Genomic DNA, 456,321 nt, shown 5'->3' with positions numbered 1-456,321 from the left:
GTTTTCCGGAGCGGCCTGCCCGGTGGGGAGTTTGGCGATGTTGGGACCACGGATGATGTCCACCGGGCTACCTTCGGCGGCGGGGGCAAGCACCATCCGGTCATCGACCAGAAAACGCTCCGGCACCGGCACGTGAATGGGCGCGAGCCCCAGATCGCGGGGATCGGTGATCACCCCGGTCAGGGCGCAAGCGGCGCAGGTTTCCGGACTCGCCAGATACACCGCCGCATTTTTGGTGCCTGAACGTCCGTAGAAATTGCGGTTGAAGGAACGCACCGAGACGCCTTCCGTGGGCGGCGCGAAGCCCATGCCGATGCAAGGTCCGCAGGCCGATTCCAGAATGCGCGAACCGGCCCCGATGAAGTCCAGCAGGCCGCCATCCCTGGTCACCATTTCCATCACCTGCCGGGACCCCGGCGACACCCCCAGGCTGACGCCGTCAGCGACGACCTTGCCCTTAAGCATGCTCGCCACGGTCATCAAATCCGTATAGGACGAGTTGGTGCACGATCCGATGGCCACCTGCGCCACGGGCATGCCCGCCACCTCGCGCACTTTCCGGACGTTGTCGGGGCTGTGCGGACAAGCGATGAGGGGCTCCAACTGGTCGAGATCGATTTCCAGCACCTCGTCATAGTCGGCATCGGCATCCGCCACCCACTCCGACCAAGAGGCATCGCGCCCCTGCGCCGCCAGGTAACGGCGGGTCACGGCATCACTGGGGAACACACTGGTGGTGGCGCCCAATTCGGCGCCCATGTTGGTGATGGTCGCCCGCTCCGGCACACTGAGCTGGGCGACGCCCGACCCGAAATACTCAAAGACCTTGCCGACACCGCCCTTCACCGTCTTGTGGCGCAGCACTTCGAGAATAATGTCCTTGGCACTGACAAAAGGCTGCAAGCGGCCGGTCAGCTTGACCCCGACCACCTGCGGCATATTGAGGTTGAAAGGCAAGCCGCCCATGGCCAGGGCGATGTCGAGACCGCCCGCGCCAATGGCCAGCATGCCTGCTCCGCCGGAAGTCGGCGTGTGCGAATCGGAGCCCAGCAGGGTGCCACCCGGCCTGGAAAATCGCTCCAGGTGCACCTGATGGCAGATGCCGTTGCCGGGACGGGAGAAATGCACGCCATATTTCGCGGCAAAGCTTTGCAGAAAACGATGATCGTCGGCGTTCTCGAAGCCCGACTGGAGCATGTTGTGGTCCACATAGGACACCGAGAGTTCCGTGCGCACACGCGGCAGGCCGAGGGCCTCGAATTGCAGATAGGCCATGGTCCCCGTGGCGTCCTGGGTCAGGGTCTGGTCGATACGGATAGCGATAGGGCTCCCCGCTTCCAGCGCGCCACTGACCAAATGGGCGGCAATAATCTTCTGGGTGACATTCATGGCCATGAACTACTCTCCTGATCTGCGGAAAATCGTCGGGAACAACGGATACCTCCATCATCGCAAAAGCACCGCCCCGCGCCAAGTATCAGCAGACCCTAAACGGCGAAAGGGGACTAGATCCAGGCGACCGCCCGCCGCAAACGCGCCAACGTCTCCTCCCTGCCCAGCAAGGCCAGAGTCGCATCGATAGGCGGAGATACCGCCTTGCCCGCCACCGCCACCCGCAGGGGTTGGGCGATTTTGCCCATCTTGCCGTCGACATGGGTCACCGCCAGTTCCTGGATCACGCTGTGGATCGCCGCCGCCTCCCAGTTCAGCAATGCGTCCAGCGCCTGCGCCAGGGTTGCCAACAATGCGCCCTGCCCGTGCAGATGCTTCTCCACATCTTTGGGTTCACCGGCCCCCGGCGCCACATAAAACATCGCCGCCGCCGCCGCCATCTCCACCAAGGTCTTGGACCGCTCCTGCAACAACGCCACCACCGCCGGGAGGGTCGGCCCGGCCGCCACCAAGGACTCGGTGATGCCGACGGCGTTGAGGTAAGGCAGCAGATGCTGCGCCAGCCCCTCCGGCGTCAGCCGCTGCATATGCTGGGCGTTGATCCATAGCAGCTTCTCCGGGTTAAAGGCCGATGCCGCCTTGTTCACCGCGTCAATGCAGAAAAATTCCACCATTTCCTCGCGGGTAAAAATTTCCTGATCGCCATGGGACCAGCCCAGCCGCACCAGAAAATTGAGCAGCGCGTCGGGCAAAAATCCTTGCTCGCGGTATTCCAGCACGCTCACCGCCCCGTGACGCTTGGACAACTTCTGCTTGTCCGGCCCGAGAATCATCGGCACATGGGCGTAGACCGGCACCCGCGCGCCCAGCGCCTGCAGAATCTGCATCTGCCGCGGCGTATTATTGAGATGATCGTCGCCGCGGATCACGTGGGTGATCTCCATATCCCAGTCATCCACCACCACGCAAAAGTTGTAGGTCGGCGTCCCATCGGAGCGCGCGATGATCAGATCATCCATTTCACTGTTCTGAAAGCGCACCGTACCGTGAATCAGGTCTTCCACCACCGTTTCGCCGCTATCCGGGCTGCGGAAGCGGATCACCGGCGCAACCCCCTCACGCGTTGCCGTGCGCTGCCGGCAACGTCCGTCGTAGCGCGGTTTCTCGCCGCGCCCGCGCTGATCTTCGCGCATGGCTTCCACTTCTTCACGACTGCAATAGCAATGATAAGCCGTCCCTGCCGCCAGCATCTGCGCCAGCACTTCCCGGTAGCGGTCCATGCGCCGCATCTGATAGAACGGGCCTTCGTCCCAGTCCAGCCCCAGCCAGGCCATCCCTTCCAGAATGGCGGCCGTCGCTTCCGGCGTCGAGCGCTCCACATCCGTATCCTCGATACGTAGAACGAAGCGCCCCCCCTGTTGACGCGCGTGCAGCCAGGAGTAAAGCGCGGTGCGCACACCGCCAATATGCAGATAACCGGTGGGACTGGGGGCGAAACGGGTACGAACGGACATGGTGTGCAACCTGAGACTGGCGAAAACAGGATAATAACAGCCTCTTTGACCCGCCGGTATCCTGCGCAGCACCGGCTTTCGCCGCGAGTCATGCCCTGCACAAACCGGAAAACATCGTTTGACTCAAGGCATTCCTTTTGCTTATCATCCAGTAACGGGTGACCAGCCTGATGCCAACTCACTGTTTATTATAATATCATTTTACGAAGGATTATATCTGCGGGACGCCCATTGTGGACCGAGCCTGCCCAGGTAAGGAGTAGCATGAAGAAACGAATCATCGCTGTCGCCACGCTGATGGCGCTGGGGGGCATTCCTATGGTCTGGGCGGAGAGTCAGACCATAGGCCTGCAACAAAGTGATCTTCAGAGTGGTGTGGCAGAAGCCTTGAACAGCACCGGGCAAACTGCGGATTTGCAAGGCGATGGTAACGGGCAAAGCGGCAATGCTTCCAGCCTGTCAGCCACCCTGCAGCAGTTCGAAGCATCAGGCGCCTTTGGTCACCAGACGGAGATCGGCAATGTCTGGACACATATTGATGACGGTCTGCGGATCAGCGACGTGTCACGGGTAGAAGTGGACAAATGGCGTACCTGGTTCCTGCAACACCAGGGTAAGCTGGAACAAATCTTCGATAACTCCCGTCCTTTTCTTTATTATGTGGTGTCAGCAATTGCGCAGCGCGGCCTCCCCATGGAATTGGCGCTGTTGCCGGCTATCGAGAGCGGTTACAACCCCAAGGCCTATTCTCCGGCGGCGGCAGCGGGTCTCTGGCAATTCATACCCGGTACCGCACGCAATTTCGGCCTGCAAAATACCCGCTACGGCGATCCCCGCCTGAGCCTCACCGCCTCCACCAACGCGGCCCTCGACTATCTGTCTTATCTCTATAACTATTTCGGTGGCAACTGGCTCCTCGCCATCGCATCCTATAATGCCGGACAGGGCACCGTCTCCGCCGCCATCCAGCAAAATGTCGCGGCTGGCAAGCCCACGGACTTCTGGGACCTCAATCTCCCAGAGCAAACAGAAAACTACGTTGCCGAGTTGCTCGCCCTGGCGCAGGTCATCAAAAACGCCAGCGCTTACCATGTTTCCCTGCCCGTCATTCCCAATGCGGCGCATATTGCGGTAGTCACCACTCCAAAATCCGTGGCACTCAACGTAGCAGCGAATCTGATGAACATGCCGGTCAGCGAATTGCGGCGCCTCAATGCCGGACTGAGCTATGGCGTCGCACCGGCCGATTACCAGCTCGTGGTTCCCAAAGGCAAGGCTGGGGCACTGAAAACAGCGCTATTGACCATGCCCCAGGAAGTAGCCACACGCCCCATAGCCGCACCTGCGGCAGCACCACGACTCAGTCACATCACCCTCCGCCGCGGTGAGACGCTCTGGCATCTGGCGCAACGGGCCGGGGTCAGCATTACCGACCTCAAACGCTGGAATCACATCCGTTCCGCGCGCGACCTGCAAGTCGGACAGCGGCTGGTTGTCTATGGCACCGGTGGGCTGCGTCATGCGGTCTATGCGCAAAACAGCCAACCGCTCAGGGTGCGTCCGGGCAACACGCTCTCGCAACTCGCGCAGCGGGCCGGCGTCAGCGTCCACGACCTCATGCGCTGGAACCATATCCGTTCCGCGCGCGGCCTGCAGGTCGGCGAGATCCTCCATATCCGGGGTGGTGGCAGTGCCCCAGCACCGGTCTATACGGCCGCGCGCGGTTACCAACGCCTTACCGTCCGGCCCGGCGAGAGTCTCTGGCAAATCGCCCAGCGCGCCGGGGTCGGCGTCTCCGTACTGGCCCACGCCAACCACCTCACCGAGCGGACCGTCCTCCATCCCGGACAGGTGCTGAATATCCCGGCACACACAGTAGTTGCCGCCATCAATCACCGGCAGGAACGCGCCGCCACTCGGGGACGAACGACGACTTATGTAGTGCGTCAGGGTGACACGCTCTGGCAGATTGCCCAACAATTCCATGTCCAGCCCCACTCACTGATGCAGTGGAATCGCCTGGCCTCGGCCAGCGATATTCAACCGGGCTCACGTCTCACCATTTATACACGCTGATTCTGGCGTAAGGGGTTTTTGCAATGGGTTTTATGGGAGGGAAAAAAGCACTGGTTGTCGGCGTGGCCAATGACCGCTCCATCTGCTGGGGCATCGCTCAGGCCATGCATCGCCAGGGCGCGGAAGTGCTCCTCACCTATCAGGGCGAGCGCACCAAAAGCCGGGTGGAAGAGCTGGCGAACCAGATCGGTGCGCCGGAACCCCTGGAACTGGACCTGATGAACGAAGAGCAACTGACGAGCGCCATGCAAAAGATCCAGTCACTCTGGGGCAACGTCGATATCGGCATTCACGGCGCGGCTTTTGCGCCCAAAGACGAACTCAACGGCAGCTATCTGGACGCCACCACCCGCGAGGGCTTCCGCATTGCCCACGAGGTATCCTCTTACAGCTTCACCGCCATGGCCAAGGCCATGCACCCGCTCATGCAGGGTCGGCAGGGCGCCTTGCTGGCTCTCAGCTACCTCGGCGCCGAGCGCGCCATGGCCAACTACAATGTGATGGGACTCGCCAAGGCCAGTCTTGAAGCCAGCGTCCGTTATCTCGCCTACGCGCTGGGGCCGGACGGCATCCGCGTCAATGCCATTTCCGCCGGGCCTATCCGCACCCTCGCGGCCAGCGGCATCGGCGAGTTCCGCAAGATTCTGGATCACTATGCGGAACATGCGCCCCTGCACCGCAACGTGACGCAAGAGGAGGTCGGCAACACCGCCGCCTTCCTCTGCTCCGACCTCGCTTCTGGCATCACCGGCGAAATCACCTACGTGGACGCAGGTTTCAACACCGTCGGCTTCTGAGACGCACGCCGGACCAGCGGGGCGCGCCGCTCACCGCATCGCGCGCCCCACCTCCGCGAGCATCTCCTCAAAACTTTTGGCGAAAGCGGCCAGACCCTCGACCTGCAACTGCTCCGCCACAGCCCCGTCCATATCGATACCCAGACTGGCCAATCGCGCCATGGTCCGCCGTGCCCCCGTCATGTCATCTTCGATCCGTGCCGCCAGGCTGCCATGATCGCGGAGCTTGAGCAGGGTGTCGTCGGGCAAGGTATTGATCGTCTGCGGCCCCATCAATGGTTCGACATAGAGCAAATCGGGATAAGCAGCGTTTTTGGTACTGGTGCTCGCCCAGAGTAGATACTGGGGTCTGCCACCCGCGGTGCGCAGCGCCGCAAAGTCCTTACCGTGAAAAACATCCTGGTAAATGGTGTATGCCGATTTCGCCATCGCCACGGCCGCCTTGCCACGCAACGCCAAAGCCTCCGACGTGCCAATGGCCTCCAGCTTTTGATCGACCAGCGTATCCACTCGCGACAGGAAGAGGCTGGCGACCGCTTTCACCTTGCGCGGATCACCGCCACTGGCCACCCACCGCGTCATTCCTTTCTGATAGGCCGCGAATACGTCACGGACATGTTTCAGCCCAAACATCAGAGTCACGTTGACCGACACACCGCGGCCGATGAGCGTTGCGAAGGCACGAATACCTGCGGGCGTCGCCGGCACTTTGATCAGCAGGTTGTCCCGCCGCACCAATCCACGCAGCCGTTGCGCCTCAGTCACCGTGGCGGCCTCATCCTGCCCCAGCCGCGGCGACTCCTCCCAACTCACCCAGCCGTCATCACCATCCGTTTCCACATACACCGGATGCAACAAATCGCAGGCCTTACGCAGATCATCCACCACCAGGCGCTCATACAACCGTTCTGCGGAATCCGCAGGCTGACGCAGATCTTCCTGATAGTAGGGGCTGGAGTGAATCGCCTTCTGAAAAATACTGGGGTTGGAGGTCACCCCGCTGATCCCGTCCTCGTCGATATAACGCCGCATAATGTCGTCATGGATAAGGGTGCGCGACAGATTATCCAACCAGATACTTTGCCCAACCTGCTTCCTGAGTGCTCGCAAATCCGTTGCCATGCTGATCCTCCCGACTTGATACCGCCAATATACACGACGTCCACCCAACCTTCAGTTTAGACCAGAGTCTGGCATCGGACGGTCTTCGGTCAGCTCAAGGTAATAAGTAAAGGCTTGCAGGTCAAAATGGGCTGGTAATATATGTAATTTAAAAGAATAATACATTGTATCTATATATGCATCAGTCAAGATGATGAGGATCAATGAACTTACAGCAGCTACGATACGTTTGTGCGGTGGTGCGCCAGAAATTCAACGTCTCAGCTGCCGCGGAAGCGTTGTATACCTCGCAACCGGGAGTCAGCAAGCAGATTCAGCTTCTGGAGGATGAACTCGGCGTCGAACTCTTTGTGCGCAAAGGCAAGCGGATGATCGGAATGACGCCTGCGGGCGAGCGAATCGTGGACTACGCCCAGCGCATGGTGCGCGATATGGAAAACATCCGGAAGGTGGGCCAGGAGTTCTCACGCGGGGATTATGGCAGGCTGGTGGTTGCCACGACCCATACCCAGGCGCGTTACGCCATGCCCAAGGCGGTCAAGATTTTTGCCGAACGCTATCCAGGGGTTCATTTGCGGCTGCGCCAAGGCAGCCCCACGCAGATCGCGGAAATGTTGGCGACGGGGAACGTCGATATCGCCATCGCTACCGAAGCCCTTAACTCGCACATCGGCTTGGTCGCCCTTCCCTGCTATCAATGGAATCGCGCTGTCGTTGCGCCCCGCGGCCACCCTATTTTGGAAAAACGGCCCCTAACCTTAAAATCGATCGCTGCGTATCCCATTGTCACCTACGATGCCGCCTTCGCCGGACGTTCCGCGATCGACAAAGCCTTCGCTGCGCAAGGCCTCAAACCCAACGTGGTGCTATCCGCCATCGACTCGGACGTGATCAAGGCGTATGTGGAACTCGGACTTGGTATCGGTATCGTGGCGCAGATGGCCTACGACCCGACGCGCGATTCGACTCTGGGCGTTGTCGATGCCAGTCACCTTTTCGAACCGAGCACCACCTACCTTGCCCTGCGCCAGGGAAGTTATTTACGCCTGTACGTATATGCCTTTATCGAGATTTTCGCGCCACATCTCGATCGACTTACTGTCGATATGGCTCTGGCTGAGGCTGGTACGGGCGACTTCACCCCACCTCTGCCAGGCAGGGTCTGATGATCGCAAGTTCCCTATCCTCCAGATAAAGCTTATACTTCCATTAAATTTTCTGTTGACCAGGCATGGGGCGTCCTTTCAACCCTTCGGAGATAATAACGACGCCACCACTCTCAAGAATGAATTCACGGCAGGGGATCATGATCTTCCGACAATTTTTTGACCCAAGAACCAAAAGGCTGAGTTACCTCTTCGCTGACCCGGCAACACGCATAGCGGCTGTGGTCGATCCCATGCTCGCCACCGTTGATAGCATGCTGGAAACGATAGCAGGCCTAGATCTATCGCTTCAGTACATTTTGGTAACCTGCATCCATCTGGACCATGATCACGCCGCGTTGACCTTAAAAGCCGTTACCGATGGGCGCGTGGTTCTGCATGAGCGGGCACCCGGTGTCCATTCCGACTTGCGGGCCAGGCAGGGTGACATCCTGTATTTGGGTGAAGAAACCGTAAAAGTTATCCATACGCCTGGGCAAAGCCCCTGTGCGGTGACCTATCAGTGGCGGGATCGCCTCTTCACGGGTGAAACACTGCTCGCCGGTGGTGTAGGCGTCTGCGCGCCACGGGATACTCACGTCACCCAGCTATACCAGAGCATCACTTCACGCTTACTCGTTCTCCCCGAAGAATACTTGATCTATCCGGGCCGGGAATTCAAAGGCCGACGCATGAGCAATGTGGAAGAGATACGACGCTGCTGCCACTGGTTTTATACCGGTCGCCGCGTTGGCGCCTTTGCGCGCGCTTGCCAGCGCATGCTGCCCAACTGGTCCCTAGATTCGAACGAAGAAACGGCTATAAGCGGGACTGAAAACGATGTACTTGCCTAATTCAACGAAGAATAGCCACATGGCCTCCCGCGCTTGCCCGATACCAAAGCATGCCACGTCTATATGGGTACGGGATGGATTGGTCTCACCCACTTCAGATACTTACAGAAGGTCCAGAAAGCGTGAGAACGCTTATTGCCTGACAAAATATTCTGTATTTTATGATGCGTTAAAATAACTGATATGCGATATCTTAAATTAGAGAAAGCCCCCCTATAACAGGCAGAAAATCGACTCTTTCGTGTCAATATATCTACTAATTATACGGTTGCACTGAAGTAATCAACTCGCAAGACCGGAGGGATGCCATGAATTTCTATGAAAGGCCGCTGACCAAGGCGGAAATAGAAAGAAAAAAGAACATGATCATATTGGCACTTCTAATCTATTCTATTTTTGCAGCCGCCATATCGGCGGCAAGCATCTACTTGATATGGGGATCGTTCCATCCGCACGTTTTGTCCATAGCGGTATCCCTTATCATATGGATGACGCTGGAAGCCCCTTGGGTGGTCTTCTCCAAGGACAGTCATGATCAATACAAGCCCATTCCACCAAATAAACTCGGAGAAATGGCTGCATTTCTGGAACGGCATCCAGAGCTTTCCGATTATCGGACGAAAGTGCTGGCTGAACCACGTCCATTCATCGGGCTGGAACTGAAAATGATCTCATCCTATGAAAATCACCTGCAACACCAGGAGCATGGAGAAAGACTGTATGGGAAAGACTGGCCAGAAGAATAACGGGATGAGTGTCTCGCCATGAAGGCCAGCGGCGACCCACGCTCCGCAATCCCCCAAAAGCGTCCTCGCACATCACAATATAACTACACCTGTTGATATTGTTATTGCCGGATTTTTTTGAAAAATTAGGCTTTTTCTGTCAGAAAACAGCCTCGCCAGAAGTATTATTTCTTCATTAATTTTCTATTATTAACTAATATATTGGCGGAACAAACCCCAGGATTAGACGAAAGTGGCGGCATCATGCCGCTACGCTACCGTGCCAACCTTCTCCACCTTTGAAGAACACAATTTGCGCTCTATTTCTAGCAATCGCGACAATAACGAACATTGGGGGTTGACCATAATCAATTTCTATAGTCTTATTAAGATGAACACGATGAGAAGTGAATGGGTATAAGATGATAAGTACATGCTAACGCGGGGGTGGAGACAGATGGTCCGACTTAGCTACATCAAAGGACTTGGCGCAATAAGGGCAGTCGTACCTATCGTGCTTTTCAGTACGGGCACGATATTTTTTGCCATGACCGAGTGTGCGGCGGCAACAGTGCATGACAATAAGCTAGCAGCAGCTACCGCTTCTTCTACAACAGCCGTTACAGCCGCGGCACATTCTGCAGCAAGTGCACAAACAACGGCGGATACCCAAACTGGAAATATTCCGCAATCAGTGAGCAGCACTTGTATGGCATGTCATGGAATGACTGGAATATCTCCACAAGGAGCGATGTTTCCAGACTTGGCGGGGCAATGGGCTCCTTATCTAGTCAAACAGCTGGATAACTTTCGGAGTCACACGCGCGCGGACCCTATGGCAAAGGCAATCATGTGGGGCATGGCTGCTTCATTAACTCCGGCGCAGGTGCAGCACGTGGCCGACTACTATTCCAAGCAGGTTCCGGCAAAAGGCAAGATGATCAACCCAAAATTGGCGGCAGCGGGTAAGAAAATATTTGAGGGCGGTATTTCCACTACGCATGTGCCAGCGTGCATGGCATGCCATGGCCCAACCGGCCTGGGTGATCCACCGCTCTTTCCTCGCTTGGCGGGGCAAAGACAAGCCTATGTAGTGTTACAACTGAACTATTTCAAAAAAGGTCTCAGGACCAATGACCCGCACGCTATAATGCGTTATGTCGCATCACGGTTGTCCGAAGCACAGATTACCGAGTTAGCTAGTTATGTGCGCAGCTTGCCAGGGGACAGCAATGAATAATTACGTGCCCGCCGATAACTTACTAAACGGTCGAGTGATTGTTGTCACAGGTGCCGGTGAAGGAATTGGGCGCTGTGCCGCGATGGAATTTGCCCGCTTGGGTGCCGAGGTCGTTTTATTAGGCCGAACGCAACGAAAACTGGAAGCGGTATATGACGAGATTATCGATTCAGGATATAAGCAGGCAGTTATACACCCTATGAATTTGCTCACTGCGAAAGCGAGTGATTACATAGATTTTGCGCAACGCCTAAAAGAGAATTTAGGCAGACTAGATGGCATTCTGCATAATGCAGCGGAGCTCGATATACTAACTCCAATCCAATATTATGATGAGGAGTTATGGGAGAGCACTATGAGAGTAAATACAACCGCCCCATTCTTGTTGACGCAAGCTTGCTTGCCGATGCTGCTGGAGTCAGGTGATGGCTCAATAGTGTTTATAACGGACGACTGTGCTCGCGAAGCCAAAGGCTATTGGGGTGCTTACGCCGTTAGTAAAGCGGCAACGGAACATCTCGCCCTTACGCTCGCCATCGAATTGCAGAAGACCAATGTTCGAGTGAATGTGATAAATCCTGGGCCCTGCCGCACAGGGATGCGAGTGAGGACACACCCCGGAGCATCAATAATGTCAGTCCCACCACCAAAGGCCATAATGCCAGTCTATAATTATTTGATGGGACCTGATAGCAAGGGAGTACGCGGTCAAATAATGGATGCTAGAGAATGGTTAGACGCGGAGCACGATGATAGTAGGAAGGTTGCCCTGGTACAATAAGGCGATCTATATGGATGCGGACAATGCCAGCCGCAACAGAATAGGCATACTCTAGTAATTACGATGTGGATCTTGGGGCATGAGCGAGGTTATAGAAAATGACAACGGTTACAGATGCGGAACATGATCATAAGAATATTACCCGTCGGAGATTTTTGACGGCGGCGACATCTGCTGTCGGAGTGGTGGTAGGTGGGATGGCTGTTGTGCCGCTAATTGAATCAATGGAACCAACAGCGGCAGCATTGGCGGCGTCGTCAACCACGGTAGATCTAAGCCCCATTGAACCTGGTATGCAGGTTACGGTTCCGTGGCAGAAAAAACCGGTGATAATAATAAATCGGACCCCGGAGATGTTGGCTTCATTAAAAGAGACGATGGATAAAGGGATTTTAAAAGATCCGCTATGCAAAGTACCGCAGCAACCCCCCTACTGTACAAATATGTATCGCTCCAGGATTCCTGAATGGTATGTCGGGATACGCATTTGCAATCATTTATGCTGCATCCCCCATTATAGGCCAAAGAAAGGTAGCGTTGCGCCGTGGTGGCTCGGAGGGTTTCACTGCCCATGCCACGGTTCCATGTACGATCTGTCTTGCCGGGTAATACAAGGTTCCCCTGCCCCGCATAATATGGCTGTGCCGGAGTATGAAATCTCCACTGAAAAGATGAGCACCACGATTACCCATATGTATCCAAAAGCTCACTTGTGTTGACTGGCTGATAATTGAGGGGTAGTTCCTATGAGTAGATTTTCAGTATGGGTTAATCAAAGACTTCCTTTGGACGAGACTGTAAAAGAACATCTAACGGAATATTTCGCACCAAAGAACTTTAACATTCTTTATTATGCAGGATCCCTACTCCTGCTGATGATCGTAATGCAGCTAATCAGCGGCTTCTTTTTGATGGCCCATTACGATCCCACATCCCAGGGCGCCTTCGCTTCTGTGCAAGGTATTATGTATGACACCAACTGGGGTTGGCTGATACGCTATATGCATGTCGATGGTGTATCCCTTATATTTATATTGCTTTATGCCCACATGTTTCGTGGACTTTTGTACGGATCGCATCGCACCCCACGAGAATTGGTGTGGATTATCGGATATGTTATTTATTTGTTAATGATGGCCGAGGCGTTTGTCGGGTATGTGCTGCCATTCGGAAATCTGTCTTACTGGGCCGGAGAGGTGATCACCTCGATCATACATGCGGTGCCGATAGTCGGCCCCTCCCTCACCACGCTGGCACGCGGTGGTCCAGGCGTTGGCACTGCAACATTGCAGCGTTTTCTGGCGCTGCATGTTGTTTTATTCTTTCTTATCATTCTCGCAGCCATCGTGATGCATATTGTAGCCTTGCATAAAGTTGGCTCAAACAATCCTGACGGTATTGAAATAAAGAAACACAAAGGGACAGATGGGAAACCATTAGATGGCATACCATTTCATCCATATTATACGGTTAAAGATTTATTTGGGGTGGGCGTTTTCCTGACCATATTTGTCACGATTATATTCTATGCGCCGACAATGCATGGCATCTTTATGGAGCGGACAACATTCCTTGCCGCGAATCCGATGGTTAGCTTGCCAGACGTGACCCCGCCGTGGTACCTGTCGCCTTATTATGCAATGCTCCGGGCGGTACCCAACAAGTATTATGGAATTACGATAATGGTTACCTCGGTATTGCTGCCTTTCCTGCTGCCTTGGCTTGATCGCAATCCCGTACGGTCTAGTAGATATCGTCCGGTATACAAGACCATGCTTATTGTTGCCGGAATCTCCTTCATTACTTTGGCGTGGGTAGGTGAACAGCCGCCGCTACCTAAATTCTTCTTGATAGAACGGGTGGCAACAGCTTTATACCTCGGATTTTATATATTGCTGCCTATCATTAGCACGATAGAACCGACGCGGCCCGTACCGGAGAGGGTAACAGGATGAGCAAGTACAGATATTTATGTTTCTTGTTTGTGTCAATGTTGGTGCCCACTCTGGCTTTTGGTGCGGGTGAAACTGTGCATTGGATGACACCTCATTACACATTCAATAGAACCACCGTCATAGCCGGGGCCAGGTACTTTGCGGCCCATTGTATGGCTTGCCACTCTGTCAGTTCCTTGCGCTATGAATACCTCACTGCAGATCTGGGCATGTCGAAAAGTGAGGTGATGAAGGACATAATGCTGCCGAGTGGCGCTGCATTTAAGGGGACAATAGATTCTCCGATGCCCTCTGACATGGCAGCCAAATGGTTGGGGAAACCACCCCCAGACCTGAGTCACATGGACAGATATTTGGGATCGAAGTTTATTTATACGTATCTACTGTCATTTTATTGGGATCCTGCCCGTCCGTCGGGTTGGAATAACTATGTTTTCCCAATGGTTGCCATGCCTAATATATTGGCCCCATGGGGGGGTACCGTAGGACCCAAAGGCCAGGTCATTTATCCTGGGAAGTTGTCTCCTGCGGAATACCATAAAAATGTTGCTGATGTCGTCGCATTTCTTCGGTATGCCTCGGATCCGTCATATTTCAAGAGAATGGCTCTTGGTCCGTACGTTATTGGCATTTTATTGCTATTCACAATCCTCGCCTACCTTCTTAAGACGGCATATTGGCTGGACTTAAAGAAAAAGGGTAGACATGTCGGTACCAGAGTGAAACGAAGTTAAAGCTACGATACCCCCAGGCAGTTTGAAAAGAACGTTCATACTGCCCGGGGGACACAACAACCCACAACCATTATTTCCCCTAGCCACACGCTTCGGCAAACAGCGCGGAAGCATTGTGTTCATCAGCAAAGATTTTTGAGTTGGATCAAACAAGCTCGTCATCCCCTGTCGACCAAAAAAACTCGCTGCCGACATTCCGCCACCATTTTAATGTATCGACATTGGAAGACGCGTTGGTAGTAGAGCAGGCATATTTCGCTTTTATTAAACAGGAATACGCGATTAGTACGGACAACCGGATCAATCCCTTCATCTACAAAGAGGTGTGATGTGATGAAAACCAACCAAAATCATAATATTCAGGCTACGCCATCAGCCTGGGCCGTGCAGATAATGGGTATCGCCCTTACCCTTGGGAATCTTATACTTTATGCCATGCCCATTTTGATACTGTCTATCGCCGTAGGCCATTGGTTTCCAACAAACTACCTGCTGGAATTTATTGCGATTTTTGCCGGGCAGATCATTGGTATTCTCCTGGTTATCCGCCTGGAACGATACCGTATCCGCACAGCCGCACAGCCGGCTTACTGACAAGCCATTTTTCGGACAAAACGCGTATGCTCGAGTTTGGCCGCTTTCCCTCCCGGTCAGGGTATCAGAACGAAATCCCAGAGGGGGAGAAGCCTCCGCAAGGGTGGGGATCTACGGACAGCGGACCTATCAACGATGGACGCAGGCCAGAAACAACGACTGGCTGGCTGTGAATCAGTTCACCGTCATTGAAGGACAAAACAACCGCCGTCCCGACATCGCGGTTTTCATCGACGGCCTGCCGCTGGCGGTGATCGAACTGAGGAATGCGGCAGACGAGGGCGCCACCATCTGGTCGGCCTTCAATCAACCGCAGACCTACAAGCAGCGGGGCAGTTCGTTCACGGCCAGCCAGGAGCGGTTCAAGATCTGGCGCACCATCGAGAAAAGGCATGGCTTCCCACCGGATTTACAGGAAGAGGCGCCCAAAACCGTACTGGCCCAGGCGGAACTCCTGTCGGCGATCTGGGCAGCATGAGGTTTCTCTGGACCAGCACCAAGGGTGGACTGGGCAAGGGGGACGTTCGCCTTAACGTCAGCAGCAGCGAGTTATGGGGCCATGCCGTAGCCAACATCACGCCGTCGGCCATGCCGGCCGTCACGATTTCTCTGGTGGCCATACACGGCGGCCCGTTTACCTGGCTGGCCTATGCCCTCATCGGCGTGCTGATGACCCTGGTGGCCGTGCAAGTGGGTGTTCTGGCCCGGCACTTCCCTTCCCCCGGCTCGCTGTTTTTTTATCTGAGCAAGGCCCTGCACCCGATTTCCGGCATGGTCGCGGGCTTCACCATGATGGCCGGATATTTTGGCGCTTTGGCGGCGGCCCCTCTGCTCGGCGGGCTTTTTGTCGAACAGGCTTTGCGGTTTTTTGCACCGGTTTCCGGGATGGGCTGGATTGCGGGGATTGCGGTGCTCTATCTGCTGGTGGCGTGGCGACTGGCGCTGCGCGGCATCGAAATTTCCGCGCGCTGGGGGCTCTGGGTAGAGATTTTCTCCATCCTCTGCATTGTGTTGATTGCGGCGGTGACGCTCTGGCATTTCGGCTGGCATGATCCGGCCCAATGGAATTTCCGGCGCTTACACACGGCACCACTCGCGCAAGCGTTGATTCTCTCGTTGCTGGCTTACGGCGGCTTTGAAACTGCGGGTAATCTGGCCGGTGAAACCAGCGCGACGCGCACCGCCATCCCGCGCGTCATGCTGCTTTCCGTACTGATGGTCGGTGGATTTTTCGTCGCCATGGCCTATGTGGAGGTGCTGGCCTTTGCCCACATTTCCACCCCTCTGGGCGACAGTGCGGCCCCGCTCAACGCCGTCGCCGAAGCCATCGGGTATCCGTGGCTCGGCATTTTCTCCGATCTCGCCATGGCGACGGCGGCATTTTCCGCCACCATCGCCACCCTCAACAGTATATCGCGGATCCTCTACAGCATGGCTGGACACGGGGTCATCCCGCGTTTCTTCCATCACCGGGACGCAGGTTATGGCACTCCGGCGCGGGCGTTGCGGGTGCTCGCCATCATTGTGCTCCTGAGCGTGGCGGTGGTCGCTTTGTGGAGAATTCCCATATTATCGGTGGTCGGCACCTTTGGCACCTTTACCGGGCTGGCCTTTCTGCTGATATATGGACTGGCCAACATCGCCACGCCCTGGTTTTTATTCCGCCAGCGTCATGCCTGGCGCTGGATCAGCCTGATCATCGCCGGCATCAGCCTGCCGCTCCTGATCAAAGTAATGGCGGTCAGCCTCTGGCCCTTGCCCGCCGGAGGAGAAGGCGTGGCCACCCTGCTTTTTGTCGCGCTGGTGATCGTCATTTTTTTCTGGGGACTTTATTGGGCGGCGTTTCGGCCGGAGCGTTTGCGGCATATTCTTGTTGCCGTGGATGAACCATAAGCCTGACCACGCCGGTTACCCATCCCGAAATCTGGGGGGGTCTCCCGGCGTCCGCTAGGCAACATACCGACCACATGGTATCTTATTCAGGTAATCGTCCAGCCAGTCCGCACCGGCAAACTGACAACGCATAAGGAGCACGCAAATGTCCAGAACCAGCAAAGATCTTTTTGCCCCTCTCAAAATGGGTAGCCATACCCTAAAAAACCGCATCGGGCTGGCGCCGATGACCCGCATGTCCTCGGAAAAAGACGGTATTCCCCGTCAGGATGTATTGGATTTCCTGGTCCGGCGCGCCGAAAACGATGTCGCGCTCATCACCACAGAAGCCATCGTCAGCGATTATGAAAGCGCCCAGGGCTATCCCGGCCAGGCGCGCTTAACCACGCAGCGGCAAATTGATGCCTGGGCGCAAGTCAACGCCAAAATCCGTGCTGCGGGCAGCGTATCGGTGCTGCAAATTTTTCATTGCGGCAGAATAGCCTGGAATGCGGTAAATCCCGCTGAGCGCACCATCGCGCCCAGCGCATTGATCCCCAAACAGAACAACCCGCTGACCAGTGCGCCCTACCCCGTGCCCGACGTGATGTCATCCTTTGACATTGCGCATGTCATTCAGGGTTTCGTCGAAACGGTTAAAGGGGGCATCGCGGCTGGATTCGATGGTATAGAAATTCACGGCGCACACGGTTACCTGATCAATGAGTTTCTGTCCTCCTACAGCAATCAACGTGCAGATAACTACGGTGGCAACGTCGAAAACCGCTTCCGCTTTGCCCGTGAAATCGTAGAGGCCGTGCGTCCCCATGTGCCTGCCGACAAATTGCTCTTTTTCCGGATATCCAACTGGGGTGTTGCGGATATGGAAGTTTCCCTGTTCGCCGATGCCGACGAATGGACAGAGGTGATTCGATTCCTGGATCGACTCCCCATCGACGCCATTTCGGTCTCCACCTATCGCTTTGACGACGAGGCCTTCGGGACCGGCAAAAATATGGCGCAGTTGACCCGCAGCGCCACCCGGAAGCCGTTGCTGATCTGCGGCGGCATTCATGATCTCGACACCGCCGAGGCAGCACTGGCGGATGCCGACATGATCCTCTCGGGCAAGTCCCTGTTGCTCAACCCCTACTGGGTGAATGATCTGCGCGCCAACAAACCGATGGATGCTTACTCTTCCGAGCAGGCCAATATCGCCTATACCAAAGAACCTTTGCCCTGAGTCGCTGTTAGGCCTTCGGCAGGGTTACGCCACTCTGGCCCTGATACTTGCCGCCGCGGTCAGCATAAGATACTTCGCAGACCTCGTCCGACTCCAAAAAGAGCACCTGCGCCACACCCTCGTTCGCATAGATTTTCGCGGGTAAGGGCGTCGTATTGGAGAATTCCAGGGTCACATAGCCTTCCCACTCCGGCTCAAAAGGCGTGACATTGACGATGATGCCGCAACGGGCATAGGTGGATTTGCCCAGACAAATGGTCAGCACATTACGCGGGATACGGAAGTATTCCAGCGTGCGCGCCAGGGCAAAAGAATTCGGTGGGATAATGCAGGTATCCCCGGTAAAATCGACAAAAGAATCTTCGCTGAAATTCTTCGGATCGACAATCGCGCTACGGACATTGGTGAAAACCTTGAACTCCCCGGCGCAACGGATATCGTAACCATAGGAAGATAACCCGTAGGAGATAATGGGGTTCCCCTCGATATGTCGTACTTGGCGCGGTGAAAAGGGCTCGATCATCCCGTGTTCTTCCGCCATGCGACGGATCCAGCGATCGGATTTGATGCTCATGGCGGAGACTTCCTGTAAGTGGTTGCGAATCAGCGATTCTGGACGACGATGTTGGGGAACTTGTGGCTGTGATCGACCGCCTGAATCGCCAGTCGCCCGGCCACATGCCGCGCCAGTTCCAGATAGATCTTGGCGAGACGGGAATCCGGTTGCGCCACCACCGTCGGCGCGCCGTTATCGGCTTCGTTGCGAATGCTGCGGTCGAGCGGTATCGCCCCCAGAAATTCCACCCCATCCTGCTCGGCCATGGCCGCACCGCCGCCATGTCCAAAAATATCATCTTCATTGCCGCACTTCGGGCAGATATAAAAACTCATATTCTCGATGATACCAAGAATAGGCACACCCACTTTCTCAAACATTTTCAGCCCCTTACGGGCGTCCAGCAAGGCAATGTCCTGCGGCGTCGTGACGATCACCGCGCCGGAGACCGGCACCTTCTGCGCCAGGGTGAGCTGGGTATCGCCGGTACCCGGCGGCAGGTCCACCACCAGATAATCCAGTTCGCCCCAGCGGGTATCCGAGAGCAACTGCTCCAGCGCCTGCATGACCATGGGGCCGCGCCAAACCATGGGCGTTTCGTCGTCGATGAGAAATCCGATGGACATCGCCTTGATGCCGTGTCCCTCCATGGGCTCCATCTTTTTGCCATCTTTACTGGTCGGTTTTCCGGAAATGCCCAGCATGCGCGGCTGACTGGGTCCGTAGATGTCGGCGTCCAGCATGCCCACTTTGGCGCCTTCCTTGGCCAGCGCCAGCGCCAGATTGACGGCGGTGGTGGATTTACCAACCCCACCCTTGCCGGAGGCAACGGCAATGATGTTTTTGATGCCTTCCATCAGCTTGACACCGCGCTGCACCTGATGCGCAAGAATACGGTGCCCGACGGTGACCTGCACGCTGATGCCATGATCATTCTGAATTTGCCGGGCCACCTCCTCGCTCAAACCGATGGCCACCCCCAGACTGGGGTAAGGCAATTCCAGTTTGACGGCAGTGCCATCAACGCTCTTGAGGACACCCGCGGCCGCCAGATTTTTCCCCAGATAAGGGTCCTGCACCGCGCGCAACGACTGTTCGACCTGTTCCCGCATCAATCCCGTCATGACTTTCTCCGTCCTCAGCGCGACCCTTCAGAACTGATGATCACTTCGTGGCGCTCAATACCACCGCCCTCGCCAAAAGCCTCCTTGGGCAACGGATTGGTGTGCGCAGTCTTGAAGTCGGTACTTTTCATCCACGCCTCGAAGGCCGCCTGATCAACCCAATGGGTCAGCACCACATACAGGCCGTCATCGTTTACCGGGCGCAGGATCTCCATACGCACGAAACCCGGCTGTTTATCCACCTCGCCCGCCCGGCGTCGGAAACGCTCCTCAAACTCTGCACGATATTCCGCCTTGACGGGAACCCGGTTAGCTACGACATATTGCATGATGATGCCCCTCGTATATCAGATGGTATTCATTGTAGGACCGCAAAATCCTTCAGACCAAGAACATCCTGCATATCATACAGGCCCGGCGCTCTGCCCCGCAGCCAACTGGCGGCGCGCAAGGCCCCTTCGGCAAAATTCAGCCGGCTGGCCGCGCGATGGGTCAGTTCCAGACGCTCTCCGGCCCCCGCCATCCACACCGTATGTTCACCAACCACGTCTGCGCCACGCAGCGTCGCGAAGCCGATACTGCCGGCCACCCGAGGGCCGGGGACGCCATTGCGATCCAGACACTGGATATCATCCAGGTGCTGGCCACGCCCCACCGCCACCGCCCGTCCCAGAGCCAGCGCGGTACCGGAAGGTGCGTCCATCTTGTGACGATGGTGGGCCTCCACAATCTCCACATCGTAGCCCTCGCCGAGGGCTGCGATGATGGCGGGCAAAAAGGCCAGCAACACGTTGACGCCGACACTCATATTCGGTGCCAGCACCAATGGAATATATTGGCTGGCGTTTTCCAACTCCGCGCGCTGGGTCACGGAAAATCCCGTGGTGCCCACCACGACCGGTTTCGCTGCCTCCACACAGGCCGCGACATGCGCCAGAGCGGCCTCTACCGGACCAAACTCAATCAGCGCGTCCAGATCCACCAGGGCGCCTGCAAGATCCGCGCTAACCGGCAGACCCAAGGCCTGGATGCCCGCCAAACGACCGGCGTCCTCCCCCAGATAGGCAGCCCCGCTGCGCCCTATGGCTGCCGCCAATTGCAACTCAGGATGATGAGCGACAATGGCCTGCACCAAAGCCCGTCCCATACGGCCCGCCACCGCCGTAACGCCAACGCGCCACGCTTCCGCCATTAAAGACCCATCCGGTCAAAGAAGTCTTTGGCCTTATTCCACCAGCTTTCCTGCTGGGGATGCTGGGCGCTATCGCCGCCTTCCTGGGCGAACTCCTCCAGCAATTCTTTTTGCCGGGGGGAGAGGTGCACTGGCACCTCCACCTGGATCTGGCAATGCAGATCGCCATTGAGCTTGCTGCGCACTCCCTTGATGCCTTTACCACGCAGGCGGAACACCGCACCCGACTGCGTACCCGGAGCAATTTGCACTTTGGCGCGACCGGTCAGCGTCGGCACCTCCAGTTCACCACCCATGGCCATCGTCGTAAATTTGACGGGTACCGCACAGTGCAGATCGTCGCCATCCCGTACAAAAAGCGCATGCGGCAGGACCCGCACCTGAATGTACAGGTCTCCCGGCGCTGCCCCCCGTTCACCCGCCTCGCCTTCGCCACTTAGACGAATACGATCTCCCGTATCCACCCCGGCAGGCACCTTCACCTGCAAATCCCGATTTTTGCGCACCCGGCCATGACCATGACAACTCGTGCATGGATCTTTGATGATCTTGCCGCTGCCGTTACACTGCGGACAGGGACGCGTGACGGAGAAGAAACCCTGCACCATCCGTACCTGCCCACGCCCCCCACAGGTCTTACAATCTTCAACGCCACTGCCAGGTTTGGCACCGCTACCATGACACACTTCGCAAATCGCCGAACTGGGAATCTGAATGTTAACCTCTTTACCAAGTGCGGCTTCTTCCAGCGTCAATTCGAGTTCATAACGTAGATCAGCACCCCGTCCCGAATCCTGGCCGCGCGCGCCGCCGCCAAAGGCCTGCTCGAAGATATCGCTGAAGACATCGCCGAAACCAGCGCCAGCGCTGAAACCGCCAAAGCCCGCGCCCGATCGACCGCCGCCGCCATTGACTCCGGCATGACCAAAACGGTCGTAAGCCTGCCGTTTTTCCGGATCGGAGAGCACCTCATAGGCCGCGCTGATTTCCTTGAAGCGATCCTCAGCGCTTGCATCATCCGGATTGCGGTCCGGGTGATAGCGCATCGCCAGACGTCGGTAAGATTTCTTGATCTCGCCGTCATCTGCGGTGCGGTTAACTTCCAATATTTCGTAGTAATCCCGTGTGGCCATCTTCTTTCCTGAAACCCTGAAACGGGCAAAGGGACAGGATAACAGATCCTGCCCCCTCGCGACCGATGGTGATTTTATTTCTTGTCGACTTCTTCGAACTCGGCATCCACCACATCATCCGGCTTGCCGTGGCCCTGCGCATCGGCACCGGGTTCCGCCTGCGCCTGACTGGCAGCGGCACTCTGCAACAAAGCCGACATGGCAGCCATCAGGGTGGCTACCGCGCCCTTAATGACGTCCACATCCTCCCCCTTGATCGCTTCTTCCACCGCCGCGGTGGCCTCCGTCACCTTGATTTTGTCGTGCTCGGGGGCCGCGGCATGTTCCTCCAGCGCCTTACGCGCACCGTGCATACTGGCGTCGGCCTCATTGCGTGCTTCAATCAACGCACGCGCCTTCTTGTCATCCGCCGCATGGGCCTCGGCCTCTTGAATCATCCGCTTGATTTCTTCCTCGGACAAACCGGAGCCTGCGGTGATTTTAATGGACTGCTCTTTGCCGGTCTGGTTGTCCTTGGCCGACACATGGAGAATACCATTGGCATCAATGTCGAAGGTCACCTCGATCTGGGGCATGCCGCGTGGTGCATTGGGAATATCGGCCAGATCAAAACGCGCCAGCGACTTGTTATCCCGCGCCAATTCACGTTCGCCCTGCAACACATGCACCGTCACCGCCGACTGGTTGTCTTCCGCCGTCGAGAAAATCTGCGACTTGCGGGTCGGGATGGTCGTGTTCTTCTCGATCAGTTTGGTCATCACGCCGCCCAAGGTCTCAATACCAAGAGACAATGGTGTTACGTCCATCAGCAACACGTCTTTCTTATCGCCGGACAACACCGCGCCCTGAATGGCTGCACCGATAGCCACCGCCTCATCCGGATTCACATCCTTACGCGGATCCTGGCCGAAAAAGGCTTTGACCTTCTCCTGCACTTTGGGCATCCGGCTCTGACCACCCACCAGAATCACATCGGTGATCTGATTCGTTGCCAGATTGGCGTCCTTCATAGCCACCCGGCACGGCGCCATGCTACGGTCGATAATGTCTTCTACCAACGACTCCAGCTTGGCGCGGGTCAGTTTCATGTTCAGATGCTTCGGCCCGCTCTGATCTGCGGTGATAAAAGGCAGGTTGACGTCGGTCTGCTGTGCGGAAGACAGTTCGATTTTCGCCTTCTCCGCCGCTTCCTTCAGACGCTGCATGGCCAGACGATCACCGCGCAGATCGATACCTGATTCCGCCTTGAAGGAGTCAGCCAGGTAATTAATGACCCGGTTATCAAAGTCGCCACCGCCGAGGAAGGTGTCACCGTTGGTGGAGAGCACTTCAAACTGATGCTCACCCTCCATTTCGGCAATCTCGATAATGGAGATATCGAAGGTGCCACCACCCAGGTCATACACCGAAATTTTGCTGTCACCGGGCTTTTTGTCCTCGCCAAAAGCCAGCGCCGCAGCGGTCGGCTCATTAATAATGCGTTTCACCTCCAGACCGGCGATACGGCCCGCATCCTTGGTCGCCTGCCGCTGCGCATCGTTGAAGTAAGCGGGCACGGTGATGACCGCTTCACTGACCGTTTCGCCAAGATAATCTTCGGCCGTCTTCTTCATCTTCTGCAGGATGAAGGCAGAAATCTGCTGCGCGGAATACTTTTTGTCGCGCACTTCCACCCAGGCATCGCCGTTGTCGGCCTTGATGACTTTGTAGGGCACATGCTTGAGGTCCTTCTGCACCTCGGCATCGTCAAATTTCCGGCCGATCAGACGCTTGACCTCGTAAATGGTATTTTCCGGATTGGTGACGGCCTGACGCTTAGCCGCGTCGCCGACCAGCACCTCGCCTTCTTCCGTGATAGCGACGATGGACGGCGTGGTGCGTTTACCTTCGCTGTTCTCGATCACCTTGACCTTATCGCCTTCCATCACGGCGACACAGGAGTTGGTGGTTCCCAAATCGATTCCTATTACTTTTGCCATTTTATCATCTCCTGAATATGCAAAATCTGTCTGGTGTGCGTTGTGTCATTCTGCCGCTTTAGGTGCTTTGGAAACGGAAACCATGGATGGTCGCAACAGGCGGTCGTGCATTAAATAACCTTTCTGATGGACCGCCAGAACCCGGTTCGCGTCTCCCTCCGTTTCCACCATGGCAATCGCCTGATGCAGGTGGGGGTCAAAACGCCCTTCGCCCATTTCTATGGGGGCGATGCCCGCTTTTCCCAAGGCCTGCGCAAATAGCGTCAACGTATTTTCTAAACCCTGCCGCAACTGCGCGATGCCCTCGGCACCCTCCACCGGGCTGGCCAGTGCCAGCTCCAGACTGTCAATCACCGGCAGTAATTCGCGGGCAAAACGATCCACGGCATAATTGCGAGCGTCCTCCACCTGCTTTTCATGGCGCTTACGCAAATTTTCGGTATCCGCCAGGGCGCGTAAATAATCGTTGCGATAGCCTTCCGCCTTCTCTTCCCAGTTCACCACATCTGCACTGGTAGATTCTGCTTCAGTAGACGGCAACTCCTGCTTCTCTTCTTCATTCATGCGCAATCAATCCCTGAAAGTTTGAGTCCAAGACGATATGGGGAAGGGGCTGGCGTATTTCAAGACCCGGCAGTATCAGGATTGCGACAGGGCGCGACCGAGCAACTGCGCCGTGCCGTCGACCAGCGGAATGATTTGCTGGTAGGGCATCCGCATCGGTCCGATCACCCCCAGCACCCCAACCACCTCCCCATCGACACTGTAGGGCGCCGATACCACGCTGCAATCACTGAGCGGCGCATAGCCCGACTCTTCGCCGATAAAAAGACGCACCTCACTACCGCGCATACTCTCATCCAGCAAATGCACCAGATCACGCTTCTGTCGCACCGCAGCCAAGAGTTCGCGCAAGCGTTCACTTCCCGCCAGCTCCGGCATATCCAGCCACTGGAACTCGCCCTCGATGAGCATACGCTGTTGATCCTCCTCCAGCATTTCCATACCCAGCGCCATGGCACTGCGCAGGATGCGGTCCATTTCGTGACGGGATTGCTGCAGGTCCCGCTGCAAATTATGGATGACATCCTGCAGTGGCCGACCGCCGTAGGTGGCGTTGAAGAAATTGGCTGCCTGCGCCAGTTCTGCCGCCCCAAAGGGGTGCTCCGTGCGGATCAGACGATTCTCCACATCTCCTTTGTCGGTGACGAAGATGGCCAGCACCTCGCGCTCATGCAGCGCGATAAAGTCCACATGCCGCAAAATCCGGGTTGCCCGCCGCGGCACCCGCACAAAACCCGCCATGCGCGTCAATTCAGAGAGAATGCCTGTGGCGGCGTGCAGGACCTGCTCCGTATCCGGAGCGCGAAAACCGATACGATGCACCAGCAAGCGGTGGGACTCTGCCGACAGCGGCACCACCCGCAGCAGTGCATCGACAAAAAAACGATAGCCGACATGGGTGGGGATGCGCCCGGCGGAAGTGTGGGGGGAGATCAGGTAGCCCTCATCCTCCAGGTCCGCCATGACATTACGCACGGTAGCGGGACTGATATTGAGGCCGGCATCACGGACCAACTGGCGACTGCCGACCGGCACGCCTTTGGCGATATGCTGCTCGATGAGGGATTTGAGCAGGTGACGGGCGCGTTCATCCATGACCGTTACAACCTCCGCCAAGATACGCAGAACGGCTCACCCCGTGCAACGGGCGAAGGCAACTGCCGCATGGCGCAGATAAGGGATAAAACATGGCGGAAGAAATCATCCTTGGCACTCAACCATCATGAGTGCTAGTAATTTAGCAAAAAATGATGGCGGAGCAAAGGAATGGTCTGGCCCCTCCCGAAGATTCAGGGCAAACCACCGGGAGGCAAACCGAAAAAGGGTGTTACTTGATCTTGTCTTCCCGATACATCACATGCTTCCGGAGCTTGGGATCGAACTTCTTCATCTCCAGCTTATCGGGCTTGGTCTTCTTGTTCTTGGTGGTGGTGTAGAAATGACCGGTACCGGCCGTGGAAACGAGCTTAATCTTGTCACGCATGGTTCAATCCTCAGATCTTTTCGCCGGCGGCGCGCAGTTCAGCCAGAACGACGTCAATCCCTTTCTTGTCAATGGTACGGATGCCCTTGGTGCTCACCCGCATACGCACCCAACGTTTCTCGCTCTCCACCCAGAAACGGTGGTACTGCAAATTGGGCAGAAAACGGCGGCGGGTCTTGTTGTGGGCGTGGGAAACATTATTCCCCGCCATGGGCTTCTTGCCCATCACCTTGCATACTCTGGACATCGGTTAATCTCCCTGAAAAAAGGCGCTCTTTATACCATAGATGAAAGCGGCCTGCCAGTGGTCCACACGCCATTGCCTGATACGCCTATCCCCTGTAATTTATCCGCACTATGAAAAAACGACGCATATTGATCACCAGCGCCCTCCCCTATGCCAATGGACCCATTCACCTCGGGCACTTGGTGGAATACACCCAAACGGACATCTGGGCCCGCTATCAGCGCCTGCGGGGCCACGACTGCGTCTATGTCTGCGCCGACGATGCCCATGGCACGCCGATCATGCTCCGTGCCCAGAGCGAGGGCATCACACCAGAAGAACTCATCACCCGCATGCACGCTGATCATCTGCGCGACTTCACCGGCTTCGGCATTCAGTTCGATCTGTATCACAGCACCCACTCGCCGGAAAACTTTGAGATTTCTCAGAGCATCTATCGTGCTCTGCGGGCCGCGGATTACATCAACGTCCGCGAAATCGAACAAGCCTACGATGCGGTCGCCGGCATTTTCCTGCCCGACCGCTTCATTCGCGGCACTTGTCCGCGTTGCGGCGCTGCCGATCAGTATGGAGATAGCTGCGAGGTCTGCGGCGCCACCTACAGCCCCACCGACCTTATCAATCCTGTTTCCGCGGTCTCCGGCGCCGTACCCGAGCGCCGCAATTCGGAGCATTATTTTTTTCAGCTCGGGGATTTCAGCGACTTCCTCCGACGGTGGATTCACAATGGCACCCTGCAGGAAGAAGTCGCCCACAAGCTCGATGAATGGTTCAGTATCGGCCTGGCCGACTGGGACATCAGCCGCGACGCCCCCTACTTCGGCATTCCCATCCCCGATGCCCCCGGCAAGTTCTTTTATGTCTGGCTGGACGCCCTGCCCGGCTACATGGCCGCCACCCAGCACTGGTGCGCGACCCACGGCCGCAGTTTGGCCGATTACTGGGGTCCGGATTCCACTGCCGAGGTCTATCATTTTATCGGCAAGGACATCATTTATTTTCACGGCCTGTTCTGGCCGGCCATGCTCAAGGGCTCCGGACACCGGCTGCCGACGGGCATATTCGCCCACGGGCACCTGACCGTAAACGGCGCCAAAATGAGCAAGTCGCGCGGCACCTCCATTACCGCTGTGCAGTATCTCCAGCATCTGAATCCTGAATTCCTGCGCTACTACATCGCCACCAAGCTCAACAGCCATGTGGAAGATATCGACCTCAATCTCGAAGACTTCCTGCTCAAGGGCAATGGCGACCTGATCGGCAAGGTGGTCAATCTGGCCTCCCGCGCGGCGGGTTTCATCCACCGCAGCTTTGCGGGCCGACTGGCCGCCTCCCTGGGCAATGATCAGGCTTTTTATGATGGACTGCTACAGACCCAGGAGGCCATCGGTGAGGCCTACGCCGGGCGGGAATATGGCAAGGCCATGCGTGACATCATGGCGCTGGCGGATCAGATCAATGCTTATGTGGACCAGAATGCACCCTGGACTTTGGCCAAAGACCCGGCCCAAGGCGAGGCGCTGCACCGTGTCGCCAGCGTCACCCTGAACGGCTTCCGGGTGCTGATCACCCTGCTCAGCCCCGTGCTGCCGGAGCTATCGCGCAAATCGCTGGAGTTCCTGCAATGCGAATTGGACTGGGCGGGCCTGACCAAGCCGCTTCTCAATCACCAGATCCAGCCCTACACCCATCTTTTACAACGTATGGAAAAAACCCAGGTGGACGCCTTGATCCAGAATCCCGCAGAAAGCCCCGCAACAGCCCCCGGCATGGCGGCGGCCCCAGCAGTGCCCACGCCCGTACCTGCTGAGGCCAAGGAAGAAAACCCCTTTATCCGCATGGACGACTTCAGCAAGGTGGATTTGCGCATTGCGCGGATTATTGCCGCGGACAGCGTGGAAGGCGCGGACAAGCTACTGCACCTCACCCTGGATATTGGCGAGGGCACCCGCTCGGTCTTTGCCGGCATCAAGAGCGCTTACGATCCTGCCAGCCTGGTCGGCAGGCTGACCGTGATGGTCGCCAATCTGGCGCCCAGAAAGATGCGTTTCGGCCTGTCCGAGGGCATGGTGCTTGCCGCCAGCGGGCCGGAGGGCGGACCCTTCCTGCTCTCTCCCGATAGCGGGGCGCAACCGGGCATGCGGGTTAAATAGGGGCCTGCGCGGTCGCCAGCAACTTGCGTTCTTCATAGGTTTCCCGGGCCAGACGCACGTCTTCCAGGAACCACGGGAGCTCTTTCAGCAGCAGGGCCTGCGGGCCATCCACCAGCGCCGTCGCCGGGTCGGGGTGGAAGTCCACCAGAATCATGTTGGCACCGGCCACCACGCCCTGCGCGGTCACATGGAAGACATCCATGATGCCATCCGGCCCCGCGTCGCGGCTGCCCACGGAGTGGGATGGATCGATGCAGACGGGCATCCGCGTCAGCCGCTTCACGACCGGCACCTGGGCGAAATCCACGAAGTTGCGGTGCGGGTCACCCAGATTCGTCTTCATGCCGCGCAGCCCGAAGACCACCTTGGTATTTCCCTCCGAAGCCAGGTACTCGGCGGCATTGAGGGATTCTTCCAGGGTAATGCCGAAACCGCGCTTGAGCAGCACGGGAAGTTCCTGCTGCCGCCCCACCGCCTTCAGCAACTCGAAATTCTGAGTATTGCGGGTACCGATTTGGAGCATGACACCGGTCGGATGACCGGTCTTTTCGAGTGCCTCGCGGATCTCGTCCATATGCGCCTCGTGGAGAATTTCCATGGCGATGACACGGATGCCGTATTTGCCCGCCAGGTCAAACACCCAGGGCAGACAGCTTTTGCCATGTCCCTGAAAGGCGTAAGGGCTGGTACGCGGCTTGTAGGCCCCCATGCGGGTACAAACCTGGCCATTTTCCTGCAAGGCGCGCAGCATTTGCTCCACATGCTCATGCGTATCCACTGCGCAGAGCCCGGCGAAGACATGCAGAGTATCCTGGGAAAAACGCACCCCATTGTACTCAAAACCATTGCCGCGCTGGTCATCATTATGGCGGCCCAGCATCCGGTACTCACGGGACACGCGAATGGCACGTCCCACCCCGGGGAGCGCTTCCATATCTTCTATCCGGAGCTGTTTGGTGTCGCCGATCAGGTAGATTTCGCTGAGTACCTGCTCCGCACCCTGTTCTTGATGGACCCGGAAGTGAATGCCGGAAAGGCCGCGCAGATGGGTAAGAAGTTGTTGAAAGATCGGCGATTGTTCGTCGACGTTGGCTTCTAAAATCAAAATCATGAATTGCCCCTTTCGCATATGCCAAAAGCTGCGGAGGAGCATAACATGGCGCCGCCCCCGCCTCTACGGAGTCGTGCGCATTTTACCGCGCGCTATAACCCCAACATGCGTTCCGGGCGCATGTATCTATCGAATTCCTCCGCCGAGAGATGGCCGAGATGGAGCACCGCTGCACGCAAGGTACAGCCTTCACGATGGGCATGCTGGGCGGCGGCGGCGGCGCGCTCGTAGCCGATGACCGGCGCCAGGGCCGTGACCAGCATCAGCGACTCTTCCATATTTTGGCGAAGCTGGTCTTCTGCCGGCTGCAAATCGCGCAGGCAATGATCGCTGAAGGAGCGGACAGCATCACCCAACAACGCAATGGATTGCAGAATATTATAGGCAATCAGTGGCTTGTACACATTCAGCTCAAAATTACCCTGCGAAGCGGCAAAAGCGATGGCCGCATCATTGCCGTAAATCTGCACGCAGACCATGGTCAGAGCCTCGGCTTGAGTGGGGTTCACCTTGCCGGGCATGATGGAGGAGCCGGGCTCGTTTTCCGGGAGATGCAGTTCGCCCAGACCGGCCCGCGGGCCAGAAGCCATCCAGCGGATATCATTGGCGATCTTTATCAGGGACATGGCCATGCCACGCAGTGCCGCGCTCAACTGCAGCAATGCTTCATGTCCCGCCAGGGCGGCAAACGCATTGGCCGCCGGGCGGAAAGGCAGACCCAACTCCGCATGTAACCGCGCGCACACCGCACTGGCAAAATCCGGGTGGCAGTTGAGGCCGGTGCCGACGGCTGTCCCGCCCAGCGCCAGGGCATAAAGACCGGGCAAGGTCTGCTCCAGCGCGTGTATGCCTTGCCGCAGTTGCGCCACATAGCCGGAAAACTCCTGCCCCAAAGTGAGCGGCACCGCATCCATCAGATGGGTGCGTCCGACCTTGATGAGCTGGGCAAAGTCCCCCGTCTTACGCTCCAACTCTCCCTCCAGATGCGCCAATGCCGGTAAGAGTCCATGATGTATCGCCAAAGCCGCCGCAATATGCATGGCCGACGGAAAAGCGTCGTTGGAGGATTGACCCAGATTGACGTGATCATTGGGGTGTACCGGCGTCTTACCGCCCCGGGGCTGCCCCGCCATTTCATTAGCCCGGTTGGCAATGACCTCATTGACGTTCATGTTGCTTTGGGTGCCGCTGCCCGTCTGCCAGACCCGCAGGGGAAACTGCGTATCCCAGCGCCCGGCGACGACTTCCGCCGCCGCGTCACTGATCTTTTCGGCCAGCGCCTCATCCAGCAGACCCAGCCCGGCGTTCACCAAGGCCGCCGCCCGCTTGATTCGTGCCAGAGCGTGGATAACCGGGAGGGGCATCTGCTCAGTGCCGATGGCGAAATAACGCAGGGAGCGTTGTGTCTGGGCACCCCAGAGGGCATCGTCGTTCACCTCGATAACGCCCATGCTGTCCTTTTCCTGACGCATATTCAGCGTACCTCCGCCAGTTTTTCGGCCTCATCCACCATCCCGGCCATATAATCCAGCGCCCGCGACCAGATTTCCGGGTCTTCCAGATCAATGCCGGCCGCCGCCACCACCTCGGCTGGGGCCTTGCTCCCCCCAAGTTTCAGCATGGCGATGTAACCGGGTACGAAGTCGGCCGGAGCTGCCCGATAGCGCTGGATCAGCGCCAGCGTCAGCAATTCGCCAAAGGCATAGGCATACACATAGCCCGGCGAGCCGATGAAGTGAGAAATATAACTCCACCACCAGCGATAACCAGGACTGAACTGAATACTGTCGGCAAACTGCTCCGTCTGGGTTTGCATCCACAACTCCGCCAGACGCTCCTTACTCAGTTCGCCCTCGGCACGGCGCGCGCCGTGCATGACTTCCTCAAAACGGTGCATGGCCATCTGCCGGAACACCGTGGCAAAGGTATCCTCGATTTTGCCGCAGAGCAGGCCCAGCCGCCGCCGGGGATCCTGCTCCTCGCGCATCAGTTGTCCGAAGGTCAGCATCTCGCCGAAAACCGAAGCCGTCTCCGCCGTGGTCAGGGGAGTATCCGCGTTCATATGGCCTTGTTCGCGGGCGAGATACTGGTGGATGCCGTGCCCCAGTTCGTGGGCCACCGTCATCACATCCCGCACCGTGCCAGTGTAGTTGACCATGAGATAGGGATGCACATCGGGGGTCACCGGATGGGCGAAGGCCCCACCCCGCTTGCCCGATGCCAGCGCGGCGTCAATCCAGCCCTCGTCGAAAAAACGCCGACCGATGGCCCCCAGTTCCGGAGAAAAATCCGTCACCGCGGCCAGCACGATGCGCTGACACTCCGCCCAGTCGTAGCGCCGCTCGCCACCCGGCAAAGGCGCATAACGGTCATAATCCATCAACGGCGATACGTTCAATAATTTAGCCTTGAGCCGGTAATAGCGGGCCACCAGCCCATAGCGTCCGACCACGGCTTGCTCCAGCGCCTCGACCATTTTGTCGGAGATTTCGTTGCTCAGGTTGCGGTCACTCAGCCAGTGGGGATAGCGGCGCAGACGATCATCCAGGGCCTTGTCGGCGAGGATGGCGTTGAAACAGGTGGTGAGGGTATGCAAGCGCCCTTCCAGCCCCTTGCTGAGGGATTCGGCCGCATCCCGGCGCAACTCCCGGTCGGGATCGGACAACAGGGTCAACACCTCCTGCTCGGTCATCTGCTTGCCGCGCAAGGGAAAGCGCATCTCCGTCAATGTCTCGTCAAAAAGCCGCTCCCAGAGCGCCCGCCCAGTCACCCGCTTTTCCGACAGAATTTGCTCCTCACTCTCGCTGCGCAGGTGATCACGATACCTCCGCCAGTTACGCAGCAGGTGCGCCCAATGCGCTAGCGCGGGATCTGCCAGCAGGCTTTCTGCCCGGCTATCCGCAACGGCATTCCAGGCGATATCGAAGAAGACCAGACGATTCTGAATGGCCGTGGCCGCCTCTTCGTAAGCCTGCAGAGCGGCGCCATACGCCGGCTGATCGGCATGGGTCACGTAACTGAGGTAACGAAAGGCACCCACCCGACCGATGCGCTGGCGGACGGCTTCCAACTGCGCCATGGCCGCCGCCAGTTGCGCCGCGTCCAGATCACCCAGACCGGGACGATAGACCTCTGCGAAGCGCGTCGCGGCGCTGTCCGCCCAGCGCATATCCTCGGTCAGCCGCGGGTCATCCACCCCGGCGTACAGATCCCCGAGACGCCAATGTATCTGCTCCGCACCCGTCGCCGCCTGATTCACACCCTTCATCATGCTGCCATTCTCCATCCGAGCAATGTTTGATTCGCGGGCGCCGCTGTTCAGCCCGCCATCTCCGGCAAACCCAGACCACGGCGTACACAAGGCAACAACGCCGTCAGTTCGGGCGCGCGTCCTGCACGTTGGGCCTGCCACATCATCTCGCCCAGACAATCCACGAAAAGATGTTCGGCGCCGGTTTCACCCAGCTTGCGGCGCGCACTGTCGAAGAGGTCCACGATACCCGCAGGCTGTCCCAATGCCAACATCTCCTCCAGCCCTATATGCAGAGACAGGTGCATATAGGGGTTACTCCGTCCCTGCTCGGGCGGGAAATCCTGTTCCAGCCCGCGCGACGCATCGCTCAGCAAGGCATGATATTCCGGATGGCGGAGAATGACGGCGACAATCCGCGTCTGCACCCCTTCCAGTGGACGCCCCTCCTGATAAGCCCGCCAACTGTCCAGAAATACCTGTCGATATGTTTCTCGTTTACTGCCATAAAGCATAATGATTAGCCTGTCAGAACATACCGGAAGATCATAGGCCAGACCGGCACGGGTAGGAAAGAGAGGCCCTTTGTGATACACAAGGCAGGTCCTGGAAGCCTAACCCAGCTTAATCAAAAACACTTATCGCGACATTATTTTCAGCGGGAGATCAGCGCATCATGGCCAACGCGAATGCAGTATCGTCAGCAGCAGTAACCACCCTCAATGAACGCCAGTGGGAAGGGCTCGGTAAAGTCGGTGACGCCGCCCTGCAGGTGCAGAACTTGCTGCAGACGCTGCGCGATATCCTCAACGAATTGCCGCGGGCCATCGATACCGACAAGCTCATGGAGACCATGAAGCCGTATCTGGAACAATTGCAGCGCGTCTCGGAGTCGCTGCAAGCCTTCATTAAAGGCAACTCCGGTGAGGAGCCGCTGGATCGCCTGCGCAACGTGCTGAACGACGTTCAGAATGCGGAACTCGACAAGACCCTGAAGGAAATCCTGCAACTACTCGGCAACCTGCAGCGCGCCGGCTTCTTCCGCTCCATCTCCACCCTCAGCGCTGAATTCAAATGCCCCATCATCGGCGAAAATCCGGAAGACATGGTGCAGAAAATTCATGGCGCCACCGCAAGCATCCAGTACTGGATGGATAGCGCGCGGCAGGGCGTCGGCGTCGTCGGCAACATGCTCGGTCAGCTCGACCTGCCCGATCGCCTCGACGAAATCCAGGAAATGGCCGACCAGTGGATTCAAATGGCCAAACGGGCCCAACGCCTCATTCAGGGTGACGCCCCCAACCTGCAGGCGCGCCTGAGCGGCATGCTCGACATGGCGGAAATTCTCGGTGGACAGATGAACATCGCCATCGGCACCCTGCGCGATACCATACCGGAAGTGCTGGAAGGCGCGGACATGGGCGGCACGCTCGCCACTATTGGTGCCGGTGGCAGCCGTTGGATGCACATTGCGCTGCGGGTCAAGGCTCTGGCGCAGGGCGACTCCGAAGATCTCGCTCAGCGGGTGGAAGGCTTGCTGGACCAGGTGGAGCGCCTCGCCGGCTATGCCGCGAGCGCGGGCTTCTTCATCCAGGCGGGTAAAGATGGCGTAGGTGCGGTTCGCAATATTCTCAGCGACATGGATCTGCCGAAAAAGCTGGACGACCTTGCGGAAGAAGCCGAAAAGTGGCTGGAAATCGCGCAAATCGGCGCCAAGGCCGTACGGGGCGACGCGGCAAGCATCAACGCACGGATCAAGGAAATTGTTCAGGGCCTGCATGATGCCCACCTGATGGACATGCTGCCTGACGTCTTCGCGCTGGTGGGTAACCTGCAGAAGGCCGGCCTGGCCGGCAAGCTGAACATGATCATGACGCAAGTCGTCCCCATGATCCCCTCCGACGAAGTCTTTGCCAGCGGTGTGCACAAGGCGATGAAGGCGCTGGAGCAGACCAGGACCGAGATGAAGGACGAGAACAACAAGGGTGGCGGTATCTTCGGTCTGATGAAAATCTTCTTCGCCAAAGACACCCAGTTCGTGCTGAAGTTCGCCGTGCGCTTCGCTTCCATCTTCCTGAAGGCGCTGAAACAGGGCTGATTTTCTAGCTCTCGCAAAAAAGCCCCGCACCTTGCTGGTGCGGGGCTTTTTTGCGTTGCGGGGAAGGGAGGCAGGTACTAAGCCCCATGCTGTCCCCACCACACCTTTGCCTTCTCCGCTGCCGCCCTGGCCGCTGCCGGATCGTTCAGCCAGGCCTTCGCCAGATCGATAATCTCCGCATTGTCCTGCGCCCATACCGCAGCGCCAGCGGCCAACAAGCCCTGACGTACCGCGTTATCCGGCATTTTCGGACCGAGGATGAGGGGACAACCATCAGCAATGGCTTTGCCGAGATCCACTGCACCTCCTACCAACGTGCCGCCAGGCACACAAAAATCCACACAAGCGTAGAAAGCATCGCGCTGCTCCGCCGTTTCCACAAAGTAGACGCGCGTCTTGATGGGCACGAAGCTGGTGAACAAACGACTATGGCGGATGGTCTGCAGATGGTATTTCAGCGCGTCACGATAAACGGGTTCGTAGCGTTCTTCCCGATCTGGCGCCAACACCATAATGCCCATTTTCACCCGCATCAGCGAAAGAAAAATGGCGTAAGCTTCAGCATCTTCGCCTTCATGCAGATTGGGGAAATATATCACGCAGCGCTGCCGGTCCCGAAATTCCTTAAAACGCTCGCACCATTCCATGCATGTCACTCCTGAACCGCAGTGTGGGATTTTCCAGGCGCCGATGATAGGCGACACTGGCGTATCATTCAAAATTTGCTCAGCGCAGGCGCTTGTGAAGCGCGCACCGCTTTTGTGTTATATTAACAACAATATTCAAACAAAGAAGAACACACGCCTATGCTACGATCACTTTTTGTATTTTCGGAGATGATGCCCTACTCCAAAACGGGTGGCCTCGCGGACGTCGGCGGGGCGTTGCCCCTGGCGTTAAGGCAACTGGGCGCCGAGGTTCGCGTTTTGGTGCCTTACTACGGGTGCCCGGCCACGAGTGATATGCGCTGGTGTTGCGCCGTCAACGTGCCCTATACGGGTGAAACAGCCGAACTGTGGTCGCCGGTGGGGGAAGCACAGATCCTTTTCCTCCGCTATCCCGCTTACTATGAACGCGACGGCGGTCCTTACCAGGATACTCAAGGCGAAGACTGGCCGGACAACGATCGACGCTTTGCCCTGCTCAACCGGGTAGCCGTCGAAATCGCCCAGGGACGTGTGTCGGGGCTCAATTGGCGTCCGGATATCGTCCATGCCAATGACTGGCAAACCGGACTGATACCCTACTTGCTCGATCTGGAGGCACGGATCGGCGCAGCGCGACCCGCCGTCCTTTTCACTATTCATAATTTGGCCTATCAGGGTCGCTTCGCGCCCGGCGCCATGGCGCCTCTGCACTTGCCGGCGGCGGATTTTCACTGGCTCGGGACCGAACTCTACGGGGCCTTTTCCTTCATGAAAGCGGGTCTGGCTTATAGCGACCAAATCACCACCGTCAGCCCTACCTATGCCGAGGAGATTCAGAGCAGTGCCTTCGGTATGGGACTGGATGGGCTGCTGCAAACCCGATCCGAGCATCTGTCGGGCATTCTCAATGGCATTGATGCCATCCACTGGAACCCCGGCGCGGACCCCTATCTGCCCGCGCATTATTCGCTACAAGATCGGCTCGGTAAGGCGCAGTGCAAGGCGCAACTGCAGAGCAGTCTCGGCCTTCGTCCTGATCCTCATGTATTCCTCCTCGGCATGATCAGCCGTCTGGTGGAGCAGAAGGGGACGGATATGGTACTGGATATTCTCCCTGATCTGTTACGCCACGGCATGCAAGTGGTGGTATTGGGCAGTGGCGATAAATCTTTCGAGCGACAATTGCTGGAGATGGCCGCGGCGCATCCGACCCAGATGGTGGCGCGCATCACCTTTGACGAAGGGCTATCCCATCGCATCGAAGCGGGCGCAGATGCTTTTCTCATGCCCTCCCGCTTCGAGCCCTGCGGCCTGAATCAAATGTACAGCCTGCGCTACGGCACCCTGCCCATAGTTCACCGTACGGGCGGGCTGGCCGATACGGTCACCGATGCCGACGACTTCCACCATCCACTACAACGCAACGGATTTGTTTTTGACCGCCCGCACAGCGATGCCCTGCATGATGCCGTGCTGCGCGCGGAAGCGTTGTTCCGTCAACCAGCGCTGTGGTCACATCTGCAAGATCAGGCCATGGCTGGCGATTATAGCTGGCAGCACTCGGCACGCGCCTATCTCCAGCTTTATCACGAGGTGCTGGCGCGGCGCGCAGGCGGTCACTAAGCGCCTCCCGCTCGCCGCTGATTCGCTATACTGGGGACTAAAGGAGAAGCATATGGAAATGCAATTTTATGGCGCCGCAGGGGGGGTCACCGGATCCTGTCATTTTCTGCGCGTTGGCGATAAAAAGCTGCTCATCGACTGCGGCATGTTTCAGGGGGGGCATGACCTGGAAGAAGAAAATCGCGCCGAGTTCGGCTTTGCTGCCAAAGACATCGATTATCTGTTGCTGACCCACGCCCATCTCGATCACTGTGGGCGCATCCCCTTGCTGGTGAAACGTGGTTTTCGCGGCGAGATCATCACCACGGCAGCCACCCGTGAGCTGGCGCGACTGGTGCTCATGGATGCGGCAGGCCTTGCGGCAGAAGAGGCACGGCGCTCCAACCGGCGTCATCGGCGTCAGGGTGGAACAGAAGCCGAGGCCATTTATGACCTCACCGACGTCCTTGATACTATGGATCGTTTCGGACGCACCGCGGATTATGCGCAGAAAATGGAGGTCTGCCCCGGCGTCAGTATAACCTTCGGAGATGCCGGTCATATTCTCGGTTCCGCCTGGATATTGATAGAAGCCAGTGAAGCGGACAGACAGCAGCGCATCGTTTACTCCGGCGATCTGGGCAATCGCGGCAAGCCCATTATCAACCCGTCCACCCCCGCGCCCCAGGCGGATGTCATCGTCATGGAAACCACCTACGGCGACCGCCTGCACAAGGCCATCGGGCCCTCGGTGGACGAGCTGCGCGATGCCATCCTCGACACCCTGAAACGCGGCGGCAATGCCATCATTCCCACCTTCGCCCTGGAGCGCGCCCAGGATTTACTGTATTACCTGCGCGAGATGATGAACGACAACCAACTCCCCGCCAACCTACCGGTCTTTCTCGATTCGCCCATGGCCATTTCCGCCACGGAGATTTTTCGCCGTCATCCGGAATGCTTCAATCCCGACACCCGTGAAGGTCTGCGACATGGCACCGACCCCTTCGCCCTGCGCAACCTCCACTTCACCCGCGAAACCAGCGAATCCATAGGCATCAATCTAATCAAGGGCGGCGCCCTGATTATGGCCGGGTCGGGCATGGCGACCGGGGGCCGGGTCACCCACCATCTCAAACACAACATCTGGCGCGAAGACTGCAGCGTCATCTTTGTCGGCTATGCCGCACAGGGGACGCTGGCGCGGCGCATCATCGACGGGGCGAAAACCGTACGGATATTTGGTGAAGAGATTCGCGTCGCCGCCAAAATTTACACCATCGGTGGTTTCTCGGCCCACGCCGACCACGACGAACTCCTCGCCTGGTACGGTGATCAAAAACCGACGCGCACGATTCTCGTCCATGGCGAGGAAAATGGCCGGGAAGGCATCGCCAAGGTACTGCGGGCGCGCGGCTTACCGGTGGATTGCCCGGTCATTGGTGATCGTTATTCCCTCTAAAAAAGCTTTTGCGTTGCGCCGGGACCATAAACGGCTACAATGCCCCGAAGGCTTTTACACCCGCATGCAGGAGGAGTCGTACGATGTCAGGTCACTTTCCTTTTTCCGGCAAGGCCAACCGCGTTTCGGTCTACGCCTTTTTTGAGGCCCACGACTGGAGCCTTGAAGCGCAAGAGAAGTATTTTGAAAAATGGTACCGGTGGGCGAAAGACTACGTCATGAATGATGCCGACCTGAAAGCCGCCAAAGGCGTACTCTTCAGCAGCGACCATTTTGGAACCCATGCTGACCATGATTTCCATCTGCACGGCTACGCGATTGCCACGCGCATGCTGGACCTCGGCGAAACCATCAAGGGAAGCATCCTGCCCAAGCTGGACCACGACATGCTCCACGCCCTGGAACACGACCATGAAGAATGGATCGCCGCCGCCAATGCCGTCGCGGCAAGCCATCCCCGACCGGAAGCGCCGGAGATTGGTCGTTATCGTCACGTCTGAAGGTGCGGCCACGGTGTCGGGTCAGGTCACAGACCCGACACCCAGCGTCGCGGCCAGTCTATCTCCCAGCACCTGCACCTGTTCCCGTGGGTAAATGTTGCGCCATGGATCCACAAAACATCCATCGCTGTTTTGCGGCCCTGCGCGCCGCCATTCCTGAACCCAAAACCGAGCTGATCTATCAGTCCCCCTTTCAGCTTCTGGTCGCCGTGGTGCTCTCCGCGCAAAGTACGGACAAAGCCGTCAACGCCTGTACCCAGACACTTTTTGCCGCGGCGCCTACCCCCGACACGATGGCGGCGCTCGGTGAGGACGGCATCAAGACCCATATCCGTCGCCTGGGGCTATTCAACGCCAAGGCCCGTCATGTGCATGCCCTGGCGCAACAACTGCTGGCTCTGCACGACGGCGAAGTGCCCGCAGACCGGAAGGCGCTGGAAGCGCTCCCCGGTGTCGGGCGCAAAACCGCCAACGTCGTCCTCAATACCCAATTCGGGCACCCCACCATTGCGGTGGATACCCATATCTTCCGGGTAGGCAACCGGATAGGTATTGCTCCCGGCAAAACCCCTCTGGCCGTCGAACAGGCCCTGCTCGCGGCGGTACCCGCCGAATACCTGCAGGACGCCCACCACCTCCTGATCCTCCATGGCCGCTATACGTGCACGGCCAGACGTCCGCACTGTGGTCACTGTCCGCTTTTCCAATGCTGCGAATGGCCGGACAAACATCAGTGGGCAGCAAAATCATCCTAGCCAGTACCGGCTTCGCCATGGATGCCCGACATCCTGAGCGACTGCTGGCGCAGGCGATCGAAGAGGCCCACCATAAGCTACACGGGCAGACCATTACCGCCGCCCTTTTCCTGTTCAGCCCTCCGCTGTCCCCTGTGCTGCACATCCGGGCTACCGATATCAATCGCAGCGGGCACTGGCGGGTACGCCGCACAGAGGAGCAACCATGACGCATGTAGTGACGGAATCCTGCATTCTCTGCAAGTACACCGACTGTGTGACGGTGTGTCCAGTAGACTGTTTCCATGAGGGTCCCAATTTTTTGGTCATAGATCCTCTGGAATGTATTGATTGCACCTTATGTGTGGCCGAGTGCCCGGTCGATGCAATTTACCTGGACGCGGACCTGCCGAATGGCATGGAAGAGTATCCGGAACTCAATACACAGCTCGCTAAAACATGGCCTGTGCTCATCCAGAAAAAACCGGCACTGGCAGATGCCGAAACGTGGGGCAAGGTGCGGGATAAGCGCATTTATCTGGTTACCGGCGAGCATTCTACTGAGACGGCTTTGCCAGAGCCAAGCGCACCCTTGGAAGAATACAAACGTACACCCGAATTCGATAGGGAGCATATACCCGCCGGTTTATTGCACGATCATCACACCAAGGCTGGGGTTTGGGGACGCATCGTGATCCTGGAGGGCCGACTGCGTTACTGCCTGGATGACGGCAGCGGACGCAACTGGTCATTGAGCCCAGAACGTCCAGCCTGGATACCGCCTGATGTACCCCACCATGTGGAGGCGGCAGATATGGTAAGGTTTTATGTAAGCTTTTGGCGCTAGGAATCTCCATGGAACAAAAAACGTTCCGCAGCGGACGATCACGTCACCTGGAATTCCGAAGCATAGGCACCGCACTATGCAGACAAAAATCGTTCGAATCGCAAACTGGAATCCGGCAACCCCTGGCTCAGGGCCAATTCCGTCACCCCCTGGACCAGCCGCGTTGATCCGCAAACATACAGGTCCGGTGAAGCCGCAAGGCTTCCCAAGTCATCGCGCAAGGCTTCCATTACGCTGCCTCGATAACCCGCCCATTCATTTCCAGGACGTGAAAGGCATATCTTAACCTGCAGTTGGGGAAGTTTATCCTGGATCTGGCGGATTTCCTCCTGACAGAAGAGTTCGTCTTCATATCTCGCGCCGAAATACAGACGTGCCGGAAGCGTTTCCCCCCAATCTGCCATGCGACGTAGCATCGACAGTAACGGTACGAGGCCGGTCCCACCACCAACAAACCAACGTGGCTGCAGGCCATTCTCTCTCAGGGTAAACGTTCCAAGTGGACCACGTATATTCAGGCGGTCGCCCACCAGGGCGGATTCCAGATAGGTAGAAAAAGCACCGTCAGGGCGCAGCATGATAAAAAACTCCAGGTCACCATTCCAGTTGGTGTTATTGGCCAGCGAATAGGCGCGACGCGCCTCGCCGCCAGGTACTTGGATCTCCATAAATTGCCCTGCTTCGAATTCCGCAGCTCCCCCTTGCGTATCGGGTTGCAGGCGTAACAACAGTCGTCGCGTACCCGTAGCCACCATCGTGACATCTATCACTTCGGCCACGCGTTCCGGAATGCGCTCAAAACGGATGTAATTGTAGTCATAGGGCGCCTCCAGAATCAGATCCGCACGCGGATAGGTACGGCACAGAAGGACATCTCCCCGCACCTGCGCACTTTCTGGCAGGGCTTCCGTACTCACTTCCCCCAGGTGATAAGCACCTGCCGTGACCGTAGCCACGCAGGCACCGCAGGTCCCTTTCCGGCATTGGGAAGGAAGCAGGATACTTTCCCGCTCCGCGGCAAAGAGCAAATCTTCCGCCTCAGAACAGACAAATGACACCCGTTGCCTATCACGGGTATGGATAGTGATATCGTAGTTGGTCATGCTGTGTGCATCCTTATGCTGCTTCGTCCGTTGCCGAACGAAGCAGCGATCCGTTGTGCTATGCCGTAGCCGTATGCGTCAGGGCCGCCTGCAAATCCGCTTGCGCCTCGCCAATAAGATCGAGATCAAGATCGAAACGTGATTGGAGCTTCTGCACCAGAGTTGGTGTGAGATAGGCTGGCAGGGTTGGTCCTAGTTTGATCCCCTTGATACCCAAAGCCAGCAGGGAAAGGTGAATAGCGGTAGCTTTTTGTTCAAACCAGGAGAGCATGATCGACAACGGCAGGTCATTGACCCCGCAATTGAACGCTTCGGCCAAGGCACCCGCTACCCGGATGGCGGAGTGGGCATCATTGCATTGGCCTATATCCAGCAGGCGGGGGATGCCACCAATATCTCCGAACTCATGTCTATTGAATCGATACTTGCCGCAACCCAAGGTCATTACTACCGAGTCCGCGGGAGCGTGGTCCGCCACCTCCGTGAAGTAGTTGCGTGCCGGAGAAGCACCGTCGCACCCGCCAACGAGGAAGAAGTGGCGAATGTCTCCGGATTTTACCGCATCTACGATTTTGTCAGCCGCGCCCAAGAGGGTGTGATGTCCAAAACCGATGGTGATCCGTTGATCTTCCGCATCGGCAGCGAATCCCGGCAAGGCTTTAGCGGCCTGGATAACCGGAGTGAAATCCCCATCGTCGATATGGCGGACACCGGGCCAACCCACTGGGCCAAGGGTAAAAATGCGATTCTTATAACTTTTGCCTGGTTCGATGATGCAGTTGGAAGTCATGACGATGGGGCCAGGGAAGTCTGCAAATTCGCGCTGCTGATCCTGCCATGCGCCCCCTAGATTCCCGGCCAGATGAGGGTAGGCCTTGAGGGTGGGATAGGCATTGGCTGGCAACATCTCTCCATGGGTGTAAACATTTATCCCTTGATCCTTGGTCTGCTCCAGGATTTGCTTCAGATCATGGAGATCATGGCCGCTGACCAGGATTGCCTTCCCTTTGATCGGGGAGATGCGTACAGAGGTAATTTCCTGCGCCCCAAAGGTCTCGGTGTTGGCGGCGTCAAGTAACTCCATCACCTTTAAGTTCAAACGGCCGACTTCCAACGATTCTTCCAACATTGCATCGATATCCGTTGGATTGCTCGCCAAATAATCCAGGATCACCTCTGCCTGGGCATCGACTTCGTCACTCTGGTAACCCAGGACGCGGGCGTGTTGAGCATAAGCGGCCACACCTTTCATGCCGTAGAGGATGAGGGCACGGGCACCGATCACATCTGATCCGAGATGATCTACCACGGAGTTTATGGCGACGCCAGAGGCCTGGCGTAACAGTTGTTCCAGACCATCGGCGGGTTGAAAATTGGCTGGACCGGACAAAATTTCGGGAGTCTTGCCCTGCTCTCGCGCCGCCTCCTCGTACAATAATTTGATTCGCTCGCGCCTTTTGGTGGCCTCCTGAATCAGATGGACAAAACGCGTAGCAGTGAAGTTCACATTGGTTAGTGTGGTGAAAAGACCATAAAAAATGAAGTCGTCTGTATACCTGTCGGCAACACCCATCGCCCGCGCCCGGCGCGCATACTGGGCAACGCCCTTAATAAGGTGCGTGAGAATATCCTGCAGATCGGCAGTGGCCTCGTCCTTGCCGCACGTTCCCGGCGCACTGGCACAACCTATTCCGGCGGGGGTACGTGTGGTTTGTTCGCATTGATAGCAAAACATGATGGGCGTCTCCTGAAATTGTGGTGTACGTCCGTGAATGGTGCCTGTCGCGGTCAGGGTAATCCTTGATCTCGATCAAGGATCCGGGATCTACAGCGTTTGCGCACTGAGCTACCAGACAGCGGGGTGGGCAAGACTGACGTGACTTGGAATGGTTTGCGTCTTGCCGGAAACCTCTTGGAGGCGGGTCAAGAACTAAGAGTGTTCCTGATGATGATTCCGTCGACATGGCTCATGGTGCCTACAAAGCGCCGGAAAGATACGACCAGGATTTGTCCAAGATGCTCAAGGAGCTCATTGTACAAGGCGCTTTGGTCAAGGTGTGTGGAACGTGTATGCCCCGTTGTTGCACAAAAGCGCCGAGAATTGACGCTCAGTAGAGCGTTTAAGCAGGATGACGACAAAGAAAACCCAGGTACGATACTCAGACCTTTAACTTAATTTGGTGCGCAGTACTGGAGTCGAACCAGTGACCTTCGGCTTCGGAGGCCGACGCTCTATCCATCTGAGCTAACTGCGCGTGGCCGGATTATAGGGAACTCGCACCGCCGTTGTCCAACCTTTCCTGCGCAACCCTCTGAAAGTCCAGCGCCAACCAATACTGCTCGGTGGAGCGCGCGCGCGAGGCTTCCGGCTTGCGTACCACGATTTTCTTGAAGTCCCGGCGCAGCGCCCGGCGCAAATCCTCCGCGCCGGACCCCATAAACACCTTGATCAGCAGCGAGCCACCCGGCACCAGCCAGCGCTGGGCCATATCCAGCGCCAGCTCCGCAAGATCAATAGCACGCGCCTGATCGACGCTGGCAATACCGGACATATTGGGGGCCATGTCGCTCATAATCAAATCAGCGCCACCCGGTAGTGCGTCCCGGCAGGCTGCCAACACCGCGTCCTCATAAACGTCACCGCAAATCACTATGGCGTCTGCCACCGGGTCCATCGCCAAACGATCCACCGCCACCAGTCGCCCCTTCTTGCCGACGAGTGGCGCCGCCACCTGCGTCCAGCCACCCGGCGCCGCGCCCACATCCAATACGCGCATACCCGGACGGATCAGGTGATCCTTCTGCTGAATCTCCAGCAATTTGTAACTCGCGCGCGAGCGATACCCCTCCTTCATCGCGCGCTGCACGAATGGATCTTTAAAATGTTCCTTCAGCCATTTCTGGCTGGATTTACTTCTGGCCACGACATACCTCCGGACTTTGACCCCCGCCCTCCACAAACGTACACTCTGCCGCTACACCATAGCGGCCCAATCAGACTGACGAGGATACCATGCTGGACGCAAAACAAAGACAAAACCTGCGTGGACAGGCGCACGCCCTCAAGCCTGTCGTCATGATCGGCGCCCACGGTGTCAACGACGGCGTCCTCGCCGAACTGGAAGTCGCCATCCATGCCCACGAACTCATAAAAATACGTTTGCCCCAGGTATCCCACGACGAGCGGGATGACATGATACAGACCCTGTCCCGCGCCAGTCATGCCGACGTTGTCGGCCGCATCGGACGCATACTCATCCTCTACCGCCCCCGCCCGGTCGCGGCGCTCAAACGCTGACCGGGTAGCCGGTATAGCTTGGCAGCCTGCCCCCGGACCGTTAGACTGTTTCTGAATCGTAACGTCGACCAACGGCCCGGAGCACACCCATGGAAGATCACCCCCCCACAGAAATCCAGATCAGCGTCGAGACGCGCTATCTGCCGGAACAGTCCAGCCCGGAGCAGGAACATTTCGCCTTCGCTTATCAAGTCACCATGCAGAATAACGGCCCACAGACGGCACAACTCCTCAATCGCCACTGGATCATTACGGACGCCGAAGGTCATATCCAGGAAGTCAAGGGACCGGGTGTCGTCGGTGAACAGCCGACGCTGCAGCCCGGTCAACGCTTCCGCTACACCAGCGGATCCGTCCTGTCCACGCCCGTAGGCAGCATGCACGGCAGCTTCGAGTGGGTCAGCGATACGGGAGAAAGTTTCCTCGTCCCCATCCCGGCCTTTCGTCTGGCGGTGGCCACCGTCTTTCATTGAGCCGCCAGAGCCTGCAGCGCGCCTATGCGCTCTGGGCGCCCATTTATAATTCGGCGGTGCGCGGCTTCTCCGCACCCTTGCGGCAACGCAGCCTCAGCGGTATTCCGTCGGCCCCCTGCCGCGTCCTGATCGATGGCATCGGCACTGGACTGGATATTCCTTATCTACCTGACACCTGCGCGGCCGTCGGCATCGACCTCACGCACGCCATGCTCCGTCACGCACAAAGCCTGTCTCCCCGTTTCCCGCTGATTCAGGCCGACGCCGAGGCATTACCCTTCCCGGACAATTGTTTCGACATGGTCGTCATGCATCTCATACTCGCCGTCGTACCCCATGCCGGGCTGGCCTTCGCGGAAGCCAGCCGCGTCCTCAAACCTGGCGGCCGGATACTGCTCCTCGACAAGTTTCTTCGCCCCGGTGAACGCGCCTTCTGGCGGCGCCTGCTGGCCCCCCTGTCCGGCCCCATTGCCACCCATACCGACCTGGTGTTTGAGGATCTTCTGGCACAACGACCCGAACTGCAGATCGTCAGCGATATCCCCACCGCTGTCGGTGGCTGGTTCCGCCTGATCGCCCTGGAAAAAGCGCGCGCAACGCCCACACAGTAGGCATCGCTTACGACACGAGACAAAAAATGGCCCGGAGCCTTACCTACGCTCCGGGCCATCTCCCGTCATCCATACAAAGCGAAGCTTAACTGCCGCCGCGCGATGCCTTTTTACGTTCATTCTCCGTCAGATGACGCTTCCGGATACGGATGGACTGGGGCGTCGCCTCCACCAACTCGTCATCGGCAATAAACTCGACTGCCGCCTCCAGCGTCAGTTTAATCGGCGGCGTCAGCATGATGTTTTCATCAGAGCCGGAGGCGCGCATGTTGGTCAGCTTCTTTTCCTTGAGCGGGTTGACCACCAAGTCGTTGTCGCGGGTATGAATGCCGATCACCATACCCTCGTAGACCTTGTCGCCGGGGCTGACAAACATCCGGCCACGCTCCTGCAGATTGAAGAGCGCGAAACCCACCGCCTCGCCCTCTTCCGCCGAGATCAGCACGCCGTTGTTGCGCGCTGGAATAGTCCCCTTGACCGGGCCGTAGTTGTCGAAAATATGGCTGATCACCCCGGTGCCGGAAGTCGCCGTCAGAAACTCGGTATGGAAACCGATCAGACCACGGGCAGGAATCCGGTATTCCAGGCGCACCCGGCCCCGACCATCGGGGATCATGTCCTGCAACTCGCCGCGACGGATGCCCAGGCGCTCCATGATGGTGCCCTGATGCTGTTCTTCCACGTCCACCGTCAGCGCCTCATAGGGCTCTTCCCAGACGCCGTCCACCTGGCGCTGAATCACCCTGGGGCGTGACACTGCCAACTCATAGCCCTCGCGGCGCATATTCTCGATGAGGATGGTCAGGTGCAACTCGCCGCGCCCGGAAACCATGAACACATCGGCGTTATCGGTATCCTCCACCCGCAGCGCGACGTTGATCAGCAACTCGCGATACAGACGTTCGCGCAACTGGCGACTGGTGACAAACTTCCCTTCCCGGCCCGCGAAAGGGCTGGTATTGACCTGAAACGTCATATTCAGGGTGGGTTCATCGATGGGTTTCCACGGCAGCGCCTCAGGCGCTTCGGGCGCCGCGATGGTGGCACCGATGGAGGGTTCCTCAATGCCGGTTACGGCGACAATGTCACCCACCGTAGCACTTTCCCACGGCACCCGCTTGAGGCCATCAAAGCCGAGGAGTTGCAAGATACGCGCCTTGGTCTGGGTCTTGTCGACGCCGTGAATCAGCACGATATCCTGCCCCGGACGCATGCTGCCACGGCGAATGCGACCGACAGCAATACGTCCCACATAGCTGGAGTAATCGAGGTCGGCGATCTGCATCTGCAGGGGGCCTTCGGAATCGCCGTCGGGCGCCGCCACATGACTGAGGATCATCTCAAAGAGGGGCTTCATGTCACCGGAGCGGACTTCGGGGTCTTCCCCCGCATAGCCCTGCAAACCGGAAGCGTAGATGACCGGAAAATCCAGTTGTTCTTCCGTCGCGCCCAGTTTGTCGAAGAGATCAAAGGTGGCGCTGATGACGTAATCGGCGCGGGCGCCGGGGCGATCCACCTTGTTGATGACGACGATGGGCTTGAGACCCAGCTCCAGCGCCTTGCGGGTGACGAAACGGGTCTGCGGCATCGGACCTTCAACGGCGTCCACCAACAGCAGCACGCCATCCACCATGCCCAGCACCCGCTCCACCTCGGCGCCAAAGTCGGCATGGCCGGGGGTGTCGACGATGTTGATGTGGGTGTCGCCCCACTGCACCGCCGTGTTCTTGGCCATAATGGTGATGCCGCGCTCTTTTTCCAGATCGTTGCTGTCCATCACCCGCTCTTCCAGTTGCTGGTGCGCGGCAAAGGTGCCCGACTGACGCAGGAGCTGGTCCACCAGCGTGGTCTTACCGTGATCAACGTGGGCGATGATGGCAATATTACGGATTTGACGAGACACTATATTCCCCAAAAGCGGTCATAAGAAAAAACGCGGAGACGCAAGCCCCGCAGCGGGTTTTCTTATAAAGGTATCCACCCAAAAAAGCAAATAAAAACCGCCCCCGAAGGGGCGGCAATGGAACCGCCGAGGCGGTCCGAAGACTTGTTTGAACTTAGAAGCCTGCCTGGAACTGCAGCATCATGGTGTTGTAAGCCACACCGTTGATGGGGGCAATGCCGTTAGGATAACCATAGGCGTTATTGATAGAACCGCCACGGGTAGCCAGGATGTAGTTCAACTGGATTTCAGCCGCGTGGGGATTATTGGGGTTCACGAAGTAGTTCACGCCAACGGTCGCGTTACCAAGGGTGCCCGCGCCCGTCACATGATACTGGTCGTAACGCACGGCAGGCTCGACGTCCAACCAGTCCGGGGTCAGGGTCATTTCATGCAGGTTGGCGGCCAACTCCGCATGCCAATCGCTGGCATTGACGGTACCAACACTGTTGGGCGTAGCATTCATGTAGCCAATCGTGCTAGTACCATTGGTCCGGGTATAGCCGGCGCCGTATTTGATGCCCATCATACCGCCACTGAGACCCACATTCCAACTGGTGAGCTTGTTAGTGCCGTGATAGGCCCTTGCCGTTCCCATGCTGCCGCTTACTTCCGCGGTCAACAGCGGACCCATGCTGTAGCTCAACATGCCGGAGGTGATGTACTTGCCGTTGCCGTTGAGCAAGTGGCTCTGGCCGCCACCAAAGGTGTTGCCGTTGCTGAAGGCGGTATAATTGTCCAGCGAGGTGTTATCAAAAATACCCACGGCATAGCCAATGCCCGTACCCATCACGTTGCCCGCATGGATCATGGCGCCGGCGGAACGTCCAGGCAACAGGGACTGGCCCATGTTGCGGAAGATGAAGGTCAGCTCATTACCGGCCACGCTGGTGTATTCCAGGCCTTCCGGGGTCTTGAACTTGCCGACCTGCAACTGGGCGAAGGGCACCGGTGCGAAGTTGATATAAGCATCCATCAACTGAGCCTGGCCACCCTTTGTAGCGATATTGCTTCCAAGTCCATTGTTCAGACCGTCGCCAATGATTCCGGCGTTATCCCAGGCACCCTGGACGAAGTAAGTCACACCGGGAACCGCCTCGCCCTTGAAACCCAGGCGGATACGGTTGGCGCCGAAGATCAGGCCGCTGGACTGTGAGGCTGGGATACCGAACTGCTGGGCGCCGGTGATCTGGGCATAACCGAAAACGACCGGACCAGTGTCCCGGTTGGAACTGGTCGAAGCGAAAGCAACGCCAGGTACCACAAAAGCCGCCGCAACGGCCAAAGCTACGAGATTCTTTTTCATGACTAAGCTCCTCCTCGAGAGCAATGTTTCAAGTACCACGGAAAAGACTATAGCACCGGAGCAGACACCTTGCAACATTTTCACAACACCTTTTTTACAACGCGCCACAGAATCCAACCATAAAGTCCTTTCTGTTTGACACGAACGGGCCGCCACGGCTATCATTCGCCCCTCTCTTGGGGGATCGTCTAGCGGTAGGACAGCGGACTCTGACTCCGCTAACCGTGGTTCGAATCCACGTCCCCCAGCCAAATAATAATGCTGACGCGCGTTGTCCTCCCCGGACAGACATTGCTAAACTCGGCACATGAGCCAAGCCCTTACTGATTCTGCGTCCCCCGCCCTGCGCTTCACCAAGATGCAGGGCCTGGGTAACGATTTCGTCATTTTTGATGGCGTTCGTCAACGGATCGAACTGCGCCCCGAGGCGGTCCGTGCCATAGCCGACCGCCACTTCGGTGTCGGTTGCGATCAAATTCTGCTCGTAGAGGCCGCGACGTCCCCCAATGCGGATTTCCGGTATCGCATCTTTAACGCGGACGGCACTGAGGTGGCGCAGTGCGGCAACGGCGCCCGCTGCTTCGCCGTCTTCGTGCGCCGCGCCGGGCTCACGAACAAAGAGGTCATCACTGTCGAAACACAGTCCGGGCACCTGATGCTGCATCACCAGGGTAATGGTGAGATCACCGTCAATATGGGTATCCCGCAACTCGCCCCGGCTGACGTCCCCTTCCGCAACAATGAAGAAGCGCCCGAATACCTTCTGTCCGTAGGGGACGACACTCTGCGCATCGCCGCCGTCGGCATGGGCAACCCCCACGCGGTGTTGCGGGTATCCAGTGTGGCGGATGCACCGGTAACCACCCTCGGCCCCCGCATTGAAACACACCCGGACTTTCCCCGGCACTGCAATGTGGGTTTTATGGAGGTCTGCGACCGTAGCCATGTTCAACTCCGGGTCTGGGAGCGGGGCGTCGGGGAAACCCTGGCCTGCGGCAGCAATGCCTGCGCGGCGATAGTCGCCGGTATCCGTTGGGATGAATTGGATCACGCGGTAGCCGTGACCCTGCCGGGCGGCTCCCTGTACATTGAGTGGGCGGGTCCTGGGCAACCCGTTATGATGACAGGCCCCGCGCAAGTGGTTTTTGATGGGGTTTGGCCCATATCTGCAGTTCTCGGGAACAGTGAGGGGGGATCATGACATGCAGGATACGACCTTAAAGGCCATTGCCACGGGCTTGAACAGCGATGCAACCCAGTTAGATTTTCTGCACAGACTCAATGACCAGGAGGGTGAAACGCTGGCACGTCTGATCGCCGCGCTGGAAGTGCATAGCGCCGCTGAACGCTACCATGAAACCCATTGGGAGGATGACTGAGTGACCATCGCTCCCGAAACGGATGACCAGGCGGATCAGGTCCGGGCCTATCTCCGCCAACACCCACGATTTTTGTGGGATCAGGAAGACCTGCTTCACACCCTGACCCTGCCCCATGTCGGACGCGGTTCGGCCTCCTCCCTGCTGGAGCGGCAGGCACAGGTACTGCGCGAGGAAAACATCCGTCTGCGCCAACGCATCACCGCGCTGCTGGGTGCCGCCCAACAGAATGCCGCACTCGGTCTGCACCTCTCCGATCTGGCCACCGAACTGCTGCAGACGCCCGATTGTACCACGACCCTGAATACCGTTATCAGCCGCTTGCGGGAGGGCTTTCAGGTCGAGGAAATGGCCTTGATCACCCGCGCGCCCATGGCCGATCTACCACAATTTCTGCCACTGGAGCAGGCGGATTTTCAGGAGGTTCTGAATGGACTCCCGCTGTTGCGCGCCGCGACCGGACTGACCCTCAGCCCGGCCCTGCGCAGCACCCTCTTCGGCGCGGCGGGGGCGGGACTGGAATCCTTCGCCCTGATCCCGCTTGCCGGTCAGCATCTGCAAGGGGGTATTTTGCTTGGCAGTCAACACCCCGGCCGCTATGCCGAGGACGCCGGGGCCGACCTGCTCGACCAGATTGCCCGCCTGGTCACCGCGGCACTGGATCGCTGCCTGACCCCATGCTGATCGAAACCGCCATTGTCCAATTTATCGAAACGCTCCGGCAGAGCGGCAGGGCCAGTCCGGCCACGATCAGCGCCTATGGCCATGACCTATTCGCCTGGTCGCGATTTTCACAGCAACGCGGGCAGACGGAGATCGCGCAAATAGATCGCAACAGTCTGCGCGTCTACCTCATGGCGGAGCGCAGCCGGGGCGTGGCCATTCGCAGCCTGCGCAGGCATTTCGCGGCGTTACGCGCTCTTTATCGCCATTTGCAACATGACGCGCCCCAACTGCGCAATCCGGTGCAGGGCTTCGCCATGCTCAGGGCGGAGCAGCGTCTGCCCGATTGGCTGACCGTAGACCAGGCGCGCGTGCTGATGCAGCCCATCCCCCCCCCCGGCGCAACCGAGGATCAGAAAGACTTTATCCGCCTGCGTGATCAACTGATCCTGGAACTGCTGTACTCCAGCGCCCTGCGCGTCAGCGAACTGGCAGGACTGAATTTAGGCGATCTGGATTACCATGGGGGTACAGTGCGGGTGTTGGGCAAGGGCCACAAGGAACGCATCGTACCCGTGGGTCAGCCCGCCTGGGCGGCACTCCGCGCCTACCTTGCGCTGCGCCCGGCGATGTCTGCAGGCGAAGAAACAGCGCTTTTCATCAATCAACGCGGCCAGCGACTCAGCGTGCGCAGCATCCAGATACGGGTCAAGAAACTGGGTGAGACGCGATTGGGACAAGCGCTGCATCCCCATACCCTGCGCCATAGTGCTGCCAGCCACCTGTTACAATCGTCCGGCGACTTGCGCGCGGTACAGGAATACCTGGGCCATGCCGGTATTGGCACCACCGCCATCTATACCCATATGGATTATCAGCAATTGGCGCAGGTCTACGATCAGGCGCACCCGCGATCACGACGCGATGCCCAGGATACGAAACATTTTGAGGAAAAAGCATGACAGATTCGCAGCAAATGCATGGGACAACGATTCTTTGTGTCCGCCGGGGGAGCAACGTGGTCATGGCGGGAGATGGCCAGGTGACCCTCGGCAATACGGTGATGAAAGGCAACGCCCGTAAGGTACGCCGTATAGATCCGGGCGTCCTGACCGGTTTCGCCGGAGCTACGGCGGACGCTTTTACCCTGCTGGAGCGTTTTGAGGCCAAACATAAGGCTCACCCCGGCCAGTTGGCCAAAGCCGCCGTGGAACTGGCCAAGGAGTGGCGCACCGATCGGGTGCTGCGCCGCCTGGAGGCCATGCTCGCCATCGCCGATGACAAACAAAGTCTAATTATTACCGGGCAAGGAGACGTACTGGAACCAGAATACGGCATCATCGCCATCGGTTCCGGCGGGCCGTACGCCTTGTCAGCGGCGCGCGCCCTGCTGGAAAATAGCGACCTGCCCGCCCGCGGCATCGCCGAACGCGCCCTAAGCATTGCTGGCGACATCTGCATTTACACCAACCACAACCACACGATTGAAGAACTATGAGCATGTCTGAAATGACCCCCCGCGAGATCGTCCAGGAACTGGACAAGTACATCATCGGCCAATCCGAGGCCAAGCGTGCCGTGGCGATTGCCCTGCGCAACCGCTGGCGGCGCGGGCAGGTGCCGCCGCCACTGCATCAGGAAATCACTCCCAAAAACATCCTGATGATCGGACCCACCGGGGTCGGCAAAACGGAAATCGCCCGACGTCTGGCGCAACTCGCCAACGCCCCCTTCATCAAGGTTGAAGCTACCAAGTTCACCGAGGTGGGCTACGTGGGTAAGGATGTGGAATCCATCATCCGCGATTTGACCGAAACCGCTGTAGATATGATCCGCAACGAACGTCAGGTCGCGCTGCGCCAGCGTGCTGAGGAACTGGCCGAGGAGCGGATCATCGACATCCTCATCCCCGGCCCCCGCGACAGCACTGTGCCGCGCAGCGATGAGGGTACGCGCCAGAAGTTTCGCAAAATGCTGCGCGAAGGCAAACTGGACTCGCAGGAAATTGAGATCGAAGTGAGTGCGCCCAAGGGTGGTGTAGAGATCATGGCCCCGGCGGGCATGGAAGAAATGACCAATCAGCTCCGCGATATGTTCTCCAACATGGCGCCAAACAAAACCAGCACGCGACGCGTCACCGTTAGCGAAGCGCAGCGCCTATTGACGGATGAGGAAGCCGCCAAGCTGGTCAACGAAGAGGAAGTCCGCGCCCTGGCGCTGGAGCGGGTGCAGTCCGGCGGCATTGTCTTTATTGATGAGATCGACAAGGTAGCGGTGCGCGCTGGCACGCAGCAGGGCTCGGACGTCTCCCGGGAAGGCGTGCAGCGGGATCTGCTGCCACTGGTAGAAGGTTCCAATGTGAGCACCCGTTACGGCGTGGTAAAGACCGACCATATCCTCTTCATTGCCTCTGGTGCCTTCCACCTCAGCAAGCCCTCAGATTTGATTCCAGAGCTGCAAGGCCGCCTGCCTATCCGCGTGGAACTGGAAGCCCTCAGTGCGGCAGATTTGGTACGAATACTGCAGGAACCGGAGAATGCGCTGGTCCGGCAGTACAGTGCCTTGCTGGCCAGCGACGGGGTAACTTTGCACTTTACTCAGGGGGGTGTGCAGCGCATTGCCGAGATTGCTCAGCAGGTCAACGAGCGTGTGGAGAATATCGGAGCCCGGCGATTACACACCGTCATGGAGCGGTTGCTGGAAGATGTGGCTTTTGTCGCGCCGGACGGCGGCGCTACTGCTCTGGAAGTCGACGCTGCCTATGTGGACAGCCGCCTGAAAGATCTGGCGCAGGACGAGGATTTGTCCCGCTATATTTTGTGATGGGATGACTATACCGCGAGCTCAGGGCTTAATGTAGAGGGCACCGGCCTCCTGGGCGTCGACGATGGCAACGATCCCGGCGGCAACCAGTTGGCTGCCTAGCGGGCGGTCATCGGGATCCAAACCCAGATTAAGCAGGCTATTTTCACAAAAATCGACCCGCACTCCGGCACTGATGCGCTCTTCTATCTCGCGCCGCCAATGGCCCTTCGCCCAGAGGGACATGGGTGCCTGACCATTCGCGATGACCCGCAAACTCCGCTCGGGAGCCGCTGTCTGAGCGTTACGAACATTGGCCAGCAGATTAGGCCAGCGACCAGCGTCGTCGACGTGGAAAAGCAGCACTGCGTTCAAGTAGTCGCCAGCATCTGTTGACGCAACTTGTCCATACTGCTTTTTTCCAGTTGCCGTACCCGCTCTGCCGAAACACCCAGCTCATCGCCCAACACCTGCAAGGTTTTAGGCTCCTCGCTCAGCCAGCGGTTCTCAATGATGTAGCGATCTCTCTGGGGCAGAATGGACAACGCCGTGTGCAAGGCCTTGTGCTGATGCTGATCCCAGTCTCGCTCCGCCAGTTGCTCTACGGGAGACCCGCTGGGATCCGCCAACTCCAGGACACGCCCACCCTCGCCGTCCTCATTGGGTTCGAGGTTGAGCGAATAGTCATAGCCGGACATCCGCCCTTCCATCTCCAACACCTGCGCCTGGGTAACGCCCAGATCGTCCGCGATGGCGGCGCTTTCCTGGCCACCCATCCAGCCGGTGTGGGTACGACTGGAACGAAGGTTGAAAAACAGTTTGCGCTGCGCCTTGGTAGTGGCCACTTTGACAATACGCCAGTTGCGCAGGATGAATTCGTGGATCTCCGCCTTGACCCAATGCACCGCAAAGGAAACCAGGCGTACGCCATGATCCGGGTCGTAACGCTTCACCGCCTTCATCAGCCCGATATTACCTTCTTGAATCAAATCGGCTTCTTGCAAGCCATACCCTCGATAACCCCGCGCTACCCGCACCACAAAGCGCAGGTGGCTGAGCACCAGATCCTTGGCGGCGTCGACATCGTCGTGATCACGCAGGCGCAGGGCGAGATCGCGCTCTTCTTCCGGTTGCAGAAGCGGTTGAGCGTTCACAAAACGCAGGTAGGCCGCCAGCCCGTCGGGGCTGACCAAATCTCTACTGGCTATTGCAAGTTCTTTCATAGCAATCCTCATGCACCGTCATGCGTAATTGGACTCCGAATACGACCGCATGTTCCGCTTTGCGGAGTCTCACCTCTAGGAAAAAGTATGGTCGAGGTGCCGCCCCACTGCAAGGCGCGACCCCAACCAACCGAGAAGCGCACTGGCGGCGACGAGAATAAGACCCTGCCCGGAATTTAGACCCAGCAAATGGAAGCGGGCCCCATAGAGTTCCGCTAATTGTTCCACCGGTCCCTGTAAAACGGTTACCGTAATAGCGACAATAAGCCAGGCGATCATCCCGGCAACCGCCCCCTGAAACAGGCCCTGATACAAAAAGGGACGGCGAATGAAGGCGCGGGTAGCACCTACCAGACTCGCCACATCGATTTCGTCACGCCGCTGGGCGATGTGCAGGCGGATCGTGTTACCCATGACGAGAATGGCTCCCACGGCGAGTAATCCTGCAAGAATCCACACCGCGCGCTTGCCTAAAGCAAGGATCGCCTGCAAACGCGCCACCCAATGCAGGTCTGATTGCGCACTGGCCACCCCCGGTTGCCGGCCCCAATAGGCTACCAGTGTTTGCAGCTCAGATGGACTCTGTGCCAGCGGGTTCAGTTCGACCACAAAAGAGGCCGGCAAGGGGTTTTCACCTAAGGTCTGTATGGCCGCCGTCATCCCGGCGTGGTGCTCAAACTCCGTCAGCGCCGCCCCTTTGCCCACATAACGCACACTCGCCACCCCGATGCCGCGTTCGAGCAGGACCTGGAGATTCTGAACCTCCGCGGCAGAGGCGTCCCGGTGCAGAAAGAGGGAGATCTGCGCTTGATCCCGCCATTGCCCCAAGAGTTGCTGGAGATTGTTGAGGGCAGCGAAGAGACCCACCGGAAGCGCCAGAACGATAGCCAGCGCCAGCACGGTCATGAGCGTGGCTACGGGCTGCTTGATCAGCGTATTCAGCGCATTTTTTGCCGCTTCCAGACGGATATGGAGATTCACGCCTTGTCCTCCTCAGGAGTGTGCAGACGGCCCTGTTCCAGGTGAAAAACCGGTAGGCCGAGACGGTTGACTTGCGATTGATCATGGGTAGCCACCAGCACGGTCGTTCCGTGGTGATGGAAGTCGCGGAAAAGATCAAGAATCTCCGTACTCAGGGAGTTATCCAGATTGCCCGTCGGCTCGTCCGCAAGCAGAATTTCCGGAGTGTGGACGATGGCACGGGCAATGCCCACGCGCTGCTGCTCACCGCCAGACAGGACCGCGGGCAAATCTTGCGCCCGATCCCCCAGCCCCACCTTCTCCAGCGCCGCCCGTACCCGGCTTTGTATCTGCCGGCCAGTAAGGCCTCCCACCTGCAAGGTCAGCGCCACATTGTTGAACACATCGCGATCCATCAGCAGCTTATGGTCCTGAAAGACGACACCGATCCGCCGCCGGTAGGCGGGAATATGACGGCGCCCGAGGGTGGAGACATCGACGCCATTGACCATCAGCGTGCCGCGACTGACATCCTCCAAACGCAGAAGCAGCTTGAGCAGCGTGCTTTTACCGGCACCGGAAGGCCCGGTCAGCAGGGCCATCTCACCTTTACGCAAGTGCAGATTCACCTCGCGGAGGACGTGATGCCGTCCTGGGTAATGCTTGGTGACGTTGATAAACTCGATCATGACTTCGACTCCGCAAAAAGGGCATCGACAAAAGATTCGGGGTCAAAAGGACGTAGATCTTCGACCTGCTCACCAACACCGATATAGCGAATGGGGATGGGCACGGCCCTGGCAATGGCCGCCACCACGCCACCTTTGGCGGTGCCATCCAGCTTGGTGATGCAAATACCCGTCAACCCTATCGCATCGTGAAACTGACGCACCTGATTAAGGGCATTCTGGCCGGTGCCCGCGTCCAGCACCAACCAGATCTGTTGTGGCGCCTCCGGGTCCTGTTTGCCAAGGACCCGCTTGATCTTCTTCAATTCTTCCATGAGATGACCCTGGGTATGAAGGCGTCCGGCGGTATCGGCGATGAGCAACTCGCTGCCGCGCGCGCGGGTCGTAGTCAGCGCATCAAAGATCACGGAAGCACTGTCGGCGCCCGTCCCCTGCGTCACCACGGGCACCTGCACCCGTTTACCCCAGCCCTGTAACTGCTCCACGGCGGCGGCGCGGAAGGTGTCTCCGGCGGCGAGGACAATACCGAAACCCTCCGCCTTCCAATGCGCAGCCAGCTTACCGATGGTGGTCGTTTTACCCGCGCCGTTGATACCCACCATGAGCAACACCTGGGAACGCCCCTTCTCGGGCGACCAAGGTTGCGCGCGGGGACGCAGGATGTCGAGAAGTGACTCGCGCAACGCCGTCTGGAGCGCGTTGGGGTCCGTGAGTTCCTTGCGATGTACCCGCTCCGCCACGCTGTCCATGATTTCCCGGGTTGCAGCTGTGCCCAGATCAGCTTGCAGCAATAAGGCTTCCAGGTCCTCCAGCAATTCCGCATCAATAACCTTTTTACCGCGTACCAGACGCCCCACGCCCTCGACCAATTGTTCCCGGCTTCGGGTCAGGCCTTGTCGAAGACGGGAGAAAAGCCCTTTTCCGGGTGTATCGGAAAGGGCTTCTGTCGGCATGGACTCTTCTGCTATGGCTGGCGCCACAACAATCGGAGAAATCACCCCTTCGGGTGACGTTTCCCCCGCGGGAAGGCTTTTGTTACGCTTGAACCAGTCGAACACCATTGGGCGAAGCAAACCTCAGACACTATGAATTTCTTCATTATCCACCGAAGGGCGACATCGAACAATGCGTGCAATGTCATACCGCCCCATGAGCGGCGTTTCTTGCCGCGGAATCGGCCCGTATGAGCGTCTCTATTATTGCGGGTCGCCATCGCGGGCGACGGTTGCTCACCCCAGTCGGTCGTTCCCTGCGCCCTACACCGGGTGCGGTACGCGAGACGCTATTCAACTGGCTGGGAGGACAGGTGGCCGGAGCACGGGTGCTGGATCTTTTTGCAGGTAGCGGTGCGCTGGGCCTGGAGGCCTGGTCACGCGGCGCGCGCGAAGTGGTCTTCGTCGAGAAAAACCCACAACACCGCCAACTCCTGTCCCGGAATCTGGCCGCCTGCGGCGTAGCGGCACAGCAATTAGCTGACACAGATGCATGGGGATACCTGCAACATTGCCCCCGACCCTTTGATATCATCTTTGCCGATCCGCCCTTCGACCAAGGCTGGCCTACGCGGATGGCCCCCATATTGTGGAATGGTCAGCAGCTCGCTGCGGAAGGTTGGCTGTATCTGGAGACCTCCGCTGCAGAACGATGGGATGACACCGCCATCCCCAACCATTGGCGCACTTATCGGCGCGGCCGCTGCGGTGATTCGCATCATACTCTCTATACCATTTTGCCGGAGCATCTCCATGACTAAGCCCCACACAGAACGCCGAATTATTTATCCCGGCACCTTCGATCCCATCACGAATGGTCATGAGGATCTGGTGCGGCGCGCAGCTGCACTGTTCGACGAGGTCGTGGTGGCGGTAGCCGCCCAAACGGCGAAAACGACCATTTTCCCTCTCGCAGAACGGGTCGCGCTCGCCAAGGCAACTTTAGGCGGGATTCCAGGGGTGCGGGTACGCCCCTTTCCTGGCCTGCTGATTCACCTGCTTCAGGAGGAAAAGACCCATCTTATCCTGCGTGGACTGCGCGCCATATCGGATTTTGAGCATGAGTTTCAGCTGGCTTCCATCAACCGACGCATGAATGCCCAGATTGAGACCCTCTTCCTGATGACCTCCGATCAGTACACTTTTCTCTCTTCCAGCCTCGTGCGTGAAATCAGTCGCCTGGGGGGAGATGTGGACGCCTTCGTCCAGCCTTCCGTGGCCGCCGCCTTAAAGCAGCACTTTTGTGTCGGCATGGACCCCAAGCCTACGGAAAAGTAGAATATGACGTTGCCTTGCGGAGGATATTGATGTCCCTATTCATTAACGATCAGTGCATCAATTGCGATGTCTGCGAACCGGAATGCCCCAACAACGCCATCAGCATGGGTCCACAGATCTACGTCATTGACCCCGATCTTTGTACGGAGTGTGTCGGTCACTATGACACCCCGCAATGCATGGAGGTCTGCCCCGTCGACTGCATCCTCAGCAACCCAGACCATGCAGAATCGCCGGAAACCCTGAAACAAAAATTTCTGCGGCTTACGGGGCAGTGCTGAGCGCTTCCCGCAACAGATGGAGCAATGGCGCCGAGTAATGGTCGAGACGGGCCATCTGCTCCTGCACAATCTGCAGACTCTGCCGTAGTTGCTGAATGCGGGTATCAATATTGCCCACGGTCTGAGCAATACTTTGCAATGCATTGAGCTCCTCTTCGGCATTGTCGTGAAAAACCTGCAGTTGCTGGTTCATGACCGCCATGATCTCATCTACCCAGGTCTCTGCCTCCCGCCTGGTTTCAACGACAAAATCGCGGGTTCGACTGGCTACGGTCAGAAAGGCCTTACGCACCACGGCACTTTGGGTGTTCACGGCGATCTCCAGCTTCATCCCGAAGCGCTCATAATTTTCTGCCATATCCATGAGCTCCGTCCGTCGCGGCATAATGGCATAGGGCACCGTCCGCAAGGCGGGTAAACGATAACGGCTCTGCAACACCTGATACTCCCCGGCCACCAGTGCCGATACCTGCTGCGCACCCTGCTGCGCCTTGTCAAAATGGGCTATGACCTCCGCGAAGAAAAGTCTGAAGCGTTCGACGATACCTGCTGTCGTCCATACGGAAAGCATCTCCGCTTTGGCGTTGCTGATCACAAGATCAAAGGAAGCGGGTGCCAGAGGGACGAGCAGATACTCTTCAACTGCCTGACGGAAGGCCGCTTTTTTCCCCTCGAAGGCATGCCGGTCTTGCTCAAAGCTTTGGAGTAACCGCTGATGTTGTGCCACCAGTTCGGGCACTTTCTCAGCGGTCCGCTCCCTGAGGCTGCGCACACTCTCTATCTGCACCGTGATTCTATTCATTTGTTCTTGCAGCAGATTTTTCTGGTCCACGACGGCACGTTCTACCAAGACCCGGCATCTTGCCTGAATGGCCGCTCGCCGTGCGGGCAACAATACCTCAGCAATGGAACGCTCCAAGGCCGCCATTCCGCTACGTTCAAGCAGTTTCTGATCTTGGCGGATTCGGGCGATGAGCCCCTTCTGACCGGAGACTGGAATAACCTGCTCACGAGGAATACGCAGCCGCTCCGCCGTTTTGTCCACCTGCTGCTCAATTTCTGCCGCCACCCCAGACCGGTCACGCAATTCGTCCCAGAGGGTATCAATCTTGTTGAGGAGCACAATTTGCTTCTGGTGCGCATTGCGCATCAGATACTGTTCCCAGATGGTCAGGTCGCTTTGGGTAACGCCGGTGTCCGCACCCAGCACAAAAATAATGGCGTCCGCGTCGGCGAGCATACCGAAAGTCAGTTCGGGTTCCGCACCGATGGCGTTGAGGCCAGGGGTGTCCAGCACAGTGAGACCGGCATCCAACATAGGATGTGTCAGATAAAGCAGGGCGTGGCGCCAGCGCGGGATAAGCACTTTGCCGAGGCCACAGGAGGGACAAATGGTGCGCTCGCGATCTTTGGGCGTACGATTGAGCGGTGGGCAAAGTCCGATGCGACGGGCATCCTCAATCGTCACACAAAGCGTTTCCGTAAGATGAGCCAACGCCTGGCACCGTTCGTTTTTTTCTTCCAGCACCAGCGGCAGTCGCGTCCACGCGCTCCCCGCCCTTTTGAGTTTTTCGATGCTGACATCGAGGCTACGGCTAGCAATGGGCAACAGATGCAAACCCGGCCGCCCCTGCGGCGCGCCGCGAATCTCCACCGGACACATAGTTGTCTGACCGGAACTGGAGGGCAGCAGACGCGCCCCCATATCCGCGAAAAAGAGGGCGTTAATCAACTCGGTCTTGCCCCGCGAAAACTCGCCGACGAGGGCGATACGCAAGCTGTCCTGCTCCGTTTCATAAGCCAAGGTTTCCAGTTGCAGCATGGTCCCACTGGGCAGCAGGCCCAGATCGGCTGTCAGCGCCGCCATTTCATGAAGACCGTCAATCACTTTTTGCCGCCAACTATTTAACGCGCGCAGCCCCTGCAGAATGGGGGATGTCTTCAACAAATGCTCTTCACTCATGCTTACTCCCGACTGGTCAGCGCTGACAATGGGAACAATAGGTCGTCGCTCGGCCACTGATACGGATATCGTGTAACGGCGCCCCACACTGCGTACAGGGTTCCCCTTCTCGCCCATACACCGCAAGAGATAGTCGAAAATAGCCATTTCTGCCATCGGGCCGGGTAAAATCGCGCAGGGTCGTTCCGCCCTGGGCAATAGCTGCCTCCAGAATATCGCGCACCGCCTGCACCAGCTTCCCATAGCGCGGCAGAGCAATGCGCCCCACGTGGCGGCGCGGATCGATACCCGCCGCAAACAAAGATTCATTGGCGTAAATATTGCCGACGCCGACGACGATATGGGCATCCATGAGGAAGGATTTAACCGGTACCTGCCGGTTTCGGCTCCGCTGATACAGATATTCCGCGGTAAAATCATCGCCCAGCGGTTCTGGCCCCAGATGCCGGAGGAACGGATGCTGGTCGGGGTCGGCGAGCCAGCACACGGCGCCAAAACGGCGCGGGTCATGGAAGCGCAAGCACAGATCGTCGGCAAAGAGCAGATCGACATGGTCATGCTTCTGCACCGGGGTGCTTTGCGGGAGGACGCGCAGGTGTCCGCTCATTCCCAGATGGATCAGGATCGCTCCTTGTTCCAGGTCGAGCAGAAGATATTTGCCCCGTCGCCGGAGATTCAGCAGGCGCTGCCCGGCCACCCGCCCGGCAAGATCGGCGTTCACCGGCAGACGCAGGCGACTATCCCGCACCACGGCACCCTCCAGACGCTGTCCCAGCAGATGGGGGGCAATACCCAGACGGGTGACCTCGACTTCAGGCAATTCGGGCATGGTTAATTCCTTGTTCCGCGGCTCACGCGTTCGCGTCCGGCCAGATCGCAGCAGGTTTGCACCGCACTGAAACCAGCGTTGTTGAGCAGGTCGCGCACCGCCTTCCCCTGATCGGGACCATGCTCCAGCAATAGCACGCCCCGCAACGAAAGTCGCTCATACGCACCGGCGATGATGCGTTCCAGGCACTCCAAACCGCTGGGACCGGCCACCAGGGCTTCCCAAGGCTCATGACGCAAATCAGGAAGGTGTGAATCGTTATCGGCCAGATAAGGGGGATTGGCCACAATCCGATTAAACCGCAAGGCGCTATCCAGTGGTGCGTACCAGTCACCCTCCAGCCAGTGCACCTGCGGCGCCAGAAGCGCACCATTGGCGCGCGCGACCTGTAACGCCGCCGGGCTGCGCTCCACGGCCCAGACCTCCGCCAGCGGTCGCGCCTGGGCAATGGCCAATGCAATGGCCCCGGAGCCTGTACCAAGATCAAGCACCCGCGCCGCGTCATTCTCTGCCAACCCCTCAAGGGCCAGAGTCACCAAGGTCTCGGTATCCGGGCGAGGGATCAGCACCGCGGGAGCCACGCACAGATCCAGTCCGTAGAATGACCACTCGCCTAAGCAGTAGGCCAAGGGCACGCCTGCGAGGCGCTGCGTGAGTAGTACGGTAATCCGGGCCTCCTCCTCTGCGGAAATTGGCATCAACGTATCACGCAGTAGCGCCGCCCCATCCAGTCCCAGAGCGGCGGCCAACAACCAGCGTGTTTCCTGCTCTGGCTGATCACTCAATGCGCGCAGCTGGTCGCGCAGAGCATACTGCCAGTCACGCAGACTGCGTGATGGATTGTGCGTTACGCCCGAATCAGAGGTCATCACCCAGATGCTGCAGGAGATCGGCCTGATATTCCTTGATCAGCGGTTCGACAACGGCGTCAAGATCTCCCGCCAGCACCGCCTCCAGCCGATACAGCGTAAGATTGATACGATGATCGGTGATTCGCCCCTGCGGAAAGTTGTAGGTACGGATACGCTCGGAGCGATCGCCGGAACCCACCAGCAGGCGCCGGGTCTGCGCCGCCGCACTTTGCTGCTTCTCCTGCTCTTGTTCCAGCAGACGCGCCTGCAACAGTGCCATGGCTCGCGCCCGGTTTTTGTGCTGGGAACGGTCTTCCTGACAGGTCACCACCAAACCGGAGGGAATATGAGTGATGCGAATAGCGGAGTCGGTCTTATTGATGTGCTGCCCGCCCGCGCCACTGGCCCGGTAGGTATCAACGCGCAAGTCGGCGGGATTGATAGTGATCTCGCTCACCGTATCCACCTCGGGCAGCACTGCTACCGTACAGGCGGAGGTATGGATACGGCCCTGCGCCTCGGTCTCCGGCACCCGCTGCACCCGATGCCCGCCCGACTCGAATTTCAGACGGGAATAAGCGCCGCGGCCGCTGATTTCCAGAACGATTTCTTTGTAACCACCACGTTCCGAATCAGAGGCGGAAAGGATAACCACGGCAAAACCTTTATTCTCCGCATAGCGGGTATACATCCGGGCCAGCACTCCCGCAAAAAGTGCTGCCTCCTCACCACCAGTCCCCGCCCGTATCTCCACAAAGACATTACGATCATCGTTGGGGTCCTTGGGCAGCAAGCGCACCCGCAAGGACTCTTCGAGCTGATCAAGTTCAGCCTGTGCCGCCGCCACTTCTTCACTGGCCATGGCACGCAGTTCCGCATCCCGCTCGTCCATCATCATGCGCTCGGCGTCATCTCGATCCCGCCGCCGCTGCTCATGACGACGCAGCAGGTCCAGCACCGGGGCAATTTCTCCCAACTCTTTGGAAAGACTTTGAAAACGCTGCGCATCGCTCGCCACATTCGGGTGCGCCAGCAACTGACTTAATTCATCAAAGCGAAAGGCCAACTGCTCCAGTTGGCCTTGCAAACGCGGGCTGAGACTCATCCTTCGGCGTCGCTGAGATGAAAAAGGATATCGAGTGCCGCGACAAGACTTTCGTTGGTCGCATCCTGACAAGGCTGGCGAAGGGTTGCAATGGGATCGTGAAGGACTTTATTCATCAACGCCTTGGAAAAGGCATCCAAGACTGCGAAGGGGTCCTGCCCCTGATTCAGGTAATGCGTAAAGCGCTGCAACTCTTCCTGGCGCCGCTCCTCCACATGATCACGCAGGCGACGAATGGCAGGCACCACATCCAGGCTTTCCCGCCACTGCTGGAACTCAGCGACCTCATCGGCAATGATCAGTTCTGCTACCGCCGCCGCCTCGCGGCGTGCGCGCATGCCTGCCTGCGCGATATCATTCAAATCGTCCAGTGTGTAGAGAAAACATTGCTCAACGCCTTCCACTTCCGAGGCGATATCCCGGGGTACGGCGAGATCCACCAGCATCAGATCTCTCTGCGCCCGCCGTGGCATAGCCGCGGAGACTGTCTCCAGCGTGAGTATGGGCAACAGACTCGCCGTGCAACTCACCACCACATCGGCGTCATGCAGGAGCTCCGGGATGGCCTCCAGTGCATGGGCATTGCCAGTAAATTTCTCGGCCAACTGCTGGCCGCGTTCCGCGCTGCGATTGGCTACGGCAAAACTCCCCACCCCATGCTCGCGCAGATGAGTCGCCACCAGTTCGATGGTATCCCCGGCGCCGATCAGCAACACCGACTTGCCTTCCAGGCTACCCAGCAACTGCTTGGCCAAGCTCACGGCAGCATAGGCCACACTGACCGGGGCTGAACCGATGGCCGTCTCCGACCGCACCCGCTTCGCCACGCGGAAGGCCCAATGCAACAAGCGGTTCAGCACCGGCCCGGCGGCACCACTATCCGCAGCAGCCTGATAGGCATCCTTGACCTGACCAAGGATCTGCGGTTCACCGATGATCATGGAATCCAACCCGCAGGCCACGCGAAACAGATGGCGCACGGTCTCCGCATCACTGGAGTAATAAATATGTCCATCCAGCAATCGCGGGTCCACGCCGTGAAAGTGACAGAGCCAATCTTGCAAGGCTTGGCGATGGTAGCCCTGCCCGCCGTGGACATAAATTTCCGTGCGGTTACAGGTCGATACGATCAGGGTTTCCCTGGCCAACCCTTGCTCGAGCAAGTAGCGATAGGCCGCAACAAGGTTCTCCGGAGAAAAAGCGACTTTTTCCCGAACCGCGATAGGGGCAGTATGATGACTTAGACCAAGGCAGAAAATAGCAGCGACCGTCCCTGCAGAGCGACGATGAAGGGGCTGAATTGTCGCCGACACCGGACAGGATTGCAAGCCAGGTCCCTAGCGGTTATTGTGCTTGCTGGCAAAAAATGCGGAGAATGGGTAGATGGGGAGCAGGCTTGGAGGCATCGTGGCAGGTATTGTACTTAGCCTCGCCACCGGAGGTGCAGCCGCCGACCCCGCCTCGGATGGCATGACCGGGGAACAGCTCTATTATCTGTTAGTAGCCGAATTCGCCACCGTGCAACGGGAGCCACAACTGGCCGTTCCAGCTTGGCGGGAAGCCGCCAAACTGGCGCCAGAAACCAATGTCCTCGGGCGCGCCACACAGATCACCGCGCAATTCGGCGATTTTCCAGGTGCTCTGCAACTTGCCAAACGCTGGCGCGAGACCGCTCCGGGGAACGCCCAAGCAGATCAGTTTGAAGCCGCGCTGCTCCTCACCACAGGTCAGGATGAGCAAGCCATTCAGTTACTACAGGCCACGCTTGCCCGCTTTCCCAACAACCCGAAGGTCACCTTGCAACTCGCTGAATTACTGGTGGCCCACGGACGCAGCGGTGAGGCGCGACGATTGTTGAGTGCGCTAGCCGACAAAGACCCGCAATCCGCAGCCGCCTATTATGCGCTCGGACGTATCGATCTCGATGAAAAACAACCAGAACACGCCATCCCCTGGCTGGTGAAAGCGCTCAGTCTCCGTCCGGACTGGCAGGAAGCCGCCATCAGTTTCGCCGAAGCACAGCAAGCCACCCAAGGCATTATCGCCGCTTTGCACAGCATTCAAAGTTTCACGGCCAGCCACCCGGAGGCCACGCTCGCCCGTCTATATCTGGCTGCGCTCTACCTCAAAATGGGTGGCCTGACACAGGCCTATCGCCTCTACCAGAACATGGCACGACAAAACCCCGATGACCCCAATATCATCCTTTCTCTCGGCCTTATGGACGTCGATCGTGGCAACTGGAAAAATGCGGAAGCCGCTTTGCAGCGCGCCCGCGAGCTGGCGCCCCAGTCCCCCGCCCCACTCTACTATCTGGGGCGCCTCTACGAGGCACAGAATCGTTGGGCCGAAGCATTGCAATGGTACCAGCGCATTCATCCCGGTCCTCTGTATTCTGAGGCAGAGCTGCGCAGCGCGCGCGTGGAATATCTGTTGGGGCACCACGACAAAACCATCAAAAAACTGCGGGCCCTGGCGGTCGCGCGCCCGCATGAGGCACAGATTCCGCTGCTGGAAGCAAACCTGCTGCAAGACAGCGGCCATCTTCACCAAGCCCTACAGGTAGTCAGGCAGGCCTTGCAGCGCATGCCCAACCAACCTGGGCTCTGGTACGCGCAAGGCACCATCTATGAGCAATTGAAAGATTATCCGGCCATGGAAAAAGCCATGCGTACAGTTATCCGCCTCGCACCGGATCATGCACAAGCCTACAACTTCATTGGCTACAGCTTGGTCGAACGGCACAGCAACCTGGTCGAAGCACAAAAGCTACTGAGCAAGGCATTGAGCCTGAGTCCTGACAACCCCGAGATTCTGGATAGTATCGGCTGGCTGCGGCACGTGCGGGGCGACAACCTCCAGGCTCTGGAGTATCTGCAGAAGGCTCATACGGCCTTACCTGACAATGCCGCGGTGAGCGCACACCTCGGGCAAGTTCTCTGGTCACTAGGGCGCCACACAGATGCCCGGCAGGTCTGGCAAAGTGCGCTGCAAAAACACCCGGACGATGCCACCCTCAAAAGCAATCTGGCCCGCCAGCCATGATGATCCCTTATCCCAGAGCATCCGTCCGGCGCCCTGCACGAAGGCCGCTCCACACACTGGCCGCACTCCTGCTCACCGGCGTATTATCCGCCTGCGCCACCACGCCCCCCATCCAACCGTCCGCTCACATCATCCTGTCAACGGCCGAGAGAAATCAGGTCGTCGCCAGTCTAAAATATTGGCAAGCCAGCGGACAGGCCGCTCTCAGCACACCGAAAACGAGCAAAGATTTCGGATTCCGCTGGAAGCAATCCCCCCAACACCAGGAACTTTCCATCTATGACCCTCTCGGCCGTACGGTCGCGCGCATCGAAGTCGACCCGCAAGGCGCGCATCTGCAACTGGCCAATGGCGCGACACGACAAGCAAACAACCTGGATACCCTCCTCGCACTGGTCCTCCACGTCGAACTACCCGCGAGTGAATTGCCAGACTGGATGCTTGGCCTGCACAGCGCGGCGGTAACTGAACGGCAGAACTCAACCGGCCTGCCCACCGTACTCCACAGCGGCCCCTGGCAAATCCACTATCTCCAATATGCGCCAGTAGGCGGCCTGAGCATGCCCAAACTGCTCCAAGCCAGGGGTCCGGCGGGCATCACCCTACGCCTTGCCATCACCCAGTGGCGTATGGGAGGCCACAACGCCCCATGAGCGAAAATTATCCCGCACCCGCGAAGCTGAATCTGATGCTTCGCGTTATCGACCAGCGCAGCGACGGCTATCACGAGTTGCAAACCGTATTTCAGTTTATCGATCTGGCTGACCAACTCCAGTTTGACTCGCGCCCCGCCGGGCGATTTTCCCGCAGCGGCGGACCAGAAGGCGTGCCGGAAGCGAACGATCTGAGCATCCGCGCCGCGAAATGTCTGGCCGATGTCGGCGGTGTCCATGAAGGCGTCCATATTCACATCGACAAATTTCTGCCCATGGGCGGGGGTATCGGCGGAGGTTCCTCGGATGCCGCCACCACCCTCATCGTGCTCAATCGGCTGTGGCGTACCGGTCTACGCCGCGAAGAACTCATGGAAATTGGCGCCAGCCTCGGTGCTGACGTTCCTGTATTTATTTTCGGACGCGGTGCCTGGGCGGAGGGTCTGGGCGAGCGTTTGCAAGCGCTCGACGCCCTCCCGGAAAGTCACTATGTGCTGCTGCACCCGCAGGTGTCCGTAAGTACACGGGAGATTTTCACCGCCCCTGAATTGACACGGCATCACGTGCCCAGCACAATAGGCGCGTTTCTCGGCGGGGCGACGGAAAACACCTTGGAACCTACGGTGTGCGCCCGCTACCCAGAAGTCGAACATGGTACGCGCTGGCTAAAAAATCAGGGCGTGCACGATGTTCGTTTGACGGGTAGCGGCGCCTGTGTTTTCGGGCTGGTAGCAGACAATATTTCCGCACAACAAATTGCTGCGCGGGTGCCTGCCCCCTGGCGCGCATGGTCCGTGCGTGGATGCAACAGGCATCCACTGTACGACCTTGCCGAGCAATGATTATTGGGGCGTAGCCAAGCGGTAAGGCACCGGATTTTGATTCCGGCATTCCCAGGTTCGATCCCTGGCGCCCCAGCCAAATTGTCCTCGGACTGTTTTGCCACCTGCGAAAGAGAGTAAAGACATCACATGGCTCACGGCAATCTCATGGTCTTCAGCGGGAACGCCAATCCCATTCTGGCTGCTCAGGTGGCGCGCTTCCTGCAGATTCCCATTGGCCGCGCCGAGGTGAGTTCTTTCAGCGACGGCGAAGTCTTCGTCGAAATATTGGAAAATGTGCGCGGCCGGGACGTTTTCGTGCTCCAGCCCACCTGTGCGCCCACCAATGACCACCTCATGGAACTACTCACCATGATTGATGCGCTCAAACGCGCATCGGCCAATCGCATTACCGCCGCCATGCCTTATTTCGGCTATGCCCGACAAGACCGCAAATCACGCTCACGCACAGCCATCACCGCCAAACTGGTTGCCGACCTGATTACCACCGCGGGCGCCAATCGGGTCCTGACGATGGATCTGCACGCCGATCAAATTCAGGGCTTCTTTGACGTACCGGTTGATAATATTTACGCCTCACCCATTCTCCTGGGCGACATTTGGCGCCAGAGCTACCCAGAACTGATTGTGGTTTCTCCCGATGTGGGCGGCGTTATTCGCGCCCGCGCCATCGCTAAACGACTCGAAGTGGACCTCGCCATTATCGACAAACGGCGGCCGCGCCCCAATGAATCCGTCGTCATGAATATTATCGGCGATGTGGCGGGCCGCACCTGCGTCATCGTGGACGACATGGTCGATACGGCCAACACGCTCTGTGAAGCGGCCCATGCCCTCAAGGCACAAGGCGCAGTCAAGGTCTGCGCCTACTGCACCCATCCGGTTCTGTCTGGCCCAGCCATGGAACGCATCGAGCGGTCCGACCTGGATGAACTGGTCGTCACCGACACCATACCGCTCAGGCCGGATGCCCGAGCCAGCGGTAAGATTCGCGTACTGTCCGTTGCCGAGCTCTTGGCCGAAACCATCCGCCGGATCGCAGAAGAGGATTCCGTCAGCTCGCTGTTCATGGATTGAACCGCTTACTGACCTTGCAGCCGGGCGTTGGCCATTGTATGATCTCCGCTCTGTCAATGGTGGCTGTAGCTCAGTCGGTAGAGTCCCGGATTGTGATTCCGGTTGTCGCGGGTTCGAGCCCCGTCAGCCACCCCATATTTTTCAATACGTTATCTGCGTTTTCCGAGAGTCCCGGATTTCCGCTGTGACGTTTTTGTGACCATCCCTCGATGTTCCGCGCGGCCTCCGACAAATGATCTGGGGCCAAGTGGGCGTAGCGCAGCACCATCTCCAGACTCGCCCATCCGCCCAGCTCCTTGAGCACCTGCACCGGCGTTCCGCTCATGACATGCCAGCTCGCCCAGGTGTGGCGCAGATCGTGCCAATGCAGATCGGGCAATCCGGCGCGAGCGCAGGCCTTGCACCACGCCGCCGTTCCGGTGCGCGTCACCGGCTCGCCCTTGTAGACGAACACCCACTCCGGGTCGTCGCCACGGCACTCCTCCAGAACGCCGAGGGCGTCCCCGTTGAGCGGCACGCCTATGGCCTTCCCACTCTTGGCGTGCTCGGGCGGAATGTAGGCGGTCGCGCGCGGGAGATCCACCAAACGCCATCGGAGATGCGTGACGTTGTGCCGTCGCAGGCCCGTCGCCAGCGTGAACGAGGCCATGCGGCGCAGATGCTCCGGCAACTCGGCAAGCAACCGGCCAGCCTCGTCGCGGGTGATCCAACGGATCCGGCCCTTGTCCTCCGGCGCGTGGGGGATGGCTGGGACGCGGTCGGTCCATCCCTGCTTGTGGGCGTAGCGCAGGATGGCGGACAGGAGGGCCATGTAGCGGTTCGCCGTGGCGTCTGTGACGCCGCGCTCCAGCACGGACGCGCGGATCTCACGAAGATGCTCGGCGCCGATGGTCTGAACGGTTTTGTCGACGATCAGCGGGGCCAACACGCGCAATTTGAGCACGTCGTCGGATCCGCTGCGCTTGTGCCGACCCACCGCCTGCCACCAGTACGCCGCGGCGGCCTTCAGCGTCATGTCCGGCGCTTGGCCCAGCTTGGCCCGTTCCCAGAGCTGCGCTTTGAATCGGTCGTGGAATTCCTGGGCTTTTTCCCGGTCCGTCGTCCCACTAGAGCGTCGAATTCTGCGTCCAGAGTGCTGGATGTCAACCCACCAAACGTCGCCACGCTTCCTGAGCATCGTTTTTCTTCCCCCTTTTTACCCACGTACTGGCCTCGCAGCCAGTCCAACAAATCGTCCTCCAAGAACACCCAGCGTTTGCCCGGCTTGGCCGCAGGGATATCTCCGGCCTTCGCCCGCTGCTGCACGGTGTCCGGATGAAGGTGCAGCAACTTCGCGGCTTGATCAAGGTCCAGAGTTCTCATGCTCTGGCTCCCTTCCGCATGCGTTGGACCGCTGCGGTGATATCTGGATGCGCCTTTGCCAGGGCGCACGACAGAAAGGCAGAGGAGTCGGGGGGCGGGGGCACGTCTGCGGGTACCAGGGTTTTGCTGGCCAAGCGACGTCGATCCAGATCGGCGTCCCCCGCCTTGGCCCTCCGGCCCACCTCCCGTTCCTCCACTATTTTCCGCCCCCAGGAGGTCCTCTCGATCTCTCCTGCCTTCGCTTTGTTAATCAATGAGATAAGTAGACGAGACGGAAACTTCGCCACCCCGCCCCGGATTTGGCCAGCAACCTCGTCGACAACTGTTTGCGCCAATTCAGATGATAAATCAGCATGTTGTACGGTTTTCTGAGCTCCTGGGAGGGCCTTTATTTCGGGAGGGAAATCCAAATCCAAACGACCACCACCCTGTTTCGAGGTGGTGGTTTCTTCTTTTTCTTTTTTTGTTTTTTTATTTGGTGTTTGTGAGTCTGTACTTAGTTTATCACCTGATCCGCCGTCGACGGTCGCACCGGCGGCGGATTTTAAGGGCATGGATGATACGACTGATTCCCATTCCCATCTTCCACTCGCGTCGCGTCGTCTTTCCCTGATAAGGTATCCATTGTTTTCAAGCATATTCAGCAAGTTGCGCAGCTTGTCTCGACCTACCCCCGCCTCCCTTATCAGGGCTGGGACCCGAATTTGCCAGTTGGTGGGTCGGCTGACCAGGCGCGCCAAGAGGCCGAGCGCCTCCAGGGTCAGGCGGGGATCCCGCAAAGTTGAGTTCGGGATGGGAGTCCACCCCTCCCCCTGGTGCACCACCCTAACAACTGAGCTCATTGGGGGGGCTCCAGGCCGAATTCAGCCTGCCCCCCAGGGGCCAAAATTTGCTCGATTTGCTCCCGGCGTCGCCGCACGATCTGCTGGGCGCGCCGGCGGGAGACCCGCAGCGCCTCGGCGAGGCGGGCAGTGTCTCGTTCACCCTGCATAACCTCATCATTTTCCTGTTTTTTTTGTCGATCGATCTCGTCCTCAAGCTCGACCAGCAGCTCGAGGGGATCCTTTCCCTGCGATTGGATTGCAGCGTAAGCATTTAATTTTTCAGTGGAAAACTCTGGGTTAAGCTCCCTGCGCAGTGAGCTCCTGAGCTGTCCCTCTGTTTTCCCTAGATGCTGGTAAATCCATGATTCGCCTACTATTTCTTGTGGCAAAACGCCGTGAAAGCGTCGCGCGTGGCGGCAAACCCGAGCAAAATCTATGTGATTGAACAACTGCATGAAATTCGACATTTTGTGCCCCCTGAAGTGACGGGGACGGCATGTTTTTTTGAGGGGAGGGGCCGGGCGCCGGCGCGGGCCGGCGGCGCCGCCGCCCAAAATCCTTAGGCCGGCGCCGGCGTCGTCACCCCCCAGAGGACGGGGGTGCGGAGGAATTTCCTGGTGAGGAGGGCACGCAAGTCTATAATCTTTTGTATTTTCTCAGAAAACTTCGACCTCTTGGCCAGGAAGCCAGTAAGACGGCGCCGGATGGAGATGGTGGAACCGCCGGCGGCATCCACGCCGCCGATGAGGAGCGGGACGGCGCGCCGAAGAGTGCGCGCCAGGGCCACGGCCCGGATCCCTGCCACCCAGGGCCACCCCCAGGAGTCGCCCTCCGCGACAACCAGCCCCGCAGCGAAGGCTCCCAGCTCAAAAAATGGGAGCGCACTAACGCCGTAAGCCAGCGTCAGACACGCGAACGCGGACAAAATCACCAGCGCGCCAAGGGACTGGCGTCGGGAGTCAAGCAAAAGCAAGATCCATGATCTGGTGGCCATGCAAGTTATTATCCCTTTTGGGTATTTGCTGTCAACCCCTTTATCTCCGCCCAAAGAATAACTATAATCAACAAATAATCGTTGATTATGCGGCGCGTCGGGGGGGTTATGCTGCACAGCTACACTTTTTCCAACTTCCAATCCTTTCTAGAGGAGACCAGGGTAGACCTCACGGTGACCCGGAAGGTGGCGGATTCTGACTGGATCAGCTCCAGACCGACCGGCGAGAGGGTGTCCAAAGTCATGGCCGTCCTGGGCGCCAACGGGGCCGGCAAGACCGCTCTCTTGAAACCAGCGGCATTCCTCGGCTGGTTCATCTCCCAATCCTTTCAAAACCCCATAGGAAGCGGAATTCCAGTCGCGCCGCACTTTGCCGCCAGCAATGAGCCCAGCGCTTTTTCCTGCGTGGTGGACTCTGCTGACGGACACCTGTGGCGCTATGAGCTGTTGTGCACACGGCAACGGGTGTTGCGCGAGGCGCTTTACCGGAAGGAAAAACGGTTTGACCACCTTTTCATTCGGGAGTGGGATGAGAAGCGGAAGAATTACCGAATCCGTCAAAGAGACTTCGGCCTGTCTGATAATATGATAGAGAACGTGAGGCCAGACGTGTCTTTGATATCCTGGGCGGCCCAATACGGCGTTCCACTGGCGTTGAGGATCGCCCGTCCAGAGCTTCCATGGGTAACCACAAACGTCACGGGCGTCGGACGTATCAAATCTTCAGACGATTGGCTTTATGTCGCTGCTCGCCACTACTTTGAGCATCCCCAGCACAAGGACAGCATGAACCGGCTGCTATCTTCCTGGGATTTGGGTCTCGAAGGCGTGGAGATCCGCCAAATGAACTTCCCCAATCCGCAGAATCCTGAGCAACAGCAAACAGTCTTGCTGCCCGTAGGCAAACACCGCTCGCACGGCAAGCTCTACGATCTGCCCTTCGCCTTGGAGTCCAGCGGAACCCAGGGCGCGTTCATCCATCTGATGCGGGTTTTGATCACTCTGGAGCATGGCGGCATCGCGGTCATCGACGAGTTCGAGAGCGATCTTCATCCGCATATGTTGGAACCCCTGCTGGGACTGTTCGCCAATCCCGACATCAACCCCCACAACGCTCAACTGCTTTTCACCTGCCATGCCGCGGAGGTGCTGAATATCCTGCACAAATCCCAAGTCATGCTGGTGGAAAAGGATGAGGATTGCGAAAGCCGAGCCATCCGCATGGACAAGGTCGAAGGCATCCGTAACGACGACAACTTCTACGCGAAATACATGGCGGGGGCCTATGGCGCGGTCCCGCGGATCTAGCCCGTCCAATCCACCGTGGAAGGCGAGGAAAACTCTTCGGATTGTGGTCGAAGGTGACGACGAGGAGGCGTTCGTTAATCATGTGCGGAAACTCTTTGTCCATCGTGGATCCGGTCTCTCGATCAGCGTCAAGAATGCTCACGGCAAGGGCGCCCGTAATGTGATCAAAGCGGCCATTCGGGAAAGGAGGCAAGGCGGATACGATAGAGTGGCCGCATTGTTCGACACGGACACGAATTGGGGTCAGACTGAAAAAATAATGGCTAAAAGAGGGAAAGTCGACACCCTTCCCTCCGCCCCGTGCCTTGAAGCCAGCCTTTTGCTCATGCTGGGAGATGATCCGAGTGGCGAGACGGCCGCCATCCTCAAAAATCGGCTTGAGAGCCACCTAGGCGGGTACCCTCCGAGGCATCCACAAGCCGGACTCTCCATCTTCACGATGGAGCGCATCATTTCCAACCGCGCCAATATTCCGATGATCGACCAGCTTTTGACGCTTTTGGGTTTGCCCGTCTAAGCCTAGCACAACCAAAGGATCGATCCTGCCCAGATATAGCAGTATGCCGGGAGGATGTCCCCCCTCAACGCCGAAAGGCGCTCGGTCATCGGCAGCGAAATTTTTGATCACAATCCTCCCTCCCGATCCACCTCACCAAATCGACCGGCGACAAGATCACGATCCCCTGCGGCACGTTGTCCAAGGCCTCTCTTGTCACCCTCCCGGTGTGGATAAAGAACCCCCGCGTCAAGCCCTCCCTCCTCAAGTCCCTGGCGAAGCGCGTGATCATCGACAACGGCACGTCGCCCTTGTACCTCTTGCACTGGACGCCGGACCAAACGCTATCCGCGTAGATCCGCCCATCGAGGCCTCCGTCTCCGGTGTAGCGGTGATTCCTCACGACCGTCCATCCCAGGCGCTGAAAAGCGTCCAGAACCAGCTCCTCGAACACCCAGGGATCGATCTTGCGCAGATAGGCAATGCGCCTTGCGACCGTCTTCCGATCATCCGCGCCTTTAATCGATAAGATCCGCGCAGCCGTCCACCTGGCCCGCATCCTGCGGTGTCCGTGCCGCCTCTTCGCCCAGGACAGAAACCGGCTGTGAATGCTCAACCAGAGCGCCGTAGCGTCGCTCATAAAAGCCTTCGCGCTCATCGCCCGCCCCTCCCGCCGGCTTCCGCCGCCGACAAGTCGACCATGCCCTGGCCGTGGGCGGAAATGCACAGGGCGATCTGAGCGGGGATGATCACTAAGGCGCATCCGTCGAGGCCGAAACATGCGATCAACACCCATGACAACACGACGAATCGCCACGCTCTGCGATCCTCCTCCCGCCGCAGCCGCGTCGCTCCAGGCCATGTCGGGCGGTTGTCTGCGCTTGTACCGCCGCCGTCGCGGCGTTGCTCGCCGTGGTGCTCGCCTGGGCTGCCGTGCTCTGGGCACTCTGGATATTGGAAACGTCCATCTGCTGCTGGGTCTGGAAATAGGAAACTTTACGTTCGCCCGCAGTATGAGAATACCCGGCAGATGCTCCACCATTACGCGCTTCCATCCACTCCAGAGGAGATCGGCGAAATTGATGAAGGTGTGGACATTTCCATTCTGCTAAGGCTGCCTGAGGACGGGTTGCTGCAAGGCAAAATCCATCACGGAATTTACTTACCCATTTATCTATGGTCATTTCCTTATTCCACCTTCTACTTGCCAGGCCCAATTCGCAAGCCGGTCGATAGCTTCCCATATTTCAAAGTTGAAACGAGATGGATTGCTTGCAAGTAGGCGTTTCGCTGAATTAGCCGCGTACTTAATCGCATTTGCATGCCTATCAAAGGCTTTCTGTCTTGAGTAAAGGTTCTGTTCGATCCGATCCGAACAAACCAAAGCTATTTGCAAGTTACTCATTAGGCTATTATGCCTTGTGAACTCTTTATGATAGCCAAGTCTACCGTACCGTTTTTCTCTGATTAAAAAACAAGGTTTAATGAAATGATCAATCACCTCATTACTCCAGATATCGGACCGTTGATTTGCCCATGCTTCCAGCCGTCCCAAAGCACCGCTGATTTCTTTCAAAAATCGAGAGCGATATTCCATAGAGAACCCATCTATTGCTAGGCTCCCTATGATTTCGCTGACGTCGGTAATCCATATACTATGTTCACACGACATTTCTTCGGCCTCGATCGCATCACAACAGTCCTGTACAACGTACAGATACTCTTCTAACTCGTTCGCTTTCATTTTTCCCTCCAATTAAAAATCACCAATTCCACGCCACGCCGGTGCCGCCCTGGACCTCTCCCCCTTCCGGGTTGCCCGAGAACGTGCCGACGGCGTTGATCTGGCGGGTGAGGCGGACTCGGTAGGAGATCGCCAGCCCCTCGCCGCCGTTGGGCATGTACCCCACGCCCATCGCCACGCTCTGCGATCCTCCGCCCGCCGCAGCAGCCGCAGCCGCGTTGATGGAGGCCTGGGAGATGGCTCCGAGCTGGTCCGCGTGTTGATTCGCTTGACCGATGGCCCCCTCCACCTGGCCGACGGTGGCGGCGTCGTTCCAGGCCGTGCCGGGCGCGACGTTGGTGATCTGCCGATTCAAGCCGGTGGCCGCGTCTCCGACGCTCACGCTGTCCGTGCGATTGGCGACGGATCCGGCACCCAGGGCGACGCTGTTTTGCCCGTTGGCCTGGGCGTCATATCCGAAGGCCGCCGAGTTGGCTCCCGCCGCGTCCGCCCCGTCGCCCACCGCCGTGCCGGGATCCGCGTTGGCCTGCGCGCCCGCGCCGATGGCGACCGCGCCGGTGGTGTTCGGATCTTGTCCCGTGGATTGGGTGATCGCCGCCCCCTGTCCGATGGCGACCGCCCCCGCATAGCCGCCAGTGCTTCCTCCCCCAGTCGCCAGCGAACCATTCCCTTGGGCCGTGTTCTGGAGCAATTTGCCGTTGATGTTCCCGACGGCACTTTGCAGTTGCTGGATGTAACCGCCCTGGGTTTGGACCTGCTGGCCGATGGTGGAGATGGCCACCACGTCCGCCTGCTGCTGTCCCTGGATGGTCGTCACGTTTTGTTGGGTGGATTGCAGAAGCGTTTCATCCTTTTGCTGCTGCCCCTGGACCGTGGTGATGGCCTTGGTGTTGGCCTTAGCTGCGGTTTCCGCCGTGTTGGCCGTGGTCTGCGCGGCTTGGGCGATCGCCTGCGCCTGTCCCGCCGTCGTCGCGGCGTTGCTCGCCGTGGTGGCAGCCTGGGCCGCCGCGCTCTGGGCACTCTGTATATTGGAAACGTCCGTCTGCTGCTGGTTCTGGAGCGTGGAGATATTGCTCACGTCCGTTTGCTGCTGGCTTTTCAGGCTGGAGATGGCGGACTGGTCCGTCGTTTGATTGCCTTGCAGGGTGGACACGGTGCCCGCCGTCGCGGACTGAACGCCGTTCAGTGCAGAAACGGCTCCGCCCACGTTGTCGTAGGTGGATGACCCGACGGTGTATGTCGGAGCGGTGTAGCCATTGGATGTTGAATAGCCCGCCCCTCCGCCCATGCTCGTGATGGCGTCCGAGGCCTCCGTCTGGGCGTTGGTGGCCGCCGTCTGCGCACTCGACGCGGCGCCGCTGGCGTTGCTGGCGGCGCTGGCCGCATTGTTGGCCGTCTGTTGCACACCGTAGAGCTGGGAGCCGTTCACTGCGTCCGTGCTGTTGGCCGTGACGGATCCCGGAGCCACGTTGATGATGGTTCGCGTCGATGGATCCGTGGAAGAACTGGTTGCGGCGCCGCTGCCGACCGAGAACACGTCGGCCTGGCCGCCATCCGACGCGCCGTTGCCCACGGCCACGCTGCCGTTCCCGGAAGAAGTCGCTCCGCCGCCGATGGCGACAGAATCCGTGCCGGTCGCCCCGGACGCCTGTCCGACCGCCACGTTGCGGCTTTCCGTGGCGGTGGTGCCACTGGAGGGGACCGCGTTCGCGTCGCTGCCCACGGCCACGCTCCCCGCGTCGCTTTGCGCGGAATAGCCCAGGGATGTGCCGCCGCTCCCGCTGTTCGCGTTGTACCCCAGGGACGTGCCGCCGCCATCCGCCGTCCCGTCGTGACCGATGCCGGACGTGGCCCCAGTGGCGTCTGCCTGGGCGTTGGTTCCCAGCGCCGTGGAATGGCCCCCCGCCGCCGTGGCTCCGCCGCCGCCGGCGATATTCCCGCTCGAATCCTGCTGGGTGACGTCGCTGCCGGTAACAGATGTTCCCGTCGCCGTACCCCCGGTCGCCGCGTATCCCGTCAATGGGGCCGCCAGCATTCCGCAGGAAACCAGGGCCGTCACAATACCTTTCCACTTCGCGTTCATTCCGATCTCCCATGAGAAATAGAGATGGGCGACTTGCCCACGACCTATTCCCCCCGGGGGCGAAATTTATCGACGCGTTTCCTTTTCCAGCCCCGCCATCCGGCGCGATCTTTCCCATCCATATAAAAATTGCTATAAACGGATCAACCTATCGCCAAAAAGAAGGAAGAAGCCAATGGAACGAAGAAAAACCCGCTTATTTGTCGGCGCGCTTACGATCGCTGCCCTGACCGGCTGCGCCACGACGCCCAACATGCACTACTCCGGCGCCATGCCGCAGGCGAACGTCACCCATAAAAACGTCGCGCTGGTGACCAAGGTGACGAGCGGGTCTTTCGTCAAAAACGATTGCCTCCTGGAGGCCACTCACAAGTGCCGGGAGCACACCTTCTCGGTCAAGGCGCTCACCACCAACTATGACCGTCTGCTGGCCAGCGCCCTGAAACAGGCGGGCGCCATGCCCCAAACGGAAACGGCGCCGCCGGCGGCGGGATGGGTCATCGAGACGGACATAGCCCCTCTGCCGCCGCACAAGCACGAGGCCATCGTACATTACGATCTGGGCAAGAGCATGGGCATGGCACTGATTCCGGTCGTCGGACTCTTCACGCCGCGCTACTACCAAATGGACCTGAACGTGGTGGACGCCATCACCATCTATCACGATGGGAAAGCCGTATGGCACGACCGCGTGCCCGTGCATCTCACCAAAAACATCAGCAAGTCCAAATTCGCCTTCAACGGAGGCGTGAACAGTTCGGCGGCCTACAAGGTCTATCGCGTGGCGCAGACCAGCGCTGTTTCCCAGACCATGGAGGGCTTCGGCCAAGTCGCCTCGTCCGTGAATTGACCAGGCCCGAGCCCTTGGCGACCACGGCGAATCCTGCCACCATTGGGCCATGGCCTTACTGGAGGAGCGATTCCATGGTGAACGACAAACGGTTTCCCGGCGCGATGACCACCGCCATGATCGACCCCGGCGTCCGAAACGCGAAAATGAGGCGCGTGCTCATGTCGGCCATCAAGGAACATATTGCCCATGCCGGCTTGAGCCAATCGGGCGCCGCCAGGATCTTCGGCGTCGCCCAGCCGCGCGTATCGGATCTGGCGAGGGGGAGGATCGAGCGGTTCAGCTTGGACGCTCTGGTGAGCATGGCGGACAAGGCGGGCTTGCGTGTCGAGTTACGAGTGGGGTGCCCGTCTGGGCGCATGGGAAAGGCGTCATGAGGAAGAGCGAAGCGAAGGAATCAATGGACGGGGAGACCAGGAAGCAAATCCTCCTGATCAACGTCCTTTTCACCCTGGGGGCGGTCCTGTTCCTTTCCCTGATGCTCCTCACCTTCGTCTTCTTGGTGAAAGGGCACTGGATTCTCAGCCTGTCGTCGATGGCGGGCGCTTTTTTGTTCGGAGTTTCGTCCGCCGGCTTCATGGCTTGGGCCGCCGTCAAGTCGGCGGAGAACGAGAGGATCGCGAAGGAGAAACGCCGCCCCGCCGGTCAGCGATAGGGACCGATCAACAGGACCAGCCAGACCGAGGCGACGAACACGAAGGCCGCCCCGTAACGGCGGACCGCATCCAGCGTCCCGGTGGACCAGCGAACGCCCCAGGCCGGCAACCACGTCTCGATGATGGTCCAGCCGTCCAAGGGCGGAATGGGCAGGAGGTTGACCCACGCCAAGGCGATGTTGGCCTTTCCCATGGTGAGGATCGCCCGCGTCCAGCCGGGATCGAACCAGCCGGAACGCCCCAGCGCCAGAAAGCCTAAAGCGGTGACGGCGGAGGCCACGGGCCCCGCCGCCGCCACCAGGCGCCTGTCGATGGGCCCCAGGCGCTCCGGGTCGAACTCCACATGCCCCCAGGTCGGCAAAAGGCCGATCTCGAAGACGCCCCGCCGGAAGACGATGACGGATCCGGCGGAGATTTTGCGGACAGCCATTCTACCCGCCAGCCAGGCCACCGCCGCCGCGTGGCCCAGCTCATGGGCGAGGATGCTGCCCACGAACAGGGCGAGGGTGATCAGAAGCGCGGCAATGAGCAATAACATTCCGTCTCCTTCAAGGGGCCTGGTTGAGCGTCGCGCTGCCGCTCGTCGAGACCTCGCCATTGCTAAACGTGGAGGAGGACCGGCTGTGGGACCGCTCGGCGCTGGATTCGCTCGTCAGAGCGACCTTGAGGGACCGCCCCCAGAACGCGCCGTCCCCCAGGATGGTCAAACCGCCCGTCTGGGCGCTGCGCTGGCCCGCGTTGACCTGCACGCCGGCGCAGCTCCAAGTGTTCTCCGAGGGATTATAGGCCGCGTCTCCCTTGACCGGCACCACGCACCCGTTGCCCGGCGAAAAGGCCGGATCCAGCAGGCGCATCGAGGCCGCCAGGGCGTCTTTGGAACCCCCCTCCACCAAGGCCCGCTCCGCCGCCCCCTGGGTGATCTCGTAGACCTTCCGCCCGCCATGGACCACGGGGGGAGCGGAGTCCGCCAGTATCCGCTCCGCGTCGGCGACCACCTTGGCCTCCGTGGAGTAGCAGAGGGTGGCGAACAGGGGTGGCGCGATCCGCGCCCCGTACATGGGGATCGCTTCCCGAAACCAGCGGGTCTTCAGTTCCCCCGGCCATTGGGGAGCCAGCATGGAGTCGGGGATCATCCCCGCCTTCTCGATGCCCTGAGCCGTGCCGACCTGTCCGTAGAACATCCGATTCCCGCTGCACAGACCCGTTTGCCCTCCGGCGACGCCCGTCCCGAACAGAATTTGCTGGGCCATGCCGCTGTTCGGGAGGTAGGGAATGACGTGCGCTCCCGTCCCATGACAATACGCCCAGGCGCTGCCGACCAGCGGCGTCGCCGAGAACACCTTGCAGGACTGGACCAGTCGCGTCACGGCGGGGGAGGACAAGGCCATGCCGCCGTTCTCGACCCGCCGCATGAGCGGGATCAGGATGGCCGCCGCGTTCATCTCGCCGCTCAAGGAGGCGGAACGCCTCAAGGACCGCCGCGCCTCCGCCCCTTGCCTGCTTTCCCAGCCATGGGCGGACTTCCGCGAATGTTCGATCTTCCCGACGACCCCGGTGGCTCGAGCCGCCGGAATCACGCTGAGAATGACCAGAGGGACCAACCATGCGCGCTTCATGATCACTTCTCCTTGACGCTCTCGGGAATGGCCGCTAGCCAGTAATCCTCCGGCATGGCGGCCCCCGAGGAGAACCCGAACAGGGTGTTTTGGACCTTGCCGAAGGGCACGGCCACCACCCGGACCTTCTCCATCCCGGAGACCGACCGGGAAAGGGCGTCGATGGGATTGTCGTTGTCGCGAGTCATGAGGTTTTGGCGCAGGTTCTCCTTGACGAAGACGGCGTGAACGTCATGGAAGAGGTAGGGATGGAACTCGCTCTGGAACGGCTCCCAGACCTTTTCCCCCCAGGCCCGCCACCGCTTGAGCGGGACATGCCCGACCCCCGTGGACGACGCCCCCGACTCGCAGAGGAAGACGTAGCGCGGCGCGGATTCGCCCCAGGTGTCGTCGATGTTGGCCATCAACGTCTTGTAACCGGATTCGACGGCCTCCACATGGGCCTTGCCCATACCGAGTCCCAGGCTCCATTCGCCGGTCATCGGCTTGGTCATCACCTGGCCCGCCTCCGTCGCCATCGCCTCATTGAGCTTCCTCATCGCGTTCACGCCGACCGCGTGGCAGGCGTAACTGACATGCTCAATGGTCTGGTATCCATAGCACCCGATCCCGCCCCCCCATTTCTCGTCGGGGACGTAGGACGCGGCGTTTTGTTGGATGTCACTCCACATGGGGAGCCGCCCAGGCATCGGCGCCACGCGCACCGCCATCCCGAAGGAATGCGGGATGCCCAGTTTGGCCATGTCGGGGTTGGGGAACAGGGTGCCCTGTTCCGTCCACCCGTCCATGACCTGACCGTCCTGGTGGATGGGGATGATCAGGCCCCACAATCCCCGCCGAGGTCCGGTGTCGATGGACAGCATATCCGATCCCATGAGCCAGCCATTGATCAGGCCGACGTCGCAGGAGTCTGGATTGATGCCGTTTTGGAACATCCGCCGGAGCTCGCCACTGTTCTCGGGGTGCAGCCCCCATTTGCCGAGGATGTCTCCCAGCTCGCTCCCCCGCAGGATCGGCGCTCCGCCGATCTGTATCCCCTGGCCCTGCGCCACGCCCGAAAGGGCCGATCCCAAGCCGTCGGCCAGGGCCGATCCCGCCAGGCCGAAGCTCAACATCAACGCCACCACGATACGTTTCTTCATTGCTCACCTCCTTGATGATTCACGCGATAAGGGGGCGATTGATCCCCCTTCGCCTCCCCGTGAGGGTGCGCCTCCGGCAAACAGGCGCGCCCGCAGGACAGGGTGGTCACCACATGGAAATACGCGCACCCGTTCAAACCGAGGGTGGCCGCCGTCAACGCCAGCACGATCCACTTTCTCATGGTGGGCGCCCTCACTGGCTCGACGCGGTCGGAGTCCCGAAGCTGCGCTCCAAGTTATGGTGCAACACGCTGAAATACGCGCATCCGTTCAAGCCCAAGGTGGCCAAGGCCACCGCAACAACTATCCACTTTTTCATTTTCGCTACCTCATCTGCTCGTATGGTAAAATCGATCCCAATTTCTGCCCTTCTTCGTACCCGCGCATGGAAAACGGAGCGCATCCGTTCAGGTACAACGTGGCCAGGGCCAACGTCACGGCAACCCACTTCCTCATTTCGCCAAGTCCTCCCATTGATTCAGCCATCGGTGAATGGCGTCCAAACTGTGAAACTGCCGCAAGTGGACGCCGATCCTCGCGGGCGCGCGCGAACACGCGCATTCTTGCCAACCCCTCAACCAGAAACCCTCGCCAGGGCTCGGGAGAACCCATAGGGAGGCGGCTTCGATCGGGTGGGGGAACAGCCGCGCCAGGGTTTCATTGACCGCTCGGACCTCTTCGTCGAACTTCATGACCACTCCTTTCCCGCTCTCCACACCCTATTCCCCCGGCTGGCGAAATTTCCGCGCGTTACCGGGACACCCGGAACATCCTTGGTTCGCCCCGGTAGTCCTTGAGTCCCTGAAGCACCTGACCCAGAAGCTCCCCCCACAGGAACGTCTCCGTGTCCATGCGACGGAAGAAAGAAGAACGCGCGGCCCCGTATTTCCTCATGCGATCCTGGAAGTCCCGATCCAGCCCTTTGTTCTTCAGGAGGCGCTTCAACACGCCCGTGGAAACCACGCCGTCGTTCTCGTCGGCCACCATGCGGATCAGGTCCTCCAAAATGTCATGCAACGTGCCCATCAACTCCGTGTCCTCGCCGCACAGATAGAGATCCGGGAGGGCTCTGGGATTGAAGGGCAACAGCAAAACCGCCAGACGTCTGGGGGTGTATTCATCCATCGCTTCGTCTCCTTTCCGGTAAAACATCGGGTATCCACTCCTATTCCCCCGCGAGGCGAAATTTTTGGACGGCGCCGACTCGGCCCCAAAAAAAAGGCGGGCCGAAGCCCGCCTCTTGGCGGCCCAAACAGACCGCCTCCTTTTCCGCCCCCTCCTTGCGAAGCGGGGCGAAACCCATCCGTCAGCCGTCTCCGGCTTTCATTCCCTTTCCGCCCCCATACACCCGCCGGAACCGTCGCATCCGCGCGCGTTTTGGCGCCGCCGCGCATGGCCACGGTGGTTCAACGGGATGGAACAGCCATCCACAGAGCCATCCCCGGTTTTTGTGGAGAACTCAGCGTCCGGCCCCGAACTCCAGTTCGTCCTCCTTCTCCTTGCCGGCCTTGCTCTTGCCGGATCCCGTGGATTCCTTCCCCGCCTGTTTCCGCTCGGGTGCCTCGCGCTCGGCGCCCCGACGCTCCTCCTTGCGCTCCTGGCGGGTCTCCTCGCGCTCCGGTCTGGCGGTCTCCTTGTCCATCTTGAAACCAGCCTGCCTCTTGGCCTTCTCGACATCCTGGGTGTAGACCTTGACCTCCATCCGGGCGCGGGTGACGTTGACGTAAGTCTCCCGGTCGCCGTGTCGGCCCGACTCGGTGTTGTGGTGGATCATCGCCCGGTCCACCGTCTGGCCTTGGGCCTTCATGCTGGTCATGGCGTAACCGTGATCGATGTTCCGGTATTTCTCCAGGTCCACCGTGCGCCGCTCTCCATTCATCTCCACGACGAGGCTTTTCTCCCGAATCTCCAGCACCTTGCCCTGGTGGCCGTTTTTGAACCCGGTCTCCCGGTCGTTTTTGGAGAATGCGATCTTGTCGCCCTCCGCGAACTCCCGCTTGACCTCCCTGCTGGCCTCCACGCCTTTAAGGTCCCCGCGCATCTGCACCACGCGCCCGCCGTCCAGCTCGACGCTCACCCGGTTGGTGCGGTCGTCCTTGCCGACGACGCGCCCCTCCGCGCCCTTCTCCACGTTCAGCGCCCGATACCCGGAAGTGAACTTGACCACGTCGCCCCGCTCGTAGGCCGCCGCCCGCCGTTCCGCGCCAGTCATGTCCTTCTTCTCCAGAATGGCGAACTCCTTGCCCCGCCCCAGTTCACCCTTGGCCTTCAACTGCTCCCGAACGGCGTCATTGACGGCCCGCCGGTCGACGTTGGTGGAGGTAAGTATGGCGGTCTTGCCTCGCTCTCTTTGGGGCAGCGCCGCGTAGTCCTTGGCGATCCTCTCCACGACGCGCTGATTGTCGGCTCGCGCGGCGCCGCGCATCTCCGCCCGCATCGTTTGCCGATCCTTTTCCGAAAGCTCCCTGCCCTCCCATTTTTCGCGCACCTTGTCCTGCTCGCCGCGGACCTCGATCGCCGGGCGCGCCATGGCCTCCCCGTGGCGTCCCTCCAGCACGTCCTTGACGATTCCCCTGGCCTCTTCCGTCTCCTGGCGGTGGATGTCGGTCAGTTCGTTCATGGGCAGATACTTTTGCGCCTGTTCAAAAGGTTTGCCCGCATCAACCGCCTGATGCTGGTTGCGATCGCCAAGAAACACGGTACGGGCGCCTTCCCGTTCCGTTTTCGACATGACGTCCGTGAACTCCTTCAAGCCCGACTGGCTCGCCTCGTCATGGATGTGGAGCACCTTGCGCGCCCCATCCGCCTTGTCCATGAGCCCGGCCTGGCCCTTGAGGTCCTTGACCAGTTCCGCCCGCTCCCGCGTCTGCTGAATCCAGGCCGTGGCCCGCACGGCGACGGACTCGATGGCGCCGGCCTTGCGCCAGTTCTCGTGCTTGCGCAGGGCGGACCGGGGCAGGTCCGACCGCAGCGCCCGCTGGAAGCCGTGACCGATGGCCCGCAACTGCGCCCCGACCCCCGCCCTTCCGCCGGATTTGGCGACGTCGGCGCGTATCCGATCCAGGCCCTTGTGGTAATCGCGCCGGATCCCCGCCTGGATGCGGTCGTTTATCTTGCCCGCCAACTCCGACTTGAGGGTGCCGCCTTGCTTGAACACGCCTTTCTCGCCAATGACGTAGCGGGTTTTGGTGAGGCCGGCGTGATTGAGGTTGCGGCTTTCAATGGATCGCTTGCCGGAATGCAGGGCGGGCTGGTAGACGCGCCCGTCCTTGACCCTAAGATACACCCGCCCCTTGGAGTCCCACTCCTTTTTCGTGGCCGGATCCGCCGCGATCTTCTCCAGCTTGCGGGCTGAGACCTTGCGCCCCTCGTAGGTCGCCAACGCCCCTCGCGCCAATTCCGCGTCCTTTCGCGCCGCCTGCGCGCCGCTCCGCCGCTCGTTCAGGAAGGACCGGGTGGTCTGGCTCCCGATGCCGCTCTCCTCTTGCAGCTTTTGCGCCTGGGCCGCTCCGTTGGAAAATCCTTTGACCTCCCAGCCCTTCGTCTCCGCCGCCTCCCGAACGAACTCCAGCATGGTGGTCTTGCCGGTGCCGGCGAGGCCCTGCACCCCCTGGAAGCGATCGTTGCCGGTCAGGATCATTCCCGCCGCGCCGCGCTGCTCCTCCGAGAGTTTGAAGCTCTGGCCCTTCTCCTTGCTTTTCCGCGCCTCGAAGTCCTTGAGGGCCCGCTCAAACTCCGCCTTGTCCATGACCCGCTGGTGGGCGCCCTTGCCCTCCTCGATGCGCTTGCCGACGCCATCCTCCAGGGTGGTCATCTCCCTGGTGGTGAACTTGCCGTCCCCGCGATCCATCAGCCCGCCGGACGCCTTCGCGTCCCGGACGGCGCGGTCGAGCTCCTCCAGGCTCGCCCCGCCCTGGGAGAAGCGGGCGGCCTCCTTGTACAGTTCGGATTCTTTGAACGCGGCCTCGCGTTCGGTGATATGAGACATGGCTTTGCCCACGGCCTCGCGGGCGGCCTCCTTGCCGTTCGCCTTTTCCCCTCCCTCCTGGGCGCGTTCCGCCGGCTTGATGCCGATCTCATCAGCCTCCTTCAACCACCGCTCCTGGTGCGCCTCCCGGCTTTCGGGGTGGTTCTTGGCCTGCCGGGAATCCAGGGCCGCGATCTGTCGCTCCTGCGCCGAGGCCTCCGCCTTGGTGACGCCCCGCTCGGCCAGCTCCTCCTTGATCTCCTCGCTACGCTTGCTGAAGGCCTCGATCTGCTCCCGAGCGTACCCCTTGATCTCGAAGTCGCCCGTGTTGTTCCATTCGACCTGGTAGCCCTTCTCCTGGAGGCTCCGGGCCAACTCGTTCTTGTAAACGTTGTCCGCCGCGTGCCGGGCCTCGTACATGCCCTTGCTTTCCAAGGAGTAGGCCTTGCCGTTCTCGCCGTAGGTCAGATTGGTCACGACGACGTGGGTGTGGGCCTGGGGATCGCCGGCGCGGGTGGTGGCGTGCTCAAATTGGGCGTAGGTCAGGTTGCCGGTGTTTTCGGTCTTGCCGTCGATCCGCGCCTGGGCGTGCCGCTCCAGGTAGCCCATGGCCTTGTCAACCGCCTCCCGGTGGGCGTCCAGCACGTCGCTCCGCCCGAACACCTCCGCTTCGATACTGACGCTCTTGGGGGCGCTGAACGTGAAATCCCAACCCGCCCGGTGCTCCAGTTTCTTCTCGCCGGTCTCCTGGTCCGCGCGGATCCGGCCAAGCTGCCGCTCCTCGATGAAACCGCTTTCCCCGATTTCCCGGACTTTGCCCGAGAGCATGGCCTCCATGCCCTCCCGCGTGACCTGCTCGCCCTCGATGCCGGAGATTTTGGCGCCCGCGCCTTTCCACTCCGAGGGTGATTTTTCCCCCTGGTAGTATTCCAGCCGATCCTGCTCTTCCGTGTAGTAACTCGCGGCCCCGCCCGCGTTCGATATCTGTCCCACGCTGATCATAGCCACACCCCTCCGCTTTCGTTTCCTTCTCCATGGCCGGCGTCGTCCTCGTGCGGCGATTCCTCCTCCGGCCACGGCTCGTCCACCGTTTCATCCACCCCGAACTGATCCAGGTCGGGGCCCTCTTCCGCGTCGCCGCCGGCCAGGAAGTCCAGCCCCTCCCGCTCGACGTACTCCAGGGCTATGACGGGCCGGGCCTTGTACTCGATGCGGACCCTGCAGACCGGCAGGTCCCCGGCGATCTTCAAGAATCCCTCCAGGTCAGGGAGGATCTGTATCTCCGACGGCAGGACGCAGTACCGCTCCTTGCGGTTGCGCACCAGGGCGCTGGTGTGCTGCTCGTCCTCGCCGCCTAGGTTGATGTTTTCCTGCACCTCCTCGACGTCCTCCTTGCCGAGGATGTCCGCCAGGCGGCGGGCGCTTGTTTCCTCCTCCGTCCGCAGGACCAGCTTGGTCTGAAGATTGGCGATGAGCACCTTGCTAACGTCCTCGCCGTAGATCTCGTCCACCTGCGCGGCGTTCTGGATGCCGACGACGGTGAACAGGCCGTACTTGCGCCCGAAGGTCAAAGCCGTCTCCAGGGCCCGCATCTTTTGCAGCGACGCCAACTCGTCGAGGACCAGCATCATCCGCAGATCCGGCGTCGGCCTCTGCTCCATGATCGCCATCATCGCGATCTCCAGCCAGGCCGAGACAAAAGGCTTGATCGTCGCGTGCTGGTCGGTGCGGGAGGAGATGAACAGCCATCCCTTATCGTCCTGGTTCCTCACCCAGTCGCGGATGCTGAACGTCCCCGCCTGGTCGAACAGCGAGAAGAAACGGATTGCGGGCTGAGCCAACAAGGTCATCCTTACCGACTCCGCACTCTTGGGATTCTTGTCGTTGATCAGCCCCGCGCTCACGGCGTTCTTCTTGCCGAGCAACTCGAACAAATCGGCCAGAGGCATAGACAGAATTTTCAGAATGTCGGCCATGGACCGCTGGCCTTGCGGCCTCCCGCCGACGATGCGGATGATGTCCTCCAGAAGCATTCGCGCGGCGTTCTCCCACATGGGATCGCTCGACGCCTGCTTGTTGCTCTGCTGAGGGACGAAGAACTCCGCCAGGGCCGCCGGGTCCATGCGCTTGCGGATGTCGTTGAATATGGTCCACGGGGCGCAGCGGGCGTCGAGGGGATTGAGCAACACGTCCCCTTCCCGGAAGTACCGCTCGACGAACTCGCCGGACAAGTCGTAGATCACCGCCTTCTTTCCGCTCGCCCGCGCCGCGTCCATCAGGTGGAGAATCTCCTGGGATTTGCCGGAGCCCATGGAGCCGACGCAGAGCACGTTGCGCGCGAGCTTGGACGATGGGATGGGCACGCCGCCGATGGTGAAGGGACTGCGATCGTCGGTCGGAATCAACGCGGTCACGTCCTCCGGGGCGACCACGCGCTGACCGCGCACGAACCGGTCCGCGAGATCCACGACGCCCCGGCGCACGAGAAGCCGCGTGGCGATCACGCCGAGTCCCAAGCACAACGCGAGGGACACGATCCCCCAGAACAGAAAACCGAACCAGGGGAAATGCGCCGCCGTGTAGTCGCGCACCTGCCAGGCGGGCGCGGTCACGTCCCGCCCGTGGACCTCGATGGTCATGGGCGCCCCGGCGTCGAGAAGGAACGAGAAGAACGATCCCGCCGCCACGCCCCAGAGATAATCCGCCGCGCGGGGATCGAACACGGCGAGCGACAAGTCCCACACAGAGCCCCACGCGCCGACGAAGACCATGGCGAATCGACCGAGATGCGAAATGAACAGATGGACGCGATGGAATAGCGTCCCCATGCCCGACGCCCAGACGGAGACCTTGGCTCGGGGCATCATTGGACGTTCTCCTCGCGCTCGTTGCGGATGGTCTCGATCACCACCCCGGCCATCTCCTTGCCCTTCTCCAGTTTCTCCTTGTCTATCCCAGCCTGGACCGAGAGAGACATCGCGCGGGCGAGGATCTCTCTGAGAATCGCCTCGTTCCGCTCCTCGAACCGCTCCACCATCTCCATCGTCATGAGCTGGTCCATGCCGACGCTAACCAGCACCTTGACCATCGTCCTAACTGGAAGATTTCGCTCTCCCGCCATGGCCGAGATTCGCGCCATCTCTTCCTCTGTGAACCTAACCGATAACGGATTTCTCATTTGGAGCATCCTCTGTGTTGTGGCATCTCCCCCTATTCCCCCGCGAGACGAAATTTTCAAAAAATGGCAAAAAAAACGAAATTTGCGGGCACGTAGCATAAAACCGCGCCCGTTCTTGGACCCTTGCATAGTGGGAACAAGGGTTGAGGCGTAGCACAAAGACGTAGCACGCGCACCCCGCTTTACGCGCCGCCGTAGCTCATTTTTTTCGCCTCGCGTAGCACACACCCAACCACATGAAAATGCAGGGATAAAGAGCCGATTCCAGCGGTGCAGCGGAGCTGCGTAATGTGTGCCCCTAGTCCATGAAATGGACGGCTCGCCGAACCGCTTTTCCGCTTGCGGAAAAATGCAAAATCTTTCCTCGAAGATTCACCGCCCGTCCACAAACTCCACGGCCCGAAGCCCGCGCGACGAAGGCCCCGACAAGGGCCGGCGGTGGCGCGGGTTGTGGGCGGCAAGCCCGGACGTGTCCGGGCTGGTGACCGTAGGTCAGCCGTCCACGAGGCGGTGGAGTTTGTGGGCGGGCGGCGATCTAAAATGCGCGATTCGCGGGGGGCGAATCATAGGCATGGAGTGCAAAGCGCGGGGCGGAATCCCCAGCGACGCGCGACCGCAGCGAAGGCGGCGGCCATGCCGATCAATGGAAGAGCCATCCGCCGAGACGGTAGGCCTCCAAAAGCGCCAACAACACGGCGGACAACTTCACAATGGCGGGCGCCATCGTTTCGGCGTCCACTCCAATCAATGACAACAGGAACTCCACCGGGGACGGTCTCTCGTTCATCGTGTTCTCCTTTCTCTCTTGCGTTGAACTGGCGGCGCCATGGCCACCCTGGTTCGCTTTACAATCGATGCCAGCCGATGCCCGGCCCATGATTGATCCCATGGCGGGTCCTGAACGTGCCATCGTCCATCATCACTTGGGCATGGGTACCCCATCGGTCGGTGATCACTCCCGTCACCATGCCGCGCATGGATGGCTCGTGACGGTAATCGCCGAATCCGTCCACGGTATGGACACGCTCCCCGATGGCGGGAATGTCCGGCGCCTGAATGGCTGACGCTTTTTTTGCCTTCATGTTGGTGCTCCTTTTTGTCGATGGGGCGGCGCGGTGACCGCCCAGATTATTGGTTAAGCGGCGCCGCGATTTCCTTCGATGACCTGCCTCAAACTGATAGGCTCCCAATGCAAGTCCAGTTCCGCGCCCGCGCGGGTGATCTCTTTGATGGAGACGTACCCCCTCTCGCGCTCCCAGCCGTCCACCATGCCGTATGCCTGGATCTGACCCTGGCCGTCCGGGTCGCCGTCTTTCTCGGTGATGTACCAATCCCACTCGGCGGTGAAGTAGTGCAGGTGCGCGATGGCGTCGTCGCCCTGTCCGTCCGTCTCGTAACTTTTGGGCATGGCTTTCACGATGCGGGCGAGTTCGTCCAACTTCTCATAGAAGAATTGCCGCTCTTCGCCCCGGCAACCATCCGCGATGGCCTGGGCCTGGCGGTCCCCGAGGAAGCCGCGAATGGTCCGCATGTCCTGGCTGGCCTTGCGCATTCCAAAGATGGGTTTGTTCGTCGTCGTGTTCATGTTGGATCTCCTGAGTTTGGGGTAGAGTTCGGCCAAAAGCCTGCTCTTGGGGAGCCCCCTCTAGCCCGCGCGGCGATGAGCGCATCAAAGAAACTGGAAACGCGGATTGGGCCTCCCCCGTTTCCGGGTTTGGCGCCGTCCTGCTCCCGCTTTCGCCTCCCTCACCCAAAGGGGGAGGCGCAAAGCGGGAGCAGGACGATCAGCGCCACGGAACGGGGGTGTCGCGGTGGAAGGGAGAAAAATCCCGGCTCGGAGGCCCAAGAAGCGAGGCGTGACTGACGCAGGAAGGCGCGACTTGCTGGGCCGGAGAGCCGACCGCATGGATTGCCGCCCTGCCCCATGGATGCCGCCCGTCGCAACGATGGTGGTGCCCCTCGCGTCTGTTACGCTTCTCCCACAAACCATCCCCACGTGATGGTAAAACATGGAACCGAAACGAAAACTCGGGTCACCAAGGTCGCCCTTGAGCAGGCGGCCGAGCATCTCGGCGTATTCCACGAAAAGGCGGTCTCGATCACCATCAACCGCCTTTACGAAAACCTGACCGCCAGACGTCCACGAGGAGGCCAGAGGTGGCCCACAGGGTGTCCCGTGGTCACCCTGAAGGCGTCCACAGGGCGACCAGAGGGCATCCTATGGGCGTATTCAAGTAGCCCTGTGGGTGACCATGGGGCATCTCCAACCCGCCCGCCCACAAACTCCACCGCCTCGTGGACGGCTGGCCGACGGCCACCAGCCGGGCCACGCCCCGGCTTGCCGCCCACAACCCGCGCCACCGCCGGCCCTTGTCGGGGCCTTCGTCGCGCGGGCTTCGGACCGTGGATTTTGTGGACGGGCTACGAAGCTTGGCTATTCACAATATCTTGTAGATGAGGTCTGGATGACCAGCCACCAGTACGATGCTTTTGACGTGTATCGTTTGATGTTCGTATCCCCACACGCTACATTTGATCCATGATCATCAGCTTCCGGTATAAGGCACGAAGCCCTCTACCGCGCTGGTTCGCCACGCGGCGTTCAAGCGGCGCGCGACGCCGCCGCGTCGCCAGTCGAGTTGAACCATCCCGGCTACAGGCTCCATCCATTGAAGGGCGACCTCGCTGGGACTGATCCATCTGGGTGAACGGCAACTGGCGCGTCACCTTCCGGTTTGTCGGGGCCGATGTCGAACTGGTCGATTACCAGGATTATCACTGAGGGAACGCACCATGATGCACAACCATCCTCACCCTGGCGAGTTACTGCGCGAAGACGTGCTGGTGCCGCTGGACATCGAAGTCACCGAGGCGGCCCGCCGGTTGGGCATGTCGCGGACCTCGTTGTCGCGCGTCATCCATGGGCACGCCGGTATCAGCCCGGATTTGGCCATCCGGCTGGAACGCGCGGGCGTCAGCACCGCGCGTTTCTGGATGACGCTTCAGACCAACTATGAGTTGAGCCGCGCCGAGCAGCGCGAACAGCCAAACGTGATGCCGTTTCAAACCATCACACAAAGCACCTGACGCGCGGCGCTGGCAGGAGAGGCCGGAATCTTTTTCCACGGTATTGACCATAATATGGAGTGAATGCATGGATCCAATGACGCTATTCGCGGTGCTTCTGGTATCCGTGGCCGCCATTCTGGCGGGTGGCATCCGCTTCTCCCATTGGTGGTACGAACGGGAGAATAAAAGCCAATTCGACGGGCACACCGTCCGCCTCTGGCTGAACGAGGACAGTGACTGGATGGTGGCCATCGAGGATATGCCAACCGTGTCCGCCTTTGGGAAGACCCCAGCCGCCGCGCTGCGCGAACTGGCCACCGCATGGGCAGGCGTCAGGGAAAGCTTCCGACAACGCGGGGAGCCAGTGCCGGCCTCTCCCCATGCGGATACGTCCCCCACGAGGGACGCCATCAAAACGCAAAACGCAGAGATTATTGACTCTCAGACGCAAATGAACGAACGTTTGAGCGATCACGCGGCGCACATCCTCGATCTGTCCCGCCGCCTCGAAGCGGATAGGCAAGCGACGGCGGAGGCCGAGGCGAGAATGGAATCCAGGATGGACCACATTGAAACCAAACTGGATCGGCGGAACGACAAGGCCGCTGATCCAGCATCGGCGGCAAAAGGCTGTCAATGAGTTTCGACTGGACCATTATCATTTTTGGATTCATTGTGGCGTCCATCGGCCTGTTCCTGATAACCAGGAAGTGATCGCGGCGAGCCCTGCGCCAGGCGCAGCTCATGCCAGAATGTTTCGGCCTGGAGCACGGCGTCGAGCTGGTGGCCCTGATAGGCCTTGCGGGCCGGATCCTGCGACTGCGGTCTGGGCCGGAAGGGATCGTCCTCGATGATCCGCAGATACTTGCCGAAGACCTCGTTCAGGCAATGCTGGCAAAAATCTCCCTCCACCAGATTACCGTCCCCAAAGACGCTGCCATAGCCTGCGCGGAAACGGATGGCGATCCTTTCGGGATATTCGCAGCTGGAATCCTCGGGCAGCATCTCCCGCCCGCAGCGGTCGCAGCGGACACACTCCTCCTGGATGATCTTCTCTCGATGGAAACGCATGGATGCTCCTTTTTCAAACAACAGGCGGTCTCCCCGCCCGGAAAGGGCGGTGCAGCCAGGAAAAGGAGTCTCATGAAGAGGTGGAACCACCTTAGCGCCTCGGATCGCCGCTGACAAGCGGGGCAGACAGCGGGGCGGGCAGCGCCAACTTCAGAAATGTCCTATCCTGTTCTACAAGTACAGCGGGTATTGCGGGCTGCTGAACATATCTGATCAGGAGGTGAAGTATGCAAATTGAAGTTTCTGGAGAAAATCATGTTTGGGTTGACTGAAGATGAAGCCCGCCGGGTCAAGGCGAAGCTTGACGAAATCCAGACCATGCATCCTCACCATACCGAGCCGGAATTGGTGATCATGGCCGTGAACCGTCTCTGGATTGATCTAATCGAGGCTGGGAGAGAAGAGCCTTCCATGGAAGACTGGCGACGTACCCGTGCGGCGATGGGCTATCAATCGGGCACCCGAGAGGACATCCAACGGGCCGCCAAGCGGTTTTCTGCGCTTGCGGAGCAGCGCGGGGCCTGTCCTGGAACCGGTTGATCTCGGACGGACATCAGCACGTTTGGTCAGCACTGTTTATAGACTGACGCCGATTGCCAACCCGCACCACGAGGATGCATAGTGCCGCGTCCTCAATGGTGCAGATGATTCGGTAATAGCCTACGCGATATTTCCAAAATTCGCCCAGGCGAGGGCCTTTCAGGGCATCGCCGATGGTACGGGAATCGTCCAGTACGGCTACTGTACAAGTAAAACAATGTTCTATACCTGGTAATAAAGTCGTATACTGGAAAATTAAAGATATATACTCGATATTAAAGTTGTAGACTGGCTGACCAGCAAGTAATCAGCAGAGCGTTTATTGCAAGAAGCAATCTTTAAGAGAGCCATGCACGGCTCTTCACGGATAAAAAAATACTAGCTCGACAATAAAGTTTCACTCTGACGGAGCAAACGCAGCGGACGTATGGGTTGATTATTGTTGACCGGTGTGGCATTCGGTGCTCCGGGTGCGGTCAACGCTTCCTGAGCGGATGTGATCATCGAACGTGGTCCCAAGGGTGTCAGGCAGAAATACCCGCCCACCACCGGCTCCTTCACGAGCCCTTGCTCACGTGCTGAGAACTGCAGTACCTTTCCAAGTGGCCTGGGTGATCCGTAGCCCGATCGTCCGGACCAGACTGATTGCGGTCATTGGGTTGTAAGATGTCTGTTCAACAGGCATTCAGGTGCCGATCGCGTAACGGGTAGCTTGGCCGAGTGAATTGCATTATGATTTTCTCATCACAGCATGTCGGCGGAAGATAAGGCCATGGTGGCAGTATGGCACTTCCCTCAATATAGGCGAGATTGACACCATGAAACTCTATGCTAAATACGATACGAAAGAGGACGACCGCTGGATAGCAGCGATACCAGAAATGTCTGGCGTCATGTGGTATTGAGCATCACGCAACGATGCGGCGGCCAAGGTTGAAGCTCTTGCACTCAGGACCATAGCTGATCGTCTGGACGAAGGGGAAATGCCTGCCTCCCCAATTACCATAGAGATAATGGAAAGTGCTCAGGCATGAGCTAATGACCTTCTTTGAAGGCGAGGCTTGTATTGGCCGCACTCATTTGCATCGGACGGATGGCGTGTTCGCGTTTCATGACGGGGAAGAAATTGGCCCCAGAATGCTAGTGGGGCTTGCCAAGCAGACAGGGCTATCCCCGGAGAATTTTCGATGACCTTTACCATTTGGTTTATAAATAGTAACCAAGCAGCAGGCTGCGGACCAAGAAAAATCAGCCTGTCTGCCCAGCCGGGATCAGTAACCACTAGACGAAATGATGCATAAGGCCTAATAGGCTATTAATTAGTGGGCAATACGAATGCAAACCTATTTATCGGGGTTATGTCAAGAATGATTACAAAAGATACCACCACAGTCACGCCAACCATTCAGGGCGAGCTTATTGAGATAAGCGTTCTGGCGACCTTGGAGTTAAGCCGTTTGAATGTAGCGTGCTTAATTGATGTTAGGCAAAAGTTCGAGCTTGAAATAGAAGGAGAGATAAATGGAGCATACTCTCTCCCATTGTTTAAGTTTAAACATCTTCTTGGGCACAAGCTCACACAAGAGGAACAGGAAATTCTGGATGAAGACTCTCCTGGAATGGAAGATATCCAAAATTTTATAACCATGATAAACGATCTACATAATGCCAAAGATTGTATTGTTGTGTGTGTTTGTAACAGCGGCAAGCGCAGCATTAATGCTGCACGCTTGCTGAGAATGCTTGGATATAATCGTGCTTTTTCTTTGGTTGGGGGATACCGCGCCATAAGGGAAGCAATGGTTACTGATCTACCACTGGCTAAATCCGGTGAGCTAACGCAGTAATGCATGAGTTAGTGGCAATCTTGCAATAGGTTACCCCTTGCTGCTGTAGGAGGGATAATGAGTGAGACCGTCAGTGTGCGAGTGGCTGTCTGCACCCATATTGAAACCGCCGGCAGTCGCCCGCCGGTACATGAGCCGGACGGGCGTATACCGACGTAGTGGCTTCTTTAGGATTTGGAAATCAAAACTAGCCGGTAAGGCCATTATTTTTCTCCGTGTCCAAAGATTGGGCCGGTATTGCCAAGGCGCGGGTCACGGCCTGAACACCCAAGCTGAAAGCAGGCATGCCAGCCACGATCGCCGCAGTCTCCAAGACGCCATGCAGTTCGGCGACCGTGGCGCCCGCGACAAGGGCTGCGCGGGCATGAAGCTCCGCTGCTGCCGCTTCGCTACGTACGAGGAGCATGCCAAAATGGACCAGCTGTTGCACTTTTCGGTCGAGCGGATTCCCGTGAATAAGCGTTTCTCTCAGGTTTTCTATGGCATCTAGGGCAGTTTCCCGTCCTGCTTGGCGGGCAATATCCTGTCGTAAGGGCCAGCTGTCAGGCACCACTCCAAAAAGTTCGACATACCGTGAACGGATAGATTTCTCATCCATGGAGTCGCGCCTCTACGTTGCCATCCGACTCCGCCAGTGCCTGCCAGTGCCCCAAAAACCAGTCGAAGGCGCTACGCCGCTTGCTGATGTCTTCGCTCCAGCCTCGCAATTCATCGTGCCCATCGGCAGTAATACGATAAATCCGTCGTGCAGAACCGCTGCCTTCGGTATCCCAGGCAGACTGGACACTCCCTCGGACCTCTAAGTCACGAAGCGCACGATAGAGATTCCCTATATCCACTTGTAGTCCGTCAGGGAGGACGCCATTGATCCGCCGGTGGAGATGAAGACCATGGTCTGGCATTTCCCAAAGCAACAGCAGGGAGAACGCGGCGAGATGTCGACCTGGCCGAACACGGTCATTACTCATGACGTCATCTGGAATTGGTGTTGGCGCCCCACCACCTCCTCGTAGGCAGCCTTTGGCAAAGGTTTCGCGCCACCCAGAGCCCGAGCATGGAGCACCAGTTCCGCTGCTTCTTCCAAGGCCGTGAGTCGAGCCAATGCTTCACCGAGATCGGCTCCTGCCACCAGGACCCCATGGTTGGACAGCAATACTGCGCTGATCGCTGGGTTCACGAACGCTCGGAGGATACCTTCAACGGACTCTTGCGAACCGCGTGGTGCCCAGGCCACTACCGGCACTTCCTCATGGATTCCGAGACGCAATAATGGCTCATACACCGCCGGCAAGGGCTGTTGTGCAATGGCGAAGGCCGTAAGGTGGGCCGGATGGCAGTGAACAATGCCGCCAAAATCCCTGCGCTGGCTATAGACTTTGGCATGCATCTCAATAACTTCCCGAAATGTGGGCTGGAAGGCTTCCTGACCTGAGCCGTCCAGACCTACCCAATCCAGATCATCCGCCCGTAACTGTGCCACATCACCACCGCGGGTCATGAGCATACGCTCTCCGGATCGGACAGAAAGGTTGGCATGATTACCATGAAAAAGCAGTTCTCGATCTCTCAATCTGTTAGCGGTATCCAGAAGGTTCTGGCCAATGCTCTGAGTATTCATAGTAGTACCTCCTATTAACTATATATGTATATTACATATATATGATCAGACACGCCACTCTGTTCTTTGGAGCAGTCCGCAGCCTGCTTTAACGTGCTGCCTCGTGCATGTGGAATGGAGCTTATGTGAAGAAATTCTGGCGGTGATGACGGGGCCGCCTGCAGAAACAATCAGTAATGATCACAATATTACGATTGGGAGCCTCGAAAAACCTTCCCATTTCGGTTGTATATGATAAAATATAACCAGTTGAATATTATGGGGTCTGCCGGATGACACCACGAAAGAACGCAATCAAAACCGACCTGTTTGCAGCGGATTTCCACCAGCAGAAACTGGATCACGGCTCGCGCAGTGGCCGGGTGGCGCGGCAATTCGCCCGCCACTGGGCCGGGTCTAAAGCCATAGCCGCGCTACAATAGTTTGGTTTCACGCTGCCAACAGGAATGGTGGCGACCCAGGTTGTACAGTTGGTCTGCTCCCAGGTCCAGCCCGCCCGGCCAACTCAGGCCATCGCCCCAGTCATCGCTTTGGGCCTGCGCAAAAATCGCCGGATCGTGGAGAGCGGCAAAGGGGTCTCCCTCCCGCTTGGGACCAGTGGTGCTGCTCAGGTCTGTCACAAAGGTCTCTCCAGTCGACCATTCGATGGTGACCTGGAATGGCCCGGTGATCTCGGCTTTGCGAATTTGTGGTGCATGGTTCATGGGTTCGGCCTCCGGTATTCCGCCAGCAACGTCTCCCGACGTGCCTCTATCCAGGCGCGCACGGGTCCACCGGGGGATACGTCGTCATAGACTTAGGATAGGGCATCTATTGCACTATCTCAAGGAATGGTCCTGTCTACACCTCCATTTGTTCCGCGATCTCCAGGGCGTCGTCGACCTCGATTCCCAGGTAGCGGACGGTACTCTCCAGCTTGGTGTGTCCCAGCAAAAGCTGAACCGCCCGGAGATTCTTGGTGCGCTTGTAGATCAACGTCGCCTTGGTGCGGCGCAGGGTGTGGGTGCCGTACTCGGCAGGATCCAGATCGATGGATCGCACCCACCGATCGACGATCCGCGCATACTGTCGGGTCGACAGGTGCGGAGAGTCGTGCTTCCTGCTGGGGAAGAGGTAATCGTTTTGTCGCAGACCTGCCTTTGCGATCCAGGCCGCGACCGCCGCTCGGGTGGGTTCGGTGATTTCGAACTGAACGGGGCGCTGCGTCTTGCGCTGCAGGACTATCGCTCGGTATAAAAGGCTTTGTCCGTGAGCAACGTCGCTGACACGCAGAGCCACCAGATCGCAGCCACGCAGCTTGCTGTCGATGGCGAGGTCAAAAAGCGCGAGGTCGCGGATCCTGGACGCCAACTGCAGACGAATCCGGATGGCCCAGACCTCTTGCAGCTTGAATGGGCGTTTTTGGCCGACGATCTTGCCCTTGTTCCAGGGCGCGGAGGACGGAGAGGTTGAACGGTCTTTGGCTTGCATGACACAATCTCCCTTGTGAGGCTGGTAGGAGGCCATTCTCTCACCGCTGCCGAATATGGCGGTATCAGACTGGAAGCGGTCGTTGAGTTGAGGTAGTCTCCGGCGGGTATAGTCGATGGTTGTCGAGATCAGCCTACCGAGCAGTTCAAAACTGATTACAGACTTTCAGCAGCCGAAAGCAAATGACACCATTTCGAACAAAGGCAACCTTGACCATCTCTAAAGCGAATCGTGGTTATGAGTGAAAGCGGCGAGAAAACACAACCACGGAGTTTCTTTTATAGATTCCGGTCCGTTGATGCACTTTTAGGCGAGCGCAAGGAGCTGGAAAACCAAGAAATTTATTTCTGTCCGCCAGACCAATTGAACGATCCGATGGAGGGATTTAAAGACCTTTTTTGGCTGGGCGATGAAATCGTCTGGCGGAACCTTTTGAAGCATTATCTTGCGTGCCTGACGCAATCGCTCCTTACGGCTTTCATAATGGGTAAAGATTACGATGCCCGTCTTGCGCGGAATTTCGTATTAACGATGCCATCCACTCTGCCGACAGAACAAGTCAAGGGAATTCACCGGCGCGTTTGTGATACATTCTTCTGCATATACAAGCTTGCCGATCTTCCCGCTATGCTTGCCAGTCACACCAGTGCCTTGCGGCGCGAAGAAGTGGGGTTCTGTTTGCGCGCGGTGCATGGGATCGCTCTCAAATGCGTTATGAAGATATTGCGTGAGGTCGGATGTTTGCCAGATGTAAATGAGCCGCCGACTGTACCGCAGATTACGGAAGAGGGTGTGCTCAAAAATCTGTTCAAAGTCCTTAACGGATTGAAAGAGCACCAAGTCGAATCCAAGCCAGAAATGCTGGCCGCACTATTCGGGGCAAGTGCGCATATCCATCGCCAAATGGATCTGATCCGTTATCTTGGTGTCACCGACGATCTTTCAAGAGCATGGCACGCTATTTTCTATGCCTTTCCAGAGCATTACGTGGATAGCCTCCGCGATCTCGTCTATTTCAATTGGTACGCCGCATGCTTTGTCACCGACCCGACCCATGCCGCGATGTGGGGACATTATGGTGACGGGCACCAAGGCGTCTGTCTGAAATTCCGCGCCGAGGAAAGAGAAGGACAGCCACCAGTGCTTACGTTACACGGCATTACTGGCTGGCACGGCGGCCCAAACGGAGGGAGCCAGAGTTACGGCGATATTCTGCTTCCATTCGAGCGGATAACTTACACGGACAAACTACCAGAAGTCGATTTTTTCCGCTCCATCGGTCGCTTTCCGGTGCCTGTCTTGGAATCGCAATGGTATCGCGACGAACAGGGCAACAGGAGTTCATGCGCTGACGATGTGCTCGGGAACATGAGCGAGTGGCACCAGCGCTATTTGGCGTCGTTCAAGAGGTTAATCTTTGCCAAGCTGCGGGACTGGGAATATGAAGATGAATACCGCCTAACGCTGATGTCCTCGCTCGATTCCTTCAACGAAGCCAAAGACCGCAAGCTGAGATACCGCTTCGCTGACCTCGAAGGGATCATCTTTGGCGTCAGGACGCCGCTCGCTGAAAAGGCCCGCATTATCGATATCGTGGGCGCTAAGTGCAAGGCCGAAGGAAAAAAATCTTTCGCATTCAGCCAAGCGATCTATGCCGCGCACAACGGCAAAATCGAAATCTATCCGCTTGATCTGATCAAGTTCAACTAATCGCGTTCCTAGAGGTTTATCCATCCATTGCGCCGTAGGGTAACTGCCAAGGCGACCGCAAGACTTCCCCCCAGCTGGTCGTAACAAATCCGCGCTTGCACCTTGGGTATGTAATTGGGCAAGGGGACGATGAGCGATAAAGATGCTTGCCGATGGGTGACGGAAGGCTATAGATTGCGGAGAAGTGGTGGGCGGTAAAAGACTGTAAGCGGTCGTATGAATAGGCTAGAGTTGCCTCGTGCTTGGCGGGGTCTGAGAGGGAGAATTTAATTGTTTTGTCTCATGTGGGCCTGCCATTATAAAGGTTATAAATACAGGCGATTAGGCTTGGAATTGAAGGTGCCGCATGGGACAGAATGATACCTATTGTCTTATTACCAGCATCAGAATTGACAGAATGTTAAGCTATGGATTATGGATTAGATAAATATGGCGCGAAGCAGAAAGAAAAATAATGAATTATTTATTAGTGTTATAGTCCTAATAGGATTGTTACTATTTGGCAAAATATTATCTCATAAGAACTTGGTTTATGGTATTTCCCACGTCTTCATTATTGCTATTGCAATCATGCTAGTCTTTTCAGTATTGATTTTACTTTATCGGCAACATCAAAAAGCAAGGATGCGAGACATGTTACTTGCTGCTGGCGCTGATAATCCTATGCAATTGACGCCTGAGAAATACGAGAAATCTTGTTCCGCGTTACTTGAAAATAATGGATGGAGAACAACAACCACAATAAGAACAGGAGATTATGGAGCAGACATTGTAGCGACAAAAATGGATCAAAAGATAGTTGTTCAATGTAAGCAATGGTCAAAATCTGTTGGAATAAAAGCTGTTCAAGAAGCTCACGCCGCTCTTAGCTATTACAAGGCCAATAAAGCTCTTGTTGTTAGCACGTCTGGGTATACTGCGGCAGCAAAAAATCTTTCGCGAAGCACTGGAGTAATGCTTCTTAGTCACGAAGATTTAACTAGGGATTTTGAAAAATGGCAAAAGTTGGAAGGAAAAAACCCCTGTAACAATATTTAATCCGCGTGGAGAGTCTCCAAGTGCTAGAAAGAAAAGGATTGCTAGTGAGCGGAGGAGGTATGGAAAAAAAGGTCCATGTTTCATAGCGTCAGCGGTTTATGGTGATCCATTTGCGCCAGAGGTAAATGCGCTTCGAAGATTCCGAGATGATCGGCTTAGACCTTATAGACCTGGAAGGTTGACGATCATGATATATTACCGAATGTCTCCGCCAATCGCTAGTTGGCTGAGAAAACATAAAGGAATTTCTTTTATTATTTCGTCATATCCTTAACATTATCGCACGGAGGTACTAAATGACTACATCTAAAAATGACGCAAGCAAGGCATCTAAATTACTGAAAAACAAGAAAACTCCAAAAACGGTTAAATCAGTAACCGCATCTGACCTTGCTCAGGCAAAACGTAAGAAAAAATAAGGTTTTCCGAACTCCTCATTGTGAGCACTCTTTGGGCCTGATTCGGTCCTAAAAGTGAATGTCGTTTGATAAAGTGGGAATAATATTGCTGACAGTTCAGCAATTTCTGATATAACAAGGCGCGCTATCACCCCACTTGATGGGCTATTATATAGGATATAATATACACCAATATTAGGCTTTATTAAAGTAATATATAAATCAACTTATTAATCTATCAAGGATAAAAATGAATAAACAAAAAACAAACTATCTAGCTCATATTGCTTATGTTTTTTTACTTATGCTTTTTATATCAAACACTGCATCAGGTGATTTACCCGCAAACAAATCAACAAATAAAAATAGTATAGTGTTCAATGGCCAATATTTAACAATTAAGCAAAATGGGCTGTTGGAAGGTGGCGTCTATATTAACGGCGATAAGATATTAAAAACCGGTGACAGAGAATATATAAGAAATTATTTTTCTTGGGACAATACCCTTCTTGTTTTTATGCACTCATATACACCTGCTGGCTACATAAACAACACAGTAGTTGTCATAAAAAACAACGGCAATGTGATATTTAAGCAGGATTTTGTGATGAACTATTGGCACCCGAAAATATATCACTATGCGCTTGGACGCGTCGAATTTATTCTTACCAGCGTTTCCGGGTTAAAAGAAAAATATTTTATCTACTCTCTTAATGATAATAATCTGGTAAACTACAAGACAGAATTATTGCACCCCCTTGCAAGGACGGTAAAAATTAGCTATAACGGTCAGTCTTTTTATGTGACCGGAGAAATAAAAGAAGCTTATTCTAATGGATTCAAGGATTACACTTTAATTATGCCGCACAAGAAAGTTTTTACGGGTCATCTTATTCAATTTGTGAAGGGCCACGTTATTACACAAAAAACTAAACATATATCCATCGCCTAAAAACATTGGAACGTTAATTAAAAATGTGAATAGTAAATTTTTAGTGACATTTGGATGTCCAATGTCAGGGATAGAGATAAATTCAATAAGATATATAAAATAATAATATTTAATCTATGAGTTTTCACTGTTTTCTGACATAAAACAATCCATATTGTAAAAATATCAGGAGCAGTTCATAATTTCACCTAGCAGCATTTAATCGCTGCTGGACCTTTCGATAGAGTTCGCGGCAAGCAACGCTGAATATTTCTCATGAAATTCATAATACTGTATACAAAACGAAGATTTTCTGAACACTTCGTTTCTGGGCCATTTCTGGCCCTGAATCTGTCCATCATCCCGTCCAGCTTTCAGCGTCCGGTAAAATCCCCGCATGTCATCGGATCACGATGACATGAAGCCTTACCAGACCCAGTCTGCGGTCAACACTGGAAGTGGTGGCCAGGCATTCCTGGCCGATCCCGGTTTCGATGGCAGGCCGTCACATCTTCACTGGCGGCCACTGCCGAGCCGCGTGCAGGACGCGCAGCACGCGAACCAGGTCTTTTGCCAAGTCATAGACCAGGATGTAATTCCTATGTGCTACCAGTTCGCGGGTACCGACAATGCGCCCAGGCCGTCCCTGACCGGGGTGATCTACCAAGCGATCCGCCTTCTTTGAAAACAGATTATCGAGAGCCAACGCGGCAGCCGGGTTGTCGGCCTCGATATGGTCATAGATGTTGTCGCGGTCTTGGATCGCCTCCGGCGTCCAGAACAGCTTCATCACTCAGAGGCTTCAAGTCGGCGACGCGTGGCCATCCGCCTGGCCGCAAACCTGGCTTCCACCTCGGCCGCTGGAACGAGGTTGCCGGCATTGGCGGAGTCCAGACCCATTTGCACCTGGCGACGGAACCATGTGTCATGCGCGGCCGCTTCCTGTTGCTGCTGCACGAACTCGCGCATGAAGTCACGCAGGAGTTGCGCGCCGCTGCGGTCGCGCGCCTTGGCGGCCGTTGAGAACTCGGTTTTCAAGGCTTCATCGACCCGAAAAGTAAAGGTAGCTTCGCTCATGTCATTACTCCTTTTGTGTTACAAGCAATGTGCAATATAACACATAGCGGGCGCGCTGAAACTTTCTTGTTTGGCCATGCTTCATATCCCTCTCGCAACGGGCCGTATTCGAGAGGCTAATCATTGTCGCCAAGTAAATCAATTGGTTGCAATTCTCGAAAACCATTCTCATAAAGACATCTACGGTTTAAGCCATGGTGACGAGTTTCGAGAACATGACGGTCAGCCTCCTGCTGGACGACTGCTAACGCTGCTGACCGCCCATTCCGCGTTGGATCATGCGGCCTCGTGTTGCAAGGATTCGTAGCCGATGCAGGCCAGCCAAACCGTCTTCGGTATGGGTCTAGCCCCACTTTTATAGTAGGCAATCATGCGGCGGGTCATACCGATAGCCTGGGCGGCCTGATTCAGTCTGTAGCCGTCGATCGGGCTACGGATTGTCCGGACTTCCGGAAAGGTACCGCAGTTTTCAGCACGTGAGCAATGGCTCGTTGAAGGCGCCGGTGGTGTGCCGATCCCCATACGTTGCCAGGCATGAGTAGATGTCTCGGCTTCGAGCGACGGGCCTGGATGGCATAGGTATGGTCCATCCGCAGGAAATGCACTATGATCAAACCAGATTGGATGGATTTGGAAAACCTTGTAGTGCATGCATTAGGTATCGTGCCTGCGTGATGTTAGTGGACCATACCATTGCAAACCTGCTTATCGGGGCATATCAAAAATGATTCCGAAAGATACCGCCACAGCCACACCAATTATTCAGGCTGAGCCTATTGAGATAAGTGTGTTGGCGGCTTTAGAACTAAAGCGTCTGAATCTGGCATGCTTAATTGATGTCAGACAGAGGTTCGAGCTCGAAATAGAGGGAGAGATAGACGGAGCATACTCTCTCCCATTGTTTAAGTTCAAACATCTTCTTGGGCATGAGCTCACGCAGGAAGAGCAGGAGATTCTGGATGAGGATTCTCCTGGGATGGAAGACATCCAAAATTTTCTAACCATGATAAACGATCTGCATAATTCTAAAGATTGTATTGTCGTATGTGTTTGTAACAGCGGAAAGCGCAGTATCAACGCCGCACGCTTGCTGCGATTGCTTGGATATCATCGTGCTTTTTCTTTGATTGGCGGATACCGCGCCATGAGGGAAGCAATGGTTACTGAGTTGCCACGGCCTAAAGCTGGTGCATCAACACGGTAACGCAATGTTTGAGTGACAATATTGCAATAGGTTATCCCCCTGCTGCCTTAACAAGTGTCATTACGTCGCCCTGTGACATAGAGGCACAACGCTGCTCAGTTACCGCTTACTTAAGACGGAGTCATCTTTCATGACTAAAAATACAACCGATAAGAATTTTGCGCGCCATCTCATTGTAGTGGGCGGTTATGGCGTGGTGGGAAACGGCGTTGTCGATGCAATTTCTCCGTTATCAAACTGGAGGGTGACGACCGTGGCACGCCGCGAAGCCCCCCACAAATTGTTGAATGGCAAAATTGCACCACCGCATGTTCAGGTTGACTTGCTGGACCTGGCATCTACGAAGAAAGCATTCTCTAGCTTGACCACAGTCACGGATATTGTGTTTTGCGCCTATACGGAGCGTGAAACCATGGCCGCAACTATTGCCCCCAATGTCACCATGTTAAGCAATACCATCACCACTTTAAAAGAAGTAGGAGCCAATCTGAATCATGTTGTGCTGATTGGTGGTGGCAAGTCCTATGGTGAGCACCTCGGTCCCTACAAAACACCTGCGAAGGAACGTGATGCGCGCTTCCTGGGGCCTATCTTCTACAATGACCAAGAAGACCTTTTGTGGGAGCAGGCCGAACGAGATAGGTTTAGCTGGACCGTCCTGCGACCGGACGGTGTGATCGGACCAAGTATCGGTTCGCCAATGAATATGCTGACGGGGTTAGCGAGTTTTGCTTCGATCAGTCGAGAACTTTGTGTTCCCCTCCGCTTTCCCGGCAGTCTCGGTACGTGGTCGGCGTTGCATCAAATGACTGACGCAGGGGTACTAGCCGAAGCCGTTCTCTGGTCATTAACGACGAAGACTGCGCGCAATGAGATTTTCAATGTCACTAATGGTGATAATTTTCGGTGGCAGCATCTTTGGTCAGAAATAGCCGAATTTTTCGATATGCCAACCGCGACACCTCAGCCGATGCTGCTCTCTGAGCAGATGTCCGACAAAGCTTCAATATGGGAGAGAATTGTCAAAAAGAATAAACTTCAGGCGACGCCTTGGGCAGAAATTGCCGCATGGCCGTTCCTTGATGGTTGGCTGAATACCGACTTTGACATGGTTCAAAGCACAATCAAAATTAGGTGTGCGGGCTTTACAGGCTGCATCGATACACATGAGAGCATAGTGCAGCACCTAGGCCACTTGCGCGAATACCGCCTCATTCCATGATTTAGATGCGATCATAGTGGGGTTTGAGTTGGCATGACTGAAATTTTGACGATTTTATCTTGCAATTCATTTAATTGACACTTTGTTTTCAAAAATTTTTATGGCCTAATCCGATCCTGAATGCATCGATAAATCCGTACATATTTTTATGTTCAGTAAACGTCACCAAAGCGCGATGCGTGTTGCTTATCACACGCTCAACGTCCGGTTGCGCTGCGTACCAGTCTAAGATATCACTCCTCCAAGTCCACAGTGGGTGAGAGGGATGCCTTGCCCAATTACGATTGACAACCACAACAGAACTGTTATAGTTTGGCCATGAACTCGCATGAATTCAAGCGTTGGCTCGCCAGGCAAGGGGCGACGTTTCAAACTGGAAAGGGGTCGCACCTGAAGGTTTTCCTGAATGGACGTCAGTCGGTGCTCCCGATGCATGCCGGGGAGCTCAAAACAGGTCTTGTCGAGGCAATCAAAAAACAACTTGGGTTGAAGGGGTGACCAAAATGAGCGATTTCCAATTTCCAGTAATGCTGGAACCACAGCCTGAAGGCGGTTTCGTGGTGACCTTTCCTGATATCCCTGAAGCCATAACGCAGGGGGAGGATGAGGAAGAGGCGCTCTTGGTCGCGGTAGACGCGCTTGAGACCGCCCTCTCTATCTATGTAGAAGGGCGGAAACCGCTCCCCATTCCAAGTGCGCCAAAGCGGGGCCAGAAAACCATTAGCCCATCCGCCTTGGAATGTGCCAAGCTAGGCTTATACCGTGCCATGTTGGAACAGGGGGTTCGAAAAGCTGAACTTGCCCGTAGGTTAGGTTGGCATTTGCCCCAGGTAGACAGATTATTTGATCTAAATCATGCTTCTCGCCTTGATCAGATCGAAGCAGCTGCGCGTGCGCTTGGGCGACATGTTGAGGTCCGTGTGGCCTGAGGGATAAAGAGCGGGTGCTCGATGAAACGAAAATTCGGCTCCAGACTGTAAGCGGTCTATTTTGTCAGAAAGAAGCATATGGAATCACACGATCTGAGGTAGCCAATTACGTTTTCCCAAAGAGAACAGCCTGATAAGAAGTGCACTTATCCACACGGCAAATAGGTCTGTGAAATGTTTTGGTCTGCTTGGGATAGGTGCCGACGGGTTTCATGTTCTGTAGCCAATAGAAGTGAATATTCATTGTGATTTGCATGGTTGTCCGCCAAGGTAATAGAGGCGCGTCTAATTATATGAGTTTATTTCAGACAAATCTGGAGGACGGTTTTGAGCTCCCCAACTAACGTTGAGGTTGACCAATTCTACCGCGCATATGGGGCCGCGATATTCGCTTGGCAGGAAGTTGAAACGGCACTATTCAAGCTCTACCATTCGATAAACGTGCTGAATGGTGAGCGTAATATTATGGTTTCAGCAATGAACTACTATAAGAAAAAGTCGTTCGGACCGAAGCTGCAGCTAGTTAGCAAACTGGTAACAGGTGCCTGCGCAAGAAAATATATCGACTGGGACGCTTTAGAAGCCGATCTAAAATACGAATCTGAGTTTCGAAACTTTCTTGCCCATAGTCCCGTTCAATTAATGATCAATCCTGATGGATCAGTTGGTATAGAGCTCGTAGATCCAATATTTCTGCCATTATCGATGAGAAGCGGTGCTTCTATTTTCCGAAAATATGACAGTAACGAATGCGTGATCATTTGTGAGCGCTTTAAAGATATTGCCCGACGCATTGATACGGAACGCGCGAAAGTTCCGCATAAATTTAAAAATAACCAATTGATTCTTCCGGAAGACTACGAACCAGAGTAGGGATCTTCCAATGACCGCTCCCGCTGCGATCCTGTCATTGGAAGTAACCCGCACACCGGGGATAGAAAACCTGCGCAGACCAGGGTGATATTTTTTGTCCGTAAACAATGGCTGGTATACATCTTTTTTTAGAAGAAAATTCAATGATGAGGAGTTACAGTATACAACCCCATCACCGTCCAGGCTTGCCATAAATGCACTAACCGTTTGATTAGCATGGCTGCCCAGCATACAACTATGTTTCAGTCATACAGCTACACACTCGCGCAAAAACGCCGTGATGCGCTTGGCGAGCGGCTTATCCAGCTTCGCAAGATGCTTGCTGGAAGCCTCGCTGAACCTAATCCGCCAGGCCAAGACTGCGCTCCACCTCTTCCAAAGAGTATGTCTGGCTGCGGCCAGCGCGAATTTCGATTAACTCCTGCTCGGCCAGGTACAAATCCTCGATGTCTTCCAGATGCTCCAGTATGGCCTCAGTGGCATAGAAAGTTTTGCTGCGGCCAGTTTTAACGGCCAGCTCGTTGAGCCTGCGTTCAATCTCTTCCGGCAATCTGATGGATATGGGCATGGCGTTTCTCCGTATGCGATACGTTTATCGCATTTTTGGCGCGTTCCGCAAAAAGCGCAACAATGGCGTGGCCGCCGCAGCCGGATCAGACCACCCGGATGCTTTTATTGGGCGCGCAAGTACGGGAACGCCGATACAGATAAAATGAGTAGCGCATAAAGCTGTCGAGACTTGGAGAGTCCTTGAGGACAAGAGCTATCTGCTTTCGTTGCTCATTGATTAGTCCCCAGGACCACCTGTGCCTGAATGAGTTGTCGCGCCGCGATCCGCACTCCCATCGCGGACGGGATGCACTCCAGCAGGCGCTCCGCAGCGAATACGCGGCCACGGGGATCCTCCAGGCGTTCCAGGGATCGACCGGCGCCGGGCGTTCCGTACCTGATCGCTAAGCAGGCAAGCGGAATCAGCAGCAGGGGGTTGGAATCCGATAATTGCCGCGTTGTACCAGGTCGGGTTGTGAATGGGCAGCACCCGGCCCAGACTGTAGCCCCGCCAGCGGCCTTCTTTGGCCACAACTGGATGAACCATGGGCGTCAAAAAAGAGCCGGCGGATTCCGCCGGCCATGGCCATCGTGAAAGCCCAGTCATCAGGAGTCTTTGGGCCAAACCCCATCTTTTAGAAGGTACCGCATGGCCATCCTGCGCCGGTATCCAGTCACGTAGCGGGCCTCGTCTGGAGCCTTGCCCATCGCCTTGTCGGCCATCTCGCGCGTGATGAGCCAAACGGCGACTCGATCCGGCTCAGAGAGCGGTCTCGGTCGCATCGCCGCCCCCCTTCGCGTCGCGGGATTCCCACCGGTCCTTGACCAGCCCATGGCGCTTGGCGATGTCCTGGATCTCGACCTCCAGGACGTCGTCGTCGAGGGAGAACACCCCGGCCCCCTCCATGGCGCGGCAGATCCGCGCCCGCCGCTTCTCCATGGCCTTGGCCGCCGCGATCTTGGCCTCCAGGTCGGCCTTCATCTTTTCCAGCTTTTTGACGTCATTCCCCGCCATTTTCAGCCTCCTTGCCCGGCCACGTTGGCCTCTTCATGCATCCTGCCGTTGCGATTACCGCCGCCGCAAAAGCGTCGCCATTGTTCGCCTTATCGTCGATTTCACGACGAAAAAAAACGTCCGTCAGATACTTCTGTGCTGATACTTTCCAGAACTTGTCCATTTCACTTCTCCTTTAAAGTGAGGCACGGATGACGCTGGCCCCATAATTTTTGACAGTTTGCTTGATTGTTGAGAGCGAGGCCGACCGCCGGAAGCCGTCGGCAGACACGCAAACAACGGCCCCCTCCATGGCGCGGCAGATCCGCGCCCGCCGCTTCTCTATGGCCTTGGCCTCCAGGTCGTCCTTCATCTTTTCCAGCTTTTTGACGTCATTCCCCGCCATTTTCAGCCTCCTTGCCCGGCCACGTTGGCCTCTTCATGCGTCTTGCCGCTGACACCTTCGCGCTCGCTCCGCCCCAGACTCCGGCTCTCGCCCAGGGAACGGCTGACGTTCCGCGAGAAGGACAGACTGACCTCCCTCCCCGAGATCCTGCCGTCGCCCAGCCACTTCACGCCGTCCTGAGTGACGCTCAGACCGGACTGGCCGCCGACGTAGGTCGCGCCGCCGATCCTGAAACCCATCGCGCCACCGTCGGGAATCGATCCAGATCCATTGATGGTCACGCCCTGGTCGGCGACCACCGCCTTCGCCCGATTCCACATTCGGGCCAGATCGTAGGATGGGATTCCATAAAAGGCCTTCACGATCTGGATCCGCGCCTCTCGCTGTCCCGCCAAGGCGGTTTTGGGCAGGGAGTAATACAGCCTGGTCAGGAGGAGATTGGAGAACTGCGCCGTCTCGGCGAGTCCTTGCGCGAAATTGTCGTCCTTGCGTTCATTGAAGCCATCCCTCCACCCCATGATCGGCATGGCCGACCCGAAGATCGTGGCCACGCCGGCGGCATAGTGGACACACAGGGATTGGGGATTGCGCCGGTACGCCGCCAACTCGACCTTCGCTATCCCCGCGTCCGCCCCGCCTCCGGCGGCCCCCTTCTCCAACTTCGCGACGGCTAATTTTTCGTTGAGGCACGGGGTGGCGGAAAAGGCGTAGGGATACCCGACCAGCACGGTGCTTTTCTTCAACGGGGCGAGCCCCATTTTCACGGCGGCAGTGCCGTCCACGATGGTCCAGCCCAGATCGGGGTTCAGCACGGCGCCGCGCGGTTTCCCGGCATCAACGCTCCGCCGCAGGGCGGAGACCAGAATCGGCACCGCCGGCTCCTTGATCTCCAGATCCGCCTGCCGATGGGTATTCACGTCCATCTTCTTCTCGACGCCGGACGACTGCTCGGTTCCGTTCGTCTTCTCCGAGCCGCTGCCAACCGTGCTCTTGCTGCACCCCGACAATGCCGCCGCAAGGGCGGCGGCCACCAGGAATAATGACCGTTTTTTCATGTCTCCTCCCGCTCTCATCTGACGTAGCTGGCCATTACCCGGCATTTCAGACCGTGAAACCGCTTCGACATCCGGCAGTATCTGGTCTGAACCATATCGGACACGCCCCCAGCGCCGGCGAGCAAGTCCATGCTTGACCACGGCGCGGACAGCGGGATTCGGATTTCCCCCTGCCCACTAGCGCTGCTAAGCGCCAGGCCAGCCAAATGCGTCGCCCGAGCGGTCCACTTGCCCGTCGGGTAGAAGCGGTAGGGCGTCATCTGCCCGACGAGAGTCGGCGTCACCATGTTCCTGGTGTAACTCCCGTCATGTTCGGCCAGTGCCCGTATTTTCCTGGGCGCGTCGCGGAGCGGGAGAGCAAATCCCCCCGTCTCCGAACAGGCGATGGTCCCCACCGCGTCGGAATCAACATGGCAATCCGTCTCCAACGCGACGAAATTCCCCATCCTACGCAGATCTCTTTCTCCGACCTTGAACGTGAGCCGGGGATATTTGATGACGACGTCGCCGGTCCCGGCGCAATATTGGCGATTTCCGCTCATCGCCGAGCACTTTCCCTTCCATCGCCCGATGGGAACTTCCGCGTAGTATGGAGTTCCGGCGGCGGGCTTCGCCGGAAAATTTTCCGCCATGCCTCCGAGGGCCCCCGTGTTCCGATCGAATCCGCTCGTCGAGGCGACGGAGGAGCAAGAGAAGAGAGTCGCCGAAATAGCTGCCAACAACATAACGTGTTTCATGATGTCTCCTTGAAATAAAGTGATTTAATGCAAAATGGATGACGCCACCTTGGCCTGGGCGGCCCCGGTGCTTTGCTGAACCGACTGCAGGTTACGGCGCTGTTTCTGGGCCTCGCCGCAGACGCGGGCGATCCGCACCGCGTCCATGGCCTTTTGCTGGGCGCTTTCATTCCCCAGGCTGCGGTCGTAGGTCGCGTCGAACCGCGCCCCGGAGCACCGCTGCGCGGCCTCCATGGCGGTTTGCTGCGCCTGGTTCTCCTTGTTGATCTGGATGAAGAGCCAAACGGCCAGCAGGCCCGTGACCAGCAACAAAAAAATGGACGGGGGGGTGATCTTCACAGCCATCCCCCGACCTTGGAACCAGCCCAAACGCCCGCGACCGCCACCCAAGTCCAGGGCGACGCCAGCACGGAGAGCAGGATGTGCCCCGCCGGGCTCCGCCGGAATTCAAACCACAACCACTCGACCGTTCCCATTTCATCTTTCATCGCCGACTCCTTGTCGATGTCGAGAAAGCCGAATTGCCTCCTCACCCCTATTCCCCCAGGAGGCGAAATTTTTTGTGATTGGGCGCGGAAGCATCCGCCGCTTCGGCGAAAATATTTCGCCTTCTGGGGGAATAGGTGCATACAACGGTTTTGGCGCCGCTCGCCGTTCCCTCAAGGAGCAAGGGCTTCAAAGCCCTTTGGGCGGCCAGGGAAAGCCGTAAACAGTCGGCTACGTTTGCAACAGGTCGTCGAGACGCACCGGCGGATGCTTCCTCAGTCCGCCGCCCTGCAAGGCGGAGATCATGCTGGCGAAAGGCAAAGCGCCGAAGGTTTCAGTCGCACCCTGAAAAGGTGGAGCCGGTTGCAGACATTCCCGAGGGGAGACGGGCCGCAAGGCCCGCGTTACAAGGCCCGTAAGGGCCAGAAGGAGGCAGTAGCGATGGCAGTATTCGTGCTCGACAAAAGGAAGAAGCCGCTGATGCCGTGTTCTGAAAAACGCGCCCGGCTGCTGCTGGAACGTGGCCGGGCGGTAGTGCATAGGATCCGCCCATTCGTCATTCGGCTCAAAGACCGGATTGGCGGTGAAACCCAGCCGCTGCGACTCAAGATGGATCCCGGCGGCAAGACGACGGGACTGGCCCTGGTGCGCGAGAAGGAAATCATGGCCGAAGATGAGAGCCGCCATGTGGCGATCGTGCTCATGCTCATGGAGCTCACTCATCGCGGAGAGACCATCCATAAAATTCTGAAACAGCGGAAGGAGCATCGCCGATCTCGGCGCGGCAAGCTGCGCTACCGCGCCCCGAGATACGCCAATCGCACCCTCCCCGCCGGCTGGCTCCCGCCATCTCTGCGGCATCGCGTGGAAACGACGATGACGTGGATGGAGAGAATTCGCCGCTGGGCGCCGGTCCAAGCTTTATCGCAGGAGGTGGTCCGATTCGACACGCAGGCCATGGAGAACCCGGAAATTCGCGGCATCGAGTATCAGAAAGGACCATTGACCGGCTACGAAATGCGGGAATATCTCCTGGAAAAGTGGGGCAGACGATGCGCCTACTGCGACAAGGAGGATGTTCCTTTGGAGATCGATCACATCCAACCCCGCAGCCTGGGCGGCAGCGATCGGGTCAGCAACCGCACCTTGGCCTGCGTCCCCTGCAATCAGAAGAAAGGCAACCGAGACGCACGGGACTTTCTTGCCGATGATCCACGACGCCTTGCTCGAATCGAGGCTCGCCGCAAGGCGTCTTTGCGCGGAGCGGCTGCGGTCAACAGCACCCGATGGGCACTATGGCAGCGGCTGGCGGGAACAGGGTTGCCCGTGGAGTCGGCCAGCGGCGGCAGGACAAAATGGAACAGAGAGCGTTTCGGAATCGCGAAGAGTCATTGCCACGACGCCGCTTGCGTGGGGCATGTGGACGCCGTTTTTGGCTGGCAACACCCGGTCCTATGCATAAAGGCCGTGGGGCGCGGCAGATACCAACGGACGACCTTGACGCGGTACGGTTTCCCGCGTGCCTATAAAACGAGGGAAAAGCGCCTTTTCGGCTTTCAGACGGGAGACATAGTCCAGGCGGACGTACCGGCTGGGAAGAACAAGGGCAGTTATCTGGGCCGGGTGACCGTCCGTGCGAACGGCATATTCAAGCTCTACACGAGGGAAAAGAAGATGGAGTACCTCAAACATGAATATTGCCGCCTGGTCCAGCGTGGGAATGGGTATGACTACGCCATCGACCATCCGGCGGATGCCAACCATTCGGCCTACCTACCCTCATAAACGCTTTCCCCTGACGCTCTCGCACCCGGCGGCGGATTTGCTCCAGCGAGACTTATCAGTTCGGCCAGGTCCTCAGTAGTTTTCCATTGGCCCCTACGGGCCGATTTTCGGCCAATTCTTGTGACGAAATCGTGCCAACGGCGCCGTGACGTTTTCGGGCCGGTAATGAGGCAGAACAAGGCGTTGCTGGACCGGCTGTGACCGGGAAACGCCCGACGCACCTATTTTAATCTATTGTTTTTGTTGCACTTGTCATCTGTTAACCCGTTTGTGATTCCGGTTGTCGCGGGTTCGAGCCCCGTCAGCCACCCCATATAAACAAGGGCTTAGGTGATAAAACCTAAGCCCTATTGTATTTATGCTGCACTTTGGTTGAAATTTAGTGCAGCGTGAGGTTGCAGCACGGTGGCAACGATCAATGCAAGAAAAGGTCCGGATGCAAACAACAAACTCGTCATAATCGGGTGGCAGGCCATCATTCGGAAGCAAGGTCATCCCAGCCAGACACGAACCTTCCGAACAAAACGCGACGCAGAGGCATGGGCCAAGGTCACGAAGTCGGAAATGTTACGGGGGATCTGGCTCGACCGCTCCGAAGCAGAGAGCACAACGCTTGGTGAGGCTCTCCAGCGATATGCCGACGAGGTATCCATCAATAAGAAAGGATCAGCCTCTGGGCCAAGCGCCTGGAGCAGGGTCGATTCCTCTCGGACTGGCAGAAAGTGACGCCGCGTGAAATGGATTGGACGGGCCTCAAGCTGATGCTCGAAGGCACTGAGCCGGGGCATCTGCGCAAGCGCTATAAAATGCCGCAAAATGCGCAATAAATGTGGCTTTCTTATGGACAAAATAGCCGGTCATTGGGCAGAAGATAAAACGGAAGCCGTGCCTTTCTTCGATGAAAACCGGGTGCCGGTAGAAACCATCGAGGTCCCCAACCCGGAAATAGCTGACCCAACTCATGCAGCAGATCGCGCGCCTCCTGGAACCCATCTACGAGGCCCAGTTTGAATCCATCCGCGCCTCCCGGGTCAAAGCCATGGATGAAACCCCCATCAAGGCCGGTCTGAAAGGACCGGGCAAAATGAAGCAAGGCTACTTCTGGCCAGTTTATGGGGAGCTGGATGAAATCTGTTTCCCTTACTGCGAGAGCCGACGGGCGGAGCATGTGGATCAACTCCTGGGACTGACCGCACCCCCCGGATCCGTGCTGATCACCGATGGATATGCCGCCTACAGCCGTTATGCGCAAAAAACGGAAGGGCTGACCCATGCCCAGTGCTGGGCGCACACCCGCCGAGAATTCTTCGAGAGCCAGGACGCCGATCCGCAGCGGGCGGCCATGGCGCTGGAGATGATCGGCAACCTCTATGCGGTGGAAGCCGAGATTCGCGAGCAGGGACTGAAAGGCGCCAAAAAGCAGGATGTCCGGCTGACCAAAGCCAAGCCCTCGGTAGAGGCGTTCTTCACCTGGGTGGCCGACACGGCCGCCGATACCGGATTACTGCCCAGTAATCCGCTGAGCAAAGCCCTGGCCTATGCCCACAAACGCCGGGCGGGGCTGGAGGTATTCCTGAGCGATGCCGCCGATGTGCCCATCGACACCAACCACCTGGAGCGGGGCTTACGGGTGATTCCCATGGGCCGGCGGGCCTGGCTGTTCTGCTGGACGGAACTGGGTGCCAAGCAGGTCGGCATCGTGCAGAGCCTACTGACCACTTGCCGCCTCCACGATATTAATCCCTATGACTACCTGGTCGATGTCCTGCAGCGGATCAGCCAGCATCCCAGTGCTCGCGTCGCCGAGTTGACCCCGCGACTCTGGAAGCAACACTTCGCCGCTAACCCCCTGCGCTCGGACCTCTATAACATCTCCCGGTAAACCACAAGATACGCCGCTCAGTTACCGCTTACTTGCATGCTACAATTGACCGATCACAAAACAAACAAATAGGTGGCACCAAGAAAAAAGAATGCAAGTGATTTCATTAACCTGATGGTAACACCGGTCGCGAACATGTGACGCTTTGTTAGTGATGTCTTGCCCCTATAGACAAGATATACTGGAAAAGCAAAAATCCAAAACGCCAAAACTCCTATGGCGATGGTGAGTGGTGAGCACTTACCAAAAAAATGCCACAATCGGTTTGAACATTCAGAGGAGACACTTCGTTTTGAAGCGTCATAATAAACCCAAGCGGAAAACGACAAATCAATAAATTCTATTACAGAACTTGCGCCCATTTCACCGCTCCAAATTTAATGTGCAAGATGATGATCGAGTAACCACGTGTATATATCCTGGGGTACGCCTTGTGGTATCCCAAGGGTGTCGCATGTTTTTGTAATCGCCCCACGGTTTCCTTCTTGGTTGGATGCTTCCCATTTGGTCATGAACTTCTCGTGCTGAAGTGCAACGCCTGTCAGTGTAAGTGGCGGAGATAAAAAATCATGCCCTCGTTCATACAATCGCACTGAGCCATAGGTCATCCTTGAGGCCATGCCCGATTCAGCCAGCATATTTCGTGCATTCTTCTCAAGAGGGATACCCGTCAAAACGGCAACTCTACTTACATGATAGGTAGATATATACGAGGCGAGATGTGCAGGATTTATTTCATTGTACTGCCCTTTCGTGAGCGGGATCACCACATGCCAGAGGTTAAATGGATAGGGCACAGATCCCGTATAACCTTCTGCCATTGAGAAGCACATTCCGGCTGCCGCCTGGTAAAGCATGCTGTCACCAGATAGCCCAAATGGAATCACAATGAGGCTGGTGTTCTTCGGCATCAGGCGACAAATAGCTTTGGAAGAAAAAAAGTGCGGCACGTGAGTTGGACTCCAATTATTATAAATGTTAGGGTTCGGGAAGATGCACGCCAATCCCAGCATTGTTAAACCAGACCGAACAATCGCATCACGCTTTCTATGAGAATCGACAACCCAAACCGCTACCAGAATCCCCATAACAAGCCATGCATACATCATAAATCGGGACGGTAGTGCATATCCTAATAATGGCAGATGATACAGAAGTATCCATGGAGCAGTACTTATAGGGATTCCTACCACATGAAGAATCGGCCCGAATGACGCGACAACGATGATACCAAGCATAATGATCAGAATCCTGATCTTTTGTTCGCTCCAGTATTTCATTATGATCGTTATCAATATAGTCAATAGTGGCAAACCAATATATCCACCATCCTCTGCGTAATCGCCAGAAAACAAGTGAGTTATAAAAGTCATAGAGCTTCCCCCCAACCATGTCACGGGGGTCGGGATGAAGTAATTTAGGAGGTCAGTACCGAAACCGATAATGCTTGGGGCACTGCCGCCTGAGAACTGCTTCGATGAGTCAAACATTGCCACCAAAATTGGAGACATCAACAACAAGGCACCGATGTAGCCCAATGCCAAACCCAAAAAAATAGTTTTAAGGCTAACACGATATTGTGTGGCATAAAAATAAGAAAATGCCAATGCCGCCACAATAAAAATAGTGAACGTTGTAAAAATCTCGCTAGATGTATAAAACTGAAATGCCAGTAGCATGGCTAACATTACAGAAGCTTTCCAAGTTTTCCATGATCGCTTCGATGCTAAAATACAAACCCATAAAAAAAGAGGAATGGCGGCAGTGAATGTCAGATTTAAGTGCCCGAGAAGTTGACCAAATTCATAAGTTGAAAAACCGAAAAGATATCCACCCAAAAAGGCGGGCCACCATTCCCTTATGATCTCGCGGATCATTAGAAAGGCTGACCAGGCGGCCAACACAGGGGAGAGGATTATCAGTGTGTTATAGCTTGCAATTGGTCCGAACTTGGCGGTAATAGGCCACGAAAGGATTGCCAGACTAGGTATAGATGTTGTCCATGCGAGGTTTACCCCGCTTGGTGCCCATAGAAGTTTAGTAACGAACGGATCAAGCCCGTGATTTATAGCAAAAGGCCACCAAGCGAGAAACCAAACAAAGGAAATCGAATCGGTGCCGCCGCCGATGCAATGCGTAAGCCAATCGTGAAAGCTGTTCTTCCACGCAACTCCAAAGATTAGTATAGCAAATAAAAAGTATAAGAGTAGCGTGCTGAAGGTTATAAATATGGAACGCAATTTCATGTAAAATAAAACCTTTTTATTGTTGGATTCTTACTATCAGGTCATCTCCGCCATGTCGGGATTCAACGGAAGCGTTTGAAATGCCGTTCTCAAGTTAGTGATGAGTGCCGCAACCGAAAGTACCGCAAACAACCCCCACAACGCCCAGCGTTTGGTCATGGCAGATACCGGTCGATGTTCAACGCACCATGAAACACGCCTATCACTTCAATCGTTTCTGAATCATTTCTATGCAGATAGGCCACGCGATAGTGGCCATAGAGGATCATGCGCACCTCGCCTTCCGGGACAACGCGCAGGCGCGTCCCCATATCTGGAAAGGATGTGAACGTTTCCGCTTTCTCCAAGATGCCATCAATGACCCTAACCGCAGCGTTGGGGTTATCCTGCGCCACGTAACGATGGATAACTTCCAGCCAATCCAGCGCCTCGTTCGTCCATTTCAACTCCGCCATGAACAGATTCTCTGCAGTGCCTCCTGGTGACTAACAGAACGCCCGGCACGCACATCGGCCAAGCCACGTTCCACCATGCGCTCGAAGGCCAATTCGCGCATGATTTCCTCGTAGCTGGCATCATCAGGCTGAGCCTCGATCACTTTATGCAGTAAAGTCTTGGCTGTGGATGTTTCGTTAATTTGCGACGTCATAGGAGCGATCCTTGGTTGATCATGAAATTCAGCAGATAATCCTATATAACCGCAACAGAGATAGTACCGCAAGCAACCCCTTGCAGGTCCCTGCGGCCTGCAAGGGATAGCATCAATGACACGCCATGGTGGTGGTTTGGGCTTTGCTGGTCATGCCGACTGCAAGTCAATTTGCTGGTGATCATGGCAGCTATTCCTGCGGGTTTCGAGGCGACTTATGGTAAGGATGTTCCTCGCCGTCGGCAAGCCTTGCAGGCCGCAAGCCTCCGTTTTTGGCGACAGATTCCGCGCCCCATACGTTGCGAGCCAAGGGGGCAGCAGATCGCTATTCCGTGACGATTCGGCCCTTTCCATTGATTTTGACCTGGTACATACGGTTGTCGGCCAGCTTGACCAGGTCGCTCCAGTTTTTGCCACTTTCGGCTTGTAATTCGGCAATGCCCCCGCTCATTCCTATGGGTTGTCCGTCCGGCTTCTGCACGGTGCGTCCGTCAAGGATGACCCGCAGGCGCGCCTGGGCCTGTCCGGAATTCGCATAGGGCATCACTATCACAAACTCTTCACCACCCCACCGTATCACGGCATCGCCCGTCCGTACCCCGGATTGCAGCAGTTGTGCCACCTCCTGAAGTACCCGATCCCCTGCCTCGTGACCCCAATTGTCATTAACCCCCTTGAAGTCATCCACATCCAGCATGGCGATAGAGAGTGAATGGGGATGGCGCTCGGCCTGAGCAAACAACAGGGTCAACAGCTCTTCGCCAGCGCGCCGGTTAAACAACCCGGTCAGGGGGTCCGTAGAAGATTGCACGAAGAGTCTTTTCATGCCCTGAAGCTGGCTCATGGCGGCCAGGGTGGCAACACTGGCTACCAGCATCAGGTCAATGAGCTCTGGTAGAATTCGAGGGTCCTGCCGCAGCCATAAGGGCAGTGCAAAAACCGTAAGGAGAGAAAGAGTGAAAGCCAGGGTTTCCAACAGAACCATGGGAAACACCCCGATACTCGCCATGAGTATAAAGGGTAGATAAGTATACTTATCGAAGTATTCCGCCGCGCCATTAAGCCGGGAATGGGCAAGTAATGCGTGTGAAAAAAGGAAGAAAAAAGCGGGAATCAAAAAGAGTATGACCATAGCCAACCGGGCGTGCCGCTGTGTCGGACTGCACCTGCAAAAAAAGGCCAATACGGCAAATGCCACGGCCACGAGAATCCGTCCGCTATCGAGAAGGATGAACAGAGGATGCGGGAGCAGCAGATCATCTACAGCGATCCGGAATGGAGCGAGAATTGCCAGCAGAGCGGCAATGATACGGACACGGGAGAGGATGAAACGCGCCCGTTCGCGCTGGAAAAGATAAGGATGATTGAGACTGGAAAAGAGATCTCGCCATTCTCCCGGGGCCAGGAGGAGAAACGATTGTATGGAACGCGGCACGGCTGCCACTATGGCGTTATCGGGCATGCGCATGGCCGGTGGATAGTCGTGGAAACTTCATTATAGAGCATTCCCTGGCAGATTAGATGCAATCGGATCCATGTGACCCTTTTTCTTACGCCAGTGGTACATATCCCCTACCCACCAGCCCACCAAACCCCATACAAGGACCCAAGCCATGGCACCCAGTAAGCTCCACCATGCGAAGCGCCAAAAACCCATCTTGGCACTGCCTGCCACATAACCCTGCAATTGCCGCAAGGGAACAATGAAGCGCCCCAGCATGACTGCCACGGGACCGTGCCGTTTGAAAAAACAAGCCGTCTTCTCCAGGCGCGGTAATTCCAATCCATCGACCCCAGCGCAGCGGGATAAGATGGCTGATTCCCTGGAGAGCTTCGACACACTGGACGACGCGCAGTCGATGAGCGACGAGGAAACCATCAGTCGTTAGTCGTTATATCCTACGGAATCCTGCGACGATGGGGGGGGGGGGGGGGGGGGGGTAAATTACTTTTGTAATTCAATATATTGAATGACTTAACCCATCCGGGAACCTCATCAGCAGGCATGGGTTTAGAGAAGAGATAGCCCTGCATGGCATGACAATCCAGTGTCTTCAGCAGCTGTAAATGGCCGATGGTTTCCACCCCCTCCGCGACCACTTCGAGACCCAGCATATTGGCCGTCGTTGTAACACCGGCAACAATAGCGAAGTCCCGCGGATCATTGAGGATATCCCGCACGAAGCTCTGATCCACCTTGATCGTTTGGGCTGGCAGTTTCTGCAAGTAGCTCAGGGAGGCACTACCGGTGCCAAAGTCATCCAAAGCAATGCGCAGACCCAACTCGTTACAGACCCGTAGAGTTTCTTGTGCTTTGGGGAAATCCAGCATGGGCGCACTTTCTGTGACCTCGATCTCGCACATTTCAGATGGGATGCCGGGATGCGCCGCCAGAGCCGTGCGTATATCATCCAGAAATCTGGGATCCAGTAGATGGCGGGCACTGACGTTCATAGACATTCGAAAAGGAAGCCCATCGCGATGCCACTGTTCTCCTTGAGCCAATACGGCATCGAACACAAAACAGCCGATGCGCCGGGCCAGACGCGGATGATCCAGGGCTTCGGCAAACGCAACTGGCGGGAGGATTCCGCGTTGCGGATGCGCCATCCGGATAAGCGCCTCGAAGCCGATGATCCCTTCGCAGGGTGCAGCCCCATCGTGGATCGACACCACCGGCTGGTAGTACATGATCAGCCGCTGATCTTCGAGCGCCGCCTGGGTCATCACCATCTCCTCCATGAGTTGTTCCTGTTGAGCATCCATGGTTTTTTCATAGAATCGGTACTGGTTACGTCCGCCATTCTTGGCGGCATAAAGCGCCATATCGGCATGCCGCAACACACTCCGTTGATCACCGTCATCCCAGGGAATGACGGTGATCCCCAAACTGCCCGAGATGGTTACGCTGTTTCCGTCCAAAAGGATCGGCTCGGCAATCGCCTGGAGCAGGCGATTCGCCAAATGTTGCGCCCCTTCCATATGATGGATTTCGGGAAGCACCAAACCAAATTCGTCGCCACCAAGTCGGGCTATCGTATCCTTCGTCCGTAATGCTTCCCGCGTACGGCGCGCCACTTCTCGCAGAAGAATATCCCCCATATCGTGACCCAGGCGGTCATTCACCTGCTTGAACCCGTCCAGGTCCAGGATGCCCACTAGCAGAAGGGTTTCCTGTCGAGTAACCGCGCGAACCGCCTGTTGCAGGCGATCCAGAAACAAGGCACGATTCGGTAAACCGGTGAGCAGATCATGGGTGGCCTGATAGGCGAGATCTGCCGTGAGTTGACGTTTCTCCGTCACATCATGGAAGACCAGCACAACACCCAGAAGGGTGCCATCCCGTGCACGGATAGGGGCGGCTGAATCTTCTATGGCGCGTTCTTCTCCCTGTGCGGTAATAAGTATGGTGTGATTGGCCAGTCCGATAATTTTGCCTTCCTGCAACACCCGTTGAACGGGATTCGCCGCCGGGGCATGGTCTGCTTCCCGGACAATCTTAAAAACCGTATCCAGTGGTTTCCCCAACATTTCAGTACGCGAATAACCCATCAGGGACTCGGCAACGGAATTAATGTCGGTCACCCGCCCGGAGACATCTGTAGTGACAACCGCGTCACCGATGGAGTGCAGGGTAACTTCCGCCCGTTCCTTGGCTTCCCAGAGTAATGACTCCGCAGCGGCTTTTTCCTGTATTCTTTCCCGAGCCATACGCCGGACTGTCAGGTAACCCACGACCGAAAGCAGCAGAAGAGTGAGCATGGCTGCCAGCGGTCCGGTCATACGGTTCCACCAGGCAACCACCAGGACAGAACGTGGCAAGCCCGCTCCGGCCACAAGCGGATAACCGGCTACGCGGTACCATGCGCCCAGGCGCCACTGGTTAACGACCGTCGCCAAACCGTAGTACACATCAGATTGTGCACCTTGATGCGCAAATATGGATTGCGCGGCAATGCCATTTTGCCGAATGCTAAAAGAGGTCTTGGTCGGCGGTGGATAACGGCTTTCCAGAACGCCCCCATTGCGCAAGAGAAAAATAGAGCCATGTTGCGGCAACGGTAGTGCCGCCCAAAAAGGCAACTGCCCATTCTGCAAAGGCAATAGCACTACCATCCGTAGAGGCTTGGGCACGCCATGATCAAGTATCTGCGTCTGCAGAAACAGAGGAACCATCCACGCGCCTTCTCGTGTGTGCATGGACGTGGTTTGTACCGGTGGCCCCATACAAAATCCAGGAGAACGCCAACAATGATCGAGGAGACGGTGTTGTTCCGGGTTGATTTTGAGAGGGGGTTGCACGCCCCTTCCAGATGGAGAAAGTAGCGCATCCAGCAAGCCTTTATCGGCGCCTACGGCGACCGGGGACCCTTGCCATGACCTAACACCGATGGCAGCAAAATTGTGTTCTAATGCCAGATACTTTTCGAGGGCTTGACGGGTGGTGATGGAATGGTTTACCCCTTCTCGATCGACCTCGTTTCCCAGCATCAGCATGGAGTTGTGTGCATCATTTAGAAACAGGTGAGTGCCATCTGCAACAGCGGCGGCCATCGCCAATAGATTGGTGCCATACTGGTGGCGGATTTGCTGCCAATCCGCATAGCCCAACCATCCTCCAACCGCCAACACGACAACCAAAAACACCAGCCAGACGCGATTGAGCCAAGTTAGCATGGGCAAATGAGGTGACACGTTTGCATAAGGGATATGCGACTCGATTCCATTTCTGGGGCAGAGCATTGTACCTGTTAGCTAGTACAGAAACGCAGAGTCTGCCAAGTTTGGTTCATCTGAACTGGGAATGGCGTACTCCCGCAGGGTCTGCTGATCAGTGGCCCGAGCACGGAAAGGGGGCACAGCGCACAAAATCCGCCACCGCTTCAACCATCATCCAACATCGCATTCTGTGCCTCACAAACCAATGACCGCATCCACTCAGATGACTTCGCCCACGCTTTTTCCGGAACATATACCGAGGCGGTCTCCCGCACCTTGTGCGCCACAGCCATGAATTCCCGGCCTTGGGATCCAGATAGAAAATCGAAAACCCAGTGCTGCCCCAGCAGTCGGCCGGACGCCAGCAAACGTCGCCGCAGACCGCTGCCCGCGTTGGCAGAGAGCAGCACGGAAAAGAGGGCCAACAGCGTAGCGGCATATTCATCTCGCATGCCTTCGCCGTGGGCGATGCGCAAATAGTCCACATAGACCGTCAACCGCATGGGGCGGGATTCCATCTCCCGACGTAAGTGCTCCATCACGGATTCGATTTTCCAGTGATCCACCACGGCGGCCGAGTCGTCCAGATAGGATTCACCGCAAAGAATGCCGAAGATGCCCGCTTCATGACGGCTGATCGTGTCATCGTAATCCTTACCGCTAGTGGCGACAACCAGTGCAAAGCCTTGTTCCTCCTCGCCACCAGGCGAACTCATGTCCGCGGCAAACCCACCGCCCGCCTTTGCAGGGAGCGTCTCAAGCCTGTCGGCTGCAAGCCTGCCCGCATCGTTCCGATTGCGTTTCCAAAGGTCCGCCTTGCGCTGGCCAGGCGTTTTTTCGGTGTCCACCACCTTCTGCGCAATGCTGATGATCCGGCTTTCTTCGACCTCTACCGCTTCGGCTATCCCGATCAGATCGAAATTACTGGGGTCGCGCATGAGGCCGAAAACCGCCATGTCCTGCAGGAATGCCTGATCCGCATTCTGGCCGATGAGCTTTTCCATCATCCGATAAAACGCCTCGAAGTCCATGGCTTTGGCCGCACAATCCAGATATTTGCGGGCTGTCGCCTGCAAGGCAACCTCGTTTCCTGAACCCGTGCCATTATTACCGATCCACCACTCGTAGATCTGCATGGCGTCGTGCCACTTGCCGTAAGTCCAGTACACGTCCGCCTCGCCCAGCAAATCATCGGTGGCCAAATTGTCCACTTCCTGATTTTTGGGGTTGGCACCCTGCAAGGGCAGTGCGATAGCGACTTGCGGGTTGGCATAAATGCGGGCTGGAGACTGATCCGCCTTGGTGTTGCCTCTCGCCGCCTGCAGGGCTGTAGCGGCCAATGGCACGCTGCCAAACTTCAAACCGAAAAGTTTCACCCGCTGCACTCCAGGTTGCCAGCAGACGACGAAATGGCTTGACACCTCTCGGGATGCTCCCGGCAAGGGCAGCCTGCAAGGGACAGGGAGAGCGCAGATTGACAGATACCTCTCATAGATCCTCTCTGCTTACCGGTGGAATGCGCTTTGCCTTTACTACGGCACAATTCGCGTGTATTTCCGTCGCAGCAGCATCACCCTTTTGCACAAGGGCGTTTCGTGCATGCGCCGCACGAAGCTGGGCCATGCCAAATCCGCGCGCAGCAGGAAGAACCGAGATGAAGACATCCGCGCCAGATCAAACGCATAATGGCAATGGCCCATTTCGTGGGTCCAGATATGGCTAAAACGCGTGCCAAAATCTTCCAAAGACGGTGAGATCAGGCGTTGTTTTTATTGAATTTATTTCGTGTCCGTCTTAGGAGGAACTTCATTGCATCATATTGTTTTTTAATGGTTCTATATCAGATTGTGATTCCGGTTGTCGCGGGTTCGAACCCCGTCAGCCACCCCATATTTTCAATCAGTTAAAAAATCATATAGTGTCGCCATTCTAAAATGGGCACCGCCTCTCTCGGGTCAGAACTACGGGAGCAGGACCGGTCTTGGCCTGCGTGATCTGTATCCCCTGCCCTGTTCAGATCGGACAAGCGCAACTTGAAGAGATCAGCCCGGCGCTTGGCCTCTTTCGACCAATTTCCGAAACGCTGTTTCAGCGTATTGCGGCTGAGTCCGCCAGCTTGATGGCGTCACCAATGGGATGCGTCCGCGCTCGACCTTACTTCTCCAAGCGGCGAACCTGCTCAGCCGGTAACCGCATGCGCCTGGTTTGGATGAGGCACCAGCGGCCTTGATTTTTCCTTTGGCAAACACCACTTTCAGCCTGCTTACATTCAACCGTTCGCTCTCTGCGCGAACCCAGTTAATTCAGGAGAGATAGAGATAATGGCCGCCAGCAAGGAAACCATGCAATTTCAAACCGAGATCAATCAGCTATTGCAGTTGATGATCCATTCGCTTTACTCCAACAAAGAGATCTTTCTGCGCGAGTTGATCTCCAATGCCTCTGACGCCTGCGACAAGCTACGTTTCGAGGCATTGGCCGACCCCGCCCTCTTAACAGGTGACAGCGAGCTCAAGGTTGAGGTGGACTTCGATCCCGAGGTTGGCACCATTACCGTGCGCGACAACGGTATTGGCATGAACCGCGACGAGGTCATTGCTAATATCGGCACTATCGCCAAATCCGGAACGCGGGAGTTCTTTGAACGCCTCAGCGGCGATCAGACCAAAGACGCCAAGTTGATCGGCCAGTTCGGAGTAGGTTTTTATTCGGCATTCATCGTTGCGGATCGCGTCAGCCTGAACACGCGTCGCGCCGGCATGGAGGCCGAGCACGGTGTTCGCTGGGAGTCGGACGGTACTGGAAGCTACACCCTGGAAACCCTGAATCTGCCCGCGCGCGGTACCGAAATCGTCTTGCACCTGCGCGAGGAAGAACGCCAGGACCTGCTCAGCGCCTGGCGCCTACGCGGCATCATCAACAAGTATTCGGATCACATACCCCTGTCGATCCGTATGCGCAAAATGGGCGAAGACGGCAAGCCTGGTGACGAATGGGAAACGGTCAATAAGGCCTCCGCTCTCTGGCAACGGTCCAAGTCCGAGATCAGCGACGACGAGTACAAGGAGTTTTATCGCTACGTCAGCCACGACTATGGCGACCCTCTGAGCTGGAGCCACAACCATGTTGAAGGACGACTGGAATACACCTCCTTACTCTTCATTCCTGCCAAGGCACCCTTTGATCTCTGGGATCACAACCATTCCCACGGTATCAAACTCTATGTGCAGCGCGTCTTCATCATGGACGATGCCGAGCAACTCCTTCCCCGCTACCTGCGCTTTGTGCGCGGTGTGATCGATTCCAACGATTTGCCTCTTAACGTTTCCCGCGAGATTTTGCAGGGTAACCGAGTCATTGATCAGATGCGCTCCGGTTCGGTGAAACGAATACTGAGTCTCCTCGAGGAAATGGCCGGGAAAGAACCCGAAAAATATCAGACGTTTTGGAATGAATTCGGACGGGCACTCAAGGAAGGACCTGGCGAGGATTACGGCAACCGCGAACAGATCGCCAAGCTGCTACGCTTCGCCAGCACCCACACGGACACGGAAACACAAAATGTATCGCTGGCCGATTACCTGGCACGAATGGCCGAGGGTCAAGACAAAATTTACTACATCACTGCGGACTCCTTCCTTGCCGCCAAGAACAGTCCACAGTTGGAGTTGCTGCGCAAAAAAGGCATTGAGGTATTGCTGCTCAGCGATCGCGTAGATGAATGGCTGACCAGCCATCTACCCGAATTTGAGGGTAAGGCATTGGCATCCGTCGCCAAAGGTGCGCTTGACCTGGGCGCCATCGAAACCGAGGAAGAACGCAAATCGCAGGCAGAAACCGAAAAGGGTGCGGAGGGTTTGGTGGAACGCATCAAAAACGCCTTGGGCGAGCGGGTGGAGGCTGTGCGCGTCTCCCATCGTCTGACCAGTTCTCCGGCCTGTATCGTCCTGGGCGAGCGGGACATGGCCCTGTACATGCAGCAATTGCTCAAGCAGGCCGGCCACGAAATTTCCAGCACCAAGCCTGTCCTGGAAATCAACCCCACCCATCCCATGCTGGTACGCATAGAAGGCGAAAAAGACGATATTCGCTTCGCCGAATGGTCAGCCCTGCTGCTGGATCAGGCGATTCTGGCCGAGGGAGGGCAATTGGAAGACCCTGCCGGTTTCGTCGCCCGCATCAATCAGTTGATGCTTGCGCTGGCAAGCTGAAAGACTGAGCTTACTTCACCTGCCCCGGACCGGAATCGAACTCACTCGAGTCGAGCGGCCACACCACCCATGCGGTTCCCGATGACGTTACGGGTCCGCACGGCGGTGCCGTAGGTCGTATCGCCTCGGCGGCATCAAAAGTTTCTATTGGCGGCCCCCGGCGCACGCCACAACCATGGCAGCAAAGCCGGACTATACTTGCACTAGGGGGTAGCATTCCGACATTCCACGACGGGGGATCGATTGATGAACAGCATGGATGCATCACAGCGAAGAAAGGGAATCCGGATAGCCACCAATGTGAGCTTTCTGGTAGTGATGGCGCCTGTTTTGGCTTTGGCACAGACAGCTACCGCCACCGTGCCAGACACGGCGGTAGATTTCTATCCCGGTCCGAACATGATGGGTGGTTGGGGTCTTGGTATGATGGGCGCTTTCGGACTGTTTTGGGGGTTGCTGTGCCTGCTGGCTCTCGTGGGAATCGTGGGCGGCATTGTGTTTCTGATCCGCGGGGCCTTTGCATGCAAGCATCGACATGGGTGCAAGAGCAGCATGGCCGATAACGAAAGTGGTGTCGCCCTCAAGCTCTTGGATGAGCGCTATGCGCGCGGCGAGATCGAGCGTGATGAATACCTTGAAAAACGCGGCGATCTAGGAAAATGAGCAGGCACAGGGGATGGCGGGCAGCGTTGGTGGTGGGATGGCTCACAGTCCTGAGTGGTTGTGTGGTGGCACCTGGGCCCGCCTATGTGGAGAAGCCGATGTCTGGGGCAATCGTCGTGCCCGGGCCGCCGCCCCCTCTGCCGGTGGTAGTGGTTCCGCCAGCTCCGGCAATGGGCATGGCCTGGGTGCCAGGAGCTTGGGTTTGGAGGGGACAATGGATATGGTGGCCGGGACGCTGGGTCTACCCGCCCCACCCCTACGCCTACTGGGCACCCGGCCGTTGGTGGCACCGGGACGGACATTGGTTCTGGGGCCGGGGCCATTGGCGGCGACGGTAGCAAAGGTTGTTAGACTACGGAGGGCATCCCATCATGCGCACTTCCGCCAAGGCACCGGCGACGGTTTACGAAGACGAAAGCCTCCGTGCCTATGGACCAGCCCGCGCGACCATTCAAGGAACGCCGCTCGCTCCGGATGAGTTGCGCAAAACCGACGCCTACTGGCAAGCCAGTCTCTATCTGTGCCTGGGAATGTTGTACCTCAGGAGCAACCCATTGCTCAGAGAGCCCCTCACACTAGAACATATCAAGCCAAGACTGTTGGGCCACTGGGGATCGGACGCTGGCCAGTGCTTCGCCTATGTTCACTTTAACAGGTTGATCAACAAGTATAATCTGAACGCGACCTACATCTCCGGCCCTGGTCACGGGGCACCGGCGGTACTATCTCAGGCATATCTCGAAGGAACCTACTCCGAGATTTATCCCGACATACGTGAAGATCTGGTAGGCATGCAGCGCTTCTTCAAGCAGTTTTCCTTCCCCGGGGGCATCGGTAGCCACGCGACTCCGGAAACACCCGGCAGCATTCATGAGGGCGGCGAACTGGGTTACAGTATTTCTCATGCCTTCGGATCGGTCTTTGACTATCCGGACCTGATCACCCTGGTGATGGTCGGCGATGGCGAGGCGGAGACCGGACCATTGGCCACAAGTTGGCATAGCAACAAATTCCTCAATCCGATTACCGATGGGGCGGTCCTGCCGGTGCTCCATCTCAACGGCTATAAAATCAACAACCCCACCATTCTGGCGCGCGTTAGTCATGCGGAATTGGAGGCGCTATTCGTCGGTTATGGATATACCCCCTACTTCGTGGAGGGTAGCGATCCAGAGAGCATGCATCAGGCGATGGCCGCCACCATGGAACACTGTGTCCTGGAGATTCGCAAGTTCCAGGAAAAGGCCCGGCAGACCGGTGCGGCTTACCGCCCCCGCTGGCCGATGATCATTCTTCGAAGTCCCAAAGGCTGGACAGCCCCCCGGAAGGTGGACGGGCATTATCTGGAAGGTTTCTGGCGAGCCCATCAAATCCCCCTCCCGGACGTGGCCACCAACCCGGCCCATCTGACCCTGTTGGAATCATGGATGCGCAGCTACCAACCGGAAAAGCACTTTGATGAGCAGGGCCGACTGATCCCCGAACTGCAGGCTTTGGCGCCCAAGGGGGGGCGGCGCATGAGTGCCAACCCCGTGGCCAATGGGGGTCTGCTGCGCCGCCCTCTGGACATGCCTGACTTCCGCACGTTCTCCGTGAAGATCGAAAAAGCCGGAGGAATCCTGGCTGGCAACGTGCCCACGCTGGGAAATTTCCTTCGGGAGGTCATGCGGCTGAATATGCAGAACTTCCGCATCTTCGGCCCGGACGAGACCCAATCCAACAAACTCACAGCCCTTTATGAGGTCACCCAAAAAGTCTGGCTCGGGGAATATTTCCCGGAAGATGCCGACGGCGGCGAACTGGCCTTGCAGGGACGGGTCATGGAAATGCTCAGCGAGCATACCATAGAGGGATGGCTGGAGGGTTATCTGCTGAGCGGTCGGCACGGCCTCATCAATAGCTATGAGCCGTTCATCCACATCATTGACTCCATGTTCAACCAGCACGCCAAATGGCTGGAAAAATGTAACGCACTGCCCTGGCGGGCCGATGTGGCGTCACTCAACCTGCTGATGACCGGGCTGGTCTGGCGACAGGATCACAATGGTTTCACGCATCAGGATCCTGGTTTTCTCGATGTGGTGGCTAACAAGAGCCCAAGCGTGGTGCGCATCTATCTTCCGCCGGACGCCAACTGCCTGCTTTCCGTTGCCGATCATTGCCTGAAAAGCGTTAATTACGTCAATGTGATCGTCGCGGACAAGCAAAAGAATCTGCAGTACCTGGACATGGAGGCGGCGGTGGCACACTGCACAAGGGGCGTTGGCATCTGGAACTGGGCGAGCAATGACCAGGGGGTTGAACCTGACGTGGTCATGGTGAGTTGCGGGGACGTACCGACTCTGGAGTCCCTGGCCGCCACCGCCTTACTGCGTCAACACGTGCCCGACATCAAGGTTCGATTCGTGAATGTGGTGGACTTGTTCAAATTGGTACCACATACCGAACACGCACACGGGATGACGGATCGTGAGTTCGAGGCGCTGTTCACTTCCAGCAAGCCGGTGATCTTCAATTTCCACTCTTACCCGTGGCTCATCCACCGATTAACCTACCGGCGACCCGGACAGCATCATATCCATGTGCGTGGTTACAAAGAGAAAGGCAATATCAACACGCCCCTGGAACTCGCGATCTTGAATCAGACGGATCGTTTTAGCCTGGCCATTGACGCCATTGACCGGATACCCCGCCTCTGCGATACGGGGTCCTGTGTGCGAGAAGCACTGCTTGATCAACAGTTCGCCTGTAAGAACCATGCCTACGAATTTGGCGTGGATCGACAGGATATTCAGGATTGGAGGTGGCCGTTTTAGGGAGCACAGCGGACGGAACGAAATTGTCTCCGATCCTATCCGACCCTAAAATGCGAAAGGACCCCATCAATGAATCGACAGGATCCCATCACAAACAACAGGCGCGAAAAATTACTTCATCATCGCCTTCTTGAACATCCGCTCTACCTTCATGTTGGCCTCATCAGCCTTCTGATTGGCGGCGTTGGCTGTGCTCATCGCCTGATCAGCGGTGCTCTGCGCAGCGTTAGCCTTGCTCAGCGCATCTGTCGCAGTGCTCTGCGCGGAATTGGCCTTGGCCAAAGCCTCATTGGCGGTGGACTGTGCGGCGTCAGCCTTGGCAGCAACTTTGTCGAGGTCAGAGGTGGTCGCACAACCGGCCAAGCCCAAGGGCAAAATCAGCGCAGTTACTTTCAGGGCGGTGGTGAACTTGCTCATAGCAGTCTCCTTTGTTGGGTTGAATAACAGGCAGACAAAGCATAGCTAAAAAAACAACAATACGCCAGTCTTTAGTCGTACTTTTTCGACGATAGTCATAACCCGGCTCACTGAGCATCAGCGAACACTCAAGGCCGCCGTTTAAGCCCACGGATACCGGGCACTCAGCAAAAATGCGAAGCCTCTTAAACTATCTGGCCGCATTGGGTCGACTCTCCCACACATAACCAACACACCCCGGCAATGCAAATCAACCAACTGTTTACAAAGCAAAAAATTTATCCCCTTGATTTTTTCCACATTTTTTGTAAAATGCTGTTCCGTTTCATATTTTGAGAATAATCCCAGATGCGTTGAAACTGGGAGAGGTCGCCACAGACCGACTCAGATAAGGAGATAGCCTTGATACAACGATTATCTACCGGGCTGGGTATTGCTCTGTTTGCACTATTATTACCCAACGCTTTGGCGCTCAATTCACCAGACTTGCCGGCTCCGCTGCTGAACAAACTATCGAGAAGCGCAAAAAGCCTTCAGTGGATAGACGGGCAGATGGAAAAAACTACGGACACACAATCAGCTTCCGGGGATGGCTCTGCTCGCAGTGATGGCGCCCTACTCATGCGGCATAAGATGTTTTACCTTCGGCGAGTTACCGCTTATAACGCGCTTCCCGACCAGACCAGTGGAAATCCGGATATCGCTGCCTGCGGCGCCAACCGGCCCAACCAGATTGCCCTGTCACAGGACCTATTTTTCCTGAAGAATGGAGGCAACCGCTGTGGTGAACGCATCAACATCGTGTTACGTTCTGGGCGGGTGATAGATGGTATTGTCTGGGATACCATGAATTCCCGCTATCACATGGCTGCCGACATTCTTATGAGCAGTGTTCGGCGCGCCATGGACTTCGGGGTAAAGCAGGCAAAATTACGTTTCATACATGCGCAGGCACCATCGACCAACGGTCTCTGAACCGATACGAGGTTCTTCTACCTTGGCAAACGATTATCACCCATGATGGCCGGGTCCGGCCGCCATCATCGCCTCCACATCGGCCAAGCCCTTGGGCACCTCGCCTGAAAGGACATCCGGCCCGTTGGCAGTCACCAGCACGTCGTCCTCAATACGAACCCCGATACCACGCCAACGCTCCGGTACCGTTTGATTATCCGGGGAGAAATACAGTCCCGGTTCTACCGTCAGCACCATCCCCGCCGCCAGCTTCCGCCAGGACTGATCTGCGCTGCGATAATGGCCGACATCGTGGACATCCATGCCCAACCAATGTCCTGTCCGGTGCATATAGAAGGCCTTATAACTGCCCTGCTCAATGACTGCGTCACGCTTTCCGGAAAGTATTTTCAAATCCAACAGACCATCCACAAGCACCCGGACGGCCTCGTCATGATAATCGGCAACGGAGCGCCCCACCTGCATGGCCGCGATCGCCGCTTCCTGACTGGCCAGAACGACTTCGTAAATTTCCCGTTGTGCGGGACTGAAAACACCATTGACCGGCAAGGTCCGGGTGATATCGCCAGCATAGGCACCCACCTCTGCACCTGCATCGATCAGTACCAGATCGCCATCACGCAACTCCGCATCGTTTTCAGTGTAGTGCAGAATACAGCCGTTGGCCCCACCACCGACGATACTGGGATAGGCCACGCTGGGCGATCCGAGGCGATGAAAAACGTGCTCAATCTCGGCGGCCAGTTCATACTCCAGCATACCCGGCTGGCACTGACGCATGGCATGACGATGACCGGCGCCACTGATACCCACCGCCGCCCGCAGGATTTCGATCTCCGCGGAATCCTTAAACAACCGCATCTCATGAATCAGTTCAGCAACATCGACCACTTCGAGTGGGTAGCGCACGCCCTGGCGAATTTTGCTCTTGGCGACATTACGCCAGTGCATTACCCGCGCGTCGAAATCCGTGGATTGACCCATGGGATAAAACAATAACTCCCGGTTTTCCAGCAATTGTGGAAGGATATCATTCAGATCATGAATAGAGAGGCAACGGTCGACCCGGCATTGCTCAAGAGCACCCTCCAGCCCAGCACGACGCCCTTCCCAGGTTTCCCGCTCCGAATCGCGCGGACGACAGAACAGGATCTGCTCCCCATCAGCATGCCCTGGAACCAATACCAGCACCGCTTCAGGCTCCACGAAGCCGGTCAGGTACAAGAAGTCGCTGTCGCCGCGAAAGGGATACTGCACATCGCTGTTACGGCTCTTGGGTATGGCGGTGGGTATAATCGCGACACCGGCAGCGGACATTTTTTGCATCAGATGACGGCGGCGAGCAGAATAATCGGGGCGGGGCAAATTGAGTTTGGGCATGGTAGAATAAGACCTTTACTGCATGGCCCCTTCAACCTGTTTGGCAAATGCCGGATCGTCCTGTGTTTGCTTGAGCATGCTGGAGTACTGCTCCACCGTCAAATGATTACTGGCAAGAATACGGTTTACCCTGGTCATGTAAGACTTTTTCAGCTCTTCCCGCTTGGTGGCAGTGATGCCCTTCTGGCTCAGGGCGCTGTGAACCTGTTCGTTGAGTGGCTTGATCCCCTGAACCGCGGCTGCGAAATTCTTTATCTCCGCAGGGCTTGCCACGGCACCCGCAGTCATTGCGGTGCGCACCAATCCTGGCGCCGACATCCCCATGCCGGACGCGAAGGTCACACTGGTCCCCAGACCAAACAGGCTCAAAGCGAACAGAGCGGACCCTACGAATCCATGCCTGGATGAATGAAACACACTCTGCGCGGCAGAGTAAATGGCAGGCTGTTGCATAATAACTCTCCTCTCAGACTATCGGGAAAAATTCAGGAATAGCTTCATATATCAGTAAATTATGCGATTCATTATGCGCACTCCCAAGCCACCCTAACCGCTCCGAAAAGAGATTGCAAGCTACAGCACGCTATCCTGCCGACAGATGCATCGCCGCGGGCGCGCAGGGCTTATCCCCCGTCGAAGGCCGCTGTTATGGCATCGCCAAGACGGGCAGCCGGACGTAACTTGAAAGTAGCAGTACTCGAAATTTTGTCGCCACGCGGAAGAATGGCACCCTTAAAACCCAATTTGATCGCCTCCCGCACCCGCGCTTCAGTGCCCGCCACCGCACGCACCTCTCCCGCCAGACCCAGCTCGCCGAAAACAACCCGGCGCCCCTCCAAAGGTTTATTGCGGAAACTGCTGAGCAGGGCCAGGGCCACCGCCAGATCGGCGGCTGGTTCGTTGACTTTGATTCCACCTGCGATATTCACAAAAACGTCCTGATCAAAAAACATGCTGCCGCCGTGACGGTGCAGGATGGCCAGCAGGAGGGAGAGGCGGTTAGGGTCCAGGCCGATGGCGACCCTGCGGGGGTTAGCCAGCGGACTCGGCGTCACCAGAGCCTGCACTTCCACCAGCAGCGGGCGGGTTCCCTCCTGCGTCGCCAGCACCACGCTCCCTGCTACGGGTCGGTCATGCTGCGACAGAAAGAGCTGCGAAGGGTTGGCAATCTCGCTCAACCCCTCTTCATGCATCTGAAAAACACCCAGTTCATTGGCGGCACCAAAGCGGTTTTTGATGGCACGCACAATCCGGTAGGGGCTACCCGCCTCCCCTTCAAAATAGAGGACCGTATCCACCATGTGTTCCAGCACGCGCGGGCCGGCAATGGCCCCTTCCTTGGTCACATGGCCGACCAGCCAGACCGTGGTGCCCGTAGCTTTGGCGAAACGCACCAGACGGGCCGCGCACTCCCGTACTTGCGCTACCGAGCCAGGGGCCGATTGCAGCGTGTCGGTATAGACGGTCTGGATAGAATCCACCAGCACCAGCGCGGCTCGCTCTGACTGGAGCAGGCCCTCGATCGCTTCAAGATGGTTTTCGGCGACCACCCGTACGGGGCTCTGGCTCAGCCCCAAGCGCTGCGCGCGCAAGGCGACTTGTGCCGCGGACTCCTCGCCGGTGACATAAAGCACCTTACTGGCCTGAGCCAGATGATGGGCGGTCTGAAGCAGCAGGGTGGATTTGCCGATACCCGGTTCCCCACCCAGAAGAATGGCGGCCCCTGGCACCTGCCCGCCGCCCAGCACCCGGTCGAGTTCTGCCAGACCCGTCGTGCTGCGCCCCACATCCGTGATCGGCACCGCGTGCAGAAATTGCGGCGGACTGGCCGTGGCATAGGTGGTTTGGGATTTGGCCCCGGTCTTCTCCATGCGCTGTTCGACGAAGCTGTTCCAGGCGCCACAATCCGGGCAGCGTCCCAGCCATTTGTTGCTGGTACTGCCGCATTCCTGACAGACAAAGAGGGCTTTGTCGCGGCTCATGAGACCAGCTGGCGCGGAACACGCATCTGCATACGGCAACTCAACTCGTAGGAGATCGTATCGAGTCTCGTCGCCAAGGATTCGAGGGCTGGTCCGCCAGCCCCCATAAGCACGACGGAAGCCCCGATTTCCGCCGACACGGTCGTCAAGTCTACAAAAAGCATGTCCATACTCACTCGTGCCAAAGTCCGGGTAGTCTGTCCGGCCACCGTGACCGGCGCCCCCGAACCCAGGTGACGCGGATAACCATCACCGTAGCCCGCCGCCACGACCCCCACCCGGCAGTGGGCAGGAGCCTGCCAGGCTGCACCATAGCCCAGCCAGTCACCGGGGGCGAGCTCGCGGATGGCCACCACCTCGCTGCGCCAGGACAGCACGGGTTGCAAACCGATCTCGGTACCGCTGTGCCCGGCGAAGGGCGAAAGACCGTATAGCATGAGCCCGGGGCGCACCCAGTGCTGATGGGTAAAAGGCAGTGCCAGCACCCCCCCCGAATTGGCCAGGGTGTGCTGACCCGCCGTGCAATGACCAAAGTGCGCAATGGCCTCGGCGAAAACGCCCGCCTGCTGACGACTGAAAGGGTCGTCCGGCGTATCGGAGCGGGCGAGATGACTCATCAGCCCCAGTATCTGCCAGCAGGGATGGCTTTGCAGCCCGGCAAATACTGCCGACAGTTGGTCGGGTGCAAAGCCCAAACGGTGCATACCCGTATCTACTTTAATAAACAACCGCAGCGGCGCGTCAGCGGCATGGGTCGCCAGCCAGAGTAGCTGCCGTTGTTCATGGATAACGAGCAGATAGCCCCGGGCGGCCGCAACGGCGACCTCCTCCGCGTCGAAAGGCCCTCCGAGCAGACAAACCGGTCGTTCCAGACGCAGATCATGAAGGGTTTCCGCCTCTTCCAGAGAAGCCACGGCAAAGGCATCGACACCCGCCTCCGCCAGCACCGGGGCGCAGAGCGCGACATCATGCCCATAGGCATTGGATTTGACCGCCGCCATAACTTGCGCGTGGGGCGCATGCTGGCGTACCACGGCCATATTATGGCACAGCGCAGCAGCAGAAATATCGGCAACGATAGGGCGAGTCATGAGTGCATGATACCGCAAAGCACAGAAAAATCCCCTGACAGAAATCTTCTGGTGAAAAGCTAACGCCCGAAATTATCCCCGGACGGCGCATAATTCTCAAAGCGGGTATATTCACCGAAGAAGCTCATCCGCACGGTCCCGATGGGTCCGTTGCGCTGCTTGCCGATGATCACCTCGGCGATGCCCTTCACCTCTTCCTTGTCCTTGTAGTACACCTCGTCGCGGTAAAGGAACAGAATCAAATCGGCGTCCTGCTCAATAGCACCGGACTCACGCAGATCCGACATCTGCGGACGCTTTTCGGTCCGGTTTTCCAGGCTACGATTGAGCTGTGAGAGGGCAATCACCGGGATGGACAGCTCTTTGGCCAAGGCCTTGAGCGAACGGCTGATCTCGGAAATTTCGGCGACCCGATTGTCACCCCGCCCCGGCACCTGCATGAGTTGCAGATAGTCGACCACAACCAGCGCCAAACCATGCTCTCGCTTCAGTCGGCGCGCCCGCGAACGCAAATCCGTCGGCGTCAGCGCTGCCGAATCATCGGCAAACAACGGCGCATTGCCGAGTTCACCAATGGCATGCGCGATGCGCGGCCAATCATCATTACCCAGGCTGCCATTGCGCAGCCGGTGCTGATCCACCCGCCCTCGCGACGAGAGCGCACGCAAGACGATTTCATCTATCGGCATTTCCATGCTGAAAACCGCCACCGGCTTGCCTTCGTTACAGGCGACATGCTCAGCTATATTCATGGCGAAAGAGGTTTTGCCCATACTGGGACGACCGGCAACGATGATGAGCTGGCCCGGATGCAGGCCGGAGGTTTTCTCGTCCAGATCGGTGAAACCCGTGGACAGGCCTGTGACACCCTTTTTCTCGCGGGCGATGGTCTCGATCCGGTCGATTACCGCCGGAAGCGCATCCTTGAGTTGCCTAAAGCCTTCTCCGGCCCGCTGTTGCCCTTCGGCGAGATGGAAAACCCGGCTTTCCGCCTCGTCCAACAAGGCCTGCGCTTCCCGCCCTTCCGGACGATAGGCCAGTTCGGCGATTTCCCGGCCAACCCGAATAAGATCACGCAAGGTGGCCCGCTCCCGCACGATGCTCGCATAGGCGAGCACATTGGCCGCCGAGGGCGTCTCGTTGGCGAGCATGAGAAGATATTGCACGCCTCCCACATCGGCAAGCTGCTCGTGATCTTGCAACCATTCGGAGACCGTGACGGCGTCTACCGCCCGCCCGGCACCCTGCATGGCAATGATCGCTTGAAAAATCTGGCGATGGCGGCGCTCATAAAAATCTTCGGCCGTCATCGCCTCGGTCACTTGATCCGCGGTATCGGGATCGATCAGCAGGGCACCGATGACCGATTGCTCTGCCTCAATAGAGTGCGGCGGAGCCTTGACCCCGCCGCCATACTCCGCAAACTCGAACATTCCGCCGTCCCTGCCAGTGCCAGGGTCAGGCGCGCTCGACGAATACCATCACGTCCAGATCCACTTCCGGATGCAGGTGCAAGCGCACTGGAAATTCACCTATCCGCTTGATCGGGCCATCCGCCAGGCGGATTTCCGAATGGGCCACTTCATGACCCAGGGCCGCCAGAGCAGCGCTGATATCATGCGAGCCCACCGAGCCAAACAAACGGCCATCCTCGCCCGCTTGCAGGGCGATTTTGACCACGGCTTCCGCCAGTATGGCAGCGCGCTGCTGAGCCGCCTGCAGACGCTCTGACTCGATATGCTCCAAGGCCGCTTTACGCTCGGCAAAGTCTTCCAGATTGCGCTGGTTGGCCATTATGGCTTTTCCCTGCGGCATCAGAAAATTGCGCCCATAGCCCGGCCGCACGTCGACCACATCACCAAGACGCCCCAAATTGTTGATACGTTCCAGCAAAATCACTTTCATTTCCAATTCCTCCAAAAAATTCCCTGCAAAAGCGCCATCAGGGCCGCAAGCCAGTAAGCCGTTGGCGCAGATGAAAAACACGATCCACGACGCCCAGCACAGCGATTACCAGCAAGAGCTGTGAAAGCAGGATCAGTCCGATATAAAAAGCCGTCAGCACGAACAAGGGCCAACCCCTTGACGCAAACCACAGGTGCATAAAACTCAAGCCTTGCAGCAGATACAACCCTCCGACCAAAACGGCAAGATTCTGTACCGGCCATAGCGCATCGCCATGCAGCAGGCTGATACCCAACAATGTCGCGATGAGCAACCAGATCAACCGGTCCGGCAACACCCAGTCCCGAAACACCCGTTGCGGCGCCGGAACGCCCTGGAAACGTTCGCGCCAGCGACTGGCCAGCAACGCCGCCAATGTCCAGAGCAGCGCCATGCCTGCGGCGAGAATCCCTGGCATCAGGCGAGTCATATCACCCAGGACCTGGCGCTGCGTCGCACTTAACTCTTTACGCGCTGGCGCCAGCAAATGTTCCATCTGTGCTTGCCAGAAGGCGGGGCCCATGCCTCGCGGTATGGCCCAAAGCGAGAGCGCCAGCGCCAGGAGAGACAGACCGATAACAACCCACACTACCCCGCCCCACTGCACGTCCCACCGCAAACCTTCTCCCAGCAGCCGCCCCGGCAGCCAGGCCACCAGGGCAAAGGCGACACCATACCACGGGTTCAACGTAAACAGTGCGGAGGCAACCCCGGCAATCAGGAGGACTTCAAAGCTCTCTTTGCGCCCGGCCTGCAGGGTAACCAGCGCCACCAAAGCGACGCAATTGAGCAGTAACGGCGCTGCAAGAAAGGGAACCAGTCCCGCAACACTAAAGAGTACAGCAATACTAATGCTGGCTTGCCAGCGTCCGCTGAGAAACCAGCGCAAGACCCCACCTTCTGTCTGCGCCGCCACCGGAACGCCAGCGCCTTAACGCACGACGTAGGGCAATAACGCCAGAAAACGGGCACGCTTGATCGCTGTAGTCAGCTGTCGCTGATACAGATTGCTGGTTCCGGTAATCCGGCTGGGGACGATTTTACCCGTCTCACCCACATAGGCCTGCAAGGTTTTTAGATCCTTGTAGTCAATCTCCTTGACGCCTTCCGCCTTGAAACGACAAAACTTACGGCGACGGGTAAAGTTACTGCTGCCGCCGCCACGCTTGTCGCCATCACTATCCCGATCTCTGTCTCGATTAAATGCCATCTGAAATCTCCTTGATTAAGCCGTCGCTACGGTTTCGTTATCGCTGTGGTCCGGCTCGCCTTCATCTTCGACAGTCTCTTCACTGCGCTCACGGCGGTCGCTCTCATCGCGGGCCAGAAAGGAAGGGGTGGTAACAGCTTCAGCGCGGGCCAGAATCAGGTGACGCAAAACCGCATCGTTGAAGCGGAACGCATCTTCCAGTTCAGCCAAGGCGGCACCACTGCATTCTACATTCATCAAAACATAATGCGCCTTGTGGGCCTTCTTGATGGGGTAGGCCAACTGCCGACGACCCCAGTCTTCCAGACGATGAAAATGCCCGCCATCGCCCTCTATCATGCCGCGATAGCGCTCAATCATCTGGGGGACCTGCTCACTTTGGTCAGGATGGACCAAAAACACAATTTCGTAATGACGCAAAGGTTGCTCCTTATGGTTCACTGCGGAGTCCGGGCGCCTATCGCCCGAACAAGGAGTAAAAGGTGAGGGCGTATTCTAATACGCGCCGTGGGAAAAACAAGGGGTTAACCTTTTAGTCTGTACATCAGCCAGCAAATCCTGGGGCCAAAGCCCACAATTGCTCGATCTGTCGCAGGCAGCGCGCCCGGTCTGCGACAGACAAAGGTGCTGTTGCAGCGTTGCCGGCGAGTCTCTCCAGGCGATTGCCCGTCGGAAACTCATCCTTGGACTGTAAATGGGCGACTGCCGTTTGCGCGCCCTCCGGATCGTTACAGATCAGCAGCAAGTCCGCGCCTGCCGCCAGTGCCGCATCCACCCGCGCGGCCATATCGCCGACACCATGCGCACCCGCCATGCTGAGGTCGTCGCTGACCACCACACCGGTGAAGCCCATATCTTTGCGGAGGATATCCTGTAACCAGCGCGGCGAGAAACCGGCAGGACGTTCAGCATCCACCTGGGGATAGAGACAGTGCGCCGGCATAATCGCCGGAATCCCCGCGGCAATCAGGGCAGCGAAGGGCTGAAGGTCTTCCTGAATGGCACTGAGCGGACGCTTATCCAAAGGCAAGTCGAGATGAGAATCTGCGGCTACCGCACCATGACCGGGAAAATGCTTGGCGACCCCCTGCAAGCCGGCCCGTACCATGCCTTCCCAGAGCGCTACCGCGATAGCCCCCACCCACTCGGGATCGCGGTGGATGGCGCGGTCGCCAATCACCGCAGAAACGCCGCGATCCAAATCCACACAAGGGGTAAAGTCCATGTCCAGGCCGAGCGCCCGGAGTTCCGTACCGAGCAGAAGTCCCCAGTCCCGTGCCGCCGTCTGCGCCTTTTCCAATCCGTCACGATCCGCCAGACGGCCCAGAGTCGCCATGGGCGGGAAGCGCGTCACTCCGGTACGCAGGCGCTGTACCCGCCCACCCTCCTGATCAATACCGATGAGCAGCGGCGGAGAACGCAGCGCATGCAATTCGCCGCACAGGGCACGCACCTGTTCGGCATCGACGCAGTTGCGGGCAAAAAGGATGACGCCACCCACTGCCGGCTGGCGCAGTAGCGCGCATTCCGCGACAGTGGGCCGTAGCCCGGCAATATCGACCATCAGCGGACCTCGTGCGAGGCGCTGCAACTCAGTCTGTGGCGGCACGGGGGATGGGCTCCTGCGTACCGGCCTGCGCCTTGGCGGCGGCACGGGCCTTGGCTTCCACCTTGTCCACTTCTTCATTCTGCACCAGCTGCATATCCGGTGGCATGGAAATAGGCAGCGCGATCCTCGGCGGCTGGCTGGGAATACCATGCACGTGTACGGGTACGATCATCATGCTGAAACCGTCATGCTGCAGGCGATCCTGAACGATAAAGCTGACTTCATCATGCAGCAATCCGTGGAAGGGTCCCTGCACAGAGGTGTCAATCACCCGCCCGGCAAAGAAGATGCTCTGTGGAAAATAGCGGATAGCAACATTGGCCAATTCCTCCATCGCGAGGATACGGTCGGTGGAGTAAGTGGCGAACCAGGTTGCCGCCATCCCCTCGTTGCGGCAAAAGGCCATATACTGGTTAGCCTCAGTCTCTACATATACCTTCAGGTCTTCCAGTGCCTTGATACCTTTAAATTCTCCCTGACCTACGATACCCGCCAGCAGGAACACATAGTTCTTGACGAAGCCACTGACCATGCGGTGCGCAGTCAGCAAGGTATGCAGCCCCAAACCATCAAAACGGCTGACAAAAAATACGGCCGTGGCGCCACGCGGATCCAGAGGCAGGTTAGGGCCGGACTCCAGATGGTCAGGCACCACATCCAGCATAGTTTCGTCCAGTTCGGTGGTGATTTTACTGATACTTTTGTAATGGCGATAGATCAGATATCCGAGACCCACCACAATCGCGGTGACCAGCAGAGTGAACCAGCCGCCCGCATCGAATTTCTCGAAAATGGTGATGGCGAGAATGGATGCCGTGACCATAAAGCCCAGGACACTGACGGCAAAGCGGCCCCGCCAGTTTGACTCTTGATGCCGCTGGCCAAACCAGTGCCGACTCAATCCCGCCATGGTCAGGGTAAAGGTGATGAACACATTGATGCTGTACAGAACCACCAGAATGCTGACATGTCCGCCCGTCGCGAGGAGGATGGCAATAGCCGAAAAACCAATGAGCAACACGCCATTACGCGACACGAAACGATCTGATAGGTAAGAAAACCGCTCTGGCAACCAACGATCGACAGCCATATTCGCCATGACGATAGGCGCCGTGATAATACCCGTGTTGGCGGCGATGAAGAGGAGCAGGCCTTCGCTGATCAGGGTAAGCAGTGCCGCCGCCGGACCGAGGTATACACCATCCACGGTCCATCCCTGGGTAATCGCGCCGTAGAGCACGGCATTCAGCGTTTGCCCCTGTTGGCCATGCACATGATACATCAGATACAGAAAAATCAGGCTGCCCGCGATCAGAGACAGGGACGTCGCCAGCAGGGTCATCGTCCGCTGCCCTGTCTGCACACGCGGCTCACGCATGATATGCACGCCATTGGCTACCGCTTCCAAACCCGTATAGGTACCACCACCCAGGCTGAAAGCCCGCAATATCAGCGCCACAATAAAGATCCAGCCGTACTGCATACTGTCATGCTGAACACCGACGACCGTATTGCGGGCGATAGCTGGCATATCTCCCATGTGAGCCAGCAGTCCCCAGCCAAGCAGTATGACGTGGGTGAAGACGAAAGCCATAAAAATCGGCAACAAAATCTTGATGGATTCCTTCATACCGCGCAAATTGATGAAGATCAGGAACAGCAACACGGCGGCATCCAAGGGAATGCGCTCGCTGTACCAGGAGGAAGGCATGGTACTCAGCAACGCCTCGGTACCCGATGCCACGGAGATCGCTGCCGTTAAAATGTAATCGACGACCAAAGCGGCGCCGCTCACCAGGCCTGCTATCGGCCCTAACAGGGTGGATGCGGTGTGATAACCACCCCCACCATCGGGAAAAAGAGCAATGACTTGTTTGTAACCTGCCGAGATGACAAACACCGAGAGCGGGATGCCGATGGCCAGAAAAACGACCAGATACTCATGCCCCTGCAGGGCATCGTAGATTTCCGGAGGACCATAGGCGGAGGAAGACAGCGCATCGGAACCCAGACCGACCCAGGCCAGAAAGGCCGCGAGCGAAAGGTTCTCGAAGAGTTTGGGATTGAAAACGTTTACGGCGCGACGAAAACGGGGTAAGCGGATCCAGGCCATTCAGTACTTCCTAGCGGGGGAACGCAGCGGTGGCTGCAGGCCGATAAAAACAGGGGTGTTTACAGGACATGCCGCAAAGAGCATGTACACCGCGTCCGGCGCCATCCGCACGCAGCCTGCCGATACCGGCTGGCCGAGATGATCCACATCGGCGGTGCCGTGGATGTAGATATAACGGCGGAAGGTATCCTGAAAACCACCACGATTAAAACCGTTTTCGCTGCCGGAGAGCCAAAGAATGCGGCCGAGAATCCAGTCTTGCCGCGGCTGACCCGCCGCCCACTCCGCGCTGTAACAAGCACCGGTCCAACGCCTGCCGCGCAGGATGGCCGTCGTGGGCAGACCTTCACCGATACGTGCGCGCACTACATGCCATCCGCGCGGCGTGCAGCCACTGTCACGCCGTTCACCAAGTCCGTTACGAGCCGTGGATATGACATACGCCGAGCGCGGCTCAGCACCGCTCATCTCGCGCAACCGCTGGGCGGAGACATCCACCCAGAGCCAACGTGGGGGCATTTCAGCGCTCAAAGAGAGCGATGGATTCGACATGGGCGGTATGGGGAAACATGTTGACGACGCCAGCCGCTTGCAGATGATAGCCGCGTTCGTGTACCAGGTACGCCGCATCACGGGCCAGGGTCGCCGGATTGCAGGAGACATACACCAGGCGACGGACGCCGGGGGTCAGGCTGCGCAGTACTTCGATAGCGCCACTGCGGGGCGGATCGATGAGCATTTTGTCGATGGCGCCAGCCGGAGCAAAATCTTCCATCTGCGCCTGGGTGAGATCGGCTACGGCATATCGGGCTTTATCCGCCAGGCCATTGGCGGCGGCGTTCTCGGTGGCTAGCGCGACCAAGCGGGCATCCCCTTCGATGCCAAGCACCCGCGCTCCCAGTCGGGCAATAGGCAGGGTGAAATTCCCGAGTCCGCAGAAGAGATCCAGGATCTGCTCTCCCGGTTGCGGCTGCAGCAGCGCCATGGCGCGGCGCACCATCACCTGATTCACCGCCTGATTGACCTGAGTGAAGACCAGCGGATCAAAACGCAGGCACAACTGATAATCCGGCAGATCGTAACGAAGGGGTTCCGGCTGCTCCGGCCATAAAGGATGCAGGGTGTCCGGCCCGCGCGGCTGCAGCCATATCTGCAGGTCGTGTTGCGCACCGAAAGCACGCAAGTGCTGCAGATCGCTTTCCATCAGCGGCCGCATGTGACGAAACACCAGAGCGACGGCATCCGGCGTGGCGGCCACTTCGATCTGCGGAAAATCCTGGGGCGATTGCATCTGCCCGATCAGCGCCCGCAGGGGCAAAATGCGTTGCCCTATGCGCGGATCAAGGGTCAGACATTGCCCCATATCCACGACATAACTGCTGTTGCGTTCGCGGAAACCGACCAGTGCGCCCCGGGTTTTTGGCGTCCGCACCGAGAGTCGCGCCTTGCTGCGATAGCCCAGGCCCGGGCCATGAATGGGGGGCAGGACGCGTCCGGGGCGGACCTTGCCGATGCGCCAGAGATTATCTTCCAATTGCCTTTGCTTGATGGCCACCTGCGCCGCTGGCTCCAGATGCTGCAGGCTACACCCCCCGCAGACGCCAAAGTGCGGACAAGGCGGCGACACCCGCAGGGAGGATGCCTTGACCACCTGCAACAACTCGGCACGATCAAAGCTCTTGTGGTCCTGAGTACGCCGTGCCCAAACCCGCTCACCGGGCAACGCCCCATCGACAAAAAGCACCTTACCCCCCACACGGGCAATCCCGCGCCCCTCGGCATCCAGACTTTCGATAATCACCTGCTCAGGCTGAGCGTTATGAATGGGCTTGGGACGCGACATGCAGATTCTCTGGCCACAAGGTAAGAAATTCCTGGACGTGGGCCTCGTCCCGGTTTTGCAAGTAAGACCGCAACTGCGTCTGGCAGGCATCATAAGCCGATTTGTCGAGATGCCCACGGGTCAATTCAAAACGCAGATGGACCAGAGCCGTGTTCAGCACATCGACTTCGCAGTAGTGGCGGATGCCCGCCAGTTCCCCGGCCTGATAATTGGTCCAGACCTCCGCGCCGCTCATCCCCAGCTTGCCGGGCAGCCCCAACAACAACGCCACGTCCTGAAGACGGGCGACATTGCGCATCTGATAAGCAGAGAGGATATCCATGAGGTCGAGATGGCGCTCGTGGTAACGGCTGGTGTAATTATTCCAGCGATAACCCTGATCGGTCTGTCCCTGCTCCCAGTAGCGGGCCGCAGGGATGCCGTGGAGCAGGGCGCGGTAATGCAGTACCGGGAGGTCAAAGGCCGCGCCATTCCAGGAAACCAGTTGCGGGGCATGGCGCTGGATGAACTGAAAGAAGGCAGCGACGAGAGTGGCTTCGTCATCGTCCGCCTTGCCGAAGCTATTGAGCTTGACCTGCTCGCCCTGCCACCAGAGGGCAGAGATGGCAACGACCCGATGCAAATAAGGGCGCAGAAACTCCGTCGCGCCCTGGGTTTCGATGCGACGCTGGTGCTGCAGCAATTCCGCCACGCCCGCGTCATCCCCCAACTCAATGCCATGCACCCGCCGCCCGCCGGCAACGTCGGGCACTGTCTCGATGTCAAAAACCAGAATATTCTGCAAAATGATGACTATTTCTTCTGCCACTGACCACTGGGCGACTGGTACCAGTATCCTGCGGGTGCCTTGTTGATCCAGGCCTGGGCAAAGGTCTGCTGAATTTGCCCCGCCCACTCGGGATGACCATTGGCATCAGCGATCTGCTGATAGAGATTACTGAGCGCCTGATTATAGCTGCTTACCAGCCCATTGAGCGGAGCCCGCTGCGGCAGCGACACGGCTGCCGCATCATGGATCGTCACCTGACCATTGGCCGTGTAACCCACCGCGCCGCTGACAAAGTAAGGATGCATTTGCGTCGCCAGTGCCTCCACCTGCGCCCGTGCCGATTGCACCCCGGGACTGGAGGCATCGAGGTTCGCGGCGGCCTCCGCCGTGCCGCTGATGGCCGAGAAGCCCATGGCCAGCAGGTAGCTGGCCGCATGGTAGGGGGACGCCATGCTCAGGGAATCCGTAGCCGGGGCAGCGGATCGGGCCGGCGCTGTCGGTGCCGATACTGCCGGAGCGACCGGGGCCCGCAAGGCACCCTTGGCAGCGGCCTTATACACCTCACCGACCACCTGATCCGCCAGTTTCTGGGCCGCCGCAGCCGGAAAGTAAATGTTGACGGTCACGCAAGCGGACAGCGCCATAAGCAATCCCAGGGCCAGCACACCGCGCCAGCCCTGCGTTTTCAGCCAACCCTGCTTTGTCATTTGCTCACTCTCCTGTACCGACTTGGGCACCGCTATGCATGGCGGTTTTCAGACGCGCCAGCAATTCGTCCCAGTCCACCCGGCGATTGTACCCCACTATATCCACCCTGGGCAGCCCTTGCCCCTGAAGGATCACAAAACCCGAATCCTCTGTCCCCACTCCGGACAATTCGGCGACACCGTCCTTGAGATGCACACCCATCCCCAGGTGCGCGTATGCAAAGGTCTTGAACATCCGTAGAAACATGCCCTGAAAAAATCCGCTGATGCCGTTACCGCCGCCCAGCCTGGTAAGGCTCTGGACCGCCGCATAGCTGATTTTCTGAGACACGCCATGAACGGGAACCGTATGAAACTGCGCCTGAAAAGCCTTCGGCGACCAGTTCAGCAGGGTGAGATTTTTTACGTCACCGTTGAGCACCCCACTGATGTAGCCAAAGTGGAAGGCGTCAGTCAAGGGCTTCAGTCGCAACCCGGCAATCCCGATGTTGGCCCGCAGCAGGGGCAAAACACCGAGAAAATTCTCAATACGCAAATCGCCCACCCGCACCTCGCCTCCGAACACCTGAGCGGAAAGCGCGCCGCTGGTGGTGATATCTCCCGCGTGATACCGCAGTTCCGGGATGGTGGCCGATACCGTCCCGGTAAATGGCGGCCAATGCATGATCTTGGTCAATTGGGCCATGCTGACCCCCCGCAAGTCGCCGCTCATGCTAAACCCCGACCGGGGCCCTGCCCAACGTGCCGCCAGATGCCGAAAATGCAGCTCGCCCCCCAACAGGGCCAGGGTGAAGGGCTGTTGCAACTGAAAGCCCTGGGGATTGAGGACCAGCTCTACATGCAGCGGACCCGCAGGAATATGATAGAGTTCTGCGGACTGCCAGCGAAGCACCGCATCAGAGGTCTTGCCGGTACGACTCCAGGCACCCCGGCTATTCACGCCCGTCACCGCAAGATGTCCCCTGGAACTGGAAAGAGCCGCGTTGCGCAGATCCCATTTCAGCGCACTCAGACCACCACCCTCTCCCGCCACGGAAAAACGCACTTGCCCCGAGGCCTGCAACTGGGCCGCGAGACCGCCGGGAGAAGCCAGCGGTTTAATCCAATTCGCATACAGGGGTGCCATTGCTACATCCATATTCCGTATCTGCCAGCGCAGCACCCCGCCCCGAGTCGGCCGGTACAACGCAAAACCGCCCTGCCCGAGGCCGGGCCAGCGGATGCTTCCCTGGTCCAGTTGCCAGGCCTTGGCCGCCTGTTGCCAGCGGGTTTGTATCCGCAGCGCTGCGGCGGGGGCTGTCCAGTACCACGGACTCCAGAGGACACCCCCCTGGGTCCAGCGCATCCGGGCAGTGCCGTGCCATTGCCCGGTATATACACCGTCCCCTTGGAGCTGCAATGCGACACCCTGGGCGGCCTGCAAACCGTCCGGGCTACTGAACTGGAGCTGGCTGCCCTGCAATTCAAAGGCTATCTGACGCGCCTTTGCCCAGTTTGCGCCCCGCGCCCGGACTTGCCACCGGGCCTGCCCCGAGGTTTGCCAGGTGGCAGGCAGCAGGGTGAGGGCGCGCACCAGACCGGCAACCGGCAGGCTGCCCGCAGCCGTCAGATGCCACTGTCCGGCGGCGGTACTTTGCACCTGCAGACGGGCGCTGCCGAATTGCGCAGCGCGCAATGCCAGCATGGCTTGCCCACTGCCGCCCACCCGCCGCAACTGTACTTGCCCATCGCCATGCAGTGCGCCCCACGGGCTGCCGTCCACCGCCAGATGAGCTTGACGACACGCCCAACCCCGCGCCGTCTGGAGCCCGCATTGCAGCCGGGCATGCCGCCAGAGTTTGCGCTTGCCCGCTTGCGTGACGCCCGCCGCCAGGCTGAACTGATCGCCCTGCGTCGATGTGGTCAGCGTCGCGTGCAAGCGCTGCGCCGTCCAGCCCGTTCCGCTTATCCGTGCGGCGCTGATTTCCAGAATTTGTGCCCCGGCCACACCACTGATGGCGAGCCCCAGGCACAGCGTCATAGACCAGCGGACGGCTATCGGCAAAATTCTGCTGCGCCCGTGCATCATTCTCTCAAGCCGGAAAAACACCCGTAGAGAGGTAACGGTCACCCCGGTCACAGATGATGGCAACCACCACACCATGGTCCAGCTTTTGTGCCACGCTGATCGCCGCGGCCACCGCGCCACCGGAAGATATGCCCGCCAGCACCCCTTCTTCCCGTGCCAGACGACGGGCCATTTCCTCGGCTTCTTCCTGGCTCACATCGACAATCTGATCCACGGATTCAGGATGATAAATGCGTGGCAAATAGGCTTTCGGCCAACGGCGGATACCAGGAATTTTGGCCCCCTCCGTCGGTTGTACGCCGACAATCTGAATATGGGGCGACACCTCCCGCAAATAGCGGGAGGTGCCCATGATGGTCCCCGTCGTCCCCATGGATGAGACGAAATGGGTTATGGTCCCGCGGGTGTCACGCCAGATCTCCGGCCCGGTACCGAGATAATGCGCCTCGGGATTATCGGGGTTCGAAAACTGATCGAGCATGAAGCCCTCTCCCGCCGCTACCATCTGGTGCGCGAGATCAATAGAACCTTCAATACTCCGGGCGGCTGGTGTGAGAATCACTTCAGCGCCGTAGGCACGCATCACCTGCCGCCTTTCGATGCTCATGTTCTCCGGCATGATCAGCGTCATGGATAATCCCCGCACCGATGCCGCCATGGCCAGGGCGATACCCGTGTTCCCGCTGGTGGGTTCGATCAGGCGCGTAGCAGTAGTGATGGTGCCACGCTCCAACGCCCGGCGAATCATATTCACGGCGGGGCGATCTTTGACGGAACCCGCGGGATTGTTACCTTCCAGCTTCCCGAAAATCCGCACACCCGCATGCGGCGACAAGCGCCGAAATTCACATAGGGGGGTATTGCCTATCCAGTCCTCCAGACCACCCATCTCTGCCTCCTTCAGGGCAATATTCAATAGTCAGCATCATAGACCCAAGCTGCAAAGTGCGGCTATCCTGTCCGGCAAAAGATCCGGGGGAAATGTCACGCCTGCAGATCATCACCCGGAACACACAGGAGTGCATCAACATGGAAGCAGCCCGGAACCGCAACACCTGGCATATTCATCCTGATAGCACAGCCCTCGCTCAGAGATTGGCAGCAGCCATCGCGCGTATGGCCCAAGAGGCTATCGCCGCGCGCGGCGCCTTCCATCTGGTGGTCGCCGGCGGCAACACCCCGCGCGCGGCTTATGCCATGCTTCCGCAACTAGGTCGGGACTGGCAGTGCTGGCACCTCTATCATGGGGATGAGCGCTGCCTGCCGCCCCAGGACCCGGAGCGTAACAGCCTGATGCTGGATACCGTCTGGCTGTCCCAGGTACCCATTCCGGCGCGGCAAATTCATCACATTCCGGCCGAACGGGGTGCCGAAGTGGCCGCCCGCGACTACACCGCGGTTCTTCCGCCGCATGCCTTCGATCTGGTCCTGCTGGGAATGGGTGAGGATGGCCATACGGCCAGCCTTTTCCCCGGCCACGACTGGGGTCTGGAAAAGAGCAGCCCCGCCACCCTCGCCATCCACGACGCCGCCAAGGCGCCGCCCCAAAGGGTGAGCCTGAGCGGCTGGCGATTACAGTACACGCGGGAGATGTTTTTTCTCACCACGGGCAGCGGCAAGCGGGCGGCACTCGCGGCCTGGCTACGGGGCGAATCCACTCCCGCCGCACTGGTAGGCACAACGGCCGATGTCTGGCTGGACAATGCGGCCTGGCCGGAGACGGTGCCTGGGACCATTTGACCTCGGTCCCGTGAATCCGGGTTTCGCGGGCACCTCAAGCTTTCGCTGCTCCGCCCTGTTGCTTGACCATGGACAGCGCCGTACCCACCAGTGCACCGATATTGCCCAGATCCGCCGGGATCACCAGACTGGTGCTCGCCTTGGCGAGGTTGCCCCATTTTTCGATGTAGTCCTTGGCGAGTTGCATCTGCAGGGCCTCAATACCACCCGGCACCCGCGCCGCGTCGCCGATGACGCGGATGGCGGCAGCGGTGGCTTCGGCAACCAACTGGATGGCTGCAGCTTCACCCTGGGCGCGCAACACTTCCGCCTGTTTGCGACCATCCGCGACATTGATGTCCTGCTGACGCTGTCCCTCGGAAGTGTTGATCTGCTGCTGCCGTTGTCCCTCGGACTTGGCGATCAATGCCCGCTTTTCCCGCTCGGCGGTGATCTGCAGTTCCATCGCGCGGATGATTTCCTGGGGTGGAGTAATATCCTTGATTTCATAGCGCAGCACCTTGACGCCCCAGTTGATCGCCGCCTCGTCCACCGATGAGGCAACGGCCGTATTCAGCAACTGCCGGGACGAAAGCGCCGCATCCAGATGCAATTTACCGATCTCCGAACGCATGGTGGTCTGCGCCAACTGGATCACCGCCGTGAAGGGATTGCTGGAACCGTAAGCCGCTTTTACAGAATCGGTAATCTGCAGATAGAGTACCCCATCTACGGTCATAGTGGTGTTGTCGAAGGAGATGCAGACTTGCGCGGGCACCTCCATGGGCACCTCGCGCATATCAAAGCGGAAAGCAATGCGGTCCAGAAAAGGGATGATAAAATTCAGCCCCGGCTGCAATACTGCATGATATTTACCAAGTCGTTCGACGACCCAGGCGCGCTGTTGAGGCACGACCCGGATGGCGGTCCGCAGAATGAAGAAGGCCGCAACAACAACAATCAGGATAACGATGAGGGAGGACATAATGGCTCCTTGCCAGAATTTTGTCGGGGTAGCACGCCTAAATGTAGCAAGTTATCCGTCTTGGCGATGATGACGGCCCGGTCGCCCGGGCAAGGGGAAGGGCCGTCGTCGACGACCGCCAGCCATTCGGCACCGCGATAACGCACACTGTATTGCTGATTGTTGTCCGGCCCGCTGATGACATCCACGCCCTGACCCAGATCAAAGTCGCCGAGATCTTTGGTTTTGGCGGCCAAACGATGACGTAGCCACAGTCCGGTGGGCAACAGGACCAGACAAAACCCGAGAAAAACCCAGTGCAGCACCGTGCCCGGCAAAAGCAGCCCGGTAATAGCCGTGAACAGGGCCGCCAGCGCCACCGCCGCCAGGTAGAACGTACCCGTAAAAAGCTCCGCCAGCCCGGCGACAAAAGCAATGACGACATAGACCATAAACATCGTCGCCCCCAGAGTCAGCCCGTCCCGGTCAACTGTAAATAAATCGCCCCGAGAGGCGGCAGCACCAGTTCCAGCGAATGGCGCAGCCCCATCCAGGCCTGGGCCTGCGCCTGCTGCGGCAAGTTACCGATATTACCGCCGTGATAAGCGCCCGCATCGCTGTTGAATATCTCGTGATACCGGCCCGCCGTTGGCACCCCAAGGCGATAATTGTACCGTGGCACAGGCGTAAAATTGAACGCGGCCAGCACGAAGCCACCATCCCGATCCCAGCGCAGGAAACTCAGTACGGACTGGTCGGCGTCGTGACAATCCACCCAGGAAAAGCCCTCGCCCTGAAAATCCTGCACATGTAAGGCCGGGATATCCCGGTACAGACACGCCAGATCCCGGTTCAACCGCTGAATACCCTGATGCCAATCCCAATCCAGCAAGTCCCAGTCCAGGGCCTGCCCACAATCCCACTCCCGTCCCTGGCCGAACTCGTTGCCCATAAAATTCAGTTTTTTGCCGGGATGCGCAAACTGGTAGCTAAAGAGCAAACGCAAATTGGCAAAGCGCTGCCAGACATCGCCGGGCATTTTGTCCAGCAGCGAGCGCTTGCCGTGTACCACTTCGTCGTGGGACAGGGGTAACACGAAGTTTTCCGTATAGGCGTAAAGCTGGCTGAAGGTCAGGTCGTTCTGGTGAAAGCGCCGGTAGATCGGGTCCTGCTCCAGATAGGCGAGGGTGTCATTCATCCAGCCCATATTCCACTTCATGGAAAACCCCAGACCGCCGACATAGGTGGGACGGGAGACCATCGGCCAGGACGTGGATTCTTCGGCGATGGTGAGGATGCCCGGATGGCGCTCATTGAGGACCACATTCATCTCGCGCAGAAAATCAATGGCCTCCAGATTCTCCCGGCCACCGTACTGGTTGGGAATCCACTCTCCCTCCGGGCGCGAATAATCGCGGTAAAGCAGGGACGCCACCGCATCCACGCGCAATCCATCGATGTGGAAACTGTCCGCCCAGTAACAGGCATTGGCCAGCAGGAAACCGCGCACTTCGTTACGCCCGTAGTTGAAAATGTAAGTGCCCCAGTCGCTGTGCTCACCCTCGCGCGGGTCGGCATGTTCATACAGCGCGGTGCCATCAAAACGCGCCAACCCCCAGTCATCCTTGGGGAAATGCCCAGGCACCCAGTCCAGGAGAACGCCGATGCCTGCCTGATGAAAGTGATCCACAAAGGCGCGGAAGCCATCGGGAGTACCAAAACGACTGGTAGGCGCAAAATAGCCGCTCACCTGATAGCCCCAGGATTCATCCAGAGGGTGCTCCATCACGGGCATCAGCTCAATGTGGGTATAGCCCATCTCTTTACAGTAGGTTACCAGGCGCTCCGCCAGCGTCTCATAACTGAGGAAATGGCCCGCCGCATCGCGCTGCCAGGAACCGAGATGCACCTCGTAGATGTTCATGGGCGCATGCTGCCAGTCGTGGCCGGCGCGCGCCGACATCCAGCTCTGATCGGTCCAGACATGATTATCTTCCACCACCCGCGCCGCTGTACTCGGCCTAAGCTCAAAGGCGTTAGCGTAGGGGTCGGTCTTGACAAACACCACCCCGGAATCGCGGTGGCGCATCTCGAATTTGTAGATTTCGCCAACCGCCAATTCGGGGACAAACAACTCCCAGAGACCACTCAGGCCGCGCGCGCGCATGGGATGGGCGCGCCCGTCCCAATCATTAAAATCGCCAACGACGCTGACGCGCTCGGCGTTAGGCGCCCAGACGACAAATGATACCCCATCCACCCCCTCGTGCCGGTGGCGGTGTGCGCCGAGATGGTGATAGGCCTCGTAGAGACGCCCCTCGCCGAAGAGATAAATCTCCAGATCTCCCAGAACCGGGCCGAAGACATAGGGATCATAGTGCTCGTGAAGCCCGTGCCGGTCCTCCCAACGCAAGCGGTAAGGCAGGGGCAGTGCCTCGCCCTGATGCACGAAGACGCCGTCGCTATGGATCAGTTCCATAGCTATCCATCCCTTCGGCGTCTGGATCTCAACGCGGAACGCGCCAGGTAGAAAAGCCCTCCGCACGGACTGTTGACCAACCACATGCTGGCCCAGCCAGGCGAAGGGATCCGGATGACGCGCCGCACAGATCGCCAAACAGTCCGCGCTTGCGCCGGACAGATCGATCACTGTACTGTCATGCCTCGGCATTGCCGTCACTGTATCCTCCTCTGCCCGCCATCCGGGGTGACCCGTTCCCACTTTGTCGCCGTCATGACCTAACGCCTTTTTTGAGCATAACACATCTGCAGCGCAGCGCTGCTCCACCCGACGCACAATTTTTCCTGCACAGAGTCCTTGCCGCCATCACTGAAATTCAGTACCTTAAAAGTCGGCGCCTCGACAATCTCACCTATACTGCAGGAAGGTCCGTTCCATGCTAAAACCAAGGAGGAGGTAATGTCGGAAGAAGGCAGTCTCGGAGTAGCCAATTCACCCCGCTTCGTCAGCAACCTCACCAAGAATACCCTGGCTCTGGTGCTCGCCGGCGGGCGCGGCAGCCGCCTCGGTCCGTTGACCAACTGGCGCGCCAAACCCGCCGTCCCCTTCGGCGGCAAATTTCGCATCATCGATTTCTGCCTCTCTAATTGCCTTAACTCCGGTATTCGTCGCATTGGTGTCCTCACCCAGTACAAATCCCATAGCCTCATCCGTCATATCCAGCTCGGCTGGGGCTTTCTCCGCGGCGAGTTCAGCGAGTTCACCGAGATTCTTCCCGCTCAGCAGCGCATGAACACCGGCTGGTACAAGGGCACCGCCGATGCCATTTTCCAGAACATCGACATTCTCCGCGCCCATCGACCGCGCTACGTGATCATCCTGGCGGGTGATCATATTTACAAAATGGATTACGGACAGATGCTTGCCGAGCACGTCCAAAGCCAAGCCGACATGAGTGTCGCCTGCATTGAGGTGCCGCTGGAAGAAGCCAAGTCCTTCGGTGTGATGGCCGTCAACAGCGAGGATCGTGTCATCGCCTTTACCGAAAAACCCCAGGACCCGGTCCCCATTCCTGGCAATCCCGATCGCGCCCTGGCAAGCATGGGTGTCTATGTGTTCAATACCGACTTCCTCTATGAACAGCTCATCCGCGATTCCGACAGCCACGACTCTACTCATGATTTCGGTAACGACCTCATTCCCTACATGGTGTCGCGCTACCGGGTAATCGCGCATCGTTTCCGTAACAGCTGTATTTCCAGTTCCGAAGGAGGTAACAGCCGCTGTTACTGGCGGGATGTGGGCACAGTGGATGCCTACTGGGCCGCCAATATCGACCTCGTACATGTCACCCCCGATCTTGATCTTTATGACAACCGCTGGCCGATCTGGACCTATCAGGAACAATTACCGCCGGCCAAATTCGTGTTCGACGACGAAGGTAGGCGCGGTATGGCACTGGACAGCATTGTTTCCGGCGGCTGCATCATCAGCGGCGCCACCGTCCGCCGCTCCCTGCTTTTTTCTAACGTGCGGATCAATGACGGACACACGCTGATTGAAGACTCGGTCATCCTGCCCAACGTGCGCATGGGCGAAGGTGCCCGCCTGCGCAAGGTAGTGGTGGACAAAGGCACGATTATCCCGCATGGGCTTGTGGTCGGTGAAGATCCGGTCGAAGACGCCCGTCGTTTTTATCGCACGCCCAACGGGGTGACCTTGATTACCCCGGAATTACTTGGCCAGCAACTACATTTTGTGAGGTAATCCCATGCCCCCGGCGCGCGCGCTTCATGTCATTTTCTGTTGGCACATGCACCAGCCCGATTACCGCGATGCCGACGGTGTCTACGTCTTGCCGTGGACCTATCTGCACGCCTGCAAAGACTATTCGGACATGATCGCCCACTATGAGGAGAATCCCCTCGCCCGCGGGGTGTTTAATTGCGTGCCGATCCTGATCGAGCAGTTAGAGGATTACACCGCGCAGTTTCAGAGCGGACAGTTCCGCGACCCATTGCTCATTGCACTTGCCATGGAAAATCTCAAGGCACTGCCCAACGAACAGCGGCATTTCCTGCTGGAGCAATGTTTCCGCCTCGACCCGGAGCACATGCTCAACCCCTTCCCGGATTATCGTCGCTTGTATGATATTTACCAGTTAATGCTGGAGGACGTTAAGGAGATGTCGGATTACCTCTCCGTACAATACCTCGCGGATCTTCTGGTCTGGTATCACCTGGCCTGGACCGGGGAGACCGTACGCCGTGGTAGCCCTTTCCTGCGTTCACTTTTTGCCAAGGGACACGGTTTCAGCCAGGAAGACCGTCAGCAACTCGTCCACTTTCTCGGAGAACTGATCGGCGGACTGATCCCCCGCTATCGCGCCCTGGCGGAAACCGGACGTATTGAGATTTCTACCACCCCTTATTACCATCCCATCGGCCCGCTGCTGCTCGACTTTCACGCCGCGCGCGAAGCGGTAACGGACGCCCAGTTGCCCGACTGCCTGGCCTATCCCGGGGGGGCCGAGCGCGCGCGCTGGCACATCGACCAGGCACAGCAGAGTTACCTCCAGCGTTTCGGAATGCCGACGCAAGGTATGTGGCCTGCCGAAGGAGGCGTCTCTGCCGCCTTTGTCGAAATGCTCGGCAACGCCGGGGTGCGCTGGACCGCTTCCGGTGAAGGCGTACTGACTCACAGCCTGCTACTCAGCGACGATGACAGCGGCCCCCGTGGTCGGGCGGAATACTTGTACCGTCCCTATCAACTGCCGGGGAAAGGACCCGTACTCTTCTTCCGCGATGACGCGCTCTCCGACGCCATCGGCTTCGACTACAAAACCTGGTCCGGACATGATGCCGTCACGGACTTCATCCACAAGTTGGAGAGTATCTGGCGGCAGACGGAGCACGAGGCAAACCCGGTCGTCAGTGTTATTCTCGATGGTGAAAATGCCTGGGAATACTACCCTTACAATGGCTACTACTTTCTCTCGGAACTCTATAAATCCCTGGCTAATCACCCCCACATCCAGATGTGCACCTTCAGCGATTTCATCCACAATCATCCCAACGACGTGCGGGTCATACCCCGGCTGGCCGCAGGAAGTTGGGTCTATGGTAGCTTCAGCACCTGGATTGGCGACGCCGCTAAAAACCGCGCATGGGATTTGCTCTGCACTGCCAAGCAGGACGTGGATCAGCATCGCGGGCAATTCTCTGGGGAGCAGCAGGCCAAGATTTTTGAACAACTCGGTCGCTGTGAAGGTTCTGACTGGTTCTGGTGGTTCGGCGACTACAACCCCTCGGACTCCGTCCGGGATTTCGACCATCTGTATCGCCTCAACCTCCGCAAACTCTATACTCTGATGCAACTCCCCGCCCCCGACACCCTCAACAACCCCATCAGCCATGGCGGCGGTGCGGCAGAGGCTGGTGGTTCCATGCGCCGCAGCCACACGGAAGGACACTGAATGACCAACAGCACCCCCCTTCTCCTGGGTGTCCATGCCCATCAGCCGGTCGGCAACTTCCCCCACGTCATCGATGATGCCGTACTCCGCTGTTATCACCCATTTTTAGAGGCGATGTACCGCTTTCCTGGGTTCCCTTTCGCCATCCACATCAGCGGCTGGCTGTTGGCTTATATGATTGACCAGCACCCCAAAACCATCGCCTTGCTGCAAGAGATGGTAACCCGCAACCAGGCGGAGTTGGTGGGCGCCGGTGATACGGAGCCGGTGCTCGCCGCGATCCCTCACGCCGATCGCATCGCCCAAATTGAAGCCATGGCCAACCGTCTGGAGAAACACTTCGGACAGCGGCCCGTTGGGGCCTGGCTCACGGAGCGGGTCTGGGACCCCAGCGTGGTGCCCGCCCTCAACGAGGCCGGAGTGCGCTACGTTATGGTGGATGACTATCACTTTCTCTGCGCGGGTGCTTCGGCAGACCGGCTCGGCAGCTTCCACCGCACCGAAGAAAATGGCCAGAGCATCGACGTTTTTCCTATTTCTGAAGCGCTGCGCTACCGCCTGCCATTCTCTGAAGCCGACGCCGCCGTGTCGTACATTGAAGGTCTCTCCGAGCGACATCCAGGCAGTGCCGGCATTTATTTCGACGATATTGAGAAATTTGGCGTCTGGCCGGAGACCTACAGCTGGGTGTACGAGAAGGGCTGGCTGGAGCAATTCCTACGTGGCGTGCTCGACTCGCCACATATTCAGCCCATGCGTTTTCGGGATTATCTGGCTCAAAATCGCCCCCAGGGTATCATCTATTTGCCGACGGTATCCTATAACGAAATGAACGAGTGGACGCTGGCCCCTGAAGCGGCGCGCGGCTACTCCGCCTTCCTGGAACAGGAAAAAACGGCTGGTCGGCTGGAACAGCGTAAGGCATTGATCCGCGGCGGCATCTGGAAAAACTTCCTGACCCGCTACCCGGAATCCAACTGGATGCACAAACGCATGCTCCGGCTATCGCAGCGCTTTCACGCTCTGCCCAAGCGCCAACAGAGCAAAACCATGCGCGCGGACCTGCACGAAGCGCAAGCCAATGACGCTTACTGGCACGGACTTTTTGGTGGCATATATTTACCGCACCTGCGGCGCGCCATTTTCAACGCCATCCTCCGCCTGGAGGCACAACTAGACAGGATTGACGCGCGTCCCGTTCTGGAAACCAGCGATTTAGATATGGATGGAGTTGGCGAACTGCTCTATCACAATCACACTCTGCAGTTGATCATCCGCCCGGCCCCCAGCGCTGCCGTGGTAGAATGGGACTGCTATGCGCTACGACATAACCTCGGCGACACTCTGGCCCGCCGTGATGAGGCGTATTATGATAGGATCCGTCACGGCGCCGCTGCGCATGAAGCCCCCAGCGAAGGCATCGCTTCCGCCCACGACCGCGTCAGCTTCAAGACCGACATCAGTGCTGAAGACCTTACTCCGGACGCCACACCCTGCCATAGCTTTCAGGAATGGATCGACGAGAGCGCTGTCACTTACAGCGAAAGCAATTTGCCGGACGCCCCGCACTTTTCCGGCGGCGTCGCGGACGAATGGGCGGTGAGCAAACGTTACACCCTGGTGGAAAACCACCTCACGGTGGACTATCGGATCGAGTCAGCCCGCAAGCGGGTGGAAGCGCAGCGTTTCCGTAGCCGGCTCTTTCTGGCCATGCCGAGTTGCGATGGCCCGGCGGGGCAGTTCTTTGCCAATGGCCAGTCACAGGGTGGCTTTGGCAGCCCTATTCGGGGTGAAGCGACCTGGGAAATCGTCCTGGAGGATGCGGTTATGGGCGGCAAAATCGTCCTGCATTTCAATCCGCCGGTGCGCTGGCAGAGCGCACCGCACCTGACCGTCTCGCAATCGGAAGCTGGTTTTGAAAAGATCATGCAGGCCTTGCGCCTGGATCTGGACTGGTCAGTCCAGGCGGGCAAAGCGCATACCATATTGATACAAGCAGAGGTCGTTGCCCATGGCTGAAGGCTTGACCATCGGCATTGACGTGGGCGGCACCAACCTGCGCTTTGGCGTCTTTCGGGGTAACGATTTTCTGGACTCCACGCGCAGTGAGGTGGATTTGCGCGAAAAATGCGGCAAGGCTCCGGACCCGGAAAGCGCCGCCACGCTGGTCACTACGCTCCTAACCGAAGGCATTGCCGATCTGCGTCGGCATCACCCCGACATCGCCCGGGTGGGCATCGCTTTCCCCGGCTTCATCAATGATGACGGCATATTGCTGCAATCCCCCAACATCCCTCAACTGATTCAGTTCGACCTCCAAACAGCCGTGCGCACCGCCTGCCAACTCCCCGTCCTGGTCGAAAATGATGCCAACGCAGCGGGTTATGGCGAATTCTGGGAGGAACGTCAGGAGCAGCCCGATCTGCAAAATCTGCTCTATGTCGGTCTCGGTACGGGAGTCGGTGGTGGCTGGATACAGCAAGGCCTTCCCTGGCGCGGCGAGCATGGCAGCGCCATGGAAATCGGCCATATTATCGTGGTGCCGGGGGGACGGCGCTGCGGCTGCGGCAATCAGGGTTGCCTGGAGCAATATGCCTCGGCGCGGGGCGTACAATCCAGCTATGTGGAGTTGACGGGCACCGCGCCAGATACCGCCGTCATCGCTCGAATGGCCAGCGCTGGTCACGCTGAAGCCATCCGTACTTTCCAGACGGCTGGCGACTGCCTGGGACAGGCACTGGCCCATATCCTCAAGGTAAGCGATGTCGGCATCGTGAGAATTGGCGGTGGTATGAGCGCCGCCTGGGACAGTTTCGCGCCGGCCATGCTGCAGCGCCTCGATGCGGATCTGATTCCGGCCTTGCGCGGCAATGTCGAAGTGAAACGCGGCAATGATGATGACCTCGCCGGCATGCGCGGTGCCGCGCTGCTCGCCAAGCAGGCATTTTTGCACGACTGATGCGTATCGGTATCTTCGACTCGGGCATCGGCGGGCTCAGCACCCTGCTGGCCTGCTTGCGCCACCTGCCTGACGCGCATTATCTTTTCTATGGCGATAGCGCCCACGCTCCCTACGGCGACAAAAGTCCCGCGCAGGTGCGGCAGTGGACAGAGGAAGCCTATGCCTGGTTCATCAGCGTCGGCGTAGATGCGGTAGTCCTCGCCTGCAACACCGCTACCAGCGCCGCCGTCGCGCCTTTGCGGGAACGCGCCGACATACCCATCATCGGTATCGAACCCGCCATCAGAAAAGCGCTGACAGACCACCCGCAGAGCGGAATTCTCCTGCTCGCCACCAGCATCACCGTCAACGGCGAAAAACTGCGAAACCTTCTGGGCCGACTGGAAAACGGGCAGGAACGTGTCCGCCCTTTGGCCTGCTCCGGTCTCGCCGAGATCATCGAGACGCAGGATACGGACTGGAGCGCCCGCGTCCGCCGCTATCTACAGGTGCGGGTCCAGCCCGCGCGCACTGCGGACATTGGCGTGGTCGTCCTGGGCTGTACCCATTACTGCTGGATCAACAACCTGATAAACGACACCTTGGGCGGGGACATTGCCGTTGTCGATGGCAATGACGGAGTTGCCCGTCAACTATGTCGCCGGTTGGGTGTCCCCATCGGGACGGATACGGCGCCGTCACTACCTCGTCATGCCCGGATATCTCTGTACTTCACCGCCGACAATGACGTAAAAAGCCGCCTGGCTCGCCAGCTTTTGGCCGCGAGCGGAGTAAGCATGGATACGCAGCCAGATTTGCCGCACGCCAGGGCGTGTTCCTCCAATCCCGGCCCTGCTGGCCGATAGGGAGGCTATATCAGCAACGGCACCACCAGAGCCAGGGCATGAATGGCAATACCGATCATTCCGCCCACCAGCGTCCCGTTGACGCGAATGTACTGCAGATCCGTACCCACCCCTTCCTCCAGGAGGAGGACCATGTCCCTATCCGGCCAGGCATGTATCGTCGCTTCGATATGCTCGGCCAGACCATCGCGCAGGGCCGGCGCCAGACGGCGGGCGCTGTCCTCCAGGTAGCCATTGAGCGCGTCGCGCAATGTCTGCTGCTCGCCGAGGAAAAGGCCCAGTTGCTGGGACAAACGCTGCACCTGTCCCTGCAACCGGGAATCCGGGCGCTGCAAGTCGGTTTCCAGCCAGGAGCGCAGATCGCGGAGCAAGCCATCCACATAGGCCTGCACCGCCGGATGGGCGATCAAACCATTCTGCCAGCGCTGCACCCGAGCCTGGAAGGCGGCATCCGTCTGCAAACGGAGGATGGCATCCTGCATCCAGCGATCAAAGGCCAGGCGGCGGGGATGCTCCGGGTCATCCGCGATTTCCTGCAACAACTGATGCGCCGCCCTCACCAGATTGCGAGCCAGATTCTCACTCAGCGTGGCCGGGTCCATAACCGCCCCCATCCATGCGAAAAGCGTCGGATAGGCGCGCTTGAGAATCGTCCCGATTTGATCGGCCAGCAGATGCTGCGTATCTTCACCATCCAGCCATCGACGCAGACGCTGAACGCCGTCGTCGAGCAGTGCCTGGTGCCGGTGATCTTCGGTCAGCAGCGCCAGAATACTCCCCACCCAGCGCGCGCCGTCTATGCCCTGCAGTTGCCGTCCCAACGCGGCGCGCAAGACGATGCGCAATTCGCGGTCGTCACTGAGGGCCAACCCTTGTTGGAGCAAGACCGTCATCTGCCGGGCCAATAGCGCGCTATTCCCGGCATCGCTCAGCCACTGCGCCAGCCAAGTGGCCGGATCGGCGCGGCGCAACAGGCGCACAATGGCCTCGGCCTCCAGAAAGTGGTCGCGGATAAACTCCGCCAGACGGCGCGCCAAACGCGCCTTGTTCCGCGGCAGGATCGCCGTGTGCGGAATGGGCAATCCCAGGGGATGCCGGAAGAGCGCGACCACCGCAAACCAGTCCGCCAAAGCACCCACCATGGCCGCCTCCGCAAAGGCCCCCACCCAGGCCCAAGGCCCGGCAAAGTCCTGTGCTGCCGCCACCAGAAACAGCGCCAGCGCCCCCAGCAACAAACCCAGCGCCCAGCGGCGCAGCACACGCAGTCTTTGAGTCCGGTCTGGTTTAGCGGCGGTCACTATAGCTCCTGTAGGTGAGGGCGGGCACGGGCGCATCCCTGGGGTGTCTGGCCCGGAGTTTAGCAGAAGGCAGCGCTTGCCCGGTAAAAGTGCGGCAAGGGCTTGAAGCACCGACAGCACCAGCCGTAGTATGGACAGGCGACAAGAGAAGGCCTAGAGGGGGAGCACATGCGTCTGTTTTTAGCTATTTTTCTGCCATTTCTGGTGTTTTTCACTATTGGCCGCCCGATTGCGGGGATTATTTGCCTGATTTTGCAGATCACGCTGATCGGCTGGGTGCCCGCAGCCATCTGGGCGGTGTATGCGCTGAGTCAGTACAAGACGGACAAGAAAATCGAAAGGGCGTTGGGGAGGTAAGATAGGGTTGCCAGTGCCATGATTAGGCACCATCGCCCGTAGCTTTTTGCGTCGCATGCACCGCCTCGAAGATCTCGCGTGCCAGTATCGGGAATGCCGTGCGCTGGAAATCACCATCGTCCATATAGCGGGTCACGATCTTGTCGTTCTCGGCCGTGCGCTGAATCATCAAGTCCTCATGAACGCGCTGTTCAATCAGCAAGACAAGCGAATCAGCGATTCATTTTCTATCAAAAGATAGTCCACTCACGTCACACCTGATAAATTACAGCCTTTGCCATTGATTGCTGCGGTCGGAGGCGGTAGGCCATGAATAAAACATTCCTGAATCTGCATCCTGACCGGCTGGAAGTTGTCAATCCCGATCCCTTGCCACTTGGCGTCACACCGCAGAACATGCTGCACACGCTGATGCGCATCGAACCCCACCGGCTTGCTGGCCTTGATTGTGGAAGATGTCGGGCGCTACCCGCAGTCGAAGATTGGTGACATTCACCAGCGCATCAGTCTGGAGATTCCGCGTTAGCGTATCTGGCGCGGAATCGAACAATTGGTCAAAGACGAGAAGCTACAGTCAGAAGGGGTACGCAGTGGTACACGTTACTGTCTCCCGTAACCGGGCTCAAATCCGGGCTTATCGGCCAGAACTGAGCCAAACCGAAGAGCAAAAAAGGCGATTCGGATCAACAACAAGGCACGGGGCAGGTCGGATGATATGCAGCGCATCCCACACAACAACCATTTGCAGGATTCGCCCATGAGCGCCAGCTTCCAACAACTCGCCAATTTCATCTGGTCCGTCGCCGACCTGCTGCGAGGCCCCTACTGCCCGCCGCAGTACGAGCGTGTGATGCTGCCGCTGACCGTGCTGCGCCGCTTCGATGCCGTGCTGGCGCCGAGCAAAGAGGCCGTGCTCAAGCGCCATGCCCAACTGAGCAGCAAGGGCATCCCCAATATCGACGCCATCCTCAACAACCTGGCCAAGGATGAACACGGCACGCCGCTGGGCTTCCACAACCACAGCCAGCTCGATTTCCCCAAGCTCAAGGGCGACCCCGACAACATCGGCCGCCATCTGGCCGACTACATCGCCGGCTTCTCCGAGAACATCCGCAAGATCTTTGAGCGCTTCGAGTTCGACAAGGAGATCGAGAAGCTCGAAGAGTCCAACCGCCTGTACCAGGTGGTCGCCCAGTTCGCCGAGATCGACCTGCATCCACGCAAAGTCGACAACATCATCATGGATCTGGTGTTCGAAGATCTGATCCGGCGCTTCAACGAAGCTGCCAACGAGACGGCGGGCGATCACTTCACCCCGCGCGAAGTCATCCAGCTCATGGTCAACCTGCTGCTGGAGCCCGACACCAGCGTGCTCACCCAGGCTGGCGTCATCGTCACCATCTGCGACCCGGCCTGCGGCACCGGCGGCATGCTGGCCGAGGCGCAGAACTGGATTCGCGCCCACAACGAACAGGCCACGGTCAAGGTCTTCGGGCAGGACTACAACCCGCGCTCCTATGCCGTGGCCGCCTCTGACCTGCTGATCAAGGGCCACAAGGACGGCCAGGTGGTGCTGGGCAATACCCTCACCGACGACCCCTTTCCGGACCAGCGCTTCGACTACCTGCTCGCCAATCCGCCCTTCGGCGTGGACTGGAAGGCCGAAAAGAAAACCATCGACCGCTGGCCCAACTTCCGCAGCTACAACGGCAAACTGCCGCGCATCAACGACGGCGCCCTGCTGTTCCTGCTCTACATGATGAGCAAGTTCCAGGACTACAAGGCAGGCGACCGCGACAAGCCCGGCTCGCGCACCGCCATCGTCTTCAACGGCTCGCCACTGTTCACCGGCGGCGCCGGCAGCGGCGAGAGCGAAATCCGCCGCTGGATCATCGAGCGCGACCAGCTCGAAGCCATCGTCGCCCTGCCCGAGCAGATGTTCTACAACACCGGCATCGGCACCTTCATCTGGGTGGTCACCAACCGCAAGGCCGCCACTCGCCGCGGCAAGATCCAGCTCATCGACGCCCGCGAGCGCTACACGCCGATGAAGCGCAGCCTCGGCGACAAGCGCCGCCACCTCGATCAGGCCGCACTCGACGCCGTCACCCGCGAACACGGCGCGCCGGACAACAGCCAGACCAGCCGCGTCTTCGACAACACGGACTTCGGCTACCGCCGCATCACCGTGCTGCGCCCGCTGCGCCTGCGGTTCCAGATCACCGAGGAGGCCCGTGAGCACTTCCTCAACACCTGCCCCGAGCTATACGACGCCCTGCAGGCCGTACAGGACGCCCTCGGCACCGAGCCGCTGCTGGACTGGAACCCGACCTGGGACACCGTGCAGCAGGTGTTCAAGATCCTGCCCGACGATGTCGAAGGCTGGGCCAAGGGCACCAAGGGCACGGCGCAGAAGAAGATCTTCCGAGACTGCTTCACGACGGTGGACCCCGAGGCCGCGCCCGTCATCGCCAAACACCACAAGGTCGAGTCGCTGGACCGCGCCGCCCTGTTCCCCGGCCAGACCCTGCCCGCCGACCTCGGCAAGGATGATCTGTACGAGTTGCTGGGCCTGCACACTGACGGCAAGGGCAAGCATATCGAGTACGAACCCGACCCGGCGCTCAAGGATGCCGAGAACATCCCGCTGAAGGAGGACATCGTCAGCTACGTGCTGCGCGAGGTGCGCCCCTACGTGCCGGATGCCTGGATCGATCGCGAGACGCTGGACGAGCAGGACGGCGGCATCGGCAAGGTGGGCTACGAGATCAACTTCAACCGCGTGTTCTTCCAGTACCAGCCACCGCGGCCGCTGCATGAGATCGATGCCGAGCTGGAGGCGGTGGAGAAGCGGATCATGGGGTTGTTGCGGGAGGTAACGGAGTGAGTATTCGCCGCCCGGAAGACGAAATGCTCGGCATCTTGGCAGAGCTGCGCAAACTGCCTCGCGAAACCGAATGGGTCGAGTTCAAGCACAACAACGATGATGCCGACGAGATGGGTCAGTACCTTTCCGCCCTCTCCAACGCCGCGGCGTTGTCGGGAAAAGTTCAGGCTTATCTGGTCTGGGGCGTCGACGACACCACGCACGATGTGGTCGGCACTCGCTTTGATCCGTCTGCCGCCAAGGTGGGCAACGAGGAGTTGGAGAGCTGGTTGCTGCGCCTGCTTTCGCCCAGGATCAATTTCCGCTTCCATATCTTCGAGGCCAGCAACAAGCGCGTCGTGCTTCTGGAAATTGGAGCTGCTTTTCGCCATCCGGTGCAGTTCAAGAGCACCGAGTTCATCCGCGTCGGCTCCTACAAGAAGAGACTGAAGGACTTTCCGGAGAAAGAGCGGGAGCTCTGGCGTGTTTTCGACCAGACCCCCTTCGAACGGGAAGTGGCTGCCGAAAAGATTACGGGCGAAGAGGTGCTGCGGCTGATCGACTACCCAGCCTACTTCGAGCTGCTCGGCCAGCCCATGCCCGAAGGACGTGGGGCCATCCTCTGCGCGCTCGCCAATGACGGCCTGGTCACCCAGGCTGCGGGTGGATGGAACATCACCAATCTTGGGGCCATCTTGTTCGCCAGAAAACTGGTCGATTTTCGCACGCTGCAGCGCAAGGCAGTACGCGTGGTGCTGTACAAGGGAACCAACCGCGTGGAAACCGTGCGCGAACAGGAAGGCGGGAAAGGCTATGCCACCGGCTTCCAAGGCCTGATCGACTTCGTTACCGGGCTCTTGCCCAGCAACGAAGTAATCGGTCGCGCCCTGCGCAGGCAAGTTCCGATATTTCCGGAACTGGCCATCCGCGAGCTAATCGCCAACGCCGTCATCCACCAGGACTTCCACCTCACCGGCACCGGCCCGATGGTGGAAATCTTTGCCGACCGCATGGAAATCACCAATCCCGGCTTGCCATTGGTGCAGACGCACCGTTTTCTGGACAGCCCACCCAGGTCGCGCAACGAGGCATTGGCCTCCTTCATGCGTCGCATCGGCGTCTGCGAGGAACGCGGCAGCGGCGTGGACAAAGTGGTTTCCCAGACCGAGTTCTATCAACTGCCCGCCCCCTTGTTCGAGACCAGCGACGAGCACACCCGCGCCGTCCTTTTCGCGCATCGCGAGTTCCGCGACATGGACAAGACCGATCGGGTCCGCGCCTGCTACCTGCACGCCTGCCTGCGCTATGTCCAGCGCGACTACATGACCAATACGACCTTGCGCAAACGCTTCGGCATCGACGAGAAGAACAGCTCCATGGTGTCGCGCGTCATCAAAGACACCATCGCGGCAGGCTTTATCTGCTGCCACGACGAGACCGTGGGCAGCCGCGCCCGCAAATACCTGCCGAGGTGGGCGCGATGAGTACGACCGTGTTGCTTGACCGTTGCTTGACCGGCTCCCCCCTTCCTGGCCGATTGGCGAGTATTGCAACAGAAAATCAAATGCTTACATGGGTTCCGTTGCTTGACCGTTGCTTGACTGGCGGCAAGGCCCGGGGCGATGGCCCCGCGCTGGGTGAACCGCCAGTCGGGCTAAGCCACCTGCGCTTCCATGGGGTGGACGCCTGGATCGACCGCGAGACGCTGGACGAGCAAGACGGCGGCATCGGCAAGGTGGACTACGAGATCAACTTCAACCGCGAGTTCTTCCAGTACCAGCCACCGAGGCCGCTGCATGAGATCGATGCAGAACTGGCCGGCGTAGAGCAGCGGATTCTGGCGTTGTTGCGGGAGGTGACCGAGTGAGCAGCACCGATTTGCTGGCCTTTCTCCCCGATGGCTGGAGGCGTGTCCCACTGAAGACCACATGCGATTTCGCCGTCAGCAATGTTGACAAGCATTCGTTCGACGACGAGTTACCTGTTCGGCTGTGTAACTACACTGATGTCTACAAGAACGACCGGGTCTCGCCTGACATGGACCTGATGGCAGCGACCGCCACGTCGCAAGAGATCGCGCGTTTCCACCTTGAAGTTGGCGAGGTGATGGTGGAACACTTCCAGCAGTTCACCCGTCACAAGATCGGCGGGCGTGCCAAGGCGATGGTGGTGACCGGTTCGCGGCTGGAAGCGGTGCGCTACAAGCAGGAGTTCGACCGCTACATTCAGGAAAAGGGTTATCCGATCAAGAGCCTGGTAGCCTTCTCCGGCACCGTGGAAGACGACAAGATCCCGGAGAAGTCGTACACGGAGGTCGAGATGAATGGCGGCATCAGGGAGAAGGAACTGCCCGACACCTTCGCCAAGCCGGAATTCCGCGTGCTGTTGGTGGCCGAGAAATACCAGACTGGTTTCGATCAGCCGCTGCTGCACACGATGTACGTGGACAAGCGCCTGGCGGGCATTCAGGCCGTGCAAACACTCTCGCGCCTGAACCGTACCCATCCGCTCAAGGACGACACCTTCGTACTGGACTTCGTCAATGATCCGGCCGGGATCCAGGAGGCCTTTCGCCAGTACTACGAAGGCTCGGTCATGGGCGAGCAGGTCGATCCCGACAAGCTCTACGAGGTTAAGGCCGAGCTCGATGCCTCGGGCATTTACCTGCATACCGAGGTGGCCGAGTTCGCGCGCGTGTTCTTTGCGCCGAAGCGCCGGCAGAGCCCCGGCGACCACAAGACGATGAACGCGATTCTGGATCGGGCCGTCGCGCGCTTCGTGCAGCTGCAGAACACGGAAGAAGAGGAAACGGAGCTATGGCGCGGCAAGCTGCAGGCCTTCCGCAATCTGTACAGCTTCCTGAGCCAGGTAATCCCCTACCAGGACAGCGATCTGGAAAAGCTGTTCACCTATCTACGCCACCTCACGCTGAAGCTGCCCAAGCGCAAGAGCGGGCCGGGCTACCAGTTCGACGAGGAGGTCGAACTCGACTACTACCGCCTGCAGAAGATCAGTGAAGGCTCGATCAACCTGAACGAGGGTTACGCGAAGCCGCTGGACGGTCCCCGCGAGGTGGGTACCGGCATGGTACGCGAGGAGCACGTATCGCTGTCTCGCCTGATCGACATCATCAACCAGCGCTTCGGCGGCGAGTTGAACGAGGCGGACCAGTTGTTCTTCGATCAGATCGCTGAAGCAGCGAGCCAGAACGAGTTGCTGCAGAAAGCCGCCGAAGTCAACTCCCTCGACAAGTTCCAGCTCGTGTTCCGGCAGGTGCTGGAATCACTGTTCATCGAACGAATGGAGCTCAACGAGGAGCTGTTCACCGATTACATGGGCAAGCCGGAGATGCAAGATCTCGTTTCCAAATGGCTCGGAAGCCAAGTTTATGACCGGCTGTCTCGCACCCAGTAAGCACAAGGCCTACCGGGATGTAGTTAACATTTGTTAACTAGGTGAGAACTCAAAACGGAATGTCATCATCAAAATCCTCCGCCGGCGCCGGCGGCATCTCACTCTTCCGCGAACTCCCCGCACTGCTGCCGCCGCCACTTGGCCGGGACTGATCTTCCTCATCGAAGCTGGCCGCACCGCCGCCACCGCCCCCACGCGCGCCCACCAGTTGCAGACGATCGCCGACGATCTCCGTGGTGTAGCGCTCCTGTCCTTCCTTGTCGGTCCACTTGCGCGTCTGCAGGCGGCCTTCCACATAAGCCATGCTGCCCTTGCGCAGGTATTCGCCGGCGATTTCCGCGGTGCGTCCGAAGAGCACCACCCGATGCCATTCGGTGCGCTCCTGCTTGTTGCCTTCCTTGTCCTTGAAGGTCTCGGAAGTCGCGATGCTGAAGTTCGCGATGGCGCCGCCACTGGGCTGATAACGCATCTCCGGGTCCCGTCCCAGATGCCCCAACAATATGACCTTGTTCACTCCCGCCATCGTCTGATCTCCTTATGTGCAGGGGACGACCGTCCCCGAAAGCTTTATACTAACCCATTGTCTCCAAAAAGAGCATGTCGGCTGCATGGAACACATCCATATCCGGGGCGCGCGCACCCACAACCTCAAGAATATCTCCCTTACCTTACCGCGCGACCGCCTCATCGTCATCACCGGCCTGTCCGGATCGGGCAAGTCGTCACTGGCCTTCGACACCCTCTACGCCGAGGGTCAGCGCCGCTATGTGGAAAGTCTCTCGGCCTATGCCCGCCAGTTTCTTTCCCTCATGGGCAAACCCGATGTGGACGCGATTGAGGGGCTCTCCCCCGCCATCGCCATAGAGCAGAAATCCACCTCCCATAACCCCCGCTCCACCGTCGGCACCGTCACCGAGATTCACGACTATCTGCGCCTGCTCTATGCCCGTGCTGGCACCCCATGGTGCTGCGGCGCACCCATTCAGAGTCAGACCATCAGCCAGATGGTCGATCAGCTCCTGGCTCTGCCCGAAGGCGAAAAGCTCATGATCCTGGCGCCGGTGCTGCGTGACCGCAAAGGCAGCCACGAGGACATCATCAGCAGCCTGCGCGCCCGTGGTCTGATCCGCGCCAGGGTGGATGGTCAACTCCTCGAACTGGACGAAATCCCCGCGCTGGACAAAAAGCGCAAGCATCGCATCGAGGCCGTCATCGACCGTCTGGTATTGCGCGGCGATAGCGGGCCGCGCCTGGCCGAATCGCTGGAAACCGCCCTCAGCCTCGCCGAGGATCAGGCCATCGCCGTCCTCATGGGACCACAGCATGCGGAAGAGCGACTGTTTTCCGCTCACCATGCCTGCCCCGGTTGCGGGCGCTCCTTCCCGCCCTTGGAGCCGCGCCTCTTCTCCTTCAACAATCCCGCCGGGGCTTGTCCGCGCTGTGACGGCCTCGGCGAAATCACCTTTTTTGACCCCGATCTGATCGTCCCCAATCCGGAACTGAGCCTGCGTGACGGCGCCATCGCCGCCTGGACCAAGCGCCATCAGGAGCACTACGCGCCCCTGCTCACGGCGCTGGCCGCACACTTTCATTTTTCCCTGGACACCCCCTGGCGGGATTTGCCTGACGGCATTCGCGAGCAGATTCTCCACGGCAGCCCCGAACGCATCACCGTCCAGCAAGGGGCGCGCAGCCACAAGCTGAACTTCGAGGGCGTTATTGCTAGTCTGGAACGGCGCCTGCGGGAAACCCAGTCCAGCCTCGTCCGCGAAGAAATCATGCGCTATATGGGCCGCCTGCGTTGCCCGGTCTGCAATGGCAGCCGCCTGCGTGAAGAAGCGCGCATGGTCAGGGTTGGCCCGCTGGCCATTCAGGAAGTCTCGGCGCTGTCCATCCGCGAGTCGTTGCAACACTTCACCCATCTGCAACTGGAAGGGCAGGAAGCCCTCATCGCCGAGCGCATTCTCAAGGAAATCGGCAGTCGTCTGAAGTTTCTGGTGGATGTGGGTCTTGACTACCTCAGCCTCGACCGCTCCGCCGAAACCCTGTCCGGTGGTGAAGCGCAGCGCATTCGCCTCGCCTCACAAATCGGTGCGGGGTTGGTGGGGGTGATGTACGTCCTCGATGAACCTTCCATTGGCCTGCACCAGCGCGACAATGACCGCCTCATCGGCACCCTCAAACATCTGCGCGATCTCGGCAATACCGTCATCGTCGTCGAACATGATGAAGACGCCATCCGTGCCGCCGATTATGTGGTGGACATGGGTCCCGGCGCCGGTACCCACGGCGGCGAAGTCATTGCCCAGGGAACACCCGAAGAAATCCGCGCTAACCCCGACTCGCTGACCGGACGCTATCTGACCGGTAACCTCTGCATCGCCGTCCCCGAGCGGCGACGCAGCAATGTTAGCCAGCGCTGGCTGGAGGTGCGGGGTGCTACCGGCAACAATCTGAAGGCGGTGGATGCGCGTATCCCCATCGGTCTCTTCACCTGTATCACCGGGGTCAGCGGTTCCGGTAAATCGACCCTCATCAACGACACCCTCTACCCCGCCTGCGCCCGCGTGCTCATGGGCAGCAGCCAGAGCCCTGCGCCGCACAAGCAAATTCGTGGGCTGGAGGAACTGGACAAGGTCATCGCCATCGACCAAAGCCCCATCGGCCGCACCCCGCGCAGCAACCCGGCCACCTACACCGGCCTCTTCACCCCCATCCGCGAACTCTTCTCCGCCACCGGCGAGGCGCGCACTCGCGGTTACAATCCCGGTCGCTTCAGCTTCAACGTCAAGGGCGGGCGTTGCGAAGCCTGTGAGGGCGACGGCGTAATCCGGGTGGAAATGCACTTTCTGCCGGACATTTATGTGCCCTGCGACGTCTGCGGCGGCAAACGCTACAAGCGCGAGACCCTGGATGTCCACTACAAGGGCAAAAACATTCATGAGGTCCTGGAGATGACGGTGGAGGATGCGCGGGCCTTTTTTGACCCCGTCCCCTCCGTCGCCCGGAAATTGCAGACCCTGCTGGATGTGGGCCTGGGTTACCTGCGTCTGGGTCAGTCGGCCACCACCCTCTCCGGTGGCGAAGCGCAGCGCGTCAAGCTCTCCCGGGAACTCTCCCGGCGCGACACCGGGCGGACCCTCTACATCCTTGACGAGCCCACCACCGGTTTGCACTTTCATGATATCGCCCTGCTCCTGGAGGTGCTGCAGAAGCTGGCCGATGCGGGCAACACCATCGTCGTTATCGAACACAATCTGGACGTCATAAAGACGGCGGACTGGGTCATCGACCTCGGTCCCGAGGGGGGTTCCGGCGGCGGCCAGATCATCGCCACCGGCACGCCGGACGAAGTGGCGCACAATCCCCTGTCCCATACCGGGCATTATCTGGCGCGACATCTCAATCGTTGAGCTTTTTGCACACCCGCAGCCAATGCCGCAAAATAACCGGCAACCATTGACTGGAGTTCACCGCATGCCCGTCCTTCCCGAACGCAGAGAGCAGATCCGTAGCGCCCACGCGGCGCTCATCCTGCAGGTCGTCGCCGCCTGCCAGAATGTCCATCTCCGGGCGCCGCTGGAAGGAAATCTGCGCGTCGCCGCCGCCAATGGTTGGGGCGATCTGGTCGCCGTCATCCGCCACATACTAGCCGGGCAGCGTGCGCCGGATTTGCTGCAGGGACTGGACGAAGAAGACGGCACTATCGTCGAATCCATCCTCATGGGCCTGCAAAATCCAGAGACCTTGCCCAAAGCCGGAGACCCGGCTAATCCCACCCTCGCCGCGCCCGGTCTGGCCGGCGTTATCCTCGCCGCCCGCCGCGGTGAGCCGGAAGCCCTCGCCTGGCTGGGCCGTATGGCCAGTCAGATGCAGCGGGCCGGCGGCGATATGGCGCGCATGGGCGCGGCCCTTGGCCCCCTCTCCCGGGGCCAGTACGACCGCCTCAAACTGGAGCGCGGCATGGGACCCCTCGGGCGTAGCCTGCTCCAGTCCGTGCTGGACGCCCTGGCTAAAGCTGAACGGCAGTAACCGCCCCGGAAGCCAGCCGCGCCTTGAAAACACCCCGTTTTGACCATACCTAAACGGTAAATAAAGGCAGGTGCGGTCTATCTTCTTCATCTCTTCTCGCAGGAGTTCGTATGGCAGTCAGTGGACACGTTCTCGAAGTGAATCTCGGCAATTTTCAGGAAGCCGTCATAGAATTATCCCGGAAGGTGCTGGTACTGGTCGACTTCTGGGCGCCCTGGTGCACGCCCTGCCGGGCCCTGGGTCCCATCCTCGAAAAACTGGCGGCGGAGATGGACGGCGCCTTCGTGCTCGCCAAGGTCAACTCTGACGAGAATGCCGACCTGTCGCGCCAGTATCAGGTACGCGGCATCCCGGCCGTCAAGGCCTTCAAGGACGGCGAAGTCGTCGATGAATTTACCGGGGCGCTTCCCGAATCCGCCGTGCGTCAGTTCATCAAGAAAAACCTGCCATTGCCAGGTGACGATCTGCGCGTGCAGGCCCTTGACGCCATTGCCCAGGGCAAAGCCGCAGAGGCCGAGACATTGCTGAAGGAGGCCATCAGCCTCAACCCCAAGAACGATCCGGCGCGCCTGGCACTGGCCCGTTTAACCATCCAGCAGGGCCGCCATGCCGACGCGCAAATTCAGATCGACGCCATGTCCCCCACCTTCCAGATGGAAACTGAGGTCGAAGGACTGAAAGCCCTGCTGGAATTCACTGAGGCAGTCCGCAGCGTACCACCCATGACCGAACTGGAAGCCAGCATCGCCAGCGAAAAGGGCGATCTCCGTGCGCAGGCCATGTATCAGCGGTCCTTGCTCCTCCTTTTGCAAGGGCGGGAAGAAGCGGCCCTGGACCAGCTTATCGAGATGGTTGAACGCCACAAAAACTATCAGGACGGCCTGGCCCGCAAAACCGTACTGAAGATATTCGCGTTGCAGGGTAATCAGGGGCCTCTGGTGGAACGCTACCGGACCCGGCTGTCCCGCGCTTTGCACTGAGGACATTGCTCTGCCTATTGTCGTCTCCCACTGCGATTTATGTGCTATGTTGTGCTGATTGGCTGGAACTCCCGGCCTACTCCCGGAGTCAAACCCGGAACGTACCGAGTTGCAAGACGTTGCAAGACAAAAACCCGAAGGAGAATCATATGGCGAATGATCGCCCGAATTCCATGTTGAAGCGCCGTAAAGTGGTAGTTACTGCCGTGGTAGCGGCGTGTTTTGGTTTTGCACTGGGTGCAACGGAGTGGGCACAAGCCGATGCACCTACAGCACCAGCTTTGTCTATCTCGACGAACACAGCTCCTCAACAGGCGTTGGTCGCTCTGCCGGATTTTACCCCGATTATCGACCGTTACGGCCCAGCGGTAGTGAATATCAGCAGCACCACGAATAAGGTCATCCACCAGCAGGCCAACCCTTTTCCACCCAATTCGCCTTTTTATCAGTTTTTTCATCACTTCATGGCCCCCGGACAAAACGGTTCAGGTCCACAGCAGCATGAAAAAATCCAATCGCTCGGATCCGGTTTCATCATCAGTCCCGATGGCTATATTGTCACTGCTGGCCACGTCGTGCGCGGCGCCAACCATGTCGTCGTCACCCTCACCAATCACCACGCCTACCCGGCCAAGCTGATTGGTCTTTCAGTACGTTATGACACGGCGCTGCTCAAAATCGACGCCAAGAACCTGCCCACCGTGCCCATCGGCAACTCGGATGACATGAAGGTCGGCCAATGGCTACTCGCCGTCGGCGCGCCTTTCGGCTTTTACAACACCGTGACCCAAGGGGTGGTCAGTGCCATGAACCGCCCACTGCCCGATGACGAATACATCCCCTTCATCCAGAGCGACGTGCCCATCAATCCCGGCAACTCGGGCGGACCGCTCTTCAACATGAAGGGCCAGGTGGTGGGCATCAATGATCAAATCTATACCAACAGCGGCGGCTACATGGGCTTGTCTTTCTCGATTCCCATCAATACCGTGATGCGGGTGGTGCAAGACTTCAAGGACCACAAGGCGATCCAGTTCGGCTATCTGGGCGTGGAAGTGCAGGATGTCACACCGCCCATGGCGCAAGCGCTGCATCTCAAGGAACCGGTGGGTGCACTCGTCGCCTCCGTCATGCCGGGCAGCCCGGCTGCCAAGGCAGGCATCAGGCCCGGTGACGTCATTGTCACCTATAACAACAAGCCGGTGTACAATGTCGGGCAATTGCCACCTATGGTTGGCAATACCTTGCCGGGCACGCATGCCAGGGTCGGCATCCTCCACCGCGGTGCGGCGGAAACCAAAGATGTCCTGGTTACCGCCCTACCCAAAAGCATGGCAGGGCCTTCCGGCAGCCAGGAAGCTTCCCAGCCTGCCCAAGTGGGCAAGGTCTCCCGTATGGGCATCCATGTCCAGTCTCTGACCCCCAACATCGAGAAACAGTTGAACGTACATCACGGTGTCGTGGTGGTCGGAGTCAGTGAGGGGGCGGCAGCGGAAGCCGGGATTATGCCGGGCATGATCATCCAGCAGATTGATCAGCAGGACGTCAATAGTCCCATCGAGTTGAAGCACATTGTTGCCAATCTGCCTGCGAATCAACCCATCCCGTTGCTGGTGCGGCAGGGCAAGGCGAGCATCTATGTGGTGGTGACTTTGCCTAAGAAGTAACGGCGCGACAATACAGGCATCACCCGCGCGGGTGATGCTTCTGATGTAATTCCTTCAAACGCGCCTGCGCCACATGGGTATAAATCTCCGTGGTGGAAAGATTCGCGTGGCCAAGCATCAACTGCACACTGCGCAGATCCGCGCCATGATTCAGCAGATGGGTGGCAAAGGCATGGCGCAAACTATGCGGCGACACTATTTGAGTAATCCCGGCGGACTGGGCGTAATGCTCAATGTTTTGCCAGAAACGCTGCCGCGTCATGGCCGCCCCGCGTCTGGTCACGAAAATGGCGGCACTGATGCGTTCGCCCAATATCTGCGGACGACCACTTTGCAGATACTGCGCCATACGTCCGGCGGCCACTTCCCCCATGGGCACCAGACGTTCCTTGCGACCCTTGCCAAAGACCACCACCAGACCGGCGCTGAGGTCTACCTGGCGCATCTCCAGATTCACCAGCTCCGACACCCGCAAACCGCAGGCGTACATCAACTCCAGCATGGCTGCATCGCGCAGTCCCAAAGGGCGTGCACAATCGGGGGCCAGCAACAGTGCCTCTATTTCTGTTTCACTGAGAACATGGGGTAACGCGCGACCAAGACGGGGACTTTGCAGATTGCGGCTGGGATCACAGGTCACCCAGCCCTCCCGCTCTGCGTGACCATAGAAGCGGCGTATGCTGGAAAGCAGCCGGGCCACGGAGCGTAAGGCCGCTCCGGATTGTAACTTCTGCCCCAGCAAGCGCGTCAGTACCCCTTCATCGGCGGTATCCAGACTCAGACCTTGCGCCGCGAGCGCGACGGCCACCTGCAGAAGATCCTGCCGGTAGGCGGCAAGGGTATTTTCGCCGAGGTTTTTTTCCAGCCAAAGCGCGTCGAGAAAGGCATCGATCTGCTGGTGATCGGCCGACAGGGCGGCAGATACGGTACTCATTGATTGGTCTATGGAGGACAAAGTAGCGTTGTTTCAGGACACACGCCATTCAATCCAGATACAGACGCGTCACTACCAGGGGGTGAATCCATGCCAATGGGCCTCCCGTCAAGGACCCGGCGCGTTGCGCAGTGCGCCACAAGGACCAGAAACCCGCTGGGCAACCTTGTGCCACACCACGTTCTGCCACCTGCAACCACCACTGCGGGCCGGCATCGGCAGCGGCGGCATACAATGCACTCTGCCAACTCCATGGCGCAGGTACTGGTTCCGTGGCTGCCCGTTCACGATAAGCGGCCAGCGTGCTGAAATCCGGCCAATCTTCCTGGCGTTGCCATCCGGCAAAGCCAAAAGTAGTCGCTGCGACGCTGAACAATACTTTCCGCGCCTGCCGCAAACTGCGGTGCGGTAAGGCCAGCAAAGTGCCGAGCCAGACATAGAGACGGATCAGTGGCAGAGGGTCCGTGCCGCCACCACCCTCAATGATCATCAGGGTAACAGTCAGGAAAAGCTGGCGTATGGCGTCCAGGGGCTGGTCGCCGAGAGCGCGGATACGCCCCATGAAGGCGGGTAAATCGCGTTCTCGCAGAGCGTGGAGCAGGGGCTTGTCCGTGGCCTGCTCGCGGCTGGCACGCCCTTCAGGAACCACTACCGCCACCCCGGCAGGCAGTTGCCAGTGACTCTGCAAAAGCGCCATCGCCCCCAGTGAGAAAGGCCGCGCGGGGAGATTGGCGGCGGCATCATGCCACTGTCCATAGAGAATGGTGCGCAGGCCTTGGGCATGATTGTCATCGGCCAGGCGCTGGGCCAGCCGGGTAAGGACGATTCGCCGGGCATTTTCGTCCTCCGCCATACCGAACAGCAACGGCGCCAACGTCTCCAGATCACCGTCTTCAATAGCCTTGGCGAAGGTGTCCGCCTCCATGTCCAAGGGCATGGGGTTGGCGGCCTCAGACCTCAGCGCTGCGGGCAGCACGGCTGCTGGTTTCACCAGCGATGCCTCCTGCACCTGTAAGGTGGTCGCCAACAGTGCAGGGGGCAAAGACTCCGCATCAGCGAGGAGCGCCAGGGTGTCCGCCACAATCTGCAGGGCCTGCGCATCTGCGGCGGCGGCCCACCAGTGCGGCAACAAACTCTGCTGCCAGGCAGCGCGCAAGACCAAGCGCTGAGCGGAATCGGCCCAGAGGATTTCCCGCTCAGGTACAGAAGCAGAACGCCAGTGTTCGAGGATCTCCCGCGAACCCGGCGTCAGCACCCCCTCATCCAACCCGAACCCAGCCATGGCCGGGTGTCGCGTCAGACTGCATCAGCCCAACTTTTCCTTGATGCGTGCGGCCTTACCAGAAAGATCACGCAGGTAGTAGAGTTTGGCGCGGCGCACATCACCACGACGCTTCACTTCCACTTTGGTCACCAGCGGCGAATAGGAGGGAAACACGCGCTCCACCCCTTCACCGTTGGAGATTTTGCGGATCGTGAAAGCAGAGTGCAGGCCACGATTACGGCGTGCAATGCAAATACCCTCAAAAATCTGGATACGCTCGCGGTCGCCTTCCTTCACCCTTACGTGAACGGCTACCGTATCGCCCGCACCAAAAGGCGGCAGTACCGACTTCATTTGTTCCTGATTAATTTCGTCAATGATGTTCATACCCAACTCCTTAGCCTAGTATTACTGCGTTTCTCCGTCCTGACGGCGATACTCTTCCAATAATTCTTTTTCATCCGCCTGCAAACCTCTTTGCTCCAGCAAATCCGGGCGCCGCTCGGCGGTACGGCCTAGCGACTGTTGCAAACGCCAGCGGCGGATACGCCCATGGTCTCCGGATAGCAGCACCTCCGGAACACTTGCCCCCGCCACCACTTCGGGCCGGGTATAATGCGGGCAGTCCAACAAACCAGATGCGGCAAAACTGTCCTCCGCCGCCGAATCCGCATGACCCAGCAGACCCGGCAATTGCCGCGCCACCGCCTCCATCAGCACCAGCGCCGGCAACTCACCGCCCGCCAGCACGTAGTCGCCGATGGACCATTCCGCATCCACCGCCGCCAGCACCCGCTCGTCAACGCCTTCATAACGGCCTGCCAGTAAAATCAAGCCCGGCAACGCCGCGAAATCCTGCACCGCCTGCTGCTGCAAGCGCCGCCCCTGGGGCGACAAGTAAATCACCGGCACCCCCGGATTGGCCTGCCGCGCTGCCGCAATAGCCGCCAGCAAAGGCGGCGCCATCATCAGCATGCCCGGCCCGCCGCCGAAAGGGCGGTCATCCACCCGCCGGTAGGTGCTGTCACTGAAATCCCGCGGGTTCCAGGTTTGCACATCAATCAGCCCACGGGTCAACGCGCGTCCGACAATGCCCTCCTGCAAATAACCGTGGATCAGCCCTGGGAAAATGGTGATGACGTCGAAACGCATCACCAGTCGGCTTGCCAATCCACAACAATCCGCCCGACGGACAGATCCACACCCGCAGAGGTTTCGGTCGACCACGGAATGAGCAGCTCACCGCCCTTACCGTCGTCGACCACCATCACGTCATTCGCCCCGGTTTCCAGGAAAGCGGACACGGTGCCCAGAGCGACACCCTCTCGGTTCAGTACCCGCAACCCGATCAGCGTGCTCCAGTAAAATTCACCAGCTCCCGGATCAGGCAATTCAGCCCTGAGCACCGCGATCTCCTGCCCGATAAGGGCACGCGCCTGCTCACGGTCATCCACCTGCTCAAGCTTGGCCACCACACCCTCGCCCTGCATACGCCCGTCTTCCAGCACCCAAGGGCGCCGGGCCGGGCCGAGATACCAAGGCGAGTAGTCGAGGATGGCGTCGCGCTCTTCGGTAAAAGAAAAAACCTTTACCATACCGCGCACACCATAGATGCCGGAGACCCGCCCCAGCACCACCCACTCCCCGGCGTCAGACGCCGGCAACACCCGTCTTGCTCACGCCTTCTTTCTTCAGAAAGCCGGCGACGGTGTCGGACGGCTGGGCACCCTGGCTCAACCAGTAAGCGGCGCGTTCTTTGTTGATCCGCAGCTCGGCTACTGCGCCAATGGGATTGTAAAAGCCCAGGCGCTCAATAAAACGACCATCCCGACGGCTACGGCTGTCGGTCACCACAATGTGATAAAAAGGCCGCTTCTTGGCGCCGCCCCGGGCCATACGAATGACTACCATGTGTTCTCCTTAGCCATGATCCTCTCCCTCTGTGCGGGAGAAAGGCGCGTATCGTAACTAAAAACAAGCTCTAACGGAAGGGTAATCCGCCCTTCAACATCGATTTTGGATTCATCCCCAGCAAACGGCTGAGCCCCCGGCCCCCCTTACCCATTTTTTTGAACATTTTTTGCATCATTTCGAACTGCTTGAGCAGGCGATTGACCTCGGTGACGGTCGTGCCGGAACCCGCCGCGATCCGCCGCCGCCGCGAAGCCTTGATGATGTCCGGATGACGTCGTTCGCCGGGCGTCATGGAGTTAATCATGGCCTCCAGACGGCGCATCGACTTGCCATCCTGCATGGCGCTCTGCGCCTCGGCGGGCAACTCACCCATGCCGGGCAGCTTATCCATGATACTGGCCATACCACCCATGCGCTCAAGCTGGCGCAGCTGCTCGCGGAAATCTTCCAGATCGAAGCCCTTGCCGCTGCGCAGCTTGTCGGTCATTTTCCGGGCCTGATCTTGGTCCACGTCCTGCTGGACCTGCTCCACCAGGCTGACAATGTCGCCCATGCCCAGAATGCGCGAGGCCATACGATCCGGATAGAAAGGTTCCAGGCCCTTGCGAATCTTCTCACCGATCCCGATGAACTTGATGGGCTTGCCGGTAATGGCCCGCACCGACAGGGCCGCGCCACCGCGGGCGTCACCATCCGCCTTGGTGAGGATCACGCCGGTCAGCGGCAGGGCGTCGTTAAAGGCCTTGGCGGTATTCACCGCATCCTGACCGGTCATGGCATCGACCACGAAAAGCAGTTCCACCGGTTTGACCGCCGCGGTCAGGGCCTGCGCCTCGGCCATCATTTCGCTGTCCACGTGCAGACGCCCCGCCGTGTCGACGATGAGCACGTCGTAGACGCCGCGCTGCGCCGCTTCCACCGCATCCTGGGCGATGCGCACCGGCTGCTGATCGGGGCTGGAAGGGAACACATCCACCGCAATGTCTTTACCGAGATGCGCCAACTGCTCCATGGCGGCAGGACGATAGACGTCGGTACTGACCATCAGCACACGCTTCTTTTCCTTGTCCTTGAGCCACAGGGCGAGTTTGGCGCTGGTGGTGGTCTTACCTGAGCCCTGCAAGCCGGCGAGCAGGATCACCGCCGGGGGACGCGCGCTGAGATCGAGGCGATCATTGTGCGCGCCCATCAACTTCACCAGTTCGTCATGGACGATCTTGACGAAGACCTGCCCCGGCGTGAGGCTCTTGATCACGGCTTCGCCCATGGCCTCTTCGCGGACGTTATTAATGAAGTCCTTGACCACCGGCAGGGCTACGTCGGCCTCCAGCAGCGCCAGCCGCACATCGCGCAGGGCGTCGCGGATATTATCCTCGCTCAGCCGTCCCTGGCCGCGCAAATTCTTGAAGGTCTGGGTCAGTTTCTGGGTCAGATTGTCAAACATGGGTCCCCCTCGTGTAGGGTGGATTTTGGACTGTATAAGGCGGTCGCGCAATGCGTGACATCACGCCTCCTGCCGCACCGGCAGAGGATTGAGCTGATGCCTTTGATGGCATCAGCCGGGCATGAAGTGCTCCATCGGCACCCTGAAACGGAGGTTGTGGGACGGTTCCAGTCGAACTCTACCGCACATTAGAGTCACTTGATCCTGGCTCTCCAGATCAGAAAGGCAGTGTAAGCGAACGCTCGGGCTCTCAACCCGGTTGGTCCGAAAGAACATTCGAAACCGCTTTTATCTCGTCAAACCTTGTGGCCAAATCAATAATCCACTCGCTATTTGCTGTTACTGTAACTTTCCCGAGAATATCTTCTCTGTGAGATACTATCCCGGAAGATAAATCCTCAGAGATAGCAAAGCTTGCATAAGGCAGAATATTTTCTATGGATTCTTTAAAGATGTAATAAACGTGAATTCCGGCTCGCGCCTGTTCCTCAATTATTTCTGCAAGCCCGCCAAGTTCATTTTCCGTACTTAAAACAAAGATTCTTTCAATTATTACCCCCTTGCGAGCCTGGCGAAAGTTTAGCTCTGAATGCTCAGATCCATGTTTCCCCGTTTTCCAATAGAACCTCTTTGTCAAATTACTCACCACTTTGAATGTCTGACCAGGTTCTAACGAGCCCAGAAGGACCATTGATGCCAGATATATATCATGAAATATATAGTCGGAACCACGTTCTGCACATTTTAGCATCTTATGAATATTATCAAATTCCAAGAGGGCGATTCTAGTGGATACCACCGAGTGTTGTTTCTTCAGCCTGTTATAGATACTCAGAGTTTCATTTACCGATGCCTGCTCAGCAGGAGAAAGCTCCAAAGATGGAAATGAAAGCTTAATTCTTTTTTCTAGATTATCAATCACAATGATTATTTCTGCAAGAAATGTGGCCAACGCGAAGGCGAGCATAACGACCAACGTTATTGAAAATCTTAAATGGTACCGACTTCCAGCCCACAAGGTTAGAAGAATGAAAATCAGCCCAAAAAAAGCGATAATCAATCTCAATAGCAATGCTCTGGACATAAATATTACCCTCTTGTTTTAATTTATCAAGCCAGAATATAGTCGATGGCGAAGCAACTCCAAAGCAACAGGGTGATTAGGTACTCGCAGACCAACGGTATCTTGCCCGCCCGTAATAACCGTAGATACGTGATTAGCACGTCTTAAGATCTGGCAAGTGGACTGGGCCAGAAACACTCCGCAATGTCGGCAGATGTTTTTATCCTTGCCAGTAAATAGTTAGCCGAAGCAATCGGCTTTCAAAAAATCATCATACGGAATATAGTAGGATCCATCTGATGAAAAGCTGGTTCCAACCATCCCATTGAAGATATTCAGGGAACAGGAGCGCAGGTAGATGGGATTATCGCTTCTACGCAATGCTTCCATTCGTTCTAGGACCAAGCGGATATCTCTCGGCTGAATTATGGCCTGCTCTGGATACGAGCGGTTTGGATAGGCAAGACAGCTGTCAGGATCCAGCAGGTCGGTAACTCCAATAATTCGATAGCGATAAGGGTCATCCATCTGCCACACTACCGTTTGGCTGCTCGAAAAGTGGATTTTGAAATGATACACACCTCGAAAGGTGATCAGTTCTTCCAAGACGCTAATGACTGTATAAATCTCCCGGTCTAAGCGGCTGATTTGCCGTACTTGGTCCCTTTGGTTTGTCGGCGAGAAGTGCCATGATCTGCGCTTGTCTTCATACAATCCTTCAATAGGGGGTAAATCCCGCAGGGCGAAATCTGCACCGAGGAAGCCGATGTGGATTCCTTGAGGATCCCGCAGGAAGCATATGGCTGTCATGGATGGACGAAGCGCGTTTTGACTGATATAAGCTTCGCAAAGCAGGAAATCAACGGCCTGAGTGTGATCTCCTAAATAGGGCCATTGTTGATAACATGTCTCCCGGTTTCTGTCCAGAAAGTTGGCCACGGATAACGCTTCCCGCATATACGGTCGGTCTGATCGGTCTCGTCCAAAATGTTCCACAATCAGTCCTTCACGACTCATGCTGGAGCTGAACTGCACACCGTTACGATCCATAATATACAAGTATTTTGCATAGGGAACTGAGGGAAAGACCTCCATCAGGAGAGCATCCAAGGAGGATCGATATCCCAGAGGTTGTTCACTTGCGTGTGTTGTCTGGCTGGTTAGTGCCGCTATCCTTTGCATGGGCGCGTACAGCAGTTGCATGAGTCGTTCCCTTTGGCGGGTGACTACACTGGAAAGATGATCCTTGGTACTCAGTTTGCCGGAAGCGATCTGTTCGATTTCTGACCGGACTTCTTCGTTGATTGTGTCCATGATGTATTCTCTCCATATGAGAAAAGCAGTCGGGGTCTCCACTACATCTTTACCCAGTTTCCTGCGGCCCGCCGTTCAAAAAGACTGCCGTCGGGGGCGATTTGGATGACTGTTAGCCAGCGGTTGTTCACTAACTGGCCAAGGGCTCCGTTACCATCAATGATGCGATCCATGGCTTCTATGGGTGCTTCAATAAAGGCAGATAATCGCAGAGGCTCGTGTTGTAACCCGCTGTTACTATCCCGTAGGGACTGCTCCGACAGCCCAATGCGCAGGTCACCCCCGTTACCCTCCAGGACACCAATGGTTCCGCCAACCACGTTGTGCAATACCTTGTTACCACAACCTTGCCGTTGGTTATCGACAATGGAGCCGTAGTACTGCATGTTGATCCAGTTGGCCACCACTAGAGGCGCGGTCATGATCAGGGTTAAAACCGCAAAGTCCGGATCCTTCTCTACATCGTAGTCGTGGAGGAACGCTCGGCCGGCAAGATTCATCTCGCGGGTACGCCAACGAGGCGCGGCAATAAAAGCAGCGTTCCCCGCCAAAGCCCATTCTGGACGCACCTGAGACCAATCTCGTCCGCGATAGGCCATGTTTCGAGCCACTGTCTCCGGATCCCGTAGATCGGGCTCCAGACGCAACATCCTTTCCAAGCGGGTGAGATTGGCCGCCTTTTCCAAAGCTTCTCGCAACTCGGCGAGGAGTCCAGCATCCAAGCGGGGATCATCCATCCCACCCAGGATTTCGACCCGATCAGTTGTCGTGTCGTGGAGTGCGGGCAGGAAGCAACAGCGTGGATCCAGATCCCAGCCTTTGTCTACCAGAGCCTTACGCACCTGTGGATCATTGAGGAGGCCGGCGGCCGCCTTTGCATTCACCTCTCCGGTCTGCCCGGCGCATGCGCCACAGTCCAGTCCTGCCCGGTGCGGGTTATTGGTGTTGGAACTTCCGTGGCCGGCCAGGAGAACGATGGGAGCCACACCGCGGTTCAGACCCAAACCGGTGAGAATGAATTCCGCCATGGCCACACGTTCCTGCAGGGTTAGGGATTCCGGCAGGACACACTGTAACGTGGCCCGTTCCGCTGCCGAAAGCCCTGCTTCGTCGGGAGGAATGGAAGGTCGGTGCCATCCCATGGTGTCCGCCAAAAGGCGGCCCACATACGACAGACCAGCCGTTTCGACAAAAGAAAAACAAGAAGCCGCCGAAAGCTTGAAATGCTTCCACTCCGCCCCCCTTCGTAGCCGCCGGAATCGTCGCTCGATGATGGCCTTGGCCCCCTGTTCCATCACATGTACCCCGGGATTGAGAAGAACCGGCGTTTGGGTTCTTGGGGCATAATCCCCCTGTCGGCGATAATCCAACAGCACACCAAAAAATCCCGCGAAGCCGATGGTATCAAGGGTTGGCATAACGCCTTCCAGGTGGCGACGGAACACCTCGGAACGAACGTCAATACAAAAAGCAGCCTGTACCAAAGGGGCTGTTGAATTCTTTTTCTTTGCCGGTTGGCGGCGGATGCTGGTCGCTACTTGTCGACGGTAGGCGATTTCAGAGGCGCGCAGGAGCACCTCTCCACGTCGGGCGTCCTCCATATCCGCACTTTTATCATCGATGATCCAAGCCTGGATTTGGCGATGCCAGCGTTCCAACACCTTCGACTGAGCCGTTTGCCGTAAGAGCGCCTCCCAAACCATGCGGATCGTCAAAAGATCAAGCAGATCCTCATCACTACCTCCCTGTAACTCTGCCTGCCACAGCAGATACCTGCACCAGCTGGCCCAGCCACCGATGGATTTGAGAAGCACTAAGAGATAGGCCTCCTCCGCAGGCTGGGGGATCCCTACCGTTCGTAACGCCCACTGCCTGGCCTCTGCACCATTGGAAGACAATGCGAGAAGTTGTGACCGCACGGGCCTGAGGCCCATAGGGCCAAGACTTCGGTCAGCGAGGGTGTATTGACGCCAAGATCCAAAGAGGCCGATCTTGGGATCCTTGGGAATAGACCACAACGACTGCCCCCGATCATAATACGCCGCAAGAAAGTGGCTGATCTGCTCCACCACGTATTGGGAAACTGAGGCGTGGCCACGGAGATCCATCAGCTCCGGCAAACGCGGCAAACGCATGGGTAACTCAGAAGATTCACGGAGATACTCTCTCCAGCCCTCCTCATCGATATACAGACCAAGATCCTCCGTCGCTTGAAGGATGTCGACCATGTTGAGCTTGCCATTTTGGAGAAGATCAGCGTACCAGCGCCGATCCATGATAACCCGCTCTCCGACCGTCCCCTGCAGTTGCGCAGCCACCTCGGAGAAGGACCGGTCCGCGAAGCCCCAGTAGGGATTGACAGCCACAAAGCTGTCCAGCGGCCATACCGGCGCAATCCGGTGAATCACCCGATCAAAAAGTTGCTGTGCGTTTTCTGCGGCTACTGTACTCATTGGACACCTCCGGAATGACCTATAACATCTTGATTACGAGCAATAGATTGAAGCGATTCCACAGCGAGATTTTTGCGTGGCAACTCCACACCCACTCTTTCTGACCAAAACCGATGCGAGAATTGTTCAACCCAAACATCTGCATATAGCCCATTGTATAGATGCGTAAAAAGGACCAGTTGGAGTTTTTGGGGCAGCAGTGCTCGGCCCGGACCCTGCAGCCAACTCAAGATCAGAAAACTCACTGCCGCCAGTCCCACGAGCCACAGATACAGGGTGCTGACGGACACCATGGATCTGGTCATATCTGACGTAAAACCCCAGACGAATAGCGTGTGCAGAATCAGGTAGGTGAATCCCATGCTTGCAGCCACCAGCAGTGCTACAAAGCGATCAGGCAGTGCAGCAAACTGAAAGCCTTTCACCAAAATTTGCGACACTGCCACGGCCACGATCACCACCAAGGCGATCCAGGTAGGATCTCGTAGTGGATTTTCCGCAAAAGCCCAGGCTCCGCCCCCAGAGATAACTAGCCCAAAGATGATCGCCGCCAACCACGAGGTCATAGAGGGAATCTTCTTTCCTCCAGGCGGTACCTGCCGCAGTTGGTCCGTGACGCTACCTGAAGAAAGGAATGCGTGGGCCTTGTACAAGGAGTGCCCAATTAAGTGCAACAAAGCCAAGGGGAAAAGACCGAGCCCCAACTCCAGTGACATGAAGCCCAGCTGGGCTGTGGTCGACCATGCCAACATGGATTTGACCGCCGTTTGCGTGGTCATAACCAACGAGGCGATAACGACGGTTGCCAGGCCAACCAGTCCCAAGAAAAGCAGCGCATCCGGGACTCGGACCAAAAGGGGGCTGGTACGCAGGGCAATAATTGCGCCACTGTAAACGACCCCGGCGTGCATCAGAGCCGAGACAGGCGTGGGTGCTTCCATGACTTGTATCAACCAGCCCTGAAAAGGAAAGTGGGCACTTTTCAAAATGACCGCACCAACAATCAACCAAGCGGCCAGTTGCAAGACTGAGGGCATATTCCCAGCTTGCTCAGCGAAGTGCCGAATAGCGCTGAACTGAAGGCTCCCGACCTGTTGACCGATCAGCACGGTGGCCGCCACCAAAAAAAAGTCCGCCGTACGGCTAAAGATAGACTTCTTGTGGGCCGCCATAATGGCTTTGGGCCGTTCGCTATAGAACTTGAGGAGCTTGTGCAGGCTAAAGCCTGTGGCAATAATCCCGAGCGTGAATAACCCGATGTTCCCCGAAACCACCACCAATAGGAAAAAGCCCCCGGTGAACGCCAACAGGCGAAAAAAACGGGCCTGATGGGGATCACCATCCAGGTACTCCACACTGTATTGGGCAATCATGAGAATGACAAAGGAAACAAGTGTGGCCAATACCAACGTCAACCCGTTGACTGCAATGGAAAAAGGGAAATCAAAAGACAAGCCTGGAAGGGGCAGCGTTGCGATTTCAAGACCGCCTTGTACGCCCATAAAAAAGCTGATATCGCCAGCCAGGGCCGCCAACAGCGCCCCAATCGCTGCCCAGCGAACACGGTAACGGGTACCCAAGGCTGAATGGCGGGTCGCCCGCACGGCGGGCAACGCCGCTACGAGGAGCCCTGCCGGCATCAACGCCAGAAATGTGCCCGTAAGCCACGGTATAGAAATTATGGTATTCATTGCTGCCTCCTCGGATGAAAGGACCGGGAAGGACTGTAACGCCGCGATAGGATTTATTCAAATTGCATTTATAAATCATACCTATTTATTATTATAAATGCCATGCTTGACCAGAAGGTGATCAGCCCCACTTGGGGGGTTCGTGTGCGGTGGTATCAGAGGTATTTGGCCAAGTCTGGCCACAACTTCACGAGCCGGTCTGTAATAAACTGCTCTTGCGATGCGGAGAACTCCACAAACTTTTGAGCGGTCAGCGACAAAAATCTGCCGCGAGGATAGACCAGATACCATTTTCGCAGAATAGGAAAATCTTCCACTTCAAGGATTTCTATAGGTCCTTTGGTTCCCTCCAACGCAAGAGAATGAATGGAAAGGATGGATATCCCCAAACCACTGGCCACTGCATGTTTAATCGCCTCGTTGCTACTCAGCTCCATGGCTACATTGGGTTTTAGGCCTTTTTCAGCAAAAAGGCGCAAGTAAGCGTGGCGAGTCCCGGAACCAGGCTCCCGAATGAGAAAAGGAGTTTCCGCGACAGCATGAAGTGGCACGGGCTTTTCCGCCATCGTAAGGGGGTGGCCACGGGGTGCCATGACTGTGAGTGGATTCCACGCAAAGGGAATGGCCTCCACATCCACTTCACCCGTAGGCACTTGGCCCATGACGTAGAGATCATCTTCAGTATTCTTGATGCGTTGGATGATCTCATCTCGATTGCTGACCTTCATACTGAACTCAATGCCTGGAAACTTTTCCCCAAAGGCGGCGAGCAACTCTGGGGCAATATATTTGGCCGTAGTGACAACGCCTAGCCGCAGCTTACCCCGTCGGATTCCTTTTCGATCTGCGATCTGTGTTTCAAGATTCTCAAAAATGCGGAATAAGTCACGACAAGCAGCATAAAGATCCTGCCCACCATCAGTTGGCCGAATTTCTTTCCCGATCTGTTCAAATAATGGAAGGCCTACAGCCTCTACCAATTTCTTCATTTGGAGAGAAATAGTGGGTTGAGCCAGAAATAATTCATCTGCAGCTTTGGTGAAACTTTTATGACGACTAACTGCCATAAATATCTGCAATTGTCGAAAAGTAACATGGTGTAAGAGCGAATGAAGTGATCTTGGTAGACCTTCTCGAGATTGACTGTTCTGCATAACGGGATCGGTGCTCCGTTGTGAGCCATGGCAGGTATGGCTCCAGCGTATCAGACAGCTGGCCTCTGTGGAATCTTCATATGCGAATGCGAATGACCGATTTTAGCCTGACCCGGCCAGTCGGGATGAAACCCTATCGCTTGTTAACACTTGTGGTCTGCCCGATGCCCACACCTGCAGCTCTGGTTAAACTTTAATGATTGTATCGCTGTAAAGTGCCACCAGCGGGTCGTGGGTCATTAACCGCATCGGTTCCACGAGCGCTTGTGCCACAAGAATGCGGTCAAATGGGTTTTGATGGTGCGCGGGCAGATCTTCCACGGCAACCGCGTGCTCTGCCTCGACAGGAAGAAAGCGATAACCCGACTCCTGAAAATAGCGCACCGCGTCTTGGCTTGATACGGGCATATCGCCTCGCCCCAATGCATGCTTGATCGCAATTTCCCAGACGTTCGCCGCGCTGACCCAAACGGTCGTTCTGGGCGACTGAATCATGTCACGCGCCTTCTGGGGCAAATTCGGACTGTCCGTGATGGCCCACAGGGCAACATGCGTATCCAGCAGCAAGTTCAGGACTGCACCTCGCCCATGAATAAGCGCGCCACGGCATCGTTATGCGCATCGATACTGTCGGGCACAACGAACCGGCCTTTCGCCACGCCAATCCGCTTTCCAGACAGGACCGTATCTATCGGCACCAACTTGGCGGCGGGACGGCCATTCCTGGCGATCACGATCTCGCGCTCCTGTCCTTGCTCGATGGCTTCCACCAGGCGGGACAGAGAGGACTTGGCTTGTAACATATTGACAGACTGCATCGTATTCTCCATAAAGTGGAGTTAGTCTAGTCTGGCTAATTAAAATGGTCAAGACCGTGATTATGCTGTCCGCCACCTCAAACGCTGTCCGGGAACCACCCCGTGACGCGCAACACCGCCTGCCGCCACCTCCAGCGTCATGTAGGCACCCCGGCAGGATTTCATGCGCCATGCGCTGAGCTCTGGGTGACAAGCCAATATCCTCAGCTCGGCATCCAGGAAAATGACATCGATGGGGAAACGCATGCCCACGGTGTGTACACTTCCACAGGCAGTCAACAACAACCCCTGCTGATCAGAAAACCCGGTCTTGCCCAGCAAGCCCTGCAAACGGTCGAGAAAACTGCCCGCCATCTGCACCTCAGACCAGAGCACCTGACCATCACGGCAAATCATCCCTGCCGGTTTCAAAAACCGACTTCCTGAAGAAATTTCATATAGATGACAAAAGCCAGCATCAAAAAAGTAATGGGGAAAATGAAGACGACCAGTGGGGCCAGTAACTTGACTGGTGCCTCCAACGCCAGCTTTTCGGCGCGCAGGAAACGCTCCTCACGTCGTTGTTCCGCTTGCGCCCGCAATACCGGTCCCAGATCACCACCCCGCGCTTCCGATTGAATCAGGGCACTGACCAGGCTCCGCACTTCCGGCAACGGAACCCGCTCCCCAAAGCGTCGGAAAATATCGATCTTCGGCGTCCCCGCGCGCAAATCGCGGATCATAATGCCAAACTCATTGCGCAGCGGTCCCAGCGGCCCCTTGTCCACCGCCACCTGCAAGGCGCCCGTCAAATTCAGCCCGCCTTCAATCATCAGGGTGATAAAGTCGAGATAAACGGGTAGCTCCTTGAGAATCAGCCGTCCCCGCCGCTTCGCCTGCTCCACAAGCCAAAGATCGGGATAAAAACCACCCACCAGCGTGGCCAGCAAGCTCAGCCAGAGATTAAAAAGCCCAGATGCCCTATAGAATAAAAGGTTATATGCAAAAAGTGGTTGACCCGGCCTCATGAGACGGCAATGGAGAAATGCCTGTGTATGCAAGGACTGGTTGGCAAGCCGCGCCCTGCCGCTATGCCGTTTTGGGCAAAATCGGGTGGAGAACGGTATGGCAGAGAGAGTTTGGATTTTCCGAGCGACTGCTTGAGGAATGCGAACTCTCGACCTGTTACCGACATTCGCCCTGCGGCTACGAGCGACAGCAACGCAGCGAGAGCGGTCCTTCACAGGCGGCATGGGAAGAGCTACTATCGGCCAAGAGCGGGCTCTTTGATGTTCAGCTTGGCTGTCTGCTTCCTCTCTGAGAACGGACATTAGGTTTGTCGGTCTAAGGGTGTAGGACGCTCTCTTGTGTCTACAGCATTGGTGGCGATTCACGTCTCTATATTGAAAGAATTTCCGGACCCGTCGGTCTCTATAGTTACTGTTAGGCATAAACGCACAAATCAAAGGAACATGAATTATGAAAATTACACTCACAAAAGAAGATATTGATTTAATTGGAAAAGATTTGATCACTCATCGTTGGAAAATTGAAGATACCGAAGGTCAAAACAATGAATTTGATCATTGTGCATCGTTAGCCGACCGTCTAGCTTATAACCATAATGGGGGAGTACTTACATTAAATTCGCCAAATGAAGAATAATCACAAGTATTATGGAAGGTCATGTGGTACGCCTAACACAGCGCTCAAAATGGACGCAAGTTACGCTGCGCTCCAATTGCGCCATTTAGCTCGGCGTTAGGCATCACTAACCATATGAACCATGGGCTGAAAAATTCAAATTTTGGCTGGAGCGCTTACTAAATGGGAACTTCCATAGAGCTCTGCATTGGTAACGTGTCCCTATCGTATTCCAAAAACCACATGGGGATAGATTACGGATTCTTGTTTCAGGAAGGTGATCTATTTGGCCGCAATATGGACCCAATAGCTTATGGTTCTTACGAAGAACATCCTGAAGAAATGGGGGAGCTTGACGAAGCCGAGGAACTTTTTGCTAGAACACTTTCTCGCATCTTGCCTCGTCTTGAGATACTCGGCTTCACACTTGAAGCCGCACGCGCCGAATATCAAGCGGTAGTCGCGGAAGCGGTAGAGCTGGATAGCTATAGCGAGCTAGAAGAGAAGAAATACGAGTATCTCTCGTTTGAAGAATTCTGCAATCTAGTCTGCCGCTATCCGCTAAGCGATCTGAAGAGCGGTTATATCGAGTACGAAACGCCAGACCGAGACATGCTATCACAGGGACGGTTTGCCGCCGATATCGACGAATTTGATCGGATTCCATGGACCGACAACTCTGATTCTTATTGGTCCGAAACCAGCTTCCTCTCCGCGAGAGTTTGCATTCTGAGCGCGGAGTCGATGCTTCGAGTCTTTGCCCTGAATGCAGCCAATGCTGAAGTGGAGGTCACATGGGCCTTTGGCTCTATTGTCTATGCCGGGTGGGTTCAACGTGAGGCGTTCCTGCCAGGTGCGCGGCAAAAGCAAAAGGTTCTGATCGCAACCGAGGGAGTATCCGACGCACGCATCATTCGACGGTCGCTCGATATCCTACGCCCGGACGTGGCCGATTTTTTCAATTTCGTGGATGTCAATGAACGCCATCATTTCTGGGGAACCGGCAATCTCGTCAAATTCGCAGAAGGGCTTTTGCGAATTGACGTTCTCAATCAGGTCTTATTCGTTTTCGACAACGACGCGGAGGGCGTTGACGCTTATCGAAAGCTCGAAAAACTGACACTACCTGGCAATATGCGTGCGATGCTCTTACCCGATCTTGAAGACTTTAGAGAATTCGCGACCCTCGGCCCAGAGGGCGTTAGCGTTTCTGATATCAATGGACGAGCCGCCGCGATTGAATGCTATCTCGACCTTCGTTTGGATCAATATCCGCCCCCCCAAGTCACATGGAGCAACTTCAAAAAGGACATCGGCGCATGGCATGGGGTGTTGGATTACAAAGATTCCTATTCAAAGCATTTCTATGATCAGTCCGACGATCTGCTGCGAAACGGTAGCTACGATGTCTCTAAGCTCTTGAAACTAAATGATGCGCTGATCAAGCAGGCTGGGTTGTTAACTCCGTGATTTGATGGCAACCCTACTTTTCTCCCCGGCCCGTCCCAAGTCCTAATCTCCGAACAAGGCGATCAACGTGGACCCTTGGCCACGCCGCACCTTCGCTACCGCTCAGACCCGCCGCCGTCAAACGCCGGTTATCGCAACGTTGAACGGCTGCTGTCGGGGCTGGAGCAGACATGGTGTCACCGATACCTGACTGGCCGCTATGGGTCGGATGGTGTCATTTGCTTTCCGTTGGTGAATGTCTGCAATCAGCCTAATCCGGTCATTGGTCGGATGCTAAAGTCCATGGCCAGCAGAAACGGGCAGGAATTATGACGACACTTATTGAGCGACTCGTTCTCAATCAAGACACCAACCCCTCAGCCTGTTCAATAACCATATTCACCGCCCCTTCCTGCATGTCGGGCGGATAACCATGTTTCCGTAAAACCCGCTTCACCATCCTTCGCAGATGCGCCCGCGCCTGTTCCCGGATGGACCAGTCGATGCGGGTGTTCTGGCGCACGGTGTCGGCCACTTCCTTGGCGATCATTTTCAGGGCATCGTCGCCCATGGCCTGCACGGCGGAATCGTTGGTCGCCAGGGCATCGTAGAAGGCGACTTCATCCTTGCTAAGCCCTAGTTGGGCATGGCGTTCATCCATGGCCCGCAATGCCTTCGCCAGTTCGATGAGTTCCTGCATCACCTCGACGGTATCCACCGACCGGTTATGGTACTTGCGCAGGGCTTCTTCCAGCCGTTCCGAGAAGGCTTTGCTCTGGATCAGGTTGCCCTTGCCTTCCTTGCGGACCTTGTCCTGCAACAAACGGCGCAACATTTCCAGGGCCAAATTCTTTTCGGGCATGGCCTCGATCTGGTGGATGAATTCATCGGGCAACAGGGATATTTCGCTTTTGGGTAGCCCCGCCACGGCATAGAGGTCCACCACGCCTTCCGGGGCGATGGACTGGTCGATCAACTGGCGAATGGCGTATTCCTGCTCTTCCACCAGGGATTCCGCGTCGCTGGTCTTGTCCAGGGTAGCGCGGACACTCAGGAAAAAGACGATTTCCGAGCGGCAGCGCTCTACCACGTCATCGCCCGCCGCCAACGTAGCGGCCTTTCTGAGCCCCGATGTGGCATTGCGGAAACGGCGTTTGAGGCCGTCTTCCGTGAGTTCCTGGGACAGAATGAATTCGGTGCCATTGCGCAGGGTGGCCACCTTTTCCGACCCGTCGCCGGTCAGATAATCCTGATAGTCACAGCCGTGGAAAATACTGCGGCAGATGTCCAGCTTTTCCAGCAGCACCTGGATGGCGGCCTGCACGGTTTCCGCCGGATTCCCCTTGCCGCCGGAACGGGTGTAGGTGGCGATGGCGTTTTTCAGGTCCTGGGCGATGCCAATGTAGTCCACCACCAGCCCACCGGACTTGTTGGTGAATACCCGGTTGACGCGGGCGATGGCCTGCATGAGCGTGTGCCCGCGCATGGGCTTGTCCACATAGAGGGTGTTGAGGGCCGGGGCGTCGAAGCCGGTCAGCCACATGTCCCGCACGATGACGATTTCCAGAGGATCATCCGGGTCTTTGAGGCGGTCGGCTATGGCTTCATTGCCCGCCTTGCTGCGGATGTGCGGCTTCCATTCCAGCGGATCACTGGCCGAACCGGTCATCACCACCTTGATGCGGCCTCGGGTGTCGTCGTCGCTGTGCCAGTCGGGATAGATACGGACGATGGCATCATAGAGTTCCACGGCGATGCGGCGGCTCATGGCAACGATCATGGCCTTGCCGGACAGGATATTTTTGCGCTTTTCCCAATGGTCCAGCAGATCGGCGGCAATCTGTTCGACCCGCTTGGGGGCGCCCACCAGGGCTTCCAGTTGCGCCCAGCGGGTTTTGAGGCGTTCCTTGTTTTCCTGCTCGTCGTCTTCGGTGATTGCCTCAAAGGTGCTGTCGATGACGGGTCGCTGGTCTTCCGGCAGGTTGAGGCGCACCAAGCGGCTTTCGTAATAAATCGGGACGGTGGCACCATCTTCCACGGCCCGCTGGATGTCGTAGATGTCGATGTAATCACCGAACACCACGCGGGTGTCCCGGTCGTCCAGTTCCAGCGGGGTGCCGGTGAAGGCCACGAAGGTGGCGTTGGGCAATGCCGCCCGCAGGTTGGCGGCGTAACCATCCAGAATCTCGTACTGGCTGCGCTGGGCCTCGTCCACCATGACGATGATGTTCTTTCGGTCGGACAATACCGGGTGCTTGCCCTGGGGTTCGTTGCGGTCTTTCTGGAATTTCTGGATGGTGCTGAAGATCACCCCACCGGACGCCCTTTGCAGCAGTTCCCGAAGATCACTGACGCTGTCGGCCTGTTGCGGGTCTTGCCGTAAAAGCTGGCTGCCCGCCGCAAAGGTGTCGAACAACTGGGTGTCCAGGTTCGTGCGGTCGGTGAGCATGACGATGGTGGGGTTTTCCAGAGCCGGATGCTGGATGAGCATGCCCGCGAAAAAGAGCATGGTGAGGCTCTTGCCGGACCCCTGGGTATGCCAGACCACACCACCCCGGCGGTCGCCGCCGATGCCTGCCGCCGCGAGCGTGGTCAGCAGGGCCTTCTGGGCGGCGTGGAACTGATGATAGGCGGCCACCTTTTTGCTGAGCTTGCGGCCATCGTCTTCAAAGGCGACGAAGTGCCGCAGCAGGTCCAGAAAGCGGCGGGGTGCAAAGATGCCGTGAATCAGAAAGCGCAGAGGGTCATCCCCCCGGTCCATGAGTTCCTGCCCGTCGATGGTCTTCCAGGGCAGGAAGCGTTCGTAAGGGGCACCCAAACAGCCCATGGCGGCCTTGAGGCCATCGCTGATGACCAGCACGGCGTTGTAGGCCATGAGGTTGGGGATATCCGCCTGATAGGTCTGTAGCTGATTCCATGCCTTGTGGATGGTGGCGTTGGCGTCGGCCATGTTTTTGAGTTCAAAGAGGCCCAGGGGCATGCCATTGATAAAGACCACCAGATCGGCACGGCGGTTGATGCGGTCGTGGATGACGGTGTACTGGTTGACCACCAGAAAATCGTTCTTTTCGGGGTGTTCATCATCGAGCAGGCGGACGATGATGCCGCGTTCCTCGCCGTCCACCTGATGCGCCACCCGCACGCCTTCCACCAGCATGCGCTGGATGAGGTTATTCTGAGTCATCAAGCCGCCGTGGACGGCATCCCGCACCATGCGCAGGGCTTCGTCGCGGATGTCTTTGGGAACGGCGGGATTCAGGGCGTGAATCGCGGTGCGCAGGCGTTCCAGCAGCAGGGCGTCGGTGTAGTCGGCGCGTTCAGGATGGTCACTGTCCGGGCCGATGTCGGGGCCGTGGGCGTAGGCGTAGCCCAGTTCCTGGAACAGGGCTATGGCGTGGTGTTCGATGGTGGATTCGTTGAGGGCGGTCATCCCTTAGCCCCCGACGATATTACCTTACTTGATCCCAGGGCTTTTAATAGAGCCAGTTCTGATGCAATTTGTTCCTTTGACTTTCCAGGTGGAATATCCTCACCGCGCTCACCAATGTTGACCCATCTTTGATTCGGATCTTTTGGATGTCTGGTATAATAGACATTACCGTAGATATCGTAATACCTAATGAATATATCCCAGGTTTGGCTGGGTAAATTCTGATATTCATCTGTCTTGAAATTCTGGTGTGGGTCAAGAAAATAGCTATTGTTTCCAGTGTGAAATGCAGCAATTTCTAGTTGCCGAGAAGCACCGACAGCGAGTGGTGAAAACTCAGAAATCAGTTCTTTTCCACTATTGTTCTCAAACCGGATCAGGATGGTTGGGTTTAGCGCGATGCCCTTGCCTACATTCTTTATTTCACACGCTATAGCCAGTACGGTAACGTTACCCTGCGCCCCCGAATAGTACGCTCGCCAATGATCATGGGCGATCAGATCGAAAATATTTCTGTTTTCTCGAATTTCAGGATTGAGTTCTGCATCAAGAATAACAACTGGCCGCTGGTTATCAATATTGTTCTGCACCTCATCCGTGTGGTGTCGTTCGTTTTGCTCAATAATTTGCTGATTAAACTTCGCTAACGCCGAAGTCTTTGCAGCCATCCACGCCGTGAAAACAACAGAGACCGTCGTTGCACCTGCCAACGCTACCGTTGCCCATCCTAATAGACTCATATCGCGCCTCTGGCGATATTGTGTCGCTTTCTTTGGCTAGACATTACAGCCTCTTGATCATGTTTTAATGCCTCTGATTTTTGTGTGTTATCAGAATGATTGATACGAAACTTTCCCGAAATTAGTTCTGGTAGTAATGTATCGCGTAATTCTGACAGGAAAAGGTTTGATTTTTCCATAGATATGATATATCGATACAGCGGAAGGACTACTTTTGCAAATATATTCCTAACCATATCATCGGGATGTAACACTGGAATTGGCCTTAGCTTTGATTTGCTTATTTCTAGGAATGTAGATCCATTTGCTCTACTAATTATCTCTTCCATGTTGTTCTTGATGAGCAGCACGAGAAAAATATTGTCTTCGCAGTTGTGTGGTTTCAGTGCAACGAATCCTTGATTTATTGCTATTGGTATATCGGTGATAGCAAGATAGCCGATTGGCGCACGGGATGAGAGCAGGACAGTACCAACGGGAAGCAGGCGTGAGCTAATCTGCTGTAGTCCTGCTTCAGTAATTTTGTTTTCTGTAGCAAGCAAGACGGGCATCTTCAAGCCAGCCAGGTCCTTCGGTGTAGCCCAACTGTAAAGTCCAGAACGCCAATAATCAGGATTGCTGGTGCTCGGTGTACTTCCACCAACTATATCTGCATAATCCCCAAAAGTTCCAACGCGCCAACCCTCTGGAATTTCCCCCAATTCCGAGTCCACCAGCCTATCCGGGAACAGGTCCAGAATCTCTGGGGTGATCTTCAGCCGCTTGCAGATACTTTCCCGCGATTCCCCGGCCATCTTGGCGCGTACCGGGTCGAAGTCCACGAACCACGACTTGAATATGGCCTGCGCCATGGCTTCCAGGGTCTTCGCCGCCTTGCGGTTGTTCTCGATCTTGTGGTCCAGCGTGCCCAGGACGTGGGCGATGCGACGTTGTTCGGTAATGCCAGAAGGGATAGATATAGGGAGTGGATGAATGTGGTTTCGATTCAGGGTCGGTACGCCACTACCAACATTGAATTGCGCAAGATCGAGTGATTTCAGTAGAAAATAGCAGAATTGTGGATCATTACACTTAAAATCTTTAACCCACAGAGTAGTGTTAAGTGGCCAGAAGTCTTCTTTTATAAATTGGCCACCACCGAGGCTTCCTGATCGTCCAATAACAACACCCGGACCATTCACCATTGCATGACTGTGCGTCCCAACTAACCCCGTTGAGGCTACGATGGGATAAGGACCGACATCACGCTCGGCTTCCGGAAGGTCGAATCCCCGCTGTAAAGTGAGCACTTCCCCTAGAGTGGTTTCTCGCCAATTATCGTTTTGAGTCATGAAGTTTCTTTTTTTGATGTAACGCCTCATCACGCCACCCTCACATGAGGCACATCCCGCGCTGATATGGGACGTACTTCATCGGCGGTCCGGGTTAGCACGCCCAGCGTGTCACCAGCAAGAGTGACGAACTCGACCTCAAAGGCTTTCCCGTCGCCATGAACCATGACCACGGCACCCATATCCCCTTTCACCAATCCCTGGTCGGTGTAGTCTTTCACTAGAATGACAGTATCCAGTTCCTGAATCATGGATTACCATCCATTCTTGGTGGTTCTGGAAGAACCTTCCTCAGATAATTGACCCATGCAGCCGATAGTGACAATGTGAGTTGAGCTTCTTCTATGGTCAGAGGTTTTGTGGCAGAATGCCGTGCCGTGTCGCTTGTATAAGCATAAAGGCGTTCTAATGATTTGAGTAGGGCACCGTGGATAGCTTGGCCCACATTGTTTACTTTTGCTCCCTTGAGTTTTTTTGTGCCATCCAACAGCGTGTTTTCATTTAGTCTTGTTTTAATTGTATATTCAACTGCGCAAGCTGCCTCTCGGATACATAAATCGGCGTCTTCTGGCCCATTAATAGAGATTGCTTTGAGGGCGGTCCTGATATTCTTGGATGCCGGATCGTTTTCTTCTAACACGGTCCCTATTTGTTGTTGTGTTACGATATCTAATCCTTTAATTATGTTGCCTGAGCAAAGCAATAAGCCAGTATTAAATCTGTAAAGTATATCGTTTATACCGGTTTCAAAATTTATATCTAAATTGGCAAATGGCTGGCTCATAAGACCTATCGAAAACGTTTTTGCTAATCCAGCGAGTGAGTCGTATAGCAGTTCGATATAGGCATAAAGATGCGCTAAATCGTTTTTATTGTATATCTCTTCAAGCACTGTAAAGATAAAATCAGATGGGGTGTTTTCTTTTTGTTGTAGAGGTCGCATTAATAAGTTCATCCATACATTTTTCCCGAAATCATTCCACGCGAATGAAACAGAACCCTGCCTGAGAAAATCATAGGTAAAATTATTTAATTCTAATAGCAGCCCTTTGTTCTCATCGTATTCACGCAAATTGTTTCGGAAGGGGTAAAGGGATCGAGTGTCGATCATAACTCATACCCCAGCACCCGAAAGTTCTTCAGCATCTCCTCTTCCAGCCGCCGTCCTTCCGCCAACTGTTCCGATAGGTCTTTGGTCAGTCGCGCCATCTTTTCTTCAAACGGCTCGTCATCGTCATCCTTGGCGGCAGCCCCCACATAGCGCCCCGGCGTCAGAACGTGACCATTCTTGCGGATATCGTCGAGGCTCGCCGCCTTGCAGAAGCCCGGAACATCGGCATATCCCCCGTCACCGTCGCCACGCCAGTTATGGTAAGTATCGGCGATCTTCTGGATGTCCTCATCGGACAGTTCCCGATGGGTGCGGTCGGCCATGAAGCCCAGGTTGCGGGCATCGATGAACAGCACTTCGCCGGTACGCTCGTACAGTTCCTTGCCCGCCATGCCCTTGCCATCGTCGCGGTTCTTCGCCAGAAACCACAGGCAGACGGGGATCTGGGTGCTGTAGAACAACTGGCCGGGTAAGGCCACCATGCAGTCCACCAGATCCGCTTCGATGAGGTTCTTGCGGATTTCACCCTCACCACTGGTGTTGGAGGACATGGACCCGTTCGCCAGCACGAAGCCCGCGATGCCATAGGGGGCCAGGTGATGGACCATGTGCTGCACCCAGGCGAAGTTGGCGTTGCCGGTGGGTGGTACGCCGTACTGCCAGCGTTTGTCGTCCCGCAGCAAATCGCCGCCCCAATCGGATATGTTGAAGGGTGGGTTGGCGAGGATGTAATCGGCCCGCAGGTCGGGATGCAGGTCTTTGTGAAAGGTGTCCGCCGCTTCCGGTCCCAGATCGGCCTCGATGCCGCGAATGGCGAGGTTCATGAGGGCCAGCTTCCAGGTGTTGGGGTTGGATTCCTCACCATAGACACTGATGTCCCCCACCTTGCCGCCATGGGCTTCGATGAACTTTTCGCTTTGTACGAACATGCCGCCGGACCCACAACAGGGGTCATAGATGCGTCCCTTGTAGGGGGCCAGCATGGTGACCAAAGTTCTGACCACCGAAGCCGGGGTGTAGAACTCACCGCCGCGCTTGCCTTCCGCGCTGGCGAACCTGCCCAGGAAGTATTCATAGACGCGGCCCAGGGTGTCGCGGGCCTGATGTTCCGCCGTGCCGAGGCCAATGGTACCGATGAGATCCACCAGTTCCCCCAGGCGGCGCTGATCCAGTGTGGGACGGGCATAGCCCTTGGGCAGGATGTTTTTCAGATGGGGGTTTTCCCGCTCGATCTCGGTCATGGCCTCATCGATGCGCTTGCCGATGTCCGGCTGTTTGGCGGCGGCCTGCACCCTGTCCCAACGGCCCGATAAGGGCACCCAGAACACGCCTTCCGCCGTGTATTCGTCGCGGTCTTCGGGGTCGGCGCCGTCGCCCTCAGCCAGAATTTCGGCGTGCCGTTGGGCAAAGCGGTCCGAGATGTACTTCAGGAAAATGAGACCCAGCACGACATGCTTGTAGTCAGCGGCGTCCAGATGGCCGCGCAGCTTGTCCGCAGTGGCCCAGAGCTTGGATTCCAGGCTCTGGTGGCTGGTGTCTTCGGTCTTCTTCTTGGCTGATCCGCGCGGCATGGTGTCTCTCTGGTTGTTTAAGGCTTTTATAGCACGGAAAGCGAAAACCGTCAGGCATTAAGCGGGTGCAGGCCACCATCCCCCACACGGGACACCCGCTGCGCTTCCGCTATGCGGCATTTCAATCATGCGATGGAGTCTGGCGCTTTCACTACAAGCCAAAGCATTGGACCGACAACCTCCTGTTGTTGGACAGTTCGTTAATGCATGGCTATAAGCAAGCGCTTCGCGCGGCCGGAGTGGGCACCCCCGAATGCACCCACCTGCTGGCAAGCCAAAAAGTCTTCGAAAAGGAACTCGAAGCCTGCGGCAGTGATGGAGACTGCGTCCTCAAAACCATGCGCAAACGTGGTTTTGCACTACGCGACATCAGCGAACACCAGCAAGCCCCCCTGGAAGCGGTCGCTTTGCAGCATTTTGCGGGCAGTGTGATCTTCCAAAGCCCTGGCCACAAACCGGCCCCGCTCCTGCAGCGCATTCAGCGGGGCATGGATATTTATCCCCTCCCCCACATGGAGCTACCTAACGGCGACACCCTCGTCTGGGGCTTCCAGCCGCACAACGCTACCGTCCAGTCCTTGGTCGTGGTCAATCACCAAGGTGCCGTACAATTGTTGGGCGCGGTGGATGGCATTTATCTCGGCCTACCCAGGGACAAGACCCGGCCGGAGCTGGATGCCAACGCCCACATCACCCTCTTCGTGCGCAATCCCCAGGCCCTTGCCCAAAACCTGCCCGCTCTCCGTGCCTGGGCGGCGGCGAGCATCCTTGGCTTCAATGTGGACTGCGGCGGTGCCGACGCCGCCCGCTGCAAGGCAGCCGAGACCATTCCCGTGCCCATCCTGGCCTACCGCCTCAGTTGCCCGCAAGAGGCCTCGGGCAAAGCCTTGGTCAACCGCTGTCCTCTGCCCTTGCCTGCCGTGTCCGGCAACGTCTCTCCGGGATTGTTCTGGCAGTGAGCAGAACCGTCTTCTAGTTCTGCAACTCCGCAAACACCCCCAACGCCCGCTTCAGATCCTCCCAGACTTTGCGCTTATCAATCGGGTTACGCAGTAGATAGGCGGGGTGATAGGTGACAATCAGGGGAATGCCTTGGTAGTGCTGGGTCGTACCGCGCAATTGGCTGAGCGGCGTATCCACCTGAAGCAAGCCCTGCGCCGCAAAGCGCCCCAGCGCGACAATCACGCGGGTTTGCAAGAGGTCGATCTGGCGCTGCAGGTAAGGCATGCACGCCTGCACCTCCGGACCCAGCGGATCACGGTTGTTGGGGGGGCGGCATTTGAGGATATTGGCAATATAGACGTCTTTCTCGCGGCTCAGGCCCATGGCGCGGAGCATGTTGTCGAGGAGTTGACCGGCGCGACCCACAAAGGCTTCGCCGCGGCGGTCTTCTTCCGCACCCGGCGCCTCACCGACAAACAGCCAGGACCCGCGCGGGTTACCCGCACCGAATACGGCATGTTTGCGGGTTTCGCCGAGGGGGCAGGCCTGACAGGTGCTGACCATGCTGTTGAGGTCACGCCAGTCCAGAGTGGCGATGCGTGTTATCCGTTGCGGGTCCGCAGAAGAGGGGCTTGCCTGCGTGGCAAGCACTGGGGCTTGAAGGGCTTCGGCCTTGGACAGTAGAGACGTGCTGCGTACCGGAGTCGGAGCCACCGCTGTGGATAAGGTAGCAGTCGCTGGCACCACGTTGCGCAATACGGAGACTCCTTCTTCTACAGGACGGGGGAGTGACTCCGGCGGCATTACGGGCGTTTCTGCAGGGCGCATCGAGGCAGAGACAGGCGTCGTTTGCGCGGATACAGACCGATTCGGCACGGCGCTTACGGCTTTTACCGATGGTTTCGCCGGCGCCATCTCCGGCGGCGCTTCGCCGGGCACGGGTAGACGCAGGAGTTGCAGGAATTGACGTTGTTCGTCAGTGAATGTATCTGGCATGGGTCTATGCTAAAGGTCCGGTCCATCGGTGGCAATCATTCTGCCACTGGGAAAGGACTCATCGCACTACGCGCCCGGGTCAGAAACAGTCCGTCTTCCGGTAAGCCGCCCGCTTTTTCATACAAAGACACGCAACCCACCACAGGATGCCGGACGATCACCACCCACTCCGTCAATGGATAAACAACGCTCAATGACGTACTCGCCATTGCTGGCACAACACCGGAATAAAGCCAATCTGGTGAACCAAAAATGATGATGCGCGCTCAGAAATAAATGGGGCTTATGGTTGCACAAACACGGCCTGGATAATGGCTTCCACCTCGTTGGTCAGGGCCTTGTCGGCCAATATCGGGAACTCCCTGAGCAGCTTGTTGGACACCTTGCCGCCGTTATCACGCACGGACCGTAGGATGTGGTCGATATCCCCATCCGGACCTTCGATCACCATCTTGATGCGTTCGCGGGCCATGCGCAGGTTGCGCAGATAGTTTGCTTCCTTGCGCATTTCCTGTTCGATGGTTGTTTGCACCACTTCTGCAAGGTACTCGACATGGTCGGTCATATCGGGATAGCGCCAGGCCGGCAGCGCGTCCTGGTAGGCATCGAACTGCAGGTTGTAGTGCACACCGTCCTCGGCGACCTGCTCTGCGCCGAAGCGCCAGGCTTCTGCATACTTGCGCATCAGCGGCCGCGAGAAGAGTTCCAGTACCTGGTCATAGCCGCGCCGGTTGACGATTGAACTGATGATTGTGGCCGACACCGGCAAAACGAAGGGTGCCGGGATCGCCTTGTCCCGGCGCAGCACATCATTGATCAGGAAACGCGAGATACGGCCATTACCATCGGACATCGGGTGTATGTACACAAAACCGAAGGACAGCACGGCGGCCCGCACCAGTGCCGAGGCGCCCGCCGTGCGGGATGCGAACTCACGCAAGCCCGACAGCAGTGCTGGCGCGTCATTCCAGTGAGGCGCGATGTAATGGACCACCTCGGTAAAGCCGTCGACCTCGCCGACGAATACCGGCGAGCGGCGCACGCCATAACGTGTCGCCCGCGGTCCGAGGATCTGTGCTTGCAGTGCGCCGAGTGCGCCTTCCGACAGCGGCTCTTCGTACTGCCCACAGCGCTGCTCCATCACGGCGGCGAAACGCCGCACACGATCGACATGTTGCTCTTCGTGCTCGATCGCAAAGCTCGCCCGGCTCTCCTTGATCGTCAGCCAGACCGCGCTGCGTTGCAGCACGTCGGCACCGAACTCGACCTCCAAGTCGGCCAGGTGCTGAGCGCAATCGTACTGCTCAGCCTGCCGCACCCGGGCGGTGCGCAACACCAGTGGGCAATAGTCACGAGTGCCCGGCAGGTTATCGCGCACCCGCCAGCGTGGGTTATTAACTGGCTGACTGGCTGTCAGGTAGGTCTTTTCGTCCAGCGCGGTGACGTAGTTGCCGGTTGCGACGCCGGGAAACGCCAGTTGCCGCCCGGTCAGGTATTCATAAAGGAAACCGGCGCGGCGCGCATACTGGCCTGTCGGTTCGGCCGCAATCCACGCTTCCAGGCCGGCTGCCGGAGCCACTTCGAACAGCCTGGCCAGGAGCTCCAGATGGATGCCTTCGTGCTTAAGCGCGAAGGCCAAATGGCCTGCCAAGGTGTTGGCAGGCCTGGCTACCGGGGTATAGAATTCACGGACATAGCCGCCCTCCCGCACGGTGGCTCTGGATCCGGCAATGGCGCTTTGGGCGCGAAATGGTTGCACCGCCGAGACGTTATAGCGCTCAGCCAGCCAGCGGTATCCGATCCAGTCTGTCACTTAAATATCCTGATTTCCGCCACGTTTCGATTAACCTTGCAACATTCTAATTATATATTGCATATTCATCAATAATTCTATTAAAAGCCTGTCGCCACAGCCTGATTCTAAATCTGAACATCCCCACGGGGCTGGGGGACGTTCAGCGGAATCCGCAACTTCACCCCAAGAAACGCCCAGAGCCGCCTCATATCGGCCACCACTGGCGCCGCCAACGCTTCGAGACCCGGGCACAGGCTGAATCGACTATTCGGGAACACATCGAGATTTTTTACAACCGCCAACGTCGGCATTCACGGATTGGTTATCTGGCTCCCGCTGTGTTCGCACAGTCCTTCACACGGTTGGCCGCTTGAAACGGGACTGTCCACTATTGTCAGGCTACCCCAAATTGAGGCAATTCGATTATTCCAGCACCGTCGGGCTGTTTGATCAAAAGGCTATTCTTTAACAAAAAATTCAGTATGATAGTGAGCATAGGCCACTCAGAGTGAAGCATCACCCGGTCGACCCAGTATGAAATCCATCACCCTACAGGGAGCGTAACCATGGAAACCAGCAATCTCGTCGAAGTAGCCAGCAAGGACGATCGTAACATCGCCGCACTCACCCATGCGGGCGGCATTTTGTTCGGATTCATCCCGGCGCTCATCGTCTATCTCCTCAAAAAAGACAGTGGCTCCGCCTGGCTGGTGCAGCAGAGCAAAGAAGCACTGAATTTCCAGATCACCGTGCTGATTGCCTATGTGGTGGCCAGCATCCTGAGTACCCTGTTGATCGGCATCTTGATTTTCCCGCTGATTTTCATAGTGAATTTGATATTCTGTGTATTGGCGGCCATCAAAGCCAGTAATGGCGAGGTCTATCGCTACCCACTCACCCTGCGTTTGCTGAGTTGACGCGCAAAACCTGAGAACACGCTTCCGGCAGGGGGTGGCTTGATGATCAAAAAGCCGCGATGATGTGCAATCGACTGTAGCTATGATGGATTTTTTGCATGCCTACCATTAGCATGTTTTACGGTGTCTTGATTCAGATGTTCTGGCAGGATCATGCACCGCCACACTTTCATGCCTTGTACGGGGAATATGAGGTGCTCATAAACATCCGTACGCTGGAGGTTATCCAGGGCGAAATGCCCAGACGGGCGCTAGCTTTGGTGTTGGAATGGGCACAGGAGCATCGTACTGAACTCATGGAGAATTGGGAGCTATGCACACACAACCAGTCACTCAAAAAGATTCATCCGCTACCTTAGTACCGCCCATCTACCCGAAAGCACCGTGGCGCGTGGCTTCTGTGCGCGCACTCGACGGATATCGACTGCATGTCCGCTTTGTGGATGGTACAGAGGGCGAGGTCTGGATGGATGCCCTGATTCATGGCTCAGGTGCGGGCGTTTTTGAATGCCTCTCAGAGCCCAAAGTGTTCAACGCCGTGGGTCTGGAACATGGGGTGGTGACGTGGCCAGAGGAAATAGACCTGGCGCCAGACGCCATGTATGACGCCATTAAAGTGCATGGAAAGTGGGTTTTGGGTGGTTGACATTATCTTTTCGTCGCATGTGAGCGCCATGATCGCAGGGAAGGAACCCAGAAAAATCAGGCCATCCGCTCAGCCAGGATCAGCGTTCACGAGACAGAATGATACCTAAGGTCTAATATCTTGCGTTGCAGTTCAAATCTGATCCCCCCACATAACCACACCGCAGGTGACCAAAGAATGTCTTCATCAAAACAAAAATATAATCACGTAGGTATAATTTTCTTTGTAGCTGTGTTCGTCTGCATCTCTGTGCTTGGTTATTTTTCGGTTTTGTCCGCTATTCAGTATTGGAGTTTGTTGGTTTTGATTTATGTTATTACTTTCATAACCATGGCTATACTGTCCAAGAACGAACGGTCCAACGGAAGGGAGGCGGCGAACCCTGGAGGAGAGATAGCCATCTATGCTTTAGTATTTCCATTCGTCTCATATGTATACTTCTATGATCTGACTTTTATTATTAATTTGCTGCTGGCAATATTTATGTATTTTATGGGCTTTATTTTGGTTATGTTTCTTGCTGCTGCATCGCCACGAACTCCAATTATTAGAGAAGAAATATTAGAACAACAAGAATCTGCTTCTGCCGCAACTGAAGCTGTTACAACAGCCGAGCTATATTCCTTAATAAGAAAAACTATGGCATCAGAGGCGCTCTATGAAACAGAAAAAATGAGAGTTAATGATTATACTCTTGAGGGGTCTCTGCTTGGGGCGTTATCTTTTACCGCGTTTATAGCACTGGCAGTGTCAGATAAGAATATATTTGCCCCGCTTACAAGGATGACAATCGCGCAAAAACACGACGGCCTTTTAAGTGTTTACTCTATGTATAAATACTCGATTGCTCTACTTGATAAGCATGCTGTCATTTATGAACTATTGTCAGTATTGTCTATTGCCGCGTCAGCGGCTTTCATCCTTATACTAATTTCTAGGGTTGGATTTATTAGAATACTTAACGAATCAGCAAAACATAAATCCTATGAGCGGGAGTTGTTAAATATGCTCATTTTCGATTCCCAGATGGCTATTTTCTTTGGCGCGACTGACGTTGCTCAAAAAAATATGATATTAAGATTGAGTTAAAGAGCCAACAAGAAATAACAGATAGATCAATTATAGAGCTTAATAAATACGTAGTAATAATGAAGATGCTGAGATCTATTGGTGTTATGATATTTTTTGTCCTATTACTGGTGTCTTCATTTTTGGTTAGTCATGCACTTACTGCGGCAATGATAATTGGGTACATAGCCCCATCTGTATATTTATCTGGGAAGGCAAAAAGGGCGGCATTGTCTATAAGTGCTAAATTTAAAAGCCGATATTCAGCTTGATTGGGTAGCAATGGGATAGGATGCTGTGGAACAACCTTACCATCATGGTGCATGGTAAATGCCATATGAATCTATATATCAAATTATATATCAACTTGGAGAACAGAAACGATAATACCGACGTTTTTATTACGTCGCACATGTCTCACACACGACTATAGTTTCCATCGCAATGGTATGATTAGGAATAGCCAAGTCCATAAAAGGTATCTCACACGGAGAACCGGATATTGCGCTCGCGAGATTTCTATATCGATGTAAAATGTTCATTGTTTTGTTTTAGACTATCACTAATGTCATTTCGTAAACGTTTGACCCAAGCATTTCTAACTTCGTGGTTACAATCACTTAAGCCCCTCTCAATCTGTTCCTTTGTTGGCTTAAAGTCCGTTCGTTCCGCCCAAGCTTTACGCACTTGCCAGAGACTACTACTTAAGCCTTTCTCGATCTGTTTAGGCGACAGCATCAAGGGATCGTCTGGTGATCCACATTTTATATACTTTCCTTCCATAAATTATCCTGTAACATAGATTTATTTGTTTTCAAACGAATGTTTTCTGAACACCTGGCTGCTGGACACTGGACACTTTCGGGGCCATTACGGGCTCCAGCGGTGTCCAGTAACCCATCCAGCTTTCAGCGTCCGACAAACCTCATCATAGCCCCAGCTCACTGTGCGACCCCAACCGGACCAGTTGCAAAACCCCTTCGGTCTTTCGATAGATCAACACCAAATCCGGCTTGAAGTGGCAATCCCTGTGGTCTATCCAGTCACCAGACAACGGGTGATCGAGATATTTTTGGTCCAGTACCAGATCCGCCGCCAACGCCTCTATCAATGCTACAAAACCTTCCTGGAGCGATTTTCGGTAAGGCCCTTTCGACTCTCTCTTCAGATCACGCTTGAACTGGCTGGTTTGTTTAGTCGTCCGCATCAAGAACCGCTTGCAAATCCTGGAGCGTGACCGTCTCCAAATGCCCCTGACGGGCTTCCTTCATGGCCTCTATGGTTTTCTCATTGGGCACCAATGGGTCAAAGGGTAATAGCTTTTCACGCGCCACACGGGTCAGCATCAATCGGAACGCATCCGATACCGTCAACCCCATCGCTGCCAGCACAACAGTAGCTTCTTCCTTAATGTGCTCGTCGATCCTGGCACGTACTACGGCGTTTGCAGACATCTTGATAAGTCCTCCGATATTCGAGCTACATTGTAGCTCAAAATACCCGGCCTGTCATTCGACCTGCTACCCCCCACAAACCTCTCACAACCGACCGTTTTTGAGAGGTACTCCTGAGAACGAATGAAAACACCGCATTTGCTGGTGTCCGATCTTCTCGAAATTAGCTCTCTTTTTCTGATCACCGTCCCAGAATGGGTTTTGAGAGGTCGCCACAGTGACTGGTGAGGCCGTTACAGGAGCGAGGCACCGGCTTGCGCCACTGCAGCGCGCCCCGTACCCTACGCCTTTATTTTGCATAACAAGGATGGGGTCGGTTGAATGTCTATTCTGCGGCTGGAGGCAGGGCAAGTGGAATGGGGTGGCCGGGCGCTGCTGGACCATGCCGAGCTGAATCTGGAGGCGGGCGAGCGGGTCGGTCTTATCGGCCGCAACGGCGAGGGCAAGTCTACCTTATTGCAAGTGCTGGCGGGCCTCTATCCCTTGGATGCGGGGACGCTGTGGGTGGCACCCGGCGTGCGCCGCGCCTACCTGGCGCAGGAGCCGGAGCTGGCCGGAGAGCACGATCTGCTCACCGCCATCAAATCCGGGCATCCTGCCTGGCGGCACTTGCAGAATGCCGATGCGGACGACGCCCACGCCCATGCCCTCGCCGACCATCACGATGCCTGGCAGATCGACTATAAGGCAGAGGCCCTGCGCGACAGCCTGGGGCTGCCCACTGAAGGTATGGTCAGCGCCCTTTCCGGCGGCCAGCGCAAGCGGGTGGCCATTGCCGCCACCCTCGTCGCCGAGCCGGACCTGCTCTTTCTCGACGAACCCACCAATCATCTCGACCTGCCCGCGATCCTGGCACTGGAGCAATCCCTGCTGCGCCATCGCGGCACGCTGGTCTTCGTCACCCATGACCGGCGTTTTCTCGACCGCCTGGCGACCCGCATCATCGAACTGGATCGCGGGATACTGCGCAGTTTTCCCGGTACCTTTGCGGCTTATCAAAGCCGCAAGGCCGAAGTCCTCGCCGCTGAGGCGGCCGCCGATAGCCGTCTGGAAGGGCAATTGGCGGAAGAGGAAGCCTGGCTGCGCCAGGGCGTCAAGGCCCGTGCCAAGCGCAACCAGGGCCGCCTGCGCCGTCTGGAGGGGCTGCGTGAGGAGCGCGCCAGCCGTCGCCAACAGCAGGGGCAGGCCACCCTGCAAATCAGCACCGCGGACCGTTCCGGCGCACTCATTGCCGAGCTGGATCACGTTTCTTTTGCCTATGAAGGGCGTCCGGTCATCCGCGATTTTTCCACGCGCATTGAACGCGGCGACCGGGTGGGCATCATCGGCCCTAATGGGGCGGGTAAGACGACACTGCTGCGCCTGATTCTCGGCGAGCTGGAGCCACAAGAGGGGACGATCCGCCGCGGCACCAAACAGGAGGTCGCCTACTTCGACCAGATGCGGTCCACTCTCAACCCCGAGAGCCGCGTGTTGGACGCCATCGCCGATGGCAATGATTTTATAGAAATCAATGGTGAACGCCGTCATGTGCTGAGCTATCTGCAGGATTTCCTCTTCCCACCCAGCCGCGCGCGGGGGCTGATCAAGGCGCTCTCCGGCGGCGAGCGGGCACGACTGCTGCTCGCCCGACTGTTTGCCCGCCCGGCTAACATCCTGGTGCTGGACGAGCCCACCAATGATCTGGACCTGGAAACACTGGAAGTTCTGGAAGAGCGTTTACAGAGTTACGCCGGCACCCTCTTTCTGGTCTCCCATGACCGGGACTTTCTCGATAACGTGGTCACCCAGGTGATCGCCTTCGGGGAGGACGGGCAGATCAGCCAGAATGCGGGCGGCTATGAAGACTGGCTCCGTTGGCAGACGGAGTCCCGGCGTTTAGCAAAACCGGCAGAAAGCGGCGATGGCAAGGCTTCTGGCAAACGCGATGGCGGCAAGGGCAAAAAATCCGCCATGAGCTACAAGGAAATTCAGGAACTCGCCACCCTGCCCATGCAGATCGAAGTGCTGGAGAAAGAAGAGGGTGAAATCGCCGCCACGTTGGCCCTGCCCGAAACCTACCAGAATCCGGAGCGGCTGCGCGAGGTCCAGGCCCGCGCCGATGTCATCAGTGCGTCTTTAACAAAAGCTTATGGGCGCTGGGAGACGCTGGAAGAAAAAGCGGCGGCCCAGGCTGCGGAGTCCTAGGAAGAAGACTTCGATGTGCCCCGCTCCTTATCGTGCGGCAAAAAATGCAGCAGCACACCGTCAACAATGGCCGGAACCAGGGTGGCGATCAGGCCCACGGCCATGCTCATCCAGGGGCCGGGCGGCACCTGCGGGTCAGGGATAAAACCCTGCCATTGCCAGGCTATCGCGGTCAGGTCATAAGCGATAATCAGCCCCGGAATCAGCAACAGACCATCCACGGCCAGCAGCACCAGCACCGCCAGTAGCACGAGCAGCACCATACCCGCGCCTTTGATCAGTTCGCGCAGCCACTGCAACCAGTCGCGCGGCTCAGCCACGGTACACCCACAACAGAATATCTTTGCGCGGCAAGGTCACCGAGGCACCGCTTTTGAAGTCCAGGACAGCACTGGGCCAGAAGGCCGTGTCCGCCGAGCGCGGACTTACCCGATAAGCACCCGGCCAATCGGGAGCCGCCGCTGCCTGATGCCCACCGACAATGATGGCGCGCGCGCCCGCTGCGTCCACATAAATATGCGCCACCGGGATGCGGGCAAAAGTTGCCGCCGCCAGCACCCCCAGCAGGATCACCGCGATACCTGTCGTCAGCACCCCCGCGACCCATTTGTCCAGTCTGCTCATTTGCCGCCCCCCTCCGCCCAGATTTCTGCCTGGGTGGTCGTAATATGATTATGCTTAGAGGCACAAACCTTACCTCCGCACCAGCGTGGCGCAATATTCAACTCTTCGAGGGCATGGCGCATGGTTACCCGGAACACCGGTGCTGACTCGACCCCACCGAAATTCCAGTACCGGCTACTCCCGCGCAGAGTCACCGCCATCACCAGCTTCGGCGCAAAGCCCGGTGCAAAGCCGACAAAAGTGGCATTGGTCTTGTTCTTCAAAAAGCCGTCCTTGCCATTGGCCATATTCGCGGTTCCCGTTTTGCCGGCCACCGCGTAGCCGGGAATGGCAGCGAGGACACCGGTGCCATTGGCCGCACAAACTCCCTCCAGCCAGTGCCGCAGGTGAGCGGCAATGCCCGCGGACATGATCCGCACGCGCGGCCCCGACTGTCCGGCAATCAACGTCGGGGTGACATGATAGCCTCCGTTGGCGATGGCCGCATATCCATCCGCCAATTGCAGGGTCGTCACGGACACCCCGTAGCCCAGCGCAATTGTGGCGTGGCGCGCCTTATCCCAAGTCTGGGGCTGGGGAAGCACGCCACCCGTGGCACCCGCAAAGCCGAGATTCGGCTCCTGACCGTAACCTGCCGCCAGATACATGTCATAAATAGCCTGTGCGGGCGTCCGCAAAGCAATTTTAGCCGCACCAATGTCGCTGGAATATTTGAGGATATGCGCCACGTTCAATTCGTGATGTACCACATCGTCGCGGATGCAGAAACCGCCCACCGGCAGGCAGCGGGAGACATTGAAGCTCTGGTCCGGCTGGATGCTGCCCGTTGCAAGTGCCGCAGCCACCATAAACGGCTTCATGACTGAACCGGGCTCAAAGGCCTGATGCACGGCATTATTCACATAATCAGAAGGGTCGCCGCAACCGGCGCGCGCGTTGGGATTACAGGAGGGCACGCTCGCCATGGCGAGAATCTGCCCGGTTTGCGCGTTCATTACCACCGCCGAGCCCTCTGTAGCGCCGAAGTGCTTTTGCGCTGCCAACAACGTCATATAGGCCCAATACTGAATCTGCGGGTTGATAGTCAAATGCAGGTCGCGACCGGGCGCTGGCGTCTGCCGCGCACCCACAATATGAAGCACTTCGCCCTGCCCGTCCACCAACACCTTTTCACTGCCCGCTTTACCCGATAACCATTGGTTGTAACCCATCTCCAGCCCGGCGGCGCCCTGATGATCCAGATGCACAAGGCCAAGCAGCGGTGTGGTTACCGCGCCCAGAGGATAATAGGTGCGGCTGGTTTTTTGCACATAGATACCGGGCACATGCAGCGCGTCCAGAGACTTACCCAACTGCGGCTGTACCTGACGCAGGATATAGGCGAAGCCTGATCCACCCGACCGCACCCGCGCCGCCAGAGTCTCCGGACTGAGGCCCAGAACCTGCGCCACCTTGTCCCAATCTTTGCGGTGGGCATCAAAGAGGCGCGGATCGGTCCAGATGGTCACCGCTGGCACATTTGCCGCCAGCGCATCGCCGTTGCTGCCATAAATCGCGCCCCGGTCGGCGGGCAACGGCCGCGTCTGCAAATAACGCATGCGCCCTTGGGCACGCAAATCATGGGCTCGCCACCACTGCAATTCTGCATCGCGTGTCAGCACCATCACCAGCCCCAGCAGGATGACGATAAGGAGCAGCGTCGCCCGCCAGCGCGGCAAAATGCGTTGCAGGCTTAGTCGTTCCGGTGGCATGCGCAGTTCCTCAGCATTGTTCTTGGGTCATCGGCCTTCAGTGTGGCGCAGCGCCCCATGCGCGGACTGACGATGGATCGCTTGCAGCCAGGAAACAGCTGGGGTATAGCCCTGGTTGTCTCGCAACAACTGCAATAAGGTAAGCTCCGCTGCATGCTTTTCGCCTGCCCGCCATTGGGTCAGGGCGATGTCCATCTGCAGATTACTGCGCGGGTAGGGGAAAAGCGGTCGCTGCAAACCCGCGCCTAAGAAGGCCACCCCCTCTTTGAGATGCCCCTGATCCACATAGGCCAACTGAGCGATTTTATTGCGCAGGCCGACACTTTCGGGATTGATGGCCAGCCCCTTACGCCAAGCCAGCAAAGCCTGCCGATCCCTGTGCGTTTTATCGAGATTTAACAAGGCGCCCTGCATCAGATAGAGCGTTCCGATGGAATTCCATACCCCCGACTGCTGTGGAATCCCCACCAGACTCTGTCGGTATTGACTGAGCGCTGCCTTTATCAGAGTACGGCGATGTGCGTCATCATCAGGCTGCGTCTCATGGTCCGCGAGCGTCAGATAGGTGTTGGCCAAATACACGTGGGGTTGTGTCGCCAATGGACGCACCATGGTCAGCACATCCGCCGCCTTGAGCAAAAATAGGGTCCGTTGGTTCGGATTCGTGATCACCCGATTGAGCCAGCCATTGGCGCTCAGCAGGGCAAAAGTCGCACCGTCAGCGATCAGATTCCAGGAAGCGACCACTACCGCCAACACCAGGAGCGCCTGCGTAATGAATCCATGGTTAATGCCGATCCGTGGCAACAAGGGCGCAGTCTCGCCCTGGACACCGTAGATACGCCATGCACGCGCCAGAAAGAGGCCAGCCAGTAGGCTCAGAGGCAGATTGTAGAAAATAAAATTCCCCAGGGCATGACCGGTCATGGCAAAAACCCCCATTACCAAACCCAATGCCTGCAGACGGCGTTCATCGCTGATCTGCAAAGCTCTGCCTGCCCGATAAAGCAGACGGTAAAGCGCATACATCAGCGCTCCGGCAAAGCCGAGGAGAAAGCCCAGATTGATGAGTCCTCCCTCGGCCAGGTATTCCAGAAAGTCGTTATGATCATAGGTGCCCGCCGACGCTAGTTCGCCGGGCAAGCGATAGGCCGGGTAGTTAAGGAAATAGCTACCGATACCGGTTCCCAACCAGGGGTGGCTCAGGAACATATGCCAGGTGGCCACCCACATCAGCCCGCGCGATATTGTATTGATATTGCTTGATATATAGCCTGGAGCGAGGTGCCCGATCAGATCAAAGCCATGGGCATAATCCATCAGCAGCAGTGCAACGAAGGCGAGTCCGAAAATCAACACGAAACGCGAGCGCGCCGCGGGCTGTCGCCACAAACCCCAGATGGCAAAGGGCATGGTACAAACCCATGCCAGAAGGCCACCGCGGCTATTGGTAGAGAAGAAGGCGAGGAGCAGCAGCGTCAGCGTCAGCAGATAAAACAAAGCTACCGGATCGACACTACCACTCAAAAAGCGGGTACGGCGGCGGCCATCCCGCACAAAATAGATGGCGAGGGTCGGGAAAAACAGCAGATTCAGCCAGGCGGCAAAACTGTTGGTATCCAGTAGCGGGCCATACGGCCGCAAATTGACCAGAGCAACTCCTTGCCCCATCCATTGGTAATACTGCCAGAGGGCCATACCGCTTAGTATCCAGGCACTGGCCAGTACACCCCGCCATAGCCACAGCCAGAACTGTTCCGCAACAGATTCTGGAATCATCACACTGATGAGGAATACCAGCGGCAAGGAACCCAGCACCCAAAAATAGAACCAACTGCTATAGGGCGATCCGCTCCAAAACAGGGTCAGCCCAAACCACACTAGCCAAAGCGACATAAAAACCGGTAGGAAGCCGCGAGGCCAGGGCAGACCCTTCCGCAAACGTGGCCACCAAATCGTGGCACCCCAGATCATCAGAACGATACTGGCCATTGCCAGTAGCGGAATCAGCTGCCCGTTGTAATACCAGGAAAGTCCATAAACGATGAGAGCAAAGGCGGCATAGAGCCCGGCCCGAAAGGAGGGTGCGGCAGGATTCACTGATCGTCTCCGACATGTTGTGGACAACGGTAATCACCATCACCCCGGCAGACCGCCGCATGAATGGAAAGATGTCGGCTGCAGCGCGTGCAGCGCACCAAACGATCCGCAGCAGAAACTTTCGGACGCCGGCATTTCTGGCGCCAACCATAAAACAGGATCACAGCAAACGCTGCGAGAATAAGCCACTTCAGCATCGGCAAGCACACCCGCGTGATGCCAAGGCGCCCCTATTTTCTATACAGGCGCATCGACCAGGAAAGCCAAAAAGACCATCACCAACAACTACGAAAAAGGCCCGACAATGCGGGCCTTTCCTCAAATTGGTCGGGGCGAGAGGATTCGAACCTCCGACATCCGCCTCCCGAAGGCGGCGCTCTACCAGGCTGAGCCACGCCCCGATAACATACCTTTAAAAATCACGCCGCACAGCAAATGCCGCCAAAAAAGCCAGGGCTTCTTTCTCCACACTGTCTGGGAACCCGGACAAGCAAGCAATAGCCTGATCCGCCTTTTCCTCCGCGACGCGCAAAGTGTAATCAATTGACCCTGTTCTGGCAATGATTTCCCAGACAGGTTCAAAGATGGCCGACGCTTCACCGCCAAGTGCCTCACGCAGAATGGCCTGCTCTGCCGCCGTGGCATACTGCATGGCATGGATGTAGGGTAGGGTCGCCTTGCCATCAGCAAGATCATCGCCCCGATTCTTACCCATTTTCTCGGCACTGGCGGAATAATCCAGGGCGTCATCCATCAACTGGAAAGCGATACCGAGCAGGGAGCCGTATTGCGCCAGCGCCTTTTCTGCGGCAGCATCCAGGTTGTTTACCAAGGCCCCAATACGCGCTGCCGCCTCAAAAAGCTTGGCGGTCTTGGCTTCGATGACCGAGAAGTACGCCCCATGACTCAGATCAGGGTCGTTGACATTCTCCAGTTGCGCGACTTCACCCTGGGAAATGACGCTGGTAGCCTCCGCCATGGTGGCGAGGATACGCATATCACCGTCCTGTACCATCATTTCGAAAGACCGGGCGTATAGAAAATCCCCGACAAGCACTGCGGCGGCGTTACCCCAGAGTTGATTGGCCGTCGCATTACTGCGCCGTAGTTCGGAACCATCGACTACATCATCATGCAGCAACGTGGCCGTATGGATGAACTCCACGATCGCGGCCAGCGGGATCGGACGCGGACCGCAGTCGCCGCCCATACGCGCGGCCAATAGCAGAACTATGGGCCGTAGCCTTTTGCCGCCGGCATTGATCAGGTAAGTACCCATGGCCGGAATAGTCGGCACCCCGGAACGCAATTGCTCTTGGATGACGCTGTTCACCGCCGCCATATCGGACCGCACGAGGCGGTTGACTTCCTCCAAATCCATGCCCTGCTGCCCCCTGTCTGCCTGCATCAGCACCTGCTCCACACCGGAAGGTGCCAAGCTTGCGACCGCAGGCGATTGTCGTTAGCACGGCATAAACTTGTCAAGCGCGGTTATTGGCGGTCTGTGGCAGCGTCGGACAATCCGACAGGAATCTCCAGATGGCGCGATTGGGCCAAGCGCCGCAAAATCTCCGGGTCACCGTTCCACTGCGCCAGCACGCTCCACAAAGGATGTGGCCCCAGATCGACACCGGCCCGCAGCATGCGCTCGCGCAAAGTTTTACCACCGTTTCTCACCGCGAGAAACAGCAGGATCAACGCGTTGAGATAATCCTCGATACGACATTGCTGGTGGGTAATACGCAAGAGTTCAGCATAGAGAGGCAGGCGTTGCGGCTCATGCGCAATGGCCCGCTGCAATACCGCCATACCGTAGGCAGGATCAGCATTGCGAGACACCAGCGCCAGCGCCATCTCTGCAGTCATGGCCGTTTCTGAGGTCTGCGTCTGCGCTTGAGGTACCGGCACCGCCATTCCCACCTTCTCGGCCAGCACCAGCAGTTCGAGATTGCCTGGATCCTGCGCCAACCCGGTATCCACGCGCTCTTTCCACCACGCTTCATTCATGGGCGCGGCGCCCGGCTTCTCTCCCAGGGCTTCAAGCAGATCGGCATAACTATCGATGTCGGCCATCGCCAGGTAGGCATCCAGAAGTCTGTTGATCGCCTTGGTCTCATGAGGGTTAAGGTCTACGTACCAACGCAAAACCGTGGCCGCCTGAGCATAGTGCCCATATTCCATATAAATAGCGGCTTCATTGAGAAGGTCGTTAATGCTGAGCGCTTGCTGCTCGGCACCACCAGTAGTGGTTACGGATGGGGCAACAGCATCTACGCTGGATACTTCAGGCCGAATCTGCGGCACGTCTGTGGCGGGTGCCGAATGCGCTGCCGTGGAGACCGGCGCGTTGCTTTTATTCTGCAAACGTCGGCGCCGTGCCCGCAAGCGGATGAAAACCTCCACCAGCAGCAGCAGGACAACAACGATTTCCAACAGTAACATTACGTCTTGCATAGACACCTCAAACTCGACCAAGCATATCCTTTATACCAGCATACGAGGGGATTTTAGTCGAAAGCCTGGGATTCGCCAGGGCCGCTGCCAAACGCATCTTCCATGCCCAACTCTTTAAGCTTGCGGGTAAGCGTATTACGCCCCCACCCAAGCTTGTGCGCGGCGTCCTGCTTATGGCCACGGGTATGTTGCAAGGCCGCTTCCAGCAGACAGCGCTCGAACTGCGGCTGAATCTTGTCCAGCAAGGCCTCTTCGCCATCAGCGAGGCACTGCCGCACCACGGCCCCCAGCAGTAGGCGCCAATCCTGGGCGTTCGAGTCCAGCGGCGCGGCGGACGGTGGCGATGCGGCCATTTCCGGCGGCAAATCCGTCACCTGGACCTCGCTGGTGGGTGCCATCACGGTAATCCAGCGACAGACGTTTTCCAATTGGCGAACATTGCCTGGCCAACGCCAATTCATGAAGGCAGCCTCCGCCGCCGGACTCAATACCTTACGCTCGACATCCAACTGTTCCGCGCTGCGACGGAGAAAGTGACGGGCCAGGCGCGGGATGTCTTCACGCCGCTCCCGCATGGGTGGGAGGTGGATATGGATGACATTGAGACGGTGATAGAGATCTTCCCGAAAACTACCGTCGCGCACCTTGGCTTCGAGATTCTGGTGGGTCGCGGCGAGAACGCGGACGTCCGCACGTTGGGGCGCATGGCCACCGACCCGGTAGAAGGTGCCGTCGGAGAGTACTCGCAGCAGGCGCGTTTGCAGGGCTGCGGGCATATCGCCAATTTCATCGAGAAAGAGGGTGCCCCCGGAGGCCTGTTCAAAGCGACCCTGCCGGGTCTGCACCGCCCCGGTAAAAGCGCCCTTTTCATGGCCGAAAAGTTCCGATTCCAGCAACTCGGCGGGAATGGCCGCCGTGTTGATGGCGATGAACGGTCCGCGCGCGCGGGGACTGTGCCGGTGCAGAGCACTGGCCACCAGTTCCTTGCCTGCCCCCGACTCACCGGTAATAAGCACGTTGATCTGTGATCGCGACAAACGACCAATGGCACGAAACACCTCCTGCATGGCGGGGGCCTCGCCAATCATTTCTGCCGGATCGCTCTCCTCAATACCCGCAGCGCACGGTTCTGCCTGACGACCAAGAGCGCGCCGCACCAAGGCCACCGCCTCGTCCATGTCAAAGGGTTTGGGCAGATATTCAAAGGCCCCACTCTGAAAAGCGGCGACGGCATTATCGAGATCGGAGTGCGCTGTCATCACAATTACCGGCAGCTTCGGCCAGCGTGATTGCACCTCGCGCAGGAAAGCCAGCCCGTCCAGGCCGGGCATGCGCAGATCGGTAACGATGGCTTCTGGTTGCTCGCGCCCCAGTGTCCGCAGAGCGCTGTCGGCCTCGGCAAAACTGCGCACCGGGATATCGGCCTGGGTCAGCGCTTTCTCTAATACCCAGCGAATGGAAGGATCATCATCAATAACCCAGACCTCCGTCATGCGAATGCCTCCCGGTACGGTAACAAGGGCAGGGAAACGGAAAATACCGTTTCCCCCGGTTGCGAGTGGCAATGAACCACTCCGCCGTGCCCGCGCACCAATCCCTGCGCGATAGCAAGCCCCATCCCCATGCCCTCGGCACGACTGGTGACCAGCGGCAAAAAAATCCGCGGCAACAGATCTGGGGGGATTCCCGGGCCGCTATCGACCACATCCACACGCAGCGCCAGGCGGAATTTGTGATGCAAGAGGGTAACGTAGCGCTCGACCCGGGTGCGAATCAGGATCGTGCCGTGGCGGTCCAGTGCCTGCTGGGCGTTGCGCATTAAGTTCAGGAAAACCTGCACCAGTTGCTCCTGATCAGCCAAAATGTCGGGGATAGAGGGATCGTAATCAAAGCGCAGGGAAATGCCCGTGGGCAATTCCGCGTTCAGCAGCCGACGCACATGTTCGAGCACCTGATGGATATTCACATCGGCAAAAACCGGGCGGCTGCGGGCCCCCTGCAGCCGATCCACCAGATGATGTAAGCGGTCCACCTCATGGAGGATGACCCGGGTGTAATCCTTCAGTTCCGGGCGCTGCAGTTCACGCTCCAGAAGCTGCGTGGCTCCGCGCAAGCCGCCGAGGGGATTTTTGATTTCGTGGGCGAGGCCGCGCAGCATCTCCTGGGCAGCACCGTAAATGCGGTCCTGCATTTCCTCCTCGGCATGACGCGCCGGCAATTCCATTGGCCGCATTTCAATAATGAGACCGTCTGTTGGCGCGGGGGTCACCACCAAATCCACTACCGCGCTCCCACCCTCGCTCAGCGCCAAAGGCAAGCCCCTGCGCAGTATGGCCGCGTTCGCCGTGGCTGAGTCCGCAAAAAGTGTGGTGAAACGCTCTTCGCCGATGATGCTGCAAAGCGCCGACAAGGTCTGTCCCAGTGCCTGATACTGACTGATGCGCAGCAGATTTTCGGCGGCGGGATTCATATAACGGATATGGTAATCATCCCCCAGAACCAGCACCGCTGATTCCAGGGCGTCCAGCACCATATGCTCTGTGGGCAGAGTGGTTATTTTTTTGCGGCGCACCATGGAAGCTCCGATTTTGCAACTCACCAAACAGGCTCTATGCTCAGTCAAGCAAAAAGCGCACCAACGCATCAGGAATGCAACACCCTTCACACCGGCATACCACCCGGCACTGCTTAACTCCATCACCTAAAAACCGGGCCCGCGACCACCGTATAGAGGCCGATCATGCAACCCACCAGTTGCACCATAATAGTGCATTTTTGACGAAATACCTAGCACCGCCGGAGGACAAACGCGGTCCACGCACGCTTCCCAACAGCCTCATTTTCAGCGAATATCTAAAACTCATGTCGTCGGGCTCAGAGGAACACTCCATCTGGATCTGCGCCTGGCCCGCTCCGCCGCACCAACCTGAGGAGACGGCACCCTCCGCACGGAAAAGCGCCTCAGCTGTCTTCCTGGCGCTGACCCTTGTGCTGTAAGAGCAGAACTTCTGCCCGTGCGCCGAGATACACATAGGCGCCCAGTGCGACCATCAGTGCGGCGGCGGCAAGCAGCAACACCACCGCCAACCACAAATGTTGCGGGGCATCCAGGGCGAATTTGAAAACCAGCATCAATCCTTCGATAGACACCGCAATCAATATGGCGGCGATAAAACGGGTCAGGGTGCGCCGGGTAGTGCTGTGCCGACGAATATCTTTGCGGAGCAGCACCTCCTCTTCAAAAATGGTCTTCGCCAGATCGAATACCGCCAACGCCAACGTAAAGAGAATGGTTGCCTGAAAAGGGGCAGCAAAATCCCCCGGAGAAGCTGCTGACGACCATACCGGCCCCAGCGATAGCACCGCGTGCAACCCCAAAGCCATGCTCACTGCCAGTAGTCCCAAGGAAAACAAAATGTAAAAAAACTTAAAATAGGGTTCAAAACCACGGCGAATATCGTCCTCTTCGAGCAGGGCAAGGGCACGGTCGAATTCACTGTCCACTACCACCATACCCAGCAGTTTGCCACTTTCATCACGAATCGGAGCGGCTGCGGTCACACAAATATGGCCATTGGCAGAAGAAAGATAAGGCTCGGTGAGTATCGGGCCATGCGCCTCCAACGTCAGTCGGTAATACGGCCGATGACTACGGTCCATGCCTTCCCCACCCTGCGTATTACGGCGGCGGGAGGCAGCAACGTTATCGCCAATCTGCAGCCCCTCCGCATCGAGTAGATAGCAAAGGTCCAGGAAAGGATGCCGGGCAATGAGACAGGCTAGTTTTTGGCGTTGCGCCTCACGGTCCTGCTGCAACAGCAGCGGGCTGGCTACTGCATCGACTACTCCACCAAGTAAAACCGAGAGGTCTTTGCGCACTTCACGAAAATGCTCGAAGCGATTCATCGGTGGTCACCTGTCGGGTCGAAGGCCGGGAATGGCGCCCACTAAGCAAGGCAAAGGGTGTGCCACGTCGGGCCGAAGTTAACCTTTTTAAAATATCCACACGACAGCGCAGCAACACATCGATAAGCTGGCACACCTCCTGCTTTATCAACACTGATCATGGTCATGTGATCACTCCTCCTCAAGTGGCTTTCAGGGCGGTCCTACCGCCCTTTTTTGTCCGCAAATCAATTTATCCCTTGTCACATCCTGCAAAAACAGTCTGTTACAAACAGCATCGCCTCCACGCCCCCGTCAAACCGGAGAGGTAAGGCGCCTTCACTGCACTGGCGCAGCCCAGGATTCTGCACCATACTTGTGCGGCGGGTGCGCCATCCTGGCGCACGACGTTTGCGGCCAGTTCAGCCCGCCCCATTCACCGTAAAACACCCGGTGGTCGGTGCTGCGCATGCCGGACTGGCACGGGAAATGCTTGCTTCATAGCGCACTTGAGGGCTACGCAGCCAGCGAACCCTATGACCTATAATAGGTCTAAACAACGTGAACGCGGCAGTGCCGCAAGGAGTGGCAAATGGCGTTATTCGACCGTTACCAGGAACGCTTCCTGCAGCAACAGGAAGTTGTCCTCTCTATAGATGCCTACCTCGATCTCTGCGCGCGTGAGCCCATGGCTTATGCCACTGCCGCCGAGCGGATGCTGGCAGCCATCGGCGAGCCGCAGGTGCTGAATACCCAGGCAGATCCCCGACTGTCACGTATTTTCATGAACCGTAAACTGCTCACCTACCCCGCCTTCAAGGACTTCTATGGTATTGAAGATGTCGTAGAAAACCTGGTCGCCTATTTCCGGCACGCGGCGCAGGGCCTGGAAGAACGCAAGCAGATTCTCTATCTGCTCGGCCCGGTGGGGGCGGCCAAGTCCTCTCTGGCGGAACGTCTGAAGAGTCTGATGGAGCAATACCCCATCTACTGCCTCGCCGCCCATGGCAAAGTGTCGCCGCTCTTCGAGTCGCCGCTGGGGCTCTTCGATCGAGATGAAGATAGTCAGGTACTGGAGGATCGCTTCGGCATCCCCCGCCGCGCCCTCAATGGCGTAATGTCCCCCTGGGCGGCCAAACGGCTGCGCGAGTTCGGCGGCGACATCCGCAAATTCACCGTCCATCGTCTGATGCCGTCCCAGTTGCACCAGATCGGCATCACCAAGGTGGAGCCGGGCGACGAGAACAATCAGGACATCTCCAGCCTCGTCGGCAAGGTGGACATCCGCAAGCTGGAAGACTTCTCCCAGGACGATCCCGACGCCTATTCCTATGCGGGCGGCCTCAACGTCGCCACCCAGGGTGTGCTGGAGTTTGTCGAGATGTTCAAGGCGCCCATCAAGATGCTCCACCCCTTGCTGACGGCAACCCAGGAAGGCACCTACAATGGCACCGAAGGTTTTGGCGCCATGCCCTTCCAGGGCATCATCCTGGCCCACAGCAATGAATCGGAGTGGTCCGCCTTCCGCAACAACAAGCGCAACGAGGCTTTCCTCGACCGTGTCTACATCGTCAAGGTGCCCTATTGCCTGCGCGTCACGGAAGAGACGCAAATCTACCACAAGCTCCTCGAAAGCAGTGCCCTCAACGCCGCCCCCTGCGCCCCCGATACCATGGACATGCTGGCGCGCTTCTCCGTCCTTAGCCGCCTCAAAGAGCCGGGGAACAGCAGCTTATGGTCGAAGATGGAGGTCTATGACGGCAAATCCCTCAAGGATAAGGACCCCAAGGCCAAAAGTCTGCAGGAATACCATGACGCGGCCGGTGTGGACGAGGGCATGGACGGCATTTCCACCCGTTTCGCCTACAAGATCCTGTCCCGTACCTTCAACTTCGACAGCGACGAGGTGGCGGCCAACCCGGTGCATCTCCTGCATGTGTTGGAAACACAGGTCCGTGCCGAGCAGTTCCCGGCGGAACTGGAGTCCCGCTATCTCGCCTTCCTGAAGACCGAATTGGCCCCCCGTTATGCCGAGTTCCTCGGCCTGGAAATCCAGAAGGCCTATCTGGAGAGTTACGGCGATTACGGCCAGAATCTCTTTGACCGCTACATCCAGTATGCCGATTTCTGGCTGCAGGATACGGAATTCCGTGACCCTGATACCGGGCAGCTCATGGACCGCAGCCTGCTCAACGAAGAACTGGAAAAGATCGAGAAACCGGCGGGCATCGCCAACCCCAAGGATTTCCGCAACGAAGTGGTGAACTTCGTGCTGCGGGTCAAGGCGTCCAACGACGGCGTCAGCCCGGCCTGGACCAGTTATGAGAAGCTGCGCGCGGTCATTGAGAAGAAGATGTTTGCCAATACGGAAGATCTATTGCCGGTAATCTCTTTCGGCAAGAAGAGTTCCTCCGACGATGAGCGCAAACATCAGGACTTCGTCGCGCGGATGACCTCGAAGGGCTACACCGAAAAGCAGGTACGTCTGCTGGTGGACTGGTATATGCGTTATCGCAAGCATCATTAAGGAGCACCAGGCCGTCACGGAAAAGAGTAACGGCCCACACGCCCCTCAACCACAATATCCTGCCCGCATCTGCGGGCATTTTTAACAGCAGCCCCGATCATTGCCGTGGTGCGGCATACCTGCCGCACCATTCTGATGCACCCCTCGTTCCAGACGCCGCGTCGCGATCCATAATCCATACGCTTCCCCATTGTTAGCCATGCTTGCACACTTATTGCTTAGTTCCATGCCATAGGCGGTACAGCGGGTGCGCTGAAAGGGAATACCGGACAACTGCTCATTATCGTCCGCTTCATCATCCTCAAGGTCATCGACTGGACCCTGGGTCTGCGCGTCAAAGACGAGCAGGAAGGGGAGGGACTGGATATTACCCAGCACGGTGAGCAGGTATACGAGTAAGCCGTGATCCGGGCGGGCCGCCCATGGGAAAGGTCCGCCGCAACCATCCGCCCCATTTTAGGTCATAATATAAGGCGAAGTGTCGCTGACCAGGAGTCTGCCATGAGCATGATTATCGACCGGCGCAGTTCCGGAACCCGATCCACGGCCAACCAAAATCGTCTGAACAGGCGTGTTCGCGCCCGGCTCAAGGTTGCCGTCGAAAAGATGGCGCGCTCCGGCTCCATTGAAGATCTGGCCAACGCCGACCAGCCCATTTCCATCCCCACCCGCGATCTTCATGAACCCAGCTTTCGCCGCGACCTCAGCGACACCTCCTGGGAACGGGTGTTCCCCGGCAATAAGGAATATCAGCGCGGCGACAAAATCAGCAAACCCGAAGGCGGCGGCTCGGGGAAGGGCCGGGAGGGCTCACCGGATGGTCTCGGCAATGACGAGGTGGCCATCGTCCTCTCCGCCGACGAATTTCTCGATCTGCTCTTCGACGGACTGGCTTTACCCAATCTGCTCAGGACCGTGCCGGGGGATATTCAGGCAGATCAATGGCGGCGGGCGGGTTTCATTAAAGATGGCAGCCCCTCCCGCATGCACGTCGGGCGTACCATGCGTGCCGCCCGTGCCCGTCGTCTCGCCCTGCGTGCCGGCAAGCGCCGTGAATTGCAGGACCTGCTGGACGCCCGCGACATACTGCAAGAAGAAATTCATGGCCGCCTGGCCCAGAAGCAGGATGTTTCCGTGGAGCGGGAGCGCCTCAGCGAACTGAATCGTCAGATTGCCGCCCTGGAACGCAAAATCAAAGCCATTCCCTTCATTGACGAAGCGGACCTGCGCTTTGCCCACATCGACCAGCAACCCCACCCCATCACCAATGCGGTGATGTTCTGCGTGATGGATGTGTCCGGCAGCATGGGCGAGAAGGAAAAGGACCTGGCCAAGCGCTTCTTCCTGCTGCTGTACCTGTTCGTGCATCGCCACTATCAGGCGGTGCAGATCGTCTTCATCAAGCACCACAGCACCGCCTCGGAGTGCAGCGAGCAGGCCTTTTTTGGTGCCCGCGAGGGAGGCGGCACGCTGGTCTCACCGGCCATCGCCCTGACCGAGGAAATCATACGGCAACGGTTCCCGCCAGAGCGCTGGAATGTCTATCTGGCGCAGGTATCTGACGGCGACAATTATTTTGCCGACAATGCGGTGGTGGAAGAGCATCTTATGCGTCTATTGCCGCGCTTGCGCAACCTCTTCTATCTGGAGGTCAACCGTGACAGTGAGAGCGATCTGCTGCAACTATACGAAGCCATTGCTCAGGATTTCCCGGAACTGATCACCGCCCGCGCCAGCGAGCGCGAGGATATCTACCCGCTCTTCCGTACCCTCTTTGCCACAGAGGAGACGCCGAGCCATGTCTAAATTCCTCTTCACCGACAACGACTGGACCTTCGCGCGGATTGACGCCGTCACCGAAGCCATCGCGGCCATCGCCGCCGAAGAACTCCAACTCGACACCTACCCCAATCAGTTGGAAATCATCAGCGCCGAGCAGATGCTCGATGCCTACGCCTCCATCGGTCTACCAGTCTATTATGCCCACTGGTCCTTCGGCAAACAGCGTGCCATCGAATCCGGGCAATATCGGCGCGGCGAGATGGGTCTGGCCTATGAACTGGTGATCAACAGCAACCCCTGCATCAGCTACCTCATGGAAGAAAACACCATGACCATGCAGACCCTGGTCATCGCCCATGCCGCCTACGGGCATAACGCCTTCTTCAAAAACAATGTCTTCTTTCAGCAGTGGACCGATGCCGAAGGTATTCTCGACTACCTGGAATTCGCCCAGCGCTACATCGCCCACTGCGAAGAACGCTACGGCATCGACGCGGTGACCGACGTACTGGACGCCGCCCACGCCATCAGTCGCAACGGCGTGGATCGCGCCCGCCGCCCGCGCCAGCTTTCGGCGCGCGCGGAAGAACAACGACGCGAAGAGCGCGAACACTATCTGCAGCAGCAGCTCTCCGAAATATGGCGCACCCTGCCCCCGCGTAGCGTCGACCAGCCCGCTGATCCCACCGTATTTCCGCCATCCCCCCAGGAAAACCTACTCTACTTCATCGAAAAGAACGCCCCGCACCTGGAGGGTTGGAAGCGGGAAATCCTGCGCATCGTGCGCAAAATCGCCCAATATCTCTACCCGCAGGGGCAAACCAAGATCATGAACGAAGGCTTCGCCTGCTTCGTGCATTACCATATTCTGCACAGTCTGCATGCCAGGGGACTGATTACCGACGGTACTTTGCTGGAATTTTACGCCAGCCACACCGCCGTCACCTTCCAGCCGGACTTTGATGATCCGCGCTACAGCGGCATCAACCCCTATGCCCTCGGTTTCGCCATGTTCCAGGACATCAAACGGATATGTCTCGCACCCACGGACGAAGACCATCGCTGGTTCCCCTTTGCTGGGGACCCGGACTGGCGCAAGCATATCCACTTCGCCATGCGCGAATTCCGCGATGAGAGCTTTGTCCTGCAATATCTCTCACCCAAGGTCATGCGTGACCTGCATCTCTTTGCCCTGAGCAACGACCCCAGCGCTACGACATACCAGGTGAGCGCCATCCATGATGATCACGGCTACCAGTATCTGCGCCAGACCTTAGCCCAACAAATCGCCGAAAGCACCCGCCCGCCGGACATCCAGATCGTGTCCGTGGATCGCTGGGGCGATCGCCATCTACGTTTGCGGCAGATGGATAACCAACCCCTCGCCCAGGATGAGGCACAGAGAACCCTCAGCTTTGTGCATAGCCTTTGGGGATATGATGTTCACCTGGATATGGAAGACCTTTCCCTGAGGGAACCATTCACATCCTGAAGGTTGTTATTCCGCAATCCCAGCATATCGCACCATAATAGTGCATGGCACACCATAATGGTGCGCCATCCTGTTTGGCACCTCGCCTTTTTTACCAACCCTATTGATTTTTAAATCGTTAAAAATTGGCATCAAGTTTGCTTGGAGCTCCCTGGGATGTCATACAACGGGGAGCGACAAACGTGAACACGTTAAAAAACGGTTATCGTTATAAGATCATCTCGCTGGCGATGTTTGCGGCACTGCCCATGATGATTGAGACCGGGCTCGTGCAGTTTTATCCGCAGGCAGGGGCGTATAACGTCATGGCTCTGGACTCCAGCTATTTCTCCAATAGCTATCAGAGCTGGAATATCGAGCGCGGCTTGCTCTGGAACCAGGGGAATGCGGCCAACCTCATCGGCTTCGGTCCCCGCTCCCATGCCTGGTCGCTGACCGTGACACCGACGTACCAAAACGACGGCTTTTCCCCGTGCTGAGTTACCTGATGTCGCTGCCACCATGCCAAGCGATACGGGTTTCTCGGGCACCGACGGCCTTGCCCAAACCCGATTCCGCAGCATGCTCGAAACCGGCTTCATGTCCTAACCCCCGTGGGCTGCTGCCCCCGGGATGTTCCAATCCTGTACGAGAGGTGTGTCGCTATGAAATTGATTACTGCCATTGTTAAACCCTTCAAACTCGATGATGTCCGTGAGGCGCTATCGGCGGTAGGGATCCAGGGCCTCACGGTTACCGAGGTCAAAGGCTTCGGGCGCCAGAAAGGTCATACCGAACTCTACCGCGGCGCTGAATACGTGGTGGATTTTCTCCCCAAGGTCAAAATCGAGGCGGTAATCAGCGATGATGCCGTCGACCAAGCCATTGAAGCCATCGAAAAAGGTGCCCGCACCGGCAAGATTGGTGACGGTAAAATCTTTGTCTCCGAAGTCTTGGAGGCCATTCGTATCCGCACCGGCGAATCCGGTAATGATGCGCTGTAATCACTTATAACCGTTTTACAACCGCTCCAAAATCCTTATAGGGAGGAATTTCTTCATGTCAGTAGCTTGGCTTAATACCGGTGACAATGCGTGGCAGCTTACCGCAGCAACTGTCGTTGGCTTGCAAAGTGTCCCCGGCCTCGTCGTCCTGTACGCGGGCATCGTTAAGAAGAAGTGGGCTGTCAACTCCGCTTTTATGGCTTTTTACGCCTTCGCTGCCGTTTTGATTGCCTGGGTTCTCTGGGCTTATAACATGGGCTTCGGTAATCAATGGTTCCCTTTCGTCGGTACGCCACATCCTATCATCAGCATGCAAGATGAACTCAAACAGGCGCTCATTCCGGCATCAAACACCAGCGCCGCTTTTCCCATGTCTACCATGGTGTATTTTCAGTTCGTTTTTGCCGCCATTACCTTGATAATCATGGCCGGCGCATTCCTCGGGCGCATGAGTTTCAAGGCATGGATGATTTTCGTGCCCTTGTGGTTGACCTTCTCCTACACTATCGGCGCCTTCAGTCTCTGGGGTGGTGGCTTCCTCTCGAGCCTCGGAGTCATCGACTATTCCGGTGGTTATGTCATTCATCTCTCTGCCGGTGTCGCGGGCTTTATCGGTGCAGCGGTCATTGGCCCCCGTCTGGCGCGTGACCGGGAAAACTTTCAGCCCAACAACGTATTGCTGATGCTGGTCGGCGCCGGCATTCTCTGGCTCGGCTGGAACGGCTTCAACGGTGGTGATCCTTACGCCGCGAGTCGTGATGCGGGTGCCGCGGTTCTGAACACCAACATCGCCACAGCGGTCAGCGTCATTATGTGGACCATCATGGATATCTTCTACTTCAAGAAGCCATCCGTCATCGGTGCCGTACAGGGCATGATCACCGGGTTGGTGGCTATCACCCCGGCCGCCGGCGTAGTCGATGGTTACGGTGCGATCGCCATCGGCATCGCCTCAGGCATTATCCCCTGGCTCAGTATGAACCTGCTCGGCAAAACCGCACTTTTCCGCAAAGTGGATGACACTCTGGGTGTCTTTCACACCCATGCGGTGGCGGGTTTACTCGGTGGTGTCATGACCGGTTTACTGGCGACCAAGGCGGGTTGTGCAGCTTTCGCCTTGAGCACGCCGGGCGGCGCTATCGAGGGGAACTGGCATCAGGTCTGGCTACAACTCATCGGTGCAGCGTTCATCATCGTGCTGAATATCGTAGTGACGTACATTCTGCTCAAGCTCATCAGCCTGATCGTGCCACTACGTATGTCCGAAGAAGAACTGCTGATCGGCGATGATGCGATCCACGGCGAGGAAGCCTACGCCTTCTATGGTGATGGTGAACGTCGACCAGTGGCTGGGGACTGAACTCCACTCACACTTCAACCTCCTTACACACGGCGGTTACCCGCCGTGTTTTTTCCCTTAATTATTCACTTAATAAACTATAAATATTTTAACGCGTAGCGTTTTATATCAGCCACGCAATCACAACAAATAGAATAAATAGGTTACAGAATCCATACGGATATTATCTTTCTTTCACACATTGACACCTTGTCGAATTGCTCTAAATAACATTATAAGGCTAGGCATCAGGACTAACATGGCCTCCTTATCTGGAGAAATGCACGCCATAAGTTAACACATAATACCATGTATTGATGACTTTTATATCCCAGAGAAAACCTGTCCCCAGCCCAACAACAAGCGTCTCGTTTTACTGAGGATCATATGGAAAACGTAAAGCTCTCCGAACGTGTTCCTGTTGGTGCATTCTACCGAACCAACATAGAAGCGGTAGAAGATGTACGCAGCAGATACTTCATCGCACTATCGATTCCCGCATTTTTACTCATCATGACCGGGATCGGCACGTGGGAGTCATTAGCCTTCCACGCGCGATCCGCGACCTCATTTCACCAGTATGAGCACTACTTGGGGGCGCTCACCAAAATTGAAGGGGGTCAACGTTCAGCAACACAAGCTCTTCAGGAGCTTGCCGACCAGACAGCAAACTCAAGAACTAACAGTAGCGGCCAGTATCTATCAAATTTTGAAAAGAAAATAGCATACAATCAGCCATTAAATACTGCTTTATCCAATCTATTACATGGCAACAATGGAAATATTCCACTAATACGTGAACAACTGAAAGCAGCCGCGCACCATTATCAAGAAATCGAAAAACAGTACTTCAGCTATGCTCAATGGTTCCTATCAGGAGGCGGAACTCTCATTTTTTTATCACTGATATATGTTTGGTTCGGCATTTTACAACCCATCGGCAAACAAAGCCGAGAGCGTGCGCTTGCCCTAGCCCGTGCCGGTGAGTTCAATGAGGATGTCATTAATACTTCACGGGTAATCATCCTGGTGATCGATGCAGAAAACAACGTCGTTCTCGTTAATCATTATTTTCAAACGCTTTTGCAATGGCCTCGCACACAAATAGTCGGTCACCACTTACTGGATCGTCTATTTCTTCCGCAAGATCACGCAACCATGCTAACGCTACTAAATGAGGGCAATCCAGAGCAGATTCTGGAACTCCCCATACTCAATTCCGCCGGTGCCCAACTGATCATGGCGTGGACTGTGACGCCGGTACGCGATGTTACTGGCGAGGAACTCTTGCGGGTTGCCATGGGCGTGAATGTCACCGAACGGGCAGCCGCCGAACATGCACAACAAGTTGCCCTGCTCAAAGCGCAGTCATTGAGTGATCGCCTACAAGACGAGGCACAACAAGCTGCCGAATTACATACGGCTTTTCTCGGCCCAGAGCAGATCGCACTGCCAGGCCTGTCCGGTATCGCCGCCAGTATCACCAGCTCGGAAGTAGGCGGTGACTATCTGGATTGCTATACAACCAAAGAAACATCCGTGCTGGTACTCGGGGATGTGAGCGGACATGGTCTCGCGGCCGGGAGCATCGTGGCTGTCGCAAAAACAGTTATCAACCAATTACGGGCTGATGGTATTGGGCGTCCAGATCAAGTGCTTAGGCAGCTCAACAATGCCATTCTTAATACCGCACAGGGATTGCGTCTAATGACCATGATCTGCGCGGCCGTAGATTTTCGCCATGGCATTCTGTACCTCGCCAATGCGGGGCAGCAATTTCCCTATCTCCAAAAACCGGATGGGCAGTGGGAAATGCTTGAAATTGGTGGCCTTCCACTAGGCCAGGAATTAAATCCCGACATCTCCACAAACGAATGGGACATGCCGTTAGGAAGTCGACTGATCCTCATCAGTGATGGATGGGTTGAAGAAAACGCACCGGATGGAACGCCATTTGGCTATGAACGATTGGAACAAGCACTCGAAGAATTTTCTACCTTAGATGACAAGCAATTGCGTGACGCACTAATCGCCAGACTAATTACATTCTGTGAACGGGATACTTTTGATGATGATTTAAGCATCATCGTTGTGCACCATAACGAGCGTTATCCCGCAGTGTCTGAATGGCGTTCAGAACAACCACTGGAACTCATCAGAATATCTCAGGATTACTACGCCAATAAGACCATTTCCCCGCGCCTGTCACGCCAACATATCGTACTATTTGCCGAACATGAATGGCAAAATCTGCTTCCACGGATGAGTCAGGATGGAATACGTCGGATACTAATTCCAGGAAACCCATTCCTGCAAGAAATGGGCTGGGACAATCTCCTGAATGCCCACAAGGAAATCGACAACGAGTTGTCACTCTATCTCCATATTGATACTCCTCTCCAATTACCTATCACCACTTCGACAGATAAACTGGGGGTTATTGCGTCCTTGGCGTCCTGGCTGGCAGAGACTGACGTGCGCGATGACTGGATCGATGTTTGCACACTCGTCGCCGATGAGCTCCTCGAAAATGCACTTTATGCCGCACCACGAGATGCACGAGGACAAGCCATTCATTCAAAAGGCGTAGATCGTATACTTAACGAAGATGAACATATCAGTCTACATATGGGTCGTCGAAACAATATTCTCGCCATTCAAATGAGAGACAACTGGGGCACATTGACACCATCAATATTATTACAACGCCTGGGCGCACACATTCAAGGTCATGGACTCATCGCCAATCAGGGAGGCGGTGGATTATATTTGTTGTGGCGTTTTTCTGACTATATGCAAATTCGTGTTTTCCCCGGGCGCGAAACGCGCGCGACGTTATTCTTCGATCTGAATCATCCACCGCACGAAGATCACTATTCCGCATTCCAATTTCTTTATCACAGTGACATTTGCGAGGTAAATTCATGACTACCTTTGAAATCATCACTCAAAGCTCGGCCGATGAGCCGGCCATTTACCGTCTGCGCGGCGTCATTGACGCCGCCGCTAAATCACACATGGACTCCCTGCTTGCCATAAACAAGTCGGCCATTCTGGATTTCACTGAAGTTTCACGCGTCAACTCCATGGGTTTAGCTATTCTCCTCAACATCTTGAAACAACTTCACGGTAACAGACTACCCATCGCGGTCGAGGGGATGAATCGCATGACGGCGATGCTGTTTAAAATGACCGGATTGAATCAATACCTGACAAATCATGCAGCCGCACCCGAGGTTGCTCATGTAACATTAAATACCGCAACTACCGCTTCGTCCATGCAAAACAGTCCGTCACCAAAAACTCCATCGCTGAACGATCATTGGCGATTTTCCGTGAGTCTGCAGGAGCGTACTCAGTTAGAAGGATGGTACTTTCTCAATACCCATCTTCAGAAAAAATGGGGACGCTCTATACGACTAGAGCCCCATTTCGGCGCGCTGGAACAGGGCGACACGGCTCCATCAGACTCTGCGGACATAGTGTTTGCCTCACCTTTTGCTGTATGCGAACTCATTCAAATGGGTTTTTCACCATTACTTGTACCTTGCGCAAACCCCGAAGAGGCAGTCGTCATTTGCCGAAAAAATGACGAGAGAACCACATTTAGTCAGTTCTCTCGCCCCAAAGTCATTACCGACAGAATGGACAGCTACGCCTACTTGCTGGGTAGATTGCTCATGGATGAATCAGGCTTTTCATCGGACAGTGCCAACTACTTGTTTGTCGGTAATGATATCAAGTCCGTGCAGATGTTATTACGAAGCATGGGTGACATTGCCATTTTACCACGGCAAACCTTTTACGGACTTTCACCCATAACCAAAGATGAGTTGAAAGTCATGGATGAGAGCCAAACGGACTTTGCTTATCATGCATTATGCTTGTCCTCGCACCGGAGATCAGATGCTACGGCGGTCATCAACCTCTTCATTTCTCTACAAGATGAAACAAAAGGCCAAGAGATACTCAGAGGGCTTGGCATTCGTGGCTGGCGAGAGCCAGCATCCGAAGAGATAAACATGTTGACCGCGGTGTACAAAAAATATGTGGGATAGTGGGTAACATTAATAACAAATTTTCACAGTCATAACACCATCATTTTTTCTAGGGATCAATAAAACTTAGCGGAGACCATCATGTATCTAGAACATCCATCTTATTTGAGTCCTGGCGATACTGCGTGGCAGATAACTGCAGCCACACTCGTGGGGTTACAGAGCGTTCCGGGGTTGGCCATTCTTTATGGCGGTATCGTCAAGAAGAAATGGGCGCTCAATTCCGCAATGATGGTCTTTTACGCTTTTGCTGCCGTTCTGATTACGTGGATGCTCTGTGGGTTTAGCATCGCTTTCGGCAGTCCTGTGCACCTGGGCCCCGGAATACTTTCGGGACTATTTGGTTGGCCCCGCCCCGTCATGTCCGCCATCGACAGCATCGGCCAAGCCAACATCCCACTATTGAATGGCATCATGCCTGCCTTTGCCTTTCCACAATCCGCATTGATTTACTTTCAATTTGTATTCGCCGCCATCACCCCAATTCTGCTTGCTGGCGGCGTTCTTGGACGAATGAACTTCAAAGCATGGATTATTTTTGTACCTATATGGTCCGCGCTCGTTTATTCAGTGGGCGCCTTCATGCTCTGGGGTGGTGGCTGGTTAGCGCAACTCGGAGCCGTTGATTACTCCGGAGGTTACGTCATTCACGTCGCTGCGGGTATTTCAGGATTCGTAGCGGCGGCGATGATTGGACCGCGACTTTTTGCAGACCGGGTGGATTTCCCTCCGAACAACCTCATTATGGCCATGGCGGGAGCCGGTCTTTTGTGGCTTGGCTGGAATGGATTTAACGGCGGCGATCCTTACTTCGCCAATCAGGACATGGCCGCTGCCGTGATCAATACCAATCTCGCCACGGCGGCGGCATTGCTGACCTGGCTGTTCATGGACATGGCGTTTCTCGGCAGAGCGTCTATGGTGGGGGCCATCAATGGCATGATTTGCGGATTGGTCGCTATCACACCGGCTGCGGGTTTCCTGAATGGTTGGGGTGCACTGATTCTTGGCGTAACCGCCGGTATGGTTCCCTGGATTACCATGAACAAGATAGGACCAAAAACATGGCTGAGTAAGGTTGACGATACACTTGGCGTATTACACACCCACGCCGTTGCCGGTGCCGTAGGTGGATTGATGGTGGGTCTTCTCGGCGATCCACGCATGGTCCTGTACTACGGAGCGGGCAAAACATCGGACATATCCGTAGATGGGTTACTCTATGGCGGTGGATTCTCGCAACTTTGGCATCAATTGATTGCCCTCGTGGTAATCGTGGGATATAACCTCGTTATGACGTTCGTCATTCTGAAACTGATAGGGGTGTTCATCCCTCTGCGCATGGGTGACGCTGATTTAGAGGTCGGTGACTACGCCATACATAAGGAGGATCCCATTCCGGGGGTCATGGGTGCGCCCATTGAGAATCTGGTGCCGAATAAACCCGCATGGGATGGCCCCGACACGGTCGGGCCAACGACTCACTACCCGCCGGTTGGTACGGATTAGTTGATGGCTTAACCCTGCTGTTGTAGAACCGCAGAGGACCTAAGATGATTCCCGATTCTGTTCTGAACCGATTACAACATCTGGTGCGCGTCTACGAATTCAGTACATTTTTCGAGGAAACGGCTAGGCTAGCTGCAGACCTGATGGAGGCCGATGGCGCCGCCTTCATCGTCCACGAAGATCATAACCTGCGTTACCTGTTTTTTCATGGCCTACCCACGAGCTATTCAGACCTGTCGAAGCACGTTTTTCCAGACGACCGCGGAAACAGCGGTGCCGCACTACGGACGGACCGCGCCATTTATGTGCCGGATTATCCACATAGCGCCCACGCCATGCCGGAGTATGTAGCTACTGGGTTACAGGCAAGCCTCGCCCTCCCCGTCCACGGCCCCCAGGGTGCCAGTGGCATCCTGGCTGTTGCCTGGTTCCGCCCAGCGCCCGCGGAGCTCGCTGAAAGCACTTTGCACTTGGCACAATTATTGGCCGATATGCTAGGCGCCGCGTGGTACCGGATGGGTATTGAGCTGCACCTGGAACAGATTGCCACTCGGGATATCCTCACCGGCATACCCAATCGCTACCAACTCGAAGAGCGCCTAAACATCGCCTGTGCCCGCGCGCTGCGTGATCAACGCATCCTCGCCATTGTTTTATTGGATATTGATGGCTTCAAGGAAGTGAATGACAGCTTAGGGCACAGAGCGGGGGATCGTCTGCTGCGGGAAATTGTGACCCGCCTGCATGATGTGCTGCGTGCCAGTGATACCATCGTCCGCCTGGCCAGTGACGAGTTCATACTGCTGCTGGAAAAACTGCACAGCCCGCGCGATCTGGAAGATGTACTCCAGCGCATTCTGCTGGCGCTCAACATTCGCATCGGGGTGGATAATCAGCAGGTTGGTATAACCGTCAGCGCTGGCGTCACCACTTATCCGCATGATAACGTCGATCCCGTTGAGCTTATCCACCATGCGGACCAGGCGGTCTATCGTGCCAAGGCGTCGGGTGGGAATTGCTGGAGCTATTACGATCATGCAGATGATGACCGTCGGCGCTCCGCCCAACACCTGCGCGGTGAACTGGAACGCGCACTGTCAAAACAGGAGTTTGTCCTCTACTGGCAGCCTATCATCGACATGCAGAGCGGTCTTTGCGTTGCTGCAGAAGCATTGATCCGCTGGCAGCACCCTGAGCGCGGTCTGCTCCTGCCCGACAGTTTTCTGGACGTCGCGGAGAACTCTACGGTCATGCAGCGCATTGGGGCGTGGGTTATCCATAACGCTTGCCAACACGGCGAGGCCTGGGCCAAGCAGGGCATACTCCCAGACATCCAGATCAACCTCGCTGCTCGCCAGGTAGAAAATCATCGTCTCTGCGACGACTTACGTCGCGCACTGGCGGGCTGCCCCGCTCTGCCCACAGAGCGCATCTGCCTGGAACTGGTTGAACGCATCGCCCTGCGCGATATTGCCAAAACCACCAGACTGATCAGTGACTGCCAGAGCCTTGGTGTGCGCTTCGCCCTCGACGACTTTGGAACCGGGCCCGCCGCACTGCAATACCTGCTTGAACTCGGCTGCAACCAAATCAAAATCGACCACAGCTTCGTCATCCCCATGACCGGGAGTCAACGTCACCAACGGATGATTCAGGCCATGATCCAGATGGCCCATGCGCTTGGCGTAACCGTCACCGCCGAAGGCATCGAGAACATGGAGAGCGCCGAACTCCTGCGCCAGATGCGGGCGGACCGAGGACAGGGATATGGCATCGCCATGCCCATGCCGGCATCAGATTTTGCCACATACTGGCTACAACACACCGCTGCGGAACAGCCTGCAACATGACGAAAATTCTCGTTCTGCAACACCATCCGGAAGAAGGGCTGGGTAGCCTGCAACATATTCTTGCGGCACAGGGGCACCAAACGGAAGTGCATCGCCTTGATCTGGGCGTGCCGGTTCCCGATCATCTGCTTGGCTATGGCGCCTTAATCATCATGGGCGGACCCATGAGCGTCCACGATACGGGCCGGTACCCGTGGCTACTCTCCGAGCAACAAATTATCCGCCAGGCAGTTGGCGAAGAACTCCCCGTTCTGGGACACTGCCTCGGCGGGCAACTGATTGCCCGTGCGCTGGGCGGCCAAGTAACCCCTAACCCGGATGGCCCGGAAATCGGCTGGTGGCCGGTCACCAAAACCCTGGAAGCAATGAGCAGCGACTGGTTAGCAGGGCTTCCCGACTCGTTTACACTCTTTCACTGGCATGGCGAAACTTTTTCCCTACCATCCGGTGCGGTACCACTGCTCTCCAGCGACTTTTGTACCCAGCAGGCCTTCGCTATTGGTAAACACTGTCTGGCACTTCAGGGCCATCCGGAAGTCACCCCCACCATGGTGCAAGCCTGGACGAAAAGCATGGCGGATGACCTGCAGCAAACTGGTGCAGGCGTACAACGCAGCAGGACTATTCACGACCATCTGGAGCACCGATGTGAAGAGTTGCTGGGCAGCGCCACGGCAATCTACCGCCCGTGGCTGGAGCAGTTGCGCTGACAGCACAGCGTCGCCCAATCTTGATGATCATCTCCGCGGTCAGCAAACGGTGCGACGCCATGACCTCCGTCGGATCGCGGACAGCGGTCGGGTGGTCGCCGCCGCCACAAGTCACTATGCCGCATTCAAGGCCGTGCGATGGCCTGCCCAACATACTGTCCCATCCAGTGTTCTATCTCTTCCACCTCACGGAGGTGTCCATAAAGGCCTATGCGTGCCGAGAATTTAGTGACTGCGGCGCCTTTGGTCCGCAGGGTGATAAGAATGGCGTTACCCTCTGAATCATAGCCATGCACTTCGACAGTATCGGGGCTGACCTGCTTGGACCCGGTAAACCGCATCCCCGCCTGAGGTAAGGCTTTCTCAGCCGCGGCAGCAACCACGCTGAGCGATGCTGGGTAATAAGTATAATACGGCACCGGGTTAACTTGCGGGGCCCAACTGGCTGCACATCCACTCAGCCCAAGAGCCAGCACCGCAGAGGCCGCCGCGAGGCGTGATGATAAGGTCATAGCACATTCTCCATAGCAAACCACGAGATCGGTCCGGGGAGTGGACCATCGCTCCATACTATACCGCAAAAAATGGCGGCGGGGATTCATCCTGCAAAGCCCAAAGATGGTGAAAGATAGGAGACACGCTGCCCGGAACTGCCATTGCGATCGGCAAGTACTGTACCTACTTGACTACACTAGCATCCTTGCGGAGCTTGGCACCATAATAAGCACCTTAATACTATGTACGAGGAGATAATGACCATGAAGACAGCACGCTGGTTAATGATTGCAACATTACCCCTTGCATTGGTGGGCTGCGCGAATAATCCCTATGCCAGCAATAGCACCACGGCGAATACGGCGGGGGGTTCCCTGCTCGGTGCTGTAGCCGGCGCAGTCATCGGCAACCAGACGGGTTCCCCGCTGGCGGGCGCCGCCATCGGCGCAGGGTTAGGCGGACTTGCCGGTTATGGCATCTCTAAAAGCCAACAACAGGCACCGGCACCACAACAGCCCGGTTACTATGCAGCTCCGCAGGGCAGTGTACCGTGCCCCGCCGGCTATGTGTGCAAACCGACGGCACCGCAATACCAGCAGGCACCCGCCTGTCCGCCAGGATATACCTGCTACCATCGATAAACATGAAGCATGGCGGTAGCCCAAACGTCCGGCAGGCGCCCCGCTGCCACGTAACTATAGTGGCGCCTGGATGGCATTGCAGAATAAAGGAAACCCTGCTGGAATTCCGGCAGGACCGGGATGGCCCATAGCAGCAGAAGTATCTGCCATACATATCGTTTGCCGATATTTTTCATTGATTGCTTGAGAATAAACGGCCAACCATCAGCTCTACTTGAATTTTCTGGAAAGCATGGCCTAGAATGCAAAGGTCTTTCCAGACGGAGGCCGTGCATCAGCATGTGCGTACGATACCATCTTCAGATTGTCAGACTGGGGGCTTTCGGCTTTGCCGCCGCAGCACTTGCGGGCTGTGCGAGTGTGCCCAGTCACATGGTCGGCACGTCAGGCGGTGGCTACGGTTCGGCGATGGTGGGCTCTGCCTATTCCACCGGGCAGGATTGCCATGCGCCAGCGCCAAACTTCCATGCTGCCTACAATCAACCTTACGAAATAAATGGATATTGGTATCATCCTATGCGTAGCGATGCGAGCTTTTCCGAAAATGGAATCGCCTCATGGTACAACCAGCAATCCTCCAGTGCTGTAACCGCCATGGGCACCGCTTTTCATGCCCGGCAAATGACAGCCGCGAGCCGAACGCTACCGCTGCCTTCCTGCGTACGCGTCACCAATCTGAAGAACGGGCGCAGCGTCGTCGTGCTGGTCGATGATCGCGGTCCCTTCGTGAGTGGTCGCATCATGGATATGTCCTATGGTGCCGCCAGCCAGTTGGGCATGCTCAACCAGGGCACAACGCCGGTACACATTCAGGTGATTCCCAGCAGTCCAATCCCCGGCACACCGCCTCCTCAAGTGCTGCCTGTGGTACAACGTACCGCGCCCAGGATGGCGCCCGTGCCAATCTTGCACACGCCGATAGCGATGCCGGCGGTACCCGCCTATTCACCGTCTTCCACTGCCAGCGCCAACCTGATGGCTGTAGTGGATGACACTTTTTCCAACGGCCCGAAACGCGCCGCATCTGCCGGCGTCCAGAAAGCCCCCCCTGCTCCCATTCCACCACGCCGGGAGGCCGCCACCCACATCTTAAGGCAGTGGCGGCAAGCACCACGGTCCGAGCAAGTATATCTGGAAACGGCAAGCCCCATGCAACTGCAGACTGCTATCCGCGAGCGCAGCAAACTGCAAGATTTCGGGATCAGCACCGCGCATATGGTGCCAGTATCCTCTACAACTGCGGGCGGGCTATATAAAATCAAAATCGGGCCGATGGCCCCTACCACCGCCCCGCAAGACTATGCGGCCAGCTTGCAACGCCTGCGCCTTGGCACCTTTGTCGTCAGCGCACAGGCGGGTTAAAAACATCCGCGCTTAATTTGCGTAAGGGCGGCGCCCGGCGCTCGCCGAGAATGGCCCAGACAATCAGGATGATCCAGGCAATGCCCGACCAGCCGAGCACGATGTTCAGCACCAATACCCATAGGAAATGTTCGTGATGCCGTGCGGCGGCAACAATGCTGGGGATGAAATAGATAAACAAACCGAATATGGCACCCAATAACCACACCACCACGTGCAAAAATATCGCCGCAATGCCCAATCCTATCAGGGCCAACACAACAATGCCTAGCGCCATTAAAGTACTCAAGCCTCAGCTCCTTCCGCCTTAGCGGTAAATAGTTTAGTGACAATGGTATCTCCCACCAGTTCTTCACCACTGAGCGTCAGCGCCAGCAATTCACTGCCCAACACTTCCGGGGAAATAATAAGGTCCACTCCAAGTTGTCGGAGGCGTTCAAGATTTTTACCGTCCTGAACCGCCGCCACGGTTTTACCGGGAATGGCCAACTCCTTGGCGGCAAGAACGATAAAGGCGTTTTCGCTATCGACAACCCGCAATGCGAGCACACCCAAGGCGCATTCTGCCCCCGCCTTACGCAAAACATCCAGGTCCGTTGCATCACCTATCATCAGGTCTTCCTTAGCCATCCACACATGCTCTGGCGTCACGGGAACCAGCACCAACGCCGGTAAATGCCGGGCACGTAAGGCGCGATAGGTATTTTGTGCCAACGCATTATCGCCAATAATCAGATAATGGTTACGGTGAGCACGTTTTTTTTCTCCCATCAGCAGGTGCTGCATCCGGCCATTTACCAACGGTACAACGACCGCAGAAATAGAAGTTGCGAAAACGGTGATACCCAGGATGATGATGGAGATAACAAAAAGTCTGGCATCTTCGCTTTTCGGCACAATATCCCCATACCCCACGGTAGACATGGTAACCACGGCAAAATACAAGGCGCTCACCAGGTTCTTGATAGGTGGCGAAAATCCTGCGCCCAACACGTAACTGCCCAGTACCGCATAACTCATCAGGAGCAAAATAGAAATCGCCGCAAAAAGCGTACCTGCCGCCAAGCTCGAACGTGCAAAATGACGTCTAAATAACAGCAACGACACCAGGATGACGGCATTAAAAATGATAACGCCACTCCACACATCACCATAGTGATGCCACAATATGGCCAGCATCGCTGCCGCCAACACCAGTGTAATGGCCCAGGCAAAACGGGAGCGAAAGAGCAACCCGAAAGCCATCAGCAGCAGCACAAACCCAGCCACCACTTCGGGTACCGTACCCAAAGCCGACAACAGGGGCACCTGGGTCAGGCTCGTGGAGGGTGCGAGATCAGTCAGTTCAGGGAAGAGTTGTATGAGATGGGGCAATGCATCCAGTATGGCCAGCACACCCAGTAGTCCTACAGCAACAGCCATCGGTATCTGCGGAAACCATACATCCAGATGCAAAACTACCGGCGCCTTAGCCAGGAAGCGAAAAAATCGCTGCCGCAGCGATAGTTTCAGCACATCGGGGATTCTGATCATGAACAGCCCCTCATTTTTGGAGACCAGACGTTGGTAAATTAGAAATTCGGCGAGATGATAAAACACCTCTCAGCCTAAACCTCATCCACTCAGAACTGTAGCATCCACGGGGCGCTGCAGCGACCCGCCCCACGCAAGACGGGAACATAGCGTAACGGTAAACGTTCCATAACTGCCCATCCACCGGATAAACCGCACAAAAAATCGCTCTTGACATTACACCGAGCTTCAATGTTTATCATGGACATATGGTAAGCCATATGTAAACTGTCAGCAGCCATCCGTAAACGTGGCTTAGCGGACTTTGCCGCGAAGAGATGCATTTCATGAAAGACGAAAAACGTGGGCACCTTGAGATTGGCATAGAGGGGATGACCTGTGCCTCTTGTAGTGCACGGGTGGAACGGGCGCTGGGCAAGCTGCCCGGCGTCACCGCGGCCAGCGTGAATCTGGCGACTGAGCGCGCCGAGGTGCTTTTCGACCCACAACGGCTCGATGCCGCCCGCATCGCCGAGGCGATCCATGCGACGGGCTACGCGCCAGTGACCGATGAGATCGTTTTCGCGGTGGAGGGCATGACCTGCGCTTCCTGCGTGGGACGAGTGGAGCGCGCGCTCAGGCAGCAACCCGGAGTGCTGGAGGCGGCGGTGAATTTAGCTACCGAGCGCGCGCAGGTGCGCTATATCCCGGCGATGATCGGCATGGACGAACTGGCCAGCGCCGTGAGCGCTGCGGGTTATGCGGCACATCCCGCACAGGAATATGGGGAGCAGGGCACCGACCAGCGCCGCGCGAGTTTGCGCGCCATGGGCCGCGATGTGATCGTGGCCGCAGCGTTAGCCATCGTGATTCTGGTGTTGGCCATGGGCGCGGCCTTCATCCCGGCCTTGCATCGCGCGCTGGCGGCGGCGAGTCCCTTTGCGCATTTTTGGGAGTGGGTGCAGTTCGTGCTCGCCAGCACTGTCCTGTTCGGGCCGGGTCGGCGCTTTTTCAGACCAGGCCTGATCGCCTACCGCCACCTGTCGCCAGACATGAACTCCCTTGTCGCCACCGGCACCGGCGCAGCCTGGGCTTACAGTGTATTGGTGCTGTTGGCTCCCGTGCTGTTTCCACCGGAGGCGCGGCATGTATATTTCGATTCAGCAGCGGTAGTCATCGCTGCAGTGCTCGCGGGCAAGTACTTGGAGGAACTGGCCAAAGGCCGTACGTCGTCGGCGATCCGCAAACTGGTCGGGCTGCAGGCCAAGACTGCGCACCTGCTTGCCGAGAACGGTGCCGAGCAAGATGTACCGGTGTCGCGATTACGCATCGGCGAGCGCATCGTAGTCCGCCCCGGGGAGCGCATTCCGGTGGACGGACGCGTGGTCGAAGGCCGCGCGCATGTGGACGAAGCGATGTTGACTGGCGAGCCAATACCTTCCGCCAAAGATCTGAATGATGCCGTGGTCGGCGGTACGGTCTGCCAGGATGGGCGATTGGTGGTGGAGGTCATTTCGGTCGGGCGCGATACCGTACTGGCGCAGATCATCCATCTGGTGGAAAGCGCGCAGACCGGCAAGCTGCCGATTCAGGGACTGACCGACCGCGCGGTACGGGTGTTCACGCCGGTGGTGCTGGTCATCGCGCTGGCGACCTTCGGCGTCTGGGTGGCATTGACTGGCAATGTCAGTGTGGCGCTGGTCACGGCGGTGGCCGTGCTGGTGGTGGCATGTCCCTGCGCCATGGGGCTGGCGACCCCGGCGGCGATCATGGTGGGCACCGGGCGTGCGGCGGAGCTCGGCGTGCTGTTTCGCAGGGGCGAGGCGCTGGAGATGCTGTCGCATGTCGATACCATACTATTCGACAAAACCGGTACGTTGACCGAGGGTCATCCCGCGTTGGTCCATCAGGGCGGCGGCGCGCCCGAAACCGCGTTGCGCCTGGCCGCGGCGTTGGAATCGGCGTCCGAGCACCCGCTGGGGCGAGCGATTGTCGCGGCGGCCGGAGAGCGCGCTATGAACGTACCCGCCGTCAAGGATTTCCGCGCCATCGCCGGCTATGGTGCCGAAGGCGAGGTGGAAGGCCGTATGGTGCGGGTTGGCGCCCGTCGCTTCATGGAGCGCGAAAACGTGGCGCTGGGCGATGACGCCGAGATGGCCGCGCGCATCGAGGGCACCGGGCGCACGGTGGTATTTGTCGCGGTCGACGCAACGCTGCTCGGCTGGCTGGCCATCGCCGATCGCATCAAACCGGAGGCGCGCGCCGTAGTGCAGGCGTTGCGCGAGCGCGGCCTGCGGGTGGCCATGGTCACCGGTGATACACACGCCACCGCGCAGTCCGTCGCCACGGAACTGCGCATCGAGGAGATGTACGCCGAAGTGCTGCCCGAGGATAAGGCCAAGGTCGTGACCGGTTTGCAGGAACAGGGCCGACGGGTCGCCTTCGTTGGTGACGGCATCAACGACGCCCCGGCGCTGGCGCAGGCCGACGTCGGCATTGCACTCGCCTCAGGCACTGACATCGCCATCGAGGCAGCGGACGTAACGCTCACGCGTGGCCAGATCGGCGAGGTGGTCACGGCGCTGAATGCGGCGCGTCGGACGCTGGGCAACATCCGCGGCAATCTGTTCTGGGCCTTTTTCTACAACATCCTGCTGATCCCTATCGCTGCTGGCGTGGCCGCGCCTATCGGCATTCATCTGAATCCGATGGTGGCTGGCGTAGCCATGGGTCTATCCTCGGTGTTCGTGCTCGGCAACAGCCTGCGGCTCAAGCGGCTCAAGGCTTACATACCCCTGATTACACCGGGCGCGGTGAAACGTACCGCGCCCGCATCCGCTCATTCCTGAGCCATTGTTCAAACAAGGAGAACATTATGAGTCAGTTCGTTTTCAGTGTCCCCGCCAAGGGCGATTTTGATACCACCGTGGCGCAGGTCACCGAAGCCCTCAAGGTTGAAGGCTTCGGCGTGCTCACCACAATCGACGTGGCCGCCACGCTCAAGGCCAAGCTGGGTATCGAGGGGCGGCCCTACGTCATTCTCGGGGCTTGCAACCCGCGCTACGCACATCAGGCGTTGGAGGCCGAGCCGGATATCGGCGCCCTGCTGCCCTGCAACGTGGTGGTGCGCACGGAGGCCGATGGCAGCGTGAGCGTGGTGTTCATGGATCCCGCCGCCGTGCTCGGCATGGTCGACAAGCCGCAAATCGCCGCGCTCGGCATCGAGGTGCGCAACAAGCTCCAGCATGTGGCTGATGCCGTGCGTGCTTGAATAACGCTTATGCGAGCACTTTGAATGATTCCTTTCACTTCATTCCCAACAGGAGAAAAACCATGAGCGATACCAGGCTGAAGATCACCGGTATGACCTGTGCGCACTGCGTGCGTGCCGTAACGAAGGCGCTGGAAGGCGTGCCCGGCGTGGAAAAGGCGGACGTCACGCTGGAGCCAGGAGAAGCCGTAGTGCACGGCAAGGCCGACACTACCGCACTGATCACCGTAGTTGAGGAAGAGGGCTATAAGGCGGAGGTGCGGGGCTGAAGCCCTGCACGCCGATCCGCCATGTCTGATCCTGTGCTGCTTTACACCAGTCCCGGCTGCCCCGACTGCGCCGCCGTGCGCCGTTACCTCGAAGAACACCACGTCGCTTACGAGGAACGCGACGTGACCACCCCCAGCGTGGCTGCGGAAGCCAAATTGCACTACGGCGTGCGGGTCGCGCCGATCACCGTGATCGCTGGCGAGGCGTTGTGGGGGACATTTGCCCATCAAAAGCCACGGCTCGATGAACTTCTGGCCAAGACCTGAGACTTTCAAAGCGGCTACTACAGTTTTTATGGGATCATCCTTGGGAAGGTCCACAGTCAGCCCTGACCTGCAAAGACACGGACGTGCTCAATAACATGGGCCTCAGAGCCATGATTCCCCCGCATGGAGCAGACGGGTGAACCATCCCGCAGGCTGCACTGCGGTTTTGGCAACCACCGGCACGGTCTGCAGAAGATGACCATGCCAGCTAACAGACAGGGTGCCAATGGGTGCACCGGCGCGAATGGGCGCCTTAAGACTGGCAGCAGGAATAAACTGCGTATCCAGTCTGGTGCCTTGTTGCTGTTTGGGCTCCGATACGATCACCGCGCTGGTGGTCACCCCCTGCACGGCTCCCGGGCTCCAGTCTCCGTGATGGATGCGCGCCACCACCTGCCCGGCCGTATACAGGGGAACATTCCGCCAACCACTCCAGCCATAATGGAGCAGCGCACTGGCGTCACTACCTGCCGCGCTGCGCGAGGGGGCACCCATGACGACCGCCACCAGAGTGCGACCGTCATGGGTCGCGCTGGCATCCAGATTCCAACTATCTTTCGTCGCCAGACCGACACCCAGGCCGTTGATGTCCGCCCGACCGGCGAGGGGGTTGTAGTTGTACTGGGTGATATGGTTGTAGGTGTACGCGGTTTTTCCAGCCAACTGCAGCACCTCAGGATACGCCCGAATCAAGTGCTCCGAGAGCCGCGCAATATCCAGCGCCGTGCTCGTCTGACCGGGCTGGGGCAAGCCATCGGGGTTGGTAAAGTGGGTGTGCCGCAAACCCATAGCCACAGCATCACGATTCATCAAGTCCACAAAACCACCGACGCTGCCTGCCACCGTCTGGGCGATGGCAATGGCGGCATCATTACCCCCATCAATGAGCAGACCACTTTCCAGTTGAGCCATGGTCACCGGCATACCGGGCTGAATAAACATCCGTGAACCCTGCACATGCCAGGCTGTGTTCGCAATCCGGATATTGGCTTGCGGCTGAACTATCCCTTGTCTTTCGGCCTGATACAGGACATAGGCGGTCATCAATTTGACCAACCCGGAAGGATTGAGAGGTTTTTCGGCATGCTCCGCCATGAGCACTTGACCGCTGTTGACATCCAGAAGGATGGCGCCTTGTATACCCGTCAGTTGCGGGACCGGCGTGGGTGGCGGCGGGGGCAGGGTTGGTAATACGGGCAAATTCGGGGTGACCGCATAAGCGCTCCCCCATACAATCAAAACCACAAGGGCCAGAACTTTGGGCGACTTCATCGTTTTCAGCGGCTCTTTTACCGGCGAACATTACCTTGTTGGAAATCCGTCGGCAGGGAAAAGTTCCCCGTCCGTGGACATCATCCTTCCCGGCCGCCGAAGAGTGCGGCAGAAAAATACCGTACCAATACAATACACAGTACAACATGAGCAATCAGAGACAAGCACCTCTACGTTGCAAATAACGTTGCAGTAAAGCCATCGTCGAGGCGTCGTGGGGATGACTGGCCGTACCCCGCATATCCGCCACAATCCGCTGCGCCAACACCTTGCCCAGCTCCACGCCCCATTGATCGAAGGAATCAATGCCCCAGATAATGCCTTGGGTAAAAACACTGTGCTCATAAAGTGCCACCAAGGCCCCCAGAGTGGGCGGCGTGAGCGCATCAGCCAGCAACACAGTGCTCGGTCGATTGCCGGAAAAAACGCGGAAAGGCACCTGCGTTTCGGCGACACCTTCAGCACGCAATTCCTCCGCCGTCTTGCCAAAAGCCAGCGCCTCGGCCTGCGCAATGAGGTTAGCCATCAGCAACTCATGCTGCTTTGCCAGCGGACTGAGCGGTTGACAAAAACCGATAAAATCACAGGGAATCAGACGTGTCCCCTGATGAATCAATTGATAGAACGAATGCTGCCCATCGGTACCGGGTTCGCCCCAGATTATAGCGCCCGTATCGACGACAACAGGGTGACCGTCTTCGTCCACGCTTTTGCCGTTGCTTTCCATCTGTAGTTGTTGGAGATAAGCCGGGAAACGCGCCAGATCATGGGCATAGGGCAATATGGCCTGAGTCTGTGCACCCCAGAAGTTATTATACCAAAGCGCCAGCAGACCCATGAGCACCGGCAGATTCTGCTCCAGGGGCGCCGTCTGAAAGTGGGTATCCATGGCATGAAAACCCGCCAGCAGGGCGGTGAAATGCTCAACCCCCACGCCCAGCATGGTAGACAGGCCAATAGCCGAATCCATGGAATAGCGGCCCCCAACCCAATCCCAGAAGCCGAACATGTGCTCGGTGTCCATCCCGAAGGCTTTGACCGCTTCAGTGTTGGTAGAGACCGCGACAAAATGCCTGGCCACCGCCGCCTCGCCCAAGGCCGCGGTAATCCAATGGCGTGCTTCCTGAGCGTTGGTCATGGTCTCCAGGGTGGTGAAGGTTTTGGAAGAAATGATGAACAAGGTCTCGGCGGGATCCAGATTCGCCGTAACGTCGGTAAAGGTCGCGCCATCCACATTGGCGACAAAACGCAGTTCCATACCGGGGTGACGGTAGGCGCGCAGTGCCTTCCAGGCCATCTCCGGCCCCAGATAAGAGCCGCCGATGCCGATATTGATGATCTTGCGAATAGGCTGGCCGGTCGCTCCGCGCCAGGTGCCCTCATGAATGGATCGGGTGAAGGCCGCCATGTGCTCCAGCACCTTATGGACTTCCGGCACCACATCCACCCCCGCCGTACGCATGACACGACCTTTGGGCGCGCGCAGTGCCACATGGAAAGCCGCCCGTCCCTCCGTGTGGTTGATTTGTTCGCCCGCGAACATCGCCGTGCGGCGCTCTTCCAGGCGCCGCATCCGCGCCAGGGCCATCAACAAACGCAGTGTTTCCGAGTTAATAAGATGTTTTGAATAATCCAGATAAAGGCCACAAGCCTCGGCGGAGAAGTGCTGGGCGCGCTGCGGGTCGTCATGAAAGAGTTGCCGCAAGGTCACCCCCTCCCAACTTTGCCGATGCTGCTGTAAATCCTGCCAGACAGGTGATGTGTTCAGGGGTGTGGACACGGAAAAACTCCTTGCAAGAGCGGGGCGGACGCGGAAAGGTACCGCCCCAAGAGTAGGCAAGGCAAGTCTTCGCTGCAAGGGCGAAAGCAGCAAAAAATGATGAAGCACCGGGCTTTTGCATCGGGCAGCATGATTTTCACCGTCCTCCGGCCAAACCCGCGGAAACACCTGAATCCCTGCCCCAAGGATGACAGGGGGCGGGGGACTCAGCGGCCTGGATTTTCCTCTAAAGCCCACTGCTCATCGAGGCGCTCGCGGCGGCGAATGAGGCCGTGCTGATGGCCGCTGATGAGCACTTCGGGGAGGCGCGGACGGCTATTGTAGTTGCTGCTCATGACGAAGCCGTAGGCCCCGGCGCTCATGACGGCGAGCAAGTCACCAGCCTTGGCCGCCAAGGGACGGTCCTTGGCGAGGAAATCGCCGCTTTCACAGACCGGGCCGACGACATCCATGGGCTGCGCCGCTTCTGCCCTTTGGTGCAGCGGCAGGATGTCATGCCAAGCCCCGTACAACGCGGGGCGCAACAGGTCATTCATGGCCGCATCCACCACGCAGAACTGCTTGCTGCCGTTGTCCTTGAGGTATTCCACCTTGGTCAGCAGTACGCCGGCGTTGCCCACCAGCGCACGGCCCAGTTCCACTACCCGCCGTACCGCCACGCCTTGCAAAGCCTGATCCAGCGTCCAGGCGTAGTCGGCGGGGCTGGGCGGGGTTTCGTCGTGGTAGCGAATGCCCACACCGCCGCCCAGATCCAGATGCTGGAGGACAATCCCATGGGCCGCCAGTTCGTCATACAGCGCGCGTACCCGCACTGCCGCCTCACCCAAGGGCGTGAGATCCAGCAATTGGGAACCGATATGGCAGGCGATACCTTTCAGCTCCAGCGCCGGGTGTTGCGCGGCCTGCAGATAAAGGTGGCGGGCCTGATCCATGGGAATGCCGAACTTGCTCTCTTTCAATCCCGTGGCGATGTAGCGATGGGTACCGGGGTCCACGTCGGGATTGACCCGCAGGGCAACAGGCGCACGCTTGCCCATGTCGGCGGCAATGTCCGCGATACGCCAGAGTTCGGCCGCGGATTCCACATTGAGGCAGAAGATGGCGGCGTTGAGGGCGGCGCGGATTTCGACGCTGGACTTGCCGACGCCGGAAAAAACGATTTTGCCGGCGTCGCCATCCGCACGCAGCACCCGCTCCAGCTCACCGCCAGAGACAATATCGAAGCCCGCGCCCATCTCCGCAAAAATCCGCAGGATGCGGAGATTGCTGTTGGCCTTGACCGCATAACAGACCTGGGTATTGTCACCGAGGGCAGCGCTGAAGGAGTGATAGCGCTCGCGCAGCGCCGCTTCGGAATAGACGTAACAGGGCGTACCGTAATGCTCCGCTATTTCCTGCAAGGGGAGGTCTTCGCCATAAAGGGCGTGATTGCAATAGTGAAACGTATTCATCGGGCAGCGGGGCTATGAACAGGCGCCGTGGGCGCGGCAGGTGTAACGCTGTGGGTGGGCGGCAGGGTCAGTGCCGTTTTACGGCCGCAACCGCCCAGCGCGAGACCAAGCAGCAGCAGCAGGAGGAAGACGGCGCGGGTGCGGTTCACAGAGCCTCCCGCTGCAAGCGCGCACGGGCGCGCAGGATGGCGGCTTGTACCTGTCGAGGTGCCGTACCACCCAAGTGGTCCCGCGCCGCCAGGGAGCCTTCCAGCACCAGCACCTCATAGACCTCCCGGCCAATGAGCGGTGACAAGGCCTGCAACTCCGCCAGTGGCATGGCTTCCAGGCCGATGTTGCGTTCTTGGGCCAGGCGTACCGCCCGTCCCACCACGGCGTGGGCATCACGGAAAGGCAGCCCCTTGCGCACCAGATAATCGGCCAGATCGGTGGCGGTGGCAAAACCGCGTTCCGCCTGCGCGCGCATGACGCCGGGACGGGTTTGCAGGCCTGGCAGCATCCGGCCCATGATCTCCACACTGGCGCGCATCTGGTCGAGGGCGTCGAAAAGGGTTTCCTTGTCTTCCTGATTATCGCGGTTATAGGCGAGGGGCTGGCCCTTCATGAGGACGAGGATGGCGACAAGATCGCCAATCACCCGCCCACTCTTGCCGCGAATGATTTCCGCGACATCCGGGTTCTTCTTTTGCGGCATGATGCTGGATCCAGTACAGAAACCGTCGGGCAAGTCGATGAAGCCGAAGGGGGCCGACATCCACAGGATCAACTCTTCCGCCAGCCGCGAGAGGTGGACGGCGAGGATGGCCAGGTCCGATAACACTTCCATCACAAAGTCGCGGTCGGAGACGGCATCGAGGCTGTTTTCGGCGACGGCCTCAAAGCCGAGCTGACGCGCCACGTCCCAGCGGTCGATGGGAAAGGTAGTCCCCGCCAGCGCCGCCGCGCCCAGGGGCAGCACATTCACCCGTCGCCGCGCATCGAGCAGACGCTGGGTATCGCGGTGGAACATCTCCACGTAGGCCATACAGTGGTGACCGAAGCTTACCGGTTGGGCGACCTGCATGTGCGTCAGGCCGGGAAGGATGGTTTCCACCTCCCGCTCGGCGAGGTCGATGAAGACGTTTTGCAGGTGCTGCAGCCCCTGGACAAGCTCATCCAGGCAGCCGCGGGTATAAAGGCGCAGGTCGGTAGCCACCTGATCGTTGCGGGAACGGCCGGTGTGGAGCTTCTTGCCGACCTCACCGATGATTTCCGTCAGGCGTGACTCGACGTGCATGTGGATGTCTTCCAGGGCATCGACAAAGGGCAGGCGCTCCTCGGCAATTTCCTGGCGTACCCGCGCCAGCCCGGTGACGATGGCCTCCGCCTCCGCCTCCGTCAACACGCCCACCCGGCCCAGCATGCGCGCGTGCGCCATGGAGCCCCGGATATCTTCCACATACAAACGACTGTCCACCTGAATGGATGCCGTAAAGGCTTCGACCAGACTGTCGGTACCCGCCGCGAAGCGTCCACCCCACATTTTTTCACTCATGCCCACACCTCCTGTCCTGCCCGCGACTATAGCGAAAAGGGGGCATTGTTCGCCAGCGCTTCCAGCCGCCACTCTTTGGCATTCCTCTCCGGCTCTTGCTACAGTCTAAAAGAGCACTTACACACGGGGGTACAACGGATGGACGAAGCCGAAAAAACGCATAGTCGGCGCTGGCTGATCGTGTTGCTGTTTTTGCTGCTTGTGGCGGTGGTACTGTTCTTCTGGTGGCAGAACCAGCAGGCCAGGACACAGGCCAAAGCGCCAACAGAGGCGGCGGCCGCCGTGCAACTGATATCACCCACGGTCTCCACTCGGTCCGTTGCGAACTTTCCCGTTGGCAAGACCATTTCTCAGGAGGGTACCCTGGAGGGCCCCATCAGCGGGCAGTGCGGCAACATCAAGTGGCACAATCTCAGTCCCGCCGAAGTCGCCAATCTGCGTAAGCTTTGCCCGCCCGCAGCCGCTGCCCGGTCCTGAAGTCACTCGTTTAACGTGGCTGCGGCAGGATTATGCGCGCCTCCAGGCCGCCACCCGAGGCGTTGACCAGGATGAAGCGCCCGTGATGATAGGCCACAATCCGTTCGACGATGGCCAACCCAAGCCCTACCCCGCCGCCCTTTCCGGCTTGTGCGAAAGGCGCACGCACGGTTTCCAGTTCCGTCTCCGCAATGCCCGGCCCGTGATCGCGGACGCGGATCAGTACGCCGTCCGCCATGGGTTCCGCACTGACGTCTATGGGCGCGGCGCCGTGGGACTGCGCATTGTCGATGAGATTTTGCAGGGCGCGGGCCAGGCCCACTTCCTGTATGGACAGCTTCGGCAAATCCACCGCGGCGGGGTGCCACACCACGCCAGCCTGTTGGCGCAGAATGAATCTTTTAAGCCAGAGATCCAGGTCAGTCGTTAACAGCGGTTCCTGTTCACCACTGCGGGCATAATCCAGAAACTGATGGATAACCTTATCCATCTCCTGAATATTGGCGATAATTTCGCCGCGGGCCTCTTCCTCGACCGGTAGAAATTCGGCGCTCAGGCGCATGCGGGTAAGCGGCGTGCGCAGATCATGAGAGACCCCCACCAGCACCATCTCCCGCTCTTTCCAGAGACGATGCAAATCACGCAGGGTTTGGTTGAAGCGTTCGGCCAGGCGCCGCAAATCGGCCGGACCCGCCTCAGGTAGACCAGCCGGCGTATCGCCGCCGCGCAAACACGCCACCCCCTGCATAAGCCGGGTGAGGGGCCGGGTGACTTGACGTACCGCCAGATACGCCCCCAGCCAGGAGAGCAGCAAAATCGCCGCCAGTTTGAACCAGGGCAACGGCAGCCCCGGTGAATGAGGCATGGGCATGGCCAGAGCCAGCGCTGCATCGGGCCGGGCTTGCAACCAGAGCACCCGGCGCCGACCGTCCATGCGTAGTTGTGCCTGCGGCCAGCCCATGCGGTGCAGCAGTTGCAGGGCGTTTGCCAGTACCGGCATACGGGGATTGTGACCGCGCAGCGCACCGGCAGGAACGATGCGGAGCCCTTGGTGCATCAGTTCGGACGCCGTCGCCTGACGCTGGGCCGAGCTAAGCGTTTCATTCAGGGTCAGAATTTGCGCCCAGTTCTGTGCCAGACGCTCGGCCTGCGGGTTGGCCTGATAGATATTGAAAAACCAGTACACCGCAAGCTGACTCAGTAGCAGCAACCCGGCGATGATGAGGAACATACGGGTAAACAGGGTATCCGGCCAGAGGCGCGATTTTTTCATCCGGGTAAAACACCCTCTTCCCTGGGCGTGGCACCCCCACCGTCGGGTACCAGCACATAGCCCCGCCCCCAAACGGTCTGAATATAGTGTGGCTCGCCAGGATCGTCTTCGATGAGGCGTCGCAAGCGCGAGATAAACACATCAATACCCCGTGAACCCGGTGTGGCGTCGTCGTTGCCGTGGGTCATGGCCAGCAGACGGTCCCGCGAGAGTGGTTGCCAGGGATGACTGGCCAGCGCGCGCAGAATGGAAAACTCGCTGTCGGTAAGGGAGATTTTCTCGCCATTCCGCCAGAGACCGCGACTGTCGAGAGCGAGGCGGAAGGGTCCAAAAACAAGTACCCCCGGGGTTGGGTCACCACTGCGCAGATCCTGACTGCGGCGCAGGACGGCACGGATACGGGCAACCAGTTCCTGCGGCTCAAAAGGCTTGGGAAGATAGTCGTCGGCACCCACATCAAGGCCCTGCACCCGGTCGCTGAGATCGCCTCGGGCAGTCAGCATGATGATGGGCAGATGCGGTTCCTGCACCCGCAGACGCCGACAGATGCTGAAACCGTCTTCACCGGGCATGAGGACGTCCAGCAAGAGCAGGTTATAGCATTCCCGCTCCAATTGGCGATCCATCTGCACGCCGGAGGCGGCGGCGTGGACGACAAAACCCTGCCCTTCCAGGTAACGCACCAGCATAGCGCGCAGCCGGGAATCATCATCGACCAGCAGGATTTTGCCACCCTCCGTCATTTACTTGCCCCAGGGTCTCCGCTTGGCCCCCATTTTTTTATACAACTCGGTAGCTTTCTGCCACTGCACCGGGGTCAGGATCTTGTGGAGATAATTCACCTGCTGGATGCCATGTTCGAGCATCGTGGCATGATCCTTGAGGACCGCTTCCTGCAAGGGGACGATGGCACTGCCCGACTCGCCATTCAGCAACGCATCACGCAATGCGGTGTTGTGGACCAGCATCTCGTGATGCCAGGTCGGCATGGCCTTTTCCATTTGGGTTCGCCAGTTCTTCAGATCCTTTTCCTGCGCGGGGGTCAGCTTGAGGTCCACCGCATGCCGCCAGACGATGGGCATCAGCATGGGCACGGGTGCATTCCGCATCCAACCGCCCTTGCGCATGGGGCCATGCTCCCATCCCCCCGGACAGTGATGACCCTGCATCATGCCCGGCCCCATGGAGCCACCCTGCATGGCAGGCGGGGTCTCAGCACCTGCCGCAAAGGCGGGAACTGCCGCCAGCGCCATCGTTCCAACCATCCATCCGGATACCACGTGCTTAAATTTTAACATCTCTCTGCTCCTCGTCACTCAAGGGGAAAGGTGTGCCCTTTCCGTAGGAGACAAATTAGCGCGCCGCCCCGGCGGACGCCAGCGGCAAAGTGTCAAGAATTGTGAATGAGGGTGATTACTTGTCGCTATGGACGCGCATGGCGGTCCACTCGTGAGTAATGGCAAGCCTATGGAATTACGCGGTACTTCCAATGCAAAACGAGCAGAGCCACCGGTTTTAATGACAAAAAAATCCCTGATCAGGATGATCTTTCAGCCGCGTTTTCGGTTCAGTGCGCCGTTGTGATATTGTAAATCATTTGGTAACATAGGTTTTTGATATCGTTACCAAGAGTATCCCCGCTAGCATAGTAGCCGCAGCCAGAATCAGACGGGTCGTTATTTGTTCGCCCAACAACGGAGCCGCACTAATGACGACAATCACGGGAACCAGCATTTGTATGACAGCACTCGTTACGCCCCTTAGCTCCTTCATTAAGGCATACCAGAGCACATAAATCAATGCCGAGGTTATTGCACCAACAAGCATAGAATAATAGATTCCTGCAAGACTTATATGAATGACTTCATGATGCCAGCTTTCTATCGCCGCATAGATCACCAATAGAATAATAGCTGCCAGACCAGAATATAAAAAATTTGCCGTGGTAGTCGCCAAGTCATCCATAGAACTTTTGCCCAGTATCGAATATCCAGCCCATGCGGCACCGGCCCCTATCATCAATCCTATCCCCAAAAACTTAGGAAGATGCGAGATGCCACCCACCAACACCCACAACCCCACGAGAGTTATCCCGCTGCCAACCCACTGCAATTTTGACAACCGATAGCCACCACGAATCTCCCATGCCAGCATGGTCGCCTGGATGGCAAAAAACAAAAAAAGAGTTCCAGTAGCCGCCCCAAGCTGCTCATAGCCATATGCAAATGCCAACGCATACACAAACAACATCATTGGCATCAGCAAATGATGCAATCTTGGCCGAGCCTTAGTCACCATCATCAGGAGGATTAAGATCGCCGCGCCGCTCGCTAGCCGGATTGCGGTAAATGGAAGCGGCCCAATTAAATGTCCTCCCAAGGCAGCTCTTGCCAGCAGACCATTGCCAGCCATACCAAGGAGAACTATCAGAGTCAGCAAGATTATGCGTACGCGGGACATATAATGATTTTCCTTGAATGCATTTACCCAGACGCCCCTTGTGTCATAATGTGGCATGAACCCATTCTGCTTTTCCGGAGTGGCAAACTGGGGACGTCCATGTACGGTAACTGAGCAGCGTTGTATCTCTGATTTTTTGGATGTGGGAAATAGTCTCCCTGATTGTGTGCCCAGTCGATTCAAGACATCCCTTACGCACCATCGTAGAAACAATCTTAGCCCGATCAAACGTCTGCTTCCAGATCTGCTGCCGACCATCAGGGCTCAACGGCGGTAGGGCAGCGGAAGCGGACGCCCGGCAAGAGACAATCTCAGACACAAATTTTCTAGATCAGGTTCTTTTTGTGCAAGCAATTTACAGATCAAGGAAAATATCGAGAGCACATATTTGTATCACGAGTTAATTTTTTGAGTGCGACAACCACTGTTCGAATGGATTATCTTCCATAGAACGGCTTTCCCCTTCTTGGTCTGGATGGGATTGAAGCGCAGCGGAATTGCTCATAGGTAAATCGGCAATTCCAGAACATAGCGATATCATTTGGCAGACGCCATCAAAAAGGTTAAACACAGTATCAGGATCAACATAACCTCCTCTATGCACAAGACGGTTCCTTGCCTGTCGTGCAGGATATATATTCGAGAAGATGATATCGTTAATTATTCCGGTTTGGAATAACATTTCTTGCTTCACCGATATTGGCCAGCTCTGATTGTCATTTTGAAATGATTTTATTCTTCCAGAAAGAGGCTGTTTTGGGTGCCTTTCACAATTTTCTATGAATTTCTTTTCCCATAGAAATTCTGACATCTGCTCGACACAGGTCCATAACATTGAGATTGCAGAAGACCAGTTTTTATTTTGCAATTCAGTCGCCCCGCGAATGAGAAATTGTGGCGTAAGATTATTAATTATGGACGTTATTTGTTCGCCAATGTTAAAAGCCTTACGGATATCAGAAACGAAAATTGCTCTAGGCTTAATTAGCTCTGCAGCTTGCAGCAGGCTTGCTACCTTTGTGCGTAAGCTGGCATGCAATTGTGAAGATGCGCTGCCTCCATAATCAACTGGCCAAATAAATTCTTTTTTGTACAATTGACCACAAACTACATCTCGTACATCAACTGCCTCACAGTATATGCCACCAACAAGAAAATTACACAATATTTTATTAAATAATAGCACCGCATCTTCTTTCTGAGAAAGACTCTTGTAGCGAGGCAATGCTATACCTCCATCATAGCAAAGCAATATTTTGAAATCTTTTAGATCTTGCTTTCCTAATGGAAGCGTTCCAACTATTTTTGATAGTTTTCCATGATTATAGGTATTGCCATTAATTTCATCCAAAGAGCTTTCGATCGGCACCTCACCGTCCGGAACTATAAGCCTGAATGGCGTTATGTATGTAACCCAAGCCGGATCTGACCAGATTCTATTTTCCGCTGTCATTACCATGCTCTCCGTCTTTCGGGTTAAATAAATAAATTAACAGTATGATCTTGCCAGCCATGCTAACTTCACGCAACGGTTCTCGAATATCGCCCTATTAGGCCATGTAGGGAAGATTCTGCTCACGCCATCTACTATCGACTTCGCTCGCCACCTACGACCGGACAGAAAGCAGGCATTGCAGCGCCAATTCGTAGGCTTTTTCGAGGTGCGGGGCCAAATGCTGCTCCATATCTTGATGCTGGGCGACAATCGTAGTTTTGTCCGCATCCCCGAGCCGTCTCGTGAAGATAAGCCAAGAGAAGAGATGGGCGGTCGTCTGCGTTAGCGCAAGCCCGGCTTCTTCAGCGAGCTTGCGAGCTTTCATATCGTCTGTGATAAAAGCTTGGTGCATTTTCATGGCCAAAGCGATGGAAGAAAGTTCACCTTTGCCTAGCCGTCTCCGGCTTTCGAGCAATGAAATCATTTCAAGATCATCAAGATCGCAAGAAAAATGCTCGAATTCTCTGAGCCTTTCTGACCTTCGTAGCCGTTCCATAAGCTCCTTCTCCGCCGCGGTAACTGATGTGCGTGGCTTTGTAAGGCATTCATAGCGGACGAAGTCCGTAATGCAGAACTGGCAGCCCGCGTCCCTTGCGCTATTATAAAGAAGCAATGAAGATAGGATGTTCCAAACCGCACATGTATCGGCCACATTCACACGGTGAAATCGCGATGGATCAATAGTCGCCATGGAGCGCTCGACCATACATCTTTGCGAGTTCTGCAAGCTCGGATTGGCTGCATAGCAGTGCCTCCGACGCGCGTCCGATGCTGATCACGCCAGCGTGTAGTGCGTCGAAGCAGAGGCCGACGTAATAGTCTGAGAGCCCCAGTTCAAGTAGGTGTGATTTGCGTCTGCGTTGGGCATCAGAGAGGCTTGCCGGCAACTCGGGGTCGACCTTTGATTCGCGTGGGACGCGAAGACCTTGAATGCGACGACTGGTCTGCGTGTCGATGAGATTGGCCGCTTCGAGCGCAACACCGAGAGCTTGGCAGCTGACCCGCAATTCGTTGGCCCAGTGTAAGGCGTCTGCGTCGCTCCAGGAGGCTGGTGGAGGGACAATCGACGACAGGAACGCAGGTGGCATGAGGAAACAGGAAGCGAAACGGTTGGCGCGGACTTCGCGAAGATCGGTCCCATTTATCCTTTCATAGGAAACGCTGGCGATTTCGTCGGCGTCGAAGATGGCGTGCGCCATTTCATGGGCCGCACTGAACCGTTGTCGATAGATGTCTTCGCTATGGTTTACCAGGGCGCTCTTGCCTGCAATTGGGTGCATGATGAACAAGCCGGAGATGTTCGAGTTCCCAAGCTTGCGACGGAACATATGGACGCCGACTTTTCGAAATTCGGCATAGATGTCCCGTGGAACCTCGCGATCAGAATAGCCGAGTGTTGATCGCAGAGCGGCCGCAGCCTCTTCTCCGTGGCGCTTGAAGTTGCTACCGGTTGCCTGAAAGGAAAAAATGGATCCGACGCGGCCCAGTTCCTGCATTAGAAAAGACTCAGTTTCGCACAGATAAAGGAAGTCTTGGACTGCCTGACGGTCGGCCTGAGAAAAATCGCTGGCATGAGCCCGATAGAGCGTCTTGGTTTGCTCGAAAGGTGCAATATGGTCATCAGAGATGAAGAATTTATAGTCGCAGCGATAGTGATCAGCGATAATAAGGATCTCGTCGCCCGTCGGCCAGAGAACGCCAGTTTCGATACCCAATAAGCGTACCGAATCTATTCCCGTGGCTGTCACTAGGTCGGCAATGGACTCGCCCATCTGTTGGCGATAAGCCGAGAGCTTGGAACCTAATGCCTTAAGATCAATGCTCATAGCCAACCATCATAGATTTCGCTAGCACCTGAGGCAAGCGCACAAGCCGCGTCGGTGTGGCATCTTTGACTAGCAGCGTGTAGCCACACGGCTGTCAGGGCACATCTAGGTCATCACCCAACCACTTCACGTTGTCGCGCGTCACGATTGGAGGAATCAATGTTGGCAAATGCTCATAGACCTGCGCGACGCCCAGCCGTAGTTATCGTAGGTACGTCCTGCAATGGATTTCGTCCAACGCAGTGAACGGATGATGCCGTTTGCTTTCTGCTGCTGAATGACCGCAATCAGTCTGTTACTGCCGTTCGCTCCGCAAGGTACTAGGCACCCCGTCGCCTGTAGACAAGGCCTGTCGCAAAAGGCCAAAGACGGTTACCGCCGCGCGCTTGGGCATACACTCCCCGCGGCTGCTCTCACGCCGTCCATAGCTAAGGCCGCCCCTGTCCTACAAGCATACTCAGTCGTCTGTGGATCGGGAGACTGGGATGATACTATTTTGTCCGTTAACACCGCATGCGTGCTCTGCTCGCGGACAAACCGGATTAATAACTATAGGCAAGCCCGAGATTCATACCGAGCAGATTGGTTGATGATGGGGGCTCCTTACCAATATACTTCGTGGCACCTTGATAAAACGTTACAATGCCCGTCCCAGTGTAGGTAAAGTGGGTGAAATTCAAGCCGCCATAAACATGCCATCCACCAGAAATTTTATAGTCCGCATGAATCCCTACGGTTTCTTCTCCACTGGTACCAAACCCAGAAGACCATTGGGAAGTTTTGATACCCCCGCCAACAAGAGCGAGTACACGCATGTCAGCACCCAGGACCAATTTGGCTGTCGGTGCATACTGATACATGAGACCTGCGCCAACAAGCTCAGAATGATAGCGCTCATGGCTACCGGGAAGCTGTCTATTCCACAACTGAAATCCACCCGCTACATATGGTGTGAGCATCATGTTGTCACGAATAGAAAAACCTTTACCCAATTTTCCCAGAAAGTTCTGCGTGGTCGCCTGATCCGTTGTATCAGCGCGCCTGGCTGAGTTCGGTATGCCAGGGTTGTACACGAACCCTTTATAAGCTATCCCGGCCGAAGAATAATTGTAATTAAGCGCTAAATACAGATTTTCTGTAAGGTTGTTATTCATCCCCGAGAGATTTACCGAGAATCCTGGCAACCAGCCTGATTCCGTATCATCCATTGGAGCGCTGAGGACACCTGTTGTGGCAAAGTGTTCCTGATAATTCATCAATGTACCAGTCGCCGCGAGACCTATTTCGTTGTTGGCCGCGACAATTGGATTCTGGCTGGCACTCCACGCACTGTCGGCCATGGCAGAGGCGGAAAACAGGGCCAAGCTTGCTGCGGTCAGGGCTGCGATGGTTTTCTTGTTGATCATGCGGACATCCTTTTATTTATCCCTTAAGATAGTGTTCACGCGCTGAATCGGCCGGTAACCAATGGTAACAATACACGTCACAGAGTCAGCAAAGATTTATATAGAACACGATTCGTCTTTCGCAAGGTCAGCCCGTAACATTTCGCAACAATTTCCTCCGGGACCACATCTTCCTTATGACCCCGCTTTCCGGGAGAATGGCGGCTCCACTGCCGAGGAGCCTGAGCGTGCCCCCCAAAGCGCTATTGCTGGCTGTCTGTACCGTTTTCTGTGTGGCTCAAGGCGGGCTGGCGCAAGCCGGCGTCGGTGCGTGGCTGGCCGACCCTCTGAACACCGATAGCGGCCTGAGTGCCAGCCCGGCACAGCCTTGGACCACCCAAGCCGCCCTGCCCGATTTACCTAAGCTCCAGGGTCTTTCTGTGGCGAAGCAGGCGCAAATCTGGACGCTGCCGCAACTCACTGCGTATGCCCTCGCCCACAACCCCCAGACCGCCGCCGCCTGGGATGGATTGCGTGCGCAGGCGGCGAGCCTGGGGATGGCGGAAAGCGCCTGGCTGCCGAGCCTGTCCCTCAATACCAATTTGAGCCGTCGGCAAGCAGCCTCCACCGCTGGCTTTACGGTGCCGGCACGCAACAGCGTCAATCCCAACCTGACCTTGAGTTACACCCTGTGGGACTTTGGCCTGCGCGCCGCCAAGATGGATGCTGCCCGCGCCCAGGAATGGGTGGCGGGCTTCACCCAGAATCAGAGCATCCAGACCGTGGCCTTCAGCGTCGCGCAGGCCTATTACCAACTCCTCGGCAATCAATCCTTAGTGCTTGCCGATGAAAAGACCGTTGCGGAAAATCAGAAAAATCTGGAAGCCGCCGAGGTGCTGCATCGTGCCGGGCAAGCCACCATCGGCGCCCTCTATCAGGCCCGGGCCGCCATGGCGCAGGCGCAATCCACCCTCGCCGCGCAACGCCAGACCGTGCGCAGCAGCGAAGGGTTGCTGGCCAGCACCCTGGGCCTCGATCCCCAGACCACGCTGAGGATAGCGCCGCTCAAACTGGGGCAGGAACCGCCCCAACTCCACAGCGCTGCCAAGACGCTGATGCATGCCGCCCTCACCGCCAATCCCACCCTGCAGCAGGCGCGGGCGCAGGTAGCGGTGGCCCAAGCCAATGTCCGTAGCGCCGAGGCCAGTGGCCTGCCCAGTCTGGGGGTCAGCAGCTCTTATGGTTATCTCTATCAAGGCGGCTTCCGGCCCGGTGACACCTGGACGGTGGGTTTCACCCTGACCGTGCCCCTCTTCACCGGCTTCAATACGCATTATCAGATACGCCAGACACAGGCACTGAGCGATCAGGCTCAATCCAACCTCGCGGCCAGCCGCAACAGCACCGAAGCCACGGTCTGGCAGGATTTTCACAACTTTCAGGGCGCGATTGCGGCCTACCCCGGCGCACAGAGTGGCCTGGAAAATGCTGGGAAGGCGCTGGAGGTGGTACAGGCCCAGTATAGGGTCGGCCAGGCTACCATTCAGGATGTCCTTCTCGCCGAGTCCACCCTGGCGCAGGCGCGCTACACCCTGATTCAGAATCTGGTTAACAGTTATGTCGCCCTGGCGCAACTCAGTCAGGCCGTCGGCATGCCTTTGGGAGAGAATGCACCGTGACCCGTTCCCCTGTTGTTCTCTTGCTGACGCTGGCCTCCCTCTCCCTGCTGTTGAGTGGTTGCCAGACCAAGACCAAGCATGAAATGCCGCCCTTGCGGGTCAGCCTCGTCAGCATCAGTACCCGCCCCATGACCCATTATGAAGGTTTTCTAGGCACGGTGACGCCTCTGCAAACGGCGACACTCGTGCCGCAGACTTCCGGCATCCTGCAGAGCGTGCAGTTTACCGAGGGGAGCATGGTAGAGAAGGGACAAACCCTGTTCACCATCGACCCGGCACAGATGCAGGCATCGCTCGCCCAGGCCCAGGCCAAACTGGTGGCGGATCAGGCCACAGCGCGCTACAACCGCAACATAGTGGAGCAGGACCGGCCGCTGGCGGAAAAGGATTTCATCACCCGGCAAAGCTTCGATCAGGCAGTCTCCCAGGCACAGGCGGCGACAGCGCAGGTACAGGCTGATCAGGCCGCGTTAAGGCAGGCCCGCCTCAATCTCTCTTACACCCGCATCACCGCCCCCATCAGCGGTCGCATCGGGCTGGCCCAGGTCAAGGCAGGCAACCTGGTCATCGCCAACCAGACACAACTGGCCACGGTCAACCAGATCGCGCCCATTACCGTGAATTTCAGCATTCCCCAGGGCTTGCTGAGCGCGGCGCGGCGGGCGCAACAGCAGGCAATCCCCCTGCCCATCAACGACGAGAAGCGTGGTACCGTACTCGCTCAGGGCAAGCTCACTTTTATTGATAACAGCGTCAGTGCGGGGACTGCTACCATCCGTCTGCAGGCTACCGTACCCAACGCCAACCTCGGCCTCTGGCCGGGACAGTATGTGCAGGTGCAGATGCCGGTACAGCAGGTGGCGCAGGCGACGGTGCTGCCGGTGGGCGCGGTCCAGCAGGGCAGCAGCGGACCCTTTGTCTATGTGGTGCAAGGTGGTAAAGCGGTGGACAAGCCGGTGCAGGTGCTCTGGGAATCGGGCGCGGATGCGGTGGTACAGGGCGTAGACAAGCGTATTCGGGTGATTTTTCCGCTTCCCGCCCGCCTCTATCCGGGGGCGAAGGTGGAACTCACCGGCACCCCTGCGGCCACCGCGTCGCATGAGGGCCAACAGAGGAAATCCGCATGAATTTCTCCGCCCTGTTCATCCGCCGCCCGGTGATGACGGTCGTCCTCATTCTCGGACTAGTGCTGTACGGCATTTTTGCCTTTATGAAACTGCCGGTAGCCTTGCTGCCCGGCGTGGACTTTCCGACGGTCATGGTCGCGGCGAGTCTGCCGGGAGCGAGCCCGCAGACCATGGCCAGCGCCGTGGCTACGCCTTTGGAGAAGCAGTTTTCCGCCATTCCCGGCCTATCCTCCATGAGCTCGGTGAACCATCAGGGCTCGACGCGGGTCATCCTGCAGTTTGACCTCAGCCAGAACATCAATGTCGCCACCCAGAATGTCGAAAACGCGGTCACCCAGGCTTCCCACCTGCTGCCGCCGGGCATGCCCAGCCTGCCCTTTGTCAAACAGCTCAACCCGTCGGCGGCACCCATCGAGTTTATTGCCCTCGCCGCGCCCAATATGCCTATCTACCGGCTCAACCAGTACGCGGTAGACAAGGTGGTGCCCGCCATTTCCGGTATTCCCGGCGTCGCCCAGGTGCTGATCTTCGGCGAGCAGAATTACGCGGTTCGCATCCACGCCAACCCCTTTGCCATGCAGGCGCACGGGATATCGCTGCAGGCCCTTACCCAGGCCATTTCCAGTCATAACGTCAACCTGCCGCAGGGCACGGTGCTGGGTGCGGTGCGCAATTATGCGGTGAATGTGCATGGCCAGCTCCATGATGCCCAGGCTTTCTCCGACATGCCCATCACCTTCGCCAACGGCGCGGTGGTGCCGCTCGCGAACATCGCCCAGGTCAGCAACGGCGTGGACAATGATCAGATTGCCAGTTGGATGGGGGGGCAGCGCGCCCTGATTCTCGCCGTAGTGCGCCAACCCAATGCCGACACAGTGGCCATCTCCGACGCCATCCAGAAACGCCTGCCGCTGCTGAGCGCCAGCCTGCCCGGCGGCGCCCACATGACGGTGGTGTACGACAAGGCCGACTATATCCGTTCGGCGGTGGAGGAGGTCGAAGTCACCCTGTTGCTCGCCTCCATACTGGTGGCCGGGGTGCTCTGGCTTTTCCTGCGCCGCGGCAGCCCGACTCTGATCGGCGCGCTGGCGATTCCCGCCTCCATTCTCGGCACCTTCGCCATCATTTACGCGCTGGGCTACACCCTGAATACGCTGACGCTTCTGGCGCTGACGCTGGCGGTGGGCTTTGTGGTGGATGATGCCGTGGTCATGCTGGAAAACATCGCCCGTCATGAGGAAAACGGCGAAGAGCCCCATCAGGCGGCAATCGTTGGCAGCCGCGAGATCGGTTTTACCGTGATTTCCATGACCCTGTCGCTGGCGGTGGTCTTCCTGCCTTTTCTGGTGATGGGTGGCATCATCGGTCGTTTATTTCGCGAGTTCGGCGTCACCATCGCGGTGGTCATCCTATTGTCCGGGCTGGTATCTCTGACGCTAACCCCCATGCTCTGCGCCCGCTATCTGCGGGTGAAGCATCAGGGACGGAGCCGCTTCGAAAGCGGTTTCCTCAGCCTGCGCGACTGGTACGGGCGCAGCCTGCGGGCGGCGCTCAGCCATCGCGGCTGGGTGTATGGCGGGGCCTTGCTGAGCCTGCTGGCCATGATCGGCCTCTTTATCCTGCTGCCCAAGGGCTTCATCCCTACCGAAGACAGCGGCATGATCATGGGCAATCTGGAATATCCCCAGGGCATTTCCTTTGCCCAACTCGAAACCACCCAAAAGGCCATCGCCGCCGCCGTCGGCCACAATCAGGCCGTGCAGTCCGTGATGTCCAGTGCCGGGCAAGGTGCGGGAGCCTTCGGCTCCGCCAACACCGGGCGGCTGATCATCCGCCTCAAGCCCTTGGGCGAGCGGGCGTCAGGAACCCAGGTCATTGCCGAATTGCGCCGTCGCGTCAGCCATTTTGCCGGAGTGGAAGCGAGTTTCCAGCTACCGCCCGCTATCCAGATGGGGCCGGTCTCATCGCAATCTCATTACCAATACATTCTGCAGAGCGAGGATCAGAATAGCCTGAATGTGACCGTGCCCAAACTGGTAGCAGCCCTGCGCAAAGTACCCGGACTACAGGCCGTTAACAGTGATCTGCAATTAGCCAACCCGGAAATTGAAGTGCACATCCTGCACCAGCGCGCCCAGGCCCTGGGGGTCACCCCTCAGGCCATCGAGCAAGCGCTGAACTTCGCTTTCGGCGGCACCCAGGTGGGCACCATCTACGCCTCCACCAATCAATACGAGGTCATTCTCGATCTGGCGCGGCAGTTTCAGGAAAATCTCGGGGCACTTTCAGCGATCACTGTGCCGGGCAGCACCGGCCTGGTGCCCCTGGCCGCATTGGCGCACTTCGCTTACGGCGTCGGGCCCTTGAGTATCAGCCACTACAACGGACTGCCCAGCGTGACCATTTCTTTCAATCTGGCCCCCGGCACCTCTCTGGGCGATGCGACCCGGACAGTGCAGAACACAGCGACAAAGATATTGCCCGCGGATGTGCAGGGAGCGTTTGGTGGGTCCGCCGCGGCCTTTTCCCAGTCCACCGGCAGCCTGCCACTCCTGCTGCTGGCGACGGTGGCTCTGATCTACGCCATTCTGGCCATTCTCTATGAAGATTTCATCCATCCCCTGACCATCCTCACTGCCCTGCCTCTGGCCGGTTTTGGCGCCTTGCTGGCCCTCTGGATATTCCATCAGGAACTCGATCTGTTCAGCTTCGTCGGCATCATCATGCTGGTGGGGCTGGTCAAAAAGAACGGCATCATCATGGTGGACTTCGCCATTCACCGCCGCCGCGAAGGGGCCAGCGCCGTCGATGCCATGGTCGACACCTGTGTCACCCGCTTCCGCCCTATCATGATGACGAACCTTGCCGCGGTGCTGGGTATTCTGCCTATCGCCATTGGCGTCGGGGCGGGTGCTGAGTCGCGGGTGCCGCTGGGCGTGGCGGTGGCGGGCGGCATCATCGTCTCGCAGTTCCTGACGCTCTATGTGACGCCGGCATTCTATGTACTCTTTGAGGGGTGGAAGGAGCGTTGGAGGGGGGGTAAGGTGTCTGCTTCAGAGACTGCATCTCACCGAGCGATTTAAGCGTCGCTGAGCGCTGGGCTCTGCAATATCGCCAACTTGTGATATATAACGGGCGAAGACCAACTACCCGAGAGTCTTAGATCATGCCCGCAAAAATTCTTTTCCTCTTGTTCGCGCTTACCCTATCGGGCTGCGCTTCCCTGCCACCTTCTTCCTCATCAAACGCCACCGCCAGCGCTGCCGCGCGCGGTACCGCTTTGGCCAATCGCAATAGCGAGACTGCGCAGCAACGGCTCGCCGCCGTCGCCGCCCAGCGCGCTGAGGCTGCACAACAATTCTGCCCCAACTGGCAGCAGGCGCTGGATCATGCGCGCAGCAACGCGACGGGTTGTGCGCAAATGCCCACAAACGAACAGGCCACCTGCTGGCAAGCCGTTTCCCAATGGGCACAGGAAGAGAGCCGTTATTTCCATGCCCTGGCGCCGCTTCTCCAAAGCGGTGCTTATGCATCCCCAGCAGCCCAGGCGGCACATTTTTTTGATCTGACTCAGGGCTGGGCTATTACTTGTCAAAATGGCCAAAGGGCCTGCGCCGCAGCGTCTGGCCACCAGCAGATGGACAACAGCAAAAGCGCCATCAATCAATTCTGCCGACGTTAATCAATGACGTTTCATAAGTGATGGTTATTTTCAAATTTAGGCGCATTGGTTATGCTACGGAAATAGCCGACCCTCATCAAAGGTGATTACCATGCTCAAAGCGTTCGTCAAAGATTTCAAGATATTTTTGCAACGCGGCAATGTCATTGATTTAGCTGTAGCCTTTGTTATTGGCACGGCATTTTCCGCCATTGTGACTTCATTAGTCAGCAACCTGATCATGCCACCTATCGGTATGTTGCTCAACAAAGTCGATTTTTCAAACCTCTATATCGTGTTAAAGGATGGCACCGTTCCCGGCCCCTACCTGACTCTGGAGGCCGCCAGGAAGGCGGGCGCCGTGACCGTGAATTACGGCCTCTTTATCACTTCACTGATCAGCTTTTTTATCATTGCGCTGGTTATTTTTTCCATTGTGCGGGTCATCAACAAACTCTACCCCAAACCCGCTGCCGCCGTGACCACCAAAACCTGCCCTTTCTGTGCATCGACGATCCCTCTGGCAGCCACACGCTGTCCCAACTGTACCTCGCACCTGGAGTCCTGAAACCGCGGTGCGCGAGTACCCGCTCCGCCTGGCATCCTGGCTCCGTTTTTACCCACTGTTTGTGGGCCATCGCTTTGACGCCCCGCTTCGCGTATTCTCGGACTGCTTTTTCTAACCTGTAGGACCGGCTTTTGATCTGGGAAAATCTGTTGTATCTCATTGTCGGTATGATGCTCGGACTGCTTGCGGCTGGACTGATAGCGCGCAGCATGATCCAGCGCCAACACGATATCAGCGAGGCCCTTCGGGAAGGCAAGCAAGCCACCGCCGCTCAGATGGACAGCCTGCAGCGAGAAATAAGCGCACTGCGGCAACAGGCCCAGGAACAGCAGGAAATCCTCCGCCATGAAAGTGAACATAGAGCCGGTGCCGAAGCGGAAAGCCGCCGTATCCCGGCGCTCGAAAGTGCCTTGGTGGCGGAGCGCAACCGTGCCGCTTGCCTGCAAACAGAGTTGGCCGCCCTCCAGGGCCAATTGGCGGAACTCGGTGAACGGCTGGAGCAGGAACGCCTGCGCGGCAACGAAAAACTGGCACTCCTGGAAGACGCCCGCCAACGTCTCGGCGATGCCTTCCAGTCCCTTTCCGCCGAAGCCCTGCGCCGCAACAACCAGTCCTTCCTCGAACTGGCGCGGGAGAATCTGGAGCGTTTCCAGGAAAACGCGAAGACCGATTGGGAGGGCCGCCAGAAGGCCGTGGGACAACTGGTGGAGCCTATCCGTGAGTCTCTGGAGAAAGTGGGCACCCGCATCGACGCCATGGAAAAAACCCGCGTCGATGCCTACAGCGCCCTCAATGAGCAAATTCGCGGTCTCGTACAAGACCACCTGCCGCGCCTGCATCAGGAGACCGCCGCACTGGTGAAGGCACTGCGCCAGCCCGCCGCACGAGGCCGCTGGGGCGAAATGCAGCTCAAGCGCGTCGTCGAAATGGCCGGCATGCTGGCTTATTGCGACTTCACTGAGCAGGAGAGCGTTGCCACCGATAATGGCCAGCAGCGCCCCGATCTCGTGGTAAGACTGCCCGGCGGCAAACGCATCGTCGTCGACGCCAAGGCCCCGCTGAATGCCTACCTGGAGGCCATGGAAACGGACGAGGAACAAAAACGTGCCCATTTCCTGCACAAGCATGCCAGCGAATTACGCACCCACATGACCCAACTCAGCAAAAAATCCTATTGGGAACAGTTTCAGCCGACTCCGGAGTTCGTCGTTCTATTTGTGCCCGGCGAGGTGTTTTTCAGCGCCGCCCTCCAGGAAGACCCGTCGCTCATCGAATACGGGGTGGAGCAGAAGGTGATCGTCGCCAGCCCCACCACCCTCATCGCCCTGCTGCGGGCGGTGGCCTATGGCTGGCGGCAGGAATCCTTGGCCGAGAACGCCCGGGCGATCAGCGATCTCGGGAAAGAGCTCTATGACCGCCTGAGCATCCTGGCAGGGCACTGGGCGCGGGTGGGCAAGGGACTGGGCCAGGCGGTGGAGGCCTACAACAACGCGACAGGATCGCTGGAAAGTCGGGTACTGGTCTCGGCGCGCAAATTCCGCGACCTCAAGGCCGCGCCGGATAACAAAGAAATGCCCGCCATAGAACCCGTGGAACTGGCCCCGCGCCTCCTTCAGGCTGATGAGATCACTGGAACAGAGACAACGGACCCACTCCCGGATCGGCGCTAACGTAACCAGTTTGCCCGGAAGCGGGGCAACCAGCGTTCAGGAGGCGTTTTCCCGTCGTGTCTGCGCCTGCACCAGTGCCAAGGGCAGGCTGAAGGTGACTTTCTCCTCTACACCAGGCGTCTCTTTCGGAAGCTGCGCGCCCCAGATCCGGAGGGTGTTGATAATCCCCTGTACCAGGCTTTCCGGTGCCGACGCTCCGGCACTGATACCGATTTTCTCCACGCCGTCAAACCATTCGCGGCGCAGTTGTTGCGCATCCTCGATGAGATGCGTCGGTGTCCCCAGCCGGGTACCCAGTTCCGCTAAGCGGCTGGAGTTGGAGCTGTTCGGCGCGCCCACCACCAGCAGAATATCGACGCCGGGCGCCAGCGATTTCACCGCATCCTGCCGGTTCTGCGTCGCATAGCAAATATCATCTTTCTTCGGCCCCTCAATCAGCGGGAAGCGCGCACGCAGGGCAACAATCACCTCAGCGGTATCATCCATGCTCAGGGTCGTCTGGGTGATATAAGCGAGCTTCTCCGGGTTGCGGGGCGCCAAGGTCGCCACATCGGCGACATTGGAAACCAGATACATCATGCCCTCCGCAACCTGACCCATGGTGCCCTCCACCTCCGGATGTCCGGCGTGACCGATGAGCACCATCTCCATGCCGTCCCGACTGTATTTCTTGACCTCCATATGCACCTTGGTCACCAGTGGGCAGGTGGCATCAAAGACGCTCAGGCCCCGCGCCGCCGCATTCTGACGAACGGCAATGGGTACCCCATGAGCGCTGAAAATCACCGTCGCCGCGTCCGGCACTTCATCCAGCTCTTCGACGAAGATGGCACCACGGGCGCGCAGGTCTTCGACGACATGACGATTGTGAACGACCTCATGCCGCACATAGATGGGCGCACCAAAAAGCTCCAGGGCGCGATCGACGATCTGAATCGCCCGATTGACTCCGGCGCAAAAACCACGCGGATTCGCTAACAAAATGTCCATGCCGAAATTCCCGAAATTAACTAGGCTCGATGGTCTATCCTGCCGCCCGCCCTGTCAACCACCGCAAGCTGGTTGTTCCGCTGGGGCCCCTGCGCCAAGCACGGGTGTAACCGCGGTCTGAAGCGTAGCATCGACTTCAAGAAGACAGGCTGGATCTGACGGGGACGACTCAAAGGTCGCCCCACAACGCCTGGGCGACGGCGATGGCGGCGATGGCGGCGGTCTCCGCGCGCAGGATCCGCGGCCCCATGCGCAACAAGCGAAAACCGTGGGCCCGCGCGGCGGCCACCTCCTCCGCTGCCAGCCCACCCTCAGGGCCACTGAGGAGGGTAATTTCCGGCCCCGGAGGAGCGATGCCAGCAAATCGCTCGCCCTCCCCCGGATCCAGCACAAAAGCGGCTCCCCGCACGGCGCCCCATGCCGCCTCCAAAGCGACCGGCGGGGCCAGATCAGGAATGGTCGTGGCACCACTTTGCTCACAGGCGGCAATGATGATATCCCGCCAGCGCGCCAGACGCTTGCTCCCACGCGCTTCGCTCAGTTGCACTACCCCATGGCGGCAGGCCACCGGTTGAATCCGCCGCACCCCGAGTTCTACCGCCTTCTGCAAACTCCAATCCCAGCGCTCCCCCCGGGTCAGGGGCAAAAAGACTTGAATAGCCAAGGGCGAGAGCATCACCTGCAGGCGACGCTCGGCGATCTCCAGCAACGCCGCCCCTGAAGACACCCCGACCAGAGTGGCGTGATAAACGGCACCATCCCCGTTAAACAAGGTAAGCGGCTGCTCATTTCGGGCGCGCAACACCTTGAGCAAATGGTGGCTGGGCCCGGCGGGAAGCAAAAAAGGTCCGCTTTCGGGGAGATTGGAATCGGCGTATAAGTGAATGCGTGGCATGAGGTTCTGACATTGAGCAGGAGAACGTGGGTGGGATTATATCATCGTGACGCTGGCGTGGGTGACACATGATCAAAGACACCGATTGCCGTCGCCCCCCCGTCTGGCAAACACGTTCCGGGCTGGTTCCGGCCTGGATTTACAATCAGGCCCTCATTCTGCAACATGCCGCCCCAGGTCCCGTTTTCATCCCCTTGCGTTATGTCTCGGTCATGGCCATCCTGATGGAGCGGGAGTGGGTGTTTTGCGACTATATCGGCGGACGCATTGCGGTCAGCGTTTGGCACCACTTCGCCACCCGGTCCCGGGACAACCTGCACGAGGGCGTGACCTGCCAGATGGATCTTTTCAGCCCGGAAGGAGAAGAGATCCTGCGCCGCCTGCCCATGGAATTTCATCAGGCCTTGAACAACGCCGTCAAAAAGTCCGCAGAAAAAAGGCGCCACCCGGCCCAAGTGATCACCCTGAATAGCCAGTTGCGTCGGGGCCGAAACCCAGAGGCTGAGCACTAAGACGCGTACCGGAGACAACGCCCATGACACCAGAAATCGATCAACAATGGGTGGGCAAACTGCTGCGCACCAGTGCCGAACGCTTCATTCTACCCCGTTTTCACACCGTCGGCGCCAACCGTAAACCCGATGGCAGCATTGTCACCAGCGCCGATATTGATAGCCAGAATTTTTTGCGGGACATGCTCGCCGCCCGTTACCCCGATATTCCCCTGCTTGGCGAAGAAATGAGCCATGCCGAACAAGCCCGCCTGTTGCAGGAGGCGGATATGCTCTGGTGTCTGGATCCCCTCGACGGCACAAGCAACTTTGCCGCCGGTATCCCGGTGTTCGGCATTTCCCTGGCCTTGCTGCAAGGCGGGCGGTCCATGCTTGGCTGGGTGTACGACCCAGTGCGTGCCGAGCTTTTCTCCGCGGCACAGGGTGCGGGTGCATACATGGATGGCGTGCTCCTGGCGGTTCGTCAAGCACCGAAGCTTCAACACTGTGTCGGGGTCGTCGACTACAAAAGACTCAGTCGCCCCCTTGCCCTGCGCCTGATTAACGAGCAACCCTTCCACAGTCAGCGCAACTTCGGTGCCTCCGTCCTGGAGTGGTGCTGGCTGGCCGCCGGTCGCTATCATTTTTATCTGCATGGCGCCCAGCAACTCTGGGATCGCGCTGCGGGTGCCCTGATTCTCTATGAAGCGGGCGGGCGGGCCACGCAACTTAATGGCGACGATCTGAGGGAAGGTGATCTGCCGCCACGCCCTATCCTCGCCACCCTCGACCCCCAACTCCACGAAAGCTGGAGACGATGGCTGGAAACCACCGCCGAGTTCCCAAATGCGGCCCTTTGATTTATGCTAAAACGATTATTGTCTTCTACTAATCCATCTCTGAAGGAAAAACCCCATGGCCTCCATTGGTAATCTCGCATTGTCCCTGCTTCCCGTTACTGAATCTGCGGCCCGCGCCGCCAGCAGTTGGATCGGTCGGGGGGAAAAGGAACTCGGCGACGGTGCTGCAGTGGATGCCATGCGCTCCGCCATTGCCCAGGTCCCCATGCGTGGCCTGGTCATCATCGGTGAAGGTGAAAAAGACGAAGCCCCCATGCTCTATAACGGTGAGGTGGTAGGCTCGGGCACCGGCCCGGAGGTAGAGATTGCGGTTGACCCCGTCGAAGGCACCACCTTCCTGGCTCAGGGCATGCCCGGCTCTATCTGCGTACTGGCGGCGGCCCCTAAAGGCAGCATGTTCCAGCCCGGTCCGGCCTATTATATGGACAAACTGATTGTCCCGGCCCCGGCCCGCGGTAAAATTGATCCTGCCGCACCGATGAAGGACAAGCTCCACGAGCTGGCCCGCGCCCTCGGCAAAGAGGTCCGCGAGCTGCGCATTTTCCTGCTCAAGAAGCCCCGCCACGAAGCCATGATCCGCGAGATCCAGGCGGCCGGTGCTACCGTGCGCTTACAGACGGACGGTGATGTCAGTGGTGGCATCATGGCCGCCCTCGGCACCAAGGTGGATGCCATGATGGGCATAGGCGGCACCCCGGAAGGCGTCATTTCCGCCTGCGCCGCCCGTGCCATGGGTGCCGACATGTTTGGTTGCCTGTCGCCGCAGAAACCTGGCGAAGCCGAAGCCGTCGCCGCCGCCGGCCTCAAAGCCGGGCAGTGGTTGAGCCGCGATGAACTGGTGTCCAGCGATGATGTGCTGTTCGTAGCTACAGGCCTGACTTCCGGCGACATCCTCGATGGTGTAACCCGTTCCCATTATTTCGTAGAAAGCGAGAGCCTGGTCATTTCCGGTCACGACGGCATCCTGCGCCGGGTCCGTACCCACCAGCGTATCGACTGATTTTTATTGATAAGGAGTGTTGTTTATGACCATCACCCGCACTGATCTGGCGAATGCTATCCGCGTTCTCACCATCGACGCCGTAGAAAAGGCCAAATGCGGCCACCCCGGCATGCCCATGGGCATGGCGGATATTGCCGAAGTGCTGTGGAACGACTTCCTCGTCCACAACCCGGCTAACACCCACTGGGCCAATCGCGACCGTTTCATTTTATCCAACGGGCACGGGTCCATGTTGCAGTACGCACTCCTCCATCTCACCGGTTACGATGTCTCCATGGAAGACCTTGAGAACTTCCGCCAGTGGCACAGCAAGACCCCCGGTCACCCGGAATATCGCGACGCCCCTGGCATCGAGACGACCACCGGCCCGCTGGGTCAGGGGCTTGCCAACGGCGTCGGCATGGCATTGGCCGAGCGGATGCTGGCGTCGCAATTCAACCGCCCCGATCATGAGATCATCAATCACTACACCTACGTCTTTCTCGGTGACGGCTGTCTCATGGAAGGCATCTCCCACGAAGTCTGCTCGTTGGCTGGCGTCTGGGGCCTCAACAAGCTGATTTGCTTTTACGACGACAACAACATCTCCATCGACGGCCATGTGGATGACTGGTTCAGCGATGACACCCCGGCGCGCTTCGAGGCCTATGGCTGGCATGTCATCCGCCATGTGGACGGTCACGATCCTGAAGCCATCAAAAAAGCCATCGTCGAGGCGCGCAAGCAAACTACCAAGCCAACCCTGATTTGCTGTAAGACCGTCATTGGTCATGGCTCACCCAACAAAGCGGGCACCCACGACGTCCATGGTGCGGCGCTGGGTGCGGAGGAAGTCGCCCTGACCCGCCAGAATCTGGGTTGGAGCGACAAGGCCTTCGAGATTCCCGAGGCGGTCTACCATGCCTACGATGCACGCGCCAAAGGGGAATCAGCCGAGAGCGCCTGGCAAGAAAAATTTGCCAAATATAAATCCCTTTTCCCGAAAGAAGCCGCCGAATTCGTGCGTCGCCTGTCGGGCAAAGCCAGTGCGGACTTCGACAAGGCCATCGCCCGGCTCATCAGCGATTTCCGCAAGGAAGCGCCGAAGATCGCTACCCGCGTCGCCTCCGGCAAAACCATTCAGGGTATTGCTGCGACGCTGCCCGAGTTTCTCGGCGGCTCTGCCGACCTGACGCCGTCCAACAATACCCGCTGGAAAGAAGCCATCGACATCGGCAAGCATCGTCTGATGGGTAACTACATCCACTACGGTGTGCGCGAATTCGGCATGTCCGCCATCATGAACGGCGTTGCCCTCTACAATGGCTTCCTGCCCTTCGGCGGTACTTTCCTGATCTTCTCCGACTACAGCCGCAACGCCATTCGTATGGCGGCGCTGATGGGTATTCGGGTGGTCTACGTAATGACCCACGACTCCATCGGTCTGGGCGAAGATGGCCCCACCCACCAGCCCATTGAGCAGGTCAACAGTCTGCGCCTCATTCCCAACCTTCATGTTTGGCGCCCGGCAGATGCCGTGGAAACCGCCATCGCCTGGGAGTCCTCCGTCAAGCAGGAGCGGACACCATCCCTGCTGGCCCTCAGCCGACAGAATCTCCCGGCCCTGCCCCATACCGACGAAACCGTGGCCAACGCCCGCCGCGGCGGCTATGTGATCAAGGATGCCGAAGGCGGCAAAGCCGAGGGTATCCTCATCGCCACCGGCTCCGAAGTGGAGCTGGCGCTGGCGGCACAGGCCAAGCTGGCGGAGCAGGGCCATCCGGTGCGCGTGGTTTCCATGCCCTGCATGGACATCTTCGCGGCCCAGGATGCGGTATATCAGGAGAGTGTCCTGCCCAGCAACATCAGCAGGCGGATCGCTATCGAAGCGGGCACCACGGGGCTCTGGTACAAATATGTGGGCCTGCACGGCGCGGTCATCGGCATAGATCACTTTGGCGCCTCGGCCCCGGCGCCGATCCTGTTCGAGAAATTCGGTTTCACGGTGGATAACGTCGTCGCACGTTTCCAGGCACTGTAAATATTTTTATTCCAAACATTTAAGGAGTTAACATTATGACGTTGCGTATTGGCATCAATGGCTACGGACGTATCGGACGGAATATCCTGCGGGCGGTATATGAAGCGAAGCGGACCGACAAGGTCCAGATCGTCGCGGTGAACGATCTCGGGAGCCCCGAGACGAATGCCCATCTAACACAGTACGATTCCGTCCATGGCCGTTTCTTCTTGCCGGTAAGCGTGGATGGCGGAGACATGCTGGTAGGTGACGACCGTGTCAAGGTACTCGCAGAACGTGATCCCTCCAAACTGCCTTGGGGCGATCTGGGTGTCGATGTCGTGTTGGAGTGCACAGGCTTCTTCGCCTCCCGCGAAAAGGCAGCCCTGCACCTCAAGGGCGGCGCCAAGAAAGTCTTGATCTCTGCTCCCGCCAAGGACGCTGTGGATCTGACGGTGGTGTACGGCGTCAACCACCAGTTGCTCGACCCGGCCAAGCACCACATCGTCTCCAACGGCTCCTGCACCACCAACTGTCTGGCGCCGCTGGCCAAGACCCTCAATGATCTCGCCGGCATCGAGGCGGGGACCATGAACACCATCCACTCCATGACCAATGACCAGCGCATTATCGACGTCTATCACGAAGACCTGCGCCGTGCCCGCGCCGCTGGCATGAGCATGATCCCCACCAGCACCGGTGCCGCCAAGGCCATCGGCTTGGTACTGCCGGAGCTGGCGGGCAAGCTGGACGGCTTCGCCATCCGCGTGCCCACGCAGAACGTCTCCCTCGTTGACCTCACCTGTATCGTCAACAAGGAAGTCTCCGTCGACGAAATCCATGCGGCCATGAAAGCGGCCAGCCAGGGTGCGCTCAAGGGTGTCTACGGCTACAACGACAAGCCCCTGGTCTCCATCGACTTCAACCACAACCCGCACTCCTCCACCTACGAGTCCTCCCTGACCAAGGTCAAGGGCAAACTGGTCAAGGTCTGCTCCTGGTATGACAACGAGTGGGGCTTCTCCAACCGCATGGTGGATACCGCCCTCGCCATGATGGGTCAGGCCCGCTGAGAGGAGGAGCCGCCATGAATATTTTGCGCATGACCGACTTGCCTTTAAAGAGCAAGCACGTGTTGATTCGTGAGGATCTCAATGTCCCCATGAATGATGCGGGGACTATTACCGATGACACCCGCATCCGCGCCAGCCTGCCCACCATTCGCGCCGCGCTGGACGGCGGTGCGCGGGTAATGCTGATGTCCCATCTGGGGCGTCCCAAGGAAGGTGTTTTTGACGAAAAGGCCAGCCTGGCCCCCATTGCCGCCCATCTCGGCCAGTTGCTGGGCCGCAACGTACCTTTGGTGCGGGATTGGCTGGATGGCGGTAAGGATAGCCTCGCCCGGCTGCAGGATGGTGATGTGGTCGTACTGGAAAACGTCCGTTTCAATGCGGGCGAAGGCCAAGATGACGAAGCGCTTTCCAGGCAAATGGCCGCGCTCTGCGATATCTATGTGATGGATGCTTTTGGTACGGCCCATCGTGCCCAGGCCAGCACCCACGGCGTCGGCAGATTTGCTCCCATCGCCTGCGCCGGCCCGCTGCTGGTCAACGAACTGGAGGCGCTCGCTAAGGCCCTGCAAAACCCCAAGCGTCCTTTGGTCGCCATTGTCGCCGGCTCCAAGGTCTCCACCAAGCTGACCATCCTCAAGTCCCTGGCGGACAAAGTGGATCAACTGGTGGTAGGAGGCGGCATCGCTAACACCTTCATCCTCGCCGCCGGTCATTCCGTGGGCAAGTCACTGTGCGAAGTGGATCTGGTACCCGATGCCCAAGCCATCATTGCCGCCGCCAAAGCCAAGGGTGGCGACGTCCCGTTGCCCTCCGACGTGGTCGTCGCCAAGACGTTTTCGGCAACGGCCCCGGCACGGACTTGCGGCGTGGGCGAAATCGCCGCCGATGACATGGTGCTCGACATTGGTCCCGATACTGCCAAGGTCCTGGGCGATATTCTGCGTAAAGCAGGCACCATCGTCTGGAATGGTCCGGTCGGCGTGTTTGAGTTCGACGCCTTTGCCGGCGGCACGGAAGCCATTGCCCACGCCGTAGCCGAAAGCAGTGCCTTCTCCATTGCCGGAGGCGGTGACACCGTCGCCGCCATCAACAAGTTCAATATCGAAGACAAAGTCTCCTATATCAGTACGGGTGGCGGTGCCTTTCTGGAATTCCTCGAAGGCAAGACCCTGCCCGCCGTAGCCATGCTGGAAGAACGTGCGAGAGGTAAATTCAATTGATACGCCGGACGAAAATCGTCGCAACCCTGGGTCCTGCCAGTTCCGATGTGCAGGTCATCGATCGCCTGATCGAAGCAGGTGTCGATGTCGTCCGCCTCAATTTCTCCCACGGCACGGCAGAAGAGCATATCCAGCGTGCCGACATGGTACGGGAAAGGGCGCGCGCCCATGGCCGTGCCATCGGTGTGTTAGCCGATTTGCAGGGACCCAAAATTCGTATCGGTAAGTTTGCCGAAGGCAAAATCCACCTCAAGGAAGGCGAGCCTTTTATCCTCGACACCACTTGCGCCCTCGGCGATCAGACGCGGGTGGGTGTGACCTATCCGCAACTGGTCGGGGATGTAGACCGGGGCGCGACCCTGCTGCTCAATGACGGGATGATCGTCCTCTGGGTAGAAAAGGTGCAGGGTCACGAGATTCACACCCGGGTGGTGCAGGGGGGTGAGCTGTCCAACAACAAGGGCATCAACCGGGCTGGTGGCGGACTGACCGCACCGGCGCTGACCGACAAGGATAGGGCTGACATTATTACCGCCGCGCGCCTGGAAGCCGACTATCTGGCGGTTTCTTTTCCACGCAGTGCAGCAGACATGGATGAAGCCCGCCGTCTCTTCCAGGAGGCGGGCGGACATGGGGCAATGGTCGCCAAAATCGAGCGGGCCGAGGCGGTAGAGGCCATTGAAGAAATTCTCGCGGTCTCCGAAGTCATCATGGTGGCGCGCGGTGATCTGGGCGTTGAAATCGGCGACGCTGCGGTGCCCCCCGTGCAGAAGCGGATTATTGCCTTGGCGCAAAAATACAACCGCCTGACAATTACGGCGACACAGATGATGGAATCCATGATTCATCAACCCATTCCTACCCGCGCTGAGGTATCCGACGTCGCCAATGCCGTGCTCGACGGTACCGATGCCGTGATGTTGTCTGCGGAAACGGCAAGCGGTGCATTCCCCGTGGAGGCCGTTGCGGCCATGGATCGAACTTGCCGCGAGGTCGAGCGGCAGGCACCCATCAACAATACCTTACAGATTCTCGACCGGCCACTGGACCGGATGGACGAAACCATCGCGGCTGCCGCGATTTTAGCCACCATGCGCTCCCCCATCGTCGCCATCGCAGCGTTTACCGAAAGCGGCTCCACCGCCTTATGGTTGTCCCGTGCCAATCCCCGTGTGCCGATCTACGCGTTAACGCCGCAGGTTTATACCCGGCGCAAGGTGACTTTGTATCGCGGGGTGCATCCGGTGAATTTTCCCCAGAGTCGCCATGATGATCCGGTGCAGGTCATGCGGGCGGCAGAAGACGAACTGCGGCGACGCGGTGTCGTCCGCAATGGTGACCTGATCCTCATTACGATCGGCGAACCCATGGGTGCCTCCGGTGGTACCAACACCCTCAAGCTGGTGCGTGTCGGAGATGTGACGCACCGTGCTTAAATCTGTTTCTTTTTAGACCGTTACCGGGACCCGCTTGCAGTTTACGGGGTCCCTCTATACGATTACCCGATACCAACCAATTTTCATTCACGTTTAGGAGAAGCATTATGGCCCTAGTTTCCTTGCGCCAGTTATTGGACCACGCCGCCGAGCACAGCTACGGAATTCCTGCTTTCAACGTCAACAACCTGGAACAGGTGCGCGCGATCATGGAGGCCGCTGCCGCCGTTGACGCACCGGTTATCCTTCAAGCTTCTGCCGGTGCCCGTAAATATGCTGGTGAACCTTTCCTCCGCCACCTGATTCTCGCCGCCATCGAAGAATATCCGGACATCCCCGTCGTCCTTCACCAGGATCACGGCGCCAGCCCGGCGGTCTGTATCCAGGCCATTCGCTCCGGCTTCTCCAGCGTGATGATGGACGGCTCCTTGCTGGAAGATGCCAAAACCCCCGCCAGCTATGACTACAACGCCACCGTTACCGCCAGAGTTGTGGAGATGGCCCATGCCGTCGGCGTCACCGTCGAAGGCGAACTGGGCTGCCTCGGCTCCCTGGAAACCGGCCTCGCGGGTGAAGAAGACGGTGTCGGTGCCGAAGGCTGCCTGACCCATGATCAGATGCTGACCGACCCGGAAGAAGCCGCTCTCTTCGTCAAGGCCACCAAGGTCGATGCCCTGGCCATCGCCATCGGCACCAGCCATGGTGCCTACAAGTTCACCCGGCCGCCGACCGGCAAGGTGCTGCGCATCGACCGCGTCAAGGAAATCCACGCCCGCATTCCAGATACCCACCTGGTCATGCACGGCTCCAGTTCGGTGCCCCAGGACTGGCTGAAAATCATCCACGAGTTCGGCGGCGATATCGGTGAAACCTATGGTGTACCGGTAGAAGAAATCCAGGAAGGCATCAAGTACGGCGTGCGCAAGGTCAACATTGATACCGACCTGCGCTTGGCGGCAACGGGCGCGGTGCGCCAGAGCCTGTACAAAAACCCCAAGAACTTCGACCCCCGCAAGTTCCTGACGGCCTCCATCGATGCCATGCGCGACATCTGCCGCCAGCGCTTCGAGGCCTTCGGCTGTGCCGGGCAGGCCAGCAAGATCAAGGTCATCCCGCTGGATACCATGTTCAAGCGCTACAGCAAGGGCGAACTCGAACCCCGCGTTACCGGCGTTTAAAACACGCTATTGATCTGTTGGCTGGCGAGAGCGCATGGCGCTCTCGCCCTGTTTTGGAGGCAAAATGACCCAGTTCAAGATTTCTCCCTCCATCCTTTCGGCGGATTTCGCCCGACTGGGTGAGGAAGTGCGCGCCGTTGACGAGGCGGGTGCCGACTACATCCATATAGACGTCATGGACAACCATTTCGTCCCCAATCTGACCATCGGACCATTGGTGGCGGCAGCCATCAAGCCGCACACCCAAAAACCCTTGGACGTGCATCTCATGATCTCGCCGGTGGACAGCATCATTCCCGACTTCGCCAAAGCCGGCGCTGACATCATTACGGTGCATCCAGAGGCGACGCCGCATCTGGACCGGACCATTCAGTTGATCCACAGCCTGGGCTGTAAGGCTGGTGTCTCCCTCAATCCGGCCACACCGCTCAACGTGCTGGACTATGTGCTGGAGAATCTTGACCTGGTACTGGTGATGAGCGTCAACCCCGGTTTCGGTGGGCAGAGCTTCATTGAGTACACCCTGCGCAAGATCGAGGCGATCCGCAAACGCATCGAGGCCACGGGCAAGGCCATCGAGCTGGAGGTGGACGGTGGTGTCAAGGTGGATAACGTGCGGCGGGTCGCCGACGCCGGCGCCGACGTCTTCGTGGCGGGCAGCGCCATCTACAACACGCCCGACTACGTCGCGACCATAGCCGCTTTCCGCAAAGCACTGGCGGGCTGAACGATGGTGAAGCTGAACGCCCGGTCATTTACAGCGCGCGTCGTTCTGCTCGATCTGGACGGCACGCTGATAGATACCGCACCCGACCTGGCCGGTGCGGCCAACCATGTGCTGCAAAAACTCGGGCGTGCGCCTGCCGAAATGCCGGTCATTCGTGGCTTCATCGGTAACGGCGTCCGTGAACTGATGCGTCGCGCGCTGGCGATCCACGGCGATCCCAGCGAAGTGGAACTGGATGCGGCCATGGTCGATTTCAGCAAGTACTACGGGGAGCATTTGCTGGACCATAGCGTGATCTATCCGGGGGTGCGCGGCACGCTGGAGGCCCTGCAGGCCCAGGGCCGGGAGCTGGTATGTATCACCAACAAGACCGCGGCCTTCACCCTGCCGCTGCTCCAGCAACTGGACCTGTACGATTTCTTCGGACTGGTCTTGTCCGGCGACAGCCTGCCGCGCAAGAAACCCGATCCATTGCCCCTGACCCATACGGCTGAACACTTTCATCAACCGGTGGAAGACTGCCTGCTGGTCGGCGATTCGCGTAACGACACGCAAGCGGCGCGGGCGGCGGGCATGCCCATTGCCTGCGTGACCTACGGTTATAACGGCGACGAGCCAGTCCATTGCCTGGAACCCGACGCGGTACTGGACAACATGAGCGAATTATTGGATATTCTGGCGTAGCTTTGCGAGGAATCAGAGGTACCATGCGGAAAACACTGGGTTGGGAGAGGCGATGGCGTTGCTGCTGAAAGGCAGTGACTTCACTTTCTATCGCTCTAACGAGGTGATCCGTGATTCCAAAAGCAACCTTTGAGGCTTTGGCACGCCAGGGCTACAACCGCATACCCCTTTCCCGTGAGGTCATCGCTGACCTCGACACCCCTTTATCGGCCTATCTCAAACTGGTCGATGGTCCCTATGCCTACCTGCTGGAATCTGTGCAGGGCGGCGAGAAATGGGGCCGTTATTCCATCATCGGTCTTCCCGCACGGCAGATATTGCGAGTCACCCGGGGCGTTGTCACTGTTCATGTGGACGGCGTCGAGACCGAGCGGGCGACCCCGGCGGACCCCCTGGAATGGATCAGCGCCTTCCGCAAGCGCTTCCATGTAGCACCACTGGGAAATGCCGATGAGCGCTTCAGCGGTGGCTTGGTCGGCTATTTCGGCTACGACATCGTCCGCAGCATCGAACCCCGCCTCGCCCGCAGCGCGTCCTTACCCGACCCGCTGGAGCTGCCGGAGATACAGTTGCTGGTGGCCGACGAACTGCTGATCTTCGACAACCTGCGCGGCACCCTCCGTTTGCTGGTGCATGTCGACCCCGCCCAGCCTGATGCCTGGGAGCGCGGCACCGCCCGCCTGCAGCAACTCCAGCAGCGGCTGCGCGAGTCGGCGTTGCCGCCCCCGCCGCCGGTGCGCACCCGACACGTCCGCGAAGAGGATTTCAGCGCCAGCTTCAGCCGCGAGGGTTATATGGCGGCGGTGCGCGCCATCAAGGCCTATATCGGCACCGGGGACGTCATGCAGGTGGTGCCCTCCCAACGCCTGTCCACGCCGCTGACCGCGCACCCGCTGGATCTCTATCGCGCCCTGCGTGGCGTCAACCCTTCCCCCTACATGTTTTATGTGGACCTGGGTGATACCCATCTGGTGGGCTCGTCGCCGGAGATACTGGTGCGCGTCGAAGATGATCAGGTCACGGTGCGCCCCATCGCCGGCACCCGTCCGCGCGGCAAGACCCGCGCCGAAGATGAGGCGCTGGAGCAGGAACTCCTCGCCGACCCCAAGGAGCGCGCCGAACACCTCATGCTCATCGACCTGGCGCGCAACGATGTGGGACGTATCGCCGATACCGGCTCGGTGCAGTTGACCGATTCGTTCGGTATTGAGCGCTACTCCCATGTCATGCACATTGTATCGCAGGTCACGGGACGATTGCGCCCGGAACTGGACGCCATGGATGCTTTGCGAGCGACCTTCCCGGCCGGGACAGTTTCCGGTGCGCCCAAGATTCGCGCCATGGAAATCATCCGCGAGCTGGAGCCGGTAGCGCGCGGCGTCTATGCCGGAGCGGTGGGCTACTGGGGCTGGAATGGCAACATGGACACCTGCATCGCCATTCGCACCGCCGTCATCAAGGATGGCATGCTGCATATCCAGGCGGGCGGCGGCATCGTCGCCGACTCGGAGCCCGCGGCGGAGTGGGAAGAAACCATGAACAAACGCCGCGCCATGTTCCGCGCCGTAGCACTGGCCGAAAACGGCCTCGACCCCGAAGGGAGGGCAGATCATGTTGCTCATGATTGATAACTACGACAGCTTCACCTACAACCTGGTGCAATACTTCGGCGAACTGGGGGCGGAGGTGCGGGTCGAGCGCAATGATGCCATCGACGTGGCGACTATCGAAAAACTGGCTCCCAGCCGCATCTGCATCTCCCCCGGACCCTGCACGCCCAACGAGGCGGGCATCTCTCTGGACGTCATCCATCATTTCGCCGGAAGAATCCCTCTGCTGGGGGTCTGCCTCGGGCATCAGGCCATCGGCCAGGCCTTCGGCGGCAAGGTCGTCCGCGCGGCGCAGGTGATGCACGGCAAAACCTCGCCCATTTTTCACCAGGGCCAGGGGATATTCCGGGATTTGCCGGACCCCTTCGCCGCCACCCGCTATCACTCCCTGATCGTCGAGCGCGACTCACTGCCCGCGGCGCTGGAGGTGACGGCCTGGACCGCAGAAGGAGAAATCATGGGTTTGCGCCACCGCAACCTGGATGTGGAGGGTGTACAGTTTCACCCCGAATCCATTCTCAGCGAGCATGGCAAGGTCTTGCTGCAACACTTTCTGCAAGGAGGCGCGCGATGATCGTCCGGGACATACTGGAGCAAATCGTGGCGGGGCAGGACTTGTCGCGCACAGAGGCGGAAACGGTCTTCGCCGGCATCATGGCCGGGGACTGGACGCCCGCACAAATCGGCGCCCTGCTCATGGGCCTGCGCATGAAGGGGCAGCGAGTCGAGGAACTGGTCGGTGCCACCCAGGCCCTGCGCGCCTGCATGACGCGCGTACAGGTCTCCACCGATCACTTGCTGGACACCTGTGGCACTGGCGGCGATGCCCTGAGCACCTTCAACATATCGACGGTGTCTGCCGTGGTGGCGGCGGCCGGCGGGGCACGGGTGGCCAAGCACGGCAACCGTTCCATGCTCAGCCGCAGCGGCAGCGCCGATGTGCTGGAAGCGGCCGGTCTGCCCATGGACATAAGCCCTGAAGACGTCGCCAAAAGCATTGAGCGCATCGGTATCGGCTTCCTTTTCGCGCCGGCGCACCATGGTGCCATGCGTTACGCCGTCGGCCCGCGCAAGGAACTCGCCATCCGCACCCTGTTCAACCTCATGGGACCACTGAGCAATCCGGCGGGGGCACCGCATCAGGTGCTCGGCGTTTATGCCGAGCGCTGGCTGATCCCTCTGGCGGAAGCCTCGCGTGAGCTGGGATCGCGCCATGTGCTGGTCGTCCATGGTCACGATGGCCTGGATGAAATCAGCCTTTCGGAACCCACGGATATCGCCGAGTTAAAAGACGGCGTGATCAGCCGCAAACAGATTCAGCCGGAGGATTTTGGCATATCGCGGGCACCGTTGGCCGCTTTACAGATCGACAGCGTGGCGGCGGCGCTGGCGGCGGCCGAGGAAGTGCTACGGAATCAGCCCGGACCACGTCGCGACGTGATTCTGCTGAACGCTGGAGCTGCCCTGTATGCAGCAGACGTAGTTCCCGATATGGCCGTTGGTGTGGTTTTGGCACGGGACGTGCTGGAATCCGGCGCCGCCTGGGACAAGTGGCAGGCCTTACTGGGTAAAACTCCACAGGGATAGACGATGGCCGACATACTTAAAGAAATTATTGCCCGCAAACGCGAAGAGTTGGCTGGGCGCCAAGCCCGCCTGGGCCTCACGGAGCTGCAATCGGCAGTGGCCCTGACGGCGCCGCCCCGCGACTTCATCGGCGCCATTCAGGCCAAAATAACCCAAGGACAAGCCGCCGTGATCGCCGAGATCAAAAAGGCGTCGCCGTCGGCGGGGGTTATCCGGGAGGACTTCAACCCGGTGACCATTGCCCAGGATTACGCGACCCATGGGGCGGCCTGCCTGTCGGTCCTGACCGATACGCACTATTTCCAGGGTGCCGACCTCTATCTGACCGCCGCCCGCGAGGCCTGCACACTGCCGGTATTGCGCAAGGATTTCTGTATTGATCCCTATCAGGTCTGGGAGGCACGCGCCATCGGGGCCGATGCCATCCTGCTCATCGTCGCGGCCCTGAGCGATGCCGAGCTACAGGGACTGGAAGCCACCGCGCAGAGCCTCGATCTGGCGGTACTGGTGGAGGTGCATGATGTGGCCGAGTTACAGCGGGCATTGAAGTTGCGCACGCCGCTGATCGGCATCAACAATCGGGACCTGCGGCGCTTTGTCACCACGATTGAAACCACGCTGCAACTGCTGCCGGAGATCCCCGAAGGACGGATAGTGGTCACCGAAAGCGGCATTCACTGCCGTGAAGATGTAGCGACGTTGCGCGCAGCGGGGGTAGGTGCTTTTCTCGTCGGCGAAGCGTTTATGCGCGCCGCACAGCCAGGAGAGGCACTGGAACGTCTGTTTTTTTGATTAAACGCGGTTTACACGGTTAGTTGATTGTCATTAAATGGGAATCTGTGATTTCCGGGAATAGGGAGTGGTTCGTGAAGGCACGCGTACAGTGGATGGGTCCTGAGCAGATGAGCTTTGTCGCTGAAGCCGATAGTGGTCACGCCCTGGTCATGGACGGCTCCGTTGAGATTGGCGGGCGCAATCTCGGGCCGCGCCCCATGGAACTCCTGTTGATGGGTCTGGGCGGCTGCTCCAGTATTGATGTGGTCATGATTCTCCAGAAATCCCGGCAAGATATCCGCGACTGTGTCGTGGAAATAAGTGCCCGGCGCGCGGATCAAGACCCTAAAGTGTTCACCGATATCCATCTGCATTTTGTGATATCCGGCAAGGCGCTCGACCCCAAGCGGGTAGCCCACGCCATCGGCCTGTCTGCGGAAAAATATTGCTCGGCCAGCATCATGCTGGGCAAAACCGCGGTGATCACCCATGACTATGAAGTTCGAGAAGAAGGCTGAGGATGCCGTTATGCTACTAAGTAAAACCAGCGAATATGCCTTGCAGGCACTGATTTATCTGGCCGCCCAACCGCCCGGAGAATCGGTACTGAGCCGGGACATCTCCGATTATCTGCACGTTCCCGCCCAATATCTGGCGAAAATTCTGCAAGATCTCGCCAAACGCGGGGTGCTGGACTCCTTCAAGGGGCGCGGCGGCGGTTTTGTTATGCGTTCCGGCGCAGAACAACTGAATATCCTGGAAGTGGTGGAAATTGTCGAAGGACAGCCTTTTGGTCAAGGCTGCGTGCTCGGCCTCAAGGCTTGCGCCGATGAAACGGCCTGCCCCGTGCACACGCAATGGAAACCACTCAAGGCCGAGGTGGTCGGTCTGCTCAGCAAGCAAACCATTGGCAGCATGGCCGAGGCCGTACGTGCCGGACACTACCGCATTTACCTGCCGGGTACGGAGTTGAACATGCGCCCAATCCGGGCACCCAGCAAAGACCTCTCCTAAACCGTCAAATCCAGAGCGCCCCCCGCGTCAGGACCTTGGAAAAAATCCCCATGGCCATACGTACCGGCATGGGGAGTTTTCCGGCACCCAGCGCCTCCGCTTTTTCGGCATGTCCAACTTCGTCGTCCCGCATCTGCGCCACAATGGCGCGGCTGCGCTCATCATCGGCGGGGAGTTCATCCAAATGGCTGTTGAGATGCTCTTCCACCTGATTTTCCACCGCGACGACCAAGCCGAGATTGCTGGCGCGCCCGCGACGGGCAGCCAGAAAGCCCATGCTCCAGCCCGCGCTGTACCAGAGCGGGGCGAGCAGGCTTGGACGACTGTTGAGTTCCCGCAGACGCGTTTCACACCAGCGCAGGTGATCTTCCTCCTCCATGCGGGCCTGCTGTAACTGCTCACGCAGGGCAAGGTCATTCGTACCCGTCGCCTGACCCGTATAAAGCGCCTGTGCCATGATCTCACCCGCATGATTGACCCGCATCATGCGCCCGGCCCGCTGTCGCTCCCAGGGACGCAGGAGTGCGTCGGGAACGTCCCTGGCCGGATACGGTCGATCACTGCCGATCTGCTGTCCGGTCAGGGTACGCAAGGCGTTATCGATATTGGCGATGACTTGATCGCTGAACATGGCATCTCCACACGCTGTCCGTAAAGGCTAATTTTGCTATAATGTCCTTGAATGAAGAGGGGGTCAACGCTTATGGAAGGTGCTTTTTATCAACGTCATATGTTTCTTTGCCTAAATCAGCGCGACAACGGCGAGCAAGCCTGCAATAACAGCGGCCTCGCCGAAGAGATGTTTCACATGGCCAAGAAGCACGCCAAAGCCCTCGGTATCCATGGCGGAAACCAGGTCCGCGTGAACCGTTGCGGCTGTCTGGGGCGGTGTAGCGAGGGGCCGGTTGCCGTCGTTTACCCCGATGCCGTCTGGTACACTTATGTAGACGCCGACGATGTGCGCGAAATCGTCGACTCCCACCTGCGCGACGGCGTACCTGTCGAAAGGCTGCGACTCTGATGCTGCCCATTGATCGCAGGCACCTCTACGATGGCGAACTCGCTGGCCTGGAATGTGTAGACCAACACGTCGTCATTCCGGGCCCGGCGGGTGTGCTGGAGGGTATCACTGCGTGCCCGGATAAAGAGACGCGCGGCGTGGTGGCGATCATCCTTCATCCGCATCCGCTTTATGGCGGCACCTTGAACAACAAGGTTGTGCATTGTCTGAGTAAAACCTGCAATCAACTGGGCATCCCCTCGCTGCGTTTCAATTTTCGCGGAGTGGGAGAGAGTACCGGCGTCTATGATGATGGTCGCGGCGAAACCGAAGATTGTCTGGCGGTGCTCGACTGGGTGCAAGAGCGCCGCCCCGGCTTTGATATCTGGCTGGCCGGATTCTCCTTCGGAGCCTATGTGGCCTATCGCAGCGTACACAGTCATCCCCGTATCAGCCATCTTCTGACCGTTGCCCCGCCCGTTAATCTCTTTGATTTCGGTTCATTACCGACACCGGCCTGTTCGTGGACCCTGATTCAGGGCGAACTGGACGAACTGGTCCCCGCCGCCAGAGTAGCAAACTGGGTCGATACCCTGCCCGTTCAGCCCCGGAAGATTTTACTTCCCGCAGACCACTTCTTTCATGGTCAGTTCAACGCCATGCAAGCGGCGCTGTTACAATCCCTCAACAACGAAGTAACCGAGATAGGAGTCGGTGACCCCTGTCGTGAATCCGGCCTTTCTTGAACTACGGGCGCTGCATAAGCGTTATGGCGGACGCGAGGTGCTGCGCGGGGTAAACTTCGCCGTTGCCGCCGGAGAGTGTTTTGCCTTGGTCGGTCCCAATGGGGCGGGCAAGAGCACCACGGTGCGGGCGATCCAGGGGCTGACACCCACCGATGGCGGAGAAATTCGCCTCGGTGGTCGGGTGCTCGCAGAAATGGGGCGTGCGGCGCGGGCAGACATGGGGGTGGTGCCGCAAACGGATAACCTGGATCCCGATTTTACCGTGCAGGAAAACCTCTGGACCTACGGTCGCTACTTCGGCCTGCCGAAAGCGCTGATCCGCCAGCGCAGCACCGAATTGCTGGAGTTTATGGCCCTCAGCGGCTATGCCGCGCAACCGATCCACTCGCTGTCCGGCGGAATGCAACGCCGCCTGACCATCGCCCGCGCCCTGATCAACGCCCCCAAATTGCTGCTGCTGGACGAACCCACCACCGGCCTCGACCCCCAGGCCCGTCATCTCATCTGGCAGCGTCTGCGCGAGCTACGGCGGCAGGGCACCACCCTGCTGCTGACCACACACTATATGGACGAAGCGGAGCGTCTGGCAGACCGGGTCGGAATCATCGACCATGGCCGGATTCTGGCGGAAGACAGTCCGCGCGGCCTGATCACCACCCATATCCCGGCGGGCGTCGTCGAGTTGCGCCGGGTGGACGGTGCGCTGCCGGACCCGCAGGATCTGCATCGCCAGTGGGTGAGCCTCAGTGAGCGCGTAGGCGATACCCTGATCTGCTATGGGACGGATCTGAGCCCGCTACTGGCGCACTTCGTGGAGGATCCGGCCTATCGCTGGTTGCAGCGTCCCGCCAGCCTGGAGGATGTATTTCTGCACCTGACGGGACGCGATCTGCGAGAGGAAACCGAATGATGCCGATACGCGACGCCTTGCCGGGAGCCGGGGCACTGGCCGTCTTGCAGCGCAACTTCGGTGTCTGGCGCAAACTGCTGGCGCCAAGCCTGCTCGGCAACTTTGGCGACCCGCTGCTTTACCTGCTGGCGCTGGGGTATGGTCTGGGGCACTTCGTCGGGCGTATGGACGGGATGCCCTACATTACCTTTATCGCCTCCGGCATTGTCGCCAGCAGCGTGATGAATACGGCCAGCTTCGAAGGGCTTTACTCCGCTTTTACCCGGATGAACGCTCAACGCACTTACGCGGCCATGCTGGCCACGCCCTTGCGGGTCAGCGACATTCTCGCTGGCGAAGTGCTTTGGTGCGCCGTGAAAGGCTTGATCAGCGCCGTGGCCATCGTCATCGTCGCCAGCTTTTTTGGCGCCATACAAGGCCCCTGGGTGTTACTGGCGTTGCCGGTCATTCTGCTGGCGGGACTGAGCTTTGGCGGGCTGGCGCTGGTCATGACGGCACTGGCGCGCAGTTATGATTTCTTCATGTATTATTTCACCCTGGCGGTGACGCCCATGTTTCTCTTTTGTGGCGTTTTCTATCCCCTCCATTCGCTGCCGCCCTTTGCCCAGCAACTTGCACAAGTGCTACCCCTGACCCATGCGGTGGCGCTGCTGCGACCACTGCTGACCGGGCATCCACCCCACGGGGTGCTGTACCATGCTGGCGTTTTGCTGTTGTACACCCTGGTGGCCTATGGATTTGCATGGCACCTGCTCAGCCGTCGGCTGCTGCGCTGACGATGAATGGGCACGGATTGCCGCAGCGCCACCCACCCTTGACAGGCGCACCGGTTAGGGCTTTAATTTGCGCCTCACGGCGCTTTAGCTCAGCTGGTTAGAGCAGCGGAATCATAATCCGCGTGTCCGGGGTTCGAGTCCCTGAAGCGCCACCAAATAAATCAATAAGTTAAAGACCACCCCCCACTACGCCTTACTCCACTTCAGAGAGGCAAAACAACTGACACCGGGAGCGAGTAAGCACAGCCAAGTTCGGTAGCCAGAGCCATGAGACGTTTGTCGCAGGACCATAAATTGGTCTACACGAGCACGGTAGAGGCCAGGATACTCGCGTCAACATAGCCTATACCGCGTCCCATCAGGCCATGACGCTCAATGAAAAACAGGGTTTCCTCTGGGAGGTGGCATCGAGCAGGGTAGAGAGGTGTGTGTCCCCAGAACGGAAATGGTTGATCCAGACGGAGGTGTCGACCAGACTCAGGCGGCAGGCTCTCGTCTGCGAGGAATGTTCTGTAATTGCGGTTCTGTTCCACCCAAGCGAGCGAGGCGACGAGCACTTTCCCGTTCAATCAAAGCACGTTGGCTTGGGCCAGGAGATCATCATCCAGGTTGATCGTAGTTCGCATAAGAGGGACCTCATAAGGCAGCGAAGGACTAAACCGCTCGCACGCTAGGGTGGCTTCGTTCTGATTTTGTCGGCTATTGTGACAAAGCGCCCTCCATTTCCTTATAAGGCAATTCATGAAGGAATATTTCCTGCCAGCAAAAAAGCTCCTACACCCCATGCCATCACCCAAAGAATGGCACCCATCGCGCTCCAGATCGCAAATGGCCGGAAGCCCATCTCCGTCGCACCGGCCAGGTACCCTTGCAGTTGGCGTAGCGGCACGATGAAGCGCCCGACCAGAACAACCGGGGCACCGAAGCGGTGAAAGAAATGGTGCGTTTTATCCACCATAGGCGGCATGATACCTACATAGCGGCCATAACGCAGCAATGCCTGGTGCCCATAACGAGCACCCAGGCCATAGGCTGCGTATCCGCCAAGAGTGGCGGCCAGCATGGCCAGCGGAAGCACGATCCAGACCGGAAACAGACCCCTGGCCGCGAGGAACCCGGCAGCGACAATCACGGCCTCACCGGGCGCAAAGACCACCCCCGCACTCTCGATGAACAGCAACGCAAACACCGCCGGCAGTCCATAGGACCTGAGGATGGGGCTGGCCGCATGGATCAGGTTAGCCAGCGTCGTCAGGAACCAGTGCAGCACTCATCTCTCGCCCGGCCAAAGCCAGAACTCATGAACTGCGAAAGGAAGCCACCGTCCTGCTGCTGCGGCGCGAAGCCCTGGTTGAGATCGTAATCTGTCTGCAGACCCGCCCAGAAAGCATCATGTATCCCATAGAACAATGGCCCAGCCTCTCTTGACGATCCCGTCACCAAAATCATTGCACCCAATCCACGACGCGCAATCCGGGAACCCGCTCGAATTTCCGCAGGTTGTTGGTCACGACGATCAAACCGCGGCTTCTGGCGTGGCCCGCGATCATCTGGTCATATGGCCCGATGGGCTTACCAACCTTGGCCAGTTCGGCGCGGATCTGCCCGGTATGCTTCGCGGCCTCACTCCCGTATTCGAGAAGCTCCAATCTCGCCGCGAATCCTTCGATCTCCGCCAGATTGCGCTCTGGTGCTTGTGACTTCTCCGCACCATAGATCAACTCCATCAAGGTGACCGCGCTGATGGCCATCTGCCCATGGTATCGACGAAATTGCTCCCGAATCTCTGGCGGTTTGCATTTGATGGTGAAAATGCAGATGTTGGTATCCAGCAGGTAGTTGATCACAGGGACTCCCGGACCTGATCGGCAGGTTGCTCCCGATGTTCCATAAAATCCGCGCTGACCCCTTCGCCATCGAACCAGCTGTCCCAGGATTCTCCTGCGGGAATCAGCATCCTCGCCCGGCCCATGACGAGCACTTCCACGCGCTTCACATCGGCGGGAAAAGCGATGGCTTTGGGTAAACGCACCGCCTGGCTGCGGTTACTTAGAAAAATAGTGGCCTTTTCCATGTTGGGCGACTCCATAGTATATGGCTTAGGGATATACGTATAGTCCAGCAACGCGCGGTCGTCAATCCTCTCTCCGCGCAGGCGTAGTCCTAGCGGTTCACCAAGACCTGCCGATCGCCTTTTGACTGGCTATCGTAAGCGCCTTTATTTGTTGGGGGATACCCAGCGTGTCCGGGGTTCGAGTCCCTGAAGCGCCACCGGCTGCTGTTTTAAGGACGACCATGTCATGCCAGGCTCAAGGCCATAACCCAAAGCCCGACGCCGCTCAGAGCACTGAGAATAGCCATTCCAAAAAGCCAAATCCTTCCGGTCAGCGCCGTGATGGAAGCCAGTGAAATGGCGATTTGTAAAAAAATCATCGCAATGGCCATGTCGTTATGCGGCCTGTTCAATCGTTCCGAGCGACCGTTGGCCGCGCTGGAAAGTTGCTCCAGATGTTGGGCTTCGGCCTGAACACTCTTTTTTTGGGCCTTATACTTGAGGATTTTCTTCTGGTAAGGCGCTGCCTGTTTCGCCGGTGTCAGATCCACAGCCAGTTGCATCAGATGTTCTTTGGTGCTAATAGCTTGGTAGTAATTCCACTGGTCCGTTGCCTTAGCTTTCTCCAACACGGCTTCATTCTTGGCCAGCAGCACCTCGTTCATCAGATGCGTCCCCTGATAACTGACAACGGCGCCAAGCGTAGCAAGCAGCGCTGTAAAAATAGCCACCCACTGGCCCAGCGTGGGCTTGTGGGTGGCTGGTTCTGCGGCCTCATGAATAGCCTCTTCGTGCGGGGCGTGCGTGTGCAAAGATTCGCTCATGGATTTTATCCTTTTTAAGGGTGATATTTCGCTTGACCTGACCGACCATGCCAGCATACAAAAGTGCCGCTTATTTTGTACCAACGGCAACCGACTGGACAGTCACGTCGTGGCATTAGGGACGACTCAGGGCACCGGATGCGGGGCGGCCTGGTTGTGGCTGTTTTTACATGTTATTCAGGAGGGAGCTGATGTCGACCACACCCGAACTGCACGCCAGACCCAGCGAAGCGGATGTGTTGCAGCGATTACCCGAGGAGGTGCGGGAGCGCATCCAGGATCGCTGGCGGATTTATCAACTCCGCCATCATCCCTCCTGGTGGCGGCGACTACTGCTGTTTCTGAGTCTGATCGGGCCAGGCATCCTGGTGATGATCGCAGACAACGATGCCGGCGGCGTCATCACCTATGCCCAGACGGGGGCGATGTACGGCATCGGTTTTTTTATCCCCTTCCTATTGCTCATGATCCCGGTGGCCTATGTGGTGCAGGAGATGACCGTGCGTCTTGGCGCGGTGACGCATCGCGGTCACGCCGAGATGATCTGGGGACGTTATGGCGCTTTTTGGGGAGTGTTTTCTCTGCTGGATCTGACGGTGGCGAACATTCTGACGCTGGTGACGGAGTTTATCGGTATCCGTGTGGGCATGAGCGTGTTCTCCGTGCCGCCGGCCCTTTCGGTCATGCTGGCCTGGATATTTGTCGCCGCGACCATGATTTTTTTGCATTACCATACCTGGGAGCGGGTGGCGTTGTGGATCGCCGCAGGCAATATCGTTTTTGTGCCCCTGGCTATCGCCGCGCACCCCGACTGGGGCCAGGTTATTGCGGCGGTGGGCAACTGGCACATTCCGGTGGGGACGGCGGTCGGCGCCTTTACCTATGTCATACTCGCCAATCTCGGAACGACGATCGCTCCGTGGATGCTTTTTTTCCAACAGTCCTCGGTTGTTGATAAGGGACTGACGGTCAATGACATCCCCAGCGGTCAAGCCGATACCGCCTTCGGAAGCCTTTCCATGGGGATTATCGCCATCGCCATCGTCATCTTGACGGGTACCCTGGCGTATGGGCACACCAATGCCGCCCAGTTTAACATCCACGCGATCCTCCACCTGTTACGACAGAGCAGTCTGGGCAGTGTCGGAACCGCGCTGTTCGCTCTGGGCCTCGTCGAGTCCGGGCTGATTGCCGCCATCGCCATTACGGCGAGCACTTCCTGGGCGGTGGGCGAAGCGCTCAAGCTCCCCCGAAGCCTGAACCTCAAGCCACAACGGGCCTTGCCCTTTTATCTGTCCGGCATTTTGAGCGCCGGCATGGCGGCTATGGTGGTCCTGATTCCCCACATCCCCCTGGGGTTTTTGAACCTCACCGTGCAGGTGATTGCATCCATATTCATGCCGGCGGCGATGCTATTTCTGCTCATGCTGCTGAATGATCGCGAGATCATGGGGAGCTATGTGAATCGGCGCTGGCAGAATTATTCAGCTTTCACCGTCGTTGGTTTCCTAATTCTGGCCAATGCCGTTTATGGTTATACCGTCGTCTTCCCATCCCCCTGAGGAGCTTTGCATGCATCCCAAAGAAGACTTTCGTGCCGAGGCGACCCCGGAATTTCTGGCGTTTCTGGAAGAAGAGATCCATCAGGAACCCAAACTGCTGACCCGCGCCCCGATTCGGGGAGGTATTCAGATAGCCTTCTGGGGTTTGCGTATCTACATCGTGATCATGCTGATCATGGTGGCCATCGGTTTTGCACACGGTATGCTTTGACCACACTCAGAGTTACACATTAGGCATGTCACAATCGGTTAATGCGGCGTAACACTCCGCAAAAGTGGGGGCCGCGCGCGGAAACGCCGCCAAAATATCAGGATCGAAATGCTCCGGCTTAACTCGTCCATCTCCTTTTAAGATGATGTCCACCGCTCTTTCATGATCCAGCGGTTCCTTATAAGGACGCCGACTTCGTAAGGCATCATAAATGTCCGCCAATACCATCATCCTCGCCGGTAACGGGATCTCGTCGCCTTTTCTGCCGAAAGGATAGCCACTTCCGTCCCATCGTTCGTGATGGCCCAGAGCGATTTCCCATCCCATCTGTAATTCTGGGGAGACATTGTGTTGGCCAATAATATTGGCGCCGAGTGTGGTGTGCGTACGCATAATGACCCATTCAGCGGCATCCAGAGGACCGGGTTTCAGCAGAATAGGATCGGGAATCCCGATCTTTCCTACATCGTGCATAGGGCTCGCCACAAAAATGAGATCGGCAAAATCCGTCCCCATGCCCAGTTGTTGTGCCAATTCCTTGCAGTAATAGGCGATGCGCTGAATATGGGCGCCGGTTTCTTCGTCCTTTTTCTCGGCGGCGCGCAGAAGAACATTGATCGTCTGCAAATAGCTATCGTGCAGCTGGGCCGTGCGCTGCCGAACGGTGATTTCCAAAGTCTCATTATTGCGTCGGATACGATCACTGTATTCCTTGAGCCGCAGAATATTACGCACCCGCACGCGCAACTCCGCCCGGTCTATCGGCTTGCCGAGGAAATCATCCACCCCGGCCTCCAAGGCATGCAAACGCGTTTCGCGGTCGTCGAGGGCCGTGACGATGATGATGGGCAAATTGGCATAGCGGGAGTCCGCCTTGAGCCGTGCCGCCAGTTCAAAGCCGCTGATCTGAGGCATCATACCGTCGGTGAGTATCAAATCCGGTCGGCGATCCTGAAGCCGCGCCAACGCCTCCTGAGCACTGGATGCCGCCAGCGTCTCATAACCATCATTCTGCAATAAGGCCGTGAGCAGACGACGGCTACTCCCTTCATCATCCACTATCAGAATCATGGAACGCTGTTCAGGCATCGGCTTCCCCTCTGCGGCTACAGAAAACGGCCCACAACCTCTATAAGCGTCTGATGGCCTATCGGCTTACTCAGATAGGCATCGCAGCCAGCGGCAAAAATGCTTTCCTCATCCCCCTTCATGGCCAAGGCCGTCAGGGCTACGATAGGGATCCTCCGCGTCGCGGGATCTTCCTTCAGGATGCGGATCGCTGTAAGTCCATCCATGCCCGGCAGATGAATGTCCATGAGAACGAGGTCGGGATACTCGGCACGAGCGATGACAATACCTTGTTCTGCGTCGCCCGCATGCAGAATCTCATAACCGGCCTTGCGCAAGACAATACCTGCAAGCCTGTAGTTAATCATATTGTCTTCAACGATCAAAATTCGCTTAGGCAATATCTTCCCCTGGGTGAGAATGGGCGGTGTTCAGTGCGCGGCGCACCTCTCCGAGGAATTGATCGCGCCTGAAACCCGCCTTCTCCATGATTTTCAGGATATGTCCATTCAGGCGACGGCGATCCTCTGGCGTAATTATTTTGGCCGTCAAAACCAAAACCGGGATGGCCGCCATGCTTGGTTTTTGCTGTAGCGCGTCCACTACGTCAAAACCGCTGAATTCCGGCATCATCAAATCCAGCAAAATCAGATCGGGATGAAGATGTTCTGCCATGGTCACGGCATCCCGCCCGCCATAAGCACTGATGACCTCGTAACCGCCATTGCTCAACTGGCGATTAATGACCGCCACCGCCCGCGCATCGTCATCGACCACCAGGATCACGGGACGATTCTGCCTCGTCACCACAAAACCGAGTTTTTGCAGGATTTTTTCCAGCCGTTCAATTTCAATGGGTTTATGCAGTATTTGAACGCTCCCGAGGAAAAAGCCTGAACCCTGCTCTGAATCCGTACTGGTAATTACCAACGGGATGGTAGCCAGACGCTCATCCCGGTGCTGGGCCGCTAAAAAATCCCAGCCGTCCCTGCCTGGCGGATTCATCTCCAGAATGATGAGATCTGGACGTTCTTCACATGCCATATCCAAAGCGCTAACAGGGTCGCGAGCCCGACGCACGCGAAATCCGTCATCCCTCAGGTAACCTTCCAGGAGGGTCGCTGTGGCGTCGTCATGCTCTATCACCAAAGCGGAGTGATTTGTTTCAGGGGCGGAAACCGCCTTTGCGGAATCCGCCTCCGCAAGAACGACCTCCTCTCGCCAAGGAAGCCAGACATGAAAAGTGGAACCCTCCCCAAGCGTACTTTCCATGCTCACCCGCCCACCGTGCAGTTCTGCCAGACGTTTGACGAGGGAAAGCCCGAGACCGGTACCTTCATAGCGGCGATCCAAACCGCTGTCAGCCTGGACAAAGGGCTTAAAAAGCCGTTCCTGATCTTTTTCCGCGATACCGATGCCCGTATCGGTTACGCTGATTTCCAACCAGTCGGGATAGGCGGCATATTCAGGGCCGGACAAATCGCTTCTGCTACGCCCGCAGAGCGTTACCTGACCTCCATCGGGAGTAAATTTCACGGCGTTGGACAGTAGATTGTACAAAATCTGCTTGGTCTTGCGCGCATCCAGGTAAACGGGGGGGAAGTCTGGTTCCATTTCGAGGTTAAGACGAATCTGGTGGGCGACTGCCTTTTCCCGGACAATACCCAAAGAACCCTGAAACAAATCGTAAAGGTTCGCCGCTTCCAACTCCAGCTTCATCATACCTGCCTCCACTTTAGAGAGGTCCAGGATATCGTTGATGAGAGAAAGAAGATGTTGGCCGCTTTCAAAAATATCCCTGGTGGCATCTTTTTGTTCGGGACTGAGATCACCCATGATGCCGTCCTTCAACAACTCGGAAAAACCAATAACGGCATTGAGAGGGGTACGCAACTCATGAGACATGTTGGCCAGAAAATCGGACTTGGCCTGGTCCGCCAGGCGCAACAACTGATTCCTTTCCAGCAATGCTTCGCTTTGTTTACGCAATTCAACAGCCATGATTTGCTGGTTTTCTTTCTGAGCGATGTGGTTGAGGGCCGCGCCTATCTCTAGGGAAAGCTTATCCAGGAAGGCGATTTTTCTCTCGCCCAGAGCTTCTAGCGAAGCCACCACCAGCACCCCGAATTGCTGCTCCTGATAACGGATCGGCACCATGGCGATCTCTGCAGCTCGAAACTGGCAGATCCCGGCGTCCACCAGAAACCCGGGGTTGTCATCGGGTTGCCTCAAGCGTTGCAGATGGTCCGACATGGCCGCTTCGCCCAGGACACCCTCTCCACGCTGGAAACCGCTTGCCAGTTGTCTATCGGTGCCCCGGTGTGCAGCCAGAACAAAGTGGCCTTGCCATTCGTCATAGCGATAAAATGCAGAGACCGGGAAGGGATGATTCTCCGCCAGAATGCTCAGAACTTGTTGAAGGATCTCCGTCAACCCAAAATCGGAACCACTAAAGAGGGCAAGAATTTGTCCTTGACTGCTTTCAATGCACAGGGATTCTTCCAGCTCTTCCTGCGCCGCGCGGCGTTCACGTCCCTCCTTTCTAATTTGCCAAAAGAGCCCGGTAAGCAATGCGATCAGCAGGACGATCGTGATTCCGATAGCCCATAACGTTGTCTCGCCCGCCTCTTGGGCCGCTCCGGTGCGCTTCCTGAGCAGACCGCTTTCGGTCGCATGCATCTTCTCGACCAGATCATGCACCGCCGCCATTTCGGCGATCCCTGCGCCCGCACGAAGCATCGCCTGGGCCGCCGGAAGGCCCTGTTTTTCGTAAACGTCAAGAACATTATCAAGAAGCTGCAAACGTCTCTGTGACTGCTGCCGCAGCGCCACCGCCCGATGCTCCTCGAGTGGGTTGTCCGTCACCTCGTTCGGCAAATCATCCAGTATCGCCTGAAAGCGCTGGATTGCCGCCTGACGTTCCTGGAGATAGAACGAATTGCCGGTAAGGAGATAGCCGCGCTGCGCAGTTTCTGCCTCATTGATCAGCGCCCAGCAGCGGTCAAGGCTCTGTAGTACCGTCTGGGTATGCTCCACCCAATAAGAGGCCCGGACATAGCCAGTCGCGGCGCGGAAGGCCAGCGTTCCCACCAGGACAAGCGCTAACACGGCCAGGCTAAAGCCTGCCAGTATTTTATTTCCTGTCGAGAATACGGAGCCCATTCCGTAGAATAGCGCCCATTTTCAAACAAGTTAAGTTTTTTCTGATTTATACAAAGATCTTATTTGCTCTGACTGGCGCTTCCCGGTCATGCCGGATATTTTCGCTATTCCGCCTCACTTCCCGATACAAAAGCGCGAAAAAATATCGCCGAGAATGTCTTCCACATCAATATGACCGGTGATACTGGCCAACGCCACAGCGGCTTCACGCAGAGACTGCGCGACCAGTTCAGGGGAGCCCCCCAGGCGATGCATATCGCGCGCGGCGTGAATGTCCTGCAGGCAATGCTCCAGCGCCTCGACATGGCGACGACGGGCGCTGAAGGGACAACTGTCGCCCTGCATACCGAGGGCCTCCATCAAGCTACGGCGCAAAATATCGAGGCCGACGCCAGTTTGGGCAGAGAGGGCGATGCCCTGCTCACCGACGGGGGCGAGGGGCGGGGCGGAAACCAGATCCAGCTTGTTCCAGAGGATCAGGCGCGGTCCTTCCGGCAGGTCACGCAGGATAGCCTCATCCTCCGCCTGCCATCCCGTGCTCGCGTCGACCACCAACAGGATCAATTGCGCACTGTGCAATATATTGCGGGCACGGGCGATACCTTCCGCCTCCACGGCATCCGTGGCCGCGCGCAACCCGGCGGTATCGATAAGCTCCACCGGCAGACCGTCGAGGATGATTTCTTCGCGGAGCAAGTCGCGGGTGGTGCCGGGGATGGCGGTGACGATGGCCGATGCGCGGCGGGCGAGGGCGTTCATCAGGCTGGATTTGCCGACGTTGGGTCGTCCGGCGAGCACTACGCGACCGCCGCGGGCGAGTCGGGCGCCTTGCTGTGCTTGCTTGAGCAGATGCGCGATCTGGCCTTCCAGCCGCATCAGGCCATCGGCAATAGCCAGTTCGTGGGCGTCGCCAAGGTCTTCCTCACTGAAATCCAGGCCGGCCTCGGCGAGGGCGAGAAGTTGCAGGAGCTGGCCATGGATGCCATCGACCGCCTGCGAGAAGGCACCCTCCAGACTCGCCGCCGCGGCGCGTGCCTGGGCGTCGCTGCGGGCGTGGATGAGGTCGGCAACCGCTTCAGCCTGGGCAAGATCAAGACGACCGTTGAGAAAGGCCCGTTCACTGAACTCGCCGGCACGCGCCGGCCGCGCGCCCAGAGCGATGGCCTCGGTGAGCAGGCTGGCGAGGGCCAGCGGGCTGCCATGGCCCTGCAACTCCACGACCGTTTCACCGGTGTAGCTGTGGGGGGCGGGGAAATAGAGGGCGATGCCATGATCAATCACGCTGCTGTCGCGGGCGTGAAAGCGGCGAAAATGGGCATGCCGGGGCATCAGTGCTTTTACCTTTGCTCCGCCGCAGAGCACCGTCGCGATGGCCAGGGCCTGCAATCCAGAGAGGCGCAAAATACCGACGCCGCCTTCCCCCGGCGGCGTGGCAATCGCCACAATCGTGTCTCCCTGCTGATAGGCCAAGGCTCTAACTCAACACGGGAGGCTCCCCCCTAGTCCTTGGCCGCCATGATATGGCGGGTGATCAGGTATTGCTGGCCGATGGAAACCACGTTGTTGGTCAGCCAGTACAGTACCAGACCTGCCGGGAAAAAGGAGAAGAATACCGCGAAGATCACCGGCAGTGCCGACATGATGCGCTTCTGCATGGGGTCCACCGGCGCTGGATTGAGGCGCTGCTGGAAGAGCATGGACACGCCCATGAGCAGGGGCAGGATGTAGTAAGGATCGGGTATGGCCAGATCATGAATCCAGAGGATAAAGGGCGCCTGCCGCAGCGAAACGCTCTCCACCAACACCCAGTACAGGGCAATGAAAAAAGGCATCTGCAGTACAATGGGTAGACAGCCCGCCATAGGGTTGACCTTCTCGCTGCGGTACAGCTCCATCATGGCCGCGCCTAACTTCTGGCGGTCATCCCCGACCTCCTTCTTTAGTTTCTCCAGCTTGGGCTGCAACTTGCGCATATTGGCCATGGAGCGGTAACTGATGGCCGAAGGGTAGAAGAAGATGAACTTGACCACTATGACCAGCAGGATGATCGCCAGACCCCAGTTGCCGACCAGCCCATGGAACCAGGTCAGCACCACATGCATGGGCTCGGCGATGATGGCGAACCAACCGTAGTCCACGGTCTGCTCCAGGCCGTTACCCATGGCGACCAGGGTTTGCTGCTGCTTCGGCCCGAGGAAAAGCTGCTGGGTGATGGTGGTGCTCTGGCCCGGTGCCAGAGTCGGTAGCGGGGTGTTCACCCCGGCGACATAATTGGTACCTGACGGACGCGCATAAATCTGGGATTGCGCATCCTGGGCAGGCACAATGGCCGTGAGGAAGTAGTGGTCCATCATCCCCGCCCAGCCGGGGCCGGACTTCAACTCCGGATGATCATGGATATCACCGAAACTCACTTCGCTGAAGTTGCCCTGGTGCATGAGCACCGCGCCGGTGAAAATAGACATGAACATGTGACTTTCAGCGCGGTCATTGCGGAGGATCTGGTCAAAATAGCTGCCATTCCACGCCGTGGACCCGCTATTGGTGATGGTGATGTGCTCTTCCACCACGTAGCTGTCGGGCTGAAATGTCCATGTTTTTTTGACGCTCAGGGGGCCGGCTTTGCCGATGAGGGTGATAGGCTGGCCGTCGGCCCGCCGAACGGCAGGAACGGCGAACTGGGCAACCAGGGTCTGTCCATCGCTGTTGACGAAGCCGCTCTGCTGCACAGTGAGCTTAGCCGCCGCCTTGTCGAGGATGGGATAGGGTGCGGGATTCCCCACCGCCTGCGGATAACGGAGCAGGCCAAGCTGTTGAATATCGCCGCCATTCAGGTCGATCTGGCCAGTGAACACCTGCGTCTGGAAAGACACCGTGGGTCCTGTCGCCAACTGGAGGCCCGTACTGACCGGCGCGACCATCGGCGCAGCCACTGTCGCTGCTGAGGTAGCCACAGCGGATGTTGATGTGCTCGGGGTCGTGACGCTTTGGCGGACGGCAGTCGGCGTAACCGGTTTCGGCGCATTCTGCGCCTGCCAGGCCTGAAACAGCAGGAAGACGACTACGGCAAGCGCGACAGCGAGGATGGTCTTCTGATTATCCATGAGGCCCCAAGGCGTTTAAGGAACGGGATCGACACCACCGGAGTGCCAGGGATGGCAACGGCTGATGCGTTTGATGCCTAACCAGGAACCTTTGGCGATGCCATAGCGTTCAATGGCCTGACAAGTGTATTCGGAGCAGGTCGGGTAAAAACGGCAGTGGTGTCCAAGTATGGGGCTGATGACATACTGATAGCCGCGCACGACAACGACGGCCACATGCCGCACACTCATACCTTCTCCAGCATCTGCTGGAAGTAGACACCCATGGCCCGCATGCTGAGTTGCCGGGCACCCGCCCGTGCCACCACCAGCACGTCACGCCCTTGCGTGCGCACCGGCTGCTGCCGGAACGCTTCGCGCAAGCGTCGCTTGATACGGTTGCGGACCACGGCATTACCCACCTTGCGGCTTACTGCCAAACCCAGACGGGGGTGTCGCAGTTCGTTACGCAAGGCGTAGATCACCAATTCTGGGAAGACCTTTTTGCGTCCCTGCTTGAGGGTGCGCTGGATGGCCGCCTTCTGGCGGAGACGATCCTCGCGGGTAAAACGATGAGGATGCGCCAGCGCCGGATTCATCGGCTTACGGGCAGAGACGCTGACGGCCCTTGGCACGGCGCCGCTTGAGCACAAGGCGACCGGATTTGGTGGCCATGCGGGCACGGAAACCGTGGGTCCGCTTGCGATGGACAACGCTGGGCTGAAAAGTACGCTTCATGAGACACTTCCTGCGGATAATTCTTAAGGGCTGAGAAGATAAGGAGATGCTGCACGAAAGTCAAGGCACCGGGCCGCATTTTCGGGACCCGGCAACGACGAGATAAAAAGCCTTAGCGCACGATGGGCTTGTAACGCAGACGATGGGGCCGAGCGCCCTCCTCACCCAGGCGGCGTTTTTTGTCTGCCTCATATTCATGGTAGTTGCCCGCAAAAAACTCCACATGGGCATCACCTTCAAAAGCGATGATGTGGGTGGCGATGCGGTCGAGGAACCAGCGGTCATGGGAGATGACCATGACGCTGCCCGCGAATTCCAGCAGGGCGTCTTCCAGCGCGCGCAGGGTTTCCACATCGAGGTCGTTGGAGGGCTCATCGAGGAGCAGGACGTTGCCGCCGGCGATAAGGGTTTTAGCCAGATGCAGGCGGCCACGCTCACCGCCCGAGAGCTGTCCCACCAGTTTTTGCTGGTCGGCGCCCTTGAAGTTGAAGCGGCCGCAATAGGCGCGGGATTGGATCTCAAATTTGCCGACGGTGAGGATGTCCAGCCCACCGGAGATTTCTTCCCAGACATTGTTTTTGGCGGCGAGCGCATCGCGGGACTGATCCACATAGGCCAACTTGACGGTAGAGCCGAGGACGACGGCGCCGCTATCCGGGCTTTCCTGGCCCACAATCATTCGGAAAAACGTTGACTTACCGGCACCATTGGGGCCAATAACACCGACAATGGCGCCCGGCGGCACTTTGAAGCTGAGATGTTCAAAAAGCAGTTTGTCGCCGAAGCCCTTGGTCACATCACGGAATTCAATCACCTCGTTGCCGAGACGTTCCGCCACCGGGATGAAAATCTCCTGCGTTTCATTGCGGGTCTGGTATTCGTAGGAACTCAGTTCTTCAAAGCGGGCCATACGGGCCTTACTTTTGCTCTGCCCGCCTTTGGCGTTCTGCCGCACCCATTCCAACTCGTGTTGCATGGCTTTGAGGCGCGAGACCTCGGCGCGGGCCTCCTGTTCCAGGCGCTTTTCCTTCTGCTCCAGCCAGGCGGAGTAATTGCCTTTGTAAGGGAAGCCGCGGCCGCGGTCCAGTTCCAAAATCCACTCGGCGGCATTGTCAAGAAAGTAGCGGTCATGGGTAACGGCAACCACGGTACCGGAGAAGCGCTGCAAATACTGCTCCAACCAGTCTACGGATTCGGCGTCCAGATGGTTGGTAGGCTCGTCGAGGAGGAGCATGTCGGGACGGCTGATGAGCAGGCGGCAGAGCGCAATACGGCGCTTTTCACCACCGGACAAGGGGCCGACCAGAGCATCCCAGGGGGCGAGACGCAAGGCGTCGGCAGCCACCTCCATCTGTTGCTCGGCCTGATGGCCATCACTGGCGGCAACAATGGCCTCCAGGCGCGCCTGCTCGGCGGCGAGAACGTCAAAATCCGCATCAGGCTCGGCGTAGGCGGCATAGACCGCTTCCAGTTCCCGTTGCGCGCCGAGGATGTCACCGAGACCCTCCTCCACTACCTGGCGCACCGTCTTGTTCGGATCGACCTGCGGTTCCTGCGACAGATAACCGATTTTGAGACCAGGCATGGGCTGCGCCTCGCCTTCGAACTCCTTGTCGACACCCGCCATGATCTTTATCAGGGTGGACTTGCCGGCACCATTCATGCCGAGCACGCCGATTTTGGCACCGGGGAAAAAGGACAAGGAGATGTCCTTGAGCAGAACGCGCTTGGGCGGCACGATCTTGCTGAGATGATTCATCGTAAAAACGTATTGCGCCATGCCGTTTTCCATCCAGAGAGTGGGTTCAGACCGCCGAAAGGCGGAGTTGGCCTAGTGTAGCGCAAACCAGGGCTTGATGTGGACTCTAGGCGGGCGACCAGTCAGGGAGACGGGCGTGAAGCGGCTGCGGAACGCAGGAACCAGTTCGGTACCGGCCGCCGTATCCACGGGCCATGCAGTGCGATCCGTACCGTCATGGTCAGCCCGGGACGCAGCGGGTGCCGGATCAAGTCCCCCGGATCGACGGCGATGCGCACCGGTACCCGCTGGGTGAACTTGATCCAGTTGCCGCTGGCATTCTCCGGCGGCAGCACCGCGAAGACGGCGCCGGAGCCCCCTCCCAGTCCCACCACCCAACCGTGATAGGTGACGGCGTTACCATAGAGATTGGAATGCAGCGTCACCGCCGCACCGGGACGCACCCCCGCCAGACGGGTTTCCTTGATGTTGGCAGTGACCCATATCTGCTGCAATGGCACCACGGTGAACAGGCGCTGGCCCGCGTTTACCCACTGTCCGGGCTGCACCGCCTGCTGCGCGACGATGCCGGTGACCGGGGCCCGGATGATGCGTCGTGTCCAGTTCAGGTGGGCCAGGGCCAGGGCCTGCGTCGCCGCACGCACGGCGGGGTTTCCCGCCGGGCCGGCGGTCCCGAGCTGCGCGCTGAGGGCTGCGCTATGCGCTGATTCGGCGCCGATTTCGGCTTGCAGGCGCCGCACCGCGTCGGCCGCCGCGATGGCGGCCATATCCTCGCTCGCACCGGCGCTGGCCGACGCCCGTAGGCGCCAGGCCTTCTGCTGCGCACTGTTCAGACTAGCTCGCAGGGCCGTCTCCTTGCTGCAACTAGCCTGAATTTCGTGGACCAGCGCCAGCGCATTTTGTCGGGCCTGCGCCAGTTGTGCTTCCGCCTGTTGCAGCTTGCGACCAGCACGTTCGCCGCGGAGCATCACCAGGGGGGAGCCTGCCTCCACCCGCATGGTGTCGTAGGCGGGAATCGCGGCGACGGTTCCGGTCGTGCGCGCATCCACCGCGTAAAGGTTGCCCTCGACATAGGCATCGTCTACCTCCAGCCGCTTTTGTCCGATCAGCAACCACCAGAGGCCGTAGACCAGCAGACCGAGCAGGACGACGCCAGCCAGTATCCAGAGGTTGCGCCGCCTCTGGTCTGCCCCGGCCTTACTCGCGTTGTCAGGGGTGTTGTCCAGACTGATCATAGCCGCCTCCCAATGCGGTTTCCAACCGGGCCCAGGCCTGTAGTGCCGCATAATGGGCAAGGCGCTGGACCATTTGCTGATGGATGAGGGTGATCTGCCGCTGCAGCACCGCCGCACGGTCACTGAGGCCCAACGCCTGGGCAGTGACGGTCAGTTTTTCCTGCTCCTGGGTGGCGCCAGTGCCGACCGCCTCGGCTTGCCACACCTGCCGACTGTGCTGGTATCCCGACAGCGCCGTCAGTACCTGCTGGACCGATTGCAGGATGCTTTCCTGGTAAACAGCCACCGCCTTGGCCTGCTGCGCCTCGGCGCCGTGGAAACGGCCAGTCAGGGCGCCGCTGGTGAAAATCGGTAACCGCAAGGCCGGTCCAAAGCTGTACGCAAAGCTCGCCGGGTTCAGGAGCGTGGCGATGTGGGCGCTGTTCATGCCCAGCAGAACCGAGAAGGAAATATTCGGATAAAAGGCGGCGCGGGCGGCTTTGGTCTGCTGGACGCTGGCCAACGCCAGCGCGCGTGCCGCCTGTACGCCGGGACGGTGGGCAAGAAGGTCCAGACTCAGGTGTGAGGGCAGGGTGGGGATTACTGCGGACGCGGGCGCCACCGGCCGGAGCGGTAGGGCATCCGGTGCAATCGCCGCAAGCTCTGCCACGGCGAAGCGTGCGGCAGTCGCCCGTTGCTGCCAGCGGGCCAGGCGGGCGGTATTCTGCTGGAGCTGCAAAGACAGGTCGGCAATGGACAGGTCGGTCCCGAGGCCGAGATGCCGCCGGGTTCGCAACAATGCCTGCCGCTGCTGGTAGAGGTGCTGCAAACGCCGGGTGCTGGCGAGCTGCTGTTCGGCTTCCGCCCAGCGCAGATAGGCATGGACGACGGCGGCGGCGAGCAGGCGGCGGGTATCTGCCAGCCGCGCTTCGGCGGCGCGTTGTTCACCCAGCGCCGCCTTGAGACGGTCCGCATATTTGCCCCAGAAATCGAGCGCCTGTGTAAAACCGAGTCCGACATCGCCGCTGTCATAGAGTTTGTTGCCCAGACCGAGCGCCCCCAGCGGACTGTTGCCGCTGAACTGCAAAGGCGTGACGGCCGCCTGCCCGGAAAGCTGCGGACCGAGGGCCGCAGCCCGCCAGGTGCTGATCGATGCCGCCCACTGGACCGTATCGACGGCCTCTGCCAGACGCGGATTGGCCGGGCTCAGGGCACGGGTAATGAGTTGATCGAGCCCGGCGCTGGCCAGCCCCGTCCACCAGTCCTGTTGCGGCCACGCACCGGTGGGTAATGCCTGGGCGCCGTCCAGCCTCTGCACGCTCTTCGCCCAGGCCGGCACCTTGACATCCGCGGGGTCCGGGGCACGAATGGTCGGCGCGCAGCCGCCGAGGGCCACGACACCGAGGGCCACGCATGCGGCGATCCAGCGCTTACGGCGCACGTTCCACATCCCCCTGCCGACCCGGTTCCGCGTCAAAACCGGCGCTTTCCATGATCTGCTGTTCGATGGTGACCCGCCGGACCTGCCCGGCCCGGCGGCGATATGGCCCTTTGGTGAGCCATACGAGGGCAAGCACAACCAGCGCCATCCAGCCCCAGAGCCAGAGCATGGATTGCATGGATAGCGCGGCACTCTGGGTGGTCAGGTGCTGGATGGACAGGGCCTGCGCGGCGGGGCCGCTTACCGGCCAGTGTTCCCGCAGGCTTTGCAAGGGCAAAGTGGGGGACTGCCAGGCCAGATGCGCCCTGAAGGTGTCGCCATGACGCATCCACAATGCCGAAAAAGCGCTGGACAGATAAGCGCCGCCGAGAATCCGCACAAAGTTCTGCAGGGTGGCCGCAGCGGATAGACGGCTCTGGGGCAGTCGTGAAAACATGATCAAGCTCAGGGGCACCAGATAAAACCCGATGGCGATGCCTTCGATCAAATGGCTGAGGAGCAGACTGCGCAGGTTGCTATGCAGGTTGAGCCGCGTAGTGAATCCATAAATGGCGACAAATCCAAAGCAGATGGTTGCCAGCCAGCGCGGACTCACCCGGCGCGAGACGGGTCCCATCACCGCGATCAGTGGCACGCCGCCGAGGGCCATGGGCAGCAACACCACGCCCGCCCAGAAAGCTGAATAGTTGGCATGACTGATGAGGGCCGAGACAAAAAGACCATTCCCGCCCAACAGCAGTCCCCACCCAAAAACCAGCGCCGGCAGCGCCAGCACGTAATTCCGTCGCCACAGGAGGCGGAGATCCAGGCAGGGGTGCGGTTGATCCCTTTCCCAGAGGAAAAAGGCCACGAGGAGCACGGCGCCCAGCGCGGTCAACCAGCGGATGGCGGGGGCATCCCACCAGTTCCAGTCTTCGCCCCGGTTGAGCACGATCTGGAAGATGGTGCTCCAGGCGGCGAGCAGCAGCAGCCCGATCCAGTCGAAGGGTTGGCGCAGGCGTTCTCCGGGATCGTCGCGTAACAGAGCGGAGACCATGCCCAGCGCCAGTAAGCCCACGGGAAAGGTCAACACCGCCGCGGCCCGCCAATCCCAGGTGTAGGCGATCCAACCCGCCAGCGAGGGCCCGGCAAGCAGGGGCAGCACCAGATTGACGATGCTGAGATCGGCCGCCGTCTTTTGCCAGCGCAACGGCGCATAGCGAATCAGCAGTCGTCGGGTCAGGGGCGTCAGAAAACCCGCCGCCGCGCCCTGCAGAAACCTGCCGCCCAGAAACAAGCCGAAATGGTCGCTGAAGACATCAGGCAGGGTGGCCACCATCAGCAGGATGAGGGAGATCTGAAACATCCGCAGTTCACCGAAACGCTGGTAGAGCCAGGTCGCGGGTACCACCGCGAGCGCCCAGGCCAGCAGGTAAAAAGTCAGTGACCAGATCGCGTGGTCGAGGCTGGTGCTGTAGGCGCCGGCGATGTACGGCAGCATCGGGATGGACCAGGCGAGGCTCCACGAGGCCAGCAGCAGGCCGCTGCTCAGGCCGAGCAGTAACAGCACGCTATCCATCCCGCAAAAGGCGGGGACGGCGGGAGAAACGGAGCGAACGGCCAAGTGAACACCTAGAGCTGTGGGGACACAGTACATATTAGATGATAGCCGCGGCACAGCAACATGCCCAATGACATTCTTTTTCCGTGTACTAATTAAATGTAATGAAGTCCACATAAGTAGACATGCAGTTTAACCGGTATAGGCGCCTGCAGTATTCTTATCCGTCAGGATGGGCTGAACTGCTGAAGGGCGAGGCCCGGAAAGTTGGTATGCTAAAGTGTTTTGAAGGATGACCGAATTGAACAACATGCCTTACTACAAGTTTAACCCGCGCGAATTCATTCTGCGGGACTGGCTGGCCCTGGACAGGACCGTATTGGCCAACGAACGGACGTTTCTGGCGTACACCCGGACGTCATTGACCCTGGTTCTTGCCGGCCTGACCTTTATCCGTTTTTTTGGTCCCGACATCTGGTCCACCATCGGCTACATCTCTCTGATTTCAGGGACCGCCCTCTGGGTGACCGGCGTCAAGCGCTATCTGCACATACTGGGGCATTACCGCGCCATGATCATTGCGGAAAACAAGGCACTGAACGACAACAAAGGCAGCAGTGCCATCATGTCCTGAGATCCCAAAGCCGGGTGGTATCGCGCTCAGGAAGTGCCGATATGCACCAACCCAGGGAATAAGGCCGCCAGACCATTGGCGATAAAGGTCACGGCAATGGCAGCGAGCACCAGCCCGAAAATGCGGGTAGAAATATTGATGCCGGTCACCCCCAGCCGACGTGACAGGGGCTCCGCCAGGCGCAGCGCCGCATAGGCCACCCCGGCGATCAGCAATATATCGACGATCAGCAGGCCGCTGGCCAGCCACGACGCATTTTTGTGATGGGCAATAATCACGGTGATCATGGTACCCGGACCCGCCAACAACGGAATGGCCAAGGGTACGACGGCAACGGCATCTTTCTGCATCCCCTCGGCAGCTTCCTCCGGGGTATGCCGATAGCGGCTGGACTTGGCCTGCAACATGTTAAAGGCCAGCATCATCAGCACCATGCCGCCAGCCACCTGAAAGGCGGCGATGCTGATCCCGAAGAATTTCAGCATATATTCACCAAGAAAGGCGGACGTCAGCAGCACGACAGCTACAGCACGGGAGGTCAGCTTGGCCGTGGCAATCTGCTGTTGCGCATCCTCGTCGCCGGTCAGGGCGATGAAAATCGGAATGGCGCCAATGGGATTGAGGATGGCGAGCAGTGCGATGAGCGTCTGCAATGCGCTGTGCAGTTCAGTAGCGATGGGCATCCGCGCCCCCCTTATCGGATCGGTTCCAATGCAAGGCCCTTGAAAATTGCGGCGTGAAGACGTATTTAATAGGCATCTTTTTTAGAAGTTACAACCCAATACGGAGTCGATACGATGCCAACTTACGAGTATGTATGCAAGGACTGCGGGCACCATCTGAGCGCCGAGCAGCGCATGAGTGATTCCCGTCTGACCGACTGTCCCCACTGCGGCAAACCGGGACTGGAGCGGCAACTCAACGCCGGGGGCTTCGCCCTGAAGGGTTCCGGCTGGTACCAGACCGATTTCAAAGGGGGCAGCAACAAAGCCGGTGAGAGCAAGCAGGAAGCCGCCGCCGCGCCTTCCTGCCCCGCTGGGGGCTGCGCCTGTCATTGACGTAGCGCACGCGACAAGGCTAGATTGTGCGCGGGCTTCCCGGTCGGGTGGCCCTTTTCTTGTTGATTCATACGGGATGCAGCATGCGGACACACTATTGTAACGGCATTCACGAAGGCTTGATTGGCCAAACGGTCACTCTCTGCGGCTGGGCGCAGCGGCGGCGCGATCACGGCGGCGTCATCTTTATTGATCTGCGGGACCGCGAAGGCTTGGTCCAGATCGTCGCCGATCCGGATCAGGTTGACGCCTTCGCGGCCGCCAATGAGTGCCGCAGTGAATTCGTGTTGCAGGTGGAAGGCGTTCTGCGCGCCCGTCCCGCGGGCACCGAGAATCCCCAGATGCACAGTGGCAAAGTGGAGTTGGCCGCAGCGCGCATCAGCATTCTCAACCGATCCGAGCCGGTTCCTTTCCCGCTGGATGAGGAAGACATCGCCGAGAATCTGCGGCTCAAATACCGCTATCTGGACCTGCGCCGCCCGGAAATGCTCAATCGCTTGCGGCTGCGCCATCAGGTGACCCGCTTTGTGCGCGGCTACCTGGATGCCGCTGGCTTTATCGATGTGGAAACCCCCGTCCTCACCCGCTCCACCCCCGAAGGCGCTCGTGACTATCTGGTGCCATCGCGCACCCAGCCGGGATACTTTTTCGCGCTGCCCCAGAGTCCGCAACTCTTCAAGCAGCTTCTGATGGTGGCGGGACTGGACCGCTATTACCAGATCACCAAGTGCTTCCGCGACGAAGACTTGCGGGCCGATCGTCAGCCGGAGTTCACCCAGATCGATATCGAGGCCTCCTTTGTCGATGAAGCGGCCGTTATGGGGATTGCCGAACCCATGATGCGCGGGCTTTTCGCCGAGGTGCTGGAGGTGCGGCTCCCCGACCCCTTCCCGCGCATGACCTACGCAGACTCCATGCACCGTTTCGGTGTGGACCGCCCCGATCTGCGCAATCCGCTGGAGCTGACCGAACTCACCGACCTCATGCGCGCCGTGGACTTCAAAGTGTTCCGGGAAGCCGCCGAACGTCCGCATGGGCGGGTGGCCTGCCTGCGGGTACCCGGTGGCGCCCAGCTCAGCCGCGCGCAGATCGATGCCTACACCCAGTTCACCGCGATCTACGGTGCCAAGGGTCTGGCCTGGATCAAGGTGAATGCCCTGGATCAGGGTAACGAAGGTCTGCAATCCCCCATCGTCAAGTTCCTGCCGGAAAATGTCTTGCGGGAAATCCTCCGGCGCTGCGGCGCGACGGCGGGCGACATCCTCTTTTTCGGTGCCGATACGGCCAAAATCGTCAACGAAGCCCTCGGCAATCTGCGCAACCGTCTGGCCGCCGATCTGGGCTTGCTGGCGGGCGAATGGTGTCCGGTCTGGATCACCGACTTCCCCATGTTCGACTATGACGACAAGGAAGACCGCTGGACTTCCACGCACCACCCTTTTACCGCGCCGCAGACGGAACACCTGGAAACCCTCAGCCAGGATCCCGGCAACGCCCTGGCGCGTGCTTACGATCTGGTGCTCAACGGCAATGAGGTGGGCGGCGGCAGTATCCGCATCCATCAAGAGACGGTGCAGGAAAAGGTTTTTGCCGCCCTCGGCATTGGTGCGAAAGAGGCGCGGGATAAATTCGGCTTCCTCCTCGACGCCCTGCATTATGGCGCGCCGCCCCATGGGGGCCTGGCTTTCGGACTGGACCGGCTGGTCATGCTCCTGTGTGGTGCCGAGACTATCCGTGATGTGATCGCCTTCCCCAAGACGCAAAAGGCCGGCTGCCTGCTCACCGAAGCCCCCGGCACCGTGGCCGACAGGCAGCTTCAGGAATTGGGTATCCGCCTGCGTCCCGGCGTCGGCGCCGACGTACAAAACCCCTGAAATGGACACCGCTTGACGGGCAGCGGACGGCTTCGTAACGTAATCGGATATTTTTGCACGCGCGATAGCGCCTGAGAGGGTCGGTTATGGGTGTGGAAACGGTGATGATTCAGGGACTCCGACGCAGCGATGGGTTGGAGCTCGATGCACGGATTCAGCGGGCCAAGGCCGCGCTGGGCAAGCGTGCGGTCATCCTCGGTCACCATTATCAGCGCGAGGAAGTCTACCGTCATGCCGACTTTCATGGCGACTCCCTGCAACTCTCCCGTGCCGCCGCCGAGCAGGAGGCAGAGTTCATCGTCTTCTGCGGCGTTCACTTCATGGCGGAAGTGGCCGACATTCTCAGCCGCCCGGAACAGGCGAGCATCCTGCCCGACCTCAATGCCGGTTGTTCCATGGCCGACATGGCCGATATGCCGCAGGTGCAGCGTGCCTGGGAAGAGCTGGCGACGGTGATCGATGTGGAGCGGGAAATCACCCCCGTCACCTACGTGAACTCTTCGGCTGCGCTCAAGGCCTTTTGCGGCGTCCACGGCGGCACGGTCTGCACCTCCTCCAATGCCCGCAAAGTGCTCGACTGGTCTTTTCAGCAACGTCCCAAGGCCTTGTTCTTCCCCGATCAGCATCTGGGACGCTGGACCGGGCATCAATTGGGTATTCCGTTGCGCGACATGCCGGTCTGGGACCCCGGCCAACCTCTCGGCGGCCTCACGCCCGAGGAAATCCGCCGTGCCAGAATTCTGCTCTGGAAAGGGCACTGCGCCGTCCACCAGATGTTTCAGCCGGCCCATATCGAACGCTGGCGGCACGAACACCCGCAGGGGCAGGTGATCGCCCATCCGGAAGCGTCTTTTGAAGTCTGTCAGCGGTCCGACGCCGTCGGCTCCACGGACTTCATCCTGCGCACGGTCAAGGCTTCGCCACCCGGCAGCGAATGGCTGGTGGGCACTGAAATCAATCTGGTCACCCGCCTCGCCAACGAAGTGCGCGCGGAGGGCAAGACGGTGGAGTTCATGTCGCCTATGGTCTGCATGTGTTCCACCATGTTCCGCATTGATCCGGAGCAACTGGCGCGCTCGCTGGAAAGTCTCCTTGCGGGCCAGGTCGTCAACCGGATTCAGGTAGACTCCGAGACCGCCGCCCAAGCCCGCGTGGCACTCAAACGCATGCTCGCCGTTTCCTGACGGACAGCATGGGGCTATCGTCTGCGGCGGCCGATCAGGCAACGGAATGGTCCTTTACCCAGCGCGGCCTGCATGCCCTGCTTTACGGCTACACCCGCTTTTATCAAGGAGGCCGCTGGGAGCTCAGCAGCATTCCCGCAACCGGGCCGGCCATCCTCGCCTGCAACCACGTTTCCGTGCTCGATCCTTTATTCCTGGTGGCCAGCAACCGCCGGATGATTTCCTTTCTGGTCGCGCGGGAATATTACGACAAGGCCTGGATGCGCCGCCTGCTGGAGCAGACCTACAGCATCCCCGTACGTCGCGACCGCCGTGACGTGGGTGCCCTCCTCCAGGCGCGCCGGTTATTGGAAGACGGACGGGTGCTGGGCATATTTCCCGAAGGCGGGATCAACCGCCGTCAGACCCAGAAAGGTCTGGCCTGGCTGGTGCGGGAAAGCGCCGCGCCAGTGGTGCCCGCCCATATCAGTGGCGCACGGCAAGGCCGCTCTGACCTCGCCACCTGGCTGCACCGGCAACGGCCCTTGCTGCGTTACGGCGTGCCCCTGCATTTTCACCGTGACGCCGATGCCGCCGAAGTGCTCGGCGCCACCATGAGCGCCATCGCCACCCTCGCATGACGGCATCCCCGCCTTTGCGGTACCATGGGCGATATTTTGGCAGGATAATCCAGTGATAGAACAGGGAGTCGGTCATGTCCGGGCATAGCAAGTGGTCCACCATCAAATTCAAGAAGGCGCTGAAGGACGCCAAGCGCGGCAAGATTTTCACCCGCCTCATCCGCGAAATCACGGTGGCGGCGCGGGCGGGCGGCGGCGATCCGGCCAGCAATTCCCGCTTGCGTCTTGCCCTGGACAAGGCCTACGGGGCCAATATGACCAAAGACACCATCGAGCGGGCGGTCAAGCGCGGCACCGGCGAGCTGGAAGGCGTGGACTACGAAGAAGTCACCTATGAGGGTTATGGCCCCGGTGGGGTCGCTATCCTGATCGAAACGATGACCGACAACAAGGTGCGCACCGTCGCTGAAGTGCGTCACATATTTTCCAAGCGCGGCGGCAATATGGGCACCGCAGGCTCGGTGGCTTATCAGTTTAAAAAGCTTGGTCTGATCGTTTTTCCGGCGGATGCTGATGAAGACCGGATTCTGGAAGCGGCACTGGAAGCAGGCGCTGAAGATGTGGTCAATGAAGGCGAGCGAATCGCCGTTTATACGGCCCCATCGGATCTTCACAGCGTGGTTCTGGCCCTGGAAGCGGCGGGGCTCAAGCCGGAAGAAAGCGAAATGACGATGATCCCGGAGAATACGATCGAGGTCAGCGGCGAGGAGGCGGAGAAACTGCTGCGGCTCATCGACTTCCTCGAAGAAAATGACGACGTGCAGAACGTCTATGCCAACTACGAGATCAGTGACGAGGAAATGGCCCGTCTGGAAGCGGCACCCTGAACCCGCGACGGCGCTTTTGGCGGAGTCTGCGGCCATGCTGAATGTCGGGGCGTCGCCTGCATCCCTGCCCAGGGCGGCGGTGCGGATCATCGGTATTGATCCCGGTTCTTTGCGCACCGGTTACGGCATTATTGAGTCTGACGCGTCTGGCCAGATCCGGCATGTCGCCCATGGTTGTTTGAATGTGTCCGGACAGCCCTTTCTGGAACGCATCGGCGCCATCTACCGCGGACTGAAACAGGTCATCGGCGACACGCAGCCGAATGTGGCGGCCATTGAGCAAGTGTTCATGGCGCGCAATGCCGACTCGGCCCTCAAACTGGGGCAGGCGCGCGGAGCGGCGCTGGTCGCTTTGCTCGAAGCCGGGTTGCCCGTACATGAATACACGGCGCTACAGATCAAAAAAGCCGCCGTCGGAGGTGGTCATGCGGCCAAGGAGCAGGTGCAGAGTATGGTCCGCTGGCTCCTCAAGCTGAACGAAAACCCGCAGGCCGATGCTGCCGATGCCCTGGCTTGTGCCATTTGTCATGCCCATCATGCCAGCACCCGGCAACGCTGGCAGTTGGCTGACAGCCACTGAACCCCGTTACGACCAGAGAGCCGACCCGTCATGATCACCTCGCTTACCGGCACCATCTTGCAGCGGCGCCCGCCCTGGCTCTGGCTCGACGTGCAGGGAGTCGGCTATGAACTGGAGATGCCCCTGTCCGGCTTTTATCAAATGCCCGCCGAGGGTGCAGCGCTAACCGTGCATACCCACCTCACCATTCGCGAGGATGCCCATTTACTCTATGGTTTCATGACGGTAGCGGAGCGCGACACGTTTCGCCTGCTGATCCGGGTCAACGGCATCGGTGGCAAGGTCGCGCTGGCCTGCCTTTCCGGTCTGTCCGCGGAGCGGCTCAGTCAGGCCGTGGCCGAGGGCAACACCGCGCAACTCACCGCCATCCCCGGCATCGGCCCGAAAACCGCCGAACGGCTGGTGGTGGAACTGCGTGACAAGATGGGTGGCATCGCGCCGGGACCTGTGGGCAGCACCGCTGGCGGCGACCCCCGTCAGGAAGCCATTGCGGCACTGCTGACTTTAGGTTATAAGCCTGCGCAGGCGAGCCAGGCCATAGCCGGTCTGGCGGAAGGTCTGGGTTTGGAAGACCTTATCCGTCAGTCGCTGCAAAATTTGTCACGTCATTGATTTTTTGGAACCCACCAGCGCGCCAATGGTCAGACCAGAATGATGGATAGAGGCCCTCTCGACCCCCAGGAAGCCCACAATGATGCGGTGGATCATGCCCTGCGTCCGCGTCGGCTGGCGGAGTACCTCGGGCAAGCCAAGCTGCGCGAATCTCTGGGTCTGTATATTGACGCCGCGAAAGGTCGCAGCGAAGCACTGGATCATGTGCTGCTCTTCGGACCACCCGGCCTCGGCAAAACCACCCTGGCCCATATCATCGCCCAGGAGATGGGTGCGGGCCTCAAGGTCACTTCTGGCCCGGTGCTCGACAAGCCGGGTGATCTGGCCGCCATCCTCACCAACCTCCAGCCCCACGACGTGCTCTTTGTCGACGAGATTCACCGTCTCAGTCCGGTGGTGGAGGAAATCCTCTACCCGGCGCTGGAAGACTACGAACTCGACATTCTCATCGGCGAAGGACCCGCGGCGCGCTCCATCAAAATCAGCCTGCCCCCCTTCACCCTGATTGGCGCCACCACCCGTGCCGGGCTGCTGACCTCGCCGTTAAGAGATCGCTTCGGCATCAGTTTTCATCTGGAATTCTACAGTGACGCCGAATTGACGCAGATCGTCACCCGTTCCGCCCAGATTCTCGGCACGCCGCAAGCCCTGGAGGGTGCGCAGGAGATCGCCCGGCGCGCGCGCGGCACGCCGCGCATCGCCAACCGCCTGCTACGCCGGGTGCGGGACTATGCCCAGGTACGCGGTAACGGTGAAATTGATGTGGCGACGGCGCAGGCCGCCCTGACCCTCATGGAGGTGGACCAGCACGGTTTTGATGGCCAGGATCGCAAGTTGCTCCAGGCCGTCATAGGGCGCTTTGCGGGCGGGCCGGTAGGGGTGGAGAGTCTGGCGGCAGCCATTGGCGAGGAGCGCGGCACCATCGAAGATGTGCTGGAACCCTTTCTGATTCAGCGCGGTTATCTGATTCGCACCCCGCGCGGACGCTGCGCGACGGAACTCAGTTACCTCGCCCTCGGCCTGACGGCCCCCAAGGAACCCGGAGGACTTTTCGATGCCGGCTAACGATCCCGTCAGCACTTTCCACGTTCGCGTTTATTATGAAGATACGGATCATGGCGGGGTGGTGTACCATGCCAACTACTTACGCTTCATGGAGCGCGCCCGCACCGAAATGCTGCGCGAACGGGGTTATGAACTGGATGTACTGGAGCAGGACGCAGGGATCATTTTTGCGGTGCGCCGCGTCCGCCTGGACTTCCGCGCTCCGGCCCGTTTCAATGACCTGCTCCGGGTGGAAACCAAAGTCGTGAGCAAAAGCCCCGTGCGCATGGGTTTTTATCAAGTCGTCTCGGTTGGGGACAGGATACTCTGTAGCGGAGAAGTGGAGGTGGTCTGCCTCGATGCCGCCGGTTTTCGTCCCCACGTTATTCCTGCGGTATTATTGCAGGCCATTCCTCTTTCCGTTCAGCCGTGAGATTTTATGGATCCCAACATCGTCGCCGATACCACCCAATCCCTCTCCATGACCCATCTGGTGACGCATGCCAGCGGCGTCGTACAGGTTATTCTCATCATATTGCTCATCGCGTCCGTTGCCTCCTGGACGATCATCTTCCAGAAGTTTGCCGTCTTTAGCAGCGCGCACAAGGCCCTGGCGCGCTTCGAGAAGCGCTTCTGGAGCGGTGGGGAGATGAGCCAGATCTATCAGCATGTTTCCGGAAGCAGCAACCTGGAGACGGGCGCGGGCAGCATTTTCTGCGCCGGTTATGAAGAATTCCAGCGCCAGCGCAATAAAATCCGTCCCAGTGACGCCCTGGACGCCGCGCGGCGCGCCATGCGGGTTGCCCAGATGCGCGAAGTGGGGCGCCTGGAAAATAATCTGGCCTTCCTCGCCTCCGTATCCTCCGTCAGTCCCTTTATCGGCCTTCTCGGCACCGTCTGGGGCATCATGACGGCTTTCATGGCCATTGGCGTTGCGGGGCAGGCCACTCTGGCGACGGTGGCGCCCCCCGTCGCCGAAGCCCTTATCGCCACCGCGGCAGGCCTATTCGCCGCCATTCCGGCAACCGCGGCGTATAACCGCTATGTCCATCAACTGGACAAGCTGGATGCGCAGTACGAGGTTTTCATGGACGAATTCACCAACATCCTGCATCGGCAGGTGCCTGAGACGCAGCCATGAAACGACGGCGCCTTATGGCGGAGATGAACGTCGTCCCCTACATCGACGTGACCCTCGTGCTGCTGGTGATATTCATGCTTTCCGCGCCGCTGCTGACCCAGGGGGTGAATGTCAACCTGCCCAAGGGCGTGACCAAGCCGGTATCGGATAAAACACCGCCGGTGCTGATTTCGGTGACCAGGCAGGGTGCTATCTCGGTGCAGTACAAGCAGAGTCACAGCGCCGTTGCCCTGGATGACCTCGCGACGATGGTGCGGCACATTGCCGCCGCCAGCCATGATCAGGTGCAAGTGCTGGTGGGCGGTGATGCGCATGTGGATTACGGCAAGGTCATGGCGGTCATGGCGCGTTTGCAGGAGGCGGGTATTTCCCATGTCGGCCTGCTGACCCGCCAGGAGGGCCATTGAAAGAACGCAAATCGTTCTGGCCGCTGGCACTGGCCATCGCGCTCAATAGCGCGATACTGGCGGCCTTGTTCTGGAGTTTTCATATGGAGGTGCCGAGTGCCGGAGACACCCCGATGCAGGCGCAACTGAGCAGCGGCATGCCCCCGGTTGCGGCACCGGCGCCGCAACCGAAGCCCGCGCCGAAGCCCGCGCCGGTACCACCGCCTGCACCAAAACCGGTGCCAGTAAAACCCAAGCCATCCACTCCACCGCCACCCAGCGCCGCGCAGAAGGCCGCAGAAAAAGCGGCGCAAGAAAAGGCCGCGGAGCAGAAGACCGCGCAGATCACCGCCGAAAAACAGGCCGCCGAGAAGCGGGCCGAGGAACTGGCGGCGCGCGCAGCGCATGAGAAAGCTGCGCAACGGGCGGCCGCCAAAGCCGCCGCGCAGAAAGCGGCGGCAGAAAAGGCCGCCGCCGAAAAACAGGCGGCGCAAAAAGCGGCTGCCGCACAACGCGCTGCGGCGCTGAAGCAGCAACTCGCCAAGCAACAGGCCAAGGCCGCAGAGGCGGCGCGGGCCAAGGCACTGCAGCAACGGATGGAAGCCAGGGCCAAGCTGCAGGCCGAGGCCAACATGGCGGCGGCGCTGGCTAAGCAGGCGGCGGAAAATCAGCGATTGTCCGCTATTTTCGGTAGCGAAATTGCAGAACGCGTGAAGAGACATTGGCAGCCCGTTTTTGCGCCCAATCTTCATTGTCAGGTAAGAATTGAGCTTTCACCGCAAGGGCAGCTGGAAGGCGACCCGGCAATTACCCAGTCCAGTGGAAATGCGCAATTTGATTCAGCGGTGATTGCTGCGATTGAAGCGGCAGCACCGTTTCCACCACCCATTGGGTTGTCTTACTCGGAATTTAAAGTTGTGAATATCGTCTTCAGCGCTAAGGAGCTCAGTAATGGCTAAAAAGTTAATATTTATTTGGCTGCTATCGCTTATATCATGGACTGTTGCACTTCCCGCCCAGGCGGCGCTCACGGTGCAAATCACCAAAAGTGTTGCCTCGGCTCTGCCTATCGCCATTCCTTCCTTTGGTCCGGGCATAGCCGGACAGCCAACCGTCGCCGATGTGGTCCGTAATGATCTGCGCCACAGCGGTTTGTTCCGGGTCATTGACCCGGCGGGCTACCCCGGTGACCCGCGCTCGCCCAGCGGCGTGAAGGCGGCCGACTGGACAACGGTGGGCGCCACCGGCCTTGCCGTGGGCTCTGTGGAACCGCTGAACGGCGGGTATGTGGTCAACGTCTATGTCTACAACGTCAGCACGGGGCAGGAACTCGTCGCCAAACGTTTCACCTGCTCCGCCGCTGAATTGCACATGACCGCGCACCACGTCGCGGATGTCATCTACCAGGCCTTTACCGGCAAACCCGGCCCCTTCGCCAGCCGGATCGCCTATGTCCGGCAGACCGGCGAAAACTACGAACTGCTGGTGGCTGAATCCGATGGCTGGAATCCGCACCCCATCGTGCGCGGTATCATGCCGGTGTTTTCACCGGTCTGGTCGCCGGATAATCACCGCCTGGCCTATACGACCTACGCCAATGCCCGGGCCGTGATTTATGTGCAGGATCTGGCTACCGGACGGCGCCAGTCCATCGCCCCCGGCGGCGAGATTGTCAGTGCTCCGGCTTTTTCGCCCAACGGCGAAGAATTGGCGTATGCCCGCTCCTCCGGCGGCCATACGGAACTCTACGTGGCGAATTTGCGCACCGGGCAGCGCCGCAAGCTCACCAACGATGACGCTATCAATACTTCCCCGACCTGGTCAGCGGACGGCAGTCGGATCATATTTGTCTCAGACCGCGCCGGTGGTCCGCAGATCTATGAAATGAATGCGAGCGGCGGCGGCGTGCATCGTCTGAGCTACGACGGCAACTACAATGCCGGTCCGGTCTATTCGCCCGCCGGCAATGCGATCGCCTTCATTCACCGCACCGCTGGCGTCTATGCCCTCGCCGTGATGAAGCCGGATGGCAGCGGTGTGCGCGTGCTGGATGCCCAAGGCAATTGCGATCATCCGAGTTTCGCCGGTAATGGCCAGATGATCCTCTACGGCACCCAGCGCGGCGGGCACAAAGTGCTGGCGGAGGTCAGTCTGGACGGCAAGACCATGGCCATTCTGCACAGCAATGCGGGGGAGGATAGCCAGCCGGCCTGGTCCCCCCATTAACCGCGGCGCTCAGGAACCCTGATAAGGCGTGGGATCGGCAATCCCCGCCTTTTGAAAGCCTTCCCGACGCAGACGGCAACTGTCACAGCGGCCACAGGACCGGCCTTCGGCATCGAGCTGGTAGCAGGAGCGGGTCATGCCGTAATCCACACCCAAACGGCTGCCGAGACGAATGATCTCGCTCTTGTTGAGAAACTGCAGGGGCGCATGGATACGCGGTCCGTGGGCTTCGTCCCCGAGACGGGTGGCCACCTGCGCCAGCGCCTCAAAAGCCTGTACGAATTCGGGGCGACAGTCCGGATAACCGCTGTAATCCTGGCTGTTCACTCCCAGAAAGATATCTCTGGCTCGCAGCACTTCCGCCAACGCCAGCGCCAACGCCAGAAAGACGGTGTTGCGCGCCGGCACATACGTGATGGGTATGCCCGGCGTCAGTCCGGTCTCGGGGACGCTGATTTCCGGATCGGTGAGTGCGGAGCCGCCAAAGGCCGCCAGATCAATATTGACCACCCGATGGCTGGCGGCGCCCATAGCCTGTGCCAGCAGTCTCGCGTAGTGCAATTCTTCCTTGTGGCGTTGCCCATAATCAAAAGAGATGGCGTGGACTGCAAAGCCGTCCCGGCGCATGAGCGCCAGCACGGTGGCGGAATCCAATCCGCCGGAGAGGAGTACGACGGCAGGCGTTGGCATGGTCAATGTCCGGGCAGGTCGCCCCAGATCAGTTTGTGCAACTGAATCTGCAAGCGTACCGGCAGATGGTCAGCGAGTATCCATTCGGCGAGATCGCGCAAGGCAAGCGCACCATGGCTGGGAGAAAAGAGTATTTCACAGCGCTCCGCCAATGCCTCCCGCACGAGTACATCTTTGGCCCAATCGTAATCGGCGCGACTGCAAAGCACGAATTTAATCTGGTCCTGCGGGTTAAGTAAGGGCAGATTTTCCCAGAGATTGCGTTCGCACTCCCCGGAGTCAGGGCTTTTGAGGTCGAGCACCTTCACCACCCGGGCGTCCACCCCGGCCACGGAAAGAGCGCCGCTGGTTTCCAGAAAGACTTCATGGCCCGCATCGCAAAGCTGCGTCATCAGCGGCAGCACATCGGCCTGTGCCAGCGGCTCGCCACCCGTCACCACCACCAAGCGATTGCCACCAGCGCGAACGACCTCCAAAATTTCGGCAATTTGCTGCCATTCGCCGCCATGAAACGCGTAGGCCGTATCGCAATAATGGCAACGCAAGGGGCAGCCCGTGAGGCGCACAAAAGTCGCGGGACGCCCGACACTGCGGGTTTCCCCTTGCAGGCTGTGGAAAATTTCCGTGATGCGGAGCCGCCCCTCCATCACTTTTTGGCGGGTAATGCCTGCAACTGCGCCTCAGCCTTCTGTGCCGATGGCGTGCTCGGGTATCGCTTGATGATCTTGTCGAGGACGACGCGGGCTTTGCCGGACTGGCCGATGGCCTGATAGATTTCCGCCATGCGCAACATGGCTTCCGGCGCCTTGCTGCTTTGGGAGAAGCGGGTCTGCACGGTATCAAGACTTTTCAGCGCTGCGTCATTCTGGCCCAGCACATATTGCGCCTGCCCCAACCAGTAATACGCATCGGGAACCAGACTGCTTTGCGGATGCCTCTGGATGAAACCCTGCAGAGCGGTTACGGCGGAGCCGTACCGGCCTTGGCGCAGCAGATCGAAAGCCTGCTGGTAATCAGACTGCCCCAAGCCTTGGATCGTGGGCGCCGAGGTGTTACTTGCGGCGCTGGCAATGACCGCAGCGGAATTGATAAGCGCCGCGTTACTGGCGGTGATAGCCGTGCTGCTGGTACTGGTTGTAGCAGAAGTCAGATTCGCCAGTTGTGCGGTCAATGCCTGCTGCTGAGTCTGCAGGGCGTGGGTTTTGGTGTCCAGTTCGCCGCGCAGATCGCGGACCTCCTGTTCCAGACGCTGGGTCCGGGCGAGGAGATCAGCCAGCGCGCTCTGACTGCCTTTGCTGGCCTGCTGAACCGCCACCAGGCTGCTCAGTTCGCCCTGCATGACCGCCATCTGCTGTTGCAACTGCAGCACTTTCTCGCCGGTTGACTCGGCCTGTGCAAAGGGGCTCAGGCATAATAAGGAAAGGACGGGAAAAAGATGCCAGCGCGTCATCAGCAAACTCTCCTCGGCGTTCAGCCCTTATAGCCACCGCTGTAAACGAAGTCCACGCGCCGATTTTTTGCCCAGCAGACAGAATCGTTCGTGGTACACAAGGGATTGTCCTTGCCAAAGCTAACGGTGCTGACCCGTGCCGCGCTGACGCCCTGGGATTCCAGGAACTGTTTCACGGTCTCGGCGCGCTGTTCACCGAGGGCCAGATTGTACTCCTGGGTACCGCGATCATCGGTATTCCCCTCCAGACGGACCTGAATATGGGGATGAGCGACCATGAATTGCGCATTCTGGGCGGCAATCCGCTGGGCCTGCGCATCCATAGAGCCGCTATTGAATTCAAAATGCACCCGCAAATGCTGCGGCAAGGCGGCCAATTCAGCGGCGGTCAGGCCACTGTTGCCCCCGCCGATGGGACCGTTGGCATTGAGGTTCTGGCCATTGATGCCTTCACCGGCATAACCGGCCGTGGCTGCGGAGTGGGCGGGAGCCACCGCTCCGGCGTTAGTCGGAGCCCCGCTCCCCACATTGTGCGCACATCCCGCCAGCGTCAGTGCCCCGGCCACAGCGACAACCACCTTCAGAAGATTCGAACGCATACTATTAACCTCCGCAAAAATTTACGGAATTGTAGCCTGTAGCCGGAGATAATAGCAATGCGGCCCTCCACAGCCTCGACGGGCGATCCCTTTCGCGCTAGATTGTCGAAGGATACTAAGCATCTCCCACAAAACAAGCATGGCCCTATGAACCAGACTCCGGAACCAGTCGTCCTGGCACATGCCCACACCACCGGCCTCCCATTGCCCAAAGCATCGGAAAACCCCAAACACGGACCCAGCATCGGGCGATCAACACTCATCAACCTTCTTGGCTTGCTGGTGCCTACCGTCGTCGGTCTCGCTACGGTCCCCCTCTACCTGCACCAGATTGGAGAAATCCGCTACGGCGTCCTCCTGCTCGCCTTCACCTTCCTCGGCTATTTCGGCGCGTTCGATCTCGGCCTGGGTCGCGCCGTCGCACAACGGGTAGCGCGTCAGGACAGCGTCCAAGACCGCAATCACACCTTCTGGACAGCCTTTCTCCTCTCCACCGGCATGGAGATCATCGGCGCGATCCTTCTATATTATCTTGGGCAATGGCTCTTCGCCGCCATCTTCCGCATCCCCGCCGAACTCCGCCCGGAAATGGAAAACGCCGTCCCCTGGCTAGCCGCCATCGTCCCGCTCACCGCCGTCATCTCAGTGCTCGCGGGCGCATTAGAAGCCCGGCAATCCTTCGTCGCTCTCAATCTCAGTCAGATGACCGGCGTCATCGGTCTGCAAATCCTGCCCCTGGCCGCCGCCATGCTTGGCCACAGCTCCATGCCCGTTCTGCTGGCCGCCGCCCTCGCCGGACGCCTGCTCGGCGTCGCCGTGATGATTGCGACCACGGCCCGCGCACTCCCCTTTTATGGGCTACCCCACATACACCGGCCAGAAATCGGGCCGCTGTTGCGCTTTGGAGGATGGGTCAGCGTATCCGGGCTGGTAACACCTTTACTGACCATCGTGGACCGATTTTTCATTGGCACGATGCTGGGTGCTGCCGCCGTGACCGCCTATACGGTGCCTTACAACCTCACCCAGCGTTTCACTTATCTGCCTGCAGCCCTCAGCACCGCACTCTTTCCGCGCTTCGCCCGTGGTGGAAACAGCGAGAACGCGCAACAGATCCTGAATGAAGGTATTCGCGGGTTGGTGGCCATCCAGACCCCTTTTATCGTTTTGGGTATCCTGCTGATTTACCCCTTCTTCAATCTTTGGATTGGCCCCGATCTCACCAGGCGCGCCGCACCGGTGGCCATTGTGCTACTCGTCGGGATATGGATTAATGGCCCTGCCTATCTGCCCCATAACTGGATGCCAGCCCAGGGCCGCCCAGACCTGATGGCCAGATTCTATCTTGCGGAGTTGCTCCCTTTCCTTGCATTGCTGTGGTGGCTGGTGGATCTATGGGGTATCATGGGCGCGGCGTTGGCATGGGTCATACGCAGCACCGCAGATGCTGCTTTCTGTTTCGTGGCTACAGGTACTACGCGCACCTATGGCATTGCTTCAGGGATCACCCTGTTACCCGTTGCGATAGCCACCATAATGGCCCTTACCCAAAACCCACTTTTTGTGTACATTCCTGGCGGGTTCATCACGTTACTTGTCGCCATTGCACTCTCCTTCTTCCTGCTGCCAAAACCGATAAAGCATCGTATCCATGCCTGGCGGCACCGTTCTGCAAAACCTGTGTGGGAGCCCTAAGTGACCTCTTGGAAAAAACAACTAAAATCGGCACTTCGTAAAACACCTTTATTCAAGCCACTGAAGTATATGGCAGCAATATTTGGTCGCAGCACCTATCCATTGCCCTTCAGTCATATCGAACCCGCAGCACCTTTTCTGGATCGTGCCATAGCACGCATTGGCAATCTACCCATCACTGAAAGGAATAGCAATAACTTCTATAGCTACTTTAGTGAAATATGGGACCAAGGCTACGAAACCGAGCTCAACAAGCAATACAGTTCCTATCTTCCGTTTCTCAGGAGGCTACCAGAAGGGCAGTTTCTCGATATAGGCTGTGGTGCAGGGGAGTTTATCCACTATCTGCACCAAAACCATATTTGCGCCGAAGGTGTTGACCAGGATATCCAGGAAGTCGAGCGCGCCACACGAAGAGGGCTATCAGTCTTTTGTGCCAGTGCCGAAAGCCACTTAAAGGAAAGCAAAAAAAATTACTCTGGAATTTCACTGCTGGAGGTTATTGAGCATATCTCTCCAGACGGAATATCCCCTTTGCTGTCGATAATATTTGAAAAACTCATGCCGGGCGGCGCCGTGCTCATTGAAACCATAAACATCAAACACCCATTGGCGTTTCATGCATTTTATACCGATCCAACTCACCAGCGCCCTGTACCATCTGATTTATTGGTATTCATGCTTCAGTGGCATGGGTTCGTGGATGCGCGTGTTATTTATACCAACCCGATAGCCTTCAGCCTCTCCGAAGCCAATGATCCTGAACGAGCCTATTTAAACTATGCGGTATTTGCAAAAAAACGGACAATTAGACTAATTTAAGAAGAAATATCCTGCACCCATAAACATCATAAAAATCTCCAAGTCTCAACTAATGAGAAAAACAATCACCTACCAAGTGGATACTTATCTTTTAACTAAACGTACTGGAAGAAATGAACTACAATAACTTCATGAAGAAACATATAGAAGCATATATATCACTCGGCCTGAGCTCTGTGCTACACAGTCAACGCATAATAATGCTCGCCAGAGCTGTTCTGCGCCCCTTCCCAAATACAGAAGAAATGATTCGAATTATAAACTATAAACTAAAAAAAATATTCATAAATACAGCAATACCTCTCACACAGCACGAATTAGAGCAGCAGAAAAATATGGTCTCTATATCAAACAGAATACCATACATTTTGTTTGATGTTTCTGGGATTTCCATCCGAGATTTGAACTCCGGGATTCAGCGGGTTGTTCGCTCTATTTTGTTGGAAATAATAAAAAATCCTGTTAATGGCTACCATATCTTGCCTGTTCGCATTGCTGCTGACGGGCAAATGCTGCAGGCAAATCAGTTTGTCTCACACTTTATTGGAGAAGAGATAAATATTACTGATAATAATGTCGAAATAAATCCAGGAGATATATTTTTCTGCGCCGACCTTCACCTGCCTTTAACTTTCTACACATTGCAGCCGCTACGAAAGAAAGGGCTCCGCGTAATTTTTACTATATATGACATATTTGCAATCAAGCTAGACGTTTTTCCAAAAGCATTTGCAATGGCTTTTGGCGATTGGTTTAATGGTGTTCTCACCACCGCCGACGCCATAATCTGCGACTCCCGATCCGTGGCTGATGAAGTGCATGACTGGCTGCAGCAACACCCCGAGGCCCGCCAGTCTCCTCTCCCCATCGGCTATTTCCACCTGGGCGCCGATCTGGCATCCAGCAAACCCACCGAAGGTACCCGCCAGGACGAGGCGTCCATGCTCGCGGTACTGCGCGAGCGACCCACCCTCCTCATGGTCGGCACCGTAGAACCGCGCAAAGGCCACACCCCGGCACTCGATGCGCTGGAAGCGCTCTGGAAAGAGGGCACGGACATCAACCTCGTCATCGTCGGCAAGGAAGGCTGGCGCAGCCACGCTCTGGTCCGCCGTCTGCGCCGCCATCCCCAGCGCAACAAGCAACTGTTCTGGCTGGAAAAGGCCAGCGATGCCCTGCTCATGCAGCTTTACGCCCAATCGACGGCCTTACTGGCCGCCTCCTTCGCCGAAGGCTTCGGTCTGCCTCTCATCGAAGCGGCCCATTACGGCCTGCCCGTCATCGCCCGCGATATCCCGGTTTTTCATGAGGTGGCGGGCGATTTCGCCTTTTACTTCCCCAACACCGATAGCGCCGCCTTGGCCGACAGCCTCCGTCACTGGCTCCAGCTCCACGCCGAGGGCCAAGCCCCTCGCTCCGCCGACATGCCCTATCTCACCTGGGCACAAAGCACCCAGCAGCTCCTCAAGGTGATTCTGGAAAACCACTGGTACACCACCTATCAGCCAGCGGATGCACGGGAGACCACCAACGATGAATAACGTGTGCAAAAATTTTAAATGCGGCATTCTGGCGCCGGTCCGCTGCATTTGACGCGGCGACTTGGGATACGCAGATTGAGGTCGATGCGACAACAGGTTAGACTGGCCGCGTTCATCCGCAACAAAACCCTGGGCACCCATCATTGCAGTTCAAATCCGTATCATCTGGCCGCTTCCGCCTTCGTGTCTACCCTGCCAGCGCCCGCTGAATAGGGCGGGGGGCTGGTCGATTATCTGGATTATAATGCTTAGCGACTTATACGAAGCCAGTGTAACCCCACCGGGAGCCAATCATGTTCTCCCGGAATAGTGCCGCCAGCCGATTCTTTGGACTGAAGGCATTCGCGGCTTTTCTGCTGGCACTGCTGTTCTTCGGCTGTGGTGTTGGCAACACCAGTCTTTGGAACATTGACGAACCCATCTATGCCCAGTCGCTGAAGGACCAGATTGCCCAGCACAATCTGGTGGTCCCGACCTTCAATGCGCGGCTGATGCCTGACAAGCCAGCACTCAATTACTGGCTCATGTGGACCGGCGTCAAGGTGCTGGGCTTGAACTCCTGGGGTTTACGGATGGGCTCCGTTGTCGTCGGGGCCTTGCTGATCCTCTATCTGATTATGGCCCTGCGGCGTCTGTACGGTGAAAACATCGCGTTGATCGGCGGTCTGCTGACGGCCACGGCGCTGCACAGCACGGTGATTTTTCGCGGCGCCACGCCGGACCCCCTCCTCATTCTGACGGTCACCGTTGCCCTGCTGAGTTATCTGCGCGGATACCTGTTCCCGGATATCCGCAGCCGCGAACTGCTCATCGCCTATGCCGCCATGGCCTTCGCCACCCTGGATAAAGGCCCCATCGGATTCCTGCTGCCGGGCCTGATCATCGTACTGTTTTTGTTGCTGCGCCGGGAGCTGTCCTTTCTCTGGCGGGAAGGTCGGCTGGACTGGGGGATACCGCTTTTTCTGGTCATCATGCTGCCCTGGTATCTTGCCGTGGGCATCGAAACCCACTGGGCCTGGGATCGCGCCTTCATCTTCAAGCAGAATATCGGCCGCTTTGATGACAGCATGCAGGGGCACCGCGGCCCCTGGGTGTATTATCCGATCAGTACTTTTCTCGGGATGCTGCCCTGGTCGGTCTTTTTACCGCAGGTTTTTCGGGATATCTGGCTTTCCCGCCAGCACTTTTTACGCAGCCAGCCGAAGACGCTTTTTCTGCTGGTCTGGGCGACGGCGTGGATCGGCTTTTTTACCCTGTCTGCAACCAAGCTCCCCAATTATGTCTGGGAAGCCTACCCGCCGCTCTTCATTCTGCTGGCCGCTTATTTTGAGAAAGTCCGCGTTGCCGCCACGTCCCCCGCGCGCTGGGGAATGACGATCTCTCTCGGAGTGCTGTTCCTCATCGGGTTGGCACTGAGTGTCTTCGCCGCCTGGGTGGTGCCTTTGCGCGAACCGCAGCTACCGAGCATGGTGGAGATCGGGATACCTTATATGCTGGCGGCGGCGGTCGCCCTCGTGCTGCTTCGGCGGCAACGCTGGCCGCAGGCTGGAGCCACCCTGGCTGTCGGTGGTGTGACACTGACGGCACTGCTGGTTTTCGTCATCACCCCACCCATTAACGCCGTGAAACCCGCACGGGCGATGGGGCAACGCATTGCCGCCCTACAGGGCCCGCAGCCCTACCGGCTCGCCTCCTGGCAGTGGTTTCAGCCGAGCTTTCTGTTTTATGCCGGGCGTGGCGACATGCCCATCCGTCATCTGCGGGCATTGGCGGAGTTACCTGCGATCCTCGGCCCGGAGCCGCTCTATCTGGTTTGTCCGGCCAGTGATGTGCATGCCGTTCGCGCCGCGATGCCCGCCGCCTATCAGCAGCAAACCATCATGATACGATACGAAATCTACAATCACACGGATATCGCGCTCCTCCGCATCAGCGCACGGCAGGAAACATCTTGACCTCCATAACGCGCCAAACTACCATGAATTAAAGCATATGGTGATGGAGTCCACCCGATAACCGCCTTTATCAGGCTGATGACTGCTACTGATCCTGATCGCAAGGTCGGGCGGTGGAAGGTCATGGAAAGCATATAAGGGGAAGGCATGCTTGGCGATATCGTCCTACAGGGTGGACAAGTCTTGACGGTGCTTTTTCAGCGCGAACCGGGTCCTTCCATTTCCCCACCCCCCTATTGGGATATTACCGAAATCCGCTTCCTGGGTGCTTTTCTCGGCGCCGGTGGCGGCTTTTACCGCCATGCTCATCGTGCCGACGCTGACTCCGACCCTCGGCGGATTTTTGATGCCGATCATCATTCTGGGCAGTGTTTTTTTATTTAATATAGGAGTAAAAATGTTCGCCACATTCGGCTTCATTGCGCTGTTTGCCGTACTCGGCGCCTGGGCGCGTTATGGACAGACCTTGCTGGTGCAGACGGTGTTCGGCCGAGGCTTTCCTTGGGCAACCCTGAGCATCAATGTGCTGGGCTGTTTTATCATGGGTTTCCTGTTTTTTGAGACTTTGGAACGTATTTCTGTGAGCCCTGAGTTACGCACCGGAATACTCACCGGCGGACTGGGTGCTTACACCACCTTTTCGACATTCTCCCTCGAAACGCTGGTGCTTTTTGAGAATGGCGAGGCCATCAAGGGCCTGCTCTATATGTTTACATCGCTGTTTCTGTGCGTCGGTGCCGCTTTTGTCGGGGCCTGGGTTTCCCGCAGCATCTGAGAGGTGAAGCATGACTACGGTATCTGTAGTGCGTATTTATATTAAAGAAGGCGATAAACATGACGGACATAATCTCATGGAGGAAATCTTCCGCATGCTCCACGATCAGTACAAGGTGCATGGTGTCACCGCCTTTCGCGGTGTCGCGGGCTTTGGCAGCAAAGGAGTCATGCATGCCGACGATATACTGCGCCTGAATGTGCATCTGCCGCTGGTGCTGGAGTTTTTTGATGAGCCGGAGACGGTGGATGCCGTACTGACGCATCTGCGGGAATTGGTGCCGCCGGGCCATATTCTGCGCTGGGAAGCTGATTGCGGTTAAGGGTGTTCTATACTCAACCCAAGGTGGATATTTGCGCATATGACCGAGTGTTTCTGCCATTCATCGTAAAAGAACGGGAGTCTCAACGTGAAGGATCTACGCACTAACTTCTTGGACCACATCAAAAAAGGCCTCAAGGGAAAGCCGTTGCCGCTGCGCGTCCTCTTCTGGGATGGCCATGAATATACCTTCGACGAGCAACCCCTCGTCACTATGCACCTGCGTTCCGCCAAGGTCCTCTCGCGCCTGCTCATGGGCAGCGCGCTGGATGTGATCGGCGAGGGGTATGTGGAAGGCACCATCGGCCTTGATGGCCGCTATCAGGATATTCTTGCGGTGGCAGAGGGGCTGGGCGATGTCTTCCCCGCCAAAAAGCCCAGAGGTGGTATTTTTCGCAAACATCACGCCGCCCACAGCAAATCCCAGGATGCCGAGGCGATTCACTACCACTACGATGTCTCCAATGATTTTTACAAGCTCTGGCTGGACCACAACATGGTCTACTCCTGCGGCTATTTCAAAACCGGCGCCGAAGATATCGACACCGCGCAGGAGCAGAAGCTGGATCATATCTGCCGCAAACTCCATTTGCAGCCCGGCGAAAAGCTCCTCGATATCGGCTGCGGCTGGGGTGGCCTGCTGACCTGGGCCGCGACGCGGTACGGAATCCGGGGCGTGGGCGTCACCCTCAGCGAGCAGCAGTTTGCCTACGCCAAGGAACACATAGAACGCAAGGGCTTGGCCGACCGCGTAGAAATTCGCCTGCAGGATTACCGCGACATTCCCGAACGGGATTATTTCGACAAGGTCTCTTCGATAGGGATGTTTGAGCACGTCGGTCGCGCCAAGCTAGGCGAGTATTTCCAGGTGATCAACCGGGTGCTCAGGGAGGGCGGCTGGGTGATGAATCATGGCATCACCGCCGGTCAGCAGGATGACGAAGACGGACATCATTCCGGTAGCGATTTCATGGATAAATACGTCTTCCCCGACGGCGAGATCCCTCATTTGTGGCGCCTGGTATGGGAAATGGCGGGGCAGGATCTGGAGATTCTGGATGTAGAGAACCTGCGCCCCCACTACGCCCAGACCCTCATCCATTGGGTGCAACGCCTGGAAGCCCGCAAAGCAGAAGCCATCGCCATGATCGGGGACAAGCGCTATCGCATCTGGGCCATCTACATGGCGGGCTGCGCCTATGCCTTCTGGCGCAACTGGTCGGCTCTGCATCAGGTACTGGCGATCAAACAGACCAGGGAGGTATTAACTCCGCGCCCCTGGGAACGGCGCTATCAGTACCAGGAGGACAACTTCCGTCGGGCCGTTCCGGATTGGGGGGATTTGTAGGGGAATCCTTGCAAGAGCTGAACGACCTCTACATACTACGTTCAGGTAACAGAAGGAAATAGCCATGAAACAACCTAATTTTTCCCGTTCGTTCGCCCTTGGCTCTGCTTTTGCCGTGACCCTCGGCACGCTCCCTTTGCTTGCCACTTCGGCAGACGCCGCGACCATGCTCATGGCGACTGCACAGCCCGTCGCCATGAGCACCGCCACCAAAAGCGAAGGCAACTGCTCCCAGAAGATGGGCAAGGGCTCCCAGGAAGGAAACTGTTCCAAAGGCGGCATGAAAACCAAAGAAGGCGAACACGTCAAGAGTCACATGAAACAGCAATAATAGCCTGTATCCAGGCCATCTGCTTTGAGCAGCAATCCCCGCACACCCGCCAATAAGGCGGTTGGTTTGGGCCTGCGCCGCGAATTCCTGCCGCAACTCCTTGCCACCCCGGAGCACGGCGTGGATTTTTTTGAACTGGCCCCGGAGAACTGGATTAATTTCGGTGGCCGCCCGGCAACCCAACTCCGTACCCTGACCGAAAAGCATCCCTTCATCTGCCACGGGCTGTCTCTCTCCATTGGCGGACCAGCGCCGCTGGACATGGCGCTGCTGGAGGCCGTTCAGGGCTTTATGACGGAGCATGGCATCCACCATTACAGCGAACATCTCGCCTACTGTGCGGACCACGGCCAACTTTACGATCTGCTGCCCCTGCCCCTCACCGAAGAGATGGTACAACATGTGGCGGGGCGCATCCGTCAGGCGCAGGACTTCCTGAAAATACCGCTGATCATCGAAAACACCGCCTACTACGGCGGATTCCGCCATAGCGCGCTCACCGAGCTGGAGTTTTTGCTGGCCGTGCTGGAAGAGGCGGATTGCCGCCTGCTCCTTGATCTCAACAACCTCTACGTCAACAGCGTCAACCACCACTACGACGCGGCGGATTTTCTGCGTGCGTTACCCGCCGGACGTATCGTCTATCAGCACCTTGCCGGCCATGCCCGGCACCCGCAGGGCTGGCTCATCGACACCCACGATGCGGCGGTCGAGGCGCCGGTCTGGGATCTGCTGCGCCGCAGTGAACAGATCTTCGGCCCCCTGCCCACCCTGCTGGAATGGGATAACCAGATTCCTCCCCTGCCCCGGCTTCTGGAGGAACTCCAGAATGTGCGCCCCGTGCAGGAAGCTCGTGGCGCAGCCTGAATCCGGCAGTGACCGGGCGCTGACCACGGCCCTCGCCGCGCATTTGCGCGCGCCCGCGGATCAGAACTGCCCCGCGGACTTCGATTTCCAGGCGGCGGAATTATACCGCGAACTGCTCGTCGGCAATTTTGCGGCGGCTCTGCAAGCCTGCTTCCCCCTCTGGATACGGGCGATGGGTGAGGCGCAGTGGCTGGCGTGGCGAGACACCTTCATCGCCGAACACGCCTGTCGCAGCCCCTTTTTCCGGCAGATACCCGACGAATTTCTCGCGTACCTGTCTGCCCGGCAGGCAGACCTTGCGGCAACGCTCCCCTATGCCCTCGAACTCGCCCATCTGGAATGGCTGGAGCTTACCCTGGGTATCGCCGAGACCGATCTGCCTCCCCAATGCGACCCCGACGGCGACCCCTGGACCAGCACCGCCATTCTGAATCCGGTGCATGCCCTGCTACAATACCGTTACCCGGTGCAACGGCTGATTCTCGATCCGTCCTTCACCACGGCGCCGGGGCTCGCACCGGAGCCCAGCCCCCTCTTTCTCTATCGTGATGCGGAGGATATCGTGCAGATGATCGTGCTCGATGCCCTTGGTCTCCGCCTTTTCGCTACACTGCGCGAAACGCCCATGCCCGGTGCCACCCTTTTCGCCCAGTGGCAGGAGTGCGGCCTGTTGGAGCAAGCGACGGACCTGCGCAGCCTGGAGGCAAGCATTCGCGCCTTTCTGCAGCGGATGCGGTCCGCAGGGGCCATTCTCGGCACTATACCTACGCCTCCATGAGCCACCCGGAAATCGAGCCGGGCTTTATCGTCCTCCACGGCGACCGCCTGGAATGGCTCAGCGACGCGGTCCTGGAGTGGCTGCGCGAGCACCCGTTGCGGCCGCTGGAAGAGGAAATCTTTCTCGTCCAGAGCAACGGCATCGCCGAGTGGCTGCAATGGACCCTGGCGGCCCATGAAGGCATCTGTGCGGCGGTGCGCGTCGCCCTGCCGGGGCGTTTTCTCTGGGAAAGCTATGGACGGGTGCTGGGCGCCGGCATCGTCTCGGCCCGCTCGCCGCTGGACAAGGCCCCCCTCACCTGGCGACTGATGCGGCTCTTGCCGGAATTGCTGCCCCAACCCGATTTCGCCCCTCTGCGGCATTTTCTGGGGCAATCGCAACGACCTGGCGGTGCATTGGAACGGCGCTGGCAAATGGCCGCCCAAATCGCCGACCTCTTCGACCAGTACCAGGTCTATCGCGGCGACTGGCTGGCGGACTGGGCCGCCGACCAGTCGTCCCTGCGCCGTGGCGATGGCGAACGTATGGCCTTGCCCACCGACCAGCGTTGGCAACCCCAGCTCTGGTCGGCGTTGCGGCACGACCTGCAATGCCGCGAACAGGCTCAGGCACCGGGTCGGGCGCAGGTGCATGACCAGTTTCTCGCGGCTCTGAACGCCGGGCATCCCCCCGCTGCACCGTTGCCCCGCCGCGTTATTCTCTTCGGGGCGGCCACTCTGCCGGAGCAGAGCCTGACGGCGCTGGCCGCGCTCGGGCAGCAGATGCAGGTGATTCTCGCGGTACCCAACCCCTGTCGCTATCACTGGGCCGATATCGTCTCGGGACGCGAATTGCTGCGGCGCGAACGCCGTCGCCAGGCGTTGCGCAACGACCGTGATCTGTCGGCCGTTGCGCCCGCAGATCTGCATGTGGAAAGCAATCCCCTGCTCGCGGCCTGGGGCCGTCAGGGCCGGGATTTTCTCAATCTGCTGGACCAGTTCGATGAAACGGCAGCGCTGCGGCAACGGATGGACATCCCGCGCATCGACCTCTTCAGCGAAGATCAGGGCGGCCCCCTCCTGCGCCAGTTGCAGGTGCAAATCCGTGATCTGGAGGGCATCAGGCCGGAAACCTGCACCGCGCTGGACGATAACGATCACTCCGTGGTCTTCCATATCGCCCACAGCGCCCTGCGCGAGGTGCAAATTCTCCACGATCAACTGCTGGACCGCTTCGCCACTGGCAAGCTACAGCCCCGCGACGTGATCGTCATGGTGCCGGAGATCGGTAGTTTTGCACCCCTCATCCGCGCCACCTTCGACCAGTATGATCGGAAGGATAAGCGTTACATTCCCTACCACATCGTCGACTTGCAAGCCCGCGACGAACAGCCCTTGCTCCAGGCCCTGGACTGGCTGCTGCATTTGCCCGAACAGCGCTGCCGGCAAAGCGAAATCCGCGATCTCCTCAACTGCCCCGCCCTGCGCCGCCGCTTTGCTCTGGAACTGGAAGACCTGCCCATCGTGCAGCACTGGCTGGCAGGCGCCGGCTGGCGCTGGGGCCTCTCGGCGGAACAACGCGCCGCCCTGGGCCTGCCCCATTGCGGTCCCCAGAACAGTGGCGAATTTGCCCTGCAACGCCTCTGTCTCGGTTATGCCAACGGCGACGACAGCCATTTCGCCGACATCGAGGCCTACGGCGAGGTGGGCGGGCTGGACGCCGCGCTCCTCGGCCCCCTCAGTCAATTGCTGGAGAGGCTGGAACACTGGCAGCATGTTTTGGCCGAGTCCCTGATACCGGAGCACTGGGGCGAAGCGGCTCGCGCCCTGCTCATGGACTTTTTCAGCGCCAGCGATGACGACGACGAAGTCCTCCTGCAAAACCTGGAAGAGGTCCTGCGTCAATGGCAGGCGGATTGCGCGGCGGCAGATTTTAACGAAGTACTCCCCCTCGCCGTGTTTCGCGGCGCCTGGCTGGAAATGCTGGATGCGCCGGATCTGGGGCGCAGTTTTCTCGGCGGTGGCGTCACCTTTTGCACCCTCCTGCCTATGCGCGCGGTGCCCTACCCGCTGGTCTGCCTGCTCGGCATGAACGAGGGCGACTACCCCCGGCGTAGTCCCCGCCTGGACTTCGATCTCATGGCCCTGCCCGGCATGGCCCGCCCCGGCGACCGCTCCCGCCGCGATGACGATCGCTACCTGATGCTGGAAGCCCTCCTTGCCGCCCGACGGGAACTCTATATCAGTTGGGCCGGAAAGGATCAGCGCAATAACCACGATAGGGCGCCCTCTCTGCTGGTGGCGCAGTTGCGGGACGTCATTCGCGATGGCTGGCCGCTGTCCCTGGAAAAGCGCACTTTCGCGCATCCCTTACAGCCCTTCAGCCTGGAATATCTGCTCGGCAAACCTGGACTACGCACCTGGGCCCGCGAGTGGTATCCATCTCCGCACAGCGCCGCGGAAGACACCGCGCTCCCCAAGCCTGCCGAGCCCGCTCCCCGCAGCATCCGCGAACTGCTGGAGTTTTTCCGCCGGCCCGCACGCGCCTTTTACCGGCAACGCCTGCGCACGGACTTCAACGAAGAAGACTTGGCAGAGGAAGACGACGAACCCTTCACCCTCAACGGCCTTGAAACCTATCACCTGCTCGAAGACCTGCTCAGCGCCGCGGAAAGAAACGGCCCTGACCGCGTTGCCGAAAGGGTGCGAGCACAGCGGCGCAGTGGTCAGTATCCCCTCGCCGGCATGGCGGCGAGAACCGCGACCGCGCTGCTCGACGACGTCACCCCCGTCCTTACCGCCTGGCGGGGGGTCAGCGCGGAGTGGACTGCGGCGCCACAACGACAGGCTATTACCCATGCCCACGGCCAGATATTGCTGGAGGACTGGTTACCTGCCCTGCACCAAAACAACGCGGGAGACCGCGCCTGCATCCAGCTCCGCGCCAGTCGCCTGCTGAATAAAGACAGCAAAAAACCAGAAGGGGATAAACTCGCCATCCTCTGGCTCCAGCAATTGCTGGCCAGCGCCATCGGCCTGCGCTGCGGTGGCATCGTTGTGGGCCGGGATGTGCTTATCCGCGCCGCGCCGCTGCAACTGGATGCCAGGGTCGCACTGGACGATCTGCTGGGTCTCTGGCAGGAAGGCCTCTGCCAGCCCTTGCCGGTCACCCTCAAAACCGCCCTCGTCAGCCTGCAAGGTAAAAACCCGGCTCTGATTTACGACGGCAGTGACCGCCTGTCTGGCGAAGCCCAGAAAGACCTCAGCCTGTTCCGCGATTACCCCGACTTCGCCACCCTCAGCAGCGCCCGCATTGGGTCCCGGCAGCGCGGCTTCGCTGACTATGCCGAAGCCCTCTACCGCCCCTTCGCCGACTGGCTGGAAACCCTGGAATGGCGGGCGCACCCATGACCACGATCCTCGACCCTCTGCGCTTGCCCCTGCGCGGCAGCCGCCTGATTGAGGCCAGCGCCGGTACCGGCAAAACCTGGACCATCGCCGCCCTCTACCTGCGCCTGATCCTTGGACACGGCGCAGAGGATGAGCGCTTCGCACGCGACCTCCTGCCCGAAGATATTCTGGTGATGACCTTCACTCGCGCCGCCACCCAGGAGCTCAAGGAGCGTATTCGCGACCGCCTGCAAAGTGCCGCCCGATATTTCCTCGGTTCAGACCACGCGACACCGCCGGACCCCTTTCTCGAAAGGCTGTTGGCCGACTACTCCAACCCCAAGACCCGCGCCCAAGCCGCGCACCGACTGGTCCTCGCCGCCGATGCCATGGATGACAGCGCCATTTTCACCATTGATGCCTGGTGCCAGCGCACCCTGCGCGAACACGCCTTTGCCACCGGCAGCGATTTCCGCGAAACGCTGCTCCTGGATGAAACGGATCTGCGCAACGACGCCGTGCGCGATTTCTGGCGGCAGGAAATCTATCCGCTGAGCAAACCCACCCTCAGTGAGGTCATCCAGCTCTTTTCCAGCCCCGATAAGGTCCGGCAAGAAACAGAAACCCTGTGCAGACTCGATCCGCCCCTGCCTGCCCCCAAATCTACGCTGGCGGACTGGCTGCCCGCTGCCGTCACCGCGCCCCGGCGGCAACTCACCGCCCTCAAGGCGCAATGGGCGGCGGTACATGATATGTTTGCGGAATGGCTACTGGGGATATTACAAGGCCCGAAATCGAGCAACCCGCTGAACGGCAAAAGCATCAGCGTAACCATCGCCACGAGGACCCTCGCTGCGCTGCGAGGCTGGGCAGACCACCCAGAAATTCTGATCCCTGACGAGCTGGTCATGTGTCAACGTCTCACCGCCAGCAATTTACCGTCCTACTGCAATAAAGATAAGCGCATTACCCCACCCCCCGCTGCCGAGCTACTGGATACCCTGCTCAGTGAATTAGAGGTCATCGCTCAACAGTTCACCCAACTGCACGGCGCTATCCGCAGCCACGCCGCCGCCTGGATCAACGCCCGGCTGAACCAGCTCAAGGCCCAGAGCGGACAGGTCGGCTTTACCGACTATCAGCGGCGCCTCGCCGGGGTACTGCACGACAAAACCCAGGGACCGGCACTCGCCGCCCGCCTGCGGCATAAATATCCCGCCGCCCTCATCGACGAATTTCAGGATACCTCCGCCCTGCAATACCAGATCTTCGACGACATCTACCATGCCGCCGACAACGACCCCGACACCCTGCTTCTGCTCATCGGTGACCCCAAACAATCCATCTACGCCTTTCGCGGCGCCGACATCGACAGTTATTTGCAAGCCCGTCGCCTGACCGAGGGCCGCCACTACGCGCTCGGCATCAATTATCGCTCCAGCCACGCACTGGTCAGCGCCCTTAATACCCTCTATACCGCCGCCGAACACGACGACCCTCAAGGCGCTTTTGCCCATGCGGCACCGGGCGCCGACAACCCGCTCCCCTATCAGCCGGTGCAGGCCCATGGTCACGAAAAACACTGGCAAACAGCCGGACAGCCCGCCCCGGCGCTCACCTTCTGGGCGGCAACGGAGTCACTCACCAAGGACCATTACAAGGCGCTGCTGAGCGAGCAAACAGCGGAATGCATCGCCACCCTGCTCGCCGACCCAACCGCGGGTTTCGCCGCAGATGGAAAAGATCCAAAGCCTGTCCAGCCCAAAGACATCGCCATCCTCGTCCGCGACCGCCATGAAGCCGCCAGCATCCGTCAGGCCCTCAACCGCCGTCAGTTACGCAGCGTCTTTCTCTCGGCGCAGGATTCCGTCTATGCCAGTGAGGAGGCCCGCGAACTGCTCCTCTGGCTGGAAGCCGTCGCCGAACCCGAAGATGCCCGCCGCCTGCGCGTCGCCCTCGCCCTGCCGCTGCTGAGACAGACCCTGAACGCCCTGGATGCCTTTAATCAGGACGAAGCCGCCTGGGAGGCGCAACTGGAGCGATTCCAGGACCTGTCCCGGCAATGGCGGCGGCAGGGCGTGCTGGCCATGCTCCACCACGGCATCCACCAGTTCGGTATCGCCGCCCGCTTGCTGACGCAGCCCGAGGGCGAACGCCGCCTCACCAATCTGCTCCACCTCGGCGAACTCCTGCAGCAGGCCAGCGCCACCCTCGACGGCCCCGAAGCCCTCATCCGCCACCTGCGCGAGGCCATCGCGGCCGGGAGTGATCAGAGCGGCGCCCACATCTTGCGCCTGGAGAGCGATGCCGAGCTGTTGCGCGTAGTCACCATCCACGCCGCCAAAGGCCTGCAATATCCGCTGGTATTCCTGCCCTTCATCGCCACCAGCAAGGCGGCCAGAGCCAGTCCGTTCACCGTCACGCACAGCGCCGAAGGGCAGCCCGCCATCCGTTGGGAAAGCGGCGACACGGCAGCCGCAGAAAGGGCACGACTGCAGGAAGATCTCCGCCTCCTCTACGTCGCCCTCACCCGCGCCGAACACGCCCTCTGGCTGGGTCTCGCCGCACCAAAGAACGCGGGAACGCCGATTTTTGCACGCAGCGCCATCGCCCACCTGCTGGGCAGCGAACGCCCCGCCCGTGATCTCGCCACCTTGCTCGAAGACTGCGCCCGACTTTCCCCCGAAATCCGCGTCGAGACGCTCACGAACGACATCCCCACGACGCTGGCCGTGCAGCACTGCAACAACACCCTTGATCCGCCTGCGGAATATACCGCCAGCTTCGAGAAGCACTGGGGCGTCGCCAGCTTCTCCCATCTGGTGCGCGATCTCGCGGCCGACCCATCGGCGCCACCGACACCCCGGCGCGCGCGGACCGGCGCTCCCTGGCATCGCTACCCGCAAGGCAGGAATGCCGGCAGCTTTCTCCACGACCAACTGCAACACCTCGCCCAGAACGGCTTTGCCCAGACCAGTCAGGACCTCGTTGCCGAACGATTGCACAAGGCCTGTACGCAAGCCGACCTGAGCAATTGGGCCGAGGAAACCGCCGAATGGCTGCAAGCCATCGTCCACAGCCCTCTCGCTCCCCTGACGGCAACCCTCCACGACCTTACGGATTATCAAAGTGAAATGGCCTTCTGGTTTCCCAGCGACGCCCTGCGCAGCGATGATCTGGACAGGCTCTGCAAACAACACATTTTCCCCGGCGCAGAGCGCCCCAAACTCCCCCAGCGCGTCATCCACGGCATGATGCGCGGCTTCATGGATCTGGTTTTCAGCCATGCCGGACGCTATTACGTCCTCGACTACAAATCCAACGCCCTCGGCGGCGGCGATGCGGAGTACCACGCCGAAGCCCTGCGCGACGCCACTCTCGGCCATCGCTATGAGTTGCAATCCAGCCTCTATCAACTGGCCCTGCACCGTCTGCTGCGCCAGCGCATGGGCAACAGCTACCGGCCCGCAACGCAGCTCGGCGGTACCCTTTTCTTTTTCCTGCGCGGACTGCGAGGACCGGAGCAAGGCATGCTCCATCTTCCCGCCGATCTCGCCCTGCTCGACGCCCTCGACGGTCTGTTCGGCCTGCCGCAGCGTATAGCCCAGCCATGAGTAAGCCCATGACCTCAACCATGATGGACCAACTCCGCATCTGGACTGAGGAAGGTTGGCTACGCCCCCTCGACCTCGCCTTTGCGCAGTTCCTCATCCGCCTGGACCCGCAGGCCCCGGCCCTCCTACCCTTGGCGGGTGCCCTCCTGGCGCGCCTCGAGGGGGAGGGGCACACCTGCGTCGCGCTAGACGACTTCCTCAGCGCGCCCGAACGCCTCCTGGACTGGCCCGCGCCGGAGCTCGCCACGCTGGCAACCGTGCTCGGTGACTGGCCCCATGCCGCCGCATGGACAGAAACCCTCGCCCAGAGCCTATGCGTGCAGGTCACCGAGCGCAACACATCCGACCCGGCAAACGGCGCAGAAACACCCCTGGTCCTCAGCGCCGCCCGCCTTTATTTGCGCCGCTACTGGCGCGACCAGCAATTCATCGCCGAAACACTGCGCCAGCGTGTCCAACAGCGTGTCGTCGATACCGCCAACCCCGAGGTCTTAAGACCCTGGCTGGAGCAACTTTTCCCCGCGCCTGACGCCCCCCGCAACGAACCCCCCTGGCAAAAAATCGCCTGCGCCCTTGCCCTGCGCGGTCACTTCGGCATCATCACCGGCGGCCCCGGCACCGGCAAAACCTACACCGCAGCCCGCTTCATGGCCTTGCTCATGGCGACCAGCAGCACCCCCCTGCGCATCGTCCTCGCCGCCCCCACCGGCAAGGCCGCCGTGCGCATCGACGAGTCCCTGCAGAGCGCGGTCAGCACTCTTCCGCAACTGGGCCGGATACCCGACATGGCTGCCGCCTTCGCCCGCCTGCGTCCGGCGCGTACCCTGCATAGCCTGCTCGGCGCCCGTCCCGAAAGTCGTCGCTTTCGCCATGACGCCGCCAACCCCCTCGAACTCGACGTACTGGTGGTGGATGAAGCCTCCATGATCCATCAAGAGATGATGGCCGCCCTGCTCCGCGCTCTGCCGCCCACGGCCCGCCTCATCCTCCTCGGCGACCAGGACCAGCTCGCCTCCGTCGAAGCGGGCGCCGTGCTGGCCGAGATCTGCCAAGGCAGCGGTATGTACGATGCCGAGACCTGCCACTATCTGCAGGCCAGTTGTGGTGCCACACCGCAGCCCAACGACAGCAGCACCAGCCCCCTTGCATCAAGCATCGTCCGCTTGCAACGCAGTCACCGCTTCAATGCCGAAATCGCCGCTTTGGCGGATGCCGTCCACGGCAGTCACCCCGAAACCGCTATCCGCATCCTGCAAAGCGCGCAGACCAGCACCCTCGCCTGGCAATCCGCCCCCACCATCCACCAGATACTGGATCTCGCCGGCACCGAGACCGCCTATGGCCGCGTCTGGCAAGCGGCGGGGCAGCCGCCGCCAAAAGACCCGCAACAACATGGCGCGTGGGTTAAGGCCATCCTCAAGGACTATGCCGATTTCCGCATCCTCTGCGCCTTGCGCCAAGGCCCTTGGGGCGTCACCGGCATCAACCGCGCCATTGAAGACCATCTGCAACGCCAGGGCATCTTGCAGAGCCACGGCCTTTGGTATGTCGGCCGCCCCACCCTCGTCACCCGCAACGACCCCGGCCTCGGCCTCAGCAATGGCGATATCGGCATCGCCCTGCCCGACCCGGATAGGCGTATGCGCGTCTATTTTCCCAACAGCGACAACCCGCCCCGCGCCATCCTGCCCAGCCGTCTCAACCACAGTGAAAGCGCCTGGGCCATGACCGTCCACAAGGCGCAGGGCTCCGAGTTCGCCCACACCGTACTTATCCTTCCGCCGGAAGACAGCCCGGTGCTTAGCCGCGAACTGCTCTACACGGCCATCACCCGGGCCCGCACATGCTTCACCCTCATCGCTCCCCGTGCGCGCCTGGAAAACGCCATTCAACGCCAGACGCGGCGCATGAGCGGGCTACATGCGGCTTTGCGCAACGCCAGACGTTGAACGTCACCGGCATTATTTCGGCAATATTGCCGGGCAAGACGCCAAAAACGCTGGATTTGTCGCCGAACATCCTGGTCATGATCCGGGTGTTTTCTGGTGCGCGACCGGCCACCAATTCGCTGGCTGCCAAAGATGAAATGCGCTGGGCATTACCAATTATTGTGTCGTCAGGAGTCTGACGTATTAATAAATTCAATTCCCAATGGACTGTCCTCAACAAAAATTCTCAGGGTCCGCTTCGTTTCGCCGGAAACCATAAGAATCTACTATTATCACAGCCTGCAGCAAGGCCAATTGATAACTTGACATTCAACCTGCTTAATTGTTTTATTGGGCCATGGCAGGCGCGTGGATGAAGCGAACTGCTGAACGCTTTATTAGCAAAAAGCGTCACAATGCGACTTTTTCAGTCATTGCATGGAGGGAGCTTGTATGGGTACCATGAAACGCTATAGGCGGTTAATTTATGTGGCGGCGTTATTTTTTGTTGGCGCATCCATGCTTTCTGGATGTATAGTGGCTCCGCCGTATGGCGGCTATTATGGCGGCCATTACGGGGAAGGACGCGGCGGGTGGCATCACGGTGGAGACGACTGAGATTACAACCCATCCTGTGCAATGCGTTAAATAGTGACAGCCTGACATTGTTAACGCCTCTTTTCTTCAACATATGGAATCCTATGAAAAAATATCTATTGACAACGCCGTTATTGTTCCTGGGGCTCACATTCTTCGTTGCCCACAGCGCGCTTGCTGACGACCAGAATTATGCTCCTGGTTACTATATGACTCCACAGGCCTACTATGGCCAACGTTCAGACTATAGATCCCGTGATCAGCGCCGATACAGAGATGGTGAGCGACACAGAGAAGATCGGCAGTATGAGCATCGAGATTATCATCGCGGCGACCATTAGGCAGCTTAAACGGACACCCAGTAATTTTACCCTGTGACACGACGGACGAGTTCGGCCCGGCGAAAAAGCCGGGCCGAACTCTATTATACCGTCCCCAGGGCCGGGACTACCGGAGCATTCCTGGGGAAACCCACTATGGCCTGAATATGCGCAGAATGGCTGGAGATTTTGCGGCATGAAGCGTGGCCATGCCGATATGACCCCACCAGTACAACCAGACAAATGACGAAAGAAAATCATGCAGTTTCTTGGGAATCTGGTAGAAACTTATGGGGGCCGCCACTCCGTAATTTGGAATCAAGAAAAACATGATAAACCCTAAGAAGGCCATACCGGTCACGGCAAGCAAACCGAGACCATGTATCATGCCCGGTAAGCCGCCACGCATTCCACTGGGTGGCAACCTTCTATCCGCCAGCCCTTTTATATCCCTGCATATATTTTCTAGATACTCGCCACTGTACGGGAAAAGGTGTGAACGTATGCTTTTGTTATAGAAAACCTGGGTCCAGAATGCGATAACGATGACCGTGGCGAACATGCCAACCCACATGTGGGCATGAAACAATAAGTGCCGAAATGGAAGCTCGCCAAACTTTTTCCATATGGCCTTCATGTCGAGCTCGCTGAATAGCAGAAAAGTCACCACCAGTGCAAATCCCACATGTATCCATCGCGTACTTCTTGGCCACTCTTGAACACCTTCAGACATAAAAACTCCGTAATTTGATGATATAAATTATAAAACGAGGTTGATTATTTGCAGATCGAATCTTAACAGGTGAAGTCGCATGTTGCAATCATTAAAGTGTTTTTTCATTTTGCCAAAAATCACAAATATAATGATTAACTGTCATCCAGTATTGCAGAAACCATCTGGCAGGTTATGACTCTATAAATTGTCAAAAGGCACCGCGTCACCGGACGCAGTGCATTAATATAACTTAGAATTTAGCCGATACTGTCATAAAATACTGCCGGGGAGCGCCCGGATCAGCCAGAATGGCACCAGCACTGTTACCGCCGAAATACCCGCCACTGGTAATGTACTCAATGGGGTTATACCGTGCGCCAAAAAGATTGTATATCCCCACAGAGAGCTTCACGCCTTTCAGAGTCGGTACGTATTGATTCAAACGGGTTGTTTTTATCCCAAGGCTAAGGTTGGAGACGTTGTATCCCGGCTGCTTCTGATGCGATGGCGCACCGGTCACGTTGTTAAAGAGATACTGTGAACTCGTGTACTGATCCACAAACTGGGGGGAGAATAGAAAGCCATGATAGTAGTACCGATAATCAATACCCGCGCTCATGGTAAGGTCCGGGCTATAAGATACATTGGCGCCATGTAACGTCGTACCCCCACCCTGCGGGGTGTATGAGGCATAGTACGAATGGTTGAATGCCAGATTAGCGAACAGGTGCCAGTTCCAGGAGGGATTGTCGGCGATCGCGACATTTACGCCATTCACCACCGCGTTCGCCGATGCAAATTTGGTTTGGGCGATGTTGGTCAGGTAGGTCGCTATGGTCTCATTGGCCAAATGATCATAGTAGTAGTTGATGTTGAATGTGAAATTATGAAGCATCATCCAGTTACGCACCATAAACTTGGCGCCCACTTCATAATCCGTACTTTTTACCGGCTTCAAGCTATTGAAGTCAATGCCGCCGCCGTGGCTGTTATAGGCCCCAAAATTATTGTCCGTGGGATTTTGATAAGACTGGGCATAACTGGCATATACGGAACCCCACTTTACCGGAGCAAAACGGACGCCGACCGAGGGTTCAAGGCCAGATATGGTGTCCGCAGAGCTATTGATCAGCGTCTGATTCTGAGCGCCGGCAGGAAGATTGGTGAATACCTGGTTCCCGTTATTATACATTTGGGTTTGGTACTGGACTGCAGCAATGCCCGGCGTAACCTTGAAGCCGGAAAACGGCGTGATCGTGTCTTGAATAAAGCCCGTCAAATAGTTGTTATACAGCACATCGCTATTGTACTGGGCGGGAAACGACGGACTGGTGCCAAGAAGCGTGTTGTATCCTGCATAGGGCGTGGTGAATTGTTGGTGAATCCATGACCCACCTGCTTTCAGGAGATTCATCGGCAGATGCCAGTCAAAATACAGCTTGTCTCCATAGGTGTCTGATGTCGGATTGTAATACTCGGAATTCGCGCTATTCCCTGGTATATAATTATTGATGCGATAATGCACCCGGTGGCCATGGCGATACCACGCCAACTCATGTAGCGTAACATCTTTACTGAGGTGGAGATTCAGCTTGGAATACAGCATGTAGTCTTGTACCTTCAACTGCTTAAACCAGATGGACTCCGGCAGTGATGCGTAATATCCACTGGTCTGCTGACTATACAAAGGTGCATTGGCGTTCAGACCCTGGGTAGTGATGCCCTGTATGGGGGTCACCGGGATAAAATTAGGCCTGAACTCACGCGAGCTATCCACATAACCGCCGAGGCTGAAGGTGCCACGCCTGAAGGTCTTCACCGCCTTACCAAAATAGGCAAAGGACTGGGCTGGGGCACTGAACGAACCCGTGCGGAAGGTGTTGTTTTTCGTATAACCTCCGGCCAGAACAGCGGACCAGCCATCATACATCCCCGTTTTGAGATCGAAGTTGTAGCCGAGCGTGCCGTTACTTCCGAACGAGGTACCTATTTCAGCGCTTGGTTTTACAGATGGCTGCAGCGGTACGAAGTTGATGGTACCGCCGATACTGTCGAACCATCGCCCGGCGGGATTTCCGGGACCATAGGTCACGTTGATGCCATGGATCATCTGTAGAATCGGAATTTCGTTGGAATCCCAACCACCATTGTGTGAAATCAAATTGTTCATGGGGATCCCGTCAAACAGCACCGTCAAGCCATTGCGCTCGACGTCACCATTCACCGATGACCAACCGACCTTCACGCCGCGCACGGCGATTTCATAACGCGCGGTCGATGCGATGCCACCATAGCCACGGACAGCGATACCGGGTGCCAGAGAGAGCGCTTGTGCAGATCCTGCGGCGGGCCCGACCCCTTTGATTTCACGCTTTCCGAGTACCGCCTGGGATTGGGTGGATTTGAATATTTTCTTTTTCGTCAGCTTACCATCGGTGCTGGCTAGCGCTTTGGCCGAATCAGAAAGTGCGTTTGCTGAAGCGCTCACTTCACCAACACTGGTGGATTTACTGCTCGCATTTTGCACCTGATAAACGTTACCTACAGGCACCGGGTCGGCACCAAAAGCTGTTGTTATGGTACTCAATGTACAAACCCCCGCAGTACACATTGCGAACAATAACGGGTTAATAAAAAACCGCTGACTCATTTTTGGCTCCTGTGTAAAAAGTTGCTCGCATAAGATTCATGTGATGCCGCCATGTTGCTCATGCAACAAACAAAATACTACAGGAGAATTATGACACTCATATTACGCTACAATGACCATAATATGACATTCAGACATCTAAAAACCGAGGCGAAGAAATTTTTCGCCCCGGTTAACCGTATTGCTTCGTGATGCCATAAAGAAATTTAACTATCAGATAGTTGCCAACAAGCACTGCTAAGCATGAAAATCAAACCTGGCCATAATTGAGCATGGCGTCGTCTACGCAAAATGCCCTTCAAGACTGACATAAACCGCCCGGGGCATACCCGGATCCGCTAACATCTGGCCGGCTACGCCATAATAGCCACCGCTGGAGATGTATTGATAACTGTTATATTGCTTGTTGAGCAAGTTCAACACATCCACGTTCACTGATAGCTTGTGCAAGCCAGCAAACAGATATTGATGCCCAATATTCATTCTCAACGCCGCATTCCAAATGCCAAAAGCAGGCAACTTCTGGTTGGTTGGTGCCCCGGTGTTGTTATTATAGATATTCTGGGCACCGGTGTATTGCCACCATATTCTGGGCTCATAAACCACTCCGGCATGGTACCACTGGTAATAAGCGCCAATGTTCGCCGTCTGTGCAGGGACATCGGATACCGGCATCCCATCGTAGGAAACCCCATGCGAATTCACATAATGTGAATACACGGCCTTTTCAAAACTGAGATTAGAAAAAACATGTATATTATACAATGGGTCATCGTCGAAATACAGGTTTACCCCGCTAAATGTCGACGATCCTGATGCGAACTCACTATACAGATGGCTTACCACGGGGATGGGGATGATCTCGTTGGTGTCATTCAAGTGATAATAATTGGCGCCGAACGAAGCATCGTTGAGGATCCCATCATGGGGTACATAGGCTTTGACACCGAACTGATACTGCGACGAAGATTGCGGCTTCAGTGAAGACGCCAGCATATGCGCATAGGTTCCGGTTGCCCCAGCCGGCGCTTTATATGCGGTGGAGTAATTGGCATAAACCGCGACATTCGGGGTGATTTGCCAATTGGCGCCGATCGATGGTTCCACGTCCGTGAAGTTGGTGGATGAATTAGGCTGACGATCCCCGCTGGTACCATATGAATTAACGCCATTGTTATACCCATTGAGGGGGAACTGGGCCGCTTCATTGTTGACAAAATTGGTGTTGAACGTCACTACCCGCAATCCTGGGGTGATGCGTACATTGCTGACGGGTTGTATATCATCCTGAATGAAAGCTGCCAGGTCAGTCATATACATATAGGAGCTATGAGAGTCCCCATTAGGTACCGCAAGACTGCCATATACCTGTGCTCCATTTATGGGGCCAGCCTGTGTAGGATTGTAAAATTCGAGGAGCGAATTGAATTTGTTGTTGATGAAATAGCCACCAAAAGAAACCGTATTCCATGGCAAGCGGTCGGTAAAGTACAGTTTGTCGCCATAGGTATCTGACTTTGCCAGGTAGTATTGGTTCATGGCAACATTGCTATTCCCGCCAGTATAGTAGTTATAGTGCAGGTGCTCGCGCGAACCATGACGATACCATAACAGATTGTGCAGGGTCAGATCGCGCGACAAGTGGTCAAAAAACTTCGAGTACAGAATATAGCTGGTATTGAACGCCTCCTTCCAGTATTCGGAATAAGGCAACGTTGTATAAAACCCCGTGGTCTGCTGGCTGTAAATAGGCCCAGGGATTGGGTTTCCATTGGCGTCTGTCCCGTTAACGGTGACATTGGAATTGGGGGAAACAGGGATACCCAATGGTCGATATGAGACCCCTCTGGCGGCATATGCACCAAAGCTGAAATGACCGCCATGGAATTTTTTTATGACTTTCGCAAAATAGGCGTAATTATTGCTTGGATTGTTAAATCCATATCCGTTCAGGTAGTTGCCGGCGCTTGTCATACCTCCCGCTATAATGGCCGACCAACCATCTATGTTGCCGGTGCGTACATTAAAGTGCACGCCACGCGTATTGAAGCTGCCGTAGAATCCTCCGATACTGGCGCCCGCTTTTGCGGTAGGTTGTAATGGAATAAAGTTAATGGATCCCCCGATATTGTTGAACCAACGATTCATCGGATACCCAGGGCCATAAGTGACGGCAATACCCTTGATCATGGACATCTGTGGCACCTCTGGAGAGCCCCACACGCCATACGCGGGGTCGACCATGGGGACGCCATCAAAGGTGACCATGACCGTGCCGTCATTTGCATTGCCGGCGATATTGCTCCACCCCGTCTTCATGCCGTTAATACTGATCGTTGTTCTGGAAGATCCGGCGGGCGAGTCGGTTTGTGTGTTCACGCCAGGGGCGACCGCCAGTGCTTGGCCAGCACCCCCCGCAGGTCCGGCGGTCTCCATTTGTTTCTTACCAATCACCTTGACGGATTGTGTGGACTCGAAGACTTCCTTTTTGGTGGGTACTTTATTGAGTGTATTCAATGCCAGTCCGGCAGATACCCGCCCAACATTAATCGCGCCATGAGTGGGAGCAGAAGTGGTTGGTGCAGTGGCCCCGGCTTGAGCTGCAGGCATGGCGGTAATGTTCAGTGCGCCCGTGGCGGCAATAGCCACCAGCAGAGGTTTTAGCGGCAGTTTCTTGTACATCTCGTACTCTCCTTTTTATTTCAGTGGGGTTTTGCGGCGATACCTATATCACTGACCCCGGCCTTCTGGCAGGCGTCCATGACGTGAACGAAGTCTTGAAACGGTACGGCTTTATCCGCGGCGATGGTGATCTGGGTCTTGCCGGGGTTGCCGTCACGGGCAAGCAGTTGCTTGAGACCGGCAAGATCATAGTGCTGCCCCTTGACCGCCACCGTCCCATCTTTCTCGATGTTGATGGTGTAATGCGGATGCGGCAGCAGCTTCGCCTGACTGGACGCGGGTAACTGCAAGTTCAGCCCCTTGTCCGGGATCATCTGTAACGTGATCATGATGAAAAACACCAGCAGGAATAGCATGATGTCGATCATCGGGATGATCTCGACCCGGCCCTTCCTCTGTTCGAAATAGCGCCGTTCCATCAGCCCGCCCTCGCCACGGCCGCTGTCACCCTCGACATCGCGGCCTGGATATTCCCCTCGCCGTCGGTGATCGGGTGTCCGTCCATGCGGTTGAGCAGCATGGTCTTCACCGAATCCAACTGCAGCAGAATTTGCCGCACCTGATTGTTGAAGGCGTTGAACGCCACCAGGCCGGTCATGGCAATGAAGAGGCCGGTAGCGGTGGCGACCAGGGCATCCGCCACCCCGCCCGTCACCGCCGCCGGTGCGTGTCCTGGTGCGGCCAATATGGAGAAGGCGTGAAACATACCGATGATGGTGCCAAAAAGTCCCAGCAGTGGTGCCAGGGTGATGATGGTGTCCAACACCCATAGGCGACGATCAAGTTGCGGCGCCATGACCAGGATGCTCTCCTCCAGGCGACTGGCAAGTGGATCGCCCTGCACGTGTCCCGAGTGGCTCGCCGCCGTTTGCAACAGCGCCGCCTCCGGCAAGTCGCCTGCGGCATCCGCGAGGGTTTGCAGGGCACTGCGGTCCAAGCGTCCGTGCTGAGCGAGCTCCTGCACAAAAACGGTGCCGCGCAGGATGGTGCGGCGCAGATACCAGAACCGGTCGACAATAACGCCAAGGGCAAGCACAAGAAGGCCAGCCAGCACATAAAGCACACCGTCGGAGTAATTGGCGAGGTGGATGAGGTAAGCGATATTCATCAATAAGACTCCTGAAATATCAGAAAGGAACGGCGCCGAAGCGCGCGCGGAAGAAGTAAAGATTGGTGCTGGGGACTGATCCGAAAGGTCAACCCGGTATGGGCAGACAATCGATCAAGCAAGGCGTGGACGATAAAAATGTGTCCTGCTCCGGCACACACCAACGGGTGCGCCGGGCTTTGTATTACGGCGTTCATGCGGCTACCTCTTTATATGGTCGGGATGTATCCGACGACATCAAAAGTGGAGATCTTTTGCCTCCTGGAATAGCCTCATGCTAACAGCCGAATATTGCATCCATATGTCACTGAGGTGCTGATTTTATGACGTTGTCATGACATTTTTATGACGTTTTACATATTCTACGTATTCTTTGGTGGTGAAAATCGGTATCCGAAACTGTGCACTGTTTCCAGCCAGCTTTTGGCTCCCACACTTTCCAGAATCTTGCGTAAACGATAAATCTTGACCACCAGGGTGTTGGGAGCGAGATAAGTGCCCTTACCCTCCCACAGGATGTCGGCGATCTGATCGTTGGAAACGACCTCGTCCGGATGCGTGGCGAAATAGTACAGCAGATAAAAAAGCCGTCGCGGTAGATGAATTTCCTGTCCCAATATCCAGACCCGCAGCGCCACCAGATCGATGCAGATGTTTTCCGCTTTAACCACCCGGGCAGGCGCTTGTGTGCGCAGTTTCTTGAGGAGACCGCAGACTTGGGCCGTTAAGATTTCCGGCCCCATACTGGCAGGGATATACGCCTGTGCCCCTACTTCCAGAGCTGCTACGGCGTGTGTTTCTTCGTGGTCTTCCTCCGCACTATTGCCGACCACCAGGAAAGGCAGATCGCTCTCACGCGGCGCGCGTTGCAGGTGCCGCACCCAATCACTTGTCGTGGCAGACCATCCGAGCAGAACCAAGACTTCAGGATCCCAGCGCCGCACCAGCTGCTCCACTTTAGAGCGCTCCGTGCTCCGTATTACTTGGCCACCGGCGCGCTCCAGAGCCACTTCAACGGAAATGATCGTTTTACCGTTGGTCCGCGCATTGACCAGCAGCAGGATCCGTGGACTGTGTGGCGATCCGGTCCGGATCATCGGCGGGGAGGGTCGCGCCTGCGCAAACATCGCCGCACGTAGCACGTGTACCGCGTGCACGACAACGCTGTTTAATAAAATTAAAAACATAGCGAAAACTCCATGCGCACCGTGCACGCGACGCGCAGATGGAAGAAGCTCACCAAGCAATGTTGAGCGGGGGTGTCGATGGCACGGAGTTGGACTACGTGCGTGCCCGTGGACTGACTCATGCAGTTCTCCTTATGCGGGGCTAGATTGCGGCTCCGAGTAGGATAACTGGCTTATGTGACATTAGCATGAAAATTACATGACTTTTTTATGACAATTCATGCCGGCGACGCTTTCAGAGCAGGGCTTGATGGTTATTCTCCTGGCGCCGTGGCAGAGTTTTCCATGGGCATGCGTTTATCTGCAAATGCCTGCCCACCGTCACCCGTCGCCAACAGGCGACATCCATACATAGCGACTAAACTTCTCTTCTTTCCCTCTGGAACACGCTAATTATTAAGTGGACTCCAATATATAATAATTTACTGCGATTACGTGCGGATCATTTGTTTTGTTGTTCCCAGGCGACGAAAATGGCTGCGCGCCTATAGCCTCATTTAAGTCATTTTTACAGAAAATTAGTGACCTGCGCCTGGTGGCATATAACTTGCTGGATCAATCTGCATGACCATATGCAAACCAAAATTCAATATCCGTGTCATCGTGCTTCCCCTGTGTTGTGGAGCGCTGCTCGCCGCCGTTGCTCCAGGTGCGGCAGCAACACCATTCGCTTTCAGTCAGGTAGTGCATGACGCTCATGATCTCGCGCAGAGCGCCTGGCATCCGCGCCCGGTGGAGGCCAGTAAAAGCCTGCGCCAACTAAGTCCGCAGGCGTATGGGCATATACTCGATACTCATCCACTGTGGAAACACGACGGCCTTCCCTTCGAAATCTTATTTTACCCGTTAGGCGGTACCTTTGATCATCCCGTGCGCATCAATGTGATTCGCAACGGTCAGGTGTATCCCATTCACTACGATTCGAAGACGTTTTCCGTCGAAGGCGCACTGGCGAAAAAGGTCCATATCCCCAAAAATGGAGGTTATGCGGGTTTTCTTGTTAAAGATACTGGATATGTGCAGCAACACGATGAATTTCTGTCTTTTCTCGGTGCGAGCTATTTTCGGGCGGTGAACAAAGATGCGGTTTATGGCACCTCGGCACGCGGGCTTGGGATTGACACCGCGTTGCCCTCCGGTGAAATCTTTCCGTATTTTCAGGAATTCTGGTTACAGCGCCCAAGGCCTGGCGTGCATCATCTGACGATTTATGCGCTACTCAACAGCCCGTTGATAACCGGCGCCTATCGCTTCGAAGTCACCCCCGGCAAGAGCACGCAAATCCGCGTCCACGCGGTCCTGTATCCGCGCAAGAAGATCCGTCAGTTGGAAATCGCGCCGTTGTCCAGCATGTTCTGGCATGGCCGTGGACGCGGTATTCGCGCCGGTGACTGGCATCCGCAACAACATGATTCCAGTGATCTCATTATGGCCAACGGCGATGGTGAGTGGATTACCCGACCATTGAACAATCCACTGTATACGCAAGTCACACGGTACACCTTGGCGCATCCGCGGGGCTTTGGCTTGTTTCAGCAGGATCGGCGATTCACCAGTTATGAGGGGATCTACACGCAATACCAGAAGCGGCCGAGTGTCTGGATTCAGCCTTTGAACAATTGGGGAAAGGGGCAGGTAGAGCTGGTGGAATTACCTACCAATAACCGCAATCTTGACAACATCGTGACGTTTTGGGTACCTCGGCATCCACCGCAACCGGGACAGGCCCTTTCCGTTAGCTATCGCCTGGATTTTTTGCGTGACGCCGCCGATCTGCCACCAGGGGGTCACCCCGTCGCAACCTATTTCGGGACCGTGCCGCACAGCGGTGGTAGCCGCCGTATTGTGGTAGATTTCGCGGGTGGCGGTTTAGGCCGACTCCCGGCAAACACCCCCGTGCAGGCGCATGTTTCCGTGGGGGCAGACACTCGTTTAATCCATTCCGCGGTACGCTTCGATCCGACCAATCATCAGTGGCAGTGGCGGGCTCAGATCCTGCCGCCGGCGAATCATCCAACCAACGTTCGCGTCTTTCTGGAATCGCGTGACCACACCCTCAGCGACACCTGGACCTATCTGCTGCAGCGCAGCAAGAAGTCTTAGGAGTCAGTCAGGCAATAACAAGCTGAATAAATCATGCGGCGCGATGGTTTTTTGCAAGCCATCGCGCCGCATGCCCCGAGCCATCATGCTTCAGTCCCCGTTCGTCAACTGTTGCGTTGCGTAGCTGGGATTGATCTGGAAGTGATCCCCGTGGGCACGTGCAAATGCCGGGGCGGTCAAACCACCCATCAGGATAATGCCCCATACGACGGCAGCTCTGACCATCCTTTTACCGCGTACAGAGGTACGACGTGCCGGAGTTACAAAGGTAGCGTTGAGAAAATGCCGCAACGCGTCTTGCGGAGAACGCAGAAACGGTTTTGAGGCCATCGATGAACGGTGCATCACCGGAACCTGCTGACGGCGCAACCATGCCGCAGGATACTCAGCGTGACGCGTGGCGGGCAATGAGAGCGCCAGTCTCGCATGAAGTTCATCCCCCTCCGCGAGGGACCCGAGCGCAGCCTGCAGTGCAATGAATGCGTTACCATTTCCCGCGCCGCTTGGCGCCTGTGTAATTTCCTCTTCCACCCAACGCCGCTGTGCGGGTGTCAACGCCAGATGGTCCAGGTAACGCTGCGTCAGAGCGGGTGTGATATGCGGGACCTCACCACGAAGTAGCGGTGATCTGGAAATGTTAACGGCATCAGCATCTTTAAACACGATAAAACTCCATGATTTGGCGGTTTTCCTAAACCATATACATGTAGTACAGCAGTTATCGTGCCACAGCCGCTATCGGTTGTTTTTCGCGCCGGCAGTCCAATGGTTGACCATACTGAACCGTATTTTCGTCGCTCTAGGGCAACAAAAAGAAAATAGTCTGTGGCGGCACACGAAATGAAAATCGTCGATAGCATGGGATTAAAATCCATCGTTTATTGACCCGTTGTAGAGGGGTTGCGACACCCGGCTCTTCCGTCGCTCAATAACGACATTCGCCGCCCCTTCCATCTTGGGAACTACACGGCCCTTTCAAAGCGCAGCGCCGCCGAATTCAGGCAATAGCGCAGCCCCGTCGGCGCCGGCCCATCGGGAAATACATGCCCCAGATGGCTATCACAACGAGCGCAGCGGATTTCCGTGCGGATCATACCGTGACTGGCATCACGAATTTCGCGGAGGTGGTCGGGCGCATAGGGTTCTCGGAAACTCGGCCAGCCGGTCCCCGACTCAAACTTGGCTGTAGAACGAAACAGCGGCAGGCTGCATAACGCGCAAACAAAAGTCCCATCACCCTTTTCATGCAGCAGTCCGCCGCAGAAAGGCGGCTCCGTGCCATGCTCAAAAAGCACGTGACGCACCTCGGCAGACAATCCCCTCGCCATTTCTGCGCGCTTCCCGGCGTCGATCGGGGTCAGATCAAAACCAGCGGATGAACAGGCCATTGCCATAATCTCCATTAATTCTTGCGCAACAATTGCGGAAAACGCGCGCGCAGCTTTTCCACTTTCGGCAGCGCCACCGCACAAATATAGGGTTGATCGGGATGTCGGCGAGCGTAATCCTGATGCATGTCTTCGGCGGGATAAAAATGCGTCAAGGGCGTGATTTCGGTGGCGATGGGCGCCCCAAAAACACCCTCCCGATTCAATTGCGCCACATAATCCCGCGCCAGCCCTCCCTGCGCATCATTCCTGGTAAATATCGCTGAGCGGTACTGTGTCCCCACATCATTCCCCTGCCGGTTGTGCTGCGTCGGGTCGTGGGCTACCGCAAAAAAGACCTGCAACAAGCGGCCAAAGGATAGTAGCGTCGGATCGTAGTGAATCTCCACCGCCTCAGCGTGACCTGTTGCGCCACCGCACACCGCCCGGTAATTCGCCGTCTCCGCCGCGCCGCCCGTATAACCAGACAGCACCCGCGTCACCCCGGCAAGATCCAGATACACCGCTTCCACGCACCAGAAGCAGCCCCCCGCCAGTACCGCCATACCAGGTATATCGGCGGCGGGATCCTCCCGGTCGGGAGCAGGAATCGTTAAAGTCATGACATGCACTCCATGAGCGCCCATCGCTCCTGACCGGAGCGGGCATTGCCCTGAGCATAGCGACAAATTTTCAGCAAACCAAACAGTAGCGGGCTGATGTGCCAGATTCCAGCGCATTTGTTAGTATTTACGCTCTGGCGGGATTCGTTTTGCAAAAATTGAGGAGAGCGGGCATGACAGATGAAAATCGGCGCCACGAAACAAAAAGGCGCATTGCATTCAGAAAAGCCGCAGGGCTGCGTTTAGCGGCACTGCTTTTCGGCCCGCTGGTGCTCGCCGGCTGTGCAACCAGCCCGAATCTCGAATCTGCGGAGCATCTGGTGCAAAGCAACTTTCATGGCCAGGCCCATGTGGTCAAGGTCTTTCCCGGCCCCACCCAAAAGCTTACCGGCATCGTCGCCGAGAACAGCCAGCATCAGCAGGGCATACTCTGGATGTTGTCCAACCGCTACCTCCTGCTCGGCCCGGTGGTGAACGATAAGGGCCGCGATATCACCCAAACGGCCACAAAAAAGTATCTGGCCCAACCCAGGAAGGTCCCTGCCGCGCATATCGCCCCGGCGGCCATGAAGGCGCCGGGTTTCACGATAGGCCATGCAGGCCCGCTGATCGTGGTGTTTATGGATCCCAACTGCATCTACTGCCATCGGCTCTGGAAAGAGTTGCAAAAACCCGTCGCCGACGGTCAACTCCAGGTAAAATTAATCCCGGTCGGCTTTCTGAAAGACTCCAGCGTTGCCAAGGCGGCCACGATTCTCGCCGCCAAAGACCCGGCAGTCGCCTGGGCGAATAACGAGAAGGGATTTAATGAGAATACCGAGGAAGGCGGCACCCAGCCCTTAACGCAGATTCCTCCACTGGACATAGCGGCCATCCACACCAACACCGCGTTGCTGCAGGCCAGCGGCGAAGAAGCGACACCAGCCCTGCTTTTCTGTCGGAAGAATTCATCTGACGCCAACGCAACAAGGGATAAAACCGGCCCGCAGATGACTCTGGAACATGGCATCGCCATGCATGCACTGCCCGCACTGATCAGTTCGCTCGATGGCAATGTGAGCGCGGATGGCTGCACACCCTGATCTCCGCAAGATTGGCCCACTTCAATACCGGGCGACTTCCCCCACAGGCAGCCCTTGGTTATATTCCGCTTATGCACAGTTCCACACATGATGATCTGATCATCCTCGGCGGCACCTTCGACCCCATCCATTACGGGCACCTGCGTGCCGTGGAGGAGGTGCGGCAGGCTCTCGGCGTTGCGCAGGTGATGCTGATCCCGGCCGGGCACCCGCCCCACCGTCAAAGCCCCTGGGCCAATGCCCGCCATCGTCTGGTCATGACCCGCATCGCCGTCGCCCACCATCCGCACTTCACGGTCAGTTCCTGGGAAGTGGAGCGGGAGGGACCGTCCTACACCGTTGACACCCTCACCGCCCTGCGCCAGCAACGCCCGGATGCGCTACTCGCCATGGTCATCGGCATGGATGCCTTCCTGCGCTTCGACACCTGGCACCACTGGCAGCGTATTCTGGACCTCACCCACCTCATTGTTACCGGGCGCCCCGGCTGGCCTGCCGCCGAATTACCGGAAGCCCTGCGCCAGGCTCTTTATCAGCGCCGCTGTGAAGATGTCGACACCCTGCGCCAGACGTCGGCCGGGCGTATTTTGTTTCACACGGTCACCGCGCTGGAGATCTCCGCTACCAGTATCCGCAGCCTGCTCGCCAATCATCAAAGTCCGCGTTTCCTGTTACCGGACGAGGTATTGGATTATATTGACGCCGAAGGGCTCTATCATAGCCCGTAACCCAACACAAAGGATCATGACACTTGGCGACAGCAGAAACCCTCCGCGATCTGGCCATCTCCGTTCTGGATGAGCATAAAGCGCTCGATATCAAGAGTATCGATGTCCGCAAGCAAACCGACATCACTGATTATCTGATCATTGCCTCCGGCACATCCGACCGCCACCTGCGGGCGCTGGCCGACGCCGTGATGGCACGCATGCGCGAAGAGGGCGTGAAACCTATAGGCAAGGAAGGTCTCACTGTGGGCGACTGGGCGCTGGTAGATCTCGGTGACGTCGTCGTCCATGTGATGCGCCCGGAAGTGCGCGATTTTTACCAGTTGGAACGACTCTGGGGAGAGCTCCCGCAGATGCGTGGCCAAAACGAGGGGCGCTGATCCGCGATGCGCCTCTGGGTGCTGGCCATCGGCAGTAAAATGCCAACATGGGTAGAGGCGGGCGTCGCCGAATACACGGCACGGATGCCTCCGCAATTACGCGTCGAATGGCGCGCACTGCCGCTGGCGCGACGCGGACGCAGCGGGGACCCGACACGCTGGCGGCGCGAAGAAGGCGAACGGATTCTGGCGGCCACCCCCGACGGTGCCGAACGGGTGGCGCTGGAGGTGGTCGGCAAGCGTCTGGACAGCGAGGCCCTAGCGCAGCGCATCGACACCTGGTTCGCCGGCGGGCGCGATGTGGCACTATGGATCGGCGGCCCCGATGGCCTCGATCCGGCCCTGCAACCAGACTGGCGCTGGTCCTTGTCGCCCTTGACCCTCGCGCACCCGGTGGTGCGCGTCGTGCTGGCTGAACAACTATACCGAGCCTGGAGCATTCAGGCCCGGTTACCTTACCATCGTGGCGGAGAGGAGTGACGCTGACGTGAACACGCTATGGAACCAAAGTCTCTATCCCCGCCTGGGGATGGCACTGGCCCTTGGTCTGGGCCTCAGCGCCTGCGCGCAGATGGTGCAGGTCAGCCCGCAACAGAGCGTCTCCGACGCCGTTGCCGTACAGGCGGGTCGGGAGCGCATCCTCGCCCTCTCGCCCGCGGTCAATGCGCGGCAACTGGCGCCGGTACAGAAGGCACTGAGCGCCGCGCGGGAAGCCGTGGCGCGCGGCGATCGTGTATATGCCGAGCGGCAGACGCTGCTCGCCAGGGTTCTGCTTGACAACATCCAGACCCGCCTGAATGCGGCCCCGAACAGTCAGCGAGCGGCACTGCAAAGTCAGATTGGCAATTTGCAGAGTCAGATTGCCACGACCCACCAGCAAATTGACGCCACCAAAGCACAAATCGCCAAGGAGGCTTCATGATGCGCGCCCGTCACCTCATCGCCGTCGCCCTGCTCCTTGCGCTGCCCGGCATAGCGGTGGCCGATATCGCCACCTCGCAGGCCTTGCAGCAAGCCCTCCAACGCCTGGAAAAGGCCCAGCGCAGTGGCCCGCCCATACCTCCCGCCACCCTGTTCGGCCTGCACAGCAGCCTGCGGATGATGACCCGCGATCAGGTCAACCCTGTGCTTTTCCAGGTCGATCGCGCCATTTTCAACGCGCGCCTCGCCGGTCTTCGCGAACAACGTCAACAGGTGACAGGACAAAACCGGCTCAACGGCCTGCGACACCAAGTGCAGTCGTTGACCCGCCAGTACCAGGCGCTACAGAACGAATACGGCAAGCTGCGCGAACAACTGGCGAACAAAACCATGAGCGGTGCCCGAATCCAGCATCTGCAAGCCGAAATCCAGCAGCAGGGTGCCATACCCATCCCAGGCGTCACCGCCACTCCGCTCACGACGCAGCCCGGCTACAGCAAGGCACTGACGGTATACGCCCAGGTTCGAGCCGCCAGCGACGGGGTACATGTCACCATGCCGGTAAACAGCTTGTTCAGCAGCAACACTCGGCTTTCCACCAGCGGCACACAGCGTTTACAGGCTATTTCCGGCATCCTCAAGCAGACGGCGGCCAGTGAAATACTCGTGCGGGTAGCCCCTCAACCCCTGGGCGCCAATGTCGCCACCCAACGCGCCGAAACCATTCTCCGCACCCTGCGCCATGATGGTATCCCCGGTACGGTGCTGGCACTGGCCACCGGCCTCGGCCTCAGTTCGGGGACCGCCGAACTGTTGTTGGTGAACGCCAGCCCGACTCCGTGACCCCCCTGATTCTCGCCTCGGCCTCACCGCGCCGCCTGGCCCTGCTCCAGCAGTTGGGCTATGCGCCGGAGGTTTTGGCCACCGACGTGGATGAAACCCCGCGACCCGGCGAGACTCCGACTGCCCTCGCTCAACGCTTGGCCCATGGCAAAGCACTCGCTGCGGGTCCGACCAGCCCGGAAGCCGTCATCCTGGCGGCAGACACCGTCGTGGCGCTAGGGGATCGCATCTTCGGCAAGCCCGGCAACTTCGCGGAAGCCATGCAAATGTATGCAGCACTCGGTGGCCTCTGGCATCAGGTGCATACGGCTGTCGCTGTGCTCCACCGGGACCAGGTGGCGCTGCGTCTGTGCAGCAGCGCCGTGCGCTTGCGCCCTCTTGCCAGCACGGAGATGCGCGCCTACTGGGATACCGGCGAACCGGTTGACAAGGCCGGGGCCTATGCCATTCAGGGCATCGGCGCGGTTTTTGTCAGCGGCTTGCAAGGATCCTATAGCGGCGTCATGGGCCTGCCCCTTTTCGAAACGACTGAGATGCTTGCCGCTTGCGGCCTCTCCACTCCTTACCTTTCAGGACAACCATGAGCGAAGAACTGCTGATCAACGTCACCCCCCAGGAAATCCGCGTCGCGCTGGTGGATAACGGCGTCCTCCAGGAACTCCAGGTTGAGCGCAGCGGTCATCGCGGTTTGGTGGGCAATATCTACAAAGGCATCGTCCGCCGCGTCCTGCCCGGCATGCAGGCCGCTTTCGTCGATGTCGGCCTGGAACGCACCGCCTTTCTTCACGCTACAGACATTCAAGATGACAGCGATGAGGTACAAGGCGAGACGGATATCGAACCCCGTGCTGGTCACCACGAGGTTCGCAACGTCTGTGCCCTGCTCCACGAAGGGCAGGAAGTGGTGGTGCAGGTCATCAAGGACCCCCTCGGCAGCAAAGGCGCACGCCTCTCCACCCGCATCACCCTACCCGGACGTTATCTGGTTTACATGCCTTTTGTGCCGCGCATCGGCGTCTCCACCCGCATTGAATCGCCAGAAGAACGTTTCCGGCTCAAGGAGCAGCTTAAATCCGCGATCCCGCCCGAAGAGGCTGGGGGCTATATTATCCGCACCCTCGCGGAGGGCATGGAAGAGACCGATTTCGTCGGCGACATCGATTTTCTCCGGCGCCTGTGGGACTCCATCCGCGCCCGGCTGGAGCGCAGCCCGGCCCCCAGCCAAATTCACAGCGACCTCAACCTCGCCATGCGCATGATGCGTGATGTGATGTCCGATGACATTCAACGGGTGCGCATCGATTCGCGGGAAACCGTCGATGCCGCTCTGGCCTTTTGCCAGGGCGTCATCCCGGAAGTGGCTGATCGCATTGAACACTACAGCGGCGAGCGTCCGCTCTTCGATCTTTATAACGTCGAGGACGAAATTGAGCGCGCCCTGCAAAGCCGGGTTACCCTCAAGTCCGGCGCCTACCTCATCATCGACCAGACCGAGGCGCTGACCACGGTGGACGTCAACACCGGCGGCTTCGTAGGGCGGCGCAATCAGGAAGAAACCATCTTCAAGACCAATCTGGAAGCCGCCGCCGCCATCGCCCGGCAGATGCGGCTGCGCAACATCGGCGGCATGATCATCATCGACTTCATCGACATGGAAGACGAAGAGCACAAACGCCGCGTCCAGCGCGCACTGGAAAAGGCCATCCAGAGCGACCGTACCCGCTGTAACATCACCCAGATCTCATCTCTGGGCCTGGTGGAAATGACCCGCAAAACGCACCCGCGAAAGTCTGCGCCAGACCCTTTGCGAACCCTGCCCCTACTGCCATGGCCGCGGTTTCATGAAAACCGCAGAAACCATCTGCTACGAAATTCTCCGCGAGATCGTCCGTGAAACCCGCGCCTATCCGGCAGAGCGCTTCGTGGTCCTGGCCTCTCCGCAGGTGATGGAGAAGCTGTTGGACGAAGAAAGCACCAGCCTCGCGGCACTGGAGGAGTTCATCGGTCGGCCCATCAAGGTGCAGGCAGAAGCGACCTATACGCAGGAACAATACGACATCATTCTGATGTAGCAGAGCAAAGACGCGGCGGGACTCTTTAAATTATGCAGATTCCCCGCAGCCCATATCAACATTTTGTTTTCTGGAAGGCTTCCAGCAATCCATCCGCAAACGCTTTTTGCGTCTGTTTCACCGTTTCCCAGTCTCCGATGACGGGGGCCTTCAAAAACGATGCGATAGCGCGATGGACCTCCCAATGCAGTCCAAACAAGAGCGAGTTTTCCGCAAGACCCAAACGCCGCATATGTTCATCCATGACACATCGAGAAGCCTCTGCCAGTTCATCACTATTGATCAACAGCGGATTATCGAGGATCACCTTTTTCAAAGCCCCTTGGTCGGATACTTGTTTGGCATAAAGTCCGAGCAAGCTGGTCGGGTGTTGTCGATGATAGAATGGACGCTGGACGAGAAATTCCCGCAATTGCGCCACGGGCATGGGCCTGGCGATAGCATAGCCTTGCAATAATCGGATGCCCATGACCGAGATCGCATCCAGAATTTCATCCGTTTCAACCCCCTCCACCACCAGGTCCACTCCCATGCCGACCGCCAAATCCCGGATAGAGGCAATAAAATACAAATCCTGAGGCCGCTCCTCCAGGAAGCGGATGAAGCCCTGATCCAGCTTGATTTCATCAATGGGCAACGCCTTAAGACGCAGCAGAGAGAAACAAGCGCTGCCCGCATCATCCAGAGCGAGACGAATACCCAGATCCTTGATGTCGTGCAAAACAGATAACGCAGCATTACGCCCCAGGAAATTGCTATCTCCTAGGATTTCCAGCGTAATCCGGGAAGGATCAATGCCGCTGGCTCCCATAACGCCTGCCAGACAGCGAACGCAGCGGTCGTCGAAAGCTTCCTGGGCTACGTTAAAGGATACCCAGAGCGACCATCCCAGAGCATCCAGCTCGGCCAGATCGGTCAATGCCTGGGTAAGGACCATCCAGCTGAGATCGATAGCGTCCTCGGCCGTGAGCAGTGGCAGGAATTCTCCCGGATGAAGAATTCGCCCATCCTCGTTCCGTAGTCGCGCCAATGCCTCCACCCCCACGATCTGGTGAGAATGGGTGTCGAGGACGGGCTGGTAATGGACGAGCAGTTCACCGTTTCGCAACTGTTTTTGGACAGCGTTCAGCCGCAGTGGCACCGGTTCCCCATAGAGGGTCCAGAAATGCAAGCGATCCGTCTTGTGACTCTTGCACTTGTAGAGCGCCTGGTCGGCGTAGCGGAGAAGCGTGTCCGGATTATTGATACCATCATCGGTAGGGTAGATGGACATCCCGGCGCTGAGATCGATCTCTGCCTTGTTTCCGTCAGGAAGATCGATGGGTTGTCGGACCGCCCCCCCGATCTTCTCCAGGGCGATGTTGATTTCCTCTATGGAGATGCAATCTTCCAGAAGCAAAACGAACTCATCACCACCCAGACGAGCCACAAAGTCCGTGCGGCGTACGCCTTCCCGCAAATGCTGACCGACGCTCCGCAAGACCAGATCACCGGTCTCGTGGCCATAGGTATCGTTGACAAGCTTGAAACCGTCGAGATCCATCATGACGACGCCTAAAAGGTATTCATGACGATCGGCGCGGGCCATGGCCTTTTCCAGTTCCGCATCCAGAGCACGGCGATTAGGCAGGCCGGTGAGCATATCGAAGAGCGCTTGCTGTGCCAGTTCACCCATCAACCGATGGCGCTCCGTCACGTCCACACAGGTCCAAAGAATACGTTCCACGCCATCCGGTTCGTCCAGTCGTTGGCCGGAAAGATCCATATAGATGACACATCCATCCATGCGGCGGTAGGGTACATCTCTGACTGTGCCATGCCCCTCTTTCAGCACGGTTTGCGTGGATGCATTCATCCACGCATAGATTTCTTCTTCTGAAAAAAACTCCCGTATCGGGTGGCCTACCACATCCTCCATAGAAGCGACCCCGAACATCTCCAGCATCCGTGCATTGATCCGTTCGATTATCCGTTCTGGATAGCGCATCACGTTGATACCAGAAGTTTGTACATTCAGTAGCACTTCATTGAAAGCGTTGGCTTCCCGTTCCTTGCGGAGGATATCCAGACGATCCAAGCCGTAGCCCACATCCTTGGCCAAATCTTCGAGAATCTTCCGGAGGTCAGCCTCAAAAATGCGTTCTTCGCCACGATATACCGCCAGGACAGCCCACAGCTTGCCACCCCGGTAAATGGGTAGCGCTGCGCTCGCCCCCATCCCAAAGGCTTGAGCGCGTTGCACCCAGGGATGCATGTGCGAGCTTTTGGTAAATGACACATTATAAACCGCTTGTTGATCGCGCCATGACTGGCCTACAGGACCTTGCCCTTCGGGAGATTCTGCGGACACTGAAATGCAGATGTCCTCCAGATAGTCCACCGCCCCGGCAGCGGCAAGGCTTTTAAAAGCACCCCGTTCACCGGGCCGAGCAATCCATGCCAGCCGTATATTTGTGTGCTGGACGGTCAGTGCACAGAGAGTTTGCAGCAGATCCGCTTCGTTCTCCATATGGGCGATGGCTTCATTGGCACTGGAAAGCAGCACGCTGAAATGGGCGAGTTGCTGCAGTTGCTGCAGTTGCTGGTGGTGCCTGGATTGCGTGAGGGCGGCGCCCACGGATTGAACCATCTGTGCGAGGAGATTTTGCAGGGCGGGGGTAAAGTGGTGCCGGGTATCACTTTCGATCATAAGCAAGGCAAAGGGATCCGGGCTATCGGATAAGAAGATAGGATAAGCCATAACGCTACGCACGCGGCGCGGCGCGGGGATGCCATTGACCTCTGCCATCGCCGCATGTTCCTGGGGATCCAGTGGCCCTAACGATACTTTCTCGCGGAAACAACGCGCCGGGAGCAAATTGCCATAGGGCAAATGGGTGGAATCCAGCGGAATCTTCATCTGCGCCAGAGACTTCTGCAGGTCAGAATCATCGGCACGGGCAGCGGTGATGCGCAGCCATTCCGCACCGGGCTCGGGAAGAGCCACATAGGCGCTGATGGCTTTGGTCTTTACGACGATGGTGTCCACCACCAGCCGATACATCTCCTCCGCATCCTGGAGGTTGATGAGCGATTGTTGAATATGGAGCGCCGCCTTCTGGTATTCATGCAGTTGACGGATACGGGCATAGGCGATTTGGGTGGCTGTATCCGTGGCTGCGGTGATCAGGAGCAATAAAAAGGTGAGCAGCAGATAGGGCCATTCGTTCTCCCAGAAGAGATGAGCCAGCGTTGCCGCATCCCATTGCGTGCGCACAATCCATGGCAAGCCCGGTATAGGCGTTGTTATTTCATCTACGGGGCGGGGCAGGAGCAGGGGCGGCGGGAACCAGTGTCCATCCTTCCAGAGGGATATCGCCTTGCCGTCGGAAAGATTCAGGACCACTCCCTGAATCATCGGAGGGATCTGAATGCTGCTCATTCTTGACAGGAGAAATGGCGATCCGATAAAACCCAGCACGCGGCCTTCGTTATCCCTGAAGCGTTCGCGCAGGGGCAGTACCCAGGTCTGATCCCGCGTATCAAAGAATGGTGTCCCCAGAGATTGATTCGGATCGTCTTGCAGCGCATGAAATACCTTGTCCGAAGCAATGATGGGATGGGAAGACGGCTTTTGACTCGACCAGACGATGAGATGGCCGGCGGGATTCTGAATATTGATGGCGATGATGGCCGGATGTGTTTGGCGAAAAGCCGTAAAAACGGCCAGCGCTTTGGCGCTGGGGATCAGCGTTCCAGATCCCTTTTGGAGGAAGGTATCCCGAAGAAACGTCAAATCATGAAAATGGGCACGGATTTGCAGTGCCACCCCGTCTGCGACAACATGCCCCGCCTCTGCGGCTTTGCCATGCAATACAGCATGGGCGGCATTTCTGGCATTTATCGTATTGGATACAAGAAATCCTACGATCAATAGGGTAATACCAACAAAAAAAATATGGATAGAACGCTCCGGCCGTTTGGCAAAAGCGGACAGCAGATGAATGAAAGGCACGCTGACCTTCCTTAAGAAGGATCGGTTACGAAAGGCCCTACGGATCATGGAAGCAAACCCCTGATGGGCTGTTCTTCCTGTAGATAGGCGATGTTGGCAAAAAAGCAATGCGTTGAGGCCGGTCACGCGGCAGGCTCTTGTCCGCCTATCGATTAACCGCTAAAGTGAGGATCACCGATGATTATTGTTAACTGGCAAAATTTTTATGAATAACCGTCGTCACAACAGCTTTTTTGAAGGTATCGGAATAAGAAGCATGTTTATAGTCATTTTTGCCGCACTGGGCGGAGGTGTGGCTTATCTTCTCCGTCCAGCGGTCCCGCTTATCGGGCAACTACCTTTCCGCATCGTCATGACAGACGGAAAAAACCTTCACGGTCTTGAGCGTCTCGCACAGCCTTACGCACAGCAATCTTTAGAGTATTTAATCGCTGGCGTGGTGATTGGTGGCATGCTCGGGATAATTGCCTCATACCTCTATGCTCTGACACAAGACGACGACAGACATCATCGCACCCCACCCAGGCCATAACAGACACATTGAGAGCATAAAAAAGCGCCGCAAAAGAGCGGCGCCCTGTGGCGATCATCCGGAAAAGGATTATGCCTCGCGCACGTCCTCAGCCTGCATGCCTTTCGGGCCGCGAACACTATTAAACGTTACGCGCGCGCCTTCCGCCAGAGTCTTAAAGCCGCTGCCCTGGATAGCAGAATGATGCACAAACACATCCTCCTTGCCATCTTCCGGCGTGATGAAACCAAAACCTTTACTATCGTTGAACCACTTTACTGTACCAGTTGCCATGTTTAAGGACTTCCTAACATTACGTTAAATTCGGACGACTTGTCCAGTGGGGCACAATAATGACTTTTATACATGTATGCAAGGACTTTTTTGCAGCGAACCCGACTCTCCCGATCAGGATGGGATGCTCCGGGTTCGCTAGTGACGGTGCAATCGCCTTTCCAAAATCAGACTGCGCCGCACTCCGGCGTTGATTGCATGGTCATGTGATTATGAAGTTTAGTTACAGTTTGCCATAGGAATGCAATCCGGAAAGGAAGAGGTTGACGCCAAGAAAGCAGAAGGTGACTACCCATAGACTCATAAATGACCACCACGCCATCTGCTTGCCACGCCATCCCTTGCTGGTGCGCGCATGAAGATATCCCGCATAATTCAGCCACACGATCAGCGCCCAGGTTTCCTTGGGATCCCATGACCAAAAACCGCCCCAGGCCTTGGCCGCCCACACTGCACCGAGGATGGTGGCAATCGTGAACAATAAAAAGCCAAGGGCTATCGCCTTGGACATCATGTTGTCCATAATCTCTCCGCTGGGAAGCGCTCGCGCGAGAATCCCGCCACCGCCGCTTCTACGCGAGCGGTCAGCGAGAATGTAGGCGAGACCCACCAGACTGGCGATGGTAAAGTTCGCATAAGACACAAACATCATGGGCACATGCAGTTTCATCCAGAAGCTCTGCAATGCCGGAATGATAGGGGCTATGCGATTCATATGCTGGACAAACGTGAGCCAGAGCAGAAACACTGCGGCCACAGCCACCAACGGCATCACAAAAGCGCCTAGCGCTTTGGACTTGAAGCGGGATTCATAGTAGAGGTAGAAGAGGGAAGTGGCCGCACAAAATACCACCATCACCTCCCAAAGATTGGTCACCGGAACGTGCCCCCAGTCGGGATGCCCGATGTAGGTTTCGCGCCAGCGCACACCAAGGGCGATGAAACCCATGAGCACGCCAACCCAGGTCAGCCCCGTTGCCAGACGCCCCACCTTTTCCGAGAGGGTAAAGAAATTTATCAGGTAGGCCGCCGTGGCCGCCAAAAAAAACCCGACCATCCACATGACGCCGGCGTAACCCTGCAGCACGTAGCGCAAGATGACGTCGTTGGCGGGCGTTTGCCCAATGCTATATAGCCAGACACCCAACAACGCGGCACTCAGCACGGTCAGGAAGGCCACTTGAAAAGCGCGCCAATGGATGCCAACGGCAACAAGCGTGACATACCAGGTGGCCAGGACCACATACTGCCAAAACCAAAACTGACTGTTAAAAACGTCCACCAGTACACCGACGGTAACCGTGAGTCCGGCGAACCATAACAAGTCGAGCCTGCTAAGGCGGTTAATCCAGCGACCTTCTGCTTCAATCTTTGTGAGCGCTACCAACTCATCTGCTCGTGAACTAGCCATCATTGTTCTCCTTCTGGTCATCCTGATTCCTCAGGACGCTTCTGAGACGGGTCACCAATCCATCAAACTCTTTGGTGAACTCATACGGGTTTCGGCTGCTGGTGCCGCCGATGATCACTTCTGTACCCTCTGTCAGTGTGCGCAACACCACCGAAAGGCGGCGCTGCGGTAAATAGAATAGTATAAATATACCAAGAACCAGTACGGCGCAGCCCCAGTAGATCACGATGGTGGCCGGCCATTTCGTTACTTCCAGCCCAGCCGCCCAGCGGTGATCAAATCCGGTCAGGGTGACAATGAAGGGTACCGGGTACGCCTTCAGTTGTAATATGGCGCTGATGGCCGATTGAAAATAGGCGGCCTCGGCATCTGCCGTCATGGAAGGGGCGTCCCTGGCGATTACTTGTCTGAAGGTGTTCAGCACGTAACTCTTGTTATTTTCACTCTTATTTACCATCGCCTGTTTTTGCAGGGCCGATAAATATTTCATGAACAGTCCGATGCTTCCATTGGGCCCGGTTGGAATGAAGAGGTATTGGTAGGGGGTGCCAAATGCCGTTCTTACGCCCTGCACAAAATAAGATTGCCCACCTCTCGATATGGGCTGCATGTAGGTTTTAAATTCAGCACCGGATCCGGATCCGCTTTGCGCGATAGATGTAAAGCTCGGGCCCAGGTTGATGTGTTGCTGGTCCCCCGCCGGTACGGATTCAATGGCGGCGGCGGGCACCACGTTATCCAATGAGAAGTTTTTGAGTTTCAGTTTGTATGTGGTGCCAGAAAGATCCACTGATTGCCCGACGCGGCCTTCTTGATGGATGGCGCCCGCACTGGGATTATTCAGCATGTAGCGCTTCATCTTCAGAAGCGAGCCGCCATCGACAAAACTGGCTTGAAAGATCTGGACACCTTCATAGCTGAGGGGGTGATTAACGCGGACATTCGCTTCTTTCAGCACTTTCCCTTGGTCATTGTAAAGGACGATATTAGAAATAAAGTCCTTGGGCATGCCGGTGGAGTAGTAAGAGACGTGAAATCGCCTCAGCTTGATTCGAAAGGGGAGGGGCTGGACGAGGTAACCGTTCCCCACCAGTTCGTAGGCCACCTGCGTCGACTGCCCTTCCGGAACGGTAACCGTGCCGCGGTATGCTGGATTGCCAACGGGCAGCCATGCATTCTTGGAAACTTTCGACAGCGGAATGTGAAAGTTGTTTTCCGGTTGCGTGGAACCTGTCAGCATGGCCAGTTTCACGGGAATATCCGCGTTATAAAGGGCTGCCGCACAAAACACGATAATCGCCGCATGCGTTAAGATATAGCCAATGCGGCTATAGCGACCCTTGCGGCCAAGAATGACCATACCGCCGTCACCACGGTCGTGCAACTTCGGCCGATAGCCGCGTCCACGCAGAACGGCTACCACCATTTGTGTCGCAGAGTCCATAGGCAACGACGAAATGATTTCCGTTTTATTGGCCATACCCTGCGGGTCATATGCCGATGCCATGGCCGTATCCGGCTCGCGCATTTCCCTGATCATGCGCGGTGTATTTCGGATCAGGCAGGTGCTGGTGGACAAGACGAGAAAACCCACAATAGCCAGATACCAATTCGTCCGGTAAACATTGTATAAACCAAGATCGCGAAAAACATCAAACCAGAACGGGCCAAACTTTAACGCATAGTCCTCGTAGGGTTGTTGCTGATTCAAAATCGTCCCAATAACAGAGGCAATCGCCAATAAAACCAGCAGACTAACAGCCAACCGCATCGAACCAAGAAAGTTTACTACCGAACTGATTCGTGACGGTCCGGCAATTCTGGTAGTAGACTGCTTGGTCAAAGAGTGATCCCCTGATTAATTCGCACACGGCCAGGTGCTAATATGTTATCCGTACCATTGACTATTCTCTAACCGATGAGAGTTACCGAGCACCGCGTAAAACTTACTTCTTCGCCTTTTCCACTGCAACTTTTTCCAACCGAGAAACATTCATCATAATGCTGGTGTTAGGCGTCTCTGGAAGGGTTGGCATGGTCTCTTTGGGAAACTTGCCCGTGAGGCTGTCCAAAAAGGAAACAATATCGCTCACCTGCTTGTTCGTGACCGTCAGACCCAACTGGCACGCTGCCATGACTCGTACTGCAGTCTGCAGAGTCCCCACGGAGCCGTTGTGGAAATAGGGCGCTTCCAGGGCAACATTGCGCCAACTGGGAACCTTGAATACATGCATGTCTGCCGCTTTGTGGGTCACGTCGAAACGACCTGGATCATCCATGAGATGATATTTCTGTACATATTTGGCACAGACCGGATTGTGCGGCTGCACCGGGAATTTCTGGAACCACCCAGTTCCCATGGGCGTACCGGGGTTGTCAAACATCGGTCCGGCGTGGCACGACTCACATCCGAACGACCGGATTGTTTTCATGCCTGCTATGGCGCTGCTGCTAAGCGCCGCCTTATCGCCTTTGACGTAACGATCATACGGACTGCCTGGTGTTACCAGTGTACGTTCATAAGTGGCGATGGCCTGTGCAACGTGCTCGAAGGTGATAGGATTCTTGTCGCCGAATACCTTGGTAAATTCATCGCGATATCCGGGTATCTCTTGCAAGCGCCTGACCAGGTCCGCTGCATTTGGCATTCCCATTTCCACATGGTTGAGGATGGGACCTTTGGCCTGGGCCTCCAGGCTATTCGCACGACCATCCCAGAACTGCACGGTATTGAAGGCGGCATTAAAGACCGATGGCGCATGGCGAGGCGTGTCCACCCGGCCAAGCACCCCGAACGCAAGGGGCAAACCGTCACTGCCGTTGCCCATGACGTTGTGACAGGTTTCACAGGATACATCGCCGGTAAGGGATAGTCGTGGATCAAAAAACAGTTGCTTACCAAGAGCGATTTTTGCGGGTGTCATCGGGTTGTTTGCCGGCACTGGAACCTTCAACGGGAACTCGCCGCCAAACGCGAATGCCACCTCGATGCCGCCCAGACAGATACCTACCGCCAGAACCGCACGAGCAATGACCTGCCTATACTGACGATGACCATATAGCTTTGCACTCTTTCCCATATCCCCTCCCAAATAAACAGAGCCGTCCCTTAGACCAATTATAAAAATAATTCACGACACAAGTCTAGATATGGTCAATGTAACGTGTTCGGGATCTCGGTCATGCTGCGCTGTTCCGCATGGTCTTCACCGCCTGCCTGGAGGCCTCCTGGAGAGCGTAGCTCCGATAGTGTGCACATGGTCATAGTCCCCCTGACTTGTTACCAGAAGCCCTTTTGCGAGCTTTTTCGGTTGCCAATGACTGGTTTTCAGTCGGGTCTGCCACGCCCTACCCTATCCCAAGGTTAAAGCGTTTCCTGCCTGACCGCCCATTGCTCCAGTTCCGCCGCCAGCACCAGATAGCGCTGGGCGTCACGCAGCCCGGCAATGAAACGACGGGGAATTCCCTCCAGACCTACCTGAGCGCCCACAAGCGCACCCGTCAACAGCGCGCGGGACATATTTTGTCCGCCCCCGTTGATGGCGTGCAGTACCGCTGATTCATAATCTTCCCGGAAACGACTGGCCAGGTAGTAAGCCGCAGGCAGTTGGTGGTAAATGGCGCAGGGCATGCCGTAAACCAGGCTCACCTTCCAGGCGGGTTCAATGACGATGTCGGGCGACGTGAACTGACCTGCCTGCATTCCTTCGCCACCCTGCGACGGCGGAGAAATACTGGTCCAACGGGAAAATGCCCTAGCCAGGGATCTGACCACTTTTCGGCTTGGGATACGGCCAAGACGAACCTGCGCAAAAGCACCCTTTCCCATGATGTCTTGTCCTTCGGAGTGGGTTGATATGCGCCATAACTCTAGTTATCATAAGTGCATCCGCCCCTTGGCAGTAAGCACTCCCTTCCATCTTGGGGGTATGCTGATCCCTAGGGGCTTTCTTATGTCTGGTGACCAGATGATACTGCCGTCACTATGGCGGTCCGACGAAAGCCGCCGGCATTACGGACCAGCGTGCGCATGCGCTGAGCCCGCATCTCGGGGTCAGTTGCTGCTTGCAGGTAACTGCACTCACCCAGAGTCGGGCAACGGATCGATTCTCACAGAAAAATCAGGATTTCCGAATCCATCCAACCGAACAGCGCTACCGAGAGATCCAACTCAGAATCGTCTTTCCGAGTAGGGCTGGCGAGTTGTGCGAGGAGAATGACGGTGGCCCGTGGATGCATTGTTTCTCGTCGAGCGATTACTTTCCATGCTTGCCACGACGATTGATGCTCGCCATTCACCCGCCTTGTTCTGATGGTTTACGGACAAGGTAATAGGGGTTTTGCACCGACACATGGATTCCTGATCCACCGATCCGGAAGGGTTTTACTGTGCCACCCGCCTGTGCCAATGGTTTTTATGATGGATTTTTGTGATGCAACTTACTGTTTTAGATGGTGCCCAGGGACGGGATCAAACCGCCGACACGAGGATTTTCAGTTTTGTTATGTTTCAAAGAGTTATATTGTTGCGAATTGGGCGTGTTCGAGTACACCTGTGTCAACTTATTATTTGTATTTGGTTTTTATTGTTTATTGTAGGGCTACCCTGGCGCGACTGGGGTACCGCCAGTGTACCGAACTGTACTGCCGCCAATCACACTCACGGCAACTCGTAAATTCTGAAAATCCCAGCAAGTGTGAAGCGACATGATACGTTGTTTTTGAGGTCATGACGGAGGCGCCATGGCCCAAAGACACCATGTTTGAATTGCTGAGAGGTATTTATGAACCATGTGAAACATGAATCCTGTCCGGGCTGGATCCTGGCAACAACTTTCTCCTGGATATGCACCAGCCTGCTGGTTGCGATTACGGTCATCAGGAGCTTTCCCCAAATGGGCTGGCTCGTCCCGGCGATGGGCGCGGGGATATGGGTCACGTTGATTCTCTTTCTCGCTGGGTGGACGCTGCAGAAAGACGCTCCGGAGGATGAATTCCATCCGATCCTGTACTTTATCGCCACAATGTTCACCGTGGTGGCGGGTGGCATCGTCTTCTTTGCCGCCATCCATCAGGCGCTGGCCCATTGATGGGACCCGGCCTTGGAGTAAATAGTCATTCTGAATTCCCAGAATACCATTACCCTCAAATGATCCTGTCTATGGAGTAATCATCTATGATTTATAGCATGAAAAGCCCACTCGCCTTATACCGCGCCCTCAGTGCGGCCAATGTTCCTGACGACATCGCCAGGGATGCCGCCTATGCTGTGAGCGCCGATCTGAAAGCCATGATCGATCAGTTTGTAACCGAACTGGAAAGCCGCTCTCCACAGACGCACAAGTTCAGCAACCTTTATTCCCCTGAGCCTGGAGAATGAGTACCGCACCACGCAAGGGCAACACATAGGGTGCAAGCTCCCGGAGTTCCACACTGTGATCACAAATCACTAACCGATGCTGTGTTCCTGCCTGATATCATGCACATAGGTCACATTAAACGCCTTACAGGGTCGATGCTGTTGCAGCCGATTAGCGAAGCTGAAGGCATCATTGAGATCGAAGCGCTGAAACACGTCCAGTCCACGACTGAGGACGATTTTCCAGCCGAGGTCGGTGCTGATGTCACGGTCGTGCAGGGTGTTCGTGGTGTCGTAGACCCAGGTGAACTGAATGCCCACCTCGGCGCACGCGTCGGCTATTTTTTGCAGGCTTTCTGTCTGACGATCGCCGTTAAACTCGTCTTCAACCGTTACCACCTGAACAGCCACCTCGTCATCAGGGCTTTTCTGTTTGCTGATGGTCTCCATGAGTTCCATCAGATTGCGTAACTGATGGAAGGCCCGGAGATAGGGATCGGTGACGACAATGCGCTTACTGGTCGCCAGATAGGGACCAAAGAGCGTGTCGAAGCTCACTCCCCGCTGGTTTTCGTGGAAGACGAGGTGCTGCTCTTTCAAAACCGAATCACCGCCGACCACTGCTGCGCTCATGGATGATGCAGGCATCTCCATGGCTGGGGCGGGATGTGCAGCAGGCGCAACGCCTATTACGTCAAAGGGCAACTCCTGCAAGGGAATATCCGCCGCTAACTGACGATGGTACTGACTGGGGTACTCCTCTTCTTCCAGTGTGCGTACCAATACTTCCTGGCCATCGCTGCTCTGGTAGGCGAAGCGGACCTCCGGATAGGTGTGGTCCATACGCAGCAACTGATCTTTGACCCGCTTGCGGCCTTCCATCGCGTAGCGTAATACTTCCTCAATCTCCGCATCACTGGCGTCGTCGTTGGGATAAATAATCTTCATCAGGCCGGAGAAGGTCTTGTTGATGCCATCGCGATCGCGGCTGGAGATCTCGTTGGATAGGCTGAACCGCTTCTTATAGCGGTCGGAAAAATCATCGCCGCGCAGGGCACGCAGAATTTCTCCCAGATAATCGACTACAAAGCCGTAGCCGTCGGAATACATTTCGCCCCGGATCACATCCACTTCCCAACCGGGGATATAACAGTGCATGCGGTCCAGAAATGCGGAGTCATGAAACTTTTCCGGTAGTGGGTCGAAGAGGTCGGAATATTTCAGCATGTACGGTACGGTATGGTCGGTGTTGCCCACGAAGACCATGCTGGCCTCTGCGCCCAGCGTTTCTACGCCGCGCGAGAAGGACTTGTTGGCCATGTAGTTCTTCATGATGTCCACCAGCGCCTTGTCTACTCGCTTCTGTTTGCCGGCGAACTCATCAAAGGCTACGACATCCCAGTAACCCACTAGGCCGAGTTTGCCGGTGCCGTTATGGACGAAGAGCTTGGGCACGGTCACCTCACCACCGGAAATCAGGATGCCGTGCGGCGAAAACTCCGAATAGACATGCGATTTACCCGTCCCTTTCGGCCCCAGTTCGATCAGGTTGTAATTGCGCTCGCAGAAGGGAATCAGGCGGATGAGTTGCAGCAGTTTATTGCGCTTTCCGAACATTTGCGGGTTGAAGCCGAGGCTTTGGATCAGCAGGTCGATCCATTCGTCCGTACTAAACTGCTTGCGCGCTGCCAGGTAGCCATCCAAGTCGAAACGGGAGATCTGAATGGGCTTTAGGGAGGCTAACACCCAGGGCGAGCCCGATTTTTCCTCGGTGTGCTCATACTCCAGGTCAGCAATACACCAGACGCTACTCACCAACAGCTTCTGATGTGCCTTGACGGTACCGGCGTTGATGAGCACTTTTTTGATGCCCAGATTAGCGAATTCCGCTTCGTAAACATCGTCCTTGTCATTGAGCGACACGCTGATACGGTCAATCACCTTGTGTCGGCCTTTCTCCTTGATGGTGGAACGCACCAATCCCGCCTCGTTGCGATGCACATAGTGCTTGCGGAGGATTTCCTTCACGGTCTCGATACCGGTCTGGATAGTGGCCTCGTCATTGGTGGCGCAATACTGGCCGAGCAGGTATTCCAGCACATAGGAGGGCACCGTGGCATTGCCTTTCACGGTCTTCACCAGATCTTTGCGCACCACCAAACCCGCGAAGTGCTGGTTGATTTTGTCGTCGAGGGCGCTCATGGCCAAGCTCCTTGAATCATTGCTCAAAAGTCGAACTCGCTGGAGAGCGAAAGACGAATGGTGTGCCGTGCCGCCTTGTAGGTAGTGAAATGGCTGGTGCCCTCCACCCGCTCTTCCAGCCGCAATTCTACCTCCTGATTGTTGGCGCTGTCGGCCTTACGACTGAGGATGAATCGCACGGGCAGTTCGCGTTCGCGCGGATGTATCGCGCTAAAATCGAATAACAACTCGTGCTGCTCGGAGATCAGCTCGCCCTGGAGCGTAAACAGTCCGGCGCGCAAGCGGCGCGGTTGCAATTTTTCGGTGACGGCGTCGGTCTGGTACAGTACCACGGCGAGTTGGCCGGTAGTGATGGTTTTTGAACCCGCACCGATAATCTCCACTTCGACCCGTCCCACATCGCTCTGCCGCTTTTTATTGATGCGGATGACGGGAATCACCACCTCCTGCAGAGTGGCACCCCCATGCACAAAGCGGCTGCCGGAACCCTGCAAGCGCAGCCGGTGGATGGATTTGGGGAATTGCGCCTCCATTGCCCCGGCCAGGCCTAATTGCGCGGATGTGAAGGTTTTGAAACTGGCATTATCCCGCAAGCCATGACCCAACACAAAGCGCCGGTCGCGGTAGAGCACCCGTTCACCTTCCGGCTCGCTGCTGAGGAAGCCGCTTTCCTCCAGCGGATGGTTTTGATAGAGAAAGCCATGATCGCTGGTGACCAACAGATTGCTGGCATTGGCGTTGGTCAGTTTTTTGACCAGCCGAAGCAGTTCGTCCAGTGTTTCTTCGACCGCCGCGAAGACGCGTTCTTCGGTGTCGCGGGTGTCGCCGGTTTTGTCGATCAGGTTGTGATAGATATAGACCACCTCATGATCGCGCAGCAGGGCGCGGGAGGTGTCCCTATCCATGTTCATCAGGTCTTTGGCCAGCACCACGGCAGATGCGGGCACTGCATTGGCGAGAATCTTGCCCCGGTTGGCTGAGCCTCTGGCGCTTTGACCATTGACCATGGCGTCGCCACTCTCGTTGTCGGCCAACTGCAGGTCCGCGTTGGGCAATAAAGCCGCCATGCCCAACTGGGTGTAGCTGGGTATCATGGATAGAGCCGGTTCCAGTTCCGCCTCGAAGCGATCCTCCTGCCGGATCAGGCTTTGCAACTCCTCGCCGATTTCGTAGCGAAAGGCGTCGGAAATAATCACGCAGACCTTGCCCCTACGCTCCAGAAAAGGCTGCACACAACGGGTAAAAAAATGCCGTTGCAGCAGAATCGAGGCAGCCTCCCAATGCTGGACTGCATCCACGTGTTGCTGCCAGCGATCATTGAGGCGCGTCAGGAAGTTGTTGCTGTAGAGATTGTCTATCAGGGTACTCAGCTCGCCCAACAAGGAGGCTTGGCCGGACTCGCGCAGGTGAAACACGAATTTGCGGTAGCGCTGATCCAGTTGGTACCAGTTTTTTGCATATTTCCGCACCCCATCTGCCAGCGAATCCATTTCCAGCTGGGTCATGTCCAGCAGTTGAATGAATTGTGCCGCATGCTCGACAGCGAGATAAATATCCTTAAAGCGATCAAACCAGTGGCTCTGGCGGCGCTGGCGCACCCACTGCTGCAACTCTTGCGCTGTCGTAGTACGGGCCAGCACCGCCCGCACCAGCTCGCTGAGAATTTTGCGGTCGATCAGCTCAAAGTAATCCAGCGTCATCAGGCGGCGATAGTCCAGTGTCTGCAGCTTGTCTTCGATCTGCAAAACGGCGGCGCACTGTTTGGAGAGCACTTCAAAGCCCTGAGCATGGGAGCGGCTGTCTTTCCAGCGCTTCAGAAAGACCAATGCCTCGGCAGACAGGCTGGCTTTGCAGGTCGGGTCGATACCGGACTGAAAGCAGGTCTTGAACAAATCGATGACAAAATCATGCAGCCCCGGCTGCTCGGACGTATAGCCGTAAGCGCGTTTCATTTGCTCCCAGAGGTAGGCCGTCAGGGTGCTGCGCTCGATCAGCTTGATCCGGGCCTCATCACCTCTGGCAAGATCACCTAACAGGGTTTCCAGTATGGCGTCCAGACGCGGCTCGCTGCCCGCAGCCACGGCCAGCATTTTGCGGCGCAGCAGATTGTGTGAGTCACCCGATTCCAGCATTTTGCGCAGCGCTTCACGGCGCTTGCCCGACTCAAAAAACGCGCTATGCGCTTCCAGCAGCGGGTAAAAGTCCGGACCGAGTTCCAGTTCGGCAAGCCACAGGGCAACCTGGTCGGTGCGGAAACCATGGCCGCTGGCGAGTTGCACGTCCAGCAGCCAGTTCTGCAGGTGCGGTGGCTCGGCGCCTTCGCGGTACAGCAGAAACCGCTGATCCGGCTGCTGGCGCAGAAGGCGGTACTTCACGCCGAATGCGTTGTTGATGAGCTCGATTTTTTCAACGCCCGGCAGTTCCAGCGTCTCGAAATCGGCGCGAAACTCCTGGCGCGTGTCGTACCAGAAGACGATACGCTGCTTGGTAAACAGGCTACTCAGCGCCTGAGTGATTTTGGGGTTAGTCATCAGTGTTGTGCTCTCAATCTTCGCCCTTGGCGTCCAGGCCGACAATTTTCTTAAGCGCGGGGCCGAGTTTGAGATAGTTGACCTTGACGCCGTCGTCCAGGTCCAGCGCTATCTGTGCGGTGGCCAGCGGGTAGAGGGTGTCGCGTTCGTAGTCGTCGAGTTCCAATAGTTGTTTTTTGATGGCGTCGATTTCCTTTTGTGCGCGGGTCTTTTCGCTCTGGTTGGCGGAAGGGCTGATGCCGACCTGTTGCAGGTAGTCGAGACGGGCGGCGAGTTTTTTGCGGAAGTCGCGCAGATATTGCAGTACCACGCTGACAGTATCCGGGCGGTAGCGGTGCAGGTAGATCAGGGCGTTGAACGTGCCTTTGGGGCTGGAGAAGAGCCAGTAGATCGGACGCTTTTTGTAGCGCCTGACGTGGTCGTTGTAGAAGTCCTTGAGGAAATATTTGCGGATATCCTTGCCCAAGGCGGCCTCAATAAAGACCAGGTTTTCCTCGTAGTGGGCTTCGCCAAACGTCACACGCAGGAACTGCCGGAAGCGCTCGGTGATGTCGTCGGTGAACCAATCGCCATCGAGTATGGGGATCACGTTGTCCTGGTTGGGCATAAAGCTGGGCTCGGGCACTTGTTGCAGATACTCAGTCAGCGTGTCGCCCTGATTGGCCAGTATCAGGCCCGGTTTGTCCAGACTGTAGCGGCCGAACATGCAACCTGTGGCGTAGGACAGGAACTCGCGCATGGTGTCGGCCAGTAGCAGCGCTTCCAGTTCTTCTTCAGTTTTGTCGCCGCCGTAGCGGTAGTGGGGGTTGCAGGTGAGGGTGATTTCCTTCAGCGGAACGTCGGGGGTCAGTTCATCCTGTTGGCCGTAGGCTTCGATGAAAATGCAGTTGTTTTCTTCTTCAAGGTGCCGCATTTCCAGCGTCATCTCCTGCCAGTGAGCGCGAAGCTTCTGATAGGTGGCCTTCAGATCTACCTGACGATACTTGTCTTGCAGCAGAGGCTGTCCGGCGAAATCCCAAGACGTTTCGTAGAAGTCCCAATCCTTACTGGATAAATCTATTGCTCTCCTTACAATTTCGTCTTTACAATTTTCTGATCTCTGTTCAAGCTTAAAGAGAGGCAATTCCCCAACCACTCCAGTGGTGATATTTAACGTGCCGCCTCTTATGGTTAGTGCCTTTGTAGTTACAGTTGAATTGAGCTGACCAATAAGCCCAAGAACCCCATCGCCAAAAAGTGTTGGCGCGGCATCATTGAAACCAAAACCGGAAGGTCTCCATCTAAAACTTGGTAAACCTGATCCAATCTTTCCCCAAGTGATCCCTTCCTCAAAAAGGTATTGAGTGTTCTGTGGTCTAGATCGTTGGGAGCCATCATCGTTTCGATAGTGTTTTATCCGATAACCATCATCTTCCCAGTCCATAACATATGTCATACCCATGAACCATTTTCTGAAATCACCAGCTTTATCTGTGAGAATCCATCTTCTATCAGGCGAAACATGTGATCTTGACACCTCCCAAGCCATTCGCATAAAAACTTCATCATTGCGCGTTCCAATCCCTTCTTTGGCATCGAATTGAGTTTGAATGAGAGGTTCGTCATATAAAGAGAGGAAAATTCTACTTACCCAATACACAATCGGGCCGCCAGGAATCTTCTTGAAGTCCGCCGCCGAAGCTCTGAAGAAATATTTCTCCATGCCTGTGTCAGCAAGGGACGCTTGTTTGGCCTCATCACTCATCATTGCTACTCTCTGACTTGTTAGAGATGCCTGGCGCGGACACTTGCTGCCAATCATCAGCAATCGCCTTCCAATCCACTTCACGCTCGGTGCCTGACCAAACCGCCCAAAAATCCGGATCGTCCGATTTCGGTCGCTGGCCATCGGGCAAAGCGTTCATTTGCACCAGCACGGGCAACTCGGAAGCCCAACCCAACAGAATGGCGTGACGGGATGGCAGTGATGGCAGGTCGCGCAGCAGACCGCGCAGGTTGTCTGGCACTAGCTTATGCACCAACTCCTGGTCACGGTCATTGCTGATGCGATGCAGCAGGAAGCTGTTGCACTGGGAGAGCACTGTGGGTGACAACTCGCTGGGGCGCTGTGAGGACAGCACCAGCCCCAAGCCAAACTTGCGGCCCTCACGAGCGATTTTCTCAAAGACCTGGCAGCAAATGGCGGCGGAGTTTTGGTTTTCCGCGTCGTCCTTGTAGCGCTTGATGAAGGTGTGCGCCTCTTCCATGACCAGCACGGTGGGCAAGGTCTTGCCGTGGTGCAGCTTGCGGTAACGCTGCAGGGCCTCCAGCGTCATGCGGGCAACCACTGCCGTAATGATGTGCACCACTTCAGTAGGCACCAGTGAGAGGTCGATGACGGTGACGGAGCCGTTAGAGGCTTTGTTGTCCCCAATATGATTCTCAAGCCAGTCAGCTAAAGATGACTCTGCAGTGCCAGTAACGATTCGCTTGACCCTAGCATCCGACAGCATGGTTCGGATACGCATGATCAGGAAATCGAAAAATTGTGCGTTTGTTTCTTGGCTTGCCAATGCCTCCAGATGATCAGCGAACTGGGCGCCGTCAAATTTTAAAGGCGCATCCTCGTTAGGCCCCTCTTGATAAACTGCACCTCCAATGGAGGAAAGGAATCTCTGAAAATGGGCAGTGACAATCTCTACCGCAGTCGCGGGAAAATCATTGTATCCATTCTGGCCATTCTGTTTGCGGAATGTTTGTTGCGGGCGGTTTAGTAGAGACCGCACTTGAGAGGCAAGAAATTCCAACCCCTCACTATGGTCAGTAAACCCTCGTGCAAACGCTTCAAGATCCTCAATAAATGCTGGAAGCTTGGGCCCAAACTTCCAGCCTTCGTAAGTTTCACCGTTACGGACTTGCGCCTTCAGGGTAATAAGGATGGAGCTAATCTTCCGCCGCAGGACAAACACGGTATCTTCGGCGACATCGGAGCTGCTGCGCATTTCCCGGAGTGCCCTGCGCAGCAGCGGGCGTTGCGCACGCTCGCTTGCCTGGGTGAACGCACTCCACTCCGCGCTGTTCCAGAACCACAGGGGTACTTCCAGTTGTTCCACGCCTTTGCTGGGTTCGACGGCATACACGCGCACCTTGCTCATGTCGCGGAAGGTGTTGGCGTACTCACCGTTGGGGTCAAGCACGATGAATCGGGCATTGGGGTCTGCCCCGGCGCGGGCTCTGCGGGCCTCGTCCATGGACCAGCGGATCAGCCCCGCGACTGAGCAGGATTTGCCGCTGCCGGTGTTGCCCAGCACGGCCAGATGGCGTCCGAATAGCCGGTCCGGATCGACCATCACCTTGGCGTTGGCAGCCAGTGGGCTGTTGCCGATCAGCACGCGGCGGTTCTCGCCTGACTCGACGATGGCACGCAGCTGGTTTTGCGTGGGCAGCATCACCGCATCACCGACGGTGGGGTAGCTCTCAACACCGCGCCGGAAACAGTAGGTATCCCCGCTTTCCTCATTCCTACCTTCATACGCCAGCACGCCCAGCGGGTTCAGGCTCATCTTGCGCAGCGGATAGGGTAAGTCTACCAGGCCGAAATCCTGCATGCCTTTACGCTTGGGGTATTGGGAGCGTTCGATAGTGATCCACTCTACTTGGGCTACGAGGTGGCCTTCCTCCGTGGGTACCAGAATATAGCCATTGATGCGTGGGAATGGACGCGGCGTGCCAGTATTGAGGGCGACTGAATCGGGGACTTCGATATCCAGCAGTACCCGGATTTCATCCGGTGAAACAAAGTCTATGCTGCCGATGCGCAAAGAGTCGGCATAGGCTAATGGTGAAAGGCTCACGATGAACCCTCCGCGATATGCGTGTCACCTGTTGCGGGCGACTGCGCTGTTGGTGGTTGCTCAGTGCCGTACCGCTGCTTGAGCAGTTCGCTCATGCGGAAGGTGGTTTTATCGATGGCCGCCTTGGGCAGGAAGGTTTCGGTTAGTGTTTGTAAATCCGCCAGTGCTGGCCCGATCATCAGGCTGATCTGCGAAGGGCGTCCAAGCTCCTCGTAGGTTTTCATGATGCGACCCAGTTGATCGCTGCGGGAGATCACCACCAGATGGGTGGAGGGGATGGTGAGCATGTCGCGGATCACCCGGTTGATGTGTTCGTCGCCAAAACTGTAGCCGTAGGTGATCAGTGTACTGTTGGGGCGACAGACGGCGGCGGCTAGGTCACGGAACAGTTCGACGTAGGGATATTCCGCCGTTTCTCTGTCTTTGGCGGCGTTGGGGTAGATCATTAGGGCATGGGCATTAATACCGCGCAATGCTGGAGCCTCCAAGTAAGGCTCTACCGTGTCTGCACCAAAGGGCAATCCGATTCGGCGGATGTCTTCGTCAGATTGTACCCAATCCACAGAACCATGAAGTTTGGTAAAGCGTGCCACCCCTTCGAGATAGCGGGGTTCGCCGCGAATTCCCGGCGGGTTATAGTGCATGTCCAGATCCAGCCTGGATGAGCGGAAGATTGGCATCAGGTTGCCGAGAAAACGATCCAGTAGGTGAAGTCCCGCCAGTTCAGCCCCAGCCTCGATTAGCCTGTCATAGTTGGTGGTGAAAATATTCAGCCGATCACGTACCCCGGTTCGACTGGCGAAACTCATCAGGAAGGTGACAAGGGTGTTGAACGCTTGTTCGCGCTTTGTTTTATCTGCCTTGGCGATACCGGCTTCGCTTTCGAGGATGGACTGAGAGAAATCCAAAAGTGACTTCAACAGATCCTCTCTAAGTGCTTTCGCATGCTTGTCGGCACCAAAGATCTCCAATCCCCGCAACAGTTCATTAGCAACACGAATCTGATCTTCGATATTGCTTTCATCTCGCCCCGCTTCTTTCGCTGAGGCCGTAGCCGCAGCAAGAATCCTGCTCCTGAATCGGCCTTCGGAAACATCTCCCGACATACCTGCGGCGGGGCCCCCCGTCGCGATTTGATGTACTGCATGTGTCAGTCCCGATCCCGCCAAAAACGAGAGGTGCTCTGACTGGAACAAAGAGGTAAGCCATGGCTCGACGCGGCTGCGAAGTTCCTTTAAGCCGAATTCCCGATCTGTTGTAGTCACCCATGACGCTTTCACGTCTTTACAGAGTTTGAATTTGGCGCCTTCGTCGACGGGCTCGAAGTAGACGGGACGATAGTCGTCCCGGACCTTCAGGATATTGATCTTTTGTGGAGGACGTTTGTCGCTTTCCTGCTCAGCAGGCCGGGTTAGCTTGGGTTGCTGTTCATTTGCGGTCATCTGCGTCTCCTGTTTTGGTCTGATGACAATGACGGCGCACTTATTGGTTGGCCTGGTTTAATAAATCTCGGCCTTGATCGGTCAGGCGGTATTTCTGCAGTCGGCTTTGGGGTTTGTCGGGGATGGTCATGGCCAGCAGGCTCTGCTCCAGGAGCGGGGCGATATGCCGTTTATAGTTCAGGTATACATTAGCAAGGCCCGCGACCTCTAAAAGCTCCTGTTTACTGCGCTCCCGTACCCGGCAGGCCTGCAACATGGATAGGACTTGCTCACTGACTTGCTCACTGACTTGCTCACCGGTGGGCTGTGTTTCTTTGCGCAGGCTGATGGGCTCCAGTAACGGCACGATAAACCGCACCCGCATGCCAATCTCCTTAATCTGCGGTTCTGGCAGGCCCAACTCCTGAGCTTCGGTAAAGATACGGCGCACGCCGGTGCCCCATTGTTCGATGAGGTGCAGCTCACGAAATACGCGGGCAATCACGGTGTTGCGGATTTTGGATGCGCCCTGTTTCATGTCTTCGATGGTCATGCCGGGTAACAGCAGGCCGGGGTTTTCGATTTCTATGCGGTCATCCAGAAATACTACGCGCACAGGGGCTCCGCGTTGGGAGTAATCGGCGTGGACGAGGGCATTGATGACCACCTCGCGCAGAATGGAAAGGGGGATGCTCCAGACATCTTTGCGCCGAACCTCTGAGAGGTCAGCGCCACGCATGGCGTGTTTTTTCAGGAAGAGCATTACCTCGTCCACGGCCTTGGGCAGGGGCTGGTCCAGTTCTATATGGTCGAAAATGTCGAGCTTTTCAGTGCCGAAAAAACGCCCGCATTGAATCCAGGCATCTGGAAAATGCCGGAGCCGTTCTTTGCCAAATAACAGCACCGCGCCTTTGGTGGGCACGAGCTTGCCCTGATGCGAGCTGAGGAGTTTGAGGGTCAGCAGGGTTTTTTCATCCAACGTGCGCGATGCGCCAAAGAGTTGCTGCGCTGCTGCGATATCCAAATCGTCCACAGAGAGATCAGGCATGGGCATTTCATCAAAGCCGGTACCTTCGACGCTGCGGCGCAGTTCGGCAACCAGCTCCCAATCCGCCTGACGGTTGGTGGAACCGAGGCGGACGAATACGCCGTTATCCGGCCCTTCTGCTTTGAGCCAGTGTGGCCGCTGGCCACTGGGGTACACTTCGACCACCAACAACGTTTTCCCCTCAATGGTCAGCAGTTCGATATTGGGCACCAGACGGGGAGCGATGGCGTCCGCAATCAGGTTACAGAGGCGTTCTTCCTCATCCAGCGGCTGCTCGATGCCCACGATCTGCCGGTCATCGGTAACGCCCAGCACGAGAAAACCACCCGCGGAGTTGGCGAAGGCGACTAAGGTTTTGAGCAGGGGTTTGGGGGAGGAGAGGTCCCGTTTGAACTCAAGGGTTTTGCCTTCTGGTTGCTGGAGAAGTTGTGGGGTGAAGGGATTCATTATTTCCCTATCTTTCTGGCGGCTTGAATGATTTCGAGTGCTTTTGGCCCTTGGATATCAGCCCCCCTAAAGTCTGATAACCGCACATATCCGCCCTTGAAATTTGGTTTGTAAGCATTTTCCAGCGTGAACGTACAAATAGGAACAGTAGCACCGTCAAAACCAGAATATTCAAGTTGCACAAGCGAGGTGATGGTTTTCTGGTTGATCAGGAAGCTGCGCAATTTTTCGTAGGATGAAATAAACATCCAAACGAATGGAGTCATAAACCCAAGTTGGCCATAGGGAAGAACAAGTTCAGTGTTGCGCACAATAAAAGCTGAGAAAAGATCGGATTTTACATCTGGGTAGTTATCCTTCAGCCACGCCCCCAACCGCGCGTTCATGCCCTTGCCCCCCATGTACGGCGGGTTGGCAATCACCACATGATATTTGGGGCTAAGGGTGGCGGCTTGATGCAGCGCCTTCAGCACCTTGTTATGGGTCTCGTTGAGGAACAGCTCGCCACTGAAGTCTTGCGCTTCCAGCAGCGCCAGCACCGTCCCGGCGTTAGCCAGCTTGGGTTGGATCAGCGAACCAAAGTTATCGGCCTCTGCAAACTGCCTCAAGGTGCTGCGCAGATCCGGGGTAAACCGTTCGCGTCCTATTGCAGCACGGTATTCGTCCAGTTCTTCATCGCTGAACGTGATTTTCTCCAGCACGCAGATATGGGGTTTGATGGCCTTGTTGAAGAAGCGGCGCTGCCTGGCGCGCGCCTTCATGGTGAGGGCAAAAGCAGCCAGTTCGCCAGCGCGTTCGTCAATCTCGATACCGTAGAGGTTGTGGGTGAGAATCTTCTCGGGAATCTCGCTGGGATCGGTGCCGACTTCTTCGTAGATCCCATAGAGCAGGTCAAAGGCGTAGGTGAGCATGTGGCCGGAGCCGCAGGCGGGGTCGCAGACCTTGATGTCCTCGGGTTTATTAACCTTCAGAAAGTCGGTTTCACGCGCTTCTGGCTTGATGTAGTACGCCATTTGCCCGATGAGCGGTGAGTCGGGATGGTTGAGCATCCACAGGCGCCCCAGAGAATTGTCCACCAGATAGCGCACGATCCAGTGCGGGGTGAATAACTGTGTGGCGGCGGGAATGTTCTCGGGAGTGATCTTCTGGTTTTTCTTCAGGCCTTCAAAGACCTGATCTTTTTTCTCTGAGATGTAGAACTGATAGAGCCAGCCGATCACCTCCACATCCTGGCAGTCGTCCGTCGTCATGGCGTTGCGGGTGGCGGCCAGGATGGCGTTGGCCGAGAGCAGGTCGTCGGGCATCAGCAGTTCGGTGTAATCGGCAATGCGCTCGAAAAGATAAGGCATGGCCCGGTGAAAACTGTTGCATTCGGCGACCAGCAAAAGGCGGTAAGCTTCCTGATCCGGGTCCCGGCTGGGGGCGCCGTGATGGAGCAGGGCGGCAATCTGCTGACGCGTCTTCTCCGGGATGCGCTCTGCGTCGAGATGGCCCATTTTGGCCTCGGCGAGGATTTCCGGCTGAATCTGATCTTCCTGGGCGGGCGATACCACCCGGCTGCGGGTGTAGCCATTCACATCCATAAAGCGCAGGGCGCAGAAACGGTTGAACCAGACGTAGGCCACCTTGTCGATGACTTGCGCGCGGCTGCTTCGCTGAATCTGCTTTTCCAGCTCGGTCACGGCGTCGGGAGTTTCCCGACGCGCGGCGCTGCCCGCCTCCAGCACCAGGCCCAGACGGGCACCCACCTGCTCCAGCAGCAGGCGTCGGGCTTGTTGAGCGAATTTCTTGAGCTTGGCGGTTTCCATGACGTGGGTTCTCTCAGATTTGCACGCGGTTGCCGGCCTGAATTTCCTTCAGCCAGGCTGCACGCTGCTTTTGCAGATAATCGTCCAGTTCTGCCTCGTTGGCCAGCCAGGGCCTGGGATAACTGACGCGGATACTGCGGGCTGGAACGATGCGCGGCTCGGCGACCCAGGAAGGTGATGCCGCGGGTTCTGGCGCGTTGCCGGTAGCTGGCTGGGTGGACTCATAGGTGGGTATCGGGGTTACCGGGTGTGCCAACTGCTCCAGCTTCAGCAACAATTGCGGGTACTGATCGTCTTCAAAGCGGCGCAGATAGTCGCGGATCATGGCGATGCGTTTCTGCCCCTGCAGGCTTTGGCGCGCCTCTATAAAGGCCTTGGAAAACGGGGCTTTTTGTGCGTCGTCAAGGTGGCTGTATCCCGCGTAATTTTGCAGCCGTTGCTGTAGCTCATCCAGATTATGGTTGGCGGTATTTTTTTCCTGGGCCAACTGGGTGGCGATGGCGTGTTGCAGGGCCTCCAGTTGCGGCTTGGTTTGTTGCAGGCGGCTGCCCTGCCACGGTTTGCTGTCGGCAAGAAGGACCCTGAGCGCATCCACTTCGGCGGCGGCTACATAGGCGAAGTTGTCTTCTTCCTCTTCCAGCAACTGGCGGGCCTGATCGTAGATCGCCTTCTGGGGACTGTTCATGAAGCGACGGAGGGCGTCGATGATCTGTTCTTTGGTGTCGAGTAAGGTGTCGTCGGCGCGGGAGAGGTCGGTCAGGAACCAAGGGATCTGCTTGCCGGAAATTTCCCTGAGCGTGGCAAGCACGCCGTCGAGGACACTCAGGAAGGGATACTGCGTCTTCTGCCTGTGCAGGTCAGCAAGCTCCATTTCCAGATCTTTGAGGGCACTGATGGTTTCCTGGGCCAATGCGCGGGCTTCGTTGCTGCCCGCCGGGCGGTCAAAGAAGTCGGCGAAGAAGTCCTTGAGGGTCCGTACCTGGGAGGCGCTGAACTCGATCTGCGGCTCCAGTACCAGGGTGGCGTGGGCGCTGGTGTTGCGCAGACTGCGCTCCAGAGCGTCGCCTTCCAGTGTATTACTGTCCTGACGCACTTCCACTTTGCCGCGTGCATAAAGGAGTGCGAGATTGCAGAGAATGGCGGCGTAATACCAACCGTAGTTTTTGTGCTCGAAGCGTTCCAGCAGGCTTTTGACGGTGGTGCGCACGCCACTGCGGCTGTTGTTCTGGATAAAGGCCAGCAGCTCCTGCTCTGGCTCGGTCAGGCTGGTGGCTTCGTTGCCCAGCAGGCTGTCCTGAGCCTTACGCAGGTATTCGCCGATGTCGCTTTCGCTATAGCTGATATCGCGCAACATGCGCAGGTTGGGGTAAGTGTGCTCGATGAGCTGGAAGAAACCCTTAACGATGCGGGTCTGGCCATCGCCCTTGTCCAGATCGACGTCCCCGGCGTTGATGATCAATTGGGCCTGCCCCAGCAACTGTTTGGCGCGTTCTTGCAGTTCGCCCATGCGCTCGGTGTTCTGAAAGCCTTTGGCGTCGAGAATCCGCTTGACCGCTTCCTGCTGAGTGTTGCTGTTTTGGCGGATGTATTTCTCGGTGCGCTTGTACATGGTGAGGTCCTGCATGAAGCGCGCATCGGCGGGGAGTACGACCCGCAGTTCGTCGCGGCCCATGCTCTGCATGCGCTGTAACATGAGATTGTCGAAGTTGTCGCTGAGTGGCGTAATGAGATGAATGGCGAGTTCGGATTCACGGCTGAAGGCGCGGTCATCCATTTTGCGGGTGTAGGGATAATCCTGACCATTGTCATAGCGAATCTTGCGCTGCTTGATAACGCCGTCGAAAATCAGTTTTTCCAGCTCCTCCATGACGGCGGTAGACTCGACATCGGTGTTTTTGATTTCTTCTTCGATGTCCTTTTCTTCGTCGGTCAGATACTCGTAGAGGTCGCCGTTGCGCTGAATGTAGGTCTGTTGCTCCAGCAAATGGAGTGCGGTCTCCAGTTTTTGGCGTTGGGTGGCGGCGTCATCGCCAAAGTGCTCCAGCATCAGGATGCTGAGGTTGCGGGGCGTAGCCTTGAATTCCTTGATATATTTGACGAGAAAGAGGGCCTTGAGCACGCGCACGGCATAGGGGTCGCCGAGGTGGCGTTCGGCATTGTTGATGGCACTCTGGATGGCGCTCTTGAGGGCACCCCGGATGCCCTCAAACATGCGGTCGAAGGTAGCGAGCTGGCCAACTGGCTCATTGTCGATGGCTATGGCCACTTCGCGGAATACGCCCAGCATGGAACGCTCACCCACGGAATTGGCCTTGCCCTCAAAACCGTTATGCAAAGAAAGGCCACGAATGGCCGACTGGAACAGCGGAAACTGGTAGGGAACGAAGGGATAGCAGTAGGTGAAATGCTCCAGGTCACGGAAGTTCTGGTAGTGCTGGCCGCCGTCGGCAAAGTCAAAGAGCGTCTTGAAGTTGTTGACTTGCTGGTCGTAGACCGTTTTCAGCAGTTCGGCACCGCAGTCATTTTTGGTGAGCAGGCGTTTCTGGATCACCTCGGCGACGTCGGCGCTGGTGAGTTTGAGGCGGTTGGCAAAGCGCGCCTGAATTTTGGTGAAGTCGTTACCCTGCTGCTTGCTCATGTCGCCGATCACCGAGCTCATGTCTTCCTGGGCGGTGACGATGATCCAGGCCCGTCCCTGACATTTGGTGGCGAGGCTCTCGGCCACCGTCTGCAGGTTAGTCATGAGCTTGGTATTATCGGCGATGTACTGTCCGGCTTCGTCCACAAAGAAATTCAGGCGGAAATGGGCAGGTTGCTGATCCAGCCAGTCCTTGACCTGCTTGCTGAAGTCTTCGATGGAAACGCTGTACTGGGCGTGATACCGGTCGAGAATGTTCTTGGCCAGCGTGGAGTCTTCTCCGGTGATTTCGGCGTAGGCCCTGGCGATATTGCCGGATTCCAGCACGGCTTGTTCCCGCCCACGCTCCCAGGGCTTTTTTGCGATGTGCTGATAGGCTTCTTTAAAAGGCTGGAACAGTTTGCGGCTGTCGAGATCCCGCTCGAACTGGGCGATGTAGCCCTGTTTGCCGTAATAGCCGCACATTTCATTGAAGACTTTGACGAAGACCGAGAGCAAGGCGTCGGTCTGCGTCTTGCTGATGATGTCGGCCTTCTGATCGATATTGAAGAGAATACTCTTGGAGGGTATCGCCACGGCTTTTTTCAGTTCTGCACGCAGCAGTTCGTCATTTTCCCGGATCTTGGGCAGGAAAATGTCGAGAGCGCTACTGCCATCAATCTGACGATTTTCCAGCATCAGCGCGAGCATTTTCAGCAGGTGGGACTTACCGGAACCGAAGAAGCCGGACACCCAGACGCCGTTGGCCCCGTGGTAGTCGGTGTAGGCGTCCAGAAAGTGCTCCAAACGCTTGGCTACCTCATCGGTGAGGACGTATTCGCTCAGTTCGTTATAGAGACTGGATTCATCGTCGGCTTTTATGACGCCTTCAATGGGGCGACTGACCGGACTTTTGAAAATTCCGTTGAGTTTCATCTTGCGGCTTCCTTACACCTGAACTTCGAAAATATTGAACGCCCGGTAGTATTTATCGTCATGCAGCAGGCCGAACAATTCCAGCGATGCGCCTTGTTCCAGGGAGTGGCGGTATTCACCAGGGAAAAACATCACCGTGGGTTTGCTTTTTGCCGTACTTTGCAGGTTGTTCAGCACGTTGTGCGAGCGGATATAGGGAAACACCTCGCCAATACCCGAGAGGAACAGCACGTCGTAGTCCGTCTGCGTCAGGCGTTGGGCAATGGCCGGAATCAGATGCTCCTTGATATCCAGCACGTTTTGCAGCAACTCCAACAGCCGGTCTTTCCCAATCTCGGGTTCCAGTCGGAGGATGTCATCCCAGAGCGAGATACCTTCTGCGCCACCTTCACGGGCCTGGAGCAAGCCTATGCTGAGGTCGTACAGGTTGATGTCCAGCACCCTGACGCCGCGCCCCTGTAGGCAATCGACGTGCGTGTTACGGAGCTGGCTGATCAGTTGCCGTTGCGTGCGCTGCATCTCAAAAGCTTCTTGCGCGTTGAATTCGCAGATATAGAAGGGAAGATCGTTATTCAGCCCTTTCATTTCCAGAAAACGCGGGCTGCTGATGACCTTGAGCAGATGGTTAAAACGCGCTGCCAAGGGCTGCTGGCTGATCTTCTGACTCACTGGAGCCACCTTTGCATATCGTGATCGGTCGCCGGGAAAACCAGCAGTGGCTCGTGACCCTGACGCGCCAGCAGGCGGGCCAGTGGCGGCGTGAGAAGCGCGGGCTGTATCTGTAGTTGCGTGGATATCAGATCGGCCTCACGCAGCATGCGAAAGAGATTTTGGCGCAGCTTGCTCTGGGTGGAGGGGGCGATCTCGTCAAGTTCTGCATGCCATAAGGCCTTGGCATTGCAGAAGGTGTCGTAGTCGCTTGCGGTGAGCCGACCGCGCAGGCTCAGGTAATGCTCGCGCAGCACCTCCTGGGCGAAGTCGTGGATAAAGGTATATCGACGACAGGTTGCCGACCACAGCAGGTATCCTTGTTCACGTGCGCTACCTTCGGTGAGGTACTCTAGTTCTTCGATATCGAGCAATTGCAACCGGGCGATGATCTCCTGGCTGACGCGGGTGGCCGTTGCTGCAGTACGCACCTGCAGCAGGTTCTCAGCCCTGACTTGCTCACGGGTTTGCGCCCAGTCGCGTAGCGCCAGATAGCGCGTGGCTATCAGCGGCGCTTCCTGTAGAAACAGGCCACCGGTGGTAAAGGAGAGGCGGTATCGGTCAGACGTGGTCACAGGCCCCTTGCGCATAGGTAGGATGGGCACAAACATGTGGCCCATTCTAGCGGATTGGGCCTGTGTTTGACACGACAGCAGGCGGTTCCCTACGCCAATTTGGCGATCCTCATGTGGTATAAAGCATAGGTTGTCGGGTTTGACCCTTCCAGGGCGCAGAATCCAACATCTTGCGAATCACCACAGACACTGAAGAGAGCGGCAATACATGAAAATTCTCCATACTTCTGACTGGCACTTGGGACGCACCCTCTATGGCCGCAAACGCTATGAGGAATTCGAGGCATTTCTCAAATGGTTGGCAAAGACGATTCAGCACGAAAAGGTCGATGCCTTGCTGGTGGCTGGGGACGTTTTTGATACCAGCGCACCCAGCAACCGCGCCCAGGAGCTTTACTACCGCTTTCTCTGTGCGGTGGCAGCTTCGTCCTGCCGCCATGTGGTGGTCATCGCGGGCAATCATGATTCGCCGTCTTTCCTCAACGCACCCAGGGAATTGCTCAAAGTGCTTAACGTGCATGTTGTCGGCGCACTCGCTGAGGTGATCAGTGACGAGGTCCTGGTTTTACACACAGAGGGTGGTATTCCGGAACTGATCGTCTGTGCCGTCCCCTACCTGCGGGACCGCGATATCCGGGTGGCCGAGGCCGGTGAAACCATTGAGGACAAGGAGCGCAAACTGATCGAAGGCATTCGTGATCACTATGCCGCTGCGACCGCCATTGCCGAAGCTCAGCGTCTCGCTTTGGGCGTTGATATTCCCATCGTCGCCATGGGGCACCTGTTTGCTGCGGGCGGGCAAACGGTGGACGGGGATGGCGTGCGGGATCTCTATGTGGGATCCCTGGCTCATGTGACCGCTGCCATTTTCCCCGACAGTCTGAATTACCTGGCCCTTGGCCATTTGCATGTGCCACAGAAAGTAGGCAGCTCGGAGCGTCGCCGTTACAGCGGCTCTCCGATACCCATGGGCTTTGGCGAAGCGAAGCAGGCAAAGAGTGTCTGTATGGTCGATTTTGATCATGCTGAGCCCACCGTGCAGATACTGCCAGTCCCCGTTTTTCAGCGACTCGAACGCGTCAAAGGCGATTGGCCAGCCATCTCCGCCCGGATTCTGGAGCTTTCTGCCATACACCCGCAGGCCTGGCTGGAAGTGATTTACGAAGGAGAAGAGGTCATCAGTGATCTGCGGGATCGCCTGGATAAAGCCACCGCAAACTCTGATCTGGAGATACTGCGCATCAAAAACAACCGAATCGTCGATCGGGTGCTGGGTCAGATACACGATGAGGAAATGTTGGATGATCTCAGCGTCGACGAGGTTTTTGCGCGTTGTCTCACGGCTCATCAAGTGCCCGAAGATCAACGGCCGGAATTGCTGCGCGCCTATCAGGAGACCATCGCGTCTCTTCAGCAAAACGACGCCAGAGCAGAATAGCGAGACGATCCATGCGCATACAACAAGTACGCTTCAAAAATCTGAACTCTCTGGTGGGTGAGTGGAGTATTGATTTTACCCATCCCGCCTACGCCTCAGAGGGCATTTTTGCCATCACCGGACCTACTGGTGCGGGGAAGACGACGATCCTCGACGCCATTTGTCTGGCGCTGTACGGACGCACCCCTCGCCTGAACAAGGTTACCAAGGGCACCAATGAAATCATGTCCCGCCAGACGGGCGAGTGTTTTGCCGAAGTGACCTTTGCCACGCAGACTGGTCAGTACCGCTGTCACTGGAGCCAGCACCGGGCGCGCAAGAAGCCCGATGGCGAATTGCAGAACCCGAAGCATGAAATTGCCGATGCACGGTCAGGCAGCTTACTGGAGTCCTCACTCAAAGGGGTGTCCGACCGGATTGAGACAGCTACGGGCATGGGCTTCGAGCAATTCACTCGCTCCATGCTGCTGGCTCAGGGCGGATTCGCCGCCTTCCTGCAAGCCGCTGCCGATGAGCGTGCGCCGATTCTGGAGCAAATCACGGGAACGGAGATTTACAGCGAGATATCTGTCCGTGTCCATGAACGGCGTACTGTAGAGCGTAACGCACTGGAGCGAATGGAGGCGGAACTGGAGGGCATGCGGCTCTTGCGTCCGGAGGAAGAGCAAGGGCTGAACGACAGTCTGGCGCAAAAGACCCAGCAGGAGGCGAAGTTGGCTGCAGAAATTGCCCGGACGCAGGAGATAATCCGCTGGCTGGACAGTATCGCGCAACTGGAAACGGATCTGCAGCAGATCGCCGGGCAGAAAGTGAATTTGCGGGTCAGAGTCACTGCCTTTGCCCCCGAACAGGAGAGACTGACGCAGGCAAATAAGGCACTCGAACTGGAAGCGGATTATACCGCCTTGCAGTCGCTTCGCCATGCGCAAGAGACAGATGCGGCGAGCTATCGGGAGAAGCAGGCCATACTGCCGGAACAGGTGGAAGCCGTCCGTCAGGCTACCGAGGCGGAGCACATGGCTGCAGTGCAACTGGAAGCCAGCAAGACAGCGCAGCAACAGGCCCTGCCCCTTATTCGGCAGGTGCGCGAACTGGATCTCAAAATCCGTGAAAAAGAAGCACCTGTTCGAGTGGTTTCCGACGCCATCGCCGCGTATGAGCGATCTCTGAAAGCGCTCCGCGTGAAGCAGGATACCGATCTCAGGGAACAGGAACGTCTGCAAAACATCTTTGCGGTCCTCACACAGCAGTTGGCAAACACGCAAGCGGATGCAGGGCTGGTGGAGCATCTTGCCGGTATGCGGGCACGGATGGAGGCGGTGCAGCAGGTGTATGGGCAGTGGCGGGAGAAAGGCAGGGCGATACGGCAGACGGAGGAGGCCTTAGCGACGGCGGTTCGCTCATGGCAGGAGGGGACGGAGGGGCGCAGTAGGGCCGAAATCGCGCTGAATGACCGGCAAAAAGAAGTGGCCGAAAAACAGCTATCCTTTAAGGACCTTCTGGAGGGACAGGAACTCCCAGAGTGGCGCGACCGCCTGGACACTCTCAAGGATCAGGGTGTTGTTCTGGCAAAAATACAGGATGCCGCCCAAATCATCGCGCAGACGACGCAGCACCTGGCGACTCTGAAAGTGCATCAGACCGCACTGCTTGCAGAAAATGCGACTCTGGACGCACGCCTTACCGCCGAACTGGCGCAGAAAACGACCCACGGCCACACGGTTTCCTTGCTGGAAACCCAGACCACGCTCCTCAACCGGATAGAAAGTCTGGAGGCAATGCGTCATCAATTAGAGGACGGTGAGGTCTGCCCGCTTTGCGGCGCAACAGAGCATCCCTTCGCGGAGGGAAATATTCCGCACGTTGACGAAACCCGCCAAGCCCTGATTGCTGCCAAAACTGCGCAGGATGCCAACGCAGAAGAGATTACGGCGCTGAAAGTGAAACAGGCTGAGCAGGGCAAAGAACTGGAGCGGTTGCACGCTGAGCAGCAATATGCGGCTACGCAACGGGTCGCCGCACAGGACCTGATTGCTGCCAATGGGCAGGTTTTCGCCCTGCTACAAGCAGAGGATCCCCAACTGACAGACCAGGTGCAGACTTTGCGGGACGAACATGGCGTTGCCTTAGAGCGGGCGCATGGCATCGTGCGTCGCGCAGAGGCTGCGGAAAAAGCATTGGCAGAATTACGCATCTCCCTGGATCAGGCCAAAACGGCGTTTGTGAAAGCAGACCGGGAGTTTGAGTCAGCGCGGCATCAAAAGGTGTCCCTCGAAAAATCTCTGGAACAGATCAAAGAGGACGCCCTATCGCTCTCTACCCAACAGGAGCAATACCTGGCGGTTTTGTCCGGAAATCTGGCGACTTATAGTGTCGCCCCTGTTTCTCTGGATGCCCTGGATCAGATTCAGGCAGATTTAAGCGAACGGCGCGCCCAATGGCTACGCCGCCAAGAAGAAAAAGGTGACCTCGTTGTGAAGCGCGCCGCACTGGAGGCGCAGATACGCCATCAGGGCGAGGAGATGTTGAAGTTGGATGGGGAGACCCAAAAGCAACAAAGACAACTCGAAATGTTACGAGTGGAACAGCAGGCATGGAAAGATCAGCGTCGTGCGCTTTTTGGTGATAAAAATCCCGCAGACGAGGAAAAGCATCTTTCCGATGCAATCGTGTCTGCCGAGAACACACTCGAAAATGTGCGGCAGCGGATGTATACGGCGCAACAGAAACTGGCCTTACTCCAGGAGAGCGTGGCAAACCTCGTGGTAGGCATCGAAGAAAGAAAACCCCGATTAGAGGCTGCTGAAGCCACTTTTGCGAGTCGCTTGCTGAAGGCGGAGTTCGCCAGCGAGGTGCAATTCTTATCGACCCGTCTGCCTGAGGATGAGCGTAAAAAACTGGCGAATGCCGCGTTCCAACTGAAGGACGAAGCGTCGGTGCTCAATGCCATGGAGCAAGGAAAAAATACCCTGCTGGCGACAGAGCGGCAAAAGCAGATTACCGATGCGCCAAAAGATACAGTCAGTCAGATATTGAGCGATCTCATGGTGAATCACCGGAATATGCAGCAAGAGATTGGCGGTCTTTCTCAAAGACTCAAGGATAACGCCGCACTGAAAGAGCAGCAGCAAGGGAGGGGCGAGGCCATCGCGGCGCAGAAGCGTGAGTGCGGACGTTGGGATCTGCTCCACGATCTCATCGGTTCCAGCGATGGCAAGAAATACCGCAATTTTGCCCAAGGGCTGACTTTTGAACTGATGGTCAGCCACGCTAACCGGCAACTGCAAAAAATGACCGACCGCTACCTGCTGATCCGCGATGGCAGGCAACCTCTGGAACTCAATGTGATCGACAACTATCAGGCCGGGGAGGTGCGTTCCACTAAAAACCTCTCGGGTGGAGAGAGCTTCATCGTCAGCCTGGCGCTGGCACTGGGCCTCTCGCACATGGCCAGTAAAAATGTGCGGGTGGATTCCCTGTTTCTGGATGAAGGTTTCGGCACTCTGGATGAGGAAGCCTTGGATATGGCCCTGGAAACTCTTGCGGGTCTCCAGCAGGAAGGCAAGCTCATTGGCGTGATTTCCCATGTGGCTGCTCTCAAAGAGCGTATTGGCACCCAGATTCAAGTGATACCGAGAACGGGGGGAAGAAGTACCATATTCGGGCCTGGTTGCATATTTTAGGCCAAAACACACTGGGTGTTATGATTGTTGCGGCACAGAACGGCGCTACGCCATAAGCGCGCCATCCAGCCAACCACCCGATTTCAAAGGACGCGCCATTCCACTTTCCCGTCTCGGCGTTCCAGGCATGGCGGAAAAACCTTGAGGGCTCTTGCGCATCGTTAGGACACCTTTAGGTCATCCCCACCCTGCCCCACGCCCTCTCCATGACCTTCCATAGCGGGCTATGTACCGCCAGGACACGGCCCGTATACTTTTTCTTTCTGCGCAGACCGAGGGTCCGGGCCGCCAGACATTAACCCGGTCGCTGCCCTTACTGAATCCGCCAAAATACCCACAGTTATGCCCCTTCCCTGCGGTGGCCATAGTAAACCTGCGCCACGTAGCGCCCCCGTCCATCGCCATGGCCGAGATCCTGGGCAACCAAGGCGAGGGTTTCCCGCAGGCTGTAGCCGCGCGCCCGGTAGAATGCCATGGCCTGGTCCGCCCAGGCATAACGCAGTCCATGGGAGGCACGCGCTCCCCTGAGTCCGGCTTTGCGCAAGATGCGGTGGTACCGGTCATAGGCCGACTTCAGAGTGCCGCTTTTGCCATTGATCAGGTAGGTGGTGTTGTTTTGGGTCAGTACCTGTTGTGCGTGGCGTATGGACTCCAGGGCACCTTCCTGGTCGATCACACTCTGTTTGCGGGGCCGGCCACCCTTGGTGCCTTCGATGACGTGGATGGCGCCGTCTTTCAGAGCCTCTTGCTCCCACCGGGTGAGGGTATCCGCTCTTGGGCGTAACGCCTCCAGTGCCCGGAGTCCGAGTTTCCTTTGCAGGGCCATCACGGCGGCCACACCGCCGGTAGGGTCCAGTTGCAGCACCTGCGCCCATGCCTCCTGGTAATGAGCGTCATCAATGGCTTCATGGGTCCCATCCCGTGATACGCCCGACAGGCCGAGCGCGGCATTGCTCAATTCCCGATGCTCGGCAAAGGGGCCCCGCCCGGCGGCAGTCAGCACCGTTCGGAGCGCCGCCATGGTATTTTGCAGGGTTCTTTGCCCCAGCCCCCTCTCGCGCAGATGGTCGATATAGGTTTTGATCAGCCGCACCTTGATATCCCCAACATGGCGGGTCTGGATATTCCGCTCGCGCAAGCATCGGCAAAACTCTTTTACGACGCGTTCCCGGTGCTCACGGGTGCGCATGGCACCGCCGGCGTCCCGTGCAATGCGTAGCATTTCGTCTTGTAACGACATGACTCCTCCCAACATCAAAAGGCTAACGACGATTACGGCGGGCGAGCAGTAGGCTGATATGTCAATTTCTTGCGTATTTGGGACCATTGCTACCCGCACCTTGCGGTGCGGTCAGCCTGAATCATCACGCCCGCCGGATTGATCCGGTGAGTTTCGGAGGGTGACGTGGAAGACCGTGGTCTGCACGCCGCTTACGCGGGACACCCTTACCCCTGTGAGGGGGTACTCGTCAGTGATGATTCGTATTGGTAGCTGCGTCCTTCAGGCCCTTGGCCTTTCAATGTGGAAATCCTTTTATCGCGCCGGTCACCCAGCGTGGGTTGAACAGGCATTCCTTACCGTGGAATGCGGTGACATTTTGCGCTCGCTCTAGGCGGGCCTTATCGGGCGGGGTTTCACCCGCCCTTTGTGTCGGCGTCACTTTGCGTATGCACGCGAATGAATCACCGACCGCTTCTTCAGTTGCGCATTCAGGCATCGCTGCCATGGATCACTGTGAGGCAAGCATGCTTGCCGATATATGCCGATAACGGCTCTGGATTTGCAGGGTGTAACGCCCCCTGTGGTCGGCACATGTGTGCGGGAAATCTTTCGCCCTGGTGGTTGGCCCATGCAGCTTTATCTCACCTGAGGCGCTCGCGCGGCATGCTGTCCCTTGCTGATAACAGCATAACGTCGCCAAGGAGCCAGCAGTGGCGCATCATCGCCACTTTTTCGCATGTTTTGCTCCGGGATCAATTTGATCCCGGGACGCGATTCAGCGCCGACCGGGCGGGTATTGGGCTCACGGTTCCTGTCTGCCGATCACGATCGGCGACTCCGTCGCCACACTCCAGGATTGCTTCCACATCCTCACGGCGCAGGTAGTATCTCCGGCCGAGCCAGACGCGTCGTGCGGCGAGCCACTTCGCCCACCCCGCCCGGCTACGACACATGGCGTCCCGGAAGGCTGCCGGGGTCTTTCTTAAGAGGGCGGCGGCCTCCTCAGACGTGAGTAATTTCTGTTCCTGCTGCATTTCAGCCTCCAAATGTGGTCACTGCATGGGAACTATCGTAGCGCGGCTAGTCGTCGATAAAATCGCCAAGAACGCCAAATTTTGGCGTCTAATAACTGAGTTAAAAAACGGGGGAGGTATCTGACGGTGCACGGCGGGCATATGGGTGAGGATTATGTTTCGCCGAAAAATCCTGGGTTAAGGAAAGCGGCTGATAGATTGGATTTGTGCCATGTGGCACGTCCACTCAGGAGTCAGCAATGGAAGTCCAAAGCAACTGTGTCATAACGGCACCGTCAACGGTGCAGAGTCGGGTGGGTGACGGCTGGGGATATTGCCGGAACGAGGAGGGGTTCCTCTTTTTTGGCTACCTGTTCCTGCCGGATGACGTCATCCAGTGTGTCGCCCTGACCGAATCTGGAGAGTTCTGGGAATCGCGAATCTGCGCGCGGCAGCGTCTTGAAGAACGGCTCCAGGAGGAAGTCTTCTGGGGTGCCGCGCTCGGTGAAACCGCAGCGAACCAGGATCCCTATGCGGCGCTGCTGGAACTGGTGAGCACCTCCCCTTTTTTCTGGAGCTTGCCGGTGGCAGTCGTCAATCCAGACTACTGCCTGTCTGGGGGCAACGCGAATTCTTTTCTGGGCCGTTTTCAGGCGGAGAGTGCCGATCCGCAGACCCTCAAACAGCTCTCTGATGTCTGGAGTGCGTCGCTGGATCCGGGAATCATGGCCGTCCTGGACTCCTTGGAAACCCTGGAGGAGATGCCGCCCACCGTGGGGCTCTATGGTTTTCTCCGTGGCGCAACAGGAGAGGAACGCGCGCGACGTGTGGAACTGGTGCGGCGTACACCGGTGCATTTCCTTGCGGGGTTTTTTCAAAGCGAACCCGATACCTGCCACCGGAATCCCTGGGGCAACCCCTTGCATTTAGGCCCTTTGATGGCTCTGGCCCTGCGGCACGGCGCGTCGGTCGAGCAGACGTTGGCCACCGCTCTAGGGGTTCCCGTTTGGGCACTGAGCCCAGACTAAGGTGTTCCTGCCCTGAAGTGGTCTCAACGAAGAACATAATCGGGAATAATCTGGCGTTTTTGAACTGCACGGACAGCCGTCAACATATTATCATCTCCGCCTAGTTTAAAGATTCAGGAAAATTACGACCGTTGGCAACAGACGCCCGGGATCAAATTGATCCCGGCAGACATGCGTTGGAGGCTGGTTTCAGCAGGCGCCCGCTCATCGCTTGGATCCAGGCCTGCGCCGTCGCATGAATAAACGAGATAGCGGTTCGTTAAGGGATCGCCATTATTGAGGACGCACTGTCATGGCAGCATCACTAAAAAATAACCGAGGAAAACGCGCTCCTGCCGTATCAGAAAATGAGACGTCTTTGTCACGTATTCTGATACGCCTATTGGCCGAGCTCGAAACAGCCGGGATTCTGGCCGCATTGCCGCGTCAGTCGCGATATCTGCTCAGAAAGCAGGGCAATATCGCCTTGCCCAGACTGATTGCGGCAATAAGCGAACAGGGATATTACCTAGCGCCTAGCGCAGGGCTATGCGTGGAACGACTAGGTGGAATTCGCCCTGCCGCCGAAAAAACGGGATTGTCGATGAACACCATTCAGGCACTGAAGCAGGGCCACGCAACACTCCGCAGCTTCCTGATTCTTGCGGTCGCCCACAGATCGCGGGTTCGGTTACAAAAGATCAATCCTCGCGCCGCACTATGGACCGCTAAGGAAAACACATGGACAACCCCGCCCTCACTTCTGCAGCAATTGTACCCGTTGCTGCCGGGTAAAACCTTTGACATCGATCCATGTAGCCCCAGCGTTGGGCCGGCCGCCCCGGTGCGCGCCTATGTGCATTACACGGAAAAGCACGATGGACTTCGTCAGTCCTGGGGGAAGGGTACCTGCTGTTATGTGAACCCTCCGTTTTCCCAGTTGCGGGCATGGATACACAAAGCACTGGCGGAGACCGGCAACGGAGTCGTCAGCATCTTGCTCTGCCCAGCGCGTGTCGATTCCATTTGGTGGCACACCCTGGTAGCCGACCGAATTCCCGTCGTTATGCTACGGGGGCGGCTACATTTCGGTGGTGGGGATAACTGTCAGCAAAAAGCGCCTTTCGCCAGCGCTCTGCTCATTATAGGAGGTTCTGCCCAGCTACCAAAGCGCGTCGCCGACGCGACTGGAGGATGGCTTGCCAGCATAGCCCCTTGATCTCGTGGAGAAAATGAACGCCAATTATAGATGCCAAGCTCAATGGCTCTTTTGCAGCGTAAGCGGACCAGTTCTTTCCAATCCAGAGATGAGCCTGAAGGGAGGGTAAGAGTGAGCTATCAGGCGACTGAGTGTTGGGCATTGTTGATGGAACGAAAGAGCTTTGCCCGCGCCTTTTGGAGGCAGAGAGCAGCCGCATTATCGCTCATGGCATAGGCGATTGCATCCAGTTGTTCGTAGCTGACGCCCGGCTTCAGGTGCTGGCTGGCTTGGGGCAGGGATTTGAGCTTGTCGTAGGGGGTCATCATGGCCTCGTAACGGTAACGTTTGCGCAGGCGGCCTTTGGCGTCGACCTCTTCCATTGGAAAGAAGCACGGCCGATGGAAGTTCAGGTATGGGGACAGCACTCCCTGAGCGAAGGCATTGACCTGCCGGGCAAAGCGCCCTGGGATGTGAGCGTAGCCCAGATGTTTGCGGACCACGGACCCGCTCTTGGACTCCACCAGCGCATTGTCGTTGCTGCGCCGGGCGCGGGATTTGGTGAACGGCTCGACGCGCAGCTTCTCCAGCAGCTCAGCGACGCGTTTATTGATGTATTCCGAGCCATTGTCGGAGTGCACGCCGAGTACGACAAAGGGGAAGGCGTCGATCAGGGCTTCCAGTACAGGCAGCAGGAATTGCTCACTGATGCGCTCGACGGAGCCTACGAACTGGAACTGCGTCACCTCGTCGACCAGATTGATATGGTATAACCCCTTGATGCCATCCAAGTCACCCTGATGGACGGAATCCACCCGCAGGAAGCCGGGTCGCCCTTCCGGGTAGGGCTTGCGCCGTTCCCCAATGGCCACTTGGGCGGGCCGGGTCTTGTCGACGCTGCCACGCTGCCGTTGATACCCCTGGGAGTGGCGAAGATTGTAGAGATGACCGTTGGAAATCGATTGCAGTCATTCAGCAGCGGAAAGCAAATGACATCATCCGACCCCGAGCGGATGGTCGTGCCTACAGGGGTTCAAGGGCAGGTATTTGTTACGGAGCAGTCACTCAGCGACTTCTTTCTAGCTCCGTACCTCGGCCATAGCCGACTGTCAGCTACCTAATGTTGGTCGGCTGCTTAGTGCCCTTTGCAGATGGTCGGGAAAGCGGAAAGTGACCATTTGAGATCCAAGCACTGCAACTCGACAAGCGTGGCTCATGTGCAACCTCGACGCTAAAGCCGGATACGCAGTGTCGAGACCGATGTTGTGATCCAAATTTTTAAGTTGAAATTCTCACAAAGCTTGGACTGGATTGGGCCGTTCATGTCCGTCGTCGTAAACGGTTGAATCGAGAGCGCTCTAGCGGTGGAACCGCGGCGTCCAAGAGTCGATTAGCGCCTGTTCGTCCTCTTCATCCTCAGGCTCCGGTAGCGCAATCGAGTGGAGTACGGTGAGTGTTCTCCCGTACCGCCCGAGGCCAACAATGTCCTCGGAGATTTCGATTTGACGTGAGCCACCGAACCAATCCTGCAAGTTCGATGACTCCTCACGCCGTTGTCCTTGTGAGACGTTTGCTGTGTCGTGATTGAATTCATACGTCGGCGTGCCGCGGGGCACAACCGTTCGCTTTCGCAGCCAGTCAATTTCCGGAAGATCGCGGAGCGGCAGGGACATGAAACAATGGTTGACTTGGTTGCCCTTACTGATGACGATCGCGACAGGCTCCCGGGCGCACTGCGTATAGCGAATCGCAGTCGCGTGCAGCGAGGTCCGGCACAAGGCGGCCATCGCTTCAATGGCCGACAGACCTATCCCGGCTCGATCGAGCGCAGGGAAAAACAAATGCCGGGGCATGAGCAGGCCAGCTGCAAAACCATCGGCTTCCTTTTCGTAGCGATCAGCCGAGGCGAATCCGGAACGCGACTCGTGCATCCCTTTACCACTCGGAAGCACAGCGTCTATGTGACCAGGAAGATAGTAGTGACCCAGCTCGTGCGCGACGCTGAAGTTCTCGAACCCTTCATTCTCCAAGTGCGTGGCATAGGCGATCGCGAACTCATTGCCGATACGAATCAACATGCCGGATACGCCAGCCTGGCTTGCAGGCTTGGCAACCACCTCGAAGCCAGCTTGGCGTGCCAGCGCCTTCGGGTTGATCGGCAATGTGGCGATCCCGAGCGCCTTGATCATGTGCTCTGCACGAGCAGTCGCAAAGGCGTAGGGATCCGTTGTCAAAGCTTGTCACTTCCTTTTGCCGCCGCCTTGGATGCCAACAACGTAATCAGGTCATCGGCGAATTTACGGTCATCACCTTCAAGTGAGCTGTAGTGGCGATGGAGTTTGTCTGCTCCTGCAAGCTCCTTGAACTCGTCGACCCGTCCAAGGAGGTAATCGGTGGTCACGTCGAGCGTGTCTGCGAGTAGCCGCAAGTTGTCAAATGACGGTTTGCGCGCGCCGGTTTCAAAGTGCGAAATGGCAGAGGGCTGAAGTTCGGCGCGCTTTGCCAGTTCGCCTTGGGTCAGGCCGCGGTACTCTCGCACTATTCGCAGACGGTCAGGAAAGATGGCAGACGGAGGGGTTGACTCTGACATTACGATTCCGTATAATTAAAAATGACTATTTCGTCATTTCTCTTCGGGGTCCATTTTTTTGCCGAAAAGATTGACGTATTCGTCAAATTTTACATGACGTTCCTGGTGAAATCAAGAACGAAAGGAGAGTTGTGATGGCAGACGTTGAAGTAACTTGTATCCGTAAGCCCCATCCGCAGAGCCCGCATGAACACATTACGCATCTCGGTAACCCGAGTAGCGCCGGAGGTGGTTGGATATGGACACGCGAGCAGGTCATTCGCAGCATCGACGAACGCACAAACAGGTTCTACGTGCTCGATCCTAAGTCGAACCGCCGCGCCGACATTGCTGTCGTGCGTACTGCGGGTCACCCACCTTACGTCCGCACCCACGCCGACGGCGTGTGGACGGACAACCTACTAGCCCTCAACCAGTGCCCAATTTGAAAGGAAAAGGTAATGGAAAATCATCACGTGCAGATTCACGTCGATCAAAAGCCGCATCAATCGTCGACACCAACCACGGGTGCCGATCTGTATGAACTCCTTGACGTGCCGGACGGCCGCGTCCTATACCGCGAGGTCAGTGGCAATACCGAAGACAAGCCCGTGCGGATAGACGAGCCGCACGTTCTTCTCGTCGAAGACGAACACTTTCATGTCGGTGAAGCACCTGAAAACTACTACTTGATCCGCGTGAACACCGAACCGTTCATCGTCGAACATCAAGAGGTCACGTTTGACCAGGTTGTCAAATTAGCCTATCCGACGCTGCCAGGCGGCCTGGATCCCGAATTTACGGTGAGCTTCGAACACGCCAAGAGCACGCCTCACCATGGTGACCTTGCGAAGAACGGCAAGGTCGAAGTCAAAAAGCTTGGGACTCTCTTCGATGTCGGCCATACCAATCGATCGTAATCCCGACCTACTCCAATTGCGGCAGGCCGGGTATAACATCGTCGTTACCGATGCCGGCTTCCTCGTCGTGCACGATGTGCCGTATGTGAATGGTCAGCGACAAATTGTTTATGGTGCGGTTGCCTCAAAGCTCGAATTGGCGGGCGACGTGACTGTGCGACCACAAGACCATACCGCCAAGTTCCTCGGTGAATATCCTTGCTCCAAGGACGGCGCGCCACTCGATATCCTGCGGCAAAACAGCGAGCCTTGTGTTCTTGGCAACGGTCTGGTCTCCCAGCATTCCTTTTCTCGCAAGCCCCAGTCCGGCTACTACGAGGACTACTTTGAGAAGATGACGACCTATGTGTCGCTTATCATGCAGCCCGCTCTCGCGCTGGATCCCACCTTAAATGCGAAAACCCGCCAGGTCATCGAGCCTGAGCCGACCGAGTCGCCGTTCAATTATTTGGACACGGCATCCTCGCGATCCGAGATCCACGGAATCGCCGCGAAGCTTGCCGGCGTCAAGATTGCCATCGTCGGCCTCGGTGGCACGGGCTCGTACATTCTGGATGCCGTTGCGAAGACACATGTCAGTGAAATTCATCTGTTTGACTCCGATGTGATGCTGACGCACAACGCATTTCGGGCACCGGGTGCCCCAAGCATCGAGGAACTTCGGGTTCAGCAATTGAAGGTCGAATACTTGAAGTCGATCTATTCAAAGATGCACCGCGGCATCGTCACGCACCCAATCCAAGTCGATGCCACAAATGTCGGTGAATTGGCCGACATGTCGTTCGTCTTCTTGTCCATGGACAGTGGAGATGCAAAGCGCGCAATCGTCACTCGGCTTGAGTCCTGGGGAACGCCTTTCGTTGACGTTGGTATGGGACTCTTCGTCAAGCGCGGCAGAATCGGCGGACTTCTGCGCATAGTTGTTAGCTTGCCCGATGCGAGAGAAGAGGCTCGGGCGCGGATATCGTTTGCCCAGGATGACATCCTTAATGAGTACGACAAGAACATTCAAATTGCCGAGCTCAATGCGCTGAATGCTTGCTTGGCAGTTGTCGCTTGGAAAAAGTACATTGGGTACTACAGCGATATAGGCCACGAGCGATTCGTCTCATACTCAGTTGCCAACAGCCTACTCTCTAAGAGCGACATCCATGAAGGTCAGTAGCATCACACCCCAGTTCGTCGATCGAATTCCGAAGACGTTAGAGGACGGGGTGCTCTACATCTCGGAAAAGTATTCGACGGCGGCGCATAACTGCTGCTGCGGCTGTAAGGGAAAAGTAGTTACGCCACTTAAAGAAGGTCGTTGGATCTTAAAGCAGAACAAGGGTCGGGTCAGCCTCGTGCCGTCTATCGGAAATTGGAGCCTGGCATGTCAGTCGCACTATTGGATCGAGAACAATTCGGTGCGGTGGGCCACGAAGTTTACGCACTCACAGATCGAAGCCAACCGGACACATGATAGGAAGGTGCTTGAAGCTGCCCACGCTGAGCGTCGTAAGAAGGAACGTACTCTTTGGCAACGGATCGTCGACCGAATCAAGAGCTGGTTCTGAGGGATGGCCTTTAAGCTCGACTCAAACGATAACGAGCAAAATTCCGACGAACAAGCGCATTTGTTGTTCGCGTGACGATGCTTCGCGCCCCGGTGTCACGGGCTGGCAATATAGCTAAACTTTTAAACGTCGCGTAATCCATCAAGATAATAACCATTATATGATGAATAACAGGGAGCGAAATGCGCTGTGCCGAAAGCCAACGGGACCAGGGCGCCTTTCCGCGGCACATACTGTCTCGGAAGGCCATGGCCGATTTGCGTAGCATTGCTGCGGCCTCCTCCGAGGTCAACAGTAATTTTTCTTCCTGCTCCATCGCAACCGCCTCCTTGTAATGATCCATATCCACAAGGATGACGATACAGAAAATTCATCGCGGGTCGCGTCCTATAAAAGGCACAATATTGCTCTTATTTCGTAGACTTTGCGTTTTTGGCTGGCTTGTATCGATTGCAGAGGATGCCCTCTGTCGACCCGCTGACTGGCACGCGTCCAGATCCTGCACCAACTCTTCGCTGCGCAAGTGGGTATACCGGCCCATCATCTGGGCAGATTTGTGCCCTGTGATCTGCCGTGTCTTGGTATCGGACAGCCCCATTTCCACGAGTCGACTGGTGGCCTCATGGCGCAGGTCATGGAAATGCAGACCTTGAATACCAGCGCGCTCAAGGGCTGTTTTCCAGACTTTGTTCATCGTGTACGGGCGCCGAATACCATCCCGACCTGGATTTCCCGGAAAAACCAGGTTGGTACCTTTCCGAGGATAGGTGTCAATCGCCTCGCGAAAAATCTCGGTGGCACGCACAGTCAGCGGAGCGCCCCGCGTGTCCCCATTTTTGGTATCCCGAAAAATAACGATACGCCGGGTAAGATCCACATCACGCAGCTCTACTGAGAGGATTTCATCAACGCGTGCTGCGGTTTCCAAAGCAAGTTCGGTGGCCCAAGCCAGAATGGGGTTGCTGTGGGCACGCACACTCTTGAGAAGGCATGCCGCCTCATCTCCCTGCAGACGGCGGTCCCGTGAATTTCCTTTGGGTTTGCGTACGAGCAATACGGGATTCGCTGGCAGACTGATGCCCCACTCACGGATGGCCACGGTAAAAAGGTGGGATAGAAGAGCGAGTTCCAGACGCACCGTGTTGCCAGCACGACCCTCGGCCAGGCGATCATCCCGGTAGCGTCCAATGATCTCTTGATTCAACGCAGCCAAGGCATATTTACCCAAGCGTGCCCGCAGTGCTTTTGCACTCGTATGGTCACGCCGCTGGGAGTCACCCGCTTTCTTGGTCGGGGTAATCTCGCGCAGATAGCGATCCAGCGCCATGTCCAACGAGAGTTTCTGAGACGGCGCTCGCTGAATATAAACCCCCCGCACCATTTCATCTTCAGCCTGACGGGACCAGTCTTCGGCATCCCGTTTGGTCCGGAACGTTTTCGCGGCCGTCGGCCAGCCCTGCTTGCGAATCACCGCTTTCCAGGTTCCCGCCGGGTTTTTGACTATCGTGGCCATAAGACAAACCTCCTCCGTCCAGATTCAGCACTGTACCGAATCTGTACCTGAGGAGCAGAGGATTGTCAACAGCAAATATGCAACGTATTGATTGTATGGTGCCCAGGGACGGAATCGAACCGCCGACACGAGGATTTTCAGTCCTCTGCTCTACCGACTGAGCTACCTGGGCCAAGAGGCCGTATTTAAGCGGGGCCTTGATCAGAAGTCAAGGCCAACGCGCGCGTATAAAGAAAACGATGGGCCATGCCGCTCTGATTCGCAGCGATACGCACGGCCTGGGCCAGCGGTAATTCAGCCAACAGCGGGCTGAGCAACTGGTCGGCATCGCTTGCTTCCTGAGTCTGCTCCGGCGCTCCCGCCACCACCAGCGTCATCTCGCCGCGTACCTTGTCAGGATGCGTCTGCAGCAGCGCTACCAGCCCACCCAGACTGTCCCGCAGACACTCCTCGTACATTTTGGTCAGCTCCCGGCACAGCGCCGCCCCGCGATCCGCACCCCATAATTCAGCCATATCCGCCAAGGTCTCGCCGATCCGATGCGGCGCCTCATAAAAAATCATGCTGCGCGCCTCCCGCTGCAGGACCTGTAACCGCGCCCGCCGCGCACCCCCTTTGGCTGGCAGAAAGCCCTCGAAACTAAAGCGATCACTGGGCAGACCGGACAGTGCCAACGCGGCCAACGCGGCATTGGGGCCCGGAATAATAGTCACGGGCAACCGCTGCTCCCGAAGCAGGGCCAGCAACGGAAATCCTGGGTCAGAAATCAGCGGCATCCCCGCATCTGACAGCAGGGCGATATGCTCCCCGGCGGCGATACGCTGGGCAATCTGCGGGGCAAGGGCCCTCTCGTTATGCTCATGCAGCGCCAGCGTTTTGGGCCGCACACCCAGATACTGAAAGAGCCGCTGGGCGTGGCGGCGATCTTCCACCAGAATCAGGGCGGCACTGCTAATCGCCCGTTGCGCACGCAATGAGAGATCATCGAGATTGCCGATAGGGGTAGCGATAATAGTCAGTTGCCCGGCACCGCTCTCCGCGGGTTCGGCATGGCCATTCATCACCATACCCCCGGCTGAGGTTGTGTTTCGGTCATTGAACACTTGCGTCTTTCTCCATACACTCTGCTCATGATGCCCCCCTCAGCCCTAAAAACCTCTTTGCGCTTGCTGATGACTCTGGCCCTGGCCACTGGCCTGAGCGCTTGTGCGAGTATGCCACAGAAGACGCCACCACCGTCGAATCCAGCGCCAACGTCGGTCGAAACACCAACCAGCACCCCTGAAACACTGACGGCGCAGCGCGCCGGCCAGCTCACGGCCACGGGGCACAATCTGGAGGCGGCCAAGGACTACATCCGCGCGGCCGCCGAGGCGCGGGGACAAGCTCAAGTCCATTACCTGATGGAAGCCGCACAAGCCTCTTTGAAGGGACGCAAACCACAGGTTGCCATATTGCTGGCTAACGAAGTCCTGCGCTTGCAACATGACGACGCCGCGCTACGCAGTGCGGCGCTTTGGGTCCGCGCGCAAGGATTCATGGATCAGGGACAAACCCCCAGTGCCAAAGGCAACCTCGAAGAGCTGCTGACCATCAGCGGCACGCCCCAGGAAGTGCGCGCCCAGGCCATGGGCACCCTGGCCACGCTCTACACCCAGGAAGGCCACGAACTCACCGCACTGAATTTCCTGATCGAAGGAGATAGCCTCCTGAGCGGCAGGGACGTCGCCGAAAATCATCGCCGCATTCGTGCCCTCCTTGACTCGCAGCCAACCGCGAAGCTTCAGAATTGGCAGGGACGCAGTGGCAACCCCCTGGTGCAGGAATGGCTCGCCGTCGCCCTGATCACCCGGCAAAACCCCGATCCCCAACAGCGGCAGGCGGCGATCAGTGCCTGGCTGACGGCGCATCCGGGGCACCCTCTCATAAACTTCTCGGACCACAGGGCGGCTATCACCGACACCTCTACGCGCAATCCGGCACTCGGCAGCATATGCGCCTTGTTACCCTCCAGCGGACCCTATGCGCTCCTCTCCCAAGCCATCATCGCCGGAATGAAAACGGCAGCGCAATTACAATCTGGTCCTGCCGTGCGTGCCCTGCGGACCACCGGCAACCCCAGTTACACCGCCGTACTTTTTAAACGTGGGATAAAGGAGGGGTGCAAAGCCTTTGTCGGCCCCTGGCTGCCACAAGATATCAACGCCGTCGCCGCCGTCAGGAAACCTTCCGATCCGCCCATCATCGCTCTCGGAGTGGTGCCTGGCGTGCAGCAGTCGGGGCTCTATACCCTGAGTCTGGGCCGTGACGTCGCCGCGCAACAAATTGCCGTCCAGAGTTATGGGGCGGGTTATCGTCGTGCCTACGTGCTTTATCCGCAGGACTCCAGTGGCGCAGCCATTCAGGCAGACTTTATCGCAACCTGGAGGAAGCTTGGGGGGGAGGTCGGTGGTGTCGCCACCTACCTGCCGGGACACACATTCACCGATGAAGCGCGACGCCTCCTGAGCGGGTCACCAGGACAAGACAGTTTTGTTTTTTTGGTCACCAATGCGAAAAACGCCAACGCCGCCGTTTCCTCCATCCGGTTGGTCAATAAGCGCGTGCCGATTTTCAGTCCGGCGCTGCTGCACGGCGCCGCCTTACCCAGTGACACGCGAGGGCTCTCCGGCATTGAGTCCGTTGATATGCCCTGGATCATCAACTCTGGGCAAGGCTGGCCGCAAGCGGTGCGGCTGCTACGCACCACCCTGCCAAACGCCAGCGATGCCCAGTGGCGTATGGCAGCCTTCGGACTCGATACCTACCGGATGGCGGAGCGTGTTCTGGATAAAGATATGACGGGCAGCTTGGCTGGCGCCACCGGCATCCTCCATTTTGTCACCCGCAACCAGATCATACGTGACATGGAATGGATGGAAGTGGAGAATGGCCGAATCGTACCTTTGCCGGGAGTGCCCAAGCCGGGTACCTGAATCATGCCATCACCACGCCAGAATTTAGGTCAGCAGGGTGAAAACAGCGCCGTCGCCCTACTCGCCGGGCACGGGCTACATCCCCTGACACGCAACTATCGCTGCCGGATGGGCGAAATTGACATCATCACCCTTGATGGCGAAACCCTGGTCTTCGTGGAGGTGCGCCAGCGCGCCCATGATCGGCAGGGAGGTGCAGCGGCCAGCATCACGTGGCGCAAGCAAAAGCGACTGATCCGCGCCGCTGAATATTTCCTGTTGCACAACCCACAGCACGGGTTACGTCCCTGCCGTTTTGATGTCGTCGCCCTTGACGGTGATGCCTCGGCAGACTGGATTCGTGATGCCTTTAGAGTACCCAGCCCATGACCACCAATGACTGGATGGATGCCGCCTTGCGCGCCAGCATTCTCTGTAAGGAGAAAACGGCGGCGGCGCTGGCGGCGCCCTTCGCGCAAGCCAGCCAACGTTTGATTGCCACCTTGCAAGCCAACGGGCAGGTGCTCAGCTGCGGCAACGGTGGTTCTTCGGGCGATGCCCAGCACCTGGCTTCGGAACTGGTCAACCGTTTCGAGACGACGCGCCGCGCTCTGCCCGCCATCGCCCTCAGTACCGACAGCAGCGTGCTTACGGCCATCGCCAATGATGTCTGCTACGAACAGATTTTTGCCCGCCAAGTTGAGGCGTTGGGTCGTCCCGGCGACTGCCTGGTCGCGTTCAGCACTTCGGGCAACTCCGCCAATGTGCTCGCCGCGGTTCTTACCGCCCAGCAGCGCGGCATGTGGGTGCTGGCCCTTACGGGCAAGGAAGGCGGACAGCTCGCGCCGCTCCTGCGCCCTGCGGATATTGAATTGCGTGTGCCGGAACAAAATACCGCGCGTATTCAAGAAGTCCACCTCGTCCTCATCCACGCCCTCTGCAACGGTGTGGATGCCAGCTTTGCGGACCACGCCGTTGTTTCCACGCCTTACACCGGCCAGGTGTTTCGTGACGCGGAAAGGTTGGAGGCGGCTTGCGCCTTCCGGCGACCGCTGGTTTTCACCAACGGTGTTTTTGATGTGCTGCACCGGGGTCATGTGCAGTATCTCGCCGAAGCCCGCGCCGAGGGCGCCTGTCTGGTGATAGGCGTCAACAGCGACGCTTCGGTGCGCCGCCTCGGCAAAGGTGCGGATCGCCCGATTAATAGCGAAGATGATCGCATGGCGGTGCTCGCCGGATTACGGGCAGTGGATTTTGTCACGCTGTTTGACGAGGATACCCCACTGCAACTTATCCAGCATCTCCAACCCGACGTGCTGGTTAAAGGTGGCGACTGGCCAACAGAACGTATTGTCGGTGCCGATTGGGTACAGGCCAGGGGCGGCCGCGTGCTCAGTATTCCCTTCCGTCATGAGCGGAGCACCACCACCCTCTTGCAGAAAATCCGGGAGAGCCAGCCATGAACGTCAGCACCATCACCCTCGCCCTGCGCGCCGCCCTCGATACGGAGCGGGTGCGCGACGATGCCGATACCGTCTCCCTTTACAGCCGCGACGAGACGCCGGGGAGTTGTGCGCCGGTGATGGTGCTCTTCCCCCACAGCCACGAAGAAGTGCAGGCGATCGTCAGCATTGCCCGACGCCATCGTCTGCCCCTTGTCCCGCGTGGAGCAGGTTCCGGGAATGTCGGTGGGGCTCAACCGGTGCCCGGCAGCGCCGTCATCAGCTTCGAGTGTATGCAGAAAATCAGCGAGTACAGTGTGGTCGACCGCACTATCACCGTCGAAGCTGGATGCATCACGGCCGCGATCAGTGCCTATGTACAGGCCGACGGACTATTCTACCCCCCCGATCCCGGCAGCAGCTCCTACTGCCGCATCGGCGGCAACCTGGCGATGAACGCCGCTGGTCCCCACGCCGTAAAATATGGAGTCACTCGCGATTATGTACTAGGCCTGCGCGCTGTCACCGGCACTGGCGAGACGCTGTCTTGCGGGGTCCACACCAGCAAGGGCGTGGTCGGCTATGACCTGACCCGCCTGCTGGTGGGCAGCGAAGGCACCCTCGCCCTCATCACCGAGGCCACCTTGCGTCTGCTGCCTCGGCCTGCCGCCAACGCCACCCTGCGCGCCGCCTATGGCAACACGGTAAATGCCTGTGCGGCGGTACAACGGGTCATGGCGCAGCGCCATATCCCCAGTGCGATCGAACTCATGGACCCCCATGCCCTGGCTGCCGTGCGCGCCATGGGCGCGGCCAGCGACTTGCCCGCAGGCAGCAACGCCCTGCTGATGGTCGAAGTGGATGGCGAGGTGGTCACCATCTCCGAGCAAATGCAGGCGATCCGTGCGGCACTGGCTGGGGAAGGAAATCTGGAGATTCTGGAAGCAACTGACGCCGCCGCCATTGCCGATCTATGGGCGGCACGTAAGTCCCTGTCTCCCGCCACCAAGGCCATGGCACCACTCAAGATCAATGAGGATGTGGTCGTGCCGGTCAGCCGTCTGTGCGAATTGCTGGTGACCATCGAAGAGATTGCCGCAGACCAGTCCCTGCATATCGTCAGCTTCGGACATGCAGGGAACGGCAATCTGCATGTCAACTTTTTGGTCCACCCCCAGGATAAAGACGAGATGCGCCGTACTCAGCACGGTCTGCAAAAACTCTTCCAGACCGTACTGGTGCTTGGTGGAACCCTCTCTGGCGAACACGGCATCGGCAGCAGCAAGCGTGCCTATGTCCCGCTGGAACTCAGCCCGGAAAATCTCAGCATCCAGCGCGCCATAAAACAAGTCTTTGATCCTGATGATATTCTCAATCCGGGCAAACTGCTCCCCAAGGCCTGAATCATGAATAGCATCCTCCACGCGATCCAGCCGGTACGTCATATTTCCCTCAAAAGCTGGCGCGAAGATTTTGAGATGGACCTGGTAGAAAACACGCCAGCTCACCGCTTGCTTCGCGATGGAGACACCTGGGTGATACTCTTTCGCTCCGGCGTCCTCTGCTTTTTCGGCGCGGGACCGGCTCTACAGGCAAAAGTCATCGCTACCGTGCAGGCACAGTTCACCCCCATCGCCGACCCCAAGGTTGAAGAGCTGGCGGTTCGGGTCGGCGAGCGCGATGGCGTGGGTCGCGACGGCGTCATCCTCAAAAATCTCGACGAAGAACGGATCCTCCTCGTGGCCCTGCGCCTGGCCCAGAGCCTTGCCCTGGAACTTCATGAGGAAGCCGTTGAAAACCTGCTGGAAACCACTCTGAACCTGCTCTCGGAGGTGACTCGTACCGGACGCTTACCGGGACGGCGCGACAGACATTTGCGCTTTCTCGCCTCGACTTCCGCCACCCGCACCGAAATCCTCTCCCGTCTGGCGGTGCTGGACAATCCCGACATCGTCTGGGAGACACCGGGCCTGGAACTACTCTCCCGTGAACTCTCCGCCGACCTGGAACTTACCAGCCGCTTTCGCGCCCTCGACGAAAAACTCGACGCGATTCATGAGGGGCTGGAAGTCATGATCGTCGCCAGCCGCCATCATCGGGAGACCATTCTGGAGTGGATCATTATCATTTTAATCTCGGTGGAAGCACTGATTATGCTGATTGGCAAGTAAAGTGGGCGAATCATCATCGATCTTAGAGGCGGCCTCCGCAGTGGACGATGCTGGCGAAGCAGAACCACCCTACAATGGATACGACGCCTTCATTCCGCACAACACCCGCACCGCCCACAGCTATGATCCCGCCCGCCTGCTCCTGGTCGGACCCGCCTGGGTAGGAGACATGGTCATGGCGCAAGTCTTGTTGCAAGTGCTGCGCCGCCGCTGGTCGCGCTTGCAGGTGGATGTGCTGGCACCACCCGCCAGCATCCCGGTGGCGGAACGCATGCTCGAAGTGCGACACGCCATGCCGCTGGATATCGGCCATGGCCAACTCGGCTTACGCCGGCGTCGGCAGGTAGCAAAACATTTGCAGAAGCAGGACTACGACTGGTCTATCTGCCTCCCCAACAGCTTTAAATCCGCTCTCATCCCGTATTGGGCGCAGATCCAGACCCGTACCGGCTTTCCCGGCGAGGGACGCCGTTTGCTGCTCAATGATCACCGCCGCCTGAACAAAAGGAAACTACCACGTACCGTGGACCGCTTCGTGGCCCTTGGCCTACCGCTGCGTCTTCCCCAACCCACGCAGCTGCCCGCTCCCCGCTTGCAGGTGGACCACAACGCCCGCGCTGCCGCCTTACAGCGCCTCGAGATCTCCATACCGCAACAACCACTCGTCGCCTTGGCACCTGGTGCCGAATATGGTCCGGCCAAGCGTTGGCCGGTGCGTCACTGGATTACACTGGCCCAATCCCTCGTCCAGGGCGGCCATGCCGTCTGGCTGTTCGGCGGCCCCAAGGATGCGGAAATCACTCAGGCCATCGCCGCTGCCGTCCCCGAACTGCTTGATCTGGGTGGCCGGACCACGTTGCTGGAGGCCATCGATCTCCTCTCCCTCGCCCCAGTCACCGTGAGCAACGACTCTGGTCTGATGCATGTAGCCGGTGCCGTAGGCAGCCGGGTCATCGCGCTGTATGGGCCTACCCCGCTCACGATGACGCCACCGCTTTCGCCCGGCGCCCAGCCGCTACGCCTGGATATCTCTTGTAGTCCCTGTGGCAAGCGCAAGTGTCCTCTCAAGCACCATCGCTGTATGGAAGACCTCAGCCCGGATCTGGTCATCCAGCAACTGTATCCCTGCTAATCACAAAATGGGCGCAAAAAAGCCCCGACCAGCGGGGCGAGGAGAGGAGGAGCAATGCCAAGGCATTGCAGAGGTAAAGCGGCGTTGCCGGGCACCGGGCATTTCGCCGCGGCACCCGCTTCCATCATTAAAATGCGTAAGTCAGCATCACCCGGTTATAGATAAAGGAATGACCCTTATTGAAGCCGGCACCATTACCCTGGAGCCCGTTATAGGCGTCCAGGCCGTTGGCCACTTCCACACGATCGCGGATGGACAGGCCTTTGAACTTGCCCGGAGCGAAATACGTCAGATCCACATAGGTATCATTGCTGGTACCATTATAATAGGTGTGGTACTGCGCCAAAGCCGCCATGAGCAGGAAGCGCTTGTCGAAGAGATTCTGAGTCCACTTGACCTTCCAGCCACTGCCCGGTCCGAGTTCCACCAGACCGCGAATCATGGAAGTCGTATAGAGAGGGTCCGTGGCATAGCCAGCGGTATAGGGTGAAATAATGGCACCACCGCCCACCGCACCGGGGTGCGCCAAGATTTCATTGTAAGACCAGGTTAGCTGGCCATTTCCCAGCACATTATTAAAAGCCGCGTAGTTCAAACCCACCTGCGCACCCCAGGCCGTACTGTTCACCGAGGTAGCGGTGATCGGGGAGTTGTTGATATTCGAACCATTCAGCAGGCCATTGTTCTGCCACTGGCGGTTGAACTGGGCGCCCACGAAAGGATCGAGGCCGGTACCCGTCTTCAGGGTGTAATTCGCGTCGCCATATACAGTTTTGGCAAACTGATAGTAATCGTAATACCAGACCTGGGCTTTGGCTCCCATGAGACTGCCACTGGTACCGAAAGCCAACACACCGTTGGTCGCCGGTGAAGAACCCGTGATCACCGGTGTGCCAGAACCACCATACATGGAGTCGCCATCAAAGGTGGCTGGGTCGTAGAGGTTATCCCGGTAATAGCCCGATGACGTACGGCTCTTCCAGCGGAAGATGCGCATACCGTAAATGTGCCAGTCAGAATAGGGAGAAACTTCCGCGAAAACACCCTGATAAGTAGCTGGCAAAAGACGTGAGTCCGAATTGTTTACCCAGGGGGTATTGATGACCTGGTCCCCCGCACGGACGAGCAGGACCTTGGGAAGGGCATACTGGATGTAAGCCTGACCCAGGGCATTGATGGACTGCTGCGGCCCCATCAGCGTGGAATCCACGTAGGGATACGCCGGTGCGCCGGACAAGTCATTCGCCCCAAGGGCGTTGGCCGTATAGAAACTGACACCAACCCCAAAACCACCCAGGAAAGGCGCGGTCTGCACATTCAAGATACCGCCGAGGCTGAAGGCATTTTGATTGGGACCGGCGGCGCCATAATCACGGCTGAAATAATAAGAACGGATCTGGCCGTCAATCTTACTCTGCTTGAAAAAGTCCGTCAGGGTTTCTGCCTGTGCGGCAGCACTGACGCCGCACAGGGCGGCAACAACGGCGATGGCAATGCGGTTTTTGGTAAACACAACGACCTCCTCTTTAGGCATCCTTGCAACGATGGGTGCCATAATAAGGGGGTAATATGACAATATGATGACGGTTTCATGAATTTTTTATGACGCTGCATTCTAAACAGCGAAGTATTCACGCCCGTCTCATCAAACTCAAAAGTCTTTGCATTACCGGCTGGTCGTGGGACACTGCGAAGCGGATTTACCGAACACCGAGGCCCGCATGCCCCTGGAAATACGTCACCTGCGCACCATTGAGGCCGTCGCCCAGTTCGGCAGCCTGGCGGCTGCGGCACAACGCCTGCACCTGACGCCGTCGGCACTCTCCCACCAGTTACGCGGGCTGGAGGCGGAATTCGGTGTCGGCCTGTTGGACCGGGAACGCGGCACGCAGTTGCGCCTGAGCCCCACCGGAGAGGCCTTATTGGCCGTAGCCCGGGAAGTGCTGCCACGCATCCGACAAATGCAGGAAGATCTGCGGCGACGGGCGGCAGGGAATAGCGGCCGTCTGCGTATTGCCGTCGAATGCCATACCTGTTTTGACTGGTTGACCCCCGCCATGAACCACTTTCGCGAGAACTGGCCGGATGTAGAAATGGATCTGGTTTCGGGCTTTCAGCAGGATCCCTTGCCCCTGCTCCAAAATCATCAGGCCGATCTCACGGTGCTCACCGCGCCCGATGTCATGGCCTCCGATATTCTCCTGCATCCACTCTTTGCCTACGAGGTCGTCGCCCTCGTCAACCCCCGGCACGCCTTAGCGCAGCGCAGTTTCCTGACCCCTGAGGATTTTCTGGAAGAAACGCTGATCACTTACCCCGTAGAGGATCGTCGCCTCGACCTTTTCCGCGAGTTCCTCCAGCCGGCGGGTGTGCAACCCTGGCGCCGTCGGCATGCCGAGCTGACCGTCATCATCCTCCAGCTGGTGGCCTCCGGGCAGGGTATCGCCGCGCTACCCGCCTGGGCGGTGGGAAGCTACGGGGAGAAAAACTACGTGCGCGCCATTCCCCTCGGACCGCAGGGCCTCTGGCAGACCCTGCAAGCGGCCACCACGGCGGAGCAGGCGGAGCAAGCGCACATGCAGGCTTTTCTCGCCGAAATTCGCGCCAGCGTGGCGGCCAATCTGTTTGGGGTAAAAGATATTCAGGGCGTATGATCGCCATTCGACACGTATTTGACGGAGCCCAGCAGCGATGACCATAAATACCAGCCAACATCTTGTTTTTGACCATGAACTTATCCGTCGTTACGATCAGCCGGGGCCCCGCTACACCTCGTACCCCACAGCTCCCCATTTCGGCGAAGACTTCGATGAAAGGGCACTGCAAGATGCACTCAACGACTCCAATGCCAGCGGGCGGCCGCTTTCCCTCTACTTTCACATTCCCTTCTGCGAGCATTTGTGCTTTTACTGCGCCTGCACCAAGGTGGTGACTCGTCATCACGGGTGGGGCTCGCCCTATGTCGCCCATCTTGATCAGGAAATGGCCCTGACGCGGAAACACGTTGACGGCAGGCGCCCCGTGGACCAGTTGCATTTCGGCGGCGGCACGCCCACTTTCCTGCGCCGTGATGATATTGCCTTCCTGCTGGACAGCATCGGCAAACACTTTCATCTGCTCCCGGATGACCAAGGCGAATATAGCATCGAAATCGATCCGCGCGCCCTGGAGCCCGACACCCTTCGCCTGCTCCGCGGTTTTGGCTTCAACCGCATCAGCATCGGGGTCCAGGATCTGGACACGGCGGTGCAGAAAGCGGTGCATCGCGAACAAAGCTTTGCCCTTACGGCGGGCGTCATTGATGAAGCGCGCCAACTTGGCTTCCGCTCCGTCAGCCTCGATCTGATCTACGGACTCCCCCTGCAAACCCCGGAAAGCTTTGCCCAGACTCTGGAAGCGGTTCTCGCCTTGCGCCCGGATCGCCTTTCCGTCTTTAATTACGCCCACCTGCCGGACCGCTTCCCGCCGCAAAAACGCATTCTCGATACCGACATCCCCAGTCCGGACATGAAGCTCCGCATCCTCGCTGAGAGCATCGCCACCCTGCAGCAGGCGGGCTATCTCTATATCGGCATGGACCACTTCGCCCTGCCCGACGATGAGTTGACCATCGCCCAGCGGGAAGGCAGCCTGTATCGCAATTTTCAAGGCTACTCGACCCATGCCGGGACCGATTTGCTGGCTTTTGGAATGAGCGCCATCGCCATGGTCGGTCCAACTTACAGTCAGAACATCAAGGATCTGGACGCCTGGGGCGCGATCCTGGACAGTGGTCACTTACCGGTAGAGCGCGGCCTGCGCCTGAGCGACGAAGACTTACTGCGCCGCCACATCATCACCCGCCTGATCTGCGACTTTAGCTTGGATTTTAACGCACTGAACCGACAGTTCCATCTCGACTTCCATCAGCATTTCGCGGCCATTCTGCCTGCCCTGGAGGCCATGGCGAATGATGGACTGCTGCAAATAAACGCCCATGCTCTGACGGTCACTCCGCGAGGACGATTGCTGATTCGCCATATCTGCATGACTTTCGACGCCTATCTGGCGCAAAAAACGGTTCATTATTCACGGGTGATCTAAGGACGTCCTTGGCCCGGCCCGAGGTCCTGATGAGCCTCCATGCCTATCTCTTCGATCGTTATCGGATGCCGTGTGGCAGGGCACTGCTACGATTTATCCTTGACCGGCACCCATCCGCACCCGATAATACGCAGCCCTGACGGTTGTCTCGTCAGGTCCCGCCTTGGGGGATGTAGCTCAGTCGGTAGAGCAGCGGCCTTTTAAGCCGTGGGTCGCGGGTTCGAATCCCGCCGTCCCCACCAACTAAAACAATATCTTATATAACTTTCCGTGCAGATAATTTTCAAATTTTTTGTGGAGTAAATTTCAGGCCCCGGCGGCAATATTTGCGTGGACTTTCTATTCGGAGGAGATTGCGCTCAAAAGACAATGCGCTCTCAGAATACCGATTCGGTATAACAACTAGCCATTGCCAAAGTCCAGCCCTCACCAAGGATTCACCGTAGTATCCTAGAGTAATGGCTCGCCCATTTTTGGCGCGCTGCACGCTATTGGTGCGCAATAATGGTGCGCTCTAGCCTTGGGGACATCCGTTTAGCAAAGACATGCCCATGATTTATTGGGTATTTATGGCGCGTCGCCCTTGGCATTGATATTGCTACCTGTACCTACAGGTATTACAACGGGATCGATATCAATGACATCTACAAAATACGTCTACTCAACCATCACCTCAATGCATCCATTGTACTTACAACTAAAAGAGCAAATACGATCCAGAATACTGGATGGAACATACGCACCACACTCTCAGATGCCGTCCGAAAGTGACATGGTAAAATTTTTCAACGTAAGCAGAACTACGGTAAGACAAGCACTAAGAGATCTCCAATCAGATGGATTGATATTTAAAGTCCCAGGTAAAGGATCATTTGTTTCCCGACCAAAGGCCACACAAGAACTTATTTCTCTCCAAGGCTTTGGCGAAGCAATGGTAGCAAAAGGGCACGAAACATTTTCGACACTGCTCGGGTCGAAAGAAATAATCGAGAATAAGGAGGTAAGATTAAAATTAAAACGTGACGCCATTGATATCATGGAAATTAGGCGATTGCGTTATCTAAATAGAGAACCAATATCCGTAGATATTACTTATGTACCATGCGATATTGGTAGGCGATTAATCCTAGAGGATCTAGCGACGCAAGACATTTTTGTCATCATGGAAAATAAATATGGCCTTCAGCTTGGCCGCGCCGGGATTCAATTAGAATCCATACTGTCAGATGAGGCACTTTCTAGACTTCTAAAAATAGAGGAAGGGTCACCCATTCTAAAAATGGAACGACTTACTTATACGACGGAAGATATGCCAATTGATTATGAACATATTTATTATCGTGGCGACGCATTGAAATACATGATAAATCTTAAGCGGAATCAAGAGGACAAATGAATGAACTCAACATATTCTGAAAAAGAAGTTGATATTCTTGTAGTGGGCGGAGGTACTGCGGGGCCAATGGCCGCAATCAGAGCCAAGGAAGCCAACCCACTCCTCAACGTAATGCTAATTGAAAAAGCAAACGTAAAACGAAGTGGCGCGATCTCCATGGGTATGGATGGTTTAAACAATGCAGTGATACCAGGGCATGCCACGCCTGAGCAATATGTACGTGAAATAACCATTGCCAATGATGGAGTTGTAAACCAGAAAGCCATATTGGCTTACGCCAACAACAGTTTTCAGATGATTCAAAGATTAGACAAATGGGGTGTCAAATTTGAAAAGGATGAAACCGGAGAATTTGCAGTAAAAAAGGTTCACCATCTCGGAAACTATGTGCTTCCCATGCCGGAAGGTCATAATATAAAGAAAATATTATATCGCCTGCTTAGAAAAAACCGAATAGATGTTACGAACAGATATAAAGTAACGCGTGTAGTGGTTGGGCAAAATAAACGTGTTTCAGGCGTCATGGCTGTAGATACAAGAGCTGCAGAGATTACATTGATTAAAGCTAAGGCCGTAATCATTTGCACTGGAGCTGCTGGACGGCTTGGTCTCCCATCTTCTGGTTATTTATTCGGCACGTACGAGAATCCTACCAACGCTGGCGATGGATATGCCATGGCATATCATGCCGGCGCGGAACTCTCCGGCATAGAATGTTTTCAAATAAACCCGTTGATTAAGGATTACAATGGCCCAGCCTGCGCCTATGTAACAGGACCGCTGGGTGGCTACACTGCCAATGCACATGGTGAGCGATTTATTGAGTGTGACTACTGGAGTGGCCAGATGATGCTGGAGTTCTTCAGGGAACTTGAAGGTGGGAACGGGCCCGTCTTTCTCAAGGTAAACCATTTGGCGAAAGAGACTATTTCCACAATAGAAAACATTCTCCATACCAATGAACGTCCTAGCCGTGGCCGGTTCCACGAAGGAAGAGGAACCAACTACCGTCAAGATATGATTGAAATGCACATTTCTGAAATTGGTTTATGCAGTGGCCATAGCGCCTCTGGCATATGGGTAAATGAGCGCGCAGAAACAACTATTCCAGGACTCTACGCCGCTGGAGATGTTGCATGTGTACCGCATAACTATATGTTAGGGGCCTTCGTATACGGTGAGATTGCAGGATTGGAGGCTGTGAAATATTGCGAGAATATGAGCCGCGACAAACCGGATAACGATTTTGCCGCACGTGAGACCGAACGCATTCTACAACCATTAAAACGGAAAGATGGCATTACCCCATATCAAGCCGAATATAAGATAAGACGGCTGGTAAATGACTACCTTCAACCTCCTAAGGTAACAAGGAAGATGGAGCTTGGTTTGCGCCGTTTTTCAGAGATTCGTGAAGATTTAAATGATCTCTGGGCAGATTGCCCGCATAATCTTCTACGGGCTATGGAGGTGCATGATATTCTCGACTGTGCCGAGATGGCGGCGGTATCGTCTCTCTACAGAACAGAAAGTCGGTGGGGCTTGTATCATTACCGAGTAGATTATCCGGAGAAAAATGATGACTGGCTTTGCCATGTGCAGTTATATAAGGATAAAGGTGGGCAGATGGCGTGCAAGAAAATCCCTATTGAACCTTATATATTCGAACCTGATGAAGGTGAGGTGCAGGCGTATGAACGGCTCAGAATTGTCACCAAGGACATGGTATAAATTACCATATAGGATATTATAATGGCTACAGCATCAATGTCTGTTAAGGTTCCAGTATCTGTCGATGCCGACAAGTGTATTGCATCAAAAGGATGTACAGTATGTGTTGATGTATGTCCACTTGATGTGCTTGTGATCGACATAAAGAATGGTGTTGCGCTCATGCAATATGATGAATGTTGGTATTGTACTCCGTGTGAGGTGGATTGTCCCACCCACGCATTGACCGTGGCTATTCCATATCTTGTTAAGTGATGGAAGAAATATTGAAGGAGGCAATTAATGGCACAAGATCAAAAAAGTTATAATCCTGATCCAGATGTGAGACGTTTGGTCATTATTAACGCTATAGAGTCAGACAGAGAGACGGCTTTGAGGTTGATTCTCAATGGATTTGACGATACGAGTAGTGCGGTCCGCGAGGAGGCAGCCAGAGCGATTGCGGATATCCCGGGAGATTACATGTTGGTACCGTTGCTCAAGCTGCTTGAGGACAGTGATGAAAATGTCAGAATGGTAGCAGCGGATACGTTATCAGAGTGCAACTTGAAAGAATTTGGCGATATATATGAGGAGTGGATCACAAGCAAAAATGATTTTGTCCGATCTTCTGTGTTGCGAGCTCTTAGGCCTCTGCGGATTCCTGGTGTGGCCATCTATGCGTTAAAGGGTTTGCATGATTTGTCGCAGCAGGTTCGTTTAGAAAGCGTCGGTATCCTTGGCTACCTGCAAAACCCAGCGTATGCTCACGACCTCTCTAAAATCGCGATAAGTGATGCGAGTGAAGAAGTTAGGCGCGTTGCCATTGGCGCTATTGGATATTCACTGACGCCAGAGACTTTAGCTGCTGCCCTTCAAGGTTTGCATGACAAAGAGTGGCAAGTGCGGGCAGAAGCTGCTGGGACAATTGCCAAACTTGGCGCCGATGGAGTATGTGACGAAGTGGTAAAGGTCATGTCTACAGAAGCGCAATGGCAAGTAATTTCCAAGATATTGGTTGCGCTAGGTAAAATAAAGTGTCATGACGTGGTATCCGAAGTAATTAAAATGTTAGCGTATCCTGTGAGCAATGTCCGCAAGGAAGCCGCGATGTGTCTTGGAGAAATTGGCAACCCTATTGCCATTGACAGTCTGCGCGACGCCCTTTTAGATAGGGATCCGGATGTGAAGAAAATTGCGGCGTGGGCAATAGCAAAGCTACAAGCAATATAGGAGTATTTATAATGACTTTTGTAGTTACAGATAACTGTATCAACTGCAAGTACATGGACTGCGTCGAGGTGTGTCCTGTGGATTGCTTTCATGCCGGCCCAAATTTCCTCGTTATAGATCCAATGGAGTGTATTGACTGCACTTTATGCGAACCTGAATGTCCCGCAGGTGCTATTTATAAAGACAGTGATATCCCGCATGAATTTCGTGAATTTATTGAACTAAATGTGCGTCTATCCTCTCAATGGCCGGTGATTACTGAGCGGACCATTACTCCTGTAGATGCGGATAAATGGGATGGTGTAGCTCACAAGATAGGTCACATTATTGACGCTGAGTAACAACACCAGCCTGGGACAGATAAATGAGTCTTATGATGAATGAATTTTCTTATTCAGAACTTTTCACCGCAGCCGGACTGCTTCGCCTCGATGCCGATTTTTTGCGACAGTTGAGCACGCAGGATGGCGGGTTGGCGACCAGCCTCCGTGCCTATCGCGATGGCAAGCAGCAGCCGCTCAGCGGGCAAGCCCAGAGTGAGTTTTTGTTATGTCTTGCGCCGCATCTTGAGCGGTTTATCGCCCGGCTTTTTTGTGTGGAGTCGGAGGTGGCGGAGTTGCAGGCCCGGACCCGCAGCCATGATGTCGTCATGGATTTCAAGAAGCATTTCGTGCTGCGCCGCGCGCGCCGTTACCGGGGCGAGTTTTCCGAATCCTTTGCTGATCTCGATCACTGGCTGGATGCACAAATCCAGCAGCGATGCTGGCCGCGGGAGGATCGCGAATGGGCGATTGCCCGGCTGGGCGAAGAATGGCTCAAGGATGAAGTGGCGCATGCCGCGGCCATTCACCGTTTGACGCAGTGGTGTGCCCTTATCCTCAGCGACCCACAGGCCGCTCTGGCGGTGCCGGGTTGGTCGAGTTTCCGTCTGCCGCAGCGCGTGGATCACGAAGCCCTGGTGCCGCTGCAGCGGCGCGATGATCTCCAGGGCGCGCCCTTTGTCGCGCCGCAAGGCACCTTGCGGCGCCGTGACAGTTTTCATCTCACGGATCAGCGGATGGACCCGCGCGGGGTCCAGAACGAAGTGCATTATTGTCTGTATTGCCATGATCATGAGGGGGATTTCTGCTCCAAAGGGTTTCCGGAGAAGAAAGGGGTGCCGGAACTGGGTCTCAAGGTGGACCCGCTGGGTGTGACCCTGACCGGCTGCCCCCTGGAAGAAAAGATCTCGGAAATGCAGCTCCTCAAGCGCGATGGTCTCAACATTGCCGCGCTCGCCATGGCGATGGTGGACAACCCCATGGTCCCCGCCACCGGACACCGCATCTGCAACGACTGTATGAAGGCCTGTGTCTACCAGAAGCAGGACCCGGTGAATATCCCGCAGGTGGAGACCCGGATCCTCACGGACGTGCTGAATCTGCCCTGGGGGGTCGAGATTTACGATCTGCTCACCCGCTGGAATCCGTTGCGGCACACGCAATATCTGGCGCAGCCCTACAACGGGCGGAAGGTGCTGGTGGCGGGTATGGGGCCGGCGGGTTTCACCATGGCCCATCATCTGTTACAGGAGGGCTGTGCGGTCGTGGGGATAGACGGCCTGAAAATCGAACCGCTGCCCCAGCCATGGCTGGAGCAGCCCATTCGCGACTGGAGCAGTCTCCAGGAGGACCTCGATGAGCGGATCCTGCTGGGATTCGGCGGGGTGGCCGAATATGGCATTACCGTCCGTTGGGACAAGAATTTCCTCAAACTGATTTATCTGACCCTGGCGCGGCGCCCGAATTTTCAGATTTTCGGTGGTGTGCGGCTGGGCGGCACCATCACCCTGGAGAATGCCTGGGAGTTGGGTTTCGATCATGTCTGTATTGCCACGGGCGCGGGCTTGCCGCGGGTGGTGCCCATGGGCGAGAGCCTGGCGCGCGGGATGCGCCAGGCCAGTGATTTCCTGATGGCCTTGCAGCTGACCGGGGCGGGCAAGCAATCCAGTCTCGCCAATCTGCAGGTGCGTCTGCCGGCGGTGGTGATTGGCGGTGGTCTGACGGCGGTGGATACGGCGACCGAGGTGCAGGCCTACTATGTGCGGCAGGTGGAGAAGGTCTTGGCGCGCTACGAAGCGATGGCGGCGCGCTCCGGGGAAGAAAAGCTCCGTGCCGGGCTGGCTGCCGAGGATGCGGAGATTCTGGAAGAGTTCCTGACCCATGGCCGGGCGGTGCGGGCGGAGCGGGAGCGGGCTGCCTGCGCGGGTGAGGCACCCAATTTCGTGCCGCTGATCCAGTCCTGGGGCGGCGTGACCCTGGCGTATCGCAAAGGCATGCGGCAGTCGCCCGCCTATACGCGCAACCATGAGGAACTCATCAAGGCCATGGAAGAAGGCCTGTACTATGGCGAGGGTCTCGATCCACTGCGGGCCGAACTGGACAGCCATGGGCATATCGCGCACATGGTCTTCCGCCGGATGCGCGAAGTGGAAGGGCGCTGGCTGGCCAGTGATCAGGATCTGCGGCTGCCCGCCCGTGCCGTCTTTATCGCCGCCGGCACCGTCCCCAATACCATCTACGAACGGGAATATCCGGGGACTTTCCAATTGGATGGGGACCATTTCCAGACCCATGTGGCCCACGATAACGGGCCGTTGCAGGCGGTGCAGGTGGCTGAACATTGCAAGGCACCGGAGGCCGGTCCCTTTACGTCCTATGGCGACGGCAGCGGGCATCGGATCAGTTTTATTGGGGATACGCATCCGGTGTTTCATGGCAGCGTGGTCAAGGCCATTGCTTCGGCCAAGGCGACGTATCCGCAGGTCATGCACGGTTTGGGGACCTTGGCGGCGGCCGGCGATTTTGACCTGCGGCGTTTTCAGCAACGCCTGCAGCAGGTGCTGAGCATGCGGGTATTGCGTATCGATCGCAGCAATCCCGCCGTTACCGAGCTGTGGGTGGAGGCCCCGCTGGCGGCCCGCAATTTCCGGCCAGGGCAGTTTTTCCGCTTGCAGACGTATGAGTCCCATAGCGGGATCGAAGAGGGCACCCGTTTGCAGATTCCGGTGCTGACCGTCAGTGGTGCGGGGGTGGAAGGGGACGCGGTGCGTCTTTTGATTCTGCAGTGGGGCACCGGGCCGCGCCTGGTGGGCCGCTTGCAGCCGGGCGATTCCCTTATTCTCATGGGGCCGACCGGGGCCCCCACGGACATCCCCACGGGTAAGACGATTCTGGTGGTCGCCGGACGCTGGGGTGCGGCGGTGATGCTGGATATCGGCCCGGCCTTGCGGGCGGCGGGCAACCGCGTGCTCTATGTGGCGGCCCTGGCGAAAGCCAGTGAACTGGATAACCAGGCGGAACTGGAAGCGGCGGCGGATCAGATCATCTGGTGTACGGGCAGCGGCCCCTTGATCGCTCCCCATCGGCCGCAGGATCTCAGTGTGGAAGCCAGCGACATGGTGGCTCTGCTGTGCGCCTATGGGGCCGGGGCATTGCCCGGACAATCCACGCAGGGCGATGCGGGGATAGCGCTGAACAGCGTGGATCGTCTGATGGTCATGGGTTCCACCGGCCTGCTCAAGGGTTTTCAAAAGGCGCTGAAGGCGGAGTTACAGCCCTATTTCCGGGCGGATCTGGAGGCTACCGCGACGGTGGGCAGCCCCATGCAGTGCATGCTCAAAGGGGTATGCGCCCAGTGTTTGCAATGGCAGATCGACCCGGAGACGGGGCAGCGCACCAAGGCGGTGTTCTCCTGCGCGCAGCAGGATCAGCCCCTGGCCTGGGTGGACCTCGATAACCTCACCGCACGACAAGGTCAAAATCGCTTGCTGGAGTATCTATCCAGTAAATGGCTAAATATGGTGCTAACAGATAACAAAAGGCGTCAATGATTACATGAAGACATTATCAGCACTCCAAAAATATCTTTTGATTCACATTCATGACGAAGCAAATCGTTGTCAGAGTTGCGGAATGCCGCTGCGATTTGATAAAAATAACTCATCCTCTGGCATATATTGTTCATTTTGTCATGATGGCACATCATTTATTGACAAAAACCTCACTCTACAGGAAATGAAGTGCAAGGTAAGAAAATTATTATCAGAGAGAAAAGCGAACAGATTTATCAAACTATACTTGATCATGCGCCTAAGCACGTTGAAGAGATGGAAATCTGGTTGGTATTAGAATTTCGACATCCGTGAGAACCAGCATAATGCTGGGCGCATGCCCACTGTATATTCTATCGAGAATATTTCTACAGCTTGAATTGCACCATACAGACGCACAAAATTGAAGCGCGACGCACAGCTATAGTGCACCTGAATGGCATATGAAGCAATTCTAATGATTACACCATACTGTTTTCTATGACTTTTTATAATTTCCTCAGGGATTGCCGGACTGGCACAAGGATTGCTTAGCCTGTAGGTACAGGTTCCCACATGCTGGAGGTTCACAAATGTTACGCCTATCGCTCTGTATAGTTACAGCAATCTCGGTGACTGCAGCATCGCCCGCCTTCTCTAAAACGATAACAATAAGTATTGGCTACCAATCCATGTGTACAGATACATACCCGGCTGGAACGGTGCTAAAGGGGCTGGATCTGTTGCAAAAATATCTACCCCATACAGGTAAATACGCAGGCGTTAAATATCATATAATATGGCGGGATTATGGTTCCGGGGCTCCCATAACAAATATGATGATGGCCGGCAAGCTTGATTTCGGAACAATGGGTGATTATCCATTGATAGTGAACGGTGCGAAGTTCCAACAAACATCAACAGAAAGAACCTATTTGATTACGATGACAGGATACAACCTGGATGGCGCAGGTAATGGCATCGTTGTGCCTATTAATTCTAAAATAACCAATGTAAAAGAGTTGGAAGGAAAAACAATCTCGACTCCTGTCGGGAGTTCAGCGTGGGGAATGCTCTATGAAATGGCTGCAGACAATCACATACCATTCTCGTCTTTTCATATTGTAAACCAAAGCCCAATGGCCGGTATCGCAGCCATTACAGCAAACAAAATACCCGCGCATGCTGATTTCTGTCCAATATCAGAGGACATGGAATATAAAAAAGTTGGCAGAATGATTTATAACGGTGAGGAAACGCATGTTCCATACCTTCATGGCGCTGTAGTAACCGCATCGTTTGCCAAAAAATATCCTGAAATTGTCGTTGCATACGATAAGGCAGTAATAGAAGCAGACCAGTGGATAACGAACAATCCATATAATGCAAGCAAAACTATCGCAAAATGGACGATGATGCCCAAAGAAGTCCTTTACCTATATTTTAGTCGCGGTGGGTACCTTACCATGGATCCGACTATTACCCAAAAATGGGTAAAAACACTACAATATGATCACACTATTTTAGCTAAAAATGCGAGCATTCCCACTCTTAATTTTAAAGACTGGGTTAATCCTAAATATCAGAAAACAGCATATAAACAATTAGGATTAAAATACAGCGCGGCAAGTGTCGGTGCCTACAACCCTAAAAACAACATCACCCTCCCTCCTGAAATATGGGTTCAGGGTAGTGGAATACAAAAGTATAAGTCCGTAAGATCAATGCTGATAGCCGCAAAAGCAGATATTGAGTCGCATAAGAAAATTTATGCTATTTATGTGTATGACCATACAACTGGGCTTAAGTTATTTGGCAATTATGCATACTATATAAAGAACGGCAACAACTACACTGCCTACATGACGGAAGAAGGCGCAAAAAATGACGCGCACGGCACCCCCGTCTACAGCTATAAACAGATTCTTTCTACAGTATAGCCATCCAAAAGGATGATCAAAGTAACATGGCGATACTATTCTGATTATCATTATGATGATGGTCGTCGCCATAATTATTCACAAAATATGTGAGGACTATAATGATTGCTTCAGATCATGAACAGGATCATAAACCGCAGACTTTCAATGATCACATGATGAAAACATCATCATTTTCCGTTAACTATTGGCTGGATTACATAGTCAGGTTATTTTATATTGGGAAACATTCCGTGCGCATCTTTGTTATACCGTTGCTGTCAATCATGGTAGGTCTTCTAGCTTGGCAGGGATTAACTCAAACTCACGCGGATATAATCCTCGACTTCTCAAATATCCCATCACCATTACATGTCTATAAATCTTTTTTGAATGTGGTTGTTACCAAAACATACTGGAAAGATATTTATTGGAGCCTCTACCGAATAGCTCTGGCATTCACTATAGGATCTCTTGTCGGTGTTACTGTCGGTGTCGCCTTGGGTTATAGTGCCATACTTCGCCTGATAATTGCGCCGTATATTGAGATAATGCGACCAATACCAGCCATTGCGTGGGTTCCAATGTCGATTCTTATGTGGCCCACAACAGAGCAAAGCATCGTATTTATCACTTTCCTTGGCGCGGTCTTTCCCATTGTTCTGAATACATGGGATGGAGTAAAGCGGGTACCCATAGAATTAGTCAAGGCAGCAAGATCACTAGGTGCCAATCGTATAAGTGTATTATTTCACGTGGTAATTCCCTACGCGATTCCTAATATCACTGTTGGGATGGCACTGGGGATGGGTGCCGCATGGTTTGCTCTTCTGGCCGGGGAAATGATCAGTGGAAGATATGGGATAGGGTATTTTACATGGGAATCATATGAACTGATTCAATATGGAAATATTATTGTCGGAATGCTTACGATTGGCATTCTGAGTTCCATCACATCTGGGGCAATATATCTTATTAAACGTAAGATTGTTCCATGGTCTGAATGAGCTGCAAGCACGTAAATGAGGCTATAACTATGGAAGACATTGGACATATTGAAATTCAACATGTTTGCCTGGGATATAAATCCGGTTTGGATACCAGAACTGTCATAAAAGACCTATCTTTAACCCTTGGCGCCGGATCATTCACGTCTCTTATTGGCTCATCCGGCTGTGGGAAAAGCACCCTGTTAAATGCAATAGGTGGACACTACAAACCATTATCTGGCAGCATCCTTCTTGATGGGGTTGAAATAAAAACTCCAAGTGCTGACCTCGGCATAGTTTTTCAACAGCATACGCTTTTCCCATGGAAAACGGTTAAGGAAAATGTGCGATTTGGACCTATGCGACGGGGTGCAGGAAGGGTTGTATCAGACAAGCTTGCAGATGAATATATCGAACTTGTTGGACTTTCAGGCTATGAAAACTATTACCCTAAAATGCTTTCTGGTGGAATGCAACACCGCGCTGAAATAGCGCGTGCCCTGGCTAATAAACCTGCTGTGTTATTGATGGATGAGCCGTTTGGTGCGTTGGATGCGCAAATGAGAGTATCATTGCAAGATAGTTTGTTGTCTATATGGCAGAACACTCACGTTACCATTGTATTTGTTACTCATGATGTAGATGAAGCAATTCGCCTTAGCCAACGGGTCGTTATTATATCGCAGAGATCCGGCTCAATTTCCTCAATCATAGAAACCAACAAGACTCATAATGAGTCTATAGAACAATCTGCAGAACGAACACACGAATTGAAAAGTCGCTGCCTTACACTACTGTCTTCTTAGTAAAGAAAAAACTGATCGCGATAAAAAATTTTTGTTATATCAAGAGGATTTATAGGATGAATAAAAGATTATTTTTAGCCGCTCTTTTTATGTCGACATCATATCCTGTTTTAGCCGATTCAGATACACTAACCCAATTCTTCCAGAAAAGTAAAATATATGGTCAGGTGCGATCATACTATTTTAGTCGTCTCTATGGCGCAACGCATGTACCAAATCAATCTTCTTTTGCCATTGGTGGTCTACTTAATATTAAAAGTGCACCATTTCTTGGCGGTTTTGGTGTTGGTGTTAGTTTCTACACAGCCAATGATCTTGGAACCCATGGGTATTCGCCATCAACGGTTGATACCACCATGATGGGATTAACGCCATCGTTAAATGCCCTTGGCCAAGCATATGTCCAGTATGCCAAACCAGGAAAAGTACTCGTGCGGGCGGGTGATCAAATAATTAGTACCCCATGGATGAATAATTCTGATGCACGTATTTTACCGGCTACCTATCAAGCTTTATTCGCTCAATACAGCCCGCTCCCGGATGTAAAGCTGGAAGCGTTGAGAGAGTTCCGCTGGAAAAGTCGCACGTCCCCAAATTACTACAAAGACAATCTATATTACGCTACAGGATATAGTGGTGACCCTGTTTATGGTGGTGTGCCAAAACTTCCAAATTCTGACCCACAGGCGCAGGGCACTCTAGCTTTTGGCGCCAGCACCACCGCTTTGGGTGCAAAAGCTCAGGCTTGGTATTATGATTTCTATCATTTTGCGAAAATGTTCTATAGTTCAGGGTCATACACTCTCAGAACTGCGACGGGGATTGATCCTCTTGTTGGTGTTCAGTTCGTTCGAGAGTGGGAAAATAATAGCTTGTTGAATAGCAGCCTGGGTGCACAAGGTGTTGATAACATCATAGGTAATACGGTGAATAGTAGTGCCTGGGGTATTCAGTTTGGTGCTAATTTTGACATTGCGCCTAATATACTTGGAAAGGGCCAATTAACTTGGTCATACAATGAGATTGTTCCCCATATCGGAGCTATTGGAGGGGGTGCCATTGTCTCACCATATACCATCGGATATGCTACGGATCCGCTGTATACTACTTCGATGATTCGTGGATTAGTAGAAATGGGGCCGGGCAATGGCTGGAAGGTGAAATGGATACAGAATATTCTCCACAAGCAGCTTCTATTGATGACAGCTTTTGCACGTTATCATACATACTACAATGGCAACAGTAATGATGCTTATATGGATCTTACTTATTTTCCCGGTGGTATGCTTAAAGGATTGTCCGTTCGTGATCGAATGGAAGTTGCGAACGGAGGATTGGTGCATGATGCTCCACTCAACCCACACAACAAGACTTTTGTTTATAATAGGGTTATGCTGACTTACATGTTTTAGGTTCTCCACTGTTTTAAGTGAGCAACCCGAACTGTAGCTTCCCCCAAAACGGGGAGGGGCTAACCGGTTAATCCTGCGATACTTACTTTTACCGTTGGTTCTTTATGACACCCCAGGAATGGCAAATTGGCGAGGGTGCCCGCCATTCCCTCACGGCTATACCCCGTTGTGGCGAGGTGGAAATTGGACCGCGGCAACCCGCGCCGCCACCAGAACGGCTAAAAGGGCGGCGATGGCCAGGAGTACGGGCGAATCCATGCGGTGCGCATAAAGACCGATGAACATCTCACGCAAAACAAAAACGATGCCCACTTCGGCCAGTACCCGCAAGCGGAGGCGATGAAACTCCAGATAATCTGTGAAGGTGCGGAAGAGTTCGATAAGAACAAAGGTGGAGAGAACATCAACGACAAGGCCTTGTCCGAGGCTCTCAACGAGATCGTGGACATGAGTGAGGCCCTGAACGGCCGCGGCGGCGCGCAGAGTACTCACGGCAACTGCAAAATCATAAATCAACCCAGCCAATGCACCCAGCAGGGTGAGCAACATAACAAAGATCAATGCTATAACAATGAGATCCAGAAGCCTGCCATAAAAAATCAGAGTCCTACCCCGAGCCCCGGCCACCACTTCCCGCGGCACCATCCCATTTTTTTCCTGCTGTTCTGGCATAGATTCAGTCCCTGGCCCCGGTAGGCTGGCGCAAGCAGGACCCAAAAGCACATTGCGACAGCGACGGTTTATAGTCTGAACCTTTTTTTATCCGTCGGCAAGATGAGTTCCATTACCGAGCCTAAAAACCAACTGTTACCATAGCGGTTATCTTCTGAATTTTTAGATTGTCACGCCGACGATGCGGGAATGAAAGGTAAGAAGCCATCGGGACACTGACCAAGGAGTGATGGGCTCCCGGTTTCTAATTGAACTTACCGAACTTGGTCGTGTCGAACTTGGCCGTTGATGAAGGCAAAATTGCCTGCTAAGCTTATATCTGTGTCGGAAAAACCAGCGCCACATCCCTTCCGCTAGGGATTCCTTCGATTCTGGCAAAAGATTATGCTTACTCGCTGGCGGCGAGCGCTTATTGCAGTTCCGGTAATATGGTATTACTAAAGTCAATATAACCAATGCTTGAATGGTAGGGAGCTTATAATGGGTATAGAAAATCCGGATGGGAAAGAAATAAAAAATGTCATTCTTGCTATAACTACCGCTCGCACCGCTTGGGGGAGGCGCTTAAAAATGATCACCTTCCTCGTTTCTTTTATTATCAGCCTGCTGATTCCCGTGGGAGTCATTGTGATCTATTTTTTATGGAAACATGGCAATAATATTCTGAATAATAATGATGCGAGTATCCGCCTGAATTACGGTATAAGCGCCGGCGAGGAGTAGGCGGAGTTGGGCGCCGAGGGTGGGAGCAGCACCATGGACGGTTGTCGTGGTGGAGAAATCGCTGGTCGGCGGTAATGCTGCGGGTGCCTTTCCCGAAATCGGGATACGCCATAAGGAAAATAAGGTCCGATAAAACCAGGCGTGTAGATATTCCGCGGCGGAGTACGCGCGGTCTGCAGACTATTCTGATAATTGTTAAGGGCAGCCAGTAGATTAAGCCGGGCAATGGCCGTCTGCGCCTTGGATGTTTTTGACGACGGGGCTTCCTCTGCTGCGGTCGGCCCCGGATTCGTCCGGGTGCTTGCCGTCGGCGATGGCGCCGGGGGAATGGTCTGAATCTTCCGCGCACCGCGGGGCGGCTGGTTCCCGTAGCTCACCACCCCGCTCGGCGAAACCCATCGGTAAATCGTGTCCCCGAACGCCAGCGGGGTTGCCAGGATGCCCCAGGCAACTGTGGTGGAGATCAGCATGGCGCTTCCCAATAAAATCCCCACGCTCCCAAAGTCCGGCATGCGCCTGTCGTCCCCTTTCTCGTTCATTATTACTCCACGACAACCGCCGTCCCATACACGCGGTGATCTCATTCATTGCCTGCCCCTGCCCCGCGTCTGGGCGATCATATACCCGCACGATCCGGTAGCCGGGGATGGCGCTTGCCCTCTTGCAGGCTGGTCAGCATCTTTTCATAGGAGAGGTCCAGAGTTTCGGCGGGGTCCTCGGCCCGACTGAGTAGTCTGTTGACTTTCGCTCCCAAAATATCGGTGGCGTGCTTGAAAATGGACATGCGGGGCTCCTGTAGGGCGCAGTGGTCATGGTGCAGAACCGTGTGCTTAGATATAGCACAGCCCGGCATCTCCGCAACCCTTTGTATGCTTTCTTCTCGGCGCTCACAAACCCGGAAGGCTGGTCAACCCTCCATAAACCCCCAACCCGCCCGCCAGAGTCACCACAAACAGTACCAGCCAGAGATACGGGCCGCGCAAGCGGTGTTCGGCGGGCAGCGCCTTGATGGACAAGGCAACCAGGAAGCCCAGCACCATAGGCAGAAGCAGCGCATTCATCACCTCCACGCCGATGTCGAGGCTGACGAGATCGGGGATAGTGATCACCGCAGCGGCGCCAGCCACGATGATGGCGGTGTAAATCCCGTAAAACCAGGGCGCATCCTTGGGATGATGCTCCAGCGAGTGACGAAAACCGGTGACTTCCCCCCAGCCCCACGCCCCGGCAAGGGAAGCGACAATCGCGGCCACCATACCCGCCCCAAGGATGCCCAGAGAAAACACAATTCGTCCCCAGGTGTCACCGAGATAAGGAATAATGGCCTCCGAGAGTTGGTGCACCGTATTGAGGGGTGCGTTGGGGTTCAGCCGGCCAATGGTGGCGGCCGTCGCGATCAGCACCGCTGCCATGACTGCCTGCGTAATGATGGCGCCAACGGCGGTATCCCAACGGGCGTGGCGATAATGCTCGGGGTGCAGCCCCTTATCGGCGACGGCTGACTGCTGATAGAACACCATCCATGGCATAATGACAGCGCCGATATTGGCGGCGACCAGCATCATATAGTCATCATCGGTGATGGGCGCGTGCAGCAGGCCATTCAGCATTTCATGGATACTCGGATGGCTGGCCCAGGCGATACCAAAAAAGACCAGTTCAAAGAGACCCATGATCAGGGCGATGCGCTCCACCCGCCGATAGGAGCCGGTCCAGACGATGGTCAACAGGGTGGCCGCCGCCAGGGCAACCCCGACAGAGCGCGGCAAGCCATAGAGGTTGCTGATGCCGGCCACCCCGGAAAACTCCGTCAACAGGGCGCCGGTGGTGGCAACACTGAGACCGGCGACGGAGAGATAAGCCCAGACCCTCCCGAAAGTTTCGCTGATCAGTTCGCCGTGGCCTTTACCGGTAAAAATACCCAGACGTACCGTCAGTTCCTGCACGATATAGAGGATAGGCATGAGGATGAATTGCAGGAGCAGCAGCTTGAAGCCCCACTGCGCACCACTCTGCGCCGCGGTGATGATACTGCCGACATCGGTATCGGCGAGCATCACCACCAACCCCGGTCCCAGCACCGCCAGGAAAATTTCCCAGCGAGAACGATGGGTGGGTGTGTTAATTTTGTTGAAGGCGCGTGTTGACGACATGGGGAGCATCCGTTTTATATTTTACTCAAACGAGAATGATTCCTGTTTGCTTGCCCTTTGTCAAGTACCTCCTTGTCCGAAAGTACCGCCAAACGCCCTCTGCTGTTAGTCCTCTTTGTCAGGAAATGACAAGTGCGCGATCAAGCCACCCGTTTCGGCATTGGCGAAGCGGAGGATGCCGCTATGCAATGCCATGATGCGCTGGCAAATCCGCAGGCCGATGCCGGAACCATGCCCAGACTGGCGCGGCAAGGTACCGCCGTTCATCGGCCCGATGTCGCGTGCCGGCACGCCGGGGCCATAGTCGCGCAGACAGATTTCGGTGCGGGCCGGATGGCGGATAACCCGCATATCCAAGCGTCCGCCACCGTAACGCCGGGTGTTGTCAAAAAGGTTGCGGAATACTCGTTCCAGCGCCAGAGGGCGGCAGTGCAGGGGTGGTAAGGCGGCATCCCCGGCAAAATGCACTACCTGTACCTCCAGGCCGTAACGTTCCTGGGCCGTCGCGGCCATTTCGGCCACCCACTCGCGCACCTCCACCTGGGTGATTTTTTCCTGGTCTCCACTGCGCACCAGGGTCAGAAACTTGTCGATAGTCTCGTCCATTTCGCTGACATCCACCAGCATGGACGCTTTCTCGGCCAGCAGATCGTGACCCTGAAGATGCAGGGTCAGCAACATGCGCGACAGTGGGGTACGCAATTCGTGAGAAATGCCGGTGAGTAGCAGGGTGCGTTCTTCGTGCAGGCGATGCAGATCGTTAGCCATACTGGTAATGGCCTGCTCCAGATGACGCACCTCCAGAGGCCCGCCAATAGGCTTGAGGGATTCCGGCATGTCGCCCCGGCCAATGCGCTGCGCCTCCACTGCCAGCCGGGCCAGGGGACGGTTGATCTGGCGAACGATGAGCCAGGCGCCGAACAATGTACACAGGGCGATGACGCCGAGGCGCATAAACATGAAGCCTTGCCCGCCGAAATTCATGGGCGACGCGCGCATGCCCAGCCAGGGTTCATGGCGACCACCGCGAATCCATAGCCAGGTGGCATCCGTATCACTGGGACCAATCCGCAATGCGGCCCCCGGAGACATCCGCGCCAGATAACCAGCGCTCTGGCGCAAAAAATACTTGCTGGCGGGAATGCCGGGCAGGTCGTGGGCGGGTCGCCATTGCAGACCGCCAGCGGATGAGCGTTCGGCACCAGCGGCAATCAGGGCGTGATCCGTCTGCCAGAGAAATTCCGCGAAGCGTTCGGCGGCAGGATTCAGTACATATTGATGAAACAGGACATAGACGGCGCCTTGGGTCCCCAGCAACAGGACTGCCAGCAGGAGCACGGTCCGCCCCAAAGTACTGCGCGGCCAGAAGCTCCGCCTGATCATCAGGGCTCTGCGACAAACAGGTAGCCATGACCCCAGACCGTGCGGATATGCCGGGGCCGGCCGGGGGAGCTGTCAAGCAGACGGCGCAGGCGGGAGATCTGCATATCAATGCTGCGGTCATCACTTTCCAGTTGTCGGCCACGGGTCAGCCACATGAGCTTTTCGCGGGTCAGGGGCTGGCCCTCATGCTGAATGAATGTCGCCAGGGTCTGGAACTCGGCACTGGTGAGGGACAAGCTTTGCCCGCCCAGTTGAATCTCCTGCCGGCCCATATCCACGGTGAACCGGCCGCATTGGAAGGGGGCTGCTACCGCTTCGGGGCGAGGGACGGCGGCGAGGGTGCGGCGCAGGATTGCCTGGATGCGGGCCACCAGTTCGCGAGGGTGAAAAGGCTTGGCGAGATAGTCGTCGGCGCCCATCTCCAAGCCCAGGATACGGTCTATTTCATCGCCGCGCGCGGTGAGCATGAGGATAGGAACATCATGATGCTGGCGCAGCCGTCGGCAGATTTGCAGGCCGTCTTCATAGGGCAGCCCCAGATCGAGAACGATCAGATCAATGGTGGTTTCGGCGAGCAGGGTTTCGATCTGGCGCCCATCACTGATGCCTCTTACGGCAAAACCAAAACCCTGCAGGTGCGACTCCACCAAACTGCGCAGGCGCAGGTCATCATCCACCACCAAAATCTGTTTTTGGATATCCATGTGCATATGGTAATCCCTTGTTCTCTCGTGGGCCAAGATCAAATGTAACAAAGCCTCCCAACCGCCGCCAAAGTGACAGTCTGTTACGTTTTAACAGGCCTGCGGCAAAGATTGTTACAGGCATTCCCGCTACCATTTTTCTCTGTTGCGACGGCTGCGCGGGGAGTTGCTCTCTCGATGCTTGCGGATAGCGCCGCTTATTCCCGTATATCAACTGAGTGAGGGTTCTACATGAAAAGCGCGAGGTATCTGCACGGCCAGGTGCGGCAGAAAGCGGGGCGTTTGGCCCCGAGTATAGCCAGGCTGGGTGCCCTGCTCGGAGTTGTCGCTGCGGCGGGCTGCGCTGTCGGCCCGCATCTCGGCACACCGGCCGTCCCGGCGCCCAAGACCTATAACGCCCATCCCATCAACCTGCACAGTGCTCAGCAGCGGGTCCAGTGGACCACGCAAGAGGCACAAGCCTGGTGGTCGCTCTTCCGTTCGACACCTTTGAATGACTATATCCGCCAAGCCATGCAGGCCAACCCGGATTTACAGGCGGCGCAAGCGGCCCTGGCGCGCGAGCAGTCCTTGATCGCGGTGGCCCAGGGCGGACTACTGCCCAGCGTGGGTGCCGGTGCCGGAATCAGTCGCGGGCGGGCGCAACGGACCGGCGCGAACGGCGGGGCGAGCTACCGCATTCCCGGCAATCTCTACAGCCTGCTGCTAGGCACCGTCGACGTCCACTACAACCCCGATGTATTTGGTCGGCAGGCCGATCTGGTCCACGCCGCCAAGGCCCAGGCGGCGGTCAGCCGCGCCGGTCTGCATCAGAGTGAAATCTTTTTGGCGGCGGCGGTGAGCCGGGCGGTGATCAGCGGCGCGGCGGCGCAGGCGCAGCTCAATGCCGCCCAACAGATTGCCGCCGCCGATACGCATCTGCTGCATCTGCTGCAGCGGGAATATCAACTGGGTTATCAGAACCTGCAAAGTGTGGATCAGCAAGAGGCCATCACCGCCGCGGCGCAAGCGCGCATTGCCCCCTTGCGGGCGGATGTGGCGGCGGCGCGCCATGGCCTGGCGGCCTTGCTCGGCCAGTCTCCCGATGCCGACCTGTCGATGCCGACACTCGCCAGCCTGCAATTGCCGGCCAACCTGCCCACCACCCTGCCTTCGGCTTTGGCCGCGCAGCGCCCGGATATCCAGGCGGCAACAGCGGAGCTGAAGGTGGCGGCGGCGCAGGCGGATGTGGCCACCGCCAATCTCTATCCGCAGTTTAATATCACGGCGGACATCGGTAAGGCGGCCATGACGGGTGGGATGTTCTTCAACCCCATTTCGACCCTCTGGTCGCTGGGCGCGGGGATAGCGGCACCGCTGTATAACGGCGGCGCGCTGCACGCCCAGCGCCGCGCGGCCCTCGATCAGTACAAAGTGGTCAGTGATCACTATCGCGGCACCGTGCTCAATGCCTTCCGCGAAGTGGCCGACGCCTTGCGTGCCTTGCAGGGCGCCGATGCGGCTTATCAGCACCATCTGGCTGCGCAAAAAGCCGCTGGAGCCGCCCTGCATCTGGCCGAAGCCCGCTACCGCGACGGGGCCACCGACTATGCCACGGTGCTCGATGCCGAGATCGCCTATCAGCAGGATACTGTCGCCGCCATCAGTGCGCGCAGTCAGCGTTATCTGGACAGCGTCGCGCTTTTTGTCGCCCTGGGCGATGGCTGGCGGCCTGATGCCAACGATGCCACGGCTACCACCGATGCCAAAACCCATTCCATCGTTCAAAACGCGCAAGGAGCCCCTGCATGAAGAAGGTCTTTTTCTTACTGGGTATCGTCGTCGTGCTGCTCTTCGGCGGTGTCTATGGCTGGTACCAATGGCGTCAGGGCCAGTTGCATGCCCGCCTGGCGGCTGCCGCCAACCCGGCGGTCACCGTTTCCGCCACTCGCGTGCAGAGTCAGTCGATGGCGGGCGAGCTGACTGCCGTGGGCGAAATCGTGCCGCAACAGGGAGCGGTGCTCAGCCCGCAGACCGGCGGCGTGGTGCAGCGTATCGGTTTCCACTCCGGTGCCACGGTACGGAAAGGACAACTGCTCCTGTCCCTGGACCCTGGCGCTCTGCCCGGCCAGTTACAGGCCGCGCAGGCCCAGGCTGCCCTCGCCCAGGTAGACTATCAGCGCGCCGAGAAGGTCTTCGCCATCCACGGTATCTCCACCGCCGCCCTGGATAAGGCCCGCTATAGTGCGAGTACGGCACAGGCTCAGGTGACGGCCTTGCGGGAATCGCTGGCGGATACGCAGATCCGTGCGCCCTTCGCCGGGATACTGGGCTTGCGCACCGTTAATCCGGGTGAATATATCCACGCCGGTATGCCGGTGGTGCACATCGAAAACCTGCGGCAACTCTATGCCGACTTCACCGTACCCCAGCGGGATGTGCAGGCGGTACAGGTTGGCGCGCCGGTGCGGATTGACGTGCATAACGGCGACACCCTGCGCCATTACCACGCCAAAGTGCAGGCGGTCGCCAGTCATGTCGATGCGCAAAACCGCGCGGTCAGCGTCCGCGCCCTCATCAAGGCTCCACTGGGTCTGAAGCCCGGCATGTTCGTCCGCATCGTCCTGCAAAAAGAAGCCCCCACGGCGCGTCTGATGATTCCCATGGTGGCGGTGAGCTTTAACACCTACGGGGACTTTGTCTACGTGCTGACCCCCGGTGGCCCGAATAAGACCCTCATCGCCAAGGAACAGCCGGTGACGACGGGTATGCAGCGTGGCAACGAGGTGGTTATCCGCTCCGGCCTGAAGGCCGGGGATCTGGTGGTCACCGCGGGACAGGTCAAGCTGCACAGCGGCGACCCTGTGCGCATCAATAACGCCGTGCATCTCTGAGGATCCCCATGCATTTCACCGAGCCCTTTATCCGCCGCCCCATCCTCGCCATTTCCCTGAGCCTGGTGCTGTTTTTCTTCGGGCTGCGCTCCCTCGGCCTGATGCCCATCACCGAGTATCCGCCCACCAACAGCTCCATGATCACGGTGACCACCCACTACTTCGGGGCGGCCCCGAAGACCGTCAACGCTTTTATCACGGCGCCGCTGGAAAAAGCCGTCGGCCAGGCCCCCGGCATCAACTACATGACGGCGGTGAGTGAGGACGGCATTTCCATCCTCACCCTCTATATGCGCATGGGCGAAGATCCCAACGCGGCCTTGTCCCAGGTGCAGAGTAAGGTCAACACGGTCCTCAATCAGCTCCCTCAGGGGGTGATGCAGCCCGTGGTGCAGGAAATGTCCGGTTCCGGTGCCTACCTGATGTTGCTGAGCTACCATGGTAACGGCTTCAATCAGCAGCAGATCACCGACTACCTGACCCGGGTGGTGCAGCCCGCCATTCAGTCGGTGCCGGGGGTGGGGCTGACTTCCATCCTGCCGCCGGGCACCGGCCCCAACGGTAATACCTACGCCATGCGCGTCTGGCTGAATCCCCAGGAAATGGCCGTGCTGGGCATTACCCCCGCGCAGGTCAGTGCCGCTCTGAAGCAGAATGATTTCGTCGCGGCGGTTGGGCGTCTGCGCGGTCAGTACACGGCGGTCTCCCTGAGTGCCAATACCGCCCTGCACAGCGCCGCAGAATTCCGCAATCTGGTGGTGGCGACGGTGCATGGGGTGCCGATTCGTCTGGGACAGGTGGCCAAAGTCTCCCTGGGCGCCCAGACCTATGACTCATCCGTGATGGTGGACGGTCAACCCGCCGTAAACATCGGCATCCAGCAGGCTCCCGGCAGTAACGCCCTGAAAGTGTCTCAGGGTATTCAAAAGGTGATGGCCCAGTTGGATTCGACCATGCCGCCGGGCATGCAGGGCTACACCATTTATAATGGCGCGCAGTTCGTCAAAAGCTCCCTGCAGGAAGTGGAGGTCAATATCGCCTTGGCCTTGCTGGTGGTGGTCCTGGTGATCTACTTCTTCATGGGCTCGTGGCGGGCGCTGATCGTGCCGGTGCTCGCCATCCCGGTGGCGATGGTGGGGGCGATCACCATCCTCCATGCCCTCGGCTATACCCTCAATCTGCTCACCCTGCTGGCCATGGTGCTGGCCATCGGGCTGGTGGTGGATGACGCCATTATCGTCGTCGAAAACGTCCATCGGCATATCGAAAACGGCGCCACGCCTTTGCACGCCGCCTTGGCCAGCGCCCGTGAACTGGCCAGCCCCATCCTGGTCATGGCGACGACGCTGGTGGCGGTTTTTGCGCCCATGGCTTTCATCGGCGGGCTGGTGGGACATTTGTTCAGCGAATTCGCCTTTACCATTGTCGCCACGGTGCTGCTGTCCATGGTGGCCGCCCTGACCCTCGCCCCCATGCTCGCCTCGCGGGTCCTGAAGGCCGGGCACGAAGGCCGGATGGCGCATCTGGTGGATCATGTTTTCGGACGACTCAAGGGGCTGTATGGTCGCACCTTGTTTCAGAGCCTGCGAGTCTGGCCGGCGACGGTGACGCTGGCGCTGATCCTCACCGTCGGCATTTATTTCCTCTTCTCCATCAGTCAGAGCGAGCTGGCCCCGCCGGCCAATCAGGGCATCGTCTATGTCAATGGCGTCGCCCAGCCGACCGCGACCCTGGAGTACATGAATGCCTACGATAGTTACCTGACCAAAACGGTTTTCAATAAAGTCGGCAGCCGCAGCCATAGCTTCGCGGTCAATGGGGTGGGTATCGGCGGCATGTTGCTCAACAATGAAGTGATGGCGGGTGTGGTGCTCAAACCCGAGCGCGGCGATGTCACCACGCAGCAGGTCAAGGAGAAGGTGCAGAAACTGGCCGAGCGGGTGCCGGGCATGAAGCTCTCCGCCTTCGGTCTGCCGCCCTTGCCGGGTGCGGCGGTGGGGCTGCCGGTGCAGTTTGTGATCACCAGTACCGGTGGCGGTTATCATCCACTGGACGCAGTCTCCGGCAAGCTGGTGCAGGAGGCCAGGGCCAGTGGCCTGTTCTCCTTCGTCTGCAAAAATCTGAAGTACAACAATCAGATTCAGGAAATCCATATCAATCGCCAGATGGCGGCCTCCTTCGGCCTGAGCATGGCGGATATCGGGCAGAATCTGGAAACCCTGCTGGGTGGCAACTATGTCAATTACTTCGACATGGACGGCCTCAGCTACCGCGTCGTGCCCCAGGTTTCGCCCGCGCTGCGCGCCAATCCGGATTTCCTGAAGGCCTACACCATCAAGACGCCATCCGGCGCGCAGGTGCCACTGTCCACCTTTGTTTCCCTGCAGTCGCGACCGGCGCCCACCTTCCTGCCGCAGTTCCAGCAGTTGCCCGCGGTCTTCATTCAGGCCAATCCGGCACCGGGGGTGTCTTTGGGCCAAGCCCTGCAATTCCTGCGGGATCATGCCCAGAAAATCCTGCCCGCCGGAAATCAGATCCACTATGCCGGTGTCTCTCGTCAGTACATGCATCAGGGCAGTGCGCTGGTGGTCACCTTCGGTTTTGCGCTGTTGATGGTCCTGCTGCTGCTGGCGGCGCAATTCAACAGCTTCCGCGACGCCCTGGTGGTGCTTACCGCGGTGCCCGTCGCCCTCTTCGGGGCCTTGCTGCCCATCAGTCTGGGGGTCTCCAGTGTCAACATCTACTCGGAGGTGGGGATGGTCATGCTCATCGGGTTGATCGCCAAACAGGGCATTCTTATCGTGCAATTTGCCCGGGTCATGCAGGAGGAAAAGCATTTCGACCGACGTCATGCGGTGGTGGAAGCGGCAACCCTGCGCCTACGCCCCATCCTCATGACGGTGGCGGCGATGATCGCCGGCGCCGTACCCCTGCTTTTCGCCAGTGGCGGGAATGCCGACGCGCGATTCTCCATGGGACTGGTCATTGTCAGCGGTCTGAGCTTCGGGTCGCTGGTTTCGCTCTTTGTGATCCCGGCATTTTATGTGTGGTTCGGGCAGGTGGTGCGGAAGCCGGAGAGGGATTTAGTGGGGTAGTTTTGTTATGGGTGCGCTGATTGTAGTGGTGGGCGCCTTTCGGGGCGCTTTTTCGTTGGGGGGTAGGGAATCATGGGGTGGATTGAGTAGGATCATGAATTGGTGTAGGTTTGTGGACAAGAATAGGTGGTGATCTGCATTTCTGGCGAACTCGTTTGCGTGTGGCGTTCATCCGGAAAGATTTAGGCTGCTATAAATGTTGCAGGAGGGTGTTGGATGCTTGATTTTCCGGGTGACGGGTGGGGATGGAAAAATTTAGGCGACGTGGGTAGTGTGGTATGTATGCTGCCTAAATTACGTTAGAGATTGTATGCACTCCGACAGCACGCTTGCTATTTATCTTCAAGAACTGGAAGAGTCTTTACTCCAATCCACTGTTCGCAAGTCCGAACTCGTTTCACAATTACTGTCCGAGGAGTTTGTCGAGTTTGGTAGCTCTGGCCACACGTTCACCAAAGAGCAAATCATTATTGCGTTACAGGCAAAGTCACCAGTCAATTGCACGGCAACAGAGTTCAATGTCAAACTGCTGGCTCCGCAAACTGCACTCGTTACTTACCGCGCATGTCGTCACAGTGAGCCGCCCGTATTCTCAGTACGCAGTTCTATCTGGCAGCAACGGGACGGGCAGTGGCAAATGGTCTTTCACCAAGGTACTATTTCGTCCTCGCACAAATGAAAACAATCTCTAACCCTACGCTCAAGCGGGACTGCGCAAAAGCGCGCAGCCCCTTAGCTCCACGTTAGCCCTATGGAGCGCACGATGACCGAAAAGGTACGCAAGCATGAAATCGAAGGGTTACTTGAGTTGTATTCAACAGACCCGTTCGTATTTCGGCCTGCCGAGTTGTATTCAATTGATGGGGAGCTTAGAGAGCAGCTTCGCAATTACAACATCTATGTGGTTGCGAGGCGCCCGCGGATATCAATAAATCCGAAGTCCGTAACTTTGAACAACTCGGCTCAAACCATCGACGGTGTTTTCTCAGTCAACCTCGGGTTTGAGATTAAGGAAGTCCCCTTCTCGTACCCTAACCTCTTTAGTGCGCCCATTACTGGCCTTGGCGAACTTGAGTATCCCTACGACCATTTGCGATTTGTAGTCGCAAATCGAATGCCTGTTCAAATCAGAATCCACGACGTCATAAGATTTTCCGAAACGTCTTTGCAGCCCCACAGCGATCTTTTTGTCGAGTATGTCGGGCAGTCGTTTGGCGAAGACGGTGATAGTGACGCTGTGGCGAGACTGATTGGCAAAACCGGGAAGCAGGGACACGGGTCACTACAGAAGGTTTTGGCAGACATCAACGCCAGCAACCCTGAGAGCGAGGTATATCTTCTTTTGTACAGCTACACGTTCTACAAAAAATTCATGATCGCTGGGGGTTGCTTAATGCCAGAGATTTCGTTGGATGAGGCCCCTGACCGATTCGACAGGCTGCTAGATGCCCGTGTGAGCCGTGAAGAAAGAATTGACCTTATTGAGGCCGCTCTAATCAAGCATTTCCAGCCCAAATACAACGACACATACAAGAAGACATTTCCTCAAAAGAGCCATGAGATATTGAACGTGCTATTTGATCTGGACATCACCGGATTGTCGACGTCGCTCTCCACCGAAGAGCACAACATCCGCATTTATTCAAAGGTTGTCGAGCCCTCCAATCAGCATTGCGCAAGATATCCAATTGTCCAAGAGTCGCAGAGGGCTTCATTCTTTGATGTTGCCTTCCCTTCGGCAGATGCATAGGGCTAACCACTCATTCCACCGGACCTGCGCGAAAAGCCGCGCAGGCCGGTGAATTCAGACGTTCGCGGGCGCTGTGCGCCCGCGAACGGGGCGCGAGTGTCGAACATCGGGGCGTTGGGCGCACAGCGCCCGCGAACCCCTCGTTCGAGCGGACACCGCTACGCGGGTGCCGCACAACTCGCGCCCCGTTAGGCTTAATCGAATAGGAGAAACTCATGATTAAAAATACCTTTCAAATTTTTACCGACAAAAATATTAAGCCTACGGAGTTTGCAAGCTTGATGTCTTCCGTGGGTTGGGGTACTGAAAGTGCTTACGACGATCAAGCAATTGAGCAATCTTTGTCCGCCTATCCTTTCATTGCCCATTGTAGGGACTCTGCTGGCGCACTCATCGGTTATGTAAGTGCGTTTAGTGACGGTGCTTTTTCTACTTTTGTTGGGGAGTTAGTTGTCCATCCTGAATTTCAGCGCAATGGTATCGGCACTGAGTTGCTTAGGCTTGTTGTTGAGCGATATTCTGGAGTTCCCATTTACGCAACGCCATTTGAAGACGTTCAAGAGTTTTTCTTGGAACGAGGCTTTCGGATTCCAAAGCGTACTATGTCGGTTGTATCACAGCGTAATGGTCTGCCAGCCTAACATTACGCTCAAGCGGGACGCGCCTTTTCGTGGCGGTTTTGGAGGTTTGTTGTTTCTCCGGCTTCGGTGGCTTCGCCAGTCTCCCTGAAAGGCGCGCCCCTTAGCTTTACGTTGAGCGTCACAAACATTGGGGATAATTTATGCCGGAAGATGATCCGCTTAAGGTAGCAAAGGATAGCGTCTCTCTAGTAGCCGAGGTCATTAAGGCAGCGGGTGATAATCCGCAGGTAAAGGAGGCCGCGGGCAATCTTGGACATACAGCCGTGACACTAACGAAAACGATCAATAACGTACTAGTGCCGCTGGCGGCAATCAATTTTGCATTCGACAAGGCCAGAGCCTATTTTTCTGGCCAGTTTCCGCAAGAGATCGCTGAGAAAGCCGAAAGTATCCCGCCGGAGCACATTGTTGAGCCGAAGGCATCTATTGCTGGCCCTACGCTTCAGGGCCTCGCATTTACCCACGAAGAGCCGAACCTTAAGGAGATGTACCTGAATTTGCTTGCGACAGCCATGGATGGTCGTTCAGCCTCCACTGCCCACCCTGCTTTTGTGGAAATTATTAAGCAGCTCGATAGCGAAGATGCTAGGTTAGTTCGTGTCGCACTTCAGTCTCCCGTTGCAATACCTATTGTTCAGATTCATCGCAAACTAAAGGGTGGAGCTGAATACCAAGTGCTTACACAACACTTACTTAATCTCACCGATTCTACAACCAATGCGCCTGTCGAAGACCCACAGATTCCTGCAATGATTGACAACTGGATTCGCCTAGGTCTAGTCGAGGTCGCGTATGACAAGTATCTGACGGGCCCCACAAGCTACGCATGGGCTGATCAACGACCAGAATTCTTGCGGCTGTCTCAGACTTCGCAACTAGATGGGGCAAAAGTGGAGTATCAAAAGGGTTACATGCAGCGCACCGAGCTTGGCAAACGGTTCGCTAAGGCCATAGGTCTATAGTGACGCCCAACCCATCATTCCACCAGACTGGCCGAAAAGCGCGGCCAGCCAGTGAATTAAAACGTTCGCGGGCGCCGTGCGCCCGCGAACGGGGCGCGAGTGTCGAACATCGGGGCGTTGGGCGCACAGCGCCCGCGAACCCCTCGTTCGAGCGGACACCGCTACGCGGGTGCCGCACAACTCGCGCCCCGTTCGGCGTCATCAGGAAGCGTAGCTACTGTATGAAGTTTGTATTGAGCCGACTTACGGACTATTCCAGCGAAGCAATACTTTCTGAGCTTCAGCGTGTGGCTTCCCTCGTTGAAACGCCCTACATGTCCAAAGCCGTGTTTGACGAACACTCTAGGGTGCACTCGGCGACCATAGTTCGCCGCTTTAATGGCTGGGAGAATGCGCTCACACAAGCCGGGCTGAGCCACCGCATTCAACCTGTAAACATCACAGAGAAAATGCGTAACCAACGCGGCAAAGAGATTTCCAACGCCGACCTTATCCTTGAACTACAGCGTGTCGCCGCGCTCGCAGGCGTAGATGGCCTCAAGACTCAAGACATCAAAGAACATTCCTCTATTGACCCCGCGATCGTGCGACGGAGGTTTGGAAGCTGGAACAAGGGCCTTAAGGAGGCCGGGTTGAGAGTCCCTGCGAGAGCGCGTCGCTATACGGATGAAGAGTGCTTTGAAAACTTGCTAAATCTCTGGGTGCATTTGGGTCGCGCCCCGTTTTTCCGTGAATTGGAGGTACCACCTTCAGTTGTCGGCGGCACTGCATACGTTAAACGATGGGGCACGTTCAACAAGGCATTGCTTGCATTCATCGCCCAAACAGAAACTGATACAGCATCCCCAAGCTTGCCGCCGCAAGTCGAGCCTGAACCAACAGTTCCCAATGTAGATGCAGGCGTTGCTCCAGGCATTGCTCCAAGGGTCAAGCGAAAGGTGCCGCTTGGCATTCGCTTCACTGTTCTCAAACGCGATTGCTTCAAATGCGTCCTATGTGGCGTGTCTCCGGCCACATCGGTAACGTGCAACCTTCACGTCGATCACATCGTCCCACTGGCTGAAGGTGGAGGAAACGAGATTACAAATCTGCGCACGCTCTGCGATAGTTGCAATCTTGGTAAAGGCGCACGAAATGAATGACGCCGAACCCATCATTCCACCGGACGCTGCGCGATGAAGCCGCGCAGCGCCGGTGAATTCAGACGTTAGGGTTTTTAACCATGAAGATTTTCTGCCACCAGTGCGGTAAGCACACAAACCACAACATCCTGGCCGAGGAAAAAGTTCGTCCCGATGAGCACGACCCTTACCACTGGGGGGTAAACCATTACTTCGCTCGGTGTGCCGGCTGCGATGCGTTCACTTACGCAATTGAGGAATGGTGCGAAGACGACTGGAACCCACATACCGGAGAAATGGATTCAACGTGGAAAACCTATCCACGGGGATCTACCGAACGTAAGCCCATGGATGACGAACACGAACTGCCCGCCAAAGTTCAGCTCATTTACAAGGAAATAATTGGTTCTATGAACGCCCAACTACCAGTCCTCTCGGGGGTCGGGTTACGAGCTCTGATTGAGTCAATTTGTAGAGACCAAGAGATTTCTGGCAGCAATCTCGAAAAACTTATTGATGGGTTGGCCACAAGTGGCGTCCTGTCAAAAGCACAGGCCGACATACTTCACACACACCGGTTTCTTGGCAATGTTGCCGCGCATGAAATCACCTCTGCAAAGCCGCGTGAACTTGTTGCCGCGCTCGAAATTGCTGAAAACATTCTCCGCACAATCTATGTACTGCCAAAGCTTTCCAAGCAGGTCACAACGGGGCGCACACCCTAACATGGCGCTCAACCTCACTCCCTTCGGTCGCTGGACGCTGCGCGATAAAGCCGCGCAACGCCGGTTAGCTCTACGTTAGGCATTTACTCTTCGCCCATGAAATATTGTCCGCTTTGTCAAAGTGATCTTGTCAGTCGTCCGGTGGAGGGAGACATGCGGCTCGCTTGTTCATCGCAGCAGTGTAAGTTCGTGCACTGGAACAATCCCATTCCTGTCGTCGCGGGCTTAGTTCGGTGCAATGGTCAGTACGTCTTGGCAAGAAATGCCTCCTGGCCGCCAGGTATGTTTTCCCTGATCACCGGGTTTCTTGAGCATGGCGAGTCGCCGGAGAGCGCCATCCTTAGAGAAACGGAAGAGGAGCTTGGTCTTACGGGCCATGAATGCAAATTCATAGGCCATTTCGCTCTCCCAGAATTTAATCAACTTATTATCGCTTTCGCCGTCGAGGCCTATGGGCACGTCAAGTTGAACGAAGAAATCGCAGAGGTACAACTGGTCGCGCATGACCAACTCGCTACGTTCGATTTCGGGTGCCTTGAGCTAACCAACACAGTCGTCTCGCATTGGCTGAAAAATGTCTAACCCGACGCTCAACCTCGCTCCCTTCAGTCGCTGGACGTTGCGCGATAAAGCCGCGCAGCGCCGGTTAGCTCTACGTTATACGGCATGAGTACCCGAGCGAACTTTTCTCCTGCTACAAAAGAGCTTCTCGCAAGGCGAGCGGGCTTTCACTGTTCCTTCCCAGGCTGCTACGCGCCAACAACAGGCCCAAGCGCAGAATCGACGGGGAGCGTTAGTAACTCAGGAATGGCTTGCCATATTTGGGCTGCGGCGTCTGGCGGCAGTGCATGCCGCGTATCAACAACGATGGAGAAGCATCAATTAGAAGATGCCTCCAACGGCATCTGGATGTGCTACTCACATGGGAAGTTAATCGACACGGACGAGAACACCTACACCGCCGCGATGCTTCTTACATGGAAGCATATCGCGGAACTCCGCGCCAAGCTTAGCCAAGAGCTAGGGCGTGACGTCGTACTGACCCCGCGCGACTTAGCTCAAGTTCCGCTACCAGCGGAAACTCTACAGTTCCTGTCCTTGGGAGAGGAAAATCGCATCATTGGTGATGCAATAGCAAATAGTTGCATCGAACAAATTTGGGGGCGGGAGCTAGCTCGCGCAACCCGCGATGCGCTTATTGAACTATTAAGGAATGCGTTCAGTCATGGGAAAGCCGCGAACGCAACAATCGATATCCAAGCGAGCTATATCGAGGTAAGCGATAACGGACAGCAGTTCGACAGCACAACCCTTACTGGTCTATCTGGCGGCGGTGGTTCTTTGTCGCTAGTCGCTTTGCGGGAGGACCACGGTGCAACGATAGTATTTCGCTCGGAGTATGTATCTGGCCAAAACCTGAATCGACTGACTCTGGTACGCAAGCCCGCGGATATTTCTAGCGCAACACCTTGCTCGGTCTCAATCGACCACACAACCATGGCAACGCTCCATCATCAGTTGCAGACCCTGACCGCTTGCAACACCATCTATGTTCTTCTCCCCAAATACTTGGCTTTAAGCGATGTATTCGGCTTTCCCCAAGCGATTGGGCGGGCTTTACCACCTGGGAAGAAAGTCATCTTGGTGGGAGAGCACTTGTCGGAGCGAGTTGTTGAAGTGCTCCAGAAGCTTGGTCAGCACGTCGAGATTCTGAACTTTGAAGATTAAGCATGCCGTATAACCCTGCGTTCGAGGCGACCTGCGCGAAAAGCCGCGCAGGTGCCTCAACTCCACGTTGGGCATCTCCTTGGACATTTCCCCTTCACTCGGCACCAAACTCACGGTATAACTTGAATATTATCTTTACGGAGACATTAGCCATGGGAAATCAACTCGAATTGCTCGAAGCCGAAGCCCTGAAACTAACTGCAGGGGAGCGCGCAGCTTTCGCTCAGCTATTGCTCGCTAGTCTCGACGAAGATTCCGAGATTGAGGAAGCGTGGGCCGCCGAAACCGAGCGCAGAATTGCTGACATCGAAAGTGGGGTGTCGCAAGTCATTCCGATTGCTGACGCTCTGGCACAGGTCCGTGCAGCGCTGAAGTGAAGCTCGTCGTTACTCCACTGGCGCTCGCCGAACTGCACGACGCAGCAGCATTCTATACGCTGAAGGCGGGTGTCGAGCTTGGTCTCGCGCTTGTGACTGAGTTTGAACGAACGGCCAATCTCGTTCTGAACAACCCTCTGCTCGGTGCTGTGTTCCGAAGCAAGCGCCGGCGATATATCCTCCGTCGATTCCCATATAGCATCATCTATCAGGTCACCGCAGAGGAGCTTCGAATTCTCGCCGTGGCGCATCACAGGCGTCGTCCCGGCTACTGGGCGCAACGGAAGTAGTACGCACAAAGAGGAGATTGAAAATGCGTAAGGCCAAACAAAAGCCTGTGGGCCGCCAGCCCAAAATTGACATTGGTGCTGAACTGCTAGCGTCGGTGCGCGAAATGAAGGCGGGCATTCGTGCCCGTGTTTATTGCCCCGAGATTTCTGCAGTCGGTCATGCCCGCTTGGCATCTGGCCTTTCTCAAACCGCCTTCGCTGCGCTGCTTGGAGTTTCTGTGCGCACGCTCCAAGACTGGGAACAGGGTCGCCGAGAGCCGTTAGGCGCGGCAAAAAACGCTCTTCCGCGTCGCAGAACGCCACCCCGAAGTTCTGCAAGAACTTGCTGCGTAAAATCGTGCGGCCCAACCCTGCGGTCGAGCGGACTTCGTGCATAAAGCCGCGCGAGGCCGCTCACCTAACACGTTGGGCGCCGTGAAACGTATCTTCGTCGCTTGCATAGGCGGACAGATGAAGTGGGGCTCTCCATAGGCACAAATCCAGATGAACGAATCCGTGATCAATCAAGTGTCCGATACTGCATTAATGGCCGCCGCTTACCGGGCCATAGAGACGGATCGCCCGAACGCAATGTTTCACGATCCGCTCGCTGCGAAGCTCGCCGGCGAGCAAGGCAGGAAAATAATTGGCAGTCTTCCGAAGCAGGCATTCATCGGCGGCTGGACGGTCGTGATTCGCACTCGGATTATCGACGACTTCATTCAAGACGCAATTGCCGAGGGCGTGGACACGATTCTGAACCTGGGCGCGGGGCTGGACACCAGGCCATACCGTATGGAGCTGCCTAAATCGCTCCGCTGGATCGAAGTGGATTACCCGCACGTCATAGAGCTGAAGGAAATCCGTCTTTCTGGCGAGACGCCACGATGCCGAGTAGAGCGGGTCAGGCTGGATCTTGCCGACGTTACTGCCCGGCGGACATTTCTCGACGAAGTGGCGGCCCAGTCGAAGAGAGTCCTCGTACTAACCGAGGCTGTCACGCCCTATCTTTCCGAAGACGCTGTTGCCTCCCTCGGGGCGGACCTGCGCTCGCATGAGTCAATAAGATATTGGGTAGCGGATTATTTCTCCCCGGCATCGTATGAATACCGACGGCGAAGTGGCATGAGTCAGGCGATGAAGAACGCCCCGTTTCTGTTCGAGCCGAAAGACTACTTCGGCTTCTTTGCGCAGATCGGCTGGAAGCCGAAGGAAACGCGGTATTTCGCGATTGAAGCGGAACGGCTGCATCGTCCGGCGCCGTTCCCTCTCCCGATAAGACTTGCGATGCGTATTCTGGGACTTTTCGCGTCGCTGGCGCGTCGCCGAGAGATGAAACGGTACGCAGGTTTTGTTCTGTTCGAACCGGCAAAAACGGAGGAACGGGCGGCTACTCGAAACCGCGACGCCCAACAAGAGCATGCAGCCGACGCCAAAGAGCGGCGCGGCTGATGCTGG

The 456,321-nt window shown here is 57.4% G+C and carries 443 protein-coding genes, 8 tRNA genes, 5 pseudogenes and 1 riboswitch (1 of these 457 running past the window's edge); of the genes and pseudogenes, 230 read left to right on the top strand and 226 right to left on the bottom strand.

Annotated features, from left to right (window positions below):
- Both PJU76_RS02545 and gltX read right to left on the bottom strand, forming a co-directional pair.
- Positions 1-1,395 carry the 5' portion of an aconitate hydratase gene (locus PJU76_RS02545; RefSeq protein ID WP_271780346.1) on the bottom strand. Its footprint begins 543 nt before the window's first position, so only the first 1,395 of its 1,938 coding nucleotides appear in the window; the start codon lies at positions 1,393-1,395; its stop codon lies beyond the left edge, outside the window.
- A gap of 110 nt (positions 1,396-1,505) precedes the next feature.
- Positions 1,506-2,906 (bottom strand): glutamate--tRNA ligase, encoded by a 1,401-nt coding sequence (gltX, locus tag PJU76_RS02540; RefSeq protein WP_271780345.1) that lies wholly within the window; start codon positions 2,904-2,906, stop codon positions 1,506-1,508.
- A 264-nt stretch (positions 2,907-3,170) separates the two neighbouring features.
- Between gltX and PJU76_RS02535 the strand changes: the two genes are divergently transcribed.
- On the top strand, positions 3,171-4,982 hold the full coding sequence (locus tag PJU76_RS02535; RefSeq protein ID WP_271780344.1) for a LysM peptidoglycan-binding domain-containing protein: 1,812 nt from the start codon (positions 3,171-3,173) through the stop codon (positions 4,980-4,982).
- Between the two features lie 23 nt (positions 4,983-5,005).
- On the top strand, positions 5,006-5,779 hold the full coding sequence (locus PJU76_RS02530; RefSeq protein ID WP_271780343.1) for an enoyl-ACP reductase FabI: 774 nt from the start codon (positions 5,006-5,008) through the stop codon (positions 5,777-5,779).
- A 30-nt stretch (positions 5,780-5,809) separates the two neighbouring features.
- Here the strand turns inward: PJU76_RS02530 and tal are convergent, their stop codons facing one another.
- Positions 5,810-6,901, bottom strand: a complete 1,092-nt coding sequence (gene tal, locus PJU76_RS02525; protein WP_271780342.1) for a transaldolase — start codon at positions 6,899-6,901, stop codon at positions 5,810-5,812.
- A gap of 203 nt (positions 6,902-7,104) precedes the next feature.
- On the opposite strand from tal, the gene PJU76_RS02520 reads away from it, so the two are divergent.
- From PJU76_RS02520 to PJU76_RS02465, 12 genes are all read left to right on the top strand, one after another.
- Entirely contained in the window at positions 7,105-8,067 is a 963-nt protein-coding gene (locus tag PJU76_RS02520; RefSeq protein ID WP_271780341.1) for a CysB family HTH-type transcriptional regulator, read from the top strand.
- Between the two features lie 140 nt (positions 8,068-8,207).
- Positions 8,208-8,900: an MBL fold metallo-hydrolase gene (locus tag PJU76_RS02515; protein WP_271780340.1), complete on the top strand. Its 693-nt coding sequence runs from the start codon at positions 8,208-8,210 to the stop codon at positions 8,898-8,900.
- A gap of 308 nt (positions 8,901-9,208) precedes the next feature.
- Positions 9,209-9,646 carry a hypothetical protein gene (locus tag PJU76_RS02510; RefSeq protein WP_271780339.1) on the top strand — a complete coding sequence of 146 codons (438 nt, stop codon included), beginning with the start codon at positions 9,209-9,211 and terminating at the stop codon, positions 9,644-9,646.
- Between the two features lie 436 nt (positions 9,647-10,082).
- The gene (locus PJU76_RS02505; RefSeq protein WP_271780338.1) at positions 10,083-10,865 is read left to right on the top strand and encodes a c-type cytochrome; all 783 of its coding nucleotides are present in this window, start codon (positions 10,083-10,085) and stop codon (positions 10,863-10,865) included.
- Positions 10,858-11,646 (top strand): YciK family oxidoreductase, encoded by a 789-nt coding sequence (locus PJU76_RS02500; protein ID WP_271780337.1) that lies wholly within the window; start codon positions 10,858-10,860, stop codon positions 11,644-11,646. The genes PJU76_RS02505 and PJU76_RS02500 overlap by 8 nt, the downstream gene beginning before the upstream one ends.
- Positions 11,647-11,744: 98 nt before the next feature.
- On the top strand, positions 11,745-12,365 hold the full coding sequence (gene petA, locus PJU76_RS02495) for a ubiquinol-cytochrome c reductase iron-sulfur subunit (protein ID WP_081258065.1): 621 nt from the start codon (positions 11,745-11,747) through the stop codon (positions 12,363-12,365).
- Between the two features lie 27 nt (positions 12,366-12,392).
- A complete protein-coding gene (locus PJU76_RS02490; protein WP_271780336.1) occupies positions 12,393-13,601 on the top strand; it encodes a cytochrome b in 1,209 nt (402 codons plus the stop codon).
- Positions 13,598-14,335: a cytochrome c1 gene (locus PJU76_RS02485; RefSeq protein ID WP_334212474.1), complete on the top strand. Its 738-nt coding sequence runs from the start codon at positions 13,598-13,600 to the stop codon at positions 14,333-14,335. Before PJU76_RS02490 ends, PJU76_RS02485 begins: the two co-directional genes overlap by 4 nt.
- 333 nt (positions 14,336-14,668) lie before the next feature.
- Positions 14,669-14,929 (top strand): hypothetical protein, encoded by a 261-nt coding sequence (locus PJU76_RS02480; protein ID WP_271780335.1) that lies wholly within the window; start codon positions 14,669-14,671, stop codon positions 14,927-14,929.
- A gap of 103 nt (positions 14,930-15,032) precedes the next feature.
- Positions 15,033-15,407: a type I restriction endonuclease gene (locus tag PJU76_RS02475; protein ID WP_271780334.1), complete on the top strand. Its 375-nt coding sequence runs from the start codon at positions 15,033-15,035 to the stop codon at positions 15,405-15,407.
- Positions 15,404-16,822 carry an APC family permease gene (locus PJU76_RS02470; RefSeq protein ID WP_271780333.1) on the top strand — a complete coding sequence of 473 codons (1,419 nt, stop codon included), beginning with the start codon at positions 15,404-15,406 and terminating at the stop codon, positions 16,820-16,822. The genes PJU76_RS02475 and PJU76_RS02470 overlap by 4 nt, the downstream gene beginning before the upstream one ends.
- 145 nt (positions 16,823-16,967) lie before the next feature.
- Positions 16,968-18,044 (top strand): oxidoreductase, encoded by a 1,077-nt coding sequence (locus PJU76_RS02465; protein WP_271780332.1) that lies wholly within the window; start codon positions 16,968-16,970, stop codon positions 18,042-18,044.
- Positions 18,045-18,051: 7 nt separating this feature from the next.
- On the opposite strand, the gene dcd is transcribed toward PJU76_RS02465, so the two are convergent.
- From dcd to rpmB, 10 genes are all read right to left on the bottom strand, one after another.
- Positions 18,052-18,618, bottom strand: a complete 567-nt coding sequence (gene dcd, locus PJU76_RS02460; RefSeq protein ID WP_215849921.1) for a dCTP deaminase — start codon at positions 18,616-18,618, stop codon at positions 18,052-18,054.
- A 29-nt stretch (positions 18,619-18,647) separates the two neighbouring features.
- Positions 18,648-19,724 (bottom strand): iron-sulfur cluster carrier protein ApbC, encoded by a 1,077-nt coding sequence (gene apbC / locus PJU76_RS02455; protein ID WP_271780331.1) that lies wholly within the window; start codon positions 19,722-19,724, stop codon positions 18,648-18,650.
- A gap of 14 nt (positions 19,725-19,738) precedes the next feature.
- Positions 19,739-20,053 carry an antibiotic biosynthesis monooxygenase family protein gene (locus tag PJU76_RS02450; RefSeq protein WP_271780330.1) on the bottom strand — a complete coding sequence of 105 codons (315 nt, stop codon included), beginning with the start codon at positions 20,051-20,053 and terminating at the stop codon, positions 19,739-19,741.
- Positions 20,054-20,082: 29 nt separating this feature from the next.
- Positions 20,083-20,916 carry a 4-hydroxy-tetrahydrodipicolinate reductase gene (gene dapB, locus PJU76_RS02445; RefSeq protein ID WP_271780329.1) on the bottom strand — a complete coding sequence of 278 codons (834 nt, stop codon included), beginning with the start codon at positions 20,914-20,916 and terminating at the stop codon, positions 20,083-20,085.
- Positions 20,916-22,049: a molecular chaperone DnaJ gene (gene dnaJ / locus PJU76_RS02440; protein WP_271780328.1), complete on the bottom strand. Its 1,134-nt coding sequence runs from the start codon at positions 22,047-22,049 to the stop codon at positions 20,916-20,918. Before dnaJ ends, dapB begins: the two co-directional genes overlap by 1 nt.
- Before the next feature lie 74 nt (positions 22,050-22,123).
- A complete protein-coding gene (gene dnaK, locus PJU76_RS02435) occupies positions 22,124-24,028 on the bottom strand; it encodes a molecular chaperone DnaK (protein WP_271780327.1) in 1,905 nt (634 codons plus the stop codon).
- A gap of 45 nt (positions 24,029-24,073) precedes the next feature.
- A complete protein-coding gene (locus PJU76_RS02430; RefSeq protein ID WP_064218970.1) occupies positions 24,074-24,592 on the bottom strand; it encodes a nucleotide exchange factor GrpE in 519 nt (172 codons plus the stop codon).
- A gap of 75 nt (positions 24,593-24,667) precedes the next feature.
- Positions 24,668-25,687: a heat-inducible transcriptional repressor HrcA gene (hrcA, locus tag PJU76_RS02425; RefSeq protein ID WP_064218971.1), complete on the bottom strand. Its 1,020-nt coding sequence runs from the start codon at positions 25,685-25,687 to the stop codon at positions 24,668-24,670.
- Positions 25,688-25,919: 232 nt separating this feature from the next.
- Positions 25,920-26,075, bottom strand: a complete 156-nt coding sequence (rpmG, locus tag PJU76_RS02420) for a 50S ribosomal protein L33 (RefSeq protein WP_064218972.1) — start codon at positions 26,073-26,075, stop codon at positions 25,920-25,922.
- 10 nt (positions 26,076-26,085) lie between these two features.
- Entirely contained in the window at positions 26,086-26,322 is a 237-nt protein-coding gene (gene rpmB, locus PJU76_RS02415) for a 50S ribosomal protein L28 (protein WP_271780326.1), read from the bottom strand.
- A 110-nt stretch (positions 26,323-26,432) separates the two neighbouring features.
- Between rpmB and metG the strand changes: the two genes are divergently transcribed.
- A complete protein-coding gene (gene metG / locus PJU76_RS02410) occupies positions 26,433-28,475 on the top strand; it encodes a methionine--tRNA ligase (protein ID WP_271780325.1) in 2,043 nt (680 codons plus the stop codon).
- On the opposite strand, the gene PJU76_RS02405 is transcribed toward metG, so the two are convergent.
- The 4 genes from PJU76_RS02405 to PJU76_RS02390 all read right to left on the bottom strand — a co-directional run bounded on the left by PJU76_RS02405 (position 28,468) and on the right by PJU76_RS02390 (position 33,351).
- Complete coding sequence (locus tag PJU76_RS02405) at positions 28,468-29,586, bottom strand: 3-deoxy-7-phosphoheptulonate synthase (protein WP_271780324.1); 1,119 nt, start codon at positions 29,584-29,586, stop codon at positions 28,468-28,470. The two genes, metG and PJU76_RS02405, sit on opposite strands and share 8 nt — an antisense overlap.
- A 92-nt stretch (positions 29,587-29,678) precedes the next feature.
- Positions 29,679-31,058 (bottom strand): class II fumarate hydratase, encoded by a 1,380-nt coding sequence (gene fumC / locus PJU76_RS02400; protein WP_271780323.1) that lies wholly within the window; start codon positions 31,056-31,058, stop codon positions 29,679-29,681.
- Between the two features lie 2 nt (positions 31,059-31,060).
- Positions 31,061-32,857, bottom strand: a complete 1,797-nt coding sequence (locus PJU76_RS02395; protein ID WP_271780322.1) for a M3 family oligoendopeptidase — start codon at positions 32,855-32,857, stop codon at positions 31,061-31,063.
- Between the two features lie 47 nt (positions 32,858-32,904).
- Complete coding sequence (locus PJU76_RS02390; RefSeq protein WP_271780321.1) at positions 32,905-33,351, bottom strand: DUF1841 family protein; 447 nt, start codon at positions 33,349-33,351, stop codon at positions 32,905-32,907.
- A 161-nt stretch (positions 33,352-33,512) separates the two neighbouring features.
- On the opposite strand from PJU76_RS02390, the gene PJU76_RS02385 reads away from it, so the two are divergent.
- A complete protein-coding gene (locus PJU76_RS02385) occupies positions 33,513-34,934 on the top strand; it encodes a hypothetical protein (RefSeq protein ID WP_271780320.1) in 1,422 nt (473 codons plus the stop codon).
- A 77-nt stretch (positions 34,935-35,011) separates the two neighbouring features.
- Here PJU76_RS02385 and PJU76_RS02380 read toward each other — a convergent pair whose 3' ends face one another.
- Positions 35,012-35,581, bottom strand: coding sequence for a 3-deoxy-D-manno-octulosonic acid transferase (locus tag PJU76_RS02380; protein WP_271780319.1), 570 nt, complete (start codon positions 35,579-35,581; stop codon positions 35,012-35,014).
- 159 nt (positions 35,582-35,740) lie between these two features.
- On the opposite strand from PJU76_RS02380, the gene glgA reads away from it, so the two are divergent.
- The 6 genes from glgA (at position 35,741) to fdxA (PJU76_RS13790) (ending at position 40,726) form a co-directional block, all read left to right on the top strand.
- Entirely contained in the window at positions 35,741-37,204 is a 1,464-nt protein-coding gene (glgA, locus tag PJU76_RS02375; protein ID WP_271780318.1) for a glycogen synthase GlgA, read from the top strand.
- Positions 37,205-37,256: 52 nt separating this feature from the next.
- Positions 37,257-38,645 (top strand): MBL fold metallo-hydrolase RNA specificity domain-containing protein, encoded by a 1,389-nt coding sequence (locus tag PJU76_RS02370; protein WP_271780317.1) that lies wholly within the window; start codon positions 37,257-37,259, stop codon positions 38,643-38,645.
- Positions 38,646-38,728: 83 nt separating this feature from the next.
- Positions 38,729-39,145 carry a hypothetical protein gene (locus PJU76_RS02365; RefSeq protein WP_271780316.1) on the top strand — a complete coding sequence of 139 codons (417 nt, stop codon included), beginning with the start codon at positions 38,729-38,731 and terminating at the stop codon, positions 39,143-39,145.
- Between the two features lie 104 nt (positions 39,146-39,249).
- Entirely contained in the window at positions 39,250-39,900 is a 651-nt protein-coding gene (nth, locus tag PJU76_RS02360) for an endonuclease III (RefSeq protein ID WP_271780315.1), read from the top strand.
- The gene (locus PJU76_RS02355) at positions 39,879-40,109 is read left to right on the top strand and encodes a hypothetical protein (protein ID WP_271780314.1); all 231 of its coding nucleotides are present in this window, start codon (positions 39,879-39,881) and stop codon (positions 40,107-40,109) included. The genes nth and PJU76_RS02355 overlap by 22 nt, the downstream gene beginning before the upstream one ends.
- Positions 40,106-40,726 carry a ferredoxin FdxA gene (fdxA, locus tag PJU76_RS13790; RefSeq protein WP_456298497.1) on the top strand — a complete coding sequence of 207 codons (621 nt, stop codon included), beginning with the start codon at positions 40,106-40,108 and terminating at the stop codon, positions 40,724-40,726. The genes PJU76_RS02355 and fdxA (PJU76_RS13790) overlap by 4 nt, the downstream gene beginning before the upstream one ends.
- A gap of 74 nt (positions 40,727-40,800) precedes the next feature.
- Here fdxA (PJU76_RS13790) and PJU76_RS02340 read toward each other — a convergent pair whose 3' ends face one another.
- From PJU76_RS02340 to PJU76_RS02325, 4 genes are all read right to left on the bottom strand, one after another.
- Entirely contained in the window at positions 40,801-41,829 is a 1,029-nt protein-coding gene (locus PJU76_RS02340) for an FAD-binding oxidoreductase (RefSeq protein ID WP_271780313.1), read from the bottom strand.
- Positions 41,830-41,887: 58 nt separating this feature from the next.
- Entirely contained in the window at positions 41,888-43,564 is a 1,677-nt protein-coding gene (gene hcp / locus PJU76_RS02335) for a hydroxylamine reductase (RefSeq protein WP_271780312.1), read from the bottom strand.
- Positions 43,565-44,007: 443 nt separating this feature from the next.
- A tRNA-Arg gene (locus PJU76_RS02330) sits at positions 44,008-44,084 on the bottom strand.
- A 9-nt stretch (positions 44,085-44,093) separates the two neighbouring features.
- Entirely contained in the window at positions 44,094-44,753 is a 660-nt protein-coding gene (locus tag PJU76_RS02325) for an RlmE family RNA methyltransferase (protein WP_271780311.1), read from the bottom strand.
- Between the two features lie 89 nt (positions 44,754-44,842).
- Here PJU76_RS02325 and yhbY point away from each other — a divergent pair, with 89 nt between their 5' ends.
- From yhbY to PJU76_RS02310, 3 genes are all read left to right on the top strand, one after another.
- On the top strand, positions 44,843-45,127 hold the full coding sequence (gene yhbY, locus PJU76_RS02320) for a ribosome assembly RNA-binding protein YhbY (RefSeq protein ID WP_064219745.1): 285 nt from the start codon (positions 44,843-44,845) through the stop codon (positions 45,125-45,127).
- Between the two features lie 89 nt (positions 45,128-45,216).
- Complete coding sequence (gene apaG / locus PJU76_RS02315; protein ID WP_064219744.1) at positions 45,217-45,600, top strand: Co2+/Mg2+ efflux protein ApaG; 384 nt, start codon at positions 45,217-45,219, stop codon at positions 45,598-45,600.
- Positions 45,597-46,211: a class I SAM-dependent methyltransferase gene (locus PJU76_RS02310; RefSeq protein WP_271780310.1), complete on the top strand. Its 615-nt coding sequence runs from the start codon at positions 45,597-45,599 to the stop codon at positions 46,209-46,211. Before apaG ends, PJU76_RS02310 begins: the two co-directional genes overlap by 4 nt.
- Before the next feature lie 85 nt (positions 46,212-46,296).
- Here PJU76_RS02310 and typA read toward each other — a convergent pair whose 3' ends face one another.
- Both typA and PJU76_RS02300 read right to left on the bottom strand, forming a co-directional pair.
- Positions 46,297-48,114, bottom strand: coding sequence for a translational GTPase TypA (gene typA, locus PJU76_RS02305; RefSeq protein ID WP_271780309.1), 1,818 nt, complete (start codon positions 48,112-48,114; stop codon positions 46,297-46,299).
- A 154-nt stretch (positions 48,115-48,268) separates the two neighbouring features.
- Positions 48,269-49,459: a porin gene (locus PJU76_RS02300; RefSeq protein ID WP_271780308.1), complete on the bottom strand. Its 1,191-nt coding sequence runs from the start codon at positions 49,457-49,459 to the stop codon at positions 48,269-48,271.
- A gap of 177 nt (positions 49,460-49,636) precedes the next feature.
- On the opposite strand from PJU76_RS02300, the gene PJU76_RS02295 reads away from it, so the two are divergent.
- The 7 genes from PJU76_RS02295 (at position 49,637) to hslU (ending at position 54,324) form a co-directional block, all read left to right on the top strand.
- Positions 49,637-49,710, top strand: a tRNA-Gln gene (locus tag PJU76_RS02295).
- Positions 49,711-49,766: 56 nt separating this feature from the next.
- Positions 49,767-50,660 (top strand): diaminopimelate epimerase, encoded by an 894-nt coding sequence (dapF, locus tag PJU76_RS02290; protein ID WP_334212473.1) that lies wholly within the window; start codon positions 49,767-49,769, stop codon positions 50,658-50,660.
- 1 nt (position 50,661) lies between these two features.
- Complete coding sequence (locus PJU76_RS02285; RefSeq protein ID WP_271780307.1) at positions 50,662-50,838, top strand: hypothetical protein; 177 nt, start codon at positions 50,662-50,664, stop codon at positions 50,836-50,838.
- The gene (locus PJU76_RS02280; RefSeq protein WP_271780306.1) at positions 50,839-51,522 is read left to right on the top strand and encodes a DUF484 family protein; all 684 of its coding nucleotides are present in this window, start codon (positions 50,839-50,841) and stop codon (positions 51,520-51,522) included.
- Positions 51,516-52,463 carry a tyrosine recombinase XerC gene (locus PJU76_RS02275; RefSeq protein ID WP_271780305.1) on the top strand — a complete coding sequence of 316 codons (948 nt, stop codon included), beginning with the start codon at positions 51,516-51,518 and terminating at the stop codon, positions 52,461-52,463. The genes PJU76_RS02280 and PJU76_RS02275 overlap by 7 nt, the downstream gene beginning before the upstream one ends.
- Positions 52,460-52,999, top strand: coding sequence for an ATP-dependent protease subunit HslV (gene hslV / locus PJU76_RS02270; RefSeq protein WP_271780304.1), 540 nt, complete (start codon positions 52,460-52,462; stop codon positions 52,997-52,999). The genes PJU76_RS02275 and hslV overlap by 4 nt, the downstream gene beginning before the upstream one ends.
- Positions 53,000-53,001: 2 nt before the next feature.
- A complete protein-coding gene (gene hslU, locus PJU76_RS02265; protein ID WP_271780303.1) occupies positions 53,002-54,324 on the top strand; it encodes an ATP-dependent protease ATPase subunit HslU in 1,323 nt (440 codons plus the stop codon).
- A 21-nt stretch (positions 54,325-54,345) separates the two neighbouring features.
- Here the strand turns inward: hslU and PJU76_RS02260 are convergent, their stop codons facing one another.
- The 5 genes from PJU76_RS02260 to ftsY all read right to left on the bottom strand — a co-directional run bounded on the left by PJU76_RS02260 (position 54,346) and on the right by ftsY (position 58,128).
- A complete protein-coding gene (locus PJU76_RS02260; RefSeq protein ID WP_271781029.1) occupies positions 54,346-54,669 on the bottom strand; it encodes a DsrE family protein in 324 nt (107 codons plus the stop codon).
- Between the two features lie 5 nt (positions 54,670-54,674).
- Entirely contained in the window at positions 54,675-55,526 is an 852-nt protein-coding gene (rpoH, locus tag PJU76_RS02255; RefSeq protein WP_334212472.1) for an RNA polymerase sigma factor RpoH, read from the bottom strand.
- Positions 55,527-55,601: 75 nt separating this feature from the next.
- A complete protein-coding gene (ftsX, locus tag PJU76_RS02250; protein WP_271780301.1) occupies positions 55,602-56,507 on the bottom strand; it encodes a permease-like cell division protein FtsX in 906 nt (301 codons plus the stop codon).
- On the bottom strand, positions 56,504-57,175 hold the full coding sequence (ftsE, locus tag PJU76_RS02245; protein WP_064219201.1) for a cell division ATP-binding protein FtsE: 672 nt from the start codon (positions 57,173-57,175) through the stop codon (positions 56,504-56,506). Before ftsE ends, ftsX begins: the two co-directional genes overlap by 4 nt.
- Positions 57,172-58,128, bottom strand: coding sequence for a signal recognition particle-docking protein FtsY (gene ftsY, locus PJU76_RS02240; RefSeq protein ID WP_271780300.1), 957 nt, complete (start codon positions 58,126-58,128; stop codon positions 57,172-57,174). The genes ftsE and ftsY overlap by 4 nt, the downstream gene beginning before the upstream one ends.
- Positions 58,129-58,358: 230 nt before the next feature.
- Here ftsY and rsmD point away from each other — a divergent pair, with 230 nt between their 5' ends.
- The 3 genes from rsmD to PJU76_RS02225 are packed head-to-tail and all read left to right on the top strand — an operon-like array spanning position 58,359 to position 59,726.
- Positions 58,359-58,928 carry a 16S rRNA (guanine(966)-N(2))-methyltransferase RsmD gene (gene rsmD, locus PJU76_RS02235; protein ID WP_271780299.1) on the top strand — a complete coding sequence of 190 codons (570 nt, stop codon included), beginning with the start codon at positions 58,359-58,361 and terminating at the stop codon, positions 58,926-58,928.
- Positions 58,921-59,445 (top strand): pantetheine-phosphate adenylyltransferase, encoded by a 525-nt coding sequence (gene coaD, locus PJU76_RS02230; protein WP_271780298.1) that lies wholly within the window; start codon positions 58,921-58,923, stop codon positions 59,443-59,445. Before rsmD ends, coaD begins: the two co-directional genes overlap by 8 nt.
- A gap of 29 nt (positions 59,446-59,474) precedes the next feature.
- Entirely contained in the window at positions 59,475-59,726 is a 252-nt protein-coding gene (locus PJU76_RS02225; RefSeq protein ID WP_064219205.1) for a YfhL family 4Fe-4S dicluster ferredoxin, read from the top strand.
- On the opposite strand, the gene PJU76_RS02220 is transcribed toward PJU76_RS02225, so the two are convergent.
- Genes PJU76_RS02220 through hemA form a run of 5 tightly spaced genes read right to left on the bottom strand, consistent with a single transcriptional unit; the run spans position 59,710 to position 65,802 of the window.
- Positions 59,710-61,689: a dynamin family protein gene (locus PJU76_RS02220; protein ID WP_271780297.1), complete on the bottom strand. Its 1,980-nt coding sequence runs from the start codon at positions 61,687-61,689 to the stop codon at positions 59,710-59,712. The two genes, PJU76_RS02225 and PJU76_RS02220, sit on opposite strands and share 17 nt — an antisense overlap.
- Positions 61,690-61,705: 16 nt before the next feature.
- Positions 61,706-62,518, bottom strand: a complete 813-nt coding sequence (mutM, locus tag PJU76_RS02215) for a bifunctional DNA-formamidopyrimidine glycosylase/DNA-(apurinic or apyrimidinic site) lyase (protein ID WP_271780296.1) — start codon at positions 62,516-62,518, stop codon at positions 61,706-61,708.
- Positions 62,519-62,520: 2 nt separating this feature from the next.
- Complete coding sequence (prmC, locus tag PJU76_RS02210) at positions 62,521-63,387, bottom strand: peptide chain release factor N(5)-glutamine methyltransferase (RefSeq protein WP_271780295.1); 867 nt, start codon at positions 63,385-63,387, stop codon at positions 62,521-62,523.
- On the bottom strand, positions 63,377-64,474 hold the full coding sequence (prfA, locus tag PJU76_RS02205; protein WP_271780294.1) for a peptide chain release factor 1: 1,098 nt from the start codon (positions 64,472-64,474) through the stop codon (positions 63,377-63,379). The genes prmC and prfA overlap by 11 nt, the downstream gene beginning before the upstream one ends.
- Positions 64,471-65,802 carry a glutamyl-tRNA reductase gene (gene hemA / locus PJU76_RS02200; RefSeq protein WP_271780293.1) on the bottom strand — a complete coding sequence of 444 codons (1,332 nt, stop codon included), beginning with the start codon at positions 65,800-65,802 and terminating at the stop codon, positions 64,471-64,473. Before hemA ends, prfA begins: the two co-directional genes overlap by 4 nt.
- A 79-nt stretch (positions 65,803-65,881) precedes the next feature.
- Between hemA and PJU76_RS02195 the strand changes: the two genes are divergently transcribed.
- The 6 genes from PJU76_RS02195 to PJU76_RS02170 all read left to right on the top strand — a co-directional run bounded on the left by PJU76_RS02195 (position 65,882) and on the right by PJU76_RS02170 (position 70,226).
- Positions 65,882-67,519 (top strand): tetratricopeptide repeat protein, encoded by a 1,638-nt coding sequence (locus PJU76_RS02195; RefSeq protein ID WP_271780292.1) that lies wholly within the window; start codon positions 65,882-65,884, stop codon positions 67,517-67,519.
- Positions 67,516-68,172: a lipoprotein insertase outer membrane protein LolB gene (gene lolB / locus PJU76_RS02190; RefSeq protein ID WP_271780291.1), complete on the top strand. Its 657-nt coding sequence runs from the start codon at positions 67,516-67,518 to the stop codon at positions 68,170-68,172. Before PJU76_RS02195 ends, lolB begins: the two co-directional genes overlap by 4 nt.
- Positions 68,169-69,014 carry a 4-(cytidine 5'-diphospho)-2-C-methyl-D-erythritol kinase gene (gene ispE, locus PJU76_RS02185; protein ID WP_064219213.1) on the top strand — a complete coding sequence of 282 codons (846 nt, stop codon included), beginning with the start codon at positions 68,169-68,171 and terminating at the stop codon, positions 69,012-69,014. Before lolB ends, ispE begins: the two co-directional genes overlap by 4 nt.
- A gap of 4 nt (positions 69,015-69,018) precedes the next feature.
- Positions 69,019-69,093, top strand: a tRNA-Gln gene (locus PJU76_RS02180).
- Between the two features lie 50 nt (positions 69,094-69,143).
- Positions 69,144-70,091, top strand: a complete 948-nt coding sequence (locus PJU76_RS02175) for a ribose-phosphate pyrophosphokinase (RefSeq protein WP_064219214.1) — start codon at positions 69,144-69,146, stop codon at positions 70,089-70,091.
- A 59-nt stretch (positions 70,092-70,150) separates the two neighbouring features.
- Positions 70,151-70,226 (top strand) — tRNA-His (locus tag PJU76_RS02170).
- Between the two features lie 163 nt (positions 70,227-70,389).
- Here PJU76_RS02170 and PJU76_RS13785 read toward each other — a convergent pair.
- The 5 genes and pseudogenes from PJU76_RS13785 to PJU76_RS02150 all read right to left on the bottom strand — a co-directional run.
- Positions 70,390-71,106 (bottom strand): annotated as a pseudogene (locus tag PJU76_RS13785) (tyrosine-type recombinase/integrase); the annotation flags it as partial.
- A complete protein-coding gene (locus tag PJU76_RS13680) occupies positions 71,103-71,453 on the bottom strand; it encodes a helix-turn-helix domain-containing protein (protein WP_408629745.1) in 351 nt (116 codons plus the stop codon). The pseudogene PJU76_RS13785 and the gene PJU76_RS13680, both read right to left, overlap by 4 nt.
- Positions 71,450-72,193, bottom strand: a complete 744-nt coding sequence (locus PJU76_RS02160; protein ID WP_271780289.1) for a hypothetical protein — start codon at positions 72,191-72,193, stop codon at positions 71,450-71,452. Before PJU76_RS02160 ends, PJU76_RS13680 begins: the two co-directional genes overlap by 4 nt.
- A 98-nt stretch (positions 72,194-72,291) precedes the next feature.
- Positions 72,292-72,744: a hypothetical protein gene (locus PJU76_RS02155; protein ID WP_271780288.1), complete on the bottom strand. Its 453-nt coding sequence runs from the start codon at positions 72,742-72,744 to the stop codon at positions 72,292-72,294.
- A gap of 92 nt (positions 72,745-72,836) precedes the next feature.
- The gene (locus PJU76_RS02150; protein ID WP_271780287.1) at positions 72,837-73,271 is read right to left on the bottom strand and encodes a hypothetical protein; all 435 of its coding nucleotides are present in this window, start codon (positions 73,269-73,271) and stop codon (positions 72,837-72,839) included.
- A gap of 108 nt (positions 73,272-73,379) precedes the next feature.
- Between PJU76_RS02150 and PJU76_RS02145 the strand changes: the two genes are divergently transcribed.
- Entirely contained in the window at positions 73,380-74,579 is a 1,200-nt protein-coding gene (locus tag PJU76_RS02145; protein ID WP_271780286.1) for an AAA family ATPase, read from the top strand.
- Between the two features lie 43 nt (positions 74,580-74,622).
- Positions 74,623-75,096: a hypothetical protein gene (locus PJU76_RS02140; protein WP_271780285.1), complete on the top strand. Its 474-nt coding sequence runs from the start codon at positions 74,623-74,625 to the stop codon at positions 75,094-75,096.
- An 85-nt stretch (positions 75,097-75,181) separates the two neighbouring features.
- On the opposite strand, the gene PJU76_RS02135 is transcribed toward PJU76_RS02140, so the two are convergent.
- The 4 genes from PJU76_RS02135 to PJU76_RS02120 all read right to left on the bottom strand — a co-directional run bounded on the left by PJU76_RS02135 (position 75,182) and on the right by PJU76_RS02120 (position 78,902).
- Positions 75,182-75,733 carry a restriction endonuclease gene (locus PJU76_RS02135; protein WP_271780284.1) on the bottom strand — a complete coding sequence of 184 codons (552 nt, stop codon included), beginning with the start codon at positions 75,731-75,733 and terminating at the stop codon, positions 75,182-75,184.
- Positions 75,734-75,860: 127 nt separating this feature from the next.
- Positions 75,861-76,130, bottom strand: coding sequence for a hypothetical protein (locus PJU76_RS02130; RefSeq protein WP_271780283.1), 270 nt, complete (start codon positions 76,128-76,130; stop codon positions 75,861-75,863).
- Positions 76,131-76,255: 125 nt separating this feature from the next.
- Positions 76,256-76,819, bottom strand: a complete 564-nt coding sequence (locus tag PJU76_RS02125) for a hypothetical protein (RefSeq protein ID WP_271780282.1) — start codon at positions 76,817-76,819, stop codon at positions 76,256-76,258.
- Positions 76,820-76,838: 19 nt separating this feature from the next.
- Positions 76,839-78,902 carry a YadA family autotransporter adhesin gene (locus PJU76_RS02120; RefSeq protein ID WP_271780281.1) on the bottom strand — a complete coding sequence of 688 codons (2,064 nt, stop codon included), beginning with the start codon at positions 78,900-78,902 and terminating at the stop codon, positions 76,839-76,841.
- Positions 78,903-79,077: 175 nt separating this feature from the next.
- Here PJU76_RS02120 and PJU76_RS02115 point away from each other — a divergent pair, with 175 nt between their 5' ends.
- From PJU76_RS02115 to PJU76_RS02105, 3 genes are all read left to right on the top strand, one after another.
- Positions 79,078-79,752, top strand: coding sequence for a hypothetical protein (locus PJU76_RS02115; RefSeq protein WP_271780280.1), 675 nt, complete (start codon positions 79,078-79,080; stop codon positions 79,750-79,752).
- Between the two features lie 74 nt (positions 79,753-79,826).
- A complete protein-coding gene (locus PJU76_RS02110; protein WP_009566190.1) occupies positions 79,827-80,129 on the top strand; it encodes a helix-turn-helix domain-containing protein in 303 nt (100 codons plus the stop codon).
- Positions 80,126-80,407, top strand: coding sequence for a hypothetical protein (locus PJU76_RS02105; protein WP_271780279.1), 282 nt, complete (start codon positions 80,126-80,128; stop codon positions 80,405-80,407). Before PJU76_RS02110 ends, PJU76_RS02105 begins: the two co-directional genes overlap by 4 nt.
- Here PJU76_RS02105 and PJU76_RS02100 read toward each other — a convergent pair.
- The 12 genes from PJU76_RS02100 to PJU76_RS02045 form a co-directional block, all read right to left on the bottom strand.
- The gene (locus PJU76_RS02100) at positions 80,398-81,006 is read right to left on the bottom strand and encodes a M50 family metallopeptidase (protein WP_271780278.1); all 609 of its coding nucleotides are present in this window, start codon (positions 81,004-81,006) and stop codon (positions 80,398-80,400) included. The two genes, PJU76_RS02105 and PJU76_RS02100, sit on opposite strands and share 10 nt — an antisense overlap.
- Complete coding sequence (locus tag PJU76_RS02095) at positions 80,957-82,024, bottom strand: hypothetical protein (protein ID WP_271780277.1); 1,068 nt, start codon at positions 82,022-82,024, stop codon at positions 80,957-80,959. The genes PJU76_RS02100 and PJU76_RS02095 overlap by 50 nt, the downstream gene beginning before the upstream one ends.
- Before the next feature lie 2 nt (positions 82,025-82,026).
- Complete coding sequence (locus PJU76_RS02090; RefSeq protein WP_271780276.1) at positions 82,027-83,166, bottom strand: hypothetical protein; 1,140 nt, start codon at positions 83,164-83,166, stop codon at positions 82,027-82,029.
- A complete protein-coding gene (locus PJU76_RS02085) occupies positions 83,163-83,348 on the bottom strand; it encodes a hypothetical protein (RefSeq protein WP_009566195.1) in 186 nt (61 codons plus the stop codon). Before PJU76_RS02085 ends, PJU76_RS02090 begins: the two co-directional genes overlap by 4 nt.
- Before the next feature lie 270 nt (positions 83,349-83,618).
- A complete protein-coding gene (locus tag PJU76_RS02080; RefSeq protein WP_215893905.1) occupies positions 83,619-83,858 on the bottom strand; it encodes a hypothetical protein in 240 nt (79 codons plus the stop codon).
- A 58-nt stretch (positions 83,859-83,916) separates the two neighbouring features.
- Positions 83,917-84,318 carry a hypothetical protein gene (locus PJU76_RS02075; RefSeq protein WP_215893904.1) on the bottom strand — a complete coding sequence of 134 codons (402 nt, stop codon included), beginning with the start codon at positions 84,316-84,318 and terminating at the stop codon, positions 83,917-83,919.
- Positions 84,319-84,625: 307 nt separating this feature from the next.
- Entirely contained in the window at positions 84,626-88,135 is a 3,510-nt protein-coding gene (gene mobF / locus PJU76_RS02070; RefSeq protein ID WP_271781028.1) for a MobF family relaxase, read from the bottom strand.
- Positions 88,132-90,000, bottom strand: coding sequence for a type IV secretion system DNA-binding domain-containing protein (locus tag PJU76_RS02065; RefSeq protein WP_215879470.1), 1,869 nt, complete (start codon positions 89,998-90,000; stop codon positions 88,132-88,134). Before PJU76_RS02065 ends, mobF begins: the two co-directional genes overlap by 4 nt.
- Complete coding sequence (locus tag PJU76_RS02060; RefSeq protein WP_215879469.1) at positions 89,997-90,311, bottom strand: hypothetical protein; 315 nt, start codon at positions 90,309-90,311, stop codon at positions 89,997-89,999. The genes PJU76_RS02065 and PJU76_RS02060 overlap by 4 nt, the downstream gene beginning before the upstream one ends.
- Before the next feature lie 640 nt (positions 90,312-90,951).
- Positions 90,952-91,098, bottom strand: coding sequence for a hypothetical protein (locus PJU76_RS02055; protein WP_271780275.1), 147 nt, complete (start codon positions 91,096-91,098; stop codon positions 90,952-90,954).
- A 58-nt stretch (positions 91,099-91,156) separates the two neighbouring features.
- Positions 91,157-91,393 (bottom strand): hypothetical protein, encoded by a 237-nt coding sequence (locus PJU76_RS02050; protein ID WP_271780274.1) that lies wholly within the window; start codon positions 91,391-91,393, stop codon positions 91,157-91,159.
- A gap of 53 nt (positions 91,394-91,446) precedes the next feature.
- The gene (locus PJU76_RS02045; RefSeq protein WP_271780273.1) at positions 91,447-91,896 is read right to left on the bottom strand and encodes a hypothetical protein; all 450 of its coding nucleotides are present in this window, start codon (positions 91,894-91,896) and stop codon (positions 91,447-91,449) included.
- Positions 91,897-93,104: 1,208 nt separating this feature from the next.
- Here PJU76_RS02045 and PJU76_RS02035 point away from each other — a divergent pair.
- Positions 93,105-93,398 (top strand): HigA family addiction module antitoxin, encoded by a 294-nt coding sequence (locus tag PJU76_RS02035; RefSeq protein ID WP_271780272.1) that lies wholly within the window; start codon positions 93,105-93,107, stop codon positions 93,396-93,398.
- 67 nt (positions 93,399-93,465) lie between these two features.
- Complete coding sequence (locus PJU76_RS02030; RefSeq protein ID WP_271780271.1) at positions 93,466-94,020, top strand: type II toxin-antitoxin system HicB family antitoxin; 555 nt, start codon at positions 93,466-93,468, stop codon at positions 94,018-94,020.
- On the opposite strand, the gene PJU76_RS02025 is transcribed toward PJU76_RS02030, so the two are convergent.
- Positions 94,014-94,451: a hypothetical protein gene (locus tag PJU76_RS02025; RefSeq protein WP_271780270.1), complete on the bottom strand. Its 438-nt coding sequence runs from the start codon at positions 94,449-94,451 to the stop codon at positions 94,014-94,016. The genes PJU76_RS02030 and PJU76_RS02025 overlap by 7 nt on opposite strands.
- A 255-nt stretch (positions 94,452-94,706) precedes the next feature.
- On the opposite strand from PJU76_RS02025, the gene PJU76_RS02020 reads away from it, so the two are divergent.
- Positions 94,707-94,991 carry a hypothetical protein gene (locus PJU76_RS02020; RefSeq protein WP_271780269.1) on the top strand — a complete coding sequence of 95 codons (285 nt, stop codon included), beginning with the start codon at positions 94,707-94,709 and terminating at the stop codon, positions 94,989-94,991.
- A gap of 13 nt (positions 94,992-95,004) precedes the next feature.
- Here PJU76_RS02020 and PJU76_RS02015 read toward each other — a convergent pair whose 3' ends face one another.
- Positions 95,005-95,166, bottom strand: a complete 162-nt coding sequence (locus tag PJU76_RS02015) for a type II toxin-antitoxin system RelE family toxin (RefSeq protein WP_334212491.1) — start codon at positions 95,164-95,166, stop codon at positions 95,005-95,007.
- Positions 95,167-96,358: 1,192 nt separating this feature from the next.
- On the opposite strand from PJU76_RS02015, the gene PJU76_RS02010 reads away from it, so the two are divergent.
- A complete protein-coding gene (locus tag PJU76_RS02010; RefSeq protein ID WP_049786906.1) occupies positions 96,359-96,838 on the top strand; it encodes a rhodanese-like domain-containing protein in 480 nt (159 codons plus the stop codon).
- Between the two features lie 187 nt (positions 96,839-97,025).
- Here PJU76_RS02010 and PJU76_RS02005 read toward each other — a convergent pair whose 3' ends face one another.
- From PJU76_RS02005 to PJU76_RS01995, 3 genes are read right to left on the bottom strand one after another with little or no spacing between them, the layout of a single operon-like run.
- Positions 97,026-97,436: a carboxymuconolactone decarboxylase family protein gene (locus PJU76_RS02005; RefSeq protein ID WP_271780268.1), complete on the bottom strand. Its 411-nt coding sequence runs from the start codon at positions 97,434-97,436 to the stop codon at positions 97,026-97,028.
- On the bottom strand, positions 97,429-97,806 hold the full coding sequence (locus tag PJU76_RS02000) for a PadR family transcriptional regulator (RefSeq protein ID WP_215893514.1): 378 nt from the start codon (positions 97,804-97,806) through the stop codon (positions 97,429-97,431). Before PJU76_RS02000 ends, PJU76_RS02005 begins: the two co-directional genes overlap by 8 nt.
- On the bottom strand, positions 97,803-98,456 hold the full coding sequence (locus PJU76_RS01995; RefSeq protein WP_215893513.1) for a class II aldolase/adducin family protein: 654 nt from the start codon (positions 98,454-98,456) through the stop codon (positions 97,803-97,805). The genes PJU76_RS02000 and PJU76_RS01995 overlap by 4 nt, the downstream gene beginning before the upstream one ends.
- A gap of 272 nt (positions 98,457-98,728) precedes the next feature.
- Here PJU76_RS01995 and PJU76_RS01990 point away from each other — a divergent pair, with 272 nt between their 5' ends.
- Positions 98,729-98,878: a hypothetical protein gene (locus tag PJU76_RS01990; RefSeq protein WP_271781038.1), complete on the top strand. Its 150-nt coding sequence runs from the start codon at positions 98,729-98,731 to the stop codon at positions 98,876-98,878.
- On the opposite strand, the gene PJU76_RS01985 is transcribed toward PJU76_RS01990, so the two are convergent.
- Both PJU76_RS01985 and PJU76_RS01980 read right to left on the bottom strand, forming a co-directional pair.
- The gene (locus PJU76_RS01985) at positions 98,870-99,160 is read right to left on the bottom strand and encodes a DUF2442 domain-containing protein (RefSeq protein WP_271780267.1); all 291 of its coding nucleotides are present in this window, start codon (positions 99,158-99,160) and stop codon (positions 98,870-98,872) included. The genes PJU76_RS01990 and PJU76_RS01985 overlap by 9 nt on opposite strands.
- A gap of 136 nt (positions 99,161-99,296) precedes the next feature.
- Complete coding sequence (locus tag PJU76_RS01980; RefSeq protein WP_271780266.1) at positions 99,297-99,926, bottom strand: tyrosine-type recombinase/integrase; 630 nt, start codon at positions 99,924-99,926, stop codon at positions 99,297-99,299.
- 237 nt (positions 99,927-100,163) lie between these two features.
- On the opposite strand from PJU76_RS01980, the gene PJU76_RS01975 reads away from it, so the two are divergent.
- From PJU76_RS01975 to PJU76_RS01960, 5 genes are all read left to right on the top strand, one after another.
- On the top strand, positions 100,164-101,636 hold the full coding sequence (locus PJU76_RS01975) for a DUF2971 domain-containing protein (protein WP_271780265.1): 1,473 nt from the start codon (positions 100,164-100,166) through the stop codon (positions 101,634-101,636).
- A 429-nt stretch (positions 101,637-102,065) separates the two neighbouring features.
- Positions 102,066-102,674, top strand: a complete 609-nt coding sequence (locus tag PJU76_RS01970; RefSeq protein ID WP_271780264.1) for a restriction endonuclease — start codon at positions 102,066-102,068, stop codon at positions 102,672-102,674.
- Positions 102,625-102,948: a CFI-box-CTERM domain-containing protein gene (locus PJU76_RS13675; protein WP_408629744.1), complete on the top strand. Its 324-nt coding sequence runs from the start codon at positions 102,625-102,627 to the stop codon at positions 102,946-102,948. Before PJU76_RS01970 ends, PJU76_RS13675 begins: the two co-directional genes overlap by 50 nt.
- A 22-nt stretch (positions 102,949-102,970) precedes the next feature.
- Positions 102,971-103,093 carry a hypothetical protein gene (locus tag PJU76_RS01965; protein WP_271780263.1) on the top strand — a complete coding sequence of 41 codons (123 nt, stop codon included), beginning with the start codon at positions 102,971-102,973 and terminating at the stop codon, positions 103,091-103,093.
- A gap of 229 nt (positions 103,094-103,322) precedes the next feature.
- Entirely contained in the window at positions 103,323-104,024 is a 702-nt protein-coding gene (locus PJU76_RS01960) for a hypothetical protein (protein WP_271780262.1), read from the top strand.
- Positions 104,025-104,508: 484 nt separating this feature from the next.
- Here PJU76_RS01960 and PJU76_RS01955 read toward each other — a convergent pair whose 3' ends face one another.
- Together PJU76_RS01955 and PJU76_RS01950 are read right to left on the bottom strand one after the other, a co-directional pair.
- Positions 104,509-104,793 carry a type II toxin-antitoxin system RelE/ParE family toxin gene (locus PJU76_RS01955; protein WP_271780261.1) on the bottom strand — a complete coding sequence of 95 codons (285 nt, stop codon included), beginning with the start codon at positions 104,791-104,793 and terminating at the stop codon, positions 104,509-104,511.
- Complete coding sequence (locus PJU76_RS01950; protein WP_271780260.1) at positions 104,793-105,080, bottom strand: CopG family ribbon-helix-helix protein; 288 nt, start codon at positions 105,078-105,080, stop codon at positions 104,793-104,795. Before PJU76_RS01950 ends, PJU76_RS01955 begins: the two co-directional genes overlap by 1 nt.
- 724 nt (positions 105,081-105,804) lie before the next feature.
- On the opposite strand from PJU76_RS01950, the gene PJU76_RS01945 reads away from it, so the two are divergent.
- The 5 genes from PJU76_RS01945 (at position 105,805) to PJU76_RS01930 (ending at position 109,308) form a co-directional block, all read left to right on the top strand.
- Positions 105,805-106,284, top strand: a complete 480-nt coding sequence (locus PJU76_RS01945) for a rhodanese-like domain-containing protein (protein WP_215849195.1) — start codon at positions 105,805-105,807, stop codon at positions 106,282-106,284.
- A 130-nt stretch (positions 106,285-106,414) separates the two neighbouring features.
- The gene (locus PJU76_RS01940; RefSeq protein WP_271780259.1) at positions 106,415-107,506 is read left to right on the top strand and encodes an SDR family oxidoreductase; all 1,092 of its coding nucleotides are present in this window, start codon (positions 106,415-106,417) and stop codon (positions 107,504-107,506) included.
- Positions 107,507-107,824: 318 nt separating this feature from the next.
- A complete protein-coding gene (locus PJU76_RS13670) occupies positions 107,825-108,004 on the top strand; it encodes a type II toxin-antitoxin system HicA family toxin (RefSeq protein ID WP_408629743.1) in 180 nt (59 codons plus the stop codon).
- A gap of 5 nt (positions 108,005-108,009) precedes the next feature.
- Positions 108,010-108,435, top strand: coding sequence for a type II toxin-antitoxin system HicB family antitoxin (locus PJU76_RS01935; RefSeq protein WP_271780258.1), 426 nt, complete (start codon positions 108,010-108,012; stop codon positions 108,433-108,435).
- A gap of 327 nt (positions 108,436-108,762) precedes the next feature.
- Positions 108,763-109,308, top strand: coding sequence for a hypothetical protein (locus PJU76_RS01930; protein ID WP_271780257.1), 546 nt, complete (start codon positions 108,763-108,765; stop codon positions 109,306-109,308).
- Positions 109,309-109,648: 340 nt separating this feature from the next.
- On the opposite strand, the gene relB is transcribed toward PJU76_RS01930, so the two are convergent.
- Positions 109,649-109,876, bottom strand: a complete 228-nt coding sequence (relB, locus tag PJU76_RS01925) for a type II toxin-antitoxin system RelB family antitoxin (protein WP_009568705.1) — start codon at positions 109,874-109,876, stop codon at positions 109,649-109,651.
- On the opposite strand from relB, the gene PJU76_RS01920 reads away from it, so the two are divergent.
- Entirely contained in the window at positions 109,875-110,024 is a 150-nt protein-coding gene (locus PJU76_RS01920; RefSeq protein WP_009568703.1) for a hypothetical protein, read from the top strand. The genes relB and PJU76_RS01920 overlap by 2 nt on opposite strands.
- Positions 110,025-110,617: 593 nt before the next feature.
- Here the strand turns inward: PJU76_RS01920 and PJU76_RS01915 are convergent.
- Genes PJU76_RS01915 through PJU76_RS01885 form a run of 7 tightly spaced genes read right to left on the bottom strand, consistent with a single transcriptional unit; the run spans position 110,618 to position 113,537 of the window.
- Positions 110,618-110,872: a hypothetical protein gene (locus tag PJU76_RS01915; RefSeq protein WP_271780256.1), complete on the bottom strand. Its 255-nt coding sequence runs from the start codon at positions 110,870-110,872 to the stop codon at positions 110,618-110,620.
- Positions 110,859-111,035 carry a hypothetical protein gene (locus PJU76_RS01910; protein ID WP_271780255.1) on the bottom strand — a complete coding sequence of 59 codons (177 nt, stop codon included), beginning with the start codon at positions 111,033-111,035 and terminating at the stop codon, positions 110,859-110,861. The genes PJU76_RS01915 and PJU76_RS01910 overlap by 14 nt, the downstream gene beginning before the upstream one ends.
- A 12-nt stretch (positions 111,036-111,047) precedes the next feature.
- Complete coding sequence (locus PJU76_RS01905; protein WP_271780254.1) at positions 111,048-111,257, bottom strand: hypothetical protein; 210 nt, start codon at positions 111,255-111,257, stop codon at positions 111,048-111,050.
- 2 nt (positions 111,258-111,259) lie between these two features.
- Entirely contained in the window at positions 111,260-112,312 is a 1,053-nt protein-coding gene (locus PJU76_RS01900) for a hypothetical protein (protein ID WP_271780253.1), read from the bottom strand.
- Between the two features lie 14 nt (positions 112,313-112,326).
- Complete coding sequence (locus PJU76_RS01895; protein WP_271780252.1) at positions 112,327-113,049, bottom strand: hypothetical protein; 723 nt, start codon at positions 113,047-113,049, stop codon at positions 112,327-112,329.
- Positions 113,050-113,073: 24 nt separating this feature from the next.
- The gene (locus tag PJU76_RS01890; RefSeq protein ID WP_271780251.1) at positions 113,074-113,388 is read right to left on the bottom strand and encodes a hypothetical protein; all 315 of its coding nucleotides are present in this window, start codon (positions 113,386-113,388) and stop codon (positions 113,074-113,076) included.
- Entirely contained in the window at positions 113,385-113,537 is a 153-nt protein-coding gene (locus PJU76_RS01885) for a hypothetical protein (RefSeq protein ID WP_215879628.1), read from the bottom strand. The genes PJU76_RS01890 and PJU76_RS01885 overlap by 4 nt, the downstream gene beginning before the upstream one ends.
- Positions 113,538-113,976: 439 nt before the next feature.
- On the opposite strand from PJU76_RS01885, the gene iscB reads away from it, so the two are divergent.
- Positions 113,977-115,320, top strand: a complete 1,344-nt coding sequence (iscB, locus tag PJU76_RS01880) for an RNA-guided endonuclease IscB (protein ID WP_271780250.1) — start codon at positions 113,977-113,979, stop codon at positions 115,318-115,320.
- Positions 115,321-116,269: 949 nt separating this feature from the next.
- Positions 116,270-117,202: pseudogene (gene tnpC / locus PJU76_RS01875) on the top strand (IS66 family transposase); the annotation flags it as partial.
- 377 nt (positions 117,203-117,579) lie between these two features.
- Here the strand turns inward: tnpC and PJU76_RS01870 are convergent.
- The 6 genes from PJU76_RS01870 to PJU76_RS01845 form a co-directional block, all read right to left on the bottom strand.
- Entirely contained in the window at positions 117,580-119,448 is a 1,869-nt protein-coding gene (locus PJU76_RS01870) for a hypothetical protein (protein ID WP_271780249.1), read from the bottom strand.
- A gap of 36 nt (positions 119,449-119,484) precedes the next feature.
- A complete protein-coding gene (locus PJU76_RS01865; RefSeq protein ID WP_271780248.1) occupies positions 119,485-119,607 on the bottom strand; it encodes a hypothetical protein in 123 nt (40 codons plus the stop codon).
- Entirely contained in the window at positions 119,604-119,903 is a 300-nt protein-coding gene (locus tag PJU76_RS01860) for a type II toxin-antitoxin system RelE/ParE family toxin (protein WP_271780247.1), read from the bottom strand. Before PJU76_RS01860 ends, PJU76_RS01865 begins: the two co-directional genes overlap by 4 nt.
- Complete coding sequence (locus tag PJU76_RS01855) at positions 119,891-120,097, bottom strand: hypothetical protein (protein ID WP_271780246.1); 207 nt, start codon at positions 120,095-120,097, stop codon at positions 119,891-119,893. Before PJU76_RS01855 ends, PJU76_RS01860 begins: the two co-directional genes overlap by 13 nt.
- A gap of 325 nt (positions 120,098-120,422) precedes the next feature.
- Positions 120,423-121,559: a GGDEF domain-containing protein gene (locus tag PJU76_RS01850; RefSeq protein WP_271780245.1), complete on the bottom strand. Its 1,137-nt coding sequence runs from the start codon at positions 121,557-121,559 to the stop codon at positions 120,423-120,425.
- A gap of 33 nt (positions 121,560-121,592) precedes the next feature.
- Positions 121,593-121,817: a DedA family protein gene (locus PJU76_RS01845; RefSeq protein WP_271781026.1), complete on the bottom strand. Its 225-nt coding sequence runs from the start codon at positions 121,815-121,817 to the stop codon at positions 121,593-121,595.
- On the opposite strand from PJU76_RS01845, the gene PJU76_RS01840 reads away from it, so the two are divergent.
- Positions 121,816-121,986 (top strand): hypothetical protein, encoded by a 171-nt coding sequence (locus tag PJU76_RS01840; RefSeq protein ID WP_271781037.1) that lies wholly within the window; start codon positions 121,816-121,818, stop codon positions 121,984-121,986. The two genes, PJU76_RS01845 and PJU76_RS01840, sit on opposite strands and share 2 nt — an antisense overlap.
- Before the next feature lie 10 nt (positions 121,987-121,996).
- On the opposite strand, the gene PJU76_RS01835 is transcribed toward PJU76_RS01840, so the two are convergent.
- Together PJU76_RS01835 and PJU76_RS01830 are read right to left on the bottom strand one after the other, a co-directional pair.
- Entirely contained in the window at positions 121,997-124,774 is a 2,778-nt protein-coding gene (locus PJU76_RS01835; RefSeq protein ID WP_271781025.1) for a bifunctional diguanylate cyclase/phosphodiesterase, read from the bottom strand.
- A 206-nt stretch (positions 124,775-124,980) separates the two neighbouring features.
- Positions 124,981-126,192: a hypothetical protein gene (locus PJU76_RS01830; protein WP_271780244.1), complete on the bottom strand. Its 1,212-nt coding sequence runs from the start codon at positions 126,190-126,192 to the stop codon at positions 124,981-124,983.
- Positions 126,193-127,137: 945 nt separating this feature from the next.
- Between PJU76_RS01830 and htpG the strand changes: the two genes are divergently transcribed.
- The 3 genes from htpG (at position 127,138) to PJU76_RS01815 (ending at position 132,506) form a co-directional block, all read left to right on the top strand.
- On the top strand, positions 127,138-129,027 hold the full coding sequence (gene htpG / locus PJU76_RS01825; protein ID WP_271780243.1) for a molecular chaperone HtpG: 1,890 nt from the start codon (positions 127,138-127,140) through the stop codon (positions 129,025-129,027).
- Between the two features lie 246 nt (positions 129,028-129,273).
- Positions 129,274-129,690, top strand: a complete 417-nt coding sequence (locus tag PJU76_RS01820) for an SHOCT domain-containing protein (RefSeq protein WP_081258050.1) — start codon at positions 129,274-129,276, stop codon at positions 129,688-129,690.
- A gap of 371 nt (positions 129,691-130,061) precedes the next feature.
- On the top strand, positions 130,062-132,506 hold the full coding sequence (locus tag PJU76_RS01815) for a phosphoketolase family protein (protein WP_271780242.1): 2,445 nt from the start codon (positions 130,062-130,064) through the stop codon (positions 132,504-132,506).
- 111 nt (positions 132,507-132,617) lie between these two features.
- Here PJU76_RS01815 and PJU76_RS01810 read toward each other — a convergent pair whose 3' ends face one another.
- Positions 132,618-132,923 (bottom strand): Lpp/OprI family alanine-zipper lipoprotein, encoded by a 306-nt coding sequence (locus tag PJU76_RS01810; protein WP_064219185.1) that lies wholly within the window; start codon positions 132,921-132,923, stop codon positions 132,618-132,620.
- A 402-nt stretch (positions 132,924-133,325) separates the two neighbouring features.
- On the opposite strand from PJU76_RS01810, the gene PJU76_RS01805 reads away from it, so the two are divergent.
- Positions 133,326-133,898, top strand: a complete 573-nt coding sequence (locus tag PJU76_RS01805) for an RlpA-like double-psi beta-barrel domain-containing protein (RefSeq protein WP_271780241.1) — start codon at positions 133,326-133,328, stop codon at positions 133,896-133,898.
- Between the two features lie 36 nt (positions 133,899-133,934).
- On the opposite strand, the gene pepP is transcribed toward PJU76_RS01805, so the two are convergent.
- The 17 genes from pepP to cysM form a co-directional block, all read right to left on the bottom strand.
- Entirely contained in the window at positions 133,935-135,278 is a 1,344-nt protein-coding gene (gene pepP, locus PJU76_RS01800) for a Xaa-Pro aminopeptidase (RefSeq protein ID WP_271780240.1), read from the bottom strand.
- A gap of 15 nt (positions 135,279-135,293) precedes the next feature.
- Positions 135,294-135,731 (bottom strand): DUF4168 domain-containing protein, encoded by a 438-nt coding sequence (locus PJU76_RS01795; protein ID WP_271780239.1) that lies wholly within the window; start codon positions 135,729-135,731, stop codon positions 135,294-135,296.
- 170 nt (positions 135,732-135,901) lie between these two features.
- The gene (gene radA, locus PJU76_RS01790) at positions 135,902-137,260 is read right to left on the bottom strand and encodes a DNA repair protein RadA (protein WP_271780238.1); all 1,359 of its coding nucleotides are present in this window, start codon (positions 137,258-137,260) and stop codon (positions 135,902-135,904) included.
- On the bottom strand, positions 137,257-138,351 hold the full coding sequence (gene alr, locus PJU76_RS01785; protein WP_271780237.1) for an alanine racemase: 1,095 nt from the start codon (positions 138,349-138,351) through the stop codon (positions 137,257-137,259). The genes radA and alr overlap by 4 nt, the downstream gene beginning before the upstream one ends.
- Before the next feature lie 59 nt (positions 138,352-138,410).
- The gene (dnaB, locus tag PJU76_RS01780; protein ID WP_271780236.1) at positions 138,411-139,784 is read right to left on the bottom strand and encodes a replicative DNA helicase; all 1,374 of its coding nucleotides are present in this window, start codon (positions 139,782-139,784) and stop codon (positions 138,411-138,413) included.
- 25 nt (positions 139,785-139,809) lie between these two features.
- Positions 139,810-140,256 (bottom strand): 50S ribosomal protein L9, encoded by a 447-nt coding sequence (gene rplI, locus PJU76_RS01775; RefSeq protein ID WP_271780235.1) that lies wholly within the window; start codon positions 140,254-140,256, stop codon positions 139,810-139,812.
- Between the two features lie 37 nt (positions 140,257-140,293).
- Positions 140,294-141,211: a DUF2232 domain-containing protein gene (locus PJU76_RS01770; protein WP_271780234.1), complete on the bottom strand. Its 918-nt coding sequence runs from the start codon at positions 141,209-141,211 to the stop codon at positions 140,294-140,296.
- Positions 141,212-141,226: 15 nt separating this feature from the next.
- Positions 141,227-141,505: a 30S ribosomal protein S18 gene (gene rpsR / locus PJU76_RS01765; RefSeq protein WP_014027827.1), complete on the bottom strand. Its 279-nt coding sequence runs from the start codon at positions 141,503-141,505 to the stop codon at positions 141,227-141,229.
- A 15-nt stretch (positions 141,506-141,520) separates the two neighbouring features.
- Positions 141,521-141,925, bottom strand: coding sequence for a 30S ribosomal protein S6 (gene rpsF / locus PJU76_RS01760; RefSeq protein WP_271780233.1), 405 nt, complete (start codon positions 141,923-141,925; stop codon positions 141,521-141,523).
- 124 nt (positions 141,926-142,049) lie between these two features.
- The gene (gene nagZ, locus PJU76_RS01755; RefSeq protein WP_271780232.1) at positions 142,050-143,114 is read right to left on the bottom strand and encodes a beta-N-acetylhexosaminidase; all 1,065 of its coding nucleotides are present in this window, start codon (positions 143,112-143,114) and stop codon (positions 142,050-142,052) included.
- Positions 143,098-145,227: an APC family permease gene (locus PJU76_RS01750; RefSeq protein ID WP_271780231.1), complete on the bottom strand. Its 2,130-nt coding sequence runs from the start codon at positions 145,225-145,227 to the stop codon at positions 143,098-143,100. Before PJU76_RS01750 ends, nagZ begins: the two co-directional genes overlap by 17 nt.
- Entirely contained in the window at positions 145,228-145,746 is a 519-nt protein-coding gene (locus tag PJU76_RS01745) for a L,D-transpeptidase (protein ID WP_271780230.1), read from the bottom strand.
- A gap of 1 nt (position 145,747) precedes the next feature.
- Complete coding sequence (rlmD, locus tag PJU76_RS01740) at positions 145,748-147,070, bottom strand: 23S rRNA (uracil(1939)-C(5))-methyltransferase RlmD (RefSeq protein WP_271780229.1); 1,323 nt, start codon at positions 147,068-147,070, stop codon at positions 145,748-145,750.
- Positions 147,045-147,878 (bottom strand): 3'-5' exonuclease, encoded by an 834-nt coding sequence (locus PJU76_RS01735; protein WP_271780228.1) that lies wholly within the window; start codon positions 147,876-147,878, stop codon positions 147,045-147,047. The genes rlmD and PJU76_RS01735 overlap by 26 nt, the downstream gene beginning before the upstream one ends.
- Positions 147,863-148,546 carry a DUF1318 domain-containing protein gene (locus PJU76_RS01730; RefSeq protein WP_271780227.1) on the bottom strand — a complete coding sequence of 228 codons (684 nt, stop codon included), beginning with the start codon at positions 148,544-148,546 and terminating at the stop codon, positions 147,863-147,865. Before PJU76_RS01730 ends, PJU76_RS01735 begins: the two co-directional genes overlap by 16 nt.
- A gap of 4 nt (positions 148,547-148,550) precedes the next feature.
- A complete protein-coding gene (locus PJU76_RS01725; protein ID WP_271780226.1) occupies positions 148,551-150,590 on the bottom strand; it encodes an AsmA family protein in 2,040 nt (679 codons plus the stop codon).
- 28 nt (positions 150,591-150,618) lie between these two features.
- Positions 150,619-151,503 carry a cysteine synthase CysM gene (gene cysM, locus PJU76_RS01720; RefSeq protein ID WP_271780225.1) on the bottom strand — a complete coding sequence of 295 codons (885 nt, stop codon included), beginning with the start codon at positions 151,501-151,503 and terminating at the stop codon, positions 150,619-150,621.
- 140 nt (positions 151,504-151,643) lie between these two features.
- On the opposite strand from cysM, the gene pgl reads away from it, so the two are divergent.
- Positions 151,644-152,354 (top strand): 6-phosphogluconolactonase, encoded by a 711-nt coding sequence (pgl, locus tag PJU76_RS01715; RefSeq protein ID WP_271780224.1) that lies wholly within the window; start codon positions 151,644-151,646, stop codon positions 152,352-152,354.
- Positions 152,355-152,388: 34 nt separating this feature from the next.
- Here pgl and PJU76_RS01710 read toward each other — a convergent pair whose 3' ends face one another.
- From PJU76_RS01710 to glgB, 3 genes are read right to left on the bottom strand one after another with little or no spacing between them, the layout of a single operon-like run.
- Positions 152,389-153,318, bottom strand: coding sequence for an SPFH domain-containing protein (locus tag PJU76_RS01710; protein ID WP_271780223.1), 930 nt, complete (start codon positions 153,316-153,318; stop codon positions 152,389-152,391).
- Positions 153,294-153,755, bottom strand: coding sequence for an NfeD family protein (locus PJU76_RS01705; protein WP_271780222.1), 462 nt, complete (start codon positions 153,753-153,755; stop codon positions 153,294-153,296). The genes PJU76_RS01710 and PJU76_RS01705 overlap by 25 nt, the downstream gene beginning before the upstream one ends.
- 14 nt (positions 153,756-153,769) lie before the next feature.
- Positions 153,770-155,968, bottom strand: coding sequence for a 1,4-alpha-glucan branching protein GlgB (glgB, locus tag PJU76_RS01700; protein ID WP_271781024.1), 2,199 nt, complete (start codon positions 155,966-155,968; stop codon positions 153,770-153,772).
- 249 nt (positions 155,969-156,217) lie between these two features.
- On the opposite strand from glgB, the gene glgC reads away from it, so the two are divergent.
- From glgC to murI, 5 genes are read left to right on the top strand one after another with little or no spacing between them, the layout of a single operon-like run.
- Positions 156,218-157,525 carry a glucose-1-phosphate adenylyltransferase gene (gene glgC, locus PJU76_RS01695; RefSeq protein ID WP_271780221.1) on the top strand — a complete coding sequence of 436 codons (1,308 nt, stop codon included), beginning with the start codon at positions 156,218-156,220 and terminating at the stop codon, positions 157,523-157,525.
- Positions 157,526-157,529: 4 nt separating this feature from the next.
- Positions 157,530-159,233 (top strand): glycoside hydrolase family 57 protein, encoded by a 1,704-nt coding sequence (locus tag PJU76_RS01690; protein ID WP_271780220.1) that lies wholly within the window; start codon positions 157,530-157,532, stop codon positions 159,231-159,233.
- Positions 159,234-161,252, top strand: coding sequence for an alpha-amylase/4-alpha-glucanotransferase domain-containing protein (locus PJU76_RS01685; protein ID WP_271780219.1), 2,019 nt, complete (start codon positions 159,234-159,236; stop codon positions 161,250-161,252).
- The gene (locus PJU76_RS01680; protein ID WP_271780218.1) at positions 161,245-162,192 is read left to right on the top strand and encodes an ROK family protein; all 948 of its coding nucleotides are present in this window, start codon (positions 161,245-161,247) and stop codon (positions 162,190-162,192) included. The genes PJU76_RS01685 and PJU76_RS01680 overlap by 8 nt, the downstream gene beginning before the upstream one ends.
- Complete coding sequence (gene murI / locus PJU76_RS01675; RefSeq protein WP_271780217.1) at positions 162,192-163,040, top strand: glutamate racemase; 849 nt, start codon at positions 162,192-162,194, stop codon at positions 163,038-163,040. The genes PJU76_RS01680 and murI overlap by 1 nt, the downstream gene beginning before the upstream one ends.
- 5 nt (positions 163,041-163,045) lie before the next feature.
- Here the strand turns inward: murI and PJU76_RS01670 are convergent, their stop codons facing one another.
- Positions 163,046-164,338, bottom strand: a complete 1,293-nt coding sequence (locus PJU76_RS01670; protein WP_271780216.1) for a DUF445 domain-containing protein — start codon at positions 164,336-164,338, stop codon at positions 163,046-163,048.
- Between the two features lie 168 nt (positions 164,339-164,506).
- Here PJU76_RS01670 and PJU76_RS01665 point away from each other — a divergent pair, with 168 nt between their 5' ends.
- Positions 164,507-164,695, top strand: a complete 189-nt coding sequence (locus tag PJU76_RS01665; protein ID WP_009569363.1) for a YqaE/Pmp3 family membrane protein — start codon at positions 164,507-164,509, stop codon at positions 164,693-164,695.
- A 22-nt stretch (positions 164,696-164,717) separates the two neighbouring features.
- Here PJU76_RS01665 and PJU76_RS01660 read toward each other — a convergent pair whose 3' ends face one another.
- On the bottom strand, positions 164,718-164,864 hold the full coding sequence (locus PJU76_RS01660; RefSeq protein WP_271780215.1) for a hypothetical protein: 147 nt from the start codon (positions 164,862-164,864) through the stop codon (positions 164,718-164,720).
- Positions 164,865-165,004: 140 nt separating this feature from the next.
- Here PJU76_RS01660 and PJU76_RS01655 point away from each other — a divergent pair, with 140 nt between their 5' ends.
- From PJU76_RS01655 to PJU76_RS01635, 5 genes are all read left to right on the top strand, one after another.
- Positions 165,005-165,184, top strand: a complete 180-nt coding sequence (locus PJU76_RS01655; protein ID WP_271780214.1) for a hypothetical protein — start codon at positions 165,005-165,007, stop codon at positions 165,182-165,184.
- Positions 165,185-165,452: 268 nt separating this feature from the next.
- Positions 165,453-167,582 (top strand): type I restriction-modification system subunit M, encoded by a 2,130-nt coding sequence (locus PJU76_RS01650; RefSeq protein WP_271780213.1) that lies wholly within the window; start codon positions 165,453-165,455, stop codon positions 167,580-167,582.
- Complete coding sequence (locus tag PJU76_RS01645; protein WP_271780212.1) at positions 167,579-169,045, top strand: ATP-binding protein; 1,467 nt, start codon at positions 167,579-167,581, stop codon at positions 169,043-169,045. The genes PJU76_RS01650 and PJU76_RS01645 overlap by 4 nt, the downstream gene beginning before the upstream one ends.
- Positions 169,042-169,428 (top strand): hypothetical protein, encoded by a 387-nt coding sequence (locus tag PJU76_RS01640; RefSeq protein ID WP_271780211.1) that lies wholly within the window; start codon positions 169,042-169,044, stop codon positions 169,426-169,428. Before PJU76_RS01645 ends, PJU76_RS01640 begins: the two co-directional genes overlap by 4 nt.
- Positions 169,425-170,975, top strand: coding sequence for a type I restriction enzyme subunit R domain-containing protein (locus tag PJU76_RS01635; protein WP_271780210.1), 1,551 nt, complete (start codon positions 169,425-169,427; stop codon positions 170,973-170,975). The genes PJU76_RS01640 and PJU76_RS01635 overlap by 4 nt, the downstream gene beginning before the upstream one ends.
- A gap of 49 nt (positions 170,976-171,024) precedes the next feature.
- On the opposite strand, the gene PJU76_RS01630 is transcribed toward PJU76_RS01635, so the two are convergent.
- Positions 171,025-171,498 carry a single-stranded DNA-binding protein gene (locus tag PJU76_RS01630; protein ID WP_271780209.1) on the bottom strand — a complete coding sequence of 158 codons (474 nt, stop codon included), beginning with the start codon at positions 171,496-171,498 and terminating at the stop codon, positions 171,025-171,027.
- Positions 171,499-171,583: 85 nt separating this feature from the next.
- Between PJU76_RS01630 and uvrA the strand changes: the two genes are divergently transcribed.
- From uvrA to PJU76_RS01610, 4 genes are all read left to right on the top strand, one after another.
- Entirely contained in the window at positions 171,584-174,388 is a 2,805-nt protein-coding gene (gene uvrA / locus PJU76_RS01625; protein ID WP_271780208.1) for an excinuclease ABC subunit UvrA, read from the top strand.
- A 64-nt stretch (positions 174,389-174,452) separates the two neighbouring features.
- On the top strand, positions 174,453-175,007 hold the full coding sequence (locus tag PJU76_RS01620; protein ID WP_271780207.1) for a hypothetical protein: 555 nt from the start codon (positions 174,453-174,455) through the stop codon (positions 175,005-175,007).
- Positions 175,008-175,117: 110 nt separating this feature from the next.
- Positions 175,118-175,987, top strand: coding sequence for a thioredoxin (gene trxA / locus PJU76_RS01615; protein ID WP_271780206.1), 870 nt, complete (start codon positions 175,118-175,120; stop codon positions 175,985-175,987).
- Positions 175,988-176,136: 149 nt separating this feature from the next.
- Positions 176,137-177,654, top strand: a complete 1,518-nt coding sequence (locus PJU76_RS01610) for a Do family serine endopeptidase (protein WP_271780205.1) — start codon at positions 176,137-176,139, stop codon at positions 177,652-177,654.
- Between the two features lie 19 nt (positions 177,655-177,673).
- On the opposite strand, the gene xerD is transcribed toward PJU76_RS01610, so the two are convergent.
- The 17 genes from xerD to PJU76_RS01525 form a co-directional block, all read right to left on the bottom strand.
- Positions 177,674-178,588 (bottom strand): site-specific tyrosine recombinase XerD, encoded by a 915-nt coding sequence (xerD, locus tag PJU76_RS01605; protein ID WP_271780204.1) that lies wholly within the window; start codon positions 178,586-178,588, stop codon positions 177,674-177,676.
- Positions 178,589-178,637: 49 nt separating this feature from the next.
- Complete coding sequence (locus tag PJU76_RS01600; protein ID WP_271780203.1) at positions 178,638-179,870, bottom strand: hypothetical protein; 1,233 nt, start codon at positions 179,868-179,870, stop codon at positions 178,638-178,640.
- Between the two features lie 24 nt (positions 179,871-179,894).
- A complete protein-coding gene (gene rplS / locus PJU76_RS01595; protein WP_064219946.1) occupies positions 179,895-180,239 on the bottom strand; it encodes a 50S ribosomal protein L19 in 345 nt (114 codons plus the stop codon).
- Positions 180,240-180,260: 21 nt separating this feature from the next.
- The gene (gene trmD / locus PJU76_RS01590; protein WP_271781023.1) at positions 180,261-181,004 is read right to left on the bottom strand and encodes a tRNA (guanosine(37)-N1)-methyltransferase TrmD; all 744 of its coding nucleotides are present in this window, start codon (positions 181,002-181,004) and stop codon (positions 180,261-180,263) included.
- On the bottom strand, positions 181,004-181,519 hold the full coding sequence (gene rimM, locus PJU76_RS01585) for a ribosome maturation factor RimM (protein ID WP_271780202.1): 516 nt from the start codon (positions 181,517-181,519) through the stop codon (positions 181,004-181,006). The genes trmD and rimM overlap by 1 nt, the downstream gene beginning before the upstream one ends.
- Positions 181,503-181,763, bottom strand: a complete 261-nt coding sequence (gene rpsP, locus PJU76_RS01580) for a 30S ribosomal protein S16 (protein ID WP_271780201.1) — start codon at positions 181,761-181,763, stop codon at positions 181,503-181,505. The genes rimM and rpsP overlap by 17 nt, the downstream gene beginning before the upstream one ends.
- Positions 181,764-181,833: 70 nt before the next feature.
- On the bottom strand, positions 181,834-183,210 hold the full coding sequence (gene ffh / locus PJU76_RS01575) for a signal recognition particle protein (protein ID WP_271780200.1): 1,377 nt from the start codon (positions 183,208-183,210) through the stop codon (positions 181,834-181,836).
- 250 nt (positions 183,211-183,460) lie between these two features.
- Complete coding sequence (locus PJU76_RS01570; protein WP_271780199.1) at positions 183,461-184,294, bottom strand: hypothetical protein; 834 nt, start codon at positions 184,292-184,294, stop codon at positions 183,461-183,463.
- 18 nt (positions 184,295-184,312) lie between these two features.
- Complete coding sequence (locus PJU76_RS01565; protein WP_271780198.1) at positions 184,313-184,471, bottom strand: Sua5/YciO/YrdC/YwlC family protein; 159 nt, start codon at positions 184,469-184,471, stop codon at positions 184,313-184,315.
- A gap of 42 nt (positions 184,472-184,513) precedes the next feature.
- Positions 184,514-185,587 (bottom strand): hypothetical protein, encoded by a 1,074-nt coding sequence (locus tag PJU76_RS01560; RefSeq protein WP_271780197.1) that lies wholly within the window; start codon positions 185,585-185,587, stop codon positions 184,514-184,516.
- 41 nt (positions 185,588-185,628) lie between these two features.
- The gene (locus PJU76_RS01555) at positions 185,629-188,040 is read right to left on the bottom strand and encodes a YbcC family protein (RefSeq protein ID WP_271780196.1); all 2,412 of its coding nucleotides are present in this window, start codon (positions 188,038-188,040) and stop codon (positions 185,629-185,631) included.
- Positions 188,037-189,575: a proton-conducting transporter transmembrane domain-containing protein gene (locus PJU76_RS01550; protein ID WP_271780195.1), complete on the bottom strand. Its 1,539-nt coding sequence runs from the start codon at positions 189,573-189,575 to the stop codon at positions 188,037-188,039. Before PJU76_RS01550 ends, PJU76_RS01555 begins: the two co-directional genes overlap by 4 nt.
- A gap of 311 nt (positions 189,576-189,886) precedes the next feature.
- On the bottom strand, positions 189,887-190,885 hold the full coding sequence (locus tag PJU76_RS01545; protein ID WP_271780194.1) for a LysR family transcriptional regulator: 999 nt from the start codon (positions 190,883-190,885) through the stop codon (positions 189,887-189,889).
- Between the two features lie 186 nt (positions 190,886-191,071).
- Positions 191,072-191,452, bottom strand: coding sequence for a type II toxin-antitoxin system VapC family toxin (locus PJU76_RS01540; protein ID WP_271780193.1), 381 nt, complete (start codon positions 191,450-191,452; stop codon positions 191,072-191,074).
- A 2-nt stretch (positions 191,453-191,454) separates the two neighbouring features.
- Positions 191,455-191,703: a type II toxin-antitoxin system Phd/YefM family antitoxin gene (locus PJU76_RS01535; RefSeq protein ID WP_219615933.1), complete on the bottom strand. Its 249-nt coding sequence runs from the start codon at positions 191,701-191,703 to the stop codon at positions 191,455-191,457.
- A 60-nt stretch (positions 191,704-191,763) separates the two neighbouring features.
- A complete protein-coding gene (locus tag PJU76_RS01530) occupies positions 191,764-192,114 on the bottom strand; it encodes a DUF192 domain-containing protein (protein ID WP_271780192.1) in 351 nt (116 codons plus the stop codon).
- Positions 192,111-192,632 carry a type II secretion system F family protein gene (locus tag PJU76_RS01525; RefSeq protein ID WP_271780191.1) on the bottom strand — a complete coding sequence of 174 codons (522 nt, stop codon included), beginning with the start codon at positions 192,630-192,632 and terminating at the stop codon, positions 192,111-192,113. The genes PJU76_RS01530 and PJU76_RS01525 overlap by 4 nt, the downstream gene beginning before the upstream one ends.
- Before the next feature lie 529 nt (positions 192,633-193,161).
- Between PJU76_RS01525 and PJU76_RS01520 the strand changes: the two genes are divergently transcribed.
- Complete coding sequence (locus tag PJU76_RS01520; RefSeq protein WP_271780190.1) at positions 193,162-193,347, top strand: hypothetical protein; 186 nt, start codon at positions 193,162-193,164, stop codon at positions 193,345-193,347.
- Positions 193,348-193,509: 162 nt separating this feature from the next.
- Complete coding sequence (locus PJU76_RS01515) at positions 193,510-194,796, top strand: HEPN/Toprim-associated domain-containing protein (protein ID WP_271780189.1); 1,287 nt, start codon at positions 193,510-193,512, stop codon at positions 194,794-194,796.
- 340 nt (positions 194,797-195,136) lie between these two features.
- Here the strand turns inward: PJU76_RS01515 and PJU76_RS01510 are convergent, their stop codons facing one another.
- Genes PJU76_RS01510 through PJU76_RS01485 form a run of 6 tightly spaced genes read right to left on the bottom strand, consistent with a single transcriptional unit; the run spans position 195,137 to position 202,958 of the window.
- Positions 195,137-198,205 carry a type I restriction endonuclease subunit R gene (locus tag PJU76_RS01510; RefSeq protein ID WP_271780188.1) on the bottom strand — a complete coding sequence of 1,023 codons (3,069 nt, stop codon included), beginning with the start codon at positions 198,203-198,205 and terminating at the stop codon, positions 195,137-195,139.
- Positions 198,202-198,945, bottom strand: a complete 744-nt coding sequence (locus PJU76_RS01505; RefSeq protein WP_271780187.1) for a hypothetical protein — start codon at positions 198,943-198,945, stop codon at positions 198,202-198,204. The genes PJU76_RS01510 and PJU76_RS01505 overlap by 4 nt, the downstream gene beginning before the upstream one ends.
- Entirely contained in the window at positions 198,942-200,276 is a 1,335-nt protein-coding gene (locus PJU76_RS01500; RefSeq protein WP_271780186.1) for a restriction endonuclease subunit S, read from the bottom strand. The genes PJU76_RS01505 and PJU76_RS01500 overlap by 4 nt, the downstream gene beginning before the upstream one ends.
- A 29-nt stretch (positions 200,277-200,305) precedes the next feature.
- Complete coding sequence (locus PJU76_RS01495; RefSeq protein ID WP_271780185.1) at positions 200,306-200,527, bottom strand: DUF4926 domain-containing protein; 222 nt, start codon at positions 200,525-200,527, stop codon at positions 200,306-200,308.
- Complete coding sequence (locus tag PJU76_RS01490) at positions 200,524-201,387, bottom strand: hypothetical protein (protein ID WP_271780184.1); 864 nt, start codon at positions 201,385-201,387, stop codon at positions 200,524-200,526. Before PJU76_RS01490 ends, PJU76_RS01495 begins: the two co-directional genes overlap by 4 nt.
- Positions 201,384-202,958: a class I SAM-dependent DNA methyltransferase gene (locus tag PJU76_RS01485; RefSeq protein ID WP_271780183.1), complete on the bottom strand. Its 1,575-nt coding sequence runs from the start codon at positions 202,956-202,958 to the stop codon at positions 201,384-201,386. Before PJU76_RS01485 ends, PJU76_RS01490 begins: the two co-directional genes overlap by 4 nt.
- A 203-nt stretch (positions 202,959-203,161) precedes the next feature.
- Between PJU76_RS01485 and PJU76_RS01480 the strand changes: the two genes are divergently transcribed.
- The gene (locus PJU76_RS01480; protein WP_271780182.1) at positions 203,162-203,917 is read left to right on the top strand and encodes a lysozyme inhibitor LprI family protein; all 756 of its coding nucleotides are present in this window, start codon (positions 203,162-203,164) and stop codon (positions 203,915-203,917) included.
- A gap of 13 nt (positions 203,918-203,930) precedes the next feature.
- On the opposite strand, the gene PJU76_RS01475 is transcribed toward PJU76_RS01480, so the two are convergent.
- From PJU76_RS01475 to PJU76_RS01465, 3 genes are all read right to left on the bottom strand, one after another.
- Positions 203,931-204,896, bottom strand: coding sequence for a uracil-DNA glycosylase (locus PJU76_RS01475; RefSeq protein WP_271780181.1), 966 nt, complete (start codon positions 204,894-204,896; stop codon positions 203,931-203,933).
- 35 nt (positions 204,897-204,931) lie between these two features.
- Positions 204,932-205,105, bottom strand: coding sequence for a hypothetical protein (locus tag PJU76_RS01470; protein ID WP_271780180.1), 174 nt, complete (start codon positions 205,103-205,105; stop codon positions 204,932-204,934).
- A 74-nt stretch (positions 205,106-205,179) separates the two neighbouring features.
- Positions 205,180-206,709 carry a Fic family protein gene (locus PJU76_RS01465; protein ID WP_271780179.1) on the bottom strand — a complete coding sequence of 510 codons (1,530 nt, stop codon included), beginning with the start codon at positions 206,707-206,709 and terminating at the stop codon, positions 205,180-205,182.
- 215 nt (positions 206,710-206,924) lie between these two features.
- Here PJU76_RS01465 and PJU76_RS01460 point away from each other — a divergent pair.
- From PJU76_RS01460 to PJU76_RS01440, 5 genes and pseudogenes are all read left to right on the top strand, one after another.
- Positions 206,925-207,065 (top strand): annotated as a pseudogene (locus PJU76_RS01460) (IS3 family transposase); the annotation flags it as partial.
- Between the two features lie 192 nt (positions 207,066-207,257).
- Complete coding sequence (locus tag PJU76_RS01455) at positions 207,258-207,608, top strand: DUF4870 domain-containing protein (RefSeq protein ID WP_064220135.1); 351 nt, start codon at positions 207,258-207,260, stop codon at positions 207,606-207,608.
- A 98-nt stretch (positions 207,609-207,706) separates the two neighbouring features.
- Positions 207,707-207,967 (top strand): DUF4160 domain-containing protein, encoded by a 261-nt coding sequence (locus PJU76_RS01450; protein WP_271780178.1) that lies wholly within the window; start codon positions 207,707-207,709, stop codon positions 207,965-207,967.
- 32 nt (positions 207,968-207,999) lie between these two features.
- Positions 208,000-208,254, top strand: a complete 255-nt coding sequence (locus tag PJU76_RS01445) for a DUF2442 domain-containing protein (protein ID WP_271780177.1) — start codon at positions 208,000-208,002, stop codon at positions 208,252-208,254.
- Positions 208,255-208,431: 177 nt separating this feature from the next.
- Positions 208,432-209,343 (top strand): hypothetical protein, encoded by a 912-nt coding sequence (locus tag PJU76_RS01440; protein WP_271780176.1) that lies wholly within the window; start codon positions 208,432-208,434, stop codon positions 209,341-209,343.
- A 130-nt stretch (positions 209,344-209,473) separates the two neighbouring features.
- Here PJU76_RS01440 and PJU76_RS01435 read toward each other — a convergent pair whose 3' ends face one another.
- The 3 genes from PJU76_RS01435 to PJU76_RS01425 all read right to left on the bottom strand — a co-directional run bounded on the left by PJU76_RS01435 (position 209,474) and on the right by PJU76_RS01425 (position 210,776).
- A complete protein-coding gene (locus tag PJU76_RS01435; protein WP_271780175.1) occupies positions 209,474-209,659 on the bottom strand; it encodes a hypothetical protein in 186 nt (61 codons plus the stop codon).
- A 591-nt stretch (positions 209,660-210,250) separates the two neighbouring features.
- Entirely contained in the window at positions 210,251-210,529 is a 279-nt protein-coding gene (locus PJU76_RS01430) for a type II toxin-antitoxin system YafQ family toxin (protein ID WP_271780174.1), read from the bottom strand.
- Complete coding sequence (locus PJU76_RS01425; RefSeq protein ID WP_271780173.1) at positions 210,516-210,776, bottom strand: type II toxin-antitoxin system RelB/DinJ family antitoxin; 261 nt, start codon at positions 210,774-210,776, stop codon at positions 210,516-210,518. Before PJU76_RS01425 ends, PJU76_RS01430 begins: the two co-directional genes overlap by 14 nt.
- A gap of 321 nt (positions 210,777-211,097) precedes the next feature.
- Between PJU76_RS01425 and PJU76_RS13665 the strand changes: the two are divergent.
- From PJU76_RS13665 to PJU76_RS13655, 3 genes and pseudogenes are all read left to right on the top strand, one after another.
- Positions 211,098-211,934, top strand: a pseudogene (locus PJU76_RS13665) (ATP-binding cassette domain-containing protein); the annotation flags it as partial.
- A pseudogene (locus PJU76_RS13660) lies at positions 211,911-212,444 on the top strand (ATP-binding cassette domain-containing protein); the annotation flags it as partial. The pseudogenes PJU76_RS13665 and PJU76_RS13660, both read left to right, overlap by 24 nt.
- A 285-nt stretch (positions 212,445-212,729) precedes the next feature.
- Positions 212,730-212,963 (top strand): ABC transporter C-terminal domain-containing protein, encoded by a 234-nt coding sequence (locus tag PJU76_RS13655; protein ID WP_408629764.1) that lies wholly within the window; start codon positions 212,730-212,732, stop codon positions 212,961-212,963.
- On the opposite strand, the gene PJU76_RS01415 is transcribed toward PJU76_RS13655, so the two are convergent.
- The 10 genes from PJU76_RS01415 to PJU76_RS01370 form a co-directional block, all read right to left on the bottom strand.
- Complete coding sequence (locus PJU76_RS01415; RefSeq protein ID WP_271780171.1) at positions 212,960-213,283, bottom strand: hypothetical protein; 324 nt, start codon at positions 213,281-213,283, stop codon at positions 212,960-212,962. The genes PJU76_RS13655 and PJU76_RS01415 overlap by 4 nt on opposite strands.
- Positions 213,276-213,587 (bottom strand): hypothetical protein, encoded by a 312-nt coding sequence (locus PJU76_RS01410; RefSeq protein WP_215849740.1) that lies wholly within the window; start codon positions 213,585-213,587, stop codon positions 213,276-213,278. Before PJU76_RS01410 ends, PJU76_RS01415 begins: the two co-directional genes overlap by 8 nt.
- The gene (locus PJU76_RS01405; protein ID WP_271780170.1) at positions 213,584-215,338 is read right to left on the bottom strand and encodes a peptidoglycan D,D-transpeptidase FtsI family protein; all 1,755 of its coding nucleotides are present in this window, start codon (positions 215,336-215,338) and stop codon (positions 213,584-213,586) included. The genes PJU76_RS01410 and PJU76_RS01405 overlap by 4 nt, the downstream gene beginning before the upstream one ends.
- Positions 215,339-215,365: 27 nt before the next feature.
- The gene (locus tag PJU76_RS01400) at positions 215,366-217,438 is read right to left on the bottom strand and encodes an O-antigen ligase family protein (protein WP_271780169.1); all 2,073 of its coding nucleotides are present in this window, start codon (positions 217,436-217,438) and stop codon (positions 215,366-215,368) included.
- Between the two features lie 324 nt (positions 217,439-217,762).
- Positions 217,763-217,839 (bottom strand) — tRNA-Pro (locus PJU76_RS01395).
- Between the two features lie 11 nt (positions 217,840-217,850).
- Positions 217,851-218,846, bottom strand: a complete 996-nt coding sequence (locus PJU76_RS01390; RefSeq protein WP_271780168.1) for a polyprenyl synthetase family protein — start codon at positions 218,844-218,846, stop codon at positions 217,851-217,853.
- An 83-nt stretch (positions 218,847-218,929) separates the two neighbouring features.
- A complete protein-coding gene (locus PJU76_RS01385) occupies positions 218,930-219,892 on the bottom strand; it encodes a tetratricopeptide repeat protein (protein WP_271780167.1) in 963 nt (320 codons plus the stop codon).
- A 53-nt stretch (positions 219,893-219,945) separates the two neighbouring features.
- On the bottom strand, positions 219,946-221,385 hold the full coding sequence (ntrC, locus tag PJU76_RS01380) for a nitrogen regulation protein NR(I) (protein ID WP_271780166.1): 1,440 nt from the start codon (positions 221,383-221,385) through the stop codon (positions 219,946-219,948).
- A complete protein-coding gene (gene glnL / locus PJU76_RS01375; protein ID WP_271780165.1) occupies positions 221,382-222,467 on the bottom strand; it encodes a nitrogen regulation protein NR(II) in 1,086 nt (361 codons plus the stop codon). Before glnL ends, ntrC begins: the two co-directional genes overlap by 4 nt.
- A 386-nt stretch (positions 222,468-222,853) precedes the next feature.
- Entirely contained in the window at positions 222,854-223,798 is a 945-nt protein-coding gene (locus PJU76_RS01370; RefSeq protein WP_271780164.1) for a PDC sensor domain-containing protein, read from the bottom strand.
- 571 nt (positions 223,799-224,369) lie between these two features.
- Between PJU76_RS01370 and PJU76_RS01365 the strand changes: the two genes are divergently transcribed.
- The 12 genes from PJU76_RS01365 (at position 224,370) to PJU76_RS01310 (ending at position 240,027) form a co-directional block, all read left to right on the top strand.
- A complete protein-coding gene (locus PJU76_RS01365) occupies positions 224,370-226,304 on the top strand; it encodes a PrkA family serine protein kinase (RefSeq protein WP_271780163.1) in 1,935 nt (644 codons plus the stop codon).
- Positions 226,305-226,535: 231 nt separating this feature from the next.
- Positions 226,536-226,703, top strand: a complete 168-nt coding sequence (locus PJU76_RS13615) for a hypothetical protein (protein ID WP_334212490.1) — start codon at positions 226,536-226,538, stop codon at positions 226,701-226,703.
- A gap of 102 nt (positions 226,704-226,805) precedes the next feature.
- Positions 226,806-228,110, top strand: a complete 1,305-nt coding sequence (locus PJU76_RS01355; RefSeq protein WP_271780162.1) for a YeaH/YhbH family protein — start codon at positions 226,806-226,808, stop codon at positions 228,108-228,110.
- Positions 228,103-229,578, top strand: a complete 1,476-nt coding sequence (locus tag PJU76_RS01350) for a SpoVR family protein (protein ID WP_271780161.1) — start codon at positions 228,103-228,105, stop codon at positions 229,576-229,578. Before PJU76_RS01355 ends, PJU76_RS01350 begins: the two co-directional genes overlap by 8 nt.
- Positions 229,579-229,760: 182 nt before the next feature.
- Positions 229,761-230,057: a hypothetical protein gene (locus tag PJU76_RS01345; protein ID WP_271780160.1), complete on the top strand. Its 297-nt coding sequence runs from the start codon at positions 229,761-229,763 to the stop codon at positions 230,055-230,057.
- Between the two features lie 165 nt (positions 230,058-230,222).
- Positions 230,223-230,561 (top strand): P-II family nitrogen regulator, encoded by a 339-nt coding sequence (gene glnK / locus PJU76_RS01340; RefSeq protein WP_215849725.1) that lies wholly within the window; start codon positions 230,223-230,225, stop codon positions 230,559-230,561.
- Positions 230,562-230,616: 55 nt separating this feature from the next.
- Positions 230,617-231,921, top strand: a complete 1,305-nt coding sequence (locus PJU76_RS01335; RefSeq protein ID WP_271780159.1) for an ammonium transporter — start codon at positions 230,617-230,619, stop codon at positions 231,919-231,921.
- 366 nt (positions 231,922-232,287) lie between these two features.
- Entirely contained in the window at positions 232,288-234,828 is a 2,541-nt protein-coding gene (locus PJU76_RS01330) for a PP2C family protein-serine/threonine phosphatase (RefSeq protein ID WP_271780158.1), read from the top strand.
- Complete coding sequence (locus PJU76_RS01325; protein ID WP_271780157.1) at positions 234,825-235,958, top strand: PhnD/SsuA/transferrin family substrate-binding protein; 1,134 nt, start codon at positions 234,825-234,827, stop codon at positions 235,956-235,958. Before PJU76_RS01330 ends, PJU76_RS01325 begins: the two co-directional genes overlap by 4 nt.
- Positions 235,959-236,039: 81 nt before the next feature.
- Positions 236,040-237,467 (top strand): ammonium transporter, encoded by a 1,428-nt coding sequence (locus PJU76_RS01320; protein ID WP_271780156.1) that lies wholly within the window; start codon positions 236,040-236,042, stop codon positions 237,465-237,467.
- 44 nt (positions 237,468-237,511) lie between these two features.
- Positions 237,512-239,317, top strand: coding sequence for a putative bifunctional diguanylate cyclase/phosphodiesterase (locus PJU76_RS01315; protein ID WP_271780155.1), 1,806 nt, complete (start codon positions 237,512-237,514; stop codon positions 239,315-239,317).
- Positions 239,314-240,027 (top strand): type 1 glutamine amidotransferase, encoded by a 714-nt coding sequence (locus PJU76_RS01310; protein ID WP_271780154.1) that lies wholly within the window; start codon positions 239,314-239,316, stop codon positions 240,025-240,027. The genes PJU76_RS01315 and PJU76_RS01310 overlap by 4 nt, the downstream gene beginning before the upstream one ends.
- A gap of 125 nt (positions 240,028-240,152) precedes the next feature.
- On the opposite strand, the gene PJU76_RS01305 is transcribed toward PJU76_RS01310, so the two are convergent.
- On the bottom strand, positions 240,153-240,539 hold the full coding sequence (locus tag PJU76_RS01305; protein WP_271780153.1) for a hypothetical protein: 387 nt from the start codon (positions 240,537-240,539) through the stop codon (positions 240,153-240,155).
- Positions 240,540-240,785: 246 nt separating this feature from the next.
- Here PJU76_RS01305 and PJU76_RS01300 point away from each other — a divergent pair, with 246 nt between their 5' ends.
- Positions 240,786-241,163 (top strand): glycine zipper domain-containing protein, encoded by a 378-nt coding sequence (locus PJU76_RS01300; RefSeq protein ID WP_215850438.1) that lies wholly within the window; start codon positions 240,786-240,788, stop codon positions 241,161-241,163.
- A gap of 279 nt (positions 241,164-241,442) precedes the next feature.
- On the top strand, positions 241,443-242,525 hold the full coding sequence (locus PJU76_RS01295; RefSeq protein WP_271780152.1) for a septal ring lytic transglycosylase RlpA family protein: 1,083 nt from the start codon (positions 241,443-241,445) through the stop codon (positions 242,523-242,525).
- Here PJU76_RS01295 and PJU76_RS01290 read toward each other — a convergent pair.
- Together PJU76_RS01290 and kch are read right to left on the bottom strand one after the other, a co-directional pair.
- Complete coding sequence (locus PJU76_RS01290; RefSeq protein ID WP_271780151.1) at positions 242,506-242,814, bottom strand: superinfection immunity protein; 309 nt, start codon at positions 242,812-242,814, stop codon at positions 242,506-242,508. The two genes, PJU76_RS01295 and PJU76_RS01290, sit on opposite strands and share 20 nt — an antisense overlap.
- Entirely contained in the window at positions 242,811-244,058 is a 1,248-nt protein-coding gene (gene kch, locus PJU76_RS01285) for a voltage-gated potassium channel protein (RefSeq protein ID WP_271780150.1), read from the bottom strand. The genes PJU76_RS01290 and kch overlap by 4 nt, the downstream gene beginning before the upstream one ends.
- A 326-nt stretch (positions 244,059-244,384) precedes the next feature.
- Between kch and PJU76_RS01280 the strand changes: the two genes are divergently transcribed.
- The 4 genes from PJU76_RS01280 (at position 244,385) to PJU76_RS01265 (ending at position 247,844) form a co-directional block, all read left to right on the top strand.
- Positions 244,385-246,886, top strand: a complete 2,502-nt coding sequence (locus PJU76_RS01280; RefSeq protein WP_271780149.1) for a heavy metal translocating P-type ATPase — start codon at positions 244,385-244,387, stop codon at positions 246,884-246,886.
- Between the two features lie 26 nt (positions 246,887-246,912).
- The gene (locus tag PJU76_RS01275) at positions 246,913-247,308 is read left to right on the top strand and encodes a DUF302 domain-containing protein (RefSeq protein ID WP_271780148.1); all 396 of its coding nucleotides are present in this window, start codon (positions 246,913-246,915) and stop codon (positions 247,306-247,308) included.
- Positions 247,309-247,370: 62 nt separating this feature from the next.
- A complete protein-coding gene (locus tag PJU76_RS01270) occupies positions 247,371-247,577 on the top strand; it encodes a CopZ family metallochaperone (RefSeq protein WP_064219124.1) in 207 nt (68 codons plus the stop codon).
- Positions 247,578-247,598: 21 nt separating this feature from the next.
- Entirely contained in the window at positions 247,599-247,844 is a 246-nt protein-coding gene (locus tag PJU76_RS01265; protein ID WP_215850432.1) for a glutaredoxin family protein, read from the top strand.
- Positions 247,845-247,946: 102 nt separating this feature from the next.
- Here the strand turns inward: PJU76_RS01265 and PJU76_RS01260 are convergent, their stop codons facing one another.
- The 5 genes from PJU76_RS01260 to argH form a co-directional block, all read right to left on the bottom strand.
- Positions 247,947-249,116: a D-alanyl-D-alanine carboxypeptidase family protein gene (locus PJU76_RS01260; RefSeq protein WP_271780147.1), complete on the bottom strand. Its 1,170-nt coding sequence runs from the start codon at positions 249,114-249,116 to the stop codon at positions 247,947-247,949.
- Positions 249,117-249,270: 154 nt separating this feature from the next.
- A complete protein-coding gene (pgi, locus tag PJU76_RS01255; protein WP_271780146.1) occupies positions 249,271-250,896 on the bottom strand; it encodes a glucose-6-phosphate isomerase in 1,626 nt (541 codons plus the stop codon).
- A gap of 206 nt (positions 250,897-251,102) precedes the next feature.
- Complete coding sequence (gene lysA / locus PJU76_RS01250; protein ID WP_271780145.1) at positions 251,103-252,347, bottom strand: diaminopimelate decarboxylase; 1,245 nt, start codon at positions 252,345-252,347, stop codon at positions 251,103-251,105.
- Positions 252,344-252,496, bottom strand: a complete 153-nt coding sequence (gene lptM, locus PJU76_RS01245) for an LPS translocon maturation chaperone LptM (RefSeq protein WP_271780144.1) — start codon at positions 252,494-252,496, stop codon at positions 252,344-252,346. The genes lysA and lptM overlap by 4 nt, the downstream gene beginning before the upstream one ends.
- Entirely contained in the window at positions 252,493-253,881 is a 1,389-nt protein-coding gene (gene argH / locus PJU76_RS01240) for an argininosuccinate lyase (protein WP_271780143.1), read from the bottom strand. The genes lptM and argH overlap by 4 nt, the downstream gene beginning before the upstream one ends.
- A gap of 138 nt (positions 253,882-254,019) precedes the next feature.
- Here argH and PJU76_RS01235 point away from each other — a divergent pair, with 138 nt between their 5' ends.
- On the top strand, positions 254,020-254,358 hold the full coding sequence (locus PJU76_RS01235) for a hypothetical protein (RefSeq protein ID WP_271780142.1): 339 nt from the start codon (positions 254,020-254,022) through the stop codon (positions 254,356-254,358).
- Positions 254,359-254,368: 10 nt separating this feature from the next.
- On the opposite strand, the gene PJU76_RS01230 is transcribed toward PJU76_RS01235, so the two are convergent.
- The 8 genes from PJU76_RS01230 to PJU76_RS01195 all read right to left on the bottom strand — a co-directional run bounded on the left by PJU76_RS01230 (position 254,369) and on the right by PJU76_RS01195 (position 262,818).
- On the bottom strand, positions 254,369-255,631 hold the full coding sequence (locus tag PJU76_RS01230) for an ATP-binding protein (RefSeq protein WP_271780141.1): 1,263 nt from the start codon (positions 255,629-255,631) through the stop codon (positions 254,369-254,371).
- Positions 255,628-256,374, bottom strand: a complete 747-nt coding sequence (locus PJU76_RS01225; RefSeq protein ID WP_271780140.1) for a response regulator — start codon at positions 256,372-256,374, stop codon at positions 255,628-255,630. Before PJU76_RS01225 ends, PJU76_RS01230 begins: the two co-directional genes overlap by 4 nt.
- Entirely contained in the window at positions 256,375-256,929 is a 555-nt protein-coding gene (locus tag PJU76_RS01220) for a hypothetical protein (protein ID WP_271780139.1), read from the bottom strand.
- A 295-nt stretch (positions 256,930-257,224) separates the two neighbouring features.
- Complete coding sequence (locus PJU76_RS01215; RefSeq protein ID WP_271780138.1) at positions 257,225-258,148, bottom strand: DMT family transporter; 924 nt, start codon at positions 258,146-258,148, stop codon at positions 257,225-257,227.
- A gap of 343 nt (positions 258,149-258,491) precedes the next feature.
- Positions 258,492-259,544 (bottom strand): hypothetical protein, encoded by a 1,053-nt coding sequence (locus PJU76_RS01210; protein ID WP_271780137.1) that lies wholly within the window; start codon positions 259,542-259,544, stop codon positions 258,492-258,494.
- A gap of 154 nt (positions 259,545-259,698) precedes the next feature.
- Positions 259,699-260,277, bottom strand: a complete 579-nt coding sequence (locus tag PJU76_RS01205; RefSeq protein ID WP_271780136.1) for a hypothetical protein — start codon at positions 260,275-260,277, stop codon at positions 259,699-259,701.
- Entirely contained in the window at positions 260,264-261,412 is a 1,149-nt protein-coding gene (locus tag PJU76_RS01200; protein WP_271780135.1) for a helix-turn-helix domain-containing protein, read from the bottom strand. Before PJU76_RS01200 ends, PJU76_RS01205 begins: the two co-directional genes overlap by 14 nt.
- A 542-nt stretch (positions 261,413-261,954) precedes the next feature.
- A complete protein-coding gene (locus PJU76_RS01195; RefSeq protein WP_271780134.1) occupies positions 261,955-262,818 on the bottom strand; it encodes a hypothetical protein in 864 nt (287 codons plus the stop codon).
- Between the two features lie 227 nt (positions 262,819-263,045).
- On the opposite strand from PJU76_RS01195, the gene PJU76_RS01190 reads away from it, so the two are divergent.
- The 6 genes from PJU76_RS01190 (at position 263,046) to rmuC (ending at position 271,502) form a co-directional block, all read left to right on the top strand.
- A complete protein-coding gene (locus PJU76_RS01190) occupies positions 263,046-264,476 on the top strand; it encodes a TolC family protein (protein WP_271780133.1) in 1,431 nt (476 codons plus the stop codon).
- The gene (locus PJU76_RS01185) at positions 264,473-265,603 is read left to right on the top strand and encodes an efflux RND transporter periplasmic adaptor subunit (RefSeq protein WP_271780132.1); all 1,131 of its coding nucleotides are present in this window, start codon (positions 264,473-264,475) and stop codon (positions 265,601-265,603) included. Before PJU76_RS01190 ends, PJU76_RS01185 begins: the two co-directional genes overlap by 4 nt.
- Positions 265,600-268,686, top strand: a complete 3,087-nt coding sequence (locus PJU76_RS01180; RefSeq protein ID WP_271780131.1) for an efflux RND transporter permease subunit — start codon at positions 265,600-265,602, stop codon at positions 268,684-268,686. Before PJU76_RS01185 ends, PJU76_RS01180 begins: the two co-directional genes overlap by 4 nt.
- Positions 268,687-268,769: 83 nt before the next feature.
- The gene (locus PJU76_RS01175) at positions 268,770-269,285 is read left to right on the top strand and encodes a hypothetical protein (protein ID WP_271780130.1); all 516 of its coding nucleotides are present in this window, start codon (positions 268,770-268,772) and stop codon (positions 269,283-269,285) included.
- A 91-nt stretch (positions 269,286-269,376) separates the two neighbouring features.
- A complete protein-coding gene (gene mscL, locus PJU76_RS01170; RefSeq protein ID WP_271780129.1) occupies positions 269,377-269,832 on the top strand; it encodes a large conductance mechanosensitive channel protein MscL in 456 nt (151 codons plus the stop codon).
- Between the two features lie 131 nt (positions 269,833-269,963).
- Positions 269,964-271,502, top strand: a complete 1,539-nt coding sequence (gene rmuC / locus PJU76_RS01165; protein WP_271780128.1) for a DNA recombination protein RmuC — start codon at positions 269,964-269,966, stop codon at positions 271,500-271,502.
- A 36-nt stretch (positions 271,503-271,538) separates the two neighbouring features.
- On the opposite strand, the gene ispH is transcribed toward rmuC, so the two are convergent.
- Together ispH and PJU76_RS01155 are read right to left on the bottom strand one after the other, a co-directional pair.
- The gene (gene ispH / locus PJU76_RS01160) at positions 271,539-272,492 is read right to left on the bottom strand and encodes a 4-hydroxy-3-methylbut-2-enyl diphosphate reductase (RefSeq protein ID WP_271780127.1); all 954 of its coding nucleotides are present in this window, start codon (positions 272,490-272,492) and stop codon (positions 271,539-271,541) included.
- A gap of 169 nt (positions 272,493-272,661) precedes the next feature.
- A complete protein-coding gene (locus tag PJU76_RS01155; protein WP_271780126.1) occupies positions 272,662-273,387 on the bottom strand; it encodes a 16S rRNA (uracil(1498)-N(3))-methyltransferase in 726 nt (241 codons plus the stop codon).
- Between the two features lie 68 nt (positions 273,388-273,455).
- Here PJU76_RS01155 and PJU76_RS01150 point away from each other — a divergent pair, with 68 nt between their 5' ends.
- The 16 genes from PJU76_RS01150 to PJU76_RS01075 all read left to right on the top strand — a co-directional run bounded on the left by PJU76_RS01150 (position 273,456) and on the right by PJU76_RS01075 (position 289,043).
- Complete coding sequence (locus PJU76_RS01150) at positions 273,456-273,899, top strand: hypothetical protein (protein ID WP_271780125.1); 444 nt, start codon at positions 273,456-273,458, stop codon at positions 273,897-273,899.
- A gap of 23 nt (positions 273,900-273,922) precedes the next feature.
- Positions 273,923-274,738 (top strand): inositol monophosphatase family protein, encoded by an 816-nt coding sequence (locus PJU76_RS01145; RefSeq protein WP_271780124.1) that lies wholly within the window; start codon positions 273,923-273,925, stop codon positions 274,736-274,738.
- A gap of 55 nt (positions 274,739-274,793) precedes the next feature.
- Positions 274,794-275,738, top strand: a complete 945-nt coding sequence (gene glpX, locus PJU76_RS01140; RefSeq protein WP_215849455.1) for a class II fructose-bisphosphatase — start codon at positions 274,794-274,796, stop codon at positions 275,736-275,738.
- A gap of 25 nt (positions 275,739-275,763) precedes the next feature.
- Positions 275,764-277,761 carry a transketolase gene (gene tkt, locus PJU76_RS01135; RefSeq protein WP_271780123.1) on the top strand — a complete coding sequence of 666 codons (1,998 nt, stop codon included), beginning with the start codon at positions 275,764-275,766 and terminating at the stop codon, positions 277,759-277,761.
- Between the two features lie 35 nt (positions 277,762-277,796).
- Positions 277,797-278,813 (top strand): type I glyceraldehyde-3-phosphate dehydrogenase, encoded by a 1,017-nt coding sequence (gap, locus tag PJU76_RS01130; RefSeq protein WP_271780122.1) that lies wholly within the window; start codon positions 277,797-277,799, stop codon positions 278,811-278,813.
- Positions 278,814-278,827: 14 nt separating this feature from the next.
- A complete protein-coding gene (locus PJU76_RS01125) occupies positions 278,828-280,033 on the top strand; it encodes a phosphoglycerate kinase (protein ID WP_271780121.1) in 1,206 nt (401 codons plus the stop codon).
- Positions 280,030-281,469, top strand: a complete 1,440-nt coding sequence (gene pyk / locus PJU76_RS01120) for a pyruvate kinase (RefSeq protein WP_271780120.1) — start codon at positions 280,030-280,032, stop codon at positions 281,467-281,469. The genes PJU76_RS01125 and pyk overlap by 4 nt, the downstream gene beginning before the upstream one ends.
- Positions 281,470-281,576: 107 nt before the next feature.
- Positions 281,577-282,647, top strand: coding sequence for a class II fructose-bisphosphate aldolase (gene fba, locus PJU76_RS01115; protein WP_064220361.1), 1,071 nt, complete (start codon positions 281,577-281,579; stop codon positions 282,645-282,647).
- Between the two features lie 64 nt (positions 282,648-282,711).
- A complete protein-coding gene (gene rpe, locus PJU76_RS01110) occupies positions 282,712-283,374 on the top strand; it encodes a ribulose-phosphate 3-epimerase (protein ID WP_271780119.1) in 663 nt (220 codons plus the stop codon).
- Between the two features lie 3 nt (positions 283,375-283,377).
- Positions 283,378-284,058 carry a phosphoglycolate phosphatase gene (locus tag PJU76_RS01105; protein WP_271780118.1) on the top strand — a complete coding sequence of 227 codons (681 nt, stop codon included), beginning with the start codon at positions 283,378-283,380 and terminating at the stop codon, positions 284,056-284,058.
- A 110-nt stretch (positions 284,059-284,168) separates the two neighbouring features.
- Positions 284,169-285,686 carry an anthranilate synthase component I gene (trpE, locus tag PJU76_RS01100; RefSeq protein ID WP_271780117.1) on the top strand — a complete coding sequence of 506 codons (1,518 nt, stop codon included), beginning with the start codon at positions 284,169-284,171 and terminating at the stop codon, positions 285,684-285,686.
- Complete coding sequence (locus tag PJU76_RS01095) at positions 285,670-286,242, top strand: anthranilate synthase component II (protein ID WP_271780116.1); 573 nt, start codon at positions 285,670-285,672, stop codon at positions 286,240-286,242. Before trpE ends, PJU76_RS01095 begins: the two co-directional genes overlap by 17 nt.
- Entirely contained in the window at positions 286,239-287,255 is a 1,017-nt protein-coding gene (gene trpD, locus PJU76_RS01090) for an anthranilate phosphoribosyltransferase (protein ID WP_271780115.1), read from the top strand. Before PJU76_RS01095 ends, trpD begins: the two co-directional genes overlap by 4 nt.
- 3 nt (positions 287,256-287,258) lie before the next feature.
- Positions 287,259-288,047: an indole-3-glycerol phosphate synthase TrpC gene (gene trpC, locus PJU76_RS01085; protein WP_271780114.1), complete on the top strand. Its 789-nt coding sequence runs from the start codon at positions 287,259-287,261 to the stop codon at positions 288,045-288,047.
- A 74-nt stretch (positions 288,048-288,121) separates the two neighbouring features.
- Positions 288,122-288,547, top strand: a complete 426-nt coding sequence (locus tag PJU76_RS01080) for an OsmC family protein (protein ID WP_271780113.1) — start codon at positions 288,122-288,124, stop codon at positions 288,545-288,547.
- A gap of 10 nt (positions 288,548-288,557) precedes the next feature.
- Positions 288,558-289,043 (top strand): RrF2 family transcriptional regulator, encoded by a 486-nt coding sequence (locus PJU76_RS01075; protein WP_271781021.1) that lies wholly within the window; start codon positions 288,558-288,560, stop codon positions 289,041-289,043.
- A gap of 4 nt (positions 289,044-289,047) precedes the next feature.
- On the opposite strand, the gene coq7 is transcribed toward PJU76_RS01075, so the two are convergent.
- On the bottom strand, positions 289,048-289,674 hold the full coding sequence (gene coq7, locus PJU76_RS01070) for a 2-polyprenyl-3-methyl-6-methoxy-1,4-benzoquinone monooxygenase (RefSeq protein ID WP_271780112.1): 627 nt from the start codon (positions 289,672-289,674) through the stop codon (positions 289,048-289,050).
- Between the two features lie 99 nt (positions 289,675-289,773).
- Between coq7 and PJU76_RS01065 the strand changes: the two genes are divergently transcribed.
- The 5 genes from PJU76_RS01065 (at position 289,774) to PJU76_RS01045 (ending at position 292,630) form a co-directional block, all read left to right on the top strand.
- Positions 289,774-290,064: a (2Fe-2S) ferredoxin domain-containing protein gene (locus PJU76_RS01065; RefSeq protein ID WP_271780111.1), complete on the top strand. Its 291-nt coding sequence runs from the start codon at positions 289,774-289,776 to the stop codon at positions 290,062-290,064.
- Positions 290,064-290,789 carry an alpha/beta hydrolase gene (locus PJU76_RS01060; protein WP_271780110.1) on the top strand — a complete coding sequence of 242 codons (726 nt, stop codon included), beginning with the start codon at positions 290,064-290,066 and terminating at the stop codon, positions 290,787-290,789. The genes PJU76_RS01065 and PJU76_RS01060 overlap by 1 nt, the downstream gene beginning before the upstream one ends.
- On the top strand, positions 290,758-291,699 hold the full coding sequence (locus tag PJU76_RS01055; protein ID WP_271780109.1) for an ATP-binding cassette domain-containing protein: 942 nt from the start codon (positions 290,758-290,760) through the stop codon (positions 291,697-291,699). Before PJU76_RS01060 ends, PJU76_RS01055 begins: the two co-directional genes overlap by 32 nt.
- Positions 291,696-292,475, top strand: coding sequence for an ABC transporter permease (locus PJU76_RS01050; RefSeq protein WP_271780108.1), 780 nt, complete (start codon positions 291,696-291,698; stop codon positions 292,473-292,475). Before PJU76_RS01055 ends, PJU76_RS01050 begins: the two co-directional genes overlap by 4 nt.
- A gap of 78 nt (positions 292,476-292,553) precedes the next feature.
- Positions 292,554-292,630 (top strand) — tRNA-Met (locus PJU76_RS01045).
- Between the two features lie 584 nt (positions 292,631-293,214).
- Here the strand turns inward: PJU76_RS01045 and PJU76_RS01040 are convergent.
- The 4 genes from PJU76_RS01040 to PJU76_RS01025 form a co-directional block, all read right to left on the bottom strand.
- Positions 293,215-293,745, bottom strand: coding sequence for a DedA family protein (locus tag PJU76_RS01040; RefSeq protein WP_271780107.1), 531 nt, complete (start codon positions 293,743-293,745; stop codon positions 293,215-293,217).
- A 175-nt stretch (positions 293,746-293,920) separates the two neighbouring features.
- Positions 293,921-294,322, bottom strand: a complete 402-nt coding sequence (gene vapC / locus PJU76_RS01035) for a type II toxin-antitoxin system tRNA(fMet)-specific endonuclease VapC (RefSeq protein ID WP_271780106.1) — start codon at positions 294,320-294,322, stop codon at positions 293,921-293,923.
- Positions 294,319-294,549 (bottom strand): type II toxin-antitoxin system VapB family antitoxin, encoded by a 231-nt coding sequence (gene vapB / locus PJU76_RS01030; protein ID WP_271780105.1) that lies wholly within the window; start codon positions 294,547-294,549, stop codon positions 294,319-294,321. Before vapB ends, vapC begins: the two co-directional genes overlap by 4 nt.
- A 224-nt stretch (positions 294,550-294,773) precedes the next feature.
- A complete protein-coding gene (locus PJU76_RS01025) occupies positions 294,774-295,352 on the bottom strand; it encodes a DUF4337 domain-containing protein (protein ID WP_271780104.1) in 579 nt (192 codons plus the stop codon).
- Between the two features lie 191 nt (positions 295,353-295,543).
- On the opposite strand from PJU76_RS01025, the gene PJU76_RS01020 reads away from it, so the two are divergent.
- Entirely contained in the window at positions 295,544-296,914 is a 1,371-nt protein-coding gene (locus PJU76_RS01020; protein ID WP_271780103.1) for an NRAMP family divalent metal transporter, read from the top strand.
- A 10-nt stretch (positions 296,915-296,924) separates the two neighbouring features.
- Complete coding sequence (locus PJU76_RS01015) at positions 296,925-297,125, top strand: hypothetical protein (protein WP_215849469.1); 201 nt, start codon at positions 296,925-296,927, stop codon at positions 297,123-297,125.
- Between the two features lie 12 nt (positions 297,126-297,137).
- Here the strand turns inward: PJU76_RS01015 and PJU76_RS01010 are convergent, their stop codons facing one another.
- From PJU76_RS01010 to PJU76_RS00955, 12 genes are all read right to left on the bottom strand, one after another.
- Positions 297,138-298,214 (bottom strand): HD-GYP domain-containing protein, encoded by a 1,077-nt coding sequence (locus PJU76_RS01010; RefSeq protein ID WP_271780102.1) that lies wholly within the window; start codon positions 298,212-298,214, stop codon positions 297,138-297,140.
- A gap of 17 nt (positions 298,215-298,231) precedes the next feature.
- Entirely contained in the window at positions 298,232-298,594 is a 363-nt protein-coding gene (locus PJU76_RS01005) for a response regulator (protein ID WP_271780101.1), read from the bottom strand.
- A complete protein-coding gene (locus PJU76_RS01000) occupies positions 298,587-301,301 on the bottom strand; it encodes a response regulator (RefSeq protein WP_271780100.1) in 2,715 nt (904 codons plus the stop codon). The genes PJU76_RS01005 and PJU76_RS01000 overlap by 8 nt, the downstream gene beginning before the upstream one ends.
- Positions 301,302-301,469: 168 nt before the next feature.
- Complete coding sequence (gene mnmE / locus PJU76_RS00995; protein ID WP_271780099.1) at positions 301,470-302,798, bottom strand: tRNA uridine-5-carboxymethylaminomethyl(34) synthesis GTPase MnmE; 1,329 nt, start codon at positions 302,796-302,798, stop codon at positions 301,470-301,472.
- Positions 302,799-302,854: 56 nt separating this feature from the next.
- Positions 302,855-304,459, bottom strand: a complete 1,605-nt coding sequence (yidC, locus tag PJU76_RS00990; protein ID WP_271780098.1) for a membrane protein insertase YidC — start codon at positions 304,457-304,459, stop codon at positions 302,855-302,857.
- A gap of 15 nt (positions 304,460-304,474) precedes the next feature.
- Positions 304,475-304,690: a membrane protein insertion efficiency factor YidD gene (yidD, locus tag PJU76_RS00985; protein ID WP_064220094.1), complete on the bottom strand. Its 216-nt coding sequence runs from the start codon at positions 304,688-304,690 to the stop codon at positions 304,475-304,477.
- The gene (gene rnpA / locus PJU76_RS00980; RefSeq protein ID WP_271780097.1) at positions 304,687-305,073 is read right to left on the bottom strand and encodes a ribonuclease P protein component; all 387 of its coding nucleotides are present in this window, start codon (positions 305,071-305,073) and stop codon (positions 304,687-304,689) included. The genes yidD and rnpA overlap by 4 nt, the downstream gene beginning before the upstream one ends.
- Positions 305,042-305,176 carry a 50S ribosomal protein L34 gene (rpmH, locus tag PJU76_RS00975; RefSeq protein ID WP_009560916.1) on the bottom strand — a complete coding sequence of 45 codons (135 nt, stop codon included), beginning with the start codon at positions 305,174-305,176 and terminating at the stop codon, positions 305,042-305,044. Before rpmH ends, rnpA begins: the two co-directional genes overlap by 32 nt.
- A 112-nt stretch (positions 305,177-305,288) precedes the next feature.
- Positions 305,289-306,956, bottom strand: coding sequence for an energy-dependent translational throttle protein EttA (ettA, locus tag PJU76_RS00970; protein WP_271780096.1), 1,668 nt, complete (start codon positions 306,954-306,956; stop codon positions 305,289-305,291).
- A gap of 101 nt (positions 306,957-307,057) precedes the next feature.
- The gene (locus PJU76_RS00965) at positions 307,058-308,170 is read right to left on the bottom strand and encodes an HlyD family secretion protein (RefSeq protein WP_271780095.1); all 1,113 of its coding nucleotides are present in this window, start codon (positions 308,168-308,170) and stop codon (positions 307,058-307,060) included.
- A complete protein-coding gene (locus PJU76_RS00960) occupies positions 308,145-309,599 on the bottom strand; it encodes an efflux transporter outer membrane subunit (protein WP_271780094.1) in 1,455 nt (484 codons plus the stop codon). The genes PJU76_RS00965 and PJU76_RS00960 overlap by 26 nt, the downstream gene beginning before the upstream one ends.
- Complete coding sequence (locus PJU76_RS00955) at positions 309,580-311,193, bottom strand: MFS transporter (RefSeq protein WP_271780093.1); 1,614 nt, start codon at positions 311,191-311,193, stop codon at positions 309,580-309,582. Before PJU76_RS00955 ends, PJU76_RS00960 begins: the two co-directional genes overlap by 20 nt.
- Positions 311,194-311,422: 229 nt before the next feature.
- On the opposite strand from PJU76_RS00955, the gene PJU76_RS00950 reads away from it, so the two are divergent.
- The gene (locus PJU76_RS00950; RefSeq protein WP_271780092.1) at positions 311,423-311,764 is read left to right on the top strand and encodes a DUF202 domain-containing protein; all 342 of its coding nucleotides are present in this window, start codon (positions 311,423-311,425) and stop codon (positions 311,762-311,764) included.
- 26 nt (positions 311,765-311,790) lie between these two features.
- On the opposite strand, the gene PJU76_RS00945 is transcribed toward PJU76_RS00950, so the two are convergent.
- On the bottom strand, positions 311,791-312,447 hold the full coding sequence (locus PJU76_RS00945) for a MarC family protein (RefSeq protein WP_064218724.1): 657 nt from the start codon (positions 312,445-312,447) through the stop codon (positions 311,791-311,793).
- Positions 312,448-312,561: 114 nt separating this feature from the next.
- Here PJU76_RS00945 and PJU76_RS00940 point away from each other — a divergent pair, with 114 nt between their 5' ends.
- The 13 genes from PJU76_RS00940 to tolB all read left to right on the top strand — a co-directional run bounded on the left by PJU76_RS00940 (position 312,562) and on the right by tolB (position 323,316).
- Positions 312,562-312,822 (top strand): FmdB family zinc ribbon protein, encoded by a 261-nt coding sequence (locus PJU76_RS00940; protein WP_215859992.1) that lies wholly within the window; start codon positions 312,562-312,564, stop codon positions 312,820-312,822.
- Between the two features lie 83 nt (positions 312,823-312,905).
- A complete protein-coding gene (gene aspS / locus PJU76_RS00935; protein WP_271780091.1) occupies positions 312,906-314,696 on the top strand; it encodes an aspartate--tRNA ligase in 1,791 nt (596 codons plus the stop codon).
- Positions 314,697-314,782: 86 nt separating this feature from the next.
- Positions 314,783-315,880 carry a quinolinate synthase NadA gene (nadA, locus tag PJU76_RS00930; RefSeq protein ID WP_271780090.1) on the top strand — a complete coding sequence of 366 codons (1,098 nt, stop codon included), beginning with the start codon at positions 314,783-314,785 and terminating at the stop codon, positions 315,878-315,880.
- 8 nt (positions 315,881-315,888) lie between these two features.
- Complete coding sequence (locus tag PJU76_RS00925; RefSeq protein ID WP_215850247.1) at positions 315,889-316,500, top strand: lysophospholipid acyltransferase family protein; 612 nt, start codon at positions 315,889-315,891, stop codon at positions 316,498-316,500.
- A 74-nt stretch (positions 316,501-316,574) separates the two neighbouring features.
- Entirely contained in the window at positions 316,575-317,327 is a 753-nt protein-coding gene (locus PJU76_RS00920) for a YebC/PmpR family DNA-binding transcriptional regulator (protein ID WP_064218728.1), read from the top strand.
- A gap of 79 nt (positions 317,328-317,406) precedes the next feature.
- The gene (gene ruvC, locus PJU76_RS00915; protein ID WP_334212489.1) at positions 317,407-317,907 is read left to right on the top strand and encodes a crossover junction endodeoxyribonuclease RuvC; all 501 of its coding nucleotides are present in this window, start codon (positions 317,407-317,409) and stop codon (positions 317,905-317,907) included.
- A 30-nt stretch (positions 317,908-317,937) separates the two neighbouring features.
- On the top strand, positions 317,938-318,519 hold the full coding sequence (gene ruvA / locus PJU76_RS00910; protein ID WP_064218729.1) for a Holliday junction branch migration protein RuvA: 582 nt from the start codon (positions 317,938-317,940) through the stop codon (positions 318,517-318,519).
- Positions 318,520-318,558: 39 nt separating this feature from the next.
- Positions 318,559-319,584 carry a Holliday junction branch migration DNA helicase RuvB gene (ruvB, locus tag PJU76_RS00905; protein ID WP_196762877.1) on the top strand — a complete coding sequence of 342 codons (1,026 nt, stop codon included), beginning with the start codon at positions 318,559-318,561 and terminating at the stop codon, positions 319,582-319,584.
- Positions 319,574-319,996, top strand: coding sequence for a tol-pal system-associated acyl-CoA thioesterase (ybgC, locus tag PJU76_RS00900; protein ID WP_271780088.1), 423 nt, complete (start codon positions 319,574-319,576; stop codon positions 319,994-319,996). The genes ruvB and ybgC overlap by 11 nt, the downstream gene beginning before the upstream one ends.
- Positions 319,997-320,002: 6 nt before the next feature.
- Entirely contained in the window at positions 320,003-320,704 is a 702-nt protein-coding gene (tolQ, locus tag PJU76_RS00895) for a protein TolQ (protein WP_064218731.1), read from the top strand.
- Positions 320,701-321,111: a protein TolR gene (gene tolR / locus PJU76_RS00890; protein WP_064218732.1), complete on the top strand. Its 411-nt coding sequence runs from the start codon at positions 320,701-320,703 to the stop codon at positions 321,109-321,111. The genes tolQ and tolR overlap by 4 nt, the downstream gene beginning before the upstream one ends.
- On the top strand, positions 321,108-322,049 hold the full coding sequence (gene tolA / locus PJU76_RS00885) for a cell envelope integrity protein TolA (protein ID WP_271780087.1): 942 nt from the start codon (positions 321,108-321,110) through the stop codon (positions 322,047-322,049). Before tolR ends, tolA begins: the two co-directional genes overlap by 4 nt.
- Complete coding sequence (gene tolB / locus PJU76_RS00880) at positions 322,042-323,316, top strand: Tol-Pal system beta propeller repeat protein TolB (RefSeq protein ID WP_271780086.1); 1,275 nt, start codon at positions 322,042-322,044, stop codon at positions 323,314-323,316. Before tolA ends, tolB begins: the two co-directional genes overlap by 8 nt.
- Positions 323,317-323,325: 9 nt before the next feature.
- Here the strand turns inward: tolB and queC are convergent, their stop codons facing one another.
- From queC to pal, 4 genes are read right to left on the bottom strand one after another with little or no spacing between them, the layout of a single operon-like run.
- Positions 323,326-324,006: a 7-cyano-7-deazaguanine synthase QueC gene (queC, locus tag PJU76_RS00875; RefSeq protein ID WP_271780085.1), complete on the bottom strand. Its 681-nt coding sequence runs from the start codon at positions 324,004-324,006 to the stop codon at positions 323,326-323,328.
- A 2-nt stretch (positions 324,007-324,008) separates the two neighbouring features.
- The gene (gene queE / locus PJU76_RS00870; protein ID WP_271780084.1) at positions 324,009-324,653 is read right to left on the bottom strand and encodes a 7-carboxy-7-deazaguanine synthase QueE; all 645 of its coding nucleotides are present in this window, start codon (positions 324,651-324,653) and stop codon (positions 324,009-324,011) included.
- Entirely contained in the window at positions 324,653-325,456 is an 804-nt protein-coding gene (gene ybgF, locus PJU76_RS00865) for a tol-pal system protein YbgF (RefSeq protein ID WP_271780083.1), read from the bottom strand. The genes queE and ybgF overlap by 1 nt, the downstream gene beginning before the upstream one ends.
- A gap of 20 nt (positions 325,457-325,476) precedes the next feature.
- Entirely contained in the window at positions 325,477-326,055 is a 579-nt protein-coding gene (pal, locus tag PJU76_RS00860) for a peptidoglycan-associated lipoprotein Pal (RefSeq protein WP_215879489.1), read from the bottom strand.
- 147 nt (positions 326,056-326,202) lie between these two features.
- Here pal and PJU76_RS00855 point away from each other — a divergent pair, with 147 nt between their 5' ends.
- The 15 genes from PJU76_RS00855 to PJU76_RS00785 all read left to right on the top strand — a co-directional run bounded on the left by PJU76_RS00855 (position 326,203) and on the right by PJU76_RS00785 (position 345,598).
- Positions 326,203-327,750, top strand: a complete 1,548-nt coding sequence (locus tag PJU76_RS00855; RefSeq protein ID WP_271780082.1) for a flippase — start codon at positions 326,203-326,205, stop codon at positions 327,748-327,750.
- Entirely contained in the window at positions 327,751-328,572 is an 822-nt protein-coding gene (locus PJU76_RS00850) for a class I SAM-dependent methyltransferase (protein WP_271780081.1), read from the top strand.
- 734 nt (positions 328,573-329,306) lie between these two features.
- Positions 329,307-330,113 carry a glycosyltransferase family 4 protein gene (locus PJU76_RS00845; RefSeq protein WP_271780080.1) on the top strand — a complete coding sequence of 269 codons (807 nt, stop codon included), beginning with the start codon at positions 329,307-329,309 and terminating at the stop codon, positions 330,111-330,113.
- A gap of 293 nt (positions 330,114-330,406) precedes the next feature.
- Positions 330,407-332,068: an ArnT family glycosyltransferase gene (locus PJU76_RS00840; protein ID WP_271780079.1), complete on the top strand. Its 1,662-nt coding sequence runs from the start codon at positions 330,407-330,409 to the stop codon at positions 332,066-332,068.
- Positions 332,069-332,098: 30 nt separating this feature from the next.
- A riboswitch (Fluoride riboswitch) is annotated at positions 332,099-332,163 on the top strand.
- Between the two features lie 52 nt (positions 332,164-332,215).
- Entirely contained in the window at positions 332,216-332,452 is a 237-nt protein-coding gene (locus PJU76_RS00835) for a hypothetical protein (RefSeq protein ID WP_271780078.1), read from the top strand.
- A 13-nt stretch (positions 332,453-332,465) separates the two neighbouring features.
- Entirely contained in the window at positions 332,466-332,843 is a 378-nt protein-coding gene (crcB, locus tag PJU76_RS00830) for a fluoride efflux transporter CrcB (RefSeq protein WP_035194680.1), read from the top strand.
- 10 nt (positions 332,844-332,853) lie between these two features.
- Positions 332,854-333,165, top strand: a complete 312-nt coding sequence (locus PJU76_RS00825) for a DUF190 domain-containing protein (protein ID WP_271780077.1) — start codon at positions 332,854-332,856, stop codon at positions 333,163-333,165.
- Between the two features lie 87 nt (positions 333,166-333,252).
- Entirely contained in the window at positions 333,253-334,512 is a 1,260-nt protein-coding gene (locus PJU76_RS00820; protein WP_271780076.1) for an SAM-dependent methyltransferase, read from the top strand.
- 64 nt (positions 334,513-334,576) lie between these two features.
- A complete protein-coding gene (locus PJU76_RS00815; RefSeq protein WP_215860560.1) occupies positions 334,577-334,843 on the top strand; it encodes a hypothetical protein in 267 nt (88 codons plus the stop codon).
- A 24-nt stretch (positions 334,844-334,867) separates the two neighbouring features.
- On the top strand, positions 334,868-335,710 hold the full coding sequence (locus tag PJU76_RS00810; protein WP_271780075.1) for an HvfB family MNIO-type RiPP peptide maturase: 843 nt from the start codon (positions 334,868-334,870) through the stop codon (positions 335,708-335,710).
- Complete coding sequence (locus PJU76_RS00805) at positions 335,697-336,488, top strand: HvfC family RiPP maturation protein (RefSeq protein ID WP_271780074.1); 792 nt, start codon at positions 335,697-335,699, stop codon at positions 336,486-336,488. The genes PJU76_RS00810 and PJU76_RS00805 overlap by 14 nt, the downstream gene beginning before the upstream one ends.
- Positions 336,485-339,877: an exodeoxyribonuclease V subunit gamma gene (gene recC, locus PJU76_RS00800; RefSeq protein WP_271780073.1), complete on the top strand. Its 3,393-nt coding sequence runs from the start codon at positions 336,485-336,487 to the stop codon at positions 339,875-339,877. The genes PJU76_RS00805 and recC overlap by 4 nt, the downstream gene beginning before the upstream one ends.
- Positions 339,859-343,470 (top strand): exodeoxyribonuclease V subunit beta, encoded by a 3,612-nt coding sequence (gene recB / locus PJU76_RS00795; RefSeq protein ID WP_271780072.1) that lies wholly within the window; start codon positions 339,859-339,861, stop codon positions 343,468-343,470. The genes recC and recB overlap by 19 nt, the downstream gene beginning before the upstream one ends.
- Positions 343,471-343,478: 8 nt before the next feature.
- Positions 343,479-345,419, top strand: a complete 1,941-nt coding sequence (recD, locus tag PJU76_RS00790; RefSeq protein WP_271780071.1) for an exodeoxyribonuclease V subunit alpha — start codon at positions 343,479-343,481, stop codon at positions 345,417-345,419.
- Complete coding sequence (locus PJU76_RS00785) at positions 345,416-345,598, top strand: hypothetical protein (RefSeq protein WP_271780070.1); 183 nt, start codon at positions 345,416-345,418, stop codon at positions 345,596-345,598. Before recD ends, PJU76_RS00785 begins: the two co-directional genes overlap by 4 nt.
- 871 nt (positions 345,599-346,469) lie before the next feature.
- Here the strand turns inward: PJU76_RS00785 and PJU76_RS00780 are convergent.
- The 7 genes from PJU76_RS00780 to PJU76_RS00750 all read right to left on the bottom strand — a co-directional run bounded on the left by PJU76_RS00780 (position 346,470) and on the right by PJU76_RS00750 (position 354,779).
- Positions 346,470-347,048, bottom strand: coding sequence for a cytochrome b/b6 domain-containing protein (locus PJU76_RS00780; RefSeq protein WP_271780069.1), 579 nt, complete (start codon positions 347,046-347,048; stop codon positions 346,470-346,472).
- Between the two features lie 232 nt (positions 347,049-347,280).
- Positions 347,281-349,680 (bottom strand): TonB-dependent receptor, encoded by a 2,400-nt coding sequence (locus PJU76_RS00775; protein ID WP_271780068.1) that lies wholly within the window; start codon positions 349,678-349,680, stop codon positions 347,281-347,283.
- 282 nt (positions 349,681-349,962) lie between these two features.
- The gene (locus PJU76_RS00770; RefSeq protein WP_271780067.1) at positions 349,963-352,362 is read right to left on the bottom strand and encodes a TonB-dependent receptor; all 2,400 of its coding nucleotides are present in this window, start codon (positions 352,360-352,362) and stop codon (positions 349,963-349,965) included.
- A gap of 20 nt (positions 352,363-352,382) precedes the next feature.
- A complete protein-coding gene (locus tag PJU76_RS00765; protein ID WP_271780066.1) occupies positions 352,383-352,781 on the bottom strand; it encodes an ExbD/TolR family protein in 399 nt (132 codons plus the stop codon).
- The gene (locus tag PJU76_RS00760) at positions 352,781-353,470 is read right to left on the bottom strand and encodes a MotA/TolQ/ExbB proton channel family protein (RefSeq protein WP_271780065.1); all 690 of its coding nucleotides are present in this window, start codon (positions 353,468-353,470) and stop codon (positions 352,781-352,783) included. Before PJU76_RS00760 ends, PJU76_RS00765 begins: the two co-directional genes overlap by 1 nt.
- Before the next feature lie 362 nt (positions 353,471-353,832).
- Positions 353,833-354,657 carry a response regulator transcription factor gene (locus PJU76_RS00755; RefSeq protein ID WP_271780064.1) on the bottom strand — a complete coding sequence of 275 codons (825 nt, stop codon included), beginning with the start codon at positions 354,655-354,657 and terminating at the stop codon, positions 353,833-353,835.
- Entirely contained in the window at positions 354,648-354,779 is a 132-nt protein-coding gene (locus PJU76_RS00750; protein ID WP_264317782.1) for a hypothetical protein, read from the bottom strand. Before PJU76_RS00750 ends, PJU76_RS00755 begins: the two co-directional genes overlap by 10 nt.
- A gap of 442 nt (positions 354,780-355,221) precedes the next feature.
- Here PJU76_RS00750 and PJU76_RS00745 point away from each other — a divergent pair, with 442 nt between their 5' ends.
- Positions 355,222-356,760, top strand: coding sequence for a glucan biosynthesis protein (locus tag PJU76_RS00745; protein ID WP_271780063.1), 1,539 nt, complete (start codon positions 355,222-355,224; stop codon positions 356,758-356,760).
- A gap of 90 nt (positions 356,761-356,850) precedes the next feature.
- On the opposite strand, the gene PJU76_RS00740 is transcribed toward PJU76_RS00745, so the two are convergent.
- From PJU76_RS00740 to msrA, 3 genes are all read right to left on the bottom strand, one after another.
- Positions 356,851-357,423, bottom strand: coding sequence for a hypothetical protein (locus tag PJU76_RS00740; RefSeq protein ID WP_271780062.1), 573 nt, complete (start codon positions 357,421-357,423; stop codon positions 356,851-356,853).
- Positions 357,424-357,722: 299 nt separating this feature from the next.
- The gene (gene msrB / locus PJU76_RS00735; RefSeq protein ID WP_271780061.1) at positions 357,723-358,148 is read right to left on the bottom strand and encodes a peptide-methionine (R)-S-oxide reductase MsrB; all 426 of its coding nucleotides are present in this window, start codon (positions 358,146-358,148) and stop codon (positions 357,723-357,725) included.
- Between the two features lie 14 nt (positions 358,149-358,162).
- Positions 358,163-358,750: a peptide-methionine (S)-S-oxide reductase MsrA gene (gene msrA, locus PJU76_RS00730; protein WP_271780060.1), complete on the bottom strand. Its 588-nt coding sequence runs from the start codon at positions 358,748-358,750 to the stop codon at positions 358,163-358,165.
- A 173-nt stretch (positions 358,751-358,923) separates the two neighbouring features.
- Here msrA and PJU76_RS00725 point away from each other — a divergent pair, with 173 nt between their 5' ends.
- The 9 genes from PJU76_RS00725 (at position 358,924) to PJU76_RS13780 (ending at position 364,776) form a co-directional block, all read left to right on the top strand.
- Complete coding sequence (locus PJU76_RS00725) at positions 358,924-359,832, top strand: thioredoxin fold domain-containing protein (protein WP_271780059.1); 909 nt, start codon at positions 358,924-358,926, stop codon at positions 359,830-359,832.
- 71 nt (positions 359,833-359,903) lie between these two features.
- Positions 359,904-360,560, top strand: coding sequence for a nicotinate-nucleotide adenylyltransferase (gene nadD, locus PJU76_RS00720; RefSeq protein WP_271780058.1), 657 nt, complete (start codon positions 359,904-359,906; stop codon positions 360,558-360,560).
- 23 nt (positions 360,561-360,583) lie between these two features.
- Positions 360,584-360,940, top strand: coding sequence for a ribosome silencing factor (gene rsfS, locus PJU76_RS00715; protein WP_014027606.1), 357 nt, complete (start codon positions 360,584-360,586; stop codon positions 360,938-360,940).
- A 6-nt stretch (positions 360,941-360,946) separates the two neighbouring features.
- On the top strand, positions 360,947-361,420 hold the full coding sequence (gene rlmH / locus PJU76_RS00710; RefSeq protein WP_271780057.1) for a 23S rRNA (pseudouridine(1915)-N(3))-methyltransferase RlmH: 474 nt from the start codon (positions 360,947-360,949) through the stop codon (positions 361,418-361,420).
- Between the two features lie 7 nt (positions 361,421-361,427).
- Positions 361,428-361,862 (top strand): hypothetical protein, encoded by a 435-nt coding sequence (locus PJU76_RS00705; protein WP_271780056.1) that lies wholly within the window; start codon positions 361,428-361,430, stop codon positions 361,860-361,862.
- Complete coding sequence (locus tag PJU76_RS00700) at positions 361,859-362,704, top strand: hypothetical protein (protein ID WP_271780055.1); 846 nt, start codon at positions 361,859-361,861, stop codon at positions 362,702-362,704. Before PJU76_RS00705 ends, PJU76_RS00700 begins: the two co-directional genes overlap by 4 nt.
- Positions 362,701-363,288, top strand: a complete 588-nt coding sequence (locus PJU76_RS00695; protein WP_271780054.1) for a Maf family protein — start codon at positions 362,701-362,703, stop codon at positions 363,286-363,288. Before PJU76_RS00700 ends, PJU76_RS00695 begins: the two co-directional genes overlap by 4 nt.
- Complete coding sequence (locus tag PJU76_RS00690; protein ID WP_271780053.1) at positions 363,285-364,598, top strand: Rne/Rng family ribonuclease; 1,314 nt, start codon at positions 363,285-363,287, stop codon at positions 364,596-364,598. Before PJU76_RS00695 ends, PJU76_RS00690 begins: the two co-directional genes overlap by 4 nt.
- The gene (locus PJU76_RS13780) at positions 364,546-364,776 is read left to right on the top strand and encodes a hypothetical protein (protein ID WP_271780052.1); all 231 of its coding nucleotides are present in this window, start codon (positions 364,546-364,548) and stop codon (positions 364,774-364,776) included. Before PJU76_RS00690 ends, PJU76_RS13780 begins: the two co-directional genes overlap by 53 nt.
- 55 nt (positions 364,777-364,831) lie before the next feature.
- Here PJU76_RS13780 and PJU76_RS00680 read toward each other — a convergent pair whose 3' ends face one another.
- Complete coding sequence (locus PJU76_RS00680; protein WP_271780051.1) at positions 364,832-368,770, bottom strand: EAL domain-containing protein; 3,939 nt, start codon at positions 368,768-368,770, stop codon at positions 364,832-364,834.
- Positions 368,771-368,954: 184 nt separating this feature from the next.
- On the opposite strand from PJU76_RS00680, the gene PJU76_RS00675 reads away from it, so the two are divergent.
- Complete coding sequence (locus PJU76_RS00675) at positions 368,955-369,302, top strand: hypothetical protein (RefSeq protein WP_271780050.1); 348 nt, start codon at positions 368,955-368,957, stop codon at positions 369,300-369,302.
- A gap of 69 nt (positions 369,303-369,371) precedes the next feature.
- Here PJU76_RS00675 and PJU76_RS00670 read toward each other — a convergent pair whose 3' ends face one another.
- The 6 genes from PJU76_RS00670 to PJU76_RS00645 all read right to left on the bottom strand — a co-directional run bounded on the left by PJU76_RS00670 (position 369,372) and on the right by PJU76_RS00645 (position 375,225).
- On the bottom strand, positions 369,372-369,575 hold the full coding sequence (locus tag PJU76_RS00670) for a cold-shock protein (protein ID WP_014027598.1): 204 nt from the start codon (positions 369,573-369,575) through the stop codon (positions 369,372-369,374).
- 223 nt (positions 369,576-369,798) lie between these two features.
- On the bottom strand, positions 369,799-370,986 hold the full coding sequence (gene ccsB, locus PJU76_RS00665) for a c-type cytochrome biogenesis protein CcsB (RefSeq protein WP_271779008.1): 1,188 nt from the start codon (positions 370,984-370,986) through the stop codon (positions 369,799-369,801).
- A complete protein-coding gene (locus PJU76_RS00660; RefSeq protein WP_271780049.1) occupies positions 370,979-372,829 on the bottom strand; it encodes a cytochrome c biogenesis protein ResB in 1,851 nt (616 codons plus the stop codon). The genes ccsB and PJU76_RS00660 overlap by 8 nt, the downstream gene beginning before the upstream one ends.
- 103 nt (positions 372,830-372,932) lie before the next feature.
- Positions 372,933-374,066: a cytochrome-c peroxidase gene (locus PJU76_RS00655; RefSeq protein WP_271780048.1), complete on the bottom strand. Its 1,134-nt coding sequence runs from the start codon at positions 374,064-374,066 to the stop codon at positions 372,933-372,935.
- Positions 374,067-374,350: 284 nt separating this feature from the next.
- The gene (locus PJU76_RS00650) at positions 374,351-374,689 is read right to left on the bottom strand and encodes an ADP-ribosylglycohydrolase family protein (RefSeq protein ID WP_271780047.1); all 339 of its coding nucleotides are present in this window, start codon (positions 374,687-374,689) and stop codon (positions 374,351-374,353) included.
- A gap of 407 nt (positions 374,690-375,096) precedes the next feature.
- On the bottom strand, positions 375,097-375,225 hold the full coding sequence (locus PJU76_RS00645) for a hypothetical protein (RefSeq protein WP_271780046.1): 129 nt from the start codon (positions 375,223-375,225) through the stop codon (positions 375,097-375,099).
- Between the two features lie 545 nt (positions 375,226-375,770).
- Here PJU76_RS00645 and PJU76_RS00640 point away from each other — a divergent pair.
- Entirely contained in the window at positions 375,771-376,076 is a 306-nt protein-coding gene (locus tag PJU76_RS00640) for a hypothetical protein (protein WP_271780045.1), read from the top strand.
- Between the two features lie 86 nt (positions 376,077-376,162).
- Positions 376,163-376,366 (top strand): hypothetical protein, encoded by a 204-nt coding sequence (locus PJU76_RS00635; protein WP_271780044.1) that lies wholly within the window; start codon positions 376,163-376,165, stop codon positions 376,364-376,366.
- 69 nt (positions 376,367-376,435) lie between these two features.
- Here PJU76_RS00635 and brxL read toward each other — a convergent pair whose 3' ends face one another.
- Genes brxL through PJU76_RS00585 form a run of 10 tightly spaced genes read right to left on the bottom strand, consistent with a single transcriptional unit; the run spans position 376,436 to position 394,471 of the window.
- The gene (gene brxL, locus PJU76_RS00630; RefSeq protein WP_271780043.1) at positions 376,436-378,547 is read right to left on the bottom strand and encodes a BREX system Lon protease-like protein BrxL; all 2,112 of its coding nucleotides are present in this window, start codon (positions 378,545-378,547) and stop codon (positions 376,436-376,438) included.
- 23 nt (positions 378,548-378,570) lie between these two features.
- Positions 378,571-381,078 (bottom strand): BREX-1 system phosphatase PglZ type A, encoded by a 2,508-nt coding sequence (gene pglZ / locus PJU76_RS00625; RefSeq protein ID WP_271780042.1) that lies wholly within the window; start codon positions 381,076-381,078, stop codon positions 378,571-378,573.
- Positions 381,079-381,091: 13 nt separating this feature from the next.
- On the bottom strand, positions 381,092-382,825 hold the full coding sequence (gene pglX, locus PJU76_RS00620) for a BREX-1 system adenine-specific DNA-methyltransferase PglX (RefSeq protein WP_271780041.1): 1,734 nt from the start codon (positions 382,823-382,825) through the stop codon (positions 381,092-381,094).
- Positions 382,815-384,911: an ATP-binding protein gene (locus PJU76_RS00615; protein WP_271780040.1), complete on the bottom strand. Its 2,097-nt coding sequence runs from the start codon at positions 384,909-384,911 to the stop codon at positions 382,815-382,817. Before PJU76_RS00615 ends, pglX (PJU76_RS00620) begins: the two co-directional genes overlap by 11 nt.
- Positions 384,908-386,353, bottom strand: a complete 1,446-nt coding sequence (locus PJU76_RS00610; RefSeq protein WP_271780039.1) for an SIR2 family protein — start codon at positions 386,351-386,353, stop codon at positions 384,908-384,910. The genes PJU76_RS00615 and PJU76_RS00610 overlap by 4 nt, the downstream gene beginning before the upstream one ends.
- A 40-nt stretch (positions 386,354-386,393) precedes the next feature.
- Positions 386,394-387,827, bottom strand: coding sequence for an AlbA family DNA-binding domain-containing protein (locus PJU76_RS00605; RefSeq protein WP_271780038.1), 1,434 nt, complete (start codon positions 387,825-387,827; stop codon positions 386,394-386,396).
- Positions 387,827-389,635 (bottom strand): BREX-1 system adenine-specific DNA-methyltransferase PglX, encoded by a 1,809-nt coding sequence (pglX, locus tag PJU76_RS00600; protein ID WP_271780037.1) that lies wholly within the window; start codon positions 389,633-389,635, stop codon positions 387,827-387,829. The genes PJU76_RS00605 and pglX (PJU76_RS00600) overlap by 1 nt, the downstream gene beginning before the upstream one ends.
- Positions 389,636-389,648: 13 nt before the next feature.
- Entirely contained in the window at positions 389,649-393,188 is a 3,540-nt protein-coding gene (gene brxC / locus PJU76_RS00595) for a BREX system P-loop protein BrxC (protein WP_271780036.1), read from the bottom strand.
- A 12-nt stretch (positions 393,189-393,200) separates the two neighbouring features.
- Positions 393,201-393,857: a DUF1788 domain-containing protein gene (locus PJU76_RS00590; protein WP_271780035.1), complete on the bottom strand. Its 657-nt coding sequence runs from the start codon at positions 393,855-393,857 to the stop codon at positions 393,201-393,203.
- A complete protein-coding gene (locus tag PJU76_RS00585) occupies positions 393,854-394,471 on the bottom strand; it encodes a DUF1819 family protein (protein ID WP_271780034.1) in 618 nt (205 codons plus the stop codon). Before PJU76_RS00585 ends, PJU76_RS00590 begins: the two co-directional genes overlap by 4 nt.
- 208 nt (positions 394,472-394,679) lie before the next feature.
- Between PJU76_RS00585 and PJU76_RS00580 the strand changes: the two genes are divergently transcribed.
- A complete protein-coding gene (locus tag PJU76_RS00580) occupies positions 394,680-395,909 on the top strand; it encodes an exonuclease SbcCD subunit D C-terminal domain-containing protein (protein ID WP_271780033.1) in 1,230 nt (409 codons plus the stop codon).
- Between the two features lie 11 nt (positions 395,910-395,920).
- A complete protein-coding gene (locus tag PJU76_RS00575; RefSeq protein WP_271780032.1) occupies positions 395,921-399,592 on the top strand; it encodes an AAA family ATPase in 3,672 nt (1,223 codons plus the stop codon).
- A 340-nt stretch (positions 399,593-399,932) separates the two neighbouring features.
- Here the strand turns inward: PJU76_RS00575 and PJU76_RS00570 are convergent, their stop codons facing one another.
- Both PJU76_RS00570 and PJU76_RS00565 read right to left on the bottom strand, forming a co-directional pair.
- Positions 399,933-400,832 carry an integrase domain-containing protein gene (locus tag PJU76_RS00570; protein WP_271780031.1) on the bottom strand — a complete coding sequence of 300 codons (900 nt, stop codon included), beginning with the start codon at positions 400,830-400,832 and terminating at the stop codon, positions 399,933-399,935.
- Positions 400,833-401,566: 734 nt separating this feature from the next.
- Entirely contained in the window at positions 401,567-401,848 is a 282-nt protein-coding gene (locus PJU76_RS00565) for a MerR family transcriptional regulator (protein ID WP_271780030.1), read from the bottom strand.
- Between the two features lie 239 nt (positions 401,849-402,087).
- Here PJU76_RS00565 and PJU76_RS00560 point away from each other — a divergent pair, with 239 nt between their 5' ends.
- Together PJU76_RS00560 and PJU76_RS00555 are read left to right on the top strand one after the other, a co-directional pair.
- Positions 402,088-402,855, top strand: a complete 768-nt coding sequence (locus PJU76_RS00560) for a hypothetical protein (RefSeq protein ID WP_271780029.1) — start codon at positions 402,088-402,090, stop codon at positions 402,853-402,855.
- A gap of 358 nt (positions 402,856-403,213) precedes the next feature.
- Positions 403,214-404,053: a DNA N-6-adenine-methyltransferase gene (locus PJU76_RS00555; protein WP_271780028.1), complete on the top strand. Its 840-nt coding sequence runs from the start codon at positions 403,214-403,216 to the stop codon at positions 404,051-404,053.
- A 119-nt stretch (positions 404,054-404,172) separates the two neighbouring features.
- Here PJU76_RS00555 and PJU76_RS00550 read toward each other — a convergent pair whose 3' ends face one another.
- The 3 genes from PJU76_RS00550 to PJU76_RS00540 all read right to left on the bottom strand — a co-directional run bounded on the left by PJU76_RS00550 (position 404,173) and on the right by PJU76_RS00540 (position 406,622).
- A complete protein-coding gene (locus PJU76_RS00550) occupies positions 404,173-404,904 on the bottom strand; it encodes a hypothetical protein (protein ID WP_271780027.1) in 732 nt (243 codons plus the stop codon).
- A gap of 486 nt (positions 404,905-405,390) precedes the next feature.
- Positions 405,391-406,266 carry an ImmA/IrrE family metallo-endopeptidase gene (locus PJU76_RS00545; RefSeq protein ID WP_271780026.1) on the bottom strand — a complete coding sequence of 292 codons (876 nt, stop codon included), beginning with the start codon at positions 406,264-406,266 and terminating at the stop codon, positions 405,391-405,393.
- Complete coding sequence (locus tag PJU76_RS00540) at positions 406,263-406,622, bottom strand: helix-turn-helix domain-containing protein (RefSeq protein ID WP_271780025.1); 360 nt, start codon at positions 406,620-406,622, stop codon at positions 406,263-406,265. The genes PJU76_RS00545 and PJU76_RS00540 overlap by 4 nt, the downstream gene beginning before the upstream one ends.
- A gap of 134 nt (positions 406,623-406,756) precedes the next feature.
- On the opposite strand from PJU76_RS00540, the gene PJU76_RS00535 reads away from it, so the two are divergent.
- Genes PJU76_RS00535 through PJU76_RS00520 form a run of 4 tightly spaced genes read left to right on the top strand, consistent with a single transcriptional unit; the run spans position 406,757 to position 409,077 of the window.
- A complete protein-coding gene (locus tag PJU76_RS00535) occupies positions 406,757-407,050 on the top strand; it encodes a DUF3892 domain-containing protein (RefSeq protein WP_271780024.1) in 294 nt (97 codons plus the stop codon).
- A gap of 12 nt (positions 407,051-407,062) precedes the next feature.
- Complete coding sequence (locus PJU76_RS00530; protein ID WP_271780023.1) at positions 407,063-407,521, top strand: multiubiquitin domain-containing protein; 459 nt, start codon at positions 407,063-407,065, stop codon at positions 407,519-407,521.
- The gene (locus PJU76_RS00525) at positions 407,496-408,686 is read left to right on the top strand and encodes a ThiF family adenylyltransferase (RefSeq protein ID WP_271780022.1); all 1,191 of its coding nucleotides are present in this window, start codon (positions 407,496-407,498) and stop codon (positions 408,684-408,686) included. Before PJU76_RS00530 ends, PJU76_RS00525 begins: the two co-directional genes overlap by 26 nt.
- Positions 408,673-409,077, top strand: a complete 405-nt coding sequence (locus PJU76_RS00520; protein WP_271780021.1) for a DUF6527 family protein — start codon at positions 408,673-408,675, stop codon at positions 409,075-409,077. The genes PJU76_RS00525 and PJU76_RS00520 overlap by 14 nt, the downstream gene beginning before the upstream one ends.
- Before the next feature lie 10 nt (positions 409,078-409,087).
- On the opposite strand, the gene PJU76_RS00515 is transcribed toward PJU76_RS00520, so the two are convergent.
- The 4 genes from PJU76_RS00515 to rsmI form a co-directional block, all read right to left on the bottom strand.
- A complete protein-coding gene (locus PJU76_RS00515) occupies positions 409,088-409,393 on the bottom strand; it encodes a hypothetical protein (RefSeq protein WP_271780020.1) in 306 nt (101 codons plus the stop codon).
- A gap of 54 nt (positions 409,394-409,447) precedes the next feature.
- Positions 409,448-410,590: a tyrosine-type recombinase/integrase gene (locus PJU76_RS00510; protein ID WP_271779337.1), complete on the bottom strand. Its 1,143-nt coding sequence runs from the start codon at positions 410,588-410,590 to the stop codon at positions 409,448-409,450.
- Positions 410,591-410,686: 96 nt separating this feature from the next.
- Positions 410,687-410,762: transfer RNA gene (locus tag PJU76_RS00505), tRNA-Phe, on the bottom strand.
- A gap of 13 nt (positions 410,763-410,775) precedes the next feature.
- Entirely contained in the window at positions 410,776-411,693 is a 918-nt protein-coding gene (rsmI, locus tag PJU76_RS00500; protein WP_271780019.1) for a 16S rRNA (cytidine(1402)-2'-O)-methyltransferase, read from the bottom strand.
- A gap of 27 nt (positions 411,694-411,720) precedes the next feature.
- Here rsmI and PJU76_RS00495 point away from each other — a divergent pair, with 27 nt between their 5' ends.
- Genes PJU76_RS00495 through waaF form a run of 6 tightly spaced genes read left to right on the top strand, consistent with a single transcriptional unit; the run spans position 411,721 to position 418,289 of the window.
- Positions 411,721-413,565, top strand: coding sequence for a penicillin-binding protein activator (locus tag PJU76_RS00495; protein ID WP_271780018.1), 1,845 nt, complete (start codon positions 411,721-411,723; stop codon positions 413,563-413,565).
- A 3-nt stretch (positions 413,566-413,568) separates the two neighbouring features.
- Positions 413,569-413,934: a YraN family protein gene (locus tag PJU76_RS00490; RefSeq protein ID WP_271780017.1), complete on the top strand. Its 366-nt coding sequence runs from the start codon at positions 413,569-413,571 to the stop codon at positions 413,932-413,934.
- A complete protein-coding gene (gene rfaE2 / locus PJU76_RS13775) occupies positions 413,931-415,007 on the top strand; it encodes a D-glycero-beta-D-manno-heptose 1-phosphate adenylyltransferase (protein ID WP_271780016.1) in 1,077 nt (358 codons plus the stop codon). Before PJU76_RS00490 ends, rfaE2 begins: the two co-directional genes overlap by 4 nt.
- The gene (locus tag PJU76_RS00480) at positions 415,004-416,389 is read left to right on the top strand and encodes an FAD-binding oxidoreductase (protein WP_271780015.1); all 1,386 of its coding nucleotides are present in this window, start codon (positions 415,004-415,006) and stop codon (positions 416,387-416,389) included. The genes rfaE2 and PJU76_RS00480 overlap by 4 nt, the downstream gene beginning before the upstream one ends.
- 3 nt (positions 416,390-416,392) lie before the next feature.
- Positions 416,393-417,157: an RMD1 family protein gene (locus tag PJU76_RS00475; protein ID WP_064219411.1), complete on the top strand. Its 765-nt coding sequence runs from the start codon at positions 416,393-416,395 to the stop codon at positions 417,155-417,157.
- Between the two features lie 40 nt (positions 417,158-417,197).
- Positions 417,198-418,289 carry a lipopolysaccharide heptosyltransferase II gene (waaF, locus tag PJU76_RS00470; RefSeq protein ID WP_271780014.1) on the top strand — a complete coding sequence of 364 codons (1,092 nt, stop codon included), beginning with the start codon at positions 417,198-417,200 and terminating at the stop codon, positions 418,287-418,289.
- A 127-nt stretch (positions 418,290-418,416) separates the two neighbouring features.
- Here the strand turns inward: waaF and PJU76_RS00465 are convergent, their stop codons facing one another.
- Positions 418,417-419,802 carry an OprD family outer membrane porin gene (locus PJU76_RS00465; protein WP_271780013.1) on the bottom strand — a complete coding sequence of 462 codons (1,386 nt, stop codon included), beginning with the start codon at positions 419,800-419,802 and terminating at the stop codon, positions 418,417-418,419.
- Positions 419,803-420,010: 208 nt separating this feature from the next.
- Here PJU76_RS00465 and PJU76_RS00460 point away from each other — a divergent pair, with 208 nt between their 5' ends.
- From PJU76_RS00460 to PJU76_RS00400, 14 genes are all read left to right on the top strand, one after another.
- Complete coding sequence (locus tag PJU76_RS00460; RefSeq protein ID WP_271780012.1) at positions 420,011-420,943, top strand: LysR family transcriptional regulator; 933 nt, start codon at positions 420,011-420,013, stop codon at positions 420,941-420,943.
- A 37-nt stretch (positions 420,944-420,980) separates the two neighbouring features.
- Positions 420,981-422,372 (top strand): oxygen-independent coproporphyrinogen III oxidase, encoded by a 1,392-nt coding sequence (hemN, locus tag PJU76_RS00455; protein ID WP_271780011.1) that lies wholly within the window; start codon positions 420,981-420,983, stop codon positions 422,370-422,372.
- A 166-nt stretch (positions 422,373-422,538) separates the two neighbouring features.
- A tRNA-Lys gene (locus PJU76_RS00450) sits at positions 422,539-422,614 on the top strand.
- Between the two features lie 395 nt (positions 422,615-423,009).
- Entirely contained in the window at positions 423,010-423,768 is a 759-nt protein-coding gene (locus PJU76_RS00445) for a GntR family transcriptional regulator (protein WP_271780010.1), read from the top strand.
- On the top strand, positions 423,769-425,499 hold the full coding sequence (locus PJU76_RS00440; RefSeq protein WP_271780009.1) for a fumarate reductase/succinate dehydrogenase flavoprotein subunit: 1,731 nt from the start codon (positions 423,769-423,771) through the stop codon (positions 425,497-425,499). It abuts the gene before it with no gap.
- A gap of 21 nt (positions 425,500-425,520) precedes the next feature.
- Positions 425,521-425,754 (top strand): 4Fe-4S dicluster domain-containing protein, encoded by a 234-nt coding sequence (locus PJU76_RS13640; protein ID WP_408629741.1) that lies wholly within the window; start codon positions 425,521-425,523, stop codon positions 425,752-425,754.
- A 27-nt stretch (positions 425,755-425,781) separates the two neighbouring features.
- Complete coding sequence (locus PJU76_RS00435) at positions 425,782-426,711, top strand: HEAT repeat domain-containing protein (RefSeq protein ID WP_271780008.1); 930 nt, start codon at positions 425,782-425,784, stop codon at positions 426,709-426,711.
- An 11-nt stretch (positions 426,712-426,722) separates the two neighbouring features.
- A complete protein-coding gene (gene fdxA, locus PJU76_RS00430) occupies positions 426,723-427,052 on the top strand; it encodes a ferredoxin FdxA (protein ID WP_065412767.1) in 330 nt (109 codons plus the stop codon).
- 35 nt (positions 427,053-427,087) lie between these two features.
- A complete protein-coding gene (locus tag PJU76_RS00425; RefSeq protein ID WP_271780007.1) occupies positions 427,088-430,582 on the top strand; it encodes an FAD-dependent oxidoreductase in 3,495 nt (1,164 codons plus the stop codon).
- Positions 430,583-430,586: 4 nt separating this feature from the next.
- Entirely contained in the window at positions 430,587-430,880 is a 294-nt protein-coding gene (locus tag PJU76_RS00420; RefSeq protein WP_271780006.1) for a zinc ribbon domain-containing protein, read from the top strand.
- Positions 430,881-431,154: 274 nt separating this feature from the next.
- The gene (locus PJU76_RS00415) at positions 431,155-432,501 is read left to right on the top strand and encodes an ABC transporter substrate-binding protein (protein ID WP_271780005.1); all 1,347 of its coding nucleotides are present in this window, start codon (positions 431,155-431,157) and stop codon (positions 432,499-432,501) included.
- Positions 432,502-432,602: 101 nt separating this feature from the next.
- Positions 432,603-433,487, top strand: coding sequence for an ABC transporter permease (locus PJU76_RS00410; protein ID WP_215860723.1), 885 nt, complete (start codon positions 432,603-432,605; stop codon positions 433,485-433,487).
- Positions 433,488-433,516: 29 nt separating this feature from the next.
- Positions 433,517-434,275, top strand: coding sequence for an ABC transporter ATP-binding protein (locus PJU76_RS00405; RefSeq protein ID WP_271780004.1), 759 nt, complete (start codon positions 433,517-433,519; stop codon positions 434,273-434,275).
- Between the two features lie 56 nt (positions 434,276-434,331).
- On the top strand, positions 434,332-435,687 hold the full coding sequence (locus PJU76_RS00400; RefSeq protein ID WP_271780003.1) for an OprD family outer membrane porin: 1,356 nt from the start codon (positions 434,332-434,334) through the stop codon (positions 435,685-435,687).
- A 156-nt stretch (positions 435,688-435,843) separates the two neighbouring features.
- Here PJU76_RS00400 and PJU76_RS00395 read toward each other — a convergent pair whose 3' ends face one another.
- Positions 435,844-436,359 (bottom strand): phosphate-starvation-inducible PsiE family protein, encoded by a 516-nt coding sequence (locus PJU76_RS00395; RefSeq protein ID WP_271780002.1) that lies wholly within the window; start codon positions 436,357-436,359, stop codon positions 435,844-435,846.
- A 480-nt stretch (positions 436,360-436,839) separates the two neighbouring features.
- Here PJU76_RS00395 and PJU76_RS00390 point away from each other — a divergent pair, with 480 nt between their 5' ends.
- Positions 436,840-437,082 (top strand): hypothetical protein, encoded by a 243-nt coding sequence (locus PJU76_RS00390; protein WP_271780001.1) that lies wholly within the window; start codon positions 436,840-436,842, stop codon positions 437,080-437,082.
- On the opposite strand, the gene PJU76_RS00385 is transcribed toward PJU76_RS00390, so the two are convergent.
- The 5 genes from PJU76_RS00385 to PJU76_RS00365 form a co-directional block, all read right to left on the bottom strand.
- Positions 437,055-437,621 (bottom strand): DUF4124 domain-containing protein, encoded by a 567-nt coding sequence (locus PJU76_RS00385; RefSeq protein ID WP_271780000.1) that lies wholly within the window; start codon positions 437,619-437,621, stop codon positions 437,055-437,057. The genes PJU76_RS00390 and PJU76_RS00385 overlap by 28 nt on opposite strands.
- A gap of 77 nt (positions 437,622-437,698) precedes the next feature.
- Positions 437,699-437,866, bottom strand: coding sequence for a PspA/IM30 family protein (locus tag PJU76_RS00380; RefSeq protein ID WP_271779999.1), 168 nt, complete (start codon positions 437,864-437,866; stop codon positions 437,699-437,701).
- Between the two features lie 103 nt (positions 437,867-437,969).
- Positions 437,970-439,235 carry an NRAMP family divalent metal transporter gene (locus tag PJU76_RS00375; protein ID WP_271779998.1) on the bottom strand — a complete coding sequence of 422 codons (1,266 nt, stop codon included), beginning with the start codon at positions 439,233-439,235 and terminating at the stop codon, positions 437,970-437,972.
- A 105-nt stretch (positions 439,236-439,340) separates the two neighbouring features.
- Entirely contained in the window at positions 439,341-440,618 is a 1,278-nt protein-coding gene (locus PJU76_RS00370; protein ID WP_271779997.1) for an ATP-binding protein, read from the bottom strand.
- Entirely contained in the window at positions 440,618-441,322 is a 705-nt protein-coding gene (locus tag PJU76_RS00365) for a response regulator (RefSeq protein WP_271779996.1), read from the bottom strand. The genes PJU76_RS00370 and PJU76_RS00365 overlap by 1 nt, the downstream gene beginning before the upstream one ends.
- Positions 441,323-441,553: 231 nt before the next feature.
- Here PJU76_RS00365 and PJU76_RS00360 point away from each other — a divergent pair, with 231 nt between their 5' ends.
- The 15 genes from PJU76_RS00360 to PJU76_RS00290 all read left to right on the top strand — a co-directional run bounded on the left by PJU76_RS00360 (position 441,554) and on the right by PJU76_RS00290 (position 456,315).
- The gene (locus PJU76_RS00360) at positions 441,554-443,113 is read left to right on the top strand and encodes an efflux transporter outer membrane subunit (protein ID WP_271779995.1); all 1,560 of its coding nucleotides are present in this window, start codon (positions 441,554-441,556) and stop codon (positions 443,111-443,113) included.
- Positions 443,110-444,195 carry an efflux RND transporter periplasmic adaptor subunit gene (locus tag PJU76_RS00355; protein ID WP_271779994.1) on the top strand — a complete coding sequence of 362 codons (1,086 nt, stop codon included), beginning with the start codon at positions 443,110-443,112 and terminating at the stop codon, positions 444,193-444,195. The genes PJU76_RS00360 and PJU76_RS00355 overlap by 4 nt, the downstream gene beginning before the upstream one ends.
- 8 nt (positions 444,196-444,203) lie before the next feature.
- Positions 444,204-447,290, top strand: a complete 3,087-nt coding sequence (locus tag PJU76_RS00350) for an efflux RND transporter permease subunit (RefSeq protein WP_271779993.1) — start codon at positions 444,204-444,206, stop codon at positions 447,288-447,290.
- A gap of 310 nt (positions 447,291-447,600) precedes the next feature.
- Positions 447,601-447,969, top strand: coding sequence for a nuclear transport factor 2 family protein (locus PJU76_RS00345; RefSeq protein ID WP_271779992.1), 369 nt, complete (start codon positions 447,601-447,603; stop codon positions 447,967-447,969).
- An 84-nt stretch (positions 447,970-448,053) separates the two neighbouring features.
- A complete protein-coding gene (locus tag PJU76_RS00340; protein ID WP_271779991.1) occupies positions 448,054-449,040 on the top strand; it encodes a hypothetical protein in 987 nt (328 codons plus the stop codon).
- 215 nt (positions 449,041-449,255) lie between these two features.
- Positions 449,256-449,681, top strand: coding sequence for a GNAT family N-acetyltransferase (locus tag PJU76_RS00335; protein ID WP_271779990.1), 426 nt, complete (start codon positions 449,256-449,258; stop codon positions 449,679-449,681).
- 140 nt (positions 449,682-449,821) lie between these two features.
- Positions 449,822-450,643 carry a DUF4393 domain-containing protein gene (locus PJU76_RS00330; protein ID WP_271779989.1) on the top strand — a complete coding sequence of 274 codons (822 nt, stop codon included), beginning with the start codon at positions 449,822-449,824 and terminating at the stop codon, positions 450,641-450,643.
- A gap of 221 nt (positions 450,644-450,864) precedes the next feature.
- On the top strand, positions 450,865-451,785 hold the full coding sequence (locus tag PJU76_RS00325; RefSeq protein ID WP_271779988.1) for a homing endonuclease associated repeat-containing protein: 921 nt from the start codon (positions 450,865-450,867) through the stop codon (positions 451,783-451,785).
- Positions 451,786-451,865: 80 nt separating this feature from the next.
- The gene (locus tag PJU76_RS00320; RefSeq protein WP_271779987.1) at positions 451,866-452,489 is read left to right on the top strand and encodes a DUF4145 domain-containing protein; all 624 of its coding nucleotides are present in this window, start codon (positions 451,866-451,868) and stop codon (positions 452,487-452,489) included.
- A gap of 96 nt (positions 452,490-452,585) precedes the next feature.
- The gene (locus PJU76_RS00315; RefSeq protein ID WP_334212470.1) at positions 452,586-453,071 is read left to right on the top strand and encodes an NUDIX domain-containing protein; all 486 of its coding nucleotides are present in this window, start codon (positions 452,586-452,588) and stop codon (positions 453,069-453,071) included.
- A 285-nt stretch (positions 453,072-453,356) separates the two neighbouring features.
- Positions 453,357-454,217, top strand: a complete 861-nt coding sequence (locus PJU76_RS00310; RefSeq protein ID WP_271779985.1) for a hypothetical protein — start codon at positions 453,357-453,359, stop codon at positions 454,215-454,217.
- Between the two features lie 152 nt (positions 454,218-454,369).
- Positions 454,370-454,594 carry an addiction module protein gene (locus tag PJU76_RS00305; protein ID WP_064217701.1) on the top strand — a complete coding sequence of 75 codons (225 nt, stop codon included), beginning with the start codon at positions 454,370-454,372 and terminating at the stop codon, positions 454,592-454,594.
- Positions 454,591-454,884 carry a type II toxin-antitoxin system RelE/ParE family toxin gene (locus PJU76_RS00300; RefSeq protein ID WP_271779984.1) on the top strand — a complete coding sequence of 98 codons (294 nt, stop codon included), beginning with the start codon at positions 454,591-454,593 and terminating at the stop codon, positions 454,882-454,884. Before PJU76_RS00305 ends, PJU76_RS00300 begins: the two co-directional genes overlap by 4 nt.
- Before the next feature lie 23 nt (positions 454,885-454,907).
- Complete coding sequence (locus PJU76_RS00295) at positions 454,908-455,261, top strand: helix-turn-helix domain-containing protein (protein WP_334212469.1); 354 nt, start codon at positions 454,908-454,910, stop codon at positions 455,259-455,261.
- 106 nt (positions 455,262-455,367) lie between these two features.
- Positions 455,368-456,315: a class I SAM-dependent methyltransferase gene (locus tag PJU76_RS00290; protein ID WP_271779983.1), complete on the top strand. Its 948-nt coding sequence runs from the start codon at positions 455,368-455,370 to the stop codon at positions 456,313-456,315.
- Positions 456,316-456,321: the final 6 nt, after the last annotated feature.

This window comes from Acidithiobacillus ferriphilus (assembly GCF_028215975.1).
GTDB lineage: Bacteria > Pseudomonadota > Gammaproteobacteria > Acidithiobacillales > Acidithiobacillaceae > Acidithiobacillus > Acidithiobacillus ferriphilus.
The sequence above is the reverse complement of the archived record's forward strand: the minus strand, read 5'-3'. Positions and strand labels throughout refer to the sequence as shown.

What these genes read in the sequence shown, in the direction of transcription:
- PJU76_RS01910 (WP_271780255.1), bottom strand. Translation starts at nt 111,035, where the DNA reads ATGGACAAGTTCTGGAAAGTATCAGCACAGAAGTATCTGACGGACGTT.
- PJU76_RS00750 (WP_264317782.1), bottom strand. Translation starts at nt 354,779, where the DNA reads ATGAGTCAGTCCACGGGCACGCACGTAGTCCAACTCCGTGCCATCGAC.
- PJU76_RS01235 (WP_271780142.1), top strand. Translation starts at nt 254,020, where the DNA reads ATGGACGAAGCCGAAAAAACGCATAGTCGGCGCTGGCTGATCGTGTTG.
- ispE (WP_064219213.1), top strand. Translation starts at nt 68,169, where the DNA reads ATGAGCGAAAATTATCCCGCACCCGCGAAGCTGAATCTGATGCTTCGC.
- PJU76_RS01370 (WP_271780164.1), bottom strand. Translation starts at nt 223,798, where the DNA reads ATGAATCGCTTCGAGCATTTTCGTGAAGTGCGCAAAGACCTCTCGGTT.
- PJU76_RS01225 (WP_271780140.1), bottom strand. Translation starts at nt 256,374, where the DNA reads ATGACGGAGGGTGGCAAAATCCTGCTGGTCGATGATGATTCCCGGCTG.
- PJU76_RS02285 (WP_271780307.1), top strand. Translation starts at nt 50,662, where the DNA reads ATGCAGGATACGACCTTAAAGGCCATTGCCACGGGCTTGAACAGCGAT.
- PJU76_RS00775 (WP_271780068.1), bottom strand. Translation starts at nt 349,680, where the DNA reads ATGAGTCAGCGGTTTTTTATTAACCCGTTATTGTTCGCAATGTGTACT.
- PJU76_RS01025 (WP_271780104.1), bottom strand. Translation starts at nt 295,352, where the DNA reads ATGAGCGAATCTTTGCACACGCACGCCCCGCACGAAGAGGCTATTCAT.
- PJU76_RS02055 (WP_271780275.1), bottom strand. Translation starts at nt 91,098, where the DNA reads ATGAACGAGAGACCGTCCCCGGTGGAGTTCCTGTTGTCATTGATTGGA.
- tolQ (WP_064218731.1), top strand. Translation starts at nt 320,003, where the DNA reads ATGGATCCCAACATCGTCGCCGATACCACCCAATCCCTCTCCATGACC.
- tolB (WP_271780086.1), top strand. Translation starts at nt 322,042, where the DNA reads ATGGCTAAAAAGTTAATATTTATTTGGCTGCTATCGCTTATATCATGG.
- PJU76_RS00405 (WP_271780004.1), top strand. Translation starts at nt 433,517, where the DNA reads ATGGAAGACATTGGACATATTGAAATTCAACATGTTTGCCTGGGATAT.
- PJU76_RS00950 (WP_271780092.1), top strand. Translation starts at nt 311,423, where the DNA reads ATGACCGAATTGAACAACATGCCTTACTACAAGTTTAACCCGCGCGAA.
- PJU76_RS01430 (WP_271780174.1), bottom strand. Translation starts at nt 210,529, where the DNA reads ATGCGGACGACTAAACAAACCAGCCAGTTCAAGCGTGATCTGAAGAGA.
- PJU76_RS01305 (WP_271780153.1), bottom strand. Translation starts at nt 240,539, where the DNA reads ATGACCTTATCATCACGCCTCGCGGCGGCCTCTGCGGTGCTGGCTCTT.
- PJU76_RS00360 (WP_271779995.1), top strand. Translation starts at nt 441,554, where the DNA reads ATGAAAAGCGCGAGGTATCTGCACGGCCAGGTGCGGCAGAAAGCGGGG.
- ftsY (WP_271780300.1), bottom strand. Translation starts at nt 58,128, where the DNA reads ATGCCGACAGAAGCCCTTTCCGATACACCCGGAAAAGGGCTTTTCTCC.
- PJU76_RS13670 (WP_408629743.1), top strand. Translation starts at nt 107,825, where the DNA reads ATGAACTCGCATGAATTCAAGCGTTGGCTCGCCAGGCAAGGGGCGACG.
- PJU76_RS01985 (WP_271780267.1), bottom strand. Translation starts at nt 99,160, where the DNA reads ATGAACCATGCACCACAAATTCGCAAAGCCGAGATCACCGGGCCATTC.
- cysM (WP_271780225.1), bottom strand. Translation starts at nt 151,503, where the DNA reads ATGGGTGGTCTGGAGGACTGGATAGGCAATACCCCCCTATGTGAATTT.
- PJU76_RS01435 (WP_271780175.1), bottom strand. Translation starts at nt 209,659, where the DNA reads ATGGCATTTACCATGCACCATGATGGTAAGGTTGTTCCACAGCATCCT.
- PJU76_RS02050 (WP_271780274.1), bottom strand. Translation starts at nt 91,393, where the DNA reads ATGAAGGCAAAAAAAGCGTCAGCCATTCAGGCGCCGGACATTCCCGCC.
- PJU76_RS00835 (WP_271780078.1), top strand. Translation starts at nt 332,216, where the DNA reads ATGCTTGGCGATATCGTCCTACAGGGTGGACAAGTCTTGACGGTGCTT.
- yidC (WP_271780098.1), bottom strand. Translation starts at nt 304,459, where the DNA reads ATGGATAATCAGAAGACCATCCTCGCTGTCGCGCTTGCCGTAGTCGTC.
- PJU76_RS00490 (WP_271780017.1), top strand. Translation starts at nt 413,569, where the DNA reads ATGCCATCACCACGCCAGAATTTAGGTCAGCAGGGTGAAAACAGCGCC.
- glgC (WP_271780221.1), top strand. Translation starts at nt 156,218, where the DNA reads ATGTCGGAAGAAGGCAGTCTCGGAGTAGCCAATTCACCCCGCTTCGTC.
- PJU76_RS02035 (WP_271780272.1), top strand. Translation starts at nt 93,105, where the DNA reads ATGATGCACAACCATCCTCACCCTGGCGAGTTACTGCGCGAAGACGTG.
- dnaK (WP_271780327.1), bottom strand. Translation starts at nt 24,028, where the DNA reads ATGGCAAAAGTAATAGGAATCGATTTGGGAACCACCAACTCCTGTGTC.
- PJU76_RS00670 (WP_014027598.1), bottom strand. Translation starts at nt 369,575, where the DNA reads ATGGCAACTGGTACAGTAAAGTGGTTCAACGATAGTAAAGGTTTTGGT.
- PJU76_RS02370 (WP_271780317.1), top strand. Translation starts at nt 37,257, where the DNA reads ATGGAAATGCAATTTTATGGCGCCGCAGGGGGGGTCACCGGATCCTGT.
- PJU76_RS02125 (WP_271780282.1), bottom strand. Translation starts at nt 76,819, where the DNA reads ATGAAAGCGAACGAGTTAGAAGAGTATCTGTACGTTGTACAGGACTGT.
- PJU76_RS00480 (WP_271780015.1), top strand. Translation starts at nt 415,004, where the DNA reads ATGAACGTCAGCACCATCACCCTCGCCCTGCGCGCCGCCCTCGATACG.
- PJU76_RS00565 (WP_271780030.1), bottom strand. Translation starts at nt 401,848, where the DNA reads ATGCAGCAGGAACAGAAATTACTCACGTCTGAGGAGGCCGCCGCCCTC.
- xerD (WP_271780204.1), bottom strand. Translation starts at nt 178,588, where the DNA reads ATGAGTACCGTATCTGCCGCCCTGTCGGCCGATCACCAGCAGATCGAT.
- PJU76_RS01455 (WP_064220135.1), top strand. Translation starts at nt 207,258, where the DNA reads ATGGAAACCAGCAATCTCGTCGAAGTAGCCAGCAAGGACGATCGTAAC.
- mscL (WP_271780129.1), top strand. Translation starts at nt 269,377, where the DNA reads ATGCTCAAAGCGTTCGTCAAAGATTTCAAGATATTTTTGCAACGCGGC.
- PJU76_RS01900 (WP_271780253.1), bottom strand. Translation starts at nt 112,312, where the DNA reads ATGAAAAAACGGTCATTATTCCTGGTGGCCGCCGCCCTTGCGGCGGCA.
- apbC (WP_271780331.1), bottom strand. Translation starts at nt 19,724, where the DNA reads ATGACGGGATTGATGCGGGAACAGGTCGAACAGTCGTTGCGCGCGGTG.
- PJU76_RS02450 (WP_271780330.1), bottom strand. Translation starts at nt 20,053, where the DNA reads ATGCAATATGTCGTAGCTAACCGGGTTCCCGTCAAGGCGGAATATCGT.
- nth (WP_271780315.1), top strand. Translation starts at nt 39,250, where the DNA reads ATGGATCCACAAAACATCCATCGCTGTTTTGCGGCCCTGCGCGCCGCC.
- PJU76_RS00320 (WP_271779987.1), top strand. Translation starts at nt 451,866, where the DNA reads ATGAAGATTTTCTGCCACCAGTGCGGTAAGCACACAAACCACAACATC.
- PJU76_RS01905 (WP_271780254.1), bottom strand. Translation starts at nt 111,257, where the DNA reads ATGGCGGGGAATGACGTCAAAAAGCTGGAAAAGATGAAGGACGACCTG.
- PJU76_RS02365 (WP_271780316.1), top strand. Translation starts at nt 38,729, where the DNA reads ATGTCAGGTCACTTTCCTTTTTCCGGCAAGGCCAACCGCGTTTCGGTC.
- PJU76_RS01320 (WP_271780156.1), top strand. Translation starts at nt 236,040, where the DNA reads ATGTATCTAGAACATCCATCTTATTTGAGTCCTGGCGATACTGCGTGG.
- rplI (WP_271780235.1), bottom strand. Translation starts at nt 140,256, where the DNA reads ATGAAAGTGATTTTGCTGGAACGTATCAACAATTTGGGGCGTCTTGGT.
- PJU76_RS00840 (WP_271780079.1), top strand. Translation starts at nt 330,407, where the DNA reads ATGTTCTCCCGGAATAGTGCCGCCAGCCGATTCTTTGGACTGAAGGCA.
- PJU76_RS01405 (WP_271780170.1), bottom strand. Translation starts at nt 215,338, where the DNA reads ATGCCACCGGAACGACTAAGCCTGCAACGCATTTTGCCGCGCTGGCGG.
- dnaJ (WP_271780328.1), bottom strand. Translation starts at nt 22,049, where the DNA reads ATGGCCACACGGGATTACTACGAAATATTGGAAGTTAACCGCACCGCA.
- metG (WP_271780325.1), top strand. Translation starts at nt 26,433, where the DNA reads ATGAAAAAACGACGCATATTGATCACCAGCGCCCTCCCCTATGCCAAT.
- PJU76_RS00385 (WP_271780000.1), bottom strand. Translation starts at nt 437,621, where the DNA reads ATGAACGAGAAAGGGGACGACAGGCGCATGCCGGACTTTGGGAGCGTG.
- mutM (WP_271780296.1), bottom strand. Translation starts at nt 62,518, where the DNA reads ATGCCCGAATTGCCTGAAGTCGAGGTCACCCGTCTGGGTATTGCCCCC.
- PJU76_RS01610 (WP_271780205.1), top strand. Translation starts at nt 176,137, where the DNA reads ATGGCGAATGATCGCCCGAATTCCATGTTGAAGCGCCGTAAAGTGGTA.
- PJU76_RS02115 (WP_271780280.1), top strand. Translation starts at nt 79,078, where the DNA reads ATGGAACGAAGAAAAACCCGCTTATTTGTCGGCGCGCTTACGATCGCT.
- PJU76_RS01935 (WP_271780258.1), top strand. Translation starts at nt 108,010, where the DNA reads ATGAGCGATTTCCAATTTCCAGTAATGCTGGAACCACAGCCTGAAGGC.
- PJU76_RS01630 (WP_271780209.1), bottom strand. Translation starts at nt 171,498, where the DNA reads ATGGCGGGAGTGAACAAGGTCATATTGTTGGGGCATCTGGGACGGGAC.
- PJU76_RS00425 (WP_271780007.1), top strand. Translation starts at nt 427,088, where the DNA reads ATGAATGAATTTTCTTATTCAGAACTTTTCACCGCAGCCGGACTGCTT.
- PJU76_RS00610 (WP_271780039.1), bottom strand. Translation starts at nt 386,353, where the DNA reads ATGACCGCAAATGAACAGCAACCCAAGCTAACCCGGCCTGCTGAGCAG.
- PJU76_RS01545 (WP_271780194.1), bottom strand. Translation starts at nt 190,885, where the DNA reads ATGCAGAACAGTCAATCTCGAGAAGGTCTACCAAGATCACTTCATTCG.
- PJU76_RS01385 (WP_271780167.1), bottom strand. Translation starts at nt 219,892, where the DNA reads ATGCAAGACGTAATGTTACTGTTGGAAATCGTTGTTGTCCTGCTGCTG.
- PJU76_RS01920 (WP_009568703.1), top strand. Translation starts at nt 109,875, where the DNA reads ATGGCGTTTCTCCGTATGCGATACGTTTATCGCATTTTTGGCGCGTTC.
- PJU76_RS02145 (WP_271780286.1), top strand. Translation starts at nt 73,380, where the DNA reads ATGCTGCACAGCTACACTTTTTCCAACTTCCAATCCTTTCTAGAGGAG.
- tolR (WP_064218732.1), top strand. Translation starts at nt 320,701, where the DNA reads ATGAAACGACGGCGCCTTATGGCGGAGATGAACGTCGTCCCCTACATC.
- PJU76_RS01640 (WP_271780211.1), top strand. Translation starts at nt 169,042, where the DNA reads ATGAGTACGACCGTGTTGCTTGACCGTTGCTTGACCGGCTCCCCCCTT.
- trpC (WP_271780114.1), top strand. Translation starts at nt 287,259, where the DNA reads ATGGCCGACATACTTAAAGAAATTATTGCCCGCAAACGCGAAGAGTTG.
- PJU76_RS01315 (WP_271780155.1), top strand. Translation starts at nt 237,512, where the DNA reads ATGATTCCCGATTCTGTTCTGAACCGATTACAACATCTGGTGCGCGTC.
- PJU76_RS01750 (WP_271780231.1), bottom strand. Translation starts at nt 145,227, where the DNA reads ATGGCCTGGATCCGCTTACCCCGTTTTCGTCGCGCCGTAAACGTTTTC.
- PJU76_RS01870 (WP_271780249.1), bottom strand. Translation starts at nt 119,448, where the DNA reads ATGAAATTGCGTTCCATATTTATAACCTTCAGCACGCTACTCTTATAC.
- PJU76_RS01490 (WP_271780184.1), bottom strand. Translation starts at nt 201,387, where the DNA reads ATGATCGACACTCGATCCCTTTACCCCTTCCGAAACAATTTGCGTGAA.
- iscB (WP_271780250.1), top strand. Translation starts at nt 113,977, where the DNA reads ATGGCAGTATTCGTGCTCGACAAAAGGAAGAAGCCGCTGATGCCGTGT.
- queE (WP_271780084.1), bottom strand. Translation starts at nt 324,653, where the DNA reads ATGGAGGGGCGGCTCCGCATCACGGAAATTTTCCACAGCCTGCAAGGG.
- PJU76_RS01210 (WP_271780137.1), bottom strand. Translation starts at nt 259,544, where the DNA reads ATGACAGCGGAAAATAGAATCTGGTCAGATCCGGCTTGGGTTACATAC.
- PJU76_RS01060 (WP_271780110.1), top strand. Translation starts at nt 290,064, where the DNA reads ATGCTGCCCATTGATCGCAGGCACCTCTACGATGGCGAACTCGCTGGC.
- PJU76_RS02470 (WP_271780333.1), top strand. Translation starts at nt 15,404, where the DNA reads ATGAGGTTTCTCTGGACCAGCACCAAGGGTGGACTGGGCAAGGGGGAC.
- PJU76_RS01325 (WP_271780157.1), top strand. Translation starts at nt 234,825, where the DNA reads ATGACTACCTTTGAAATCATCACTCAAAGCTCGGCCGATGAGCCGGCC.
- pepP (WP_271780240.1), bottom strand. Translation starts at nt 135,278, where the DNA reads ATGCCCAAACTCAATTTGCCCCGCCCCGATTATTCTGCTCGCCGCCGT.
- ccsB (WP_271779008.1), bottom strand. Translation starts at nt 370,986, where the DNA reads ATGGCTAGTTCACGAGCAGATGAGTTGGTAGCGCTCACAAAGATTGAA.
- PJU76_RS01330 (WP_271780158.1), top strand. Translation starts at nt 232,288, where the DNA reads ATGGAAAACGTAAAGCTCTCCGAACGTGTTCCTGTTGGTGCATTCTAC.
- PJU76_RS01265 (WP_215850432.1), top strand. Translation starts at nt 247,599, where the DNA reads ATGTCTGATCCTGTGCTGCTTTACACCAGTCCCGGCTGCCCCGACTGC.
- PJU76_RS00770 (WP_271780067.1), bottom strand. Translation starts at nt 352,362, where the DNA reads ATGTACAAGAAACTGCCGCTAAAACCTCTGCTGGTGGCTATTGCCGCC.
- PJU76_RS01535 (WP_219615933.1), bottom strand. Translation starts at nt 191,703, where the DNA reads ATGCAGTCTGTCAATATGTTACAAGCCAAGTCCTCTCTGTCCCGCCTG.
- PJU76_RS01230 (WP_271780141.1), bottom strand. Translation starts at nt 255,631, where the DNA reads ATGAAAAAATCGCGCCTCTGGCCGGATACCCTGTTTACCCGTATGTTC.
- PJU76_RS00380 (WP_271779999.1), bottom strand. Translation starts at nt 437,866, where the DNA reads ATGTCCATTTTCAAGCACGCCACCGATATTTTGGGAGCGAAAGTCAAC.
- PJU76_RS01015 (WP_215849469.1), top strand. Translation starts at nt 296,925, where the DNA reads ATGCATCCCAAAGAAGACTTTCGTGCCGAGGCGACCCCGGAATTTCTG.
- PJU76_RS00335 (WP_271779990.1), top strand. Translation starts at nt 449,256, where the DNA reads ATGATTAAAAATACCTTTCAAATTTTTACCGACAAAAATATTAAGCCT.
- PJU76_RS02025 (WP_271780270.1), bottom strand. Translation starts at nt 94,451, where the DNA reads ATGCGTTTCCATCGAGAGAAGATCATCCAGGAGGAGTGTGTCCGCTGC.
- PJU76_RS01690 (WP_271780220.1), top strand. Translation starts at nt 157,530, where the DNA reads ATGCCCCCGGCGCGCGCGCTTCATGTCATTTTCTGTTGGCACATGCAC.
- ftsE (WP_064219201.1), bottom strand. Translation starts at nt 57,175, where the DNA reads ATGATCGAGTTTATCAACGTCACCAAGCATTACCCAGGACGGCATCAC.
- PJU76_RS01390 (WP_271780168.1), bottom strand. Translation starts at nt 218,846, where the DNA reads ATGCAGGCAGACAGGGGGCAGCAGGGCATGGATTTGGAGGAAGTCAAC.
- PJU76_RS02430 (WP_064218970.1), bottom strand. Translation starts at nt 24,592, where the DNA reads ATGAATGAAGAAGAGAAGCAGGAGTTGCCGTCTACTGAAGCAGAATCT.
- PJU76_RS01665 (WP_009569363.1), top strand. Translation starts at nt 164,507, where the DNA reads ATGCGTCTGTTTTTAGCTATTTTTCTGCCATTTCTGGTGTTTTTCACT.
- PJU76_RS01075 (WP_271781021.1), top strand. Translation starts at nt 288,558, where the DNA reads ATGCTACTAAGTAAAACCAGCGAATATGCCTTGCAGGCACTGATTTAT.
- PJU76_RS01810 (WP_064219185.1), bottom strand. Translation starts at nt 132,923, where the DNA reads ATGAGCAAGTTCACCACCGCCCTGAAAGTAACTGCGCTGATTTTGCCC.
- PJU76_RS01470 (WP_271780180.1), bottom strand. Translation starts at nt 205,105, where the DNA reads ATGGCGAGTACGTCATTGAGCGTTGTTTATCCATTGACGGAGTGGGTG.
- PJU76_RS01960 (WP_271780262.1), top strand. Translation starts at nt 103,323, where the DNA reads ATGAATAAACAAAAAACAAACTATCTAGCTCATATTGCTTATGTTTTT.
- PJU76_RS02340 (WP_271780313.1), bottom strand. Translation starts at nt 41,829, where the DNA reads ATGACCAACTACGATATCACTATCCATACCCGTGATAGGCAACGGGTG.
- PJU76_RS01260 (WP_271780147.1), bottom strand. Translation starts at nt 249,116, where the DNA reads ATGAAGTCGCCCAAAGTTCTGGCCCTTGTGGTTTTGATTGTATGGGGG.
- PJU76_RS00440 (WP_271780009.1), top strand. Translation starts at nt 423,769, where the DNA reads ATGAACTCAACATATTCTGAAAAAGAAGTTGATATTCTTGTAGTGGGC.
- PJU76_RS00295 (WP_334212469.1), top strand. Translation starts at nt 454,908, where the DNA reads ATGCGTAAGGCCAAACAAAAGCCTGTGGGCCGCCAGCCCAAAATTGAC.
- PJU76_RS01680 (WP_271780218.1), top strand. Translation starts at nt 161,245, where the DNA reads ATGGCTGAAGGCTTGACCATCGGCATTGACGTGGGCGGCACCAACCTG.
- PJU76_RS02385 (WP_271780320.1), top strand. Translation starts at nt 33,513, where the DNA reads ATGGCCAACGCGAATGCAGTATCGTCAGCAGCAGTAACCACCCTCAAT.
- PJU76_RS02095 (WP_271780277.1), bottom strand. Translation starts at nt 82,024, where the DNA reads ATGAAGCGCGCATGGTTGGTCCCTCTGGTCATTCTCAGCGTGATTCCG.
- brxL (WP_271780043.1), bottom strand. Translation starts at nt 378,547, where the DNA reads ATGAGCGCCCTCGACGACAAAATCAACCAGCACTTCGCGGGTTTGGTG.
- PJU76_RS13640 (WP_408629741.1), top strand. Translation starts at nt 425,521, where the DNA reads ATGGCTACAGCATCAATGTCTGTTAAGGTTCCAGTATCTGTCGATGCC.
- PJU76_RS01895 (WP_271780252.1), bottom strand. Translation starts at nt 113,049, where the DNA reads ATGAAACACGTTATGTTGTTGGCAGCTATTTCGGCGACTCTCTTCTCT.
- PJU76_RS01815 (WP_271780242.1), top strand. Translation starts at nt 130,062, where the DNA reads ATGCGCACTTCCGCCAAGGCACCGGCGACGGTTTACGAAGACGAAAGC.
- PJU76_RS01335 (WP_271780159.1), top strand. Translation starts at nt 230,617, where the DNA reads ATGTCAGTAGCTTGGCTTAATACCGGTGACAATGCGTGGCAGCTTACC.
- PJU76_RS01820 (WP_081258050.1), top strand. Translation starts at nt 129,274, where the DNA reads ATGAACAGCATGGATGCATCACAGCGAAGAAAGGGAATCCGGATAGCC.
- rpsR (WP_014027827.1), bottom strand. Translation starts at nt 141,505, where the DNA reads ATGGCATTTAATCGAGACAGAGATCGGGATAGTGATGGCGACAAGCGT.
- recC (WP_271780073.1), top strand. Translation starts at nt 336,485, where the DNA reads ATGAGCCACCCGGAAATCGAGCCGGGCTTTATCGTCCTCCACGGCGAC.
- PJU76_RS01220 (WP_271780139.1), bottom strand. Translation starts at nt 256,929, where the DNA reads ATGTTAAAATTTAAGCACGTGGTATCCGGATGGATGGTTGGAACGATG.
- PJU76_RS01980 (WP_271780266.1), bottom strand. Translation starts at nt 99,926, where the DNA reads ATGCAAGCCAAAGACCGTTCAACCTCTCCGTCCTCCGCGCCCTGGAAC.
- PJU76_RS02465 (WP_271780332.1), top strand. Translation starts at nt 16,968, where the DNA reads ATGTCCAGAACCAGCAAAGATCTTTTTGCCCCTCTCAAAATGGGTAGC.
- trmD (WP_271781023.1), bottom strand. Translation starts at nt 181,004, where the DNA reads ATGCGTTTCGACGTCATCACCATTTTCCCAGGGCTGATCCACGGTTAT.
- recB (WP_271780072.1), top strand. Translation starts at nt 339,859, where the DNA reads ATGGCGGGCGCACCCATGACCACGATCCTCGACCCTCTGCGCTTGCCC.
- PJU76_RS13780 (WP_271780052.1), top strand. Translation starts at nt 364,546, where the DNA reads ATGAAAACCGCAGAAACCATCTGCTACGAAATTCTCCGCGAGATCGTC.
- PJU76_RS01845 (WP_271781026.1), bottom strand. Translation starts at nt 121,817, where the DNA reads ATGCTGGGGCGCTTCATTGTTCCCTTGCGGCAATTGCAGGGTTATGTG.
- fumC (WP_271780323.1), bottom strand. Translation starts at nt 31,058, where the DNA reads ATGCGTCAGGAAAAGGACAGCATGGGCGTTATCGAGGTGAACGACGAT.
- PJU76_RS01570 (WP_271780199.1), bottom strand. Translation starts at nt 184,294, where the DNA reads ATGTCCAGAGCATTGCTATTGAGATTGATTATCGCTTTTTTTGGGCTG.
- PJU76_RS00365 (WP_271779996.1), bottom strand. Translation starts at nt 441,322, where the DNA reads ATGGATATCCAAAAACAGATTTTGGTGGTGGATGATGACCTGCGCCTG.
- rlmD (WP_271780229.1), bottom strand. Translation starts at nt 147,070, where the DNA reads ATGTCGCGTCCCAAGCCCATTCATAACGCTCAGCCTGAGCAGGTGATT.
- PJU76_RS00700 (WP_271780055.1), top strand. Translation starts at nt 361,859, where the DNA reads ATGATGCGCGCCCGTCACCTCATCGCCGTCGCCCTGCTCCTTGCGCTG.
- PJU76_RS13655 (WP_408629764.1), top strand. Translation starts at nt 212,730, where the DNA reads ATGAGCTACAAGGAAATTCAGGAACTCGCCACCCTGCCCATGCAGATC.
- PJU76_RS01195 (WP_271780134.1), bottom strand. Translation starts at nt 262,818, where the DNA reads ATGATCAACAAGAAAACCATCGCAGCCCTGACCGCAGCAAGCTTGGCC.
- fdxA (WP_065412767.1), top strand. Translation starts at nt 426,723, where the DNA reads ATGACTTTTGTAGTTACAGATAACTGTATCAACTGCAAGTACATGGAC.
- coq7 (WP_271780112.1), bottom strand. Translation starts at nt 289,674, where the DNA reads ATGTTCAGCGATCAAGTCATCGCCAATATCGATAACGCCTTGCGTACC.
- PJU76_RS02110 (WP_009566190.1), top strand. Translation starts at nt 79,827, where the DNA reads ATGGTGAACGACAAACGGTTTCCCGGCGCGATGACCACCGCCATGATC.
- PJU76_RS02030 (WP_271780271.1), top strand. Translation starts at nt 93,466, where the DNA reads ATGGATCCAATGACGCTATTCGCGGTGCTTCTGGTATCCGTGGCCGCC.
- PJU76_RS02080 (WP_215893905.1), bottom strand. Translation starts at nt 83,858, where the DNA reads ATGAAGTTCGACGAAGAGGTCCGAGCGGTCAATGAAACCCTGGCGCGG.
- apaG (WP_064219744.1), top strand. Translation starts at nt 45,217, where the DNA reads ATGGAAGATCACCCCCCCACAGAAATCCAGATCAGCGTCGAGACGCGC.
- PJU76_RS00495 (WP_271780018.1), top strand. Translation starts at nt 411,721, where the DNA reads ATGATGCCCCCCTCAGCCCTAAAAACCTCTTTGCGCTTGCTGATGACT.
- PJU76_RS02010 (WP_049786906.1), top strand. Translation starts at nt 96,359, where the DNA reads ATGATTACAAAAGATACCACCACAGTCACGCCAACCATTCAGGGCGAG.
- PJU76_RS00460 (WP_271780012.1), top strand. Translation starts at nt 420,011, where the DNA reads ATGCCCCTGGAAATACGTCACCTGCGCACCATTGAGGCCGTCGCCCAG.
- PJU76_RS00650 (WP_271780047.1), bottom strand. Translation starts at nt 374,689, where the DNA reads ATGCAGGCAGGTCAGTTCACGTCGCCCGACATCGTCATTGAACCCGCC.
- PJU76_RS00530 (WP_271780023.1), top strand. Translation starts at nt 407,063, where the DNA reads ATGGAAAATCATCACGTGCAGATTCACGTCGATCAAAAGCCGCATCAA.
- glpX (WP_215849455.1), top strand. Translation starts at nt 274,794, where the DNA reads ATGGCCTCCATTGGTAATCTCGCATTGTCCCTGCTTCCCGTTACTGAA.
- PJU76_RS00575 (WP_271780032.1), top strand. Translation starts at nt 395,921, where the DNA reads ATGCGCATACAACAAGTACGCTTCAAAAATCTGAACTCTCTGGTGGGT.
- PJU76_RS01270 (WP_064219124.1), top strand. Translation starts at nt 247,371, where the DNA reads ATGAGCGATACCAGGCTGAAGATCACCGGTATGACCTGTGCGCACTGC.
- rlmH (WP_271780057.1), top strand. Translation starts at nt 360,947, where the DNA reads ATGCGCCTCTGGGTGCTGGCCATCGGCAGTAAAATGCCAACATGGGTA.
- PJU76_RS00435 (WP_271780008.1), top strand. Translation starts at nt 425,782, where the DNA reads ATGGCACAAGATCAAAAAAGTTATAATCCTGATCCAGATGTGAGACGT.
- PJU76_RS00315 (WP_334212470.1), top strand. Translation starts at nt 452,586, where the DNA reads ATGAAATATTGTCCGCTTTGTCAAAGTGATCTTGTCAGTCGTCCGGTG.
- PJU76_RS01150 (WP_271780125.1), top strand. Translation starts at nt 273,456, where the DNA reads ATGATCAAAGACACCGATTGCCGTCGCCCCCCCGTCTGGCAAACACGT.
- rfaE2 (WP_271780016.1), top strand. Translation starts at nt 413,931, where the DNA reads ATGACCACCAATGACTGGATGGATGCCGCCTTGCGCGCCAGCATTCTC.
- PJU76_RS02485 (WP_334212474.1), top strand. Translation starts at nt 13,598, where the DNA reads ATGAGCAAGTACAGATATTTATGTTTCTTGTTTGTGTCAATGTTGGTG.
- PJU76_RS01275 (WP_271780148.1), top strand. Translation starts at nt 246,913, where the DNA reads ATGAGTCAGTTCGTTTTCAGTGTCCCCGCCAAGGGCGATTTTGATACC.
- pglX (WP_271780041.1), bottom strand. Translation starts at nt 382,825, where the DNA reads ATGATGAGTGATGAGGCCAAACAAGCGTCCCTTGCTGACACAGGCATG.
- PJU76_RS00525 (WP_271780022.1), top strand. Translation starts at nt 407,496, where the DNA reads ATGTCGGCCATACCAATCGATCGTAATCCCGACCTACTCCAATTGCGG.
- rpmB (WP_271780326.1), bottom strand. Translation starts at nt 26,322, where the DNA reads ATGTCCAGAGTATGCAAGGTGATGGGCAAGAAGCCCATGGCGGGGAAT.
- PJU76_RS01440 (WP_271780176.1), top strand. Translation starts at nt 208,432, where the DNA reads ATGTCTTCATCAAAACAAAAATATAATCACGTAGGTATAATTTTCTTT.
- PJU76_RS02225 (WP_064219205.1), top strand. Translation starts at nt 59,475, where the DNA reads ATGTCCCTATTCATTAACGATCAGTGCATCAATTGCGATGTCTGCGAA.
- PJU76_RS00395 (WP_271780002.1), bottom strand. Translation starts at nt 436,359, where the DNA reads ATGCCAGAACAGCAGGAAAAAAATGGGATGGTGCCGCGGGAAGTGGTG.
- PJU76_RS02075 (WP_215893904.1), bottom strand. Translation starts at nt 84,318, where the DNA reads ATGTTTTACCGGAAAGGAGACGAAGCGATGGATGAATACACCCCCAGA.
- brxC (WP_271780036.1), bottom strand. Translation starts at nt 393,188, where the DNA reads ATGAAACTCAACGGAATTTTCAAAAGTCCGGTCAGTCGCCCCATTGAA.
- PJU76_RS01710 (WP_271780223.1), bottom strand. Translation starts at nt 153,318, where the DNA reads ATGTCCTCCCTCATCGTTATCCTGATTGTTGTTGTTGCGGCCTTCTTC.
- PJU76_RS00370 (WP_271779997.1), bottom strand. Translation starts at nt 440,618, where the DNA reads ATGATCAGGCGGAGCTTCTGGCCGCGCAGTACTTTGGGGCGGACCGTG.
- murI (WP_271780217.1), top strand. Translation starts at nt 162,192, where the DNA reads ATGCGTATCGGTATCTTCGACTCGGGCATCGGCGGGCTCAGCACCCTG.
- ffh (WP_271780200.1), bottom strand. Translation starts at nt 183,210, where the DNA reads ATGTTTGACAATCTGACCCAGAAACTGACCCAGACCTTCAAGAATTTG.
- PJU76_RS00945 (WP_064218724.1), bottom strand. Translation starts at nt 312,447, where the DNA reads ATGCCCATCGCTACTGAACTGCACAGCGCATTGCAGACGCTCATCGCA.
- PJU76_RS01705 (WP_271780222.1), bottom strand. Translation starts at nt 153,755, where the DNA reads ATGTTTATGGTCTATGTCGTCATTGCTTTTGTCGCCGGGCTGGCGGAG.
- hslU (WP_271780303.1), top strand. Translation starts at nt 53,002, where the DNA reads ATGTCTGAAATGACCCCCCGCGAGATCGTCCAGGAACTGGACAAGTAC.
- PJU76_RS01300 (WP_215850438.1), top strand. Translation starts at nt 240,786, where the DNA reads ATGAAGACAGCACGCTGGTTAATGATTGCAACATTACCCCTTGCATTG.
- PJU76_RS02390 (WP_271780321.1), bottom strand. Translation starts at nt 33,351, where the DNA reads ATGCTTTATGGCAGTAAACGAGAAACATATCGACAGGTATTTCTGGAC.
- PJU76_RS01555 (WP_271780196.1), bottom strand. Translation starts at nt 188,040, where the DNA reads ATGAGTACAGTAGCCGCAGAAAACGCACAGCAACTTTTTGATCGGGTG.
- PJU76_RS00825 (WP_271780077.1), top strand. Translation starts at nt 332,854, where the DNA reads ATGACTACGGTATCTGTAGTGCGTATTTATATTAAAGAAGGCGATAAA.
- PJU76_RS02275 (WP_271780305.1), top strand. Translation starts at nt 51,516, where the DNA reads ATGCTGATCGAAACCGCCATTGTCCAATTTATCGAAACGCTCCGGCAG.
- PJU76_RS00520 (WP_271780021.1), top strand. Translation starts at nt 408,673, where the DNA reads ATGAAGGTCAGTAGCATCACACCCCAGTTCGTCGATCGAATTCCGAAG.
- PJU76_RS02510 (WP_271780339.1), top strand. Translation starts at nt 9,209, where the DNA reads ATGAATTTCTATGAAAGGCCGCTGACCAAGGCGGAAATAGAAAGAAAA.
- mobF (WP_271781028.1), bottom strand. Translation starts at nt 88,135, where the DNA reads ATGATCAGCGTGGGACAGATATCGAACGCGGGCGGGGCCGCGAGTTAC.
- PJU76_RS02500 (WP_271780337.1), top strand. Translation starts at nt 10,858, where the DNA reads ATGAATAATTACGTGCCCGCCGATAACTTACTAAACGGTCGAGTGATT.
- PJU76_RS00815 (WP_215860560.1), top strand. Translation starts at nt 334,577, where the DNA reads ATGAAACAACCTAATTTTTCCCGTTCGTTCGCCCTTGGCTCTGCTTTT.
- PJU76_RS02155 (WP_271780288.1), bottom strand. Translation starts at nt 72,744, where the DNA reads ATGTCGAATTTCATGCAGTTGTTCAATCACATAGATTTTGCTCGGGTT.
- PJU76_RS01685 (WP_271780219.1), top strand. Translation starts at nt 159,234, where the DNA reads ATGACCAACAGCACCCCCCTTCTCCTGGGTGTCCATGCCCATCAGCCG.
- rpoH (WP_334212472.1), bottom strand. Translation starts at nt 55,526, where the DNA reads ATGAAAGAACTTGCAATAGCCAGTAGAGATTTGGTCAGCCCCGACGGG.
- PJU76_RS01175 (WP_271780130.1), top strand. Translation starts at nt 268,770, where the DNA reads ATGCCCGCAAAAATTCTTTTCCTCTTGTTCGCGCTTACCCTATCGGGC.
- dapB (WP_271780329.1), bottom strand. Translation starts at nt 20,916, where the DNA reads ATGGCGGAAGCGTGGCGCGTTGGCGTTACGGCGGTGGCGGGCCGTATG.
- PJU76_RS01155 (WP_271780126.1), bottom strand. Translation starts at nt 273,387, where the DNA reads ATGCCACGCATTCACTTATACGCCGATTCCAATCTCCCCGAAAGCGGA.
- PJU76_RS01200 (WP_271780135.1), bottom strand. Translation starts at nt 261,412, where the DNA reads ATGAGCATTGATCTTAAGGCATTAGGTTCCAAGCTCTCGGCTTATCGC.
- uvrA (WP_271780208.1), top strand. Translation starts at nt 171,584, where the DNA reads ATGGAACACATCCATATCCGGGGCGCGCGCACCCACAACCTCAAGAAT.
- PJU76_RS01970 (WP_271780264.1), top strand. Translation starts at nt 102,066, where the DNA reads ATGGCGCGAAGCAGAAAGAAAAATAATGAATTATTTATTAGTGTTATA.
- PJU76_RS01065 (WP_271780111.1), top strand. Translation starts at nt 289,774, where the DNA reads ATGTTTCTTTGCCTAAATCAGCGCGACAACGGCGAGCAAGCCTGCAAT.
- PJU76_RS00760 (WP_271780065.1), bottom strand. Translation starts at nt 353,470, where the DNA reads ATGAATATCGCTTACCTCATCCACCTCGCCAATTACTCCGACGGTGTG.
- PJU76_RS02175 (WP_064219214.1), top strand. Translation starts at nt 69,144, where the DNA reads ATGGCTCACGGCAATCTCATGGTCTTCAGCGGGAACGCCAATCCCATT.
- PJU76_RS00780 (WP_271780069.1), bottom strand. Translation starts at nt 347,048, where the DNA reads ATGTCTGAAGGTGTTCAAGAGTGGCCAAGAAGTACGCGATGGATACAT.
- PJU76_RS01515 (WP_271780189.1), top strand. Translation starts at nt 193,510, where the DNA reads ATGGGAACTTCCATAGAGCTCTGCATTGGTAACGTGTCCCTATCGTAT.
- PJU76_RS00655 (WP_271780048.1), bottom strand. Translation starts at nt 374,066, where the DNA reads ATGGGAAAGAGTGCAAAGCTATATGGTCATCGTCAGTATAGGCAGGTC.
- PJU76_RS01950 (WP_271780260.1), bottom strand. Translation starts at nt 105,080, where the DNA reads ATGAGCGAAGCTACCTTTACTTTTCGGGTCGATGAAGCCTTGAAAACC.
- PJU76_RS01660 (WP_271780215.1), bottom strand. Translation starts at nt 164,864, where the DNA reads ATGATTCAGCGCACGGCCGAGAACGACAAGATCGTGACCCGCTATATG.
- nadD (WP_271780058.1), top strand. Translation starts at nt 359,904, where the DNA reads ATGCACAGTTCCACACATGATGATCTGATCATCCTCGGCGGCACCTTC.
- PJU76_RS01145 (WP_271780124.1), top strand. Translation starts at nt 273,923, where the DNA reads ATGACACCAGAAATCGATCAACAATGGGTGGGCAAACTGCTGCGCACC.
- PJU76_RS00400 (WP_271780003.1), top strand. Translation starts at nt 434,332, where the DNA reads ATGAATAAAAGATTATTTTTAGCCGCTCTTTTTATGTCGACATCATAT.
- PJU76_RS01730 (WP_271780227.1), bottom strand. Translation starts at nt 148,546, where the DNA reads ATGACAAAGCAGGGTTGGCTGAAAACGCAGGGCTGGCGCGGTGTGCTG.
- PJU76_RS00635 (WP_271780044.1), top strand. Translation starts at nt 376,163, where the DNA reads ATGATTTATAGCATGAAAAGCCCACTCGCCTTATACCGCGCCCTCAGT.
- rsmD (WP_271780299.1), top strand. Translation starts at nt 58,359, where the DNA reads ATGAGCGTCTCTATTATTGCGGGTCGCCATCGCGGGCGACGGTTGCTC.
- PJU76_RS01180 (WP_271780131.1), top strand. Translation starts at nt 265,600, where the DNA reads ATGAATTTCTCCGCCCTGTTCATCCGCCGCCCGGTGATGACGGTCGTC.
- PJU76_RS01745 (WP_271780230.1), bottom strand. Translation starts at nt 145,746, where the DNA reads ATGCCCCCACGTTGGCTCTGGGTGGATGTCTCCGCCCAGCGGTTGCGC.
- PJU76_RS01105 (WP_271780118.1), top strand. Translation starts at nt 283,378, where the DNA reads ATGGTGAAGCTGAACGCCCGGTCATTTACAGCGCGCGTCGTTCTGCTC.
- PJU76_RS13680 (WP_408629745.1), bottom strand. Translation starts at nt 71,453, where the DNA reads ATGAGAACTCTGGACCTTGATCAAGCCGCGAAGTTGCTGCACCTTCAT.
- PJU76_RS01990 (WP_271781038.1), top strand. Translation starts at nt 98,729, where the DNA reads ATGACACCACGAAAGAACGCAATCAAAACCGACCTGTTTGCAGCGGAT.
- rpsP (WP_271780201.1), bottom strand. Translation starts at nt 181,763, where the DNA reads ATGGTAGTCATTCGTATGGCCCGGGGCGGCGCCAAGAAGCGGCCTTTT.
- PJU76_RS01505 (WP_271780187.1), bottom strand. Translation starts at nt 198,945, where the DNA reads ATGAGTCTATTAGGATGGGCAACGGTAGCGTTGGCAGGTGCAACGACG.
- PJU76_RS00640 (WP_271780045.1), top strand. Translation starts at nt 375,771, where the DNA reads ATGAACCATGTGAAACATGAATCCTGTCCGGGCTGGATCCTGGCAACA.
- argH (WP_271780143.1), bottom strand. Translation starts at nt 253,881, where the DNA reads ATGAGTGAAAAAATGTGGGGTGGACGCTTCGCGGCGGGTACCGACAGT.
- PJU76_RS01350 (WP_271780161.1), top strand. Translation starts at nt 228,103, where the DNA reads ATGTCTAAATTCCTCTTCACCGACAACGACTGGACCTTCGCGCGGATT.
- PJU76_RS01560 (WP_271780197.1), bottom strand. Translation starts at nt 185,587, where the DNA reads ATGGACACAATCAACGAAGAAGTCCGGTCAGAAATCGAACAGATCGCT.
- PJU76_RS01955 (WP_271780261.1), bottom strand. Translation starts at nt 104,793, where the DNA reads ATGAAGCTGTTCTGGACGCCGGAGGCGATCCAAGACCGCGACAACATC.
- PJU76_RS00310 (WP_271779985.1), top strand. Translation starts at nt 453,357, where the DNA reads ATGGAGAAGCATCAATTAGAAGATGCCTCCAACGGCATCTGGATGTGC.
- msrA (WP_271780060.1), bottom strand. Translation starts at nt 358,750, where the DNA reads ATGACTTTAACGATTCCTGCTCCCGACCGGGAGGATCCCGCCGCCGAT.
- PJU76_RS01940 (WP_271780259.1), top strand. Translation starts at nt 106,415, where the DNA reads ATGACTAAAAATACAACCGATAAGAATTTTGCGCGCCATCTCATTGTA.
- PJU76_RS00445 (WP_271780010.1), top strand. Translation starts at nt 423,010, where the DNA reads ATGACATCTACAAAATACGTCTACTCAACCATCACCTCAATGCATCCA.
- PJU76_RS01860 (WP_271780247.1), bottom strand. Translation starts at nt 119,903, where the DNA reads ATGGCGGAGTTGAAATGGACGAACGAGGCGCTGGATTGGCTGGAAGTT.
- queC (WP_271780085.1), bottom strand. Translation starts at nt 324,006, where the DNA reads ATGCCAACGCCTGCCGTCGTACTCCTCTCCGGCGGATTGGATTCCGCC.
- tkt (WP_271780123.1), top strand. Translation starts at nt 275,764, where the DNA reads ATGACCATCACCCGCACTGATCTGGCGAATGCTATCCGCGTTCTCACC.
- PJU76_RS01355 (WP_271780162.1), top strand. Translation starts at nt 226,806, where the DNA reads ATGAGCATGATTATCGACCGGCGCAGTTCCGGAACCCGATCCACGGCC.
- PJU76_RS01865 (WP_271780248.1), bottom strand. Translation starts at nt 119,607, where the DNA reads ATGACCAAACGCTGGGCGTTGTGGGGGTTGTTTGCGGTACTTTCGGTT.
- pal (WP_215879489.1), bottom strand. Translation starts at nt 326,055, where the DNA reads ATGCGTTCGAATCTTCTGAAGGTGGTTGTCGCTGTGGCCGGGGCACTG.
- petA (WP_081258065.1), top strand. Translation starts at nt 11,745, where the DNA reads ATGACAACGGTTACAGATGCGGAACATGATCATAAGAATATTACCCGT.
- PJU76_RS02530 (WP_271780343.1), top strand. Translation starts at nt 5,006, where the DNA reads ATGGGTTTTATGGGAGGGAAAAAAGCACTGGTTGTCGGCGTGGCCAAT.
- PJU76_RS01520 (WP_271780190.1), top strand. Translation starts at nt 193,162, where the DNA reads ATGAAAATTACACTCACAAAAGAAGATATTGATTTAATTGGAAAAGAT.
- PJU76_RS00745 (WP_271780063.1), top strand. Translation starts at nt 355,222, where the DNA reads ATGACCATATGCAAACCAAAATTCAATATCCGTGTCATCGTGCTTCCC.
- PJU76_RS00855 (WP_271780082.1), top strand. Translation starts at nt 326,203, where the DNA reads ATGAACCAGACTCCGGAACCAGTCGTCCTGGCACATGCCCACACCACC.
- PJU76_RS02535 (WP_271780344.1), top strand. Translation starts at nt 3,171, where the DNA reads ATGAAGAAACGAATCATCGCTGTCGCCACGCTGATGGCGCTGGGGGGC.
- trpD (WP_271780115.1), top strand. Translation starts at nt 286,239, where the DNA reads ATGATCGTCCGGGACATACTGGAGCAAATCGTGGCGGGGCAGGACTTG.
- pglZ (WP_271780042.1), bottom strand. Translation starts at nt 381,078, where the DNA reads ATGACTAACCCCAAAATCACTCAGGCGCTGAGTAGCCTGTTTACCAAG.
- PJU76_RS00645 (WP_271780046.1), bottom strand. Translation starts at nt 375,225, where the DNA reads ATGCATCCACGGGCCACCGTCATTCTCCTCGCACAACTCGCCAGCCCT.
- PJU76_RS02150 (WP_271780287.1), bottom strand. Translation starts at nt 73,271, where the DNA reads ATGGCCACCAGATCATGGATCTTGCTTTTGCTTGACTCCCGACGCCAG.
- glgA (WP_271780318.1), top strand. Translation starts at nt 35,741, where the DNA reads ATGCTACGATCACTTTTTGTATTTTCGGAGATGATGCCCTACTCCAAA.
- PJU76_RS00965 (WP_271780095.1), bottom strand. Translation starts at nt 308,170, where the DNA reads ATGATCAGTCTGGACAACACCCCTGACAACGCGAGTAAGGCCGGGGCA.
- PJU76_RS01425 (WP_271780173.1), bottom strand. Translation starts at nt 210,776, where the DNA reads ATGTCTGCAAACGCCGTAGTACGTGCCAGGATCGACGAGCACATTAAG.
- PJU76_RS01510 (WP_271780188.1), bottom strand. Translation starts at nt 198,205, where the DNA reads ATGACCGCCCTCAACGAATCCACCATCGAACACCACGCCATAGCCCTG.
- PJU76_RS01995 (WP_215893513.1), bottom strand. Translation starts at nt 98,456, where the DNA reads ATGAATACTCAGAGCATTGGCCAGAACCTTCTGGATACCGCTAACAGA.
- PJU76_RS00375 (WP_271779998.1), bottom strand. Translation starts at nt 439,235, where the DNA reads ATGTCGTCAACACGCGCCTTCAACAAAATTAACACACCCACCCATCGT.
- PJU76_RS00925 (WP_215850247.1), top strand. Translation starts at nt 315,889, where the DNA reads ATGGGGCTATCGTCTGCGGCGGCCGATCAGGCAACGGAATGGTCCTTT.
- PJU76_RS01010 (WP_271780102.1), bottom strand. Translation starts at nt 298,214, where the DNA reads ATGCCTGAACAGCGTTCCATGATTCTGATAGTGGATGATGAAGGGAGT.
- PJU76_RS02520 (WP_271780341.1), top strand. Translation starts at nt 7,105, where the DNA reads ATGAACTTACAGCAGCTACGATACGTTTGTGCGGTGGTGCGCCAGAAA.
- PJU76_RS00305 (WP_064217701.1), top strand. Translation starts at nt 454,370, where the DNA reads ATGGGAAATCAACTCGAATTGCTCGAAGCCGAAGCCCTGAAACTAACT.
- PJU76_RS02490 (WP_271780336.1), top strand. Translation starts at nt 12,393, where the DNA reads ATGAGTAGATTTTCAGTATGGGTTAATCAAAGACTTCCTTTGGACGAG.
- PJU76_RS02085 (WP_009566195.1), bottom strand. Translation starts at nt 83,348, where the DNA reads ATGAGAAAGTGGATCGTGCTGGCGTTGACGGCGGCCACCCTCGGTTTG.
- hrcA (WP_064218971.1), bottom strand. Translation starts at nt 25,687, where the DNA reads ATGGATGAACGCGCCCGTCACCTGCTCAAATCCCTCATCGAGCAGCAT.
- PJU76_RS00535 (WP_271780024.1), top strand. Translation starts at nt 406,757, where the DNA reads ATGGCAGACGTTGAAGTAACTTGTATCCGTAAGCCCCATCCGCAGAGC.
- PJU76_RS01495 (WP_271780185.1), bottom strand. Translation starts at nt 200,527, where the DNA reads ATGATTCAGGAACTGGATACTGTCATTCTAGTGAAAGACTACACCGAC.
- PJU76_RS00390 (WP_271780001.1), top strand. Translation starts at nt 436,840, where the DNA reads ATGGGTATAGAAAATCCGGATGGGAAAGAAATAAAAAATGTCATTCTT.
- PJU76_RS00350 (WP_271779993.1), top strand. Translation starts at nt 444,204, where the DNA reads ATGCATTTCACCGAGCCCTTTATCCGCCGCCCCATCCTCGCCATTTCC.
- PJU76_RS00845 (WP_271780080.1), top strand. Translation starts at nt 329,307, where the DNA reads ATGGCTTTTGGCGATTGGTTTAATGGTGTTCTCACCACCGCCGACGCC.
- PJU76_RS00960 (WP_271780094.1), bottom strand. Translation starts at nt 309,599, where the DNA reads ATGTGGAACGTGCGCCGTAAGCGCTGGATCGCCGCATGCGTGGCCCTC.
- dnaB (WP_271780236.1), bottom strand. Translation starts at nt 139,784, where the DNA reads ATGTTCGAGTTTGCGGAGTATGGCGGCGGGGTCAAGGCTCCGCCGCAC.
- PJU76_RS00475 (WP_064219411.1), top strand. Translation starts at nt 416,393, where the DNA reads ATGAATAGCATCCTCCACGCGATCCAGCCGGTACGTCATATTTCCCTC.
- PJU76_RS00420 (WP_271780006.1), top strand. Translation starts at nt 430,587, where the DNA reads ATGAAGACATTATCAGCACTCCAAAAATATCTTTTGATTCACATTCAT.
- PJU76_RS02045 (WP_271780273.1), bottom strand. Translation starts at nt 91,896, where the DNA reads ATGAACACGACGACGAACAAACCCATCTTTGGAATGCGCAAGGCCAGC.
- PJU76_RS01020 (WP_271780103.1), top strand. Translation starts at nt 295,544, where the DNA reads ATGTCGACCACACCCGAACTGCACGCCAGACCCAGCGAAGCGGATGTG.
- PJU76_RS00290 (WP_271779983.1), top strand. Translation starts at nt 455,368, where the DNA reads ATGAACGAATCCGTGATCAATCAAGTGTCCGATACTGCATTAATGGCC.
- PJU76_RS01975 (WP_271780265.1), top strand. Translation starts at nt 100,164, where the DNA reads ATGAGTGAAAGCGGCGAGAAAACACAACCACGGAGTTTCTTTTATAGA.
- PJU76_RS01620 (WP_271780207.1), top strand. Translation starts at nt 174,453, where the DNA reads ATGCCCGTCCTTCCCGAACGCAGAGAGCAGATCCGTAGCGCCCACGCG.
- PJU76_RS00345 (WP_271779992.1), top strand. Translation starts at nt 447,601, where the DNA reads ATGCACTCCGACAGCACGCTTGCTATTTATCTTCAAGAACTGGAAGAG.
- nadA (WP_271780090.1), top strand. Translation starts at nt 314,783, where the DNA reads ATGGGTGTGGAAACGGTGATGATTCAGGGACTCCGACGCAGCGATGGG.
- pgl (WP_271780224.1), top strand. Translation starts at nt 151,644, where the DNA reads ATGGAAGCAGCCCGGAACCGCAACACCTGGCATATTCATCCTGATAGC.
- PJU76_RS00690 (WP_271780053.1), top strand. Translation starts at nt 363,285, where the DNA reads ATGAGCGAAGAACTGCTGATCAACGTCACCCCCCAGGAAATCCGCGTC.
- PJU76_RS00570 (WP_271780031.1), bottom strand. Translation starts at nt 400,832, where the DNA reads ATGTCGTTACAAGACGAAATGCTACGCATTGCACGGGACGCCGGCGGT.
- hslV (WP_271780304.1), top strand. Translation starts at nt 52,460, where the DNA reads ATGACAGATTCGCAGCAAATGCATGGGACAACGATTCTTTGTGTCCGC.
- PJU76_RS00340 (WP_271779991.1), top strand. Translation starts at nt 448,054, where the DNA reads ATGACCGAAAAGGTACGCAAGCATGAAATCGAAGGGTTACTTGAGTTG.
- PJU76_RS02405 (WP_271780324.1), bottom strand. Translation starts at nt 29,586, where the DNA reads ATGATTTTGATTTTAGAAGCCAACGTCGACGAACAATCGCCGATCTTT.
- gltX (WP_271780345.1), bottom strand. Translation starts at nt 2,906, where the DNA reads ATGTCCGTTCGTACCCGTTTCGCCCCCAGTCCCACCGGTTATCTGCAT.
- PJU76_RS00940 (WP_215859992.1), top strand. Translation starts at nt 312,562, where the DNA reads ATGCCAACTTACGAGTATGTATGCAAGGACTGCGGGCACCATCTGAGC.
- PJU76_RS01600 (WP_271780203.1), bottom strand. Translation starts at nt 179,870, where the DNA reads ATGGCTGGGTTCGGGTTGGATGAGGGGGTGCTGACGCCGGGTTCGCGG.
- PJU76_RS00765 (WP_271780066.1), bottom strand. Translation starts at nt 352,781, where the DNA reads ATGGAACGGCGCTATTTCGAACAGAGGAAGGGCCGGGTCGAGATCATC.
- kch (WP_271780150.1), bottom strand. Translation starts at nt 244,058, where the DNA reads ATGATCAGAATCCCCGATGTGCTGAAACTATCGCTGCGGCAGCGATTT.
- PJU76_RS01125 (WP_271780121.1), top strand. Translation starts at nt 278,828, where the DNA reads ATGAATATTTTGCGCATGACCGACTTGCCTTTAAAGAGCAAGCACGTG.
- PJU76_RS01410 (WP_215849740.1), bottom strand. Translation starts at nt 213,587, where the DNA reads ATGAGCAGACTGGACAAATGGGTCGCGGGGGTGCTGACGACAGGTATC.
- PJU76_RS00755 (WP_271780064.1), bottom strand. Translation starts at nt 354,657, where the DNA reads ATGTTTTTAATTTTATTAAACAGCGTTGTCGTGCACGCGGTACACGTG.
- fba (WP_064220361.1), top strand. Translation starts at nt 281,577, where the DNA reads ATGGCCCTAGTTTCCTTGCGCCAGTTATTGGACCACGCCGCCGAGCAC.
- PJU76_RS01485 (WP_271780183.1), bottom strand. Translation starts at nt 202,958, where the DNA reads ATGCCGCGCGGATCAGCCAAGAAGAAGACCGAAGACACCAGCCACCAG.
- PJU76_RS00920 (WP_064218728.1), top strand. Translation starts at nt 316,575, where the DNA reads ATGTCCGGGCATAGCAAGTGGTCCACCATCAAATTCAAGAAGGCGCTG.
- fdxA (WP_456298497.1), top strand. Translation starts at nt 40,106, where the DNA reads ATGACGCATGTAGTGACGGAATCCTGCATTCTCTGCAAGTACACCGAC.
- lysA (WP_271780145.1), bottom strand. Translation starts at nt 252,347, where the DNA reads ATGAATACGTTTCACTATTGCAATCACGCCCTTTATGGCGAAGACCTC.
- PJU76_RS00725 (WP_271780059.1), top strand. Translation starts at nt 358,924, where the DNA reads ATGACAGATGAAAATCGGCGCCACGAAACAAAAAGGCGCATTGCATTC.
- pglX (WP_271780037.1), bottom strand. Translation starts at nt 389,635, where the DNA reads ATGGAAACCGCCAAGCTCAAGAAATTCGCTCAACAAGCCCGACGCCTG.
- aspS (WP_271780091.1), top strand. Translation starts at nt 312,906, where the DNA reads ATGCGGACACACTATTGTAACGGCATTCACGAAGGCTTGATTGGCCAA.
- PJU76_RS02100 (WP_271780278.1), bottom strand. Translation starts at nt 81,006, where the DNA reads ATGGCGAGGTCTCGACGAGCGGCAGCGCGACGCTCAACCAGGCCCCTT.
- PJU76_RS02130 (WP_271780283.1), bottom strand. Translation starts at nt 76,130, where the DNA reads ATGGAAGCGCGTAATGGTGGAGCATCTGCCGGGTATTCTCATACTGCG.
- PJU76_RS01450 (WP_271780178.1), top strand. Translation starts at nt 207,707, where the DNA reads ATGCCTACCATTAGCATGTTTTACGGTGTCTTGATTCAGATGTTCTGG.
- prmC (WP_271780295.1), bottom strand. Translation starts at nt 63,387, where the DNA reads ATGACCTCTGATTCGGGCGTAACGCACAATCCATCACGCAGTCTGCGT.
- radA (WP_271780238.1), bottom strand. Translation starts at nt 137,260, where the DNA reads ATGAGCCGCGACAAAGCCCTCTTTGTCTGTCAGGAATGCGGCAGTACC.
- tal (WP_271780342.1), bottom strand. Translation starts at nt 6,901, where the DNA reads ATGGCAACGGATTTGCGAGCACTCAGGAAGCAGGTTGGGCAAAGTATC.
- PJU76_RS02005 (WP_271780268.1), bottom strand. Translation starts at nt 97,436, where the DNA reads ATGGATGAGAAATCTATCCGTTCACGGTATGTCGAACTTTTTGGAGTG.
- PJU76_RS00415 (WP_271780005.1), top strand. Translation starts at nt 431,155, where the DNA reads ATGTTACGCCTATCGCTCTGTATAGTTACAGCAATCTCGGTGACTGCA.
- PJU76_RS02060 (WP_215879469.1), bottom strand. Translation starts at nt 90,311, where the DNA reads ATGAGAAATCCGTTATCGGTTAGGTTCACAGAGGAAGAGATGGCGCGA.
- msrB (WP_271780061.1), bottom strand. Translation starts at nt 358,148, where the DNA reads ATGGCCTGTTCATCCGCTGGTTTTGATCTGACCCCGATCGACGCCGGG.
- PJU76_RS02480 (WP_271780335.1), top strand. Translation starts at nt 14,669, where the DNA reads ATGAAAACCAACCAAAATCATAATATTCAGGCTACGCCATCAGCCTGG.
- PJU76_RS01840 (WP_271781037.1), top strand. Translation starts at nt 121,816, where the DNA reads ATGACTGCCACGGGACCGTGCCGTTTGAAAAAACAAGCCGTCTTCTCC.
- PJU76_RS00540 (WP_271780025.1), bottom strand. Translation starts at nt 406,622, where the DNA reads ATGTCAGAGTCAACCCCTCCGTCTGCCATCTTTCCTGACCGTCTGCGA.
- PJU76_RS01205 (WP_271780136.1), bottom strand. Translation starts at nt 260,277, where the DNA reads ATGGCGACTATTGATCCATCGCGATTTCACCGTGTGAATGTGGCCGAT.
- PJU76_RS00580 (WP_271780033.1), top strand. Translation starts at nt 394,680, where the DNA reads ATGAAAATTCTCCATACTTCTGACTGGCACTTGGGACGCACCCTCTAT.
- dcd (WP_215849921.1), bottom strand. Translation starts at nt 18,618, where the DNA reads ATGAGCATCAAATCCGATCGCTGGATCCGTCGCATGGCGGAAGAACAC.
- PJU76_RS02120 (WP_271780281.1), bottom strand. Translation starts at nt 78,902, where the DNA reads ATGAACGCGAAGTGGAAAGGTATTGTGACGGCCCTGGTTTCCTGCGGA.
- PJU76_RS01835 (WP_271781025.1), bottom strand. Translation starts at nt 124,774, where the DNA reads ATGCTAACTTGGCTCAATCGCGTCTGGCTGGTGTTTTTGGTTGTCGTG.
- PJU76_RS01855 (WP_271780246.1), bottom strand. Translation starts at nt 120,097, where the DNA reads ATGACGTCGCAAATTAACGAAACATCCACAGCCAAGACTTTACTGCAT.
- dapF (WP_334212473.1), top strand. Translation starts at nt 49,767, where the DNA reads ATGAGCCAAGCCCTTACTGATTCTGCGTCCCCCGCCCTGCGCTTCACC.
- PJU76_RS01050 (WP_271780108.1), top strand. Translation starts at nt 291,696, where the DNA reads ATGATGCCGATACGCGACGCCTTGCCGGGAGCCGGGGCACTGGCCGTC.
- trxA (WP_271780206.1), top strand. Translation starts at nt 175,118, where the DNA reads ATGGCAGTCAGTGGACACGTTCTCGAAGTGAATCTCGGCAATTTTCAG.
- ruvA (WP_064218729.1), top strand. Translation starts at nt 317,938, where the DNA reads ATGATCACCTCGCTTACCGGCACCATCTTGCAGCGGCGCCCGCCCTGG.
- rpe (WP_271780119.1), top strand. Translation starts at nt 282,712, where the DNA reads ATGACCCAGTTCAAGATTTCTCCCTCCATCCTTTCGGCGGATTTCGCC.
- PJU76_RS02135 (WP_271780284.1), bottom strand. Translation starts at nt 75,733, where the DNA reads ATGAGCGCGAAGGCTTTTATGAGCGACGCTACGGCGCTCTGGTTGAGC.
- rpmH (WP_009560916.1), bottom strand. Translation starts at nt 305,176, where the DNA reads ATGAAGCGTACTTTTCAGCCCAGCGTTGTCCATCGCAAGCGGACCCAC.
- PJU76_RS00605 (WP_271780038.1), bottom strand. Translation starts at nt 387,827, where the DNA reads ATGAATCCCTTCACCCCACAACTTCTCCAGCAACCAGAAGGCAAAACC.
- rpmG (WP_064218972.1), bottom strand. Translation starts at nt 26,075, where the DNA reads ATGCGTGACAAGATTAAGCTCGTTTCCACGGCCGGTACCGGTCATTTC.
- PJU76_RS02220 (WP_271780297.1), bottom strand. Translation starts at nt 61,689, where the DNA reads ATGAGTGAAGAGCATTTGTTGAAGACATCCCCCATTCTGCAGGGGCTG.
- htpG (WP_271780243.1), top strand. Translation starts at nt 127,138, where the DNA reads ATGGCCGCCAGCAAGGAAACCATGCAATTTCAAACCGAGATCAATCAG.
- ruvB (WP_196762877.1), top strand. Translation starts at nt 318,559, where the DNA reads ATGATGGATAGAGGCCCTCTCGACCCCCAGGAAGCCCACAATGATGCG.
- PJU76_RS01885 (WP_215879628.1), bottom strand. Translation starts at nt 113,537, where the DNA reads ATGAAAGATGAAATGGGAACGGTCGAGTGGTTGTGGTTTGAATTCCGG.
- ybgF (WP_271780083.1), bottom strand. Translation starts at nt 325,456, where the DNA reads ATGACGCGCTGGCATCTTTTTCCCGTCCTTTCCTTATTATGCCTGAGC.
- PJU76_RS02300 (WP_271780308.1), bottom strand. Translation starts at nt 49,459, where the DNA reads ATGAAAAAGAATCTCGTAGCTTTGGCCGTTGCGGCGGCTTTTGTGGTA.
- PJU76_RS00515 (WP_271780020.1), bottom strand. Translation starts at nt 409,393, where the DNA reads ATGGAGCAGGAAGAAAAATTACTGTTGACCTCGGAGGAGGCCGCAGCA.
- PJU76_RS02105 (WP_271780279.1), top strand. Translation starts at nt 80,126, where the DNA reads ATGAGGAAGAGCGAAGCGAAGGAATCAATGGACGGGGAGACCAGGAAG.
- PJU76_RS02505 (WP_271780338.1), top strand. Translation starts at nt 10,083, where the DNA reads ATGGTCCGACTTAGCTACATCAAAGGACTTGGCGCAATAAGGGCAGTC.
- glnK (WP_215849725.1), top strand. Translation starts at nt 230,223, where the DNA reads ATGAAATTGATTACTGCCATTGTTAAACCCTTCAAACTCGATGATGTC.
- PJU76_RS00510 (WP_271779337.1), bottom strand. Translation starts at nt 410,590, where the DNA reads ATGGCCACGATAGTCAAAAACCCGGCGGGAACCTGGAAAGCGGTGATT.
- PJU76_RS02395 (WP_271780322.1), bottom strand. Translation starts at nt 32,857, where the DNA reads ATGATGAAGGGTGTGAATCAGGCGGCGACGGGTGCGGAGCAGATACAT.
- PJU76_RS01480 (WP_271780182.1), top strand. Translation starts at nt 203,162, where the DNA reads ATGCATGGCTATAAGCAAGCGCTTCGCGCGGCCGGAGTGGGCACCCCC.
- ettA (WP_271780096.1), bottom strand. Translation starts at nt 306,956, where the DNA reads ATGGCGCAATACGTTTTTACGATGAATCATCTCAGCAAGATCGTGCCG.
- yhbY (WP_064219745.1), top strand. Translation starts at nt 44,843, where the DNA reads ATGCTGGACGCAAAACAAAGACAAAACCTGCGTGGACAGGCGCACGCC.
- PJU76_RS01500 (WP_271780186.1), bottom strand. Translation starts at nt 200,276, where the DNA reads ATGACTCAAAACGATAATTGGCGAGAAACCACTCTAGGGGAAGTGCTC.
- PJU76_RS01915 (WP_271780256.1), bottom strand. Translation starts at nt 110,872, where the DNA reads ATGGCGGGGAATGACGTCAAAAAGCTGGAAAAGATGAAGGCCGACCTG.
- yidD (WP_064220094.1), bottom strand. Translation starts at nt 304,690, where the DNA reads ATGAGTGTGCGGCATGTGGCCGTCGTTGTCGTGCGCGGCTATCAGTAT.
- PJU76_RS01655 (WP_271780214.1), top strand. Translation starts at nt 165,005, where the DNA reads ATGAATAAAACATTCCTGAATCTGCATCCTGACCGGCTGGAAGTTGTC.
- PJU76_RS01650 (WP_271780213.1), top strand. Translation starts at nt 165,453, where the DNA reads ATGAGCGCCAGCTTCCAACAACTCGCCAATTTCATCTGGTCCGTCGCC.
- ispH (WP_271780127.1), bottom strand. Translation starts at nt 272,492, where the DNA reads ATGGACATTTTGTTAGCGAATCCGCGTGGTTTTTGCGCCGGAGTCAAT.
- PJU76_RS00325 (WP_271779988.1), top strand. Translation starts at nt 450,865, where the DNA reads ATGAAGTTTGTATTGAGCCGACTTACGGACTATTCCAGCGAAGCAATA.
- PJU76_RS02065 (WP_215879470.1), bottom strand. Translation starts at nt 90,000, where the DNA reads ATGATGCCCCGAGCCAAGGTCTCCGTCTGGGCGTCGGGCATGGGGACG.
- prfA (WP_271780294.1), bottom strand. Translation starts at nt 64,474, where the DNA reads ATGAGTCTCAGCCCGCGTTTGCAAGGCCAACTGGAGCAGTTGGCCTTT.
- PJU76_RS01095 (WP_271780116.1), top strand. Translation starts at nt 285,670, where the DNA reads ATGTTGCTCATGATTGATAACTACGACAGCTTCACCTACAACCTGGTG.
- PJU76_RS02090 (WP_271780276.1), bottom strand. Translation starts at nt 83,166, where the DNA reads ATGAAGAAACGTATCGTGGTGGCGTTGATGTTGAGCTTCGGCCTGGCG.
- PJU76_RS01310 (WP_271780154.1), top strand. Translation starts at nt 239,314, where the DNA reads ATGACGAAAATTCTCGTTCTGCAACACCATCCGGAAGAAGGGCTGGGT.
- glgB (WP_271781024.1), bottom strand. Translation starts at nt 155,968, where the DNA reads ATGCCGAGGCATGACAGTACAGTGATCGATCTGTCCGGCGCAAGCGCG.
- glnL (WP_271780165.1), bottom strand. Translation starts at nt 222,467, where the DNA reads ATGGTGCGCCGCAAAAAAATAACCACTCTGCCCACAGAGCATATGGTG.
- PJU76_RS02515 (WP_271780340.1), top strand. Translation starts at nt 8,208, where the DNA reads ATGATCTTCCGACAATTTTTTGACCCAAGAACCAAAAGGCTGAGTTAC.
- PJU76_RS01215 (WP_271780138.1), bottom strand. Translation starts at nt 258,148, where the DNA reads ATGCCACATTATGACACAAGGGGCGTCTGGGTAAATGCATTCAAGGAA.
- PJU76_RS00330 (WP_271779989.1), top strand. Translation starts at nt 449,822, where the DNA reads ATGCCGGAAGATGATCCGCTTAAGGTAGCAAAGGATAGCGTCTCTCTA.
- PJU76_RS01365 (WP_271780163.1), top strand. Translation starts at nt 224,370, where the DNA reads ATGGCGTTATTCGACCGTTACCAGGAACGCTTCCTGCAGCAACAGGAA.
- PJU76_RS01795 (WP_271780239.1), bottom strand. Translation starts at nt 135,731, where the DNA reads ATGCAACAGCCTGCCATTTACTCTGCCGCGCAGAGTGTGTTTCATTCA.
- PJU76_RS02020 (WP_271780269.1), top strand. Translation starts at nt 94,707, where the DNA reads ATGTTTGGGTTGACTGAAGATGAAGCCCGCCGGGTCAAGGCGAAGCTT.
- PJU76_RS01965 (WP_271780263.1), top strand. Translation starts at nt 102,971, where the DNA reads ATGACTACATCTAAAAATGACGCAAGCAAGGCATCTAAATTACTGAAA.
- PJU76_RS01475 (WP_271780181.1), bottom strand. Translation starts at nt 204,896, where the DNA reads ATGCCAGATACATTCACTGACGAACAACGTCAATTCCTGCAACTCCTG.
- gap (WP_271780122.1), top strand. Translation starts at nt 277,797, where the DNA reads ATGACGTTGCGTATTGGCATCAATGGCTACGGACGTATCGGACGGAAT.
- PJU76_RS00410 (WP_215860723.1), top strand. Translation starts at nt 432,603, where the DNA reads ATGATTGCTTCAGATCATGAACAGGATCATAAACCGCAGACTTTCAAT.
- crcB (WP_035194680.1), top strand. Translation starts at nt 332,466, where the DNA reads ATGTTCGCCACATTCGGCTTCATTGCGCTGTTTGCCGTACTCGGCGCC.
- PJU76_RS01280 (WP_271780149.1), top strand. Translation starts at nt 244,385, where the DNA reads ATGAAAGACGAAAAACGTGGGCACCTTGAGATTGGCATAGAGGGGATG.
- recD (WP_271780071.1), top strand. Translation starts at nt 343,479, where the DNA reads ATGACCTCAACCATGATGGACCAACTCCGCATCTGGACTGAGGAAGGT.
- rplS (WP_064219946.1), bottom strand. Translation starts at nt 180,239, where the DNA reads ATGAACATCATTGACGAAATTAATCAGGAACAAATGAAGTCGGTACTG.
- coaD (WP_271780298.1), top strand. Translation starts at nt 58,921, where the DNA reads ATGACTAAGCCCCACACAGAACGCCGAATTATTTATCCCGGCACCTTC.
- PJU76_RS01850 (WP_271780245.1), bottom strand. Translation starts at nt 121,559, where the DNA reads ATGCCCGATAACGCCATAGTGGCAGCCGTGCCGCGTTCCATACAATCG.
- PJU76_RS02380 (WP_271780319.1), bottom strand. Translation starts at nt 35,581, where the DNA reads ATGGAATGGTGCGAGCGTTTTAAGGAATTTCGGGACCGGCAGCGCTGC.
- hcp (WP_271780312.1), bottom strand. Translation starts at nt 43,564, where the DNA reads ATGTTTTGCTATCAATGCGAACAAACCACACGTACCCCCGCCGGAATA.
- PJU76_RS00560 (WP_271780029.1), top strand. Translation starts at nt 402,088, where the DNA reads ATGGAAGTCCAAAGCAACTGTGTCATAACGGCACCGTCAACGGTGCAG.
- ntrC (WP_271780166.1), bottom strand. Translation starts at nt 221,385, where the DNA reads ATGACGGAGGTCTGGGTTATTGATGATGATCCTTCCATTCGCTGGGTA.
- lolB (WP_271780291.1), top strand. Translation starts at nt 67,516, where the DNA reads ATGATGATCCCTTATCCCAGAGCATCCGTCCGGCGCCCTGCACGAAGG.
- ybgC (WP_271780088.1), top strand. Translation starts at nt 319,574, where the DNA reads ATGCCGGCTAACGATCCCGTCAGCACTTTCCACGTTCGCGTTTATTAT.
- vapB (WP_271780105.1), bottom strand. Translation starts at nt 294,549, where the DNA reads ATGGAAAAGGCCACTATTTTTCTAAGTAACCGCAGCCAGGCGGTGCGT.
- PJU76_RS01295 (WP_271780152.1), top strand. Translation starts at nt 241,443, where the DNA reads ATGTGCGTACGATACCATCTTCAGATTGTCAGACTGGGGGCTTTCGGC.
- relB (WP_009568705.1), bottom strand. Translation starts at nt 109,876, where the DNA reads ATGCCCATATCCATCAGATTGCCGGAAGAGATTGAACGCAGGCTCAAC.
- PJU76_RS02000 (WP_215893514.1), bottom strand. Translation starts at nt 97,806, where the DNA reads ATGAGTAATGACCGTGTTCGGCCAGGTCGACATCTCGCCGCGTTCTCC.
- PJU76_RS01945 (WP_215849195.1), top strand. Translation starts at nt 105,805, where the DNA reads ATGATTCCGAAAGATACCGCCACAGCCACACCAATTATTCAGGCTGAG.
- PJU76_RS00355 (WP_271779994.1), top strand. Translation starts at nt 443,110, where the DNA reads ATGAAGAAGGTCTTTTTCTTACTGGGTATCGTCGTCGTGCTGCTCTTC.
- alr (WP_271780237.1), bottom strand. Translation starts at nt 138,351, where the DNA reads ATGACTCGCCCTATCGTTGCCGATATTTCTGCTGCTGCGCTGTGCCAT.
- hemN (WP_271780011.1), top strand. Translation starts at nt 420,981, where the DNA reads ATGACCATAAATACCAGCCAACATCTTGTTTTTGACCATGAACTTATC.